304 protein-coding genes, 4 tRNA genes, 1 other RNA gene, 3 pseudogenes and 1 riboswitch are annotated in these 353,776 nt (G+C 71.0%); of the genes and pseudogenes, 144 read left to right on the top strand and 168 right to left on the bottom strand.

Going from position 1 to position 353,776, the window contains the following annotated elements; genetic code table 11:
• Both ACWC2B_RS01560 and ACWC2B_RS01555 read right to left on the bottom strand, forming a co-directional pair.
• On the bottom strand, positions 1 to 656 hold a 656-nt coding region (locus tag ACWC2B_RS01560; RefSeq protein WP_450714399.1), incomplete at its 3' end, for a hypothetical protein.
• Positions 657 to 771: 115 nt separating this feature from the next.
• Complete coding sequence (locus ACWC2B_RS01555) at positions 772 to 1,560, bottom strand: aminotransferase class IV (protein ID WP_450714398.1); 789 nt, start codon at positions 1,558 to 1,560, stop codon at positions 772 to 774.
• A gap of 148 nt (positions 1,561 to 1,708) precedes the next feature.
• Between ACWC2B_RS01555 and ACWC2B_RS01550 the strand changes: the two genes are divergently transcribed.
• A complete protein-coding gene (locus tag ACWC2B_RS01550; RefSeq protein WP_450714397.1) occupies positions 1,709 to 2,308 on the top strand; it encodes an NADPH-dependent FMN reductase in 600 nt (199 codons plus the stop codon).
• Positions 2,309 to 2,446: 138 nt separating this feature from the next.
• Here ACWC2B_RS01550 and ACWC2B_RS01545 read toward each other — a convergent pair whose 3' ends face one another.
• Both ACWC2B_RS01545 and ACWC2B_RS01540 read right to left on the bottom strand, forming a co-directional pair.
• Positions 2,447 to 3,802 carry an ATP-binding protein gene (locus ACWC2B_RS01545; protein WP_450714396.1) on the bottom strand — a complete coding sequence of 452 codons (1,356 nt, stop codon included), beginning with the start codon at positions 3,800 to 3,802 and terminating at the stop codon, positions 2,447 to 2,449.
• Entirely contained in the window at positions 3,799 to 4,629 is an 831-nt protein-coding gene (locus ACWC2B_RS01540; RefSeq protein ID WP_450714395.1) for a hypothetical protein, read from the bottom strand. Before ACWC2B_RS01540 ends, ACWC2B_RS01545 begins: the two co-directional genes overlap by 4 nt.
• A gap of 327 nt (positions 4,630 to 4,956) precedes the next feature.
• Between ACWC2B_RS01540 and cutA the strand changes: the two genes are divergently transcribed.
• Both cutA and ACWC2B_RS01530 read left to right on the top strand, forming a co-directional pair.
• On the top strand, positions 4,957 to 5,283 hold the full coding sequence (gene cutA, locus ACWC2B_RS01535) for a divalent-cation tolerance protein CutA (RefSeq protein ID WP_450714540.1): 327 nt from the start codon (positions 4,957 to 4,959) through the stop codon (positions 5,281 to 5,283).
• On the top strand, positions 5,280 to 5,738 hold the full coding sequence (locus tag ACWC2B_RS01530; protein WP_450714394.1) for a gamma-glutamylcyclotransferase family protein: 459 nt from the start codon (positions 5,280 to 5,282) through the stop codon (positions 5,736 to 5,738). Before cutA ends, ACWC2B_RS01530 begins: the two co-directional genes overlap by 4 nt.
• On the opposite strand, the gene ACWC2B_RS01525 is transcribed toward ACWC2B_RS01530, so the two are convergent.
• Positions 5,692 to 7,818: a molybdopterin oxidoreductase family protein gene (locus tag ACWC2B_RS01525; protein ID WP_450714393.1), complete on the bottom strand. Its 2,127-nt coding sequence runs from the start codon at positions 7,816 to 7,818 to the stop codon at positions 5,692 to 5,694. The two genes, ACWC2B_RS01530 and ACWC2B_RS01525, sit on opposite strands and share 47 nt — an antisense overlap.
• A 297-nt stretch (positions 7,819 to 8,115) precedes the next feature.
• On the bottom strand, positions 8,116 to 8,796 hold the full coding sequence (locus tag ACWC2B_RS01520; RefSeq protein WP_450714392.1) for a SanA/YdcF family protein: 681 nt from the start codon (positions 8,794 to 8,796) through the stop codon (positions 8,116 to 8,118).
• A 260-nt stretch (positions 8,797 to 9,056) separates the two neighbouring features.
• Here ACWC2B_RS01520 and ACWC2B_RS01515 point away from each other — a divergent pair, with 260 nt between their 5' ends.
• From ACWC2B_RS01515 to ACWC2B_RS01495, 5 genes are all read left to right on the top strand, one after another.
• Positions 9,057 to 10,001: a sirohydrochlorin chelatase gene (locus ACWC2B_RS01515; protein WP_450714391.1), complete on the top strand. Its 945-nt coding sequence runs from the start codon at positions 9,057 to 9,059 to the stop codon at positions 9,999 to 10,001.
• Positions 10,002 to 10,092: 91 nt separating this feature from the next.
• Positions 10,093 to 11,373: a deoxyguanosinetriphosphate triphosphohydrolase gene (locus ACWC2B_RS01510; RefSeq protein WP_450714390.1), complete on the top strand. Its 1,281-nt coding sequence runs from the start codon at positions 10,093 to 10,095 to the stop codon at positions 11,371 to 11,373.
• A gap of 109 nt (positions 11,374 to 11,482) precedes the next feature.
• Entirely contained in the window at positions 11,483 to 12,745 is a 1,263-nt protein-coding gene (locus ACWC2B_RS01505; protein WP_450714389.1) for an NAD(P)/FAD-dependent oxidoreductase, read from the top strand.
• Positions 12,746 to 12,774: 29 nt separating this feature from the next.
• Positions 12,775 to 14,667: a DNA primase gene (gene dnaG / locus ACWC2B_RS01500; protein ID WP_450714388.1), complete on the top strand. Its 1,893-nt coding sequence runs from the start codon at positions 12,775 to 12,777 to the stop codon at positions 14,665 to 14,667.
• Positions 14,668 to 14,915: 248 nt separating this feature from the next.
• Positions 14,916 to 16,178 carry an RNA polymerase sigma factor gene (locus ACWC2B_RS01495; protein WP_450714387.1) on the top strand — a complete coding sequence of 421 codons (1,263 nt, stop codon included), beginning with the start codon at positions 14,916 to 14,918 and terminating at the stop codon, positions 16,176 to 16,178.
• A gap of 58 nt (positions 16,179 to 16,236) precedes the next feature.
• On the opposite strand, the gene ACWC2B_RS01490 is transcribed toward ACWC2B_RS01495, so the two are convergent.
• The 4 genes from ACWC2B_RS01490 to ACWC2B_RS01475 form a co-directional block, all read right to left on the bottom strand.
• Positions 16,237 to 18,165: an ABC transporter ATP-binding protein gene (locus tag ACWC2B_RS01490; RefSeq protein ID WP_450714386.1), complete on the bottom strand. Its 1,929-nt coding sequence runs from the start codon at positions 18,163 to 18,165 to the stop codon at positions 16,237 to 16,239.
• Entirely contained in the window at positions 18,162 to 19,895 is a 1,734-nt protein-coding gene (locus ACWC2B_RS01485) for an ABC transporter ATP-binding protein (protein ID WP_450714385.1), read from the bottom strand. Before ACWC2B_RS01485 ends, ACWC2B_RS01490 begins: the two co-directional genes overlap by 4 nt.
• A 128-nt stretch (positions 19,896 to 20,023) precedes the next feature.
• Entirely contained in the window at positions 20,024 to 21,469 is a 1,446-nt protein-coding gene (locus ACWC2B_RS01480) for an FGGY family carbohydrate kinase (RefSeq protein WP_450714384.1), read from the bottom strand.
• Positions 21,470 to 21,599: 130 nt separating this feature from the next.
• Entirely contained in the window at positions 21,600 to 21,899 is a 300-nt protein-coding gene (locus ACWC2B_RS01475; protein WP_450714539.1) for a YtxH domain-containing protein, read from the bottom strand.
• 171 nt (positions 21,900 to 22,070) lie between these two features.
• On the opposite strand from ACWC2B_RS01475, the gene ACWC2B_RS01470 reads away from it, so the two are divergent.
• The 4 genes from ACWC2B_RS01470 to ACWC2B_RS01455 all read left to right on the top strand — a co-directional run bounded on the left by ACWC2B_RS01470 (position 22,071) and on the right by ACWC2B_RS01455 (position 24,376).
• Positions 22,071 to 22,143 (top strand) — tRNA-Asn (locus tag ACWC2B_RS01470).
• Between the two features lie 5 nt (positions 22,144 to 22,148).
• Positions 22,149 to 22,221, top strand: a tRNA-Asn gene (locus ACWC2B_RS01465).
• 164 nt (positions 22,222 to 22,385) lie between these two features.
• Positions 22,386 to 22,459 (top strand) — tRNA-Ile (locus ACWC2B_RS01460).
• Between the two features lie 801 nt (positions 22,460 to 23,260).
• Positions 23,261 to 24,376 (top strand): acyltransferase family protein, encoded by a 1,116-nt coding sequence (locus ACWC2B_RS01455; RefSeq protein ID WP_450714538.1) that lies wholly within the window; start codon positions 23,261 to 23,263, stop codon positions 24,374 to 24,376.
• A gap of 143 nt (positions 24,377 to 24,519) precedes the next feature.
• On the opposite strand, the gene ACWC2B_RS01450 is transcribed toward ACWC2B_RS01455, so the two are convergent.
• A complete protein-coding gene (locus ACWC2B_RS01450; RefSeq protein WP_450714383.1) occupies positions 24,520 to 28,962 on the bottom strand; it encodes an FG-GAP-like repeat-containing protein in 4,443 nt (1,480 codons plus the stop codon).
• 409 nt (positions 28,963 to 29,371) lie between these two features.
• Here ACWC2B_RS01450 and ACWC2B_RS01445 point away from each other — a divergent pair, with 409 nt between their 5' ends.
• The gene (locus ACWC2B_RS01445) at positions 29,372 to 35,740 is read left to right on the top strand and encodes an RHS repeat domain-containing protein (protein ID WP_450714382.1); all 6,369 of its coding nucleotides are present in this window, start codon (positions 29,372 to 29,374) and stop codon (positions 35,738 to 35,740) included.
• Between the two features lie 104 nt (positions 35,741 to 35,844).
• The gene (locus tag ACWC2B_RS01440) at positions 35,845 to 36,180 is read left to right on the top strand and encodes a hypothetical protein (RefSeq protein WP_450714381.1); all 336 of its coding nucleotides are present in this window, start codon (positions 35,845 to 35,847) and stop codon (positions 36,178 to 36,180) included.
• A 992-nt stretch (positions 36,181 to 37,172) separates the two neighbouring features.
• Here ACWC2B_RS01440 and ACWC2B_RS01435 read toward each other — a convergent pair.
• Both ACWC2B_RS01435 and ACWC2B_RS01430 read right to left on the bottom strand, forming a co-directional pair.
• Positions 37,173 to 37,463 (bottom strand): hypothetical protein, encoded by a 291-nt coding sequence (locus ACWC2B_RS01435; protein WP_450714380.1) that lies wholly within the window; start codon positions 37,461 to 37,463, stop codon positions 37,173 to 37,175.
• Between the two features lie 259 nt (positions 37,464 to 37,722).
• Positions 37,723 to 37,902, bottom strand: a complete 180-nt coding sequence (locus ACWC2B_RS01430) for a hypothetical protein (protein WP_450714379.1) — start codon at positions 37,900 to 37,902, stop codon at positions 37,723 to 37,725.
• Between the two features lie 579 nt (positions 37,903 to 38,481).
• On the opposite strand from ACWC2B_RS01430, the gene ACWC2B_RS01425 reads away from it, so the two are divergent.
• Positions 38,482 to 39,753 (top strand): MFS transporter, encoded by a 1,272-nt coding sequence (locus ACWC2B_RS01425; protein ID WP_450714537.1) that lies wholly within the window; start codon positions 38,482 to 38,484, stop codon positions 39,751 to 39,753.
• 502 nt (positions 39,754 to 40,255) lie between these two features.
• On the opposite strand, the gene ACWC2B_RS01420 is transcribed toward ACWC2B_RS01425, so the two are convergent.
• From ACWC2B_RS01420 to ACWC2B_RS01395, 6 genes are all read right to left on the bottom strand, one after another.
• Positions 40,256 to 41,587 (bottom strand): carboxyl transferase domain-containing protein, encoded by a 1,332-nt coding sequence (locus ACWC2B_RS01420; RefSeq protein WP_450714378.1) that lies wholly within the window; start codon positions 41,585 to 41,587, stop codon positions 40,256 to 40,258.
• Positions 41,588 to 41,651: 64 nt separating this feature from the next.
• Positions 41,652 to 43,064, bottom strand: coding sequence for an acyl-CoA synthetase (locus tag ACWC2B_RS01415; protein ID WP_450714377.1), 1,413 nt, complete (start codon positions 43,062 to 43,064; stop codon positions 41,652 to 41,654).
• Between the two features lie 176 nt (positions 43,065 to 43,240).
• Positions 43,241 to 44,014: a LysE family transporter gene (locus ACWC2B_RS01410; RefSeq protein WP_450714376.1), complete on the bottom strand. Its 774-nt coding sequence runs from the start codon at positions 44,012 to 44,014 to the stop codon at positions 43,241 to 43,243.
• A gap of 88 nt (positions 44,015 to 44,102) precedes the next feature.
• Positions 44,103 to 45,713, bottom strand: coding sequence for a sensor histidine kinase (locus tag ACWC2B_RS01405; protein WP_450714375.1), 1,611 nt, complete (start codon positions 45,711 to 45,713; stop codon positions 44,103 to 44,105).
• Between the two features lie 57 nt (positions 45,714 to 45,770).
• Positions 45,771 to 46,808 carry a rod shape-determining protein gene (locus ACWC2B_RS01400; RefSeq protein ID WP_450714374.1) on the bottom strand — a complete coding sequence of 346 codons (1,038 nt, stop codon included), beginning with the start codon at positions 46,806 to 46,808 and terminating at the stop codon, positions 45,771 to 45,773.
• Positions 46,809 to 47,010: 202 nt separating this feature from the next.
• Positions 47,011 to 47,577 carry a hypothetical protein gene (locus ACWC2B_RS01395; RefSeq protein WP_450714373.1) on the bottom strand — a complete coding sequence of 189 codons (567 nt, stop codon included), beginning with the start codon at positions 47,575 to 47,577 and terminating at the stop codon, positions 47,011 to 47,013.
• A 158-nt stretch (positions 47,578 to 47,735) separates the two neighbouring features.
• Here ACWC2B_RS01395 and ACWC2B_RS01390 point away from each other — a divergent pair, with 158 nt between their 5' ends.
• Positions 47,736 to 48,413, top strand: coding sequence for an SCO2400 family protein (locus tag ACWC2B_RS01390; RefSeq protein ID WP_450714372.1), 678 nt, complete (start codon positions 47,736 to 47,738; stop codon positions 48,411 to 48,413).
• A 98-nt stretch (positions 48,414 to 48,511) separates the two neighbouring features.
• Here the strand turns inward: ACWC2B_RS01390 and ACWC2B_RS01385 are convergent, their stop codons facing one another.
• Positions 48,512 to 48,934 (bottom strand): MarR family winged helix-turn-helix transcriptional regulator, encoded by a 423-nt coding sequence (locus tag ACWC2B_RS01385; protein ID WP_450714371.1) that lies wholly within the window; start codon positions 48,932 to 48,934, stop codon positions 48,512 to 48,514.
• Positions 48,935 to 49,090: 156 nt separating this feature from the next.
• On the opposite strand from ACWC2B_RS01385, the gene ACWC2B_RS01380 reads away from it, so the two are divergent.
• From ACWC2B_RS01380 to pip, 3 genes are all read left to right on the top strand, one after another.
• Complete coding sequence (locus ACWC2B_RS01380) at positions 49,091 to 50,119, top strand: NADP-dependent oxidoreductase (RefSeq protein WP_450714370.1); 1,029 nt, start codon at positions 49,091 to 49,093, stop codon at positions 50,117 to 50,119.
• Between the two features lie 173 nt (positions 50,120 to 50,292).
• A complete protein-coding gene (locus ACWC2B_RS01375) occupies positions 50,293 to 50,718 on the top strand; it encodes an organic hydroperoxide resistance protein (RefSeq protein WP_450714369.1) in 426 nt (141 codons plus the stop codon).
• Between the two features lie 145 nt (positions 50,719 to 50,863).
• The gene (gene pip, locus ACWC2B_RS01370) at positions 50,864 to 51,835 is read left to right on the top strand and encodes a prolyl aminopeptidase (RefSeq protein ID WP_450714368.1); all 972 of its coding nucleotides are present in this window, start codon (positions 50,864 to 50,866) and stop codon (positions 51,833 to 51,835) included.
• A gap of 30 nt (positions 51,836 to 51,865) precedes the next feature.
• Here the strand turns inward: pip and ACWC2B_RS01365 are convergent, their stop codons facing one another.
• Positions 51,866 to 53,056, bottom strand: a complete 1,191-nt coding sequence (locus tag ACWC2B_RS01365; protein WP_450714367.1) for a serine hydrolase domain-containing protein — start codon at positions 53,054 to 53,056, stop codon at positions 51,866 to 51,868.
• Between the two features lie 128 nt (positions 53,057 to 53,184).
• Here ACWC2B_RS01365 and ACWC2B_RS01360 point away from each other — a divergent pair, with 128 nt between their 5' ends.
• Positions 53,185 to 54,039 (top strand): EI24 domain-containing protein, encoded by an 855-nt coding sequence (locus tag ACWC2B_RS01360; RefSeq protein ID WP_450714366.1) that lies wholly within the window; start codon positions 53,185 to 53,187, stop codon positions 54,037 to 54,039.
• A gap of 102 nt (positions 54,040 to 54,141) precedes the next feature.
• Here the strand turns inward: ACWC2B_RS01360 and ACWC2B_RS01355 are convergent, their stop codons facing one another.
• Complete coding sequence (locus ACWC2B_RS01355) at positions 54,142 to 55,065, bottom strand: LysR family transcriptional regulator (RefSeq protein ID WP_450714365.1); 924 nt, start codon at positions 55,063 to 55,065, stop codon at positions 54,142 to 54,144.
• Between ACWC2B_RS01355 and ACWC2B_RS01350 the strand changes: the two genes are divergently transcribed.
• The 3 genes from ACWC2B_RS01350 to ACWC2B_RS01340 all read left to right on the top strand — a co-directional run bounded on the left by ACWC2B_RS01350 (position 55,055) and on the right by ACWC2B_RS01340 (position 58,019).
• Positions 55,055 to 55,711: an NAD(P)-dependent oxidoreductase gene (locus tag ACWC2B_RS01350; RefSeq protein WP_450714364.1), complete on the top strand. Its 657-nt coding sequence runs from the start codon at positions 55,055 to 55,057 to the stop codon at positions 55,709 to 55,711. The two genes, ACWC2B_RS01355 and ACWC2B_RS01350, sit on opposite strands and share 11 nt — an antisense overlap.
• A gap of 100 nt (positions 55,712 to 55,811) precedes the next feature.
• Positions 55,812 to 56,540: a hypothetical protein gene (locus ACWC2B_RS01345; RefSeq protein WP_450714363.1), complete on the top strand. Its 729-nt coding sequence runs from the start codon at positions 55,812 to 55,814 to the stop codon at positions 56,538 to 56,540.
• 69 nt (positions 56,541 to 56,609) lie between these two features.
• The gene (locus ACWC2B_RS01340; protein ID WP_450714362.1) at positions 56,610 to 58,019 is read left to right on the top strand and encodes a PepSY-associated TM helix domain-containing protein; all 1,410 of its coding nucleotides are present in this window, start codon (positions 56,610 to 56,612) and stop codon (positions 58,017 to 58,019) included.
• Between the two features lie 75 nt (positions 58,020 to 58,094).
• On the opposite strand, the gene ACWC2B_RS01335 is transcribed toward ACWC2B_RS01340, so the two are convergent.
• Together ACWC2B_RS01335 and ACWC2B_RS01330 are read right to left on the bottom strand one after the other, a co-directional pair.
• A complete protein-coding gene (locus tag ACWC2B_RS01335) occupies positions 58,095 to 59,291 on the bottom strand; it encodes a pyroglutamyl-peptidase I family protein (protein WP_450714536.1) in 1,197 nt (398 codons plus the stop codon).
• Between the two features lie 117 nt (positions 59,292 to 59,408).
• The gene (locus tag ACWC2B_RS01330) at positions 59,409 to 60,011 is read right to left on the bottom strand and encodes a TetR/AcrR family transcriptional regulator (RefSeq protein WP_450714361.1); all 603 of its coding nucleotides are present in this window, start codon (positions 60,009 to 60,011) and stop codon (positions 59,409 to 59,411) included.
• Between the two features lie 147 nt (positions 60,012 to 60,158).
• On the opposite strand from ACWC2B_RS01330, the gene ACWC2B_RS01325 reads away from it, so the two are divergent.
• The gene (locus ACWC2B_RS01325; RefSeq protein WP_450714360.1) at positions 60,159 to 62,606 is read left to right on the top strand and encodes a glycoside hydrolase family 3 protein; all 2,448 of its coding nucleotides are present in this window, start codon (positions 60,159 to 60,161) and stop codon (positions 62,604 to 62,606) included.
• 220 nt (positions 62,607 to 62,826) lie between these two features.
• On the opposite strand, the gene ACWC2B_RS01320 is transcribed toward ACWC2B_RS01325, so the two are convergent.
• The gene (locus ACWC2B_RS01320; protein WP_450714359.1) at positions 62,827 to 63,720 is read right to left on the bottom strand and encodes an SGNH/GDSL hydrolase family protein; all 894 of its coding nucleotides are present in this window, start codon (positions 63,718 to 63,720) and stop codon (positions 62,827 to 62,829) included.
• A gap of 326 nt (positions 63,721 to 64,046) precedes the next feature.
• Here ACWC2B_RS01320 and ACWC2B_RS01315 point away from each other — a divergent pair, with 326 nt between their 5' ends.
• On the top strand, positions 64,047 to 64,541 hold the full coding sequence (locus tag ACWC2B_RS01315) for a DUF3145 domain-containing protein (protein ID WP_053730596.1): 495 nt from the start codon (positions 64,047 to 64,049) through the stop codon (positions 64,539 to 64,541).
• 99 nt (positions 64,542 to 64,640) lie between these two features.
• On the opposite strand, the gene fabF is transcribed toward ACWC2B_RS01315, so the two are convergent.
• The 5 genes from fabF to ACWC2B_RS01290 form a co-directional block, all read right to left on the bottom strand.
• The gene (gene fabF, locus ACWC2B_RS01310; RefSeq protein ID WP_450714358.1) at positions 64,641 to 65,903 is read right to left on the bottom strand and encodes a beta-ketoacyl-ACP synthase II; all 1,263 of its coding nucleotides are present in this window, start codon (positions 65,901 to 65,903) and stop codon (positions 64,641 to 64,643) included.
• Between the two features lie 78 nt (positions 65,904 to 65,981).
• Positions 65,982 to 66,230: an acyl carrier protein gene (locus ACWC2B_RS01305; protein ID WP_053730594.1), complete on the bottom strand. Its 249-nt coding sequence runs from the start codon at positions 66,228 to 66,230 to the stop codon at positions 65,982 to 65,984.
• Positions 66,231 to 66,289: 59 nt separating this feature from the next.
• Positions 66,290 to 67,285 carry a beta-ketoacyl-ACP synthase 3 gene (locus ACWC2B_RS01300; RefSeq protein ID WP_450714357.1) on the bottom strand — a complete coding sequence of 332 codons (996 nt, stop codon included), beginning with the start codon at positions 67,283 to 67,285 and terminating at the stop codon, positions 66,290 to 66,292.
• Positions 67,286 to 67,298: 13 nt separating this feature from the next.
• Positions 67,299 to 68,216 carry an ACP S-malonyltransferase gene (locus tag ACWC2B_RS01295; RefSeq protein ID WP_450714356.1) on the bottom strand — a complete coding sequence of 306 codons (918 nt, stop codon included), beginning with the start codon at positions 68,214 to 68,216 and terminating at the stop codon, positions 67,299 to 67,301.
• A gap of 89 nt (positions 68,217 to 68,305) precedes the next feature.
• Positions 68,306 to 69,502 (bottom strand): PucR family transcriptional regulator, encoded by a 1,197-nt coding sequence (locus ACWC2B_RS01290; RefSeq protein ID WP_450714355.1) that lies wholly within the window; start codon positions 69,500 to 69,502, stop codon positions 68,306 to 68,308.
• 59 nt (positions 69,503 to 69,561) lie between these two features.
• Between ACWC2B_RS01290 and ACWC2B_RS01285 the strand changes: the two genes are divergently transcribed.
• Complete coding sequence (locus ACWC2B_RS01285; protein WP_450714354.1) at positions 69,562 to 70,221, top strand: pirin family protein; 660 nt, start codon at positions 69,562 to 69,564, stop codon at positions 70,219 to 70,221.
• Here the strand turns inward: ACWC2B_RS01285 and ACWC2B_RS01280 are convergent.
• Positions 70,208 to 71,026, bottom strand: a complete 819-nt coding sequence (locus ACWC2B_RS01280) for a serine hydrolase domain-containing protein (RefSeq protein ID WP_450714353.1) — start codon at positions 71,024 to 71,026, stop codon at positions 70,208 to 70,210. The genes ACWC2B_RS01285 and ACWC2B_RS01280 overlap by 14 nt on opposite strands.
• Positions 71,027 to 71,286: 260 nt before the next feature.
• On the opposite strand from ACWC2B_RS01280, the gene ACWC2B_RS01275 reads away from it, so the two are divergent.
• On the top strand, positions 71,287 to 71,754 hold the full coding sequence (locus ACWC2B_RS01275; RefSeq protein ID WP_450714352.1) for a MerR family transcriptional regulator: 468 nt from the start codon (positions 71,287 to 71,289) through the stop codon (positions 71,752 to 71,754).
• 7 nt (positions 71,755 to 71,761) lie between these two features.
• Entirely contained in the window at positions 71,762 to 72,790 is a 1,029-nt protein-coding gene (locus tag ACWC2B_RS01270; RefSeq protein ID WP_450714351.1) for an aldo/keto reductase, read from the top strand.
• A 20-nt stretch (positions 72,791 to 72,810) separates the two neighbouring features.
• On the opposite strand, the gene ACWC2B_RS01265 is transcribed toward ACWC2B_RS01270, so the two are convergent.
• The 7 genes from ACWC2B_RS01265 to ACWC2B_RS01235 all read right to left on the bottom strand — a co-directional run bounded on the left by ACWC2B_RS01265 (position 72,811) and on the right by ACWC2B_RS01235 (position 80,230).
• Positions 72,811 to 74,013 (bottom strand): acyltransferase family protein, encoded by a 1,203-nt coding sequence (locus ACWC2B_RS01265; protein WP_450714350.1) that lies wholly within the window; start codon positions 74,011 to 74,013, stop codon positions 72,811 to 72,813.
• Positions 74,010 to 75,053, bottom strand: coding sequence for an alpha/beta hydrolase (locus ACWC2B_RS01260; RefSeq protein ID WP_450714349.1), 1,044 nt, complete (start codon positions 75,051 to 75,053; stop codon positions 74,010 to 74,012). Before ACWC2B_RS01260 ends, ACWC2B_RS01265 begins: the two co-directional genes overlap by 4 nt.
• Before the next feature lie 121 nt (positions 75,054 to 75,174).
• Entirely contained in the window at positions 75,175 to 75,858 is a 684-nt protein-coding gene (locus tag ACWC2B_RS01255) for a response regulator (RefSeq protein ID WP_450714348.1), read from the bottom strand.
• A gap of 9 nt (positions 75,859 to 75,867) precedes the next feature.
• Entirely contained in the window at positions 75,868 to 77,145 is a 1,278-nt protein-coding gene (locus ACWC2B_RS01250; protein WP_450714347.1) for a sensor histidine kinase, read from the bottom strand.
• Positions 77,146 to 77,233: 88 nt separating this feature from the next.
• Positions 77,234 to 78,100, bottom strand: a complete 867-nt coding sequence (locus ACWC2B_RS01245; protein ID WP_450714346.1) for a DUF4429 domain-containing protein — start codon at positions 78,098 to 78,100, stop codon at positions 77,234 to 77,236.
• A 117-nt stretch (positions 78,101 to 78,217) separates the two neighbouring features.
• Entirely contained in the window at positions 78,218 to 79,429 is a 1,212-nt protein-coding gene (locus tag ACWC2B_RS01240) for an alpha/beta hydrolase (RefSeq protein WP_450714345.1), read from the bottom strand.
• Between the two features lie 168 nt (positions 79,430 to 79,597).
• Positions 79,598 to 80,230: a TetR/AcrR family transcriptional regulator gene (locus tag ACWC2B_RS01235; RefSeq protein WP_450714535.1), complete on the bottom strand. Its 633-nt coding sequence runs from the start codon at positions 80,228 to 80,230 to the stop codon at positions 79,598 to 79,600.
• A 137-nt stretch (positions 80,231 to 80,367) separates the two neighbouring features.
• Here ACWC2B_RS01235 and ACWC2B_RS01230 point away from each other — a divergent pair, with 137 nt between their 5' ends.
• From ACWC2B_RS01230 to ACWC2B_RS01220, 3 genes are all read left to right on the top strand, one after another.
• Positions 80,368 to 81,966, top strand: coding sequence for an MFS transporter (locus ACWC2B_RS01230; protein WP_450714344.1), 1,599 nt, complete (start codon positions 80,368 to 80,370; stop codon positions 81,964 to 81,966).
• 207 nt (positions 81,967 to 82,173) lie between these two features.
• Entirely contained in the window at positions 82,174 to 82,542 is a 369-nt protein-coding gene (locus ACWC2B_RS01225; protein ID WP_450714343.1) for a peptidase inhibitor family I36 protein, read from the top strand.
• A 49-nt stretch (positions 82,543 to 82,591) separates the two neighbouring features.
• Positions 82,592 to 82,903: a small hydrophobic protein gene (locus ACWC2B_RS01220; RefSeq protein WP_450714534.1), complete on the top strand. Its 312-nt coding sequence runs from the start codon at positions 82,592 to 82,594 to the stop codon at positions 82,901 to 82,903.
• 156 nt (positions 82,904 to 83,059) lie between these two features.
• Here ACWC2B_RS01220 and aceE (ACWC2B_RS01215) read toward each other — a convergent pair whose 3' ends face one another.
• Positions 83,060 to 85,792: a pyruvate dehydrogenase (acetyl-transferring), homodimeric type gene (gene aceE, locus ACWC2B_RS01215; RefSeq protein WP_450714342.1), complete on the bottom strand. Its 2,733-nt coding sequence runs from the start codon at positions 85,790 to 85,792 to the stop codon at positions 83,060 to 83,062.
• 439 nt (positions 85,793 to 86,231) lie between these two features.
• Here aceE (ACWC2B_RS01215) and ACWC2B_RS01210 point away from each other — a divergent pair, with 439 nt between their 5' ends.
• The 6 genes from ACWC2B_RS01210 (at position 86,232) to ACWC2B_RS01185 (ending at position 90,830) form a co-directional block, all read left to right on the top strand.
• A complete protein-coding gene (locus tag ACWC2B_RS01210; protein WP_161247989.1) occupies positions 86,232 to 86,654 on the top strand; it encodes a DUF3052 domain-containing protein in 423 nt (140 codons plus the stop codon).
• 116 nt (positions 86,655 to 86,770) lie between these two features.
• Complete coding sequence (locus tag ACWC2B_RS01205) at positions 86,771 to 87,229, top strand: peroxiredoxin (protein WP_450714341.1); 459 nt, start codon at positions 86,771 to 86,773, stop codon at positions 87,227 to 87,229.
• 165 nt (positions 87,230 to 87,394) lie between these two features.
• A complete protein-coding gene (locus ACWC2B_RS01200; protein WP_189960861.1) occupies positions 87,395 to 87,970 on the top strand; it encodes a TerD family protein in 576 nt (191 codons plus the stop codon).
• A 91-nt stretch (positions 87,971 to 88,061) separates the two neighbouring features.
• On the top strand, positions 88,062 to 88,637 hold the full coding sequence (locus ACWC2B_RS01195; protein WP_189960862.1) for a TerD family protein: 576 nt from the start codon (positions 88,062 to 88,064) through the stop codon (positions 88,635 to 88,637).
• A 160-nt stretch (positions 88,638 to 88,797) separates the two neighbouring features.
• Complete coding sequence (locus ACWC2B_RS01190; RefSeq protein WP_450714340.1) at positions 88,798 to 89,940, top strand: DUF475 domain-containing protein; 1,143 nt, start codon at positions 88,798 to 88,800, stop codon at positions 89,938 to 89,940.
• Positions 89,941 to 90,092: 152 nt separating this feature from the next.
• The gene (locus tag ACWC2B_RS01185; protein ID WP_450714339.1) at positions 90,093 to 90,830 is read left to right on the top strand and encodes a TerD family protein; all 738 of its coding nucleotides are present in this window, start codon (positions 90,093 to 90,095) and stop codon (positions 90,828 to 90,830) included.
• Positions 90,831 to 90,881: 51 nt separating this feature from the next.
• Here ACWC2B_RS01185 and ACWC2B_RS01180 read toward each other — a convergent pair whose 3' ends face one another.
• Entirely contained in the window at positions 90,882 to 91,688 is an 807-nt protein-coding gene (locus ACWC2B_RS01180) for a TerD family protein (protein WP_450714338.1), read from the bottom strand.
• A gap of 198 nt (positions 91,689 to 91,886) precedes the next feature.
• Here ACWC2B_RS01180 and ACWC2B_RS01175 point away from each other — a divergent pair, with 198 nt between their 5' ends.
• The 4 genes from ACWC2B_RS01175 to ACWC2B_RS01160 all read left to right on the top strand — a co-directional run bounded on the left by ACWC2B_RS01175 (position 91,887) and on the right by ACWC2B_RS01160 (position 97,130).
• Complete coding sequence (locus tag ACWC2B_RS01175; RefSeq protein WP_450714337.1) at positions 91,887 to 93,050, top strand: HpcH/HpaI aldolase/citrate lyase family protein; 1,164 nt, start codon at positions 91,887 to 91,889, stop codon at positions 93,048 to 93,050.
• Positions 93,051 to 93,130: 80 nt separating this feature from the next.
• Positions 93,131 to 95,596 carry a phosphoribosyltransferase gene (locus ACWC2B_RS01170; RefSeq protein ID WP_450714336.1) on the top strand — a complete coding sequence of 822 codons (2,466 nt, stop codon included), beginning with the start codon at positions 93,131 to 93,133 and terminating at the stop codon, positions 95,594 to 95,596.
• Positions 95,593 to 96,399: an HAD family hydrolase gene (locus ACWC2B_RS01165; RefSeq protein ID WP_450714335.1), complete on the top strand. Its 807-nt coding sequence runs from the start codon at positions 95,593 to 95,595 to the stop codon at positions 96,397 to 96,399. The genes ACWC2B_RS01170 and ACWC2B_RS01165 overlap by 4 nt, the downstream gene beginning before the upstream one ends.
• Before the next feature lie 71 nt (positions 96,400 to 96,470).
• The gene (locus ACWC2B_RS01160) at positions 96,471 to 97,130 is read left to right on the top strand and encodes an O-methyltransferase (RefSeq protein ID WP_450714334.1); all 660 of its coding nucleotides are present in this window, start codon (positions 96,471 to 96,473) and stop codon (positions 97,128 to 97,130) included.
• Positions 97,131 to 97,188: 58 nt separating this feature from the next.
• On the opposite strand, the gene ACWC2B_RS01155 is transcribed toward ACWC2B_RS01160, so the two are convergent.
• The 4 genes from ACWC2B_RS01155 to ACWC2B_RS01140 all read right to left on the bottom strand — a co-directional run bounded on the left by ACWC2B_RS01155 (position 97,189) and on the right by ACWC2B_RS01140 (position 100,400).
• Positions 97,189 to 97,401 carry an FmdB family zinc ribbon protein gene (locus ACWC2B_RS01155; protein ID WP_450714333.1) on the bottom strand — a complete coding sequence of 71 codons (213 nt, stop codon included), beginning with the start codon at positions 97,399 to 97,401 and terminating at the stop codon, positions 97,189 to 97,191.
• Between the two features lie 127 nt (positions 97,402 to 97,528).
• A complete protein-coding gene (locus tag ACWC2B_RS01150) occupies positions 97,529 to 98,047 on the bottom strand; it encodes a DUF4383 domain-containing protein (RefSeq protein ID WP_450714332.1) in 519 nt (172 codons plus the stop codon).
• A 106-nt stretch (positions 98,048 to 98,153) separates the two neighbouring features.
• Entirely contained in the window at positions 98,154 to 99,515 is a 1,362-nt protein-coding gene (locus ACWC2B_RS01145; protein ID WP_450714331.1) for a hypothetical protein, read from the bottom strand.
• Positions 99,516 to 99,638: 123 nt separating this feature from the next.
• Positions 99,639 to 100,400 (bottom strand): DUF4097 family beta strand repeat-containing protein, encoded by a 762-nt coding sequence (locus ACWC2B_RS01140; RefSeq protein ID WP_450714330.1) that lies wholly within the window; start codon positions 100,398 to 100,400, stop codon positions 99,639 to 99,641.
• 161 nt (positions 100,401 to 100,561) lie between these two features.
• Between ACWC2B_RS01140 and ACWC2B_RS01135 the strand changes: the two genes are divergently transcribed.
• A tRNA-Val gene (locus ACWC2B_RS01135) sits at positions 100,562 to 100,636 on the top strand.
• Positions 100,637 to 100,725: 89 nt separating this feature from the next.
• Here ACWC2B_RS01135 and ACWC2B_RS01130 read toward each other — a convergent pair.
• Positions 100,726 to 100,836: pseudogene (locus ACWC2B_RS01130) on the bottom strand (tyrosine-type recombinase/integrase); the annotation flags it as partial.
• Between the two features lie 149 nt (positions 100,837 to 100,985).
• On the opposite strand from ACWC2B_RS01130, the gene ACWC2B_RS01125 reads away from it, so the two are divergent.
• The 3 genes from ACWC2B_RS01125 to corA all read left to right on the top strand — a co-directional run bounded on the left by ACWC2B_RS01125 (position 100,986) and on the right by corA (position 103,451).
• On the top strand, positions 100,986 to 101,420 hold the full coding sequence (locus ACWC2B_RS01125; RefSeq protein WP_450714329.1) for a hypothetical protein: 435 nt from the start codon (positions 100,986 to 100,988) through the stop codon (positions 101,418 to 101,420).
• Between the two features lie 279 nt (positions 101,421 to 101,699).
• Positions 101,700 to 102,272 carry a DUF1990 family protein gene (locus ACWC2B_RS01120; RefSeq protein ID WP_450714328.1) on the top strand — a complete coding sequence of 191 codons (573 nt, stop codon included), beginning with the start codon at positions 101,700 to 101,702 and terminating at the stop codon, positions 102,270 to 102,272.
• Between the two features lie 93 nt (positions 102,273 to 102,365).
• Positions 102,366 to 103,451, top strand: a complete 1,086-nt coding sequence (corA, locus tag ACWC2B_RS01115) for a magnesium/cobalt transporter CorA (protein WP_450714533.1) — start codon at positions 102,366 to 102,368, stop codon at positions 103,449 to 103,451.
• A 51-nt stretch (positions 103,452 to 103,502) separates the two neighbouring features.
• Here the strand turns inward: corA and ACWC2B_RS01110 are convergent, their stop codons facing one another.
• Positions 103,503 to 103,769, bottom strand: a complete 267-nt coding sequence (locus tag ACWC2B_RS01110; protein WP_450714327.1) for a hypothetical protein — start codon at positions 103,767 to 103,769, stop codon at positions 103,503 to 103,505.
• A 187-nt stretch (positions 103,770 to 103,956) separates the two neighbouring features.
• Positions 103,957 to 104,475: an RNA-binding S4 domain-containing protein gene (locus ACWC2B_RS01105; RefSeq protein WP_450714326.1), complete on the bottom strand. Its 519-nt coding sequence runs from the start codon at positions 104,473 to 104,475 to the stop codon at positions 103,957 to 103,959.
• Between the two features lie 28 nt (positions 104,476 to 104,503).
• Here ACWC2B_RS01105 and ACWC2B_RS01100 point away from each other — a divergent pair, with 28 nt between their 5' ends.
• Positions 104,504 to 104,734, top strand: coding sequence for a DUF2277 domain-containing protein (locus ACWC2B_RS01100; protein WP_450714325.1), 231 nt, complete (start codon positions 104,504 to 104,506; stop codon positions 104,732 to 104,734).
• A gap of 116 nt (positions 104,735 to 104,850) precedes the next feature.
• Here the strand turns inward: ACWC2B_RS01100 and ACWC2B_RS01095 are convergent, their stop codons facing one another.
• From ACWC2B_RS01095 to ACWC2B_RS01080, 4 genes are all read right to left on the bottom strand, one after another.
• A complete protein-coding gene (locus ACWC2B_RS01095; protein ID WP_450714324.1) occupies positions 104,851 to 105,480 on the bottom strand; it encodes a DedA family protein in 630 nt (209 codons plus the stop codon).
• Positions 105,481 to 106,288: 808 nt separating this feature from the next.
• Positions 106,289 to 106,747, bottom strand: a complete 459-nt coding sequence (locus ACWC2B_RS01090; protein WP_450714323.1) for a DoxX family protein — start codon at positions 106,745 to 106,747, stop codon at positions 106,289 to 106,291.
• Positions 106,748 to 106,829: 82 nt separating this feature from the next.
• The gene (locus tag ACWC2B_RS01085; RefSeq protein WP_450714322.1) at positions 106,830 to 108,506 is read right to left on the bottom strand and encodes an alkaline phosphatase D family protein; all 1,677 of its coding nucleotides are present in this window, start codon (positions 108,504 to 108,506) and stop codon (positions 106,830 to 106,832) included.
• Positions 108,507 to 108,614: 108 nt separating this feature from the next.
• A complete protein-coding gene (locus ACWC2B_RS01080; RefSeq protein ID WP_450714321.1) occupies positions 108,615 to 109,283 on the bottom strand; it encodes an HNH endonuclease family protein in 669 nt (222 codons plus the stop codon).
• Positions 109,284 to 109,643: 360 nt separating this feature from the next.
• On the opposite strand from ACWC2B_RS01080, the gene ACWC2B_RS01075 reads away from it, so the two are divergent.
• Both ACWC2B_RS01075 and ACWC2B_RS01070 read left to right on the top strand, forming a co-directional pair.
• Positions 109,644 to 110,408: an ABC transporter permease gene (locus tag ACWC2B_RS01075; RefSeq protein ID WP_450714320.1), complete on the top strand. Its 765-nt coding sequence runs from the start codon at positions 109,644 to 109,646 to the stop codon at positions 110,406 to 110,408.
• Between the two features lie 256 nt (positions 110,409 to 110,664).
• Entirely contained in the window at positions 110,665 to 111,246 is a 582-nt protein-coding gene (locus tag ACWC2B_RS01070; protein WP_450714319.1) for a TMEM165/GDT1 family protein, read from the top strand.
• Positions 111,247 to 111,350: 104 nt separating this feature from the next.
• Here ACWC2B_RS01070 and ACWC2B_RS01065 read toward each other — a convergent pair whose 3' ends face one another.
• The 3 genes from ACWC2B_RS01065 to ACWC2B_RS01055 all read right to left on the bottom strand — a co-directional run bounded on the left by ACWC2B_RS01065 (position 111,351) and on the right by ACWC2B_RS01055 (position 113,405).
• Positions 111,351 to 112,025: an HAD-IA family hydrolase gene (locus tag ACWC2B_RS01065; protein ID WP_450714318.1), complete on the bottom strand. Its 675-nt coding sequence runs from the start codon at positions 112,023 to 112,025 to the stop codon at positions 111,351 to 111,353.
• 165 nt (positions 112,026 to 112,190) lie between these two features.
• Complete coding sequence (locus ACWC2B_RS01060) at positions 112,191 to 112,409, bottom strand: hypothetical protein (protein ID WP_386150566.1); 219 nt, start codon at positions 112,407 to 112,409, stop codon at positions 112,191 to 112,193.
• A 99-nt stretch (positions 112,410 to 112,508) separates the two neighbouring features.
• On the bottom strand, positions 112,509 to 113,405 hold the full coding sequence (locus ACWC2B_RS01055) for a peptidoglycan-binding domain-containing protein (protein WP_450714317.1): 897 nt from the start codon (positions 113,403 to 113,405) through the stop codon (positions 112,509 to 112,511).
• Positions 113,406 to 113,556: 151 nt separating this feature from the next.
• Here ACWC2B_RS01055 and ACWC2B_RS01050 point away from each other — a divergent pair, with 151 nt between their 5' ends.
• A complete protein-coding gene (locus ACWC2B_RS01050; protein WP_450714316.1) occupies positions 113,557 to 115,599 on the top strand; it encodes an MDR family MFS transporter in 2,043 nt (680 codons plus the stop codon).
• Positions 115,600 to 115,622: 23 nt separating this feature from the next.
• Here the strand turns inward: ACWC2B_RS01050 and ACWC2B_RS01045 are convergent, their stop codons facing one another.
• The 5 genes from ACWC2B_RS01045 to ACWC2B_RS01025 all read right to left on the bottom strand — a co-directional run bounded on the left by ACWC2B_RS01045 (position 115,623) and on the right by ACWC2B_RS01025 (position 120,170).
• Positions 115,623 to 116,126 carry a GNAT family N-acetyltransferase gene (locus ACWC2B_RS01045; RefSeq protein ID WP_450714315.1) on the bottom strand — a complete coding sequence of 168 codons (504 nt, stop codon included), beginning with the start codon at positions 116,124 to 116,126 and terminating at the stop codon, positions 115,623 to 115,625.
• A 73-nt stretch (positions 116,127 to 116,199) separates the two neighbouring features.
• Entirely contained in the window at positions 116,200 to 116,529 is a 330-nt protein-coding gene (locus tag ACWC2B_RS01040) for an antibiotic biosynthesis monooxygenase family protein (protein WP_450714314.1), read from the bottom strand.
• Between the two features lie 79 nt (positions 116,530 to 116,608).
• Positions 116,609 to 117,730 (bottom strand): DUF2330 domain-containing protein, encoded by a 1,122-nt coding sequence (locus ACWC2B_RS01035; protein ID WP_450714313.1) that lies wholly within the window; start codon positions 117,728 to 117,730, stop codon positions 116,609 to 116,611.
• Between the two features lie 141 nt (positions 117,731 to 117,871).
• Positions 117,872 to 118,828, bottom strand: a complete 957-nt coding sequence (locus tag ACWC2B_RS01030; protein WP_450714532.1) for a phosphotransferase family protein — start codon at positions 118,826 to 118,828, stop codon at positions 117,872 to 117,874.
• A 94-nt stretch (positions 118,829 to 118,922) separates the two neighbouring features.
• On the bottom strand, positions 118,923 to 120,170 hold the full coding sequence (locus ACWC2B_RS01025; protein WP_450714312.1) for a cytochrome P450: 1,248 nt from the start codon (positions 120,168 to 120,170) through the stop codon (positions 118,923 to 118,925).
• Positions 120,171 to 120,420: 250 nt separating this feature from the next.
• Between ACWC2B_RS01025 and ACWC2B_RS01020 the strand changes: the two genes are divergently transcribed.
• Positions 120,421 to 121,590, top strand: coding sequence for a steroid 3-ketoacyl-CoA thiolase (locus ACWC2B_RS01020; protein ID WP_450714311.1), 1,170 nt, complete (start codon positions 120,421 to 120,423; stop codon positions 121,588 to 121,590).
• Between the two features lie 152 nt (positions 121,591 to 121,742).
• On the opposite strand, the gene ACWC2B_RS01015 is transcribed toward ACWC2B_RS01020, so the two are convergent.
• From ACWC2B_RS01015 to ACWC2B_RS01005, 3 genes are all read right to left on the bottom strand, one after another.
• Complete coding sequence (locus ACWC2B_RS01015; RefSeq protein WP_450714310.1) at positions 121,743 to 122,153, bottom strand: VOC family protein; 411 nt, start codon at positions 122,151 to 122,153, stop codon at positions 121,743 to 121,745.
• Between the two features lie 226 nt (positions 122,154 to 122,379).
• The gene (locus tag ACWC2B_RS01010; RefSeq protein ID WP_450714309.1) at positions 122,380 to 122,598 is read right to left on the bottom strand and encodes a DUF397 domain-containing protein; all 219 of its coding nucleotides are present in this window, start codon (positions 122,596 to 122,598) and stop codon (positions 122,380 to 122,382) included.
• Positions 122,595 to 123,413 (bottom strand): helix-turn-helix domain-containing protein, encoded by an 819-nt coding sequence (locus ACWC2B_RS01005; RefSeq protein ID WP_450714308.1) that lies wholly within the window; start codon positions 123,411 to 123,413, stop codon positions 122,595 to 122,597. The genes ACWC2B_RS01010 and ACWC2B_RS01005 overlap by 4 nt, the downstream gene beginning before the upstream one ends.
• 368 nt (positions 123,414 to 123,781) lie before the next feature.
• Here ACWC2B_RS01005 and ACWC2B_RS01000 point away from each other — a divergent pair, with 368 nt between their 5' ends.
• Together ACWC2B_RS01000 and ACWC2B_RS00995 are read left to right on the top strand one after the other, a co-directional pair.
• A complete protein-coding gene (locus tag ACWC2B_RS01000; protein ID WP_450714307.1) occupies positions 123,782 to 123,994 on the top strand; it encodes a hypothetical protein in 213 nt (70 codons plus the stop codon).
• A 95-nt stretch (positions 123,995 to 124,089) separates the two neighbouring features.
• Positions 124,090 to 125,298, top strand: coding sequence for an alpha/beta hydrolase (locus ACWC2B_RS00995; RefSeq protein ID WP_450714306.1), 1,209 nt, complete (start codon positions 124,090 to 124,092; stop codon positions 125,296 to 125,298).
• On the opposite strand, the gene ACWC2B_RS00990 is transcribed toward ACWC2B_RS00995, so the two are convergent.
• From ACWC2B_RS00990 to ACWC2B_RS00960, 7 genes are all read right to left on the bottom strand, one after another.
• A complete protein-coding gene (locus ACWC2B_RS00990) occupies positions 125,295 to 125,717 on the bottom strand; it encodes an aggregation-promoting factor C-terminal-like domain-containing protein (protein WP_450714305.1) in 423 nt (140 codons plus the stop codon). The genes ACWC2B_RS00995 and ACWC2B_RS00990 overlap by 4 nt on opposite strands.
• A 319-nt stretch (positions 125,718 to 126,036) precedes the next feature.
• Complete coding sequence (locus ACWC2B_RS00985) at positions 126,037 to 126,843, bottom strand: ECF transporter S component (RefSeq protein WP_450714304.1); 807 nt, start codon at positions 126,841 to 126,843, stop codon at positions 126,037 to 126,039.
• A 32-nt stretch (positions 126,844 to 126,875) separates the two neighbouring features.
• Positions 126,876 to 128,567, bottom strand: coding sequence for an ABC transporter ATP-binding protein (locus tag ACWC2B_RS00980; RefSeq protein WP_450714303.1), 1,692 nt, complete (start codon positions 128,565 to 128,567; stop codon positions 126,876 to 126,878).
• Complete coding sequence (locus ACWC2B_RS00975) at positions 128,564 to 129,784, bottom strand: energy-coupling factor transporter transmembrane component T (protein WP_450714302.1); 1,221 nt, start codon at positions 129,782 to 129,784, stop codon at positions 128,564 to 128,566. The genes ACWC2B_RS00980 and ACWC2B_RS00975 overlap by 4 nt, the downstream gene beginning before the upstream one ends.
• Before the next feature lie 7 nt (positions 129,785 to 129,791).
• The gene (locus ACWC2B_RS00970) at positions 129,792 to 130,463 is read right to left on the bottom strand and encodes an SCO2322 family protein (RefSeq protein ID WP_450714301.1); all 672 of its coding nucleotides are present in this window, start codon (positions 130,461 to 130,463) and stop codon (positions 129,792 to 129,794) included.
• A complete protein-coding gene (locus ACWC2B_RS00965) occupies positions 130,463 to 131,689 on the bottom strand; it encodes a prenyltransferase/squalene oxidase repeat-containing protein (RefSeq protein WP_450714300.1) in 1,227 nt (408 codons plus the stop codon). The genes ACWC2B_RS00970 and ACWC2B_RS00965 overlap by 1 nt, the downstream gene beginning before the upstream one ends.
• A gap of 291 nt (positions 131,690 to 131,980) precedes the next feature.
• Positions 131,981 to 133,036, bottom strand: a complete 1,056-nt coding sequence (locus ACWC2B_RS00960; protein WP_450714299.1) for an MBL fold metallo-hydrolase — start codon at positions 133,034 to 133,036, stop codon at positions 131,981 to 131,983.
• A gap of 256 nt (positions 133,037 to 133,292) precedes the next feature.
• Here ACWC2B_RS00960 and ACWC2B_RS00955 point away from each other — a divergent pair, with 256 nt between their 5' ends.
• The 6 genes and pseudogenes from ACWC2B_RS00955 to ACWC2B_RS00930 all read left to right on the top strand — a co-directional run.
• A complete protein-coding gene (locus tag ACWC2B_RS00955; protein ID WP_450714298.1) occupies positions 133,293 to 134,753 on the top strand; it encodes an aldehyde dehydrogenase in 1,461 nt (486 codons plus the stop codon).
• Positions 134,753 to 134,986, top strand: coding sequence for a ferredoxin (locus ACWC2B_RS00950; protein ID WP_450714297.1), 234 nt, complete (start codon positions 134,753 to 134,755; stop codon positions 134,984 to 134,986). Before ACWC2B_RS00955 ends, ACWC2B_RS00950 begins: the two co-directional genes overlap by 1 nt.
• A gap of 228 nt (positions 134,987 to 135,214) precedes the next feature.
• Positions 135,215 to 137,866, top strand: a complete 2,652-nt coding sequence (gene lanKC, locus ACWC2B_RS00945) for a class III lanthionine synthetase LanKC (RefSeq protein ID WP_450714296.1) — start codon at positions 135,215 to 135,217, stop codon at positions 137,864 to 137,866.
• Between the two features lie 55 nt (positions 137,867 to 137,921).
• Positions 137,922 to 138,065 (top strand): SapB/AmfS family lanthipeptide, encoded by a 144-nt coding sequence (locus tag ACWC2B_RS00940; RefSeq protein WP_189960903.1) that lies wholly within the window; start codon positions 137,922 to 137,924, stop codon positions 138,063 to 138,065.
• An 88-nt stretch (positions 138,066 to 138,153) separates the two neighbouring features.
• Complete coding sequence (locus ACWC2B_RS00935) at positions 138,154 to 139,809, top strand: ATP-binding cassette domain-containing protein (protein WP_450714295.1); 1,656 nt, start codon at positions 138,154 to 138,156, stop codon at positions 139,807 to 139,809.
• Positions 139,803 to 141,143, top strand: a pseudogene (locus tag ACWC2B_RS00930) (ATP-binding cassette domain-containing protein); the annotation flags it as partial. The gene ACWC2B_RS00935 and the pseudogene ACWC2B_RS00930, both read left to right, overlap by 7 nt.
• Positions 141,144 to 141,404: 261 nt before the next feature.
• Here ACWC2B_RS00930 and ACWC2B_RS00925 read toward each other — a convergent pair.
• Positions 141,405 to 142,013: a response regulator transcription factor gene (locus ACWC2B_RS00925; RefSeq protein WP_450714294.1), complete on the bottom strand. Its 609-nt coding sequence runs from the start codon at positions 142,011 to 142,013 to the stop codon at positions 141,405 to 141,407.
• Positions 142,014 to 142,405: 392 nt separating this feature from the next.
• The gene (locus ACWC2B_RS00920; RefSeq protein ID WP_450714293.1) at positions 142,406 to 143,023 is read right to left on the bottom strand and encodes a TetR family transcriptional regulator; all 618 of its coding nucleotides are present in this window, start codon (positions 143,021 to 143,023) and stop codon (positions 142,406 to 142,408) included.
• A gap of 235 nt (positions 143,024 to 143,258) precedes the next feature.
• Here ACWC2B_RS00920 and ACWC2B_RS00915 point away from each other — a divergent pair, with 235 nt between their 5' ends.
• From ACWC2B_RS00915 to ACWC2B_RS00900, 4 genes are all read left to right on the top strand, one after another.
• A complete protein-coding gene (locus ACWC2B_RS00915) occupies positions 143,259 to 144,581 on the top strand; it encodes a glycosyltransferase family 4 protein (protein ID WP_450714292.1) in 1,323 nt (440 codons plus the stop codon).
• 156 nt (positions 144,582 to 144,737) lie between these two features.
• Positions 144,738 to 145,493, top strand: coding sequence for a class I SAM-dependent methyltransferase (locus ACWC2B_RS00910; protein ID WP_450714291.1), 756 nt, complete (start codon positions 144,738 to 144,740; stop codon positions 145,491 to 145,493).
• Positions 145,490 to 146,566 carry a prenyltransferase gene (locus ACWC2B_RS00905; RefSeq protein ID WP_450714290.1) on the top strand — a complete coding sequence of 359 codons (1,077 nt, stop codon included), beginning with the start codon at positions 145,490 to 145,492 and terminating at the stop codon, positions 146,564 to 146,566. Before ACWC2B_RS00910 ends, ACWC2B_RS00905 begins: the two co-directional genes overlap by 4 nt.
• An 88-nt stretch (positions 146,567 to 146,654) precedes the next feature.
• Positions 146,655 to 147,248: a hypothetical protein gene (locus tag ACWC2B_RS00900; RefSeq protein ID WP_450714289.1), complete on the top strand. Its 594-nt coding sequence runs from the start codon at positions 146,655 to 146,657 to the stop codon at positions 147,246 to 147,248.
• 40 nt (positions 147,249 to 147,288) lie between these two features.
• On the opposite strand, the gene ACWC2B_RS00895 is transcribed toward ACWC2B_RS00900, so the two are convergent.
• The 4 genes from ACWC2B_RS00895 to ACWC2B_RS00880 all read right to left on the bottom strand — a co-directional run bounded on the left by ACWC2B_RS00895 (position 147,289) and on the right by ACWC2B_RS00880 (position 151,041).
• On the bottom strand, positions 147,289 to 148,299 hold the full coding sequence (locus tag ACWC2B_RS00895) for an LLM class F420-dependent oxidoreductase (RefSeq protein ID WP_450714288.1): 1,011 nt from the start codon (positions 148,297 to 148,299) through the stop codon (positions 147,289 to 147,291).
• Positions 148,300 to 148,401: 102 nt separating this feature from the next.
• On the bottom strand, positions 148,402 to 149,268 hold the full coding sequence (locus ACWC2B_RS00890) for a hypothetical protein (RefSeq protein ID WP_450714287.1): 867 nt from the start codon (positions 149,266 to 149,268) through the stop codon (positions 148,402 to 148,404).
• Between the two features lie 144 nt (positions 149,269 to 149,412).
• On the bottom strand, positions 149,413 to 150,390 hold the full coding sequence (locus ACWC2B_RS00885) for an N-acetylmuramoyl-L-alanine amidase (protein WP_450714286.1): 978 nt from the start codon (positions 150,388 to 150,390) through the stop codon (positions 149,413 to 149,415).
• A 57-nt stretch (positions 150,391 to 150,447) separates the two neighbouring features.
• Positions 150,448 to 151,041, bottom strand: coding sequence for a class I SAM-dependent methyltransferase (locus ACWC2B_RS00880; RefSeq protein WP_450714531.1), 594 nt, complete (start codon positions 151,039 to 151,041; stop codon positions 150,448 to 150,450).
• Positions 151,042 to 151,265: 224 nt separating this feature from the next.
• On the opposite strand from ACWC2B_RS00880, the gene ACWC2B_RS00875 reads away from it, so the two are divergent.
• The 3 genes from ACWC2B_RS00875 (at position 151,266) to ACWC2B_RS00865 (ending at position 156,258) form a co-directional block, all read left to right on the top strand.
• A complete protein-coding gene (locus ACWC2B_RS00875) occupies positions 151,266 to 153,425 on the top strand; it encodes an acyl-CoA dehydrogenase (RefSeq protein ID WP_450714285.1) in 2,160 nt (719 codons plus the stop codon).
• A 15-nt stretch (positions 153,426 to 153,440) separates the two neighbouring features.
• Positions 153,441 to 154,652, top strand: a complete 1,212-nt coding sequence (locus ACWC2B_RS00870; protein WP_450714284.1) for a lipid-transfer protein — start codon at positions 153,441 to 153,443, stop codon at positions 154,650 to 154,652.
• A 178-nt stretch (positions 154,653 to 154,830) separates the two neighbouring features.
• A complete protein-coding gene (locus ACWC2B_RS00865) occupies positions 154,831 to 156,258 on the top strand; it encodes an MFS transporter (protein WP_450714283.1) in 1,428 nt (475 codons plus the stop codon).
• Between the two features lie 91 nt (positions 156,259 to 156,349).
• Here the strand turns inward: ACWC2B_RS00865 and ACWC2B_RS00860 are convergent, their stop codons facing one another.
• Positions 156,350 to 156,991 carry a response regulator gene (locus ACWC2B_RS00860; protein WP_450714282.1) on the bottom strand — a complete coding sequence of 214 codons (642 nt, stop codon included), beginning with the start codon at positions 156,989 to 156,991 and terminating at the stop codon, positions 156,350 to 156,352.
• Between the two features lie 387 nt (positions 156,992 to 157,378).
• On the opposite strand from ACWC2B_RS00860, the gene ACWC2B_RS00855 reads away from it, so the two are divergent.
• Positions 157,379 to 158,809 (top strand): non-reducing end alpha-L-arabinofuranosidase family hydrolase, encoded by a 1,431-nt coding sequence (locus ACWC2B_RS00855; protein WP_450714281.1) that lies wholly within the window; start codon positions 157,379 to 157,381, stop codon positions 158,807 to 158,809.
• Positions 158,810 to 158,882: 73 nt separating this feature from the next.
• On the opposite strand, the gene ACWC2B_RS00850 is transcribed toward ACWC2B_RS00855, so the two are convergent.
• Genes ACWC2B_RS00850 through ACWC2B_RS00840 form a run of 3 tightly spaced genes read right to left on the bottom strand, consistent with a single transcriptional unit; the run spans position 158,883 to position 161,793 of the window.
• Positions 158,883 to 160,085 carry a histidine kinase gene (locus tag ACWC2B_RS00850; protein ID WP_450714280.1) on the bottom strand — a complete coding sequence of 401 codons (1,203 nt, stop codon included), beginning with the start codon at positions 160,083 to 160,085 and terminating at the stop codon, positions 158,883 to 158,885.
• Between the two features lie 44 nt (positions 160,086 to 160,129).
• A complete protein-coding gene (locus ACWC2B_RS00845) occupies positions 160,130 to 160,855 on the bottom strand; it encodes an ABC transporter permease (RefSeq protein WP_450714279.1) in 726 nt (241 codons plus the stop codon).
• The gene (locus ACWC2B_RS00840; protein ID WP_450714278.1) at positions 160,855 to 161,793 is read right to left on the bottom strand and encodes an ABC transporter ATP-binding protein; all 939 of its coding nucleotides are present in this window, start codon (positions 161,791 to 161,793) and stop codon (positions 160,855 to 160,857) included. Before ACWC2B_RS00840 ends, ACWC2B_RS00845 begins: the two co-directional genes overlap by 1 nt.
• A gap of 361 nt (positions 161,794 to 162,154) precedes the next feature.
• Here ACWC2B_RS00840 and ACWC2B_RS00835 point away from each other — a divergent pair, with 361 nt between their 5' ends.
• Genes ACWC2B_RS00835 through ACWC2B_RS00825 form a run of 3 tightly spaced genes read left to right on the top strand, consistent with a single transcriptional unit; the run spans position 162,155 to position 165,134 of the window.
• Positions 162,155 to 163,027 (top strand): MaoC/PaaZ C-terminal domain-containing protein, encoded by an 873-nt coding sequence (locus ACWC2B_RS00835; RefSeq protein WP_450714277.1) that lies wholly within the window; start codon positions 162,155 to 162,157, stop codon positions 163,025 to 163,027.
• 34 nt (positions 163,028 to 163,061) lie between these two features.
• Complete coding sequence (locus ACWC2B_RS00830; RefSeq protein ID WP_450714276.1) at positions 163,062 to 164,138, top strand: Zn-dependent alcohol dehydrogenase; 1,077 nt, start codon at positions 163,062 to 163,064, stop codon at positions 164,136 to 164,138.
• Between the two features lie 33 nt (positions 164,139 to 164,171).
• Positions 164,172 to 165,134, top strand: a complete 963-nt coding sequence (locus ACWC2B_RS00825; RefSeq protein WP_450714275.1) for a 3-oxoacyl-ACP reductase — start codon at positions 164,172 to 164,174, stop codon at positions 165,132 to 165,134.
• Positions 165,135 to 165,263: 129 nt separating this feature from the next.
• Here ACWC2B_RS00825 and ACWC2B_RS00820 read toward each other — a convergent pair whose 3' ends face one another.
• Both ACWC2B_RS00820 and ACWC2B_RS00815 read right to left on the bottom strand, forming a co-directional pair.
• Positions 165,264 to 165,416: a hypothetical protein gene (locus ACWC2B_RS00820; RefSeq protein WP_450714274.1), complete on the bottom strand. Its 153-nt coding sequence runs from the start codon at positions 165,414 to 165,416 to the stop codon at positions 165,264 to 165,266.
• 54 nt (positions 165,417 to 165,470) lie between these two features.
• Entirely contained in the window at positions 165,471 to 166,604 is a 1,134-nt protein-coding gene (locus tag ACWC2B_RS00815) for a hypothetical protein (protein WP_450714273.1), read from the bottom strand.
• A 228-nt stretch (positions 166,605 to 166,832) separates the two neighbouring features.
• Here ACWC2B_RS00815 and ACWC2B_RS00810 point away from each other — a divergent pair, with 228 nt between their 5' ends.
• The 4 genes from ACWC2B_RS00810 to ACWC2B_RS00795 all read left to right on the top strand — a co-directional run bounded on the left by ACWC2B_RS00810 (position 166,833) and on the right by ACWC2B_RS00795 (position 170,961).
• Positions 166,833 to 167,885: an ABC transporter substrate-binding protein gene (locus tag ACWC2B_RS00810; protein WP_450714272.1), complete on the top strand. Its 1,053-nt coding sequence runs from the start codon at positions 166,833 to 166,835 to the stop codon at positions 167,883 to 167,885.
• A 95-nt stretch (positions 167,886 to 167,980) separates the two neighbouring features.
• Positions 167,981 to 168,829, top strand: a complete 849-nt coding sequence (locus ACWC2B_RS00805) for a Nif3-like dinuclear metal center hexameric protein (RefSeq protein WP_450714271.1) — start codon at positions 167,981 to 167,983, stop codon at positions 168,827 to 168,829.
• Positions 168,826 to 169,569: a zinc ribbon domain-containing protein gene (locus ACWC2B_RS00800; RefSeq protein ID WP_450714530.1), complete on the top strand. Its 744-nt coding sequence runs from the start codon at positions 168,826 to 168,828 to the stop codon at positions 169,567 to 169,569. The genes ACWC2B_RS00805 and ACWC2B_RS00800 overlap by 4 nt, the downstream gene beginning before the upstream one ends.
• Positions 169,570 to 170,961: a bifunctional RNase H/acid phosphatase gene (locus ACWC2B_RS00795; protein ID WP_450714270.1), complete on the top strand. Its 1,392-nt coding sequence runs from the start codon at positions 169,570 to 169,572 to the stop codon at positions 170,959 to 170,961.
• A 446-nt stretch (positions 170,962 to 171,407) separates the two neighbouring features.
• Here ACWC2B_RS00795 and eda read toward each other — a convergent pair whose 3' ends face one another.
• Both eda and yaaA read right to left on the bottom strand, forming a co-directional pair.
• A complete protein-coding gene (gene eda / locus ACWC2B_RS00790; RefSeq protein ID WP_450714269.1) occupies positions 171,408 to 172,058 on the bottom strand; it encodes a bifunctional 4-hydroxy-2-oxoglutarate aldolase/2-dehydro-3-deoxy-phosphogluconate aldolase in 651 nt (216 codons plus the stop codon).
• Positions 172,059 to 172,130: 72 nt separating this feature from the next.
• Positions 172,131 to 172,931, bottom strand: a complete 801-nt coding sequence (gene yaaA, locus ACWC2B_RS00785) for a peroxide stress protein YaaA (protein WP_450714268.1) — start codon at positions 172,929 to 172,931, stop codon at positions 172,131 to 172,133.
• Between the two features lie 172 nt (positions 172,932 to 173,103).
• On the opposite strand from yaaA, the gene ACWC2B_RS00780 reads away from it, so the two are divergent.
• Positions 173,104 to 174,546, top strand: coding sequence for an RNB domain-containing ribonuclease (locus ACWC2B_RS00780; RefSeq protein ID WP_450714267.1), 1,443 nt, complete (start codon positions 173,104 to 173,106; stop codon positions 174,544 to 174,546).
• A 56-nt stretch (positions 174,547 to 174,602) separates the two neighbouring features.
• Here ACWC2B_RS00780 and ACWC2B_RS00775 read toward each other — a convergent pair whose 3' ends face one another.
• Positions 174,603 to 175,205: a hypothetical protein gene (locus ACWC2B_RS00775; protein ID WP_450714266.1), complete on the bottom strand. Its 603-nt coding sequence runs from the start codon at positions 175,203 to 175,205 to the stop codon at positions 174,603 to 174,605.
• A complete protein-coding gene (locus ACWC2B_RS00770) occupies positions 175,202 to 175,990 on the bottom strand; it encodes a MerR family transcriptional regulator (protein ID WP_450714265.1) in 789 nt (262 codons plus the stop codon). The genes ACWC2B_RS00775 and ACWC2B_RS00770 overlap by 4 nt, the downstream gene beginning before the upstream one ends.
• A 106-nt stretch (positions 175,991 to 176,096) precedes the next feature.
• Here ACWC2B_RS00770 and rnpB point away from each other — a divergent pair.
• An RNA gene (rnpB, locus tag ACWC2B_RS00765) (RNase P RNA component class A) lies at positions 176,097 to 176,501 on the top strand.
• A gap of 124 nt (positions 176,502 to 176,625) precedes the next feature.
• On the opposite strand, the gene ACWC2B_RS00760 is transcribed toward rnpB, so the two are convergent.
• Positions 176,626 to 177,852, bottom strand: coding sequence for a cytochrome P450 (locus ACWC2B_RS00760; protein ID WP_450714264.1), 1,227 nt, complete (start codon positions 177,850 to 177,852; stop codon positions 176,626 to 176,628).
• On the bottom strand, positions 177,849 to 178,556 hold the full coding sequence (locus ACWC2B_RS00755) for a tRNA-dependent cyclodipeptide synthase (protein ID WP_226598788.1): 708 nt from the start codon (positions 178,554 to 178,556) through the stop codon (positions 177,849 to 177,851). The genes ACWC2B_RS00760 and ACWC2B_RS00755 overlap by 4 nt, the downstream gene beginning before the upstream one ends.
• Before the next feature lie 346 nt (positions 178,557 to 178,902).
• Here ACWC2B_RS00755 and ACWC2B_RS00750 point away from each other — a divergent pair, with 346 nt between their 5' ends.
• Genes ACWC2B_RS00750 through ACWC2B_RS00740 form a run of 3 tightly spaced genes read left to right on the top strand, consistent with a single transcriptional unit; the run spans position 178,903 to position 181,074 of the window.
• Entirely contained in the window at positions 178,903 to 179,097 is a 195-nt protein-coding gene (locus tag ACWC2B_RS00750) for a hypothetical protein (RefSeq protein ID WP_450714263.1), read from the top strand.
• Entirely contained in the window at positions 179,090 to 179,818 is a 729-nt protein-coding gene (locus ACWC2B_RS00745; RefSeq protein ID WP_450714262.1) for a hypothetical protein, read from the top strand. The genes ACWC2B_RS00750 and ACWC2B_RS00745 overlap by 8 nt, the downstream gene beginning before the upstream one ends.
• Positions 179,815 to 181,074: a sensor histidine kinase gene (locus tag ACWC2B_RS00740; RefSeq protein WP_450714261.1), complete on the top strand. Its 1,260-nt coding sequence runs from the start codon at positions 179,815 to 179,817 to the stop codon at positions 181,072 to 181,074. Before ACWC2B_RS00745 ends, ACWC2B_RS00740 begins: the two co-directional genes overlap by 4 nt.
• A 170-nt stretch (positions 181,075 to 181,244) precedes the next feature.
• On the opposite strand, the gene ACWC2B_RS00735 is transcribed toward ACWC2B_RS00740, so the two are convergent.
• Positions 181,245 to 181,577, bottom strand: a complete 333-nt coding sequence (locus tag ACWC2B_RS00735; protein WP_450714260.1) for a MazG-like family protein — start codon at positions 181,575 to 181,577, stop codon at positions 181,245 to 181,247.
• A gap of 107 nt (positions 181,578 to 181,684) precedes the next feature.
• Between ACWC2B_RS00735 and ACWC2B_RS00730 the strand changes: the two genes are divergently transcribed.
• Positions 181,685 to 182,008 carry a nuclear transport factor 2 family protein gene (locus ACWC2B_RS00730; protein WP_450714259.1) on the top strand — a complete coding sequence of 108 codons (324 nt, stop codon included), beginning with the start codon at positions 181,685 to 181,687 and terminating at the stop codon, positions 182,006 to 182,008.
• A 53-nt stretch (positions 182,009 to 182,061) separates the two neighbouring features.
• On the opposite strand, the gene ACWC2B_RS00725 is transcribed toward ACWC2B_RS00730, so the two are convergent.
• Positions 182,062 to 182,940 carry a PhzF family phenazine biosynthesis protein gene (locus ACWC2B_RS00725; protein ID WP_450714258.1) on the bottom strand — a complete coding sequence of 293 codons (879 nt, stop codon included), beginning with the start codon at positions 182,938 to 182,940 and terminating at the stop codon, positions 182,062 to 182,064.
• Positions 182,941 to 183,005: 65 nt separating this feature from the next.
• The gene (locus ACWC2B_RS00720) at positions 183,006 to 183,767 is read right to left on the bottom strand and encodes an SDR family oxidoreductase (RefSeq protein WP_450714257.1); all 762 of its coding nucleotides are present in this window, start codon (positions 183,765 to 183,767) and stop codon (positions 183,006 to 183,008) included.
• Positions 183,768 to 183,956: 189 nt separating this feature from the next.
• Between ACWC2B_RS00720 and ACWC2B_RS00715 the strand changes: the two genes are divergently transcribed.
• On the top strand, positions 183,957 to 185,297 hold the full coding sequence (locus ACWC2B_RS00715; RefSeq protein WP_450714256.1) for a Bcr/CflA family multidrug efflux MFS transporter: 1,341 nt from the start codon (positions 183,957 to 183,959) through the stop codon (positions 185,295 to 185,297).
• A gap of 9 nt (positions 185,298 to 185,306) precedes the next feature.
• The gene (locus tag ACWC2B_RS00710) at positions 185,307 to 186,326 is read left to right on the top strand and encodes a small ribosomal subunit Rsm22 family protein (RefSeq protein ID WP_450714255.1); all 1,020 of its coding nucleotides are present in this window, start codon (positions 185,307 to 185,309) and stop codon (positions 186,324 to 186,326) included.
• Here ACWC2B_RS00710 and ddaH read toward each other — a convergent pair whose 3' ends face one another.
• Positions 186,327 to 187,169: a dimethylargininase gene (gene ddaH, locus ACWC2B_RS00705; RefSeq protein ID WP_450714254.1), complete on the bottom strand. Its 843-nt coding sequence runs from the start codon at positions 187,167 to 187,169 to the stop codon at positions 186,327 to 186,329.
• A gap of 133 nt (positions 187,170 to 187,302) precedes the next feature.
• A complete protein-coding gene (locus tag ACWC2B_RS00700) occupies positions 187,303 to 187,488 on the bottom strand; it encodes a DUF6243 family protein (RefSeq protein WP_450714253.1) in 186 nt (61 codons plus the stop codon).
• Positions 187,489 to 187,674: 186 nt separating this feature from the next.
• On the opposite strand from ACWC2B_RS00700, the gene ACWC2B_RS00695 reads away from it, so the two are divergent.
• Positions 187,675 to 188,340: a TetR/AcrR family transcriptional regulator gene (locus ACWC2B_RS00695; protein WP_450714252.1), complete on the top strand. Its 666-nt coding sequence runs from the start codon at positions 187,675 to 187,677 to the stop codon at positions 188,338 to 188,340.
• A 161-nt stretch (positions 188,341 to 188,501) separates the two neighbouring features.
• Positions 188,502 to 189,239 (top strand): bifunctional DNA primase/polymerase, encoded by a 738-nt coding sequence (locus ACWC2B_RS00690; protein ID WP_450714251.1) that lies wholly within the window; start codon positions 188,502 to 188,504, stop codon positions 189,237 to 189,239.
• A gap of 87 nt (positions 189,240 to 189,326) precedes the next feature.
• On the opposite strand, the gene ACWC2B_RS00685 is transcribed toward ACWC2B_RS00690, so the two are convergent.
• The 4 genes from ACWC2B_RS00685 to efeO are packed head-to-tail and all read right to left on the bottom strand — an operon-like array spanning position 189,327 to position 193,618.
• The gene (locus ACWC2B_RS00685) at positions 189,327 to 190,298 is read right to left on the bottom strand and encodes a hypothetical protein (protein ID WP_450714529.1); all 972 of its coding nucleotides are present in this window, start codon (positions 190,296 to 190,298) and stop codon (positions 189,327 to 189,329) included.
• Complete coding sequence (efeU, locus tag ACWC2B_RS00680) at positions 190,186 to 191,160, bottom strand: iron uptake transporter permease EfeU (RefSeq protein WP_450714250.1); 975 nt, start codon at positions 191,158 to 191,160, stop codon at positions 190,186 to 190,188. Before efeU ends, ACWC2B_RS00685 begins: the two co-directional genes overlap by 113 nt.
• 26 nt (positions 191,161 to 191,186) lie before the next feature.
• Positions 191,187 to 192,446: an iron uptake transporter deferrochelatase/peroxidase subunit gene (efeB, locus tag ACWC2B_RS00675; RefSeq protein WP_450714249.1), complete on the bottom strand. Its 1,260-nt coding sequence runs from the start codon at positions 192,444 to 192,446 to the stop codon at positions 191,187 to 191,189.
• A gap of 26 nt (positions 192,447 to 192,472) precedes the next feature.
• Positions 192,473 to 193,618: an iron uptake system protein EfeO gene (gene efeO / locus ACWC2B_RS00670; protein WP_450714248.1), complete on the bottom strand. Its 1,146-nt coding sequence runs from the start codon at positions 193,616 to 193,618 to the stop codon at positions 192,473 to 192,475.
• A 232-nt stretch (positions 193,619 to 193,850) separates the two neighbouring features.
• On the opposite strand from efeO, the gene ACWC2B_RS00665 reads away from it, so the two are divergent.
• Positions 193,851 to 194,525, top strand: a complete 675-nt coding sequence (locus ACWC2B_RS00665; protein ID WP_450714247.1) for a PhzF family phenazine biosynthesis protein — start codon at positions 193,851 to 193,853, stop codon at positions 194,523 to 194,525.
• Positions 194,526 to 194,815: 290 nt separating this feature from the next.
• On the opposite strand, the gene ACWC2B_RS00660 is transcribed toward ACWC2B_RS00665, so the two are convergent.
• Together ACWC2B_RS00660 and map are read right to left on the bottom strand one after the other, a co-directional pair.
• Positions 194,816 to 195,478, bottom strand: coding sequence for a biliverdin-producing heme oxygenase (locus ACWC2B_RS00660; RefSeq protein ID WP_450714246.1), 663 nt, complete (start codon positions 195,476 to 195,478; stop codon positions 194,816 to 194,818).
• A 170-nt stretch (positions 195,479 to 195,648) separates the two neighbouring features.
• On the bottom strand, positions 195,649 to 196,518 hold the full coding sequence (gene map, locus ACWC2B_RS00655; protein WP_450714245.1) for a type I methionyl aminopeptidase: 870 nt from the start codon (positions 196,516 to 196,518) through the stop codon (positions 195,649 to 195,651).
• Between the two features lie 77 nt (positions 196,519 to 196,595).
• Between map and ACWC2B_RS00650 the strand changes: the two genes are divergently transcribed.
• Complete coding sequence (locus tag ACWC2B_RS00650; RefSeq protein WP_450714244.1) at positions 196,596 to 196,826, top strand: hypothetical protein; 231 nt, start codon at positions 196,596 to 196,598, stop codon at positions 196,824 to 196,826.
• Between the two features lie 53 nt (positions 196,827 to 196,879).
• Here ACWC2B_RS00650 and ACWC2B_RS00645 read toward each other — a convergent pair whose 3' ends face one another.
• The gene (locus ACWC2B_RS00645) at positions 196,880 to 197,482 is read right to left on the bottom strand and encodes a hypothetical protein (protein WP_450714243.1); all 603 of its coding nucleotides are present in this window, start codon (positions 197,480 to 197,482) and stop codon (positions 196,880 to 196,882) included.
• Between the two features lie 96 nt (positions 197,483 to 197,578).
• Between ACWC2B_RS00645 and npdG the strand changes: the two genes are divergently transcribed.
• Positions 197,579 to 198,292 (top strand): NADPH-dependent F420 reductase, encoded by a 714-nt coding sequence (npdG, locus tag ACWC2B_RS00640; RefSeq protein ID WP_450714242.1) that lies wholly within the window; start codon positions 197,579 to 197,581, stop codon positions 198,290 to 198,292.
• A gap of 113 nt (positions 198,293 to 198,405) precedes the next feature.
• On the top strand, positions 198,406 to 198,582 hold the full coding sequence (locus ACWC2B_RS00635) for a hypothetical protein (RefSeq protein WP_450714241.1): 177 nt from the start codon (positions 198,406 to 198,408) through the stop codon (positions 198,580 to 198,582).
• Here ACWC2B_RS00635 and ACWC2B_RS00630 read toward each other — a convergent pair.
• Entirely contained in the window at positions 198,566 to 199,360 is a 795-nt protein-coding gene (locus ACWC2B_RS00630; RefSeq protein ID WP_450714240.1) for a site-2 protease family protein, read from the bottom strand. The genes ACWC2B_RS00635 and ACWC2B_RS00630 overlap by 17 nt on opposite strands.
• Positions 199,361 to 199,600: 240 nt before the next feature.
• Here ACWC2B_RS00630 and ACWC2B_RS00625 point away from each other — a divergent pair, with 240 nt between their 5' ends.
• Positions 199,601 to 202,888: an ATP-binding protein gene (locus tag ACWC2B_RS00625; protein ID WP_450714239.1), complete on the top strand. Its 3,288-nt coding sequence runs from the start codon at positions 199,601 to 199,603 to the stop codon at positions 202,886 to 202,888.
• 13 nt (positions 202,889 to 202,901) lie between these two features.
• On the opposite strand, the gene ACWC2B_RS00620 is transcribed toward ACWC2B_RS00625, so the two are convergent.
• From ACWC2B_RS00620 to panB, 3 genes are all read right to left on the bottom strand, one after another.
• Positions 202,902 to 203,756 (bottom strand): ABC transporter permease, encoded by an 855-nt coding sequence (locus ACWC2B_RS00620; protein WP_450714238.1) that lies wholly within the window; start codon positions 203,754 to 203,756, stop codon positions 202,902 to 202,904.
• Positions 203,753 to 204,790 (bottom strand): ATP-binding cassette domain-containing protein, encoded by a 1,038-nt coding sequence (locus ACWC2B_RS00615; protein WP_450714237.1) that lies wholly within the window; start codon positions 204,788 to 204,790, stop codon positions 203,753 to 203,755. The genes ACWC2B_RS00620 and ACWC2B_RS00615 overlap by 4 nt, the downstream gene beginning before the upstream one ends.
• 166 nt (positions 204,791 to 204,956) lie before the next feature.
• Positions 204,957 to 205,829, bottom strand: coding sequence for a 3-methyl-2-oxobutanoate hydroxymethyltransferase (gene panB / locus ACWC2B_RS00610; protein WP_450714236.1), 873 nt, complete (start codon positions 205,827 to 205,829; stop codon positions 204,957 to 204,959).
• A gap of 199 nt (positions 205,830 to 206,028) precedes the next feature.
• Between panB and ACWC2B_RS00605 the strand changes: the two genes are divergently transcribed.
• The 3 genes from ACWC2B_RS00605 to ACWC2B_RS00595 all read left to right on the top strand — a co-directional run bounded on the left by ACWC2B_RS00605 (position 206,029) and on the right by ACWC2B_RS00595 (position 209,515).
• The gene (locus ACWC2B_RS00605) at positions 206,029 to 207,636 is read left to right on the top strand and encodes an MFS transporter (RefSeq protein ID WP_450714235.1); all 1,608 of its coding nucleotides are present in this window, start codon (positions 206,029 to 206,031) and stop codon (positions 207,634 to 207,636) included.
• Positions 207,637 to 207,697: 61 nt separating this feature from the next.
• On the top strand, positions 207,698 to 208,309 hold the full coding sequence (locus ACWC2B_RS00600) for a TetR/AcrR family transcriptional regulator (protein ID WP_450714528.1): 612 nt from the start codon (positions 207,698 to 207,700) through the stop codon (positions 208,307 to 208,309).
• A gap of 183 nt (positions 208,310 to 208,492) precedes the next feature.
• Positions 208,493 to 209,515 carry an endonuclease/exonuclease/phosphatase family protein gene (locus ACWC2B_RS00595; protein ID WP_450714234.1) on the top strand — a complete coding sequence of 341 codons (1,023 nt, stop codon included), beginning with the start codon at positions 208,493 to 208,495 and terminating at the stop codon, positions 209,513 to 209,515.
• A 58-nt stretch (positions 209,516 to 209,573) separates the two neighbouring features.
• Here ACWC2B_RS00595 and ACWC2B_RS00590 read toward each other — a convergent pair whose 3' ends face one another.
• Positions 209,574 to 211,325, bottom strand: a complete 1,752-nt coding sequence (locus ACWC2B_RS00590) for an NAD+ synthase (protein ID WP_450714233.1) — start codon at positions 211,323 to 211,325, stop codon at positions 209,574 to 209,576.
• 118 nt (positions 211,326 to 211,443) lie between these two features.
• Positions 211,444 to 212,388, bottom strand: coding sequence for a DUF4190 domain-containing protein (locus ACWC2B_RS00585; RefSeq protein WP_450714232.1), 945 nt, complete (start codon positions 212,386 to 212,388; stop codon positions 211,444 to 211,446).
• A gap of 83 nt (positions 212,389 to 212,471) precedes the next feature.
• Here ACWC2B_RS00585 and ACWC2B_RS00580 point away from each other — a divergent pair, with 83 nt between their 5' ends.
• The 3 genes from ACWC2B_RS00580 to ACWC2B_RS00570 are packed head-to-tail and all read left to right on the top strand — an operon-like array spanning position 212,472 to position 215,432.
• Positions 212,472 to 213,905: an APC family permease gene (locus ACWC2B_RS00580; protein WP_450714231.1), complete on the top strand. Its 1,434-nt coding sequence runs from the start codon at positions 212,472 to 212,474 to the stop codon at positions 213,903 to 213,905.
• A gap of 31 nt (positions 213,906 to 213,936) precedes the next feature.
• The gene (locus tag ACWC2B_RS00575; RefSeq protein ID WP_450714230.1) at positions 213,937 to 214,617 is read left to right on the top strand and encodes a DUF998 domain-containing protein; all 681 of its coding nucleotides are present in this window, start codon (positions 213,937 to 213,939) and stop codon (positions 214,615 to 214,617) included.
• Positions 214,614 to 215,432 (top strand): alpha/beta fold hydrolase, encoded by an 819-nt coding sequence (locus tag ACWC2B_RS00570; protein ID WP_450714229.1) that lies wholly within the window; start codon positions 214,614 to 214,616, stop codon positions 215,430 to 215,432. The genes ACWC2B_RS00575 and ACWC2B_RS00570 overlap by 4 nt, the downstream gene beginning before the upstream one ends.
• Positions 215,433 to 215,547: 115 nt before the next feature.
• Here ACWC2B_RS00570 and ACWC2B_RS00565 read toward each other — a convergent pair whose 3' ends face one another.
• The 5 genes from ACWC2B_RS00565 to ACWC2B_RS00545 all read right to left on the bottom strand — a co-directional run bounded on the left by ACWC2B_RS00565 (position 215,548) and on the right by ACWC2B_RS00545 (position 221,491).
• The gene (locus ACWC2B_RS00565) at positions 215,548 to 217,467 is read right to left on the bottom strand and encodes a S53 family peptidase (RefSeq protein WP_450714228.1); all 1,920 of its coding nucleotides are present in this window, start codon (positions 217,465 to 217,467) and stop codon (positions 215,548 to 215,550) included.
• A gap of 188 nt (positions 217,468 to 217,655) precedes the next feature.
• Positions 217,656 to 218,297, bottom strand: a complete 642-nt coding sequence (locus tag ACWC2B_RS00560; protein ID WP_450714227.1) for a DUF305 domain-containing protein — start codon at positions 218,295 to 218,297, stop codon at positions 217,656 to 217,658.
• Positions 218,294 to 218,992: a DUF3105 domain-containing protein gene (locus ACWC2B_RS00555; RefSeq protein ID WP_450714226.1), complete on the bottom strand. Its 699-nt coding sequence runs from the start codon at positions 218,990 to 218,992 to the stop codon at positions 218,294 to 218,296. Before ACWC2B_RS00555 ends, ACWC2B_RS00560 begins: the two co-directional genes overlap by 4 nt.
• 56 nt (positions 218,993 to 219,048) lie before the next feature.
• Positions 219,049 to 219,408 carry a hypothetical protein gene (locus ACWC2B_RS00550; RefSeq protein ID WP_450714225.1) on the bottom strand — a complete coding sequence of 120 codons (360 nt, stop codon included), beginning with the start codon at positions 219,406 to 219,408 and terminating at the stop codon, positions 219,049 to 219,051.
• 106 nt (positions 219,409 to 219,514) lie between these two features.
• Positions 219,515 to 221,491, bottom strand: coding sequence for an amino acid transporter (locus tag ACWC2B_RS00545; protein WP_450714224.1), 1,977 nt, complete (start codon positions 221,489 to 221,491; stop codon positions 219,515 to 219,517).
• Between the two features lie 262 nt (positions 221,492 to 221,753).
• Between ACWC2B_RS00545 and ACWC2B_RS00540 the strand changes: the two genes are divergently transcribed.
• Positions 221,754 to 223,115, top strand: a complete 1,362-nt coding sequence (locus ACWC2B_RS00540) for a glutamine synthetase family protein (protein WP_189960966.1) — start codon at positions 221,754 to 221,756, stop codon at positions 223,113 to 223,115.
• Positions 223,116 to 223,175: 60 nt separating this feature from the next.
• Here the strand turns inward: ACWC2B_RS00540 and ACWC2B_RS00535 are convergent, their stop codons facing one another.
• Complete coding sequence (locus tag ACWC2B_RS00535) at positions 223,176 to 224,432, bottom strand: cysteine desulfurase (RefSeq protein ID WP_450714223.1); 1,257 nt, start codon at positions 224,430 to 224,432, stop codon at positions 223,176 to 223,178.
• Positions 224,433 to 224,519: 87 nt separating this feature from the next.
• Here ACWC2B_RS00535 and ACWC2B_RS00530 point away from each other — a divergent pair, with 87 nt between their 5' ends.
• Positions 224,520 to 225,119 (top strand): CGNR zinc finger domain-containing protein, encoded by a 600-nt coding sequence (locus ACWC2B_RS00530; protein WP_450714222.1) that lies wholly within the window; start codon positions 224,520 to 224,522, stop codon positions 225,117 to 225,119.
• Between the two features lie 43 nt (positions 225,120 to 225,162).
• The gene (locus ACWC2B_RS00525) at positions 225,163 to 225,522 is read left to right on the top strand and encodes a 5-carboxymethyl-2-hydroxymuconate Delta-isomerase (protein WP_450714221.1); all 360 of its coding nucleotides are present in this window, start codon (positions 225,163 to 225,165) and stop codon (positions 225,520 to 225,522) included.
• A gap of 19 nt (positions 225,523 to 225,541) precedes the next feature.
• Here ACWC2B_RS00525 and ACWC2B_RS00520 read toward each other — a convergent pair whose 3' ends face one another.
• From ACWC2B_RS00520 to ACWC2B_RS00510, 3 genes are read right to left on the bottom strand one after another with little or no spacing between them, the layout of a single operon-like run.
• Positions 225,542 to 226,567, bottom strand: a complete 1,026-nt coding sequence (locus ACWC2B_RS00520; protein WP_450714220.1) for a TolB family protein — start codon at positions 226,565 to 226,567, stop codon at positions 225,542 to 225,544.
• The gene (locus ACWC2B_RS00515) at positions 226,564 to 227,832 is read right to left on the bottom strand and encodes an MFS transporter (RefSeq protein ID WP_450714219.1); all 1,269 of its coding nucleotides are present in this window, start codon (positions 227,830 to 227,832) and stop codon (positions 226,564 to 226,566) included. Before ACWC2B_RS00515 ends, ACWC2B_RS00520 begins: the two co-directional genes overlap by 4 nt.
• Before the next feature lies 1 nt (position 227,833).
• Positions 227,834 to 228,721: an alkaline phosphatase family protein gene (locus tag ACWC2B_RS00510; protein ID WP_450714218.1), complete on the bottom strand. Its 888-nt coding sequence runs from the start codon at positions 228,719 to 228,721 to the stop codon at positions 227,834 to 227,836.
• 191 nt (positions 228,722 to 228,912) lie between these two features.
• Between ACWC2B_RS00510 and ACWC2B_RS00505 the strand changes: the two genes are divergently transcribed.
• Positions 228,913 to 230,007 carry an acyltransferase family protein gene (locus ACWC2B_RS00505; RefSeq protein WP_450714217.1) on the top strand — a complete coding sequence of 365 codons (1,095 nt, stop codon included), beginning with the start codon at positions 228,913 to 228,915 and terminating at the stop codon, positions 230,005 to 230,007.
• A gap of 71 nt (positions 230,008 to 230,078) precedes the next feature.
• Here the strand turns inward: ACWC2B_RS00505 and ACWC2B_RS00500 are convergent, their stop codons facing one another.
• Complete coding sequence (locus ACWC2B_RS00500; RefSeq protein WP_450714216.1) at positions 230,079 to 232,181, bottom strand: PIG-L family deacetylase; 2,103 nt, start codon at positions 232,179 to 232,181, stop codon at positions 230,079 to 230,081.
• Positions 232,182 to 232,763: 582 nt separating this feature from the next.
• On the opposite strand from ACWC2B_RS00500, the gene ACWC2B_RS00495 reads away from it, so the two are divergent.
• The gene (locus tag ACWC2B_RS00495; RefSeq protein ID WP_450714215.1) at positions 232,764 to 235,757 is read left to right on the top strand and encodes a bifunctional [glutamine synthetase] adenylyltransferase/[glutamine synthetase]-adenylyl-L-tyrosine phosphorylase; all 2,994 of its coding nucleotides are present in this window, start codon (positions 232,764 to 232,766) and stop codon (positions 235,755 to 235,757) included.
• A 24-nt stretch (positions 235,758 to 235,781) separates the two neighbouring features.
• On the opposite strand, the gene ACWC2B_RS00490 is transcribed toward ACWC2B_RS00495, so the two are convergent.
• The 3 genes from ACWC2B_RS00490 to ACWC2B_RS00480 all read right to left on the bottom strand — a co-directional run bounded on the left by ACWC2B_RS00490 (position 235,782) and on the right by ACWC2B_RS00480 (position 239,439).
• Complete coding sequence (locus ACWC2B_RS00490; protein ID WP_450714214.1) at positions 235,782 to 236,678, bottom strand: phosphatase PAP2 family protein; 897 nt, start codon at positions 236,676 to 236,678, stop codon at positions 235,782 to 235,784.
• 102 nt (positions 236,679 to 236,780) lie between these two features.
• Positions 236,781 to 237,809: a LacI family DNA-binding transcriptional regulator gene (locus ACWC2B_RS00485; protein ID WP_264197997.1), complete on the bottom strand. Its 1,029-nt coding sequence runs from the start codon at positions 237,807 to 237,809 to the stop codon at positions 236,781 to 236,783.
• A 25-nt stretch (positions 237,810 to 237,834) separates the two neighbouring features.
• Positions 237,835 to 239,439 (bottom strand): glycoside hydrolase family 13 protein, encoded by a 1,605-nt coding sequence (locus ACWC2B_RS00480; RefSeq protein ID WP_450714213.1) that lies wholly within the window; start codon positions 239,437 to 239,439, stop codon positions 237,835 to 237,837.
• A gap of 288 nt (positions 239,440 to 239,727) precedes the next feature.
• On the opposite strand from ACWC2B_RS00480, the gene ACWC2B_RS00475 reads away from it, so the two are divergent.
• From ACWC2B_RS00475 to ACWC2B_RS00445, 7 genes are all read left to right on the top strand, one after another.
• Positions 239,728 to 241,002 (top strand): extracellular solute-binding protein, encoded by a 1,275-nt coding sequence (locus tag ACWC2B_RS00475; RefSeq protein ID WP_450714212.1) that lies wholly within the window; start codon positions 239,728 to 239,730, stop codon positions 241,000 to 241,002.
• Between the two features lie 80 nt (positions 241,003 to 241,082).
• On the top strand, positions 241,083 to 242,075 hold the full coding sequence (locus ACWC2B_RS00470; RefSeq protein WP_450714211.1) for a carbohydrate ABC transporter permease: 993 nt from the start codon (positions 241,083 to 241,085) through the stop codon (positions 242,073 to 242,075).
• Positions 242,076 to 242,082: 7 nt separating this feature from the next.
• A complete protein-coding gene (locus tag ACWC2B_RS00465) occupies positions 242,083 to 242,934 on the top strand; it encodes a sugar ABC transporter permease (protein WP_450714210.1) in 852 nt (283 codons plus the stop codon).
• 77 nt (positions 242,935 to 243,011) lie between these two features.
• Positions 243,012 to 244,700, top strand: coding sequence for a glycoside hydrolase family 13 protein (locus tag ACWC2B_RS00460; protein ID WP_450714209.1), 1,689 nt, complete (start codon positions 243,012 to 243,014; stop codon positions 244,698 to 244,700).
• Positions 244,685 to 245,734, top strand: a complete 1,050-nt coding sequence (locus tag ACWC2B_RS00455) for a LacI family DNA-binding transcriptional regulator (protein WP_450714208.1) — start codon at positions 244,685 to 244,687, stop codon at positions 245,732 to 245,734. The genes ACWC2B_RS00460 and ACWC2B_RS00455 overlap by 16 nt, the downstream gene beginning before the upstream one ends.
• A 696-nt stretch (positions 245,735 to 246,430) precedes the next feature.
• Positions 246,431 to 250,957, top strand: a complete 4,527-nt coding sequence (locus ACWC2B_RS00450; protein WP_450714207.1) for an RICIN domain-containing protein — start codon at positions 246,431 to 246,433, stop codon at positions 250,955 to 250,957.
• Positions 250,954 to 251,250: a hypothetical protein gene (locus ACWC2B_RS00445; protein WP_450714206.1), complete on the top strand. Its 297-nt coding sequence runs from the start codon at positions 250,954 to 250,956 to the stop codon at positions 251,248 to 251,250. Before ACWC2B_RS00450 ends, ACWC2B_RS00445 begins: the two co-directional genes overlap by 4 nt.
• Before the next feature lie 481 nt (positions 251,251 to 251,731).
• On the opposite strand, the gene ACWC2B_RS00440 is transcribed toward ACWC2B_RS00445, so the two are convergent.
• From ACWC2B_RS00440 to ACWC2B_RS00430, 3 genes are all read right to left on the bottom strand, one after another.
• A complete protein-coding gene (locus ACWC2B_RS00440; protein WP_450714205.1) occupies positions 251,732 to 252,946 on the bottom strand; it encodes a helix-turn-helix domain-containing protein in 1,215 nt (404 codons plus the stop codon).
• 110 nt (positions 252,947 to 253,056) lie between these two features.
• The gene (gene cynS, locus ACWC2B_RS00435; RefSeq protein WP_450714204.1) at positions 253,057 to 253,527 is read right to left on the bottom strand and encodes a cyanase; all 471 of its coding nucleotides are present in this window, start codon (positions 253,525 to 253,527) and stop codon (positions 253,057 to 253,059) included.
• Between the two features lie 41 nt (positions 253,528 to 253,568).
• A complete protein-coding gene (locus ACWC2B_RS00430; RefSeq protein ID WP_450714203.1) occupies positions 253,569 to 254,132 on the bottom strand; it encodes a carbonic anhydrase in 564 nt (187 codons plus the stop codon).
• A 135-nt stretch (positions 254,133 to 254,267) separates the two neighbouring features.
• On the opposite strand from ACWC2B_RS00430, the gene cynR reads away from it, so the two are divergent.
• The 5 genes and pseudogenes from cynR (at position 254,268) to ACWC2B_RS00405 (ending at position 266,112) form a co-directional block, all read left to right on the top strand.
• Positions 254,268 to 255,197: a transcriptional regulator CynR gene (cynR, locus tag ACWC2B_RS00425; protein ID WP_450714202.1), complete on the top strand. Its 930-nt coding sequence runs from the start codon at positions 254,268 to 254,270 to the stop codon at positions 255,195 to 255,197.
• Between the two features lie 220 nt (positions 255,198 to 255,417).
• Positions 255,418 to 256,827, top strand: a pseudogene (locus ACWC2B_RS00420) (alpha-amylase); the annotation flags it as partial.
• A 130-nt stretch (positions 256,828 to 256,957) separates the two neighbouring features.
• A complete protein-coding gene (gene pulA / locus ACWC2B_RS00415; protein ID WP_450714201.1) occupies positions 256,958 to 262,264 on the top strand; it encodes a pullulanase-type alpha-1,6-glucosidase in 5,307 nt (1,768 codons plus the stop codon).
• 93 nt (positions 262,265 to 262,357) lie between these two features.
• Positions 262,358 to 264,388, top strand: coding sequence for an ATP-binding protein (locus tag ACWC2B_RS00410; protein ID WP_450714200.1), 2,031 nt, complete (start codon positions 262,358 to 262,360; stop codon positions 264,386 to 264,388).
• Positions 264,389 to 264,510: 122 nt separating this feature from the next.
• A complete protein-coding gene (locus ACWC2B_RS00405) occupies positions 264,511 to 266,112 on the top strand; it encodes a SpoIIE family protein phosphatase (RefSeq protein ID WP_450714527.1) in 1,602 nt (533 codons plus the stop codon).
• Here the strand turns inward: ACWC2B_RS00405 and ACWC2B_RS00400 are convergent.
• The 7 genes from ACWC2B_RS00400 to ACWC2B_RS00370 all read right to left on the bottom strand — a co-directional run bounded on the left by ACWC2B_RS00400 (position 266,078) and on the right by ACWC2B_RS00370 (position 272,820).
• On the bottom strand, positions 266,078 to 266,599 hold the full coding sequence (locus ACWC2B_RS00400; RefSeq protein ID WP_450714199.1) for a GNAT family N-acetyltransferase: 522 nt from the start codon (positions 266,597 to 266,599) through the stop codon (positions 266,078 to 266,080). The genes ACWC2B_RS00405 and ACWC2B_RS00400 overlap by 35 nt on opposite strands.
• Positions 266,600 to 266,621: 22 nt before the next feature.
• Positions 266,622 to 267,335, bottom strand: a complete 714-nt coding sequence (locus tag ACWC2B_RS00395) for a TetR/AcrR family transcriptional regulator (protein ID WP_450714198.1) — start codon at positions 267,333 to 267,335, stop codon at positions 266,622 to 266,624.
• A gap of 29 nt (positions 267,336 to 267,364) precedes the next feature.
• Complete coding sequence (locus ACWC2B_RS00390; RefSeq protein ID WP_450714197.1) at positions 267,365 to 268,429, bottom strand: PDR/VanB family oxidoreductase; 1,065 nt, start codon at positions 268,427 to 268,429, stop codon at positions 267,365 to 267,367.
• A 1-nt stretch (position 268,430) separates the two neighbouring features.
• Complete coding sequence (locus ACWC2B_RS00385; RefSeq protein WP_450714196.1) at positions 268,431 to 269,318, bottom strand: metal-dependent hydrolase; 888 nt, start codon at positions 269,316 to 269,318, stop codon at positions 268,431 to 268,433.
• 66 nt (positions 269,319 to 269,384) lie between these two features.
• Positions 269,385 to 271,337, bottom strand: coding sequence for a hypothetical protein (locus ACWC2B_RS00380; protein WP_450714195.1), 1,953 nt, complete (start codon positions 271,335 to 271,337; stop codon positions 269,385 to 269,387).
• Positions 271,338 to 271,415: 78 nt separating this feature from the next.
• Positions 271,416 to 272,210 (bottom strand): tyrosine-protein phosphatase, encoded by a 795-nt coding sequence (locus ACWC2B_RS00375; protein WP_450714194.1) that lies wholly within the window; start codon positions 272,208 to 272,210, stop codon positions 271,416 to 271,418.
• Between the two features lie 28 nt (positions 272,211 to 272,238).
• Positions 272,239 to 272,820 carry a rhomboid-like protein gene (locus tag ACWC2B_RS00370; RefSeq protein WP_450714193.1) on the bottom strand — a complete coding sequence of 194 codons (582 nt, stop codon included), beginning with the start codon at positions 272,818 to 272,820 and terminating at the stop codon, positions 272,239 to 272,241.
• A gap of 98 nt (positions 272,821 to 272,918) precedes the next feature.
• On the opposite strand from ACWC2B_RS00370, the gene ACWC2B_RS00365 reads away from it, so the two are divergent.
• On the top strand, positions 272,919 to 273,302 hold the full coding sequence (locus ACWC2B_RS00365) for a hypothetical protein (protein ID WP_450714192.1): 384 nt from the start codon (positions 272,919 to 272,921) through the stop codon (positions 273,300 to 273,302).
• Positions 273,303 to 273,353: 51 nt separating this feature from the next.
• On the opposite strand, the gene ACWC2B_RS00360 is transcribed toward ACWC2B_RS00365, so the two are convergent.
• The 6 genes from ACWC2B_RS00360 to glnII all read right to left on the bottom strand — a co-directional run bounded on the left by ACWC2B_RS00360 (position 273,354) and on the right by glnII (position 280,402).
• Positions 273,354 to 274,826: a DUF1996 domain-containing protein gene (locus ACWC2B_RS00360; RefSeq protein ID WP_450714191.1), complete on the bottom strand. Its 1,473-nt coding sequence runs from the start codon at positions 274,824 to 274,826 to the stop codon at positions 273,354 to 273,356.
• 109 nt (positions 274,827 to 274,935) lie between these two features.
• Complete coding sequence (locus ACWC2B_RS00355; protein WP_450714190.1) at positions 274,936 to 276,081, bottom strand: methyltransferase; 1,146 nt, start codon at positions 276,079 to 276,081, stop codon at positions 274,936 to 274,938.
• Positions 276,082 to 276,210: 129 nt separating this feature from the next.
• Positions 276,211 to 276,858, bottom strand: coding sequence for a response regulator transcription factor (locus ACWC2B_RS00350; protein WP_344371828.1), 648 nt, complete (start codon positions 276,856 to 276,858; stop codon positions 276,211 to 276,213).
• Complete coding sequence (locus ACWC2B_RS00345; RefSeq protein ID WP_450714189.1) at positions 276,843 to 278,108, bottom strand: sensor histidine kinase; 1,266 nt, start codon at positions 278,106 to 278,108, stop codon at positions 276,843 to 276,845. The genes ACWC2B_RS00350 and ACWC2B_RS00345 overlap by 16 nt, the downstream gene beginning before the upstream one ends.
• Before the next feature lie 301 nt (positions 278,109 to 278,409).
• On the bottom strand, positions 278,410 to 278,994 hold the full coding sequence (locus ACWC2B_RS00340; protein WP_450714188.1) for a winged helix-turn-helix domain-containing protein: 585 nt from the start codon (positions 278,992 to 278,994) through the stop codon (positions 278,410 to 278,412).
• A 376-nt stretch (positions 278,995 to 279,370) separates the two neighbouring features.
• Positions 279,371 to 280,402 (bottom strand): glutamine synthetase, encoded by a 1,032-nt coding sequence (gene glnII, locus ACWC2B_RS00335; RefSeq protein ID WP_450714187.1) that lies wholly within the window; start codon positions 280,400 to 280,402, stop codon positions 279,371 to 279,373.
• Between the two features lie 304 nt (positions 280,403 to 280,706).
• Between glnII and ACWC2B_RS00330 the strand changes: the two genes are divergently transcribed.
• Positions 280,707 to 281,624: a Gfo/Idh/MocA family protein gene (locus ACWC2B_RS00330; protein WP_450714186.1), complete on the top strand. Its 918-nt coding sequence runs from the start codon at positions 280,707 to 280,709 to the stop codon at positions 281,622 to 281,624.
• A gap of 26 nt (positions 281,625 to 281,650) precedes the next feature.
• Here the strand turns inward: ACWC2B_RS00330 and ACWC2B_RS00325 are convergent, their stop codons facing one another.
• Complete coding sequence (locus tag ACWC2B_RS00325; protein WP_450714185.1) at positions 281,651 to 282,010, bottom strand: arsenate reductase family protein; 360 nt, start codon at positions 282,008 to 282,010, stop codon at positions 281,651 to 281,653.
• 118 nt (positions 282,011 to 282,128) lie between these two features.
• Here ACWC2B_RS00325 and ACWC2B_RS00320 point away from each other — a divergent pair, with 118 nt between their 5' ends.
• Entirely contained in the window at positions 282,129 to 282,410 is a 282-nt protein-coding gene (locus ACWC2B_RS00320; protein WP_399491830.1) for a hypothetical protein, read from the top strand.
• A gap of 112 nt (positions 282,411 to 282,522) precedes the next feature.
• Here the strand turns inward: ACWC2B_RS00320 and ACWC2B_RS00315 are convergent, their stop codons facing one another.
• On the bottom strand, positions 282,523 to 282,876 hold the full coding sequence (locus ACWC2B_RS00315; RefSeq protein WP_450714184.1) for an ArsR/SmtB family transcription factor: 354 nt from the start codon (positions 282,874 to 282,876) through the stop codon (positions 282,523 to 282,525).
• Positions 282,877 to 282,967: 91 nt separating this feature from the next.
• A riboswitch (cobalamin riboswitch) is annotated at positions 282,968 to 283,165 on the top strand.
• A gap of 29 nt (positions 283,166 to 283,194) precedes the next feature.
• Between ACWC2B_RS00315 and ACWC2B_RS00310 the strand changes: the two genes are divergently transcribed.
• On the top strand, positions 283,195 to 284,307 hold the full coding sequence (locus ACWC2B_RS00310; protein ID WP_450714183.1) for a HoxN/HupN/NixA family nickel/cobalt transporter: 1,113 nt from the start codon (positions 283,195 to 283,197) through the stop codon (positions 284,305 to 284,307).
• Positions 284,308 to 284,339: 32 nt separating this feature from the next.
• Here ACWC2B_RS00310 and ACWC2B_RS00305 read toward each other — a convergent pair whose 3' ends face one another.
• A complete protein-coding gene (locus ACWC2B_RS00305) occupies positions 284,340 to 286,229 on the bottom strand; it encodes an ABC transporter ATP-binding protein (RefSeq protein WP_450714182.1) in 1,890 nt (629 codons plus the stop codon).
• A gap of 163 nt (positions 286,230 to 286,392) precedes the next feature.
• Positions 286,393 to 287,802, bottom strand: a complete 1,410-nt coding sequence (glnA, locus tag ACWC2B_RS00300; RefSeq protein ID WP_450714181.1) for a type I glutamate--ammonia ligase — start codon at positions 287,800 to 287,802, stop codon at positions 286,393 to 286,395.
• 210 nt (positions 287,803 to 288,012) lie between these two features.
• On the opposite strand from glnA, the gene ACWC2B_RS00295 reads away from it, so the two are divergent.
• A complete protein-coding gene (locus ACWC2B_RS00295; protein ID WP_450714180.1) occupies positions 288,013 to 288,480 on the top strand; it encodes an RDD family protein in 468 nt (155 codons plus the stop codon).
• Between the two features lie 104 nt (positions 288,481 to 288,584).
• On the opposite strand, the gene ACWC2B_RS00290 is transcribed toward ACWC2B_RS00295, so the two are convergent.
• The 4 genes from ACWC2B_RS00290 to lipB form a co-directional block, all read right to left on the bottom strand.
• Positions 288,585 to 289,292, bottom strand: a complete 708-nt coding sequence (locus tag ACWC2B_RS00290) for a DUF4191 domain-containing protein (RefSeq protein ID WP_053723983.1) — start codon at positions 289,290 to 289,292, stop codon at positions 288,585 to 288,587.
• Positions 289,293 to 289,311: 19 nt separating this feature from the next.
• Entirely contained in the window at positions 289,312 to 289,524 is a 213-nt protein-coding gene (locus ACWC2B_RS00285) for an SCO2195 family GlnR-regulated protein (protein ID WP_053723984.1), read from the bottom strand.
• A gap of 275 nt (positions 289,525 to 289,799) precedes the next feature.
• Positions 289,800 to 290,756 carry a lipoyl synthase gene (lipA, locus tag ACWC2B_RS00280; protein ID WP_450714179.1) on the bottom strand — a complete coding sequence of 319 codons (957 nt, stop codon included), beginning with the start codon at positions 290,754 to 290,756 and terminating at the stop codon, positions 289,800 to 289,802.
• A gap of 156 nt (positions 290,757 to 290,912) precedes the next feature.
• Complete coding sequence (gene lipB / locus ACWC2B_RS00275) at positions 290,913 to 291,710, bottom strand: lipoyl(octanoyl) transferase LipB (RefSeq protein ID WP_450714178.1); 798 nt, start codon at positions 291,708 to 291,710, stop codon at positions 290,913 to 290,915.
• A 244-nt stretch (positions 291,711 to 291,954) separates the two neighbouring features.
• Here lipB and ACWC2B_RS00270 point away from each other — a divergent pair, with 244 nt between their 5' ends.
• Complete coding sequence (locus tag ACWC2B_RS00270; RefSeq protein WP_450714177.1) at positions 291,955 to 293,403, top strand: regulator; 1,449 nt, start codon at positions 291,955 to 291,957, stop codon at positions 293,401 to 293,403.
• 9 nt (positions 293,404 to 293,412) lie between these two features.
• Here ACWC2B_RS00270 and ACWC2B_RS00265 read toward each other — a convergent pair whose 3' ends face one another.
• Both ACWC2B_RS00265 and ACWC2B_RS00260 read right to left on the bottom strand, forming a co-directional pair.
• Entirely contained in the window at positions 293,413 to 294,729 is a 1,317-nt protein-coding gene (locus ACWC2B_RS00265) for an NAD(P)/FAD-dependent oxidoreductase (protein ID WP_450714176.1), read from the bottom strand.
• A 421-nt stretch (positions 294,730 to 295,150) separates the two neighbouring features.
• Positions 295,151 to 296,050 (bottom strand): TIGR01777 family oxidoreductase, encoded by a 900-nt coding sequence (locus ACWC2B_RS00260; protein ID WP_450714175.1) that lies wholly within the window; start codon positions 296,048 to 296,050, stop codon positions 295,151 to 295,153.
• A gap of 36 nt (positions 296,051 to 296,086) precedes the next feature.
• On the opposite strand from ACWC2B_RS00260, the gene ACWC2B_RS00255 reads away from it, so the two are divergent.
• Both ACWC2B_RS00255 and ACWC2B_RS00250 read left to right on the top strand, forming a co-directional pair.
• Complete coding sequence (locus tag ACWC2B_RS00255) at positions 296,087 to 296,614, top strand: N-acetyltransferase family protein (RefSeq protein ID WP_450714174.1); 528 nt, start codon at positions 296,087 to 296,089, stop codon at positions 296,612 to 296,614.
• 106 nt (positions 296,615 to 296,720) lie between these two features.
• The gene (locus tag ACWC2B_RS00250; RefSeq protein ID WP_450714526.1) at positions 296,721 to 297,938 is read left to right on the top strand and encodes an amidohydrolase; all 1,218 of its coding nucleotides are present in this window, start codon (positions 296,721 to 296,723) and stop codon (positions 297,936 to 297,938) included.
• Positions 297,939 to 298,025: 87 nt separating this feature from the next.
• On the opposite strand, the gene ACWC2B_RS00245 is transcribed toward ACWC2B_RS00250, so the two are convergent.
• Positions 298,026 to 298,688 (bottom strand): TetR/AcrR family transcriptional regulator, encoded by a 663-nt coding sequence (locus ACWC2B_RS00245; RefSeq protein ID WP_450714173.1) that lies wholly within the window; start codon positions 298,686 to 298,688, stop codon positions 298,026 to 298,028.
• A 133-nt stretch (positions 298,689 to 298,821) separates the two neighbouring features.
• Between ACWC2B_RS00245 and ACWC2B_RS00240 the strand changes: the two genes are divergently transcribed.
• Positions 298,822 to 299,625, top strand: a complete 804-nt coding sequence (locus ACWC2B_RS00240; protein ID WP_450714172.1) for an SDR family NAD(P)-dependent oxidoreductase — start codon at positions 298,822 to 298,824, stop codon at positions 299,623 to 299,625.
• 82 nt (positions 299,626 to 299,707) lie between these two features.
• Here the strand turns inward: ACWC2B_RS00240 and ACWC2B_RS00235 are convergent, their stop codons facing one another.
• Positions 299,708 to 300,229, bottom strand: a complete 522-nt coding sequence (locus ACWC2B_RS00235; RefSeq protein WP_450714525.1) for a DUF4240 domain-containing protein — start codon at positions 300,227 to 300,229, stop codon at positions 299,708 to 299,710.
• A gap of 224 nt (positions 300,230 to 300,453) precedes the next feature.
• On the bottom strand, positions 300,454 to 301,323 hold the full coding sequence (locus ACWC2B_RS00230) for a winged helix-turn-helix domain-containing protein (RefSeq protein ID WP_450714171.1): 870 nt from the start codon (positions 301,321 to 301,323) through the stop codon (positions 300,454 to 300,456).
• A 259-nt stretch (positions 301,324 to 301,582) separates the two neighbouring features.
• Between ACWC2B_RS00230 and ACWC2B_RS00225 the strand changes: the two genes are divergently transcribed.
• Positions 301,583 to 301,819 carry a hypothetical protein gene (locus ACWC2B_RS00225; protein ID WP_450714170.1) on the top strand — a complete coding sequence of 79 codons (237 nt, stop codon included), beginning with the start codon at positions 301,583 to 301,585 and terminating at the stop codon, positions 301,817 to 301,819.
• A gap of 127 nt (positions 301,820 to 301,946) precedes the next feature.
• Here the strand turns inward: ACWC2B_RS00225 and ACWC2B_RS00220 are convergent, their stop codons facing one another.
• The 8 genes from ACWC2B_RS00220 to ACWC2B_RS00185 all read right to left on the bottom strand — a co-directional run bounded on the left by ACWC2B_RS00220 (position 301,947) and on the right by ACWC2B_RS00185 (position 313,587).
• Positions 301,947 to 302,861, bottom strand: a complete 915-nt coding sequence (locus tag ACWC2B_RS00220; RefSeq protein ID WP_450714169.1) for a FadR/GntR family transcriptional regulator — start codon at positions 302,859 to 302,861, stop codon at positions 301,947 to 301,949.
• Positions 302,862 to 302,938: 77 nt separating this feature from the next.
• On the bottom strand, positions 302,939 to 303,919 hold the full coding sequence (locus ACWC2B_RS00215) for a helix-turn-helix transcriptional regulator (RefSeq protein WP_450714168.1): 981 nt from the start codon (positions 303,917 to 303,919) through the stop codon (positions 302,939 to 302,941).
• A gap of 65 nt (positions 303,920 to 303,984) precedes the next feature.
• On the bottom strand, positions 303,985 to 304,758 hold the full coding sequence (locus ACWC2B_RS00210) for a VOC family protein (protein ID WP_450714167.1): 774 nt from the start codon (positions 304,756 to 304,758) through the stop codon (positions 303,985 to 303,987).
• A gap of 99 nt (positions 304,759 to 304,857) precedes the next feature.
• The gene (aceE, locus tag ACWC2B_RS00205) at positions 304,858 to 307,554 is read right to left on the bottom strand and encodes a pyruvate dehydrogenase (acetyl-transferring), homodimeric type (protein WP_450714166.1); all 2,697 of its coding nucleotides are present in this window, start codon (positions 307,552 to 307,554) and stop codon (positions 304,858 to 304,860) included.
• A gap of 226 nt (positions 307,555 to 307,780) precedes the next feature.
• A complete protein-coding gene (locus ACWC2B_RS00200; protein ID WP_438294239.1) occupies positions 307,781 to 308,407 on the bottom strand; it encodes a GntR family transcriptional regulator in 627 nt (208 codons plus the stop codon).
• Positions 308,408 to 308,535: 128 nt separating this feature from the next.
• Positions 308,536 to 310,290, bottom strand: a complete 1,755-nt coding sequence (sucB, locus tag ACWC2B_RS00195) for a 2-oxoglutarate dehydrogenase, E2 component, dihydrolipoamide succinyltransferase (RefSeq protein ID WP_450714165.1) — start codon at positions 310,288 to 310,290, stop codon at positions 308,536 to 308,538.
• Between the two features lie 54 nt (positions 310,291 to 310,344).
• Positions 310,345 to 311,733: a dihydrolipoyl dehydrogenase gene (lpdA, locus tag ACWC2B_RS00190; RefSeq protein ID WP_053727683.1), complete on the bottom strand. Its 1,389-nt coding sequence runs from the start codon at positions 311,731 to 311,733 to the stop codon at positions 310,345 to 310,347.
• A 333-nt stretch (positions 311,734 to 312,066) separates the two neighbouring features.
• A complete protein-coding gene (locus ACWC2B_RS00185; RefSeq protein WP_450714164.1) occupies positions 312,067 to 313,587 on the bottom strand; it encodes a leucyl aminopeptidase in 1,521 nt (506 codons plus the stop codon).
• Positions 313,588 to 313,918: 331 nt separating this feature from the next.
• Between ACWC2B_RS00185 and ACWC2B_RS00180 the strand changes: the two genes are divergently transcribed.
• Genes ACWC2B_RS00180 through ACWC2B_RS00160 form a run of 5 tightly spaced genes read left to right on the top strand, consistent with a single transcriptional unit; the run spans position 313,919 to position 320,450 of the window.
• Entirely contained in the window at positions 313,919 to 315,931 is a 2,013-nt protein-coding gene (locus tag ACWC2B_RS00180; RefSeq protein WP_450714163.1) for a hypothetical protein, read from the top strand.
• Between the two features lie 44 nt (positions 315,932 to 315,975).
• Entirely contained in the window at positions 315,976 to 317,526 is a 1,551-nt protein-coding gene (gene pelF / locus ACWC2B_RS00175) for a GT4 family glycosyltransferase PelF (RefSeq protein WP_450714162.1), read from the top strand.
• Positions 317,523 to 318,959: a hypothetical protein gene (locus tag ACWC2B_RS00170; protein ID WP_450714161.1), complete on the top strand. Its 1,437-nt coding sequence runs from the start codon at positions 317,523 to 317,525 to the stop codon at positions 318,957 to 318,959. Before pelF ends, ACWC2B_RS00170 begins: the two co-directional genes overlap by 4 nt.
• A 46-nt stretch (positions 318,960 to 319,005) precedes the next feature.
• Positions 319,006 to 319,632: a spherulation-specific family 4 protein gene (locus ACWC2B_RS00165; RefSeq protein WP_450714160.1), complete on the top strand. Its 627-nt coding sequence runs from the start codon at positions 319,006 to 319,008 to the stop codon at positions 319,630 to 319,632.
• Positions 319,629 to 320,450 carry an endo alpha-1,4 polygalactosaminidase gene (locus ACWC2B_RS00160; RefSeq protein WP_450714159.1) on the top strand — a complete coding sequence of 274 codons (822 nt, stop codon included), beginning with the start codon at positions 319,629 to 319,631 and terminating at the stop codon, positions 320,448 to 320,450. Before ACWC2B_RS00165 ends, ACWC2B_RS00160 begins: the two co-directional genes overlap by 4 nt.
• 11 nt (positions 320,451 to 320,461) lie before the next feature.
• Here the strand turns inward: ACWC2B_RS00160 and ACWC2B_RS00155 are convergent, their stop codons facing one another.
• Entirely contained in the window at positions 320,462 to 321,244 is a 783-nt protein-coding gene (locus ACWC2B_RS00155; protein WP_450714158.1) for an adenosylcobinamide-GDP ribazoletransferase, read from the bottom strand.
• 78 nt (positions 321,245 to 321,322) lie between these two features.
• On the opposite strand from ACWC2B_RS00155, the gene ACWC2B_RS00150 reads away from it, so the two are divergent.
• Positions 321,323 to 322,078, top strand: coding sequence for a hypothetical protein (locus ACWC2B_RS00150; protein ID WP_450714157.1), 756 nt, complete (start codon positions 321,323 to 321,325; stop codon positions 322,076 to 322,078).
• Here the strand turns inward: ACWC2B_RS00150 and ACWC2B_RS00145 are convergent.
• From ACWC2B_RS00145 to ACWC2B_RS00130, 4 genes are all read right to left on the bottom strand, one after another.
• Positions 322,027 to 322,758 carry a hypothetical protein gene (locus ACWC2B_RS00145; RefSeq protein WP_450714156.1) on the bottom strand — a complete coding sequence of 244 codons (732 nt, stop codon included), beginning with the start codon at positions 322,756 to 322,758 and terminating at the stop codon, positions 322,027 to 322,029. The genes ACWC2B_RS00150 and ACWC2B_RS00145 overlap by 52 nt on opposite strands.
• Complete coding sequence (locus ACWC2B_RS00140) at positions 322,755 to 324,524, bottom strand: phosphatidylglycerol lysyltransferase domain-containing protein (protein WP_450714155.1); 1,770 nt, start codon at positions 324,522 to 324,524, stop codon at positions 322,755 to 322,757. The genes ACWC2B_RS00145 and ACWC2B_RS00140 overlap by 4 nt, the downstream gene beginning before the upstream one ends.
• Positions 324,525 to 324,609: 85 nt before the next feature.
• On the bottom strand, positions 324,610 to 325,695 hold the full coding sequence (gene cobT / locus ACWC2B_RS00135; RefSeq protein ID WP_450714154.1) for a nicotinate-nucleotide--dimethylbenzimidazole phosphoribosyltransferase: 1,086 nt from the start codon (positions 325,693 to 325,695) through the stop codon (positions 324,610 to 324,612).
• 30 nt (positions 325,696 to 325,725) lie between these two features.
• Positions 325,726 to 326,922, bottom strand: coding sequence for a bifunctional adenosylcobinamide kinase/adenosylcobinamide-phosphate guanylyltransferase (locus tag ACWC2B_RS00130; protein WP_450714153.1), 1,197 nt, complete (start codon positions 326,920 to 326,922; stop codon positions 325,726 to 325,728).
• A gap of 79 nt (positions 326,923 to 327,001) precedes the next feature.
• On the opposite strand from ACWC2B_RS00130, the gene ACWC2B_RS00125 reads away from it, so the two are divergent.
• Positions 327,002 to 327,211: a hypothetical protein gene (locus tag ACWC2B_RS00125; RefSeq protein ID WP_386001090.1), complete on the top strand. Its 210-nt coding sequence runs from the start codon at positions 327,002 to 327,004 to the stop codon at positions 327,209 to 327,211.
• Positions 327,212 to 327,261: 50 nt separating this feature from the next.
• On the opposite strand, the gene ACWC2B_RS00120 is transcribed toward ACWC2B_RS00125, so the two are convergent.
• The 3 genes from ACWC2B_RS00120 to ACWC2B_RS00110 form a co-directional block, all read right to left on the bottom strand.
• Complete coding sequence (locus tag ACWC2B_RS00120) at positions 327,262 to 328,371, bottom strand: S1C family serine protease (protein ID WP_450714152.1); 1,110 nt, start codon at positions 328,369 to 328,371, stop codon at positions 327,262 to 327,264.
• Between the two features lie 98 nt (positions 328,372 to 328,469).
• Positions 328,470 to 329,204, bottom strand: coding sequence for a class I SAM-dependent methyltransferase (locus tag ACWC2B_RS00115; protein WP_450714524.1), 735 nt, complete (start codon positions 329,202 to 329,204; stop codon positions 328,470 to 328,472).
• A gap of 59 nt (positions 329,205 to 329,263) precedes the next feature.
• Positions 329,264 to 329,860 (bottom strand): DUF3043 domain-containing protein, encoded by a 597-nt coding sequence (locus ACWC2B_RS00110; protein WP_450714151.1) that lies wholly within the window; start codon positions 329,858 to 329,860, stop codon positions 329,264 to 329,266.
• Between the two features lie 263 nt (positions 329,861 to 330,123).
• Here ACWC2B_RS00110 and ACWC2B_RS00105 point away from each other — a divergent pair, with 263 nt between their 5' ends.
• From ACWC2B_RS00105 to ACWC2B_RS00085, 5 genes are all read left to right on the top strand, one after another.
• Complete coding sequence (locus ACWC2B_RS00105) at positions 330,124 to 330,918, top strand: PspA/IM30 family protein (protein WP_450714150.1); 795 nt, start codon at positions 330,124 to 330,126, stop codon at positions 330,916 to 330,918.
• A 19-nt stretch (positions 330,919 to 330,937) separates the two neighbouring features.
• Positions 330,938 to 331,216 carry a PspA-associated protein PspAA gene (pspAA, locus tag ACWC2B_RS00100; protein WP_450714149.1) on the top strand — a complete coding sequence of 93 codons (279 nt, stop codon included), beginning with the start codon at positions 330,938 to 330,940 and terminating at the stop codon, positions 331,214 to 331,216.
• 55 nt (positions 331,217 to 331,271) lie between these two features.
• Complete coding sequence (locus tag ACWC2B_RS00095; protein WP_450714148.1) at positions 331,272 to 332,495, top strand: sensor histidine kinase; 1,224 nt, start codon at positions 331,272 to 331,274, stop codon at positions 332,493 to 332,495.
• Positions 332,492 to 333,181, top strand: coding sequence for a response regulator (locus tag ACWC2B_RS00090; protein ID WP_450714147.1), 690 nt, complete (start codon positions 332,492 to 332,494; stop codon positions 333,179 to 333,181). The genes ACWC2B_RS00095 and ACWC2B_RS00090 overlap by 4 nt, the downstream gene beginning before the upstream one ends.
• Positions 333,182 to 333,387: 206 nt before the next feature.
• Positions 333,388 to 336,507, top strand: coding sequence for an efflux RND transporter permease subunit (locus tag ACWC2B_RS00085; protein ID WP_450714146.1), 3,120 nt, complete (start codon positions 333,388 to 333,390; stop codon positions 336,505 to 336,507).
• 87 nt (positions 336,508 to 336,594) lie between these two features.
• Here the strand turns inward: ACWC2B_RS00085 and nadA are convergent, their stop codons facing one another.
• Positions 336,595 to 337,809, bottom strand: a complete 1,215-nt coding sequence (nadA, locus tag ACWC2B_RS00080; RefSeq protein ID WP_450714145.1) for a quinolinate synthase NadA — start codon at positions 337,807 to 337,809, stop codon at positions 336,595 to 336,597.
• Between the two features lie 309 nt (positions 337,810 to 338,118).
• Between nadA and ACWC2B_RS00075 the strand changes: the two genes are divergently transcribed.
• Complete coding sequence (locus tag ACWC2B_RS00075) at positions 338,119 to 338,475, top strand: HesB/IscA family protein (protein WP_030933606.1); 357 nt, start codon at positions 338,119 to 338,121, stop codon at positions 338,473 to 338,475.
• 107 nt (positions 338,476 to 338,582) lie between these two features.
• Here ACWC2B_RS00075 and ACWC2B_RS00070 read toward each other — a convergent pair whose 3' ends face one another.
• Both ACWC2B_RS00070 and ACWC2B_RS00065 read right to left on the bottom strand, forming a co-directional pair.
• Positions 338,583 to 340,082: a hypothetical protein gene (locus tag ACWC2B_RS00070; protein ID WP_450714144.1), complete on the bottom strand. Its 1,500-nt coding sequence runs from the start codon at positions 340,080 to 340,082 to the stop codon at positions 338,583 to 338,585.
• A gap of 115 nt (positions 340,083 to 340,197) precedes the next feature.
• The gene (locus tag ACWC2B_RS00065; RefSeq protein WP_450714143.1) at positions 340,198 to 340,407 is read right to left on the bottom strand and encodes a hypothetical protein; all 210 of its coding nucleotides are present in this window, start codon (positions 340,405 to 340,407) and stop codon (positions 340,198 to 340,200) included.
• A gap of 132 nt (positions 340,408 to 340,539) precedes the next feature.
• On the opposite strand from ACWC2B_RS00065, the gene ACWC2B_RS00060 reads away from it, so the two are divergent.
• A complete protein-coding gene (locus ACWC2B_RS00060; protein WP_450714142.1) occupies positions 340,540 to 341,514 on the top strand; it encodes a carbohydrate kinase family protein in 975 nt (324 codons plus the stop codon).
• 3 nt (positions 341,515 to 341,517) lie between these two features.
• On the opposite strand, the gene ACWC2B_RS00055 is transcribed toward ACWC2B_RS00060, so the two are convergent.
• Positions 341,518 to 342,897: an aminotransferase class V-fold PLP-dependent enzyme gene (locus tag ACWC2B_RS00055; RefSeq protein ID WP_450714141.1), complete on the bottom strand. Its 1,380-nt coding sequence runs from the start codon at positions 342,895 to 342,897 to the stop codon at positions 341,518 to 341,520.
• 273 nt (positions 342,898 to 343,170) lie between these two features.
• Between ACWC2B_RS00055 and ctaC the strand changes: the two genes are divergently transcribed.
• The 4 genes from ctaC (at position 343,171) to ACWC2B_RS00035 (ending at position 347,638) form a co-directional block, all read left to right on the top strand.
• Positions 343,171 to 344,136, top strand: a complete 966-nt coding sequence (ctaC, locus tag ACWC2B_RS00050; RefSeq protein WP_450714140.1) for an aa3-type cytochrome oxidase subunit II — start codon at positions 343,171 to 343,173, stop codon at positions 344,134 to 344,136.
• The gene (ctaD, locus tag ACWC2B_RS00045; protein ID WP_450714139.1) at positions 344,133 to 345,875 is read left to right on the top strand and encodes an aa3-type cytochrome oxidase subunit I; all 1,743 of its coding nucleotides are present in this window, start codon (positions 344,133 to 344,135) and stop codon (positions 345,873 to 345,875) included. The genes ctaC and ctaD overlap by 4 nt, the downstream gene beginning before the upstream one ends.
• On the top strand, positions 345,872 to 346,270 hold the full coding sequence (locus ACWC2B_RS00040; RefSeq protein WP_450714138.1) for a cytochrome c oxidase subunit 4: 399 nt from the start codon (positions 345,872 to 345,874) through the stop codon (positions 346,268 to 346,270). The genes ctaD and ACWC2B_RS00040 overlap by 4 nt, the downstream gene beginning before the upstream one ends.
• 114 nt (positions 346,271 to 346,384) lie before the next feature.
• On the top strand, positions 346,385 to 347,638 hold the full coding sequence (locus tag ACWC2B_RS00035; RefSeq protein WP_450714137.1) for an Ig-like domain-containing protein: 1,254 nt from the start codon (positions 346,385 to 346,387) through the stop codon (positions 347,636 to 347,638).
• A 2-nt stretch (positions 347,639 to 347,640) separates the two neighbouring features.
• On the opposite strand, the gene ACWC2B_RS00030 is transcribed toward ACWC2B_RS00035, so the two are convergent.
• Positions 347,641 to 348,042: a hypothetical protein gene (locus tag ACWC2B_RS00030; RefSeq protein ID WP_450714136.1), complete on the bottom strand. Its 402-nt coding sequence runs from the start codon at positions 348,040 to 348,042 to the stop codon at positions 347,641 to 347,643.
• Between the two features lie 187 nt (positions 348,043 to 348,229).
• On the opposite strand from ACWC2B_RS00030, the gene ctaE reads away from it, so the two are divergent.
• The 5 genes from ctaE to trpD all read left to right on the top strand — a co-directional run bounded on the left by ctaE (position 348,230) and on the right by trpD (position 353,641).
• The gene (ctaE, locus tag ACWC2B_RS00025) at positions 348,230 to 348,850 is read left to right on the top strand and encodes an aa3-type cytochrome oxidase subunit III (RefSeq protein ID WP_438294264.1); all 621 of its coding nucleotides are present in this window, start codon (positions 348,230 to 348,232) and stop codon (positions 348,848 to 348,850) included.
• Positions 348,851 to 348,914: 64 nt separating this feature from the next.
• Positions 348,915 to 349,724, top strand: a complete 810-nt coding sequence (qcrC, locus tag ACWC2B_RS00020; protein ID WP_450714135.1) for a cytochrome bc1 complex diheme cytochrome c subunit — start codon at positions 348,915 to 348,917, stop codon at positions 349,722 to 349,724.
• Complete coding sequence (qcrA, locus tag ACWC2B_RS00015; protein ID WP_450714134.1) at positions 349,721 to 350,770, top strand: cytochrome bc1 complex Rieske iron-sulfur subunit; 1,050 nt, start codon at positions 349,721 to 349,723, stop codon at positions 350,768 to 350,770. Before qcrC ends, qcrA begins: the two co-directional genes overlap by 4 nt.
• The gene (qcrB, locus tag ACWC2B_RS00010) at positions 350,767 to 352,392 is read left to right on the top strand and encodes a cytochrome bc1 complex cytochrome b subunit (RefSeq protein ID WP_450714133.1); all 1,626 of its coding nucleotides are present in this window, start codon (positions 350,767 to 350,769) and stop codon (positions 352,390 to 352,392) included. Before qcrA ends, qcrB begins: the two co-directional genes overlap by 4 nt.
• Before the next feature lie 184 nt (positions 352,393 to 352,576).
• The gene (gene trpD, locus ACWC2B_RS00005; RefSeq protein WP_450714132.1) at positions 352,577 to 353,641 is read left to right on the top strand and encodes an anthranilate phosphoribosyltransferase; all 1,065 of its coding nucleotides are present in this window, start codon (positions 352,577 to 352,579) and stop codon (positions 353,639 to 353,641) included.
• Positions 353,642 to 353,776 lie beyond the last annotated feature (135 nt).

Raw genomic sequence — 353,776 nt, 5'->3', positions numbered from 1 at the left:
TCACTTCCGTCCCAGGGTTTGTCCTTGCTCCACTGGCCGTTTGCGTCCCCGGGTTTGTCCTTGCCGCGCTGGTCACTTCCGTCCCAGGGTTTGTCCTTGCTCCACTGGCCGTTTGCGTCCCCGGGTTTGTCTTTGCCGCGCTGGTCACTTCCGTCCCAGGGTTTGTCTTTGCTCCACTGGCCGTTTGCGTCCCCGGGTTTGTCCTTGCCCCACTGGCCGCTTCCGTCCCACGACTTGTCGTTGCCCCGCTGGTAGCGGTCACGGTCACGATCGCGGTCGACGTCGCTGCCGCCGGTGACGGTCAGCTGGGCGTCGACGACCTTGCCGTTCTCGCAGCTGACCCTGATGCGGAAGCTGCCCGGCTTGGCGTGCGAGGCCACCTGGAACTGGCCGGCGAGCACTTCCTTGTGTGTGGAGGCCGACATCGGGAAGTCGCCCGAGCCCACCGTGTTCGCATCGCCCGTGGCCCGCCCCGCCGACCCGCAGGCGGCGGTGTTCGCGGTCACCGTGGTGCCGGGCGAGGCGCTCGTCGGCCACAGCTCCAGCGAACCGCCGCCCCCGCCCGGCTCGCCGATGGCGTACGCGAGCGAACCCGCCGGGCCCAGCACGGCGGCGGACGCCAGCAGGGCACTGGTCAGGAGTCTGGCAGTACGCATGGATCCTCCTGGGACGCGGCAGAGCTTCTGCCTACGACCTAAGAGGCACCCGGGCCGCACCGCCCGTCGGCGGGGGGCGAACGAGTGACGCGGGGCGGGCCGTACGGGTGAACCGTCACCCAGGGTCGATCACATCCCAGGGCGCCTCCTCGTACGCCCGCCACACCATCTTCATCAGCTCCGCGTCGACCGCGAATTCCCGCTCGTCGATCCGGCCCACCGGGGCGATCCCGCGCGAGTTCATGACGAAGGCCGCGCTGTACGCGTCGAGACCGGCCAGGGTCACCTCGCGGCGGGCCGACTTCAGGCCGTACGCCGCGAGCCGGGGTTCCAGCACCGCCATCGTGATGCCGAGCAGCGCGGGACGGTTCGGCCAGACCACCGAACTGCCGTCCCAGAACGCGATGTTGGTGATCGCGCCCTCCGCGATGACCCCGCCGGGGCCGGTCAGCAGGGCCTCGGTGAAGCCCTGGCGTTCGGCCAGGCGGACGTAGTAGCCCTGGGCGAAGCCGCCGAGGTGCTTGAGGTGGGCGACAGGGCGCTCGTACGGCACGGAGAGCAATGACTGCGCGGTGGACGGCATGTCGACGGGCTCGTTCACGACGACCATCGGGGTGGGTGCGTCGGCCGGCCCGTACACGTAGATCCGTACCGCCGCGTCGGACCGGCCGCAGGCGCTGAGGGCCTGCCCTGTCAGGGAGCGGATGCGTTCGCCGTCGAGACCGGGGCCGAACAGCTCGCGCGTGGCCCGGTCCAGGCGGGTCAGGTGGTGGGCGAGGCCCCGTACGCGTCCGTCGCGAACCTGCATGGCGGTGAAGTGACCGTAGCCGCCGGTCAGCGCCGGAACGAGCAGGTTCTCGGCATCGGCGGGACGGCCGTCGATCTCGACATACGGAAGTGTCATGGGCCTCAAGATAGTTCGCCGAGGCAGTTCGCCCGGACAGTCCGCCGGGGCAGTTGGCCCGGACGGTCCGCCCAGGCAGTTGGCCCGGGCAGTCCGCCGCTGGGCCGCGCTTGACCTCAAGCAGGCTTGAGGTTGAATCCTTCTCGGCATGGACATCACCACAGCCGAGCAGGCTGCTCTGAAGGTCACCGTTGTCGTCGCCTCCAACCGCGAGGGCCGGTTCGCGCCGGTCGTCGCCGACTGGTTCCTCGCCCGGGCCCGCGAGCACCAGGGCCTCGACATCGAGGTGCTCGACCTGGCCGAGGCCGAACTGCCGACCACCATTTCCCACAACCCGTCGCCCGCCGTCGCGGCCCAACTCTCCGTCATCTCACCGAAGTTGGTGGACGCCGACGCCTTTGTCGTGATCACCCCCGAGTACAACCACTCCTTCCCCGCCTCGCTGAAGAACCTGATCGACTGGCATTACGTGCAGTGGCAGGCCAAGCCCGTCGGCTTCGTCTCGTACGGCGGCATCTCCGGAGGTCTGCGAGCCGTCGAGCAACTGCGGCAGGTCTTCGCCGAGATGCACGCTGTCACCGTGCGGGACACGGTCAGCTTCCACCAGGCGCACGGGCTCTTCGACGAGGACGGCGAACACCGCGAGCCCTCGCAGGCCGACGCGGCGGTCAAGAAGATGCTCGACCAGGTGGCGTGGTGGGCGCGGGCGCTGCGTACCGCCAAGGAGAGCCAGCCGTACGCGGGCTGAGCGGTCAGCGGGCGGTGATCGGTGGGCAGTAGGGGCGGGCGGTATCTGTCAGTCGACCACCGTCAGTCGATAGCGGTCAGCGGTCAGCGGTCAGCGGTCAGCTGACCGCCCAACCCCCGACCGCCTCACCCCGCAACCTCACTCTCCAACCTCACCCCCCGGCAGTGAAACCACCGCCACCGCGCCCCCGTCCTCGGCGTTCCGCAGCGCCACTTCCGCGCCGATGACGTGAGCCTGGCCCATGGCGATCGTGAGGCCGAGGCCCGTGCCCTGGCCGCGTTCCTTCGCGCCGGTCACGAAGCGCTGGGGGCCGTCCTTCAGGAGGCGTTCGGGGAAGCCGGGCCCGTGGTCGCGCACGCTGACCGAGGTGCCGTCCACCGTCACCTCGACCGGCTCGGCGCCGTGCCGCCTCGCGTTGGCGATGAGGTTGGCGACGATCCGCTCCAGGCGGCGCACGTCGGTACGTACGAGCGTGTCGAGCGCGTCGAGGGTGCCGAGCGCTTCCGTGCCGCCGGGGTCGCCCGCGGCAGCCGCCCGTGCGGGGAGCGCCAACTCCACGGCCAGGCCGCACCGTTGGAGGATGCCCTCCACGGCGACGTCGAGCGGCACCACCTCCAGGTGGGGTTCCTCGGCGTTCGCGTCGAGCCGGGCGACCTCCAGAAGGTCCTCCGTCAGGGTGCGCAGGGCCGAGACCCGATCCCGTACCAGCTCCGTCGGACGGCTCGGCGGCAGCAGTTCCGCGGCCGTGTGCAGCCCGGTCAGCGGGGTGCGCAGCTCGTGCGCCACGTCCGCGGTGAAGCGCTGCTCGGCTTCCAGGCGGCGCTGCAGCGACGCGGCCATCGTGTCGACCGCGCAGGCCAGCTCCGCCACCTCGTCCTGGCGGCCGGCCGGGGCCGACTGGCCGATCCTGGCGTCGAGTTCGCCCCGGCTGATCCGGCGCGCGGTCGCCGCGGCCGTACGCAGCTCACGGCTCAGCCTGCTGGCGAGCCCCGCGCCGCCGAGCGCCGCGAGCCCGACCACGACCGCACCCCAGGCCACCAACTGACCGTCCAGCTCCTGGAGTTCGTCCATCGCGGCGTCCAGCGGCTGCCGCACCGAGAGCACCCGGTCGCCCACGGGGCGCGCCGCCCACACGGCAGGGTGCGCGCCGTCCAGGTCCAGGAACGTGCTCCGCTTGCCGTCGCGGGCGGACTTGCGCAGCGGCTCGGGGAGCGCGGGATGGTCGAGCGCGGCCTCGGTGTCGCCTTGGTCGACCTGGCCGGTCAGCTCGTACAGCTGCCGTACGCGGATGAGCTGCGCGGTCGCGGACTCGCGGGCCGTCGCGGCGATCTGGGCGGCGCGCGACTGGTGGATGAGCAGGCCGATGGTCACGGCCACCAGGGCGCAGCCCGCCGCGAGCAGAGCGGCGATCTTCCAGCGCAGACTCATGCCCCGGGTCAGCCCGCGGGCGCGGCCGGACAGGGCGCGGCACCGACGCAGCACGGCGCGCGTCACGAGGCACCCTTCCCGGTGTCCGAGCCGCTCGGCCACGTCTTCGCCGTCCTCGCCGTCTTCGCCCCGCCCGACTTCGCGGGTCCCGGCGTTTTACGCGGCTCCGGCGTGCCGCGCGGCCCCGGGGCCTCGCGCTCGTCCGTGGTGTCCTTCGTGTCCGGGCCCTTCGGAGCGATGCCCTTGTACGTCTTGATGTCGCTCACGGGGGACAGCCGGACCCCGTCCCAGTGGTAGCGGACCGCCTGCTCGGCGCCGTCGTCCGCGGCGCCCCGGGTCACCAGGTCGGTGCCGACGGCCTCCACCGCCAGGCGGCTGCCGACGGTGTAGAGGATCGGGACGACCCTGCCGTCGCGGGCCGTGTAGACGATGACGACCGTGCGGTGGCTCTCCACGTCCGCCGCGATGATCAGTTCGGGCCGGCCGTCGTGGCCCGTCAGGTCGTGCAGGGCCGGCGGCCGGATGCCCGGCCGTCCCGGGCGGTCGATCACGGGCAGCCGGACGAGGCCCTTGGCGCGCGGGTCGGCCCTGAGGATCTCCATCGGGTCCATGCCGCGCAGCCCCTCCTTCGGCACCTTCAGCGACTCCGGGAGCGGAACCGGCGGCTCCCCCCGGCCGGAGGCCATCACGCCGTCGCGCCGCGCCTCGCTCTCGTACCAGGCGGGCCACAGCTCCTGCGGCCTGGGCTGGAGGGCCACGGTGGCGGCCCGGCCGCCCTCCACGAGGCCGGACCGCGAACCGCAGCCGGACACGGCGAGCACCACCGCGGCGATGCCGAAGGCGGCGATGCCCGCGATGGCCGCGGCGCGGAGAATCCGGAAGGTCTGGATCATGGTGGAGTGCGGGGGAGGGTAGGGAAGGCGGCCGGGACACCGGCGCGCCCATCGACGCCAGGAGCGGATCACCCGCGCCCATCGACACTAGGAGCGGATCATCACGGAAACCGGGACAACATGTAACAGCCGTGCGTACGCTCCGCACCGGCCGGCGGGTTCGGGACGTAGGGCCCTGCCGGAGGACTCTTGAAATCCCGGCCGGACCCGGCCGCATCACCGAGGGAGGACGCCGTGACATCGGCCGAACGGCTGACCGCGCAGACCACGAGCGCGCAGACCACGAGCGCGCAGACCACGACCGCGCAGACCACAACCGCGCAGAGCATGACCGTGCAGGCCATGACAGTGCAGACCACGACCGACAGCGCCGACAAGGCGGCCGCGCTCGCCCGCGGCGCGGTCGAGGCCCGCCTCGCGGCCTGCGCGCAGATCGTGGGCCCCGTGACCTCCGTCTACCACTGGGCGGGCGGCATCGAGACCACACAGGAGTGGCAGGTCCTCTTCAAGACCACGACCATCTGCTACCCCGAGCTCGAACGCCACCTCCTGGCGGCCCACGACTACGAGACCCCGGAGATCATCGCGACCCCGGTGGTGGCCGGGAGCCCGGCCTACCTGTCCTGGGTCACGGCAGAGACGACCCGCCGATGACCCCCGCCGTCGAGCCGCCGCTCCCCTTCTTCGTGTACGGCACGCTCCGCCCCGGCGAGCGCTACTACCGGCGCTTCCTGCGCGGCCGCACGGTGTCCGAGCGCCCGGCGCTGCTCAGGGGCGCCCTCCTGTACGACGGCCCCGGCTACCCGTACGCCATAGCCGGCGACGGCACGATCACCGGCACCCTCATCGAGGTCGCGCCCGCCGTCCACGCCGAACTCCTCGCCGCACTCGATGAGTTGGAGGAGTACCTCGGCCCCGGCCACCCCCGCAACCTCTACGACCGCCTGGTGCGCGAGGCGCTGGTGGACGGTCGGCCCGTACGGTCGTGGACCTATCTCGCCGCGCCCCGCCTGGCCCGTGAGCTGGTCGCGGGCGGCACCCCGATCCCCGGCGGCGACTGGCTCACGTGGCCGGCCCGGCCCGCTCCACCCGTACCGCGCACGCCTTGAACTCGGGCATCTTCGAGACCGGGTCGAGCGCCGGGTTCGTCAGGGTGTTGGCCCGGCCCTCGCCCGCCCAGTGGAACGGCATGAACACGGTGTCCGAGCGGATGGCGCCGGTCACCCGGGCCGGCGCGGTGGCCCGCCCGCGCCGCGAGGTCACCGTCACCGCGTCACCGTCGGCCACTCCGATCCGGCCGGCGAGCAGCGGATGCATCTCGACGTACGGGCCGGGCGCGGCGGCGTTGAGCCCGGGCACCCGCCGGGTCTGGGCGCCCGACTGGTACTGGGCGAGCACGCGGCCCGTCGTGAGCACCACCGGATAGTCGGCGTCGGTCTCCTCGTCCGGCTCCCGGTGGCTGACCTCCACGAAGCGGGCCCGCCCGTCCTCGGTCGCGAACCGGTCGAGGAACAGCCGGGGCGTACCCGGGTGCCCCTCCTGCGGACACGGCCAGAACACGCCGTCCTCGGCCTCGATCCGGGCATAGCTGATGCCCGAATAGTCCGCGGCCCCGCCCGCCGACGCGAGCCGCAGCTCCTCGAACACCTCCTGGGGATCCACCGGAAACCCCTTGGCCGCCGACTCCGAACCCAGTAGCTCCGCAAGGGAGTTGAGCACCTCAAGATCGCTGCGTACGTTCTCCGGAGGGGTGACGGCGGCCCGCCTCAGCAGCACCCGGCCCTCCAGATTGGTCATGGTGCCGGTCTCCTCCGCCCACTGCGTCACCGGCAGCACGACCTCCGCGAGCTCGGCGGTCTCCGAGAGCACCACGTCCGCGACCGCGAGGAAGTCCAACGCCCGCAGCCTGCCCTCGATATGAGCCGCGCGGGGCGCCGACACGACCGGGTTCGACCCCATGACGAGCAGCGCCTTCACGTCACCGCCCAGCGCGTCGAGCAGCTCGTACGCGCTGCGCCCGGGGCCCGGGAGCGAGTCCGCGTCCACGCCCCACACCCCGGCGACATGGGCGCGCGCGGCAGGGTCGACGAGCTTGCGGTAGCCGGGCAACTGGTCGGCCTTCTGGCCGTGTTCGCGGCCGCCCTGGCCGTTGCCCTGGCCGGTGAGGCAGCCGTACCCGGACAGCGGGCGGCCCGCCCGGCCGGTCGCGAGACAGAAGTTGATCCACGCGCCGACCGTGTCGGTGCCCTTGGCGTGCTGCTCGGCGCCGCGCGCGGTGAGCACCATGCCGTCCGGCGCGTCGCAGAACATGGCCACGGCGGCGCGGAGCTGGGGCACGGGCACGCCCGTGATCCTCTCCACGAGCTCGGGCCAGTGCGCCATCACCGCCGCCCGCGCCGCCTCCCACCCCGACGTCCGCTCCCGTATGAACTCCTCGTCGACGCGGCCCTCGGCCACCACCAGGTGGAGCAGGCCGAGGGCGAGGGCGAGGTCGGTGCCGGGGCGGGGGGCCAGGTGCAGGTCGGCCTGCTCGGCGGTCTTCGTGCGGCGCGGGTCGATGACGATCAACTTGCCGCCGTTCTCCCGCAGTTCGCGCAGGTAGCGCACCGCGGGCGGCATGGTCTCGGCGAGGTTCGAACCGGCCAGGATCACGCATCCGGTCCGCGCCACGTCCTCCAGCGGGAACGGCAGCCCCCGGTCGATACCGAACGCCCGCTGGTGCGCGGCCGCCGCCGACGACATGCAGAACCGCCCGTTGTAGTCGATCTGCGAGGTGCCGAGCACGACCCGCGCGAACTTTCCGAGCGCGTACGCCTTCTCGTTCGTCAGCCCGCCGCCGCCGAACACCCCGACCGCGTCGGCCCCGTACCCCTGGCGTACGGAGCCGAGCCGCTCGGCCACGAGCTCCAGGGCCTCCCCCCAGGTGGCCGGTTCGAGCAGGCCGGTGGCGGGGCGCCGGATGAGCGGCTCGGTCAGCCTCAGGCCCCGCGAGAGCAGCGCGGGCGCGGAACTCCCCTTGCCGCACAGCGCCCCCCGGTTCACGGGGAAGTCCCGCGCGACGACATCGAGCCCGCCGTCCGCACCGGCCGCGGCCCGCAGCCCCATGCCGCACTGGAGCGAGCAGTACGGACAGTGAGTGGGGGTCACGGGGGCGGACGCGGTGGCAGGCGAGGGCACATCTATGGGCATGCCCTCCAGGCTGCGACCGGCGTGTTACACCTGCGTCCGCGCCCGGGTTACGCGGGCGGGGCGGGGGGCTCATTCTGGCCGGGGAGGGGCGGTGAGGAGGGGGCGGTGGCGGTCGGAATCCGATATCTGTCAGCGGCTGTCCGCCGGCCGTCGTCGGACAGCCGATATCCGTCGGCTGCCATCCGCTGTCTGTCAGCCGCGGCAGCGTCGTCAGCCCGCCAGCCCGCTGGCGCCACCCGTCAGCCCGCCAGCGCCCTGGCGCCACCCGTCAGCCCGCCAGCCCCCTGCCGCCACCCGTCAGCCCGCCAGTGCCCTGGCGACCCCCGGCTCCTTGGGGCCCAGGAAGGTCGGGTCCGGCTGGAACGCCACGTCGAGGAGGGCCTTCCCCGCGGCGAACACCTCGCGGGTGCCGCCGTAGTACCAGGTCACATCGTGGACGGCATCGACGCCGACGCCGTAGGACCGTACGCCCGCGGCCTCGCACAGCGCCACCGCGCGCCGGATGTGGAAGCCCTGGCTGACCAGGACGGCCCGGTCCACCCCGAAGATCTTCTTGGCCCGTACGCACGAATCCCAGGTGTCGAACCCCGCGAAATCGCTGACCACGCTCTTGTCCGGAACCCCGTGCTGGACAAGGTAGCCGCGCATCGCGTCGGGCTCGTCGTAACTCGGCCGGCCGTTGTCGCCGGTGACCAGGACCGCCTTCACCTTCCCCGCCCGGTACAACTCCACGGCCGCGTCGAGGCGGTGGGCGAGGTACGGCGAGGGCCTGCCGTCCCACAGACCGGCTCCGAACACCACGGCGACCCCGGACGCCGGGGCGTCGGCCACCGTGCCGATGCGGTCGCCCGTGGTCGCGTACAGCCAGGTGACGGGCGCCAGCGCGAGTACGCACGCGGCGACGACGCCCTGCACGAGGCGGCGCCGGCCGGCGCGGGTGCGCGGCAGACGCGGTCGCTTCAGTCGGATGCGCGGCACGTGGTCCCCCTGGTGGGCTGCTCACTGGTGGTCTTCGGCGGTGTACGAGGGGATGGACGTCGCGGGCGCCGGGCCGGTTCGCCGCACCGCACGGTCCATACAGCTCTGTGACATGCCCCTGCCGCTCGTGGGTGTTCCGCCGGCGGGCCGGAGCCGAAGCGCCCCGCCGCACCCGGCCCCCGCCGCCCCCGTGAGGCCATGGAAAACACCCGTCACCGCCGCGCAACGACCCGGCAACGTACGCCCGGCAGGATCGGTTCATGACGGAGCCGGAGACGAGCCACCTCTTTCCACAAGGCCAGCCGACCACCCCGCCGCGGAGCCATCCCCTTCCCCTCGACAGCACCGCGCAGCTCCTCACCCGCATCACGGCCCAACTGGGCAGCCAGCTCAGCCATGTACGACTGAACGGAACCCGCACCTCCATGACGCCCACCGCCCGCCCCGCCCTCGTCGCCGTCGCGCACGGCAGCCGCGACCCCGGCGCGCTGCGGACGGTCACCGCCCTCCTGGAACGGGTCCGTGAACTGCGGCCGGGCCTCGACGTCCGGCTCGGCCACATCGAGCTGAACCGCCCCCTGCTGCCCGACACCCTGGCCGCACTGGAGGGGCAGGCCGTCGTCGTGCCGCTCCTGCTCGGCCGCGGCCACCACGTCAAGCACGACATCCCGCACACCCTCGCCACGGCGGGCCGGCACCTGAGCGCCCGCGTCGCGGCCCCGCTCGGCCCGCATCCGCTGCTCGTCGAGGCCCTGTACGGGCGGCTCGTCGAAGCGGGCTGGCACCTCGACGCCCGAACCGTGCGCGGCACCGGGGTCGTGCTCGCCGCCGCCGGATCGCGCGACCCGGACTCGGCCGCCGACACCCGCCGCACCGCCATGCTGCTGAGCGAGCGCCTCGGCGGGGTGCCCGTGCTGCCCGCGTACTCCTCGGCCGCCTCGCCCACCGTGCCCGAGGCGTTGCGCGCCCTCGCCGCGCGCGGCAGGCACCGCGTCGCGGTCGCCTCGTACTTCACCGCTCCGGGACGTTTCGCGGCCGAAAGCGCGGCAAAGGCGCCGTGGATCGCGGCCGCCCCCATGGGCGCGCATCCGGCCATGGCCAGGCTCGTCCTGCACCGCTACGAAGAGGCGTTGACGCGGACGCCGACGACGGCGCGTGACGCCGAATTCGCCCCCACGCTCACCCCCGCACTCCTGTCGGCCTGAAGCAGGCCCACCCCCGCATCCGTCTCCCCATGAGGCGAGCCTCGACGCACCCTTGAGCCCACTTGTCAGCGACTCCGTTTACTGTCGGTGCATGGAGTTCTACGCCGAGGCCGACACCGAACGCTGGGCCGCCGAGCCCGACAAGCGGCCCGGCCGCACCGCCTTCCAGCGCGACCGCGCGCGCGTGCTGCACTCGGGGGCGCTGCGCCGCCTCTCCGGCAAGACGCAGGTCGTCACGCCCGGCTCCCGGAGCCAGGCCTGGGACGCCAGCCCGCGCACCCGGCTCACGCACTCGCTGGAGTGCGCCCAGGTCGGCCGCGAGCTGGGCGCGGCGCTCGGCTGCGACCCGGACCTCGTCGAAGCCGCCTGCCTGGCCCACGACATGGGCCACCCGCCGTTCGGCCACAACGGCGAACAGGCGCTCAACGACTTCGCGAAGGACATCGGCGGCTTCGAGGGCAACGCCCAGTCGCTGCGCCTGCTCACCCGGCTCGAACCGAAGCGGTTCGTACGCTCCTCGGTGACGGGGGAGCCCGTCAGCGTCGGCCTCAACCTCACCCGCGCCGCCCTGGACGCGGCCACCAAGTACCCCTGGGCGCGCGGCGGTCACCCCTCCGACCCGGCCTCGGTGAAGTTCGGGGTGTACGAGGACGACCTGCCGGTGTTCGCCTGGGTCAGGGAGGGTGCCACGCCCTACCGCAAGTGCTTCGAGGCCCAGGTCATGGACTGGTCGGACGACGTGGCGTACTCGGTGCACGACTTCGAGGACGGGCTGCACGCCGGCCACATCGACCAGGGCGCGCTGTTCTCCGAGACGGAGCGGGCCGACATCTGGCGCGTCGCCATCGGCCGGTACGTGCCCGCCGACACCGATCCGCAGGAGCTGGCCGAGGCCCTGGAGCGGCTCGTCGAGCAGGACTGGTGGCCGCGCGGCTACGACGGCACGGCGGTCTCCCAGGCCCGCCTGAAGGACGCCACCAGCCAGCTCATCGGCCGGTTCTGCCTGGCCGCCGAGGGCGCGACGCGCGCCGCGTTCGGCACCGGACACCTCACCCGGTACGGCGCGGAGCTGGTCGTGCCGCGCGCGACCCGCAACGAATGCGCCGTGCTGAAGGCGGTCGCCGACCGCTATGTCATGCAGCGCGACGAGCAGGAGCGGCTCCGCGCCGACCAGCGCGTCGTCCTTGCCGAGCTCGCCGAAGCGCTGACCGCCAGGGCCCCCTCCGACGGGCTCGACCCGCAGTTCCGGGCGCTGTACGACGAGGCGGGCGACGACCGTACGAAGAAGCGGGTGATCGTCGACCAGATCGCCTCGCTCACCGACGCGGCGGCCCGCTCGCTCCACTCCAGACTCACCGTGCACCACCGGTAATCCCAGCCGTCGCCGCGTCCCAACGGAGCAAGCCCTCTTCCCCCATCACGCTCCGTGCGGGACGCTCGCAGGTGGCGGCGCCGCGCAGCAAGCACCGAGGAGGCATCAAGTGGTCGACGCAGATCGGACATTCGTCATTGTCGGAGGCGGTCTCGCGGGGGCGAAAGCCGCCGAGACCCTCCGGTCCGAGGGTTTCAACGGGCGGGTGATCCTCATCGGCGACGAGCGCGAGCACCCCTACGAGCGGCCGCCCCTGTCGAAGGGGTTCCTGGCCGGCAAGGAGGAGCGCGACAGCGTCTTCGTGCACGAGCCCGCCTGGTACGCGCAGAACGACATCGAGCTGCACCTGGGCCAGATCGTCACCACCATCGACCGGGCGGCAAGGACGGTCCGGCTGGGCGACGGCACCGTCATCCAGTACGACCGGCTGCTGCTCGCCACCGGCGCCGAGCCGCGCCGCCTGGACATCCCCGGCACCGACCTGGCGGGCGTCCACCACCTGCGCCGCCTCGCCCACTCCGAGCGGCTCAAGCACGTCCTCAAGGCGCTCGGCCGCGACAACGGCCACCTCGTCATCTCGGGTGCCGGCTGGATCGGCCTGGAGGTCGCGGCCGCCGCCAGGGGGTACGGCGCCGAGGTCACCATCGTGGAGCCGGAGGCGACCCCGCTGCACAACGTGATCGGCCCCGAGCTCGGCCAGCTCTTCGCCGACCTGCACGCCGATCACGGCGTCCGCTTCCACTTCGGCGCCCGCCTCACCGAGATCGTCGGCCAGGACGGCATGGTGCTCGCCGCGCGCACCGACGACGGCGAGGAACACCCGGCGCACGACGTGCTGGCCGCGATCGGCGCCGCCCCGCGCACCTCGCTCGCCGAGAACGCGGGCCTGGCCATGGCGGACCGGGCGCACGGCGGCGGCATCGCGGTGGACGCCTCGCTGCGCACCTCGGACCCCGACATCTTCGCGGCGGGCGACGTGGCCGCCGTCCACCACCCGCTGCTCGGCACCCGGCTGCGCGTCGAGCACTGGGCGAACGCGCTGAACGGCGGCCCGGCCGCGGCCCGCGCGATGCTGGACCAGGAGGTCAGCTACGACCGGGTCCCGTACTTCTTCTCCGACCAGTACGACCTCGGGCTCGAATACTCGGGGTGGGCGCCGCCGGGCTCGTACGACCAGGTGGTGATCCGGGGGGACACGGGCAAGCGCGAGTTCATCGCGTTCTGGCTCAAGGAGCGCCGGGTCCTGGCCGGGATGAACGTGAACGTGTGGGATGTCACAGAGCCCATCCAGGCCCTGATCCGGGGCGGGGCTCAGGTGGACACCGAGGCGCTGGCCGATCCTGCCGTCGACCTCGGCTCCCTCGCACCCTGAGTGTCGTACCGTCCCCGTAGACTTCACGCGTGGCAGGCAGGATCAACGATGACGACGTGAAGGCGGTACGGGACGCGGTCCCGATCGACGCCGTCGTGTCCGAGTACCTCCAGCTGCGGAACGCCGGGGGAGGCAACCTCAAGGGCCTCTGTCCCTTCCATGACGAGAAGTCCCCGTCCTTCCAGGTCAGCCCGAGCAAGGGTCTCTTCCACTGCTTCGGCTGCCAGGAGGGCGGCGACACGATCGCCTTCATCCGGAAGATCGACCACCTGTCGTTCTCCGAGGCGGTCGAGCGGCTCGCCGCCACCGCGGGCATCACGCTGCGCTACGAAGAGGGCGGCTACAACCCCTCGAACCAGCGCGGCGAGCGGATCCGCCTGGTCGAGGCTCACAAGGCGGCCGCCCAGTTCTACATCGAGCAGCTCGGCAGCCCCGAGGCGGAGATCGGCCGCAAGTTCCTCGCCGAGCGCGGCTTCGACCAGGCCGCGGCCGCCCACTTCGGGGTGGGCTACAGCCCGGCGGGCTGGGACCACCTGACCCGCTTCCTGCGCGGCAAGGGCTTCACCGACAAGGAGCTCCTGACGTCGGGCCTCGCCCAGGAGAGCCGCCGCAACCCCATCGACCGCTTCCGCGGCCGCCTGATGTGGCCGATCCGCGACGTCTCCGGCGAGGTCGTCGGCTTCGGCGCCCGCAAGCTGCGCGACGACGACAACGGCCCGAAGTACCTCAACACCCCCGAGACGCCGATCTACAAGAAGTCGCAGGTCCTGTATGGCATCGACCTGGCGAAGAAGGACATCGCCAAGTCCAGCCGCGCGGTGGTCGTCGAGGGCTACACCGACGTCATGGCCTGCCACCTGGCCGGAGTCACCACCGCCATCGCCACCTGTGGCACGGCGTTCGGCGGCGACCACATCAAGATCCTGCGCCGCCTCCTGATGGACAACGGCTCGGCCCGCGTGATCTTCACCTTCGACGGTGACGCGGCCGGGCAGAAGGCGGCCCTGCGCGCCTTCGAGGACGACCAGAAGTTCGCCGCCGAGACGTACATCGCGATCGCCCCCGACAACATGGACCCCTGCGACCTGCGCCTGGCCAAGGGTGACGAGGCGGTTGCCGACCTGGTCCAACCCCGCACACCGCTCTTCGAGTTCGCGATCCGCCAGATCGTGGGGCGCTACGACCTGGAGACCCCGGCGGGCCGGGCCGCGGCCCTCGACGAGGCGGCCCCCATCGTCGCCCGCATCAAGAACGTCGCGTCCCAGCACGAGGTCGCCGTCCAACTCGCCGGAATCCTCGGCATCCTGGACACCCAGTTCGTCGTGAAGCGCGTCGCCCAGCTCGCCCGCTGGGCCCGCGACCGCGGCGGCAAGGGCCCGGCGCCCGCGCAGAACCGCCGCCAGCAGTACGAGACCGCCGCCCCCCGGGCAGCGGCCCCCGGCCCTGCCCTGAACCTGCGCAGCCCGGCCCACCGCACCGAGCGCGAGCTCCTCAAGCTGGCCCTGCAGCACCCGCACCTGGTCTCCCCGGCGTTCGACGCGTACGGCATCGACGAGTTCACCGCGCCGCCCTACGCGGCGGTCCGCCAGTGCATCCAGGAAGCGGGCGGCGCCACCGACGCCCCCTCCGACTACCTCCCGGCCGTCATGGACTCGGCCCCCAACGACGTGGTGCGCGCCCTGGTCACCGAACTCGCCGTGGAGGCCATCCACGCCCGCACGGTCGACGAGGCGTACGCAGGCGAGCAGCTGGTCGCGGTCCGCCGCCGGGCCGTCGACCGCCGCCTCCTGGACATCCAGGGCACCCTGGCACGCCTCGGACAGAACGGCGACCCGGCCCAACTGGCCGCCGTCCAGAACGAGTTGTGGGTCCTCCAGCAGTACGGCCAGGCCCTGCGCAACAAAGGCGCGGCAGCGCTGTAGGCGCCCCGCAGGGAGTGCGGGGGCGCCCGCTTTGGCCACAGGCTCTTAACCGCGGCCGTACTGGGTAGCCGTTCCACGGAAGGCCTTCGTCACAACTACCGGCATCCGGCCGGGCGTTCCGGCCCGACAGGCGTGGGCGCGTCAGCGTCGGCATATCCATCCGGGTAACCACCCGGTCACGCACCGGCTTCAAAAAGTCACCGCACGCCCGTCGCGGCGACCATGTGTCGTACCCCACACTGGGTGCGGTGCCTGAGTCCTCGGAGCGCGGCCGGCCCACCCGCGGGGGTGGGCACCTCACCCCCGCGGATCCGCTCATCGTGTACGGGACGGAATGCGGCCCGGCCGCCCCCGTCCCGCTGCCGCACGCCCCCGATCCGGCAGCGATCACCCTGGAGGTCGCCCCCGTGCAGACCCAGACCCTGACCGACAACGACGTCGTCACGGCCGTACCGCCGCAGTCTCGGGCCGTACACCACCCGGAGGTGGAGCCGTCAGGCCCGGACGCCGGGCCGCAGGCCGGCCCCGCGCCCGAACAGGCCGCCGAGGAAGAGGCCCCCGAACCACCCGACCCGCAGCCGGGCAGGGTGGATACCGGCGGCCCGTCCTCCGACCTCTTCCGCCAGTACCTCCGCGAGATCGGCCGCATCCCGCTGCTCACCGCGGCCGAGGAGGTCGAGCTCGCCCGGCGCGTGGAAGCCGGCCTCTTCGCCGAGGAGAAGCTGAGCAACACCCCCGACCTGGACTCCCAACTCGCCGTGGATCTCGACAAGTTGGTCGTCATGGGCCGGATGGCGAAACGCCGTCTCATCGAGGCGAACCTGCGTCTGGTGGTCTCCGTCGCCAAGCGGTACGTGGGCCGCGGGCTCACCATGCTCGACCTCGTCCAGGAGGGAAACCTCGGACTGATCAGGGCGGTCGAGAAGTTCGACTACGCGCGCGGCTACAAGTTCTCGACGTACGCGACCTGGTGGATCCGCCAGGCCATGTCGCGGGCGCTCGCCGACCAGGCCCGCACCATCCGCGTCCCCGTCCACGTCGTCGAACTCATCAACCGCGTGGTGCGCGTCCAGCGCCGGATGCTCCAGGAGCGCGGCTACGAGCCGACCCCGGACGAGGTCGCCGCCCAGCTCGACCTGACACCCGAGCGGGTCGGCGAAGTCCTGCGCCTGGCCCAGGAACCGGTCTCGCTGCACGCGCCGGTGGGGGAGGAGGACGATGTCGCGCTCGGCGACCTCATCGAGGACGGCGACGCCGCGTCCCCCGTCGAATCCGCGGCGTTCCTGCTGCTCCGCGAGCATCTGGAGGCCGTGCTCTCCACGCTCGGCGAGCGCGAACGCAAGGTCGTCCAACTGCGCTACGGGCTCGCCGACGGGCGGCCGCGCACGCTGGAGGAGATAGGCCGCATCTTCGGCGTGACCCGTGAACGCATACGTCAGATCGAGTCGAAGACGCTCAACAAACTCCGAGACCACGCGTTCGCGGATCAGCTGAGGGGTTACCTGGACTGACGCGGGGCCGGTACGGAAGACACCTCCGTACCGGCCAGGCCCTCAACCGCCTTGCGGATCAGTCGACTTCGGCGACCGCCTGCGCGAACTGGGCCGCGTACAGACGGGCGTACGCCCCCTCCGCCGCCAACAGCTCGTCATGCGTGCCCTGTTCGACGATCGAGCCGTTCTCCATCACCAGGATCACGTCCGCGTCCCGGATCGTGGAGAGCCGGTGCGCGATGACGAACGACGTACGCCCGTGGGCGAGCCGCGCCATCGCCTTCTGGATCAGCACCTCGGTACGGGTGTCGACCGAACTCGTCGCCTCGTCGAGGACCAGGATCACCGGGTCGGACAGGAACGCCCGCGCGATGGTGATGAGCTGCTTCTCGCCCGCGCTGACCCCGGTGCCCTCGTCGTCGATGACCGTGTCGTAGCCCTCGGGGAGCGTGCGGATGAAGCGGTCGGCGTGGGCCGCCTTCGCCGCCTCCTCGATCTCCTCGCGCGTGACGTCCTTGGCGGCGCCGTACGCGATGTTGTCGGCGATGGAGCCGCCGAACAGCCAGGTGTCCTGGAGCACCATGCCGATCCCGGAGCGCAGTTCCTCGCGGGTCATCTTCGCCGCGTCGACCCCGTCCAGGGTGATCCGGCCGCCGGTGACCTCGTAGAACCGCATGAGGAGGTTCACCAGCGTGGTCTTGCCGGCGCCCGTCGGGCCGACGATCGCGACCGTGTGCCCGGGCTCCACCGTCAGCGAGAGGTCCTCGATGAGCGGCTTCTCCGGCTCGTACCGGAAGGACACCTTCTCCAGCGAGACCGCGCCGCGCAGCACCTCCGGGCGCTCGGGCGAGGCCGTGTCGGGGGCCTGCTCCTCGGCGTCGAGCAGCTCGAAGATCCGCTCGGCCGAGGCGACACCGGACTGCACCAGGTTCGCCATCGAGGCGACCTGGGTCAGCGGCATCGAGAACTGCCGCGAGTACTGGATGAACGCCTGCACGTCACCGATGGACAGCGCGCCGGTCGCGACCCGCAGCCCGCCGACGACCGCCACCAGGACGTAGTTCAGGTTGGACACGAACATCATCAGCGGCTGCATGACACCGCTGTTGAACTGCGCCCGGAACGACGCCTCGTACAGCGCGTCGTTCTGCTCGGCGAAGGCGTCCGCCGACTCCTGCTGGCGGCCGAACACCTTCACCAGGGCGTGCCCGGTGTACATCTCCTCGATGTGGGCGTTCAGCTTGCCGGTCGACTTCCACTGCTGCACGAACTGCGGCTGCGACCGCTTGCCGACCCGCGTCGCCACGACGACCGACAAGGGCACCGTGATCAGCGCCACGAGCGCGAGCAGCGGCGAGATCCAGAACATCATCACGAGCACGCCGACGATGGTCAGCAGCGAGTTGATGAGCTGGCCCATCGTCTGCTGCATCGTCTGCGAGATGTTGTCGATGTCGTTGGTCGCACGGCTGAGCACCTCACCGCGCTTGGCCTTGTCGAAGTACGACAGCGGAAGCCGTGACAGCTTCGTCTGGATGTCCTCGCGCAGCCGGAACACGGTGTTGTTGATGGCCCGGTTGGCGAGCCGGGTCGCCACCAGCATCATGAGGCCGGCGCCGACGTACACCGCGAGGGCGGTGAGCAGGACGGTGCCGACCGCGCCGAAGTCGATGCTGCCGCCCGGGGTGAAGTCCACCCCCGAGAGCATGTCGGCGAGGCCGCCCTGGCCCTTGCTCCGCAGCACATCGAGGGCCTGCGCCTTGGTCATGCCGTCCGGGAACCGCGGACCGACCACACCCGCGAAGACGAGGTCGGTCGCCCTGCCGAGGATCTTCGGCCCGACCACCGAGAGGCCGACGCTGACCACGACCGCGAGCAGCATCACGCTCAGGATGGCCTTCTCCGGCGCCAGCCGTTTGACCAGCCGTTTTCCGGATTCCTTGAAGTTCATTGACCGCTGATCCGGGCCGCCGCCCATCATCATGCGTCCACCGGGCCCGCTCATGCCGCCTCAGCCTCCGTCAGCTGGGAGAGCACGATCTCCCGGTACGTCTCGTTGTCGGCCATCAGCTCGTGATGGCGGCCGGTCCCGACGACCCGTCCCTCGTCGAGGACGATGATCCGGTCGGCGTCCCGGATGGTGGAGACCCGCTGGGCGACGATCACGACCGTGGCCTCGGCGGTCTCGCGGCCGAGCGCGGAGCGCAGCGCCGCGTCCGTGGCGTAGTCGAGCGCCGAGAAGGAGTCGTCGAAGAGGTAGATCTCCGGGCGCTGCACCAGGGTGCGAGCGATGGCGAGCCTTTGCCGCTGACCGCCGGACACGTTCGTGCCGCCCTGCGCGATCGGCGCGTCCAGGCCGCCCTCCAGCTTGCTGACGAACTCCTTGGCCTGCGCCACTTCGAGCGCGTGCCAGAGTTCCTCGTCGCTCGCGTCGGGGTTGCCGTAGCGCAGGTTGGTGGCCACGGTCCCCGAGAACAGGTACGGCTTCTGCGGCACGAGCGACACGGTCTTGGCGAGCAGCACCGGGTCGAGCGTGCGGACGTCCTCGCCGTCGACGAGCACCTGGCCGTCGGTGGCGTCCATCAGCCGCGGCACGAGCCCGAGCAGCGTCGACTTGCCGCTGCCGGTCGAGCCGATGATCGCGGTGGTCTCGCCGGGCCGGGCCGTGAGGTCGACGCCCCGCAGCACGGAGGCCTCCGCGCCCGGGTACCTGAAGTCGGCGCCCCGCACTTCGAGATGGCCGTGCCGGCGCAGTTCGAGAACCGGGCTCTTGGGGGGCACCACGCTGGTGTCGGTCCCGAGGACCTCCTCGATGCGCTCGGCACAGACCTCGGCGCGCGGCACCATCATGAACATGAAGGTGGCCATCATGACGGCCATCACGATCTGCATGAGGTACGCGAGGAACGCGGTGAGCTGGCCGATCTCCATGTGGCCGCTGTCGATGCGGTGCGCACCGAACCAGACCACGGCCACCGACGAGACGTTCACGACGGTCATGACGGTCGGGAACATCAGCGCCATCAGGCGGCCGGTGGCGAGGGAGACGTCGGTGAGTTCGGTGTTGGCGCCCTTGAAGCGGTCCTGCTCGTACTCGTCGCGTACGAAGGCGCGGATCACGCGGTTGCCGGTGATCTGCTCGCGCAGCACCCGGTTCACCGTGTCGAGGCGGGTCTGCATGGTGCGGAACAGCGGCCGCATCCTGCGCACGATCAGCGAGACCGCGATGCCGAGGACGGGGACGACCGCGAGGAGCACCGCGGAGAGCGGAACGTCCTGGCCAAGGGCCATGATGATGCCGCCGACGCACATGATCGGCGCGGACACCATCAGCGTGAACGCCATGAGCACCAGCATCTGGACCTGCTGGACGTCATTGGTGGTGCGGGTGATCAGGGACGGCGCCCCGAAGTGCCCGACCTCGCGGGCCGAGAAGGACTGCACCCGCGCGAAGACGGCGGCGCGGACGTCGCGTCCGAGGGCCGCCGCGGTCCGGGCACCGTAGAAGACGGCACCGATGTTGCAGAACACCTGGACGAGGCTGACGGCGATCATGATGCCGCCGTGTCCCAGGATGTAACCCGTGTCCCCGTTCACGACACCGTTGTCAATGATGTTCGCGTTGAGGGTGGGCAGATAAAGGGTGGCGCTGGTCTGCAGCAGTTGCAGCAGCACCAGCAGGGCAATCGGTTTCTTGTACGGCCCTAGGTGGGACCGCAGGAGTCGTATGAGCACGCGCAGGCTCTCCGGGTCGCAAGATCGGGGGTTCGACCCCCCATCTTGCGACACTCCACCCCTGGAAGCTCAAGGGATTATCGGGGTGGAGTCAAAAGGAATAGCAAAGTGCGTAGGGCCGGTCCGGGTCAAGAACCCTGGCCGAAGGCACCCGGGTGGATCTCGTCACGCGTCGCGATGTACTGCTGCCGCACCGCCTGTCCCACCGCCAGTTCCTCACCGGGCTCGAAGACCTGAGCCGCGGCTCCCTGCCAGGCCGGCGGGGTGTGCGGGGCGAGCGTGCCCTGCGAGACGCCGAGCGCCCAGGCCGCCTGCCGGGCCGCGCCGAGCGCCGCGTACTCGGCGGGCTGCGGCACCACGACCTGGGTGCCGAAAATGGCCGGCGCGGCTGCCTGCACGGCGGGCAGTTCGGCGGCGGCGCCGAGCAGGAACACCCGCCGGACGTCGACCCCGCGCATCCGCAGCACGTCCAGGGCGTCGGCAAGCGAGCAGAGCATTCCCTCGAACGCGGCCCGGGCCAGGTGCTCCGGCTTCATCGACTCGCGCCGCAGCCCGGACAGTGTCCCGGCGGCATGCGGAAGCCGGGGCGTGCGCTCGCCTTCGAGGTACGGCAGCAGGACGAGACCGCAGGCGCCGGGGGTGGACTTGAGGGCCAGCGCGCTGAGTTCGGCGAGGTCCTCGACGCCGAGCATCTCCGCCGTACCGCGCAGGGCCCGCACGGCATTGCTCGTATGCACGACCGGCAGATGCATCCCGGTGGCGTCGGCGAAGGACGTAATCATCCCGGTCGGGTCGGCCAGCGCCTCGTGATGCACGGCCATGACCGAGCCCGACGCGCCGAGCGAGACCACGGCGTCGCCCGCGCCGACGCCGAGCCCGAACGCGGCGGCCATCGTCTCGCCCGTACCGGCGGAGATCAGCAGCCCCTCGGGGGTGGTGCCGGCCGCTTCGGAGGGCCCGAGCACGTCGGGCAGCGCGACCTGGTGGCCGAGCGCGAGCTCGATCAGATCGGGGCGGTAGAAGCCGGTGGCGGCGGACCAGTAGCCGGTACCGGAAGCGGCGCCGCGGTCGGTGGTGCGGCGGGCGGGCCGACCGAGCAACTGCCACACCAGCCAGTCGTGCGCCTGGAGGACACCGGCGGTGCGCTGGGCGGCATCCGGCTCGTTGCGCGCCAGCCAGCGCAGCTTGGACACCGCTTGAGCAGCCTGCGGCACACACCCGACGGCCTGCGCCCAGGCCTCACGGCTGCCGAGCCCGTCGATCAGATCGGCGGCGGCGACCTGCGCCCGCTTGTCGTTCCCGGTCAGCGCGGCCCGTACGAGATTGCCCTGACCGTCCAGCGGTACGAGCCCGTGCTGCTGGGCCGAGACGCCGATGGCCTGGACCCCTTCGAGGAGCCCGCCGGTCGCGGCCTCGCCGAGCGAGAGCAGCCAGGCCTGTGGATCGACCTCGGTCGCCTTCGGCTCGACCGGGTGCGGGGCGTACCCCTGCCGCAACACGGCACCCGTGTCCGTGTCGCAGACGACGATGCGAGTGAAGGCGGAAGAGCTGTCCAGCCCGGCGACTATCCCCATGGTTGAAGATTCTGCCGCACGCGAGGGCTTCCTGGGACGGCGGCGGCCCGGACAACGGTGTCGGGAGGACGTGGTGGTGGTGCCCGCGGGTGCTCGCGCGTACTCCTGGGTGCTCCTGGGTGCTCCTGGGTCAGGTGTTGCTGGTGCCCCAGTCGTCGTCGGCGCCCTGACCGCGCTCGCGCAGGGAACGCACCCGGTCGGCGACGGAGGCGGGCACCTTGTCCCCGACCTTGTCGCTCACGGCGTGGAAGGCCTTGCCCGCGACCTCGCGCGAGGTCTGCGCGGCCGACTCGGCGGTGTTCCGCACCGCGGGGTTCTGCGCCACCTGACGTGCGGACTTCTTCAACTGCTCGTAACGCTCGCGCCCGGCCCGGGTTCCGAGCACGTATCCGAGAGCCAGTCCGGCGGCGAACGTGAGCCGGTATCGCATGGCGGTCACCCTTCCCTAGCGTGTGTGCCGCGCCTACCCGCGCAGCCCCGTGATCACCCGGGGCGGAACCGATTGGCGGAGCACCCCCCTGCTTGCGCTAATGTATGTGTCGCAGCGAACGCACGCCGCCCGGGACCACCCCAGGTAGGTACGTTCGACGCAACGAGGCATTCCCCTGTAGCTCAATTGGCAGAGCAGCCGGCTGTTAACCGGCAGGTTACTGGTTCGAGTCCAGTCGGGGGAGCTCGATCTCCTGTAGCTCAATTGGCAGAGCAGCCGGCTGTTAACCGGCAGGTTACTGGTTCGAGTCCAGTCGGGAGAGCAGCGGAATCGGACCCTTCGGGGTCCTTTTTCGTATCCCGTGGAACCGCCGGGATCCCCGCGAAGTCCTCATGGGCGTGCGAAGCCGACCACACGAGGCAGGAGATCGTATGAGCGGCTATGCTGCGGCAGACGGCGCGCACAAATGTGCGCGACGCGCCGTTAGGGGCGGTAGCTCAGCCGGTTAGAGCAGCGGACTCATAATCCGTCGGCCGTGGGTTCGAGTCCCACCCGCCCCACAGGCTACGGCTCTGACCTGCAGAAACGATTCCTCGCAGGTCGGAGCCAGCAACTTTGCTTCAACGGAGTGACTCCGCTGCACGTGAGTCTGGTGCTGGAGGGGCTGAAGCGACCCATGGGCCCTGTGGCCTGCGACAAACGCGGGCGATTGGCCGCCGCGAAGGCTCTCCAGAGTGCTGATTCCTTGCTCCAGGGGACGCTCAGGGGACGCGAGGAATCGCTGGGGGCATCCGAAGATCGCCGCACTGGTCCGGATTCGGCAGACGGCTGTCGGCAGACGGCTGGGCGTATCGCCTGCGACGGTGGGCACGGGGGATGGCCTCGGGGTGGTGCGAGGGTTGTACGGGAGTTGCATGAAGTTCCGCGCCTGCATGATCACCCAGGGAGGCAGGGCGCCGTCGTAGCGTTCCTCCGCGGTGGTCGTTGCGCCTGTCGTAAAACCGCGTCCCCCGCAGTGCAGACTGTCAGCCTCCGCACCCCTTCACGTTCTGGACCGCAGAGGCTGACGGTGCCTCAAAGCTTTCTCGACGGGGCAGTTTCCTTATCCGGCCGTTTCCTGCGACTTCCCAGCGGGCTCAGAGCGAGGGTGGGCTGGATTGCCGCTAAAACTCCAGTTATGGGCGGCCACGATGTGGCCAGGAGGTCCGCGGCTGGCAGAGGCGCCTGTGGCACTTTGAAGGGGTGATGTGCTCGGAGCGTGTAGGCGGCTTCTATGCTCTGTGGTCGTTCAGGTAGGTCGAGGCTTCCTCCTGGTCAGCGGGTGCTCAAGCCCGGGTCGTTTCTCAGGTGGGGGTTTCAGCGTGCTTGACCATGACGTGCAGGGGATATCCGGGCCGCGGCAGGGTGGCGGGCGTCGGCGGCGGGAGTCGGCTGCGCCGACGCTGGCCCGGCCTGGGCGGGTGTTTGCGCTGGACGGGCTGCGGTTGCTGGCGGCGTTGTCTGTGGTGGCTTACCACTACACGGCACGGGTCGGCAGCTGGCCGAAGAAGCCTGAGGCGATCTTCCCCGCGGTGTTCCCGGTGACCGCCTACGGCTGGCTCGGCGTGCATCTGTTCTTCCTGATCAGTGGTTTCGTGATCTGTATGAGCTGCTGGGGCAAGCCGCTGCGGGATTTCTTCATCTCCCGGGTGGTGCGGCTGTATCCGGCGTACTGGTTCGGGGTGCTCGCCACCACGGTGACGCTGGCGGTGTTTTCGAAGGGGAATCGTCCGCTGCCGTGGACGTCGGTGATCACCAATCTGACCATGTTGCAGGAGCCGCTCGGTGTGCCGTCGGTGGATGGCGCGTACTGGTCGCTCTTCGCCGAGCTGCGCTTCTATGTCCTGTTCGCGGTGGCGGCTTGGTGGGGGCTGACCTACCGCAGGGTCCTGGTCTTCTGCTGCGTGTGGGCCACAGCGAGCATGCTGTTCGCGAAGGCCGAACCGGGCCCGCTGCGGCTGCTTGTGATGCCCGAGTACAGCTGGTACTTCATCGCAGGTATTGCCTTCTACCTGATGTACCACTTCCGCCCGAACCTGATGCTCACCGCCATCGTGCTGCTCTGCTTCGGCGCGGGCCTGCCCGCCACCCTCAACATGTGGCGCAGCACCGAGGCCTACGTGGGCCGCCTGGTACCGGCCTGGCCCGTTGTCCTCATCCTGGCGGTGTCCTTCGCCCTGCTCGCGCTGGTTGCCACGGGGCGGCTGTCGTGGATCCGGTGGCGCTGGCTGACATTCGCGGGCGCCGCTACCTACCCGCTGTATCTGATGCACCAGATGATCGGCTGGGAACTCTTCCACACCCTCTCACCCCGCATCCCGACCTACCCCCTGCTCGCCCTGGTCACCGGCGGCATGGTGCTCCTGGCCTGGCTGGTACACCGGTACGTCGAGCGGCCCCTTGGCCGGAAGCTGAAGCAGGGGCTCGCACCCGTCTGAAATGGGTGTCCTGTCGCAAGGCCCGGGCTCGGCCTCGCCTCGACGGGTGCGGCGGTCACGCGCACCGGTCGTGATCTTCTTACGCCGATGGCCTCGTGCGGAGCAGGTGCTCCGTACGAGGCCACCGCCTTTAGCTCGGCCGGTTAGTTGTAGGGGCGGATGACGTTGGCTTCGTTGAGGTTCCAGCCGGTGGGCGTGGTCCAGCTGCCGACGCCGGCGTTGAAGGTTCCGCTGTTGTCGGTCTTGGCGGTGAAGGTGAACATGCGGACGCTGCCGTCGGGATAGCCGTAGAGGGAGGCGAGGTCGTCGCGTCCGTCGCCGTCGAAGTCACCGGTGACGAGCTTGCTCCGGTTCACGTCCCACCATCCGGCAGGCATGTTCAGAGCGGGGATCGGTTTGGCGAACTCGCCGGTGTGGCTACCGCTGGCGATCATGGTGTGGAGACCGTCGTGGCCGTCGGCGTAGTCGTACCAGGCCACCACGTCGTCGATGCCGTCGCCGTTGAAGTCACCGGCCTGGATGGAGGTGCGGTTCCAGTCGCCCCAGCCAGTGGCGGTGTCGCCCCAGGACTGGATGCTGGGTTGGAAGGCGCCGGTGGGGGTGGCGGCGAAGGTATGCATCTTCACCGAGCCGTCCGGATACCCGTAGAGGGCGGCGATGTCGTCGCGTCCGTCCCCGTTGAAGTCACCGGTGACGAACTTGCTCTTGTTGATGTCCCAGTTGCCGGCCTTCATGTAGTAGGAGTCGAAGGGCGGGTTGAAGCCACCGCGAATGTCGGCGGTGAAGGTGAACAGGCGGTCGCTGCCGTCCGCGTAGGAGTACCAGGCGGCCAGATCGTCGCGTCCGTCGCCGTTGAAGTCACCGGACTCCAGTTTGAGGTCGTTGGCCCACCAGCCGCTGGGGCTGGACCACGATTCGATGAGCGGGGTCTGGTAGGTGCCGTCGGGCTTGCTGAGCGCGGTGAACAGCTTGACCTTGCCGCCGCCGTAGTCGTACAGGAACGCCACGTCGCCGCGTCCGTCGCCGTTGTAGTCGCCGGTGGCGAACCGCGCCTTGGTGGCGTCGAAGTACCCGTTGGGGAAGACGGCACCTTCGAACGGGGCCTTGAACGTGCCGTCCGAGTTCGTGAGCAGGGTGTGGAGGGCGTCGTGGCCGTCCGGGTAGTTGTACCAGTCGGCGACATCGCTGCGTCCGTCACCGTTGTAGTCGTGGCGGATGGTGGTACCGCTGGACCACAGGGCCTGGCCCTTGGCGTTATAGACGACGAGGTTGCCGCGGTCCTGGAGCAGGGCGTAGCCGTCGCCCAGGTGTTCCGGCTTGCTCGTAGTTGCTTGGTTGGTGCTCCACAGGGAGGTGGAGTCGTCACCGGCCTTGTTGACGGTGATGTTGCCGTCGCTCTGGATGAGTGCGGTGGCGCCCGGGTTTCCGGAGGTGTTGGTCGACCAGATCACCTTGTTCGCGTTGGAGGTGATGGTGAGGTTGCCGTTGGCCTGCATGGTCAGCTTGGCCGAGTTGGAGGTGATGGACTGGCCTGAGGTGAGTCGGGTGCCGGGGGTGATGCGTCGGCCGCCGACGGAGCCGTCGATGGTGAACGGTTGGCCGAAGCCGGTGAAGTCGTTGCCGGTGGCCTGGCCGGGCCAGCCTGTCACGGTGTTGTCGGCCTTGCGGCCCCACAGGTCGGCGATGCCGTCACCGGGATTCTTGCCGGTGCTGTCTCCATTTCCATCGAAGTCGCCGGAGGATCCGATGACGGGGTAGTCGCTCTTCTTGAGGGTGACCCCGGTGAGTTTGGTGCGGCGTGGGGCGGTGCCCCAAGTTGCGGCGTTGAGAGCTCCGTTGGGATCGGCTTCACCGTAGGCACGGTAGATGTCGCCGGTGTCATCCTTGCGCATGAGCAGGTCCGGCAGGCCGTCCTTGTTGAGGTCGCCGGGGCTGACGAGGGTGAACTGGTCCCAGTCGGAGCCGCCCATCAGCACGGGATGGCTACGGACGTGGACGAGGGAGTCGGAGCGGTCGCCGAAGTAGGCCCAGAGCTGCTTGCGTTCCTTGACGAGGACATCAGGCTTGTTGTCAGCGTTGAAGTCCCCGGTGAGGATCTGATCGGCATCCGACCAGTGGTCGTCGGTGACTCCCTTGCACGGACCGAACGTTGTGGGCTTCGCGCAGATGACCTTGAGGTCGAAGGAGCTGTATCCGTCCCGGTTGATGAGACCTCGGCCGTTGTTGGGGTAGACCCGCAGGACGTTCTGCTGCGCTATGTCGCTGTGCTCGAGGGAGACCAGGTCGTTCTTGCCGTCCTGGCCCCAGTCGCCGGTGGTGGCGACTTGCTGGCCGGGGAAGGCGCCGCCGCCGTTAGTCGCGACGGAGAACTGACGGTTGCCGTGGCCCGCGTAGGTGAGCAGGGTGCCGTTGGCGTCCACGCTCCAGATGTCCTTGAAGCCGTCTCCGTTGAGGTCACCTGCCGCGTCCCGGACGCCGGTTCCGTCGGCGTAGTAGAGGTAGGTGGCGGTGTCGGAGCGGTTGCCGGCCTTGTCCACGCTGTAGGCGTAGACGAGGTGCGGGCCCGCTACCGGGGGTTTGATCTCATCGGTCCACGGCGTGCTGACGTCGACCTTGTTGACCTGGGGGTCGTAGTCGGTCCACCAGTTGTACGAGGTGACGTCGGTTACGCCGTTGGCGCCGAAGGTGAAGTGTCCGTTGTCGTTGACGTTGCCGTTGGGCTCGTCGGGCCAGCCCTTGTCACCGTTGGGGAACACGGTGGAGGTGATGGTCGGCGGCTGGCTGGGGCGGTCACGGTCGATGCTGAACTTGCAGGTCTCGCTCCACGGCGAGGTGGCGTGATCCCCGTCCTGGGTCTGGACCCGCCAGGTGAAGTCGCCGCTGGGCGTTGAAGTGCCCGGCAGGACGAGGGTGGCGTAGCGGTCCTTGAGGGCCGGGATGCTGGTGTCCACAACGGCGTTGGCGGTGCCGGACTTGAAGACCTGGAAGTGCGCGGTGAGGTTGCCCCCGTCGAGGTCGTCGACGTGCGCGTACACGCTGATGGGGCTGTTGCCGATGGCGCCGCCCGCGCTGCAACTGGTCTGCGGGCTGGTGCCGAGCTTGTCGGGCTTCTTGGGCGGGTGGTTGTACTTCACCTCCAGCACGGCCGTCTTCGGGTCGAACTTCTTCCAGCCGAAGGTGTCGGACTCGTCACTGGCGTAGAGACCGAGGGTCAGGCTGTTCTGGCCGGCCGACACGCTGTCACGAAGCGCGGAGGTCGCGTTGAACTCCAGGTTCCCCGCCCCGCACTGGGAGCTGCTCCAGCCCTTCGCGTCGTTCACCGTGTCCAGCACACTGCCGATCTTGGACGGCTGGTTGTTCCAGTCCGTCTTCGACGAGATGTCGCCGACCCGCCACAGTTCGATGGGCCTCTTCTGGCACGACCAGGACCAGGTATTGCGGATGCGGAAGGTGGCGGACTGGATCTGCGCTCCGCCCACGTAGCTGGTGTCGAGGCGGAAGAAGGAGCGGGACAGGCCGTAGGTCTCGTTCTCGTAGCCGACACGTACCACGTTGTCGGTGTTCCAGAACCTCTGCGTGGGGTACTTCTGGTAGACGCGGGTCCAGCTCCACTTCTGCCGGTCGCCCCAGCCCCAGGTCGGGTCGATGTACACCGGGTACGTGGTGTCCGCCCCGGTCAGCAGCTTCTGATCCGGAGTGAGGGCAAGCGAGTTGGCGCTCAGCGCCGTGCCCATCACGGCGTCCTTGGCGCCGGCGCCGGGCTCGAATCCGTCGGCGGGTGTGCTGGCGTCCTCCCCGGCCGCCAGCACACCCTTTGCCGCCATGGTTGGCTTGGTGGCACCGGCAGGTACCGGAGCCGTTGTGGAATCCCACATCATGGGGGCCGGACTGGTGAAGACCGTCTGACCGGCCGGGTCGGTCGCCACCAGCGACTGGGTGTCGTCGTCCTGGGCGATGTCCAGGCCAACGGTGCTGGTGGTGAAGTTGAGCGTGGCCAGCTCCGGATTCTTCGCGGCCTCAGCCGACTTGACCACCAACAGCTGCGAGAAGCCCTCGACTTCAGCCTTGAGCTGCAGATCCACCCCCGGCAGCACCTCGGGGTAGGTGGCGACGTTCCCATTGAGCGTCGGCTTGGGCAGCGGCTTGGGCCACGACAGCGACAGAGTGCGCCCGTCCTTGATGCCCGACAGCATCGGCCCCGAGCCGCCCCCGGAGAACTTCACCGGAACCGTGGCCGCCTTGGGCACAACCGAACCATCGGCAGCGAAACCCAAAGTCGGGTCAGTGGGTACCCATGCGCCGCCCCGCCATACCCGCACGGCCTGTCCGTACTGCCGCACCGTGAACGTGCCGTCCGGCTGCGCCCACGTGTCCGTGGCCTCGGTGCGGGCCGAGACCAACTCATATGGGTTTCCAGTGGACTTGGCCTGCTGCAGCGCGTAGTCCTCCTCACTCATTACTCCCCGCGCTACCGGGTCGGCAGGCTGCGGATCGGCGATGGCCGGAGCCGCAGTGTGCGCGGCGGCCGCAGCGGGCGGCGCCACCACGACTGGGGCCACGATCGCTCCGGCCAGAAGCACGGTCATGGCACGTGGGCGGAAGCGCCCTCTTGGCCATTTTCTGCCTCGTCTCGTGTACACCTCATCCATCCTTTTCTATCGGTGAATTTTTGAGGTGACTCTATAGCTCCAGAATCCGGACTCCACCCGTACTCCAGAGTTCCCGCCTTACACATGTTCTTTACATCAACAAGCTACCTTTTACCGTCCTCTAGTGCCCATAGTGGACACGTGGGGTTCATTTACCCAAACCGCACACGGGCGCGCTTGACCTGCACCTTGCCCGACCTCTCAGGGGTCGGACCTGGCAGTCGACGGTCCCGATTGACCGTTTAGATCAGTTAATGACGATCTGTGAAAACAAATGCTTGACAGTTCGTTTACAAGCACTGTTACGCTCCGTCGGTCATTTTTGAAAATGGGCGAGGGGTGGGGCGTGAGCCGTTTCGGCATGCGTGGATTGGCGGTTTCCATAGCCGCTGCGGTCACGGTGGGGTTGCTACCTGCCGTATCGGTGGCAGCCAACAACGAAGGCCCGGCACTGCCTGGCCTCAAACAGCCAAAAGCTGTCCCGGTGACGAAGGCCCCGACCGGCGGGGCAAAGAAACAGGATGCCGCCGCGGCCAATGCCTGGAAGCGTCCGAAGGTCGTCTGGCCGGCCGCGGGTTCAGCCGACGTCGACCTGACCGGGGCATCTGCTGGTAAGAGCGCCGGTATGTCGCTGGTCGCCAAGGCCGCCCCGGTGGGCGGAAAGCAGCGGGCTGGTTCCCTGCCCGTATCCGTCGTCGGTGTCACTGGCCGGGACCGCGCCGTGGGCGCGCCTTCGAAGGTGAAGGTAACGGTCGCCGATCAAGGCGCTGCTCAGAAGGCCGGTGTAGATGGACTCCTCCTCTCCCTCAGCCGCACCGACCAGATCACCCAACCCGGCTCCGCTCAGGTCGAGGTCGACTACTCAGCCTTCAAGGGCGCCTACGGCGGCGACTGGGCCGCGCGCCTCCACCTCGTCGAACTCCCTGCCTGCGCCCTGACCACCCCCGAAGTTGCCAAGTGCCGCACCGGGAAACCGCTTTCGACCACCAATAACACCAAGACGGGAACGCTGGCCGCGAACGTGCCACTCGCGGCGGCGCAGCCGCTGATGGCGCGCGCGGCTACGGGGGCCACCGTTCTGGCGGCTACCGCAGGCACCTCCGGCGGGACGGGCGACTACAAGGCCACCTCGCTGCAGCCTTCCGGATCATGGAGCGCGGGCGGGTCCGCAGGCGCCTTCAACTGGTCCTACCCGCTCAGCGTGCCGTCCGTTCCCGGCGGGACACAGCCCAAGCTGTCCTTGGGCTACAACTCGCAGTCCGTCGACGGCATGACCGCAGCGTCGAATAATCAGTCCAGCTGGCTGGGGGACGGTTGGTCGATGGAGCCCGGGTTCATCGAGCGCCGCTACAAGCCGTGCAACGACGACAAGACCGGCGCCACTAACACGACCAAGGTCGGTGACCTGTGCTGGTTCAACGACAACGCCACCATGTCGCTGAACGGCAAGAACACCGAACTGGTCTACGACGCCAAGAACGGCTGGCACCCGGCAGCCGACTCGGGCGAGAAGGTCGAGAAGCTGACCGGTGCCAGCAACGGTGACAATGACGGTGAGCACTGGAAGGTCACCACAACCGACGGGACCCAGTACTACTTCGGTCTAAACCGCCTTCCGGGGTGGAAGGACGCGACCACGCCGACCACCAACTCGACGTGGACAGTGCCCGTGTTCGGCAATCAGTCCGGGGAGCCCTGCTACAACGCGTCCTTCGCTTCCGCCTGGTGCCAGCAGGCCTGGCGCTGGCAGTTGGACTATGTCGTCGACGTCCATGGCGCCGCGATGGCGTACTACTGGAACACCGAGACCAACAACTACGGCCGCAACGTGTCCGAGACCACCGGCAAAGCCACCGTGACCTCGTACATCCGGGGTGGCTGGCTCGACCACATCGACTACGGCCTGCGCTCCGACACCGTCTACAGTGCCAAAGCCATGGGCCAGGTCAAGTTCGACGTCTCCGAACGGTGCCTGGACACCTGCGGAACCTTCGACACGAACAACGCGAAGAACTGGCCCGACGTCCCGTTCGACCTGTACTGCAAGGACGGCGCCACCGAGTGCAAGGACCAGTACTCACCGACCTTCTGGTCCCGCAAGCGCCTCACCACCATCACCACCAGAGCCCTGACCAGCGGCGCCTACAAGGACGTCGACTCCTGGGCCCTGCAGCAAGGTTTCCCCGCAGCTGGTGACGGCGTCTCCACTCCGATGTGGCTGCAGTCCATCACCCGCACCGGCAAGTCCTCCGGCACCATGGCACTGCCGCCCGTGACATTCGCCGGGCAGCAGAAGCCAAACCGGGTCGACAAGCTCGGTGACGGCCTGGCCCCGTTCATCCGGCTGCGCATGTCGCAGATCACCACGGAATCCGGTGGCACCATCGGCATCGACTACCTCGACCCCGAATGCACCGCCACCACCTTGCCCCCGGCCGACGGGACGAACACCACCCGCTGCTACCCGGTGAAGTGGGCCTACGAGGGCGAGACCGCCAAGCAGGACTGGTTCAACTCCTACGTCGTCCAGCGAGTCACCGAAGGCGACAACCTCGCCAGCACCCCCGACACGGTCACCGAGTACAGCTACCTCGGCGGAGCCAAGTGGGCCAAAAGCACCGATGAGTTCACCAAGCCCGACGACCGCGGCTACTCCATCGCACGGGGCTACGAGCGCGTCCAGACCCGCAAGGGCACCGGCACCGACCCGAAGACCCTCGCCGAGTCCCGCTACTTCCGCGGCATCGACGGGGCCCAGGTCAAAGACACAGATGACGCGGACGGCACTGCGGTCACCGACCGCGAGCAGTTCGCCGGGATGGCTCGCTCCAGTGCCACGTTCAACGGCGACGGTGGCGCTTTGATTACCCGCACCTCCTACACCCCCTGGCGCTCCGCCAAGACGGCCGCACGTACTCGTCCCGGGCTGCCGGACCTTGAGGCCTACCAGACTGGGACCGAGAAGGAATCCACTCGTACCACCATCACCAGCGGTGCCCGCACCACCGAGTTGACCCGTCACTTCGACGACTACGGCATGGTCGACTCGGTCTCGCAAAGCGGCGACACCAGCAAGACCGGCGACGAGCAGTGCACCATCACCACCTACGTCCGTAACACCAGCCTCTGGCTGCTGAACAAGGTCGCCGAGACCAGGACCATCGCCGGAGGGTGCGGCGCCGCCAGCAGCGCGCTGAACGACGTCATCGACGACACCCGCACCTACTTCGACAACAGCACCGACCTGAACGCCGCCCCGACCAAGGGCAACACCACCAAGACAGAAAAGATCAAGGGCGACGGCTCAGGCTACGAGACCGTCACCTCGGTCCCCAGCACCTGCGGCCCGCTCAAAACCCAGCTCTGCTACGACCAGTACGGCCGGGCCCTCGCCGCAGCCGATGCTTACGGCAAAATCACCACCACCGCCTACTCCCCGGCCACCGGTGAAGCGCCCACGAAGACGGTCATCACCAACGCGCTAGGCCACACGGTGACCGCCTTGTTCGACCCGCTGCGCGGACAGCCGACGCAGGTCACCGACGCCAACGGCAAGGTCACCACCAACGCATATGACGGCCTCGGCCGGCTCATGAAGGTCTGGATTCCCACGCGCTCCGCGGTGACCTACCCCAACTCGCCGAACTACGCCTATGGCTATCAGGTCCGTAACGACGGACCGACCGTTGTCACCAGCACCAGCCTCACCCACGACAACCAGCTCGACACCAGCTACACCTTCTACGACGGCCTGTTGCGCACCCGGGAGACCCAGTCCGAGTCACCCGACCGCTCAGGACGCCTGATCAGCGAAACCTTCTACAACACCCGCGGCGAGGCCAACCGCACCTCTGGCACCTACTACGCCACCGGCAAGGCCGAACCCGTCCTGGTCACCGGCGCGGAATCCACCGACTACCCCGCCTCCGCGGAAACCCAGTTCGACGGCGCGGGCCGCACCACCGCTGTGCTCGGCAAGCGGTTCGGGGACGTGAAGGAAACCGCCACCACCAGCTACACCGGCGACACCACCACCGTCGTGCCGCCCCAGGGCGGCACCAGCACCACAACCATGGTGGACGCCCTGGGCCGCACCACCGAAGTGCGGCAGTACACGGACGTGGATCGCACCAACTACCAGTCCACCCTGTACAGCTACAACAAGCTCGGCCGCCTGGAGCAGGTCACCGACCCCTCCGGCGCCAAGTGGACCTACACCTACGACACCCGAGGCCGCCAGACCCACGTCGACGACCCGGACAAGGGCGCCTCCAGCACCGTCTACGACCAGGGCGACCGCGTCACCGATACCACAGATGCCCGCAGCATCACCCTGCACACCGACTACGATGCGCTCGGCCGCAAGACCGCCCTGAAGAAGGGCACCAGCACCCTCGCCGCCTGGACCTACGACACCGTCGCCAAGGGCAAGCCCGGCAAGACGACCCGCTACGTCGGATCGGACGCCTACACCACCGAGATCACCGGCTACGACGACCTCTACAACCCCAACGACACCGTCGTCAGCATTCCCGCCAGTGAAGGAAAACTCGCCGGCACCTACGAATGGTTCGCCGGCTACAACGCCAACAGCGGCCAGCAGGAATACGCCTACCAGCCGGCCCTCGGAGACCTGCCCGAAGAGCAAGTCTCGACCACCTACACAGCGGTCCACGGCCTGGTCAACTTCGTCTATGCAGGCAGCGACCCTCTGATCTCGGCCACCACCTACGACCACTACGGCAAGCCCAACCGCCAGGAATACGGCGCTTTCAACCAGCACGTGTGGTCCACCACCGAATACGACGACCACACCGGCCGGGCCACCCGCGTCACCAACGACCGGAACACCTCACCCCAACGCGTCGACGACACCCGATACACCTACGACCCGGCGGGCAACCTCATTTCCATCGCCACCGCCTACGGTCAGGACACCGCACGCACCACCGACACCCAGTGCTTCACCACCGACGCGCTGCGCCGCATCACCGAAGCCTGGACCAACACCGGCGAACAGTGCGCAACGGCCCCCTCCGGCACAGTCATCGGTGGCCAGGACCCGTACTGGACCAGCTACACCTACGACCCGGTCGGCAACCGCAAGACCGAGACTCAGCACACGACCCCGACCGGTCCCACCGTCGACACCACCCGCACCTACACCGCGCCCAGCCCGGGCACCCATTTCCTGCCGAAGGTCACCCAGAGCGGCACCGGTGCCCACGATGAGACCTACGCCTACGACCAGGCCGGCAACACCAAGACTCGCTCCAGCGGCCCCAGCACCCAGAACCTGACCTGGGACGACGAAGGCCACCTCAAAACCCTCACCGACGCCACCAACACCACCAACTACCTCTACGACACCGACGGACAACGCCTCATCCGACGCGACTCCACCGGCACCACCCTCTACCTCCCGGGCGGCAACGAACTCCGCCTCGACAACACCGGCGTCGTCACCGGAACCCGCTACTACAGCGCCGGCGGGCAGACCGTCGCCATGCGCACCGGCACCAAACTCACCTATCTCCTCGGCGATCCGCACGGCACCGGCACCACCCAGATCACCTCCGACGCTACTCAAACCATCACCCGCCGCAAATCCACCATCTTCGGCGCCCCCCGCGGCGACCAGCCCACTACCTGGGCCGGAGACAAGGGCTTCATCGGCGGTACCAAAGACGCCGACACTGGCCTTACCCACCTCGGAGCCCGTGAATACGATCCGGCGATCGGCCGCTTCATTTCCGTTGACCCGATCATGGACCTGACGGACCCGCAGCAGGCGCATGGATACAGCTACGGCAGCAATAATCCCCTCGTCTATACAGACCCAACGGGCCTTCAGCAAACGTGCGGCGAGAGCAGCGTGGGCTGCTACCCGGCCGACTACAACACTGACGGCACCAAGAACACAGACTGCAATCGCAGCACCAATGACTCGTACAAGACCGGCAGTTGCATTGGTGGCGGTGGCATTGGTGGCGGTGGTGGCGGCAGCGGGGATGGCGGCGGTGATGGCGGCGGTGATGGATATGGCGGCGGCCTCGCTGGAGACGGATCGAGAACCATTCACTTCAATGTGGGGGCCGGGTCCAACCGTGGAGTGATCGTAGTCCGCTTCTTCATCCACACCCAGGAGGCTGCAATGCGCATGCTGCTGGGAGATAACCGTGGGTTCTCGGATGATCCCGATGCCCCCTACAGGATGCAGCTCGTCTGGAATACCGCGACCGGAGAGGTTACGTTTACCGTAACGGCATCCCATACAACCGGAAGGTATATTGTCCAGGACGGGCTGGGTCTCGGCGCCAGGCCGAAAATGATTGAAGGTCCACCCAAGATGCTGCCAGCTAATCAAATCATCCTGAATGGGGATTCGAATAAGACTATCCTCAGTAAGAATGTTATCAATCTAATCCATGGTTCCTCGGATGGGTTGGATGTAGGGGTTCATGGGGTAAATAGCCTCATGCCGGTTTTCTCGGTCGACGACACGATATCCGTCAGGGTTGGCAAGGGGGGAACGCTGGTGCGTCGGCAGGGCGATGCGTATCCGGACATGGAAGTCTACCAATATCAGTCTGGGCAAAAGCCAAACACGCTGGCCAGGGACAAAATGGCGCACGAACATGGCTTGAACTCGGCCCCATTCTTCCCTGCAATCGATAAGACCTGGGTATCCGGAAAATGCGCTCAGGGGTGCTGAGGGAAGGAGGTAAGCGAATGGGTAATCCGTCATGGGCAGATAGGCATAGCTGGATCCGGAGCTGTGTCGTTCGGTACTGCGCGGCATTCTGGATCGGATGGATTGTGACGGCAATCCTCGCCCAGCCCGGTAGCGACCCGCATCACCCAGACACTTTCGTGGAGATGTCAAGGTGGGAGTCGTTCAAGGACTATATGTCTGCGGGTCCTGGAATGTTCCTCATGATTGCGATTCCATCGCTGATCATCCTCCTGGTAATTGGGTGCTGTGGTCAGAAGCTGCCCACAGAGCAGTTCAGAGTCATGACGGGATTTTTCCTGTTGTTCCCTCTCTGGTTCCTGCCTTTTGTGGGGGATGGGATCATGCTGGTAACCCAGGCGGTAGTTCAGGGCTCCTTTGCCGCTGTTATGCCGGGGCCGCTAGCGCCGAAGCAGGATTGATCCAACCCTTGAGAGGGCGGGCGATAGGTCATCGTCCGCCCTTCGGGGCTGGTCGGCAGTACCCGCTTCAGTCAAAGATTGGGCGGTCGCGCGGATCCTCGAAAGCAGCCAAATCGCGGCGCCGCGTGGCGGCCGGGGTGGGGGCTCCCGTAACAGCAGTCCCGTCGAGTTTGAGATCCTGGCGTTCATGCGGATACTCCTTTATCGGGTGGGGCGGGGTCAGCTGAGGATTCGGCGCCAGACCTCAGGTCCGGGGCAGCCGTCGGCATCGAACCTGATCCATTCCTGAGCCCGCTGGAAGCCCTCGGTGTTCTGGCGGTCGGCCTTGCCCCCAGTCACGCGAGGGGCCGATCTTGCTCTTCGGGGATGAGGCCGACGTAGCGTGAAGCACAGCGGATAACCTTGTAGATAGACGGCCTGACCGGCGAAGAGGCCGCGCGGCTCCACCCTCGGGCGAAGAGGGCGGAGCCTTTTTCATCGGTAAGGCACTCCGCTGCGCGTAAGTTCAAATCCTAGGCTGCCCGTTCTGCGCAACCTGCGGCGATGCAGCCAAGCACCCCGAAGTGCCGACACGGGAAGAGCTCTTGAGGGACTCTCAGGGGACACGCAGGGGACGGAAGGATCCGGAAGGATCAGGAAGGCCCCGTAGTGAAGCGAAGGCAGGAGGCCGACTGACCTGCGGATACAGGAAGATCGAGGCAAGATCAGGCCGCGAGCGGAAGATTCGAAAAGGACTCATAATCCGTCGGCCGTGGGTTCGAGTCCCACCCGCCCCACAGCGAGGCGCAGGTGCAGAAACGATCTGGCCTGCGCCTTTGGCGTTTCTGGTGAGGGGTGCGGCTTCCGCTGGCGAGGGGCTGCCGGGTCCGCGGGCTACGGCCGGGGCACCTCGTACGAGCGATCACCCGCACGGCCTCCTCAACCCCGAGCGTACGTGTCGCGGCGCCGCCGGGAGGGCCCCGTGCCCTTGCCCGGCGCCCCTGCCGTTCGACCTAAGGCTCAGCGGTCATCCGCACATTGGCGCACCCGCGTTGCTGCTTCGCCTCGTTGTCCGTGAATGCCTTCAGAGGGGTGTTCGCGAAGTCGGGGGAGTAGCGGGGGTGGTACTGGTCCTGGCCGGCGTCATAGCTCTTGGCATTCGCATCGGGCGCCGGGAGATTCGCCTCGGCCGTGTGTTCCTTGTTGGACTCGTACGCCCACACGTCGACGTTCTTCGTGGCCAGGTCTCCGACGGGGCTGAGGGAGGATTCGACGATGCGGTCGTGGACCGGCTTCTCCTCCACGTCTCAGGGGAGAGCGGCCAGGACGTCGTGCAAGTGCTTCTGCTCCGCCCCGTAAAGATGCCCGAATGCCTCCGGGCCGTCGGCGATTCCCCGCATGATCCTGGTCAAGTGGTCGGGCGCCAGGGCCAGATGTGGCTCGAAAAGGGCGGGCTCGCCATGGGGGGATTCGTTTGCGCGGCACAGCGAAGGCCCCCGGTGGCGCGCACGGGGCGTGCGGTGGCCGGGGGCCTCTGGTCGGGGCCCGTGAGTTACGAATCTTTCACAGGGCGGACTGGAAGGCCGACGCGCTCGGCACGTTGCCGGCGGTCGCGGTGATGCGGTCGAGGGTGGCGGGGACGCGGCCCGCGTGCTGTGCCGCCGCCCGTGCGGTGAGCGGTACGCGCCGGGCGGTCCCCGGGGTGGTGGTGCGGCGGGCGGCGGCGGAGATCAGGGTGTTCATGGTTGGCCCTTCGGCGAGATGCGTCGCCGCCCCCGCCTGATGAAGGCGGGGGCGGCGACGACGCTTACTGATCGGGGGAAGCGTAGCGGCGCCCAGGGGCTTCGGCGCGCGCTTGTAGGCGTGGCATAAGGATGGTCCCGGCAGCCGGATGGGGCCGCCGCGCCCCCCACCTGAGGCGATGTGCCCCTGGGGGCGCGTCCACCGCTTTCGTACGGTCCGAGATTGCCCGGAAACCGGGTTCCGGCGCATTGACCCGCCCGGGGAGCGGGGGAGCCCGGAGAGCCCGGGGGGTACGCGGCTCTCGGCGAGTGGCCTGCGTCTTCCATCGAGGGCGGGGCCCGGGGCGCGACCCTGGAGGACCTCGCCGGGCGGGCCCCATTCGCAGGCGTCACAGGCGCGGGGTCGCCCCGCTCATGGCGCCCCCCTGTGAGGCCGCCCCTACCTGGGCGCTCGCGGCGGGGGTTAGCATCCCGCGTGACCGAACAAGCCCAGCAGCCCACCGAGACCCCGGCACCGTCCGGCTCCACTACCGGCTCCGGCGCCCGGGCGAAGCGGGTGAACGGATCCGCCGCGGGGGAGATGCGCGAGGCCGACGGATCCGCCGGCCGCGAGATACGGGACGTGCGGCGCCGCATATTCGCCGACCTCACGCCTTTCCGTATATCGGCGGACTACCGCAGGCTCTGGTTCGGCAACATGGTCTCGTGGGTCGGCAGCGCCATGACCGCGCTCGCGATCTCCCTCCAGGTCTACGACCTCACCGGCTCCAGCTTCTACGTCGGTCTGGTCGGCATCTTCACCCTCGTACCGCTGATCGTGTTCGGCCTGTACGGCGGCGCCATCGCCGATACCGTGGACCGGCGCAAGCTCGGCCTGCACAGCGCGCTCGGCTCCGCCGCGCTCTCCGCGGCGCTCGCGGCCGGGACCTTCGCCGGGGTCGCGAACGTGTGGTTCCTGTACGCGATCATCGCGCTCCAGTCGGTCTGCCAGGCGCTGAACGCCCCCGCCCGGTCCGCGATGATCCCCAAGCTGCTGCCCCCCGAGCAACTACCCGCCGCCAACGCGCTCAACTCCATGATCATGACGACCGGCACGCTCGTCGGGCCGATGCTGGGCGGGCTCGTCGTCGGCTTCGCCGGGTACAAGACGGCGTACCTCATCGACGCGATCACCTTCGCCGCCTCCCTGTACGCGATGTGGCGGCTGCCCGCGATGCTGCCCGACCGGACCGGCGCCAAGCGGGCGTCGGTCCTGGACGGGCTGCGGTTCCTGGCCGCCCGGCCCAATCTGCGGATGACGTTCTTCAGCGACTTCTGCGCGATGATCCTGGCCCACCCCCGCGCCCTGTTCCCCGCCGTCGCCGTCCTCTGGTACGGCGGCGACGCCCGCACCACAGGCCTGCTCGTCGCGGCACCCGCCGTCGGCGCGCTGCTCGGCGGGGTGTTCTCCGGCTGGCAGGGACGCATCCACCGGCACGGGCTCGCGGTGCTGATCTCGGTCGGCGGATGGGGCGCCGCCATCGCGGTGTTCGGGCTGACCCGGCACCTGTGGCTCGGCCTGTTCATGCTCGCGGTCGCCGGGTTCTCGGACACCGTGTCCATGGTGTTCCGCAACACGATGATGCAGGTCGCCGCCCCGGACGACATGCGCGGCCGGCTCCAGGGCGTGTTCATCGTGGTGGTCGCGGGCGGGCCGAGGCTCGGCGACTTCCTCGCCGGTACGGTCGCCGACCTCACCTCGCCCGCCGTGATGGTGGTGGGCGGTGGCATCGCGTGTGTCCTCGCGGTGACGGTGCTTGGGCTCAGCCGCCGGGGCTTTGCGCGGTACGACGCCCGCAGCCCCGTTCCGTAGGTGACGGGCGGCCTGGTGGGCGCCGGCCCCTGACCCGGCGTGGGATGAGCCGGCCACCTGGGGCTCCGCCCTGGACCCCGGGGGTTTGCCCGCCGCCCGTGCGGGGGCCGAGAAGGTTGAGCCCTGGGCTGCGCCCAGACCCCGGGGGTTGCCCACCCGCCACCCCCGTGACGGGGGTGGAGAGGCTGGGCTCCTGGGGCTGCGCCCCGGACCCCCTGAGGGGCTGCGCCCCTCGAACCCCCGCGGGGACTCCGTCCCCTGCACCCCTTTCAGGGCTCTGCCCCCAGACCCCTGCGGGGGACTCCGTCCACCGCTTTCGGGGCTTCGCCCCCACACCCCCGTTCGCGCCTTGAGGTCGCGCTCATCCTCAATCTCCCCCGAGCCATTAGACGAGCGGGTGGGAGGGCGGAGCCCCCGCCAGCGGGTGCCGGGTCGCAGCCGATCCACGCCCCCGGAGGGTCTGGGGAAGGGGCGGGGTGGGGGAAACCGCGTCGAGGACGAGCTACGCGCCCAGTACTCCCCTCGCCACCCCCAGGTTCACCAAGTCCTGGGGGCGCAAGTGGAGTTGGGAGGCTGTGTTGCGTACCTCCGATTCGTCGCGTTTCAGGATCGCCGCCGCGAGTTCCGGGGCGATCACCGAGAAGTAGCTGTCCGCTGTTACCCAGGTCCGGTCCGGGGACGTCAGGGCCAGGGCTCCGCCCGAGCCGCCCTCGCCGATGACCAGGGTGGTCACGGGCACCCTCGCGGCGGCCAGTGCCGCGAAGGCGTCGGCGATCGCGGCGCCCTGGCCCGCCCGTTCCGCCGCCGCGTCGTTCGCCGCGCCCGGGGTGTCCACGAGGGTCAGGACCGGGATCCCCAGACGGTCCGCCAGGCGGATCAGGCGGGCCGCCGTGCGATAGCCCGCCGGGGTGGTCGCGGTGCCGGTCTGGGCCGCGTACGCGTACGAGATCCCCTCGTGCAGGCCGAAGCCGCACAGCATTCCCGGGTCCACGCCACCACACCTGTCGCCCGACACGGCCTGTCGGTGCGGGAAGTACGCGTCCAGGTAGGACTCGGCCCGTGGCCGGCCCGTCGCGCGGGCCCGGGTCACCGCCTCCCAGCCGTCCGCCGGGAGGCCCGACTCCCCGAGCGGGGCCGGCACCGGTGCAGGCCCCGCTCGGTCGGGCCCGGTCAGCAGGGTCAGCCAGCTCGCTACCGCGTTCCGCAGGTCGTCCTTCTCCACGATCGCGTCGATCTGGCCCGCCGCCAGCTGGCCTTGTGCTCCGTAGGCCGCCGGGTCCGCGTCCGCCGGGCGCACCCGTGAGCCCGCGAAGCCGATCTGGGCGCCCGGCAGGGCCAGGATCACATCCGCGCCCGCGCCCAGCGTGGCCCAGCCGCCGCCTGTCGTCGGGTCGCGCAGGACCGCGATCTGGGGCAGCCCCGCCTCCCTGAGCAGCGTCGACTGCCGTGCCACGCGCTGGAGTTGGGTCAGTGCCAGCATGCCCTCCTGCATACGGCTGCCACCCGTGGCGATCAGCGAGACCAGCGGAAGCCGCCGCTCCCGCGCCGTCTCGTACGCGGCCTCCAGACGGTCACCCGTCCGCAGCCCCAGCGACCCGCCCAGGAAGCCGAACTCGAAGGACAGCACCACACACGGACGACCCTCCACGGACGCCACGCCGCAGATCACTGATTCCTTCTCGCCCGTACGTTCCGTCGCGCGCGCCCGTGAAGTCCCGTAGCCCGACCATGCGAGGGGGCCGTCCTCGGGGAAGTCCCGCTCGGGTGCCGGGAGTTCCTCGAAGGCCGTCGTCGCCGCCGCGATCGCCTCCCTCGCGGACATCCGCTCAGGCATCCGCTCAGGCATCCGCTCAGGCATCCGCTCAGGCATCCGTGCCGACATCCGTTCAGACATCCGTTCAGACATGCAGGGCTCGCTTCATGATCTTGCCCATGTCGTTGCGGGGCAGTTCGGACAGGTAGCGCACCACGCGCGGACGTTTGTGGGGGGCCAGCTGGGTCGCCACGTGGTGGGCCAACTCGGCTTCCTCCGGCGGGGATTGGGGGTCCGTCGGGACCACCCAGGCCACGATGCGCTCGCCCAGGTCCGCGTCCGGCTCGCCCGTCACCGCGGCCTCGCGGACGCCCGGGTGGTCGAGCAGCGCGTTCTCGATCTCGCCCGCGCCGATCTTGTAACCGCCGCTCTTGATGAGGTCGGTGGCTTTGCGGCCGACGATCCGTACCTGGCCGTCCGCGTCCACGCTCGCCATGTCGCCGGTACGGAACCAGCCGTCCTCGGTGAACGCGGCAGCCGTCGCGTCCGGCCGGTTCAGATAGCCGCTGAACAGGTTCGGCCCCCGGACCTGGATCTCGCCGATGCCGTCGGCCTCGTCGGCGAGGCGCAGGTCGACGCCGGGCAGCGGTGCGCCGACCGTGCCGGGGCGGGCCCCGCCGTCGGCCCTCGCGGCGCACAGCATGAGGGTCTCGGTCATGCCGTACCGTTCGATCACCGCCCGGCCCGTCGCCTCGGCGATGCGGCGGTGGTCGGGCGCCGGGAGCGCCGCGGAGCCGGACACCAGGAGCCGCGCGCCCGCCAGCGCCTTCGCCAACTCCCGGTCCCCGCCCACCACTTCGGCGATCCGGTGGTACATCGTCGGCACCCCGAACAGCATCGTCGCGCCCGCCGACAGCTCCCGCGTCACGCCCTCCACCGAGAACCGGCCGAGGTGGCGTACTGAGCCGCCGTGGCGCAGCGGGCCGAGGACGCCCAGGATCAGCCCGTGCACGTGGAACAGCGGCAGCCCGTGCACCAGGACGTCGTCGGCCGTCCAGCCCCAGGCGTCCCGCAGCGCGTCCAGCGTCGCCGCGAGCGCGCGCCTCGGCAGCACCGCGCCCTTCGGCGGGCCGGTCGTGCCGGAGGTGTACACGATCAGCGCGGGCGACTCGGCCGCCGGTTCCACGGGCAGGGCCGTGTCCGTTCCCGTCAGGGGTACGTCGATACGCTCCAACTCGGCCAGTACGAGCGGGAGTTGGTCCTCCGGCGAGGCCAGTACCAGCGTCGGCCGGCTGTCGCCCGCGATGTGGGTCAGCTCCCGTTCGCCCGTCTTCGGGTTCAGCGGCACCACGGGGACGCCTGCGACGAGCGCCGCCACCACGCCGACCACCGTCTGCGGGGTCGGCGTCGCCCAGACCGCGACCCGCCCGGCGCCCGCGAGCCGGCGGGCCAGGGAGCCTGCCGCGCCCGCCAGTTCGGCGTGGGTCAGCGACAGCCCGCCGAAGCGGATCGCCTCCCGGGGCTCGGCGGCGTACAGGGAGGGGAAGAGAGGGGACACGTACGGGACTCCTCGGATCTCGACGGCGCGGGCGGGGCCCGCACCGTGCCGGGTCCCAGGTCGTCGACCCTACGCGGCGCCGTCCGGACGCATGATCCGCATCCTGCCGTACGCGCCCCCGCGTCCCGCTGGAGCGGGCCGTGCCCTGAGGATCTGCGTCCGTCCGACCCAGGTCCTCAGGGCAGCGGGAGCGCGACCTTCACCGCGTACAGGGCGACCAGCCCGTATCCGGCGCGGAACGTCCAGGCGCGGGCGGCCGGGGAGATCCGGGCCCCGGCGAACCCGCTCGCCGCCACCAGGAGCTGCTGCCAGAGCAATGAGGCCAGGAAGACCCCCGTAACGAACACCGCTCCCGCCGCGCCGCCGCTGAGGGAGGAGCCCCGGGCAGTGGTCAGGGCGGCGAAGTAGAGGGCGGTGGTCGGGTTGATGAGGGTGAGCGCGGCGAACCGGACGAAGGTACGGGCGGGGGCGTCCTTCTTCGCTGGGCCTGTGGGCTTGGCCGGTGCCGAGGCCGCCATCCCAGCCGGCTCCGCGTGCACCGCTGGGCCCGTCCGCTCGACCGGTCCCGCGTGCACCCCCGGGCCGGTCCGCTCGACCGCCCCCGCCTCGCGTACCGCACGCGCCCCGTCCGCCCCGTCCGCCCCGCGTCCCGTCTCCCGCGGCCGCGCCCCCCACAACCCCCGCACCGCGATTCCCGCCAGCACCAGCGCCGACACCAGTCGCACCCATGCCTCCGCGCCGGACAGTGCCTCGGCGACCAGGGGGCCGAGCGCCGTCGCGAGTGCCGCGTACGCCAGGTCGACCGTGGCTACGGCCGCCGCCGCTGCCATCGCGCCCCGCCGCTCGCGCATCCCCTCCTGGATCAGCAGCACGCCGACCGCGCCCACCGGCACGGCCACCCCGAGGCCCGCCGCCGCTCCCGCCACCGCTGTCGTCCAGAGATCGGTCATGGCCGTCACTGTGGGGGCCGAGCGCGCCGTACGCAGCTCATTTTCCCGGCGAGGACCATGGGGCGAGGACTATTACGGGCGAGGTCCGCTACAGCGGGGCCTGCCAGGTCAGGGTCGTGCCTCGGATGCCGTCGTCGCGCATGCCGTTGTCGACGACGGTCAGGCGCACCCCGGGCCGCCCGTCGGGGAGTTCGGCGCCCGCGTCGACGACGACGCGTACCGAGGACACCCCGGCCCGGCGGTGCGCCGCCGCCAGGGCGCCGCGCAGGGCGGCGACGAGCTGGGCGTCCACCGGCTCGGTGACCAGGGTGTCGACCGCGCCCTCGAAGCGCACCGAGGGCCGGAAGCCGAGCAGCGCGCCCGCGCCGGCCGTCTCGCGCAGGACCCGGCCGCGCAGGGTCGTCGGGGCGTCGGCGGGCGGCTGCTGGAGGGCGAAGATCGCGGTGCGGACCTCCTGGATGGTGGAGTCGAGCTCGTCGACGGCCCGGGTCAGCATCTCGTCCGTGTCGTCGGCCGCGGCCTTCTCGGCCCGGCGTCTGGTCGACTCCAGCATCATCTCGGTGGCGAACAGGCGCTGCACGACCAGGTCGTGGAGGTCGCGGGCGATCCGGTCGCGGTCCTCGTACACCGCGAGCTGTTCGCGGTTGTGCTGGGCGTCGGCGAGCACGAGCGCGAGGGCCGCCTGCGAGGCGAACTGGGCGGCGAGCAGCCGGTCGACCGCCGTGTACGGGCGGTCGCCGCGCCGCCGGGGCAGCGCGAGCGTGCCGATCAGCTTGCCGCCGCTCTGCAGCGGCAGCATCATGCTGGGCCCGAACCGGGTGCGTACGTGCGTGGTCATCCGCGGGTCGGTCGCCGAGTCCTCCAGGAACACCGGTTCCCCGCCCAGGAGTTGGACCAGGACGGGCGAGCCGGGCTCGATGGTCGTGCCGATGATGTCGTCGGGGTCGTCCGGCGCGGAGGCCGCGACGATCTCCATGCCGCCCGCGGGGGTGGGCTGGAGCACCACCCCGGCGGCCGCGTCCGCGAGCAGCCGGGCCCGCTCGGCCACCGTCGTCAGCGCGTTGGCGGCGGTCTCGCCGGTGAGCAGGGAGGTGGTGACGGCGGCGGCGCCCTCGATCCAGCGTTCCCGCAGCCGTACGGTCTCGTAGAGGCGGGTGTTGCCGATGGCGATGCCGGCCTGCGCGGCGAGGACCCGCAGCAGCGCGAGGTCCTCCTCGGTGAAGGGGCCGCCGCGCTTCTCGGTGAGGTAGAGGTTGCCGAAGACCTGGGTGTGGACCCGGATCGGAACGCCGAGGAACGAGCTCATCGGGGGGTGGCCCGGCGGCAGGCCGGCCGAGCGGGGGTCGGTGTGCCGGTCGTCCAGGCGCAGGGGCCGCGGGTCGTGGATGAGGGCGCCGAGCAGGCCGGTGCGGCCGTCGGGCAGCGTGCCGATCCGCTCGCGTTCGGCGTCGGTGAGCCCGGTGGTGTACAGCTCGGTGAGCCGGCCGCGCTCGGGGTCGACCACTCCGAGTGCCCCGTACTTGGCGTCGGTCAGTTCGGTCGCCGTGTCCACGATGTGCTGGAGGGTGGTGCGCAGTTCGAGGTCGGTTCCGACGCCGAGCACCGCCTCCAGGAGCATCGGCAGCCGGGGCGCAGTGCTGTTCGGATTGTCCGGAATGTCCGGGCTCTCCGGGCTTTCCGGGCTCTCGGCTTCACTCATCCTTCGAGGATCTCTCACCGCGGCCGCCCGCCCCGGCAGGAGCTGCTGTCGCGCTGCTCACTCGGCCAGCGGGTCGAGGACCATGGGCTGGATCTGGCCCTCCAGCATCGTGCCGAGGCCGAGAATGGCGCACACGTCGGGCCGTTCCGCGATGTGCACCGGCATGCCCGTGTAGTTGCGCAGCAGCTGGTCGAGGCCGGGAAGCCGCGCGCTGCCGCCGACCATGGTGACGCCCCGCTCGGCGAGGTCGGCGACCAGGTCGGGCGGGCAGTCCCTCAGCACCCTGCCGATGCCGTCGAGCACCGCGGTCAGCGGGGTGTGGATGGCGTCGCGTACGGCGGCCGTGTCGACCAGGACCGAGCGGGCGCGGCCGGTGGTGACGTCGCGGCCGTGGATCTCGGTGGATTCGGGGCCCTGCGGGGTGAGGCCGTTGTCGTTCAGGGCCAGTTGCAGCGGGCGCACGGACTGGCTCGGGACCATCAGTTCGTGCTGGTGGCGCAGGTGCTGGATGACGGCGTGGTCGATGGCCTCGCCGCCGATCGGGATGCGGACGGCCGTCACGGTGGCGCCGAGCGAGAGCACGGCGATCTGGGTGGTGGCGGCCCCGCACACCATGATCATGCTGGCGGTGGGCTGCTCCACCGGGAGCCCGCAGCCCACGGCGGCCGCGATCAGGGTGTCGACGAGCTCGACGCGGCAGGCGCCGAGGCCCATCAGGGTCTCCGTCGCGGCGCGCTGGGCGAGCGGGTCGCTGTCGTGCGGGGTGCAGGCGGCGGCGCGCAGCCGCGGCTTGCGGCGCAACTGGCGGCGCAGCTTCTCGCCCAGCAGATGGCGCAGCATGCGCTGGGCCATCTCGATGTCGATGACGGTGCCGCCGGACACCGGGCGGGCCACCCGGATGTAGTCCGGGGTGCGGCCCGTCATCTGTTCGGCGAAGGTGCCGACGGCGATGAGCGCGCCGGTACGGGTGTTGACGGCGGTCACGCTCGGCTCGTCCACGACGAGCCCTGCTCCCTTGACGAAGACACGGGTTCTGGCGGCCCCGAGATCGACGGCGACATGGCAACGGCGCAACTGCTCAAGACTGACGGTCACGGCGGATCCTCCCGGGAGCGGTACTTAGTTCGCATCTTGCGACCGCCCGGTGACCGGCGCGCGCTGGGATGCGCCGGTAGGGGAGCCCCGATCTGACGCCCAGCCAGAAAGCCTCCACCCCGCGTGACAGCCCCCTCTCTGCGGAACAGCCCCCTCTCCGCGAAAGCGTGGGAACGCACGGAACCCGCAGGCGTACGCGGCCTCACGGAAGGAGCCGCTGGAGCAGCCCCCACGTGAACTCCGCGACGCGCGTCCCGCCGCCGGGCAGGGTGATGGCCAGCTGCCAGCGGGTCGGCGCCGAGCCCTCCATCGGGCGGGCCGGGGCGAAGGCCCGCGCAACCTCGTCCACCGTGCACGACCAGGGGCGCAGATCCTCCTCCCCGCGCAGCGCGGGGCCCGGGGTGCCAGGGGCTCTGACCAGCCATTCGTTCCACACCGCACCCCCAGGCCCGGCCAGCACCTCGAACCGCAGCCCCGGCCAGAGCGGCACCGGCCACAGCTGGGCCTCGCAGTCCAGGTCCCCGATCCTGCGCGGCACGACCGCCTCGGGTGCCCCGAGCACCGAGCGGTAGCGGGACAGCGCGCCGCGGGAGCGCGCCGACCGGACCATCGCCTGCCAGCGCTTGTTGGCCTCGCGCATGTCCGCCATCGAGGCGCCCAGCTCGTGCCGGGCGTCCTCGACGAGCCCCGGCTGATGGTCGGCCATCCGCCGCAGCAGCACGAGTTGGAAGTCCAGCGGGCCGAACGGCCGCGTCACGGTTTCCGTCATGACGTCCATCCTGCCCGGCCCTCAGACACAGGCTCCAACAACGCCCCGGTCCATGGTGATTCGTCACGCCGCCACGCCCCGGAAGCGGTTCTTCCGCACAAGATCCACACATCTCCGGCCCCTTTTGTTGTCCGGTCGCCGCATAGCCTCCCTGGGCCATGGATTACTGCCACTCCTGCCGACGGCACCTCAACGGCGCACTGGCCTGCGCCGGATGCGGAACCCCCGTGGAGGCGCTGGCGCCCGCGCCCGAGGACGAGCTCCTGGTGTACGCCGGTGCCGCGCCGTCCCGCCGCGCGGAGGTGCTCACACCTTCCGGTCATCGCCGTGCCCGCAAGGGGCGGCGGGCCCGGCGCAAGCGGGGCAAGGTGATCCTCTTCGGGTCGGCCGGGCTGGTCCTGGTGGCCGGGGCGGTGGGGTTCGTACAGATGGCGCTGGAGCCGCCGCCGGGGAACGACCGGGCGTCCGCCGTGCGGGAGGACCAGACGATCTCCGACCCCCAGCCGCTGCCGTCGGGCAGCGCGGCCGCGGTGCCCGTGAAGCAGTCGGGCAAGCCGGCGTCCTCGCGGGGGCGGGGTTCCGGTACGGCTTCGGGGAAGCCCGGCCGCCCCGGCGGGGCCGGCCCGGGGGAGCCCGGTCCCGTGGAGTCCGGCCCGCACAGGAGTGCCCCTGCCCGGGCCTCGGCCACGCCCGGCCCCGGGCCCTCGGGGGACGTGCCCTCTGCCCCCTCTTCGCCCGGCGCGCCCGGGGGCCCCGCGCCCTCCGCGCCTGCTTCGAATCCCCCTCCCCCTGCCCCGCCGAAGCCCTGCAAGCCGTTCCTGTTCTGGTGCATCTGACCCGCTGCGCAGGGCATGCCGGCGCGTGCGTTTCGGCTGCGGGCCGCCTGTGGCCGGTCGCGCGGTTCCCCGCGCCCCTTCGGGCGCACCAGGATCGGCTAAGCCCCCAGCATGCGCCTGAGCAGATCCCGCAGGACCGTCCGCTCCTCGGCCGAAAGCTCCGCCAGTGGCTCCCTCGCGAAGTTCAGGGAGTCGCGCAGGTCGGTGGCGGTGGTGAGGCCTTCGGCGGTGGGGGCGGCCAGTTTGACGCGGCGGTCGGCCGGGTCGGGGCGGCGCTCCACCAGGCCGCGCGCTTCGAGGCGGTCGACGATGCCCGTGATGTTCGACGGCTCGCACTTCAGCTTCTGGGCGATCTGCCGCATCGGCATCGGTTCGAGGGCGAGCAGCCCGAGGACCCGCGCCTGCGCGCCGGTGAGGGAGTGCTCGGCGGCGGCCCGCTCGTACTCCTCGTAGTAGCGGCCTACGACCGTGCCGATCAGCTCGACGACTTCGAGGCTCAGGGGATCCATTCGGGGGGCCATACCCCTCAGCCTACCGAGTTACTTGACAATCTCAAATATCCCGGCGCATTGTTCTTTCAGTACCTGAAGTATTCGGGGCGCCCCCGACCCACCGCGCCCCCGTACCCCGTACTCGACGTATCGATCAGCATTTTGCTTCGCAGGAGGACGCACCCCATGGCCACCTCGCCCGCACTCCCCGCCACCAGCCGTGAATGGCACCTTGTCGCCCGCCCGAACGGCTGGCCCGTGCCGTCCGACTTCGCGCTGCGCGAGACCCCGGTCACCGAGCCCGCGCCGGGCCGGATCCTGGTCCGGAACCTCTTCATGTCGGTCGACCCGTACATGCGCGGCCGCATGAACGACGTGAAGTCGTACATCCCGCCGTTCCAGCTGGAGCGGCCGATGGACGGTGGCGCGGTCGGCGAGGTCATCGCCTCGAACGACGAGAAGTTCGCCGTCGGCGACCACGTCCTGCACCAGCTCGGCTGGCGCGAGTACGCCGACCTCGACGCCAAGCACGCCACCAAGGTCGACGGCGAGCTCGCCCCGCTCTCCGCCTACCTCGGCGTCCTCGGCATGCCGGGCCTCACCGCGTACGCCGGTCTCCTGGACGTCGCCTCCTTCAAGGAGGGCGACACCGTGTTCGTCTCCGGCGCCGCCGGTGCCGTCGGCAGCCAGGTCGGCCAGATCGCCCGGCTCAAGGGCGCCTCGCGCGTCATCGGCTCGGCCGGCTCCGACGAGAAGGTCAAGTGGCTCGTGGAGGAGCTCGGCTTCGACGCCGCCTTCAACTACAAGAAGGGCCCGGTCCTGGAGCAGCTGCGCGAGGCCGCCCCCGACGGCATCGACGTCTACTTCGACAACGTCGGCGGCGAGCACCTCGAAGCGGCCATCTCCGTGCTCAACGTGCACGGCCGCGCCACGATCTGCGGCATGATCGCGGGTTACAACGACACCGAGCCCACCCCCGGCCCGCGCAACATGGCCATGATCATCGGCAAGCGGCTCCAGCTCAAGGGCGTCCTGGTCGGCGACCACTACGGCATGCAGCAGCAGTTCGTCGGCGAGGTCGCCGGCTGGCTGGCCTCGGGCGAGCTCAAGTACAACGAGACCGTCGTCGACGGCATCGAGAACGGCGTCGACGCCTTCCTCGGCATGCTGCGCGGCGAGAACACCGGAAAGATGGTCGTCTCCTTCGGCAAGTAGCCCCGACGCCGGTATAAGGCTGCGGCAGGTGGCTCCTCGGCGGGCCGGGGTGCACGGCCTGGAGTGACCCATCGCACACTCCCCCTCGCGGTTTCCGCCATCCGATAAGGTTTTTCCACATCCCGGCGGCCGTGAGGCGCGAGCGGCCGCGAATCCAGGAGGAGCACCCCAGCATGTCCATACAGAAGTCCGAGGTCCTCTACACCGCCGTCGCCACCGCGGAGAACGGCCGCGACGGCCGCGTCTCCACCGATGACGGTCGGCTGGACGTCGTCGTGAACCCGCCGAAGGAGATGGGCGGCAGCGGCGCGGGCACCAACCCCGAGCAGCTCTTCGCCGCCGGCTACAGCGCCTGCTTCCAGGGCGCCCTCGGCGTCGTCGCGCGCAACGAGAAGGCCGACATCTCCGGCTCGACCGTCACCGCGCACGTCGGCATCGGCAAGAACGACGACGGCTTCGGCATCCACGTCGAGATCACCGCGAGCATCCCGAACGTGGACCGCGCGACCGCCGAGGGCCTCATCGAGAAGGCCCACCAGGTCTGCCCGTACTCCAAGGCGACCCGCGGCAACATCACGGTGAACCTCGCCATCGCGTAACCAGCGCCCTTCGAAGGACCGCGCCCCGACAGGCGCGGTCCTTCGCCGTGCCGGCCTCCGTGACCTGCCCGCCGCGCGGGGCCGTTCGCCATGCCGGCCCGCCCGGCCTTCCCGCGGCGCGGGGCCCTTTGTCATGCTGGCCCGCATGACCTTTCCCGAGACGGCCCCGTACGACCACGGCATGCTCGACACCGGTGACGGCAACCTCGTCCACTGGGAAGTCTGCGGAAATCCGGACGGAAAGCCCGCCGTCGTGGTGCACGGCGGGCCCGGATCCGGCGCGGGGCCGTTCTGGCGCCGCTACTTCGACCCGGCCCGTTACCGCGTCGTCCTCTTCGACCAGCGCGGCTGTGGACGCTCCACGCCGCCCGTCAGCGACGCGTCGACCGGTCTCGCCACCAACACCACCCGCCATCTGATCGCGGACATGGAGCAGCTGCGTGAGCACCTCGGCATCACCAAGTGGCTTGTGTTCGGGGGCAGTTGGGGCTCCACGCTCGGCCTGGCGTATGCGCAGACGCACCCGGAGCGGGTCAGTGAGATCGTCCTCTTCTCGGTCGTGACGACCAGCCGCGCCGAAGTGGACTGGATCACCGAGGGCGTCCGGGTCCACTTCCCCGACGCATGGGCCGCCTACCGCGACGCCGCCCAACCCCGCGAGGGCGAGCGGGTGGTCGACGCGTACGCCCGGCTGCTCGCCGACCCCGACCCGGCCGTGCGCGAGGAGGCCGCCCGGAACTGGTGCCGCTGGGAGGACACCCACGTACAGCCGGCGGGCGCCCGGCTCGTGGACGACTTCGGCGATTCGCGGTACGCCGACCCCGCCATCCGCATGACCATCGCCCGCCTCGTCACCCACTACTGGCGGCACGCGGCGTGGCTGGACGAAGGTCAACTCATCGACGGCGTAGGCAAGTTGGCCGGAATCCCGACCGTCCTCATCACCGGAGGGCAGGATCTGAGCTCGCCGCCCGACGCGGCGCGGGCGCTCGCCGCGGGATGGCCGGGCTGCGAACTCCTGGTGATCGACGACGCCGGGCACGGCCTGGGCCCCGGCATGAGCGAGGCTGCCCAGGCGGCGCTCGACCGGTTCGCCGGTTCGCCCGTTGCTGAGTGATTCGGAACCGAGTGATCCGAATGCGCCCCGCTACTGGGCGATCGCCGCGTCGTAGACCGCGCGCGACAGCGGCACGTTCTCCGGGGCGGCGCCGCCCGGGAAGGCGAACCGGCGCCGCGTGTAGCCGTACGCGAGGCCCGAGCGCGGGTCGCCGAAGGCGAGGGAGCCCGCGGCGCCGCTGTGCCCGAACGTGTCCGCGCCCAGCGACGGGTACTCGACGCCGAGCGCCTGGAAGCCGAGGCCGAAGGCGGACGGGCCGCCCAGGACCAGGTCGGTGCCGTGCGAGTGGACGCGGGCGAACTCGGCGACCGTGTCCGGCTTCAGGAGCGGGCCCTGCCCGTTGAAGTCCCCGAGGGCGGCCGCGTACATTCCGGCGATGCCGCGCGCGTTGCCCGAACCGCCCACGGAGGCGGGGCCCTTGGTGAGCGAGGCGGACGAGTTCGCGAAGGCGACCAGGTCGAAGGACGGGTCGGCGCTGGTGTTGAACGCGATCGCCATACGGTTGTAGCGGCCGTTCGGGCTCGCGGCGAGGACGGCCTGCTGCTCGGGCGTCGGGAGCATCGGCAGCACGTCGCGGTAGCGGGACCGCTCGGCCTCGGGCAGGCCGAGGAAGAAGTCCAGGCCGTACGGGGCGCGGACGCGCTCCTCGAAGATCTCCTGGATGGAGCGGCCGGTCGCCCGCCGCACCACCTCACCGGTGAGCGCGCCGATCGCGAGCGCATGGTAGCCGTGGCCCGAGCCGGGCTGCCAGAACGGCCGCTGGCCCGCGAGCCGTTCGGCGACCACGCGGTCGTCGGCCAGCTCCTCCGGGCTGAAGCCGTCGTCCGCGCCGATGACGCCCGAGCGGTGCGAGATGAGCTCCCGCAAGGTCACCGCGCCCTTGCCCTCGGCCGCGAACTCGGGCCAGTAGTGGGCGACTTCGCGGTCCAGGTCGAGTACGCCGTCCTGGACGAGCAGCGCCACCACGAGGTGGGCCGCGCCCTTGGTGGTGGAGAAGACACCGGTCAGCGAGTCCCCGGCGACGTCCCCGGACCACAGGTCCACGACGAGACGGCCGTTCTTGTACGCGGCGAGCTGGGCCGCCGGGTCGTGCTCCTCGCCCGCCACGAACGCGGCGAACTCCTCGCGCACGCCCTCGTAGCCCTCGGCGACGGTGCCCTGCACGGTGGTGGCGTCGGCGCTGGTGTGGGTGCTGGCGTCGGTGCTGATGTCGGTCGACATTGAAGTCCCCCCGGGATCGTTGCTGTTGATGGGCACAACCCATGGGTTAGCGCCCTTCATTCCCGCAGTGCTGAGGAATTTTGGGGCGGCTGGATCTGGCTCTGTAGGGGCCGGATAAGGTCGGTGTCATGCGTGATCTAGGGGTGGGCTTCGGATATCTGGTCAAGGGGCAGCGATGGGCCGCCGGGCACGGCAGATCCCTCGGCACAGGACTGCTGCCCGGTCTCATCACCCTGGTGATGTACGTCGGCGCCCTGGTCGGTCTCGCTTACGGCGCCGACGACTTCGCCGACTGGGCGACACCCTTCGCCGACGGCTGGTCCTCGCCCTGGCTCGGCCTGTTCCGCGGCTGCCTCACCGCCCTGGTCTTCGCGCTCGGCCTGTTCCTCGCCGTGATCTCCTTCACCGCGGTGACCCTGCTCGTCGGCCAGCCCTTCTACGAGAAGCTGTCCGGCGACGTCGACCGGGCCGAGAGCGGCGGCGAGGCCCCCGAGTCGGGCCTCCCGCTCTGGCGCGACCTGTGGATCTCCGCCCGCGACTCGCTGCGCATCCTGGTCAGGGTCGCGTTCTACGGCATCCTGCTCTTCGGCCTCGGCTTCGTCCCGGTGATCGGCCAGAGCGTGATCCCGGCGATCGGCTTCTGCGTCAACGGCTTCTTCCTCGCCGAGGAGCTGACCGCGGTCGCCCTCCAGCGCCGCGGCATGGAACTGCGCCCCCGTCTGGCCCTGCTGCGCTCGCGCCGCCTGCTGACCCTGGGCTTCGGCGTACCGCTCGCCCTCGCCTTCGTGGTCCCGCTGGTCGCGGTGTTCCTCATGCCGGGCGCTGTGGCGGGGGCGACGCTGATGGTGCGGGATCTGCTGGGCGAGTCGTCCGACTCCGACTCCGACTCGGATTCCGGTGACGGCGGCGATGGCGAAGCGAACGGGTCCGGAAGCGGGGACGGCGCCGGTCAAGGACCGGTCCGCATCCCGGAAAGGCCTTGATCCCGGGGGTGGTCGCGGTCAGAGCCTGTGTCTGAACTGGTGTTCGCGGCGGTCGCCGTGGTGAGCAAGACGCTGGCGGTCGTCTGGCGGCAGTGATGTTCTTCAGCGCCGGGGCCTCGGTGCCGTCAACTCCCTTGCTGTTTCCCTCAGTTGGGCCAGGAAGGCGGCCGTCGCGGGGGAGGGGCTCAGGCCGCGCGGGGTCGCCGCGTAGACCGCACGGTGGGGTACGTCGTCGGGGTGGACGGTGACCAGGGTGATGTCGGCGCGTACCGCATCGGCGGCCAGTGCGGGCAGCAGGGTCACGCCGAGCCCAGCCGCGACGAAGCCCTGCTTGGCGATCCAGTCCTGCACGACGTACGCGGTGCGCGGCCGGAAGCCCGACTCGGCGGCGGGCCGCATCAGGGTGTCCTCGGGCCGCGCCGACCCGGCCACCCACTCCTCGTCCGCGAGCTCGGCGAGCCGCAGCTCCCTTCTGCCCGCGAGCCGGTGGCCCGCGGGCAGGGCGACGTACATGGGCTCGTCGAGGAGGTGGTGCAGGGTGCAGCCCTCCAGGCTCCGGCCCGCCGTGTCGCTGACCACGGCCACATCGAGGTCCCCGGCGGCGAGCAGTCGCAGATGCTTGCCCGAAGAGCCTTCCGTGCGGGCCACCTCGACGCGTGGGTGCAGCGCACGGAACGCGGCCAGCGTGCGGGGCAGGAGCGCCGCGTCCGCGGTCGGGAACGCGCCGACCCTCAGGAGCCCGCCGTCCAGGGTGCGCAGCGCGTCGAGCTCCGCGCGGGCCGCCGCGAGCCGGTCCCGTACGGCCTCGGCGTGCGGAAGCAGCACCCGCCCGGCCTCGGTGAGCCGGACGCCGCGGGGCAGCCGGTCGAACAGGGCCACCCCCAACTCGCCCTCAAGCGACTGCACTTGGCGCGATACGGCCGACTGGGTGTAGCCGAGCGCGGTCGCGGCCGAGGTGAAGGACCGGTCGGCGGCGACCCGCAGGAACACCTCGTACAAGCTATGCGTATGGGGCATGGCAGCCATGCTAGACATTCGCTTGTCTCATGTCAGGGTGCCTCATAGCGTCGAAGTCATGACACTGAAGATCGCTTTTCTCGGGCTCGGCGGCATGGGTACGCCGATGGCCACCCGGCTGCTCGCCGCGGGCCACCCGCTGACCGTCTGGAACCGTACGCCCGCCAAGGCCGAGGCCCTGGCGGCCCGGGGGGCGGCCGTCGCGGCCACTCCCGCCGACGCGGTCCGCGAGGCCGATGTCGTCATCAGCATGCTCGCCGACCCGGCGGCCGTGACGGCGGTCGTGGACAGCGCGGCACCCCAACTGCGGCCGGGTGCCCACTGGTTGGAGATGTCGACGATCGGCCCCGACGCCGTACGCGATCTCGCCGACCGCCTGCCCGACGGCGTGACGCTGCTCGACGCACCGGTCATGGGCAGCGTCGACAAGGCGGCCGCGGGGGAGCTCGGCATTCTGGTGGGCGGCGACGCGGACGGGGTCGAGGCGCTGCGGGGGGTTCGGGGCGCAGCCCGGGTGCTGACCGCACCGACCCTGCTTAGGGGCGCGGGGAACTGCGCAAGTGCCCCCCACGCGGGGCGGAAGGGGCGCCGCGCTGGGCCGAGTCCTCCGGACAGGCACCCCCGATCGCCGCGCCCACGTGCGCAAATGGCATGATCTGGCCGTCATGACGAATGCCCGGTCGCCCCTGCGCACCCTGCGGGCCGCGATGTTCGCGGCGTTGTGCGTCGCTTTGGCGGCTGTGGGGCATTCGTCCATGTCTGGGCATGACATTCCGATCCCCGTGCTCCTCGCCGCCTTCGTCGCCACGTGCGTGGTCGCCTGGTGCGCGGCCGGACGGCAGCGCGGGGTCGCCGCCATCGCGGGCGGGCAGGTCGCGGCCCAGGGTGCCTTGCACGTCCTCTTCGCCAAGACCCAGCCGATGGCCGGGATGCCCGGCATGGCACACGCATCGGAGCCGATGCCCATGCCCATGCCCATGCCCATGCCGACGATGACGTGCGGGATGCGGTACGCCCACCTCATGCCGGACCCGCCCGACAGCCATGCGATGCATGACATGCACGACATGCCCGGTATGGCTGGGATGGCGGGCATGGACTCCATGGCCGGGGCCGCCGGCCAGGCGCACGCCATGGCCGTGGACGCTGCCGCCCACACCATGTCCGGCGGCATGCTCGCCGCCCACCTCCTGGCCGCCCTGATCTGCGGGATCTGGCTCTGGCGCGGCGAGGCCGCCGCGTTCCGGCTCGCCCGGGCCGTCGGCGCGCTCGGCGTTCTCGCCACGCGACCGCTGCGCCGCGCCCTCGCTCTCGTACGCACCTGCGTGCCCGCGCCGCCCCGGCCCGTCCGCAGGCCGCGCCCGCACCACCGTCCGCGCCCGAGGCTGCGCGGTGCGGTGCACAGCCATGCCTTCATCCGGCGGGGGCCGCCGGCCCGGGAACTCACCCGAGCCACGGCCCCCGGCCGACTCGCCTTCGCCTGATCCGGCGCGGGGCGTGGCCAGGGGTCCCTTCACCCATGCCCACGCCGATCGTCAGGATTCAGAATCCTCATGTCCGTCGACACCTCGTCCGACATCCCATCGCGGGAAACCGCACCCCCCACTCCCCAACGGCCCTCCATCTGGGCCGCACTTCGCCCCCTCGTCCTGCGGCTGCACTTCTACGCGGGCGTCCTGGTGGCCCCGCTCCTCTTCGTGGCCGCCGTCACCGGCCTGCTGTACGCGCTGTCCTTCCAGGCCGAGAACGTCCTGTACCGGCACGAACTGCGGGTCCCCGTGGGCGAGACCACCCAGCCGCTCACCGCGCAGGTCGCCGCCGCGAAGGCCGCCCACCCCGAGGGCTATGTGACGGCCGTCTGGCCCTCGCCCGAGGAAGGCGCCACCACCCGCGTCCTGATGAAGGCCCCGGGCCTCGCCGAGGACGAGTCCCTGGCCGTCTTCGTGAACCCGTACACCAGTGAGGTACGCGGCGCCCTCGCCAGCACCGGAAGCTCGGGCGCGCTGCCGCTGCGCAGCTGGCTCTCCTCCTTCCACGCCGACCTCAAGCTCGGCGAGGTGGGACGCAACTACAGTGAATTGGCGGCCAGTTGGCTCTGGGTTGTCGCCCTCGGCGGGCTCGCGCTGTGGGTCGGCCGGCGCAGGCGGGCCCGGCTCCTTCGCCCCGAGCGCGGGCTCACCGGCCGCCGTCGCACCCTGTCCTGGCACGGCTCGGTCGGCCTCTGGGCGGTGGTCGGACTGGTACTGCTCTCCGCGACCGGCCTCACCTGGTCGCGGTACGCGGGCGAGAACATCGCCGACCTCAAGGACCGGCTCGGCGGCGCCACCCCCACCGTCGCGGCGGCGACCACGGGCGGCATGAGCGGGGGTCACGAGCACCACGAGGGCATGGTCATGCCGCCCGCCGCGCCCTCCACGCTCACCCTGGACCAGGTCGCCGAGACCGCCCGCGAACAGGGAGTACGGGCCAGCATCCAGATCAGCCTGCCCAGCGCGGGCAAGGGATTCGTGGTGCGCGAGCGCGACACCGAGTTCCCCGTGCACCTCGACTCGGTCGCCATCGACCCCGCCGACGGCAAGGTCATGGACGTGCTGCGCTTCTCCGACTACCCGGTCCTCGCCCAGCTGACCCGGTTCGGCATCGACGCGCACATGGGCGTCTTCCTGGGCCTGCCCAACCAGCTCGCCCTGGCCGTCCTCGCCCTGGCGCTGATGGCGCTCACCGTCTGGGGCTACCGCATGTGGTGGCAGCGCAGGCCCACCAAGGGGCGCACGCTCGGCGTCGGCCGCCCGCAGCCGCGGGGCGCTTGGCGCAAGGTGCCGCTGCCGGTGCTGCTTCCGCTCGCGGCGGTGACGGCGCTGGTCGGCTGGTTCGTCCCGCTCCTCGGGATCAGCCTGCTGGCGTTCCTGGCCGTCGACGGGCTGCTCGGCCTGCGCGGCCGTAAGAAGGCCGTAACGCCGTAACAGGTCGCGCCCCAGGTCCTGAACTCCCTTGGGCCCGCGCGCAGTTGATGCGCGCGGGCCTCCCGGGGGGCGGGGCTACTCCGCCGCCACCCGCACGATCGCCCGCATCTGCGCCACGATGTCCAGCCGGTTGCGTACGAACTGAGGGTCCGTCACCGTGCCCGTCTCCGGGTCGGTGTTGCCCGGACCGAACTGCAGGACCGGGGTGTGCACATGGCCGCCCGGGATGCTCAGGCCCAGGCGGTCGCGGAGCAGGGTGGCCCGGTAGGCGATCTCGTTGGAGAGGTAGTCGCCGCCGCCCCCGGCCCGCGCGGTGGAACCCGGGGTCGGCCCGTCGGGGCGGTCCACCGGGGCCGTCGCGCCGGCCGGGATCTCGGTGACGTCGGTGTGGTCGTACACCGGGAAGCGGCCGGTGTGCGCGGCCACGATGTCCTTGTACGGCAGGGTCGTTGAGGTCCACTGCGGCTGGGTCGCCGGGTCGTTCACCGGGACCTGCCCAGTGCTTGACGCGTTGTCGTTGTCGGGGAACCCGCCCCGCCAGGCCCCGTTGAACCGCTCGACGTCGATGCGGCCCACCCGGCCCTGGCTCACCGTCGTGAAAGCGTCCACCTTCGGCAGCACCGGCGCGAGGGCCTTTTCGACCACCCCGTCCGCGAAGTCCTGCCAGCGCACCGGGAAGGTGACCGTCTCGATCCGGGCGAGCTGCCCGTCGGCGGTACGGATCCAGGTGCCGTCCAGGGCCAGCGCGGTCGCCCCCGACGGGTTGCTGATCCGGATGTCCCTGTCCAGTGTGAAGGGGTCGAAGCCGGTCAGCAGGATCCGCTTGAAGCCCTTGCCCTCGGGATAGTCGACGGTGTTCTGGCCGCGCGAGGTCTGCTCCAGGCGGTCCATGAGCTTGGCGCGGTCGGCCTCCGGGAGGCCGAACTCCGGCTCCCAGAGCCGGAGTTCACGGGTGAGGCCGAGCCGGGCCCAGTACAGCGGCCGGTCGTCGTCGCGGCTGAGGTCGCCGCCCGCGGGGCCGCGCCCCTGCACCCGGTCCACCGCCCGCCGCCACAGCCGCGTCCCCTCGCGCTCGACGAGCCGCTCGGCCGCACCGTAGGACCGGGTGGCCGCGAGCTTCCGCGTGAACTCCGGTGCCACGTCGGCGAATCCACTGCGGGCCAGGATCTCCTTCGGCACCGCCCCGTCGAGGCGCTGCTCCTCGACGGTGGCCTGCCGGGGCGCGGTCGCGGCCTGTGCGGGGGCCGGGCCGAGCACCGTACAGAACGTCATCGCCGCACCCGCAAAGGCGAGCCGCCCCACCCGTACACGTCGTCGCACCACAGATCCTTCCGTCGAAGACCGGTCGCGCCCAGTATTCGCAAGGAAGTCCTGTGTGGATAGAGGGACTTATGAGGCGTCCTTCCCGTCAGTGTCGTCCGTGCTCCCGAGCAGCGCCACGAAGTCGTGGAAGGCGGCCGCCATGTCCACCGAGTCCGGGTCGAGCAGCCACTGGTACTGGAGGCCGTCCATCACCGCGACGAGCAGCGGCGCCGCCCGCTCCGGGGTGAGCCCGCCGGGCAGCCGGTCGCCGAACTCGGCGCGCAGCACGCCCGCCATCTCCTCGCGCACCTGCGCGTAGCGGCGGGTGAAGAACGGGCGGGCCGGATGGCCGTCGGTCACCGATTCGCCGAGCAGCGCCGAGAACGTCTGGACGATGCCGGGCCGCATCGCGTTGTACTCGACCAGAGAGGCGAGCAGCTCCAGGCGCCAGCCGTCGGCCGAGGTGCGCAGACCGCCGGTGTCCCACTGGTCCCGCTCCTTCAGTACGGCGACGAGCAGGGCCTCCTTCGTGGGGAAGTAGTGGAGCAGGCCCTGCTGAGTGAGGCCGACGCGCTCGGCGACCGCGCCGAGGGAGGCGCCCCGGTAGCCGCGTTCCGCGATGACCTCCAGGGCGGCGCGGAGGATGTCCGCCCGCCGCTCCTCGCTTCTGGCGCTCCTGGTCCTCGCCATGTCTGCCCCCGCTCCGTGCCGGTCCGTCGGTGTTCCGAGAGGACCGTACGGCATCCTATTATCACGGAAAAATAACTAACCCTACCGCTCTACAGGTAGACCGGTCACCATGGTGCCACGAGCGGACTTCTACGAGGAGGTACGGCCATGGCAGGCGCACCCGATTCCACGCCCGACTACAGCGAGGCCGTGGAGACGGCCCTCGGCAAGCTCGATCCCGAGGCCAAGACCCGGCTGCTCGCCGGGCAGGACATGTGGTCGCTGCCCGCGCTTCCGGAGATCGGGCTCGGCTCGCTCGTGATGTCCGACGGCCCGATCGGAGTGCGCGGGGTCCGCTGGACCGCCGGCGACCCCTCGATCGCCCTGCCGTCGCCGACCGCGCTCGCCGCCACCTGGGACCCGGCACTCGCCCGCCGGGCCGGCACGCTGCTCGCCCAGGAGGCCCGCCGCAAGGGCGTCCACGTGCTGCTCGCGCCGACCGTGAACCTGCACCGCTCACCGCTCGGCGGCCGGCACTTCGAGTGCTACTCCGAGGACCCCTACCTCACCGGCGAGATCGCCTCCGGCTACGTGGCAGGCGTCCAGGGCGGCGGCGTCGGCACCACCGTCAAGCACTTCGTGGCCAACGACGCCGAGACCGACCGCTTCACCGTCGACAACGTCATCGCCCCGCGCCCGCTGCGCGAGCTGTATCTCGCCCCCTTCGAGGCCATCGTCGAAAACGCCCGCCCCTGGGGCATCATGGCCGCGTACAACCAGGTCAACGGCGTGACGATGACCGAGCACCGCCACCTCCAGAACGAGGTCCTGCGCGGCGAGTGGGGCTTCGACGGGTTCATCGTGTCCGACTGGATGGCCGCCCGCTCGACCGTCGGCGACATCCTCGGCGGGCTCGACGTCGCGATGCCGGGCCCGAAGACCGTGTACGGCGAGGCGCTGGCCGCCGCCGTCCGCAAGGGCGTCGTCGACGAGGCGGTCGTCGACGACGCGGTGCGCAACGTGCTGCGGCTCGCCGCCCGCGTCGGCATCCTCGACGGCGTCGACGGCGCCGTCACCGAACTCCCCGCCGCCGTCGACGGCCAGGCCCTCGCCCGCGAGGTCGCCCGCCGCGCCTTCGTCCTCGTACGCAACGAACGCGCCACCCTGCCCATCGACCCGGCCCGCGTCCGCAAGGTGGCGCTGATCGGCGCCGCCGCGCGCGACGCCCGCGTCCTCGGCGGCGGCTCGGCGACCGTGTTCCCCGAGCGCGTCGTCTCCCCGCTCATCGGCCTCACCGCGGCCCTGCCCGAGGGCGCCCTGACGTATGCGGTCGGCGCCGACCCGAGCGACGAACTCGCCCCCGCGGAGCAGGGGTTCGAGCTCCGAGCCGTCTGCCGCGACGCCGCGGGCGACGTCCTCGGTACGGGGTCTCTGCCCAACGGCCAGGTGCAGTGGATCGGCGACGACCTGCCCGCCGGGGTGACCCACGAGACGCTGCACTCCGTGGAGGTCACCGGCACCTTCACCCCGCGCGAGAGCGGCGAGCACACCTTCGGCACGCGGGGCATCGGCGCGTACACGCTCACGGTCGGCGGCCGCCTCCTGTGGGACGGCACCCAGTCGATGAGCTCGGCCTCCGACCCGTTCGAGGCGTTCTTCGGTGCCCCCGCCGAACGCGGCCGCGCCCGCCTCACCGAGGGCGTACCCGTCGAGGTGTCCCTGCGGCACACCGTGCACAAGAGCGCCGACGCCCCGCTCACCGCCGTGATGTTCTCGCTCACCCACCTGGGACCGCGGCGCGACGCCGACGAGCTGATCGCCGAGGCCGTCGAGGCCGCACGGTCCGCCGAGCTCGCCGTGGTGGTGGTCGCCACCACCGACCGCGTCGAGTCCGAGGGCTTCGACCGCCGCGACCTGCGGTTGCCCGGCCGCCAGGACGACCTGGTACGCGCCGTCGCCGCCGCCAACCCGAACACCGTAGTGGTCGTCAACTCCGGGTCACCGGTGGAACTCCCGTGGCGGGACGACGTCGCGGCGGTGCTCCTGAGCTGGTTCCCCGGCCAGGAGGGCGGCGCCGCCCTCGCCGACGTCCTCCTCGGCCACGCGGAGCCCGGCGGCCGCCTCCCCACCACCTGGCCGGCCGAACTCACCGACGCCCCGGTCACCGAGGTCCGCCCGACGGAGGGTCAACTCCCTTATCAGGAAGGCCTGTTCATCGGCTACCGCGCCTACGACCGGGCCGAGGTGACACCCGCCTACCCCTTCGGACACGGGCTCGGCTACACGAGCTGGGAGTACGAATCCTTGGAGGCGACCCCCGCCCACGCCAAGGTCCGCGTCCGCAACACGGGTACGCGCACCGGCCGCGAGACCATCCAGATCTACCTGGCACCGGTTGCCGACGCGGTGTCGCGGCCGGTGCGGTGGCTGGCCGGGTTCGCCTCGGTGGAGGCCGCGCCCGGAGACTCGGCCGAGGTCGAAATCCCCCTGCGCAGGCGGTCGTTCGAGATCTGGGACGAGCTCGCGGGGGCGTGGAGCTTCATCCCGGGCCAGTACGAGGTGCGGGCCTGCCACTCCCTGGCGGACGTTCGACTCAGCGCGACGCTGGGGGTGTGAGGGGCGCTCCGCGGGGGTGCGATCATTTGGGTGCGGGCCGCTGTGGCTGATCGCGCAGTTCCCCGCGCCCCCAACCCCTCCTTCGGCCTCGGGCCGTGCGTGGTGCTCGCGCAGTTCCCCGCGCCCCTAACAGTGCCGGGTACAGGCGTCTTCAGCCCGTCCGGCGTTTGAGGACGAGCGCCCTTAAGGCGCCTCCGGGGTCTGGGGCGGAGCCCCAGGGTCAGTCGGCTGCCGTCACCTTTCCGTACGCGATCTCCGCCAAGCGGCCTTGCCCGTCCTTGCTCGGGTGGAACCAGTCCCACGGGCTCAGCTGGTCTCCGCCGAAGTCGTAGTCGAAGACCGCGCCGCCGTCGTAACGGCAGGCGCGGTCCTTCGCACACACCTCTTTGAGGACCTTGTTGTACGACACCACCCGGTCGTAGACCTCGGTGCGCCGCTCGGTCGCGACCGCGCCCAGGTCGTCGGCGTCGGCCAGCATCGACTGGCAGATGCCCAGCTTCCAGATCTGCTTGCCCACCGAACTGACGCGGCCGGTCGACCACAGCCGCTTCAGATCGGGCACGCTCGACACGTACACCTGCGACTTCGGGGACACCGCGCGCAACCGCCGCAGCGACGCCTCGAACTCCGCGCGGAAGGTGTTCACCGGCGTCATGTCCGCGACGTCCGCGCGGCAGGCGTCGTTCGCACCCGCCATCACCGTGACCAGACCCGGGTGCTGGACCCCGGCCCGGTCCATCTGGGCCGGCAGATCGGCCATCCTGGCGCCGGTCTTCGCGAAGTTCCAGCTGTTGGCGGGGGCCGCCGGGCCGAGGAGGCGGACCGCGAGCGAGTCGACCCGGGCGTCGCTGCCGGTCGCCCAGGAGACCTCCGGGCAGTCGGCGAGCACCGTACAGGCGTCGAAGCCGCGGGTGATCGAGTCGCCCACCGCGGCCACCGACTTCGGGCTGCGGTCCCAGGCGGGGGAGGGGCTGGGCGAGGGCTTCTTCGAGGCGGACGGGCTCGCGGCCGCTGTGCCGCCACCGGACTCGCAGCCGGTGGTCAGGGCGAGGGCGGCGGCCGCGAACAGGGCGGCGGTGGTACGGAAGCGACGGCTCCGGCGGCTGTCCTGCATCCCGGGTCCCCCTCCGTGCGGCGGTCGTTCGGCTCTCGCGGCGTCCTCGCGAGTGAAAGCTTGGTGTTCGAAGGCGCTCCGACCGACATTACGACACCCTTGGCACAGCTCCGCGCGGTAGCTTTGGCCCGTCCAGCCAGAGGAACCACGCCAGACTGCTCCGGTAAATTACATCACGTCACATACTGTCCCATTTCAGGAGATTAGCTCCCGATGCTGTTTACTGTTGAACCCAGGGGCAGAATGTCAGGTGCTGTCCTGACCGGGAACGGCAGGGGCGCGAGGCCGCTGGGGAAGGCGAACCTCGAACCGCACTGGAGGTCCCGGTGACGACACGTGGAGTTCTCTACGTCCACTCCGCCCCGCGCGCGCTCTGCCCGCACGTCGAATGGGCGGTGGCCGGCGTCCTGGGGGTGCGCGTCCAGCTCGACTGGATCCGCCAGCCCGCATCGCCCGGCACGTGGAGAGCCGAATTCTCCTGGCGGGGCGAACCCGGCACCGCCTCCAAACTGGCCTCCGCGCTACGCGGCTGGCACCTGCTGCGCTTCGAGGTCACGGCCGAGCCCTGCGCCACGGCGGAGGGCGAGCGCTACAGCGCCACGCCCGACCTCGGCATCTTCCACGCCGTCATCGGCATCCACGGCGACATCATGATCCCGGAGGACCGGCTGCGCGCCGCCCTCGCCCGTTCCGTCCAGGGCGAGACCGACCTGGAGGCCGAGATCGCCAAGCTCCTCGGCAAACCGTGGGACGACGAGCTGGAGCCCTTCCGCTACGCGGGAGAGGGCGCCCCGGTCCGCTGGCTGCACCAGGTCGTCTGACCCACGCCTGGTGAACCGCTGACCCACGCCTGGTGAACCGCGTACGCGAAAGGCCCCACCGACGACGGTGGGGCCTTCTCAGCTGCGTACGGGGTCCGCTCAGACCGAGCGGAAGGCGAGCACCACGTTGTGGCCGCCGAAGCCGAACGAGTTGTTGATCGCGGAGATCGAACCCTCGGGCAGCTTGCGGGGCTCGCTGCTCACCAGGCCCGGGTCGACCTCGTCGTCGAGCTCGTCGACGTTGATGGTCGGCGGGGCCGTGCGGTGGTACAGGGCGAGGACCGTGGCGACGGTCTCGATGCCGCCCGCACCGCCGAGGAGGTGGCCGGTCATCGACTTCGTCGCGGAGATCGCCACGTGGTCCAGGTCGTCGCCGAGGACCTTGCGCAGCGCCTTGATCTCGGCGATGTCGCCCTGCGGGGTCGACGTGGCGTGCGCGTTGAGGTGAACCACCTCGGACGGCTTCAGGTCCGTCGAGTCGAGCAGGTTCTGCACCGCCGCGGCGACGCCCCGGCCGGTCGGCTCGGGCTGCGCGATGTGGTGGCTGTCGGCCGAGAGGCCCTGGCCGAGCACCTCGCAGTAGACGCGGGCGCCGCGCTGCTTGGCGTGCTCGGCGGACTCCAGGACCACCACGCCGGCGCCCTCGCCCAGGACGAAGCCGTCACGGGCCTTGTCGTAGGGGCGCGAGGCCTGCTCGGGGTGGTCGTTGTTCTTGGACATCGCCATCATGTTGGCGAACGCCGCGATGGGCAGCGGGTGAATGGCCGCCTCGGTGCCGCCGGCGACCACGATGTCGGCGCGGCCGGTGCGGATCATCTCGACGGCGTACCCGATGGCCTCGGCACCCGAGGCACACGCGGAGACGGGGGTGTGGACGCCCGCGCGGGCGTTCACCTCAAGGCCGACGTTGGCCGACGGGCCGTTCGGCATGAGCATGGGCACGGTGTGCGGGGAGACGCGGCGTACGCCCTTCTCCTTCAGCACGTCGTACTGGTCGAGCAGGGTGGTGACACCGCCGATGCCCGACGCGATGACCGTGCCGAGCCGCTCCGGAGTGATGCCCGCCTCGTCGCCCGCCGGGGCGGTGAAGCCCGCGTCCGCCCAGGCCTCCTTGGCCGCGATCAGCGCGAACTGCGCCGAGCGGTCCAGCTTGCGGGCCAGCGGGCGGGGCAGCACCTCGCTCGGGTCGACCGCGGCCGGGGCCGCGATCCGGACCGGCAGTTCGGCGAACCGCTCACCCTCCAGGGCGCGGACACCGGAGCGTCCCGCCAGCAGACCCTCCCAGGTCGAGGCGGTGTCGCCACCCAGCGGTGTGGTTGCGCCGATACCGGTGACGACCACGGTGCGATTGGTCGAACTCACAGGAAGTTTCTCCACGTGTGTAAGGGACGTGAATCAGCGGCGCCACCGCTGGGTGGCAGCCCGAATTCAGGTCCTGAATCAGGCCTGGTGCTTCAGGATGTAGCTGGCGGCGTCGCCAACGGTCTTGAGGTTCTTGACGTCCTCGTCCGGGATCTTGACGTCGAAGCGCTCTTCGGCGGCGACGACGACCTCGACCATGGACAGCGAGTCGACGTCCAGGTCGTCGGTGAAGGACTTGTCCAGCTGGACGTCCTCGACCGGGATACCAGCGATCTCGTTGACGATCTCGGCGAGACCCTCGACGATCTCTTCCTGCGTGGCGGCCATGTTGGCGCTCCTTCGGTGTTAATGCTTCGAATTACGGGCTTCCGGAAGATCCGGAGTGCCTAGGGGAGGGTAACGACCGTCGCGGCGTACACGAGACCCGCCCCGAAGCCGATGACGAGCGCGGTGTCGCCGCTCTTCGCCTGTCCGGTCGCCAGGAGCCGCTCCATTGCGAGCGGGATCGAGGCGGCCGAGGTGTTGCCGGTGGTCTCCACGTCACGGGCGACCGTGACGTGGTCCGGCAGCTTGAGAGTCTTCACCATCGAGTCGATGATCCGCATGTTGGCCTGGTGCGGAATGAAGACGTCCAGGTCGTCCGGGCTGATCCCGGCCGCGTCCAGCGCCTGCTGGGCGACCTTCGCCATCTCGAACACGGCCCAGCGGAAGACCGCCTGGCCCTCCTGCGTGATCGCGGGGAACTTGCCCGAGCTGTCGTACTCGGTCCACGGCACGGTCTGCTTGATGGTCTCCGACTTGTCGCCCTCGGAACCCCAGATGGAGGGGCCGATGGCCGGCTCGTCCGAGGGGCCCACGACGACCGCGCCCGCGCCGTCGCCGAACAGGAACGCGGTGGCACGGTCCTGGAGGTCGGTCAGGTCGCTGAGCCGCTCCACGCCGATGACCAGGACGTACTCCGCGGAACCCTCGACGATCATGCCCTTGGCCAGGGTCAGACCGTAGCCGAAGCCCGCGCAGCCCGCCGAGATGTCGAAGGCGGCCGCCTTGCCGGTGCCCAGCTTGTCGGCGATCTCCGTCGCCACGGCCGGGGTCTGCTTGAAGTGCGACACGGTGGAGACGATCACGCCGCCGATCTGCTCGGCGGAGATGCCGGCAGCCGCGATCGCCTTGCCCGAGGCCTCGATCGACATCGCGGCCACGGTCTCCTCGGGGGAGGCCCAGTGGCGGGTGGCGATGCCGGAACGCGAACGGATCCACTCGTCTGAGGAGTCGATCGTCTCCAGGATCACCTCGTTGGGCACCACCCGCACGGGACGGTAGCCGCCCACGCCCATGATGCGCGCGTACGGGGCGCCCTTGCTGGGCCGGATCTTCGACATGGCTCTCGGCTCCTTAGGCGGATGCATGCTCGGCGATGAGCTCGCGAGCCGCGTCGAGGTCGGCGGGGGTCTTCAGGGCGACGGTCTTCACACCCGGCATCGCGCGCTTGGCGAGCCCGGTCAGGGTGCCGCCCGGGCACAGCTCGACCAGCGCCGTCGCACCCAGCTCCTTGAAGGTCTCCATGCACAGGTCCCAACGGACCGGATTGGAGACCTGGTTGACCAGGCGGGCCACGATCTCCTGGCCACTCGCCACGGTCTTGCCGTCCGCGTTCGAGACGTACGTGACCTTCGGGTCGGCGATGGCGAGCGACTTGGCCGCCTCGTCGAGGGCCGCCACGGCCGGAGCCATGTGGTGCGTGTGGAAAGCGCCGGCGACCTTCAGGGCCACCACGCGGCGCACGCCCTCGGGCTTGTCGGCCTCCAGGGCGGCGAGCTGCTCGGCGGTGCCGGCGGCCACGATCTGGCCCGCGCCGTTCACGTTCGCCGGCGTCAGGCCCAGCTTCTCCAGGTGCGGCAGCACGTTCTCGGGCTCGCCGCCGAGCAGCGCGGCCATCCCGGTCGGCGTGACGGCGGCGGCCTCGGCCATGCCCAGGCCCCGCTTGCGGACGAAACCGAGCGCGGCCTCCTCGGAGAGGACACCCGCGAAAGCGGTGGCGGTGATCTCGCCGACGCTGTGCCCGGCGACGGCCCCCGGGGCGATGTCACCCAGGGCGGCGGCGGACAGCAGACCGGCGGCGACCAGCAGCGGCTGGGCCACGGCGGTGTCGCGGATCGCGTCGGCGTCCGCCTGCGTGCCGTAGTGGACGAGGTCAAGACCAATGGCGTCCGACCACGCGGCGAGCCGGTCGGCCGCGCCGGGGAGGTCGAGCCAGGGGGTCAGGAAGCCGGGCGTCTGAGCGCCTTGGCCGGGAGCGACGAGTACGAGCACTCTCACACTCTCTCTTGTGGACGGCTCCGCACGCCCGTGGGGACAGGGACGAAGAACCGTCGGGGGAATTGTGGGTGTCCGACAAAAGTCTAGGACTGCGAATCTCCGTCGGCCAGACGCCCCAGGATCAGCGCGATCCTCAGCGTGAACGCGGAACGCACGTCGGACGGCGACCAGCCGGTGACGTCCGTCACACGTCGGAGCCGGTAGCGAACGGTATTGGGGTGGACGAACAACATCCGGGCCGCGCCCTCCAGACTGCTCGCCTGCTCCAGATAAACACTCAAGGTTTCCAGGAGCGCCGAGCCCGCCTCCTCCAGCGGTCTGTAGATCTCCTCCACCAGCTGCTCGCGCGCGGCAGGATCCGACGCGATCGCCCGCTCCGGCAGCAGATCGTCCGCGAGAGCCGGCCGGGGTGCGTCCTGCCAGGCCGAACACGCCTTCAGGCCGGCCGCCGCCGCCTGCGCGGAACGGGTCGCGGCCAGCAGGTCCGGGACGACGGGGCCCGCGACGACGGGACCCGCGGCATACGGCCCGATCAGGCTCTTCGCCACCTGCAGCGGGTTGTCGCTGCCGCCCGCGATGACGACCAGCCGAGACCCGAGCACCCCGGTGAGCACCTGGAGCTTGGCGTGCCGGGCGGCCCGCCGGATCGCCTCCACGGTCAGCTCGCTGTCGCCGTCCGGCGCCGTACCGAGCACGACACACACGTGCTCCGGCGAGTTCCAGCCAAGAGCCGCTGCCCGCGACACGGCGCCCTCGTCGGCCTCGCCGGACAGCACCGCGTTGACGACGAGCGACTCCAGACGGGCGTCCCACGCGCCGCGGGCCTCGGCGGCCTGCGCGTACACCTGGGCCGTCGCGAAGGCGATCTCGCGGGCGTACACGAGCAGCGCCTCGCGCAGGATCGACTCGTCGCCCGGCGCCGCGACCTCCTCGATCGCGGTCTCCATGACCTCGATGGTGGTGCGCACCATCTCGACGGTCTGCCGCAGCGTGATGGCCCGCGTCAGCTCGCGCGGGGCCGTGCCGAAGACGTCGGTCGAGATCGCCTGCGGCGTCTCGGGATGCCGGAACCACTCGGTGAACGCGGCGATACCGGCCTGGGCGACCAGACCGATCCACGACCGGTTCTCCGGCGGCATCGCCCGGTACCACGGCAGCGTCGCGTCCATGCGGGCGATCGCGTTCGCGGCGAGCCGCCCCGAGGACTGCTCAAGACGCTTCAGGGTCGCGGCATGCGGATGGGCATTCTTCGCGGGATGTACGGGATCGGGTGCTGGCACGGGGACAAGACTGCCTTATCGGGAACCCCGCCCGCCGGGCCGGGTCTACGGTGGTGGGCGTGATTTCTGTCAGGCGCGGCGACGAGCGCTACCGGGGCGGCGACCCGGGCGCCGGTATCGAGTCCCTGCACGCCTTCTCCTTCGGCCGGTTCTACGACCCGGACAACCTCCGCTTCGGGCCGGTCCTCGCCTGCAACGAGGAGCGGCTCGCGCCCGGCGCGGGCTTCGACGAGCACCCGCACAGCCACACCGAGATCCTCACCTGGGTCATCGAGGGCGAGCTCACCCACCGCGACTCGGCCGGCCACACCACGGTGGTGCGCCCCGGCGACGTGCAGTGCCTGAGCTCCGCGGGCGGCATGCGGCACGAGGAGCGGAACGGTGGCGAGACCCCGCTGGTCTTCCTCCAGATGTGGCTCGCGCCGAAGAAGCCCGGCGGCGAGCCCGCGTACGACATCGTGCGCGGCATCGCCGACTCCACTCCCTACGCGGTGCTCCCGGCGGGCGTCCTGCTGTACGTCCGCCGCCTCGCGCCCGGCGAGCGCACCGCCGTCCCGGACGCGCCCGGCGTGTACGTCCATGTCGTACGCGGCCGGGTGCACCTGGCCAAGGAGGAGCTTCGGCCGGGCGACTCGGCGCGGATCACCGGGGCGCTCGGCCTGGAGCTGACGGCGGACGACGGCGCCGAGGTGCTGTTCTGGGAGTTCAGCTCCGTGTGAATTCGGCCAGGACCGTGTCGGTGAACACCGGCCACGCCTCGGCGGCCCAGGGCCCGAACGCGCGGTCCGTCAGGGCGACGCAGGCGAGGCCCGCGTCCGGGTCGATCCACAGGAACGTACCGGACTGGCCGAAGTGGCCGAAGGTGCGCGGCGAGGACGAACTGCCCGTCCAGTGGGGGGACTTGGAGCCGCGGATCTCGAAGCCGAGGCCCCAGTCGTTGGGGTTCTGGTGGCCGTAGCCGGGCAGCACGCCCTTGAGGCCCGGGTACTGCACGTGCATCGCCTCGGCGACCGTGGCCGGGTGGAGCAGCTGCGGTGCCTGCACCTCCGCCGCGAACCTCGCGAGGTCCTCGACGGTGGAGACGCCGTCCTTGGCGGGCGAGCCCTCCAGGATGCTGGACGTCATGCCGAGCGGCTCGAACACCGCCTGGCGTACGTAGTCGGCGAAGGGGATGCCCGACTGCTTGGCGATGTGGTCGCCGAGCACCTCGAACCCGGCGTTGGAGTAGAGCCTGCGTTCGCCGGGCGGCGCCATCACCTTGTGCTCGTCGAAGGCGAGCCCCGAGGTGTGCGCGAGCAGGTGGCGGACGGTGGCGCCGGTGGGCCCGGCCGGCTCGTCGAGCTCGATCGCCCCCTCCTCGTACGCGACGAGGGCCGCGTAGGCGGCGAGCGGCTTGGTGACGGAGGCCAGCGGGAACCGGTGGGACACCGGCCCGTGCGTGCCGGCAAGCGTTCCGTCGGCCCGCACCACGGCCGCCGCGGCGGTCGGTACGGGCCAGGTCTCGATGATCCGCAGGCTCTCCATGCGTATGAGCCTAGTAGTCCTGAGGCGACGGCCGCATGGCGGGATCCGGGGCTGTGGACGCGGCCCGGCGAGGCGTGGAGCGGCTCTCCCCAACTGTGCCGTCGGGTTGCCGGGATCGCCGGGCCGGTATTCGATCGTGCCGAGCGGCGACGGCGTGAAGTGGGCGGTGGGGCCGACGGGACCGGGCCCGGCGTACGGCACGAAACACGTCACGGAATTCGCTTGCTTGGAGTGCACTCCAAGGATCTAGCGTGGAGGTCATGACGGTGATCGAAAGCACGGCGGTGACGGTGGACCGGGTCCAGCAGGGCCTCTGCGCGACGCGGCCGCTCCACCCCCGCCCCGACGGCCAGGACCGCTACACGATCAGCGAGGTCGTGGCGTGCACCGGACTCACCGCGCACACCCTTCGCTGGTACGAGCGGATCGGCCTCATGCCGCACGTGGACCGCTCGCACACCGGCCAGCGGCGGTTCAGCAACAAGGACCTGGACTGGCTGTCCTTCGTCGGCAAGCTCCGGCTCACCGGGATGCCGGTCGCCGACATGGTCCGCTACGCCGAACTCGTCCGCGAGGGGGCGCACACCTTCGAGGCGCGCCAGGAGCTCCTGGAGCAGACCCGGCGCGACGTCATCACGCGCATGGCGGAGCTCCAGGACACGCTCGCCGTACTCGACTACAAGATCGACTTTTATGCGGACGCCCGCAAGGCGTCGGAAAGGGTCTGAACACCCCATGAGCAACAGCCCGATTGAGAAGATCAGCACCGTCCGGCTCGGCACCGAGGGCCCCCAGATCGGCGTCCAGGGCTTCGGCGCCATGGGCATCAGCGAGTTCTACGGCGACACCGACGAGGCCGCCGCCCGCGACACCCTGGAAGCAACCGTCGAGCTGGGCGTCACCCTCATCGACACCGCGGACGTGTACGGCTCCGGGGCCAACGAGGAGTTCCTCGCCCCCTTCCTCGCCGCCCACCGCGACGAGGTGACCCTGGCCACCAAGTTCGCCATCGAGCGCCGCGCGGACGACCCGCACTACCGGGGCATCCGGAACGACCCCGCGTACATCAAGAAGGCCGTCGAGGCGAGCCTGCGCCGACTGAACATCGACGTCATCGACCTCTACTACATGCACCGCCGCGACCCCGAGGTGCCGCTCGCCGAGTCCGTCGGCGCGATGGCCGAGCTGGTCAAGGAGGGCAAGGTCAAGTACCTGGGCCTGAGCGAGGTCACCGGTCCCGAGCTGCGCGAGGCGTACGCCGTGCACCCGATCGCCGCCCTCCAGTCGGAGTGGTCGGTCTTCAGCCGCGACGTCGAGCGCAGCGCCGTGCCGGCCGCCGCCGAGCTCGGCGTGACCTTCGTGCCGTACTCGCCGCTCGGCCGCGGCTTTCTGACCGGGGCGTTCGCCGATGCGGGCAAGGACCTGTCCGGCGGGGACTTCCGCCAGTTCCAGCCCCGCTTCACCGGGGACAACGCCGTGACCAACGCGGCCCTGCTCGAACCGCTCCACAAGATCGCCGCGGCGCACGGTGCGACGACCGCGCAGATCGCGCTGGCCTGGGTGCAGCAGCGGGCCCAGGTGCACGGCCTGACCGTCGTCCCGATCCCGGGCACCCGCAAGCGCAGCCGCCTCCTGGAGAACACGGGGGCGACCCGCATCACGCTGAGCGCCGAGGAGCTGGCGCTCCTGGAGCCGATCGCCGGGCAGGTCGCGGGCGACCGCTACCCCGACATGTCGTCCACCTCGGCGGCCCGCGAGCAGTAGGCCGCGCGAACCGCCGGGGCTCACGCCAGCCCCAGCGCGAACACCGCGAAGCCCGCCGCGAGCAGCCCCGCCGCTGCCCGGCGGGCCTTCGTCGCCTTCGTCCAGGGCGCATCGAAGCCCCGCGCGTAGCGGGCGATCACCACGAGCAGCACCGCGAACACCGGCATCCAGGCGAGCCGTTCACCGATCCACGCCAGTGTGTCCGGCGCGGTGGTGAGCCCCGGCACGCGCCCGGCGAACGAGGCCGGTACGGCGGCGGCGAGCATCGCCGTCTGGTGCCAGCACAGGATGGTCATCGCGGACAGGTTGACGACCACGACGGGTGCCCAAAGGGCGGGCTTCCTCAGCCAGTTGGCGATGCGGTCGCGCAGCAGGACCGCGGCGCCGGACTGGGCCGCGGCGAGCGCGAGCACGAGCAGCGACGGCGGATGCGAGTTGGTACGGGCCTCACCGGGCACGCCGACCATGGACGCCGGGTAGTGGAAGAAGACGAGCAGCGAGGCGAAGAGCAGTGCCCCGCCGGCGAACAAGAACCACCCGCCCCTGCGCCCGATCCTCTTCTCCGCCCAGCAGACGCCGAGTTGGTAGGCGAACATCCACCCCGGCAGGATGTTGACGAGCGACAGCCAGGACGGCATGGAGTCGGCGTACGGCCCGTACCGCAGGAAGTCGACGGCGGCGACGACGGCGAGCAGCGGAGCCGCCGCCCAGCCTCCCATCCGTCGGGCGGTGCGTACGCAGTAAGGCGTGAGGGCGGTGACGCCGACGTACACCCCCACGAACCACAGGGGCTGGATGACCAGCGTGGACCCGGTGCGCAGGGTGTCGCGGGACACGCCGAGGGCGTAGAGCGCGGGGATCATCGCGGCCCAGACGGCGGTGACGCCGAGCACGGGCCGCCCGAGCCGGGCGACGCGGCCCTTGAGCCACTGTGCGGTCGACCCCTTCCTGCGGTGGAAGGACAGCACGGAGGCGTAGCCGCCGACCAGGAAGAAGATGCCGAGCATCTGCAGGATCCAGCTGGCCGGCGCGAAGCCCGCGAAGGTGGAGAGCGGGCTGGCGTTGTGCAGCGCGCCGGCACTGTCGCGGGTGAACCCGCCGAGCAGCCAGTGCCCGGTCGGCACGGCGAGCAGCGCGAGGGCGCGCAGCCCGTCGATCGCGCGGTCGCGATGGGCGGGCGTCCTGCGCTCAATATCCGCGACGGCCCTGGTCAAGGCACTCATCGAACATCTCCCGTGGCGATGGCGGCGAAGGCGTCGAGGGACTCGGTGCCGGGGGCGAAGTAGCCGGTGTGGCCCTTGGCGTCGGCGGCGGGCACTCGGCGGGCGCCGAAGGACGGGTCGGTGGGGTCGGCGCCGTGGCCGAGCCCCGCGAACTCGACGTGCGGTACGTCGTCGATCCAGTCCGTGGGGTCCTTGGCGGCCCACACCCGGGCCTTGGTGCCCAGGTCGCCGACGGTGTCGGCGCGCATGCCGGGGGAGCCGAGCGCGACGATGTCCGAGGCGTCGGTGTCCTTGGCCGCGAGCCCGCACACCACGGAGCCGTAGCTGTGACAGAACAGCACCGGGTCGGGCGCGCCGACCGCGTCGAGCCCCTCCGTGAGCCGGGTCAGCCGCTCGGCCCCCGCCTCGGCGAGCCCCCCGGTCGCCGCGTCGAGCCCGACCCCGACCGGGGTGGTGTACCCGGCCCAGGCGATCACGGCGGTCGCGTCGTGCGTCGCGCCCCGCAGCGAGGCGGCCATGCCGGCGGGGGTGCCGTAGATGTCGTTCGTGCGGTCGAAGGTGGCGGCGTCGATGTCGGAGCCGGGGACGATGACGGAGACGTGGGCGGCGTCGGTCAACTCCCCGTAAACCTGGGCGACTTGACCCCGCCCTCGCGGATCGAAGGCGAGAATCCGCCGGGACGGGTCGGCGAGCCGCGCGTACCGGGGGTCGTGCGATTCCTCTATCGCTCGCCGATTGGCCTCGTACCGCAGGCGTACGGGGGCGCCGTCGAGGTTCCCGACGGTCTCGGGGTGCCGCCGGACCAGGGTCTGCTGCTCTTCCTCGCTCAACCCGGCGAAGAACAGGGCGACTTCGCGGGGGCTCGCGCTCGCCGGGTCGGGCAGGGGGCGCCCGATCACGGTGTCGGCCCGCCAGGCGGCGGCGCCGGGGGGTGGCCCGGTGACCGCCTGCTGTGCGTCGGCCGTGGCCCACCCGGCCGTACCCGCGATGGCCGTGACCACCAACGCGGAGGCGATCATCGCCCTCCCGAACCGCTGCATGCCGCGACTTCCCTTCCTCTGTCGTCCCTTGACGAGGAGGAAGGTAGGAAGGCGGTGGGGCGCGGGGCGTCACACTGGGGGGCTGGGTGGGGGGTGATACCTGGGTAGGGGGTGGGTGAGGCTACCCGGCGTCACCGGGGCGCACCACGCCCGCCTCGTAGGCGAAGATCACCGCCTGCGCCCGGTCCCGGAGGTCCAGCTTCGCCAGCACCCGCCCGATGTGCGTCTTCACCGTCTGCTCGGCCAGCACCAGGCGTCCCGCGATCTCCTGGTTCGAAAGGCCCCGGGCGATCAGTTCCAGAACCTCCGTCTCCCGGGGTGTGAGCCCGTTCAGACGCAGCGCCGCCGCCCCTTTGCGCGGCGTCGGACGCTGCGCCGCGAAGTCCGCGATGAGGCGCCGGGTCACGGACGGCGCGAGGAGGGCCTCGCCGGCCGCCACGACCCGTACGGCCCCGATCAGGTCGGCCGGCGGCGCGTCCTTCAGCAGGAATCCGGACGCCCCCGCGCGCAGCGCCTCGTACACGTAGTCGTCGACGTCGAAGGTCGTCAGCATCAGCACCTTCGGGCGGTGGACGACGCCGGCCGGCGGGTCCAGGATCTCGCGGGCCGCGGCGAGCCCGTCCATCTCGGGCATGCGGACGTCCATGAGGACCACGTCCGGGTGGGTGGAGCGGGCCACCTCGACCCCTTGGCGGCCGTCGGGCGCCTCGCCCACCACGTCGATGTCGGCCTGCGCCGAGAGCAGCGCGGCGAACCCCGCCCGCACCATGGCCTGGTCGTCGACGATGATCACGCGGATGGTCAACTGGCGTCCTTAGGAGGGGAGTTCGGATGCGGAGGGGGAATCGAGGGGCAGGCGTGCCGCCACCCGGAAACCGCCGTCCGGCAGCGGCCCCGTGTCCAGCGACCCGCCGGTCAACCGTACGCGTTCACGCATGCCGACCAGGCCGTGCCCCGTACCGGTGGCCTCCAGCGGCGAAGTGCGGCCCGCCGTCGGGCCGTTGACGACGACCACCGTCAGATGCCGGTCGTCGCACGTGACGGAGATGCGGGTCGTGGCGCCCGGCGCGTGCCGTACGACGTTGGCGAGCGCCTCCTGCACGATCCGGTACGCCGACAGGTCGACCGCGGGCGGCAGCGCGGGAAGGTCCGCGGCAAGGGAGAGCCTGGCCGGCAGTCCGGCCCGTACCGTCGCCTCGACGAGCTGCTGGAGGCGGTCCACGCCGGGCTGGGGAGCGCGCTCGCCGCCCTCCTCGCCGCTGCCGTCGCTGCGCAGCACCGCGAGCAGGCGCCGCATCTCGCTCAGCGACTCCCGGGCACTGGACGCGATGGCCTCGAACTCACCCCGGGCCGCCTCGTCGAGCCCGGTCAGCCGGTAGGGCGCCGAGTCGGCCTGCACGGTGATCACCGACATGTGGTGGGCCACCACGTCGTGCAGCTCGCGCGCGATCCGGGCGCGTTCCTCCAGGAGGGTGCGCTGGGCGCGCTCGGCCTCGCTGATGTTCTCCTGCTCGGCGAGCGCCCGCTCGGCCTCCTGGCGGCTGCGTACCGCGCCCGCGAAGGCCAGCACCACGCCCGAGAGGACGAAGAGCAGGACGTACGTGCTGGTGGAGCCGCTCGGCGGGAAGACGCCGAGCGCGAGGCTGGCCGCGACCGTCGCCAGCCACACCGCGACGAGCGTGCGGGTCGTCTCGCGCAGCCCGAGGCAGGCCATGAGGACCAGATAGCCGACGATCACCGTGGGCGTCCACGGCCAGGCGCGGCCGGTCGTATCGGCGCCGTACAGCAGGAGCGCGCCCAGGACGTCGGAGGCCAGGATGATCAGCCAGGCGGGCATCGGCCGGGTCACGGCGAGCAGCAGCGGCACCGTCTGGGCCACCCCCAGCGCCCCGGCCCAGCCGCCGCCGAGTTTGTAGTCGCTGGCGAGCACGGTGATCGTGATGGGCAGCAGCGCCACCACGAAGCAGCCGACGACGAAGTACGGACTCCACCGCTGCCAGCGCCTGGGGGCTCGCGAGAACAGCGGCCGGGTGGCTTCGGGGGGCGGCCGCAAGAGGGCGAGCGCGCGGTGGGAGGCGGGTGCGATCTTCATGACCCGGCCAGCGTAGGCAGCACCGGGCCCACCGCGCGTCATACCGGGGTGCTACCCGCACCCCGGACTCCGGTATCAGCCCGGCGGTCTACAGCTCCGCGAGGAGTTCCGCCTTCTTCGCGGTGAACTCGTCGTCCGTGACCAGGCCCGCCCGGTGCAGGTCGCCGAGGTGGCGGATCCTTTCCGCGATGTCCGCCGGGTCGCGCCGGCCCGCCGCGACGGGGACCGGCTGGTGCGGGACGGCGGGGCCGCTGCCGCCCCGTACGGCCGCCAGGACCGCCGCCGCGAACGGCAGCGACTCGTGCACCGGGCCGTAGCCGAGGCCGAAGACCACGGATGCCGGGTCGCGGTCGGCCTGCGCGGCGGACCCGTCGGCCTCGCGGCGCAGCAGCCGCAGGTGCCCGTCGAAGACCTCGGGGGAGCGCCACTCGACGCCGCTCAGCGCCCCGACCGGGAAGGTCTGGTCGCCGGCCTTCCACTTCTCCGAGGACGCGCCCGTCCAGAACCAGCGGAACGTGACCTGCCGGCCGTCGAAGGAGGCCTTGCCGTCGTACGCCTTGAAGTTCAGCGGGGCCTCGGGCGCGGCCACCAGATGGCGGTCGGCGGGTTCGCGGGCGTACGGCGGCAAAGAGTCCCGCAGCTCGTCCGCGTAGTACTCGGCGAGCGTCTCGCGCTCGGCCGGAAGTACCAGACGGTAGGGGTCGCAGGACTCCTTCAACTGGCCCGCCGCGGCATCCATCAGCGGGTCGGCGCCCGGTCTCGGCACCGCGTGCAGCACCACCGTGCCGCGTTTGCCCGGGGAGAGCGTCACCGACTCCAACGCCTCGTGGGGGATGCGTCGTTCACGCAGCGCCTGGAACAGCTTCGGCGCGCGTATCCCCCGTTCGAAGCGGATGAGCACGGAGTCGGACTCGAACTCCCAGGTGGCATGAATTCCGGCCAGCACATCACCCATGCGCCTCATCGTAGGCGGCGTACGCCCGCGCGTCCCCCCTCGGAGAAAACCCCGTTGCCGCGCGAGCGCTCCGGCGATCACGCGGTGTCTACGCGTGTCAGCCCGTCGGTGTGCCCGTCAAGCGGTCGGCCGGTCGGAAATTCCGTTGCCGCAGCCGGCACCGCCGTCGGCGCAGCCGACCGTCTGGTACGCGCCAACTCCGATGGCCGCGAAGTTGGCGAGGCTCTTGGTGCCGGGCTCGAAGTAGCCGGTGTGGCCGATGGCTCCGGCTGCCGACAGGACCCGCGCGCCGAAGGCCTCGGAGACCGGGTCGGCGCCGTGGCCGAGGCCCGCGACGTCCAGGTACGGCACGTCCTGGATCCAGTCGTCCTTGTCCCGCATCGCCCAGACCCGCGCCGAGGTGTCCAGCTGGGCGGCGTTGCGCACCCGCATGCCGGGGCTGCCGGCCACCGCGATGTCGCTGACCCGGGGCGGCAGTTGACGCGTCGAGACGCCGCACACCACGGAGCCGTAGCTGTGGCAGAACAGCTCCACCGAGGACTTCCCGGGCAGCGCGCGCACCATCGCGGACAGCCGTACGGCACCGTCCTCGGCCAGTTTGCCGATGGCCGCGTCCATGCCGAGACCGGCCGGCGCCGTGTAGTCGGCCCAGGCGATCACGGCGGTCCGGGTGCCCGGCGCGGCCGTCCGCTCGGCCGCGTACAGCGACTGGGCCATGCCGACCGGGGCGGTGTTCTTCTTGTTGGTCTTCTCGAAGGTCAGGACGTCGGTGTCGACTCCGGGGACGATCACCGAGACCCGCTCGGCGTGGTCCAGGTCGCCGAAGACCTCCGCGACCCGGCCGCTGTCGGAGGGGTCGAAGGCGAGGATCTGGCGGTCGTCGTCGAGCAGCGAGTCGAACCGGTGCATCCGGCGGCCCGCGTCCTGGCGGCCGTCGGACGAGAGCCGGCTGTCGACCATGCGTTTCTGCTCGACGGCGCGCGCCTGGGTGAGCGCGACGCGGTTCGCCTTGTAGCGCAGCGGTACGGGTGCGCCGTTCAGGTTGCCCACGACCAGCGGGTACTGGTCGGCGAGGGTGCCCTGCTCGGCGGGCGTGAGCGAGCCGAAGAACTGCGCCAGCTGCTGGGCGGTGTCGTCCGCCTTGGGCAGCTTGTGGCCGTCTATCGTGCCCCTCGCCCAGGCCGCGAGGGCCTTGGCGCGCGGTGCGGAGTCGCCTGCGTGGCCGCGGATCGCCGTCCAGCCGGAGGTCGCGAGCATGACGAACACGACGGCGAGCGCGAGCAGCGCGCGCCAGGCGTTCAGTGTGGGGGAGGAGTCGAAGGAAGTCACTGCGGACAACAGTAGGAGACCCTGGAGGTCCGCTGGGCTGACAGTGACTCAGATCACGTTTGGGCGGGTGGTGGTCTCACCAAGAGCGCGCGCGGGCGCACGCTCCGTACGACTGAAGTGCGATTGACGTGGGATTCGGGCGTGGTCCGGGCGTGTTCCCGGCCCGGCTCACGCGCGCCAGTCGTCGGCCAGGGCGGGGCCGAGGTGGTCCAGATAGCTCGCGGTCAGCTCGCGGATGGCGGCCACGCTGGGGTCCTCGCCCTGCCCCCAGAGTCCGCCCGCCACCCGCATCACACCGGTGAAGGCGGCCACGGCCACCCGGGGCCGCGGGTCGGCGTCGACATCAAGGCCCTCGCGCTCGGCGATGAGCCGCGCGACCTGCTCCTCCACCTGGGCCGAGCGGCGCAGATGGGCCGCGAGCAGAGCCGGAGTCGACTCGATCACCTGGTACGTCCGCATGTACAGGGCGACCGGCACGACGGGGGACAGCCGCTCCTCGATGGTGTCCCAGGCCGAAAGCGCGGCCAGGCGCATGGCGGTGAACGGGCCCTCGGCGGGCGGCCGCCCGCGCAGCGCGTCCACGAAGTGCGACTCCACCGTGTCCTGGGCGGCGAAGACCACGGCCTCCTTGTTGGCGAAGTAGCGGAAGAAGGTGCGCTGCGAGACGTCGACCGCGTCCGCGATCTCGTCGACGGTCGTCTGCTCGTACCCCTTGGTGGTGAAGAGTTCCAGGGCCGCCCGCAGCAGTGCGTCCCGGGTGCGCTGCTTCTTCAGCTCGCGCAGGCCGCCGCTCGGCGTCATCGGCCGCTGCTCCACCGTCACTTCATGGTCCTCTTTCAGTCAATTCGGCGTGTTCAGCTTAGCTGTGAGCTAGGTGACAGCTACCGACTTGTGAAATGGTTTGTCAACTGTCAGCGGCTGACATTAGCCTCGATCCCATGACTAGTCAGACCACCGTCGAAAAGGCGCCACAGGACGAGATGCCGGCGCCGGCCAAGGGGCTGCGCGGCCACCCCTGGCTGACGCTCTTCGCCGTGGCCATCGGCGTGATGATGGTCGCGCTCGACGGCACCATCGTGGCGATCGCCAACCCGGCCATCCAGCACGACCTCGATGCCTCGCTCCAGGATGTCCAGTGGATCACCAACGGCTACATGCTGGCCCTGGCCGTCTCGCTGATCACCGCGGGCAAGCTCGGTGACCGGTTCGGCCACCGCCAGACCTTCCTCATCGGCGTCGTCGGCTTCGGCGCCGCCTCCGGGGCCATCGGGCTCTCCCACAGCGTCACCTTCGTCATCGCCTTCCGCGTCCTGCAGGGCCTGTTCGGCGCGCTCCTGATGCCGGCCGCGCTCGGTCTGCTGCGCGCCACCTTCCCGGCCGAGAAGCTGAACATGGCGATCGGCATCTGGGGCATGGTCATCGGCGCCTCCACCGCGGGCGGCCCGATCCTCGGTGGCGTACTCGTCGAGCACGTCAGCTGGCAGTCCGTCTTCTTCATCAACGTGCCGGTGGGCGCGATCGCCCTGGTCCTGGGCCTGCTGATCCTGCGCGACCACCGCGCGGAGAACGCGCCGAGGTCGTTCGACATCCTCGGCATCGTGCTTCTGTCGGGCGCGATGTTTTGCATGATCTGGGCGCTCATCAAGGGCTCGGAGTACGGCTGGGGCAGCGGCCGGACCCTCGGGTTCATCGCGGCCGCGGTGATCGGCTTCATCCTCTTCGCCCTGTGGGAGACCAAGGTCAGGGAGCCGCTCATCCCGCTCGGCCTGTTCCGCTCAGTGCCGCTGTCGGCGGGCACGGTCCTGATGATCCTGATGGCGTTCGCCTTCATGGGCGGCCTCTTCTTCGTCACCTTCTACCTGCAGAACGTGCACGGCATGTCGGCCGTCGACAGCGGACTCCACCTGCTGCCGCTCACCGGCATGATGATCGTGGCCTCGCCGCTCGCCGGCGTGCTGATCACCAAGCTCGGCCCGCGTGTCCCGCTGGTCGGCGGCATGGTCTGCACCGCCGTCGCCATGTTCGGCATGTCCCGGCTGACCATCGGCACCGGCACCGTCACGATGTCGGTCTGGTTCGCGCTGCTCGGTCTCGGCCTCGCCCCGGTCATGGTCGGCGCGACCGAGGTCATCGTCGGCAACGCCCCCATCGAGCTGTCCGGTGTCGCGGGCGGTCTCCAACAGGCCGGCATGCAGGTCGGCGGCTCGCTCGGCACCGCGGTGCTCGGCGCCGTGATGTCCTCGCAGGTCACGTCCAAGCTCCCGGACAACTGGGCCGCGGCGAAGCTGCCGCCCATGACCCCCGAACAGTCCTCGGGCCTGTCCAAGGCGGTCGAGGTCGGCATGGGGCCCGTACCGAAGGGGACCCCGCCCGAGATCGCGGCCAAGGTCGCCTCGGTCGCGCACGACACGTTCGTGTCGGGCATGAGCACCGCGTTCACCGTCGCCGGGATCGTCGCGGTCCTGGCCGCGGCGGTCGCCATGTTCACCAAGCGCGGAGAGAACGCGCAGGCGGGCGCTGGCGCGGGGCACATCTGATCCCGCAGGCGGGCGTCGGCGCGGGTCACATCCGATCCCATCAACTCCCTTAGTGCGAAAGCCCTGCCGGACCCGTCCGGCAGGGCTTTGCACCTATCCGGGTGATCATGCCCCGCAGGTCCCGCGACGAGGAACCGGCCCCGCCCGCCCCGCGTTCCCCAGTTCCCACCGATCCAACTGATCGGTCCGACACGGGGGTTGACTCTCATGCGTACGACCACGACCACGGCGGCCCTGCTCGCCGCGACCGCCTTCCTGCTGCCCACGCCCGCCCAGGCCGCCTCGGCACCTCGCCTCGGGAGCTGCGCACCGGGCGAGCTCTGCCTCTGGAGCAAGGCCGACTTCAAGGGGGTGAGCCAGGTGTACGACCTGACGCGCATCGACATCGAGAGCTGCACCCCGCTGCCGCCGGGCACCGACGCCCAGTCCCTCGCCAACCGCACGGGGCGGCCGGTCACGACCTACCAGTCCGCCGAGTGCGCGGAGACGGCCGAGTTCGACACCTACCCCGGCGGCGGGACCTGGACGCCACAAGTCCCTTATCGGGTACGGGCGTTCAAGGTGTGGGAGAGCTGAGGCGTGGTACCCGACCTCTTGAGGCCGAGCCGACCAACCTCAGGGAGTGATGATGGCGGGCTTCGGACACACGCGTACGCGCAGGACCCCCCGGCCACGGAACCGGATGTGGCCCCGGACCGGGCCGGACCGCGCGACGCTCGGCATCGTGGGACTGGTCTGCGCGGTGGCGGGATTCTTCGTCCTCGGGATCGTCCTGGGACCAGTGGCGATCCTGTGCGGCTGGCTGGCCATGGGCCGCCGCTGGAACGGCTCCCATCCCGTGCCGGCACTGGTGGCTCTGGTACTCGGCTGCATCGACACCCTGCTGGCCATCATCTGGCTGATAGGCGCGGCAAGCCTGGGCAACGGAGTCTTCTGACCGTGCCGTGAACAGGCGAAGGTGGCGGGCCCTCGCAGGGGACCCGCCACCCTTCACACCCGCTCGCTACACAGTGCTGAGCCACCTACAGGGGTGCGGGGCCGCGGGGGGTTCCCCGCACGCAAACGCCCCCGCACCCTGCGAGGCAAGAGGGGGCTACGCGTCACCACCCGCCGCACCGGGCTCAGCCGCACTCACGTCAAGCAAGCGGTACCGATCAACCGCCTGCTTCAGCGCCGACCGGTCGACCTTCCCGCCCCGCGCCAGCTCCGTGAGGACAGCCAGCACGATCGACTGCGCGTCGATGTGGAAGAAGCGGCGGGCCGCCCCCCGCGTGTCCGCGAAGCCGAAGCCGTCCGCGCCGAGCGACTGGTAGGTGCCCGGCACCCAGCGCGAGATCTGGTCCGGAACGGCCCGCATCCAGTCGGAAACGGCCACGAACGGACCCTGCGAGCCCTGGAGCTTCTGCGTGACATAGGGGACGCGCTGCTCCTCCTCGGGGTGCAGGAGGTTGTGCTCCTCCACCTCGACGGCCTCGCGGCGCAGCTCGTTCCAGGAGGTCGCCGACCAGACGTCCGCCCGTACATTCCACTCCTCGGCGAGGATCCGCTGCGCCTCGACGGCCCACGGCACGGCCACGCCGGACGCCATGATCTGGGCCGGAATGGAGCCCGAAGTCCCCGCGCTGTAACGGTGGATGCCCTTGAGGATGCCGTCCACGTCGACGTCCGCCGGCTCGGCCGGGTGCTGGATCGGCTCGTTGTAGACGGTGAGGTAGTAGAAGACGTCCTCGCTGTCGGGCCCGTACATCCGGCGCAGACCGTCCTGGACGATGTGCGCGATCTCGTAGCCGAACGCCGGGTCGTAGGCGACACAGCCCGGGTTGGTCGAGGCGAGCAACTGCGAGTGCCCGTCCGCGTGTTGCAGACCCTCACCCGTCAGAGTCGTACGTCCCGCGGTCGCGCCCAGAACGAATCCGCGCGCCAACTGGTCGGCCATCTGCCAGAACTGGTCGCCGGTGCGCTGGAAACCGAACATCGAGTAGAAGACGTACACCGGGATCAGCGGCTCGCCGTGCGTGGCGTACGCCGAACCCGCGGCGATCAGCGAGGCAGTGCAGCCGGCCTCGGAGATGCCGTCGTGCAGCATCTGCCCGGTCGGCGACTCCTTGTAGGCGAGCAGCAGTTCGCGGTCGACCGCCTCGTACTGCTGGCCCAGCGGGTTGTAGATCTTGGCGCTCGGGAAGAACGCGTCCATGCCGAAGGTGCGGTACTCGTCCGGCGCGATCAGCACGAACCGCTTGCCGATCTCCTTGTCCCGCATCAGGTCCTTCAGGATGCGGACGAACGCCATCGTCGTGGCGATCGACTGCTGGCCCGAGCCCTTCTTGGCGACCGCGTACGTCTTGTCCTCGGGGAGGTTCAGCGGCTTCGAACGCACCACACGGGTCGGCACGTAGCCGCCGAGCCCGAGCCGGCGGTCGTGCATGTACTGGATCTCCTCGGAGTCCCGGCCCGGGTGGTAGTACGGCGGCGCGCCGGACTCCAGCTCGCGGTCCGTGATCGGAATGTGCAGCCGGTCCCGGAAGCCCTTCAGGTCGTCGACCGTCAGCTTCTTCATCTGGTGGGTCGCGTTGCGGCCCTCGAAGTTCGGGCCCAGCGTCCAGCCCTTGACGGTGTGCGCCAGGATCACGGTCGGCTGGCCCTTGTGCGCCTTGGCCGCCGAGAACGCCGCGAAGATCTTCCGGTGGTCGTGGCCGCCGCGCCCGAGGTGCAGGATCTGCTGGTCGGTCATGCCCTCGACCATGGCGCGCAGCCGCTGGTCGTCGCCGAAGAAGTGCTCCCGGATGTACCCGCCGGTCTCGGTGGCGTACGTCTGGAACTGGCCGTCCGGCGTGGTGTTCATCTTGTTGACCAGGATGCCGTCGCGGTCCTGCGCGAGCAGCGGGTCCCAACTGCGGTCCCAGATCAGCTTGATGACGTTCCATCCGGCGCCCCGGAACTGCGACTCCAGCTCCTGGATGATCTTGCCGTTGCCGCGCACCGGGCCGTCGAGGCGCTGGAGGTTGCAGTTGACGACGAACGTCAGATTGTCCAGGTTCTCGCGCGCCGCGATGGACAGCTGACCGAGCGACTCGGGCTCGTCCATCTCGCCGTCGCCGAGGAACGCCCACACGTGCGACTTGGAGGTGTCGGCGATGCCGCGCGCCTCCATGTAGCGGTTCATCCGCGCCTGATAGATCGCGCCGAGCGGGCCGAGGCCCATCGAGACGGTCGGGAACTCCCAGAAGTCCGGCATGAGCCGCGGGTGCGGATAGGAGGAAAGCCCGTACGGGGCCTTCGACTTCTCCTGCCGGAACGCGTCGAGCTGCTGCTCGCTGAGGCGGTCGAGCAGGAAGGCGCGGGCGTAGATGCCGGGCGACGCGTGGCCCTGGAAGAAGATCTGGTCGCCGCCGTCGCCCTCGTCCTTGCCCCGGAAGAAGTGGTTGAAGCCCACGTCGTACAGGGAGGCGGAGGAGGCGAAGGTGGCGATGTGGCCGCCGACGCCGATGCCCGGGCGCTGGGCGCGCGAGACCATGACCGCGGCGTTCCAGCGGGTCGCGTTGAGGACCTTGCGCTCGATCTCCTCGTTGCCGGGGAAGAACGGCTCGTCCTTGGTGGCGATCGTGTTGACGTAGTCCGAGCTGCGCATCTCGGGCACGGCCACGCGCTTCTCGCGCGCCCGCTCGATCAGCCGGAGCATCAGATAGCGGGCCCGTTCGCGGCCGCGCTCGTCGACGGCGGCGTCCAGGGAGTCGAGCCACTCCTGGGTCTCTTCGGGATCGAAGTCCGGGACCTGGCTCGGCAGGCCGCCAATGATGATCGGGTTGCGATCGGATCCGGAAGCCACGCTGTTCCTTCACTGTCGGGGGATGCGGAAGACAGCCAATTCTGCGCCGCATCCCATCGTGTACCGCTGGGGCGCAAACGTCATCTCTACCGAGAGGTAACTCAGAGGCAACCGTCACCGGAGCAGGAAGTAGGCTCAGGGCCTGGACGGGTCGGGCCAAATCGCAACCTTACGCTCAACCCGGCCATCCGTTCCCGAAGGGTGTTCGGGCCCGATTGGAGTACCCAGAGGAATAGAACGGCACATATGGTCACCAATGGTGTGGGATGAATCACCGACGGGGATGCGGATATCCCTGAACACCGCCACACTGACCCCCAAAGGGCGGGTTCGGAGGCCGGGTACTTGCGAGATTCGTCCCGCCCGTGTGGACTACGCCCCATGCCACGCGTATGCGCGCGGCTGCAGAACTTACCGAATCAAGATCAGGAGGCAAGCCGTGAGCGCGACCGCGGACCACGCGGAGGAGCGGACCAACCCGGCCATGAGGCTGGGGTTCGAGCCCGGACAGGTGGTCCAGGAGATCGGTTACGACGAAGACGTCGACCAGGATCTCCGCGAGGGCATCGAGTCCCTGATTGGCCAGGATCTCGTCGATGAGGACTATGACGACGTCGCCGACGTCGTGCTGCTGTGGTTCCGCGACGAGGACGGCGACCTTACGGACGCCCTGGTGGACGCCATCGGTCTCCTTGAGGACGGTGGCGCGGTCTTGCTGCTGACCCCGAAGACGGGCCGGGACGGATACGTGGAGCCCAGCGACGTCAACGACGCCGCGCAGACCGCCGGTCTGTCGGCGGCCAAGAGCGTCAGCGTAGGCAAGGACTGGTCGGGCACCCGCCTGAAGTCCCCCAAGCGCTGATCCACCCCTCACGCCCCACAGGGCCCCCTCAGGCACCAGCCTGCGGGGGCCCTGTGCATTAGAGGGTGCGTAGGGTGGGGTTCACCGATACGGCCTATTGAAGGGAAGGCGTTTCCATGGCTATCGAGGTCGGCACCAAGGCCCCGGAGTTCGAGCTCAAGGACAACCACGGCCGGACCGTGAGGCTCAGCGACTTCCGCGGCGAGAAGAACGTGGTGCTGCTCTTCTACCCGTTCGCCTTCACCGGCGTGTGCACGGGCGAGCTGTGCGAACTGCGCGACAACCTGCCGAAGTTCGTCAACGACGACACCCAGCTCCTCGCCGTCTCCAACGACTCCATCCACACCCTGCGCGTCTTCGCCGAGCAGGAGGGCCTGGAGTACCCGCTGGTCTCCGACTTCTGGCCGCACGGCGAGGTCAGCCGCGCCTACGGCGTCTTCGACGGGGACAAGGGGTGCGCGGTGCGCGGCACCTTCATCATCGACAAGGAGGGCGTGGTCCGCTGGACCGTGGTCAACGCCCTGCCGGACGCCCGCGACCTGAACGAGTACCTCAAGGCGCTCGACACCATCTGACCGCGGCGCACCGACGGGTCCCGGGCCCGGCCGACACCGCGCGGTCGTTCGGCCGAATCGTCTGTTTGACCCGGGAACCGGTTACTAGGATCCATTCGTTGATCCGATGCCAACGCACGACGGGGACGCTGTCCAAGCCGGCCCCTCACACCATTGGGAGGACTCGTGGGAGTCAGCCTCAGCAAGGGCGGCAACGTCTCGCTGACCAAGGCCGCCCCCAACCTGACCGCGGTCATCGTCGGTCTGGGCTGGGACGCACGCACCACCACCGGGGGTGACTTCGACCTGGACGCCAGCGCGCTGCTGACCAACGACCAGGGCAAGGTCACCAACGATGCGAACTTCGTGTTCTTCAACAACCTCAAGAGCCCCGACGGCTCCGTCGAGCACCAGGGTGACAACCTCACCGGTGAGGGCGAGGGCGACGACGAGGTCATCAAGGTGAACCTGGCCGGGGTCCCGGCCGACGTCAACAAGATCGTCTTCCCGGTCTCGATCTACGAGGCCGAGAGCCGCCAGCAGTCCTTCGGCCAGGTGCGCAACGCCTACATCCGCGTCGTCAACCAGGCCGACAACAGCGAGCTCGCCCGGTACGACCTGAGCGAGGACGCCTCGACGGAGACCGCGATGGTCTTCGGCGAGCTGTACCGCAACGGCGCGGAGTGGAAGTTCCGCGCCATCGGCCAGGGTTACGCCTCGGGCCTGCGCGGCATCGCGCAGGACTTCGGCGTCAACGTCTGAGCCGACCGCTCCCGTGTCCGGCGCCGCACCCTTTGTGGTGCGGCGCCGGACGCGCTCACCACCTGTTCCACTTCTCGGGGAGGACACGAACATGGGCGTCACGCTCGCCAAGGGAGGCAATGTCTCCCTCTCCAAGGCCGCACCGAACCTCACCCAGGTGCTGGTCGGTCTCGGCTGGGACGCGCGCTCCACCACCGGAGCCGACTTCGACCTCGACGCCAGCGCCCTGCTGTGCGCGAGCGGGCGGGTGCTCGGTGACGAGTACTTCGTCTTCTACAACAACCTCAAGAGCCCCGAGGGCTCGGTCGAGCACACCGGTGACAACCTGACCGGTGAGGGCGAGGGCGACGACGAGTCGCTCATCGTCGACCTGACGAAGGTGCCCGCCGCCTGCGACAAGATCGTCTTCCCGGTTTCGATCCATGACGCGGACAACAGGGGCCAGACCTTCGGACAGGTCGCCAACGCCTTCATCCGCGTGGTCAACCAGGCCGACGGCCAGGAGCTCGCCCGCTACGACCTGAGCGAGGACGCTTCGACGGAGACCGCGATGATCTTCGGCGAGCTGTACCGGTATGGCGGCGAGTGGAAGTTCCGTGCAGTTGGTCAGGGGTACGCGTCGGGTCTGCGGGGCATCGCTCTAGACTTCGGGGTCAACGTCTCCTAAAGAGATCACCCGGTTGCCTTCAAATCGAGCGCCGGCCGGGGCGGTCCCTGCAAGGGGCCCGGGGGTCCGCCTCCGGGAGACAGCAGCGTAAAGCCGTGCGCGGTGCGGGGGGACACCCGCTCTTCGTCGGGTCGGCCCGCTCTACACGATGGGGAAGTCAGTGCTTCTGAAAACCTTCGGCTGGTCGTTCGCGATCACCGCGATCGGCCTGGCCCTGGCCGTGCTCTACGACGGGTGGACCGCCTTCGGGGTGGTGGCCATCCTGGCGGTCCTGGAAATCTCGCTGTCGTTCGACAACGCGGTGGTCAACGCCGGGATCCTGAAGAAGATGAACGCCTTCTGGCAGAAGATCTTCCTCACCGTCGGTGTCCTCATCGCCGTCTTCGGCATGCGCCTGCTCTTCCCCGTCGTCATCGTCGCGATCAGCGCCAAGATCGGCCCGGTCGACGCGGTCGACCTGGCGCTGAACGACGCCGACCGCTACCAGCAGCTGGTGACCGACGCGCACCCGTCGATCGCCGCCTTCGGTGGCATGTTCCTGCTGATGATCTTCCTCGACTTCATCTTCGAGGACCGCGACATCAAGTGGCTCGCCTGGCTGGAGCGCCCGCTGGCCAAGCTCGGCAAGATCGACATGCTGTCGGTCTGCATCGCCATGATCGTCCTGCTCGTCGCCTCCATGACGTTCGCGACCCACGCCCACCAGCACGGCGGCGTCCACGCCGACAAGGCGCAGACCGTGCTGATCTCCGGCATCGCCGGCCTCATCACGTACCTCGTCGTCGGCGGTCTCTCCGGCTACTTCGAGAACCGCCTCGAAGAGGACGAGGAGCGCGAGCACGAGGCCGAGGAAGAGGCCGCGCGCACCGGCAGCAAGGTTTCCGCGGTCGCCATGGCCGGCAAGGCCGCGTTCTTCATGTTCCTCTACCTGGAGGTCCTGGACGCGTCGTTCTCCTTCGACGGCGTCATCGGCGCCTTCGCCATCACCAACGACATCGTCCTGATGGCGCTCGGCCTCGGCATCGGCGCGATGTACGTCCGGTCGCTGACCGTCTACCTGGTCCGCCAGGGCACCCTCGACGACTACGTCTACCTGGAGCACGGCGCGCACTACGCGATCGGTGCGCTCGCCGTGATCCTCCTGGTCACCATCCAGTACGAGATCAACGAGGTCATCACCGGTCTCGTCGGCGTGATCCTGATCGCCTGGTCCTTCTGGTCCTCCGTGCGCCGCAACCGGCGGATCGAGGCGGACGGCGGCGAGGATTCCAGCGAACGGGCCGAAGTCGGCTCCGGGGTGTGACCCCGGTGCTCCCGGAGCGCACGCCCTCGGGCGTGTGATCCGCCTTGGAATGAGGAACGCTCTCTGCGGGGCGGTCACGAGGCCTCGGCCTCGCCGGCCGCCCCGCAGAGCTTTGTGGCGGGGACGGATCACTGATCTATGGGGTGGGGGCAATGGCGTTCTGGGACGGCCTGTGGCGGGGCAGGGCCTCACAGTTCGACTCGGGCAGCGCGGCGACCAACACGATCGAGCTGACCCGACGGCACAACACGGTCTCGCTGGGGAAGCAGGGCGCCAACACCGGCAGCCTGCGGGTCAACCTGTCCTGGCGGATGCGTACCTCGGACTTCGGGGGCAAGCCCGACCAGAGCGGGCGGCTGCTGCGCCACCCGCTGAAGTTCTTCAAGCCGGAGATGGTCCAGGGGCACACCCAGTCCATGGTCAACGTCGACCTGGACCTCGGCTGCCTGTACGAGCTCCAGGACGGCACCAAAGGCGTCGTCCAGCCGCTCGGCAACTTCTTCGGCGCCACCAACAAGCCGCCCTACGTGGAGTGCAGCGGCGACGACCGGTTCGGCTCGGCGTCCGGCGAGACGATCTTCGTCAACCTGGACCACCGCGACGAGATAAAGCGGCTCCTCGTCTTCGTCTACATCTACGACCAGACCCCGGCCTTCGACCGCACCCACGCCAAGGTGACGCTCTACCCGAGCAACGGCCCCCGCATCGAGATCGAGCTCGACGAGCGCGCCCCCGAGGCCCGCTCCTGCGCCGTGGTGTCCATCGAGAACATCAAGGGCGACATGGTGGTGCGGCGCGAGGTGAAGTTCGTGTACGGCTTCCAGGCCGAGCTGGACCGCCTGTACGGCTGGGGGCTGCAATGGGGCCGCGGCTACAAGACCAAGGCCTGAGAGCCTGTGTCCCAACCCCGCCCGGGGCTGCTCCGAGCCGCCGTCGGCGTCCTACTGGCGGATGAACTGCGGCCCCATGGGCGGCAGTACGAACGTGGGGTCGGGCGCGGGCGCCGCGGGCTGGGGATAGCCGTACGCGGGCTGCGGAGAGGCCGGCTGCGGATAGCCGTAGGAGGGCTGCACGACCGGCGGCTGGGCGGGGGGAGCGGGATGCGGGTAGCCGTACGAGGGCTCGGCCGCGTGCCGCGGCAGCGGCTGGGGCACGGACGGCGCACTGGGCGCACTCTGCGCGCTGTCGGCGCCCTCGCCCTCGTCCACCGAGACGCCGTACTGGGTGGCGAGGCCGACCAGGCCGGTCGGGTAACCCTGGCCCACCGCGCGGAACTTCCAGCCGTCGCCGCGGCGGTACAGCTCGCCGCAGATGATCGCGGTCTCCTCGCCGGTCTCCGGCTTCACGTCGAACAGCGCGACCGGCTCGGCCCCCGACACCGCCGCGTCGAACAGCAGGATCCGCAGATCGCGTACGGCACGGAAGGTCGCGCCGTCCGACGACGCGGTGATCAGCACCCGGTCGACGGAGCGGTCGAGGGCGGCCAGATCGGCCTCGACGGTGTCCGTGAGCCCTTCCGCGACCCGCTTCTTGGGGAGCCGGCGCACCAGGCCCGAGGGATGGCGCGGCTGGTTGTAGAAGACGAAGTCCTCGTCCGAGCGCACCCGGCCGTCGGCGGCGAGCAGCAGCGCCGAGGCGTCCACGTCCGGGACGTCGGCGCCGGGCGACCAGCGGAGCACGGCCCGTACGGCCGGGGCCTCCAGCGGGACGTTCGATCCCTTCAGCATCGCGTGCGTCATGCCCGTCATCCTGCCTCCCCGCGGCCCCCGCGGACAACGCGGGGCCCGGCCGGGTACGTCCCACGACGTACTCGCCGCGTGGCACGGGCCGGATGATGCAGACGAGTTACCTGGATTTCATGCACTTGGGGAACTCTTGACACGTGTTCCTACGTACTATTACCGGCCACCCAAATTCTCGGCCGTCCGGCAGTACGGGGGATGTATATGCGGCATTTCGGGCACGTCCCGCCGGCTGCGCGGAAGAACCTCTTCCACCGGGAGCCCTGCGAGTTCACCGCGGGCTCCTCCGCACGCGTGCTGTCGGCCGCCCTCGGCGCCACCCTGTACAGCCCGGCGACCCGGCCCACCCTCGCCGACGACGTCCTGAAACAGGCCCGCCGCGGTGTCGTGTCCATGGTGCTCTGCCTGGAGGACTCGATCGACGACGCCGAGGTGGTGGCCGCCGAGGCCAATCTGGTCCGCCAGTTCGCCGATCTCGACGCCCGGGGCGAGGAGGTCCCGCTGCTCTTCGTGCGGGTCCGCGAGCCCCTCCAGATTCCCGACCTGGTGCACCGCCTCGGCGACTCCGCGCGCCTGCTCTGCGGCTTCGTCCTGCCGAAGTTCACCGAGGACCGCGGCATCGACTTCCTGGAGGCGCTCACCGCCGCCGAGTCCGCGAGCGGCCGCCGCCTCTTCGCCATGCCCGTCCTCGAATCGCCCCAGCTGCTCCACCTGGAGACCCGGGCCGAAACCCTGGCCGGAATCGCGCGCACGGTGGAGAAGTACCGCGAGCGCGTCCTCGCCCTGCGCCTCGGCGTCACCGACTTCTGCTCCACCTACGGACTGCGCCGCTCGCCCGACATGACGGCATACGACGTACAGATCGTGGCCGGCGTCATCGGGGACGTGGTGAACGTGCTCGGCCGGGCCGACGGCAGCGGCTTCACCATCACCGGCCCCGTATGGGAGTACTTCCGCGTCCAGGAGCGGATGTTCAAGCCCCAGCTGCGCCGCAGCCCCTTCCTGGAGGGCCGCGCCGAGGAGCTGCGCACCGCGCTGATCGAGCACGACCTGGACGGGCTGCTCCGCGAGATCGAGCTCGACCGGGCCAACGGCCTGCTCGGCAAGACCTGCATCCACCCCTCGCACGTGGTGCCCGTGCACGCCCTGTCGGTGGTCAGCCACGAGGAGTTCAGCGACGCCCAGGACATTCTGCGCCCCGAGCGGGGCGGCGGCGGGGTGCTGCGCTCGGCGTACACGAACAAGATGAACGAGGTGAAGCCGCACCGCGCATGGGCCGAGCGCACCCTGCTGCGGGCCGAGGTGTTCGGCGTCGCCGCCGAGGACGTCGGCTTCGTGGACCTGCTGACGGCCGGCCTGGCCGGCTGACGCGGGAACCACCGGGACGAACGACGAGTACGAACGACGAGTACGACGATCAGTGCGAACCAACAGAGAGACACAGCAACGTGGTTGAGTGGTCGGGAACATGGGTCGCCGAGCGGCTCGGAGTCGAGCTCGTCGGGGACGAGCGCCTGAGCGGTCTGCTCGGGCTCGCCCTGCGCCGCAACCCGAAGCGCGCCCATCTCCTCGTCTCGAACGTGCTGGGCAAGCACGTGCCGCAGAGCCCCTCCGTGGTGTGGCGTGCGGGATATGAACTCGGCCTGCGCGTGCGGGAGTTGCTCGGTACGGAGGTGGCCGCGCGGGCCGTGGTGCTCGGGTACGCCGAGACCGCGACGGGCCTCGGCCACTCGGTCGCCGACGGCCTCGCGCTCGCGCCCTTCCTCCACTCCACCCGCCGCCCCGTCGACGGCGTGGTGACGGCGGGCGGCTTCGAGGAGTCCCACTCCCACGCCACCTCCCACCTGCTGCTGCCCGAGAACCCCCGACTGCTCGCCGGGCAGGACCCATTGGTCCTGGTCGACGACGAGTTCTCGACCGGCAACACGGTCCTCAACACCATCCGCGACCTGCACGCGCGCCATCCGCGCGACCACTACGTGATCGTCGCGCTCGTCGACATGCGCTCCCCGCAGGACCGCGACCGCCTCACCGCTTTCGCGACGGAGATCGGCGCCCGCGTCGACCTGATCGCCTCGGCGTCGGGGACGGTACGGCTGCCGGAGGGGGTGTTGGAGAAGGGGCGGGCGTTGGTGGAGGAGTTCGAATCGGCCAGGTCCGAGCCGAAGGGGGAAGCACCGCTTTTGGAGAGCGGTGCTCACCGGCCGACGCCGTACGCCCGCCGCGTCGACCTCCCCTGGCCCGCGGGCCTTCCCGACGGCGGGCGGCACGGATTCACCCCGGCCCACCGGAGCGAGCTGGAAGCGGCCCTGCCGAAGATGGCGGCCCGCCTGGCCGAGGCGCTGGACGTACCGGAATCCCCCCGCCGCGTACTCGTCCTCGGCTTCGAGGAGTTGATGTACGCCCCGCTCCGGCTCGCCGTCGTCCTCGAAGAGCTCGGCGGCGCCGAGGTGCGCTACTCCACCACCACCCGCTCGCCCGTGCTCGCCGTGGACGACCCCGGGTACGCCATCCGCACCCGCCTCGCCTTCCCGGCGCACGACGACCCGGCCGACGGGCCCGGCGAGCGGTACGCCTACAACGTCGTCGGCGGCGGCTTCGACGCGGTCATAGCCGTCGTCGACTCGGCCGCCGACACCCCCCAACTGCACGCCCCCGACGGCCTGTTGGCCCAGCTCGCCGCCCACATACCGCACGTCGTGCTCGCCGTGCTGCCCTCGTACGTACCCGAAGGTGCCCCCATGCCCGAGCCCCTGCCCGAGCCTCTGCCCGAACCCCTCAGGGGGCCCGCCTTCTCCTCCTACGCGCCCGACGAGGTGGGCTGGCTCCTCAAGGACCTGTCCGACGTCGAGCTCGAAGCCCCCACCGAGGAGCGCGAGGAGGCCATCCAGAGCGGCGGCGCCCACTACGCGGAGTCGCTGCCGGTCGAGTACCAGCCGAGCCCGCAGTACCAGGAGCTGTTCCGCGCCGCGCTCGACACCTCGGCGCACCGGATCGCGCAGGCCGTCGGCGTGGTCACCGAGACCGTCCTCGCCGAGAGGTCGCCGCGCCCGGTGCTGGTCTCGCTGGCCCGCGCCGGTACGCCCGTCGGCGTCCTGATGCGCCGCTGGGCCGAGCATCGCCACGGCCTGGACCTGCCGCACTACGCGGTGTCCATCGTGCGCGGCCGCGGCATCGACCCGAACGCGCTGCGCTGGCTCGCCGCCCACCACGACCCCGCCGACGTCGTGTTCGTCGACGGCTGGACCGGCAAGGGCGCCATCACCCGCGAACTGGCGGCGGCCATCCGGGAGTTCCCCGAATTCGAGGGCTTCGACCCGGAGATCGCGGTGCTCGCCGACCCCGGGTCCTGCGTGCGGACATACGGCACCCGCGAGGACTTCCTGATCCCGTCGGCCTGCCTCAACTCGACGGTGTCCGGGCTGATTTCGCGCACCGTGCTGCGCCAGGACCTCATCGGCCCGGGCGACTTCCACGGCGCCAAGTTCTACCGCGAGCTGTCCGGCGCCGACGTGTCCGGTGACTTCCTCGACGCCGTCGCCGCCCGCTTCGACGACGTCTGCGCCGACGTGGACCGCGAGGCCAAGGCCCTGCGGGACACGGACCGCACCCCGAGCTGGGAGGGCTGGGCCGCCGTCGAGCGGATCAGCGAGGAGTACGGCATCCACGACGTCAACCTGGTCAAGCCCGGCGTCGGCGAGACCACCCGGGTGCTGCTCCGCCGGGTCCCGTGGAAGATCCTCGCCGGACGGGGCGCCGGAGCCGACCTCGACCACGTCAGGCTGCTCGCCGCACAGCGCGGCGTACCGGTCGAGGAGGTGGACGGCCTTCCGTACAGCTGCGTCGGCCTGATCCACCCCCAGTACACCCGGGGCGCCACCGGCGCCGACGGCAAGGCGGTGGCCGCCAAGTGAGCGCCACCCTGGTCGCCAGCGACCTCGACCGCACCCTGATCTACTCGGCCGCCGCCCTCGCCCTCACCATGCCCGACCACCGGGCGCCGCGGCTGCTCTGCGTCGAGGTGCACGAGCACAAGCCCCTCTCGTACGTCACCGAACACGCGGCGCGGCTGCTCGCCGAGCTGAAGTCGGCCGCCGTGTTCGTGCCTACCACCACCCGCACCCGCAAGCAGTACCAGCGCATCCAACTCCCGGGCCCCGCCTCGGAGTTCGCGATCTGCGCCAACGGCGGGCACCTGCTCGTGAACGGCGTGTCCGACCCGGACTGGGCGCGCCAGGTGACCGGCCGCATCGCCGCCGAGTGCGCCTCCCTCGACGAGGTGCGGGCCCACCTGAGGGCCGTCGCCGACCCGAGCTGGCTCCGAAAGGAGCGGGTCGCCGAGGACCTCTTCGCCTACCTCGTCGTCGAGCGGGAGCTGCTGCCCGAGGAGTGGGTCAAGGAGCTCGCCGCCTGGGCCGAGCCGCGCGGCTGGACGGTCTCGCTCCAGGGCCGCAAGATCTACGCGGTGCCGAAGCCGCTCACCAAGAGCGCGGCGGTCCGCGAGGTCGCCCGCCGCACCGGGGCCGGACTCACCTTGGCCGCCGGGGACTCGCTCCTCGACGCCGACCTCCTGCTCGCCGCCGACCAGGGCTGGCGCCCGGGCCACGGCGAGCTCGCCGAGGCCGGCTGGCAGAGCCCGCGCACCGAGGCCCTGGCCGAGTGCGGGGTGCTCGCGGGCGAGGAGATCCTGCGCCGCTTCCTGAGAGCCTGTGTCTAAACCCCCCCGCCCGGGCCCGCGCGGGGTTCAGACACAAACCCTTAGCGCCGGGGATTGGGTACGGTCGCCGCATGACCAAGGGAAACAGCACCAAAATCACTGACGAGTTGTACGCGTACATGCTGGCCCACAACCCGCCCCTGGACGCGGTGCAGCAGGGCCTGGTGAAGACGACGTACGACCGGCTGCCGGACCACGCGGGCATGCAGTCGGCCCAGGAGCAGGGGCCGCTCCTCGCCTTCCTGGTACGCCTGGTGAACGCCCGCCATGTTGTCGAGGTGGGCACCTTCACCGGGTTCTCGGCGCTTGCCATGGCGCAGGCGCTCCCGGCCGACGGCAAACTGATCGCCTGCGACGTCTCCGAGGAGTGGACGGCGTACGGCAAGGAGGCCTGGGCGAAGGCGGGGGTCGCCGACCGCATCGAGCTGCGGATCGCCCCCGCCCTCGACACCCTGCGGGCGATGCCGACCGAGCCGCACATCGACTTCGCCTACCTGGACGCGGACAAGGGCAACTACATCGCGTACTGGGAGGAGTTGGTGCCGCGACTGCGGCCCGGCGGGGTCATCGCCACGGACAACGTGCTGTTCCATGGCGCGGTCCTCGACCCGGAGGCGACCGGTTCGCCCGCCGCGATCCGGGCGTTCAACGAGCATGTGGCCGCGGACGGACGCATGGACAGCGTGATGTTGACCGTCGCGGACGGGCTGACGCTGTCCCGCAAGCGGTAACTCCGCGCCGGCGTGCGGGTGTTGGGGTGCGGCCCGCCCGGCTGTGGGCTCACAGGGATCAGCCGCAGCAGCCGCCCCCGCAGCACCCGCCGCCACCGCCGGCCGGGGCAGGGGCCGACTTGGCGGAGCCTCCCACGGCCACCGTGGAGAGCAGCTTCACCGTGTCGGCGTGGCCCGCCGGGCAGGTCGCCGGGGCGGCGGACTCGGCCATCGGGCGGCTGAGCTCGAACGTGTCGTCACAGGGGCGGCAGCGGTATTCATAGCGAGGCATGGCCCCAGCCTAAGCGGGCCCGCCGGGAAAGAGGCGCGGGGCTGGGACATAGAGGCGCGGGGCTGGGACATCGTGCGGCTCCGCCGCGCCGGTGGTCACCGGTCGACCGATCAGAGCGGATCGGCGGTCAGAGCTGATCGTCGACGTGCTCGTGGCGCGCCTTCCAGTACGGGTTGTCGTGCGGCAGGAAGCCGGTGACCCGGCCGTACATCCCGAACACCATCAGGAGCAGCCCGACCACGAAGCTGAACAGCACGTTCTGCATCTTGAAGGCCAGGAAGTTGTGCGAGGTGTCGAGCAGCGCCAGGTTCACGAACCCGCTGATCAGGAACAGGACGCCGAGCGCGATGTTGAGCGTCGAGGCGAAGTTGCCGCCCTTGACCATCCCGTACAGGAGCAGCAGGCCGACGACGATGGACAGCACGCTCAGCGCGCCGTTGGTGTTGAGCCCGGCGACCCGGTCGCCGCCGGTGTCGAAGAACCCGATCTGATGGACCAGGCCGAGGATGCCGAAGACCAGTAGTACGGCTCCCATGGCACCGGCGCCGAAGCGGTAGACGCGGTTGAGGCGGTGGTCGACCGGCAGGTGCTCGTTGAGCGAGACCCGGCTGTGATGGAGGCGCTGCGAGATCGCGTGGGCGGCCATGGTGGGGCCCTCCTCATCCCTATCGCTCATCCTTATCGACGGCACGCAGGGCGTACGTACTCCAGGATCCGCCCGGTTCCGGCCCCTATCAACTCGGCGTGAGCGGTCACGCTCCGTGGCCGAGCTCCTCGCGGATGCGGGCCACCACATCCGCTACGGTCCGGCGCACCGCCTCGGTCTCCGTCAGGAAGTGCCAGTAGTCCGGGTGCCTGCCCTCCAGCGTGGCGATCGCCCGGTCCAGGCGGGCCACCGAATCGTCCAGGGGCCTGGCGTGCCGCGGATCGGGGGTGCTGCGGCCGGACATCGCCAGGCGCTGGGCGTCGCGGATCGCGAACCGGGTGCGCTGGATCTCCTGCTGCGGGTCCTTCGCGACGGCGTTGAGCCTCTGCAGCCGGTCGCCGGCGGCCGAGACCGCCTCGTCCGTGGAGTTGAGCAGCGCCCGCACCGTACTGAGCCGCGAGGTCGCATCCGCCCAGCGCTGCTCCTCGCGCGCCTTGGCCGCCTCCTTGAGCTTCTCCTCCGCCTGCCGTACGGAGACGGCGGCCTGCTCGGGCACCTGCTGGAGGTCCTGCCAGCAGGCGGCGGCGAAGCGGCGGCGCAGCTCGCTGAGCACCGGGTCGACCCCGCCGGCCCGGGTGGTGAGGGCCTGGGCGCGGGTCCGCAGCGATACGAGCCTGCGGTCGATCTCGGCGGCCTTCGCGGGCAGCTGCTCGGCCTCGGCCCGTACGGCCTCGGCGTCGCGCAGCACCCGGTCGGCGCGCTGGAGCGTCTCGGGCACGCCGTGCTGACCTGCGCCCTGGTTGAGCTTGGTGAGCTCCGGCCCGAGCGAGGCGAGCCGTGCCGCGAGCTCGTCGGCGCGCAGCCCCGAGGCGCGTACCGCGTCCAGGGCGGTACTGGCGCCGAGCAGCGCGTGCCGGGCCCGCTCGACGGCGGGGGCGAGCCGGGCGAGCTGGGTCTCGGCGGTGTCCAGGAGCGGCCGCAGGTTCTGCTCGAAGCGGTCGAGCTCGCCCTTCACGCGGACGAGTTCGTCCTTGGCGGCGGTCAGCTCGGCGCGCGCCCGCGAGGCGACGGAGGCGTCGAGGTCGTCCCGGTCCAGGTCGTGCGCGTCGACGGCGTTGATGTACTGGTTGCTGACCTCGTCGATGCGGCGCCCGAGGGCGGCGAAGTCGTCGACGGCCCGGCGGGCGCCGGGCGAGCTGTCCACGGCCGTGATCGTCTCGATGGAGATCCGCAGATCGCGCTGGGCGGTGTCGAGCTCGTAGAACGCGGCCGCCGCGGCGTCCTTGGCCGCCTGGGCGTCGGCGCGCAGACTCTCGCCGCGCCCGCCGAACCAGCGGCGCGTACCGCCCCCGGCGAAGGCGCCGGGCAGCACCGCGGCCCCGAGCACCAGGGGGAACGCGATGAGCGCCAGCACGTCCCGGACGGTGGCACCCGCTCTGCTGTACGGCCGCGCGTGTGTCGCCGTCACATCCCTCTCCCGTGCTGTGTCGCCCTGCCCGGTCCATTCTCCCACCAGGTAAGGACGAACACACGGCCCGGTCAGTTCATGCTTCTCCCTCTGTTCTCAGTGGGCGGTGCCGGCCCGTCCGGTTCAGCTGTTGTCGTGGACACTGACCCGTCCGTTGTCGCTCCGCGCGGTCAGCGCGTGCGTACTGGAATCGGAGCGGTCCACGGTGACATCGACGCGGCCGTTGTCGGCGCGGGCGGCGACCTTGTACGTGTCCTTGGGGACGGCCAGGTCGACCCTGCCGTCGTCGCTGGTGGCCTCCACGCTGTCCGGCACGACCGCGAAGGCGAGAGCCACCCGTCCGTTGTCCGAACTGGCCCGCACGCTCTTGGCCCGGATCCCCTGCCCCTCGACGCGCCCGTCCCGGGAGGTGAGGTCCAGCGGCCCGGAGGAGTCCTTGACGCTGATCCGCCCGTTGTCGGAGGCGATGACCAGCGGGGTGTCGAACCCGCTCGCCTCGACCCGGCCGTCGTTGTCGTGCACGGTGACCGCGACCCCGCGCGGGACCTTCACCTCGTGCCGGGCACTGCAGTTCTTGACCAGCCCGCTGCACTTCACGTCGAGACTCAGCGTGCCGTCGCTCAGCTCCCAGCTCGCATCGGGCCCGTTGCCGAACGCGACCCACCCGTTGACCTGCCGCGCGACCTGTACGTCCTTCACATCGGCGGGCGTGACGACGACAGTGGAGTTCCCGGCGTCGATGGTCAGCGCCTTCCCGCCGAGGGCGAAGTTCTTGTGCTCGACGGGCGCGTCCCCCGGGTCCGAACTCCCGCACCCCGCCAGGGCGAAGCAGAGGGCCCCGGCCCCGACGGCAGCGAACAGCGCGGTGCGACAGCGAAATGCCATGGTGATCTTCCCCCGATTACGTGGCGACGGCTCCACGGTACGAACCGGCACCGCCCCGGCGCGCTGGAGCCTGCTACCGAAACCGGGGTGGCACTAACCCCACCCCGCGATCGGGTTTGCGGCGGCACCCCATGGGCCATGTACGCTGTTCCTCCATCCACGGGTGTGTAGCTCAGGGGTAGAGCGCTGCTCTTACAAAGCAGATGTCGGCGGTTCGAAACCGTCCACGCCCACCAGCACGAAGGCCCCCCGCCGATCATGGCGGGGGGCCTTCGACGTCCCGGTCCGACATCAACGTCCATGGCCATCCTCGCTGGGGCCGCCCTCGCTCGGGACGCCTCCTGAGCAGCCGATCCATGTGGCCGACGGCTTCGCGCTGCGTGCCCTGGACGACGTACGCGCAGACGTTCATCGTGACGGCGATCTGGCTGTGACCCGACGACCACTAGAACGGAAGCCGGTCCGGAGGGGGTTTTCATGCCGCTGGGGGACAGCCGGGGGGCGGGGGGAAGCGGACAATGGGGACAGCGCCGATGTGGCACCCCGCGGCGCGGTCTCTTCCAGTTGAAGTTCCGAGGAGCAGACATGCGTCGGCAGATGGTCAGGGCAGCACTCTTCGTCGGGGCGGTCGGCGCCCTGATCGCAGCCGTCGGGCCGGGGACGGCCAATGGGCAACTCGCAGGGTCCGACACCGTCGTGGTCGACTGTTCCGGGCACTCTCAGGTCCGGCCCAGCAGCTATTTGATCGCCTGCGGTGACGGAAACAACGGCCTCGTCTCCCTGCGCTGGACGCAATGGGGACCGACATCGGCCGTGGGCCGGGGGTTGGACAAGGTGAACGACTGCGTCCCCTACTGCGCCGCCGGCCGCTTCCACTCGTACCCCGTGACGGTCCGCCTCGACACCGCCCGCCCCGAGCCAGGTCGGCAGGGCCGGTCGCATTACACCGTTCTGCACCTGCACTACACCGCTGACACCCCGCCCCACACGCCTCGCGACACGTCGTACCCGATCCGGTGAGCGCTCAGCCTGAAGCCCCGTCGGGGTGCGGACGGGGCTTCTCGGCCGGGGCCGCAGCGCGCTCGGGGATGCGCTCGGCGCCGGAGGTCCGGCGGGTCAGGAGCGGGGAGGACTCCGCCGGATGGCTGGAGGTTACGCCTGTGGTTGGCTGAAACGTAACCCCTGTGCAGGGTGGGGTCCCGGCGGATTCATGGGGTGCCGGGGGCTTGGGAGTTCAGGGGCGGTGCCGTGCGATTTCGGGGGTGGAATGTGGTGCGGGGTGAGGGCGAGGGGCGGGGCATGGTCGTGAAGCGAAGTCTGCGGGCGGCGTACTTCCGTGCCCTTGCGGCGGAGCCCGGCTACGCGGAGGTCGGGGCGACTGAAAGCCGTGTGCTGCCCGGCGGTTACCGCACCTTCCGGCGGCGGATCCGGGTCGGCTACGGGCAGGACGTCTTCGAGCGGGCCGGGGCGCACGTGCTGGCCTGGGGCGCGCAGCGCGGGGCCGGGTTCGGGGTGCACCCCGCTGCGCCCGCCGTACCCGGCGCGACCGCGCTCGTCGTGCTGCGGTTGCCCGGGCTGCCGCTCCCGCGCCTCGTCATCCCGTGCCGCGTCGTGTGGACCGTACGGGCCGCCGACCGCATCGGGTTCGCCTACGGCACTCTGCCCGGGCACCCCGAGTGCGGCGAGGAGTCGTTCGTCGTGGGGCGCGAGGCCGACGGGCTCGTGTGGTTCGAGGTCGCCGCCTTCTCGCGGCCCGCCCGCTGGTACGCCCGGCTCGGCGGGCCCCTCACACGGCTCCTCCAGGATCTCGCCACCCGGCGCTATCTCGTGTCCGTGGCCGCCGCCGCCCGCCGGGGAACGCCGGCGGGGTGAGGCACGTCTTCCCGGGGAGGTGCATGGACGTACAGGGGGCGGTGGCACACTGGCCGCTCGTTCGATGCTGGTGAAGGGAAGCTGGTCGTGGCGATGATGCGGAATCTGCGGAGGGCGGTGCGCCGCGCCTACCGGCGGACCGTCGACCTCAGCCATCCGGGGCGCTCGCCGCTGGGGAGCGCCGTCGTCAACTGTGCGGTGTACGTCCGTGGAGTGCGGCAGCAGGACGACTGGCCCGTGGACGAGGCGCTGCGGCGGGTCCGCAAGCTGGGTGACGGGGCCTTCGTCTGGATCGGGCTGCACGAGCCGACCCAGGAGGAGTTCGCCGGGCTCGCCGAGCTGTTCGGCCTGCACCCGCTGGCCGTCGAGGACGCCGTCACCGCTCACCAGCGCCCCAAGGTCGTGCCGTACGACGACATCCTGTTCTCGGTCTTCAAGACGTGCCGGTACGTCGAGCACGAGGAACTCACCGCCAGCAGCGAGGTGGTGGACACCGGCGAGCTGATGGTGTTCACCGGATCCGACTTCGTCATCACCGTGCGGCACGGCTCGCACGGCTCGCTCGGCCCGCTGCGGGAGGCGCTTGAGCAGGAGCGCGAGCAGTTGGCGAAGGGCCCCTCCGCGGTGCTGCATGCCATCGCCGACCACGTCGTGGACGAGTACCTGGCCGTCGTCGACGCCATGCAGAGCGACATGGACGCGGTCGAGACCGCTGTCTTCGCCGAGAACGCCGGACGCGGCGACGCGGGCCGGATCTACCAGCTCAAGCGTGAACTCCTCGAACTGAAGCGGGCGGTGGCCCCGCTGGACCGGCCGTTGCAGAAGCTCGCCGGTGAAGCGGTGCCCTCGGTCGCCGCCGAGGTCAGGCCGTACTTCCGCGACGTCGCCGACCACCTGCTCCGGACCACCGAGCAGATCGGCGCCTTCGACGGCCTGCTCGACTCCATCCTCCAGGCCCACCTCGCCCAGGTCACGGTGGCCCAGAACGAGGACATGCGGAAGATCACCGCCTGGGCGGCCATAATCGCCGTGCCGACCATGGTCTGCGGCATCTACGGCATGAACTTCGAGAACATGCCCGAACTCCACTGGCGTTACGGCTACTTCATGGCGCTCGGGCTCATGGTGGCGGCCTGCTTCGTGATCTATCGCGGGTTTCGGCGCAACGGCTGGCTGTAGTCGGCTGTAGACGGCCGGCCGTTGCGTCGCTCGATCGGTTGCGTTGCTCGGTCAGTTGCGGTGGCGGGAGAACAGGCCCTGGCGTTCGCGCCGGTAGCGGCGCTCCCAGCGGTCCATCCGGTCCCGGCGGGCACGGTAGGCGCGGTAGTCGGAGTCCATGCGGCCGGCCCCGCCGCCTCCTCCGCCGCCCGAGCCGGAGGCCGGGCCGCCGCCGGGGCGGCGCATGACGGTGAAGAGCACGGCCACGACGGCCACCCAGAAGATGATGCTGCCGAGGCTGAGGCCGAATCCGTACAGGATCAGAGCGAGAAGGATCATCCAGAGGATCATGGTGGGTCCTTGAGGGACGGATCGGGGGCTTCCCCTGGCCCCCGGTTCAAGCCACCAAGTTACTCCGTAACGCGGGGAGTTGGCCCCTGAGTTAACGGGCGGAGAACTCCGGCCGAGCCCTCAGAGCCTGTGTCTGAACCCCGTCCGGATCCGGACGGGGTTCAGACACAGGCTCTCAGCCCGCCGTGCGGCGGCTCTCCGCGAGGCCGCGCAGGCGCTCCATCTCGCGCCGGTCGCGCTTGGTCGGCCGACCGAGGCCACGGTCGCGTACGCCGGCCGCGAGGACGTCCGCGCGGGCGGGCGGTGGCGGGCTGTTGTCGATGTACGCCTCGACCGCGACCGGGGCGCCGACCCGCTTGCGCAGCAGCTTGGCGACCTTGACGATCCGCTCCCGGCCGTCCATGCGCAGCCGCACCTCGTCGCCCACTTTCACCTGGTGGGCGGCCTTCACTCGCTCGCCGTTGACCTGGACGTGACCGGCTCGGCAGGCCGTGCCCGCCTGGGAGCGCGTCTTGGTGAGCCGGACCGACCAGATCCAGCTGTCGACGCGTACGGGGCCGGTGCTGGTGCCGTTCGCTGCTTCCGCCATGCCTTCGACTTTAGACGGAGGGCGCGGTGGAGCCTCGCGTATTTCGGACGCGGACCATCCGGGCTCGGACCAAGAGAGGGCAGGTCCTGTGGCCCCCGGGGGCATTGTCAGTGGCGTCGGTCACACTGGGGGCATGTGCAGAAGTATCAAGACGCTCAGGCCGCCGGCCATGCCGGAGGAGGCCACCGACGACGACATCAGGGCCGCCGCCCTGCAGTACGTACGCAAGGTGTCCGGCTTCCGGGCGCCCGCCGCGCACAACCGGGAAGTCTTCGAGCGCGCGGTGGACGAGATAGCCGAGGCGACGCGTGAGCTGCTCGCCGGGCTTGAGGTGCGCGGAGCCGCCGCGAGGAGGCCGGCGTAGCCCTGCCGGGGAGCGGGGGCCGGTGTTCGGATCGGGGGCGCCCGCCGCCTGCCGTCGCCGGAACGCCCGCCCGTCTGCCGTCGCCGGAAGGGGCGGGGCTGGGGCGGACGTCCTCGTCAGGACGCCGGGGCCGTCGTCGGCGCCGGGCGCTTCATGACGTACGCCGCGAGGCCCCCCGCCGCGAACAGGGCGAGCACCGACACCGCGGTGCCCAGCCAGGTCGCGCCCAGCCACTGCCCGCCGAAGTAGCCGAGTCCCACGCTGTACGTCGCCCAGGCCACGCCCGCGAGCGCCGACCAGGGCAGGAACTCGCGGACCTTGCGGTGTGCCGCGCCCGCACCCAGTGAGACGACGGAGCGCCCGGCGGGGGCGAAGCGTGCGATGACGACGAGGCCGCCGCCGCCTCGGCTGAGCGCGGTGCCGAGTCGTTCCTGCGCCCGGGTCAGGCGGCGGGAGCGGGCGATCACACGCTCGATGCGGGCTCCGCCGCGCCGCGCGAGGCGGTACGCGATCAGATCGCCGAGGACGGAGGCGGTCGCGGCGCAGGCGGCGAGCGCGAGCAGATCGGCGTGTCCGGTCCGGGTGGCGGCCCCGGCCATGTCCGCGGACCCGGCGGCCGTGGTCGCCGCCGTGATCACGAGCACTCCGCTGGGCAGCACGGGAAGGAAGACGTCGAGCAGTACGGAGAGCGTGACCACAGCGTAGATCCAGGGGCTGGAGGTCAGCGCCCCCACACTCTCCAGCACGTTCGCTCCTCTGCGGCTTCGTCGGTTCCCCGGGACGGTGAATACCGCGGTGTCGCGGGGAAGCGGCAGGGGCGGCGGTACAGCCGTAAAGCGTACGCCCGGGCCTATGGGGGTTTGTTCCAGGGGTGGGTGGTGCTACAGCGCAGGGAGAGACGAGCGGGGCGGTGATCGTGAGGAGGGGAGCATGGTGCCGACGGGGCATGCGTACGGAGTGCATGTGTACCGGCACGCCGCCACCGGTACGCCGCCACCGGCGTGCCTGTACCGGCACGCCTGTACCGGCACGCCTGTACCGGCACGCCTGTACCGGCGTGCCGGTGGCGGCGGTACGAAGGGCGCGGCCAACTCGGCGGTGATCCACCGGGAAACCGGGGGCAAGGGGACCGGCTCGCGTGCTTCACCGCGGCGTTCAAGTCGGCTCAGGGCCGTGCGCCGACGGGTGAGAGCCTGTGTCTGAACCCCGCCCGGATCAGACCGCGGCGTCTGGTGCGTGCGATCGCAAGGCGCCGGAAGGCACTCGATGGGGTACCCCCTGGTCTTCAAGACCTTGGGGGAGGAACTACTAGGGCGTTTCGGCAACGCCGCATGGGGGTCCCCCTGGCCCTTAAGGCCTTGGGGGAGTGCGTGCCAGGCGCCACGGGCCCGGGCGGGGTTCAGACACAGGCTCTGAGGACATGCCGCTGCCCGGAGTTCGGCGGCTGAACTCCGGGCAGCGGGGCGGGCGTTGGAGACGTGAGCCTGGCTCGGGTTTCCGGCACCCTGTGGGTGTTCGCCGAGTCGTCCGCTCAGGGGGCGGTCGTCCGGGCGGTCAGGCGGTGACGGTCTCGCGCTCGGTGTCGGCGGCCGACCGGGCGGTGCCGCGGGCGCCGAGGAACTGGTCGAGCGCGAGCGCGCCGGGGCCGGTGAAGACGAGGAGCAGGAAGGCCCAGCAGTACATGGCGGAGGCCTCGCCGCCGTTCTGCAGCGGGAGCAGCGCGTGGGACTGGTGGACGCTGAAGTACGCGTACGCCATCGAGCCGGACGAGATGAGGGCCGCCGGGCGGGTGAAGAGGCCGGTGAGCACCAGGATGCCGCCCACGAGCTGGATCACCGCGGCGTACCAGCCGGGCCAGGTGCCCGCCGCGATCGAGCCGCCGCCCATCGCGCCGCCGAAGACGCCGAACAGGGAGGCGGCGCCGTGGCAGGCGAAGAGGAGGCCGATCACTATGCGGAACAGGGCGAGGGCGTACGGACGCGCGCGCTCGGTGTCGAGCGTGGGGGAGGCCATGGGGGGCTCCTTCGGTTGGGGACGTGACCGATGGGGTCCACAGGTTAGGCAGCCCTCATTAGTGCTTGCAAGTTCAACATTCTTAATGTCTTGTTTCGACCGGGTGAATTGAGCCAGGTGTGGTGTCGGGGGCGAGTGGCCGGTCCAGGACGGTCCTCAGCCGGACCGGACCCCTCCGCAGGAGGCTCGCGCGGCGCGCCTGATCGAGCCGAAGGCGTGCCGAACGGCCGTGCAGCGTAAGGGTCATGAGCTGATTGCCGAACCATGGTCCACCGCTCCTGCGCCAGTCGAGCGGCGGCCGGGCCGCCCGCCCGTGCCGGGCCAGAGCGCGCCCGAGCCGGCGGCCGAAACGGCTCCAGCCGAAGCGGAATCCGGCCCGCACGGGGGCCGGAACGGAGTTGTGGACCGGCGAACACGTCAACTGGGCGATACGCGCGGTGAGTTGGGGCGCAGAATTTGGCCAGAAGGGCTCCGCCACGTATGCGTGGTGCACATCACCCGACAGGACGCTGACGGTGGCGGGCGCGCCGGGCCCCGACCCCGCGCGGGCGAGCAGCTCCGTGAGGAACCGGAACGAGGCGGGGAACGCGGCCCAGTGCTCCAGGTCGGCCCGGCGCCGCAGCCGCTCGCCGATCCGCGCCCAGCGCGGGCCGCGCGAGCCCGCGCACAGCGCCGCGTTCCAGCCCTCCGCGTCATGGATGAGCGGCGGGAGCAGCCACGGCAGTGAGGTCCCGATCAGGAGGTGGTCGCAGGCCCCCGGCTCCGGCAGCTGTGCCTGGAGCCACTGTGCCTCGCCCTCGGCGAGCATCGCCCGCCGCCCCTCGTCCAGGACGCGGGCCGCCCGGGTGTCCACCATCAGCAGCCGGGTGCGGCCGAAGTCGCGCCGGTAGCTCCAGCGCACGGCAGCCGGGTCCGCGTCGGCCGACGCGGCGAACGCGCGCAGCGCCTCCGTGCCGTCCGGCGTGCCCCGCACCGCCGCGTACAGCGGGTCGGCGGCGAGCTCGGCGGGGGAGAGGTTGCCCAGGTGCTGGTGGACCCAGTACGACATCAGGCCGCTGATCAGCCGCTCCTGCCACCAGGGCGTGGCACGCATCTCGGTGAGCCAGGAGGCGCTGGTGTTCCAGTCGTCGATCACGTCGTGGTCGTCGAAGATGTGGCAGCTGGGCACGGTGGAGAGCAGCCAGCGCACCTCGGGGTCGAGCCACGACTCGTAGTACAGCCGGGTGTACTCCTCGTAGTCCGCGACCTGGGCACCCGGGGCCTCGCGCAGGTCCCGGCGCGCGCCGAGCCAGCGCCGCGTGTCCGCCGAGACGCTGTCCGCGTACACCTGGTCGCCGAGGAGGAGCAGCACGTCGGGCCGCTCGGCCTCCGGGTCGGCCGCCAGGGCCGCGGCCAGGGCGTCCAGCGCGTCCGTGCCGCCGGGTTCGGGCGCGCGGCGGCACGAGCCGAAGGTGACGCGGAGCCGCGCGGCCCCGTCCGGGACGGAGATCGTGCTCGGCGGGAAGCGCGAGGCCGGCGGCGGCCAGACCGCCCGCCCGTCGAGCAGTACCTCGTACGCGGTGGCCCTGCCCGGCGTAAGATCGGCCAGCGGGACCAGCGCGTAGTGGTGCCCGGCGACCTGGAACGTGTGCGAGGAGCCCGAGGCGCCGTCCGCGCAGCGCACCCGCACCGTGCAGGGCCGGTCGGCCTCGACCCAGACCGTGGCGGCCCCTCGCTGATCCACGTACCGCAGCAGCGGCCCCAGGCGAAGCCCGGCCATGTGGTGCCCCCTCCGTCGCCGGTCCGTTCGTACGGTACGGAACGACGGAGGGGTGCGACAGGTTTCAACAGCTTCTGCATGAACGGCTGTTGCGGTAGGGGTCCGGTGTCAGCAGCCGTTGAGGATGCCCTGCAGCGCCGACTTCTCGGCGGAGTCGACCGTGAGCTTGTAGTAGTGCTTCACGTCGACCCACATCCGGGCGTACGTGCAGCGGTAGGAGGTCACCGAGGGCAGCCACTTGGCCGGGTCCTTGTCGCCCTTGGCCTGGTTGACGTTGTCGGTGACCGCGATCAGCTGGGGGCGGGTCAGGTCGTTGGCGAAGCCCTGGCGCTGGGGGGTGGTCCAGTTGCTGGCGCCCGAGCGCCAGGCCTCGGCGAGCGGCACCAGGTGGTCGATGTCCAGGTCGGAGGCGGCGGTCCAGGTCGCGCCGTCGTACTCGGAGAACCAACTGCCGCTGGTGGCCGCACAGTTGGCGTCCGTCTTGACGTTCACGCCGTCTCGCTTGAGGACGACCTCGCGCGTGTTGCAGGTGCCGGACTGGGTGATCCAGTGCGGGAACTTGGCGCGGCTGTAGCCGGTCATCGAGCCCTCCGCCTGCACGGTCAGCTGGCCCAGGTAGGTGCGGGCGGTGGCGGCGTCGACCGGGGCGGGCGGCGAGGCCTCGGCGGCCGGGGCGGTGATCAGTGCGGCGCCCGCGGCGAGCGCGGCGGCGGCGGCGAGGACGGCCGTGCGACGCGCGTAGATGCGGGGCGTACGGGTTCCTATGGCGGCTGACATGCGAACTCCCTTGGAGTGGGGGGGAACTTGACCGGACGCGGGATGGGCGGCCCGGCCAGCGTGGCGGCGCCAGGTTTCCTGCGGATGGGCGCCAGGTAACAGCCTGGCGACATGAGCACGTCAGATCAAGAGTCGGGACGGCACTGATGACGCCACTGATGGGAAAGGGAACTGACGGTCTGTTCGGGAACGGGAGGGATGGGAGCTGACGGTCCGTTCGGGACTGAACCGCGAGGGAAGAGAACTGACGGCCCGTCGCGCGGCACCGGCCGGTCGGTGCTCTGATGGGCGCGCCCTCCCGGCCGCACCGCCCCGCGAGGGGTGACGGTCCCGGCGAGCTGCCCGTCGTACCGTTGGCGCGTGCTGCTGCCGGTGAATGTCACGCTCGGGGCCGTTCTCGTCGCCCTGCTCCTCGCCGCCGCGGGCGTCGCCGCGGCCGCGCACCTGGGGCGGCACCGCGAGATTCTGATCGCGGGGGTCCGGGCGGCCGTTCAGCTCGCCGTGGTCGCCCTCGCGATCCACTGGGTGGTCGGCTCGCTGCCGCTGCTGCTCGGATTCCTGACGCTGATGTACGCCGTCGCGGTCCGCACCGCCGGGCGCCGCATGACCGCCAACACCACCTGGTGGTGGGCGGCCGCACCCATCGCGGCCGGCGTCCTCCCGGTGGTCGGGGCGCTCCTGCTCACCGGTCTCGTCCCCGTCAAGGGGATCGCGCTGATCCCGGTCACCGGCATCCTCATCGGCGGCGCGCTCACCGCGACCGTGCTCGGCGGTCGCCGGGCCCTCGACGAGCTGACCGCGCGGCGCGGCGAGGTGGAGGCGGGCATGGCGCTCGGCCTGCTCGACCGCGACGCCCGCCTGGAGATCGCCCGGCCCGCCGCCTCGGACGCGCTGCTGCCGGGCCTCGACCAGACCCGGACGGTGGGCCTGGTCACCCTCCCCGGCGCGTTCGTCGGCATGCTGCTCGGCGGCGCATCCCCCGTGCAGGCGGGCGCGGTCCAGCTCTTCGTCCTGGTCGCGCTCATGGCCGTACAGGCGGTCGCGGTGTCGGTCGTGCTGGAACTCGTGGCGCGGGGCAAGGTGCACCGGGAGGTGCGGGTGGACGTACGGGACCAAAGTCCCTGATGGGGTGCGTACGGCATGCCGTACCCTTGAGGGCGCAGAAGGGGAGTAGCTCTTCGCCGGAACGTCGACATACTGCCGGATCCCCCAGGGGTTCCCGGCCGGCGCCCGGAGGCGAGTGCCCGCGAGGGACCCGCCAGCGAGACCTTCGGCCGCAGTGACCATGACCATTCATGGCGCCGCCGTGCCGAAGCGACCCCGGATTCTGTCCGAACTGCTCTCGGTGCGGCCGTGCCCGACCGATTGAGGAACCCCTTCCGTGCTCAGCTTCACGATCATGGCGATCACCTTCGGTGTGATCTTCCTCGCCGAACTCCCCGACAAGACCGCGCTCGCGGGTCTGATGCTCGGCACCCGCTACAAGGCCTCCTACGTCTTCGTCGGCGTCGCGGCCGCCTTCGCCGTCCACGTCGTCCTCGCCATCGCGGCGGGCAGCGTGCTGACCCTGCTGCCGCACCGGCTGCTCCAGGCGATCGTCGGCGTGCTCTTCCTCGGAGGCGCGGCGATGCTGCTCTTCAAGAAGGGCGAGGACGACGAGGAAGTGAAGGCGCCCGCCGACCAGTCGTTCTGGAAGGTGTCGGGGGCGGGCTTCATGCTCATCCTGGTCGCCGAGTTCGGCGATCTGACCCAGATCATGACGGCCAACCTGGCCGCGCGTTACGACAACCCGCTGTCCGTCGGCATCGGCGCGGTGCTCGGCCTGTGGGCGGTCGCCGGACTCGGCATCGTGGGTGGCAAGGCCCTGATGAAGCGCGTGCCGCTGCGCCTGATCACCAAGGTCGCGGCCTGCCTGATGCTGGCGCTCGCGGGCTTCAGCCTGTTCGAGGCGATCGCGGGCTGAGGCCCCTCTCCCGGACATACGGATGTCATAGGCATACGGATGTGAAAACGGCCCCCGTGGTAGGACGGGGGCCGTTTGTTCTCGGGGGTGCGCCGGTGGTCCGGTCAGCCGTTGATCTCCAGGCGGAGGGTGCCGTCCGCCTGGGCGGTGACGGTGAGGTGCGTGAGGTCGGGGACGTACGCGGTGGGCTCATGGGCGTTCGCACGCGGGCCGACGCCCACGACGCGCATCCCGGCCGCCTTGCCCGCCGCGATGCCGGCCTCCGAGTCCTCGAAGACGATGCAGTCCGCCGGGGCGAAGCCCAGTTCGGCGGCGCCCTTGAGGAAGCCCTCCGGGTCCGGCTTGCTCGCGCCCACGCACTCGGCGGTGACCCGCACGTCGGGCATCGGCAGGTCCGCGGCCGTCATACGGGCCCGGGCGAGCGCGGCATCGGCCGAGGTCACCAGGGCGTGCGGCCGCCCGGCGAGGGTGGCCATGAAGGCGGGGGCTCCGGCTACCGGCACGACGCCGTCGGTGTCCGCGGTCTCCTCGGCGAGCATCACCTTGTTGTCGGCGTGGTTCAGCTCCATCGGCCGGTCCGGGAGCAGCACCGCCATCGTGGCGTAGCCCTGGCGGCCGTGGACGACCTTGAGCGCTTCCTCGGGGTCGAGGCCGTTGCGTTCGGCCCAGCGGCGCCAGCAGCGCTCGACGACGGCGTCGGAGTTCACGATCGTGCCGTCCATGTCCAGCAGGAAGGCGCGGGCGGTCAGGACGGTGGTGGTCGTGGTGCTGGCCGGCATCGGCGGACTCCAGGGCACGGGAGCGGGGGCGCAGAAACACAAAGGTGATCCCCGCCCGCCGGTCAGGGAGTACAGGCAGGGATCACTTTGTTCCACCACGATACAAAACGCGGAGGGGGTTGTGCCACCCGGCCCCCTTTTGTCACTCGGAGCTACCGTTCGGAGCTACTCGCCCGGGACCGGCGCGGCCACCGTCGCGGCCGGGGGGCCGGGCCTCGGACGGCGCGGTTCGCGCACCCCGGCGGGCGGCGGGCCGCCCGGGCCGGAGTCGCCCGGCGTGCGGCGCCGAAGGAGCAGCCGCAGCAGCACGATCAGCGGCAGCAGGGGCAGGACGAGCAGGAGCCAGGGGCTCCGCCTGGGTTTCGCCGGACTCGTGGGCGTCATCCCTCCACGGTCCGCCTCCCGCGCCCGGATGTCACGGGCCGTGCGGAGGCGGAACCGGGCGCCTCGGCCCGCCAGTCTGCCGTGGATGCCGTGCCGCGCCTACGGCCGGTCCGTCATCGACTCCAGGGCGCGGCGGGTCGGCGGCCCGTACACCCCGGCCGGGTCGCCGTCGATGCCCATGTACGACTGGAAGTCGCGCACCGCGCGCTCCGTCCGGGATCCGAAGGTGCCGTCCGGGGTGCCGGTGTAGAGCCCCAACTGGCCGAGTCTTTCCTGGAGTTCGAGCACCGCGGGCCCGCTGTCGCCGCGCCGCAGCGTCGTGCTCGGCGGTGGCGCGAGCGGCTTGCCGTCGGGGGAGTTCGCGGGCTGCCCGGACGCGGAAGGCGTGGATGCGGGCTTCGACGGTGTCGGCGAGGCCGCCCTGGACGCCGACGCCGAGGGTGACGGCGAGGGCCGTACGGAGGGGGATCGGCTCGGGGCCGCCTTCTTCGTACGGGAGGGAACGGTCGAGGGGGCCTCGGCGGAGGCGGTATCGGTGCCGGTGCCGCCGTACGGGACGGCGGTGTCCGCGACGTCGGGCAGGGCCCGCTTCGGTGTGGCGTCCCCGGCGAACAGGGTGCTCGCGAACGCCGCCGTACCGATGACGACCGCGACGCCGGCGCCGATGGCCAGTGCGGTGAGACGGCGCCGTCTGCGGGGCGCCTCCGCGGGGCTCGGGGGCTCGGGATCCGCGGCCGGGGTTTCCGCCGCGGGGACCGCCCCGAGCCGCATGGTCTGCTCGGACACGGCCTCAGGGGCTGCGGCAGGCGGCCCCGCCGAGGCGTTCGGCAGCATCACGTACGGCCGGATCCGCAGCGGGTCGAAGTCCTCGGCCGCGGCCACCTCGGCGACGCGTTCCGCGTGCAGGGTCGCGGCGGCGCGCTCGGCGCAGGCGCAGCCGGGTCTGCCGTCCACCCCGCGTTCGGCACCGCATTCAGGACAGCCGTGTCCGGTCATCGTCGGGTCCCCTCCCCATGGACTGCGAGCGATTATGCCCGGCGGCCCGCGGGTACCCGGGGTGCGCGGAGGACCCCGGCAGGCCATTTCCGTACATTCCGATCAAGATGGTGGGAGCGAGTCGGAGCACACACACGGATGGGACGTGGTCATGGCTCAGGGAATCGCTCCCGCCACCGTCGCCCCCGGTGCGGGGCAGGAACGGCGGACCGTGCTGGTCGCCATCGGCGCGCTGCTGCTCGGCATGCTGATCGCCGCGCTCGACCAGACCATCGTCTCGACCGCGCTGCCGACCATCGTCAGCGAGCTGGGCGGGATGGAGCACCTGTCGTGGGTCGTCACGGCGTACATGCTGGCCTCGACCGCCGCGACACCGCTGTGGGGCAAGCTCGGCGACCAGTACGGGCGCAAGAAGCTGTTCCAGGCCGCGATCGTCATCTTCCTCATCGGCTCCGCACTGTGCGGCATCGCCCAGAACATGGGCCAGCTGATCGGTTTCCGCGCGCTTCAGGGCCTGGGCGGCGGCGGCCTGATGGTCCTGTCCATGGCGATCGTCGGCGACATCGTCTCGCCGCGCGAACGCGGCAAGTACCAGGGCCTGTTCGGCGCGGTCTTCGGCGCGACCAGCGTGCTCGGCCCGCTGCTCGGCGGGTTCTTCACCGAACAGCTCAGCTGGCGCTGGGTGTTCTACATCAACCTGCCCATCGGGGTGATCGCGCTCCTCGTCATCGCCGCCGTGCTGCACATCCCGGCGCGCGGGACCCGGCACACCATCGACTATCTCGGCACCTTCCTCATCGCCTCCGTCGCGACCTGCCTGGTCCTGGTCGCATCCCTCGGCGGTACGACGTGGGCCTGGGGATCGGCGCAGATCATCGGGCTCGCGGTGCTCGGCGCGGTGCTCCTCGCGGCCTTCGTCGCCGTGGAGCGCAAGGCGGTCGAACCCGTCCTTCCGCTGAAACTGTTCCGCATCCGCACGTTCACCCTCGTCGCGGTCATCAGCTTCATCGTGGGCTTCGCGATGTTCGGCGCGATGACGTACCTGCCGACGTTCCTCCAGGTCGTGCAGGGCATCTCGCCGACGATGTCCGGGGTGCACATGCTGCCCATGGTCCTCGGCATGCTGCTGACCTCGACCGCGTCCGGCCAGATCGTGTCGCGTACGGGCCGCTGGAAGGTCTTCCCCATCGCGGGTACGGCGGTCACGACGATCGGCCTGCTGCTCCTGCACCGGCTCACCGAGACGAGCTCCACCTGGGAGATGAGCGTCTACTTCTTCGTCTTCGGCGCGGGCCTCGGCCTGGTCATGCAGGTTCTGGTGCTTGTCGTGCAGAACGCGGTCGACTACGCGGACCTGGGCGTCGCGACCTCCGGCGCCACGTTCTTCCGCTCCATCGGAGCCTCGTTCGGCGTCGCCATCTTCGGCACGATCTTCACCAACCGGCTCACTGGCAAGCTCACCGACGCCCTCGCCGGACAGCCGCTGCCGCCCGGCGTCGGCCCCGGCACCATCGCCGCCGACCCGCGCGCGATCGTCCAACTCCCGCCCGCCGCAAGGCAGTCGGTACTGCATGCGTACGCCTCGTCGATCACTGATGTGTTCCTGTACGCGGCGCCGGTCGTCCTCATCGCCTGCGTGACGGCGTGCTTCCTCAAGGAGGACAAGCTACGGGGTGCGGTCACCGCGCCCGACACCAGCCAGACCCTCGCCTCGAACCCCGTCGAGCGGTCCTCGTACGACGAGTGCGCGCGGGCCCTCTCGGTCCTGGGCACGCGCGAGGGCCGCCGCAAGATCTACGAGACGATCACGGCGAAAGCGGACCTGGACCTCCTCCCGGCGGCCAGCTGGTTGCTCCTGCGCATCAAGAAGTACGGATCCGCCGACCCCGGGATGCTCGCCGAGCGCGTCACCGTACCGCTGCACGTCATCACCGAGGCGGCCCGCCAGGTGGAGGAACGCGGGCTCGCCCGGCGCGAGGGCATGCCGATGGTCCTCACGGAACAGGGCTACGAGGTCGCGGCCCGCCTGGCAGCGGCACGGGAGGAGTCCCTCGCCGAGCTGCTCGGCGACTGGTGGGGCCCGAACCGCCCTACCGACCTGGAGAAGCTGGTGGCGGAACTGTCGTCGGAACTGTCGGGCTCGGACACGGAACAGCCGACGGGACCGGGGGTTCCCAGGGACCACGCGGCGTGAGTCCGCAGGGGCGGTGGTTTCGCTCACAGTTCCTTGGCGAACCACCGCTCGCTGTACGGGCCCTCGCTGTACGCGGCCACCTCGCGATAGCCGTGCTTCGCGTACAGGCCGCGCGCCTCGACCAGGTCGTGCCGGGTGTCCAGCGCGATCCGCCGGGCGCCGAGGCGCCGGGCCGCGTCCTCAAGGGCCGAGAGCAGTGCCGCGCCGCCCCCGGTGCCGCGTGCGAAGGGACGGACGAACACGCGGGTGAGCTCGGCCGTGGCCGGGGCCGTCCCGTCGATGACGGGCGCCTCGGCACACAGCAGCACACCCCCGCACGCCGCGGGCCGCCCCTCGTACCGGCCGACCACGAAGTCCCCGGTGGGCGGCCGCAGTTGGTCCGCGCCGTCGTCGGTGAGCCCCTGCTCGATCTCCTCGACGGTGGCGGGCCGGCCGTACCACCGGCTCGCCACCTCGTCGTAGTAGTCGCGCCGCAGCAGGCTCGCGTCGGGGGTGTCGGGCCGCTCGACAGCCATGATCCAAGTCATGGGCCACTGCCTATCCCGGGAGCGGCGGTCTTGGCCACCGAATTAAGCGGCCTTCGGACTGCGGCCTTCCGCCTCAGGCCTTGGGCGAGGCCTGCTGTACGACCTCGAAGGACCACAGCGTGGACCCGGTGGCGGCGGGCTTGGGCCGCTCGCCGCCCTCGCCCTGGGCGCCGCCGTGCGGGCCCCGCATGGAGGTGGCCATCCAGTTCTGGAAGTCCTCCTCGCTGCGCCAGCGGGTGTAGACGAGGTACTGGTCGGTGCCCTCGACGGGCCGCAGCAGCTCGAACCACTCGAATCCGTCGGAGTTCTCCACCGACCCGGCCCGAGAGGCGAACCGCTTCTCCAGCACCTCCCGCTGCTCGTCCGGCACCGTCAGTACGTTGATCTTTACGACGCTGGCCACGCGACACCTCTCGTCAGAAGGCCGCCGGGGGTGGGGCCTTCGCCTCGTCCATGGGTGATCAGTGTGCTACACGGGCAGGTCAAAGCGGTGTGAGGGGACCGCGGTGGGCGGTGGCCCGCCTCCTGCGGCGGGCCCGGACGGCGAGGCCGCCCCCGGCGCCAAGCACCACCAGCAGCACACCCCCCACCGTCAACAGCCAGGCCGGAACCCCGCCCACGGTCATCAACTCATCGGTGTACCAAGCCCGTTGGAAGGAGGCGTCGTCGGCCGCGGGCTTCAGTTCGTGGTCGCCGGTGATCTCGGACGGGTGATGGAAGTACTGCGTCAGGGCCGTCAGATAGACCGGGGTGTCGCGGCCCACCAGGTCGCCCAGGGTGCCCGAGGGGTGCTGGAGCCGGCCGGCGAACAGGGTTTCCGGCGGGGCTCCGCCGATCGGCGACGCCGTTTCCATGCGGTGGTTCGCCAGCACGTACAGGTTCAGCGTCTGCGGCGTCTTCGCCAGGCGGGACAGGCGCATGGGGTAGACCAGATGGTCGCTCGCGAAGGTCAGGCTCAGCGGGTCCAGGGGGCCGCCCAGGGTCTTGCCCGGCTCGTCGGGGGCGAGCCGGATCGCCACGTACTCCCACTTCTGGTCGACGTACGGGCGCAGTTCGGTGGCGAGGGCGGGCGGGAGCTGGAAGCCGTTGCGGGTCAGCCAGTCGCGCAGGGCCGTCGGGTCGGTGGCGGTGAGGCGGGCCACGTCGAAGGGGCCGAGGCGCTCCCTGCCGACCACTTCGACGGGAGGCTTCGCCGCCGGGTTCGGGGCGCCGTCGCCGGAGCTGCCGCTCTGGGCGAAGGGCCAGTCGCCGTTCCGGGGCCAGAAGTAGGAGCGGGTGCGCTTCACCGGCTCGGAGAGCTCATACAGCTCGTCGAAGAGGTGCCGGTCACCGAGCTTGACCGTCGCCCGGCTCGGCACCGGCATGATCCATGCCGCCTTCGGGGCGTTCCCGTCGACCGTGAGCCGCATGACGATCTGCTCGGTGTGCCCGTCGAAGCGCACCGCCGAAGTCTCCTGCTTCACGCTCAACTGCCGCCCGCTCTGCGTCACCATCGCCCCGCAGCCACAGGCGTACGCAGGTGCCACCAGCGAGCCCAGTTGTAGTGCCACCAGCGCCAATGCCAGCACCAGCGCCCGCCGCCACCGTCTCTGACCGTCCCGCATGCCCGCGTCTCCCCGTGTTGATCGATCGACGGGAGCTACGACGGCGTAGCGGTGCCTTCGGTTCCGGTACGTTGCCCGTTCCGGTCCGATAGCTGCCCCTTCCGGGTGGATCCGCGTGGCAGCCCGCCGAGAAGGGCCCCGTCAAGAGGCGGTGGCCTCCCTTGCGCAGAGGTCGAGTGCGGCCTGGAGGTAGTCCTCCAGGCGCTCCTTGACGAGGCCCGGGGTGAGGTCGGTGCGGCCGAGCGCACGCCAGGGGACGGCGACGTCCTCCGCGTCCGGGGCGAAGGCGAGGGCGTCGAGGAGGCGCCAGTACAGCCGGTCGCGCGGGTCGGGCGAGAGGTGCCCGCCCGCCGCGACGTACTGCTCGGCGAAGGCGAGCCCCGCCGGGACGCCGTGAAGCAGCGCGAGGTTGGTGGAGCAGTGCGCCACGTCGAGGTCGGCCGGGCCCCACGACGTCTCGACCCAGTCGACCACGCCGCTGACCCGCAGTTCGCGGCCGGAGCCGGTGAACAGGATGTTGCCGGGATGGAAGTCGCGGTGCAGGAACACCGGCCGGTACGGGGGCGGTTGGCGCCGGATGACGTCGATGGCGCGCTGCCAGAGTTCGGGTCGGCGGGTGTCCTCGGGTGCCTCGACTTCGTCGGCGGTGGTCCAGGCCTCGTAGTCGCGGGGCCGCTCGGCCGCGCCGACCTCGACGCGGTGGATGTCGAGGAGCCGGCGGGCGAGCAGCGGTGCGCGCTCGTCGGCGCCGGATGCGTCGAGGCGTACCTCGCCCGGGAGCAGCGACATGAGCAGCGAGGGGTGGTCGCAGTGTTCGCCGGCCGGGTCGACGGCGATGAGTTCGGCGGCCGGTACGCCGGTGCGGGCGAGCAGGGTCAGGACGTCGGCCTCGCGGGTGAGCAGCCCCGGGGCGTGCCGCCGGTAGAAGGCGTCGGAGAAGGAGCGCAGGACGAGTGAACGCGGCCGCTCCCCGCCGAGGTGCAGGCGCCGCATCTCGGACGTGATTCCGCCGTGCAGCGTGACCGCCCGCTCGACCTGTGCGCCCACGCTCTTCTCGACCCACAGCCGGGTCGTGCCCCAGCCCTCATCCGCATCCATGTCGTCGATCACGGGTCGAGCGTAGCCAGGTGCCCGGGAGGAGACAGGGGCGGGGCGTAGGGGGGATGGCCCCTGCCTCCCGGTTCCGGGTGGGTCAACTCCGGGTCACCTGAAGGCCCTTGATGCCGTTCAGCCAGGCCGAGCGCAGGCGCCGGGGGTCGCCGGCCAGGCGCAGGTCGGGCAGGACGTCGGCCACCGCGTTGAAGATCAGGTTGATTTCGAGGACCGCGAGGGACTTGCCGAGGCAGAAGTGCGGGCCTCCGCCGCCGAAGCCGAGGTGGGGGTTGGGGTCCCGGGTGATGTCGAAGCGCTCCGGGTCCTCGAAGACCTCGGGGTCGTTGTTCGCGGAGGAGTAGAAGATGCCGACGCGGTCGCCCTCCTTGATCTTCTGGCCGCCGAGTTCGGTGTCCTGGGTGGCCGTGCGCTGGAAGGCGACGACCGGGGTGGCCCAGCGCACGATCTCCTCGGCCGCGGTGGCGGGGCGCTCGCGTTTGTAGAGTTCCCACTGGTCGGGGTGGGTCAGGAACGCGTGCATGCCGTGGCTGATGGCGTTGCGGGTCGTCTCGTTGCCGGCCACCGCGAGCAGGATGACGAAGAAGCCGAACTCGTCCGAGAGCAGGTTGCCCTCGCCCTCGGCCGCGACCAGGGTCGAGACGATGTCCTTCGCCGGACACTCCTTGCGGGCCGCCGCGAGGTTCATCGCGTACGAGACCAGCTCCATAGCCGCCTCGGCGCCGATCTCCTCGGTGATCGCGTACTCGGGATCGTCGTACGCCGCCATCTTGTTGGACCAGTCGAAGATCTTGGTCCGGTCCTCCTGGGGGACGCCGATGAGTTCGGCGATGGCCTGGAGGGGAAGCTCGACGGCGATGTTGGTGACGAAGTCGAAGACGCCGTTGTTCTTGTTCGCTTCCGACAGGGCCGCGTCCACGATGCTGCGGGCGCGGGCGCGCAGCGTCGCCTCCAGGGAGCGGATCGCGCGGGGAGTGAAGCCGCGCTGGACGATCTGGCGGACCCGGGTGTGCTCGGGCGGATCCATGTTCAGCATGATCAGCTTCTGGACGTCGATCTGCTCCCGGCTGATCGACTCGTTGAAGCGGATGACGGCGGTGTTGGTGTTGGAGGAGAACAACTCCGGGTGGGTGGACACGTACTTGACGTCGGCGTGCCGCGTCACCGCCCAGTAGCCCTCGTCCTGAAAGCCGGAGATGCCGGTCGGCTGGGTGCACCACCACACCGGAGCGGTCTGGCGCAACTGGGCGAACTCCGGGTGCGGTACGCGGGATTGGAGCAGGTCGGGGTCGGTGAAGTCGAACCCGTCGGGCAGGTGGGGGCAACGCATTGGCCACTCCATGTCTGACGGTCAGGTCTGACGGTCCATCAGAAGTTGTCGGAAAGGTAGTAACGGGTTCTACAACTGGCAAGGCCCGCGGCAGCATCTGTTGCGCACTGAACTCCCCACGCGGGCCGTGCACAACCCTTGCGTACCCGGGGTAGCCCTCATAAGACTGCACTCAGAACTAGAACGCGTATCAGTTCGTGGCCGTGCGGTGCCGGGACACCCAGCGGCTGTGTCAGGAGAGGACGAGCTCATGGCCGCGGAACCCGTCATCGTCGAAGCCGTACGCACGCCCATCGGCAAGCGCGGAGGCGCGCTCGCCAATCTGCACCCGGCCTACCTGCTGGGCGAGACCTACCGCGAACTCCTCGGCCGCACCGGCATCCACGCCGACTGCGTCGAGCAGATCGTCGGCGGTACGGTCACGCACGCCGGCGAACAGTCCATGAACCCGGCGCGCAACGCCTGGCTCGCGATGGGGCTGCCGTACGAGACCGCCGCGACCACCGTGGACTGCCAGTGCGGCTCCTCGCAGCAGGCCAGTCACATGGTCGCGAACATGATCGCGGCGGGGGTCATCGATGTGGGGATCAGCTGTGGCGTGGAAGCCATGTCGCGGGTGCCGCTGGGGTCGGGGTCGAAGCACGGCCCGGGCAAGCCGTGGCCGGACGAGTGGAACGTGGACCTGCCGAACCAGTTCGAGGCGGCGGAGCGGATCGCCCGTAACCGGGGCCTGACTCGTGAACGTGTCGATTCTCTGGGGCTGTTGTCGCAGGAGCGGGCGGCGGTCGCCTGGGGCGAAGAGCGCTTCAAGCGGGAGACGTTCGCGGTTCAGGTTCCCACGACGGAGGAGGAGCAGGCGGCGGGGCAGGGGATGTGGCGGCTCGTCGATCGGGATGAAGGGCTGCGGGACACGTCCATGGAGGCGCTCGGGCGGCTGAAGCCGGTCATGCCGACGGCGGTGCACACCGCGGGCAACTCCTCGCAGATCTCGGACGGTTCGGCGGCCATCATGTGGGCCTCCAGGCGGATGGCCCGCGCCCTGAAACTCAAGCCCCGGGCCCGGATCGTCGCCCAGGCGCTGGTCGGTGCCGACCCGCACTTCCACCTCGACGGGCCGATCGACGCGACGCGGGCGGTGCTCGGCAAGGCGGGCATGTCGTTGCGGGACATCGACCTCGTCGAGATCAACGAGGCGTTCGCGTCCGTGGTGTTGAGCTGGGCGCAGGTCTTCGAGCAGGACCTGGAGAAGGTGAACGTCAACGGAGGTGCGATTGCGCTGGGGCACCCTGTGGGGGCGACGGGGGCCCGGCTGATCGCGACGGCGTTGCATGAGCTTGAGCGGTGGGACAAGGAGTTTGCGCTGGTCACGATGTGTGCGGGTGGGGCGCTGGCTACGGGCACGATCATTCAGCGGCTGTAGGCGCCCGCGGCGGGCTTTCCCTCACCCCGCCCCTTCCCGCTGTGACATGGTGCGGCTTCGCCGCGGGGCCTCCGGGGGCGGGGTGGGGTGAGCCGAGGACCGGTTGCCGGGGGCGCTGCCCCCGGGGCCCCGCTCCTCGAACGCCGGAGAGGCTAGTCGCGCTTGGGCCAGGTCGGGCCCTGGTCGGTCCAGACGACGCCCTTGTTGCGGCACAGGCAGAAGGGGTGGCCGATCGGGTCGGTGTAGACCTGCCAGCCGTAGCCTTCGGGGCCGATGAAGTCCTGCATCAGCGTCGCACCGAGGTCGAGGACGCGGCGCTGCTCGGACTCGATCTCGTCCACTTCGAAGTCGAGGTGGAACTGCTTGGGGTGCTCGGTGTCGGGCCACTGCGGAGCGCGGTAGTCGTCCACCCGGATGAATGCCAGCTCGATCTCGCCGAACTTGATGCCGGCCCAGTCCGCGGAGCTGCCTTCCCTGATCGGGCGGCCCGTCACCTCGGAGTAGAAAGCCGCCAGCTTCATCGTGTCCGGGCAGTCGATGATGAAATCGGTGAGTCGCAACATCCCGCGATCTTGCCACGACCTCACACCCGACTTCGAGGCCGGCCGCGCTCTGTCGCGGGTGCGGATCGGCGGCGGACTTCGGCGGAGCCGCGTGGATGGTCTTCGACCGCGGACCGTGCGGGGTTGCTCGCGCAGTTCCCCGCGTCCCTGGCGGGGTTGCCCCCTGGCGGGGTGCGGTGGGAAGCCCCGCCGTTCCAACTCTGATTGGTGTGGCGGGGCTTGGTGGTCAGCTCTGGTTCTGGCTCTGGGTGAAGTCTATGAAGCCGGACCATGCGTTGGCGGAGACCATGAGGACTGGCCCGTTCGGGGCTTTGCTGTCCCGGACGGGAACCTTGCCTGTGGCTGTCGCGTGAGCGGGTGCCCACTGGACGCACTCGCCGCCATTGCTCTGGCTGTAGCTGGAACTGGTCCAGTCATGGGCTTCGGGGAGACCGGCGTGAGTCATGAGTAGCAGTCCTTCTCAATGGAGTTGATCAACTCCGCCGCCTCGTCCGGCGGCGCGGCCATGGCTTTGAGCAGATCATAGGCATCCTGTGCTTCGGCCACGTCGTCCGGTTCGGTCAGCACGTAGCCGCGCGGGAAGCCGTCCACGTGCACCACGTCGGCGCTGTCACGGAACGAGAGAAGGCCGAACGGGCTGGCAGCCAAGTTGTTCGCCTTGCAGGCCGGAACGATCTGGATGCGGTGACGGGGGACTTCTGCCAGGTCTCGCAGGTGCTTGAGTTGTGCGCGCATGAGCGCCATGTCACCCACCGGGTTTCGAAGCGCCGCTTCGTTGAGCACCAGCCAAAGGCGTGCAGGGCTCTCGCTCCGGGTCAGGATGGTCTGCCGCTCGATTCGGGCCGTCACCAGATCTTCAAGGTTGGACGGCCGACCGGCACGCAGGACCACTTCGGCGTAGGACCGTGTTTGTACGAGGCCAGGCAGCAGTGTTGGGTTGAACATCCGCACCACCGTGGCCTTCTGCTCCATGGCCACGTACGGCGCGAACCAGTCGGGGATGCCTCGCTTGCTCAGCTTGTTCCGCAGGCGCTTGTAGACCCCGGGCGTACCGGCGACACGATCCATGGCGTCGGCAAAAGCTTCCGATGCCAATACGGTGCCGCTTTCGACCTTGCTTACCTGCCCCTGGTTGTAGTGCAGTTTCTCAGCGAAGGCGTCCTGGGAAAGCCCCAGCGCTTCCCGCAGGGCCTTCGTCTCGTCTCCGAAGTACGTAGCGCCGTCCTTGGACTCGCCCCTCGGCGCGGACCCTTCGGTCATGCGTTCAACTCCTTGGTATGCCTTGTCCGTTGGCATGGGCGCCGACCTTTTGAGCGTACGCGCCAGCCGCCAGGGTGGAACTGTGAAATCCGGCAGGACCACCCGCACGAAGGGGCACGGCAGCAAGCCATGACCAGTGACATCACCAGGGTCGGAACCACCAGCTCGCGGGACGGCGTGCTCAGCGCCACCCTTGCGAACCATGTGCCTCGGCTAGAACCCATTCCCATGCCGGGCTGTGCTGTCTGCGGGGCGGCAAGTACGGCCCGCGCGCACGCGCACATGGCGGGGGACCCCGACGGCGTGGCTCAGGCCACCGGCGTCATTGGGCGGCACCCTCACACGCGCGAAAGCGAGGGGGCGGCGTCATGCTGGATCCTGCCGCAGTGAGGGCCATGGACTTCGCCAAGCCGCGGGCCGGGCTGATCGACCCCGGGGCCTGCCCCGCGTGCGCTCTCGTCAAGACGCTCGGGAACCAGGTCGCGGACGCCGGTGACCCGGAGCTGGCCGCGCAATGGGTTGAACTCGCCTCCATGCACGCCGAGTTGGGGCACCCGTGGGATCGACGGTTGGGTCGGTAGGGGGCAGAGGGCCTTCCCGTGGTGGACCTAGGCCCCCTTCCGGTGCGGGGGCTGGTCGTATGGGCCCCGGCGGAGGGACCGGCCAGGATTTCCGTATGACGAAGTCAATCGTTCGGGTCATTGCCTCAACTGCCTTGATCGCAGGGTCAGTTGGGGTTTCCGTACCCGCCCAGGCTCACGCCCCGGTGCAGCGCGGTGGCCTTCTGGCTCTCACGCCCGTCTCCGATCTCACCCCCGCCCAGGTCTCCGGCCTCCTCAAGGGCGCCGGTGTCGACAGCGCCACCGTCCGCTACGGAGTGCGGGGGTATCGGGTCACGTACCGGACCATTACGCCTCAAGGGGGCCCCACCACCGCCACCGGGCTGTTCGTGCTGCCCCTCGACGGGCGGCATGGGCGGGTCGATCTCGTCGCGGACACCCACGGGACCATGGTCGACCGGGACTACGCGCCCTCCGTCGGGGAGGACTTCGGGCGGCTCTCGCCGTATCTGCACGCCTCCGCCGGGCGGGCCGTCGCCGCGCCCGACTATCTGGGGCTCGGGAAGGGGCCGGGGCGCCACCCCTATATGGACACCGCATCGTCCGTGTCCGCCTCGCTCGACATGCTGCGGGCCACCCGTACCGCCGCCCGCGAGCTGGGCCGGCCGCTCACCGGGGACGTGTACGGCACCGGGTTCTCGCAGGGCGGGCAGGTCGCCATGGCGCTCGGCAAGGCGCTCAGCCAGGGGGGCGACGCCCATTTCCGGCTCAAGGCGCTTGCGCCGGTGTCAGGGCCGTACGACCTCGCCGGGCAAGAGGTGCCCGCCCTCTTCGACGGCAGGGTGAATGACACGAGCGGGGTGCTTTACATGTCCTACTGGCTCACTGCTCAGAACCGGCTTCACCCCCTCTATAAGGAGCCCGGGGAAGCCTTCCGCGCGCCCTACGCCCGCATCGTCGACCGGCTGCTCGACGGGAATCACACCGAGGAGGAGATCCTCGGGGCCCTGCCCGGCAAGGTGAAGGACCTGCTCACGCCCGGCTTCTACCAGCGGCTTCAGCATCCGCGCGGGGCGCTGCTCGCCGCCATGCGGGACAACGATCACACCTGTGACTGGAAGCCCGCCGTGCCCCTGCGGCTCTACACCGCCACCGGGGACACCGACGTGCCGATCGCCAACACGCTCAGCTGCGTGCGGCAGCTCGCCGCGTACGGAAAGAAGGCCCCGGTCGTCGACCAGGGAGCGGTCGACCACAACGGGGCCTTCAAGGAGTCGGGGCCGCAGATCGTGCGGCTCTTCGACTCCATCGCCGGTACGGCTTAGTACCAGCTGTTCTGCTGCCAGAAGCTCCAGGCGCCACACGGGCTGCCGTAGCGCTCGTTCATGTAGCCCAGGCCCCACTTGATCTGGGTGGCCGGGTTGGTCTGCCAGTCGGCGCCGGCGGAAGCCATCTTCGAGCCCGGCAGGGCCTGGACCAGGCCGTAGGCGCCGGAGGAGGCGTTCGTGGCGGACGGGTTCCAGCCGGACTCGTGGTTCACGATGTTGCTGAAGCACTGGAACTGGTCGGACGGCATCATCTTCTGCGCGATCGCCTGGGCGCTCGTCGGTGCGGCCTGGGCCGGGACGGCGGCCATGGCGACACCGGCAGCGGCGAGCAGCGTGGCGCCGGCGGCGGCGATGGACTTCTTACGAGCGGTGAAACGGGCGGCGAAAGACAACACGAAACCTAACTTCGGGGACATTGGCCGTCACACTCCGCCGGAGGTTCGAAGACCTCCACGGCGAGGGAACCCGTAGTGAATCGGCCCGGCGAGCGGACCGGGCGGTTCCGGCGACTCGAACAGTTGTAACTGGCTCGATGGGTGGCCGCAATGACCCCATTTACTAGTCGGAGTCGCATGAGGGGGGAAACGGCCCGGCGGAGACCGCAGGGGTGTAAGGGGCGGATAAGTGCAGGTCAGCGCCACTGTGAGGGTCCGCTTGGATCATGTTCTGGGGCCACTATCCCGACTCGTAGAGGACCAAGGTCCTGTGGGCGGCCTCACCCCGGCGGGGACCTGTTCAGGCCTCGAATGTGACCTGGGCCTCGAAGGCGGCTCGCCTCGTCGCCCGCCTCAACGCCTTGAGCAGAGTGGCGCCGAGGGTGAGGGTCAGTACGACCGTGAGCGCCGCCCGGCCCAGGTCCCAGCCGAACGAGGTGGCCGCGCAGTACGCGAAGAAGCGGATCAGGTTGTCGTGCAGCGGATCGCCGGGGTGGAAGGAGATGCCCGAGGACATGCCGCCGATGAACGTCCAGCCCTGAAGGTTCATGACCGTGCCGTACGCGAGTGAGGCCAGCGCGCCGTAGAGCGCGAGCAGGGCGAGCTCGGCCCGGCCGCGCAGGCGGTGCGGGCCCGGCAGCAGGCCCGCGCCCATCGTGAACCAGCCCATCGCGAGCATCTGGAACGGCATCCACGGCCCGACCCCGCCGGTCAGCAGGGCCGAGGCGAACATCGTCACCGAGCCGAGTACGAAGCCGAAGCCCGGGCCGAGCACCCGGCCGCTCAGCACCATCAGGAAGAACATCGGCTCCAGGCCGGCCGTGCCCGCGCCCAGCGGGCGCAGCGCGGCGCCCACCGCGGCGAGGACGCCGAGCATCGCGACGGCCTTGGCGTCCATGCCGTCGTCGGCGATGGTGGCGATCACGACGCCCACGAGGAGGGGCAGCAGCGCGGCGAAGAGCCAGGGGGCGTCCTGGGCGTGCGCGAGTCCGGAGTCCGCGTCGGCGAGCAGCGGCCAGCCGAAGGCCGCGATGCCGATGAGGGTGATGAGGGAGAGGGCGATGACCGCGCGCGGGCCGAGACGGACGGGTCTTGTGCTCCCCTTCATGACAGGGCTCCTGACAGGATTCACGACAGGGTTCACGACAGGGCCTCGCGTACCTGCGGGACGGTGAGCCAGTGCTGCGGGGCGAGGATCTTGGCGACCTGCGGGGCGAAGGCGGGGGACGAGACGACCACCTCGGCGGTCGGGCCGTCCGCCACGACCTCACCGCCCGCGAGGATCACGACACGGTGGGCGAGCTCTGCGGCCAGCTCCACGTCATGGGTCGCGAGCACGATGGCGTGGCCCTCGGCGGCGAGCGCCCGCAGCACCTCGACCAGGCGGGCCTTCGCCGCGTAGTCGAGGCCGCGGGTCGGCTCGTCCAGGAGCAGCAGGGGCGGGCGGCCGGTCAGGACGATCGCCAGCGCGAGGGCCAGGCGCTGGCCCTCGGAGAGGTCACGGGGATGCGTGTCGTCCCGTACGCCCGGGAGCAGCGCTGTCACCAGGTCCCGGCAGCTTCCGGGGGTGGCCCCGGCGTCCTCGTCCGCGGCGGCGCACTCCGCGGCGACGGTGTCCGCGTACAGCAGGTCCCGAGGCTCCTGCGGTACGAGGCCGACCTCGCGGATCAGTTCCCTCGGCGGGGTGCGGTGGGGGGTGCGGCCGCCGACGGTGACCGTGCCTGTCGTGGGCTCGATCATCCCGATCAGGGTGCCCAGCAGAGTGGACTTTCCGGCCCCGTTGCGGCCCATGAGGGCGATGGTCTCGCCCGGGGTGACGGTCAGGTCCACGTGGCGCAGGGCTTCCACGCGGCCTCGGCGTACGCCCAGGGCGGCGGCGGTTGCGAGGGTGGGGGCGCGGGGGCCCTCCGGGGGGCGGCGGAAAAGGGTGGCCAGGGTTCGCCTTGCGGTGGCGGGCCGGGCGCGGCTTTCGGCCCCGGGCCGGTGGGGGTGCGCCTGCGGGGGGCGCGGGGTGTGTGTAGCCAGTTGGTCGCGCAGTGCGCCCGCCCTTCGGCGAGCGTCTCGTACCGACAGGGGGAGCGGGGTCCAGCCCGCCAGGTGGCCCAGGGCCACCACCGGGGGGTGGACCGGGGAGATCTGCATGATGTCCGCCGGGGGGCCCATCACCGGGGCGGCACCGGGAGCGGGCAGCAGGATCACCTGGTCCGCGTACTGGACCACCCTTTCCAAGCGGTGTTCGGCCAGCAGGACCGTCGTGCCCAGGTCGTGGACCAGGCGCTGGAGGACGGAGAGGACGTCCTCCGCCGCGGCGGGATCAAGGGCCGAGGTCGGCTCGTCCAGGACCAGGACCTTCGGGTGCGGGGTGAGGACCGAGCCGATCGCGACGCGCTGCTGCTGGCCACCGGAGAGGGTGGCGATGGGGCGGTCGCGCAGTTCCGCCAGGCCGAGCAGGTCCAGGGTCTCCTCGACCCGGCGGCGCATCACGGCGGGGGCGAGGCCCAACGACTCCATTCCGTAAGCGAGTTCGTCCTCGACCGTGTCGGTGACGAAGTGGGCGAGCGGGTCCTGGCCCACCGTGCCGACCAGATCGGCGAGTTCGCGGGGCTTGTGGGTGCGGGTGTCGCGGCCGTCGACCGTGACCCGGCCGCGCAGGGTGCCGCCGGTGAAGTGCGGGACGAGCCCGGAGACCGTACCGAGCAGCGTCGACTTCCCGACCCCCGACGGGCCGACCAGGAGGACCAACTCCCCTTCTGGAATGGTGAGTTCTACACCTCGTACGGTCGGCTCCTCGGCGGAGTCGTACGTGACCGACACGTTCTCGAACCGGATCACGGGGACTCCTTAGGTGGAACGGGTGCGACGAACGCCGGGAGCAGGCCGGCGAGCAGCGACAGCGCGGGCCACAGCGGCAGGCTCGGCGCGGTCAGCGGGACGACTCCGAGGGTGAGGGCCTCCGGAGCGTACGTACCCGCCCAGAGCATCAGTGCCGCGACCGCCGCGCCGGAACCGGCCACCAGCCAGGACCTGATGCCCCAGCGGTCGGGGCGGTAGCGGGTACGGATCTGGCGGCGGCCGCCGAGGCGGAGCCCGGCGAGGGAGGCGAGCAGGCCGCAGGCGAGGACGGGAAGGCCGTATCCGGCGCCTTCGGAGGCGAGCAGTCCGTACGTTCCCGCGCAGACTCCCAGGAGCCCGCCGAGGGTGAGGACGGTGGTGGTGAGGCGTACGGGGGCGGGGACCTGGGCGGTGCGGCCGTAGCCGCGCGCGTCCATCGAGGCGGCCACGGCGACCGAACGCTCCAGGGCGCCTTCGAGTACCGGCAGGCCGATCTGGGCGATCGCCCTGATGCCGCCGGTGGGACGACCGCGCAGCCGCCGTGCGGTACGCAGCCGTACGACGTCGGCGACCATGTTCGGCGCGAACGTCATCGCGACGACGACCGCGACCCCGGCCTCGTACAGGGCGCCCGGCAGGGACTTGAGGAGGCGGGCGGGGTTGGCGAGGGCGTTCGCCGCGCCCACGCAGATCAGCAGGGTGGCCAGCCTGGCACCGTCGTACAGGGCGAACAGCATGCCCTCCGCCGTGACCCGGCCGCCGATGCGGATGCCCTTCGCCCAGTCGGGGAGGGGGAGTTCGGGGAGCGTGAGCAGGGTGTGGCTGCCGGGGATCGGGGAGCCGAGGACCAGGTTGAAGGCGAGGCGGATGCCGACGACGAACAGGCCGATCCTGATGAACGCGGTGTACGAGCGGGCCCAGGGGGCGTCGGTCTTGCGGGCGGCTACGACGTAGCCGGCGACGCCGACCAGCAGGCCGAGCATCAGGGGGTTGTTCGTCCTCGACGCGGCTGTGGCGAGGCCCAGCGCCCAGAGCCACCAGGCGCCGGGGTGCACGGCGTTGCTCCGGCTCGCTTCCGGGGCGGCCAGCCTCCGGGCCGAGGTTCGGGGGTCGGCCCCGGCGCGCCCCAGGGTGCGATCCTCGGCCCCGGGCCGGGGGGTGCGGGGTTCGGCCGGGGGCGGGGTCGGGGTCGGCGGGAGGGGCTTCTCGTCGGGCATCCCGGAGTCAGTTCTTACGGCTCTTACGGCGGCGGGATTGCCAGACCGCTGCCGCGCCCAGGGCCACGACCGCTGCCACTCCGGCCAGGAGGCCTACCGAGGGGCCGCTGCTGTTCCCGGACTTCCCGGACTTCGCGGGCTCGGCCCTGGGCGTCGACGGGTCGGCCACCTGTTCGCCGCAGCCCGTGCGCGGGTAGTCGGCGATCGCGCACAGCAGGGCCGCACTGTTGTAGCGGAGCGGCTTGGCCGCCGCGGCCAGGGCGTCTGCGCTGGTGGCGTCCGGGGACACCTGGGCGCAGGCGGTGCGCGGGGCGGGCGGGGTTTCGCCCTGGGGGGCGTCCTGTGGCGTACCGAAGTCGATGACCAGCGCGACCCGCTTCGTGCCGTCCTTGGTCGGCGTCGCACCGCACACCGCCTCGAAGGACGGCGTCGTACGGGGCTGGGACGCGTCCTTGGAGTCCGCGCTGACCGCGAAGCGGAAGCCCTGGACCGCGCCGTCGCCGGGGTGTGCGGACGCCGGGCCCTGGGTGGCGTACGTCCAGTTGGCGCCGGTCAGGTCCCAGAACGACCAGTACCGGTACCCGGCCGCCTGCGCCGACCCCGTACCGGCGGCCAGCGCCACCAGGGCGAGGAGCGGGGCGAGGATCAGGGCCGCGAACGGAGCGAGTCGCGTACGCATCAGAGCTGCTGGTTCTTCTTGCGGCCGCTGAGCAGGAAGCCGACGCCGATACCGGCCACCAGGCAGACGCCGACGAACCACCAGACGGAGATTCCGTCGTTCTTCTTTTCCTTGGAATCCGAGGCGGGGGCCGATGACGGGGCCGCCTGGGGGGCCGGGCCCGTGGCGTTCAGGGCCTTGACCAGGTCCACACCGCCGAAGTTCTTCGGGTCGGCGCCGGTCGCGTCGGCGGCGAAGACGAGCTGGGCGTAGGCGGCCGGGCCGTTCTCCTTGGCCCAGGCGGCGGCGTTCTTCGACAGCCAGTCGGCGGAGGCCTTGGCCTGCTGGGCCATGCCGTCGGCGGCGAGCGCGACGACCGCGTCCGCGGTGTTGCCGAAGTCGGGCTGGTCGGTGGCGCCCGGCATCGCGGACTTCAGGAACCCGGTCGGGGCCAGGGTCTTCGCGAGGTAGGCGGCGCCGTTGTGCGCGGCCTGCTCGGGGGTGGTGGCCTTCTCGCAGGCGGTGCCCTTGCTGTCGGCCCGGCCCGCGGTGGCGGCGAGGCCCTTGCCGAGCGAGCCGGTCACGGCGGCGGCACTCGCATCGGCGTTGGCGTACAGCTTCTGCGTCTTCGGGTCCGGCTGGAAGGCGAAGGCGCCCGGGCCGGTGGGGTCGTCGCAGGGCAGCGCGAACGTGAGCAGCGCGTCGAAGGGGGACTTGCCGCCCTTGGCCGACTTCACCTCGGCGGGCTTCTCGCCCGCGGCGGCGAGCGCGCCGATCACGATGCCGGTGGAATTGGCGTCGCTGCCGCCCATGCCCGGGGTGTACGGCCAGCCGCCGTCGTCCTGCTGCACCGACTTCAGCCAGGTGATGCCCTTCTTGACGGCATCGGTGTGACCGCCGACCGCGACGAACGCCTGCACGGCGGCCGAGGTGGCGTTGGTGTCCAGTTTGGTCGCGTCACACGCCTTCGTGGTGTCCGCGCGGAACGACATGAAGGAGCCGTCGGCGCACTGCTGTCCCGCGAGCCAGGCGACGGCCTGCTCGGCGGGCTTCACATTGGCCTTCTCCTGGGCGAGGAAGGCGAGGGACTGCCGGAAGACGCCGTCGTACTGGGGGTCCTTCGTGCCGTACAGGCCCGGCGGGACCGCCGCGGGGGACGGCGTGCCGTCGGCGAATGCCGCCGGGGCGGCACCGCCCAGGACGGCGGTGGCGGCGGCGAGCGCTGCGGCGCAGCGGCGTACGGTCATGGCGGGCGGTGCCTCTCCTGCGGGGGGAGCGCGGGCACGGGCGCGCTGGCACCCGGCTCCGGCTCCGTATGCCTCGACGGTGCCGGTCACCTGCGGTGTGCGGGTGACGTGTGAGCCGGTCATGCGGTGACGGGGCATTCCGGCTTGCCACGGGTGGCTTCACGGATTGGGGTCTCCCCTGCTCGAACGGAGCCGAGAGCTTGGGGAAGGGTCAGCGCCGGAATTGCACCGGCTTCCCCCCGTACGGGCATGACGACGACGCGACCACCCTACCGGGTGGGGGACAGCCCCCTAAACCGCCCGGTACCGCACCACCCCGCCCCCCACCACCCGCTCCGCCCGCCCCAACTTCTCCAGCCGCCGCACATGCGCCTCCGCCTCGGACACCGCGATCGTGCGCGACCCGTACGGGATCTGGGACCACGGCCGGTTCCACTCCATGCGTTCCGCGAGTTGCCAGGGGGTGAGCGGGGTGGAGAGGAGGGCCAGCAGACCCGTCAGGCGGTCCTCGTGGTGGGACAGCAACTCCCTTACCCGCGCGCCCGGTTCGGTGAAGGCGTGCTGGTGCGCCGGGAGCACCTCGGCGACCCCGAGGCGGCCGATGCGTTCGAGGGAGTCGAGATAGTCGCCGAGGGGGTCGGTCCCGCCCGCGTCGTCGGGGTCCTCGTACAGGCCGATGTGCGGGGTGATGCCGGGCAGGAGGTGGTCGCCGCTGAACAGGCGGCCGTTTCCGGGGAGTCGGGTGGGGTGCGCCTCCTCCAGGTGGAGGCAGACGTGGCCCGGCGTGTGTCCCGGCGTCCAGATCGCGCGGAGCCGGCGACCGGCGAGGGGCAGCAGGTCGCCGGGCACGATCTCGCGGTCGGGCAGCGCGGCCCGCAGCCCGGGCAGGGTCCGCGTGCGGCCCGAGGCGCGGGCCTCGCGCAGCGGGGCGATGTGTTCCTCGGGCGCGCCGACCGCGGCCAGCTTGGTGCACAAGTAGTCCAGCCAGGTGCCCGGTTGGGCCTCGCGGGTGCGGCGTACGACCGCGGCGTCGGCGGCGTGCATCGCGATCCACGCGCCGGAGGCCTCCCTGACCTGGCCGGAGAGCCCGTGGTGGTCGGGGTGGTGGTGGGTGATGACCACGCCGTGGACGGCCGAGACGTCCGTGCCGAGGGCGTGAAGGCCGGCGGCCAGGGTGTCCCAGGAGGCCGGGTCGTCCCACCCGGTGTCGACAAGGACCGGGCCCCGGTCGGTGTCGACGAGGTGGACCAGGGTGTGGCCCAGCGGATTGTCCGGGATCGGCACCTTGATGGAGTGGACGCCGCCACCGTGGTCGGTCACCTGAGGCGCGGCTGGCTCCTGCGGCATGGAGTCCTCGTCTCTCCGGGAGTCCCGCTGGGCGCACGGAATCCCTCTGGGTGCACGCCCGGTGGCACGCTTCCCGGCCACTATAGCCATCGAACTAGAACCGGTTTCAATAGTCGCCCGAGTGATCCAAGCCGGCGAGGCTCAACCCGCCCACCCCGCCCCCGCCCACCCCGTGGACTCCTGGAACTAGAACTGGTATCAGTTCTGAAACGAAGTCAGGCAGCCGTCAGGAAAAGCCCCGCAGGAGGCACCAGGCATGACCGAGCTCGTGGAACACGGACAGCTTTTCATCGGCGGGGAGTTGACCGACCCCCTCGGCTCCGACGTCATCGAGGTGATCTCACCCCATACCGAGCAGGTCATCGGTCGCGTCCCGCACGCCTCCCGGGCGGATGTGGACCGGGCCGTCGCCGTCGCGCGCAGGGCCTTCGACGAGGGGCCCTGGGCGCGGGCCACGCCCGAGGAGCGCATCGAGGTCGTGTCGCGGATCAAGGACGCCATCCTGGTCCGGCACGAGGAGATCGCCAGGTCGATCAGCTCGCAGAACGGCTCCCCCTACTCCTGGAGCGTGCTCGCGCAGGCGCTCGGCGCGATGATGGTGTGGGACTACGCCATCACCGTCGCCCGCCAATTCCCTTACGAGGAACGGCGGTCCGGGGCGCTCGGTCCCATCCTGGTGCGGCGCGAACCCGTGGGCGTCGTGGCGGCCGTGGTGCCGTGGAACGTCCCCCAGTTCGTGGCCGCCGCCAAGCTCGGGCCCGCGCTGCTCACCGGCTGCTCGGTGATCCTCAAGCCGTCCCCCGAGACGCCCCTCGACTCGTACATCCTCGGCGAGATGGCCGCCGAGGCCGGACTCCCGGAGGGCGTGCTCTCCATCCTGCCCGCGGACCGCGAGGTCAGCGAGTACCTCGTCGGGCACCCCGGTATCGACAAGGTGTCCTTCACCGGCTCCGTCGCGGCCGGCAAGCGCGTGATGGAGGTCGCCGCGCGCAATCTCACCCGGGTCACCCTGGAGCTCGGCGGCAAGTCGGCCGCGGTGATCCTGCCGGACGCGGACCTCGCGGCGACCGTCGCGGGTGTCGTCCCGGCCGCCTGGATGAACAACGGCCAGGCGTGCGTGGCCCAGACCCGCATCCTGGCGCCGCGGAGCCGCTACGACGAGATCGCCGAGGCGCTGGCGGCCGCCGCGGGCGCGCTGGTCGTCGGGGATCCGCTGGACACCGCGACCCAGGTCGGGCCGCTGGTCGCCAAGCGGCAGCAGCAGCGCTCGCTCGACTACATCCGGATCGGTCAGGAGGAAGGCGCCAAGATCCTCACCGGCGGCGGCCGTCCGGCCGGGTTCGACCGGGGCTGGTACGTCGAGCCGACCCTCTTCGGCGGGGTCGACAACTCGATGCGCATCGCCCGCGAGGAGATCTTCGGCCCGGTCATCTGCCTGCTGCCGTACGGGGACGAGGCCGAGGCGCTCAGGATCGCCAACGACTCCGAGTACGGGCTCAGCGGCAGCGTGTGGACCGGCGATGTCGAGCACGGGATCGACTTCGGGCGGAAGGTGCGTACGGGCACTTTCAACGTCAACACCTTCAGCCTGGACATGCTCGGGCCGTTCGGGGGCTACAAGTCATCCGGTCTGGGGCGGGAGTTCGGGCCCGAGGGCTTCGGCGAGTACCTGGAGCACAAGATGATCCACCTGCCCGCCGGGCACGGAGGCGAGTGATGGGCGACCGCTGGCACGTCGAGGTCGACCGGAGCGTGTGCATCGGCTCCGGCATGTGCGTCAACCACGCCCCGGCCGGCTTCGAGCTCGACACCGCACGCCAGTCCCACCCGCGCACCCCCGACACCGACGCCAACGAACAGATCCTGGCCGCCGCCGAGGGCTGCCCGGTCGAGGCCATCCTGATCACCCTGCTCGACTCCCGCGAAACGGTGTTCCCGCCCGAGGAATAGCCCCCATGCGACCCGGGACGGCCTCGGAACAGTCCCGGAACCGTCCCGGAACAGCCCTGTTTGCCCCCTCCCGTTCGACCGCCTGCGAACACAGGTTGATCCATGCGTAGCGCACGGTGACCTGATGACAGGCGTGACTGTCCCCGCCCGTCGGCGGCGTGGAAAAGTCGTCCACGCCGTCGAGGGGGGAGCACCAACTCGATGTCATGACGTCGAGGGGGAGGCACCATGGACAAGCGGTACGAGGTCTTCTGTCTGGCGGACAGGTATTTCTATGAGACCCCCGACCGCTTGTCCTCCTCACGCGACACCAGCCGCACCGACACCAGCCGCGCCGACGAGAGCCGCACCGACGCCGGCCGCGCCCACGACAGTCGCCCCGACGGCAGCACCGGCGACGGCAGCCGCAACGGCCGGGTGCCGCTCTTCGAGGCCGCGCGGCGCACCGTCCCCGAGGGCTGGACGGCCCAACTCGCCGGAGACTGGCTGCACTTCAGCCCGGACGGCATACCGGGGCGCAGAGTGCGGCCGCAGCAGGGCTGGAAGATCCACGTCTCGGCCTGTCTCGACAACGCCGAGAAGACCGCGTCATACGTGTGGGACTACTGCGTCGCACGCGCCATACCCTTCAAGTTCGTCCCCGGGCGCCGGCCGCTGCACCTGCGCAACTCCAAGTACGCGGGCCGCGGCTCCAGCGGGAAGTTCGCCACGATCTACCCCGCCGACGAGGCCGAATTCCGGGTGATTCTGGAGGAGTTGGGCGCCCTGCTCGCCGGGGAGCCGGGACCGTACATCCTCAGCGATCTGCGCTGGGGCGAGGGTCCGCTCTACGTCCGCTACGGCGGATTCACCAAGCGGCACTGCGTCGACGCCAACGGCACCCTGGTCACCGCGATCGAGGACGCCGACGGGGTGCTCGTGCCCGACCGCCGCGACCCCGTCTTCCACCTGCCCGACTGGGTCGCCCTGCCGGAGTTCCTCGCGCCGCACCTCGCCGCCCGCAACGCCACCACCACCGGCGACCTGCCCTACCGCATCGAACGCGCCCTGCACTTCTCCAACGGCGGCGGCGTCTACGCCGGGACCGACACCCGCACCGGCGAGAAGGTCGTCCTCAAGGAGGCCCGGCCGCACGCCGGGCTCGCCGCGGACGGCGCCGACGCGGTGACCCGCCTGGAACGCGAGAAGGCCGCCCTCGAACAGGTCGCCGGGCTCGGCGTCGCACCCGCCGTACGCGACTGGTTCACCCTCGGCGAGCACCGCTTCCTCGTCATGGACTTCCTCGAAGGACGCACCCTCAACTCCTTCTTCGCGTACCGCCACCCGCTCATCGGCACCGAGCCGGACCCGGACGCGGTCGCCGAGTACACCCGGTGGGCGCTGCGCATCCTGAAGGCCACGGAAGACGCGGTGGCCGCCGTGCATGAGCGGGGCATCGTCTTCAACGACCTGCACATGTTCAACATCATGGTCGACCCCGACGAACAGGGCGTACGGCTCCTCGACTTCGAGGCCGCGCTGCCCGTCGACGACCACCGCGGCCAGGCCATGGCGCACCCCGGCTTCATCGCGCCCCTGGACCGCAAGGGCTTCGACGTGGACCGCTACGCGCTGGCCTGTCTGCGGCTCGCGCTGTTCGTGCCGATGACGAGCCTCCTGGTCATCGACCGGTCCAAGGCCGCCCACCTCGCCGAGATCGCCGCCTCCCAGTTCCCCGGCCTGCCCGCCGGCTACCTCGGCGAGGCGGTCCGGGTGATCGAGGGGGAGAACGCGCCGATGGCCGGCTGCGTGCCCGTGGCGCCGGGCAACTGGCCCGCGAGCCGCGACTCCATGGCGGCCGCCATCCTCGCCTCCGCGACCCCCGGGCGCGACGACCGGCTCTTCCCGGGCGACGTCGCCCAGTTCTCCGACGGCGGCGGCCTCGGCCTCGCGCACGGCGCCGCCGGAGTCCTGTACGCGCTCGCCGAGACCGGCGCCGGCCGCTACCCCGAGGGCGAGGAGTGGCTGCTCGCGCACACCGCGCCGCCGCCGTCCGGCACCCCGCTCGGCCTCTACGACGGGCTCGCCGGAGTCGCCTTCGTCCTCGACCGGCTCGGCCACACCGAACGGGCCCGCGAACTGATCGAGTCCGTCCTGGCCGAGAACTGGCGGCGCCTCGCCCCCGAACTGCACGGCGGCCTTGCCGGACTGGGCCTCGTACTGGATCAACTCGGCTTCAAGGAACAGGCGTTGGAGGTCGCCGAGCTGCTCGCCTCCCGCACCGGCGACGCCCGCCGGGCCGGGCTCCTGCACGGCGCCACCGGCCCCGCCCTGTTCCTGCTCCGCCTGTACGAGTCCACCGGCGACCCCGCGCTGCTCGACCGGGCCGCCGAGGAGCTGCGGCGCGACCTCGACCGCTGTGTGACCAACCCGGCCGGCACCCTCGTCGTCAACGACACCACGCGCACCCTGCCCTATCTCGGCGGAGGCAGCGTCGGGATCGCCGCCGTGCTCGACGACTTCCTCGCGCACCGCCCCGACGAGGCGTTCCGCGAGGCGCGGGAGCAGATCCTGCCCGCCGCCCGCTCCCGGTACTACGGCCAGTCCGGCCTGTTCAACGGGCGCGCCGGAATGGTGCTCCACCTGGCGAGGGCCGGGGCGCCGCGCGCCTGGCTCGACGAGCAGATCGACGGCCTCGCCTGGCACGCACTGCCCTACGAAGGTCAACTCGCCTTCCCCGGCGACCAGTTGATGCGGCTCTCCATGGACCTCGCGACCGGCACGGCGGGCTGCCTCCTGGCGCTCGGCGCGGCCCTCGCCGACCGGCCCGTCGGACTGCCCTTCCTGGCGCCCCCCGCCGCCCCACCGGGCGGCCCCACAGACGGCCCCACCCGGGGCTGAAGCAAACCCCGTCCCCCACGGACGGCAACGCACATCGCCGACAAAGGAGAAAGCAATGTCCCTTCTGGACCTGCAGAACCTCGACGTTGAACTCGACATCGACGAGGGCGACGGCGGCGGCCACGGCGGTCACGGCGGCGGCAGCTCGCTCAGCCTGCTCCTCTGTGACAGCGTCGCCAGCCTGACGCTCTGCCTGTAATCACCGCGTAGTTCCGGTGACGCAGTGAACGACGCGGCCCCGTCCGGCACCGCTCGCCGGCCGGGGCCGCCGCATGCGGGAGGCCGCCTTGCTGTTGCGTGAGACCGTCCGGCAGAGCGCCGGCCCCGGCACCCTGATCCTGCTGCTCAGCTGCGCGTCGGCCGGCGCCGGGCTCGCGCTGCCCGCGGCACTCGGCCGCGCCCTCGACCTGGTCCTGGCCGGACGGGGGACCGAGGCCGGGCCCTGGATCACCCTGTGTGTCGCACTCACCGTGCTCGCGGTCCTGATCGGCGCCTACGAGTCCGCCGTCACCGCGACCGCCACCGCCCGCAGCGCCGCCTGGATCCGGCGCCGGGTACTCGGCCACGTATTGGACGCGGGCACCCAACAGGCTTGTTCCGAGGGTGAGTTGGTGGCCAGGCTCACCGGCAACGCGGTCCAGGCCGCGACCGTGCCCGTGTCGATCGCGGGCACCCTCGCAGCCGTCGTCACCCCGGTCGGCGGCCTCGTCGCGCTCGCCCTCACCGACTGGCTGACCGCCCTGGTGGTGCTCGCCGGAATGCCGCTGTTCGCCCTGCTCCTGAAAGTGTTCGTCCGCGGCTCGGGCGCCAGCAGCGCCGGATATCTGCGCACCCAGGGCGAGATCGCGGGCCGCCTCCTCGAAGCGGTGCGCGGCGCCCGTACGATCGCCGCCGCCGGGCACCCCGAGCGCGACGCCGAGCGCATCCTGGCCCCGCTGCCCGAACTCTCCCGCCAGGGCCACCGCATGTGGGAGGTACTGGGCCGTTCCACCGCCCAGGCCGCGGTGCTCCTGCCGCTGCTCCAGCTCGCCGTCCTCGCGGTCGCCGGACTGCGCGTCGCACACGGCGACCTCAGCGTCGGCGGCCTCCTCGCCGCCTGGCGGTACGCGGCCCTCGCCACCGGCACCGGAGCCCTGGTCGGCATGGTCAACACCCTGACCCGCGGCCGCACCGCGACCGCCCGCCTCCAGGACATCCTGGCCGCCCCGACCACAATGTACGGGAGCGGTGAACTACCGCCTGGTGACGGTGAGTTGAGTCTTCGCGGGGTCGTGCACGGGCCCCTGCGCGGAGTCGATCTGAAGGTGCCGGGCGGGGCTGTGGTCGCCGTCGTCGGGCGCTCGGGGAGCGGCAAGTCGGCGCTCGCGGCCGTCGCGGGCCGCCTCGCCGACCCCGAATCCGGCACGGTCGCCCTCGACGGCGTGCCCCTGCCCTCCCTCGCGCGCGCCGAGCTGCGCAGGGCGGTCGGCTACGCCTTCGCCCGGCCCGTGCTGCTCGGCGGCACGGTCGGCGGCACCATCGCGTACGGGGCCGAAGACCCGGGCGAGGTCGGGGTGCGCGCCGCCGCCCGCGCCGCCTGCGCCGACGACTTCATCCGTACGATGCCCGACGGCTACGCCACGCCCTGTGCGAGCGCCCCGCTGTCCGGCGGGGAGGCCCAACGGCTCGGCCTGGCAAGGGCGTTCGCGCATCCCGGCCGGCTGCTGATCCTGGATGACGCCACCTCCAGCCTCGACTCCGCCACCGAGCTCAAGGTCTCCCAGGCACTGCTGCACGGCATCGGAACCCACCTGATCATCGCCCTGCGGGCCTCGACGGCGGCCCGCGCGGACCTCGTCGTATGGCTTGAGGAAGGACGGGTGCGCGCGGTCGCACCCCACCGGCAGCTTTACCGACTCGCCGACTACCGCGCGGTGTTCGGGGAGGTCGACGCGTCATGCTGATGAGCCTGCTGAGGCGGCGCAAACGGGTGCTGCTGCGCCTCGCCGGATGGTCGCTGCTCGAATCCGCCCAGACCTTCCTCCTCGGCTTCGCCCTCGCCCGCGCCCTCGACGACGGCTTCCTCGCGGGCCGCGCCGCCACCGGGACCGGCTGGCTCGCGGCGGCCGCCGTCGCCGTGCTCGCCGGGGCCTGGGGGACGCGCCGGGTGTACGGGGCGGTCGCCGCGTTCGTCGAGCCCGTACGGGACGAACTCGTGCGGGCGGTCGTGACGCGCGGGCTGCGCGAGGCGGACGACGCCGCGCTTTCCCGCCTGACCCAGCAGGTGGAGCTGGCCAGGGACACCCTCGCCGGGCTCGTGCTCGTCGCCCGCACTTTCGTCTTCACCGCGGCCGGCGCCCTCTTCGGCCTCTTCGCCCTCGCGCCGGTCCTGCTCCCGGTGGTCGGCGGCCCGCTGCTCGCGGGGCTCGCCCTGTTCGCCGTGACGCTCGGCCCGCTCGCCCGCCGCCAGGAGGACCTCCTCGCGGCCGACGAACGCCTTGCCGCCGAACTCGGCCTGATGTCAAGCGGGTTGAGGGACATCGAGGCGTCGGGGGCCCACGAGCGCGCGGCCGCGAGCGCCGGAGAGCGCATCGACGACGAGTACCGCGCGGCGCGCTCGCTCGCCCACTGGGGCATGGCCCGCACCTTCGCCGTCGGCATCGGCGGGCGGCTGCCCCTGGTGCTGCTCCTGGTCACCGCGCCCTGGCTGCTGCGCCACGGGGTCACCGCGGGCGGCCTGGCCGGCGCGCTCGCCTACCTCACCCAGTCGCTGCTGCCCGCCCTCCAGGCCCTGGTGCAGGGCCTCGGCACCTCGGGCGCCCGCCTCACCGTCGTACTGCGCCGGCTGACCGCGGGGGAGGAGGCGCCTCCGGCGAAGCCGCGGTGCGAGGCCGGTGCGTGGCCGGTGCGGCTGCGCGGCGTCGTCTTCGCGTACGGGCCCGGCGCCGCCCCCGTCATCGACCGGCTCGACCTGGCGGTACCGGCCGGCGAGCGGCTCGCCGTGGCCGGACCCAGCGGCATCGGCAAGTCCACCCTGCTCGGGCTGATCGCCGGGGTGCTCCGCCCGGACGCCGGAGAGGTGACCACGGGCTGCGAGCGGGTGCTCGTACCGCAGGAGGCATACGTCTTCACCGCCACCCTCCGCGAGAACCTCGGCTACTTCTGCCCCCGACTCCCTTGTGATGAGGCCCTGTCGGGGTCGGCCGAGGCGGTCGGGGCGGGGCCGCTCGTGGCGCGGCTCGGCGGGCTCGACGCCGTGCTCGACCCCGCCGCGCTGTCCGCCGCCGAGCGCCAGCTCATCGCGCTGGCGCGGGCCCACGTCTCACCCGCGCCCCTGGTGCTGCTCGACGAGGCGACCTGCCATCTGGACCCGGCCGCCGAGGCGCGCGCGGAGCGGGCGTTCACCGGACGCACCCTCGTGGTCGTCGCCCACCGCACCGGTTCGGCCCGGCGCGCGGACCGCGTACTCCTCATGGACGGGGCCCGCGCCGAACTCGGCACCCACGAGGAACTCCTGGCCCGCTCCGCGTTCTACCGCGACCTCACCGGGGCCGGCCCCTCACACCCACCCCTCCCCCTGGGAAATCCTTATCGCGTCGACCCGGTTGCGCGCGCCGGTCTTGCGGGTGATGGCGGCCATGTAGTTGCGCACGGTGCCGTTGGAAAGATGGAGCCGGTGCGCGATGTCGGAGACCGAAGCCCCTTCCGCGGCGAGTGAGAGAACGCTCAACTCCCGTCTGGTGAGCGGCATTTCAGCCGCTCTGAGGAAACTGAAGCCGAGCGAGTCGTCGACGAACCGTTTCCCCTCGGCCACCTGTCTGATGGCGAAGATCAGATGCTCGGGTGTGCCCCCCTTGTCCACATAGCCGCGCGCGTTGGCATCGGCGGCCCGTTTCAGCGGGCCCGGACGGTGTGCGTCGGCCAGCACCAGCAGTCGGCATTTGCCGGTGCCGGGGCGGCAGCCGGCGAGTTCGCCGAGTGGTGCGATTCCATAGGACTCCGAACAGTCCAGGTCGGCCGCGCAGACGTCCGGGCTCCATAATCGCGCCAGCGCCGGGGCGCCGCGCCAAGCCGCATGGTGAACCTCCAAGTCGGGTTCGCGCGCGAGGCGTTCGGCCAGTGCCGACCGCAAGAGGCACGCGTCGTGCACGAGAAGTACCCGGATCACGTTTCCAGCTCCTTCCAGGGTCACCGCTACCGGCGCCTTCGTTGGGCACGCAACGATTCTGGGCGCCGGTTACCCCTGTCATGGTCCAGGCGAACGGATCGGTGGGGGGCACTGGGGGCGCGCACCCGCGCACACGGGGCGCGCCGCGCGCTGGTGGGGCGCATGCCTTGGGGGCTGCGTCAGCCCCCCAATCCCCCTTCTGACCAGGGAGTTGAGCGCCCCTGGGCGCACACGACGGGGGAGCGCGTGGTCTCTGCGAGGCGGGCGGATTCTCGGGTGCGGGCCGGTGGGGGTTTAGACACAGGCTCTGAGCGCGCCCCGCGGCGGAGCCGCAAAATGTCACAGCCCCGCGCCCCTTGTGGGGTTGGTCCTCGGCGGAGTCGTAAGGGCGGCTACCCCTTCGGCGGGGCCGTCAGGTCGATCAACTTGCAGACCGTCTCGATGTCGATCTTCACCTGGGCGATCGACGCCCGACCCGAGAGCCAGGTGATCAGGGCCGAGTGCCAGGTGTGCTCGATGACCCGGACCGCCGAGAGCTGCTCCGGGGTCGGACGGTCGAGGCCCATCGCGTCCAGGATGATCGCCGTGGTCTGCCGCGAGACGGTGTCGACCTCGGGGCTCACGGAGCGGTCCGCGAAGGTGAGGGCCCGTACCATCGCGTCCGCGAGGTGCGGCTCGCGCTGGAGGGCGCGGAAGGCGCGCATGAGGGTTTCGGCCACCCGCTCCGCGGCGCCCTCGCCGGACGGCGGCTGCTTGCGCAGGGTGGAGTGCAGGTGCTGGAGCTGGTCCTGCATCGTGGCGACCAGAAGGTGGATCTTGGACGGGAAGTAGCGGTACAGGGTGCCGAGCGCGACTCCCGCGGCCTCGGCCACCTCGCGCATCTGGACCGCGTCGAAGCCGCCCCGGCTGGCCAGCTGGGCGCTCGCGTGGAGGATGCGACGGCGCCGGGCCTCCTGGCGTTCCGTCAGGGGAGGGGTGGCCGCGGTGGCCGCCTTGACTTCCGCTGTCATGTGTCCCGTTCCGTTTGTCCGGTTCTCTGCCACGGTGTTCGGCGGCCCAGCATGGCAGGGGCCCCGTCGTGGCGCGAATCACCTGATCCGGCTCTTACAGTCGCGCTACCTGCCGGTAGATTCGAAGCTCCTTGAGTGATCAAAGAACGCTCAAGAAGGATCAAGTCTGGAACTTGTTCTAGATTAGCGCGAGCGGTTACGCTCCGGCGAAACGCAGTGATGAAGGGGGCCGCGAGTGACCGCTGAGGCCATAGAGGCAAGCCCCCGCACCGGGGATGCCGGCCGTGAGGGCGAGCGCCCGCTGCGGATCGCGCTCCTCACCTACAAGGGGAACCCGTTCTGCGGCGGCCAGGGCGTCTACGTGCGCCACCTCTCGCGCGAGCTCGCCCGGCTCGGGCACAGCGTCGAGGTCATCGGCGCCCAGCCCTACCCCGTGCTCGACGAGGGCGTCCCGCTCACCGAGCTGGCCAGCATGGACCTCTACCGCTCGCCCGATCCGTTCCGTACGCCCAAGAAGGACGAGTACCGGGACTGGATCGACCGCCTTGAGGTCGCCACCATGCGCACCGGCGGCTTCCCCGAGCCGCTGACCTTCTCGCTGCGCGCCCGCCGCCATCTGGCCGCCCGGCGGGGCGAGTTCGACGTCGTCCACGACAACCAGACCCTCGGGTACGGGCTGCTCGGCGACGTCGGCGCGCCCCTGGTCACCACGATCCACCACCCCATCACCGTCGACCGCCGGCTCGAACTGGACGCGGCCCCCGACTGGAAGCGCCGCGCCTCCGTGCGCCGCTGGTACGGCTTCACGCGCATGCAGAAGCGGGTCGCCCGCCGACTGCCCTCCGTGCTCACCGTCTCCGGCACCTCCAAGGGCGAGATCGTCGACCACCTCGGGGTGTCCGAGGACCGCATCCGGGTCGTGCACATCGGCGCCGACACCACCCTGTGGTCACCGGACCCGGCCGTCGCCGAGGTGCCCGGCCGCATCGTGACCACCTCCAGCGCGGACGTGCCGCTCAAGGGCCTGGTCTTCCTCGTCGAAGCCCTCGCCAAGCTGCGCACCGAGTACCCCGAGGCCCACCTCGTCGTCGTCGGCAAGCGCGCCGAGGACGGCCCGGTCGCCCAGGCCATCGAGAAGTACGGGCTCGGCGGCGCCGTCGAGTTCGTCAAGGGCATCACCGACGCCGAGCTCGTCGACCTCGTACGGTCCGCGCAGATCAGCTGCGTCCCTTCGCTGTACGAGGGCTTCTCGCTGCCCGCCGCCGAGGCCATGGCCACCGGCACCCCGCTGCTCGCCACCACCGGCGGCGCCATCCCGGAGGTCGCCGGCACCGACGGCGAGACCTGCCTCGCGGTGCCGCCCGGCGACGCGGGAGCGCTGGCCGCCGGCCTCGCCCGGCTCCTCGGCGACCCGGCGCTGCGAGCCCGGCTCGGCGCGGCCGGCCGGGAGCGGGTGCTCGCCCGGTTCACCTGGCGCCAGGCGGCCCTCGGCACCGCGGACCTCTACCGCTCCGCGATCGCCGCCCAGGGCCGTTCGGCCCGGAAGGCAGCCAGGTGACCCGGAGCGCGAACCCCGGGCGCCGCGCGCCCGCCCCCCTGGGCTGCCCCGCGCCCAAGACGCCCGGCCGCACCGCGGCCCAAGGGGGTGCCTGGTGACGCGGCACCCCCGAAACCCCGGCCGACCCCATCCCCCCGTCCGCGAAAGCAGGCATCCGTGCTGACCGTCGACTTCTCCCGCTTCCCGCTCGCCCCGGGCGACCGCGTGCTCGACCTGGGCTGCGGCGCGGGCCGGCACGCCTTCGAGTGCTACCGGCGAGGCGCCCAGGTCGTGGCCCTCGACCAGAACGGCGAGGAGATCCGCGAGGTCGCCAAGTGGTTCGCCGCGATGAAGGAGGCCGGTGAGGCGCCCGAGGGGGCGACCGCCACCGCCATGGAGGGCGACGCGCTCAACCTGCCCTTCCCCGACGAGTCCTTCGACGTCGTGATCATCTCCGAGGTCATGGAGCACATCCCCGACGACAAGGGCGTACTCGCCGAGATGGTCCGCGTCCTGAAGCCCGGCGGCCGCATCGCGGTCACCGTGCCGCGGTACGGGCCCGAGAAGGTGTGCTGGGCGCTCTCCGACGCGTACCACGAGGTCGAGGGCGGCCACATCCGGATCTACAAGGCCGACGAGCTCATCGGCAAGATGAAGCAGGCCGGCCTCAAGCCGTACGGCACCCACCACGCGCACGCGCTGCACTCGCCGTACTGGTGGCTCAAGTGCGCCTTCGGCGTCGACAACGACAAGGCGCTGCCGGTGAAGGCGTACCACCAGATCCTGGTCTGGGACATCATGAAGACGCCCGGCATCAGCACCGTCACCCGGCTCGCCGAGCGGGCGCTCAACCCGATCGTCGGCAAGAGCTTCGTGGCGTACGCGACCAAGCCGCACCTGCCGTCGCTGCCGGAAGAGAGCGCCGCCAAGTGACCTCTCCGGAGCGCACCGAACACCTCGTCCTTCCCGGGGTGCTCACCGCCGGGCAGGCCGGGCAGACGGTCGCCACCCTGCTCGGCGTCCAGCGCGCCGACGGCGCCATCCCCTGGTTCCGCGGACACCACCTGGACCCCTGGGACCACACCGAGGCCGCGATGGCCCTGGACGCGGCGGGCGAACACGCCGCCGCCGAGCGCGCCTACGACTGGCTCGCCCGGCACCAGAACCAGGACGGATCCTGGTACGCCGCCTACCACGACGGCGAACACGACCGGGTCACCGACCGCGGCCGGGAGTCCAACTTCGTCGCCTACATAGCGGTCGGCGTGTGGCACCACTACCTCGCCACCGGCGACGACACGTTCCTCGACCGCATGTGGCCCACGGTCTACGCGGCCGTCGAATGGGTCCTCACCCTCCAGCAGAGCGGCGGGCAGATCGGCTGGAAGCGCGAGGAGGACGGCACGGCCGTCACCGACGCGCTGCTCACCGGCAGCTCCTCCGTCCACCACGCGCTGCGCTGCGCCCTCGCCATCGCCGAACAGCGCGAAGAGCCGCAGCCCGACTGGGAGTTGGCGGCCGGCGCGCTCGCCCACGCCGTCCGGCACCACCCCGAGCGCTTCCTCGACAAGTCCCGCTACTCCATGGACTGGTACTACCCGGTCCTCGGCGGCGCGGTCACCGGGGCCGCGGCCAAGGCCCGTATCGAATCGATGTGGGACGACTTCGTGGTGCCCGGCCTCGGGGTGCGCTGCGTGCTGCCCAACCCGTGGGTCACCGGCGGCGAGAGCTGCGAACTGGCCCTCGCGCTCTGGGCGATGGGCGAGTCCGACCGGGCCCTGGAGATCCTCCAGTCCATCCAGCACCTGCGCGACCCGGCCACCGGCATGTACTGGACGGGTTACGTCTTCGAGGGCAACCGCGCGGTGTGGCCGGAGGAGCTCACGACGTGGACGGCGGGCTCCCTGCTGCTCGCGGTCGCGGCCCTGGGCGGCGACGAGGCGACCACGGCGGTCTTCGGCGGAGACCGCCTCCCCAGGGGCCTCGCGCCTTACTGCTGCGGCTAGCCCAACCCGTACGGAGTCGCCCGAGTGGCGCAACGCGGTGGGGCGGGTGAGGCTGCCGGGGAGGCCGGAACATCCCCCGGAGGTCATCGTGCCCAGTACGTTCCCCATCCGCCGCATAGTCGTGGCGGTCGTCCTTTCCTGCGCCGTCCTGGTGTCGACGACCGCCTGCGGAGGAGAGACCAGAAACGCGGGCGGAACCGCCCAGAACGCCGCCCAGAACGCCGCCCTGACCGCGGCCGAGAGCGGTGCCTCGCCGAGCGCCTCGGCCGAGCGGCAGAAGCTCGCCAAGACGCGCTTCGTCGCCAACGCGGGGCTCGCGGCGGGCGCCGCCTACCAGTGGATCGTGAAGCCGTTCAAGGCCGGCAAGTTCAAGAAGGGCGCCAAGGGCCGTACGTTCGCCCTGGTCAAGGCGGGCCTGGCCGGCGCGTTCACATACAACCGCCTGAAGGCGGCGACCGAGAACGCCAAGGGTGACCCCCTGCTCTCCAAGGCCCTCGCGCCCCTGTCCTCCGGCATCGACTCCCTCAAGGACCTGGGCGGCAAGCTCCGCAAGGGCGACGCGAGTGACGCGGATGTCGGTCAGTTCGAGAAGGTGATCGGCGGGGTCAAGGACGCCGGGGCGGGGGCCGGCGCGCCGGTCAAGGATCAGGTGCCCTCCGCTGGGCAGCTTTCCAAGGGCTGATCCCCCTGTGTCCTCAAGCGGCGGAATCAGCCGAGGGCGCTCAGGCGTTCAGGTCGGCCAGCACCCGTAGCGTGTTCGGGTCCGGTGATGTGACCAGCAGGTCCGTCACCGGACCCGTGCGCCACAACTCCAGGCGTTCCGCGATGCGTTGGCGGGGGCCCACCAGAGAGATCTCGTCGGCGAAGGCGTCCGGTACCGCCAGGACCGCCTCGTCGCGGCGGCCCGCCAGGAACAGGTCCTGGATGCGGCGGGCCTCGTCCCCGTACCCCATGCGGGCCATCAGGTCGGCGTGGAAGTTGCGGGCGGCGTGGCCCATTCCGCCGATGTAGAAGCCCAGCATCGCCTTCACCGGGAGCAGCCCCTCGGCGACGTCGTCGCACACGTGGGCCCGGACCATGGGGGCGACCAGGAAGCCGTCGCGCAGCCCCGTCAGCGAGGCCTCGTACGCGTCCGTACGGGTCGGCGACCAGTACAGCGGGAGCCAGCCGTCCGCGATGCGGGTCGTCTGGGCGATGTTCTTGGGGCCCTCGGCGCCCAGGAGCACGGGGATGTCCGGGCGCAGGGGATGGGTGATGGCCTTGAGGGGCTTGCCCAGACCCGTCCCGTCCGCGCCGCCGTAGGGATGCGCGTGGAAGCGGCCGTCGAGCTCGACCGGGGCCTCGCGGCGCAGCACCTGGCGGATGACGTCGACGTACTCGCGGGTTGCGGTGAGCGGGCTGGAGGGGAAGGGGCGGCCGTACCAGCCCTCGACGACCTGCGGCCCCGAGAGCCCGAGCCCCAGCATCATCCGGCCGCCCGAGAGGTGGTCCAGGGTGAGGGCGTGCATGGCGGTGGCGGTGGGGGTGCGCGCGGCCATCTGCGCGACCGCGGTGCCGAGCCCGATGCGGGAGGTGTGCGCGGCGATCCAGGTCAGCGGGGTGAAGGCGTCGGAGCCCCAGGCCTCCGCCGTCCACACCGAGTGATAGCCCAACTCCTCGGCCGCGCAGGCCAGTTCGAGGTGGGCGGGGTTGGGGCCGCGCCCCCAGTAGCCGAGTGCGAGTCCCAGGCGCATGTGCCGTCCCCTCCCAGTGATCTGACGATCCGTCAGGGGACTGTAGGGCAACGGCCCCCCGCCCGGAAGAGGGCGGGGGGCCGTCGGAGCGCTGCGGGGTGATCAGCCGCGCTGGATGCCCGTGGTGTCCTGGAGGACGCCGCGGCGGCCGTCCTGCGTCTGGGCGACCAGGCCGGGACCGCGCTGGTCGACGGCCAGGTACCAGGTGCCGGGGGCGAGTTCGGCGATCGGGGTGGGCGAACCGTCCTCCGCGTACAGCGGGCGGGCGACGGGGACCGCGAACCAGAACGGGGCGAACTCGCCGGCCGGGGCGGCCGCGGCGGGCTGCGCCTGGCTGTCCTTGTTCGGGTCCGCCGCCGGGGCCGGAGCCGGGGTCTGCGCGCCGAACGGCTGGGCCTGCGCCTGCGGCTGGCCGCCGAGGCTCGGGTCACCGGGCTGCGCACCGTAGGGCTGCTGGGCGCCGGGGTAGCCGTAGCCGCCGGCCGGCTGGGCCGCACCCGGGTAGCCGTAGGGCTGCGGGGCGGCCGGGCTCGGGGCACCCACCAGCGGCGCCTTCAGCGCGGCGACCAGCGGCGAGGCCACGGCGCCCGCGGCGAGCGCCAGCGTGGCGATCAGGCCGAGGATCATGCCGGCGCCGGAGCCGTGCGCGTCGATGATCGTCCAGAACGCGGTCCACGCGGCGAAGACGGTGAACGCGACGCCGAACTGCGCGAGGTCCAGGCCGGCGACCTGCTTCGGCTGCGGCAGCGAGCGGCCGACGACCACGAGCACCGCGCCGATGATGCCCGCCAGGTACATGCTCATCAGAAGCGAGAGCGAGTCCCAGGCGTTCGGCGCGTCGCTGTTGCTCGGGCAGAACTGGCCGGAGCAGCTCGGAGCGGACGTGAGATTCAGGAACGAGGCGATGAACAGCAACACCGCTGCACCGATCACCACGCCGTCGCCTCGTGTGAGGGAGCGGATGTTCACGTAAAAGTCCTCTTTTATGTCGTCTCGTCGGGGCGGTCATCGCTGCCGCCGGTGTACGTGCACACGGCGTGAAGCTCTAGGTGGTTCCCCCTGTGCGGAAGAATCTATCGTCTGGATCTGTGGGCCGTACGGCGGGTCGGGAGCCTACCCGCCCAGGAACGCCATAATGCCGTCCGCGATGCCCTGGGCCGCCTTCTGATGCCAGTCCGCACTCTTGAGAAGCGCCGAATCCCGGGAATCGCGCATGTTGCCGCACTCGATGAACACCTTCGGCACGGTCGACAGGTTGAGCCCGCCGAGGTCGCTGCGGATGTCCAGAGCGGTGCCGTCGCCCACGTAGTTGGAGGCGTTCATGCCTGTGTCCAGGACGAACTTCCCCGCGATCCGCACACCGAGTTCACGCGAAGGCCCCACGATGGGGGCGGTGTCGGCTGCCCCGCCCTTCACCTTCGCGGGCAGGATCACATGGAAGCCGCGCTGGCCCTCGTTCGCGCCGTCCGCGTGCACCGACACGACGGCGTCCGCCTTCGCCTGATTCCCGATCCGGGCCCGCTCGTCCACACACGGGCCGAATGTCCGGTCGCCGTTCTGGGTGAACACGACCTTCGCGCCCTGCTTTTCCAGGATCGCCCTGATCCGGCGCGACACATCGAGCGTGAACTCGGCCTCCGTATAACCGTCGTTGGTCTCGGTGCCGGTGGTGTCGCATTCCTTCTTGTTCGTTCCGATGTCCACCGGCTCATTGATCTCTTGTGTATGCCGGAAATTATTCGGATTGTGACCTGGGTCGATGACGACGGTCTTTCCGGCGAGCGGTCCGACGCCGGACCCGCCCTTGGACGCGGCGGGCGCCGAGGGGGAGCCGGGGGCGCCCGGGGTGGGAGTGGCCGTCACGGTCACCGTCGCGGTGCCGGCGCTCGGGAGCGGGGACCGCGGTGCGTGGCTCGGCAGGGGGAGCACCTTCGGCGGCTTGTCGTCCTGGCTGCCGGGGCTGCTCATCGCCTGCCAGACGAGCCAGCCCGCGAGGGCGGTCGGCGCGAGGGCGGCGAGGGCGACGAGTGCCCGGCCGCGCACACGGCGCGACCGGCTGTCCGGATTCGATGACTCGCTGTCGTACGACACGGGAGCGATGCTAGCCGCGCGACCCTCCCCGGCCCGGGCACTCGACTCCTCGAAGTGTCACAGCGCGGCGGACGTCCGGCGCAGCACCCGCAGCGAGTCCGTCGCCGAGACCTCGGTGAACGCGCCGGACTCAAGGGCGCGCAGGTAGATGCGGTACGGGGCCTGGCCGGTGAACTCGTCCACCGGGTCGGGGAAGACGTCGTGGATGACCAGCGTGCCGCCCTCGGCGAGCTTGGGCGCCCAGCCCTCGTAGTCGGCGGTGGCGTGCTCGTCGGTGTGCCCGCCGTCGATGAACACGAAGCCGAGCTGCCCGCCCCACACCCGCGCGACCTGCGGCGAGCGCCCGACGACCGCGATGACGTGGTCCTCCAGGCCCGCCGCGTGCAGGGTCCGCCGGAAGGTGGGCAGCGTGTCCATCCGCCCCACCTCCGGGTCGACGACGGTGGGGTCGTGGTACTCCCAGCCCGCCTGCTGCTCCTCGCTGCCGCGGTGGTGGTCGACGGTGATCGCGACCGTGCCGCTCTCGCGGGCGGCCTCGGCGAGCAGGATCGTGGAGCGCCCGCAGTAGGTGCCGACCTCCAGGAGCGGCAGCCCGAGCGCCCCGGCCGCGGCCGCCGCCTCGTACAGCGCCAGGCCTTCCCGTACGGGCATGAAGCCCTTGGCCGCCTCGAAGGCGGCCAGGATCTGAGGCTTGGGAGTGGCCACGGCCCGGCTCCTTTGGGTCGTACGTGTGTGGGCGGTCCATGGTGCCGTACGCCGCCGGGGCCGCTCCCGGCGGGCGGGGGATCGAAGGTCACGTCGATCTGACCTTCCGTCAGATTGAAACGTGTTCTACTCTTGCGCCGTTCCGGGACCGGCGACGGGTGAGGGCGTCCATGGGCATCGCGATCACGCAAGAACACCGGGAGCTGGCCGAGGCGGTGCGCGGCTGGCTGGCGCGGGCCGTGCCCGTCGAGGAGGTGCGCAAACTCCTGGACGCGCCCGAGGCCGCCGGGTCCCGCCCGCTGTTCTGGGACGGGCTCGCCGAACAGGGGCTCCTCGGCGTCCACCTCGGCGAGGAGTTCGGCGGGGGCGGCCTTCCCGAGCTGGCCGTCGTTCTGGAAGAGGCCGGGCGCGGGCTGCTGCCCGGCCCGTACCTGCCCGGCGTGCTCGCCGCCGAGCTGCTGCGCCGCGCCGGGCGGCACGAGGCTCTGGTCGCGGACATCGCCGAAGGCCGCAGGACCGCGGCCGTGGCGCTCGGCGCGGGCACGCTCACCGCCGTGGAGGGCGCGGGCGGCTGGGTCCTGGACGGTACGGCGCCGCCCGTACTGGCCGCGGGCCAGGCCGAGTTGGTGGTCCTCGCGGCCGAGGCGCACCACCGCACGCTGTGGCTCGCGGTGGACGCCGAGGCCCTGCGCATCCGTACGCACGCGAGCACCGACCCGACCCGCCCCACCGCCGAGGTGCGGGCCGAGGGAGTCGTGGTCGACGCGGGCCGGGTCCTGGACGTGGACTCCGCGCTCGTCCGCGACCTCGCCGCCCTCCTCTTCGCCGCCGAGTCGTGCGGCACGGCGGCCCGCGCACTGGAGATAGCGGCCGAACACGCCAAGGCCAGGGAGCAGTTCGGCCGCCCCATCGGCCGGTTCCAGGCGGTCAAGCACCTCTGCGCGGACATGCTCGTACGCCTCGAACAGGCCCGCGCGCTGGTGTGGGACGCGGCCCGCGCCATGGACGAGCCCGCCGAGGTGCGGGGCCTGACCGCCTCCCTCGCCGCCACCGCCGTGGACGCCGCCCACACCTGCGCCAAGGACTGCATCCAGATCCTCGGCGGCATCGGCTTCACCTGGGAGCACGACGCCCACCTGTACCTGCGCCGGGCCCTTGTCGCCCGCCAGCTCCTCGGCGCCGGGGACACCCACCGGCTGCGGGCGGTCCGGCTCGCGAGCGAGGGCGCCCGCCGGGAGCTGCGCATGGAGCTGCCGCCGGAGGCCGAGAACTTCCGCGGCCCCGCCCGCGCCGCGATCGAGGCCGTACGGGGCCTGGAACCGGGCGCGGTGAGGCGCGCGCTGGCCCCCACCGGATACGCGGCCCCGCACCTGCCCGCCCCGTACGGCCTGGGCGCGGGCCCTGTCCAACAACTCGTCATCCAGGAGGAGTTGAGGCGAGCCGGGGTCAAGGTGAGCGACCTGGGGATAGCCACCTGGGTGGTCCCCTCGCTCCTCGCGTACGGGACCGGGCCCCAGCAGGGCCGCTTCCTCGGCCCCACCCTGCGCGGCGAGCTGCTCTGGTGCCAGCTGTTCTCCGAACCCGGCGCGGGCTCCGACCTCGCCTCGTTGCGCACCAAGGCCGAGCGCACCCCGGACGGCGGCTGGCGGATCACCGGCCAGAAGGTGTGGACCAGCGCCGCGCAGTGGGCCGACTACGGCATCCTGCTGGCCCGCACCGACCCGGCGGCCCCCAAACACAAGGGACTCACGTACTTCCTCGTCGACATGAAGCGGACGAACGGGATCGACATCCGCCCCCTCAAAGAGATCACCGGGGACTCCCTCTTCAACGAGGTGTACTTCGACGGGGCGCTGCTGCCCGCCGACGCCGTCGTCGGCGAGGTGAACGGCGGCTGGCGGGTCGCCCGCAACACCCTGGGCAACGAACGCGTCCACATGGCCGACCAGTTGACCTTCGACACCGGCCTCGAAGCGCTGATCGCCCGAGCCGGGGAGCTGGACGGGGCGTACCGGGCCCGGATCGGCGCGCTTGCCGCCGAGGCGCACGCGCTGGCCTGCATCGGCCTTCGTACGACCATGCAGCAGGTCTCCGGCCTGGAACCGGGTGCGGGTGCCAGCATCCGCAAGCTCGTCCAGACCCCGCACCAGCAGAAGATCGCCGAACTCGCCCTGGAACTCCTCGGTCCCGACGGCGCGGCCGTCGAGGGCCCCGGAGAGCGGGCCGTGCACGGCTTCCTCATGTCGCGCTGCCTGACCATCGCGGGCGGCACCACCCAGGTCCAGCTCAACGTCGTCGCCGAGCGCATCCTCGGCCTGCCCCGAGACTGAAGGGTTCCCCTTGACATGAAGAGCTACATCGTCGGTGTAGGCATGACCAGGTTCGAGAAGCCGGAATCCCGGGACTGGCAGTACTGGGACATGGCGAGGGAGGCGGGCGGCGCGGCACTGGCCGACGCGGGCATCGGCTACGGCTCGGTGGAGCAGGTCCCGGTCGGCTACTGCTTCCAGGCCTCGACGGCGGGCCAGCGCGCGGCGTACGAACTGGGGTTGACGGGGGTTCCGGTCTACAACGTCAACAACAACTGCGCCACGGGGTCGAGCGCGCTGATGCTGGCGCGGCAGTTCGTGGAGGGCGGCGTCAGCGACTGCGTGCTCGCGCTCGGCTTCGAGAAGATGAAGCGGGGCGCGCTGGGCGGCGGCTCGGACGGCGGGGCCCGCGGCGAAGCCGCTCATGCTGGGGGCAGGACGTCACCCGTCGCCCGCCACTACGGGATCATGGCGGCCCGCCACGGCTTCGAGATGACGCCGCCCACCGCGCAGATCTTCGGCAACGCGGCGCGCGAGCACATGGAGCGGTACGGGACGACCGCGGCGCAGCTCGCCGCGGTGGGCGCCAAGAACCACCGGCACTCGGTGAACAACCCCAACGCGCAGTTCCAGGACGCGTATTCGGTCGAGGAGGTCCTGGCCGCGAAGACCATCCACCGCCCGCTGACCAGACTCCAGTGCTCGCCGACGTCGGACGGGTCGGCGGCGGCGGTGGTCGTCTCGGAGCGATTCGTCGACCGAAATGGCCTGCGGGACAGGGCAGTTGAGCTGGCCGGCCAGGCGATGACGACCGACACGGAGGAGTCGTTCGCCTCGGGAAGCTGTATCGACGCGGTCGGCCGGCCGATGTCGCGGGAGGCCGCGCGGCAGGCGTACGAGAACTCCGGCCTCGGCATCGAGGACGTCGACGTGATCGAGCTGCACGACTGCTTCTCGATCAACGAGCTGCTCACGTACGAGGCGTTGGGGATGTGCGGGGAGGGGGAGTCGGGGAAGCTGGTCGAATCCGGGGCGACGACGTACGGGGGCCGGTGGGTGGTGAACCCGTCCGGCGGCCTGATCTCGAAGGGGCATCCGCTGGGGGCGACGGGGCTGGCGCAGGCGGCGGAGCTGGTGTGGCAGTTGCGGGGCGAGGCGGGGGCCAGGCAGGTGCCGGGCGCGCGGGTGGGCCTGGCCCACAACATCGGCCTCGGGGGTGCGGCTGTGGTGACGGTGCTGCGGCGGTAGACGACGGTGGTGGTGATCGCCACGGCGGTGGTGTTCACGCCGAGCACGGTGATGCCGCCTTCGGCGCAGAGGGGCCGGGGGGAGCCGCGAAGGGCTTCGGACCTAGGACTTTCGAACCGCCGGGATTGCGGCCAGAAAGGGATGCAAGGAGCACCGGCTAGCTGCAACCATTACCCGCATGCGCCAAGCCCCCGCTGACACCCACATATCCGCGCCCACCCGACCCCCCCGCACCTGGCCGGTCGTACTCGCCGCCTGCGCGGGCCAGTTCCTCGTCGTGCTGGACGTCTCCGTCGTCAACGTCGCCCTCCCCTCCATGCGCACCGGCCTCGGCATGAGCGCCGAAGGGCTGCAGTGGGTGGTCAACGCGTACGCCATCGCCTTCGCCGGGTTCATGCTGCTCGGCGGTCGCGCGGGCGATCTGTACGGGCGCAAGCGGATGTTCCTCGTGGGGCTCGGCCTGTTCACCGCGGCCAGTCTCGGCGGCGGGCTCGCGCAGGAGGGCTGGCAGCTGCTGCTCGCCCGCGCCGCGCAAGGGCTCGGGGCGGCCGTGCTGGCGCCCGCCACCCTCACCATCCTGACCGCCGCGGTCCCGGAGGGCGCCGCCCGCACCCGGGCCATAGGGACCTGGGCGGCGGTCGGCGCGGGCGGCGGCGCCGCGGGCGGGCTCGTCGGGGGCGTGCTCACCGACGTCCTGTCGTGGCGATGGGTGCTGCTCATCAACGTGCCCGTCGGCGCGCTCGTGCTGCTCGGCGCCGCGCTCTGGATCACCGAGTCCCGGGCGGACCGGCGCCACCGGCTCGACCTGCCCGGCGCCGTCCTCGTCACGGCCGGCCTCGCCACTCTCGCGTACGGCATCGTGCAGACCGAGGCGTCGGGGTGGGGCGCCGTCGCCACCCTTGCCCCGCTCCTCGGCGGAATCGGGCTGCTGCTCGTGTTCCTTCTCGTCGAAGCGCGTGCCGCCGCCCCCCTCATGCCGCTGAGGCTCTTCCGGCTGCGGGCCGTCTCCGCCGCCAACGCGGTGATGTTCGTGTGCGGCTCCGCGATGTTCTGCACCTGGTTCTTCATGACGCTGTACGCCCAGAACGTGCTCGGCTACACCCCGCTGGGCGCCGGGCTCGCTCTGATCCCCAGCTCGCTCAGCGTGGTGCTCGGCTCGAAGCTCGCGCCGCGCCTGATGCCGAGGACGGGGTCGCGGAACCTGACCGTCCTGGGCGTGCTGGTGACCGCGGCCGGGTTCGGGTGGCAGTCCATGATGCGGGCCGACGATCCGTACTGGCTCTCGATCCTCGTGCCCGGCATCCTGATGATGACCGGCGCCGGTCTCGCCACAACTCCCCTTGCGGCGCTGGCCACTTCGGGCGCCGCGCCGAGCGAGGCCGGGCTCGTTTCGGGGCTCATCAACACGTCCCGGACGATGGGCGGGGCGCTGGGCCTCGCGGTGCTGTCGACGGTGGCGGCGTCGCGCACGGGATCGTCCGTGACCCCCGAGTCCCTCACCGCCGGGTACGCGCTCGCCTTCCGCGTCGGCGGGTTCGTGCTCCTTGGCAGCGTGGCACTGGCGTTGGTGTGGCTGCCCCGGGCGGTGAGCCCCGCCGGGCGCTGAACGCCGCCAGGGCCTGTCCGGCGGATCGGGTCGCCGTCGAGGTGGTTCCGCCTTGTGGCGCGTCTCTGACGAGACCCGCCGGGCGCAGGCCCTACAGCCAGCCCTGCTGACGGGCCGACCGTACGGCCTCCATGCGGTTGCGGGTGCCGGTCTTGCCGATCGCGGACGACAGGTAGTTGCGCACCGTCGACTCCGACAGGTGCAGCTTGCCCGCGATGTCGGAGACCGTCGCCCCGTCCACCGAGGCGTTCAGGACGTCGCGTTCGCGGGCGGTCAGGGGGCTCGGGCCCGCGCTGAGGGCGGCGGCCGCGAGCGCCGGGTCGATGACCGTCTCGCCGCGCAGGACCCGGCGGATCGCCTCAGCGAGGTCCTCGACCGGGCCGTCCTTCACGAGGAACCCGGCGGCGCCGGCCTCCATCGCGCGACGCAGATAGCCGGGGCGGCCGAACGTGGTGAGGATCAGGACCCGGCAGTCCGGGACCTCCTCGCGGAGCTCGGCGGCCGCGTCCAGGCCGCTCTTGCCCGGCAGCTCGATGTCCAGAAGGGCCACGTCGGGCCGGGAGTTGAGGGCCTCGGGCACGATCTTGTCGCCCGCCGAGACCTGGGCGACGACCTCCATGTCCTCCTCAAGCCCGAGCAGCAGGGCGAGCGCGCCGCGCATCATGCCCTGGTCCTCGGCGAGGAGGACTCTCACGGATCTGGCGGGGCGGTGGTTCTCGGGCATCTCGTCCATGGGGCCAGGCTACGGGCAGCGCGCCGTGTGCAGGACAGTAGGAACCCTGGCCGGCAGGCGCGGGCGCTCCCGCGATCGTCTGGCGCAGGGCACCCGCAATGACGCAATGAGCACCAAGCCCGTGCCCGCGCCCCTCACCGCACCCCACGCCAAAGGGCCCTGCAGTCAAGGGACTTGAGGGCTCCTGGTTTCATCCCGCGCACGTTTCCGCTCGCGAATCGTGCGCGAGGTGTTGACGCTGATCACCGGATCCCTATCATCCAATTGATCGACACTTCGACCCTTGTTCGAGATATCGGACGTCCCTGACCGCGTGCACCGCACCGGCATCCGGACAGCCTCTGACGGGGTGGACCGGAGCCGCTTGCCCAAGGATGACGAGGCCTTATGTACAGACGTAGTTCCAGCCACAGGCATCCGTCGGCGGTGCTCGCCGCCGTGGTTGCGGCCCTGGCCGCGTTGGCGGCGCTGCTCGTCGCCGGCCCGGCTCAGGCGGCCACCAGCGGCACAGTGAAAGGTGTTGCTTCCGGGAGGTGTCTCGATGTGGCGGGCGTCAGTCGGACCGACGGCGCGAACGTGCACATCTGGGACTGCCACGGTGGAATCAACCAGCAGTGGACGCTGACGGACAGCGACCAGCTGAGGGTGTACGGCGACAAGTGCCTGGATGTCCGGGGCGGCGCCACCACGTCCGGGACCCCGGTGCAGATCTGGACGTGCAACGGCAGCGCGAACCAGCAGTGGCGGGTGAACTCCGACGGCACGATCGTCGGCGTGCGGTCCGGGCTGTGTCTGGACGTATCGGGCGGCGGTACGGCCAACGGCACGGCGGCGCAGATCTGGTCGTGCCACGGCGGCGGCAACCAGAAGTGGACCGGCCTGTCCCGGGCGAGCAACGCGTGCGCTCTTCCGTCGGCCTACCGGTGGACCTCGACGGGTCCGCTGGCGGAGCCGGCGAACGGGCAGGTCGCTCTGAAGGACTTCACCACCACCACGTACAACGGCAAGCACCTGGTCTACGCGACCACCTCCAACGGAACGTCGTGGGGCTCGACGGGGTTCAGTCCCTTCACGAACTGGTCGGACATGGCGACGGCCGGCCAGACCAGGATGAACGAGTCCGCGGTGGCGCCTCAAGTGTTCTACTTCGCGCCCAAGAACGTCTGGGTGCTGGTGGACCAGTGGGGTCAGTGGCCGCTCTACTACCGCACGTCCAGCGACCCCACCAACCCCAACGGCTGGTCCGCCCGGCAGCCGCTGTTCACCGGCAGCCTCCCCGACGGCCCCGGGCCGAACCAGAAGAACGCGCCGATCGACCCGACCATGATCGCCGACGACCAGAACATGTACCTGTTCTTCGCCGCTGACAACGGCAAGATCTACCGGGCGAGCATGCCGATCGGGAGCTTCCCGGGCAACTTCGGCTCCTCGTACACGACGGTCATGAGCGACACGAGGGACCTTCTGTTCGAGGCGCCGCAGGTCTACAAGGTCCAGGGCCAGAACCAGTACCTCATGATCGTTGAGGCGCTGGGGGCGAACCGCTACTTCCGCTCGTTCACCGCTTCCAGCCTGAACGGTCCGTGGACCGTCCAGGCCGGCAGCGAGAGCAGCCCCTTCGCGGGCCAGGCCAACAGTGGTTCCACCTGGGCCCAGGGCGTCAGCCACGGTGACCTGGTCCGCAACAACCCCGACCAGACCATGACCATCGATCCCTGCAACCTGCAGTTCCTCTACCAGGGCCTCCCCAACAACACGAAGGAACCCGACTACATGAAACTGCCGTACCGGCCGGGCCTGCTCACCCTGCAGCGCTGACCCGCCACCCACCGCGTCGAGGAACCCCGGCCGTGCGTCGGCCGGGGTTCCTGCGGTTCGTCACTCAAGGGCGTCAGCCGTGCCCCGGCACCCCCGTCAGCTCCGCGTCCAGGGCCGCGTCCTCCGGGTCCACCGGGAGTTCCGCGCTCACCTGGAAGCCGGCGCGCGGCGCGGGGCCCGCGGTCAGGGAGCCGCCCGCCGCGGCGAGGCGCTCGGTCAGGCCCTTCAGTCCCGTGCCGCCGATCCGGGGGGCCGGGGCGGGCGCGGCGGGCGCGCCCTTGCCGTTGTCGGTGACCGTCAGGGTCACCCGCTCCGGGGTGCCCTCGACCACGATCTCGCAGCGGCTCGCGGCACTGTGGCGTACGACGTTGGTGACCGCCTCGCGGACCACCCAGCCGAGCAGCGCCTCGGCCTGCGCGGGCAGCGGCGGGCCCGACTGGCGTACCAGCGGCTCGACTTCGGCGGCGCTCAGGGCCGAGCGGGCCCGGTCGAGCTCGGTGGCGAGGCTGCCCTCGCGGTAGCCGGTGACGGCCTCGCGGATCTCGGTCAGGGCCTGGCGGCCGACCGACTCGATGTCGGCGACCTGGCCGAGCGCCGCGTCCAGGTCGCGCCGGGCGATACGGCGGGCGGCCTCCGACTTCACCACGATCACCGACAGCGTGTGGCCGAGCAGGTCGTGCAGATCGCGGGAGAAGCGCAGGCGCTCCTTCTCGACCGCGGTACGGGCCAACTCCTGCCGCGTGTCGCGCAGTTCGCGGACCGTCTCGGAGAGGGAGAGGAGTGCGGAGATGACGAGCCCGGACAGGAACGTGCCGTACGCGATGGTCATGTTGTCCCACGGGTCACCCGTCTTGAACCCCGAGATCACCCCCACCGAAGCCGCGAGCGTGATGATCACGAAGCCGAGCCGCCGGTCCCGCAGCGCCGCGCCACTGGCCAGTGAGAGCAGGGGGAAGAACAGCAGCCAGACGCCGCCGTAGCCGATCCCGATGGCATAGGTGACGGCGGCGAGCGCGCCGAGCAGGATCAGTGTCGGCCTTTCCTCGCGCCGCTGCCTGTCCAGGGCGCGGAAGGCGACCATCGCGTACAGGACGGCGAAGGCGAGGATGCCGAGGCCACCGAGCCAGGGGCAGGGCACCTTGCCCTTGGCCACCTCGACGGCGGCGCCGGACCCCATCAGGAGCCACGGCAGGAAGGTGTAGCCGTTGGCGGGCGGGCCGGGGAACTCGTCGGCCTTCTCGCCCCGCGGCGGCAGCTTCGGCAGCAGTGATGGCATCGTGTTCTCCCCGTACTGGTGGTTCGTGCGCTCGCGGCCCGCGCTCACGCGGTCCGTGCGGACCGACGGTAGGAGACCACGGCGTACGAACCGAACGCCACCAGCCAGGCTGCCATCAGCGCGATGGTGGCCGCACCCGGGGCGTGGCCCTGCGAGGTGGCCCAGCCGAGGTCGGCGAAGCGGTGGGTCGGAGTGTACTCGGCGATGTGACGCAGCCAGCCGGGGAAGGCCGAGACCGGGAACCACAGGCCGCCGAGGATCGCGAGGCCCATCAGGCAGGCCACGTTGACCACGCCGGTGGCCTGCGCGGAGAGCCGGTAGCCGTTGCCGAGGCCGAGCATGGTGAAGGGCAGCGCCCCGATCCACAGGAGCAGTGTGAGGACGACCCACTGCCAGGCGTCCAGGCGTACGTCGTTGATCACCGCCCCGGCCAGGAACACGGCGAGGATGCCGGGCAGTACGGTCACCGAGTTGCTGATCGCGCGCCCGGTCACCACCCGGTTCGGCGCGAGCGGGGCGATCCGCATCTGCCGCAGCCAGCCGATCGTCTTGTCGGCGGCGACCCCGGTCCCGGCGTTCATGGCGGCACCCAGCGCGCCGTACGCCGCCATGCCGATCATCGATTGGACCTTCCAGTCGGCGCCGTTGCTCTGGCCGCCGCCGATGTTGGTGAAGAGCAGGTACATCAGCACCGGCATCCCGATGCCGAAGGTCACGAAGGAGGCGTCACGGAGCGTGCGCCGCATCTCCAGCTTGATGTACTCGAACATCAGACGGTCTCGCTTTCGCGTGCGGTGAGGGAGAGGAAGGCGTCTTCGAGGCTGGCGGGGGCGACTTCCAGGTGGCGGACGGCGCCCATCGCGGCCAGCGCGACGACGGTGGCGTCCGAGTCGTCGCTGCGCAGCCGGGCCCGGCCGCCGTGGATCTCGACGGTGGCCACGCCGGGCAGTTGGGACAGGCCCTCGGTCGGCATGCCCGCGAGGTCGAAGGAGACGAGGCTGCCCCCGGCCGCCCGCTTGATGGTCTCGCCGGGTCCGTCGGCGACGATGCGGCCCTGGTCGATGACGACGATGCGGTCCGCGTTGTCGTCGGCCTCTTCGAGGTAGTGGGTGGAGAACATGACCGTGTTGCCCCGGCCGGCATAGGTGCGCATCGACTCCCAGAACGCGCGGCGCGCCTCGACGTCGAGCGCGGCCGTCGGCTCGTCGAGCAGCAGCAGTTCGGGGTTTCCTGCGAGGGCCATGGCGAACCGGACCCGCTGGGTCTGGCCGCCGGAGAGCTTGTCGACCCGGCGGTCACCGAACTCGGTGAGCCCGGCGAGCGCGAGCGCCTCGGCGACCGGCATCGGCTTCGGGTACATGCTGCCGATGAAGAACACCAGCTCGCGCACGGTCACCCGGGGGATCGGGCTGCCTTCCTGGAGCATCGCCCCGACAAGACCGGCCCGTACGGCCTGCTCCGGGGTCCGCCCGAAGATCCGCACCTCGCCCGCGTCGGGCTCGTTCAGGCCGAGCAGCAGGCTGATGGTGGTGGACTTGCCGGCCCCGTTGCGGCCGAGGAGCGCCACGGTCTCGCCGCGCCCGATGGTCAGCTCGGCCCCGTTCACGGCCCGGACCGCCCCGTAGGACTTGACCACCCCGCTGAAGCGGACCGCGGTCGCGCTCTGTGCCGGCCTCTGCGCCGCGCTCTGTGTCGTCGTCTGCGTCATGTCCTGAACGCTACGGAGCCGGGCGGGTCCCGCCCCAGATGCGCATGTACGGAGCTGGGCAGGACAAATGTCCTGGGTGCCCCCGCCGATGGGCAGGGGGCGCCCCCTCCGAAAGTGGCATGGGGCGGCCCCGTCGAAAGTGGCACGGCCCGGCCCGGCCGAATGATCTGACGCTACGTCAGGAGTCTTCACAACCGCCGGGGCGTGCGCTATACCTAGGGGCCATCGGCCTAGAACGCGTTCTAGAACGGCCAACGGGTCCTCGGTCCGGTCCAGTACGACCTCGGTGCGGCCGACGGTGCGGACGGCCGCACCGAGGTCTTTTCCCGTGCCCGCACAACGCTCAAGGAGCAGCATCCACATGCCCATTGATGCCGCGAAGGCGGTCGCCGCCGAGCCCCGGTCCACCGAGATCTCCTGGGACCACAAGGACGTACAGCTCTACCACCTGGGGCTCGGGGCAGGATCGTTTCAAGGCAAGCACAGTCCCGCCACCGACCCCGACGAGCTGCGCTACACCCTGGAGTCCCGGCTGCACGTGCTGCCCTCCTTCGCGACCGTCGCGGGCGCCGGCATGGGCGTGGTCGGCGGGCTCTCCGCGCCCGGCATCGACGTGGACCTCGCGGCGGTCCTGCACGGCGGGCAGGCCATCACCCTGCACCGGCCGATTCCCGTACGGGGCAAGGCCACCTCGACCTCCAAGGTCGCCGCCGTCCACGACAAGGGCAAGGCCGCCATCCTGGTCCTGCGCACCGAGGCCGCCGACGCGGACGGCCCCCTGTGGACCAGCGACGCGCAGATCTTCGTGCGCGGCGAGGGCGGTTTCGGCGGGGACCGGGGCCCGTCCGCCCGCGTCCCGCAGCCCGAACGCGCCCCGGACCACACCGTCGAGCGCCCGGTCCGCGAGGAACAGGCGCTGCTCTACCGCCTTTCCGGGGACTGGAACCCGCTGCACGCCGATCCCGACTTCGCCAAGCTCGCCGGCTTCGACCGGCCGATCCTGCACGGCCTTTGCACGTACGGCATGACGCTCAAGGCCGTCGTGGACACGCTGCTCGGCGGCGATGTGGCCCGGGTGCGCTCGTACGCCACCCGTTTCACCGGCGTCGTCTTCCCGGGGGAGACCCTGCGCATCCGGATGTGGTCGGGGCCCGGCCGCGTCCAGGTGTCGGTGACGGCCGTCGAGCGGAACGACGCGCCGGTCCTCGCCGACACGGTCGTCGAACACAACTGAGCTCACTTATCCGGTACTTGAGGGGAGCCGCACCATGCGCGCAGCCGTACTGCACGAGATAGGCCAGGACAAGCTCGACGTGCTCGACGACGTGGAGGCGACCGGCTTCGGCCCGGGGAAGGTCAAGCTCCGCGTCCGCGCCACGGGCCTGTGCCACTCCGACCTCTCGGCGATGAGCGGCGTGCTGCCGCAGCCCGCGCCGTTCGTGCCGGGACACGAGGGGGCCGGGGAGGTCATCGACGTCGGCGACGGCGTCACCGGTCTCAAGCAGGGCGACCGGGTCCTGATGTGCTGGCTGCCCGCGTGCGGGGTGTGCCCGTCCTGCAAGCGGGGCCAGACCCAGCTCTGCCTGGCCGGCTTCATGAACGCCGGGACCCCCAACTTCAGGCGGGCCGGCGGCGACGTGTTCGGCTTCGCGGGCACCGGCACCTTCGCCGAGGAGGTCGTCGTCGCGGCCGGCTGCGCGGTCCCCATCCCCGACGACGTGCCGTACGAGATCGCCGCCCTGATCGGCTGCGGCGTGACCACCGGGCTCGGCGCGGCCATCAACACCGCCGAGGTGGAGGCGGGTTCGTCGGTCGCGGTCATCGGCTGCGGCGGGGTCGGCATCTCCACCATTCAGGGTGCCCGGGTGCAGGGCGCGGCCCAGATCGTCGCGGTCGACCCGGTCGCATCCCGGCGCGAGGCGGCGCTCGGGTTCGGCGCCACGGAGGCGGTCTCGCCCGAGGAGTTCGCCGACGCCAAGCAGCGCGTCACCGCGGGCGAGGGCTTCGACTACGTCTTCGAGGTGGTCGGCCGCTCCGCGACCGCCCGCACCGCGTACGAGAACACCCGGCGCGGCGGCACCCTGTGCGTGGTCGGCGCGGGCGCCATGGACGACTTCTTCCAGGTCAACATGTTCGAGCTGTTCTTCGACGAGAAGCGCATCCTGCCGTCCCTGTACGGCGGCGGCGACGTGCTCCGCTCCTACGAGCGGGCCATCGCGCTGTGGCGGGCCGGCCGCATCGACCTGGAGAGCCTGATCACCCACCGGGTGCAGCTCGCCGGGATCAACGACGCCCTCGACCAGATGCGGACCGGCGAAGCCCTCCGTACGTGCATCGAGATCTGATCCACCACCCCACAGTGAGAGGATCCAACCGGCATGGCAGCACTGCCACTTGAAGGCCTGTCCGCGATCGTCACCGGAGCCGGGCGCGGGCTCGGCCGGGCCGAGGCGCTCGAACTCGCCCGGCTCGGCGCGGCCGTCGTCGTCAACGACTTCGGGCAGCCCGGGCGGGACGGCTCGGGCCAGGCGTCGAAGGGCCCGGCCGAGGAGGTCGCCGCCGAGATCCGGGCCGCGGGCGGGCGGGCCACCGCCCACACCGGCGACGTGGCCGACCACCAACAGGCCCGCGAACTGGTCCAGTTGGCGATCGACACGTACGGCAAGCTCGACATCCTGGTCAACAACGCGGGCATCCTGCGGGACCGGATGATCTTCTCCATGAGCGAGGCCGAGTGGGACTCGGTGATCCACGTGCACCTCAAGGGCCACTTCAACACCACCCACTTCGCCGCCGCGCACTGGCGCGAGCGGTCCAAGGCGGCGGGCGGCCCCGTCCACGGCCGCATCGTCAACACCTCCTCCGAGGCCTTCCTCGCCGGTTCGGCGGGCCAGCCCAACTATGCGGCGGCCAAGGGCGGCATCGTCGGCCTCACCACCTCCACCGCCCTCGCACTCGGCAAGTACGGGGTCACGGCCAACGCGATCTGCCCGCGCGCCCGTACCCGCATGACCGAGGACGTGTTCGCCGCCATTCCAGCGAATTCAGGCAGCGAGGAGCCGGGGGAGGGGCAGCTCGACCCGCTGGCGCCCGAGCATGTCTCGCCGCTCGTCGGCTACCTGGCGTCGCCCGCGGCCGCCAAGGTCAACGGGCAGCTCCTGGTCGTGCACGGCGGCATGGTCGCGATCGTCGAACGGCCCAGGGTGGCCGCCAAGTTCGACACCGCCAAGGAGGTCTTCTCGTACGAGGAGCTCGACGAGCTGATCTCCCCCTATTACGAGGACAGGCCCGCAGGCGAGACCTTCGCGGCGGCCGAGGTGCTCGGGCTGAAGCACGGCTGAAGTGCGGCTGAAGTGCGGCTGAAGTGCGGTTCGAGCGGGGCTGAAGCGAGGCTCAGGCGCGGCTCAAGCGCGTGAAAAGGGCGGGGCTCCCGGGGCGAACCACCCCGGGAGCCCCGCCCGTTCCCCGGCTCAGGCGTTGCTGCCCGCGTTCTCCTCGCGCCGGTGGCGTCCGTGGGCCGGCGTCATCGAGTCCTCGGTCGAGGCCGCCCCGCCCCGGTGCCTGCCGTTGCTGTCGGTCCCGGTACCCGTCTCCTGCGGACGGGTGTCGGTCTGGTTGGACATGAGCTGTGGTCACCCCGTAGTCGTCTTCACTGTGCGTCGTACAGGGCGCCGATTCTAACGATCTCCCGACAACTGCCGACGGCCGGTCAGAGGTGCCTGCCCCAGCGGTACGGGCTTGGCCGCGGCGGGCTTGGCGGGCGCCGGCGGCGGGGCGGGCGGGGCCGGTTGCGGGTCCGGCGGCGCGGGCAGGTCGAGCAGCGCGCACGGGTTCGCGTCCGTGACGTACGGAAGCCGCAGCACCCCCTCCGGTGTCCAGAGCCCCGCGCCCGCCAACCACCCTTGTGGCGCCGCCCGTTGGTGGAGGTGGCGGCCCGCCGGGCGCCAGATGCCGACCCAGGTGCCGCCCGCCGCGTCGATGCGCAGGGCCACCGCGCAGGACTCCGGTGTGAGGACCTGGCCCGGCTGTATGGCGAACGGCGTGACCGCCGCGTCCGCCAGGCGCAGGCACTCGGGGAAGCGCACCGGGAGGGCGGAGCCGAGCACGCCCCAGCCGAGCCGGTCGTGGCCCGGCGCGTCCGAGCGGATCAGGAGCAGCCCGCTGTCGGCGTCGGCGAGCAGCAGCCGGTCGTTGCTGTCGTCGGTGATCTGGAGCAGGTCGGTGACCTCGCCTCCGCGCTCCAGGTCGACGGCGACCGCCTTGGTGGTGCCGTCCAGTTCGCGGTCAAGGGCGAGCATACGGCCGGTGCGGTCGAGCCAGACCCCGCCCGAGCAGCGCCCCTTGATCCGGGCGACCAGCTCGGGGCCGAACGCGCCGCCCGCCACCAGCCACAGGGCCGTGCCGTCCGGGCCCGCCGCGAGCGCGTAGGCGCAGCTGCCGTCCGGGGAGGGCGGGAGCAGGGTGAGCTCGCCCTCGCCGGCGTCGACCGCGCCCAGCGGCAGCTCGCCGGTCGCGGGTCCCGTGGGATAGAGCAGAGCGAAGGAGTGCCGGTCGGCGACCCTGCGGTGGATGAGCACCCTGCCGTCCGCCATGGGCAGCACCCCGGCGTCGGGCTCCTCGGGCTGGTTGCCGGGGAGCGGCACCGCGTACGGCTCGGGGCCGTCGAGCGTCCAGCGCTCCGGGAACCAGGCCGCCCCCGCACCCGCGTCGCGCACCAGCCTCGCGGCGTACGAACCGTTCGCGGTGATCGCGAATCCCGTACTCCTGACCGCGCCGCCCTCGGCAGCGGTCTCGATGGCCAAAGCCGTCATCAGATGGCTCACCTCCGGCCCCCGAAGCTAGTTTTCGCACTTCCAACCGAACGACACGAGGCCACTGGCTTCACACCAAAGGGTGGCTGTCGGGCGATTCGCCTGTGCGGGGGGAGACGGATGTGCAGGAACGATTTATGTAAGGTTAGGCGTGCCTAAGTCGCACTGATGGATGTTTTCGGTCAGACACGGGCTCTCAAGTGATCCCCCGCCGTACAGGAGCCTGTGATGTCCCTACGCCGCCGCGGCACCGCCGCCGTAGCCCTCGCCGTGGCCGCCGGGCTCTCCCTCGCCGCCTGCGGAAGCGGCGACAGCGGGGGCAAGCCGTCGGCCGCGGCCTCGGGCAAGGCCGACGCGGGCGGCAAGAAGTCCGTCGCGCAGGGCGGCAAGGACTTCGCGGCGGCCGCCGACAGGACGGCCAGGATGGGCACCGACGCCCAGCCCGGCCAGTTCCCGCGCACCGTCAACCACGCCATGGGCGCCACCGAGATCAAGGCCCGGCCCCAGCGGGTCGTCGTCCTGGACGTCGGCGAGTTCGACAACGTCGTCTCGCTCGGCGTCCAGCCCGTCGGCTACGCCCCGACCGAGGGCGACGAGGGCATCCCCGGCTATCTGACGAAGGGCGCGGGCGAGCCGAAGAACGTCGGCACGATCAACAGCCTCAACCTGGAGGCGATCGCCGCGCTGAAGCCGGACCTCATCCTCGGCAGCCAGCTGCGCGCCGCCGACAAGTACAAGGAACTCTCCAAGATCGCCCCGACGGTCTTCTCGATCCGCCCCGGCTTCCCGTGGAAGCAGAACTATCTGCTCAACGCCGCCGCCCTCGACAAGAGCGCCGAGGCGAAGGCCAGGCTCGCCGCGTACGAGACGAAGGCCAAGCGGCTCGGCACCGACCTCGGCGCGCACAAGCCGACCGTCACGATGCTCCGCTACATGCCGGGCAAGGTCCGCCTGTATGCGAAGGCATCCTTCGTCGGCACGATCCTGGACGACGCCGGCATCCCGCGCCCCAAGAACCAGCAGGCCGTCGACCTGGCGACGGAGGTCGGCCCGGAGACCATCGACCAGGCGGACGCCGACTGGGTCTTCACCGGCGTCTACGGCGACCCGAAGAAGTCCAAGCGGGACAGCGCCGAGTCGAACCCGCTGTGGAAGAACCTGAAGGCCGTCAAGGCCGGGCAGGCCAAGGACGTCAAGGACGAGACCTGGTACCTCGGCCTCGGCGTCACCGCCGCCGACTCCGTCCTGGACGACCTGCGCGGCTTCCTCGTCAAGAAGTAGCCCGGGGAGCGCACCGAAGCCCTGGGCCGGGCTCCCGGCGAACAGGAGCGCCGGCGGCCGACCGGCGGGGTGCGGAGCGCAGGTAACCTGTCTACGTGCCCCGCCTGTCTGAAGTCATCGCCGCGCTCGACGCCCTCTGGCCGCCCGAGCGGGCCGAGGGGTGGGACGCCGTCGGCACGGTCTGCGGCGACCCGGACGCCGAGGTCCGCCGGGTCCTGTTCGCCGTCGACCCCGTCCAGGACATCGTCGACGAGGCGCTGAAGCTCGGCGCCGACCTGATCGTCACCCACCACCCGCTCTATCTGCGCGGCACCACCACGGTCGCCGCCGGCCACTTCAAGGGCCGCGTGGTGCACACCCTGATCAAGCACGACATCGCCCTGCACGTCGCGCACACCAACGCCGACACCGCCGACCCGGGCGTCAGCGACGCCCTCGCGGGCGCGCTGGACCTGCGGGTGGTACGGCCCCTGGTGCCCGACGCCACCGACCCCTCGGGCCGCCGCGGCCTCGGCCGGGTCTGCGAGCTGGACCCCCCGATGACACTCGGCGAGTTCGCCGCCCGCGCCGCCGCCCGGCTGCCCGCCACCTCGCAGGGCGTCCGCGTCGCGGGCGACCTCGAAGCGACGGTGCGTACGGTCGCGGTCAGCGGCGGCTCCGGCGACAGCCTCTTCGACGCCGTACGGGCCTCGGGCGCCGACGCCTTCCTCACCGCGGACCTGCGCCACCACCCGGTCTCCGAAGCCACCCAGCACTCACCGCTGGGCCTGGTCGACGCCGCGCACTGGGCCACCGAATGGCCCTGGTGCGAGCAGGCCGCCGCCCAGCTCGACGAGATTTCCGACCGCCACGGCTGGGACCTGAGGGTCCACGTCTCGAAGACGGTCACGGACCCGTGGTCCGCCCACCACACCTCCCCTTCTATTGATGGAGCCCCCAACTGAACGCCGCGCCCGCCGACCAGATCCGCCTCCTCGACGTACAGGCGCTGGATGTCCGCCTGTCGCAGCTCGCCCACAAGCGGAAGTCGCTGCCCGAGCACGCCGAGATCGAATCGCTGAACAAGGACCTCACGCAGCTGCGTGACCTCCTGGTCGCCTCGCAGACCGAGGAGAGCGACACCGCCCGCGAGCAGACCAAGGCCGAGCAGGACGTGGACCAGGTGCGCCAGCGCGCCGCCCGTGACCAGCAGCGCCTCGACTCGGGCGCCGTGTCCTCGCCGAAGGACCTGGAGAGCCTCCAGCACGAGATCACCTCCCTCGCCAAGCGCCAGGGCGACCTGGAGGACGTCGTCCTCGAAGTGATGGAGCGCCGCGAGGCCGCCCAGGAGCGCGCCGCCGAACTGACCGAGCGGGTCTCCTCCGTGCAGGCCAAGACCGACGACGCGACCGCCCGCCGCGACGCCGCGCTCGCCGAGCTCGACGCCGAGATCGCCTCGGCGACCAAGGAGCGCGAGATCGTCGCCGGTTCCGTCCCGGCCGACCTGCTCAAGCTCTACGACAAGCTGCGTGCGCAGCAGGGCGGCGTGGGCGCGGCCCGCCTTTACCAGCGCCGCTGCGAGGGCTGCCGCCTGGAGCTCAACATCACCGAGGTCAACGAGGTCAAGGCCGCCGCTCCCGACACGGTCCTGCGCTGCGAGAACTGCCGCCGCATCCTGGTGCGCACCTCGGAATCGGGTCTGTAAGTGCCTTCCGTGCCTCCCGCGGGCCGGCAGTTCGTCGTCGAAGCCGACGGCGGCTCCCGGGGCAACCCGGGTCCCGCCGGCTACGGCGCGGTCGTCCTCGACCCGGCGACCGGCGAGACGCTCGCCGAGGCGGCCGAGTTCATCGGCGTCGCCACGAACAACGTCGCCGAGTACAAGGGGCTCATCGCGGGGCTGCGCGCCGCGCGGGAACTCGACCCGGCGGCGCGGGTACGGGTCCGCATGGACTCCAAGCTCGTCGTCGAGCAGATGTCGGGCCGCTGGAAGATCAAGCACCCCGACATGAAGCCCCTCGCGGCCGAGGCGGCGCGCATCCTGCCGTCCTCACAGGTGTCGTACGAGTGGATCCCGCGCGAGCGGAACAAGCACGCCGACCGGCTCGCCAACGAGGCGATGGACGCGGGCAAGCGGGGCCGGGTTGGGGTCTCCCCTGCTCGAACGGAGTTGAGAGCTTGGGGAAGGGAGCCGTCGGCATCCACGGCGGACCTGTCCGCCTCAGCCTCTGCTTCTGCCGACGCGAGTGCCGCCCGGGTGGTCGGCGACGCGGCGGCGGGCGCGGCCAGGGCGCGGGCGGCGCTGGCGGGGGCGACGGCTTCGGCTGGTGTTCCGGCTCCGGTGGGCGTGCCGGGCTCGGGGTTGTCGGGTGGCTCGGCTTCGACTTCCGGGCCCTCCATGTCGGCCTCAACTTCCGTACAGGACAAGCCTGTTGAGGCCGCGCCGACCGTCGGCTGGGGGGCGTCCGCCGATCTGGGCGCGCCCGCCACGTTCGTACTCCTCCGCCATGGCGAGACGGCGCTGACGCCCTCGAAGCGGTTCTCAGGGAGCGGCGGAACGGACCCCGAGCTGTCGGCCGTCGGGCGCGGCCAGGCCGAACGGGTCGCCGCCGCGCTCGCCGAGCGCGGCACCATTCAGGCGATCGTGTCGTCCCCGCTGCGGCGGTGCCGCGAGACAGCGGCGGCCGTGGCGGCCCGCCTCGGACTCGACGTCCACATCGAAGAGGGCCTGCGCGAAACGGACTTCGGGGCGTGGGAGGGGCTGACCTTCGCCGAGGTGCGCGAGCGGTATCCGGACGACCTCGACGCCTGGCTCGGCTCCGCGAAGGCGGCCCCGACGGGCGGCGGCGAGAGCTTCGCCACGGTGTCCCGGCGCGTCTCGGCGGCCCGGGACCGGCTGATCGCCGCGTACCCCCGGCGCACGGTGCTCGCGGTCACCCATGTGACCCCGATCAAGACCCTGGTCAGGCTGGCCCTGGGGGCGCCGCCGGAGTCCCTGTTCCGGATGGAGCTGTCGGCGGCGTCGTTGTCGGCGGTGGCGTATTACGGGGATGGCAATGCGTCGGTGCGGCTGCTGAACGATACGGGGCACCTGCGGTAGCTCTTGCTGTGGGGTGCGGGGCGCTGCGCGGGGTGCGGATATCTGGGTGCGGGCCCGTTGGGGCTTCTTGCGCAGTTCCCCGCGCCCCTCAACCCGTTTTCGGCCGCGGACCGTGGCTGGTTGCTCGCGCAGTTCCTCGCGCCCCTGACTCGCTTTCGGCCGCGGGCCGGCGGGGGCTGGTCGCGCAGTTCCTCGCGCCCCTGGCAGGGTTGGTGCCGGCCTGCACCGGCATCTTCAGCCTGTCATGGGGGTCCCCCCTGGCCCTTAAGGCCTTGGGGGAGTTTGAGGACGAGCGCCCTTCAGGCGCGATACGGGGTCTGGGGCGGAGCCCCAGGGAACTCGGCTTCCCCTTTTCCAACCCCCGGCGGGTTTCGGGAAGGGGTGGGGTGGGGCGCCTCCGGGGCCTGGGGCGGAGCCCCGGCGCACCCTGGTGGGCACCCGGTACCTCAGCGGGCTCGCAATGCCGCGGCCTCGCGGGCCAGGGTTTCGACCCGGAGCCAGTCGCCGGTGGCGATCGCGTCCTGCGGCAGCATCCAACTTCCGCCTACGCAGGCTACGTTCGGCAGGGTCAGGTAGTCGGGGGCCGAGGCCAGGGAGATGCCGCCGGTCGGGCAGAACCGGGCGCGGGGGAGCGGCGCCGAGAGGGACTTGAGGTAGGCCGTGCCGCCCGCCGCCTCCGCCGGGAAGAACTTCATCTCCGTCACGCCCTGTTCGAGCAGCGTGACGACCTCCGACGCCGTGGAAACCCCGGGCAGGAAGGGCACCCCCGACGCCTTCAGCGCGTCCAGGAGACCGGGGGTGCAGCCCGGGCTCACCAGGAAACGGGCCCCCGCGTCCACCGCGTCGGCGGCATGGACCGGCGATATCACCGTGCCCGCCCCGACCACCGCCTCCGGCACCTCGGCCGAGATCGCCCGGATCGAGTCAAGGGCGGCCGGCGTGCGCAGGGTCACCTCGACCGCCGGGAGCCCGCCCGCCACCAGCGCCCGCGCGAGCGGCACGGCGTCGGCGGCGTCGTCGATCACCGCGACCGGGAGGACGGGGGCGAGATCCAGCACGGAGGCGTGCGCAGGGGTGGGCGCGGCGGAGGGCGTCATGAGCCCATCCTGCCGAGGGTGTGCGGAGCGCGCAACGCCCGTTGCGCATGTTGCAACAGCTGCCGCTGTGGGTCAGTGAATCTGCGTCACGACCACGTCCAGGGCCCAAGCGCGGCCCGCCTTGGCGGGGGCCTCGCCCTCGACCACGTAACCGAGGTCCCGCAGCGCCGTCACCAGCTCGGCGGGGTTGGCGGGGCCGGCACCGGCGGTGAGCAGATCGCGTACGAGCCGGCCCTTCGTCGCCTTGTTGAAGTGGCTGACGACCGAACGCTTCTCCACGCCGTCGACGATCTGGGAGTGCAGCACCCGCACGGTGGCCGTGCGGCCCGCGACGGCGCCCTTCGGCTTCCAGGCGGCGGCGTACGCGGAGGAGCGGAGGTCCAGGACGAGGCCCTCGCCCGCGGCCTCCGTCATGACCGGGTCCATCACGGTCCGCCAGTACGCCCCGAGCGCGCCCAGGCCGGGCAGCTTCACGCCCATCGAGCAGCGGTAGGAGGGAATCCGGTCACCGATGCGGACGGCGCCCCACAGCCCCGAGAAGACGAGCAGCGCCTTCGCGGCCCGGCGCTTCGCCGCTGCGTCGAGGGTGGCGAGGTCGAGGGCGTCGTACAGGACGCCGGTGTAGATCTCGCCGGCCGGGCGGGTGCCCGCGGTGCGCAGCTCGACGTTCTTGGCGACCTCGCCTCGCAGACCCTCGCTGAGCCCGAGCACCTCGCGGGCCTTGCCCTCGTCACCGGCGCACAGCTCGACGAGCTCGTCGAGGACGGCCGCGCGCGCCTCGGCGAGCCCCGGCAGGGACAGCGACTCCGCCTTCAGCGGCGCCCCGCGACCCGAAGCGGCCTTTCCTTCGGAGGGCGGCAACAGCACCAGCACGGCGATTCTCCTTCTTGTACGTACGGGGAGGGGGTGCGGCCCCCGCGCCAGCGTAACGCCGCGCTCCGCTTGGACCGGCCAGGTCTTCCCGGCACCAGGTGGCCGCGCGGCCCCGAACGGGCGGGAGGTGGGAAAACGTGCTCAGAGCCCCGCTCAGCCATACGCTCGGGGCATGCCAAGGCGCCACCTCCGCGTGACCGGCGCAGCAGAGGCCCCGCTGCGTGCCGCGCTCACCGCACTGCGTACGACGCTCGACGTCCCCGCCGACTTCCCGGCCGACGTCCTCGCCGAGGCGGAGCGCGCGGCAGCCGCACCCCGCCTCCCCGCCCACGACGCGACCGGCATCGACTTCTTCACCATCGACCCGCCCACTTCCACCGACCTCGACCAGGCGATGCACCTGGAGCGGAGGCCGGGCGGCGGGTACCGGGTGCACTACGCGATCGCCGACGTCGCCGCGTTCGTCACGCCCGGAGGTGCTCTGGACGCCGAGGCGCACCGCCGCGTGACCACCCTCTACTTCCCGGACGAGAAGACCCCGCTGCACCCCGTCCTCCTCTCCGAGGGCGCCGCGAGCCTGCTCCCGGACCGGACACGCCCCGCCCTGCTCTGGCGGATCGAACTCGATACGGACGGCGCGATCACCGCCACCGACGTCCGCCGTGCTCTCGTCCGCAGCCGCGCCAAGCTCGACTACGAGGGCGTCCAGCGGCAGATCGACACCGGCACCGCGCCCGATTCCCTCGCCCTGCTCCGCGACATCGGCACCCTGCGCGAACAGCGGGAAGTCGCCCGCGGCGGCATCTCGCTCAACGTCCCCGAGCAGGAGATCGTCGAGCACGACCACCGCTACGACCTCACCTACCGCGCCCCGCTGCCCGCCGACGGCTGGAACGCCCAGATCTCCCTGCTCACCGGCATCGCCGGCGCCCAGCTGATGCTGGCGTACGGCACCGGAATCCTGCGCACCCTGCCCAGCGCCCCGGACGGCGCGGTCGCGCGGCTGCGCCGCTCGGCGACGGCGCTGCACATCGACTGGCCGCACCACGTCCCGTACGCCGCCGTCGTCCGCTCCCTCGACCCGCGCGAGCCGAACCACGCCGCCTTCCTCCAGGAGTGCACGACGCTGCTGCGCGGCGCCGGGTACACCGTGTTCACCCGCCACGCCGAGCCCGAGCTCGCCGTCCACGCCGCGGTGGCCGCCCCGTACACGCACTGCACGGCCCCGCTGCGCCGCCTCGTCGACCGGTACGCGGGTGAGCTCTGCCTCGCCGCGGTGGCGGGCCAGGACCCGCCGGACTGGGTGGCCGCCGCGCTCGAAGCGCTCCCCAAGGAGATGGCCCGGGGCGCGGGCCGGGCCAACACCGTGGAGCGCGAATGCGTGGACATCGTCGAGGCGGCGCTGCTCAAGGACCGGGTGGGCGAGGTGTTCGACGCGACGGTCGTCGACGTGAAGGAACAGCAACCGGCCGTCGGCACCATCCACTTGGCCGATCCGGCGGTGGTGGCCCGCGTCGAGGGCGGCGGCCGGCCGCTCCCGCTCGGCGAGCACCTGAGAGTCCGCCTGACCCAGGCCGACCCCGGCACGGCCAAGGTCCTGTTCGCCCCCGCGTGAGGCAGCCGGGCGGGCGGCTGGGCAGGGTGGCTGGGCAGGGCGGCCGGGCGAGGTGGCTAGGCGACCGCCGCCGTCAGCGCCTTCGCCAGTTCCGCCGACTCGTCCGCGTGGAAGCGTATGACCGTCACCTCGCGCCGCTTTCCCAGGAGTTGTACGTAGGTGATGGGCTCGGTCAGTTCCACCGTCAGGGAGGTCTGGGAGCCGACGGACAGCTCCAGGACGTCGTCCGACACCGCCCCGCCCGCGCCCTGGAACCTCAACTCCCTGCGAATATGGGCTATTTGGGCCAGCGGAACGGCCAGGTCCACCCGGGCGCCCGCGCGCAGGCGCAGGGTGTCCGGCGTCAGTACGTGCGGCCGGGTCACGGCCGCGGCCTGCATGCCGAGGGCCAGGACGACCGTGTACAGGTCCAGGATCAGCAGGACCGCGTGCACCGCCGGCCAGTCGCGGACCAGGAACGACACCCCGATCGTTTCGACCACGCACACGAAGGCCAGCCCGTACACCGTCGCCGCCTGCGGGCTCGCGTACCCGAACGCCCGGTCCACCGGCCCCACTTGATGGCGGCGACGGGCGGCCCACAGCCCGAAGCTCTTGAGGACCCGCGCCTCGTGCGCGGCGAGTCGGCGGACGGACTCCGGGAGGACCTGCCGTGTCATTCGGCCGCCCCGCCCTTCTCCGGCGTCTTCGCCACCAGCAGCATCGCTCGACGTACCGCCTCCGCCTGGGCGGGTGCGAAGTCGGCGAGGAAGGCATTGAGGAAGCCCTGGTCGGCCGGTGCCGCGGTCGTGGCGGTCTCCGCCGTCAGCTCGGGCGGGAGGCAGTCGGCCAGCGCCCGCGCCGCCGCGTCCACCCGGGGGTCCGCGGGGTCGGCGTCCGCCAGTGCGTCGAGCAGCGCGTACACCTCGTGCGCGCGCTCGGCGGCGCCCGGCACGGCGGCAGTGGACCGTACGGCGGCCATCAGCCGGTCCCGGTCCTCGGGGGCCGCGGCGGTCTCCATGAGGGCGAGCAGCTCGCGGTCCTTGGCGGCCGTCGGCGAGGTGGTCTCCTGGGAGCCCAACTCCGCGAGGAGGTCGGCCAGTTCGGGGGATAGCTCGTCGTCGGTCGTCAGGCGGCCGTCCCGCGCGCGGGCGAGCAGCGTGGCGAGGCGGGCCCGGCGGACCCGGATCTCCCCCTCCTGGCGAGCCAGGTCCGCGTCCAACTCGCCCAGTACGTCGACCAGTTCGTGCCCGGCGTCGTCGGCGATCACGTCCCGCACCTCGTCGAGGCCGAGGCCCAGTTCGGTCAGCCGCCGGATGCGGGCGAGCGCGACGGCGTCCCGCACCGAGTACTGCCGGTAGCCGTTGGCCAGCCGAGCCGGTTCCGGCAGCAGGCCGAGGTGGTGGTAGTGCCGGACGGCCCGCGTGGTCACCCCTACCAGCGCGGCGATCTCAGAGATCCGCATGGCTCCAGTAGAAACGTTGACGCTGCGGCAGGGTCAAGTGATCCTTTCGGCGGGACCGGCGGCCGTTGTGCCGCCCCGCGCCGGGTAGCATGGTCGGCACGGCAGACGAGCCGGGCGGACGGCCGCGTGGAGATCCTCTGGATCTTCCCGAGGAACGTCCGGGCTCCACAAGGCAGGGTGGTGGCTAACGGCCACCCGGGGTAACCCGCGGGACAGTGCCACAGAGAACAGACCGCCGGGGATTTCGGTCCCCGGTAAGGGTGAAACGGTGGTGTAAGAGACCACCAGCGCCTGAGGTGACTCAGGCGGCTAGGTAAACCCCACCCGGAGCAAGGTCAAGAGGAGCCGCCGTGAAACGCGGCTCTGCGCGGACGATCGAGGGCAGCCTGCCCGAGTCCGCGGGTAGACCGCACGAGGCCGGCGGCAACGCCGGTCCTAGATGGATGGCCGTCGCCCCGACGACCGCGAGGTCCCGGGGTACAGAACCCGGCGTACATGCCCGACTCGTCTGTCGTCACTCTCGGCAGAGGCCCCTGCCCAGGTGAAACACCTGGGCAGGGGCCTTTTCGTGGCTTCGGAGCCGCGTTCTGCGCGAGGGCGGGGGCCGTGGCGGCGCGGCGGTCAGCGGGGGCCGGTCACCACAGGACGGGCAGCCGCTCGGGGATGCGCTTCATGAAGCCGGTGCGCCACACGAGCTGCTCGATGGGGACGGCGAGGTCGAGGCCGGGCATCCGGTCGAGCAGCACCTCGATGGCGATCTGTGCGTGGCGCTTGCCGAGGGCGGTCGCCGGGCAGTAGTGGCCGCCGCCGCCGAACGACAGGTGAGCGTTCGCGTTGGGGCGGTCCAGGCGCACGGTGTGCGGGTCCTCGAACTCCCGCGGGTCGTGGTTGGCGGCCTCGACCAGGACGAGGACCAGTTCCCCCTGCTGGATCTCGACGTCGCCGAGCAGCATGGTCTCCGTCGCGATGCGCGGCAGCCCGTCGGCGATGGACAGGTTGATGCGCAGCAGCTCGTCCACCGCCGCCGGAATCAGGGACGGGTCGGCCACGAGCCGGGCCTTGAGTTCCGGGTGCTGGATGAGGGAGACGATCGCCATGGTGAGGAACCCCATGACGGAGATGACTCCGGCGCCGAACATGGTGACGCCGACCGTGGCGAGCATCTCGTCCGTGAGGTGCGCGTAGTCGGGGTCGTCGCGCAGGGCCGCGAGTTCGCCCAACAGGCCGCCGGTTTCCGGGTCGTTGAGGCGCCGCACCATGTGCGCGATGTCGCGGTCCCAGTTCATCGCCGCGGCGGGGATCTCGCGCGGGGAGTTCATGAACGCGATGTGCAGCGAGTCGTACAGCTTCTCGGAGTCCGCCTCGGGGATGCCGAGGATGTAGGTGTGCAGCGCAGTGGAGTACGGCACGGTGAAGTCGTACCGCAGATCACTGGGCGCACCGGCGGCCATCAGGCGGTCGGCGAGGTGGCGGGCGCGCTCGTACAGCCAGTCCTCAAGCCCCGGCGACTTGGGGTTCAGGGCCTTCATCACCGCTTTGCGGAGTCCGGCGCCGGTGATGTTGCCCATGTTGTTGACGACCTCGGGCGGGATCGTCAGCGCGTACTGCCGGGGCGCACCGGGCGCGGAGGTCTCGGCGAGCGAATACCGGTCGTCGTCCAGGACCTGACGGCACAGCGGATAGGAGGACACCAGCCACGCTTCCGCTCCGGCGATGGTGCGGACCTTCTTGACCGGCTCATGGGCCAGGAGCTGCGCGATCTGGGGAGGCAGGGCGGTGCCGTTGGCGTCGAACGGGAACCGCGTCAGCTGGTCGTGGTCCACGGGGCAGCCCGGCGCGGTGGGGGCAACGGTGGTGGTCATGCGGGCTGCTCCTGGGTGTCGGCGGGGTTGATGATGGCGTGGCCCTGGTTGCGGGAGGCGCGCAGCCCGTAGCCCCGCGCGTAGAGCAGCTCCGCGAGGGGGAGCGCCTGGTGGTAGCAGTTGAGGGAGCTGGGGACGTCGAGGATGGCCGGGGTGTCGAGGAACAGCGGCACCTCGGCGCAGACGTACTTGATGCACACCTCACGCTGCCGGTCGGTGGGCGGCTGCCCGTTCAGCTTGCCGGCGAGGAAGCGCGCGGCGAGCTGATCACAGACCTCGCGGAACTCGGGATCCGCGGTCAGCAGGTCGTCGAGCCGGGTACGGATGCGCTGGTAGGCGGGGATCTCCAGGAGCGCGGACATGGGGCGTCCGCGCAGGCGCTTCCCCTCGGGGTCGAGGAATCCCACGGCGCCGGTCACCTTGGCGCGGACGCCACGGAGGTTCTTCACCGCTTTGCGCTGTGCCTCCACCGGTGGATAGCCGAGAGCTTCGAACATCTCGGCGACATGCAGGTCCGTCCAGATCAGATCGACCTGACGGAAGTGCTCCAGACCCCAGTTGGCGAGGTCGAGGACGCGTTCGTGCGTGAAGTAGCCGTTGCCGGAGGAGATACCGATGACGGCGTGATCGCCCTCGTCGTGGATCACTTGGCAGTGCGGGGTGTACGGGTGCACGGCGAAAACGCCAGCTATGGCAGTCGTCAACGTCAATTTCCCCTGGCGCCGCTAGTCCCAGCAGGGCCCGATGCCCTGGGTGTGGCGGCGCGGAACCGACGTTAGCCTGATGACAGCGTGTTGATCTATCCCTACCAGCAAGTTACCTACGGATTTCGTTGTACGGGGGGTGCGCGGGCTTCCGCCCGGCAGCCTCGCGGCGCCGCCCCCTTCCCACCTGCCGCCATCACCCCACGTGACCCGACGTTCATCCTCCGTGTGGCGGAACGGGATGCGCGGTCGTAGCGTGATCTGCGGTACCGGCCGGAAGTCCGCGCGCCAGTCGAGGCGGCGGGGGTGCCGCACAGTTCGGCTCGGGGACGCGAGGAGAAACGCCGTGCCTTCCTTTCGCTTTCCCGTGATGCTGGCGCTCGCAGCGTGCGCCTTCTTCCTCTGCCGCAAAGGCGGCACGAAAATCTCCCACGCGCTCGTCTGTGCCGGGTTCGGGTTCTATCTCGCCGATTCGGCCGTCGCCCCCTCGCTGCACACCGCGCTCAACTCCGTCACCGGCATGCTCGGACGGCTTGGCTGAGCGCGGGGGCCCCGACCGCCGCCGCGTGCGGCGGCTCCTCCTGGCCGGCTGCCTCGTCGCCGTACTGACGGGCTGCGCGGACATGGAGGGGCTGCACCGCGACGGGGCGGCGGCGAGCGTGGCTCCGCCGGAACCGCTGTGGCCGCAGGCCCGGCCGTCCCCGGCCGGCCCCGAGCAGCAGCGCGGCCGGCCCTTCGCCGTGCCCGGCATCGCGAAGGTGGCCTCCGGCGACATGCGCGACGCCGACCCGCTCGCCGTCGTCAAGGCCGACCTCGCCGCCACCGAACGCGAGGACCAGGGCACCGGCCGGCTCGTGGACCGCCGGGCCGCCGAGCGGATCGTGGGCTGCGTCCGGGCCGCCGCGTGCGGGGTGCGCGAACCGGTGCTGCGGGACCTGACCGACGACGGGCGGGCCGAGCTGATCACCGCCGTCGACATCGACGGCCGGGCGAGCGAGATGCGGGTCTACCGCGTGGTCGACGGGGTCGTCACCCGCGTCTTCTCGCGGCGCGCGGTCCTCGAAGGCGTCGAACTCGCCGCCGGGCACCTCGCCATCCGCGAACCCACCTCCAACGACCGGTTCGTGTACGTCTCGCACTATGGCTGGGACGGCAGGATGATGGCCCTCATCGAGCTCAAGCTCGACACCTGCCGCGCCCTCAAGCAGACCTCCGGCATCCCCTGCGTCACGCCGTCGCCCACCCCCGGCGGCCCCTCGTGACGGCCTGGCAGGAGCGGCTGAGGCCGGGCTGGACGTACGGCCTGCGCTGGAAGATCGTGCTCACCGTGGCCGGGGTGGCCTGCGCTGTCGCCGCGATCCTCGGCGTCCTCGTGCACAACGTGCTGACCCGGCAGCGGGTGGACGAGGTCCGCAAGGAGGCGCGGCAGAGCCTGGACGCCGCGCTCAAGGAGTACGCGTACGGCACCGAGACCACCGGCGGGCACGCCGCCGTCCTCGACCCGGTCCAACTGCCGGACGGGCTGCGGAAGTTGGCGATGGGCGGCGAGCGCGGGCTGATGGTCGGCGAGCAGGACGGCAAAGCGGTCATGTGGGCGGCGGCCCCGGCCGGCGGGCACGTCCTCGCGGTGTCCATCCCGTACGCGAGTACCCGCGACCACCTGCGCCAGATGGACACCGCGATCCTCGGCTCCGCGCTGCTCGCGGCGGGCAGCGTCACGCTGGCCGGGACCTATTTCGCCGGGCGGATCAGCCGGCGGCTGCGCCACACGGCCGCCGTCGCGCGCCGGATCACCGAGGGCGACCTCGACGTGCGCACCGGGATCCCGCCCGGGGGCAAGGCCGCCGAACGCGACGCGGTGACGGCGGTCGCCGTCGCCCTGGACTCGATGGCGGCCTCCCTGCAGCGCCGTCTGGAGTCGGAGAAGCGCTTCACCGCCGACGTCGCGCACGAGCTGCGCACACCGCTCACCGGGATGCTGGCCGCCGCCGGGCTGCTGCCCGAGGGGCGGCCCAAGGAGATGATCAACGACCGGCTCAAGGCACTGCACACCCTCACCGAGGACCTCCTGGAGATCTCCCGCCTCGACGCGGGCGCCGAGCAACCCCAGCTCGCCGAGCACGAGTTGGGCCCGCTGGTGGAGCGCGCGGTCCGCGCCACGGCGCTGGACTGCGAGGTCCACGTCGTACGAGATGCGACCGTACGCACCGATCGGCGCAGGCTCGACCGGATCATCGCCAACCTCGTCGTCAACGCCCACCGGCACGGGGCGCCCCCGGTGACCCTCACGGTGAACGGCCCGGTCGTCGAGATCCGCGACCACGGCCCCGGCTACCCCGCCGAACTGATCGACAGCGGCCCCCAACGCTTCCGCACCGGCGACCCCGGCCGGGGAAGGGGTCACGGCCTGGGCCTGACGATCGCAGCGGGTCAGGCGGAGGTACTGGGCATAGCCCTGACCTTCACCAACGCCCCGACGGGCGGCGCGGTGACAACCCTGCGTCTGCCTACGGCCTAGTTGGACGAGCCGTGCTGGGCGCCCTACAGGGGCGCGGGGCTGTGACATGGTGCGGCTCCGCCGCGCGGGCGCGACCGGGAGTTCTGGGCGCCCTGCAGAGGCGCGGGGAACTGCGCGCTCAGCCCCCACCGGCCCGCGGATGAACACTCGCACCCCCCCCCGCAAAGGGCTCAGCCGCTGCCAAGCGACCGCCGGGCCACCTTGGCAAGATGGGCATCGAAGACGCCCTCCGCGTCGGGAGTCAGCGTGGTCAGCGCAACCATCGCCGTGACAATGACGTCGCAGAGTTCGGCCTGCACGTCCTGCCAGCTGTGCGAGACGCCCTTGCGGGGGTTCTGGCCGGTCGCTCCGATGACGGCCTCGGCGACCTCGCCGACCTCCTCCGACAGCTTCAGCATCCTGAGCAGCGTCTGCTGCTCGGGAGGTACGGGGCTCCGCTCGGTCAGCCAGGCGTGCAGCGCGGTGACCGTGGGCCAGGGGGAGTTCCAGGTGGCGTCGTCCATGCGCCCACGGTGCCATCCGGCGGCGCACCGATGGCGCACCGGGGCGGGGTGGGGTGTCCTGGGGTCCTGGGGGACGAATCGTTCCGTACCGACCGGGAGACCAGACCGTGACCATCGCCCTCGACAAGCTGACCGAACCGGCTGTCCGCGCCTTCGTCGGCGCGCTCAACTCCGGTGACCGCGAGGCCTTCGCCGCCGCCCTGACACCCGGGGCCACCATGTCCGACGACGGTGCGGACCGCGACGTCGCCGACTGGACCGAGCGCGAGATCTTCTCCTCCGGCGGCCACATGGACGTCGAGAAGCAGACGCACGACGGGCTCGGCCTGGTCGCCAACTACCGCAACGACACCTGGGGCGAGATGCGCACCGCCTGGCGCTTCACCGTCGACGGCGGCAAGGTGAGCCGCTTCGAGACCGGCCAGGCCTGACCCGCCCCGGGTTCACGCGCCCCGAGTGCCCGCCAGGCCCGACCCGCCCAGGGTCAAGAAGGGATACGCGCACCCGCGCCGCTCACCCGCACCCGGGCGTCGCCCGCGCGCAGCGTCACGGTGAGCACGCCGGGGCGGCCGAGGTCCTCGCCCTGATGGAGCGTCAGCTCCGACTCCTCGGCGACCAGGCCGAGTTCCCGCGCGTACGCCCCGAACGCGGCCGCCGCGGCGCCCGTCGCCGGGTCCTCGACGACCCCGCCGACCGGGAACGGGTCGCGGACGTGGAAGACCGACTCCGAGGCGCGCCACACCAGTTGGACGGTGGTGAGGTCGAGCCGGTGCATCAGCGCCGTGAGCCGGTCGAAGTCGTACGACAGGTCGGCGAGGCGCTCGCGAGTGGCCGCGCCCAGCACGAGATGGCGGGCTCCGGCGAAGGCGATCCCGGGCACGATCGCGGCGTCGAGGTCCTCGGCCGGCCAGTCGAGGGCGGCCAGCGCCTCGGCGAGATCCTTCTCGTCGACGGCCTCGGAGTGCGGCTCGACGCTGGTCAGCGTGGCGCGCAGGCCGCCGGTCGCGGCGTCCTCGGCGACGGCCACCGGGACCGTACCGGCGGGGGTCGCGAACACCAGCTCCCCGGTGCCGATCCGCTCGCCCAGCGCGATCGCCGTCGCCACGGTGGCGTGCCCGCAGAACGGCACCTCGGCCTTCGGGCTGAAGAACCGCAGCGTGAACGCCCGCCCCGGCTCGCCGAGCCCCTGCGGCGGCGCCGTCAGGAACGCCGACTCGCTGTAGCCGAGCTCGGCGGCGATCGCCAGCATTCCGGCGTCGTCGAGCCCTGAGGCGTCCAGGACGACCCCGGCCGGATTGCCCCCGGCGGGGTCGGCGGAGAAGGCGGTGTAGCGGAGGACCTCGGGCTGCGCATCGTTCGTCATGATCGCCTCAACTGCCGCCCTGGGCCGCCTATTCCGGCCACCGGGGAGGGCTCGGACGCGGACTGTCAGCCCCGGCCGATGTACGGCATCGCCGTGGCGAGCACCGTGGCGAACTGGATGTTCGCATCGAGCGGCAGCTCCGCCATGTGAAGCACCGTCCGCGCCACGTCCCGCGCGTCCATCACCGGCTCCACCGCCAACTCCCCGTTGGCCTGCGGGATTCCGGTCTGCATGCGCTGCGTCATCTCGGTCGCCGCGTTGCCGATGTCGATCTGTCCGACGGCGATCCGGTACCGGCGCCCGTCCAGGGACAGCGACTTGGTGAGCCCGGTCATCGCGTGCTTCGTCGCCGTGTACGCCACCGAGTCCGGCCGCGGAGCGTGCGCCGAGATCGAGCCGTTGTTGATGATCCGCCCGCCCTGCGGCGCCTGCTCCTTCATCGCCCGGTACGCCGCCTGCGCGCAGAGGAACGCCCCGTTCAGATTCACCTCGACCACCGAGCGCCACGCCTCGTACGACAGGTCCTCGACCGGCACCCCGCCGGGCCCGAACGTGCCCGCGTTGTTGAACAGCAGGTCCACCCGCCCGTACGCGGCCCGCGCCGCGGCGAACAGCGCGCCGACCTCGTCGGGGGAGGTCACATCCGTGGGCAGGCACAGGACGCGGGCTCCGGCCCCGGCCAGCGCCGCGGTCTCCTCCAGGGCCTCGGCACGGCGCCCGGCCAGGGTCACCGACCAGCCCGCGCCGGCCAGCGCGAGGGCCACGGAACGGCCGATGCCGGACCCGGCACCGGTCACGACGGCAGACTTCTGCGAGGTGATGTCCATGGGCCCGGAGCGTACGGGAGCGGCCCTCCCGTGAGACCGCCCGTCCGCGATGTGGGAGCCCGCGCGCCGCCCGGGGGAGTCGCGTCCGGGTGTGACCCGTCCCTCCTTTCCCGTACCTCCCGACTGGTCCCGTCAACCGGGTCCGGCTGAGAACATGGTTATTCGATTCAACTTTCAGGAGAGAAACCGATGCCGGAGCGCGGCGGACAGGACACCCAGAGCCACATATCGACCACGGCCGACGCGAAGACCCCCGGCGCCGTCGCGATCGCCGCCGTCCGCCGCACGAGTCTCCTGGTCACGCTGGTGCTCGGCGGTCTCACCGCGCTCCCGCCGCTCTCCATGGACATGTACCTGCCGGCGCTGCCCGAGGTCACCGACGCGCTGCGCTCGCCCGCCGCGACCGTCCAGCTCACCCTCACCGCGTGCCTGGCCGGCATGGCGCTCGGCCAGCTCGTCGTCGGCCCGATGAGCGACAAGTGGGGACGCCGCCGCCCGCTGCTCATCGGCATGGTCGTGTACGTCCTGGCCACCGCGGTCTGCGCGTTCGCGCCCAACGTCGAACTCCTCATCACCTTCCGGCTGTTGCAGGGTCTGGCCGGCGCCGCGGGCATCGTGATCGCCCGCGCCGTGGTGCGCGACCTCTACGACGGCGTCGAGATGGCCCGCTTCTTCTCCACCCTGATGCTGATCTCCGGCGTGGCCCCCGTGGTGGCCCCGCTGATCGGCGGACAGGTGCTGCGGCTGACCGACTGGCGTGGCGTCTTCGCCGTGCTGACCGTGATCGGTGTGCTGCTCACCGCCGTCGTATGGAAGTGGCTGCACGAGACGCTCCCCGCGGACCGGCGCCACTCCGGCGGCGTCGGCCAGGCCCTGCGCACCATGGGCGGCCTGCTCAGGGACCGGGTCTTCACCGGCTACATGCTCGCGGGCGGCCTCGCCTTCGCCGCGCTGTTCGCCTACATCTCGGCCTCCCCTTTCGTGGTGCAGGAGATCTACGGCGCCTCCCCGCAGACCTTCTCCCTGCTGTTCGGCCTGAACTCCGTCGGCCTGGTCGTCGTCGGCCAGATCAACGGCAAGCTGCTCATCGGCCGGGTCAGCCTGGACAAGGCGCTCGGCTTCGGGCTCGTCGTCATCACGCTGGCGGCAACGGCGCTGCTCCTCATGACCTCCGGGGTGTTCGGCGAGGTGGGCCTCGCGCCGATCGCGGCCGGTCTCTTCGTGCTGATGTCGGCGATGGGGCTCGCCATGCCGAACACCAACGCCCAGGCCCTGATGCGCACCCCGAACGCGGCCGGTTCCGCGTCCGCCCTGCTCGGCACCTCCTCGTTCCTGGTCGGCGCGGTCGCATCCCCGCTGGTCGGCATCGCGGGTGAGGCGACGGCCGTGCCCATGGCGGTCGTCCAGCTCGCCTCGGCCGTCGCCGCCCTGCTCTGCTTCCTGCTCCTGTGCCGCCCCTGGCAGCGCAGGAACGAGCCCCTCACCGCGGCGGCCGAAGACCCGGCGCGGCACCATGCGCGGCAAAAGTAGACTCCCCCGGTGAACCACTCCCTCCCCATCCCGGACGTCCTGCGCTCGGCCCTGGCCGGACTGCTCGACGGCCTTCCTCCCTCGCAGGCCGCGGGAGCCGTCGACCGGCTGATCACCCACTACCGCGGCGTCGTCCCCACCCACGCCCCGGTACTGCGCGACCGCTCCGACGTCGCCGCCTACGCCGCGTACCGGATGCCCGCCACCTTCGAGGCGGTACGCTCCGCGCTCGACGCGTTCCGGGACGCGACCGGGGAGTGGACGCCCGCCACGCACACCGACATCGGCGGCGGCACCGGCGCCGCGAGCTGGGCGGTCGCCGAGGCATGGGAGGACGCGGGCACCCCCGTGGCCACCACCGTCCTGGACTGGGCGGAGCCCGCGCTCGCCATCGGCCGCGAACTCGCCGAGGCCTCCGGTCTGCCCGGCCTGCGCGCCGCACGCTGGGAGCGCGCCCGCATCGGCTCGGCCCTCACCCTGCACAGCGCCGACCTCGTCACCGTCTCGTACGTCCTGAACGAGCTCACCCCCGACGACCGCCGCACCCTGGTCGACGCGGCAGCCGGCGCGGCGACCGGTGCCGTCGTCATCGTCGAGCCGGGCACCCCCGACGGCTACGCCCGCGTCATCGAGGCGCGCGACCGGCTCATCGCGGCCGGGCTGCACGTAGCCGCGCCGTGCCCGCACAGCGTCGCCTGCCCCATCGAGCCCGGCACCGACTGGTGCCACTTCTCGGCCCGGGTCAGCCGCTCCTCGCTGCACCGCCAGGTCAAGGGCGGCTCACTGGCGTACGAGGACGAGAAGTTCAGCTACGTCGCCGCCACACGGTTCGCCCCCGACCCGGCATCGGCCCGGGTCACCCGGCGGCCGCAGATCCGCAAGGGGCAGGTGCTGCTCGACCTGTGCACGGCCGAGGAGCAACTGCGCCGCGAGACGGTCAGCAAGCGGCACGGTTCGCTGTACCGGGCGGCCCGGGACGCCGAGTGGGGCGACCCCTGGCCGCCCCATCCCGCGGAGCCGGCCTCCTGATCAGGAACGCAGTTCCTGGGTGCAGCACTTCACACTGCCGCCTCCCTTGAGCAACTCGCCCAGGTCCATGCCGATCGGCTCGTACCCGCGTGCGCGCAGCGGGTCGAAGAGGCCGATGGCACCCTGGGGGAGCAGGACGTGGTGTCCGTCGCTCACCGCGTTGAGCCCGAGGGCGGCCGCGTCCGGCTCCTCGGCGATCAGCGCGTGCGGGAACAGCCGGGACAGCACGGCCCGGCTGCCGGGGGAGAAGGCCGGCGGGTAGTACATGATCTCGTCGGCCGAGTCGTCCAGGACGCACAGGGCCGTGTCCAGGTGGTAGTAGCGGGGGTCGACGAGGTCGAGGCCGATGACCGGGCGGCCGAAGAACTCCTGGGCCTCGTCGTGCGAGAGCGGGCTGGAGCGGAAGCCGCGCCCGGCCAGCAGATACGAGTCCGTGACGGCGAAGTCGCCCTCGCCCTCGTTGATGTGGGACGGCTCGTGGACGGTGGTGAAGCCGTGCGTACGGAACCAGTCGAGGTGCACCTCGGCCTCCGCCGCGCGCTCCGGATGCGCGAAGCGGGCGCCGAGCACCCGGTTGTCGATCACGGTGGCTCCGTTGGCGGCGAAGACCATGTCGGGCAGGTCGGGCCGGGGGTCGAGCAGCTCGACGGTGTGGCCGAGCGAACGGTAGCGATCGCGCAGGTCCTCCCACTGGGCCAGGGCCAGCGGCAGGTCGACCGGCTTGTCGGGGTCCATCCAGGGGTTGATGGAGTACGTGACCTTGAAGTGTGCCGGTGGGCACATCAGATAGCGCCGGGGTCGGGCGGTTCTCTGCGTGGGGAAGTCACGGGCTTCACGAGGCAATGAGGGCTCCTCACGGGCGACTTGGGCTGCACGGGCGCGCAACCGCGTGCAGCCCATGGTCCGCCGTGACGGGCGTCCGCGCAGTGAACCGTCCGGGTGTTTTTCACCTGGCCCGCCCGGTTCATCCGCGCGTTCACGGCTCTTTCGGTGCCGTGCGCCCCTCCTTCAACTTCCGTAGCAGCTCGCGCTTCTGGGCCAGCGGGTCCACCCCGCCGCCCGGGCCGTGGCCGCCGCCGGCCGCGCCGCGCAGCGCCTTGCGTGAGAGCCGGCTCCGGGTGCCACCGATGCCCAGCATGTTTCCCGCTCCGCCTCGGGTCATGACGTACCTCCTTGTGCAGGTGACGCGGCTCGCGGGCCGCGCCGGAACTCTTCGATGCCCCGGGCTCGTTCGCACAAGCCCCGGACCGAGACGGTTCGTCTCGCCTCGTGCTACGAGTCTGAACGAGACGCTTCGTCTTGTCAAGAGACGATACGTCTCGCCTCGTTGTGCGGCTAGAATCGGCCCATGGCAGAGAAGGCGGAGAACTCAGGCAAGGCACAGAAGTCGCGGAACGTGGAGAGGCCGGAGCAGTCGGAGGCCAAGGCGCCCGACTCCAGCCGCCGCAGCGAGCGTTCGCGCCGCGCCATCTATGACGCGGCCCTCGCGCTCGTGGGGGAGGCGGGGTACGGCAGGACGACCATCGAGGGCATCGCGGCGCGGGCCGGCGTGGGCAAGCAGACGATCTACCGCTGGTGGCCCTCCAAGGCCGAAGTCCTCCTCGAAGCCTTCCTCGAACGCGGCGACCGAGCCGCCGCGAGCGACCCCGCCCTCCCCGACACCGGCGACCTCGAAGCGGACCTCAAGCAGGTGCTGCGCGCCACCGTCGACGAGCTCACCGACCCCGGCTTCGAGGCGCCGTACCGCGCACTCGCGGCCGAGGGAGTCATCGACCCCGACCTGGGCGCCCAGTTCGCACGCAAACTGCTCGAACCCGGACTCCAGCTCTACGTCCACCGTCTCCGTGCGGCGCAGGACGCCGGCCAGGTCGACCCGGACATCGACGCCCGCACCGCCGTCGAACTGCTCGTCGGCCCGCTCACCCACCGCTGGCTGCTGCGCACGCTCCCGCTCACCCACGCGTATGCGGACAGCCTCGTCGAGTACGCGCTGCGCGGAATCGCCGTGCGCTGATCACGCGGACGTCGTCCGTCGGCCATGGGCGGGTCATGTCACACACCCCGGATGTCAGGTGCGGTCACCCGGGGAGCAGGATGGTGGGACGATGTTCCTCGTGGACAAGAGTCCCAAGTGGATGAAAGTCCCTCGGGGTCGACGGTGAGGTGAGGGGATAGATGGGCGCTGAGTTCGGCCGTTCCCGCGGCGAGGAGAGCAAGCTGTCCCGCTGGCTGCGCAGGCGGCCCAAGGACGCTCCGGGCGCGGACCAGGGCCGGCTCGGCCTGCTGCTGGCCGTGGCCGCCGCCGACCTGCCCCTGGCGCCCGCCGCCCACCCCGTCGGTTACCGATGTTCCTGTGAGCGGATGGGGTGTCCCACGCCCGCCCGCCACCCCGTCTCCTTCGCCTGGCAGACGCAGTCCACCACCGACCGCGCGCAGATCGAGCGCTGGGCGCTCGGCCAGCCCGAGGCCAACTTCATCACCGCCACCGGCATGGTCCACGACGTGCTCGACGTGCCGCTCGAAGCGGGGCGCGAGGCGCTCGCCCGGCTCCTCTCCGAGGGAATCGACGTCGGGCCCGTCGCCGAGGCCGCCGGTGACGGCGACCACGGGCGCATGCTCTTCTTCACCGCGACCCGGGGTACGCCCGAGGACGAGGACGAGTGGTGGCCCTGCGAGCTCGACTGCCACCCCGAGACGATGGACGAGCACCCAGGGCTGCGGTGGCACTGCCGGGGGAGCTACGTTCTCGTGCCGCCCGCGCGGCTCCCGGGGGAGCTTGAGGTGGGGTGGGTTCGGGGGCCGGAGCATGCGCTGGTGGATCCGCTGACGTTGCTTGAGGCGTTGACGGATGCGTGTGCGCGGTATGCGGGGGGCGCGGGGTCCCACGCGGTGGCTTGGCCGCTGGGCCGCTAGGCCCCGCCCCGCCGGGGGTGCGATCCCCGGGTGCGGCCCGTGGCTGGACATCGGGTTCAGGGGCGCGGGGAACTGCGCAAACACCCCCTACTCCCCCTTGACCGCCACCAGCCCCTGCACCCGGTTCGCCACGACGACCCTGCCCTGCGTCGGGACCAGGGCCAGTTCGTTGGAGATCCACTCTCTCGTCAGGGAGGACTTCACCTCGCCCGTCAGCAGGGCCTTCTCGTCGGGGGAGATGTCCAGGCGGACGCCCTTCGCGGCGGTCTGGCGCTCGAAGTGGCGGGCGGCGAAGAAGACCAGGGCGCGGTCGTCCGTGGTGCGCAGGCCCAGCGGGGCGAAGTCGCCCTCGCTCAGGGGCTGATCGAGGAACTGGCTGATCCGGCCGGACCGTACCGAGTTCTTCTGGCGGGCGTCGCGCCAGCCGCTGGTGTGCTCCCCGTCCGCGAACACGGGCGGCTTGCCGTCCTGGAGGTAGGAGGCGTAGTCCGCGCTCAGGTCCTTCGGGGCGACCGCGAGCGAGGGGTCGTCCGGGCGCACCGGCTCGGCCCAGCCGTCCTTGTCCGTCTTGAACGTGGGGACGTCCTTGACGCCCAGGATCGACAGATACGCCAGCTTCCAGACCTGTTCCGGGCCGCTGCGTGTGAAGAGCAGCAGCCAGCGGGTGTCGGTCGGCCCCTTGTCGTCCTGGTCGCGGTTGGAGTCCGTGTCGGCGACGAACCAGCGCGGCCAGCCGGCCTGCTTGGGGATCGTGTACCTGGCGTCGGTCAGTCGCAGTTCCGAGTGCTGGGCGTTGCCGCCGGGGCTCGTCACATGGCGGGCCGTGAAGCCCGCCTGCGTGGTGGCCCCGAACGCGCCGGTGACCCGGCCCGCGTCCAGGGCCGGGTCGTACGCCTTGTCCGCCTTGTTGTAGGCGTCGGTGAACGCGGTGAGCGCCTCGGCGGCCTCAGCCTTCGTCGCCGACGGTACGACTTCCCGCTCCCCGTGCACCGTCACGCAGCCGCTCGCGGTCACCGTCAGTACGGTCGCCGTCGCGAGCCCCGCCACCAGCCGACTCACCCGTCTCATGAACCGCCTTCTGCCCCTCGACCCTCGTAGTCCCCTCGGACTTCCGGAACCCTACCGGGGCGAAGAAGAACACGAGCGTGGGGATCAGGTACAGCGCCCAGACCACCACCTGGACGACGGTCGGGTCGGGCTGGAAGTTGAAGACGCCCTTGAGCAGGGTGCCGTACCAGCTGTCCGGCTCGATCGTCGAACTGATGTCGAAGGCAAGGGAGTTGATGCCCGGCAGGAAGTCCGCCTCCTGGAGGTCGTGCACTCCGTACGCGAGGACGCCGGCCGCGACGACCACCAGCATGCCGCCGGTCCACGTGAAGAACTTCGCCAAGTTGATCTTCAGGGCGCCGCGGTAGAACAGCCAGCCCAGGAACACCGCGGTGGCCAGGCCGAGGAGGGCGCCGATCATCGGCTGGAAGGTGCCGTTCTCGGAACCGGCGGCGTGCACCGACGTCCACACGAACAGCGCGGTCTCCAGGCCCTCCCGGCCGACCGCCAGGAACGCGGTCGCCACCAGCGCGCCGGTGCCCATGCGCAGCGCCGAGTCGAGCTTGCCCTGGAGCTCGGTCTTCAGGTGCCGCGCGGTGCGCCGCATCCAGAACACCATCCAGGTGACCAGGCCGACGGCGATGATCGACAGCGAACCGCCGAGCGCCTCCTGGGCCTTGAACGTCATCTCCTGCGAGCCGAATTCGAGCCCGGCGCCGAACGCGAACGCCACGACGACGGCCACGGCCACGCCGATCCACACCGGCTTCAGGGCGTCGCGGCGGCCGGTCTTCACCAGGTACGCGACCAGGATGCAGACGACCAGGCTGGCCTCAAGCCCCTCGCGCAGGCCGATCAGATAGTTGGCGAACATGTCTCCCTCTCAGCCATGTCTTCGTCTCAGCCGAAGAGTCCCCGGCCCCACCAGTCGCCCTTGTCGCGGACGCCCGGCGGGATCGCGAAAATCGCCGAACCCACGTGCTGGATGTATTCGTTGAGCGCGTCATGGCGCGCGAGGCTCCGCTGGATCGGCAGGAAGCCCTTGCGCACGTCGCGCTGGTAGGCCAGGAAGAACAGGCCCGCGTCCAGGCGGCCGAGGCCGTCCGTGCCGTCCGTGAAGGAGTAGCCGCGGCGCAGGATCCGTACGCCGTCATTGGAGTCGGGGTGCGCCAGGCGCACGTGCGCGGTCGGCTTCATCGCCTTCAGGAACGGCTCGTCGCGCTCCTTGGCCTTGCCGACCGGGGCGCCCTCGCCCTTGTCGCGGCCGAAGACGTCCTCCTGCTCCTGGAGCGAGGTGCGGTCCCAGGTCTCGATGTGCATCCGGATGCGGCGGGCCACCAGGTAGGAACCGCCGGTCATCCAGTCGCTGCCGTCCTTCGCGCCGACCCAGACGTGGTCGTCGAGGGCCTTGGCGTCGGTGCCCGAGACGTTCCGGGTGCCGTCCTTGAAGCCCATCATGTTGCGCGGGGTCTGCGCGTCCGGCGTCGTCGAGGACGTCTTGCCGAAGCCGAGCTGCGACCAGCGGATGGCGACCTTGCCCATGCCGATGCGGGCCAGGTTGCGGATCGCGTGCACCGCGACCTGGGGGTCGTCCGCGCAGGCCTGCACACACAGGTCGCCGCCGCTGCGGGCCGCGTCCAGGTTGTCGCCGGGGAACTGCTCGATGTCGACCAGCGCCTCGGGCCGCTTGGCATCGAGGCCGAAGCGGTCCTTGGCGAAGAGGGAGGGGCCGACGCCGAAGGTCAGGGTCAGCCGGGACGGCTTGAGGCCGAGCGCCTCGCCCGTGTCGTCCGGCGGCGCCTCGGCGAGACCGCCGTACGCGCCCTCGCCGACGGGCTTGCCCTCGGTCATCGCCGCGGCCGCCGCCGTCCAGTCCTTGAGGAGCTGGACGAGTTCGGCGCGGTCCTTCGTCGTCACGTCGAACGAGGCGAAGTGCAGCCGGTCCTGGACGGCGGTGGCTATGCCGGCCTGATGGTCGCCGTGGAACGGCACCGCGGCCCCCGTGTCGGCGGCCGGCACCGCGTCGCCGCCGCCCTTGACGACGGCCACCGCGCCGCCGGCCGCGGCCGCGCCAAGGGCGAGCCCCGCGCCGCCCCAGCCGAGCAGCGCCCGGCGGGAGGGGGACCTGCCGGGGCCGGTGGCCTCGGTCGTTTCGCTCATGACGGATCTCCTCCTGGCTTCGGGCGTTACTTGGTGACGGCGGCGGCGAGCTTCGACAGCGGCTCGGCGAGCGCGTTCACCGTGTCCGAGAGCTGCTTGCGGTCGCCCGCGCCGACCTTGTCGTACGCGGTGAAGTCGTAGGAGTTCTTGTCCGTGCGGTACTTGTCGAGCAGCGTGTTCAGGGCCGCGAACTGCTTGTCCAGCTCGGTGGTGAGCGCCGCGTCGTTCTTCGAGGCGACCGGCTTGAGCAGCTCGTACGCCTTCTGCGCGCCCTCGACGTTGCCCTTGAAGTCGGACAGGTCGGTGTGGCTGTAGCGGTCCTCCTCACCGGTGATCTTGCCGGTGGCGACCTCGTCGAGGAGTTCCTTGGCGCCATTGGCCATCGAGGTCGGGGTGATCTCGGCGGTGCCGACCCGCTTCTGCCAGTCCGCAAGGTCCTTGTCCAGCTCGGTGGCGAGATCCTTCTCGTCCTGGCCTATCTTGCCGTCGGCCCAGAGGGACTTCTCCAGGCGGTGCCAGCCGGTCCACTTCTGGCCCTTCTCCAGGCCGTCCTCGCGGGTGTCCGTCTTCGGGTCGATGTCGCCGAAGGACTCCGCGACCGGCTCGGTACGCTCCCAGCCCAGGCGCGAGGGGGCGAACGCCTTCTTCGCGGCGTCCAGGTCGCCGGCCCGCACCGCGTCCGTGAAGACCTTGACCTTGGGCAGCGTCTCGTCGGCCTGCTCCTGCGCGTACTTGCGGTACTCGGCGACGGCGGTGTCCAGCTGGGGGTTGCGCTTGGCGGTGGTGCCGCCGGTGACGTTGACCTTCTGGCGGATGCCGTCGCCCTTCATGCCGGGCTTGCAGGCGACCTCGTAGGAGCCGGCCTTGACCTCGGCGGTGAGCTGCTGCTTGAGACCCGGGCCGATGTTCTCGCGCTCGGCGACGATGCGGTCGTCCGGGAAGAGCAGGTAGACCTCGGTGACCTTGGAGCCCTTGTTCTCGATGTCGAACTTGACGTGGCCGGCCGGGAAGTCGGTCTTCGAGAGCTTGCAGGAGGTGTCGGTGGCGGTCACCTGGATCGCGTCGGCGGAGCCGCCGGACTTGGCGTCGCTCTTGTCGGCACAGCCCGTGACGGCGGTCAGGGCCGCGACGGCAGCGGCGGCGGTGACTACGGAGGTACGGACGGGTCGCATGCGGGCTCCACGCTGGGTTCAGGGTCGACCAGGTCGACTGAGGCGGACCTAACTTAACCGAGCCTTACCTCACCGATACCCACTGGGTGCGTGATTCAGCTCTCACCGGTCACGGAGGGGTCACGTATCGCGTCTCAACGGTCACGGACCGGTCACGTATCGCGGACCCTCTCGACGAACAGGGCCGTCCCCGACCGCTGGGTGCGGCCCCGCCTGCTGCTTCAATGCGTCCGTGAGTGAACGAGACGTACTGATCGACGTGCTCCGGGTCTTCTGCGGTCCCGACGGCCGGCACGGCAACGCCCTCGGAGTGGTGCGCGAGGGCGCGGACGTGCCCGGCGAGGCGGCCCGGCAGGAGCTGGCACGCCAACTCGGCTTCAGCGAGACCGTGTTCGTGGACGACCCCGAGCGCGGCGCCGTCGAGATCTACACCCCGGGGCTGCGCCTTCCGTTCGCCGGGCACCCCGTGGTCGGCGCCGCGTGGCTGCTCGACCTGGACGTCCTCGAACTGCCGGTGGGCGACGTCTTCGCCCGCCAGGACGGCGAGTTCACCTGGATCACGGCCCGCGCCGACTGGGCCCCGCCGCGAACTCTGCGCCAGTACGCCTCGGCCGCCGAGGTGGACGCGCTGGCGGTCCCCGAGCCGGGGGAGTGGATCTACGCCTGGTCCTGGGAGGACGAGGCGGCGGGCCGAGTGAGGGCGAGGGCCTTCCCGGGCCGGGGCGACGGCATCGACGAGGACGAGGCGACTGGAGCAGCCGCCCTCCTGCTGACCCATCACCTGGGCCGAGCCCTGAACATCACCCAGGGCCGGGGTGCCCAACTCCTGACGGCCCCGGGCCCGAACGACACGATCGAGCTGGGCGGACGCGTGCTGCTGGAACGCACCATGACCAGCGCCCCGTAAGGGAGCGCGACCAGCGGTACTGGGTGCCCTGCAGGGGTGCGGGGCCGTGACATGTGCGGCTCCGCCGCGCGGGCGCAAGCAACCACGCACGGCCCGCGGAGGGCATCAGGTTTTGGGGGCGCGGGGCCGTGACATGTGCGGCTCCGCCGCGCGGGCGCGAGCAACCACGCACGGCCCGCGGGGGACATCGGGTTGAGGGGCGCGGGGCCGTGACATGTGCGGCTCCGCCGCGCGGGCGCAAGCACCCCCAACCGCCCCGCACCCAAAAATCCGCCCCCCCCCGCGGAGCGCTACGCGCTGAGCGGGAACTCCTCCGCCAGCTCTCTGAATACAGCCGTGTTCAGGGAGAACGCCCGCTTGCACTCCTCCACGACCCGCCGCTTCTCCAGCTCATCCGCGCGCAACGCGTCGAGCAGCACGCGATAACTCCGCTTGAACGCCGCCGGGTTGGGGATCCCCTCGAAGACGTAGAACCGTACGCCGTCGCCCTTACGGGCGAAGCCCCACGTCCGCTCCGCCTTGTCGCGGATGATCTGCCCGCCCGACAGGTCGCCGAGATAGCGCGTGTAGTGGTGCGCCACATACCCGGCGGGCCAGGTCCGCGCGCACTCGGAGACGCGCGCGGCGTACGCGGCCGTCGCGGGCAGCGGGGAGGCCGCACGCTGCCAGTCGGTGCCGCGCAGATGGGCCAGGTCCCGCTCCAGTGAGGCCGTGCGCATCAGCTCGGGCCGTAGGAACGGGCCCGCCACCGGGTCGGCGGCGAGCGCGGAGGCGCCCTCCTCCAGGGCCCGGTACACGAACCAGAGCTGCTCGGTGTAGCGGGCGTACGCGTCGACGCCGAGCCGGCCGCCGAGCAGGTCGCCCATGAACGTCGACGTCTCCGCCTCCGTGTGCTGCTCGTGTGAGGCGGTACGGATGAGCGTGGAGAAGGGCGTGGCCGCGGGGGTGGTCAAGGAGGGCCTCCGGAGACCGAGGGGTGCGGGAACCAGCTGGATGGATCGTCTCAAGTTAGGCTTACCTAAGTCAACTGGTTCCCGACGTCCTGTCGGTAAAAACGTACCCGGTGGGGCCGGGGCGCAACACTCGATCGAAAAATCCCGCCCGGCACGATCACGGCGTGGGACTACGGCAGCGTGAGGATCTCCGCGCCCGTCTCCGTGACCACCAGCGTGTGCTCGAACTGGGCCGTGCGCCTGCGGTCCTTGGTGACGACCGTCCAGCCGTCCTCCCACATGTCGTACTCGTGGGTGCCCAGGGTCAGCATCGGCTCGATGGTGAAGGTCATGCCCGGCTTGATCACGGTGGTGGCGTGCGGGGCGTCGTAGTGCGGCACGATCAGACCGGAGTGGAAGGCGGTGCTGATCCCGTGGCCCGTGAAGTCCCGTACGACGCCGTAGCCGAAGCGCTTGGCGTACGACTCGATGACACGGCCGATGATGTTGATCTGACGGCCGGGCCGGACCGCCTTGATCGCGCGGTTGAGGGACTCCCGGGTCCGCTCGACGAGCAGCTTCGACTCCTCGTCGACGTTGCCGCAGAAGTAGGTGGCGTTGTTGTCGCCGTGCACGCCGCCGATGTACGCGGTCACGTCCAGGTTCACGATGTCGCCGTCCTTCAGGACGGTCGAGTCGGGGATGCCGTGGCAGATGACCTCGTTGACCGAGGAGCACAGCGACTTGGGGAAGCCGCGGTAGCCGAGCGTCGAGGGGTAGGCGCCGTGGTCGCACATGAACTCGTGCGCGACCCGGTCGAGCTCGTCCGTCGTCACCCCCGGCGCGATGTGCTTGGCCGCCTCCTCCATCGCCTGCGCCGCGATCCGGCCCGCGGTCCGCATCAGCTCGATCGTTTCGGCGGTCTGCACTTCGGGGCCGGTGTACGGCGTGGGCATGGGCTTCCCGACGTACTCGGGACGCCGGATACGACCCGGGACGGAACGGGCCGGAGAGATCTCCCCGGGCACGAGCAGGGACTGCGACTTCGGCTGGCCAGACATGCCGCCGAGTCTATCGAGCGGGTGTGGGGCAGCATGGCCCTGAGGCCCCCGGCCACCGTCCCAGGGAAGAGGCACCCATGGCTCTGTTCAAGAAGCGCACCGTCGGCAAACCCGGCGAGTGGTTCTACTGCCTGGTCCACCACAAGGTCGAGGAGGGCCCCGAGTGCCCGGCCAAGGACCGCTTCGGCCCGTACGCGACCCGCGAGGAGGCCGAGCACGCGATGCAGAGCGCGCAGGAGCGGAACCTGGAGTGGGAGAACGACCCCAAGTGGCACGACAAGTCGGCGCCGCAGGACGGCGACGCGTGAGCCGCGGCTCAGAGCCTGTGTCCAGGTCTGAACACAGGCTCTGACCGCTACGGCTACCAGCGTCCCGGCGGCGGGGCCGTCAGCTGGTCGGCGAGCCGGCTGAGCCGGTCGCGGAAGCGGCGCGGGCCGCGCTGCGGGGGCAGGGTGTTCTCGCCCGCGGCGGCGCTGACCAGGTGCTGCACGGTGTCCAGGTCGAGTTCCGCGTCCGGGGTCACCGTCAGCGACTCGTGGACCAGGCCCCGCACCTCGCGGTCGCCGCCGTCCAGGGCGAGCACGGTCGCGCCCGCCCGGCGCGCGTCGTGGACGCGTTCGAGCAGCCCTTCGGCGGGCCGCTCGGGCGCCACCACCAGCAGCGTCTCGCCCCGCCGGGCCGCCTCAAGACGGCCGAGCCCGACGGACAGATGGGGCGGCCCGCCCGGCTCGACGCGGTGGCGCACCAGCGTCGGGCTCAGCTCCAGAAGGCCCGACCAGGCCGCCTCGTCGGTGAGGTGGGCGGCCAGGTGCCAGGGCTCGTACCGCTCGGTGCCGACAAGGAGCAGCCCGCCGCCGTGCGGTACGACGGACGAGCGGAGCACGCCCCCGAAGCGGCGGGTGGCCCGCAGCCACTCGGTCCCGGCGAGCACTTCCCGCAGCACTGCGACCCGTACGGCATCCATGGCCGGCAGCCTGCCGCATCCGGCGCGCCCGCGGGGCCGAACCGGGCTTCGTCATCCGGACGGAGGGTCCCGCTACGGCCGAGTAGGGTCGCTCTCATGACTTCCACTGACAACGCCGGTAACGCTTCGAAGCCCGCCGCGAAGGACCCCTGGGAGCTTCCGGACGTCTCCGGCCTCGTCGTCGGCGTGCTCGGCGGCACCGGCGACCAGGGCCGCGGCCTCGCCTACCGCCTCGCCCGGGCCGGCCAGAAGGTGATCATCGGCTCGCGGGCGGCCGAGCGGGCGCGGGCCGCCGCCGATGAACTGGGCCTCGGCATCGAGGGCGCCGACAACGCCGAGTGCGCGCGGCGCAGCGACATCGTGATCGTGGCGGTGCCGTGGGACGGCCACGCCAAGACGCTGGAATCGCTGCGCGAGGAACTGACCGGCAAGCTCGTCGTCGACTGCGTCAATCCGCTCGGCTTCGACAAGCAGGGCGCGTACGCCCTCAAGCCCGAGGAGGGCAGCGCCGCCCAGCAGGCCGCCGCCCTGCTGCCGGACTCCCGGGTGACCGCGGCCTTCCACCACCTCTCCGCCGTGCTGCTCCAGGACACGTCCGTCGAGGAGATCGACACGGACGTGATGGTGCTCGGCGAGGTGCGCGCCGACACCGACCTCGTACAGGCCCTGGCAGGACGCATCCCCGGCATGCGCGGGGTCTTCGCCGGGCGGTTGCGCAACGCCCACCAGGTGGAGTCGCTCGTCGCCAACCTGATCTCGGTGAACCGCCGCTACAAGGCTCACGCGGGGCTGCGCGTCACCGACGTCTGAGGACGGCCGGGCATGGTGGACACTGGACGGGTGGGTGCCGAGGGCACCTGCCCGTCCGCCGTCTTCACCCCGTTCGACATGAGTGCCGAAGTACCCGACAGGAGCCGACCTCCATGCCCCGCCTCGCTCTGTACGCCCTCGTCGTCTGTGTCCTCGCCGTCGCCGCGGCCGTGGTCTCCTTCGCCCGGGGCAGCTGGCTCGGAATCATCTGGGTGCTGCTCGTCGGACTCTCGTCCAACATGACGTGGTACTACCTGCGCCGGGGGCGCTCGGCTAGCGCTGCGGAGTGAGCGAGAGGTCCGGCCAGAACTGGTAGAGGCTGCGGCCCGTCGCCGCGTCCACGTCGGACACCCCGAGCCCGTCCATGATCACGTAGACGAGCCGGAAGAACTCCTGGTTGATCTCGGGGATCCAGAGCAGCCCGAACACCGCGAGCAGCCCGAACGGCGCGAACGGCTCGACCTGGCGCCTGGCCGAGTGCGACAGCCACGGCTCGATGATCCCGTACCCGTCCAGGCCCGGCACCGGCAGGAAGTTCAGCAGCGCCGCGGTCACCTGGAGCAGCGCCAGGAAGGCCAGCGCGTCGCGGAAGTCGGCGGGCACCCCGTCCAGGGCGTGCAGCCAGAACGGGGCCGTGCACACGATCGCGAACAGGACGTTGGTGAGCGGGCCCGCCGCCGAGATCAGGCTGTGCCGCCAGCGGCCCCGGATCCGGCCCCGCTCGATGAACACGGCGCCGCCGGGCAGACCGATGCCGCCCATGATCACGAAGATGACGGGCAGCACGATCGACAGCAGCGCGTGCGTGTACTTCAGCGGGTTCAGCGTGAGATAGCCCTTGGCGCCGACCGTGATGTCCCCGCCGTGCAACGCGGTGCGGGCGTGCGCGTACTCGTGCAGGCACAGCGAGACGACCCAGGCGGACGTCACGAACAGGAACACGGCCAGGCCGCGGGACGAGGCGTAACTCGTCCACACCGCCCACCCGGAGACCGCCATGACGGCGACGATCCCGAGGAAGACCGGGCTGATCCGCCGGTCGTGGTGGCGGGAGGTTGCGGTGGCCATGCCGTGGGCTCCAGTGGCTGGTGGGAGGGTCGAGCGGGACGCGCCCGACCGTACAGGGGCAGAGACCCCGTGTCCTGAACTCGGTCCGGATCGGACACCGGCGCTCTGGGATCACACACAGGCTCTGATCGTCGAACGTGTCGGGGAGGGGCGGAAGTTCCGGTCGTCGAACGTGTCCGGAACGGGCGGGAGTTCCGCACCCCGGGCCCCGGGTCTTGCCGCGTCGATGAGAATGGGGGCGTGCGCTACCGGATTCTCGGCAACACCCAGGCCCACCACCTCGACGGCAGCCCCGTCGCCCTCGGCGGTGCGCGGCTGCGCGCCCTCCTGACGGCGCTCGCGCTGCGGCCGGGCCGGGCCGCCCCGGTGGGCGCCCTCGTCGACGAGGTCTGGGGAGACGAACCGCCCGCCGACGCCCCGGCCGCGCTCCAGGCACTGGTCGGCCGGCTGCGCCGGATCCTCGGCCACGACGCGGTCTTCTCCGCGGAGAGCGGCGGATACGGGCTCGCCGCCGAGCCCGACGCCGTCGACCTGCACCGCTTCGAGCGGCTCACCGCCGACGGCGCCCGCGCCCTGGAGGAGGGCGATGCGGCGAAGGCGGCGACCCTGCTCGACGACGCGCTCGCGCTCTGGTCGGGGCCCGCGCTCGTCGACCTGCCCGACCCCGGCCCCCTCGCCGCCCGCGCCGAGGCCCGCAGGCTCGACGCGCGGCGGCTGCGGCTGGCCGCCGCCCTCGCGCTCGGCCGGGCGCAGGACACGCTGGGCGAGCTCGCCGCCCTGTGCGCGGGCCACCCGCTCGACGAGCCGCTGCACGCCCTGCGCATCCGGGCGCTGCGGGCCGCGGGCCGCCCCGCCGAGGCGCTCGCCGCGTACGAGAGCGTGCGCGCCACGCTCGCCGAGGAACTTGGCGCCGACCCCGGGCCCGAACTCCGGGCCCTCCACGCCGAGTTGCTGAGCCCGACAGTCGCCCCCGCGCCCGCCGCCCCGGTGCACGGCAATCTGCGGGCCCGGCTCACCTCCTTCGTCGGGCGTGAGGCCGAGCTCGCGGACATTCGCGGCGACCTCGAAACCGCGCGGCTCGTCACGCTGCTCGGGCCCGGCGGTGCCGGCAAGACCCGGCTCTCGCAGGAGGCCGCCGACGGCGCCGCGGCCTGCTGGCCGGACGGGGTGTGGCTGGCCGAACTCGCGCCCGTGGACGACCCGGCCGGGGTGCCCGCCGCCGTGCTCACCGCCGTCGGCGCCCGCAAGACGGTGCTGCACTCGGCGGGCGCCGAGGAACTGCGGGCCGCCGACCGGCACGCCGACGACCCGGTGGTCCGGCTCGCCGAACACTGCGGGCCGCGCCGTATGCTGCTGCTCCTGGACAACTGCGAGCACGTGATCGGCGCCGCCGCCGAACTCGCCGAGTACCTGCTGGCCCGCTGCCCGGGCCTGGTCGTCCTCGCCACCAGCCGCGAACCGCTGGGCGTACCGGGGGAGTTGGTGCGCCCCGTCGAGCCGCTGCCCGCTCCCTTCGCGCTGCGGCTGCTCGCCGAGCGGGGCGCCGCGGCCCGGCCCGGCTTCCGCGTCGAGGACGATCCGGACGCCGCCGCCGAGATCTGCCGCCGCCTGGACGGGCTCCCGCTCGCCATCGAACTGGCCGCGGCCCGCCTCCGTATGCTGACGCCTCGTCAGATCGCGGACCGCCTGGACGACCGGTTTCGCCTGCTCACCAGCGGCAGTCGCACCGTACTGCCGAGGCAGCAGACCCTGCGGGCCGTCGTCGACTGGTCCTGGGACCTCCTGGAGGCGCCCGAACGCGCGGTGCTCGGCCGCCTCGCCGTCTTCGCGGGCGGCTGCGACCTGGCGGCGGCCGAGGCGGTGTGCGCCGGGCACGGCGGCCTCGACGCCCCGGACGTGCCCGCCGTGCTCGGCTCGCTCGTCGACAAGTCGCTCGTCGTGGCCGCGCCCGACGACAGCGGCGAGATGCGCTACCGGCTGCTCGAAACCGTCGCCGAGTACGCGACGGAACGCCTGGACGACGCCGGGGACCGCGATGCCGCCGAGCGCCGCCACCTCACGCACTACCGCGAATTCGCCCGCCGCACCGACGCCGGGCTGCGCGGCCCCGGGCAGCGGGGAGCGATCGACGCCTTCGAGCGCGAGTACGAGAACCTGCGCACCGCGCTGCGCCGCTCCGTCGCGCTGCGCGACGAGGAGGAGGCGCTCTGCCTGGTGCACGCCCTGCTCTGGTACTGGCAGATGCGCGACCTGCGTGCCGAGTCGCGCCACTGGGCCAAGGAGGCGGCGGCCCTCGGGCCCGACCCGTTCGCGCCGCCCGTGACGCCCGCGCCGCCGGTCTTCGTCCGCTGCACGGACGCTCCGCCGCCGCTCGACCCCGAGGTCCTCCAGGAAGCCCGGCGCGGCGTGCGGCTGGCCCAACTGGCCTCCATGGACCACGAGATGGACCAGTGGACCACCCCGCAGGCCCTCGAACGGCTCCGTGAGATCGCCTCCGCCTACCGGGCCGGACTGCCGCAGACCTGCCGGATGCCGGGCTCGCTCTGGTTCTTCCCCGTGGTGCTCACCGGCGACACGGCCCGGCTGAGGGAGGTCCTCGACGTGACCGTGCGGACCAGCGAGGAGCTCGGGTACGAGTGGGAGCTGGCCGCGGCGCTCCAGATGCGCGCCAACGTCCTGGCCAACCGGACCGAGTGGGCTGGTGACGCGACCGCCGACGCCGACGCCGCCCTCCTCATCTTCCGGCGCCTCGGCGACGCCTGGGGCTCGGCCGAGGCACTGGGTGCCAGGGGCGAGGCGCGTGAGAAGCGGGGCGAATTCGGCCTGGCCGCCGAGGACTTCACCGCCGCCCTGCGCTACGCCGAGCAACTCGGCGCCCAGGCCCAGGTCACCCTCCTCAGGGCGAGGCTCGCCTCCGTCCTCCTGGAGATGGGCGAGGGCGAGCGCGGCGAGGCCATGCTGCGCGAGATCCTCGCCGACGGGAACCGGGCGGGCGTCGAGGCGCGGCCCGCGGCCCGGCTCTTCCTCACCCTGTGGCTGGGCCGCACCGGCCGGATCGACGAGGCGCGCGAGCAGTCCGATGTGATGCTGAAGGAGTTCAGCTCCGCCAACCTCGTTCTGTTCGAGGGGTTCGTCCTGGGCGTGCGGGCCTGGCTGGACAACATGCAGGGCCGGTTCGCCGACGGGCTCGCGGGCGTGCTGGTCGCGCTCGACCGGGCTCAGGGGCCGCTCTCGCGGATGGTCGCGCCCGAGATGATCGCCATCCACATGCTCACCGCGGCCTCCGCGATCGCCGGACTCGGTGGCGCCGGCAGTGGCGAGGACGCGGCCCGGCTCGTCGGCGCGCACGACGCGTTGCTCCCGACGGGCCACTTCTTGGCGCCCGTGCAGCTGGAACAGCGGGCCGACGTCGAGCGGGCCGCGCGCGCCCTGCTCGACGACGCGGCGTACGAGGCCGCGTACGCCGAGGGCAGCGGCCTCTCCGTGGAGGAGGCCGCCGCCCTGGCGCGACGCGATCGCGAGAACTGATGCCTCGTCAGGCTCAGGTGCGCTTGCGGAACTTGGCGACCGCCAGCGGTGCCATCACCAGCGTGATGCCCGCCGACCAGGCAAGCGTCATCAGCGCGGAATGGGCGACCGGACCGCCGGTCATCAGGCCGCGGGCCGCGTCCGCCAGGTTGGACAGCGGGTTGTAGTCCGTGAAGGACTGCAACCAGCCCGGCATCGTGGTCGGCTTGGCGAAGATGGACGAACCGAACTGCAGCGGCATCAGCACGAGCATGGCCACTCCCTGGACGGCCTGGGCCGTCTTCATGGTGAGTCCGAGCAGGATGAAGATCCACATGAGGGACGCGCCGAACGCCAGCGACAGACCGACCGCCGCGAGCAGGCCCCACACCGAGGTGCTGATGCTGAGGCCCAGGATGAAGCCCATGATCAGCAGGATCGTGGTGGCGACCATCATGCGGCCGACCTCGACCACCATCTTGGCTATGAGGACGGACGACCGGGCAATGGGCATCGTCCGGAACCGGTCCATCACGCCCTTCTTGAAGTCGTCGTTGACGCCGGTCCCGACCGCCATCGCGATGTTGAGGCCCATCATCGCCATCAGGCCGGGCACCAGGTAGTTGACGTACGCGTCCTGGTTGCCGCTGCCGAACATCGCGCCGCCGAAGACGTACACGAACAGCAGGATGAAGATGATCGGCATCAGCACGGCGTCGAACATCGACTCCGGGTCGGCCTTGATCTGGAGCATGTTGCGACGCGCCAGGGCGCCGATGTGGCGCAGGTTCGCGCGCATCCCGATCCGTACGTCGTCGGACCCGGTGGCCTGCCGCGGACGCGAAGGGGTCTGCTGGGCAGGCGCGTTGACAGTGGCGGTGGTGCTCATGCCGCGACCTCCTCGGTCTCACGGGTGGCGTCCTGGGCGGCGGTGGTCTTGTGGCCGGTGATGGCCAGGAACACCTCGTCCAGGCTGGGAAGGTGGGTGCCTATGTGGGCGATGCCGTAGCCGCGCGCCCCCAACAGGCCGACCACGGCGGTCAGTTGCTCGTCGCTGAGGATCGGCACGTTGAGCACGCCCTCGTCGGGCACGACCTGCGTGCCGGAGACGCCGTCGAGGCCCGCCTCGGTGACGGCCCGCGCCATCGCGCCCAGCTGCTCCGGGTCGGTGGGCCGGATCTGCAGGGTGCGGCCGCCGACCTTCGCCTTCAGCTCGTTGACTCCGCCGTTGGCGATGACCTTGCCGTGGTCGATGACCGTCAGCTCGCTCGCCAGCTGCTCGGCCTCCTCCATGTACTGAGTGGTGAGCAGCACGGTGGCGCCCTCGGCGACCATCCGGCGCACCTCGTCCCACACCTCGTTGCGGGTGCGCGGGTCGAGGCCCGTGGTCGGCTCGTCCAGGTACAGCACGGCCGGATGGCCGATCATGGAGGCGGCCAGGTCGAGCCGGCGGCGCATGCCGCCCGAGTAGGTCATCGCGGGCCGCTTGGCGGCGTCCGTGAGCGAGAAGCGCTCCAGGAGCTCGTCCGCGCGGGTCCGCGAGTCCTTGCGGGACAGGTCGAGCAGCCGGCCGATCATGTACAGGTTCTCGCGGCCGGACAGCTTCTCGTCGACCGAGGCGTACTGCCCGGTCAGGCCGATGGTGCGGCGCAGCTGGCGGGGCTGCTTCACCACGTCGAAGCCGGCGACGGTGGCGCTGCCGGAGTCCGGCACGAGCAGGGTGGACAGGCAGCGTACGAGTGTGGTCTTGCCGGCGCCGTTCGGTCCGAGGACACCGAGCACGGTGCCTTCGCGGACGTCCAGGTCGACGCCGTCCAGCGCCTTGGTGTCGCCGAAGTGCTTCACCAGCCCCCGTACGGAGACGGCGATGCCGGCGGCAGTACCGGCCCCGCCGCCGATGGGGTTCTTGTCGATTCGCGTCATGTCCACCAAGGTGCCAGCCGCCACCGACAACCCACCGACAGAGCACCGACAGCCTGTGGACAACCGGCCTACAGCCGCCTACAGCCCTGGGGACGACCGGGCCCGCAGACGACGGACAGCCCGCCGATGGGGGAAGTCGGCGGACTGTCGTCGTGACCGCAGTGGCTCAGTGGAAGGTGTGCTCCTCGGCCGGGAACGCCCCGCCGACGACCTCGCCCGCGAAGGCCTTCGCGGCGTCCCCGAGGGACTCGCGCAGGTTCATGTACTGCTTGGTGAAGCGGGGGGTCTTCCCGGGGGTCAGGCCCACCATGTCGGTGTAGACGAGCACCTGCGCGTCGCATTCCGCGCCCGCGCCGATGCCGACCGTCGGGATGTGCAGCGTGCGCGTGACCTCGGCGGCGAGCTCGGCCGGGACCAGCTCCAGGACGATCGCGAACGCGCCCGCGTCCTGCACCGCCTTGGCGTCGCGCAGCAGCTGGTGCGCCGCCTCGTCGCCCCGGCCCTGCACCCGGTAGCCCAGCGTGTTCACGGACTGCGGGGTGAGGCCGATGTGACCCATGACCGGGATGCCGGAGTCGACGAGCAGCCGGATCTGCTCGTGGCTGCGCTCACCGCCCTCCAGCTTGACCGCCCCGACGCCCGCGTCCTTGACCAGGCGCATGGCGCTGCGCAGCGCCTGCACCGGGCCCTCCTGGTACGAGCCGAACGGCAGGTCGGCGACGACGAGGGCACGCGAGGTGCCCCGTACGACGGCGGCGGAGAGCAGGGTGATCTCGTCCATGGTGACCGGGACGGTCGTCTCGTAACCGAGGTGGCAGTTGCCCATGGAGTCGCCGACCAGGAGTACCGGGATCCCGGCCTCGTCGAAGACGGACGCGGTCATCGCGTCGTAGGCGGTGAGCATGGGCCACTTCTCGCCGCGCGCCTTGGCGGCGGCGATGTCGTGCACGGTGATGCGCCGGGTGCCCTTGCCTCCGTACAGCGCCTTGGGATTGCTGCTGTCGGGTGCCTTCTGGGCAGCCTGAAGTTGTTGCGTCATCGCAACGGCTCCTGTTCGTCATCTCGAAGCGCCCTTACGGCGTCTCCGGACCACATCCATGGTGGCATCCCGTGCCCTCTGCCGGGAAGTGGGTGTCCCGGGAAGCCGCATCCGGCCAGGAACACGAACCGGTGTCCGAAAAGTAAAGACATTGCTATACGAGACGGTCTCGTATCGAAATGGCTTTAGGCTGGACGGCATGTCAACCACGTCTGTCGCGTCCGGCGTCCCGGCCGCACCTCGGATACCCGAAGCCGTCCACCGCCGACGCTGGGCGATCCTCGCCGTCCTGATGCTCAGCCTGCTGATCGTCGTCCTGGACAACTCGATCCTGAACGTCGCCGTCAAGACGATCGCCAGCCCCGCCCCCACCGGCCTCGGCGCCACCCAGAGCGAGCTGGAGTGGGCGATCAACGCCTACACGCTCGTCTTCGCCGGGCTGCTCTTCACCTCCGGCCTGCTCGGCGACCGGCTCGGGCGCAAGAAGATCCTGCTCTTCGGCATCACGGTCTTCGGCCTCGGCTCGGTGCTGGCCGCGTTCTCGAACTCGCCGGACCAGCTCATCGCGTTCCGCGCCCTGATGGGCCTCGGCGGCGCCTTCGTGATGCCCGCCACCCTCGCCGTCCTGATGAACGTCTTCGAGCGCGAGGAGCAGCCCAAGGCGATCGGCATCTGGGCCGGCGGCGTCGGCCTCGCCATCGCGATCGGCCCGATCACCGGCGGCGTCCTGCTCCAGCACTTCTGGTGGGGCTCGGTCTTCCTGGTCAACGTGCCGGTCGTGATCATCGCCCTGATCGCGATGGTCGTCCTCGTACCGGACTCCAAGGACCCCAACCCGGGCAAGCTCGACCCGGTGGGCGTGCTGCTGTCCGTCGTGGGCCTCGTCCTGCTCGTGTACGGCATCATCCACGGCGGCGAGCTGGCGGACTTCACCGATACGACGGTGCTCGCCACGATCCTCGCCGGTGTCGCGGTCCTGGTCGGCTTCGTCCTCTACGAGAAGCGCGTCGACCACCCCGCCATCGACATCGGCTACTTCAAGAAGCCCGCCTTCTCGGCGGCCGTCGTCGCCATCGCGCTGACCTTCTTCGCGCTGATGGGCGTCACCTTCTTCTCGGTCTTCTACATGCAGAGCGTGCGCGGCTACAGCGCCCTGCAGTCCGGCCTGCTCATCCTGCCGCTCGCCGCCGCCCAGATGATCTTCGCGCCGCGGGCCCGGCTCGTCGTCGACCGGTTCGGCGCGCGGGCCGTCTGCACCGCCGGACTCATCCTGGTGGCCATCGGCCTCGCGGCCTTCGGCCTGTTCGACGTGAACACGCCGATCTGGGTCATGGAGGTCGTCTTCTTCGTCCAGGGCACCGGAATGGCGCACATCATGCCGCCCGTCACCGTCTCGATCATGCAGTCGCTGCCGCGCGAGAAGGCCGGTTCGGGCTCGGCCGTCAACAACACCTTCCGGCAGGTCGGCGGCGCGCTCGGCGTCGCCGTGCTCGGCTCGCTGCTCTCCACCGTCTACCGCGGTGACATCGAGAGCCACCTCGGGGCGGTCCCCGAAGGGGCGCGCAAGGCGGCGGGCGAATCCATCGAGGCGACCCTCGGCATCGCCGAGCACATGGGCCCCGCGGGCAAGGCCCTGATCGCCCCGGCCAACGACGCCTTCATCCACGCCATGCACGTCACCGCGTTCGCCTCGGCCGGCGTGGCCCTGCTCGGCGCGGTCGTCGTCGCCCTGTTCCTGCCCGCGAAGCCGCCCGCGGCCCCGGCACCCAAGGCCGAGGACCGGCCCACCGAGGCCGCCCGTAGTTAGGGGGCGGGCCTCCGGGACAATCGGGGGGTCGGCGAGAAGAAGCGGAGCGGGCGTGACCCTGATGGACCAGCAGCACAAGGACGGCGAACCGCGGCGCGGACGGCCCCGCTCCGAGGCCGCGGAGCGGCAGATCCTGGAAGCCGTCATCAAGCTGCTTGAGGAAGGCGTCCCGCTCGCCGACCTCTCCATCGAACGCATCGCCCGCACCGCGGGCGTCGGCAAGGCCACCATCTACCGGCGCTGGGCCGGAAAGGAGGAGCTGTTCGTCGAGGTCGTCCAGTCGATGCAGTCGCCGGCTCCGCCGCTGGCCGGCCACTCCCTGCGCGACGACCTGATCGCCATGGTCGACAACGTGCGCGAGCGCAGCGTCGCCAAGCAGTCCTCCGCCCTTCTGCACAACGTCTTCGCGCAGATGCAGAGCTATCCCAAGCTCTGGTCCAAGTACCACAGCCTGGTCATCGACCCCCGCCGCCGGCTCCTCGACGAGGTCCTGCGGCGGGCCGTCGAGAACGGCGAGCTCCGCGCCGGGATCGACCTCGAAATGGCCGCCGACCTCTTCGTCGCCCCGATGCTGGTACGCACGATGCTGCGGCCCGGCACCGAACTGCCCGGACCCGACCTCGCCGAGCGCATCGTGGACGCCGTACTCGAAGGGCTGCGCCCGCCCAGTTGAATATGCGCGTTGTGTCACAGGGCCCCGGGTCGGGGCTTTGGCCTGGAACCCGCTGCCGCGCCCGGTCGTCCTGCGGGGCGTACGGATGTCGTACGAGAGCTACGACGGCAGGGAATCCCACCCGTTTTCGCCTAGGGTCGAACAGCGGGGACGGTGTGCGGAAACAGCAGTGAGGACAGCGGTATGGCGCGGGCGTACTTGACGGAGACGGGCGACGGCAGCGCGGAGGGCGAGCGCACCGGGTCCTGGTTCCGGCGCCTGGTCGACGGCTGGCGCGACGATCCCGGCATCTGGCGCCGCGGCCTGGTCCTCGCGGGGCTCTCCGTACTGATCGCCCTGGTGATGCTCCTGCACGCGCGGATCCCCAACTCGGTCGGCAACCTCGGCTCGCTCTCGGAAACGTTCCTGCCGTGGCTCGGCGTGTTCCTCCCGGTGCTGCTCGGGCTCGCGCTGTGGCGCCGCTCGGCGACCGCGCTGATCGCGCTGCTGCTCCCGGTGATCGTCTGGCTCAACGTGTTCGGCGGGCTCCTCACCGACAAGCAGGGCTCGGGCGGCAACCTGGTCGTGGCCACCCACAACGTGAACGCCGACAACCCCGACCCGGCCGGCACCGCCCGCCAGGTCGCGGCCTCCGGCGCGCAGGTGCTGGCCCTGGAGGAGATCCCGGGCGACAAGGTCGAGACGTACAAGAAGGCGCTGGCCGGCCTCTACCCGTACTACTCGGTGCAGGGCACGGTGGGCCTGTGGTCCAAGTACGAGCTGAGCGACAGCAGGCCCGTCGACATCAAGATGGGCTGGACGCGCGCGATGCGCTCGACGGTGAAGACCCCGACCGGCGACGTCGCGGTGTACGTCGCCCACATGCCTTCGGTACGGGTCAAGCTGAACGCCGGGTTCACCGCCAACCAGCGCGACAACAGCGCCTACACGCTGGGCGAGGCGATCTCCGCCGAGCCGATCAAGAAGGTGGTCCTGCTCGGCGACCTCAACGGCACGATGAACGATCGCTCCCTGAACAACATCACCGCCCAGATGCGCTCCACCCAGGGCGCCGCGGGCAACGGCTTCGGCTTCAGCTGGCCGGCCGCGTTCCCGATGGCCCGCATCGACCAGATCATGGTCAAGGGCATCGAGCCGAAGTCGTCGTGGACCCTGCCGGAGACGAAGAGCGACCATCTGCCGATCGCGGCAAGGCTCCAGGTGTAGCCCGTCCGATGTGCGCGAAGGGGCGCTCTCCTCAAGGAGGGCGCCCCTTCCGCATGCCTCACCCCGACTCGCGCCAGCGGTTGGTAATGGGAAGGCGCCGATCCTTCCCGAACCCCTTCGCCGAGATCTTCGTACCCGGCGGGTACTGCCGCCGCTTGTACTCCGCCGTGTCCACCATCCGCAGCGTCTTCCCCACCAGCTCCGGGTCGTACCCGGCCGCCACGATCGCGTCCGCGCCCTGGTCCCGGTCGACGTACATGGCCAGGATGGCGTCCAGGACCGGGTAGTCGGGCAGCGAGTCGGTGTCGACCTGGCCCGGGCGGAGCTCGGCGCTCGGGGGCTTGGTGATGGAGTTCTCGGGGATCGGCGGGGTCTGGCCACGCTCGGCCGCCGCCCGGTTGCGCCACTCGGCGAGCCGGAAGACCGCGCTCTTGTAGAGGTCCTTGATCGGCCCGTACGCGCCCGCCGAGTCGCCGTACAGCGTCGAATACCCCACCGCCAGCTCGGACTTGTTGCCCGGGGCGAGCACGATGTGGCCCTCCTGGTTGGAGAGCGCCATCAGCATGGTGCCGCGCAGCCGCGACTGGAGGTTCTCCTCGGCGAGCCCGGTCAGGCCGAGCGAGCCCATGTACGCGTCGAACATCGGCTCAATGGGGACGGTACGGAAGTTCAGCCCCGTACGCCGGGCCAGTTCGGCCGCGTCGCCCCGGGAGTGGTCCGAGGAGTACTTCGACGGCATGGACACGCCGTAGACGTTGGCCGCGCCCAGCGCGTCGCAGGCGATCGCGGCGACGAGCGCCGAGTCGATGCCGCCGGACAGGCCGATCAGGACGGACCGGAAGCCGTTCTTCGCGGCGTACGCGCGCAGGCCCACGACCAGCGCCGAGTAGACCTCCTCGTCGTCGTCGAGCCGCTCGGCGTAACCGCCGGTGAGCTCCGGCTCGTACGCCGCGACCGGCTCCTCGGAGACCACCACGTGGTCGATGCGCAGACCGTCGTCGACCACGCCGGACGGGGCCGGGCCCGCAGCCGGAAGCTCCAGGTCGAGGATGACCGAGCCCTCGCTGAACTGCGGGGCGCGCGCCACGACTTCGCCGCTCGCGTCCACCACGATCGAGTCGCCGTCGAAGACCAGCTCGTCCTGGCCGCCGATGGTCGCCACGTACGCGAGCGTGCAGCCGGCCTCCTGGGCGCGCTTGCGGACCAGGTCGAGCCGGGAGTCGTCCTTGTTCTGCTCGTACGGCGAGGCGTTGATGGAGATCAACAGGCCGGCGCCGGCGGAGCGGGTGGCCGGGACGCGGCCGCCGTCCTGCCACAGGTCCTCGCAGATGGCGAGGGCTACGTCGATGCCGTGCACCCGCACGACGGGCAGGGTGTCGCCCGGCACGAAGTAGCGGAACTCGTCGAACACCCCGTAGTTGGGCAGGTGGTGCTTGGCGAAGGCCAGCACGACCCGGCCGCCGTGCAGCACCGCGGCCGCGTTCTGCGGGGCGCCCGCGGGCTGGCCGAGCCGGGGGCTCGCGACGGGGGACCGGTCCAGGTACCCGACGACCACCGGGATCTCCCCGAAGCCCTCCCGCTCCAGGCGCGCCGCGAGCGCGCCGAGCGCCTGCCGGGACGCCTCGACGAAGGACGATCTGAGGGCCAGGTCCTCGACGGGGTAGCCGGTCAGCATCATCTCGGGGAACGCGACGAGGTGCGCCCCCTGCTCGGCGGCGTGCCGTGTCCAGTGCACGATCGCCTCGGTGTTGCCGGAGATGTCTCCGACGGTCGAGTCGATCTGATTCAGGGCGAGACGTAGTTGAGGCACGCGGCCCAGTGTAATCGTCAATGCGACGCGATGGGGTGGGGAGCGGCGATACGGGGCGCCCGTTCGGGGCGCCCATGGGCCGGGCGGAGGGCCAGCCCGTGGCTCTTCCGCGGCAGGGTCAGTCGGTGACCGGGCTAGGGTCGGTGTCGGTGCCGCTTCCGGTACCTGAGCCGGTTCCCGTCCCTGAGCCGGTTCCGGTGACGACCGGCCCGCTCCACACCGTCTCGTCGTACTTCAGCGTCTGCGGGCCGATCTGGAAGTCCACGGTCTTGGACTCCGGCGGCATCGAGAAGGCGAACTCGCCGGTGGCGTGGCTGCCCGGCGCCAGGGCGCCCGCGAACATGCTCGTCGCGTGCTCGCCGTCGTATATCGCCTCGGCCTCGATCCCGTCCGCGCTCCGCGCCGTCGGAACGGCGGAGGTGACGTCGATGGACTGGTCGCTGTCGTTGACGATGGTGACGGTGAACCGGATCGCCCGGTTGCCCTTGCGGTGGCCCGCGGCGGACGCGTCCGGCGCGTACGGGGCCGGCTTGGAGACGGTGACCTTCACGCCGTCCGGGTAGGTGTGCGTCGCCCCGAACGGCTGCGGCTTCTGGGCGGGCGAGGCGCTCGGCGACGGCTTCGAGCCCGGCGCGGAGGACGAAGCGGGGGAGGAAGCGGGGGAGGAAGCGGCACCCGACGGCGCGGTGGCTATGTTGCCGCCCGGGCCCTTGGCGGCGTCCTTCACGAACACGACGGTGAGCAGCAGCCCGACGATCCCCAGCACGGTCGCGATGCCCCCGAGGACGGCCCCCGCCAGCGGCACGCCCTTGTTGGTGGCCCGCCCCTTGCGCGCCCGCCCGTGCCCCACGAGCCCGAGGATCACGGCGAGAACTCCGAGCACGCCCGACAGCCAGAACAGGAAGGGCACGAGGCCGAAGGCCACCCCGACGACGCCGAGGACCAGCGAGGCGGCGCCGAGACCGTTACGGGCCTGCTGCGCGGGGGCCTGCGGCGGGTCCGGACGGCCGGGGGGCGGCGGCCCCCACTGCGGCTGGCCGGGGGAGTTGACGGGCACGGTCATGGAGAGTCCTTCGGTGATTCATTTTTTCGGATCACCCTACGGCCCGACGTGCGGGAGTCCGCCGCCGAGCCGAGGATGGGCGCATGACGACCACGGATGCCTCCGATGAAGAACTCGTCGCGGACGAAGGGACAAAACGGCAGTTCGTCTCCTGGGTGACGCTGGGCCTGATGACGACGGCATCCGTCGCGAGCCTGCGCCCCTCCCCATCCATGGCCATCTACGGCCTGGCCGCGATCTTCCTCTATCTCCTGCCGGCCGTCGTCTTCCTGCTCCCGACCGCGCTGGTCGGCGCGGAACTGGCCTCCGGCTGGACCGGCGGCATCTACCGCTGGGTGAGCGAGGCGCTGGGCAAACCGCTCGGCTTCCTCGCGGTCTGGTGCCAGTTCGCCATGACGATCGCGTACTACCCGAGCCTGCTCGCGTACGTCGCCTCGACCTTCGCGTACGTCATCAACCCGAGGCTGGCCGAGAACGGGCCGTACGTCGCCGTCGTCATCGTCGTCATCTACTGGACCGGCGTGTGGATCTCCTCGCGCGGCACGAAGACGGTCGCCGGGCTGAGCTCCATGGGGCTCGTCATCGGCACGCTCATCCCCGGCGTGGTCCTGGTCGCCCTCGGCTTCGTCTTCCTCGGCCAGGGCAACTCGTCGGCGGCGCCCATGAGCGCCACGCACTGGCTGCCGCCGTGGACGGGGCTCGCCAGCCTGGTCCTGATCGTCAACAACTTCCTGTCGTACGCGGGCATGGAGATGAACGGCGTCCACGTGTCCTCGCTGCGCGACCCCAAACGCGAGTACCCGAAGTCGATGTTCCTGGCGACCGGACTGGTGCTGCTGATCTTCGTCCTCCCGGCCCTGGCGATCTCCTGGGTCATCCCGTCGTCGGAGCTGAGCCTGACGGCCGGTCTGATGCAGGCCTTCCAGGCATTCTTCGACCACTTCCACATCGGCTGGATGACCAAGGTGGTCGGCGTGATGCTGGTGGCGGCCGCGCTCGGCGGCATGCTGACCTGGCTCGCGGGACCGGCCAAGGGCCTTGTGATGCTGTCGCGCCAGGAGGGCTATCTGCCGCCGGTGTTCCAGCGGTTGAACAAGTACGGCACCCCGCGGAACATCATGGTCGCGCAGGGCGTCATCACCACCCTGATCGGCATCCTGTACGCCTTCAGCGGCGACGTGTCGAGCGCGTACTGGATGTTCTCCGTCATCACCGTCCAGATCTATCTCATCGCCTACCTGCTGATGTTCGTGGCGGTGGTCAGGCTGCGCACAACCCGGCCCGAGGTGGAGCGGGGGTTCCGGGTGCCCGCGGTCGCGTGGGTCGCGGGCATCGGGTTCGCGGCGTCGGTGGCCGCGCTGTTCATCGGGTTCGTACCGCCGGACCAGTTCGGCAACCAGCCGCTCTGGCGCTATCTGCTGATCGTCGGCGGCGGCCTGCTCGCGCTCGGCGTCCTCGCGCCGCTCGCCTTCCTGAAGTTCCGCAAGCCGGGGTGGGTGCATCCGGACCATCAGTAACCACGGACGCCCCCGTAACATTGGCACCACTATGTCCCGCAGCGGTGTGCGAACCCGGCCCGTGGCCGTCCTGCTCGCGCTCGGCGCCCTGGCGTACACCGCCTGGGTCCTTGAGCTCGTCTTCCAGACCGGCCTCGACCCGATCCAGGCGTACGTGAGTGAACTCGCCGCGGCCGACCAGCCGTTGGGTGGCCTCTTCCGCGCCACCGACCTGACGGCGGGCCTCCTCGTCCTGGCCGCCGCGGTGTGCGCGCTCTGGCGCTGCGACCGGCGCCGCTGGTCGCTGGCGGGCTGGTCGGGCCTCGCGCTCTTCGGCGCGGCCACGGCGGTCGACTCCCGCCTCCCGCTGAGCTGCACCCCGACCGCCGACCCGGTGTGCGCGGCCCGCGAAACGGCGGGCCTCGTCCCGGCGACGCACACAGCGCACGCGGTGAGCAGCAGCCTGGCGATGCTGGGAGCGCTGGCGGGCGTGGTGGCCCTGACGGCGGCCGCCCGCCGCTACGGCTGGTGGCCCCTGCTCGCGGCCCGCCTCGGCCCGGCGCTGGTGGCGCTCGAACTGGCCGCCACGGCATGGACGTTGGTGTCGGTGGCGGCCTTCCAGGCGGGCCGGGGCACCTGGGCCCTGGGCGCGGGCCAGCGTCTTCAGGTCCTGGTGGTGGCGGTCTGGGTGGGGGTGCTGGCGGTTTCGGTGGGGAGAGAGGGGCGGGAATGACCTTCCTGAGGGTCGGCGGGGTGGCACACCACGTCGTGGTCGAGGGGGCCGGGCCGCTGGTGGTGCTCAGTGCGGGGCTCGGCATGAGCTGGTTCGACTGGGACCCGGTGGTACCGCTGCTCACCCCGGACCACACGGTCGTACGCTTCGACCGGCCCGGGCACGGTCTGTCCGGGCCGGCCGTGGCGGCGCCGACCGCCGCGGGGGAGGCGCACCGGATCGCGGGGCTGCTTGACGCGCTGGGCGCGCCCGGTCCCGTGACGGTGGTCGGCCACTCCATCGCGGGGTTCCACGCGGAGGCTTTCGCGCGGCTGTACCCGGCCCGTACGGCGGGCCTTGTCCTGGTCGACTCCAGCATCGAGGAGGCCGCGCGCCCTCCGGCCGCCCCGGGGCTGCGGCTCGCCTTCGCGCGGGCGGTGGCCGCGGTGCTGTGCGGCGCGGGCGCCCCCGCCGCGCTCGGCCCCGCGATCCGCCGGGCCACGGTCCGCGCGTCCCGGACGGGCGGCGGCGATCCGGCCCCGCGCGACGCGGTACGGCGCTGCTACGGCACCTCGCGGGTGCTGCGGGGGATGGTCCTGGAGAACGCGGCGTACGGGGCGGTGGCGGCGGAACTCCTCGTGCTGCGGGGCCGGTTGGGGCTTTTGGGGGTTCCGGCTGTCGTGCTGGCGGGGGGTGCCGGGGGTGCGGCCTGGATCCACCGCCAGCGCGCCTTGGCGGCGACGCTGGGCGCGAGCTTCCAACTGGCGAAGGGCGCGGGCCACTTGGTGATGCTGGACGCGCCCGAGGCGGTGGCCGCCGCGGTACGCCCGGGATAGTCGGCACCCTGGGGCGGAGCCCCGGGACGACCGACGGGCCGGCGGGGCGGGGAACGCAAAACCCCGCCCCCGGCCAGCACCTGGCCGAGGGCGGGGCGGAACCCCGGTGAAGGGGTCAGCGGCGGAACGGGAAGCCGTACGACGCCACGTAACCGGGGGCGGGCGAACCCACGCCCGTCACGTCGTCGTACCCCTTCGTCGCGGACAGCGAGCTGTCCTTGCCGAGCGAGCGGACCGACGTCAGCAGACCGCCCGACGCGTCCACGGCGTTGGCGAAGTCGACCCGCGCGACCGCGAGGTCACGCTTCGCACCCAGCGGGTGGTCCGTCACGTCGTGGTAGAGCGGCGAGTCGTAGCGCGCGTAGATCGACGGGTTCGCGAACCCGATCGGGAAGTGGCGCGCCTGCTGGGCCAGCGCCTGGACGCCCGCGATGACCGGGGCGGCCAGGGACGTACCGCCGATGCGGTACTCGTCGTACTTCACCGACTTGTCGGGCCAGGTCTGCGTCTGGCCGACCAGGAAGCCGGTGTTGGGGTCGGCCACGGCCGCGATGTCCGGAACCGTACGCATCCGGGTCGCGCCGTTCGCCTTCGCCAGCGCGTCCGGAACGATGCCGTGCTGGTAGAACGGCTGCTTCACGGTGGAGCTGGTGCCGCCGCCCGCGCCGCCGGTGTAGGCGCCCGGGAAGTTCACCCAGCTCTTGCCGTCCGCGGAGAGGGCGGCCTTCTCGGTGCCCCAGCCGGTCTCGAACTGGTACTTGTCGTTCTTGCCGACCGCCAGCGAGGTGCCGCCGACCGCCGTCACCCAGGCCGAGTTGGCCGGGGTGTCGACCTGCTTCTTGCCGGTGTTGGCGACCTCGTCGCCGTTGTCGCCGGAGGAGAAGTAGAAGCCGATGCCCTCGATCGCGCCGAGCTTGAACGTCTGGTCGTACGCCGCCGCGATGTCCGGGGTCTCGTTGGCCTCGATGTCGCCCCACGAGTTGGAGACGATGTCGGCGAGCCGCTTGTCGACGACCTTGTTGAGGGCGTCGAGCAGATCCGGGTCGTTGCAGGACGCGCCGCCCACGTACACGATGTTCGCGTCGGGCGCGACCGCGTGCACGGCCTCGACGTCCAGGGACTCCTCGCCGTACCAGCCGGACGCCTTGCAGGAGTCCACACTGTTGTACGCCGCCGGGAGGACCTCGGTGTACTGGCCCTTCTTGTAGGCCTTGTCACCGTTGCGCTTCGCGTATGTCGCCGCGTCCGACGCCATGGTCGGCGAGGCGTACGCGTCGGTGATCGCGACGGTCACGCCCTTGCCGGTGTACTTGCCCGCGCCGTACGCGGCCCGCAGCTGCTGGCCGGTGTAGCCGTGCACGGCGTACGGAACCTTCGTGCCGTACGCGTCCGGCAGCGTCTTGGCGATGTTCTGGCCGTAGTACGTGGAGAACGGACCCGCGTTGCGGAAGCCGTCACCCGGGCCCGGCAGGGTGTCCTCGTGCGTCGACTGGTGCGGCGCGTTGTCCAGTCCGGTGACCGTCAGAACGGCGCCCGCGAGCGCGTTCGGCGCGGACGCGGCCTTGGACGGGGCGTGGTAAGTCCGGTTGCCCTTGCGGTAGTTGTGCAGCTGCGTGGCGAACGCCTTCTGCGCTGCGGCAACGTCACCGGACACCGATATGTAGTGCTGGGTGGAGCCCGTGATGGTCAGTCCGGACGACTTCAGCCACTTGGTGACCGCGTCGATCTGCTCCTGGGTCGCGCCGAAGCGCTGCTGCGCCTGGTCGGCGCTGAGGTACTTGCCGTACGACGCGTTCTGCGGGTCGGACACGGCTGCGGCGTACGCGTCGAGGCCCTTCGCGTCCCGCCCGGCGAGGTAGACCCGGGCGTTGACGCTGGTCGATGCGGCGGTGGCGCCCTGGTCGGCGGAGCCGGTGGCCCAGACGGGCTGGGTGCCCGCGAGGGCCGCCCGTCCGCTCGGGACCGGGTCGGCCGCCTGGGCGGACGGTATGCCGAGGGCGAGCGCGCCGGCGAGCAAAGGCAGTGTCGCTGCCATGCTCACACCGGCGCGCCGCCTGGCGCGGCTGGTTCTCATGTAACCCCCTGCGTGAGGTCTTCGCATGCTGTACGTGCGCTGTCTGATGCGCGCACGTAATGCGTCACTCTTGTCAGGAACAGTTCATGCGGGGGGCATGTGATCGCCAAGAAACGCCAAAGAGCGTTTACTGACGGCCAGTTGGGTCGTCAGTCGGTACGTGCCGTAGTACCCCTTTTCTGCAGCATTTGTGCCATCAAGTCGATTTCCGACCGCTGCGCGTCGACCATGCCCTGCGCCAACCGCTTCTCCGGTCCCACCGTGCAGCGCTCGACGCAGCCCTGAGCCATGTGGATGCCGCCCTTGTGGTGCTCGGTCATCAGCTGGAGGTAGAGCACCTCGGCGTCCTTGCCGCTGAGCCTTCGCAGCTTGTCCAGGTCGGTGTTGGTGGCCATGCCCGGCATCAGCGCGCCGTCGGCGCCCGGTTGCATGCCCATGCCCATCCACGCCATCGGCAGCCGGGACGCCTCGTTCTTCGGCAGCCCCCACAGGTCCAGCCAGCCGAGCATCATGCCGCGCTGGTTGGCCTGGGTGTTGGCGATGTCGTAGGCGAGGCGCCGCACCTCCTCGTCCGAGGTGCGGTCGCGCACGATGAACGACATCTGCACCGCCTGCTGGTGGTGCACCGACATGTCGCGCGCGAAGCCCGCGTCCGCCGAAGCCGCCGTGGGCGCGGGGGACTTGGCCTCGGCGGTGGCGCGGTCGCCGCCGGAGGAGACGAGCACCGCGGCCGCCGCGAACACCATCGCGAGCGCGAGCGCCGCGGCGAGCCCCCAGTACCGGCGGATCACTCTCCCAGCCCGCCCGTGCACGGGGCACCCGGCTCGGGCGTCTGGGGGCCCTGCACGTACTTGGTGAAGAACTGGTTCACCCGGGGATCGTCCGCCCCGTTCACGGTGACCTGCTTGCCCCAGGCGCTCAGCGTGATCGCCCCGGCCTGGTCCTTGTACGGGCTCATCAGCGCGTACTGCGTCCTCGACACCTTGTCGGCGAGCTTCTTCACATCGGCGGCGGACGCCTTGTCGGTGTACGTCACCCAGACCGCGCCGTGCTCCAGCGAGTGCACGGCGTTCATGTCCGGGACCTGCTTCGCGTATACGTCGCCGCCGCAGTTCATCCACACCTGGTCGTGGTCGCCGCCCACCGGCGGCTTCATCGGGTAACTGACCTTGGTGGTCACGTGGTTGCGGGTCAGCTTCGTGGCGTCCCAGTCCTTCTCGCCCGCGATCGGCGCCTTCGCATCGGTGCTGCCCTGCGCCTGGGCTTCCGTCTGTGACTCATCGGCTTTGCCGGCCTGGCTGCCGCTGTCGCTCGACCTGCCGAACTCGTACACGCCGAATCCGACCAGACCCGCGACGGCGACGACCGCGGCGGTGACCGAGGAGATCACCACGATCCTGCCGCGCCGCTGCCGGGCCTGCTCGACCCGGCGCAGCTCGTCCATATGCGCCTTGCGGGAGGTGCTGGGGTCGCCCTGAATGGCCATGTGTCCGTAACGTCCTTCTGGTGAGGGGGAGTTGAGGGCTGGGCAGACAGGTAGGACTAGGTCCGCAGCACCTGAAGGACGTGCAGGTCGGGCGCGCGCGGCCGGGCCCCGAACCGTACGGGGGCGGCGCCCGCGCGGGGCGTCACCGGGCGTACGTCATGGACCGCGGCCGGGGCCGGCGTGTCCATCGGGGGCGTGGTGAGCACGGCGGGGACGGTGTGCGGGAAGAGCCCGCAGTCGCCCTGGTCGTAGGGGCAGGTGTACTGCGCGGGCCCGTCGGCGAGCGGGCCGTGGTGGCGGGCCGGGTGTTCGCCGCCGCCCGCCGCGAGGCAGATGAAGAGCGCGGCGAGCAGCGTCGCCATGGCGCTCAGGAGCGCCACGGGACGCGTGATGCGCGTGAGCCGCACTCCCCCCATGGGCGCAGATGGTAGGGGAGGGAGTGCGGCTCACGGCAGGCCGGGTGCCGTAGCGGCCGAAAACAGCTGGCTCAGACACAGGCTCTCAGAAGGAGATGCGGGATGTTCAGCCCACGTGGACCCGGGGCCGGCGGCGCAGATCGGGCTCGGCCCGGCGCAGCACCTCGCGGGTGACCGGCGCGACCTCGCCGTCGCCGAACACCAGGAAGCGCAGCAGATGGCTGAGCGGGTGGCCCTCGGTCCAGTTGAAGTAGGCGTGCGGGACCTCGCCGGTCCGGTCGCGCAGCTCCATCATCACGGCCGCGATGGTGTTGGGCACGACCGCGCCCTCGACGCGCAGCCGCCGCACCCCGTGCTTCTCGTCGCCGTGGACGGTGAGCTCGGTGGTGAAGTCGGAGGAGTTCTGGATGAACACCTCCAGGAACAGCACGGGCCGGCCGTCCGGGATGTGGGTCTCCTCGCGCTGGCTGTACTCCTTGGCGCGGTACTCCCGCGTCGAGTGCTCCTGCGGCTCGTTGGCGATGATCCGCAGCGGCCCGCTCCGCGCCGCCTCGTCCACGAACCGGGCGGCGCACTCGTCGAAGGTGACCGCCGTCGCCCGCAGCTCGAAGGCGCGGTGCACCCGCGAGGCGAACGACGACACCACGATGCCCACGATGAAAAGGAGCGCGATCTTGATGCCGTCCGGCCGCTCGATCACGTTCGTGACCAGCGTGTACGCGAAGACCGCGGTGACCACCCCGAAGCCGAGGGCGGCGGCCCGCTTGCCGCGCCGGTGCACGGCGACCGTCGAGGCGAACGAGGCCGACAGCATCAGAACCAGAACACCGGTGGCGTACGCGCCGCTCTGCGCGTCGACGTCCGCGTCGAACCACCAGGTGATGAAGAAGGCGATCGCCATGAAGATCAGGACCAGCGGCCGCACCGCACGCGTCCACTCGGGCGCCATGCCGTAGCGCGGCAGATAGCGCGGTACGAGGTTGAGCAGGCCCGCGGTCGCCGAGGCGCCGGCGAACCAGAGGATGGCGATGGTCGAGATGTCGTACACCGTCCCGAAGGCCTCGCCCAGGTGCTGGTGGGCGAGGAAGGCGAGGGCGCGGCCGTTGGCGTCGCCCCCGGCCTTGAACTCGGACTCGGGGATCAGGATGGTCGTCGCGAGGCTGGAGACGAGCAGGAAGCCGCTCATGATGAGCGCGGCCGTGGTCAGCAGCTTGCGGGTGTCACGGATGCGGCCGACGGGCTTGTCGTACGTGTCCGAGGCGTCGCCCTGGATCTGCGGCATGACCGCCACGCCCGTCTCGAACCCGGACATGCCGAGCGCGAGCTTCGGGAAGACGAGCAGGGACACCCCGATCATGGCGAGCGGGGAGGAGTGCTCGGCGGTCATCGCGTCCCACCAGTTGCCGATGACGACCGGCTCGGTGGCGATCTTCCAGACGGCGGTGGAGAGAACCACCAGGTTCAGCGCGAGATAGACGCCGACGAGCGCCACCGCGATGCCGATGGCCTCCTTGAACCCCTTGAGGAAGACCGCACCGAGCGCCGCGACGAGCGCGAGGGTGATCCAGAGGTTGGAGCCGTGCAGAAAGCCGGGGGCGAAAGGATTCTCCACGACGTGCGCGGAGGCGTCCGCGGCCGAAAGGGTGATCGTGATCATGAAGTCGGTGGCGGCGAAGCCGAGCAGCACCAGGACGAAGATCTTCCCCGCCCACCAGGGCAGCAGCCGCTCCAGCATGGCGATCGAGCCCTCGCCGTTCGGCGACTCCTTCGCGACCCGCCGGTACACCGGCAGCGCGCCGCCGAGCGTCAGCGCGATCAGCACCAGTGTCGCCAGCGGCGAGAGCAGCCCGGCGGCGAGCGCCGCGATGCCGGGCTGGTAGCCGAGCGTGGAGAAGTAGTCGACGCCGGTCAGGCACATGACCCGCCACCAGCGGTGGCCCTTGTGCTCGGCCGGCGGGGTGCCGTGGGGCCCGGGGTGGCGGGCGGAACGCTCGCTGAGCCCGTCGAGCAGCCAGCCGCGCCAGCGGCGCCGGTCCGGGGATGCGACGGCGGTATCCGGAGGATCCACCTGGGTGCCGGTCATGCGAGGTTCTCCTATGCCGTTCTGCCGAGCGGTTCTGCTGAGCCGTTGCGCCGGGTGTTGCGCGGGCAACGAGGAGCGAGTATCCACCACATCGTCACGCGCGAAGCCCGCAGGGGCATCCACGGGGAGGGGACGTGCCGTAGGTCATACCGGGTGCGTAATGTGGAGGTAATCCCGCGCCTCGATACTGAGGATTCCCCCGCCGTCCCCGTTCCTGACGGGGTAGCGGTGCACAGGCCGTCTGAACTGCAAGGATGTGGCTATGGACAAGCAGCAGGAGTTCGTGCTCCGGACTCTCGAAGAGCGCGACATCCGGTTCGTGCGCCTGTGGTTCACCGATGTGCTGGGCTTCCTCAAGTCGGTGGCGGTCGCCCCGGCCGAGCTGGAGCAGGCCTTCGACGAGGGAATCGGCTTCGACGGCTCGGCCATCGAGGGCTTCGCCCGCGTCTACGAGTCCGACATGATCGCCCGTCCGGACCCCTCCACCTTCCAGATCCTGCCGTGGCGCGCGGAGGCCCCCGGAACGGCCCGGATGTTCTGCGACATCCGGATGCCCGACGGCTCCCCGTCCTTCGCCGACCCGCGCTTCGTCCTCAAGCGCATCCTGGCCAAGACGTCCGACCTGGGGTTCACCTTCTACACCCACCCCGAGATCGAGTTCTTCCTCCTGAAGGACAAGCCGCTCGACGGCACCCGCCCGGTCCCGGCCGACAACTCGGGCTACTTCGACCACACCCCGCAGAACGTCGGCATGGACTTCCGCCGCCAGGCGATCACCATGCTCGAATCGATGGGCATCTCGGTCGAGTTCAGCCACCACGAGGGCGCACCGGGCCAGCAGGAGATCGACCTGCGCTACGCGGACGCCCTCTCCACGGCGGACAACATCATGACGTTCCGCCTGGTCATGAAGCAGGTCGCCCTCGAACAGGGCGTCCAGGCCACCTTCATGCCGAAGCCGTTCTCGGAGTACCCGGGCTCGGGCATGCACACCCACCTCTCCCTCTTCGAGGGCGACCGGAACGCGTTCTACGAGTCGGGCGCCGAGTACCAGCTCTCGAAGGTCGGCCGCTCCTTCATCGCCGGCCTCCTGAAGCACGCCGCCGAGATCGCCGCGGTCACCAACCAGTGGGTCAACTCCTACAAGCGCATCTGGGGCGGCTCGGAGCGCACGGCGGGCGCCGGCGGCGAGGCCCCCTCGTACATCTGCTGGGGCCACAACAACCGCTCGGCCCTCATCCGCGTCCCGATGTACAAGCCCGGCAAGACCGGCTCCTCCCGCATCGAGGTCCGCTCCCTGGACTCGGGCTGCAACCCGTACCTGGCCTACGCCCTCCTCCTCGCGGCGGGCCTGAAGGGCATCGAAGAGGGCTACGAACTCCCGGCAGGCGCCGACGACGACGTCTGGGCCCTCACCGACGCCGAACGCCGCGCCATGGGCATCGAACCCCTCCCGCAGAACCTGGGCGAGGCCATCGCCCTGATGGAACGCAGCGAACTGGTCGCCGAGACACTGGGCGAGCATGTCTTCGACTTCTTCCTGCGCAACAAGAAGCAGGAGTGGGAGGAGTACCGCTCCGAGGTCACCGCGTTCGAGCTGCGGAAGAACCTGCCGGTGCTGTAAGGGAGTTGGCGGGGGAGGGGCTCGTCCGGGTGCCTCCCCCGGTGGTAGGACCGGGGGCGGTCAGGCGAAATACCTCTGCGCCGCCCGCACCCCCTCCGCCAGGGCCTTCACCTCCTTCGCGGTGTTGTACACGTAGAAGCTCGCCCTCGTCGTCGCCGGCAGGCCGTAGCGGCGGGCCAGGGGGCGGGCGCAGTGGTGGCCCGTGCGGACGGCCACTCCTCGGTCGTCCAGGATCTGGCCCACGTCGTGGGGGTGGATTCCGTCCACCACGAAGGACACCGCTGAGCCCCGGTCGGTCAGGTCCTCGGGGCCGATGATCCGGACCCCCGGGATCTCGCCCAGGAGGTTCAGGGCCAGGGCGGTCAGCGTGTCCTCGTGGGCCGCGACCTCCCGCATTCCCAGGGCCTCCAGGTAGTCCACCGCCGCCGCCAGGCCCACCGCCTGGGCGGTCATCGGGACGCCCGCCTCGAAGCGCTGCGGGGGCGGCAGGAACGTCGAGCGCTCCATCTCGACCACCTCGATCATCGAGCCGCCCGTCAGGAACGGGGGCAGCTCGTTCAGCAGCGCCGCGCGGCCCCACAGGACGCCCACGCCGCTCGGACCCAGCATCTTGTGGCCGGAGAACGCGAGGAAGTCCGCGCCCAACTCCCTTACGTCCACCGGGCGGTGGGGGACCGACTGCGCTCCGTCCACCACCACCAGCGCGCCCACCGCATGAGCCCGGTCCGCGATCGTACGGACGGGGTTCAGCGTGCCCAGGACGTTCGACTGATGGGTCAGGGCGACCACCTTCGTCGACTCGTCCACCAGCTCGTCGAGGCCGTCCAGGTCGAGCCGGCCGTCGTCGGTCAGGCCGAACCACGCCAGGCGAGCCCCGGTCCGTTCGGCGAGCTGCTGCCAGGGCACCAGGTTCGCGTGGTGTTCCATCTCGGTCACCACGATCTTGTCGCCGGGCCCTAGCCGGCCCGCGTTCCCCAGGGCGTACGCCACCAGGTTGATGCCCTCGGTGGTGTTCTTCGTGAAGACGATCTCGTCGTCCGCCGCGCCGACGAAGGCGGCGATCCTGCGGCGCGCGCCCTCGTACGCGTCGGTCGCCTCGACCGAGAGCTGGTGCGCGCCGCGGTGCACGGCCGCGTTGTGGTTGAGGTAGAAGTCCCGTTCCGCGTCCAGGACTTGGAGCGGCTTCTGGGTGGTGGCGCCCGAGTCCAGGTAGATCAGCCGCGCCCCGCTGTCGAGCGTGCGGCCGAGGATCGGGAAGTCCTCCCTGACCCGCTCCACGTCGATACCCGCCATCTGGCCATGCCTCGTCGTACCCATGCTCCGGCCGCCCTTGTCTCACGCTCAATGGATTCGTTTTCCGTTAGGTGACGGTAAGACTTCTCACGGCTAACGGCAAGCATTAGCATGAGACCCGTGGATCACGACGCGCCCCACTACCTCCATCAGCCGCCGGTTCCCGGCGAGGAACGGTTCCTCTCCCTCGCCCTGGTGAACACCCGGTTCGCGCTCAGTCACGGCCAGGTGGACCTCCTGGAGGACGCCGACGCCGCGCGGCTCTGGCTCGTACGTCATGAACTGCTGCCGGACCGCACGGTTCTGAACGGCCGTCAGGCCGGGCGGCTGCGCTCGCTCCGCGAGGCGCTGCGGGACCTTTTCGGGGCCCGGGCCGAGGGGGTTGCGCCGCCCGCGCCGAGCCTGGACGCGCTCAATGCCGCGCTGGCCGCCGCGCCCCCCACGCCCCGCCTCGTCTGGACCGGCCGCGAGCCGCACCGCGCCGACGAACCCGACACCGCGAACCCGGTCGGCGCGGCGCTCTGCTCGCTCGCCGAGGACGGCGCCGACCTGCTCACCGGGGCCGACGCGGGCCAGCTCGCGCCCTGCGGCGCCCAGGGCTGCACCCGCTGGTTCCTGCGCTCCCACGCGGCCCGCCGCTGGTGCACCACCAAGTGCGGCAACCGTGTGCGGGCCGCCCGCCACTATGCCGCCCGCAAGACGTCCCTCTGATCCGCCGTCCACTCAACTCGCCTGCTACGCAAGGGAATTGGTCATGCCATTCGTCACCGTCGAATACTCCGAGCGGCTCGCCGCCACCTTCGACCGGGCGGCCTTCGCCCGGGAGGTCCACGAGGTCGCGCCCGCGCCGATCAACGCCTCCACCGAGGCCTTCAAGACCCGCTTCAGGCGCATCGAGGAGTCGTACTTCGGCGCGGCCGAGGACGACATCGACGCAGTGTTCATCCAGGTCGCGATCCTTTCCGGGCGTACCCCGGAGGCGATCGAGGAGCTGAGCGAGATCGTCCTGGAGATCGCCCGCAAGCACGTGACGGGCGTCGACGGGCGGCGGCTGCACGTCATGGTCGAGACCCGCGAGATGGAGCGGGACTTCTACCGCGCCCACAAGGACTAGCCGCCGCGAAGGTCGATCGTCAGCCCAGGTACGCCGGAGCCAGTCCCGCCGTCAGCAGGCGGCGGGGCTTTCCCGTGCCGTCGGCCGGGACCGTGTACAGGTCGCTGCCGTAGTCGCCGGCCAGGGAGTAGGCGACCGTGTGGTCGTCCTGCCAGACCGCCTGGTCGTCCACGCTCCTCGGCTCCGCGAGCGCCGTCTCGCGCATCGTCGCCAGATCGAGGGCGTACAGCTGCCAGGGCGCGTCGGCGGGCAGGCCCGGCACCCGCTTCTTGTAGACGATCCGGGTGCCGTCGGGGGAGAGGGAGGGGCACTCGACGTTCGCGTGCAGGGAGGTCACCGTGCGCGCCGCGAGGTCGCCCCGTACGAGATAGGTGTGGCCGCCCGTCGCCATCGTCGCGTAGAAGTGCTGGTCGTCGGCGGCGAAGGTGACGCCCCAGAAGTTGGTGTCGGCGGCGTGGTGCTCCTTGCCGTCGAGGAAAGCCCTGAAGTCTTCCAGGGACGGGGTGAGTTGGCCCGAGCGGGCATCGAGGACGGCCGTGCGGGTGGAGAAGTTCGTGCCCGCGTACGAGTCGCCGCCGACGAACACCGTCCACGCCACCCAGTGCCCGCTGGGCGAGACCCGGGCGCGGGTCGGGATGCCGGGGAGGCTGTAGTGGGCGCGCTCCTTCAGCTGGGCGTCGAGGACCACCGCGCGGTACGAGTCCTGGACGGTTCCGCGCTCGGCCTGGAGGCAGATGCCCGTGCCCGCCGCCGCGTGGAAGCGCAGGCACTTCACTCCGGAGGCCGTGCGCGGGCCCGCCGGGTCGGTGGCCGGGACCGTGGCCAGCTCGTCGCGGTGCGGGCCCCACGCCATGTTGCGGAACACGATCTTCCGCGTGGCATCGGGTGTCAACGACACCTTTCCGGCGGCCACCGGGGGGCCGCCCGACTGCGTCTGGTTCTTCCGGTCCTCCCGGCCCGCCGCGTGCAGCACGGACGCGGTGGCGACTGCCGCGAGGACGGCCAGGGCCGCCACGAGGACAAGGATCTTGTTGCGCAGGGTCAAGGCCGGGCTTCTTTCGGGTGGTTCGAGGGGCGGAGCAGGAACGCGCCCGCCGCGCACCCGGCCAGGACCGCCGCCGCGGTGCCCAGCGCCGTCTGATCGCCCCACGCCGTCCAGGCCGCGCCGAACGCGATCGAGCAGGCGAAGCGGGCCAGGGCCTGGCCGGTCTGGATCAACGCGAGCCCGGAGGAGCGCAGTTCGGCCGGGACCGACCCGGCGGCCGCCGCCATCAGGACGCCGTCGGTCGCCGCGTAGAACCCGCCGTGCAGGGCCAGCGTGAGGAAGGGGAGCGCCGGGCTCTGCCAGCCGGTCAGGAGCAGGACGTACGCAAGGAGCAGAGCCGCATGGCCGCCGAGGAACACCTGCCAGCGGCCCACCTTGTCGGCGAGGCGTCCCAGGGGTACGGCCAGGAGCAGGAACGCCGCCGCCGTGCCGAGGGGGAGCAGCGCGAACCAGCGGTCGGGCACGCCGAGCCGGTGTTGGAGCAGGAGGTAGACGAAGGAGTCGCTCACCGTCGCCAGGCCCAACAGGAGTGCTGCCAGGGTGAGTTGACGTACCGTACGGACGCGCAGGAGCGCCAGGGCCGCCTTGAGGGAGGCGCGCGGGGCGCCCTCCGGCAGGGGCGTCACGGGGGCGCGGGAGGGGACGAAGAGGAGCAGCACCAGGACGCCGACGGACGCCACGCAGAAACTGACCGTGAACACCGCGTCGTAGCCGTCCGCCGCCTGACGCAGTATCAGGAACGCGGTCAGCGGGCCGAGCATGGCGCCCGCCGTGTCCATCGCCCGGTGCACCCCGAAGGCCCGGCCGCGCGATTCCGGCGCGGACGCGAGGGAGATCAGAGCGTCGCGCGGCGCGGTGCGCAGGCCCTTGCCGGTGCGGTCCGCGGCGAGCACCGCGCCGATCACCGGAAGTGAACTCGCCACCAGGAGAAGGGGTTTGCACAGCGCGGAGAGGCCGTAGCCGAGCGCCGCCACCGTCTTGTGCCGGCCGCCCCGGTCGGCGAGGTGGCCGCCGACGAGCCGGACAAGGGCGCTGAAGCCGTTGTACACGCCGTCGAGCAGGCCGAAGCCTAGCGGGGACAGGCCGAGGCCCGTCACCAGGTACAGCGGGAGCACGGCGGTGACCATCTCCGAGGAGACGTCCGTGATGAGACTGACCGTGCCGAGCGCGAACACGGTGGGGGCGACGGCCGAACGCCGCCCGGACGTGACCCGGGCGGCGTCGGCAGCGGCGGCAGGGGTGCCGCGACTGTCCGCTACGTACACGTCAGCTTGCCCAAATCCCCGTGATGTCGGTGGAGTTGGCGGCCTGACCGGCGTGCGAGGTGCCGTACATGTCCTCGATCGTGCGCAGCACGTTGTAGTGGTTGTACGTCGTCGAGGACGAGGAACCCGGGGTCACCGGCTGGCCGTAGAAGACCGTCGGGATCTTGTTGCCGGCGAGCCGGTTGTCCTCGTCGAAGGTGACGACGAGCAGGCTGTTGTGGGTCTTGGCCCAGGTCGCGTAGGCGCCCAGGTTGTTCTTCAGCCAGGTGTCACCCGTGGACACCGAGCAGTCGTGCATGTCGCTGCACAGGTTCGGGACGACGTACGAGACCTGGGGGAGCGTCGAGTAGTCGGTGGGGAACTGGGTGAACGTGTGCGCCGAGGAGGCCGGCACGTTCGAGAAGCCGACCCACGGGTTGTGCTTGCGCGCGTACTTGCCGCTGGAGCAGGTCGTGGAACCCTGACTGGGCAGCGACTCGTTGTAGCTCGCCCACGTCTTGCCCGCCGCGATCAGCTCGGAGGCGAGGTTCGGCTCGGACGAGAAGCCCGGGTCCACGCAGCTGTCGTCGGTGACGCCCTGCGTCGAGCCGGAGAACATGGCGTAGTAGTTCGGCTGACTCGGGTGGGTCTCGGCGTACGAGGCCGTCAGGCTCGCGCCGCCGGACTTCAGCGAGTTGATGTACGGGGCGCTGGAGCTGCCGATGACCTGGTTGTAGGCGTGGTTCTCCATGACCACGACCACCACGTGGTCGGGGGTCGGAACGCTCGCCGCGGACGCCGCGGAGGACGTGCCGCCGAGGCCGGCCCACAGGCCGACGGATGCGGCCGCGAGGCCCAGGGCGGAGAAAAGGGCGGTGCGGGTGCGGCGCGGTCTGGGCTCGCCGGACACGGCTACCTCCGGAGTGAGGGGGGATGGGTGCCCACGGGTCGGGTACACCCGAGGCGGGTTGCGGTCCATCCCGAGATTAGGGGTGTGCATGTCAACCTGGAAGGTGAACGTGGGTGAAGACACGGGGAACGTCCCGTGCCCAACGAGGTGGTGGTTCCATGAATCACTCCTGTCCCCCTAGATTGGGGCCAATGACCAGCTCTGCCTCCCCCACCGGCTCAGCGGCCCCCGACCGCAGGCCCTTCTTCGACAACGCAAAGTTCCTGCTCATCGCGCTCGTCGCACTCGGCCACAGCTGGGAGCAGGTCTTCTCGCCCCACACGCACGGGCTCAGAGCCGTGCACAACCTGGTCTACGGCTTTCACATGCCGGCCTTCATCCTGCTCTCCGGCTACTTCTCGCGCAGCTTCACCGGCCGTCCCGACCAGATCCGCCGGCTGCTCACCGGGGTCCTCGCGCCCTATCTCATCTTCGAGACCGTCTACACCCTCGTGTACCACTGGCTGCGCGGCACGGAGTTCGCGATCACGCCGACCTCGCCGACGTACCTGCTGTGGTTCCTCATCGCGCTGTTCGTCTGGCGGCTGACCACCCCGATCTGGAACGCCGTGCGCTACCCCGTCCCCATCGCGGTCGTCGTCTCGCTCGCCGCGGGCACCACCGTGATCGGCGAGGACCTGGCGCTGCCCCGGGTCCTGATGTTCCTGCCGTGGTTCGTCCTCGGGCTCAGGCTGCGCCCCGAACACTTCGCCCGGCTGCGCACCCGTACGGCCCGCCGCATCGCGGTGCCGGTCTTCATCGGCGGCCTCGCGCTCGCCTACCGCCTGTCACCGGCCCCGAGCGACGAGTGGCTGTCGATGGACGTCGGCAACGGCGCGCTGCACGTCTCGCTCGTCCGCTACCTGCTGCTCAGGCTGGCCCTGTTCGCGGTGAGCGCGCTGCTGGTGGGTTCGTTCCTGGCGCTGGTGCCGGGCCGCCGGATGTGGATCACAGCCCTGGGCGCGGTCACCCTCTACCCGTATCTGCTGCACGGGATCCTGATCCGCGTCGTCCAGCACTACGGGTTCTTCCGCGTCGTACGGGAGTCGGGGCTCGCGGGGCAGCTGGTGCTCAGCGGGCTCGTGGTGGGGGTGGTCGTCCTTCTGTCGACGCCGCCGGTGCGGGCGCTGGCCCGGCCCCTGGTGGAGCCGCGCCTTCCGCGGTGGCTGCTGCCCAAGGCGCAGGAGCCCGTGCCCGCGACCGTCCCGACGGCCGCCGCCGAGCGCGAGAAGACGCTCGCACGCTGAGCGGCGGCAGCCCTGGCGGGGTTGAGACACAGGCTCTCAGTCCGCGGAAGACGTCCGCGAGGCCGCCGGGCTCAGTTCGCGGCGGGCTTCCAGGGAGCGGTCGGGCCCTGGGCGTTCGCGGTCTGCGTCCAGTACAGCCGGCCGTCCAGGCCGATCGCGGCGGCCGTCGTGTCCTGGCCGTCCGCGACGGCCGAGGGCGCCCCGGTGAACAGGATGCTGCCGTCGGACTTCCACTGCGGGTCCTCGGCGCCCGGCTTCAGGACGGCGAGCGCGCCGGCCGCGGTACGGCCCGTGAGCAGCGGGCCCGCCGCGCCGACCGTGCCGTAGCCGGAGGTGTCGCCGAGGTCGGTGGCCGCGGACGGGGTCACGCCGGTGAACAGCACGCTCTGGACGTTGCCCGAGTCCACCTTGCGGAAGTACACCCGCACGCCGTCGCCCTCCGGGCGGGCGGAGAGGCTCGTCGTGTTCGGCGGCAGCTTCGTCTCGGTGGCGCGCGTCGGCATGGGGGCGCCCGCCTGCGGCTGCGCCCAGGTCAGCACCGTCTTCGGGGTGCTGGAGAACACGTGGACGCGGCCGGCGCCGTCGGCCGTGGCGACCGGGTCGCCCGCCATGTTGACGCCGCCGAGGACGGCCCACGGGGTCCAGGCGCCGTCCTCGGTCAGGTTCGCCGAGTACAGCTGGCGGTCGCCGCCGCGCAGGAACACGGAGAGCTTGCCGGTGCCGTCCACCGCCGCGGTCGGGGTGGACATGTCGAAGACGCCGTCGGTGCCGCTGCGGTCGGGCGAGCCGAGCGAACGCCACGGCCCGAAGTCCCCGCCCGGGGTGGTCTGCACCGCGGCCACCACCTCACGGCGGTAGTCGGTGAGACCGGCACCGAACAGGGTGCGGGTGCCGAACACCGCGAGCCGGCCGTCCGGCAGGCGCGTCGCGCTCACACCGGAGTCCATGCCGTCGCCGGGCAGCATCTTGGGCTCGCCCCAGGCGTCGGCGCCCGGCGCCTTGTGCCACACCGCGAGGCGCTGGTCGAGCACGCCGAACGCCCACAGGCTCCCGTCGTTGCCGGACTGCAGCCAGGAGGTCGAGTTGGTGCGGGAGTAGCGGACCGACTGGGCCCAGCCGTTGCCGTACGGGCGGACCGACACCTTGCGGTCGCCGCAACCGGCGGCGCTGGCGCAGTAGTTGTCGTCCGGGTTCATCCAGGCGTACGTCTTGACGATGTCGGCCTTGGCGTCGGCGGCCGGCTTGGCGAACGTGTGCGGCAGGTAGCTGGTGTTGTAGCCGAAGTACGTCTGCACGCTGAAGTTCGGGTGGTTCACGGACTTCGCGTACAGCTGGAGCGCGGCCTGCGCGAAGCGGGCGCTGTAGATGTGGTCCTGGTGGTCCACGATCTTGTGCAGCTTGCCCTCCTTGCCCGGGGTCGGGTCGAGGGTGCGCACGTGAGTGGGGCGGAAGCGCTCCATCAGACCGGCGAGAGTCTTGACGACCTGGTCCTTCGTGTACGTGAAGGGCTTGGCCGGGCTGCCGGAGGCTATCTGCGAGGTGAGCCTGCCGACCTGGCCGTTCCACAGGCCGCGCAGGCTGTTCGGCTGGTTGCCGTTGGTGGTGCCTGCCTCGCGCAGCTGCACCCACACCAGGTGGATGTCGGGGCGCGCGTCCAGGGTGTCGACCTCGGCGGTGCCGCCGCCGGCGGTGGGCATGGAGGAGCGGGTCCACGAGCTGCCCCGGTCGCCCGTCGCCATCTGCGCGTACGCCCCGCGTATGCCGTTCTGGCGGGCCTCGGAGTACTTCGCCTTGTCGACCAGGGGCTTGGGGCCGCCCGGCTTCTTCGGCGGCGGGGCGTTCACCCCGTCCGCCTCGCCGGCCGTGACGTACACCGACGTCATGGGGCGGCCCGAGCGCAGCGACTGGCCGGTGTCCGGGTTCATGAAGAACAGGTCGTCGTCCGGGTGGGCGATGACCTGCATCACCGAGCCGGCCGCCGGCCGCACCGGTCCCGAGGAGGCCGCCGCGGGCGTGCCCGAGGCGTGGCCGCCGGGGGCGTCCGAACCCTCGGTGTCGGACATCGCGAGTTCGGCGAAGACACCGCCCGCGATGAGCACGGCGGCGAGCGTGGAGCCGGCGACGGCACCACGGCGGGACAGCAGCGCGGAGCGCAGCGGCAGCCTGGACTTCATGGGCATGGTCTTTCGGTGTGGGCGGCCTGGGCGGCCGGGGTCAGTGCGTGAGCACTGCCTCGCCGAAGGCCCGGCCGTGAGTGCTCGGTCAGGACTGGTCAGCGCTGGTCAGAACCTGATCGGCATAGAAGACGAAAGGTCCAAGAATCGGGTTCATTTGGACTCGGCGGCAAATCGTGTGGCCTTGATCACCTTGAATTGCCGCTATATCACCCCAAGTCCGGCATGTTGCGCCATGAAGTGGGCGCGAGGAAGGGGTGGTTCTCTTTCGGAATGTCCGGAAAGTTGCCCTATGTGGATGGGTCGTCACCTGTGGTGAGGGGTGGTAGGTGTGAGGGGACGCAGGTGTGACGGCCAGGGCCGAAGGCCCCGCCCCGGTGCGGGGCGCCCCTTGCGGCTCCGCAGGGCGGGCTCGTGAGCGGACCCGTCGAGCCACCCCTGCCCGGCCGCCCGGCACCACCTCGCCGGGCCCCGGCACCCCTATTCCGGCTAGGCTCGGAATCCGGGTCTTGATCGGGTGGGCCGGTTCCGGGAACCCCCGGCCGGGCGTGCGGGCGTACGTACGAGGTGGGAGGCGGCCAGATGACGGTGCCGGGGCGCAGGAGCAGTACCTTCACGCGGCTGCTGCGGCATGGCTTCACCGATCCTTCGGCCTCCGAGCGGCTCCTGGAGACCCCCGAGCTCGCCCCCGTACGGTCCGACCCGGTGCTTCTGGACGCGCTCGGCGCCACCGCCGACCCCGATCTGGCGCTGCTCGGGCTCGTCCGGATCGTGGAGGCGCAGGACGCCGACGAGCGCCGCACCCTCCTGGACACCCTGGTCACCGCGAAGCCGCTGCGCGACCGGCTGCTCGGGGTGCTCGGCGCCTCCGAGGCGCTCGGCGACCACCTGGCCCGCCACCCGCGCGACTGGCACGCCCTGGTCACCTACGAGGCCGCCGACCTGCACCCCGGGGTCGCCGAGTTCGAGCGGGGCCTCGCCGAGGCCACCGACCCCGTGACGCTGCGCGTCGCCTACCGGCGGTGCCTGCTCGCCATAGCGGCCCGTGACGTGTGCGGGACCACCGACATGGCGCAGACCGCCGCCGAACTCGCCGACCTCGCCACCGCCACCCTGCGCGCCGCGCTCGCCATCGCCCGCACCGCGGCCCCCGCCGACGCCGCCCAGTGCCGCCTCGCGGTGATCGCGATGGGCAAGTGCGGAGGGCACGAGCTCAACTACGTCTCCGACGTCGACGTGATCTTCGTGGCCGAACCGGCCGACGGCGGCGACGAGGGCAAGGCGATGCAGGCCGCGTCCCGGCTCGCCGCCCACCTCATGCGGATCTGCTCCGAGACCACCGTCGAGGGCGTCATCTGGCCCGTCGACGCCAACCTGCGCCCCGAGGGCCGCAACGGCCCGCTGGTGCGGACGCTCTCCAGCCACCTCGCCTACTACCAGCGCTGGGCCAAGACCTGGGAGTTCCAGGCGCTGCTCAAGGCCCGCCCGGTGGCCGGCGACCCCGAACTCGGCCAGGACTACGTCGAGGCCGTCTCACCCCTGGTGTGGCAGGCGGCCGAGCGGGACAACTTCGTCGCCGACGTCCAGAAGATGAGGCGCCGGGTCGTCGACAACATCCCCGCCGCCCAGGTCGAGCGCGAGCTGAAGCTCGGCCCCGGCGGGCTGCGCGACGTCGAATTCGCCGTCCAGCTCCTGCAGTTGGTGCACGGCCGCAGTGACGCGACCCTGCACAGCGGCACCACCCTGGACGCGCTGGCGGCGCTCGCCGCCGGCGGCTACGTGGGCCGGGCGGACGCCGCACAGATGGATGAGGCGTACCGCTTCCTGCGCGCCATGGAGCACCGCATACAGCTCTACCGGCTGCGCCGCACCCACCTCGTGCCCGAGGACGAGGCCGATCTGCGCCGCCTCGGCCGCTCGCTCGGCCTGCGCACCGAGCCCGTCGCCAGCCTCAACAAGGAGTGGAAGCGGCACGCGTCCGTCGTGCGCCGCCTGCACGAGAAGCTCTTCTACCGGCCGCTCCTGGACGCCGTCGCCCAGCTCGCCCCCGGCGAGACCCGGCTCAGCGCCCGCGCGGCCGCCCACCGCCTCGAAGCGCTCGGGTACGCCGACCCGGCCGCCGCCCTGCGCCACCTGGAGGCGCTGTCCTCCGGGGTGAGCCGCAAGGCCGCCATCCAACGCACCCTGCTGCCCGTCCTGTTGGGCTGGTTCGCGGACTCCGCCGACCCGGACGCCGGACTGCTCGGCTTCCGCAAGGTCTCCGACGCGCTCGGCAAGACCCCCTGGTACCTGCGGCTCCTGCGCGACGAGGGCGCCGCCGCCGAGAACCTGGCCCGCGTCCTGTCGGCCGGCCGGCTCGCCCCCGACCTGCTGCTCCGCGCCCCCGAGGCGGTCGCCATCCTGGGCGACCCGGACGGGCTCGTGCCGCGCGGCCGGGACCACCTGGAGCAGGAGGTCCTCGCCGCCGTCGGCCGCGCCGAGACCGCCGAGGGCGCGGTCGCCGCCGCCCGCGGGGTGCGCCGCCGCGAACTGTTCCGCACCACCGCGGGCGACCTCATCGGCTCGTACGGCACCGAGGACAGCCCCGCCGAGGAGGACCCGGGAGCCCTCGTCGACCGGGTCGGGGGCGCGGTCACCGACCTGAACGCGGCCACCATCGCCGGCGCCCTGCGCGCCGCCGTGCGGGCCGAGTGGGGCGACACCCTGCCCACCCGGTTCGCGGTCATCGGCATGGGCCGCTTCGGCGGCCACGAGCTGGGCTACGGCTCGGACGCGGACGTCCTGTTCGTGCACGAGCCCCGCGAGGGCGTGGACGAGCAGGAGGCCGCGAAGGCCGCGAGCCGCGTCGTCACCGAGATGCGCAGACTCCTCCAACTCCCCACCGCCGACCCGCCGTTGCTGATCGACGCCGACCTGCGGCCGGAGGGCAAGTCGGGGCCGATGGTCCGCTCGCTCAAGTCGTACGAGGCGTACTACCGGCGCTGGTCGCTGGTCTGGGAGAGCCAGGCCCTGCTGCGCGCGGAGGTCATGGCGGGCGACGCCGACCTCGGCGCCCGCTTCATCGAGCTCATCGACCCGCTGCGGTATCCGGTGGAGGGCCTCGGCGACGACGCGGTGCGCGAGATCCGCCGGCTCAAGGCCCGCATGGAGTCCGAGCGGATGCCGCGCGGCGCCGACCCCACCCTGCACACCAAGCTCGGCCGCGGCGGGCTCTCCGACGTCGAGTGGACGGTCCAGCTCCTCCAGATGCGGCACGGCTGGGAACTGCCCGGCCTGCGGACGACCCGGACCAGGCAGGCCCTGGCCGCCGCGCACGCGGCCGGGCTCATCGACACCGAGGACGCCTCGATACTGGACGAGGCGTGGGTGCTCGCCACACGGGTGCGCAACGGGGTCATGCTGGTGCGGGGCCGGGCCGGGGACACGTTCCCCTCCGACGGGCGGGAGCTCGCCGCGGTCGGACGTTACCTGGGGTACGAGCCGGGGCATGTCGGGGACATGCTGGAGGACTACCGGCGGCTCACCCGCAGGGCGCGGGCGGTGGTGGAGGAGCTGTTCTACGGGGCGCACCTGTAGCACCGCGGGGCGGGCCCCCTGACATCACGCCCTGGACGGGCTGGACTGCCCCGGTACCCGGCGCTTCGGCTTCGGCTCCACCAGCCGCGGCAGCTGATGCGGCAGGGCGCCGTACCAGGTCCGGGAGACCAGGAAGCCGAAGGTCAGGCAGAGCAGGCCGCCCACCGCGTCCAGCCAGAAGTGGTTCGCCGTCGAGACGATCACCACCAGCGTGGCCACCGGGTACAGCAGGCCCAGGATCTTCGCCCAGGGCGCGGACGCGAGCGCGAAGATCGTCAGGCCGCACCAGGTCGACCACCCGATGTGCATGGACGGCATCGCCGCGTACTGGTTCGACATGTTCTTCAGGTCGCCCGAGGCCATCGAGCCCCACGTGTGGTGCACCAGGACCGTGTCGATGAAGCCCCCGCCGTTCATCAGGCGGGGCGGCGCCAGCGGGAAGAAGTAGTAGCCGACCAGGGCCACGCCCGTCGTCGCGAAGAGTACGAGCCGTGACGCCGCGTAGCGGCCGGGATGACTACGGAACAGCCACACCAGAACACCGATGGTGATGATGAAGTGCAGTGTCGCGTAGTAGTAGTTCATGCCGACGATGAGCCATGTCACCGAATTCACGGCGTGGTTGACCGACTGCTCCACCGCGATGCCCAGGTGGTGCTCAACGCTCCAGAGCCAGTCGGCGTTCTTGAGCGCCTGCGCCTTCTGCTCCGGCACCGCGTTGCGGATCAGTGAGTACACCCAGTAACTCACCGCGATCAGAAGCACTTCGAACCAGATACGCGGGCGGCGCGGCGAGCGCACACCTCTCAACCGGGCGGAAAATCCGGTTCGTCCCGGTTCGGTGCTGATGGGTGAGGCCGACGGCTCGTTGGTTGGAGCGGCCGTCCGGCCTTCCAGAGTCTTCACGGTCATTTCACCCATGGGAAGAGAGTCTGCCAGATGCACATACCCCCGGCCGATCATCCTCTGGTCGGGTTCGCTCCGCACCTGCTACTCCCTGAGAACGACGTTTCCCGGCGTACGTCAGGGTCGGCTTCGGGGCCTTGCTCCGGAGGTTGAACCGCGTACGACCAGCTCGGGCATGAACACGAACTCGCTGTGCGGGGCGGGGGTGCCCCCGACCTCTTCGAGGAGGGCGCGGACGGCCGCCTGACCCATCGCGGTCACCGGCTTGCGGATGGTGGTCAGCGGCGGGTCGGTGAACGCTATCAGCGGAGAGTCGTCGAAGCCCACCACAGAGACATCACGGGGCACATCCAGGCCCGCCTGACGCGCGGCCCTGATCGCCCCGAGCGCCATCATGTCGCTGGCGCAGACCACCGCCGTGCAGCCCTGCGCGATGAGCGCGGACGCGGCCGCCTGGCCGCCCTCCAGGGTGTACAGCGAGTGCTGGATCAGGGACTCCGCCTCGGCGACGGTGAGCCCGAGCCGGTCCTGCATCCCGGCCGTGAAGCCCTCGATCTTGCGCAGCACGGGAACGAACCGCTTCGGGCCGACCGCCAGGCCGATCCGGGTGTGGCCGAGCGCCGCGAGGTGGGTGACCGCGAGCCGCATCGCGGCCCGGTCGTCGGGGGAGATGAAGGGCGCCTGCACCTTCGGCGAGAAGCCGTCCACCAGGACGTACGGGACGCCCTGGGCGCGCAGCTGCTCGTAGCGCTCCATGTCGGCGGTGGTGTCCGCGTGCAGCCCGGAGACGAAGATGATCCCGGAGACGCCCCGGTCCACCAGCATCTCGGTCAGCTCGTCCTCGGTGGACCCGCCGGGTGTCTGGGTGGCCAGCACCGGGGTGTATCCCTGCCGGGTCAGCGACTGGCCGATGACCTGGGCGAGGGCGGGAAAGATCGGGTTTTCCAGTTCCGGCGTTATCAGGCCGACGAGCCCCGCGCTGCGGCGGCGCAGTCGTACGGGCCGCTCGTAGCCCAGCACGTCGAGTGCGGCGAGAACGGATTCGCGGGTGCCCGCGGCCACACCGGGCTTGCCGTTGAGCACGCGGCTGACTGTGGCTTCGCTGACCCCCGCCTGGGCTGCGATGTCGGCGAGCCGTGCGGTCACGGGATTGGACTGTACCGGTCGCACGTCAGATTGCCCACCAGACCGCGGATTCGGCCGGGAGCAGGGCGCTCGCGCCGTCGAACTCGACGGCGCCGCTGGTGAGCAGCGGCCGTCCGGGAAGCGGGAGTTGGACCTCTTCGTCCAGGGTGTTGAGGGTGCACACGAAGCCCGGGCGGGCGAACGCGAGCACCCCCTGGGGCGCCGGGAGCCAGTCCATCGTGCCGTCGCCGAGGCCCGGCAGCTCGCGGCGCAGGGCGAGGGCCGCGCGGTAGAGCTCCAGGGTCGAGTGCGGGTCGCCCGTCTGGGAGGCGACGCTGAGCCCGCGCCAGGAGGCGGGCTGCGGCAGCCAGGGCGCGGCCTCGCCGAATCCGTAACTGGGGCCTTCGGCGGTCCACGGGATCGGGACGCGGCAGCCGTCGCGGAAGCCGTCCTGGCCGGCCGCGCGGTGGAAGGCGGGGTCCTGGCGCAGCTCGTCGGGCAGGTCGGTGACCTCGGGCAGGCCCAGCTCCTCCCCTTGATAGAGGTAGGCGGAGCCGGGCAGCGCCAGCGTGAACAGGGTCGCGGCGCGGGCCCGGCGCAGGCCCTGCTCGCCGCCGCCGTATCGGGTCACATGGCGTACGACGTCGTGGTTGGAGAGCACCCACGTGGCGGCGGCGCCGACCGCGCCCGTCGCGGCGAGCGAGGCGTCGACCGTCTCGCGCATCTGCTCCGCGTCCCAACCGCACGTCAGGAACTGGAAGTTGAAGGCCTGGTGCAGCTCGTCGGGGCGTACGTACAGGGCGAGGCGCTCGGGCGAGGGGGCCCAGGCCTCGGCCACCGCGATGCGCTCGCCGTCGTAGCTGTCGAGCAGCTCGCGCCAGGCGCGGTGGATCTCGTGGACGCCGTCCTGGTCGAAGAAGGGGAGCACCTGGCTGCCGATGAGCTTGGCCTGCTCGCTCGCGCCGATGTCGGGCAGACCCGCCGCCTTGACCATGCCGTGGGCGACGTCGATGCGGAAGCCGTCGACCCCGAGGTCCAGCCAGAAGCGGAGCACCGAGTCGAACTCGGCGCGTACCTCGGGGTGGTCCCAGTCGAGGTCGGGCTGCTCGGGGGCGAACAGGTGCAGGTACCAGTCCCCGCCCGGGACCCGCGTCCAGGCGGGCCCGCCGAACACCGACTCCCAGTCGTTGGGCGGGAGTTGGCCGTCCGGGCCCTTCCCGGGGCGGAAGTGGTAGCGCTCGCGCTCGGGGCCGCCGGCGAGCGCCGCGCGGAACCAGGGGTGCTGGTCGGAGGTGTGGTTGGGGACGATGTCGACGATGACGCGAAGCCCGAGCCGGTGTGCCTCGCGCACCAGGTCGTCCGCGTCGGACAGCGAGCCGAAGAGCGGGTCCACCGTCCGGTAGTCGGCCACGTCGTAGCCGCCGTCCGCCTGCGGGGACGCGTAGAACGGGGTGAGCCAGACCGCGTCCGCGCCCAGGTCCTTGAGGTGGGGGAGCCGGGCCCGGATGCCGGGCAGATCGCCGATGCCGTCGCCGTCACCGTCCGCGAAGGAGCGGACGTACACCTGGTAGATCACGGCGTCGCGCCACCAGCCGGCCCCGGGGCCGGGGTGCTCCTGGGCGACGGCGGCGGTCGTCAGCTCCTGCGTCATGTGTGGTCCCTCTCGAAAACCCTGCATCTACGGGATCAACGCCGATGGCCCTCGAAAGTAACAGCCTTGCAAGGTCTTGCGGAACCCTTGCAGCGGCTCCACAGGCGCATATGGACCAGGCGCACCGGCTTTGACAAGGCGCACAACGGCAACCGTGCGGACACGCTGACGTAACGATCACCCGGCCTTGCAGAAATTCTTCGCAAGGTCTTTCGGTCGCCTTTCATCCTTGTTACGTTCCTGGCGATCCGGCGCCGTGATGGAGCGGCACCCAGTGAAGGAGTTCTCATGCGACGTGGCATAGCGGCCACCGCGATCGCGGCGACCCTCGCGCTCGCGGCGACGGCCTGCGGTGGCAGCGACAGTGACGGCGGCAAGGCGGACGGCCCCGTCACCATCACCTGGTGGGACACCTCGAACGCCACGAACGAGGCACCCACCTACCAGGCGCTGGTCACGGAGTTCGAGAAGGCGAACCCGACGATCAAGGTCAAGTACGTCAACGTGCCCTTCGACCAGGCACAGAACAAGTTCGACACCGCCGCCGGCGCCAAGGGCGCCCCGGACGTGCTGCGCGCCGAGGTCGGCTGGACGCCCGCCTTCGCGAAGAAGGGCTACTTCCTGCCGCTTGACGGCACCGACGCCTTGACCGACCAGGCCAAGTTCCGGCCCAACCTGATCAAGCAGGCCCAGTTCGAGGGCAAGACCTACGGCGTCCCGCTGGTCACCGACACCCTCGCCCTCGTCTACAACAAGGCCCTCTTCGCCCAGGCCGGCATCACCAAGGCCCCCGCCACCTGGGACGAGCTGAAGGCGGACGCCGCCCTGGTCAAGCAGAAGGCCGGCGTCGACGGCTACTGGGGCTCCACCGCCGGGTACTACGCGCAGCCGTTCCTGTACGGCGAGGGCACCGACACGGTCGACGCCGCGGCCAAGAAGGTCACCATCGCAAGTCCCGCCGCTGTCAAGGGACTTGAGACCTGGAAGGGCCTGTTCGACGGCCCCGGCCTGCACAAGGCGGACGTCACCGCCGACGCGTACGCCCACATCCAGGACGCCTTCGTGAACGGCAAGGTCGCCGCCATCGTCCAGGGCCCGTGGGAGATCACCAACTTCTACAAGGGCTCCGCGTTCAAGGACAAGGCCAACCTCGGCATCGCCACCGTCCCGGCCGGCTCGGCAGGCAAGGCGGGCGCCCCGACCGGCGGCCACAACCTGTCCGTGTACGCGGGCTCCGACAAGGCGCACGCCGCCGCCGCGATGAAGTTCGTCAGCTTCATGACGTCGGCCAAGAGCCAGGAGGCCATCGCCCTGAAGAACTCCACGCTGCCCACCCGCGAGGACGCCTACACCCCGCAGGTCAAGGCCGACCCGGGCATCGCCGGCTACCAGAGCGTGCTGCCCGCCGCCCAGCCCCGGCCCGAGCTGCCCGAGTACAGCTCGCTGTGGACACCGATGGACACCACCCTGCCGAAGGTCGCCGACGGCAAGGAGTCCGTCGCCGACGCCACCAAGAGCCTCCAGCAGGACATGGCCAAGCTGGTCCCCGACTTCACCAAGTGAGCCCCGCCGCCGGGCCGTTCCCCCACGGGGACGGCCCGGCGGCACGCACGTCCGCCGAACTCCCCGGAAAAGGTGTCGAGATGACCGTTGCCGTCGATGGCGCGGCCCCCAACAGCGCGGCCAAGGCGCGCCGGGGGCCGCTGGAGCGCCTCAGGCAGTCCTGGCAGAAGCACTGGTACGCGTACGCGATGGTCGCGCCGATCGTCGTCGTGCTCGGCGTCCTCGTGCTCTATCCGCTCGTCCAGGGCGTCTACTACACGCTCACCGACGCCAACAGCCTCAACTCGGCGCGCACCATTGGCGCCAACCACATCGACGCCACCTACGAGTTCATCGGGCTGCACAACTACGCGGACATCCTGTGGGGGCCGACCGCCTGGGACCGGTTCTGGTCGCACTTCGTCTGGACGGTCGTGTGGACCGTCGCCTGTGTGACCCTGCACTACGTCATCGGGCTCGCGCTCGCGCTGCTGCTCAACCAGAAGCTGCGCGGCCGCACCTTCTACCGGATGATGCTGATCCTGCCCTGGGCGGTCCCCACCTTCGTGACCGTCTTCTCCTGGCGCCTGATGCTCAGCGACTCCGGCATCGTGAACTCCGTGCTCGGCACGCTCCACCTGCCGCAGCCCGAGTGGCTGGAGCAGCCGCACTTCCAGCAGCTCGCCGCGATCCTCGTCAACACCTGGGTCGGCGTGCCCTTCATGATGATCTCCCTGCTCGGCGGGCTCCAGACGATCCCCGCGGAGCTGTACGAGGCCGCCGAGATGGACGGCGCGAGCGCCTGGCAGCGCTTCCGCCACGTCACCCTGCCGGGGCTTCGCCCGGTCAGCGCCACGGTCGTGCTGCTCGGCATCATCTGGACGTTCAACCAGTTCGTGATCATCTTCCTGCTCTTCGGCAACGGCGGCGCCCCCGACGCCCAGATCCTGGTCACCTGGGCCTACCGGCTCGGCTTCGGACAGCAGCCCCGCGACTTCGCCCAGTCCGCCACCTACGGCGTGCTGCTGCTCTCCATCCTGATCGTCTTCACCTCCTTCTACCGACGCTGGCTGGCCCGCAATGAACAGGTCTGATGCCCCCATGACCACCAAGGTCGTCTCCCGGGACCACACGCGGCGCCGCACCGCCGTCCTGTCGCACCTCGCGCTGAGCATCGCCAGCCTCGTCGCCCTCTTCCCGATCGCCTGGCTGGTCTTCCTCTCGCTCGGGCCGGACAAGGACGACTACCTGCACCCGGGCCGCATCTGGTCCAAGATGTCCTTCTCCAACTACGCGTTCGTCACCGAGCACACCAAGTTCTTCACCTGGCTCGGCAACACCGCCCTGATCGCGCTCGCGACCTGCGTCATCGGCGTGATGTTCGCGGCCACCACCGGCTACGCGGTCTCGCGGATGCGCTTCCCCGGCTACCGCAAGCTGATGTGGGTGCTGCTCGTCACCCAGATGTTCCCGATCGCCGTACTGATCGTGCCGATGTACCAGATCCTCGGCGACCTCGGCCTCATCGACACCTACGGCGGCCTGATCCTGGTGTACTGCTCCACGGCGGTGCCGTACTGCGCCTGGATGCTCAAGGGGTACTTCGACTCGATCCCCATCGAGATCGACGAGGCGGGCCGGGTCGACGGCCTCACCCCGTTCGGCACCTTCTTCCGGCTCATCCTGCCGCTCGCCCGGCCGGGCCTCGCGGTCGCCGCCTTCTACACCTGCCTCACCGCGTGGGGCGAGGTGGCGTTCGCCTCCACGTTCATGCTCGACGACGGCAAGTACACGCTCGCCGTGGGCCTGTCCAGCTTCGTCAGCCAGCACGACGCCCAGTGGAACTACATGGCCGCCACCGCCGTACTCATCGCCATCCCCGTCTCCGCCGTGTTCTACCTCGTGCAGAAGCACCTGGTCACCGGCATGACCGCGGGCGCCACCAAGGGCTGAGCCGGGCCCCGTCCCGGCCGCCCATCCCATCGGATTCCGGGGGTTGACCACCCCCGGACCCCCCTTCTAAGGACGACATGACCCAGCACTTCACCGCCCCCGACCGCCTCACCGGGAAGACCGGTACACAGTGGTGGCGGGACGCCGTGATCTACCAGGTCTATCCGCGCAGCTTCGCCGACGGCAACGGCGACGGCATGGGCGACCTCGAAGGCGTGCGCGCCAGGCTGCCGTACCTGCGCGACCTCGGTGTCGATGCCGTCTGGCTCTCCCCCTTCTACGCCTCCCCGCAGGCCGACGCCGGGTACGACGTCGCCGACTACCGGGCCATCGACCCGATGTTCGGCACCCTGCACGACGCGGACGCGCTGATCCGCGACGCGCACGAGCTGGGCCTGCGCATCATCGTCGACCTCGTACCGAACCACTCCTCCGACCAGCACGAGTGGTTCAAGCGCGCCCTGGCCGAGGGCCCCGGCTCGCCGCTGCGGGCCCGCTACCACTTCCGCCCCGGAAAGGGCGCGGACGGTGAACTCCCGCCCAACGACTGGGAGTCCATCTTCGGCGGGCCCGCCTGGACCCGCACCGAGGCGCCGTCAGGCGATGGGGGCACCTCCCAGCCGGAGGCTGGGGGAGAGTGGTACCTGCACCTGTTCGCCCCCGAGCAGCCCGACCTCAACTGGGACCACCCGGCGGTCGCCGACGAGTTCCGCTCCATCCTGCGCTTCTGGCTCGACATGGGCGTCGACGGTTTCCGCATCGACGTCGCCCACGGCCTCGTCAAGGCGCCGGGCCTGCCGGACATCGGCGGCCACGACCAGCTCAAGCTGCTCGGCAACGACGTCATGCCGTTCTTCGACCAGGACGGCGTCCACGCGATCTACCGCTCGTGGCGGACCATCCTGGACGAGTACGACGGCGAGCGCATCGCGGTGGCCGAGGCCTGGACCCCGACCGTCGAGCGGACTGCCGCCTACGTCCGCCCCGACGAACTGCACCAGGCCTTCAACTTCCAGTATCTGGGCGCCCCTTGGGACGCGGCGGCACTGCGCGAGGTCATCGACACCTCGCTCGCCGCGATGCGGCCGGTCGGCGCCCCCGCCACCTGGGTCCTGTCCAACCACGACGTCACCCGGCACGCCACCCGCTTCGCCAACCCGCAGGGCCTCGGCACCCAGCTGCGCACCCCGGGCGACCGCGAACTCGGCCTGCGCCGGGCCCGCGCGGCCACCCTCCTGATGCTGGCCCTGCCGGGCTCGGCGTACGTGTACCAGGGCGAGGAGCTGGGCCTGCCCGACGTCACCGACCTGCCCGACGAGGTGCGCCAGGACCCGTCGTTCTTCCGCGCCGCCGGCCAGGACGGCTTCCGCGACGGCTGCCGCGTCCCGATCCCGTGGACCGTCGAGGGCAGCTCGTACGGGTTCGGCAGTGGCGGCAGTTGGCTCCCGCAGCCCGATTCGTGGGGCGGGCTCAGCGTCGAGGCGCAGACCGGCGACGCGGACTCCACCCTTGAGCTCTATCGCCGGGCCATCGCGGCCCGCCGCGCCCACCCGGGCCTCGGCGCCGGGGACGACGTCCAGTGGCTGGACGCACCCGAGGGCGTGCTCGCGTTCGCCCGCGAGGGCTTCGTGTGCACGGTAAACCTGACGGGCTCGCCCGTACGCCTCGCGACGCCGGGCCGAGTCGTCCTGGCAAGCGCTCAACTGACCCTGGACGACGGGCAGTTCGACCTTCCGGCCGACACGACGGTGTGGTGGACGGTGTGAGCCATGCCGCGCAGCAGACCGGGCCGCGCCTCGCCGAGATAGCGGCCCAGGCCGCCGTCAGCGAGGCCACCGTCAGCCGCGTGCTCAACGGCCGGCCGGGGGTCGCCGACGCCACCCGGCAGCGGGTGCTCGCGGCCCTCGACGTGCTCGGCTGGGAGCGCCCGGCCCGGCTGCGCCGGCGCAGCGAGGGGCTGATCGGCCTGGTCACCCCGGAGCTGACCAACCCGATCTTCCCCGCCTTCGCGCAGGCGGTGGAGCAGGTCCTCGCGGGCCACGGCTACACCCCCGTCCTGTGCACCCAACTGCCGGGCGGGGCGACGGAGGACGAGCTGGTCGAGCAGCTGGAGGAGCGCGGCGTCAACGGCATCGTGTTCCTGTCCGGCTTGCACGCGGACACCTCGACGGACCCGGCCCGCTATCTGGCGCTGGCCGAACGCGGCGTCCCGTACGTGCTGGTCAACGGCTACAACGAGGCGATCCGAGGCCCCTTCGTCTCCCTTGACGACCACGCGGCGATCCGGATGGCGGTGGGGCACCTGACCGACCTCGGGCACACCCGGATCGGCCTTGCGGTCGGACCGTTGCGCTACTCGCCGTCGCGCCGCAAGACGGAGGGCTTCACGGCAGCCCTTGGCGAACGCCTCGGCCTGCGCGATCCGGAGGCGGCGGCCTACATCAAACCCACCCTGTACAGCGTGGAGGGCGGCCAGGTCGCGGCGGGCGCGCTGCTCGACCAGGGCTGCACGGGGATCGTCTGCGGCAGCGACATGATGGCGCTCGGCGTGGTGCGCGCCGCCCGCGAACGCGGCCTCGACGTGCCGGGCGACGTCTCTGTGGTGGGCTTCGACGACTCCCAGCTCATCGCCTTCACCGACCCGCCCCTGACGACGGTGCGCCAGCCGGTGGCGGCGATGGCGGCGGCCGCGGTGTCGGCCCTCCTGGAGGAGATCGGCGGAACCCCGGTCCAGCGAACGGAGTTCGTGTTCCAGCCTGAGCTGGTGGTGAGGGGGTCTACGGCGGGGGCGCGGGGGTGACCGAGGGCGGTACTGGGCCGCCCTCGAAGCCTCTCCGGGCGTTCAGAACGTCGCCCATCCGTCGGGGTGCCGGGTAGGTACGGGTCAGTGCTTCCCGTGGCCTGTACGGAAGCTGTGTGGCCCGGCCTCTCCACGGTTGCGGCCCCGGGCACGGCGGGGGCTGAGGCGGAGTGATCGGCTCGCCGCACGGCGAGGCACGCCGATGACCAGGCTCAGCTCCGCTCGGAGGGTTCCCTGGCAGGGCATCTTGAGTGGCGGCCCATTCAGTACGTGCTCATGCCTCCAAGTGAAGGCCTGACCTTCCGGATTGAGCCACTGAGACAGTCTTGGCTGCCCGCCACGAAAGGGAATTTCCTCTGCGTCACAGCTGGACCATCGGCTGCGCTTGGTCTCTTCGCGCGCCCGGAGTACGCCAGCGCACTGCTATGGCGGTGGCTTGGTTCGTACGGTCCCAAGATTTTCCTTGCCCTCTTCAGGCATCGTGTGGCTATGGTGAGCGCTGCACTTACAGGTTCTTCACAGAATCTGGATGCGTGTCATCCGGTGGCCGGGGGCCCACCAAGGGGGAGGGGCGCCGCCATGTGTGTGTCCCGCGTCTTTCACACGATCCCGCTCTGCGCGACGCGTCCCTGACGTGAGGTCAAAGGCACTGTCTTCTCGCGTCCTGACCAGTTCCCGGCCGTCGATCTCGCCTGTTTGAACGACGACAAGAAGGATGCAGTGAAGCGATCCAGTCCTTGGTTCCGTATGCCCGGATCACGAAGATCCCCGCTATTGACCTCGGTCATAACCTCCGTCACGGCGATGGCGGTTGCTGCTGGTTTGGCCATTCTGCCGCAGGCCCTGGACCTCGGCGCGGGGACTAGGCCGGTCGTCGACGCCGATCCCTGGGCGGACAGCGGTAGCGCTGGACAACTTCGGATGGACCAGTGCCTGATGGCGGATGTACTGCGATTGGGCGGTCCATCGATGGCTCAGACCGCGCAGGACGGCCTCAACTTGCCTGCAGACAAGCTTCACGCCTTGGCCGATCGGCAGTATTGGCAGCAGACGCCTCTGGGAGCTGCGTACGAAAAGGACCGCGCCACGGGGGATCAGCAACTGAAGGACCTCGACACCACGGCGCGGCAGACGGTGCAGATGGGCGGGCTGCAAAACCCGCCCGGAACTCACGACATCGGCGAGGGCAGCAGAACCTTCTATGACCAGCTCGGTCTGACGAAGTGGATCCACGACCAGTGGTGGAAGAGCGAATCAGACTTCTACAACGATCCCACCCCCACGATGGACGTGCCGACACGTCAGGCCGTCGAGGCTCTGGGCGGACCGCGTTACCCGATGTGGAGCACAGAGGGTGACGGGAACTACGACGAGCGCAAAGCGTTCTACTGGATGGGTTCGGTCTCGAAGTTCAACGGCGACTTCGGAGCAGACGACGGGCGGATCTTCCTTGCCTCCGGAGGCTTCCCGCGCACTGCGCCGCAACCAGGAACGGCGGAGTACCGCATAGCGGTGGAAGACGTGAAGTCGCGCTTCGCATCGTGCGCGTGGCGGAATCCGCTGGATCCGAACCAGGTACTCACCGGCATCACGGCTACAGCCGCGTCGGAGTGGCAGCAAGAGATCGCGGCCCAGGCCCCGCAGCGCAACCAGATCCTGAACGCGAGCAAGGACGCGACCGCAGCCCTGGTCGCCGGTTCGAAGGCGCTAGGGACGCTGCTCGGTCACTCCGAGGTCGCCGACCATATGGCCCGCTGGCAGGACTACTGGGCACCGGGCGGTGTCGGATGGGTCGGTGACGCGCCGGCCGTGGTCGAGGTGCACGGCGCGAAGGGCAAGTGCCTGGACGTGGAGGGCGGCCGGAGGGACAACGGAACCCCTGTTCAGCTGTACACGTGCAACGGCACCGCTGCCCAGCAATGGTTCCTCTACAACGATGACAGCGGGCCTCACCTCCGGAGCGTCGACTCCTACAAGTGCCTGGACGCAGCGGGCGGAAAGACGGCCGACGGCACGAAGGTCCAGATCTATCAGTGCAACGAGACCGCGGCACAGACGTGGGAGTACAACCCCCGGGCCACCACCCCGCTGAAGAACGTGGGCGCGGGCAAGTGCCTGGACCTGCACACCTTCGACAACGGCTATGACACGTGGCTGTGGCCGTGCAACGGCACCCCCGCCCAGCAGTTCGACATCAAACCCACAGGCCATCACGCCACTGACCAACCAGTCCAGGCCGATTTCGACAAGGCGAAGTCGCTGACCACTGGCGCGCAGGCCGGGGCGAAGCAGCAGCTCGACATTCTGAGGGGGCAGCTCACCGCCGCGCAGAAGGCCGCCGCTGCCTCGGACACCGCGCTGCAGACCTCCTACACCAGTGCGGATGCCGCCGGTGCACCGCGCGGCCGCGGCCTGCTGGTCGGGCAGCAGAAGGACCAGGTCACCAAGGGCACGCTGGCCGCCCTGCAGGCGATGGTGAAGGCCGGCGAGACCGCCGAGGCCGCCACCCGCGCTTCCGTGGGGGACAGCCAGACCATCGCGCAACGTGCGCTCGCGCAGGCGGCGCAGGTGCAGACCGAGTTCCGCAAGAAGGCAGCGGAGACGGCCGAGTTGCAGGCCAAGGCCGCCGCCGACGCCGCGAAGATCCACCGCGACAACGCGAAGAAGGACAAGGAGACGGCGGAGGCCAAGCTCGCCGACACCTTGAAGGCCGAGGCGAACGCGAAGGCGGCCGCTGCCGACGCGCACGCCAAGCGGCTGGCCGCAGAGGCCGAGGCGGCCACGGCGAAGGCGGAGAAGGAAACCGCCGTCGTCAAGCAGGGAGAAGCCGCTCAGCACAGGCAGAACGCGGAGACCGAGGCGGGCAGGGCCAAGGACGCCAAGGAAAAGGCCGAAGCCTCCGAAGCAACCGCGGTCGAGAAGAAGAACGCCGCGGTCGCGTCACGCGACAACGCCAAAGCCAAGCGGGACGACGCCTGGGATGCCCAGCAGAGGTCGGACGCGGCCCGGGCGAAGGCCGACGCGCTGGAGGCGTACGCGCAGGCCCATAAGTCCGACGAGCAGGCAAAGGCGTCCAGGGCCGCGGCCGATGAGGCGTCCAGGCATGCGGACGATGCCGAAACGGCCGCAGGCAAGGCTCATACCGAGGCGGACGCCGCAAGCCAGGCTGCCGCGGACGCGTACGCCGCTGCCACGCGCGCCGAGGCGGCCGCCAAGCGAGCCCGCTCGGATGCGGACGGCGCCCAGGCCGCGAAGCTCGTTGCTGATGCCGCGGTAAGGACCGCGACCAGTGCCGAAGCGGACGCGATCGCCGCGTCCCAGCACGCCTCCGCCGAAGCGAACCTTGCCGTGCAACTCGCCGACGAGGCCGAAGCAAAGGCCAAGACCGCCAAGAACGAGGCGGACGCGGCGAGCAAAGAAGTCCCCAAGGCCCTCGAAGCAGCGGCGAAGGCCGCCGGCTTCGCCCACGTCACCGCGCAGGCCGCCGAAGACGCCGGCAACTCCGCAGCCCAGGTCGCCAAGCCGGCCAACGACGCCATCCAGCTCGGCTCCCCCTACGTCACCACCGACTCGGCAGCCGGCCTCGTCGTCCTGACCGGACAGGCATCCAAGACGATCGCCGAACAGCAGAAGGCCGTCGCTGACGCCCACGCCAAGAACGCCAAGGAAGAAGCCGCCGCAGCCCAGGCGCTGGCCGACCAGGCACAGGCCGACACCAAGGAGGCCTACCAGCACGCGGCCAACGCCGCCCGCTACGCCGCCGACGCACGCGGCTATGCCACCGAAGCCCTCGGCTACGCATCCGACGCCGCCAACGCCGCGTCCAAGGCCGCCGACTCACTGGCGCGCACCGTCGAGTACGACCGCCAGGCCACCGAAGACGCGGCGGCCGCCAACACCGCGGCCGGAAACGCCGAGGGCTACGCCAAGGAGGCCCGCGCCGCGGCCGACCAGGCAGCGCTCGACGCCACTGCGGCCCATGCGGCGGCGGATCGGGCCACCAAGGACGCCAAGGATGCCCGCGCCGCAGCCGACCGCGCCAACACCGCCGCAACCGAAGCCGAACAGGCTGCGAAAGACGCCGACAAGTTCGCCAAGGACGCCCAGGACGCCGCAGATCGGACTGAACAGGAGAATGCCAATAAGGGAGTAACTGAAGGGGCCGGGACCGGAATTCCCGGCGTGTTCGCCGTTCCGGACGAGTCAACCGTCGAAATCGTCAGCTCCAAGCAAATCGGCAAGTGCCCAGGAATGCCGGATGCCGCGTTCCAGGGCTGTGATGCGACGTACGACCTGGTCGTCACCTACCAGGCCGACTTCTACCTGTGCACCGACGGCCATGCACAGGCCACGCCCGACGGGTGCCCCAAGTCGTCATGGCAGTTCCTCCAGCGGGAGACGCTGAAGAATGTCAAGATCGACGGCTGGACACACCACTTCTCCGGCAAGGACATCGTCCGCGCCGGATGGCAAACCCTCTTCGGTGAAGTGCCCGGATCGATCCTCTTCTCCTTCTTCGCCGAAGACCTCATGGACTGCTGGCACGGGAGCAAGACCGCCTGTGCCCTGAGTATCGCCATGTATGTCCCGATCGACGGCCTCATCGCCCCGATCGCGCGCGCCGTCACGGCAGTCGATGCGGCCGCCAAGAGCGGCATCGGCTTCGTGGACGCGTATAGAGGCCTGCTCAAGGCCGGTCTGACGGACACGGCCATCGCAGGCATCACCAGCAAATCTTTCCAGAAACTGCGCGAACTCTGCGTCAAGGGAAAACTCCCCGCTGGAAGGACCTTGCTCCGGACTCCCGCGAAGGCTAACCAAGTCAATGACTCCCCTTGCACCGAATGGATAAATGATTACGGCAGCAAAACATCCGGAGTGATGGGTTCCATCAATGATGAGGGAGTCCTGGATCTCATCATTCTCGCGAAAGAAGGCGTGACTCCGACCGGCAGCGAAATGCTTGACGAAGTCATGGGGAAGATCGGCGGAAATGCAAGGGGGATGGGAGGTACCTGGCTGGGCGGCGGTGACATGGCAGACAACCTGGACAGTTTCAACGCGGGCATACAGAGCCTCAAGTTGAGCCCCGAGGAAGCCGCCCGACTGACCTTCACCGGTAAGATGGCCACCAAGTACGGATTCACCGGGAAAGTCGAAATCAGGAAACTGGAAGGAACTCCCGGAAATTACACCAAGGTTCAGGTGGTGTTTTGGAAATGAAAGACCCAAGGGTGATTGCGCTCGGCGTTCGTGAACGTGCGATGCGTGGTGCCGATACGGTAGACATTGCGCTGTGGGTGAAGGAGGAGCTGGGGAGCGAAACCACATTTTTCGCTTTTGCCAGCTGCTTCTTCCATGGATTGGGAGTTCCGGTCCATGCGATCAGGGAACTTGAGGGATGGAATGGCGTGGGAGGGAACCGGGACGTGTCGGACGCGGACGTGAGGAAGAGTCTGGATCCGTACGTCGTGCCGCTGAGGCAACAGCGGCAAGAGGTCCAGGGGCCAGAGTGAGGGACGCTTGTGGCGACGTGATGCAACGGTGCATAGCTGCTGCCTCGTCCCGGGCTGCCCGTCGTCACCCGTCTGCGATCCTTACGACGGTCCTGCTGGCTCCCCGCTGCCGGCACTCCGGCGCGCAGCTGCGGTAACGGCTGGAGCAACGGAGCTCCTTCAGGACAAGCTGACTTGACCGGCACCTGTACCAACGAGCTCCGTTGCCCCCGTCGGAAATCATTCAACTGGCGCGCATGACCAGCGGTAAAGCGCCAACGCCTCGGCTCTGTGTCGAGAACAGTTGGACCAAACCTTCTGTGCACTTGCTGTGCATGCAGTCAGCAGACACGAGTACTGCATTCTGCGCCTGCGCGGTCCAGAGGCAGCTGTCCGGCAGATATCCACTCGCCATACCGCCTCGCCGCCCCTCACGTCGTACGGCGATCCTCGCGTTGCGCAGCGGCATTCCCCAGGGACGCAACGTCCTAGTCTTGGCACGCTAATTGGCGACACCAAGGAACTCGGCGAGCCTGCGGAGACCGGGCGTCCGGGGCGATGACTCCCACAGGTCGTTCACGATGGCCACCGCGAGCGTGTGGTGCCGCATCCACGCCGGGGCCACTCGCCGCAATGACTCCAGGGCCCGTACGGCGCCTTCGGCATCCCCGACGTCCGTGTGGGCGCGGGCCACGTCCAGCAGAAGCCACGTACGCCAGGACGGTGGCGTGTCCTTGCTGAGGCGCATGCCCTTCGCCAGAGCAAGAGCTTCCTCCGGGCGTTCGTGCTGCACGGCGAGACGGACCCGCTCGATGCGGACCGACGACCGGCTGAACACCGATACCAGCTTGCTGTCCGCCGGCGGAGGGAGAGCGGCGAGGCGGTCGGCCGCTCTTTCCGCGGTCTTCATCATCGTGTCGGCGGTGGCGTAGTCATCGTTCCGGGCATAGCTGGTCGCCGCCGACATCAGCAGGCCACCCCATACTCGAACGCCCTCCGCCGTATGGACGTGCTCCTTCTCGACCCCGTCCGCCGCGTAGACGGCCAGGTGTTGCGCGTCATCGAGACGGTTCTGGCGCTGGTAAGCCCATGCAACGGAGTTGGACACCATGGCCGGCAGCAAGGGGTCGGCCGACTGCCCGGCTGCGTCTATCGCTCGCTCCAGAGCTGAGAGCGCAAGGTCCGACTTTCCCAGACGGATGGCCAGATGGCCGCCGAGTTGCAGCGCCTTGCCCAACGCGCCCTGCCCGGCCGCCCGTTGCTCCGGCGAACCCACGGCCGCCGCGAGCCGGGCATCGGCGATGATCCCGGGCAGCACCTCCATGAGGCGCCCGAACTCGGCATCGTGATACAGCGTCCAGCCCTCGGACAACTCCGCACGCAGGAGCGGCAGCGACAGCCGCTCGGCTCCGGTCGGTTCCGGAGGCGGGGCGAACAGCGGCGGCATGATCGCGCGCCGGACGGCGACCAGCGCCGGAGGGTCGGCCTCACCGTTCGACGGGACCCCGGGAGGATCACCCAACAGGCTTGTCAGCTCTACGCCCAGCCCCTTCGACAGCGCGTGGAGCGTAGGCAGGCGGGCACTGTGCTTCCGTTTCTGCTCCAGCTTGCGCACGACGTCCACCGATACGCCGGACCTGTCCGCCAACCCCTCTTGCGTCAGATCAGCGAGGCGACGCAGCCGACCCAGCCGGTCGCCCAGGTGCTCAGAAGCCATACGCCTACGCTACGCCCGGCCGTCACGGAGAAACGCCGAAAGCGCCCGCACCCGCCGCCCCTTCCGGAAGGGGCGGCGGGTGCAGCTATAGCTCCGAACCCCGGCCGGGATCAGAACGGCTTCGTCGGCAGGTACTTGCCGTCCAGGGTGATCACGGCGCGCTCCCCACCCTCCGGGTCCGCGACCTTCTTCACATCCAGCTTGAAGTTGATCGCGCTGATGATGCCGTCCCCGAACTGCTCGTGCACCAGGGCCTTCAGCGTCGTGCCGTACACCTGGAGCATCTCGTAGAAGCGGTAGATCGTCGGGTCGGTGGGGATGCCGCCCGGGATCGAGCCGCGGCTCGGGATGGTCGTCAGGAGCAGGGCCGCGTCGTCGTCGAGGCCGAGCAGGTCGGCGACGGCCCGCGCGGACTCGGTGGGCAGCGGGTGCTGGCCGAGCACGGCCGCGGTGACGAAGGCGACCGAGAGGCCCGCCGCGTCGGCGATCTGCTGCCACGACAGGTCCTTGCGGACCTTCGCCTCGACGGCGGCGGTGGCGAGGGCCTGGCGGGCGGTGGTGTCGAACGTGGCGTGGGTCATGTTGTAACTCCTTTGAAGATTAGGTGAGTTGATGGTGCGGGTCAGGCGTCGAGTTCCTCGACCGTGCCCGTGCGGATGTCGTACACCCAGCCGCGCAGTGTGAGCCGGCGCTCGGTCAGGGCGCGGGCCACCGAGGGATGCGTCGCCAGGTTCGCCAGCTGGGCCCGTACGTTGCCGCGCACCAGGGCGCCCAGTTCCGCGGCGTCCGCGTGGGCCGGGGCCGCGTCCGCGTGCCGCAGCCAGTCGGCGATCGCGGGCGTGCCGGAGAGGTCGTGGTGCTCGGCAAGCGCGGTCATCGCGCCGCACGCGGAGTGGCCGCAGACCACGATGTCGCTCACGCCGAGCACGGCGACGGCGTACTCGATGCTGGCCGCGACGCCGTCCGGACCCGGGGTGTGGGCGGGCACCAGGTTCCCCGCCGTGCGGATCACGAACAGCTCGCCCGGCTCGCTCTGGGTGATCAGCTCGGGGACCACCCGGGCGTCCGAGCAGCTGATGAACAGCGTCTTGGGGCGGTGGGTGGCGGCGAGGTGGGCGAAGAGGTCCGCCTTGGCGGGGAAGACGCCGCGCTGGAACTGTGCGACGCCCTCGGCGAGGTCTTGCATGGTCACTCCCTTCGGTGGTGGCCGGCCCCGAGGGGCTGACGAGATCCACCATGCATGACCTGCATCTATAGCGTCCAAGACGCAATTTCGATGGCTGTTATTGGTCACATCTATAGCCGGATGTACGGTGGATTCATGGCCCCCGAACTGCGTCACCTGCGCTATCTGCTCGCCGTCGCCGAGCACGGCAACTTCACCCGCGCCGCCGAAGAGCTGCGGATCTCCCAGCCGACCCTGTCCCAGCAGGTCAAGCAGCTGGAGCGCACGGTCGGCGTCCAGCTCCTGGACCGCACCGGCCGCTCGGTCCGGCTCACGGACGCGGGCCAGACCTACGCCCACTACGCGCGGCGCGCCCTGCGGGACCTGGCCGCCGCCGAACGCGCCGTCCTGGACGTCGCCGACCTCTCGCGCGGCAGCCTGCGCCTCGCGGTGACCCCCACTTTCACGGCGTACCTGATCGGCCCCCTCGTCGCCGAGCTGCACACCCGCCACCCTCATATCACCCTGGATGTACGGGAGTTGGCGCAGGACCGCATCGAGGCGGCGCTGCTCGCCGACGAACTCGACCTCGGCATCGCCTTCGACGGACCGCACCTGCCCGGCATCGAAGCGACGGCCCTGTTCACCGAGACCCTTGGTCTGGTCGTCGGCGCCCCGGCCCCGGATGCCGCCCCGCCTGCCCTCGGCGCCCCGGCCCAGGAGAGCGCGCTCACCGTACGTGAGCTGGCGGACCGCCAACTCGCCCTGCTGAGCGGCGACTTCGCGACCCGGGGTCACATCGACGCCTACCTCGGGCACCACCGCGTCACCCCGCGCATCGCGGTGGAGGCCAACTCCATCCAGGCGCTGGCCGAGATCGTCCGCCGCACCCCGCTGGCCACCGTGCTGCCCGACGCCGTCACGCACGACCACCCGCACCTGGCACCCGTCGCGCTCGATCCGCCCCTGCCCGCCCGCACCGTCGCCCTGCTGCGCCGCGAGAGCGCCTACCACAGCGCCGCCGCCCGGGAGTTCACCCGGCTCACCCACGACCTCGTCCGAGCCCGCGGCTACGCGCCCGCCTGAACCCCCGCTCGCACCCCGCTCGCACCCCGATCGCGCCGCGCTCACATGCGGCGCAACTCCTTGCAGACGAGCAATCTCACGCTCCGGATTCTGCCCAAACCATTGACCTGATCCTTACCTCCTCCTACGGTCACCTGCTCAGAAGCGCTTTCAGTCTTGCAGCAAGAACATTCAAGCCACGCTGAATCGCCTCCCCGAGCCGCAGGAGGACCCTCCCCCCATGAAGCCCCCGAATCCGCCCCGCCGGATACCGAGAGCCGCAGCAGCCCTCGCCCTCGTCACGGCCGCATCAGCCATCCTGGCCGCGCCCGGCGCCCCCACCGCCGCCGCCTCGGCCCCCGGTGACCGGGACGTCACCGCCGAGCTCTTCGAGTGGAAGTACGACTCGGTCGCCAAGGAGTGCAAGGACACCCTGGGCCCGGCCGGCTACGGCTACGTCGAGGTGTCACCCGCCACCGAGCACGCCCAGGGCCCCCAGTGGTGGACCTCGTACCAGCCCGTCAGCTACAAGATCGCCGGTCGGCTCGGGGACCGCGCGTCCTTCAAGAACATGGTCGACGCCTGTCACGCGGCCGGAGTGAAGGTCGTCGCGGATGCCGTCATCAACCACATGGCGGCCGGTTCCGGTACCGGCACAGGCGGGTCCTCGTACACCAAGTACGACTACCCCGGGATCTACAAGTCCCAGGACATGGACGACTGCACCAGCCAGGTCGGCAACTACAGCGACCGCTGGAACGTGCAGCACTGCGAGCTGGTCGGGCTCGCCGACCTCGACACCAACGAGCCGTACGTGCGCACCCGCATCGCCCAATACCTCAACGACCTGCTCTCGCTCGGCGTCGACGGGCTGCGCATCGACGCCGCCAAGCACATCGCCACCGAGGACATCGCCGCCATCAAGGCCCAACTGGCCAAACCCTCCGCCTACTTGAAGCAGGAAGTCATCTACGCCGCGGGTGAGGCCGTCCAGCCCACCGAGTACCTGCCGAACGGCGACGTCCAGGAGTTCCGGTACGGGCGCGACCTCAAGCGGGTCTTCACCGGCGAGAAGCTCGCCGAGCTGAAGAACTTCGGCGAGGCCTGGGGTTACCTGCCCAGCAGTCAGGCCGGGGTGTTCGTCGACAACTGGGACACCGAGCGCAACGGCTCGACCCTCACCTACAAGGACGGCGCGAACTACACCCTCGCCAACGTCTTCATGCTGGCCTGGCCCTACGGCTCGCCCGACGTGCACTCCGGGTACGAGTTCACCGACAACGACGCGGGCCCGCCCGGCGGCGGAACGGTCAACGCGTGCTGGACGGACGGCTGGAAGTGCCAGCACAAGTGGCCCGAGATCAAGAGCATGGTCGGCTTCCACAACACCGCGCGCGGCCAGTTGGTCACCAACTGGTGGGACAACGGCGCCAACCAGATCGCCTTCGGCCGCGGCTCCAAGGCGTACGTCGCCATCAACCACGAGCCGTCCGCGCTGACCCGCACCTTCCAGACCTCGCTGCCGGCCGGTGCGTACTGCGACGTGCAGAGCGGGAAGGGCGTGACGGTCGACTCCGGCGGGCAGTTCACCGCCACGCTCGGCGCGAACACCGCACTCGCCCTTCACGTCAACGCCCGGACGTGCGGCGGTAGTTGAGCTCTCGCGTCCGCACCTGCCCCTGAACCGGGCCGCCCGGCGCCCCTTCCGCCCCGCCGGGCACCGGGCGGCCCCGCCGCTCCACCCCGAATGCCGAGAACCCCGTACGACTGAGGAGCACCCGGTGATCCCCCTGCGAAGAACGGCCGTCGCGCTCGCGGCCGCCCTGTGTGCGGCGCTCGTCCCCGCGCTGCCCGCCACGGCCGCGCCGAAGCCGCCCGCGCCGCCCGGTGACGCGCGGCTCGCGGCCGAGCCGGCCCGGCACGACGCGACGCGCGAGCAGTTCTACTTCGTGCTGCCGGACCGGTTCGCCAACGGGGACACCTCCAACGACCGGGGCGGCCTCACCGGTTCGCGCCTTGAGACCGGGTACGACCCCGCCGACAAGGGCTTCTACCAGGGCGGTGACCTCAAGGGCCTGACCCGGAAGCTCGACTACATCAAGGGGCTCGGCACCACCGCCATCTGGCTGGCCCCGATCTTCAAGAACAAGCCCGTGCAGGGCACCGGCAAGGACGCGTCGGCCGGGTACCACGGCTACTGGATCACCGACTTCACGCAGGTCGACCCGCACTTCGGCACCAACGCCGACCTCACCCGGCTCATCGCGGGCGCCCACGCCAAGGGCATGAAGGTCTTCTTCGACGTCATCACCAACCACACCGCCGACACCGTCGACTACGCCGAGAAGCAGTACGGCTACCGCCCCAAGGGCGCCTACCCCTACCTCGACACCAGCGGCCGCCCCTTCGACGACCGTACGGGCGTGAAGAAGGTCGACGCGAACTCCTTCCCGTACACGCCCGTCGTGCGGGCCGGTGAGAAGAAGGTGCCGGACTGGCTCAACGACCCCACCATGTACCACAACCGGGGCGATTCGACCTTCGCGGGCGAGAGCGCCGAGTACGGCGACTTCTCCGGGCTCGACGACCTGTGGACCGAGCGGCCCGAGGTCGTCTCCGGCATGGAGCGGATCTACGAGAAGTGGGTGCGCGACTTCGCCGTGGACGGCTTCCGTATCGACACCGTCAAGCACGTGGACCTGGACTTCTGGACCCAGTGGGCGACCGCCCTCGACGCGTACGCGAAGAAGCGGGGGCGGCCGGACTTCTTCATGTTCGGCGAGGTGTACTCCGCCGACCCCGCGATCACCTCCCCGTACGTCACCCGGGGCCGCCTGGACGCGACGCTCGACTTCCCCTTCCAGGACGCTGCCCGCCAGTACGCCTCCCAGGGCGCCCCCGCCACCAAGCTCGCCTCCCTCTTCGCCGACGACTACCGCTACACCACCGACAAGGCCAACGCCTACGAGCAGGTCACCTTCCTCGGCAACCACGACATGGGCCGCATCGGCACCTTCCTCAAGCAGGACCACCCGGGGGCCGGTGACGCCGAACTGCTCCAGCGCGACCGGCTCGCCAATGAGCTGATGTTCTTCAGTCGGGGCAACCCGGTGGTCTACTACGGCGACGAGCAGGGCTTCACCGGCGCGGGCGGCGACAAGGACGCCCGCCAGACCATGTTCGCCTCGAAGGTCCCCGACTACCTGGACGACGACGAGCTGGGCACCGACCGCACCCACGCCTCGGACGCCTACGACCCGACGCACCCCCTCTACCGCACCATCGCCGACCTCTCCCGCCTCACCAAGGCCAACCCGGCGCTGCGCGACGGCGTCCAGACCGAGCGCTACGCCAAGGACTCCGTCTACGCCTTCTCGCGTACGGACGCCAAGACGCGCACCGAGTACGTCGTGGTCGTGAACAACGCCACCGAGCCGAAGGAGGTGTCCATACCGACCGGCTCGGCCGGCGCCGACTTCGGTGTGCTGTACGGCGGTTCGGGCTCGGTACGCAGCGGCTCGGACGCCGCCGTCAAGGTGACCGTGCCCGCGCTGTCCTCCCTTGTCCTGAAGGCGGCCGCCCCGCTGCCCGCGCCCGCCGCGAAGCCGACGATCACCCTGAAGGCCCCCGCGGCCGGCGCCACCGGAACCGTCGAGATCTCCGCCGACGTGAACGGCGGACAGCTCGACCGGGTCGTCTTCGCCGCGCAGAGCGGCAACGGAAAGTGGCAGACGCTCGGCTCCGCCGACCACGCCCCCTACAAAGTCACCCAGCACCTGGACCTGGCCGCCGGAACTCCCGTGCGCTACAAGGCAGTTGTGGTCGACAGCACAGGACGTACCGCGAGCGCGCTCGCCTCGACGACGGCGGGGCAGAACCCGCCGCCCGCCAAGCCGACGGCCGTCGAGCGGGACTACGCCGTCGTGCACTACCAGCGCCCCGCCGGCGACTACGACGGCTGGCAGCTGAAGGCCGACGGCCGGAGCGCCGCGTTCACCGGGCGCGACGCGTACGGCGCCTTCGCCTGGATCAAGCTCCCGCAGGGCGCCGGATCGCTCGCCTACACCGTCGCCAAGGGCGACAGCGCCGACGGACCGCAGCGCACCATCGACCTTGCCCGGACCGGCGAGGTGTGGATCGCGCAGGGCAAGGACGGCCAGTCCGAACAGGCGCCGACCGGCGCCCACCCCCCGCAGGACAAGTCCAAAGTGGTCCTGCACTACTCCCGGCCCGACGGCGACTACGACGGCTGGGGGCTGCATACCTGGACCGGCGCCGCCTCGCCCACCGACTGGTCCAGGCCGCTCATGCCGACCGGCCGCGACGCGTACGGTGTGACCTTCGAGGTGCCGCTCGCCCAGGGCGCGACCTCGCTGAGCTACATCCTGCACAAGGGCGACCAGAAGGACCTGCCCGACGACCAGTCCCTCGGCCTCGCCACCTACGGCAACGAGGTCTGGCTGCTCGCCGGACAGCCCAAGTATCTTCTTCCGCAGGCCAGTTCGGGCGTCTCACTCGACCTCGGCAAGTCCGAGGCGCAGTGGATCGACCGGAACACGGTCGTGTGGAAGGTCAAGGCGACCGATGCGACCAGCGAGCAGCTGGTGTACGCGCCGGGCGGCGGCATCACCGTCAAGGACGGCGCGCTGTCCGACGAGGGCCAGTGGCTGCGGCTCACGCCCGCCGCGCTGAGCGACGCGCAGAAAGCCAGGTTCCCGCAGCTCAAGGACTATCCGGCGTTCACCGTGGACGCCCGTGACAGGTCCCGTGTCCGCGAGTCCCTCAAGGGGCAGCTCATCGCGACCCAGCGGGCCGCCAACGGGGCGCTGCTCGCCGCGACCGGCGTCCAGACCCAGGGCGTCCTCGACGACCTGTACGGCGGCGCCGCCGTGAAGGCCTCGCTCGGCCCGGTCTACGCCCACGGCCGCCCCACCCTGTCCGTATGGGCGCCCACCGCACAGCAGGTCTCCCTCGAACTCGACGGGCGTACGGTCGCGATGCGGCGGGACGACACCTCGGGCGTCTGGTCGGTGACCGGGCCCGCATCCTGGTCGGGCAAGCCGTACCGGTACGCCGTGAAGGTGTGGGCGCCGAGCGTGCAGAAGGTCGTGACCAACCTGGTCACCGACCCGTACTCGACGGCCCTGACCGCCGACTCGGCCCGCAGCCTGGTCGTCGACCTCGCCGATCCGAAGCTGGCCCCCAAGGGCTGGGCCACGCTCAAGAAGCCGGCCGCCGTGCCGCTGCGCGACGCCCGGATCCAGGAGCTGCACATCCGCGACTTCTCCATCGCGGACCCCACCTCGCATCACCCCGGCCAGTACCTGGCCTTCACCGACACCGGCTCCGACGGCATGAAGCACCTCGCCCAGCTCGCGAAGTCGGGCACCTCGTACGTCCATCTGCTGCCCGCCTTCGACATCGCGGGAATCCCGGAGAGGAAGTCCGAACAGGCCACGCCCGCCTGTGACTTGAAGGCATACGCGCCCGATTCGCAGGAGCAGCAGGCCTGCATCGCCAGGTCGGCCGCGAAGGACGCGTACAACTGGGGCTACGACCCGCTGCACTACACCGTCCCCGAGGGCTCCTACGCCAGCGACCCCGACGGGACCCGCCGTACGGTCGAGTTCCGGCGGATGGTGCAGGGTCTCGGCAACGCCGGGCTGCGTACCGTCATGGACGTCGTCTACAACCACACCGCCGCGAGCGGGCAGGCCGACGACTCGGTCCTCGACAAGATCGTGCCGGGCTACTACCAGCGTCTGATGGCCGACGGCAGCGTCGCCAACTCCACCTGCTGCGCCAACACCGCGCCCGAGAACGCCATGATGGGCAAGCTCGTCGTCGACTCGGTGGTGACCTGGGCCAAGCAGTACAAGGTCGACGGGTTCCGCTTCGACCTGATGGGCCACCACCCGAAGGCCAACATCCTGGCCGTGCGGGCGGCGCTCGACGCCCTGACCGTCGCCAAGGACGGCGTCGACGGCAAGAAGATCATCATGTACGGCGAGGGCTGGAACTTCGGCGAGGTCGCCGACGACGCCCGCTTCGTGCAGGCCACCCAGAAGAACATGGCGGGCACCGGCATCGCCACGTTCTCCGACCGGGCCCGCGACGCCGTGCGCGGCGGTGGCCCCTTCGACGCCGACCCGGGCGTCCAGGGCTTCGCCTCCGGCCTCTACACCGACCCCAACTCCTCGACGGCGAACGGCACTCCGGCCGAACAGAAGGCCCGTCTGCTGCACTACCAGGACCTCCTCAAGGTGGGCCTGACCGGCAACCTCGCCGCGTACACCTTCACCGACAGCTCCGGCCGCGGCGTCAAGGGCTCCGAGGTCGACTACAACGGCGCCCCGGCCGGCTACGCGGCGGCCCCGGGTGACGCGCTCGCCTACGCGGACGCCCACGACAACGAGTCGCTGTACGACGCCCTCGCCTACAAGCTGCCCGCGGGCACCTCGGCCGCCGACCGCTCCCGCATGCAGGTCCTGGCGCTCGCGACCGCCGCCCTCTCCCAGGGCCCGGCCCTGTCCCAGGCGGGCAGCGACCTGCTGCGCTCCAAGTCGCTCGACCGCAACTCGTTCAACAGCGGCGACTGGTTCAACGCGCTGCACTGGGACTGCCGGGCGGGCAACGGGTTCGGGCGCGGGCTGCCCATGGCGGCCGACAACCAGCCCAAGTGGCCTTTCGCGAAGCCCCTGCTGACCAACGCGTCGCTCACCCCGGGCTGCGCGGAGATCAACGGGACTTCGGCCGCCTACCAGGACCTCCTCGCGATCCGTAGCGGCGAGAGCGCGTTCGGGCTCGCCACCGCGGACCAGGTCCAGTCGGCGCTCTCGTTCCCGCTGTCGGGCACGAGCGAGACCCCGGGGGTGATCACCATGCGGCTCGGCCCGCTGGTCGTCGTCTTCAACGCGACGCCCCAGGCGCAGACCCAGCGCGTGGCCGCTCTCGCGGGCACCGCGTACGCGCTGCACCCGCGCCAGGCGTCCGGGGCCGACCCCGTGGTCAAGACGGCCACCTACGATCAGGGTTCGGGGAGCTTCACGGTCCCGGCCCGTACCGTTGCGGTCTTCAAACAACACTGAACCGATCATTCCGGGTCGTTCGGTGACCTGATTCGGTTGTTCCCCGCCGCGGGTTGAGTCAAGGGCCGCACTGTGGTCCAGACTGTGCCCGTGGTGGGGAATCTTCCTGCGGAGAGCACGAGTTTCATCGGGCGGTCGGTCGAACTGGCCGCCCTGGACGGCCTCCTGCGGCGGCATCGGCTCGTCACCGTCACGGGACCCGGCGGCGTCGGAAAATCCCGGCTCGCGCTGCGGACCGCCCGGCGGGCCGAGGACCGCTACCCCGACGGGGTCTGGTGGGTGGAGCTGTCGCCGCTGCGGGACCGGAACTTACTCGCGGCCACCGTCGCCGACGCCTTCGACGTCTTCGACCAGAGCCTGCGCACCGCCTGCGAGGCGCTCTGCTCCTGGCTCGCCGACAAACGCCCGCTCCTGGTGCTCGACACCTGCGAGCACCTGATCAGCGCCTGCGGCCACCTGATCGGCGAACTGCTCCAGACCTCGCCCGGGCTCACCGTCCTCGCCACCAGTCGCCAACCCCTCGGCCGACCGCAGGAACGTGTCTTCCCCCTGGAGCCGCTGCCCGTCGCGGACGAGGCGCTGACCCTGTTCAAGGACCGCGCCACCGAGGCCGTGCCCCACCTCAGCTTCGAGGACCCGGCCCGCGCGGCCGCGGCCGCCGACGTCTGCCGGCGCCTCGATGGCATCCCCCTCGCCCTCGAACTCGCGGGCGCCCGGCTGCGGTTGTGGTCGGTCGAACAGCTCGCCGCCCGGCTCGGCTCCCGCTTCGAGGTGCTCGCCGACACCCGGGTCGCGGCCCTGCCCCGCCACCAGACCATGCGCACCGCCATCGGCTGGAGCCACGAGCTGTGCGAACCCCTCGAACGGCTCCTGTGGGCCCGCCTCTCCGTGTTCGCGGGCGACTTCGACCTCGCCGCGGCCCAGGACATCGGCGCGGGCGGCCCCCTGCCCGCGTGCGCCGTCGAACAGGTCCTGGCCGGCCTCGTCGACAAGTCGGTCGTACGCACCCGGCTCGAAAGCTCCGGCCGGTTCGGCCACCGCATGCTGGACACCATCCGCGAGTACGGGCTGCGCTGGCTCGACGAACTCGGCGAGACCCAGGACGTCGCCGACCGGCACGCCCGCCGCTTCCGCCGGATCGCCCACGAGGCCGACGCGGCCTGGATGGGCCCCGGCCAACTCGACTGGTACGTACGCCTACAGGCGGAGAACGCGGATCTGCGCACCGCGCTCGAACACCTCCTGGCCACCGACCCCGAGGCCGCCCTCGACATGGCGGGCTCGCTCTGGTTCGTCTGGTTCTGCTGCGGGCGCCTCCGCGAGGGCCGCGGCTATCTGCAACGCGCCCTGGACGGCTGCCCGGGGCCAGGACCGTACCGGGCCACCGCCGTGTGGGCGCTCGGCATGTGCGCCTTCCTCCAGGGCGACTTCGTCATCGCGCACCGGCTCGGCGAGGAGTCCTCCCGCGCCGCCATCGACCCCGAACAGCGGCTGCGCGCCGCCTACTTGTACGGCGGGAGCGTCCTGATGCCCGGCGACCCCGAGCGGGCCCTCGCCATCCTCGACCCCGCCCTCGCCCAGGACACCGGCTTCTCGGCGGGCCGCGCGCTGTGCGCACTCGCCCGGATCTACGCCCTCAACAACCTGGCCCGCTACACCGAGGCGTCCGCCGAAGCCGTGCTCCTTCGCGACGAGTGCGCCGCGCGCGGCGAACGCTGGATGCGGGCGTACGCCGACTACATGCTGGCCGTCAGCGCGCTCGGCCTGGACCGGCCCGCCGAGGCCGCCGCGCACGCCCGCGCCATGCTGGCCGGCAAGCGCCTCCTGCACGACAGCTTCGGCATCGCCATCGGCCTCGACCTGCTGGCCTGCGCGGTCGCGTCCCAGGGCGACGGCGAGGACGGCGCCCTGCTCCTCGGCGTCGGCCAGGAGTGCTGGCGCACCGTCGGCAAGGCCCAGATGGGCGCGCCCGAACTGACCGCCGTGCGTGAGCAGTGCGAACGCCGGGCCCGCGCCGCGCTCGGTGACGGGGCGTACGACTCGGCCTTCGGCCGGGGCGTGGCCACCGGCCTGGACGACGGGCTCGCGCTGGCCCTCAAGGGTGGCTTTCCGGAGGTGAGTTGACGAAAGCCGCATGTGACCGCTCCCGACCGGCAAGCGGCGCTACGGTGGGTTGCAGCCCGTGCCGGGGAGTGAACGGCCCTTGAGTGGCGGGCTGTTGGAGACGATCGGCGGTGACCGCGACGATGCCCATGACCTGCGACACGACCGTCCTGGTGGTCGACGACGTCGACGCCAACCGCTGTGCGATGGGCGCCGTCCTCAGTCGCGCGGGCCACCGGGTCGTCCCGCTCGCCACCGCCTCGGCCGCGCTCATCGAACTCGACGCCCGGCTGCGCGCGGGAGCACTGCCCGACGCCGCCCTCGTCGATGTGGGCCTGCCCGACATGGACGGCTTCGAACTGTGCCGCCGCCTCAAGTCCCACCCCGGTATCGCGCCCATGCCCGTCGTGCACTTCTCGGCGGCCTCCATCACCCCGCACGACCGCAGCCGGGGCCTGGACGCGGGAGCCGAGGCCTACCTCACCGTGCCGGTCGAGCCCGAGGAGATCCAGGCCGTCGTCCGGGCCGCGCTGCGCGGCGCCCGGCTGCGCCACGAGTCGGCCGCCCTGGCCGGCCGGCTCAGCCGCCTCGCCGAGGCGACCGCCGCCCTGCACCGGGCGCGCTGCCCCCAGGGACTCGCGGACGCCGCCGCCGACGCGGCCGCGCTGCTCACCTCGGGGCCCGTCACCGCCTTCGTGTTCGCCGCCGACGCCTTCCTCCACACGGGCGGCGCCGTCCGCCCGGCCCAGGCCACCGAGATCCCCGCGCTCGCCGCACTGCTGCGCCGCGCCATGGCGGGCTGCACCGGCGTACGGTCCGTGCTCGCCCCCGCCCCGCTCTGGCCGCCGGACCTCTTCGGCAGCGACGGGGCACGGCTCGTACTCGCCCGCGGCCAGGTCGACCAGCCGCCCGTCTGCCTCGCCGTCCCGGCCCGGCTGCCGTACGGCCGGGAGACCGAGGCGCTGCTCTCCCGCCTCGCCCAGTCCCTCGCCGTCGCCGCCGAATCCCTGCGCACCTACGCGGAGGAACGCCACATCGCGCTCACCCTGCAACACAGCTTCCTGCCGCAGCGCGCACCCCGGCTGCACGGAGCCGACATCGCGCTTCGCTACGTCCCCGCCTCCAGCCGCGCCGAGATCGGCGGCGACTTCTACACCGCCCTCACCACCCCCGCCGGGCTCCTCGTCGGCGTCGGCGACGTCGTCGGGCATTCCCTGGACGCGGCCACCGTCATGGTCGAACTCCGCCACGCCCTGCGCGCGTACGCCACCGACGACCACGAACCGGCCGCCCTGGTCCGCCGCCTGGACCGGATGCTCCAGCTCTACCACCCCGAGGCCACCGCGACCCTCTGCCTGGCCCTCATCGACCCGGACACGGGCGCGGCCCGCATCGCGAACGCCGGGCACCTTCCGCCGATGCTCCTGCCCCACCGGGGCGAGGCCTCGTTCATCGCGACCCGGGGCCCGCTGCTCGGCCTCGGCCTGCGCCACCCGCCCTCGACCCGGCTCCAACTCGGGCCGCGCGACGGCCTGTTGATGGTCACCGACGGCCTCATCGAGCGCCGCGGCACCGACCTCGCGGACTCGCTGGAACACCTCAGGCACACCGCGGCCGCCGCCCCGCCCGGCACCGAGGCGCTCTGCGACACCCTGCTGAGCCGCTTCGGCGACGACCTGGAGGACGACGTGGCCCTGCTCGCGCTGCGCCTCAGCCCAGACCGAGATCTTTCTCCAACAGCGTGACCGCGTAGGGGCTGCCCCCGCCGTCGGTCTTCGCCGCCTGCTCGCCGACCACGGTGTACCCCGCGCCCTGGTAGTAGCGGAGCAGCGCCGGGTTGTCGGAGCGGCAGTCGAGGCGGCACAGCGGCCGGCCGCTCTCGGCGACCCGCCGCTCGGCGTGCCCGAGCAGGACCTTCCCCGTGCCGGGCGGCGCGACCGCGCGGTCCACCATCAGGCGGTGCACATAACCGGCCACCGGCGGCCGCACACCCCAGGCGGGCTCGTCCTCCCACCACAGCTCGTACGCCCCGACGACCGAGCCACCGGCGGTACGGGCGAGCCACACCTGGCCCTCCTTCATGCGCAGCCGGAAGTGCTCGGCGTCCTTGCCGCCGGGCTGCCACTGGTCGATGCCGTGGTCGAGCATCCAGCGCGCGGCGCCGTCGTACAGCGAGGTCAGCGCGGGCAGATCGGAGTCGTCGGCGAGATCGAGGACGAGCGTGGACGTCATGCGGTCGATCATGCCGCAGGTCTCAGCCCAGGCGCGGCGCGGGTACCAGCGGGAGCAGGGCGCCGAGCCGGTCCACCAGGTCGCCGAACGGCCCGTCGGCGGGCTCGTCCGCCAGCATGGGCAGCACGATCGCCGCCATCTCCGGATCGTAGGCCGCGCTCACCGCGGCGAGCGCCGCGAAGTCGTGCACCAGCTGCAACTCCAGCTCGCCGCGCGGAATCCGCCGCCCGTCCAGCCAGATCAGCGCCGTCGACTCGGCGAGCGACACCCACGACCGTACGACCAACTCAAGCCTGGCGGGCGGCTGTTGGACGCCCAGGTGCGCCAGGATCTGGAGGTAGGCGGCGTTGCGCACCTCGTCGATCATGGCGTTCGTGGTGCTCGATCCGACGGCCGGGCCGCCCCGCATCAGCGCGGAGAAGCCGGGCCCGTGCTCGTCGACGAAGTCGAAGAACCGGCCCATCACCCGCAGCAGCCGGGCGCCGAGCGGCCCCTCGTGCGGCTCCATGAAGCGGCCCGCGAGCTCGTCCGCGGCCCGGCGCAGCGCGGCCTCGTACAGGCTCTGCTTGCCGGGGAAGTAGTGATACACCAGCGGCCGCGAGATCCCCGCGGCCGCCGCTATCTCGTCGATGGACACGTTGTCGGGCGAGCGGTGGCTGAACAGTTCCAGGGCGACCCCGATCAACTGCTGCCTGCGCTCGTCGACGCCCATCCTGCGCCGTACCCCGGTCGTCATACGAACAGAGTACCTATAGGCCGAGGCGTCTAGAGATCGAGCACCAGCTTCTTGCCGAGGCACCTCGATACACAGACCAGCATCGAGTCGTCGCGCTCCGCATCGGTGAGCAGCTCGTCGCGGTGGTCGATCTCGCCCTCCAGGACCCGCTGTTGGCAGGTTCCGCAGAAGCCCTGCTCACAGGAGTACGAGAGGCCCGGCAGCTCCTCGCGCAGGGTGGCGAGCAGCGACTTGTCCGCCGGGACGGCCAGCGTGCGCCCCGAGCGGCGCAGCTCGACCTCGAATCCCGCGCCCGCCGTGGCCGCGCCGGGCGCGAACCGCTCCAGGTGCGGGGCGCGCCCCGGGCCGAGCGCGTCGGCGACCGCGTCCATCAGCGGATCGGGCCCGCAGCAGTAAACGGCAGCGCTGGAAGGCGAGTTGGCGAGGAAGCCGGCGAGATCCGGCAGCCCCGACTCGTCCTCGGGGACGACGGTGACCTTCCCGCCCAGCTTCTCGATCTCGTCGAGGAACGGCATGGTGGCCCGCGAACGGCCTCCGTACAACAGCCGCCAGTTGCCGCCGGAAGCCTCAACTGCCTTGAGCATGGGGAGAATTGGCGTGATGCCGATGCCACCCGCGACGAACGCGTACGAGGAGCTCGGCACCAGCGGGAAGCGGTTGCGCGGCCCGCGCACCGACAGCTCGACCGCCTCCTGGAGCTGCTCGTGCACCTCGCGCGACCCGCCCCGGCCGTCCTCGATGAGCCGCGTGGCGACGGTGTACGACGTGCGGTCCGCCGGGTCGCCGCAGAGCGAGTACTGCCGTACGAGACCGGACGGCAGCACCAGATCGAGGTGCGCGCCGGGCTCCCAGGCGGGCAGCTCGGAGCCGTCCAGGGCCTCCAGGCGCAGCCGTACGACGCCTTCGGCGGGCTCGGTGCGCTCGGTGACGGTCAGCTTCCGGGTGATGGTGGAGCGCCGGGTGCCCCGCCCCGAGACGGGCTCCTCCAGGGCGGGCATCGGCCACAGCGGTGAGGCGGCGATGCGGCGGCGCAGCGCCCGCCGGGTGAGCAGCGCGGCCCCGGCGGCGAGGGCGGACGTGGTGGCACGGCGCATGTCAGCGGCCTCCGTTGGCGCCGGGCGAGGCGGCGAGATAGGCGACGGCCTGGGCCGTGCTGCCCTCCTGCGAGGGGTGGTAGGTGCGGCTCAGATAGCGCGGAATGGACTTGAGCATGGCGGGCGTGGACGGCAGCATCCCCCGCCTGCCCGCCCGGTAGAACTCGCCGAAGCTCGCCCTGCCGTCCGCCAGCGTGGGGTCGTTCGCCATGAAGAAGCGGGCCCCGCGCTGCCACAGGAAGGCGAGCGCGGTGAACGCGGTCGCCCAGGTGCGCACCCGGCGCCGGTAGCCGCCGTCGACGTGCATGAACAGCTCGAACGCCACCGAGCGGTGCTCGACCTCCTCGGCGCCGTGCCAGCGCAGCAGGTCCAGCATCATCGGGTCGGCGCCGCGCCGGTCCAGGGTCTCGGCGTTGAGGATCCAGTTGCCGAGGAACGCGGTGTAGTGCTCGATCGCCGCGATCGTGGCGACCCGCTCCATCAGCCACCACTCGCGCGCCCTGCCCGGTGGCAGCGTCCGGTCCCCGAGCAGCTTCTCGAAGAGCCAGTCGACCTGCGCGGTGTACGGCGTCGGGTCGAGGCCGAGCTTCTTCAGATGGGGGAGTACGTCGTCGTGCGCGGCGGAGTGCATCGCCTCCTGCCCGATGAAGCCGATGACGTCCTCGCGCAGCCGGTCGTCCGTGATGTGGGGCAGCACCTGCTTGTACACGTGCACGAACCATCGCTCACCGGCCGGCAGCAACAGGTGCAGCACATTGATGGTGTGGCCGGTGAACGGGTCGCCGGGTATCCAGTGGAGCGGGGTCTTCTCCCACTCGAACGAGACGTTCCGGGCCTTGAGCTCGATGCGCTCCTCCGCGACCGGAGCGGGCTGCGGCGTATTAGACATGGCGTCAATGTACTGACGGGTACGCCGCAGCGACAGGGGTGCGCACCGGATTGTTGGACGGACGGGTCAGCGCAGGGTGCTGACCCGACCCCCGTCCGCGAGCCGCCCGTTGAGCTCGGCGCGCGCCCCCTCCTTGGCCCGTACGGCCAGCATGTTGCCCCGCTCATTGGCGGTCATCCCGCCGGACAGGGACACCGAGGACACCTGCTCGCTGCCCGCCGCGACCACGAACCAGTTCCCGCCGCGCGACTTCCACAGCACCCCGGCGAGGACCCGCGCCTCGCGGATCCCGCACGACGCGGAGTTCTCGGCGCGGGCCGCGATCGCGCCCGGCGCGAGCTTGGCGGAAGGCGCCTGGAACTGGGCGAACACCCGGCTGCCCGCGCCCCGCCAGGTCTCGGCCCGGGTGCAGATCCAGTCGGCGGTGCCGTTGTTCTCGGGCAGCGCCTGCTGGGCGAACCGCCAGTCGTTGACCGAGCGCACCCCGTGCGAGCGGACGGTGGGCAGCAGGCACGCGGTCCGCGCCCAGCCCTCGCGCGCCGAGCGGTCGCCGACGTCGCGGGTGTCGGACGGCGGCCCCCACGTCAGCCGGGCCGGGGCGAGCTCGCCGAGGTCGGTGACGAGCCGCACCCCGCTGTCGTCATGGAACTCAAGGGCCTCCCACGACGTGCACTCGCGGGCCTGCGCGGGGGAGACGACCGGGTCCGTCACCCCGTCCTTGTCCCGGCGCAGCGGCCGCGCCCCGGCGCCCGGGGTGAGCAGATCGCGTACGGAGGCCTCACGCACCCAGGGCGCGGTCAGATAGCGCACGTTGCCGTCGGTCCGGCCCACCACGAGAGCGCTCGCGGACGCGGTGTCGGCGGCATCCACGCGCGCGAAGTCGAGCGCGGCCCCGGCCGTGCCGTCACGCGGCTCGGCATAGCGGGCCACCCGCAGGCCGTCGTAGAGCAGCACGACCCTGGCCCGGTCCACCTCGCCCGCGAACAGGAGTTGAGGCGCGCCCATCGGCGGACCCGACGGGGTGCCCGGCGTCGCCGAGACCTGCACGGACCCGCCCGGCCGCGCCCACACCGCGAGCGCCCGCCGCAGCAGTGCCGAGTCGCCGAGCAGGCCGCCCCGGGCCGGCCACACCGAGAAGTCCGTACGGGTCGCGGTCGTCCACGCCGTGGGCTCGACCCGCAGCAGATGGCCGGGGTCGAGCGCGGCCTGCGCGGCCGGGTTCTGCGCGTAGGACGGCGCGGCCGCGCCGTCGGGCCCCCAGCCGTCGCCCGGCAGGCCGATGAGCGCCCCGCACACCACGATCGCGGCGACGGCGGCGAGCGAGGCCCGGCCGTGCTGGCGGCGGCGCATCAGATCGGTGGGCCGCGCCTGGAGCGAGCAGGGGTCGAACTCGGCGGATTCGAGCAGCCCGGCCTGCGTCTCGACGGTGTCGGCCTCGGCGAGCGCCTTCCGCGCCTCGGTGACCCCGGCCGCGTTCAGCTCCGCGCACACCTCGTCGTCGCCGAGCCGCTCAAGACCGCGCAGCACGTAGGCCGCGCGGGCGGGCCCCGAGAGGGCGGAAAGCCGCTGGTCCAGGACGAGTTCATCGGCTCCGCCCGAACGCGGGAACAGCCTCAGGCCCCAGACCTGCGGCAGCAGCGGCGGGAACTGCGCCCGCTTGGGCCACGCCTTGCGCCGCAGTGGGAGCCCCGCTTCGAGCGCCTGGCGCACCACCCGCCGCCGCACATACACATACCCCGGGTCGCCGCCCGCCTCGGCCCGCCGGGCCCCGGGGATCAGCCCGTCATCGGAGCTGCCGGAGCCGTCGACGGAGCCGCCCCGGCCGCGCGGCAGCGAGCGCTGCACGATCGCGTGCGCGGTCACCACCCGGCGGTTGCGCCCGAGCGATGGCGGGAGTACGAGGTAGGCGAGCCGCACCAGTCGCGGATAGTGCTCGACGAGCGCGGCCTCGGCCTGCTCGACGCCGACGGAGGGGGCGGGTGGGTTGAGGATGTCCTGCTCTGGGGCCACGTTCAGCAAAACGAGCGAATGTGGAGATGGTCACCCCGTGCCCAACCGGCCCGACCCCTCAGGAGAGTTGACGCCGGTGCGTGGTGATCACGCGATGAGCCGTTCGCGCAGCCGGGCCACCGCGTCGTCCGGCACCCCGAGCCCCTCGCGGGCGTACTTCTCCATGGAGCCGTACTTCGTGGCGACCTCTTCCAGCGCCGCCGCCAGGTATTCCGGTACGACACCGATGATGGCCAGCGCGATCTCCGGGTCCCCGCCCTGCGCGGTGAAGCCCTCGATGAGCGGGGCGAAAGCCTGGCGCACCGCCGGGTTCACCGACAGGTACTCGCGCTCGACGGTCGCCTCGTCGGCGCCGAGCAGCGTCAGGATCACCGTCGCCGCCCAGCCGGTGCGGTCCTTGCCCGCCGTGCAGTGGAAGAGCAGCGGGCCCGCGTCGTCGGCGGCCAGCTCGGTCAGGAGCGTCCCGTACGCGGAGCGCGCCGAGTGGGACGAGACCAGCGAGCGGTAGGTGTCGGCGAACAGGGCCTGTGCCCTGCCGCCGCCGAGGCGTTCCTCGGCCACGATCGGGTCGGCCAGGATGTGCTTGAGCTGGGCGGCGGCGGGCGCGCCGGTCGCCGAGATCTTGTCGGCAAGCGCGTCGGCGACGACGAGGCGGGCTCCGGCCGGCACCCGGTCGGGGTGGTCGGCGCGCTCGGCGTCGGTGCGGAAGTCCAGGATGGTGCGCAGCCCGAGCGCGGCCACCGCCGGATCGGCCGCCGGGTCCATGCGGTCGAGCTGACCGGCGCGGAAGACCAGGCCGGAGCGGACCGTACGGCCGCCGGACAGCGGGGTGTCGCCGAGGTCGCGCAGGTTGGCGACGGTGGTGGCGGGGATCGCGATCATGTGCGGGCGGCTCCTGAGCGGGTGAAATCTACCGGTTTCGAGCCGAACGGTAGTCCACGGCCGCCGCCACCCCGAGACCGAGCCCCAGCGCCGCGAAATGGCCGGCGTCCGTGAAGCCGCGGCTCTGCCGCAGGAGGGGCTTCGCCGCGAGGGCGAGCAGCGCGATCCGGGCGCCGCGGCGCAGAGGGCCGCGCGGCGGGGCCGAGGTCAGCGCGCCGAGCGTCGCGTAGAAGCCGTAGCTGGTGCCCACGTCCAGGGCGGAGCGGGTGGCGGGCGCGGGGTGCCTTGTGCGCAGCCCGCCGTACACCAGGAGTGTCGCGCCGACATGGCCGAGCAGGAACACACCGGCCGCCCACCAGGCCCCGTGGGCGTACTCCGCGTAGCCGAGCACGGCCAGCAGGAGCAGCGCGTAGGGCAGCTCCATCGGCGACTCGACGAGCAGCGCGCTGGTGGCGAGCGTCCCGTACCGCCCGGCTGCCAGGTTGTCGACGTTGGTGGAGCACGAGCGCAGCAGGTCCTGGCGCGCCCGCTCGCCGAGCAGCCGCCGGCTCGCGTACGCGATGAGCTGGACGCCGCCGACGTAGGCGGGGGCGAGGGCGGGTACACGCATGCACCCATGATCACCGATTGCGGACCCGGCCGCCCGTCCGCCGCGAAAGAATCGCCAAATCACCTTGTTTCCAAGCGAGTTGGGGGCAGGATGGGGTGATGCGAAATGATGCACGAGTGGCCCTTGGGGTGGTTGTGGCGGTCGCCGTGATGACCGGCTGCGGTACGTCGTCGCCCGCGCCCACGACCGCGAGCGGAACCCTGGAGCAGCTGGCCGCCCGGGCCGACTGCAAGCCCGTCGTCTCGACGAACTCGGCCGAGCTGCGGCAGGCCAACTGCACGACGAAGGACGGCCGTTACGTGCTCGCCACCTTCGCCACCGACCGCGGCCAGCGGGAGTGGATCAACGAGGCGAGGGACTACGGCGGCGTCTACCTGGTCGGGCGCAAGTGGGTGGCGGTCGGCGAGCAGCCGGTGGTCACGGCACTGCACGGCCGGCTCGGTGGCAGTGTCGAGACCGGGACCATGCATTCCGGACACTGACCGGGACGGCCGCGCAGCGGCAGTCGCCTCCTCGCGCTCGCGCGCGGGGGGTCAGGCGCAGGAGCGCCCGGTGTTGATGCAGTTCACCGCCTTTCCCATCAGCTGGTCGCTGAAGACGTCGATGAAGTCACCGTGATCGGTGACGGGCTTGTGGAGCTGCTCGGGGAACGAGTCCACGGCGAAGGCGCCGGCCTTGGCCGGAACGTCGTAGACGATGCGCTGCACGAGCTGGGGAATCGCCTTGAAACCGGCGGGACAGGCACCCCTTTTGTCCGTGAAGGCGACATGGGTGCGGTGATTGGCGCTGTCGGTGTTCTTTCCGTCCCAGCAGCTCTGGAATTTGAAGGTACGGACCACCTGGCTGCCCTGGGGGCACAGCGGGTATTTGTCCTTGAGCTGGCGGTTCTCGAATCCGGTGCAGCTCCAGGAGGCATTGGCGTTGGCATTGCCATTGGTGAACGCCTTGGCGTCACCCGTGATGATCCGCAGGAACCGGGGCATCGCGGTGACCTTGCTCACCGGACTTCCGGTCAATTGGATCGTGGCCTGCGTCGGCGTCTGAATCTTTCCGACGTTCTTGTCCTTGCCACCGCCGTTCGCATTCGCGTCCTTGTCGTTGCCCTGGTTGAGGACGCGTACGACCGGCCAGTAATAGGTGGACTTGTCGCCCTGATTACGGCAGCTGGTGTTGCCCCGGGCGAGATCGGCATCGCTGGAGAAGGCATCCGTCGCCTGGTTTCCGACGTAATCGTGCATATGGTGGGCGCCATTGCTCACGCCCGGAGCGACGATGACGTTGTCGGGGTTGCGTTTGCCGTTCTGGTTGCGGCCGCAGTCGCTGGTGAACGTCCCGGTGGAGGCGCCGCGCCCGGGCTGGGGGGCGGCGACGTTCGGCCGTACGGACCGGATGTCGACGAAGTCGCCGCGTGAGAGCCCGGAGGCGGAAGCGGCGGCGGCGTTGACCTGCCGGCCGTTCTGGCCGTCGCTGCTTTGGCCGCCGCCCTGTCCATCGCCCTGTCCGTCGTCCTGGTTGCCGGGCGACGGGGCGTCGGCGGCCCGCATCGTGCACGCGGCGAGCCCCTTGTCGTTGAGGTCCGGTTGGCCGGTGGCGTCCGCGATCTGCCCGATGGAATCGGTGCGCTGCTGTTTCAGCGGGTTCAGGACCATCGTGTCCGCGAGCCCGGGATCGCGCTGGATCCGGTCCTTGTTGTCGGCGAACTTCGTATACGCGTCGGTGATCTGCGTATCAAGGTCGGCGAGCCGGCGGTCAACGGTTGATTTCGTCGAATCGGGCACGGTGGACAGGGAATTGCCCACATCCGGGCAGTCGATGGTCGACAACATCCGCATCTGCGCCATGTCGTGTCCGGACGACCCGTGGCCGCCCGAATCGCCCTCACTGGCGGAGGCGTAGAAATTGACCGCGACGAGCCCGCCTCCGCCCAGAATGAGTGCGGCCGCGGCCATCATCATCCGGCGGGGGAGGGCCTGCCGTTTTCGTGGTGAGCGTGTTGAGCGTCCCATGGAACTCCTTCGCTTGAAGCGCGATGTTCCATACGGATGGGAAGGGTGGGGCGTTCAACGGCTCAGGAGATTCACGGGAGTTGAGACTCCCTCAGGATCTCCCTCAGATTCAACGCGCCTGCTTCACCGCGCGCAGGACCACGAACTTCGGGTCGGACGCCATGAGTTCGCAGTTGCCGAACATGCGGCGGAGCTTCTCGTGGTAGCCGAGGTGGCGGTTGCCGACCACCCACAGCTCGCCGCCCTCGCGCAGCGCCGTGCGGGCGTCCGCGAACATGCGTGAGGAGGTGCGGTCCGTCGTCGCCTGGTGGGTGTGGAACGGCGGGTTGTTCAGGACCAGGTCGGCGGTGCCGGGCTCGAAGTCCGCGAGCCCGTCGCCGAGCCGGAACCCGGCCTCGCGCGCGGGCCCCGCACACATCCGGAAGGTGGCCTCGGCCGAGGCCATCGCCGGATGCGACTCGTCCACGAAGGTGATCCGCGCCTCGGGGTTGGCGAGCGCCGCCGCCGTACCCACGATGCCGTTGCCGCAGCCCAGGTCCACCACGTGGTCCGGGCCCGTGCGCTCGGGCAGGTGCTGGAGCAGGAAGCGGGTGCCGATGTCGAGGCGGTCGGCGCAGAACACCCCGGCGTAATTGGTCACGGCGAGCCCGGAGGCGGGGCCGATGCCCAGCTCCAGGGAGTACGTCAGCGGCCACGGGTTCCTGGGCCTGACCAGCGCCGGGTCCGGCGTGGTGAAGATGAGACGGGCCTTCTTCTCGGCCAGCGAGGTCTTCGTCGGGCCGAGGATCCGCTCGAACAGGTTCAGCGTCGAGGTGTGGATCTCCTTGACCATGCCGGTGCCGACCACGACCGTGCCCGCGTGCACCGACGGCGCGATCCGGTGCAGCTGGTCCTCCAGCAGCCCGAGGCTCTTGGGCACCCGCACGAGCAGCACGTCGGCCCGCTCGGGCACCTCGTCCCGGGTCGACAAGAGGCGTACGGAATCCGGCGCGGAGCCCGCCCGCGCCAGGTTGGCCCGGGTCGCCTCCTGGGCCAGGAACGAGTCGCTGATCTGTACGGGGTGGTGCTCGGCCAGCGCCGTCGTGAGCGCGCCCCAGCGGTCGCCGATGACGACGACGGTGCCCGAGAGGTCCAGGTCCTCGATCCCGGCGAGGTGCCGCAGCAGATAGTCGTCGGCGGCGTCCCAGGCCCGCAGCGGGTCGCGGGGGTCTTCGGGGAATCGGGTCAGGTCGTGCTCGCCCCAGGGCGTGATCATGCGGTTCATTGTTCCGCCAGGCTAACCCGAAACGGCCGAGGAACCCCGCAGCCCGGGACCCCGCTACTCCGCACCCGGAAGCCCGGGGCCTCGCAGCCCGGGACCCCGCTCGCCTCAGCCTCTCAGCCCTCAGCCGCGGTCGAGGTAGGCGAGCACAGCCAGCACCCTGCGGTTGTCGTCGTCGGACACCGGCAGGCCCAGCTTCACGAAGATGTTGGAGGTGTGCTTGGCGATGGCCCGCTCGGTCACGACGAGACGCTCGGCTATCGCCGCGTTCGAGCGGCCCTGCGCCATCAGCTCCATCACCTCCAGCTCGCGCGGGGTCAGCCCGCCCATCGGCTCGTCCCGTACCCGGCGCGACAGGAGCTGCTGGATGACCTGCGGATCCATGGCGGTGCCGCCGCCCGCCACCCGGCGTACCGCGTCGATGAACTGCGCCGCGTCGAACACCCGGTCCTTGAGGAGGTAGCCGACCCCGCCGTTGCCGTCCGCGAGGAGCTCGCGCGCGTACAGCTGCTCCACGTGCTGGGACAGGACCAGGACCGGCAGGCCGGGCCGGGCACGGCGGGCGGCGAGCGCGCACTGGAGGCCCTCGTCGGTGTGCGACGGCGGAAGCCGGACGTCGACGATCGCGACGTCCGGCTCAAGTTCGGCGAAGGCCCGGGTCAGCTCCGGCCCACTCTCGACGGCGGCGAGGATCTCGAAGTCGAACGCCTCCAGCATTCTGACCAGGCCGTCGCGGAGCAGGAACAGGTCCTCGGCTAGGACAACTCGCAAGGGATCTCCATGGTCACCAGAGTGGGACCGCCCGCGGGGCTGCTGACGGCCAGGACGCCGTCGAATGTACCGAGCCGGCGCTCGACCCCGCTCAGGCCGGTGCCCGCGCCGGTCCTCGCGCCGCCCTTGCCGTTGTCGCCGACGGACACGCGCAGCGCGCCCGACTCGTACGACAGGTCGACCCAGATGCTGTCCGCGTCCGCGTGCTTGACCGCGTTGGTGAGCGCCTCGCTGACCGCGAAGTACGCGGCCGACTCGACCGGCGCCTCGGCACGGGCCCGCTCCGGCAGGTCCACCGAAACCTCGGTCGGCACGGGAAGCCGCAGCGCCAACGCCCGTACGGCGTCCGCGAGTCCGCGCTCGGCGAGGACCGGCGGGTGGATGCCGCGCACCAGATCGCGCAGCTCGGTCAGCGCCTCGGCGGAGGACGCGCGAGCCATCGCGAGGAGCTGCTTGGCCTTCGCCGGGTCCGTCTCGACGAGCGCCTCGATGGTGCCCAGATTCATGCCCATGGCGACCAGGCGGGCCTGCGCCCCGTCGTGCAAGTCCCGCTCGATACGGCGCAGTTCGGCCGCCGACGTGTCCACGGCGTCGTGCCGGGTCTCGGTGAGCCGGTCCACGCGCTGCGCCAGCTCGGCCTCGCGCGAGGGGGCGAGCAGCGCCCGGGCGAGCTGGAAGTGGCCGCGCAGCAGGGCCGGGTTGACGAACATGCCGAGCACGAACATCGCGGTGCCGAGCGCGGCGGCCGCGTACGCGGTCCCCTGGCTGACGACATGGACGAACAGGAACCAGTCGCCACCCCCGTCCGCGATCGGCCGCCACACCCCGAGCGCGAGGACCCAGCCGTACGCCAGGTACAGGATCAGGACCGGCGGCAGCAGCGCGGTGGCGAACCCCGCCGTCATGTCGACGAGCATCCAGCGCAGGTCGTGCCAGGTCGCCGGGTCGCGCAGCAGGGTGGTGCACCGCTCGACCCACCCGGCCAGGCCCGGCCGGCGCGGCAGCGGCCGGTACGCCGAGGGGATCCGCACCCCGCTCCAGCGGGCGGCCAGCTCGCGCCGGAAGTCCGCGTGGGCGCGCACCCGCTCGATGATCAACGGGGTCGTCAACACGCCGACACCGATGGGTATGAGGGCGATGGAGACGACGGTGAGCGTGAACAGCAGAATCGACCCGACGATCGAAACGAGGCTCAACGCGAACCCCCGAACCCCCGCGAGCAGCGCGTCCCGTGCTTTGGCCGCGTTCATGTGCTTCCCCGTCTCCGTGTGCTGGCTTGCGATGGTCCGGTGCGGTACCCGAGCGTCCTTGGGGGCGCGCCCAGCCACCGACGGCCCGCAGACAAACAACCGCACACCTGGCGGAGCGCTCGGTGCCGGGCGGGACCGGCTACCAGTCTCGCCGGGCGCACGCCCGGAGTCACGGGGCCCCGCCCCCGGCCAAGGGGTGTTGCCAGCACCACCACCCCGGCCTCGCGCGCTGCCCGCCCCGCAGGGACACCGCACGCGAAAGGGCGGGGCCCCTTAGGCGCCCCGCCCTTCAACTCCCTTGTCAGGGCGCGTACTTGTACCCCACCCGCCGCACCGTCTGGATCGCCCCCCGGTGCTCGGCCCCGAGCTTGCGGCGCAGCCGGGCCACATGGACGTCGACCGTGCGGCCGTCGCCGACGTGGCCGTAACCCCACACCGTGGTCACCAGCTGGTCGCGGGTGTGCACCCGGTGCGGATGCGCCACCAGATGGGCCAGCAGCTCGAATTCGAGGTAGGTGAGGTCGAGCCGCGCCCCGTCCACCTCGGCGGTGCGCCGCGCGGTGTCGATCCGTACGAGCGCGTCCCCGCCGAAGGGGGCGGGCTCGTACGGGACGGCTGTCAGGGGCTCGGGCGCCGCGGCGAGCAGTGCGGGCTGCTGGTCGGCCGGGACGAGCACCAGATAGCCGACCATCGGCGGCTGGCCCGGCAGCGCGGGCAGCGTGTGCTGGGGGGCGGGCAGCCAAGTGGCGCCCGGCGGAAGGAAGTCGATGACCTGGGACGGGGCAGGACGTGCCACCTCGTCGCGGTCCACGGCCCGCAGTCGGTGCCGGCCGAGCGGCAGGGGGGCGGGGGCGTCGGGGGACGGGAGGGTGCGGGTGTTCGCCATGAGGGGTCAGCTCTTTCGCGCGGGGAGTCGTCGGCAGGGGACGTACGTCGTTGCGCGCTGGCCGAAGGCCTGGAGTGGATCGAGGCGTTAGAGGGCCGGCGCGTTCGTCGCGCGGCAACACACCCGGTCGAAGTCGTGGTCCTGACGGGACGGCCAGAACGGCTCAAGGTCGCTGCGACCTGTCACGGGGTTCTGGATGCTGGCCATGTCCCCATTCAACCAGACGATCCGCCCGGCGCAGCAGCCCCCTCCCACGGACTGATACGGATCCTTGGCACAGCGTGACCGGAATCTGCTGTTCCAAATCGGCCCCCGTACGCCGAAGGGCACCCACCGCACCAGCGGTGGACGCCCTTTCACAGCGGATGGGGACGGCTCAGACCTGGCCGGCCTTCTCCAGACCGGTGCAGCAGGTGTCGACGATGAGGCGGGTCACCACGTACGGGTCGACGTTGGCGTTGGGGCGGCGGTCCTCGATGTAGCCCTTCTGGTCCACCTCGACCTGCCACGGGATGCGCACCGAGGCGCCGCGGTCCGAGACGCCGTACTTGTACTGGTCCCAGGGGGCGGTCTCGTGCAGACCGGTCAGGCGGTCGTCGATGCCGGCGCCGTAGTTCTTGACGTGGTCCATGGGCTTGGAGCCCTCGCCGAGCGCCTCGCACGCGGTGATGATCGCGTCGTAGCCCTCACGCATGGCCTTGGTGGAGAAGTTGGTGTGGGCGCCCGCGCCGTTCCAGTCGCCCTTGACCGGCTTCGGGTCGAGCGTCGCGGAGACGTTGAAGTCCTCGGCGGTGCGGTACAGCAGCCAGCGGGCGATCCACAGCTGGTCGGAGACCTCAAGCGGGGAGAGCGGGCCGACCTGGAACTCCCACTGTCCCGGCATGACTTCGGCGTTGATGCCGGAGATGCCGAGGCCCGCGTCGAGGCAGTTGTCGAGGTGCTTCTCGACGATCTCGCGGCCGAAGATCTCGTCCGCGCCGACGCCGCAGTAGTAGCCGCCCTGTGCGGCCGGGAAGCCGCCGACGGGGAAGCCGAGCGGGCGGTCGCCGTCGAAGAAGGTGTACTCCTGTTCGATGCCGAAGATCGGCTCCTGCGCCGCGAACTGCTCGGCGACCGGACGCAGCAGGGCACGCGTGTTGGACTCGTGCGGCGTGCCGTCGATGTTCAGGACCTCGCACAGGACGAGGACGTTCTCGCCGCCGCGGATCGGGTCCGGGCAGGAGAACACCGGCTTCAGGACGCGGTCCGATGCGTGGCCCTCGGCCTGGTTGGTGCTGGACCCGTCGAAGCCCCAGACGGGCAGCTCGGAGACGGCGACGGGCGAACCGGCCATGATCTTCGTCTTGGAACGGAGCTTGGCGGTCGGCTCGGTGCCGTCGATCCAGATGTACTCGGCCTTGTACGTCACGGAAGCCATCCTTTGCGGGAGCTGCGGGGTGCCTGCGCGCTGCCACGCTGCGGCGCTGCTGTATGCCCGGAGCCTCACACCCCGGCATTTCCCGTCCGTTGCCCGTTTGTGAACCCGGTGTTACCTGGGGCTCCCGAGGCGCTCAGGGAAGCCCTTGCCTGTGGGGTTCCTCCGAGTGGGGCGCCGCGAGTCTCGGCGGTTCCTCCCAGGGAGCCGGTCGTACCCTGCCCTGCGGCTGCCTCGTATACCGGGGGTGGGCCGTCCGCCTTGAGCCCGTGTGCGCCGTTCCGGGCAGACTGGCCCCATGAACCGGACCGGCAGCACCACCATCCGTATCGGCCTCCTCGGCACCGGCCCCTGGGCCGCGGCCACCCACGCTCCCGCGCTCGCCACGCACCCCGGCGTCGACTTCGTGGGCGTGTGGGGGCGCCGGCCCGAGGCCGCGGCCGTCCTCGCGGGGGAGCACGGGGTCGCGGTGTACGAGGACGCCGACGCGCTGTTCGCGGACTGCGACGCCCTCGCCTTCGCGCTGCCGCCGGACGTCCAGGCGCCGCTCGCGATAAGGGCGGCGGAGGCGGGCTGCCACCTGCTCCTGGACAAGCCGGTCGCGACGAGTGTGGCCGTCGCCCGCGAGTTGGCCGAGGCGGCCGAGCGCGCCCGGGTCGCCTCCGTCGTCTTCTTCACGCTGCGCTTCGCGAAGGAGACCGCGGCGTGGGTGGCCCAACAGGCCGCCGTGGACGGCTGGTTCAGCGGACGCGCCCAGTGGTACGGGTCGCTGTTCACCCCGGGCGCCGAGCGCGGCCCGTACGCCGCCTCGCCCTGGCGGGGTGAGAAGGGCGCGCTCTGGGACGTCGGCCCGCACGCACTCGCCGTACTGACCGGGGTGCTCGGCGAGGTGACCGCGCTGACGGCCGCGGCGGGCCCCGGCGACACCGCCCACCTGATCCTGCGGCACGCCTCGGGCGCCTCCAGCACCGCAGACCTGAGCTTCACCGCACCGCCGGCGGCCGCGGGCGTCGAGGTCTCGGTGCTGGGCGAGGCGGGGCGGGCGGTCATGCCGGGCTGGGGCGGCGCCCTGGACGCGTTCGCGGGGGCGATCGACGCCCTGCTGGACGCGGCCCGCACGGGGGTGCCGCACCCTTGCGACGTACGGTTCGGGGCGCGGGTGACGGAGCTGCTGGCGGACGCGGAGGAGCAGCTCGACCGGGGTGACAGGGGTTAGGGCGACCGGGGTTGGCGCGAGCGGGGTCAGCGGGACAGTGCGTCCCGAACCGCCTCGTCGGTCCGGGCGACCAGCGCCGTCCCGTCCTCCGCCGTGATGATCGGCCGCTGGATCAGCTTGGGGTGCTCGGCGAGCGCGGAAACCCACCGGTCGCGGGAGTCGGCGTCACGAGGCCAGTCCTTGAGGCCCAGCTCCTTCGCGGCGGTCTCCTGCGTGCGCGTGATGTCCCAGGGTTCGAGACCGAGCCGGTCGAGCACGGTCCGGATCTCGTCGGGCGAGGGCACGTCTTCGAGGTAGCGGCGCACCGTGTACTCGGCGCCCTCCGCGTCCAGCAGGTCGATCGCGCTGCGGCACTTCGAACAGGCCGGGTTGATCCAGATCTCCATGGCCGCCAGGGTACCCGCGATCCACCCCCAAAGCCCGGCTGGCCAGGGCCGATTGTCAGTGCCCCCCAGTAAAATTGAGGCAGTAAGTGAGGGTTCCCGACTGCCCAGGAGGATGCCCATGACCGCTGCCGTACTCACCTCGCACGCCCCGAAACAGTTGTCCCTCCAGCCCCTTCACAAGGTGCCGCTGCCCGCCGGGCGTCCGCGCGTGTGGTACGAGTCCCACAACCGGCGTCTGAAGGCCATGCGCCTGGCCATCGCCCTGCTCGACACGGGGGTGTACCGGCCGGAGCAGGCGCCCGACCGGAAGATACGCACCGTGGCCGCGCTCATCGGAGTGCACCCGCCGTCGGAGACGACCTGCCGGATGGTGCGCGCGCTGATCTACGACGGGCGCTGAGCCCCGCACCACGGCCCGGGTCACGCCTTCGGGAGGCCGCAGGCGTGACCCCGGTCGGCGCCAGGGTGTCCGGCGAATCCTGGCCGGAGCCCCAACTCCGTACGTCCGCCCCCTACTCCGCCCCGTACTCGTCGAGGAGGCGGGCGGTCGCCTCGTCGACCACCCGGTAGCGCACGACCCGGCCCTCCTTCTCACCCGCGACCGCCCCGGCCGCCCGCAGCAGCCGCAGGGCCTGCGAGACGGCCGGGTCCCGCATGCCCGTCGCCACCGCCAGATCGGAGACGGCGAGGGGGCCCGCCCGGTGCAGGGCGAGCAGCAGCGAAAGCCGGTTGGGGTCGGCGAGCAGCGAGAACCGGTCGGCCCAGGCCCGCACCCGGCCCGGGTCGCCGATCGCCGCGATGGCGTCGCAGACCCGGTGGCCGTCGATGGTGCGGTGGCCTGCGCGTTCGGCGGGGACGAGATGCATGCCGGACATCCTCGCAGGGCCACGCCCCGAGGCCCCGTGTGATCTTCGATACCTGCACAGGTGTGCAGCTGGGCAGGCAACTCCGCGGCGTCTAGGGTGGCCTGGCCGTGGTGTTCGGGAAGACCGGTGCGAAACCGGAGCGGCCCTCGCCACTGTGATCGGGTTCCCCGGGTTCCGGGGAGTCGCAGTCCCCTCGCGACGCCACTGGCCAGGATCCACCTGCCCGGGAAGGCCGGGACCAAGGCACCCACCCGTCAGCCAGGAGACCGGCCGCGGCATCTCACGAAGTGATCCACGAGGTGCTGGAGCGTGACCCGCATGACCCTGCCCGTTCGCACGTCCCCCGAGACGGGCGCCCCCGCCGCGCCGTCCTTCCACTGGCGGCGCGAGGACACCGTCCGCACCGCCGTCCTGCTCGCGGTGATAGCCGCCCTCCACGTCGTCGCCTTCGGCGTGCTGTTCCTCCTGGTGGCCCCCGAGCACTACGCGGTCGGCACCAAGACGTACGGCATAGGCCTCGGCATCACCGCGTACACCCTCGGCATGCGGCACGCCTTCGACGCCGACCACATCGCGGCCATCGACAACACCACCCGCAAGCTGATGGCCGACGGCAAGCGGCCCGTGTCCGTCGGCTTCTGGTTCGCGCTCGGCCACTCCAGCGTGGTCGTGGTCCTCACGGCGCTGGTGGCGGGCGGCGCCCAGCTCGCGGGCACCCTGATGAACGAGGAATCCACCACCCACCAGGTGATGGGCGTGGTAGGAACCACGGCTTCCGGCTCCTTCCTCTACCTCATCGCGGCGCTCAACCTGGTGGCCCTGTTCGGCATCCTGAAGGTGTTCCGGGCGATGCGCGCGGGTGCGTACGACGAGAAGGAGCTCGAAGCGCACCTGGACTCGCGGGGCTTCATGAACCGCATCCTGGGCCGCTTCACCAGGTCGATATCCCGGCCCGGCCAGATGTTCCCGCTCGGCTTCCTCTTCGGCCTCGGCTTCGACACCGCGACCGAGGTCACCCTGATGGTGATGGCCGGCACGGGCGCCGCCGCCGGACTGCCCTGGTACGCGATCCTGTGCCTGCCGCTGCTGTTCGCGGCCGGGATGAGCCTCTTCGACACGCTGGACGGCACGTTCATGAACTTCGCCTACCAGTGGGCGTTCTCGAACCCGGTCCGCAAGGTCTACTACAACCTCACCATCACCGGCCTGTCCATCGCGGTGGCCTTCTTCATCGGCACCATAGAACTCGTCGGCGTCCTGCACGAAAAGCTCGACCTCACCGACCCGGTCAGCGGCTGGATCGCGGACCTGAACCTGGACAACGTCGGCTTCGTGATCGTCGGCCTGTTCGTGGTGGTGTGGGCGGCGGCGCTGGCGTACTGGCGCCTCGGCAAGGTCGAGCAGAAGTGGGCGGCGGGCCCGGGCGCCTGAGGGGCCGGCCTTTTGCCCGGGCCCTGGTGCGTTTACGCACCCTCACGCGGCCCCGGCACTCCCCGGTCGTTCTGCAGCGTCCACAACTCCCTGAACAGGCCGTCGGCGGCGACGAGTTGGGCGAAGGTGCCCTCCTGGATGACCCGGCCCCGGTCGAGGACGACGATGCGGTCCGCGACGGCGACGTTCGCGAGCCGGTGGGTCACCAGAACCACCGCCCGGTCGCGGGCGACCGCCCGGAGCCCCATGAAGATGCGGTGCTCGGCGCGGGCGTCGAGCGCGCTCGTCGGCTCGTCCATCACGAGCAGCCCGGCCGGACGGTGGAAGGCCCGCGCGATCGCGATCCGCTGCCACTGCCCGCCGGACAGCTCCACACCCCCGAACCACTCCCGCGCGAGCAGAGTGTCGAGCCCGCTGCGCAGCCCGTCGACGACCTCCGCCGCGCCGGAGTGGGCGGCGGCCCGTCGTACCGACTCGTCGCCCCCGTGGGGCTGCCCCAGCGTGATGTTGTCGCGCGCGGACATGGGCCAGTGCGCGAAGTCCTGCGGCACGACCGCGGTCTGCCGCCACAGGGCCAGCGGGTCGCACCGCTCCACCGCGACCCCGTCCCAGGTCACCGCCCCTTCGCTGGGCAGATAGAGCCCGGTGAGGAGCTTGCTGAGGGTGGTCTTGCCGGACCCGTTCTCGCCGACGAGCGCGAGCACCTCGCCCTTGCGCACCTCGACCGTCACCTTCTCCAGGGCGGGCCGCTCGCTGCCGGGATAGCGGTACGTCAGCGACTCGGCCCGTACGACGTCCGGCGCGGGCGGCGCCAGCGTGCCGCGCGCCATCCGGTGCCCGCCGGCTTCCTCGATGAACTCCGCCCAGTCGTCGAGGTAGAGCCCGGTCCGGAACAGCCGCGTCCCGTATCCGACGACACCGTGCAGCGAGGTGGCGACCGTGCGCAGCGCGAACACGGCGGTGCCCGCCGACGCCACCGACATCCGCCCCGACCCGAGCAGCCAGGCCAGCGCGCCCCACACCAGGCCCGCCGCGAGCCCGCCCGCCAGGGCGCCGATCACCGAGTAACGGGCGCCCTGGTGCACGGCCTTGTCGGTCGCCGCGTCCACCCGCTTGCCGATCGACCGGTACCGGTCGAGCAGGAACTCCGCCATGGTGCAGGACCGCAGCTGGTCGGCGGTGTCCTTGTCGATCACGAACCACCGCAGCAGACTCAGCGTGCGCCGCTCGGCGCTCATCGCCCGCGACGCCTCGTAGTGCACCCGCGCGGCCTTCACCCCGGCGATGCCCTGCGGCAGCGCGGCGAGCAGGAGCAGGGGGAGCAGCGCGGGATGCAGCACGGTCACGACCCCGGCCGCCGCGACCAGCGAGGCCACGCACGCCATGAGGTCCTGCGAATCGGTGAGGAGCTGCTGGGCGACCTCGGCACCCCGGTCGGCCGCCTCGCGCTTGTCGTTGAACCCGGGCTGGTCGTACGCCGACAACTCGGCCTGTACGGCGGCCCCGAGCATCTGCATCTCGGCCTCGCGGGAGATCCGCGGCGAAAGCCGGCCGGAGATGTTCACCACCACGATCCCGAGCAGCGCCCGCAGCCCGGCCGCTCCGGCGAGCACCGCGATCGACGGCAGCGCATCGCGCAGCCGGTGCGCGATGTCGCCGCTCGCGATCAGCGCGGTGATCGTACGCGTCGTGGCGAGCAGCCCGAACGCCTCGAAGAACCCCGAGAGCGCCTGACAGCAGAGCAGCACGAGCACGGCCCGCCGATCCACCCGCCAGGCCAGCGCCAACGCCTTCCGCACGAGCTGAGGCAGCCGCCGCGCCATGGTCCGCGTGGTCACAGGCCGCCGCTGCACGGCCTCCAACGAGCTTGACCGGTACCGCAGTTGCTCATCGACGGGCTGCTCGCCCAACACCTCCGCCATGCCGCCCCCTAGCTAGGAATCCGCCTACCTTCCCGCACAAATCCCCCGACGGGACCGCCGCGTAAGGTGATCCACCCGATAGGGGGGAGCAAGCACGAAACACGGCGAGCCCCGCCGCCCGGGTGGGGCGGCGGGGCTCGGGGTGTCGCTGAGCCGCGGGGGCTTAGATGTCGAAGTACAGCTCGAACTCGTGCGGGTGCGGGCGGAGCTGGATCGGGGCGATTTCTGCCGTGCGCTTGTAGTCGATCCAGGTCTCGATCAGGTCGGAGGTGAAGACACCGCCGGCCTGCAGGTACTCGTTGTCCGACTCCAGGGCCTCCAGGACGGCCGGCAGCGAGGTCGGGACCTGCTGGACGTTGGCGTGCTCCTCGGGAGCCAGCTCGTAGAGGTCCTTGTCGATCGGCTCGGCCGGCTCGATCTTGTTCTTGATGCCGTCCAGGCCCGCGAGGAGCAGAGCGGAGAACGCGAGGTACGGGTTCGAGGACGGGTCCGGGGCGCGGAACTCGACGCGCTTGGCCTTCGGGTTGGAGCCCGTGATCGGGATGCGCATCGCGGCGGAGCGGTTGCGCTGCGAGTACACCATGTTGACCGGCGCCTCGAAGCCCGGGACCAGGCGGTGGTACGAGTTCACCGTCGGGTTCGTGAAGGCGAGGAGGGACGGGGCGTGCTTCAGGATGCCGCCGATGTAGTAGCGGGCGGTGTCCGAGAGGCCCGCGTAGCCCTGCTCGTCGTAGAACAGCGGGTCGCCGCCGGCCCACAGGGACTGGTGGACGTGCATGCCCGAGCCGTTGTCGCCGAAGATCGGCTTCGGCATGAAGGTCGCGGTCTTGCCGTTGCGCCAGGCGACGTTCTTCACGATGTACTTGAAGAGCATCAGGTCGTCGGCCGCGGCGAGCAGCGTGTTGAACTTGTAGTTGATCTCGGCCTGGCCGGCGGTGCCGACCTCGTGGTGCTGGCGCTCGACCTGGAGGCCGGAGTTCTCCAGCTCCAGGGAGATCTCGGCACGCAGGTCGGCGAAGTGGTCGACCGGCGGGGCCGGGAAGTAACCGCCCTTGTAACGGACCTTGTAGCCGCGGTTGTTCTCCGTCGACCCGGTGTTCCAGGCGCCTGCCTCGGAGTCGATGTGGTAGAAGCTCTCGTTCGCCGACGTCTGGAAGCGGACGTTGTCGAAGACGTAGAACTCGGCCTCGGGGCCGAAGTAGGCGGTGTCCGCGATGCCGGTGGAGGCGAGGTAGGCCTCGGCCTTCTTGGCGATGTTGCGCGGGTCGCGGCTGTACTGCTCGCCCGTGATCGGGTCGTGGATGAAGAAGTTGATGTTCAGCGTCTTGTCCCGGCGGAACGGGTCCAGACGCGCCGTCGACAGGTCCGCGCGCAGCGCCATGTCGGACTCGTGGATGGCCTGGAAGCCGCGGATCGACGAGCCGTCGAAGGCGAGCTCCTCGGCCGGGTCGAACGCCTTCGCAGGGATCGTGAAGTGCTGCATCACGCCCGGCAGGTCGCAGAACCGGACGTCGACGAACTTCACGTCGTTGTCCGCGATGAACTTCTTCGCGTCGTCGGCGTTCTGGAACATCCAACTCCTCCTACTCCCACCCGGGGAGGGGCGGGGTTGCAGCTCGGTCGTGCGGCCAGTGCGGTGGCACACGCTGGACCCGACCATAGGCAGGCGGGATTTCTCAAGCGTGACCCGTTTGTTTCGCCCAAGTTAACCGGCCTGGTAGCGACGCTGCCAAGACTGACCCGGGCCGAAGTGATCGAAAACGGGCGCAGTACCGTTGGATCCGTGGACAACAGGCAAGCAATCGGATCGTGGCTCTCGGGGCCCCGCGCGGCCGCCGAGGAGATGGGCGTCGACTTCGGCTACCGGGGCGAGCGGCTCGGTCTGCCCAAGGACGGGCCCGGCTCGGTGGCTCCCCTCGGCCGGCGCTTCGGCGCCATCTTCATCGACTGGGGCCTGTGCGCCCTGATCGCGTACCAGCTGATCGCCCGCGGCAACCCGCACAGCGCGGGCAACTGGGCGCTCCTGGTGTTCCTGGTGCTCGGCGTGCTGACGGTCGGGACCGTCGGATTCACCCCCGGAAAGCGCCTGCTCGGCCTGCGCGTGGTGGCGGAGGAGGGCGGTCGGCTCGGCATCGTCCGGGTCACCGTCCGCACCGTACTGCTGTGCCTGGCGATCCCCGCCCTGATCTGGGACCGCGACGGCCGGGGCCTGCACGACCGCCTGGCCCGCGCGGTCCAGGTCAGGATCTAGAAGGCCCGAGAGGAACACCCAAGACGTCAGAAGGCGGCCCGGACCGAGTGGTCCGGGCCGCCTTCTGTGCGTACGAGGTGTCTCGTGTGCGTACGAGGTGAGGGTCAGCGCATCTTTCCGCCGCGCGGCATCCGCATGCCCTTGGGCATCGGACCCTTCGGCAGCGGCATGTTGCTCATCAGGTCGCCCATGGCGCGCAGCCGGTCGTTGGCCGCGGTCACCTGCGGGCCGGACAGCACGCGGGGGAACTTCAGGAGCGTGGTGCGCACCTTCTTCAGCGGCACCTGGCCCTCGCCGTCACCGACGATCACGTCGTGGACCGGTACGTCCACCACGATGCGGGCCATCTTCTTCTTCTCGGCGGCCAGCAGGGACTTCACCCGGTTCGGGTTGCCCTCGGCCACCAGCACGACGCCGGCCCGGCCGACGGCCCGGTGGACGACGTCCTGGCTGCGGTTCATCGCCACGGCCGGGGTGGTGGTCCAGCCGCGCCCGATGTTCTGCAGCACGGCGGCCGCCGCACCCGGCTGGCCCTCCATCTGACCGAACGCGGCCCGCTCGGCACGCCGCCCGAAGACGATCGCCATCGCGAGCACGGCCACCAGGAGGCCCAGAATGCCCAGGTAGACCGGGTGCCCCAGCAGGAAACCGATCGCGAGGAAGACGCCGAGGACGACGATTCCCACGCCGGCGATGACAAGTCCGATCTTGGAATCGGCCTTACGGGTCATCTTGTAGGTCAGGGCGATCTGCTTCAGTCGCCCCGCATTCGCATCGTTCGCAGCGCTCTCTGCGGTTGCCTTCCTCGCCATACAGGGAAGTTTACGTGGCCTAGGAGCGGCGGGTGGCCACGGCCTCCAGTACGTGCTGGGCCTCGACGCGGTCCTTGGCCCGGCGCCGGTCCTCCAGGACCGCGGTCCAGGCGTTGCGGCGGGCGGTGCGCTGGCCGGAGCCCATGATCAGCGACTCCATGGCGCGCAGCGCGCCGGTGACGGACGGAAGCGTGGTGGCTCGCACGGTCTGCGGAGCGGTAGCGGCCTGCATCGTCGAGGTCCCCCCTCGGGACGGGAAGTCAGAAACGGGCGATGGGTGTGGGGGCATGCGCGGTGCGTAAAGCCAGGGTCACTGATTGGTGTTACCAGGGCGTGTCCGAGCGGTCAAACGCCAATGAAACATTGATGCGGGCCGGGAAAACGTTGACGCGGCCCGTACGCATGCCCCGACCTGCGGGGAAGGTACGAGCCGCGTCGAATCGGCCATTACTGATCAGTAGCCGCTTGTGAGCGGGTTCACGCAGTGCCTGTCGTATGCGACCGGGCTCACGCGGTGGTGGCGGCGCTCCGGGCTTCCATCGCCTGCTGGTAGAGGCGGCCCGCACGGTAGGAGGAACGGACCAGCGGACCCGACATCACACCGGAGAAGCCGATCTCGTCGGCCTCCTCCTTCAGCTCCACGAACTCCTGCGGCTTCACCCAGCGCTCGACGGGGTGGTGGCGCACGGAGGGGCGCAGGTACTGGGTGATCGTGATGAGTTCGCAACCCGCGTCGTGCAGGTGCTGCAGCGCCTCGCTGATCTCCTCGCGGGTCTCGCCCATGCCGAGGATCAGGTTGGACTTGGTGATCAGGCCGTAGTCGCGGGCCTTGGTGATCACTTCCAGGGAGCGCTCGTAGCGGAAGCCGGGGCGGATCCGCTTGAAGATCCGCGGCACGGTCTCGACGTTGTGCGCGAAGACCTCGGGGCGGGAGGAGAAGACCTCTTCAAGCTGCTCGGGGACCGCGTTGAAGTCGGGTGCCAGGAGCTCGACCTTGGTCCGGCCCTCGGCGCGGTCCGCGGTCTGCGCGTGGATCTGGCGCACCGTCTCCGCGTACAGCCAGGCACCGCCGTCCGCGAGGTCGTCGCGGGCGACGCCGGTGATGGTGGCGTAGTTCAGGTCCATCGTGACGACCGACTCGCCGACGCGGCGGGGCTCGTCACGGTCCAGGGCCTCGGGCTTGCCCGTGTCGATCTGGCAGAAGTCGCAGCGCCGGGTGCACTGGTCGCCGCCGATGAGGAAGGTCGCCTCGCGGTCCTCCCAGCACTCGAAGATGTTCGGACAGCCCGCCTCCTGGCAGACCGTGTGCAACCCCTCGCTCTTCACCAGCTTCTGCAGCTGGTTGTACTCGGGGCCCATCTTCGCCCGGGTCTTGATCCACTCGGGCTTGCGCTCGATGGGGGTCTGGCTGTTCCGGACCTCCAGGCGCAGCATCTTGCGTCCGTCGGGTGCGACTGCGGACACGTCCGGCTCCCTGTGACTTCGATTCTTCGGCGAACCCTAGGGTACGCCCGTTGTTTGCTCGGGTGAGGTGCGGCTCCCGCCGGGGGTAACCCCTGAGGGGTTCCGTTGCATTCCCTTGGCCGGGGGACCCAGGGGGCGGCGCCCCCGGCGATGCGCTCAGGCGGAGGCGGTCTCGATGACCCGCGGAGCGAGTTCCGCGTTCTCCAGGATGTCCCGCAGGTGTTTTTCGGCCACCGGCAGGACCTCCGCGATGGTCACCTCGCGGCCCAGCTCGTACGAGAGCGAGGTCACACCGGCGTCGCGGATCCCGCACGGGACGATCCGGTCGAACCAGGTGTTGTCCGGGTTCACGTTCAGCGAGAAGCCGTGCATCGTGACGCCCTTGGCGACGCGGATGCCGATGGCCGCCAGCTTGCGGTCCTCGCGGCGCTGGCCGGCGTTGGAGGGTGCGTACTCGGGGCCGTTCAGGCGGGCGTCGAACTCGTCGTCGTTCAGGCGCGGGTCGAAGTCGAGGGACAGGCCGCCGAGCTTGGGGCGCTGCTCGACCGGGTCGCCGAGCACCCAGACACCGCTGCGGCCCTCGACCCGGGTGGTCGCCAGGCCGAAGTCGGCGGCGGTACGGATCAGGGCCTCTTCGAGGCGGCGTACGTGCGCCACGACGTCCACCGGGCGGGGCAGCTTCTGGATCGGGTAGCCGACGAGCTGGCCCGGGCCGTGCCAGGTGATCTTGCCGCCGCGGTCGACGTCGATGACCGGGGTGCCGTCCAGGGGGCGCTCGCTGTCCTCGGTGCGGCGGCCCGCCGTGTAGACCGGCGGGTGCTCAAGGAGCAGGCAGGTGTCCGGAACCTCGTCGGCGAACCGGGCCGCGTGCACCCGGCGCTGCTCGTCCCAGGCCTCCTGGTACTCGACCGCGTCCTCGCCGAATCCCAGCCGGACAAATCGCAGCTCGTTCACGCCAGCTCCCCTGTCGAACTTCTCGGATTCCATGCGGATGCAATGCGGTGCGCGCCCGCATTCACTGTACGACCGTGTTCGACGGCCTCCGCACGCCCCCCGGACCCGGGAAGAAACGGCACGTCACCACACGATCGGATGAATGCGGGGCGAAGGTGGCGGCACCGGCCGTATTGACCGCTAAATTCTCGCCGTTCCATGAGGGCTGCAAGATTGGCCCGGAAGGCAGGAGAACGCAGAGCTGATGACGGAACGACCCTCGCAGCGCACCCCCAACCGCCAGCTCGCCGCACTGATCGCAGAAGCCGGGTTCTCCAATGCCGGGCTCGCCCGCCGCGTTGACCAGCTCGGTCTTGAGCACGGCCTGGATCTGCGCTACGACAAGACCTCGGTGACGCGGTGGCTGCGCGGCCAGCAACCGCGCGGCACCACGCCCGCGCTGATCGCCGAGGTGTTCACCCGGCGGCTCGGACGCCGGCTCTCCGCACAGGACCTCGGCCTCGACGCCTGTGCGCCCGTGTACGCGGGCCTGGAGTTCGCGGCGACCCCCGAGGAGGCCGTCGACATCGTCGGCGGGCTCTGGCGCAAGGACTCGGGCAGCCATGCCGAACTCCGCAAGATCGCGTTCACCCCGGCGGGCCTGGTGGTCCCCAGCAGAGACTGGCTGATCGGGCGGGCGGACGACCGGGTGAGCCGCGGCGAGCCGAACCCGCAGGGCAACGTGACCCGCATCCCGGTCCAGGGCCGCCCCTCCGTACCCCGCCAGCGGACCACCGACCGCGGCCCCGGCCAGCGGGTGACCAGCGGCGACATCGCGGCGCTCCGCTCGGTCGGCGAACTGTTCCGCACCCTGGACCACGCCTACGGCGGCGGGCACGCCCGGCAGGCCCTTGTGCGCTATCTGGAGCACGAGGCCGAGCCCATGCTGCGCGGTACGTACGGCGAGAACGTGGGGCGCCGGCTCTTCGCGGCCGCGGCGGACCTGACCAGACTGGCCGGCTGGACCTCGTACGACATCGCCGCGCACGGGCTCGCCCAGCGGTACTTCGTGCAGGCGCTGCGGCTGTCGCAGGCGGCGGGAGACCGGGCGTACGGCTCGTACGTGCTGGTCACCATGAGCCGGCAGGCCGTCTATCTGGGGCACGGCCGCGAGGCGGTGCAGCTGGCCCGGGTCGCCCAGCAGGGCGTCGGTTCTGCGGCGCCGCCCGTCGTGCAGTCGCTCCTGAACGCGGTCGAGGCGCGCGGGCACGGCGTGCTCGGCGAGGTGCGGGCCTGCACCGCCTCGCTCGTACGGGCCGAGCGGGCCCTGGAGAGCGCGCGGCCGGGCGACGACGTGCCGCACTGGGCGCGCTTCTTCGACGAGGCACAGCTCGCCGACGAGTTCGGCCACTGCCACCGTGACCTGCAGCAGTACCGCGCGTCCGCCCAGCATGCCGAGCGCTCGCTGCAACTGCGCGCGCCCGGCTACGCCCGGTCCCGGCTGTTCTGCCGGGTCGTGCTCGCCACGGCCCGGCTCGGCCTCGGCGAACTCGACCAGGCGTGCGCGCTGGGCGCGGAGGCGGCCCAGCAGGCAGGCGAGATGCGCTCGGCGCGCGCGGTGGAGTACGTACGCGACTTCGAGCGCCGCCTGGAGCCATACCGGGACGCCGCCGCGGTGCGCAACTACCGGGACCGGGTGGCCGCGCTGGGGTGAGGGCGGGCGTCAGGCCGCCTTGCGGATCACCTCCGGGGCGGCGTGCCAGGACTGGACGCCCAGGTCGGCGAGGATCGCCTGGGCGGCGCGGCGGCCCGAGTACAGGGCGCCCTGGACGGTGCTGGTGTCGCGGTGGTCGCCGCACACGTACAGGCCGGCCAATAGCCGGACCGGGCGGCGCAGATCGTGCGGGGCGGGCATCGACGGCACGGCCTGCGGGGTGTGGTGCACGGCGAGCAGCTCCCAGCCGTCCGTGGACGTGGCGTACAGCCGCGCCAGCTGGCGGCGCACCGTGCGCTCCAGGTCGTCGGGCGGGGTGCCGAGCACGGTCGAGGTGATCAGCGCCCGGCCGCGCGGCGCCCGGCTCGGGTCGACCTCGCTCATCACCGAGCTGTACGCCACCGGGCCGCTGCGGTCCGCGTCCAGGAGCAGCGCGGGGTCGGCCAGCGGGGAGTGCGGGGCGGCGTGGTGCAGCACGGTGAGCGGGTGGAACGCGGGGACCCTGAGGCCCGGCAGCAGCTCGGCGGCGGCCGGGGCGTCGGTGGCCAGGAGCAGGGAGCGGCAGCCGAGCACGCCGTGGTCGGCGGTGGTGACCGAGGTCGTGGCGACGGCCGTCACCTTCACATCGGTACGCACCGTGCCGGGCGGCAGGGCCGCGGCGAGCAGCTCCGGCAGGGTGGCCGCGCCGCCCGCCGGAACGCACAGCCGGCCGCGCGCGAAGCCGCGCAGCGCCAGGTCCGCGCAGCGGCTCGACGTCGTCAGGTCCGGGTCGCAGAGCAGCGCGGAAAGCAGCGGGCGTACGAAGCCGTCCAGGGTGCGGGCGGGCAGACCCCGGCTCAACAGGGCCTGGCCTATGGGGAGTTCGGGCCGGGCGGTGATCCGCTCGATCGGGGTCGCGGCCAGTTTGGCGAGCGCCTTGCCGAGCCGGGCCTGATCGAGCGCGCCCCCGAGCGGGGTGACGGTGCCGCGGGGGGCGCTCGCGCGGGCGCGCGCCGCAGCGAGTGCGCCCCTCGCGCTCCCTGTGGCGCCGGCCCGGTAGTGCCGGCCCTCGCTGTGTACGAGGACGCCGGGCGAGAACGGGCGCAGCGGCAGGTCCTCCAGGCCCGGGGTGCGGGTCAGTTCCGGGTACGAGGTCGAGAGCAGCTGCCCGATCCGGTCGAGACGGAAGCCGTCGACCGCGCTGGTCGACATGCGGCCGCCCACGCAGGGGGCTGCCTCCAGGACGCTGACCGTGACTCCCGCGCCGGTCAGCTGATGAGCCGCTGACAGGCCCGCGAGCCCGGCCCCCACGATGAGTACGTCCGCATGGTGTGCGGTGCTGAGCACGTGGCCCTCCCCGGGGTAGGCGCGGTAGGTGGAGGCCTCATGCCCCCAACTGGCCCACGAAATGCGGCAGTTCGAGGAGAGAGTAGGTACGTTCCGGGCGGGCGGGCCCATGCGCGCGGGGGTGGGCGTCGAAGCATGGCGGGCGCACGGGGGCCCGTCCGGGGGTGGGCGGGGGAGGGGGCTGCCTACCCACCCGCCCGTTGCTCAGCGCTGGACGAGCTGAGCCCCCGGGGCTGCGCCCCAGACCCGCTGGGGGGCCTGGGTGTGCATGTACCCGCGGACCGTGGCTGGCTGGTCGCGCAGTTCCCCGCGCCCCTGGCAGGGTTGATCCTGGCCGGCACCGGCATCTTCGGCCCGGCGTTTGAGGACGAGCGCTGTTCAGGCGCGAACGGGGTCTGGGGCGGAGCCCCAGAGCAACCCCCTATCCCGCCGCCGCCCCGATCGCCCCCTCCACGCTGGGGAACGCGAACTTGAACCCCGCCGACAGCAGCTTTCCCGGGAGGACCCGTTGGCTGGACAGGGCGTCCGATGCCGCCTCGCCCACCGCGAGCCGCATCGCCGCCGCCGGGACGGGGAGGAGGGCCGGGCGGTGCAGGGCCCGGGACATCGCCGCCGTCACCTCCCGGTTCGTCACCGGCTCCGGTGCCGTGAGGTTCACCGGGCCGGACAGGGTCTCCGTATCCACCAGGAACCGCAGGGCCGCCACCTCGTCGTGCAGCGAGATGAACGACCAGTACTGGCGCCCGCTCCCGAGCCGGCCCCCCAGCCCCGCCCGGAACAGCGGGAACAGCTTCGCCCAGGCCCCGCCCTCGCGGGCCACCACCAGGCCCGTACGCGCGAACACCGTCCGGATGCCCGCCTCCTGAGCCGGCGCCGCCGCCTCCTCCCACTCCACGCACACCGAGGCGAGGAATCCGTCGCCGGGCGGCGCGGACTCGTCCACCGGGCGCCCGCCCGTGTCGCCGTAGTAGCCGATCGCCGAGCCGCTCACCAGCACCCGGGGCGGGGTGTCGAGCGAGGCGAGGGCCTCCGCGATCGCCGCGGTGCCGAGCACCCTGCTGTCCCGGATCTCCTTCTTGTACGCGGCCGTCCAGCGGTGGTCGGCCACCCCCGCCCCGGCCAGATGCACCATCGCCTCGCATCCCGCCAGGCCCGCCGCGTCCACGTACTGGCGCGCCGGATCCCACTCGACCTCGTCCGGCGACTCGGCCTCGCGCCGTACGAGACGTAGCACCTCATGCCCGTCCGCCCGCAGCGAGCGCACCAGCTCCGCACCGATCAGTCCTGTCGAACCCGTCACCGCGATCTTCATGGAGTCCATCCTCGCGCTCCACGGCCCGCATGGCACAGTGGCGGCATGCCCGAGTCGTACACCCAGCCCGGTACTTCTCCGTCCCTGTTCATACGCGCCGCCCAGCGTTCCGACGGCGAGTCGTTGGGCGCGCTCACCCGGGACGCCTGGTCCCCGCTGCACTCCGTGCAGCCGCGTCCGACACCGCCGTACGAGCCCTTCTTCGACGAGCGGCACGAGCCCTCGCAGTACCTCGTCGCCGAGACGGACGGCCGTGTCGTCGGGTTCGTCCGGCTGGTTCCGGCCACCTCGCTCGCCTGCAACCGTCACGTCCGGCAGATCCAGGGGCTCGAAGTCGCCGAAGCCGCGCGCGGCCGGGGCGTCGCACGAGCCCTGCTGCGCGCCGCCTACGACGCTTCCCGCAGCCAGGGCGCCACCCGCATCACCCTGCGCGTCCTCGGCCACAACACCCCGGCCCGCGCCCTGTACGAGGCGGAGGGCTTCGCCGTCGAAGGCCTACTGCCCGGCGAGTTCCTCCTCGAAGGCGAGTACGTGGACGACGTCCTCATGGGGCGTTCCCTGATCGACAGCTGACGACCGACGATCGACGACTGAACCTCCGAAAGCAGGCCCCGTGTCGCACTCCCGCCCCTTGACCAATGCCGCCAATGCCGCCAAGGCTGCCGCCGACGCCGCCGGTATCGCCCTGCGCGGGCTCGACGCCATCCGTGCCGACCTCGCCGACCTCTACCGCGACCTGCACGCGCACCCCGAGCTGTCCTTCGCCGAGCACCGCACCGCCGCCGAAGTGGCCCGCAGGGCAAGGGAGTTCGGGTGCGAGGTGACCGCCGGGGTCGGGCGCACCGGGGTCGTCGCCGTCCTGGAGAACGGACCGGGGCCCACCGTGCTGCTCCGGGCCGACTTCGACGCGCTGCCGGTGACCGAGCGGACCGGGCTCGCCCACGCGTCCACCGTCGAGGGCGTCATGCACGCCTGCGGGCACGACATGCATGCGACCTGCCTGCTCGGCGCGCTCAAGCTGCTCGCCGACTCCCGCTCGCTGTGGAGCGGCACGGTCCTCGGCGTCTTCCAGCCCGCGGAGGAGATCGGGCAGGGCGCGCGGGCCATGCTCGACGACGGGCTCTACGAGCGGTTCGGGACGCCCGACATCGTGCTCGGCCAGCACGTGGGGCCGTTCCCGGCCGGGCTGGTCGGCGCGCACGCGGGGCCCGCCTTCGCCGCCACCGACGCGCTCAACGTCGTCATGTACGGCAAGGGGGCGCACGGTTCGCGGCCCGAGACGTCCGTCGACCCGGTGGTGATGGCCGCCTCGACCGTGCTGCGGCTCCAGACGATCGTCTCGCGCGAGATCCCGGGCGGCGAGACGGCCGTCGTCACCGTCGGCGCGCTGAACGCCGGGACCAAGGACAACATCATCCCGGACCGGGCCGAGCTGAAGATCAATATCCGTACGTACAAGGAGAACGTGCGCGCCAAGGTGCTGGCCTCCGTCGAGCGGATCGTGCGGGGTGAGGCCGCCGTCGCCGGGGCCGAGCGCGAGCCCGACATCACGGGGCTCGACTCCTTCCCGGTGCTCGTCAACGACGCCGACGCGGTCGCGCGGACGATGGCCGCCGTCGGCGCGGTCATCGGCGACGAAAGGGTGCTCGACCCGGGTCCCGTGACGGGCAGCGAGGACGTCGGCCTGTTCGGTACGGAAGCCCAAGTCCCGGTCTGCTATTGGCTGTTGGGGGGAGCGGACGCCGAGGCGTTCGGCGCCGCGTTCGCCGCGGGCACCCTCGACAAGGACATCCCCTCCAACCACTCGCCCCTCTTCGCCCCCCTGGTCGAGCCCACCCTGACCACCGGCGTCACGGCCCTGACGGCCGCGGCGCTGGCCTGGCTCGACGGACGCTGAAGACGCATGGGCGAATGCTGAAGAGGCCTCGCCGAACATCGAAGGGCCTCGCGAACACTGAAGGGCCTCGACGGACACTGAAGGGGCTCAGCGGCCCAACAGGCGCATTCCGCCCGTGAGTTCGCGCAGGCAGCGCACCGCGAGCTCGGCGGGGGAGCCCGGGCCCGTGGCCGGGGCGTCGGTGGCGGACCACGCCTCAAGGGCCACCCGGATCGCGTCGGTGGCCGCTGCCGCCGCGAGCCGTACCTCCAGGGCGTCTGCCCCCGGCCCCGCGAGGCGGGCGAGCACGGGCAGCAGGCGCTCCTCGGATTCCTGGTTCACCCGGTACCAGACCGCCCGCAGCGCCGCGTCGTGCTCGGCCGCGCGCAGCAGCCCCCGGGTCCACCTGAACTGCTCGGCGGCGTGTGCGTCCGGGACCGCGAGGGCCTCCCGGACGGCGACCTCCAGGGTCTTCGCCAGGGGGCCGGGCTCGGCCGCTTCGAGCAGGGCCCGCCAGCGTTCGGCGCCGCCCGAGAGCAGCGGGCCGACCGCGTCCTGCTTGGAGCGGAAGTAGCGGTAGAAGGTGCGCAGCGCGACCCCGGCGTGCCGGGCGATGGCCTCGGCGGTGGTGCCGTCGGGTCCGTGCTCGGCGAAGAGCGCGGCCGCGGCGCGGGCGATGTCGAGCTGGGTCGCGGCCTTGCGGCGCTCGGTGAGCGAGGTCTTGTGCGGGGGAACGGGCTGCGGTGCGGGCTGCGGTACGGGCGGGGTCACTTCGCAAGCGTACGCCCGGAGGCTCCGTATCTGCATGGATTGACTCCATGGCAAAACGTGCCACCAAGGCGTACGGTGGCTGTATTCATGGGCTCCGTCCTGTCGAATCCGCCTGAAGAAAGCTGGAACCGCGATGAGCGTGAACACCGTCACCGACCGCTACGAAGGGCGCCGCGCGCTGGTCACCGGCGGCGGCTCCGGCATCGGGCAGGCCACCGTGCTGCGGCTGCTCGCCGAGGGCGGCCACGTCGTCGCCGCGGACGTCAGCGAGGCGGGTCTGAAGGACACCGCCGAGAAGGCGGGCGCCGCCATCGGCCGGCTCACCACCCTCGTCGTCGACATAGCCGACGAGGACTCGGTACGCGAGGGCGTCGCCGCCGCGGTCTCCGCGCTCGGCGGCCTGGACGTGCTGGTCAACGCGGCCGGCATCCTGCGCTCCTCGCACACCCACGAGACGAGCCTGGCCGACTTCAACAAGGTCGTCGCGGTCAACCTGACCGGCACCTTCCTGATGATCCGCGAGGCGATCCCGGCGCTGCTCGAAGGCAACGGGGCGGCCGTCGTCAACTTCAGCTCGACCTCGGCGATGTTCGCCCACCCCTACATGGCGGCGTACGCGGCCAGCAAGGGTGGCATCCAGTCGATGACGCACGCGCTGGCCGCCGAGTACGCCAAGCAGGGCATCCGGTTCACCGCCGTGCAGCCCGGCTCGATCTCCTCCGGCATGACCGACGGAACCGGCGCCTCCAGGGCGAGCGTGGGCCCCGGCCTGCCCGCCGACGCCGACATGTCGCTCTTCATGAAGCTCGCCCCGGCCATCGGCCAGGGCTTCGCGGGCCCGGAGACGGTCGCCTCGGTGGTCGCGATGCTGGCCAGCGACGACGGCCGCTTCATCACCGGCACCGAGATCCGCATCGACGGCGGCACGCACTTCTGACCGGCTGACCGGCTGACCGGCGACCCGCTGACCGGCGACCCGCTGACCGGCGATCCGCCTGATCCGCTGACCGGCGCCCCGCTCAGCCGGTGCCGAACCGCTCCCACAGGCGGGGGAAGCGCGCCGCCAGCGCCGACTCGTCCTCGAAGTCCAGCGGGGTGCCGGCCGGCTCCTCGGACTGGGCCGGGATGCCGAGGTCGGGCGCCACGACGCCGGTGAGCTGCTCGTACGCCTCGTCCGCCGCGTAGCCGAGTTCCTCGCCGTCGCCGTCGACCTCCTCGTCGAACTCGCCGAGGAGCTCGGCCAGCGCGTCGGGGTCGTGCAGCGCGCCCTCGAAGACCTCGCGGCCCTGGCCGATGAGCCAGCAGCGGAAGTAGTCGAAGGCGTCGTCGCTGGCTCCGTCGAGCAGCACGGCCGCGGCTCCCCACAGGTCCCAGCGGTAGGCGCGGTTGTAGCGCGCCTCGAAGTGCCGGGCGAAGTCGAGCACGGAGTCGGGGTCGAGCTGCAGCAGCCGCTCCACGAGCAGGTCGGCCTGTTCCTCGGGGTCGCCGTCGGCGGCCTCGCGGGTACGGTCGACGATCTCCCAGAACTCCGTCTCGTCCATCACGGAACCAGCATCGTGGGTAGGGGGAGGCGGCGCACGCGGAGCGGCGCTTTTCGTCCGGTTGCCGCCGCCGGCTCACCCCTGGCACATCTGTCGCCATTCGCCGGCGGCTCGCTCGCGCCTTGTTCGTTGTCTGTTCGCCACTCGTCGGGAGAGAGCCCGCGCTCCTTGTCGGGGGAGAGCCCGCTGCTTGTCGGAGGCTGCTTGTCGAGCGGCGGTGCGCGCTACTCGTCGAGGGGCAGCGCGGTGGCGACCATCTCCCAGCGCGAGTCGAACCAGGCCTGCACCTGCTGGAACTCCTCGCGATCGAGGGCCCGCGCCCCGTTTCCTTCCAGGGCGGCCGGGAACAGGGTGTCGCTGTGCAGTTCGAGCACCTCTATGGACTCCGCGTCGACGAGGATGTGCGTTCTGCGCAGGAAGTAGTAGCCGGTCAGCATCTGGCTGCCGTTGATGAGGTAGCGCTTCTCGCCGGGCACCGTCGGCAGGCTCCGGATCTCCACGGACACCGAGCCGACCTTGCCCTCCTCGGCCAGCTGGGTGAGCGAGTGGTGCAGCGCCTCCGTGTACATCCGGATGACCCGGCGCAGCCGCCGCAGCGGGCGCAGGTCCAACGGGTCGTCGAGGTGGCGCGGGTAGGGGTGGTGGGTGTCCAGATCCGGCACCAGGACCCGTACCCGGATCGACTGCGGGGCCGTCCGGTCGCCGATCCGGATGAGTTCGGCCTGCTGCTGCACGGCCCGGGAGAGTTCCTCGGTGTGCAGCGACCAGACGTCGAGCGAGACATGGGGCGCCTCGAAGGCGCGGGATACGTAATAGGTCAATGGCCGCCCGATGGCAGCCTGGCGGGCCACCCTGGCGCCCCGGCCGGGCACACCGTCCTCCAGGAGCCCCTCGGCGCGCAGCACCTGGAGCGCCTTCTGTACGGTGCCGCGTCCGCAGCGGAAACGGCGCATGAGCTGCTGCTGGGTGGGCAGCAACGCGCCGGGCGACAGGGCACCGTTCTGGATGTCCCCGCGCAGTGCGTCGGCGACCGACCGGTAGCGGGGGGTCTCCCCGGCGTCGTCCCGGTCGGCCCCTGTGGTGTGGGTCGTCACTCGGCGAGGCTACAACTCGCGGGCAGGACAGGACAGATGGCTGCAACGACCGGTCAACTCCCCTGATTGACCGGTTGGTTGAGTGAGATGGTCGCTCAACTGCCCAATGGCATGACTGTGTTGCCCAATATGCAGCGAGCTGACCATAGATGGCCGTCATTCAGGCCGGGTAGGAGGGAGGGAACACAATCGTCTGCCAATGAAGGCACCGGGCTCAGTACTCGCGGTCTGCGGCGGCGACAACCGGAGGAGGTGTTCCATGGGACTGGAGACACGCGTGCAAATCGTCCTCGAACTGCTGTCGAACGTAGGTGTGGTGTCCCTGCTCGGCCCGTCGGGCCTGCTGGTGCTTGCCCTGGGCGTACTGCTCGCGAAGGGCGGCGGCGCCGGTGGAGCCGTCCGCCGGGAGCCGGGGCCGGTTCCGGCCGGGCCGCGCACGAACCTGGTGTGCGTGGCGGCCGTGGTCGTGGTGCTCCTGCTGATCGCCACGCTCTGAGAAACGCGGCAGTCCGACCGTTCGCGCTCTGAAACGCGGCAGCCCGGTCGCCCGCGCTCTGAACGGGGCGGTCCGATCGCCGGCTTCCGGATGAGGCCGACCTGAGGTGGCCCGCTCCGGATCCGGCTCAGTTCGGGTCCATGGGGCGGGCGATGGTGTTCCACAGCGAGTCGAACCACTGCTGGGTCTGCTCGACATAGCTGCGGGTGACCTGGTCGTCGTCCACCGCGGCGTGCCGGAAGAGCATGCCTTCCACGCCGAGCATGTCGTAGATCTCGATGGGGTTCCGGTCGAGATCCACGGTGCGCTCGGTCACCTGGTAGTGCCCGGCCAGGACCTCGCTGCCGTTGAGGATGTACACCTTCTGCGTCGGGGTGATCGACACCTTGCGGGCCTCGACCGTCACGTCCGGCACCAGGTCGCGGACCTTGAGCATGCGCAGGGAGTGCCGCAGTGAGCCGTAGATGTGGTTGCTGGTGATCCGCAGCCGCTCGCGCGGCCGGTCGTTCTGCAGGTCGCCGATCACCTGGGGCAGGGCGAGCGGTGCCTCGGCGTCGGGCAGCAGGATGCGCACCGCCACCCGGCGCGGGCCCGAGCCCTCGGCCTGCACGGTGACCAGCGGGCCCGCGAGCGCGGATGCCAGCGTCTCGCCATTGAGGCAGTACGCGTCGATGGTCACCTCCTCCTGGCGGAAGCACTGCGCCACCCGCTCGCCCAGGAAGATCCCCGCAGGCCTCGGCGACTGGCGGCGCGCACCGGGAACCTCGCGCCGGTTGTTCGCGGGCGCATGGATGATCGCGGGGCGGGCCACCGTCGGCGGAGTGCCCTGCTGGGCCCGCCTGATCAGGCCTTCCCGCTCAAGGAGTTCGACGGCACCGCGGACCGCGCCGCGCGGCACGGCGAACCGCTCACTGAGCTGCGCCTGGGTCGGGATGCGTTCACCGACCCGCAGCTCACCGCCGGAGATGAGCGCACGTAGGCCGTCCGCGACCACATCCCGCGGACGACGCTGTCCATCGGTCGAAGCGCTGCTACCAGGCACGCGGCAAGCCTACAACTTCCTGCCAATGACGGCGAGTTGTCCGCCGGAAACCGTCAGTATCTGCCAATGCGGCCGGTCTACTCGTAGAGTTGGCGCATGGCGCGAGCCGCGTCGGCGAAGCGGTCGCGCAGCGAGGCGGGCTCCAGGACCTCCAACTCCGGTCCCAATGCGAGCAGTTGGCCGTAGGCCACATCCTGTGACTCGACCGGCAGTGTGAGGGTCAGCCGGCCTTCCTCGTCCGGCCCCTCCGCCTTCTCCAGGGCCTCGCGCGCCGCACCGCGGTCGCCGGTGGCGTACGGCAGCCGGGCGGCCCCGGCGGGTGAGACCCGTACGACCACGCTCTCGCGGAGCACCGAGCGCGCGAACTCCTCGGCCCGGGCCTCCCAGAAGCGCGGCAGGTCGAAGTCCTCGTCGCGTACGAAGCGGTCCTCGCCGACCGCGACCGCGGTGAACCGGTCGAGGCGGTACACGCGGAAGCCGCCGCCCTCGTCGACCGCCCGGGCGCACAGGTACCAGACGCCCGCCTTCAGGACCAGGCCGTACGGTTCGAGCTCGCGCTCCACCTCCGGGCGGTCCGGGCGCCGGTAGCCGACCCGTACCGCGCGGTCGTCCCACACGGCCTCGGCCACGGCGGGCAGCAGCTCGGGGGTCTCGGGCTCCTGCCACCAGCCGGGGGCGTCCAGGTGGAAGCGCTGGGCGGCGGCGGACGGGGCGTCCTTGAGGGAGGGGAGCAGTGCCGCCGACACCTTCAGGCGGGCGGCCGAGGCGGCGTCCTCAAGCCCCATCTCCCGCAGCGCGCCCGGCACTCCGGACAGGAAGAGGACCTCGGCCTCGGAGCGGGCGAGGCCGGTCAGGCGCGTCCGGTACCCGCCGACCAGGCGGTAGCCACCGGCCCGGCCCCGGTCCGCGTACACCGGCACCCCGGCCTCGGCCAGCGCCTGCGCGTCCCGGGTCACGGTCCGCTCCGAAACCTCCAGCTCACGGGCCAGCTCGCCGGCGGTCATGGCGGGCCGAGCCTGAAGAAGAAGCACCATCTTGATAAGGCGGGCAGCACGCATAGGGTCATGATGCCTCGGCGGGGTGAGGGATTCGGGTTCGCCAGTGCCGCCGACCGTGCCCGCGCCTACCGATGCGCCTCGTCCAGCGCGATCACCGAGAACGCCCCGCCCTGCGGGTCCCGCAGCACGGCGAAGCGGCCCGGCGGGATCGTGGTGGGCGGCACGTGGACCTCGCCTCCCAGTTCCCGCGCCTTCGTCGCGGTGGCGTCGCAGTCCTCGACCTCGACGTACACCATCCAGCGCGGCGGCGCCTCGGGCGGGAAGTCCTCGTTCATCCGCATCATGCCGCCGAAGCTCTCGCCTTCGAGCTTCCACTCGGTGTACTCGGAGCTGCCGTACGGCTCGGTGTCGCAGTCCCAGCCGAAGACGGTCCGGTAGAACGTCTTGGCCTGGTCCGGATTCCGGGTGAGAAGCTCGAACCAGCACATGCTGTACGGCTTGTCGGCCACCCCGAACCCCGTGTGCTCCTTGGGCTGCCAGACACCGAAGACCGCGCCCTCGGGGTCGGCGAACACGGCGAGCCGGCCCGACTCGAAGACGTCCATGGGGCCCGCGACGATCGAGCCGCCGTTGCCGGTCACCGCCGCGGCCGTCGCATCGGCCGAGTCGACCTGGTAATACGTCAGCCAAGCCACCGGCTGCCCCGGCGCCGTGCAGGGCCCGTACCCGCCGACGTACTGGTCGCCGAGCAGGAACATCCCGTAGCCGCCCGCCTCCTCCATCGGCACGTCCGCGCCCTGCCAGCCGAAGAGGCCGCCGTAGAAGGCCTTGGCGGCGGCCACGTCGGTCGTCGACAGGTCGGCCCAGGTGGGCGCGGACGGGCGGTTGTAGATCTTCATGCGGTGCTCCCGGAGTCGTGGCGCCCCCGGTCGACCATTCACGCACGCGTGCCCCGACCCGGCAATCGGGACGGGGCACGCGTGCGTACCTGCCGAGACCTACAGGCCGTAGCGCTCGCGCGCTTCCTTCACGGCCGTGACCGGGACCTCGCCGCGCTTGGCGAGCTGGGCCAGGGCCGCGACGACGATCGACCGGGCGTCGACGCCGAAGTGGCGGCGGGCCGCCTCGCGGGTGTCGGACAGGCCGAAACCGTCCGCGCCGAGCGAGGACCAGTCCTGCTCGACCCACTGCGCGATCTGGTCCGGGACCTGGCGCATGTAGTCGGACACCGCGAGGACGGGGGAGTCCACGCCCTCAAGTACCTTGCGGATGAAGGGAGTTCGCTCCTCGCCGCGCAGCAGGGCCGCATCCGCCTCAAGGGCGTCGCGGCGCAGCTCGGTCCAGGAGGTGGCGGACCACACGTCGGCGGCCACGCCCCACTCCTCGGCGAGCAGCTTCTGGGCCTCAAGGGTCCAGTGGATCGCGGTGCCGGAGCCCAGGAGCTGGATGCGCGAGGCGTTGACGGGAACGGTCAGCCCGGCCGACTCCGCCGTGTTGAAGCGGTACAGGCCCTTGACGATGCCCTCGTCGATGCCCGCGGGCTTCGCCGGCTGCGGCATCGGCTCGTTGTAGACGGTCAGGTAGTAGAAGACGTCCCGGTCCTCGCCCGGGGCCGCCTCTCCGTACATGCGGCGCAGACCGTCCTTGACGATGGCCGCGACCTCGTAGGCGAAGGCCGGGTCGTACGACATGGCCGCCGGGTTGGTCGCCGCGATCACCGGCGAGTGGCCGTCCGCGTGCTGGAGGCCCTCACCGGTCAGGGTCGTACGACCGGCGGTGGCGCCCACCAGGAAGCCGCGGCCGAGCTGGTCGCCGAGCTGCCACATCTGGTCGGCCGTGCGCTGCCAGCCGAACATCGAGTAGAAGATGTAGAACGGGATCATCGGCTCGCCGTGCGTGGAGTACGCGCTGGCCGCGGCGATGAAGTCGGCCATCGAGCCGGCCTCGGTGATGCCCTCGTTGAGGATCTGGCCGTCCTTGGCCTCGCGGTAGTACATCAGCTGGTCGCGGTCGACCGGCTCGTACGTCTGGCCCTTCGGCGAGTAGATGCCGAGCGAGGGGAACAACGACTCCATGCCGAAGGTGCGGGCCTCGTCCGGGACGATCGGGACCCAGCGCTTGCCGGTCGTCTTGTCGCGGATCAGGTCCTTCATCAGCCGGACGAACGCCATGGTGGTGGCCATGGACTGGCTGCCGGAGCCCTTGTCGAACGCCGCGAACGACTTGTCGGCCGGAGCCGGCAGCGCCTCGACCGCGTGGCTGCGGCGGGCCGGGGCCGGGCCGCCGAGCGCCGCGCGGCGCTCCTGGAGGTAGCGGACCTCGGGGGAGTCGGCGCCGGGGTGGCCGTAGGGGACCTGGCCGTCGACGAACTGGGCGTCGGAGATGGGGAGTTCAAGAAGGTCACGCATGTTCTTGAACTCGTCGTTCGTGAGCTTCTTCATCTGGTGGTTCGCGTTCTTGGACGCGAAGCCCTCACCGAGGGTGAAGCCCTTGACGGTCTGCGCCAGGATGACGGTCGGCGCACCCTTGTGGGACAGGGCGGCCTTGTAGGCGGCGTACACCTTGCGCGGCTCGTGGCCACCGCGCGACAGGTGGAAGCACTCCAGGATCTTGTCGTCCGAGAGCAGCTTCGCCATCTCGACGAGCGCCGGGTCCTTGCCGAAGAAGTCCTCGCGGATGTAGGCCGCGTCACGCGTCTGGTACGTCTGCACCTGGGCGTCGGGGACCTCGCGCAGGCGGCGGACCAGGGCGCCGGTGGTGTCGAGCTGGAAGAGCTCGTCCCAGGCGCCGCCCCACAGCGACTTCACGACGTTCCAGCCGGCGCCGCGGAACTGGGCCTCCAGCTCCTGGACGATCTTGAAGTTGGCGCGGACCGGGCCGTCGAGGCGCTGGAGGTTGCAGTTGATGACGAAGGTCAGGTTGTCGAGACCCTCGCGGGCGGCGAGCGCGAGGGCCGCCGTCGACTCGGGCTCGTCCATCTCGCCGTCGCCGAGGAACGCCCACACGTGGGAGTTCGAGACGTCCTTGATGTTCCGGTTGGTGAGGTACCGGTTGAAGCGCGCCTGGTAGATGGCGGAGAGCGGGCCGAGTCCCATGGAGACGGTCGGGAACTCCCACAGCCAGGGCAGGCGGCGCGGGTGCGGGTAGGAGGGCAGGCCGTCGCCGGCGGACTCCTGGCGGAACTTGTCGAGGTGTGCCTCGGTGAGGCGGCCGTCGAGGAAGGCGCGGGCGTAGATGCCGGGCGATGCGTGGCCCTGGATGTAGAGCTGGTCGCCGGAGCCGTCGCCCTCCTTCCCGCGGAAGAAGTGGTTGAAGCCGGTCTCGTACAGCCAGGCCGCGGACGCGAAGGTCGCGATGTGGCCGCCGACGCCGTACTTCGAGCCACGGGTCACCATGGCGGCCGCGTTCCAGCGGTTCCACGCGGTGATCCGGCGCTCCATCTCCTCGTCGCCGTCGATGACGGGCTCGGAGGAGGAGGGAATGGTGTTGACGTAGTCCGTCTCCAGCAGCTTCGGCAGGGCGAGGCCCGCGCCTTCGGCGTGCTGCAGCGTGCGGCGCATCAGATACGCGGCCCGGTGCGGGCCGGCGGCCTTGGCGACGGCATCGAGGGAGGCCGCCCATTCGGCGGTCTCCTCGGTGTCACGGTCCGGGAGCTGGTCGAGCTCGCTCGGAAACTTGGCTACGGGGTCGATCATGATCGCCGCCTTCCGGACAGGAGGGGGGTGGAGAAAAAGGGGGCCTTTGTCTGGCAGGACGGGGCCTTGGACGGTGAGTCCGCCGTCGACTGTAAGCCGCCGATCGATGATCGATCAAAGTGCGGAGCCAAAAACTTCTTCGAATCGCGAAAGTCGGCACAGGGTGCCGCGAAAAAGGGCACCGGGTGCCTTGCTTTTGAAGGGGCCCAGTGCCCTTGCGCGCAGGTCAGGCGCTACGCGGCGCGCACCCCAGGACGTGGGCCTTCACCAGTGCCCCGATGGCCGGATCCCGCCGCCGGAACGCGGCGACCAGATCCTCGTGCTCTTCGGCGTAGGACTTCTGGACGGTGCCGAGCCAGCGGATGGAGAGCGCCGTGAACACCTCGATGCCGAGACCTTCCCATGTGTGCAACAGCACACTGTTGTCGGCGGCTCGCACCAGTTCGCGGTGGAAACCGACGGTGTGCCGCACCTGCGCGGTGCCGTCGGCCGCCCGGTCCGCCTCGTAGAGCGCCGCCACGTGCGGCTCCAGGGCCGAGCAGTCCTCGGCGAGGCGCTCCGCCGCCAGCTCGGCCGCGATCTGCTCCAGACCGGCCCGCACCGGGTAGCTCTCCTCCAGGTCGGCCGCGGTCAGGTTCCGCACCCGTACGCCCTTGTTGGGCGCCGACTCGATGAGCCGCAGGCTCTCCAGCTCCCGCAGAGCCTCGCGCACCGGCGTCTGGCTGACCTGGAGCTCCACCGCGATGCGCCGCTCCACGATCCGCTCACCGGGCTTCCAGCGCCCGCTGACGATCCCCTCCACGATGTGCTCGCGGATCTGCTCGCGCAGCGAGTGGACGACGGGCACGGTCATGAGGGCTCCTCCAAGGGGGCGGTGACGTCCAAACAATACGGCCGCGCCCCCGTCCGGAAGAGCCCGGGCGGGGGCGCGGCCGCTGGTGAGACGAGTCTTACAGCCGTCCCACGGTGCCGTTCGGAGCCTTACAGGCCGAGCTCGACCTCGAACTCGCCGGCCTCAAGGATCGCCTTGACCGTCGTCAGGTAGCGGGCCGCGTCGGCGCCGTCCACCAGACGGTGGTCGTAGGAGAGGGCCAGGTACGTCATGTCGCGGACGCCGATGACGGTGCCCTCGGCGGTCTCGATGACCGCCGGACGCTTGACGGTGGCGCCGATGCCCAGGATGGCGACCTGGTTCGGCGGCACGATGACCGTGTCGAACAGCGCACCGCGCGAGCCGGTGTTGCTGATCGTGAAGGTCGCGCCGGACAGCTCGTCCGGGGTGATCTTGTTGGCGCGGACCTTGCCGGCCAGCTCCGCGGTCGCCTTCGAGATGCCGGCGAGGTTCAGGTCGCCCGCACCCTTGATGACCGGGGTCATCAGACCCTTCTCGGAGTCCACGGCGATGCCGATGTTCTCCGAGTCGAAGTACGTGATGGTGCCCTCGTCCTCGTTGATCCGGGCGTTGACGACCGGGTGGGCCTTCAGCGCCTGGGCCGCGGCCTTGACGAAGAACGGCATCGGGGACAGCTTGACGCCCTCACGGGCGGCGAAGGAGTCCTTCGCGGCGGCACGCAGCTTCATCAGCTTCGTGATGTCCACCTCGACGACCGTGGTGAGCTGCGCCTGCGAGTGCAGGGCCTTCATCATGTTGTCGCCGATGACCTTGCGCATGCGGGTCATCTTGACCGTCTGGCCGCGCAGCGGGGACGCCTCGACGGACGGGGCGGCCTTCTTCGCGGCGGGGGCGGCAGGGGCGGCGGCCGGCGCGGGAGCCTTGGCGGCCTCCGCGGCGGCGATGACGTCCTGCTTGCGGATGCGGCCGCCGACGCCGGTGCCCTTGACCGCGCCCAGGTCCACACCGGACTCGGAGGCGAGCTTGCGGACCAGCGGCGTGACGTACGCGCCGTCGTCACCGGAGGGGGCAGCCGGAGCGGCCACCGGGGTCACCGGAGCCGGAGCGGCCACGGGGGCCGGGGCGGCGGGAGCCGGCGCCGGAGCGGCGGGCGCGGCCGGAGCGGCCGGAGCGGCCACGGGGGCCGGAGCCGGAGCCGGGGCGGGTGCGGGGGCCGGAGCGGCGGCCGGGGCCGGAGCCGCCGGAGCCGGGGCGGCGGCCGGAGCCGCGCCCGGGGCACCGATGACGGCGAGCTTGGCGCCGACCTCGGCGGTCTCGTCCTCGCCGACCACGATCTCCAGGAGCACACCGGCGACCGGGGCGGGGATCTCGGTGTCGACCTTGTCGGTGGAGACCTCAAGCAGCGGCTCGTCCTCGGCCACCTCCTCGCCGACCTCCTTGAGCCAACGGGTGACGGTGCCCTCGGTGACGCTCTCGCCGAGCGCGGGGAGGACGACGTCGGTGCCGGAGGCGCCACCGGCGGGGGCGGCCGGAGCGGCAGCCGGAGCCGGAGCGGCGGGAGCCTCGGCCTGGGCCGGAGCGGCCGGGGCAGGGGCGGCAGGGGCCTCGGCCTGGGCCGGAGCCGGGGAGGCAGCGGGCGCGCCCGTGCCGTCGTCGATGATGGCGAGCTCGGCGCCGACCTCGACGGTCTCGTCCTCGGCCACCTTGATGGAGGCCAGGATGCCGGAGGCGGGGGCGGGGATCTCGGTGTCGACCTTGTCGGTCGAGACTTCGAGCAGCGGCTCGTCGGCCTCGACGCGCTCGCCCTCGGCCTTCAGCCAGCGGGTGACGGTGCCCTCGGTGACGCTCTCGCCGAGCGCCGGAAGGGTTACGGAAACCGACATGGTTTCGGTTGCTCCTTACGAATTGCGGTAGTGGTCGTCGCGCCCGAGGGGCTACTAGTCGTGGGAGTGCAGCGGCTTGCCGGCCAGCGCCAGGTGGGCCTCGCCGAGCGCCTCGTTCTGCGTCGGGTGCGCGTGGATGAGCTGCGCGACCTCGGCCGGCAGAGCCTCCCAGTTGTAGATCAGCTGGGCTTCGCCGACCTGCTCGCCCATACGGTCACCGACCATGTGGACGCCGACCACGGCACCGTCCTTGACCTGGACGAGCTTGATCTCGCCCGCGGTCTTGAGGATCTTGCTCTTGCCGTTGCCCGCGAGGTTGTACTTCAGAGCGACGACCTTGTCCGCACCGTAGATCTCCTTGGCCTTGGCCTCGGTGATGCCCACGGAGGCGACCTCGGGGTGGCAGTACGTCACCCGCGGCACGCCGTCGTAGTCGATCGGGACGGTCTTGAGACCGGCCAGACGCTCCGCCACCAGGATGCCCTCGGCGAAGCCGACGTGCGCGAGCTGGAGCGTCGGGACCAGGTCACCGACGGCCGAGATGGTGGGCACGTTGGTGCGCATGTACTCGTCGACCAGGACGTAGCCGCGGTCCATCGCGACACCCTGCTCCTCGTAGCCGAGGCCCTGGGAGACCGGGCCGCGGCCGATGGCGACGAGGAGGACCTCGGCCTCGAACTCCTTGCCGTCGGCCAGCGTGACCTTCACACCGTTGGCCGTGTACTCGGCCTTCTGGAAGAAGGTGCCCAGGTTGAACTTGATGCCGCGCTTGCGGAACGCGCGCTCAAGGATCTTCGAGCTGTTCTCGTCCTCGACCGGGACGAGGTGCTTGAGGCCCTCGATGACGGTGACGTCGGTGCCGAACGACTTCCACGCCGAGGCGAACTCGACGCCGATGACGCCGCCGCCCAGGATGATCGCGGACTGCGGGACGCGGTCCAGGGTCAGCGCGTGGTCGGAGGAGATGATGCGGTTGCCGTCGATCTCCAGGCCGGGCAGCGACTTCGGCACGGAGCCGGTCGCCAGGAGGACGTGGCGGCCCTGGATGCGCTGGCCGTTGACGTCCACGGAGGTCGGGGAGGACAGGCGTCCCTCACCCTCGATGTAGGTCACCTTGCGGGAGGCGACCAGACCCTGCAGACCCTTGTACAGGCCCGAGATGACCTCGTCCTTGTACGCGTGGACCGCGTTGATGTCGATGCCCTCGAAGGTGGCCTTGACACCGAACTGGCCGGCCTCGCGCGCCTGGTCGGCGATCTCGCCGGCGTGCAGCAGGGCCTTCGTGGGGATGCAGCCGTTGTGCAGGCAGGTGCCGCCGAGCTTGTTCTTCTCGATCAGTGCGACGTCCAGGCCCAGCTGCGCTCCGCGCAGGGCCGCGGCGTAGCCGCCACTGCCACCGCCGAGGATCACTAGGTCGAAAACGGTGCTGGCGTCGTTCGCCACGTCACGTCCTCCATGCATGTGCGCCGGGCGCGGTCGTCGATGACCGGCGGCGGCTGGTGTTCGGCCGCTTGTCTTCGGCCCTGTGGTGGGGGCCCTGTCCTGCCGAGAACCCATCTTCGCACTTGTTGACGGAAGGCGGGACGCGGGGCCGGGGTCTGAGACGCCTGGTCGCCTGACTCGGCGCTTCTCAGGGGTGACTCCACCGCATCGCGACGGCGTACGGATTTCATCGACAGCGAAATCCGGCCGAAGCGTGACGGTACGGAGTGCGAACACGGGCGGCCCCGGCGCGTATGCCCGGGGCCGCCCACTGTGTCGGCTGTGCGCGGGCTGTCAGCCGAGGTCGCCCGAGGCGGTGCGCTCGGCGAGCCGGAGCAGGGTGCGCACCGAGGAGCCGGTGCCGCCCTTGGGGGTGTAGCCGTGCGGGGCGCCGTCGTTGAAGGCCGGGCCCGCGATGTCCAGGTGGGCCCAGGTGATGCCCTCGCCGACGAACTCCTTGAGGAACAGTCCTGCCACCAGGCCGCCGCCCATCCGCACGCCCATGTTGGCGAGGTCCGCGGTGGGGGAGTCCATGGTCTTGCGCAGGTTGGCGGGGAGCGGCATCGGCCAGGACTGCTCGCCGGACTCCTCGGCGATCTCGTGGATCGCGGTGCGGAAGGCGTCGTCGTTGGCCATGATCCCGAAGGTGTGGTCGCCGAGCGCGAGGACCATGGCGCCGGTGAGCGTCGCCACGTCGATGATCGCGTCCGGCTTCTCCTCGGAGGCCTTCCACAGCGCGTCGGCCAGGACCAGGCGGCCCTCGGCGTCGGTGTTCAGGACCTCGACGGTCTTGCCGCTGTACATGCGCAGGACGTCACCCGGGCGGGTGGCGGAGCCCGACGGCATGTTCTCGGCGAGCGCGAGCCAGCCGGTGACGTTCACTTCGAGGCCCAGGCGGGCGGCCGCGACGACGGCGGCGAACACGGCGGCGGCGCCGCTCATGTCGCACTTCATCGTCTCGTTGTGGCCGGCCGGCTTGAGCGAGATGCCGCCCGAGTCGTAGGTGATGCCCTTGCCGACGAACGCGAGGTGCTTGGCGTCCTTGGCGTGCGTGTACGAGATCTTCACCAGGCGCGGCGGGTTCTCCGAGCCGACGCCGACGCCGAGGATGCCGCCGTAGCCGCCCTTCTCCAGCGCCTTCTCGTCCAGGACCTGCACCTTGAGGCCGTGCTCCTTGCCGGCCGCCGACACGACCGCGGCGAAGGCCTCGGGGGTGAGGTCGTTCGGCGGGGTGTTGATCAGGTCGCGAGCGCGGTTCATCTCCTCGGCCAGCGCGATCGAGCGCTCGGCGGCGGCCTTGTGGGCCTTGTCGCGCGGCTTGGCGCCGAGCAGCGCCACCTCGGCGAGCGGGCCCTTGGCGTCGGCGCCGCGATCCTGGTAGGCGGTGAAGGCGTACGCACCCAGGAGGGCGCCCTCGCCGATCGCCTCGATGTCCTCGGCGGCCTCGATCGGCAGCGCGAACGCGGCCTTCTTGATGCCGTGCAGGGCGCGGGCGGCGTTGCCCGCGGCGGTGCGCAGCACCTCGGAGGCGTAGGCCTCGTCGGCGGCGGGGGCGGTGCCGAGGCCCACCGCGAGGACGAACGGGGCCTTGAGGCCTGCGGGGGAGACGGCCTTGGTCACCTCACCCTCGGCACCACTGGCGCCGAGGGTCGCCAGGACAGCGGCGAGCTTCCCGTCGAACGCCTTGTCCACGGCCTCGGCGCCGGGCGCGACGACCAGCCCACCCTTGGGGCCGGCGGCCTTGGCGACGCCGACGACGAGGGCGTCGGCGCGCAGCGTCGCCGCACCGGCAGTGCTGAGAGTCAGAGCAGTCACGGTGGTGAGATCTCTCTTCCTTGAGAATCCTGTGGAGTGTTCGACCGTCGGATGGTCCGGCCGGGACCGGGGCCATCGTATTTCGGGCAGGCCGACCAGCGGTCACGAGCCTACGCGCGGTGACGGCGTTCGATAGCGGTGGCCGTAATTCACTCATCCGTGGTGTCTCTTTCACGTTTGGCCCGCACGCTGGATGAGACCTCCGTCACACTCGCCTCAATCGGGCACAGGGGGCACCGTGCTCGTTTGCATCATCACCACAGGTTCTCCATGCACACTCCGTGTACGGAGACTCTTTTTGGGGGGACAAATGAAGGCCAAGGCCTTGAAAATGGGCAGAACCAGGCTTGCGCTCACGGCGCTGATGGCTGCCGGACTGCTCACCACCGCCATCCCGGCCGCCAACGCGGCGGCCACCGTCGCGCCGCGCGTCGATCTGAAGGTGCTGGTCCTCGACGACGGCGGAAGCGCGGTCGCGGCCGTCGTCGCCGAGCTGAAGAACACCGGAGTCCCGTACCAGACGGTCGTGTTGGGCGCCGCGGGCCGGCCGACCGTCAACGCCGCCTTCCTCAGCGACACCGTGAGCGGGCGCCCGCGCGCCAAGTTCCAGGGCGTCGTCGCGCCCAACGAGATCCCGTTCGGCTCCGCGGCCGCCCCCGAGCAGGCCGCCCTCGCCGCGTACGAGACGACCTTCGGGATCCGTCAGGTCGACGCGTACACCTGGGCGCACCCCGAGGTCGGCATCGACTACACCGATCAGAACGGCGGCTGGTCCGGCGTCCTGGACGGCGCCAAGTCCCAGGTCACCGCGGCCGGCAAGGCGGGGCCGTTCGGCTACCTCGACGGGCCGCTCACCTTCGAGGACAACGACCCGGCGGTGCCCGAGAGTTACGGCTACGCGGGCCACCCCAGGGACGGCTTCACCAGCTACCTCGACGCGCCGACCGGGGGCACCCTGCTCGGCCAGTACACCCACGACGGCCGCAGCGAACTGGTCGTCACCTTCGCCTACAACCAGTACCAGGAGCAGTTCCAGGCGCTGGCCAAGGGCATGGTGGAGTGGGTGACGCAAGGGGTGCATCTCGGCCAGAGCCGCAACTACTTCTCGGTGCACGTGGACGACGTGTTCGCGCCCGACTCCCGCTGGGACTCGGTCAACAACTGCACCCCGGGCGACTTCGACTGCCCCACCGGCGGCACCGCGAACACGGACATCCGCATGACCGCGGCCGACGCCCAGTACGCGGCCCAGTGGGAGCAGACCAACGGGTTCACGCTCGACATGGTCTTCAACGCGGGCGCCGGCGAGGAGTGGAAGTCCGAGAACGGCGGCACCGACGCGCTGGCCGCCCAACTGCTCGCCGACAAGGCCAAGTACCGCTGGGTGAACCACACGTGGACGCACGAGTTCCTCGGCTGTGTCCAGGACAACACCGTCGTGCCGTGGCAGTGCAAGAAGAACGCCGACGGCTCCACCCAGTGGATGAGCCGGGCCGAGATCTCCGCGCAGATCTCGCAGAACAACACCTGGGCCGCCCAGAAGGGCCTCCCGGTGGACAGGAGCGAGCTCGTCACCGGTGAGCACTCCGGCATGAAGGTCCTGCCGCAGCAGCCCGACGACAACCCGAACCTGGCGGGCGCGCTCGCCGACAACGGCGTCAAGTGGACCGGCAGCGACGCCTCGCGCGAGCCGGACCAGCGTGCGGTCGGCGCCGCCCTGACGGTGCCCCGGCACCCGATGAACGTGTACTACAACGTCGGCAAGGCCGCCGAGATGACCGACGAGTACAACTGGCTGTACACCTCCAAGGCCGACGGCGGCAGCGGCGTCTGCGAGAACAACCCGGCCTCCACCTGCATGACCGCGCCGCTGGACACCGCCACCGGCTACCAGGCGTACATCGTGCCGAGGGAGGCCAAGACCGCGCTGTCGCACGTGCTGTGGAACGACCCGCGGCCGCACTACGTCCACCAGTCCAACCTGGCCGAGGAGCGGATCCTCTACCCGGTCCTGGAGAAGGTCCTCGGCGACTACAAGGCCCTCTACGCCGACAACGCGCCGATCGTGAACCTGCGCGAGAAGGACGCGGGAACCGAGTTCGCCCGCCGGGCGTCCTGGGACAAGGCACTGGCTTCCGGTTCGGTGACCGCCTACCGGATCGGCGACACTGTCACCGTGCAGGCTCCGAAGGGGGTGGCCGCACCGATCACGGCACCCGAGGGCACCCGCAAGCAACTGCTCCTCGGTACCACCGCGTTCGGGACGCCGTACGCGGGTCAGCGCTCCGACTGGTCCTCGCCCGAGCTGCTCCAGTCGGCGATCACGCTGAAGCTGCCGGCCTGATCAACAGCTCGTCACGCACGACCGCTTGTCCTGGGGGGACATCCATGCCGAGCAGTGGCCGTCATGTCACCATGCTCACGGAAGGCACATATCCGCATATACACGGGGGCGTCAGTACCTGGTGCGATCAGCTCGTACGCGGCATGCCCGAGGTCGACTTCAACGTCGTCGCCCTCACCGGCAGCGGCCGCGAGCCGGTCGCCTGGGAGCTGCCGGCCAACGTCTACCGGCACACGGCCTTCCCCCTGTGGGGGCCGCAGCCCGGCAGGCGCCGGCCGCTCCTCGGCAAGGAAAGGCGCCGGTTCACCGACACCTACGAGCGCTTCCTGCTCGCCATGCTCGACCCGGAGTCCGGCTGCGACTTCGCCTCGGCCCTGTACGGCCTGGCGGAGCTCGCCCGGGCCGGGCGTCTTTCGACGGCGCTCCGCTCGGAGGCGGCGCTGAAGTCGCTGATGTGGATCTGGACCATGCCGCACCTGGCGCTGTCCAGGGCGAAACCCACCGTGCACGACGCCCTGACCGCGACCGACCTCCTGGAACACGCGCTGCGCCCGCTGTCCGCCCGCATCCCGGCGGACAGCGTGGCGCACGCCGTCAGCAGCGGCCTCGCCACGCTGCCCGCGCTCGCCGCCCAGCACTTCGACGGCGTGCCGTTCCTGCTCACCGAACACGGCATCTACCTGCGCGAGCGCTACCTCGGCTACCGCACCGGCGAGCAGAGCTGGCCGGTGAAGGCGGTGCTGCTCGGCTTCTACCGGGAGCTCAACACCATGGGCTACCGCAAGGCCGACCTCATCACCCCGTGCAACCAGTACAACCGCCGCTGGGAGGAGCGCGGCGGCGCCCCGTCCGAGCGGATCCGCACCGTCTACAACGGCGTCGACCCCGACCTCTTCCCGCACGCCGGACCCGACCCGGCCGTCCCCACCCTGAGCTGGTGCGGACGCATCGACCCGATCAAGGACCTGGAGACCCTGATCCGCTCGTACGCCATCGTCCGTGCCGAACTCCCCGACACCCGGCTGCGGTTGTACGGGGGAGTGCCCGCAGGCGGCGAGGACTACAAGACCCGCCTGGAGAAGCTGGCCGCCGAACTCGGCGTCACCGACGGCATCTCCTACGAGGGCCGGGTCAGCGACGTGGCGAGCGCGTACGCATCGGGCAGCGTCGTGATGCTCTCCAGCATCAGCGAGGGCTTCCCGTTCTCGCTGATCGAGGCCATGTCGTGCGGGCGCGCCACCGTGTCCACGGACGTCGGAGGCGTACGGGAGGCGGCCGGTGAGGCCGGTCTCGTCGTGCCGCCCCGCGAGCCCGCGGTGATGGCCGAGGCGGCCATCGGACTGCTCCGCGACCACGAGCGGCGGGCCTCGCTGGGCGCCGCCGCCCGCCAGCGCGTGATCGACAAGTTCACCCTGCACCGCTCGGTGGACGGCTTCCGGCGGATCTACCTGGAACTCGCCGGACACCCCGAACCCGAGCCCGCCCTGGCCGAGTTCACGCCCGAGGACGACTGGACCCTGCGGCTCACCGGCCCCTGGGTCCGCGAGCTGTCCGACGACCGGCGGCCCAGGGCCCTCGGCGGGGCGCCCAGGTGAGCGGTTCCCTGTGGGTCGGCGGGGATCAGGGGCAGGACACCCTGCCCTTCATCCCGCGCCAGCGCCTGCCCAGACTGCCCGAGGACGACCCCCTCTCCGAACTCGCCCTGCGCCTGGAGGACTTGATAGCGGCCGCCGTCCATCCGGATGAAATAGCCGCCATTATCGAGTCCGACGGCATGTCGGACGCTCAGATAAGAGCTGTGTACGGGCACCCCGACTCCTTCTCGCTCGCCGAGGCGCTCTACGGCCGCGTCGAGCGCCGCTACCCCGAGCCCGCGGCGCCGCCCGCCGAACCCTGGCACGCCCACCTCGGCTCCTGCCTCCTGCGCGGGCTCGTCTTCGCGCTGCCCGGGCTCGCCTACGTCCTGGGCGCACCCCTGCTGTCCGGCCCCCGCGGCACGCTCGGCCTTCCTGCCGGAACCATTCCGCTGCTCGCCGGGGCCGTCACCGGCTGGGTGTGGAACCAGTCGCTCTCGCACCGCGCCCACTCCTGGCTCAGCCTCGCCGACCGCCCGGCCGCCGTCCGCGCCCTGCGCCTGGGAGCCCCGCTCGGCGCGGCCCTCAGCTCGCTCGCCGCCCTCGCGGCGACCGGGCCGGGCGAGCTGCCCGCCGCCGCGTTCGCCGCGGGGCAGTGCTGCTATCTCGCGGCGGCCACCGCGCTGCTCGTGCTCGGCCGCGAACGCCCGCTGTTCTGGGCCCTGTCGCCGCTGCCCCTCGGCGTCGTACCGGGGCTGCCGTCCTTCGCCGGACCGGTGCTGCTGCTCGTCTCGCTGACCGCGGCCGTGACGCTTGCCGTGCTCGCGCTGCGCGGCGAGGCGGCCGGACCCGGGCCGCGCGGCGCCGTCTCGCCCCGGATCGCCGCCTCCGTCCCGTACGGCCTGTTCGGGCTCGGCGCGGGCGTCCTCGTGCTGTACGCCGCCCTCGGCGACGTGTTCCGGCACGGCTCGGCGGGGGCGGTCGCAGGTCCCTCCGCGGTCGCCCTCACCCTCAGCATGGGCCCCGCCGAATGGCTCCTGCACCGCTTCCGTGCCGAGAGCCTGGCGGGGCTTCGGACCACGTCCAGCGCACGGGGGTTCCGCGGTTCGGTCGTCGCCACCGTGACCGTCTGCCTCGGTGCCTACCTGCTGATCCTGGCCGGGCTCGCCGAGGCGGGCACCCGGCTGTGGCCCAGCGCCCCGGCCCTCGGCGGCCCGCGCCTCGCGACGCTGCTCCTGATCGGTGCGGTGCTGTGGACCGGGCTGCTGCTCCAGTCGTTCGGGGCGGCGCCGGGCGCGGCCCTGGTGTGCTGCACGGCGGCCGTGGCCCAGACGCTGGCGCTGATAGCGGGCGCGCCGCCGCCGACCGGCCCGATGGTGTCGGGGGCCGCGGCGGCGCTGCTTGCCGTGCTGGTCTGTGTCCTACTGGGAAGGGCGACCGCCCACCGCCCATGACGCCACCGAGAACCCCGATCACCCCGAGCGCGCTGCGAGGAAGCACGTGAGCAAACTCCTTGTGCCCTACTACGAGCACCCGGCCGAGCAGCCGGAGGCATGGGACGCGCTGATCGCCGCCGCGCCCTCGCTGTACGGAGTCGTCCTCAACCCGGCCAACGGCGCCGGGAGTTCGGCCGACGCGGCCTTCGCCGAGGTGGCCCAGAGGCTGCGCTCGGCGGGCGTGCGGGTACTCGGCTACGTGGACACCGCCTACGGCGCACGCCCCCCGCAGGACGTCGTGCGCGAGGCGGCCCGCCACCGCGCCTGGTACGGGGTGCACGGGCTCTTCCTCGACCAGGCGGCCACCTCCGCCCTCCAACTGCCGTACTACGCCGACCTGCGGGCCGCGCTGGCCGCCACGTACGACACGTACGTCACGCTCGTCCTGAACCACGGGGCCGTCCCGGAGCCCGGTTACGCCCGGCTCGCCGACCTCCTGGTCACCTTCGAGGGGCCCTGGTCCGAGTACCGGTCGGCCGGGCAGGTCAGGCCGACCGGCCCCGACACCTGCCATCTGGTGTACGCGGCCCCGCCCGACGCGGTCGCCCAGGCCCCGGTCCACTGCCTCGTCCCCGGTCAACTGCCGCACCCCTGGGGCACGTTGCCGCACCGCTTGGAGCCCGTCCGGTGAAACGCTCACTCTGGCTGCTTGTCCCGCTGCTCCTGCTCGCGGCGTGCACCAGCTCCCCGGACGGCCCCGACGACGGGGACGGAGGCGACGGCGACACCGTGCCGCCCGCCCCCTCCGGCCCGCACTGGCAGCCCAAGCCCGGCCTGACCTGGCAGTGGCAGCTCAAGGGCAAGCTCGACGCGACCGTCGACGTCCAGGTGTACGACATCGACGCCGTCGACCAGGACGCGGCGGCCGTGGCCGATCTGCACCGCCGGGGCCGCAAGGTCATCTGCTATGTCTCGACGGGCGCCTGGGAGAACTGGCGGCCCGACGCCAAGCAGTTCCCCCAGGAGGTGCTCGGCAAGGGCAACGGCTGGGACGGGGAGCGCTGGCTCGACATCCGCCGCACCGACGTCCTCGAACCGCTGATCGCCAAACGCTTCGACGTGTGCAGGGCGAAGGGGTTCGACGCGGTCGAGCCGGACAACATGGACGGCTACAACAACGACACCGGCTTCCCCCTCAAGGCCGCCGACCAGCTCAGATACAACGAGCTCGTCGCGAAGCTGGCCCACGACCGGGGCCTGGCGGTCGGCCTGAAGAACGACCTCGACCAGATCCCGCAGCTGCTCGCCCACTTCGACTTCGCGGTCAACGAACAGTGCGCCCAGTACGGCGAGTGCGACAAGCTCACGCCGTTCGTGAGGGCGGGCAAGGCCGTCTTCCACGTCGAGTACGAACTCCCGCCGGCCAAGTTCTGCGCCGAGTCCAAGAAGCTGGGCCTCAGCTCGATGGAGAAGAAGTACGACCTGCTGGTGTGGCGCCAACCCTGCTGAGGCTCAGGCTCTCAGCCCAGGGTGAGGGCGACCAGCGTCACCGTCGCGGAGGCCTCCGCGACCGCCCCGAACACATCGCCCGTCACCCCGCCGAACCTGCGGACACAGCGCCGCAGCAGCACCTGAGCGACGGCGAGCCCGGCCGGCACGGCGAGCGCGAAGTGCAGCGCCGACCAGGGCCCGAAGAGCAGCCCCGCCGCCGCGGAGGCCGCCGTCACCAGGGTGGCGACCAGCGCCGCGCGCCGGCCCGGCACCGTGCCCGCCACCACCGCGCCGAGCCCCTCCGGCCGGGCCGCCGGGACCCCGCGCCGGGAGGCCAGCGTGAGGGCGGTGCGGGCGGCCACGGCCGAGACGACGGTGGCCGCGGCACCCCGGGCCCAGCCGTCCTCGTACAGCCGGGACAGGGCGGCGATCTGGGCAAGCAGACAGAAGAGCAGCGCGACGACCCCGAACGGGCCGATGTCGCTGCGCTTCATGATGCGCAGCGCGTCCTCGGCGGGCTTGGCGCTGCCGAGCCCGTCGGCGACATCGGCGAGCCCGTCCAGATGCAGGCCCCGGGTCAGAAAGGCGGGCGCGGCCACGCTCACCACCGCCACGAGCAGCGACCCGGCCCCGGCCGCCCAGAACCCCGCGCCCGCGGCCGCCGCGCACAGGCCGACGGCCAGGCCGGCCAGCGGGGCGAGCGTCATCCCCGCACGGGCGGCGGCGCGGTCCCACCGGGTGATGCGGGCGGGGAAGACGGTGAGGGTGCCGAAGGCGAAACGTACGCCGTGCAGGGCCTTGCTGGGGTTCACCCGGCGCAGGGTATCCCGAGCACTCCACCCCCGGGCGGCGGTAAATTGCGCATACCGGCGCAAACAAGGGCGGGTGGTATGGGTCACTGGTTCTACCGGAACATCACCGAGCCGGGCAAGCTCCCCATGCTGCTCGCGCTGGCCGCGTTCGTCGTGACGTTCCTGGTCACGCGCTCCATCACGCGTCTGATCCGGGCCGGGCGCGGCCCGTTCCGCAACATCAAGCCCGGCGGGATGCACATCCACCATGTGGTGCCCGGGGTCATCCTCACCGTCGTCGGCGGCTTCGGGGCGGTCGGCAGCGGCCGCCGGGGGATCGCGGCGGCCATCTTCGCCGTTCTGTTCGGGATGGGCGCGGGCCTGGTCCTCGACGAGTTCGCGCTGATCCTGCACCTCGACGACGTGTACTGGAGCGAGAGCGGGCGCAAGAGCGTCGAGATCGTGGTGATGGCGGCCGCCCTCATGACGCTGGTGCTCGCCGGGTTCTCACCGCTCGGCGTCAACGACGTGAGCCCCGAGGAGCGGCAGAGCCGGGGCTCGTTCGTCACCACGATCGCGATCAACTTCTGCTTCGTGCTGATCTCGCTGTTCAAGGGCAAGGTGCGGCTCGCGATGATCGGCACGTTCGTGCCCTTCGTGGCGCTGTTCGGCGCGATCCGGCTCGCCCGGCCCGGCTCCCCGTGGGCCCGGCGCTTCTACCGCAACCGGCCGCGGGCCAGGGCCAAGGCCGGGCTCAGGGCCTACCACCACGACCGGCGCTGGTCACGGCCGCGGCGCCGCTTTCAGGACTGGATCGGCGGCGCACCCGACAGGCTCCCGGTACGCCGCCCCTGATCATGGCGGTCGCGTCGCCGCTTCCGCCGTACATGGGTGATCCAGCAGATCACGGCGACCACGATGAGTGCCGCGATGTGCTCCTTGCCCGCGAGGTTGTTCTTGAGCACCACCTCGACGACCATCGCGAACGCCACCGTCCCGGCCGTCCAGTACGCCCGGTAACGCCAGCACACGTACACCGCGAGGGCGACCACCGCCGCCGAGGGGCCGGTGTCGACCATCTTGGCGGCGGAGGCGGGCAGTCCGAAGACGCTGTCGGGGCCGATGTGGATGCCGACCCGCGCGTACAGCGTGCCGGCCAGCGTCGCCGCGTACGCGATGAGCAGCATCCGGCCCCGCCCGATGCAGATCTCCGCGATGCCGAACACGAGCAGCACCTGGGCGAGCGCGCCCCACACCGGCAGGTCGAGGGCCGGTACGAAGAGCGAGAACGGGGTGCGCAGGAGCGAGATCCACAGCGGGTACTCGGCCTTCACGGAGCCGATGATCTGGATCGGCCTGAAGCCCCAGGACTGGTTCTGGATGATCTGGAAGACCGAGGTGAGCAGGACCGCCGAGATCGTCAGCGGGATCGCCCGCCAGCGCTGGGTGCGCAGTGCGTACTTGACGGTCTTGTACAGCGGCCCCCACTCGCGCTCGGCGAACCGGCCCGCGACGCTCCCGCGCGGGCCGCTCATCTCTGCGATTCCAGATGCCTGCGGTGCAGCCACTTGGGCAGCCCCGGGGCCTCCAGGAACCCTTCGGCGCGCGCGGACGCGATGGCGATCCTCGGCAGGTCTGCGCTCTTCTCGAACAAGGTGAACCTCGGCTCCCAGATCGGCCGGTACTTGGCGTTGGACCGGTACAGCGACTCGATCTGCCACCAGCGGGAGAAGAAGCTGAGGAGCGAGCGCCACAGCCTCAGCACGGGTCCTGCCCCGAGCTTCGAGCCGCGCTCGAAGACGGAACGGAACATCGCGAAGTTCAGTGAGACCTGAGTGATCTGGATCTCCTTGGCGCGCTGCAGGAGTTCGATCACCATGAACTCGATCAGGCCGTTCTCGGAATCCCGGTCACGGCGCATCAGGTCGAGCGAGAGCCCCTTGGGGCCCCAGGGTACGAAGCTGAGCAGCGCCCTCAACTCGCCCTCGCCGTCGAAGCATTCGAGCATCATGCACTGGCCGTCCGCGGGGTCGCCGAGCCGGCCGAGCGCCATCGAGAAGCCGCGTTCGGTGGCGCCGTCGCGCCAGTCGTCGGCCTTCAGCAGAAGTTCGTTCATCTCCTCGGCAGGAATGTCCGCGTGACGGCGGATCCGCACCTCGTACCCGGCCCTCTTCACCCGGTTGTACGCCTGGCGCACGGTCCGCATCGCGCGGCCCTCCAGGGTGAACTCGGCGGTCTCCACGATCGCCTCGTCGCCCATCTCCAGCGCGTCCAGGCCGTGCCGCGCGTAGATCTGCCCGGCCTCCTCGCTGGCGCCGGTGACGGCCGGGATCCAGCCGTGCTCGCGGGCCTCGGCCAGCCACGGCTCGATCGCGCCGGGCCAGGCCTCCGGGTCGCCGATCGGGTCGCCCGAGGCGAGCGAGACGCTGTTGATCACGCGGTAGGTGACGGCGGCCTTGCCGGTCGGCGACCAGATGACGGCCTTCTCGCGGCGCAGCGCGAAGTAGCCGAGCGAGTCGCGTTCGCCCTGCTTGTCCAGGAGCGCGCGCAGCTTCTCCTCGTCCTCGACGGTGAGCGGGTCGACGGCCTTGCGGTTGCGGAAGGCGGCGTAGATGACCGCGATCAGGAGCAGCGTGGCGAGGACGTTGATGGTGACGTTGACCCAGCCGGGCGTGGTGATGCCCTGGGTGTGCCGGTCGTCGGGGACCAGGAACACGAGCCGCATCACGCCGTAGCGCCAGCGCTCCAGGAACGTCGAGTGGTCGGTGCCGTCATAGGTGTTGGTGGCGCTGACCAGGACCGCCGCGATCAGCGAGGTGAGCAGCAGACCGCCGATCGCGGTCGCGACGGCGGCCAGCGGGTTGGAGCGGTCGCCCTTGGCGTAGAACTCGCGGCGGCCGATCAGCAGCGCGAGGACAAAGGCCGCGGTCAGCGCGAGCGAGACCCAGTTCTGCGCGTAGCGGTTGATGTCCGGGAAGGCCATGGCCAGCGCGAACAGCGCCAGGAACAGCCCGCCGAGCACCATGTTGAGGATCCAGGCGGCCCGCTTGCGCCGCCGCATGGTGACGGCGAGGAACAGCGTGACGACGCCCGAGGTGAAGCCGGCTTCGAGGAGGTACGGAGTGAAGTAGTCGTCCTGGTTGTGCCGCCGAAGCCCCTGGCCGAGGGTGACCCATACGGCACTGAGGAAATTGATGAACGTCACGACGCGCAGGTACCAGACGGCGAACGCCGCCCCCCGTCGCGACCGGGGCGTGCTCCGGTTCGTGCCTTCGGTGGTGCTCAAGCGGACTTCTCCCATGAAACGCGATGATATGGCGGCATAGCGTTCCACAGTGGTCGCGGACGGAGCCGAGGGGGGGAGCCCCCTCCGGCTCCGGCGCGGCTCACGCGTCGCTGCTCTCCTCGGCGCTCTCCGCGCGCTGGTCGGTGCGCTCGGGCAGCTCCGCGGCCAGTGCGGCCGCGGCTTGTACGAGGGGAAGAGCGAGCAATGCCCCGGTTCCTTCGCCCACTGTGACGCCATGATCGAGCAGAGGGTTGAGCGCCATCCGGTCCAATGCCTTCGACTGGCCCGGCTCGCCGCTCAGCTGGCCCGCGAGCCACCAGTCCGGAGCCCGGAAAGCCGCCCGCTGAGCCACCAGCGCACAGGCCGACGAGACGATCCCGTCCAGGATCACCGGCAGTCTGCGCACCGCACACTGCAGCAGGAAACCGGTGGTCGCGGCAAGGTCCGCGCCTCCCACGGCGGCCAGAAGTTCGAGCTGATCGCCGAGAACCGGCCGCGCCCGGCGCAGCGCGTCCCGGATCGCGGCGCACTTGCGCATCCACGCCAGGTCGTCGATCCCGGCGCCGCCGCGGCCGGTGACCACCGAGGCGTCCGTCCCGCACAACGCCGCGATCAGCACCGCCGCGGGGGTGGTGCCGCCCACGCTGAGGTCGCCGAGCACCACCAGGTCGGTGCCGGAGTCGGCCTCCTCGTCGGCGATCCTCATGCCGAGCCGTACGGCCGCCTCGGCCTCCTCGACGGTGAGCGCGTCCTCGATGTCGATCCGGCCGCTGCCGCGCCGCACCCGGTGGCGTACGACGTCCTCGGGCAGCAGGGCCGGGTCGCAGTCCAGGCCCGCGTCGACGACGCGGACCGGGACGCCCTGGCGGCGGGCGAGCACCGCGACGGGGCTCGCGCCGTCCAGGACGGACCGTACGAGCGTGTGCGCCGAGGACGCGGGGCGGGCCGAGACGCCGAGTCCGGCCACGCCGTGGTCGCCCGCGAAGAGGATCACGCGGGGCCGCTCGACGGCCCGGACCGGGTTGGCGCCCTGCGCCGCCGAGAGCCAGCCGGCCAGCTCGTCGAGCCGGCCGAGCGCGCCGGGCGGCACGGCGAGGCGCTCCCGGCGTTCCTCGGCGTCCCGCCGCACACCGTTGTCGGGGCGTTCGATCAGATCGGAGAAGTCGTCCAGGTTCAGCCTGCTCATTTGCCGAACAGTACCGCCAGCACGCCCGAGTCAGCCGCGCAGCGTGAGCGCCTGCCCCGCGACGACCAGCAGGACCTGCTCGCACTCGGCCGCGAACGCCGCGTTCAGGCGCCCCAGTTCGTCCCGGAACCGCCGCCCCGACGACGTGGCAGGGACCACCCCGGAGCCCACCTCGTTGCTCACCGCCACCAGCGTCCGCGAGGTCCCCCGGACCGCCGCGACGAGTTCGGCCGTACGCTCCCGCAGCGCCCGCTCGCCGCTCGCCGCCCACTTCTCGTCGTCCCAGGCGCCGACCCGGTCCATCGCGTCGGTCAGCCACAGCGCCAGGCAGTCGATCAGGAGCGGCGGGCCCGACTCGGCGAGCAGCGGGGCGAGTTCGCAGGTCTCCTCGGTGCGCCACGAGGAGGGCCGGCGTTCGCGGTGCAGGCCGACGCGCGCGGCCCACTCGGCGTCTCCGTCACGGGCGCCGCCCGTCGCCACGTACACGACCCCCGGGAACCCCGCGAGGCGCCGCTCGGCCTCCACCGACTTGCCCGAGCGCGCGCCGCCCAGGACCAGCGTGCGGCGCGGCAGGTCGGGCACCGCGTGGTACTCGCCGACGACGAGTGTCGTGCCGTCGGGGACCGCCCGCGCGCCGAGCGCCGCGAGCCGGCGCTCCAACTCCCGCCCGGGCGGCACGTCGTGGTCGAGGTGGACGGCGATCACATCGGTCGCGGGACCGATGCCGCCCGCCGCCCGCAGCCGCGCCAGCGCGTCGGGCCGACCGGCGACATCGGCCACCACCATGTCGTACGGCCGCACCTCGGCGGGCCCGGCGGGCGCGCCGCCCGGCGGCAGGTAGAGCAGCCGCTCGCCCTCCGGCGAGGTCACCTCGTACCCGGTCCCTGGCGAGTCCAGCGGCACCGCGAGCACCCGGTGGCCGCTGATCAGCGTCAGCCTGCGGCCGTCCGGCACCCGCCCGGCCGCGGGGAGTCCGGCGGGCAGTTCCACGGCGGGCCCGGCGTGCGGATGGGTGAGCAGCACCTGGCGCACGCCCGCGAGGGTGTGCCCGGCGCGGGCGGCGGCGAGCGCCGCGCCCGGGGTGAGGTCGAGCAGCAGCGCGCCGTCGACGAGCAGGGCGGTCGCCGCCCGCGCGTCACCGCCGCGGGCGACGGCGCACGCGGCGCAGGGACAGTCGGGGCGCGGCAGGCCGGTGGGGGCCCCGGTGCCGAGGAGAGTCAGTTCCACAGGGACGATCCTCCCGCGTCACCGGCCCTCTTGCGCGCCCGGTTACGCTGCGGGCAGCAACGTGACCCAGGAGGCGGACATGGCGTGGACGTGGCGTTTCGAGAAGTCGGACGGTACGGAGGTCGAGCCGGCGGTGGTGCCGGAGGAGTTCACGACCCAGGGCGATGCGGAGTCCTGGATCGGTGAGGTGTGGAAGGACCTGCTCGAAGGCGGGGCCGACCAGGTCTTCCTGTCCGAGGACGGCACCCGGATCTACGGCCCGATGAGCCTGCACGCCGACCAGGCCTGACACCGGGCCGGGGGCGCGTGGAGCGCCCCCGGCCCGCCTCGGAAGATCCCTCAGATCTCGCCGAGCGTGACCTCGGCCGTCTTCTTCGCACCGTCACGCGTGTACGTGACCTGCACCTTCTGGCCGGGCTTGTCCGCGGCCAGCGCCTCGGTGAGCGAGGTGATGGTCGAGATGGCGGTGTCGCCGACCTTGACGATGATGTCGCCCGGTTTCAGGCCCGCCTTGGCCGCGGCGCCGTCCGCCGCGACCTGCACGACCGCGACGCCGGCCGGCTGGTAGCCCGCGTCGACCACGGTGCGGCCGGTGATGCCGAGTGCCGCCCGGCCCGAGTCGGTGACCTTGCCGCTCTTGATGATCTGGTCGGCGACCGTCCTCACCATCGACACCGGGATCGCGAAGCCGATGCCGGGCGCCGCACTGCCGCCCATGTCCGGGTCGGTCGCGGCGAGCGTCGGGATGCCGATGACCTCGCTGTCCAGGTTCACCAGGGCGCCGCCGCTGTTGCCGGGATTGATCGCGGCCGAGGTCTGCACCATGTTCGCGATGGTGGCGCCGGTCCCACCGCCGCCCTGGCCCTCGGAGACGGTGCGGCCGGTCGCGGACACGATGCCCTGGGTGACGCTGGAGGACAGGCCCAGCGGGGAGCCCATCGCCAGGACGATCTGGCCCATCTCGACCTTGGCCGAGTCGCCGAACCTGGCCGCCTTCAGCCCGCCCGGCACCGAGTCCAGCTTGATCACCGCGAGGTCCTGCTCGGGATAGGCGGCGACCAGCCGGGCGGTGACCGCCGAACTGCTGCCGGACGTCGTCACCTTGAAGCTCTGCTCGTTGCCCACGACATGGGCGTTGGTGACGATGTGTCCCTGGTCGTCGTAGACGATGCCCGACCCGAGGCTGTTGGACGCGTCGATCTGCACGACCGACGGCAGCACGTTCTTGATCACCCGCTGGTAGTCGCTCTGCAGGCTGCCGGTCCCGTCGGAGCCGTTGCGCTGAGCCGTCGAAGAGCTCGCCGACGCACTCGCGGACGTACTCGGCGATGCCTTGACCGCGGCGGAGCCGGAGTCCGAACAGCCGCCCAGGAGAACGGCGGTGGCGACGGCGGCGGTCAGGGGCAGGGCAGCACGGCGCACCCGGCCGGGGCGAAGAGATGCATCCATGGCAGGAGTATCCCTTTGGTCCGATTTGACGGCCTGTCGGTGGACCCGATCAGGTACCGGGGCCCCGGGCCGGGGCCCGATCGGCGGATACCCGCGCCTCAGTCCCGTACGCCGAAGAGGTGCAGCAGCGCCGCGACCTGGCGGTAGGGGTCGGTGCGGCCAGCCCGGTCCTCGGCGGCGAGCAGCCGGTCCAGCTCGTCGGCGGCCGGCAGCGGCGTCTCGTTGGGCACGTTGTCGGTGAACACCCGCACCCCGTACCAGGCGTGCAGCGGCGCCGCGATCCCGTCCAGCGTGCGGGTCAGCGCGGCCAGCCTGTCGGCCCGGACCGGGAGGCCGAGCCGGTTGGTGTACGAGTCGGTGTCGAAGGCGGCCAGGGCGCCCGGCCAGTCACCGGCGAGCCCGGGCCGCACCGCCAGCGCGTCCGCGTTCCGTACGAGCAGCGAGAGCAGGCCGCCGGGGGCGAGCATCCGGGCCAGGCCCGCGAGCATCGCGTCGGGCTCCTGGACGTACATCAGGACGCCGTGGCAGAGCACCACGTCGAACGAGCCGGGCAGGAAGTGCACCCCGGTCTCGCGGCCGTCGCCCTCGATCAGGCGGACCCGCTCGCGGATGCCCTCGGGCTCGGTGGCCAGCGAATCGCGGGCAACCTTCAGCATGCCGGGATCGGCTTCGAGCCCGGTCACCGAGTGCCCGGCCCGAGCCAGGCGCAGGGCCTGGGTGCCCTGGCCCATGCCGACGTCCAGGATCCGAAGGCGCTGGCCCACCGGGAAACGCCCGGCTATCTGCTCGTCGAGCTGCCGGGCCACGAGCTCCTGGCGGACGACGTTGCGCAGCCCGGCGAGGCCCTTGAGCCAGGCGCCCGAGGCGCCGGTGAAGCCGGACGGACCGGCGCTCAGGGCCGCTCTCCGCGCTTGACCTGCGGCTTGGGCAGCCGCAGCCGGCGCATCTGGAGCGTACGCATCAGGCCGTACGCGACGGCGCCCTTCTTCGGCTCGTCCGGGAAGCGGGCGGCCAGCGCCCTCTTCAGGCGGAAGGCGAGCCCGATCGAGTCGAGGACGATCAGCACGATCACGACGAGCCACAGCAGCAGCGAAAGGCTCTGCAGGCTGCCGATCCGGATCATCGAGAGGACCAGGATGATCACCGCGAGCGGCAGGAACATCTCGGCGACCGAGAACCGGGAGTCGACGAAGTCGCGGACGAACTTGCGCACCGGGCCCTTGTCGCGGGCCGGCAGGTAGCGCTGGTCGCCATTGGCGAGCGCCTCGCGCTGCTTGGCCATGTCGACCCGGCGGGCCTCGCGCTGGCGCTTGGCGGCCTCCTTGCGGTCGGTCGGCACGGTCGAGGCACGGCGGCGCTGAGTCTGGGCCTCACTCCGCTTGGGAGTGGGGCGCCCCTTGGGGGCCTCGGGGTCGCGGGGCGCTTTGGAGAGGTCCGCCGTCACCTTGTCGGTGGGGGCCTTCTCTGCGTTGGAACGGCTACGGAACACAATCCCCAAGGGTACGGGGTAACGGGAATGGACCCCAGGCCGGTGGGGAACGATCCCACAACGCCTTGCGTCTGGAGAGGCAGTGGATGCACGGTTCCCCGAGGTTCACCTACTCCCTGCGCCGGATCAACGCGGGGCGTAGTCGTCCTTGGGGATGAGCGCATCGGCGCCGGAACAGTGCGGTAATGGATGCAGGGCCCGTACTGTGGGTTCTGTTGCAGCAGCTGGAGCTGGAGTCCGTCAGAAGGGGGCGCGCGAAGCCCATGAGCGGTGTCATGAAGCGTATGGGGATGATCTTCCGCGCGAAGGCGAACAAGGCCCTTGACCGGGCCGAGGACCCTCGCGAGACCCTCGATTACTCGTACCAGAAGCAGCTTGAGCTGCTCCAGAAGGTGCGCCGGGGCGTCGCCGACGTGGCGACCTCCCGCAAGCGTCTGGAGCTGCAGCTCAACCAGCTCCAGAGCCAGTCCTCCAAGCTGGAGGACCAGGGCCGCAAGGCCCTCTCGCTCGGCCGTGAGGACCTGGCCCGCGAGGCCCTGTCCCGCCGGGCCTCGCTCCAGCAGCAGGTCACCGACCTGGAGACGCAGCACCAGACGCTGCAGGGCGAGGAGGAGAAGCTCACCCTTGCGGCCCAGCGCCTCCAGGCCAAGGTCGACGCCTTCCGCACCAAGAAGGAAACGATCAAGGCGACCTACACGGCGGCCCAGGCCCAGACCCGGATCGCGGAATCCTTCTCGGGCATCTCCGAGGAGATGAGCGACGTCGGCATGGCCATCCAGCGGGCCGAGGACAAGACCGCGCAGCTCCAGGCGCGGGCCGGCGCGATCGACGAACTGCTCGCCTCCGGCGCCCTCGACGACCAGTCGGGCCTCGCCAAGGACGACATCCAGACCGAGCTGGACCGGCTGTCCGGTGGTACGGATGTAGAGCTGGAACTGCAGCGGATGAAGGCCGAGCTGATGGGTGGCGGAGCCAACGGGAAGCAGGCCATCGAAGGCGGCACCGCCGCTCCTCAGGACCAGGCCCCGCAGCAGAGCCCGCGCTTCGACAAGCAGTGACGAGCGGCAGGAGACGTTCATGATCGTCCGGATCATGGGGGAGGGGCAGGTGAAGCTGGCGGACAGCCACTTCACCGAGCTCAACAAGCTCGACGACGAGCTCCTCGAAGAGATCGAGGCCGGTGACGAAGCGGGCTTCCGGTCCACCTTGAACGCGCTCCTCGACGCGGTGCGCCGCCTGGGCGAGCCCCTTCCGGACGACGCCCTGGAGCCCTCCGAGCTGATCCTGCCGAGCCCGGACGCGACGCTGGACGAGGTCAAGGAGATGCTCAGCGACGACGGGCTCATCCCGGGCTGACGGGGGGGCCGGGTCCCGGCCTCTTTGCGGCAGGGCCCCTTTACGGTAGGTGACCGTGACCCCCATCGACCGTGCCCGCCCGTGGCTCAGGGCGCATCCGCTGGCCCTGGACGCGGCCGTCGCCCTCGGCGTACTGCTCTGCATGGTCCTCGGGTCCTTCGCCGACCCGCATGGGCCGAACGGGCCCACCTTCGGCACCCGCACGCCGGGCCTGCGCTCCCTCGTCCTGATGACGCTGGGGGCGGCCGTCCTCGTACTGCGGCGGCGCAGGCCCATGGTGGTGCTCGGCTGCACCGGCGTGCTCACCATGATCGAGCTGGGCCTCGGCGCGCCGCCCGCGCCCGTCGCGATGAGCGCCGTCGTCGCGCTGTACACGGTCGCCGCCCACACCGACCGGCCCACCACCTACCGGGTCGGCGTGCTCACCATCGTCGTGCTCACCGGTACGGCGATGCTCTTCGGCGTCCCGCCCTGGTACTCCCAGGAACACGTCGGGATCTTCGCCTGGACCGGCATGGCCGCGGCCGCCGGAGACGCCGTACGCAGCCGGCGCGCCTTCGTCGACGCGATCAGGGAGCGCGCCGAGCGGGCCGAGCACGGCCGCGAGGAGGAGGCGCGGCGCCGGGTCGCCGAGGAGCGGCTGCGGATCGCCCGCGACCTCCACGACGTGGTGGCCCACCACATCGCGCTGGTCAACGTCCAGGCCGGAGTCGCCGCCCACGTCATGGACAAGCGGCCCGACCAGGCCAAGGAGGCCCTCGCCCATGTGCGCGAGGCCAGTCGGTCGGCGCTCGACGAACTCCGGTCCACCGTCGGCCTGTTGCGTCAGTCCGGCGACCCGGCCGCCCCCACCGAGCCCGCCCCCGGACTCGCCCTCCTCGACGATCTGATCGGCGGATTCCGGCGCGCGGGACTGCCCGTGGAGCTCGCCCGCGTCGACGACTCCCCGCTGCCCGCCTCCGTCGACCTCGCCGCGTACCGGGTCATCCAGGAGGCGCTCACCAATGTGCACAAGCACGCGGGACCCGGCGCCAAGGCCGAGGTGAGCGTCGTACGGGTCGGCCCGAACACCGAGATCACCGTCATCGACAACGGCACCGCCGCGGGCGACGGCAGCGGCGACGGCGGAGGGCACGGCCTGCTCGGCATGCGCGAGCGCGTCACCGCGCTCGGCGGCAGCTGCACCGCCGGGCCCCGCTACGGCGGCGGCTTCCGCGTACAGGCGATACTGCCGGTCAAGGCCCCGGAGACCGGGGCCACGGGGGAAGGCACGTCATGACGATCAAGGTGGTACTCGCCGACGACCAGGCGCTGCTGCGCTCGGCGTTCCGCGTACTGGTCGACTCCGAGCCGGACATGGAGGTCGTCGGCGAGGCGGCCGACGGCGCCGAAGTCGTGGGGGTGGTCCACGAGACCCTGCCGGACGTGGTCCTGATGGACATCCGGATGCCCGGCACCGACGGCCTCGCCGCCACCCGCGCGATCACCGCCGACCCCGCCCTGTCCGGCGTCCACGTGGTGATGCTGACGACCTTCGAGGTGGACGAGTACGTCGTGCAGTCGCTGCGGGCCGGCGCCTCGGGCTTCCTCGGCAAGGGCGCCGAGCCCGAGGAACTGCTCGGCGCGATCCGGGTCGCGGCGGCCGGTGAGGCCCTGCTGTCCCCGGCCGCGACCAGGGGCCTGATCACCACCTTCCTTGCGCAGGGCGGAAGTTGGGACGGCGGCGGCGAGGACCCGGGGCGGCACGGCGAGCGGCTCGCCGCCCTCACCGTCCGCGAGCGCGAGGTCCTGGTGCAGGTCGCGGGAGGCCACTCCAACGACGAGATCGCCGAGCGCCTCGCGGTCAGCCCGCTCACCGTCAAGACCCACGTCAACCGCGCGATGGCCAAATTGAGCGCCCGCGACCGTGCCCAACTGGTGGTAATCGCGTACGAATCCGGCCTTGTCCGCCCACGGGTGGACTGAAGGGTGGAGTGCTGCGTACTGCGGCTGCGGTATGCGCGGGATAAGGAAAGGGACCTGGGAGCGAGGAATCGGACCCGCCCCATGGCTGAGAGTTATAGGTGGGGGCCGGGTCTTCCCGGGTGATGCGCCGCGTGATCACGGGCCGGTCCCGCCTGCCCGCCTGCTGGGTACCGCCGCTCGCACGCCACAGAAGAGAGACCTCACCCATGTCCTGGCTGTCCAGATTCAGCCTCGCACAACGGGCCCTGATAGGCCTGATGTCGATCGTCGCGATCGTCTTCGGGGCGATCGCCATTCCGCAGCTCAAGCAGCAACTGCTGCCCACCATCGAACTGCCGATGGTGTCGGTGCTCGCCCCCTACCAGGGTGCGTCCCCCGACGTGGTCGAGAAGCAGGTCGTCGAGCCGCTCGAAAAGAACATCAAGGCCGTCAGCGGAGTCAAGGGCATCACGTCCACGGCGTCCGAGGGCAACGCCGTGATCATGGCGACCTTCGACTACGGCACGGGCACGAAGCAGCTCGTCGCCGACATCCAGCAGGCCGTCAACCGGTCCCGCAACCAGATCCCTTCGGAAGTCGACCCGCAGGTCGTGGCCGGCTCCACCGACGACATGCCGACCGTCGTGCTCGCGGTGACCTCCGACAAGGACCAGCAGGCGCTCGCCGACCAGCTGGACCGCACGGTCGTCCCGGTCCTGGAGGACATCAAGGGCGTCGGCCGCGTCAGCGTCGACGGCGTCCAGGACCTCCAGGTCAACGTCACGCCCGACCCGAAGAAGCTCGCCGAGGCCGGGCTCAGCACGATGACGCTCGGCGACGCCCTGAAGGCGGGCGGCGCCACCATCCCCGGCGGCTCGTTCTCCGAGGACGGCAAGAGCCGCACCGTCCAGGTCGGCGCCCCCTACACCTCGCTCAAGCAGATCGAGGACCTGCGGATCAAGCCGCAGCAGGGTGCCCCGGTCCGCCTCGGCGACATCGCCACCGTCAAGCAGCAGCCCTCCAAGCGGGTCTCCATCACCCGCACCAACGGCAGGCCCAGCCTCGCCGTGATGGCCACCATGGACCACGACGGCAGTGCCGTCGCGATCTCCCAGGCCGTCAAGGACAAGCTGCCCGACCTGAAGAAGGACCTCGGTTCGGGCGCCGAGCTCACCGTCGTCTCGGACCAGGGCCCGCAGGTCTCCAAGGCCATCTCCGGCCTGACCACCGAGGGCGCGTTCGGCCTGCTCTTCGCGGTGCTCGTGATCCTGCTCTTCCTGGCCTCGATCCGCTCGACGCTGGTGACGGCGGTCTCCATACCGCTGTCCGTGGTCCTCGCACTGATCGTGCTGTGGACGCAGGACCTCTCCCTCAACATGCTCACGCTTGGCGCGCTGACGATCGCGATCGGCCGGGTCGTCGACGACTCGATCGTGGTCCTGGAGAACATCAAGCGCCACCTCGGCTACGGCGAGGAGCGCCACTACGCGATCCTCACCGCGGTCAAGGAGGTCGCCGGCGCGGTCACGTCGTCGACGCTGACCACTGTCGCGGTCTTCCTGCCGATCGGCCTGGTCGGCGGCATGGTGGGCGCGCTGTTCGGCTCGTTCAGCCTGACCGTCACCGCGGCCCTGCTCGCTTCGCTCCTCGTCTCGCTGACCGTCGTCCCGGTCCTTTCGTACTGGTTCCTGCGTGCGCCGAAGTCGATCGCGGGCATCGACCCCGACGAGGCGCGCCGCAAGGCCGAGGAGAAGGAGAACAAGGCCCGCCTCCAGCGGATCTACGTCCCCGTGCTCCGCTTCGCCACCCGGCGCCGCCTCACCAGCGTGCTGATCGCGGTCGTCATCCTGGTCGGTACGTTCGGCATGGCCGGTCTGCTGAAGACCAACTTCTTCGACCAGGGCGAGCAGGACACCCTCTCGATCAAGCAGGAGCTGGCCCCGGGCACCAGCCTGGACGCGGCGGACGCCGCCTCCAAGAAGGTCGAGCAGATCCTCGCCGCCGACCCGGCCGTCAAGAGCTACCAGGTCACCGTCGGCTCCTCCGGCTTCATGGCGGCCTTCGGCGGCGGCACCGGCGCCAACCAGGCCTCGTACACCGTGACGCTGAAGAGCGCGGGCGACTACGACAAGGCGCACGACCGTCTTGAGGCGGCCCTCAAGGGTCAGCCGGGCGCCCCGGCCATCTCGACCGGCGGCGGCTTCGGCAGCCAGAACCTGAGCGTGGTCGTCAAGGCGGCCGACGGCGACGTCCTGAAGAAGGCCTCGGAGCAGGTCCGCCAGGCGGTCGCGAGCCTCAAGGACGTCAGCGACGTCCAGAGCGACCTGGCGCAGAGCGTGCCCCGGGTCTCGGTGCAGCCCAACGACAAGGCGGCCGACGCGGGCTTCAACCAGACCACCCTCGGCATGGCCGTCGCCCAGCAGGTGCGGGGCACCCAGGTCACCAAGGCGATCATGGGCGACTCCGAGCGTGATGTGTACATCACCGCGGCCGACCCGGCCACCACGGTGGACCAGCTCAAGAACCTGGCCCTCGGCCCGGTCAAGCTCGGCGACATCGCCGACGTGAAGCTGGTTCCCGGTCCGGTCTCGATGACCCGGATCGACGGCGCCCGCTCCGCGACCATCACCGCCAAGCCGGTCGGCGACAACACCGGCAAGGTCAGCACCGACCTCCAGGCCAAGATCAAGGACCTGAAGCTGCCGTCCGGCGCCACCGCCTCCATCGGCGGTGTCTCCTCGGACCAGTCGGACGCGTTCAAGAACCTGGGCCTGGCGATGCTGGCGGCGATCGCGATCGTCTTCATGCTCCTGGTCGCGACGTTCAAGTCCCTGATCCAGCCGCTGATCCTGCTGGTCGCGATCCCCTTCGCGGCCACGGGTGCGATCGGTCTGCTGGTCGCGACCGGCACCCCGATGGGCGTCCCGGCGATGATCGGCATGCTCATGCTGATCGGCATCGTGGTCACCAACGCGATCGTCCTGATCGACCTGATCAACCAGTACCGCAAGCAGGGCCTTGGCGTCGTCGAGGCGGTCGTCGAGGGTGGCCGTCACCGGCTGCGCCCGATCCTCATGACGGCGCTGGCGACGATCTTCGCGCTGCTCCCGATGGCGCTCGGGGTCACGGGCGAGGGCGGCTTCATAGCCCAGCCGCTCGCGGTGGTGGTGATCGGCGGTCTGGTGACGTCGACGCTGCTGACGCTGCTCCTGGTGCCGACCCTCTACGCGATGGTCGAGCTCCGCAAGGAGCGCAAGGCCAAGAAGAAGGCGGCCAGGCGCGCCAGGAAGGCCGGGCTCCCGGCCCCCTCGGACGACTCCGACCAGCTGGAGCCGGCCAACGCCTGACCCGGGCGAGCAACCCGGTCCCGTAACGACGAAGGCCGCCCCCTCCCGCAAGGGGGGGGCGGCCTTCCGTCGTGTCGGGCGGCCGGGTTACGGCAGCGCCAGCATCCGCTCCAGAGCCAGCTTCGCGAAGCTCTCGGTCTCCTTGTCGACCTGAATCTGGTTGATCAGCTTGCCCTCGGCGAGCGATTCCAGGGCCCACACCAGGTGGGGGAGGTCGATGCGGTTCATGGTCGAGCAGAAGCAGACCGTCTTGTCGAGGAAGACGATCTCCTTGTCCTCGGCGGCGAACCGGTTGGCCAGGCGCCGCACCAGGTTCAGCTCGGTGCCGATCGCCCACTTCGAGCCGCGCGGGGCGGCCTCCAGGGCCTTGATGATGTACTCGGTCGAGCCGACGTAGTCCGCCGCGGCGACGACCTCGTGCTTGCACTCGGGGTGCACCAGGACGTTCACGCCCGGGATCCGCTCGCGTACGTCGTTCACCGAGTCCAGCGAGAAGCGGCCGTGCACCGAGCAGTGCCCGCGCCACAGGATCATCTTGGCGTTCCGCAGCTCCTCGACGGTGAGCCCGCCGTTCGGCTTGTGCGGGTTGTAGAGCACGCAGTCGTCGAGGGACATGCCGAGCTCGCGCACCGCGGTGTTGCGGCCCAGGTGCTGGTCCGGCAGGAAGAGCACCTTCTCGCCCTGCTCGAAGGCCCAGTTCAGGGCGCGCTCGGCGTTGGACGAGGTGCAGATCGTGCCGCCGTGCTTGCCGGTGAACGCCTTGATGTCGGCCGAGGAGTTCATGTACGAGACGGGCACGACCTGCTCGGCTATGCCGGCCTCGGTCAGCACGTCCCAGCACTCGGCGACCTGCTCGGCCGTGGCCATGTCGGCCATCGAGCAGCCCGCGGCGAGGTCCGGCAGGACGACCTTCTGGTCGTCACCGGTCAGGATGTCCGCGGATTCGGCCATGAAGTGCACACCGCAGAACACGATGTACTCGGCCTCGGGCTTCGCGGCGGCGTCCTTGGCCAGCTTGAACGAGTCGCCCGTCACATCGGCGAACTCGATGACCTCGTCGCGCTGGTAGTGGTGCCCGAGGATGAAGACCTTGTCCCCGAGCTTCGCCTTGGCCGCGCGGGCGCGGGCCACCAGGTCCGGGTCGGAGGGCGAAGGAAGGTCGCCGGGACATTCCACGCCGCGCTCGCTCTTGGGGTCGGCCTCGCGGCCGAGCAGGAGCAGCGCGAGCGGCGTCGGCTGGACGTCGAGCTCGACGCGGCCGACGAGGTCCTGACGGGGCTGGGCGGTGGTCACGTCACGCACCCTTTCTGTTTCCTGAGCAGTGCGGCGGAGCCGCTCCAGTGACCCCGGTGCTTCCACCGAGGGGTTTTCGTCGAAATGACGCTATCTATCATAACTGCTTCACGTCACTTTGACGATGGCCATAGCGTCGATGTGACGCACCCCGCCCGCGGCCTGCCCGCACCCGGTCCCGTACGGAGTTGTCCACAGGCCTTTCCTCGCCCGCCCCCGCGTGTGCGAGCATGAAAGGGAAGAACCCGGAATGAATCCGGGGCCCCGCCGGTTGCAACCGTCGGCAAGCAGTCTCCGTACAACCCGGGAGAGAAGCAGATGTCCGTATCGGACGAGACCACCACCGTGAGCGACGGCATCCTCCTGTCCGACGCCGCCGCGGCCAAGGTCAAGGGCCTCCTTGAGCAGGAAGGCCGGGACGACCTGGCGCTGCGTGTCGCCGTTCAGCCGGGCGGCTGCTCCGGCTTGCGCTACCAGCTGTTCTTCGACGAGCGCTCGCTCGACGGCGATGTCGTCAAGGACTTCGACGGCGTCAAGGTCGTCACCGACCGCATGAGCGCCCCGTACCTGGGCGGCGCCTCGATCGACTTCGTCGACACCATCGAGAAGCAGGGCTTCACGATCGACAACCCGAACGCGACGGGCTCCTGCGCCTGCGGCGACTCCTTCAGCTAGGCCTCGCAGCGGCGAGAGCCGAGTCTCGCGGCAGCCGAAAGGCGGGTGCCCCCGGTCACCGGGGACACCCGCCTTCGCCGTGTCCGGCGTCGTCGCTACAACTCGCGCTACTTCTTCGGCAGTTCCTTGCCGGTGTCCGCGTCGAGCACCTTGCGGGTGCCGATCGCCTGGTGCAGCTCGACCGAGACCGTCTGCTGCTTGGCCAGCATGACGCACATCTTCTTCGGGTCCTTGATCTGGCCGGTCACCTTGACCCGCACGCCGTCGCCGCTCTCGTCGGCGGTCGCCGTGTACGTACTGCACACTCCGCCCCAGAACGTCACGTTCAGCGTCCGCCCGTCCGGCGCGACGGCGTACGACTCAAGCGCCTGACCGCGCTCGCCCGGCGTGGTGGGGGAACCCGACGGCGGCGGCACGGGAGCACCGGTCGGCGGCTTGGTCACGTACTGGGGCGCCACCGCCGGAGCGGTGATCGTGAACGGCTGCCCGGCGTCCGGCTTCACCTGGAACAGCCACGACGGTACGAGGGTCGGCGTGCCGTCCACGAACTGCGCGGCGAGCCCGAAGGCGGCCCCGTCGATCGTCACGGTCGAGGGCGTGGGCTGCTTGCACGGCTGGATGTTGCCCTGCGGATCGCTCGGCAGCCGGCCCTTGGTGGGCTGGCCGTCCAACGGCACCGGCCCCGTGCAGTCCTTGCTCTTCGGCCGCTGGGTGACGTGGCTGTTGAGCTGCGCCAGCGTCTGGTCCGCGCTGATCACCGGATACGTGGCACCCTTGTCCGGGGTCTTCAACTGGCCGCTGCCGCCCACCACTTGACCGTCCGGGCCGACCTGGATGCCGGTCGTCCAGCCGTAGGTGGGGAGCCCGTCCACAACGGGATCGGCGTTCACCACCCGGGCCGAGGCGAGGATCTCCTTGGCGTCCAGCTTGGCATCGTCCTGGCCGAGCGCCTTGAGGACCGGCGCCGCGGCCGCCTTCGCCGCCTGCTCGCTCACCGGGCCGCCGGAGCCCGAGTCGGCGCCGGTGCCCGCGCCTCCGCCGGTGTCCGCGCCCGTGGTGTGCATCGGACACATCTTGCCCTTGGGGCAGTTGTCCGAGCCGCCGGTGCCGTACCGCGCGAACGTCCAAGTGCCGGGCGCCTTCTGAGTGACCGTCAGAACCGGGCCCGAGCCGTCCTTCGTCACCCCCGCCTTCCAGCTGTCGCCTTCGAGGCGCACCGCCCCTTCGACCCCCAGCGCCCGGGCGAGCCGGGTCGCATCGGCCTCGCTCACCATGCCGCGCGGCTGGAAGACGGACGCCTTGCCGGGGCCGCCGGGCAGCTTGACCGACGCCTTGTAGACCACGCCGTTCGGGTCCGGCTCACCGGGCGCGATCCCGTTGCCGCCGCCGCTGCTGCCGCCTTGGCCGCCCGGGGTGCTGTCGAGTGCGAGCGGCGGAGGTGCGCCGTTCTCGCCGGGCGTACTGCCACCGCCCGAGGACGTCGTCGAGGCCCAGTACGCCCCGCCGCCGCCCACGGCCAGTACGGCCACGGCGGCCGCGGCGAGGATCAAGGGAGTTCGTCGCGAACGCCGCTGCTCGGGCTCGTCCTGCGTGTGCTCGCTGCTCACCAGATCGCTCCTGTCCAGTCGTATCCCGCATCCCCCTTACGTGGGACGCCGATTGGACGGAGCGGGGGAGCGCACGGTTCCATCCCGTGCGCTCCACCCGCATGATCAGGCCGTTTCAGTCCCCGTATTCGGACATGTCCGCGATCAGCCGCACCGAGGAAGACGGAATGGCCACACCGTGGATCCGGGACGGCGGCACCGGCGCCGGAGCGTTCCGTGCGGGCACCACCCAGTGCGGAGCCATCCGTGCGCAGTCCCCGCGCAGCTCCTCCAGACCCGGAAGATCGGCCGCCACCCCGTGCCCGCTGCTCAACTCGGTTTCCATGCTTCGCACCGTACGCATCAGGAAGCGTGCGCAGAAAGACCTACTATTGGGTAGTTTCCGCCGGTCGGCCCAGCAGAGCCGACCCGGTAGCGTGAACCGTCAATGCTGTCCCCCTTCAGGAGCGCCCCCGCCGTGCGTATCGCAGTCACCGGCTCCATCGCCACCGACCACCTCATGACCTTCCCCGGCCGATTCGCCGACCAGCTGGTCGCCGACCAGCTGCACACGGTCTCCCTCTCCTTCCTGGTCGACAACCTCGACGTACGCCGTGGCGGTGTCGGTCCGAACATCTGCTTCGGCATGGGCCAGCTCGGCGGCCGGCCGATCCTGGTCGGCGCCGCCGGCTCCGACTTCGACGAGTACCGCGCCTGGCTCGACCGGCACGGCGTCGACACCGGCTCGGTACGGATCTCCGAGGTCCTGCACACCGCCCGCTTCGTGTGCACCACCGACGCCGACCACAACCAGATCGGCTCCTTCTACACGGGCGCCATGAGCGAGGCCCGCCAGATCGAGCTGAAGGCCGTCGCCGACCGCGTGGGCGGCCTCGACCTCGTGCTGATCGGCGCGGACGACCCCGAGGCGATGCTGCGCCACACCGAGGAGTGCAAGGCGCGGAGCATCCCCTTCGCGGCCGACTTCTCGCAGCAGATCGCCCGCATGTCCGGCGACGACATCCGCACCCTGCTCGAAGGCGCGACGTACCTCTTCTCCAACGAGTACGAGAAGGGGCTCATCGAGAACAAGACCGGCTGGAGCGACGAGGAGATCCTCGCCAAGGTCGACTACCGGGTCACCACCCTCGGCTCGCGCGGGGTGCGCATCGAGAAGGTCGGCGCCGAGCCGATCGTCGTCGGCGTCCCGCAGGAGGAGGCCAAGGTCGACCCGACGGGCGTGGGCGACGCCTTCCGCGCCGGGTTCCTGACCGGCCTGTCCTGGGGCGTCGGCCACGAGCGCGCAGCCCAGCTCGGCTGCATGCTGGCCACCCTCGTCATCGAGACGCTCGGCACCCAGGAGTACACCCTGCGCCGGGCCCACTTCATGGAGCGCTTCACCAAGGCGTACGGCGACGAGGCCGCCGCCGAGGTGCAGGCCCACCTCCAGTAGGACTCAGCTGACGCGGCGCACCCGGTAGGCGGTTCCGCCCTCCGCCGGGTGCTCGCCCAGGTACTCCTGCGACCGCATCTCGCACCACGCCGGGATGTCGAGGCGGGCCGCCTCGTCGTCGGCGAGCACCGTCACGACGCCGCCCACCGGTACGTTCCCGATCGCCTTCGCGAGTTCGATGACCGGGATCGGGCAGAGCCTGCCGAGCGAGTCCACCACGAACTCCTCGGCGTCGCCGGGCCCGGCCGCCGCGCCCGGCGCCCCGAGCCTGGTCCGTACGGACGCGACCACCCCCGGCAGCACGTCGAGGAAGCGGTCCACCTCCTGATCCGGAGTGCCGAGCGGCAGGGACACCCGGACGTTGCCCTCGCTCAGCACCCCCATGGCGCGCAGCACATGGCTGGGCGTCAGGGTGCTGCTCGTACAGGATGAACCGGACGAAACAGAGAATTCCGCCCGGTCGAGCTCGTGCAGCAGGGTCTCTCCGTCGACATAGAGACAGGAGAAGGTGACCAGATGCGGCAGCCGCCGCACCGGATCGCCGACCACCTCGACATCCGGCACCAGCTCCGCGACCCGGGTGCGGATCCGCTCCACCAGGCCCCGCAGGCGCGCCGATTCGGCCGCCGCCTCGGCCCGTACGGCCCGCAGGGAAGCGGCCGCCGCGACGATCGCCGGGATGTTCTCGAAGCCGGCCGCGCGCCCCGACTCCCGCTCGTCGGCGGGCCCTTGAGGCGCGAACCGGACGCCCTTGCGCACCGCGAGCAGCCCGACTCCTGCCGGACCGCCCCATTTGTGGGCACTCGCCGCGAGGATCGACCAGGCACCCTCGACCGGCCCCCAGGCCAGCGACTGGGCCGCGTCCACGAGCAGCGGCACCCCGGCCGCCCGGCACGCCTCGGCCGCCTCGGCCACCGGCTGGAGGGTGCCCACCTCGTGGTTGGCGGACTGGAGACAGGCGAGCGCGGTGTCGGGGCGCAGGGCGGCCGCGTACGCGTCGGGGGAGACCCGGCCCGTACGGTCCACCGCGACCTCGGTCACTGAACCGCCGCCCGCCTCATGGGAGGCGGCCGAATGGAGGACCGAGGAGTGCTCGACGGCGGACACCACCAGATGCCGCCCGACACGCCGACGCCCGGACAAGGATCCGTAAATTCCGGAGTGCACCGCGCGTGTCCCCGAACTGGTGAAGCTGAGCTCGTCCGGGCGGCAGCCGACGGCCTCCGCGGCGGCCTCCCGCGCCGCGTCCAGGAGCAGCCGGGCGCGCCTGCCCTCCCGGTAGAGCCGGGCCGGATCGGCCCACCCCTCGTCCAGGGAGGCTTGCAGGGCCTGGCGGGCGACGGGGTGCAGGGGGGCCGAGGAGGCCGCGTCGAAGTAGGGCACCCGGCCACGCTAACCCCGGCCGGGCGCACGAGCGGCGGGGGACGGGGCGAGGGGCCGTCAGATGGCGCCCGGAGGCCGGGATTCCACCGCGGCTCCACCCCTTCGGGGAGTCGGGCGGCGCGTTGGGCACCCTCCCCGCGCGACCCCAAATAGCGTCCAGTAGGGTTTGGTCCGCATAAACATCCAAACCCCTGCCCGTGTGCCAGGGCGGCGACCGACCAGCGAGACGGCCGTAGCCGACCACCGCGGGCGAGACTCTCGGGAAGGCGCTACGTGAGTCCCAACGGCTCCGACCGCTCGTCGCGGCGCCCGATGCGGCGGAAGCTGCCGCAGGTGCTGACTGCGGGCCTGGTCCTGGCGACAGCATCCGGTTGCTCGTACAACTGGAAAGACTTCCCTCGACTTGGTATGCCCACTCCGGTGACGGACGAGGCTCCCAGGATCCTGTCCCTCTGGCAGGGCTCGTGGGCGGCTGCGCTCGCCACGGGCGTGCTGGTCTGGGGCCTGATCCTGTGGAGCGTCATCTTCCACCGGCGCAGCCGCACCAAGGTCGAGGTACCCCCGCAGACCCGGTACAACATGCCCATCGAGGCGCTGTACACCGTGGTCCCGCTCATCATCGTCTCCGTGCTCTTCTACTTCACGGCACGCGACGAGACGAAGCTCCTGGCTCTGTCCCCGAAGCCCGCTCACACGGTCAACGTGGTCGGCTATCAGTGGAGCTGGGGCTTCAACTACGTCGAGGACGTGCCCGGTGTGAAGGGCGACGCCAAGACGGACAAGAACCTGACGGCGATTCCGGACCGGTTCAAGAAGGACTTCCCCGCGAACGCGGGCGGTGTCTACGACGTCGGCATCCCCGGCACCCGTAACCCGCAGACCGGAAACCCGGGCCCGACCCTGTGGCTGCCGAAGGGCGAGAAGGTCCGCTTCGTGCTGACCTCGCGCGACGTCATCCACTCCTTCTGGATCGTGCCGTTCCTGATGAAGCAGGACGTCATCCCCGGGCACACCAACTCGTTCGAGGTCACGCCGAACCAGGAAGGCACCTTCCTGGGCAAGTGCGCCGAACTCTGCGGCGTCGACCACTCGCGCATGCTCTTCAACGTGAAGGTCGTCTCCCCGGAGCGCTACCAGCAGCACCTCAAGGAGCTGGCGGCGAAGGGCCAGTCCGGCTACGTGCCGGCGGGCATCGCCCAGACCGACCCCGCCAAGAACGCGGAGACGAACAAACTGTGAGCATCCTCAACGAATCTCAGGGTGCCGCGGCAGCAGACGACTCGTACGAGAACGAGCTGCCGGTCCGGCGCAAGCAGCCGGGAAACGTCGTCATCAAGTGGCTGACCACCACTGATCACAAGACGATCGGCACGATGTACCTGGTCACGTCGTTCGCGTTCTTCTGCATCGGCGGGATCATGGCGCTCTTCATGCGCGCCGAACTCGCCCGCCCCGGCACGCAGATCATGTCGAACGAGCAGTTCAACCAGGCGTTCACGATGCACGGCACGATCATGCTGCTGATGTTCGCGACGCCGCTGTTCGCCGGATTCGCGAACTGGATCATGCCGCTGCAGATCGGCGCGCCCGACGTGGCGTTCCCGCGGCTGAACATGTTCGCCTACTGGCTCTACCTGTTCGGCTCGACCATCGCGGTCGGTGGCTTCCTCACCCCGCAGGGCGCGGCCGACTTCGGCTGGTTCGCCTACTCCCCGCTGTCGGACGCGGTCCGCTCGCCGGGCGTCGGCGCCGACATGTGGATCATGGGTCTGGCCTTCTCCGGCTTCGGCACGATCCTCGGCTCGGTCAACTTCATCACCACGATCATCTGCATGCGCGCTCCCGGCATGACGATGTTCCGGATGCCGATCTTCGTGTGGAACGTCCTGCTGACCGGTGTGCTGGTCCTGCTGGCCTTCCCGGTCCTCGCGGCCGCGCTGTTCGCCCTGGAGGCGGACCGCAAGTTCGGTGCGCACGTCTTCGACGCCAGTAATGGCGGCGCGATTCTCTGGCAACACCTCTTCTGGTTCTTCGGCCATCCAGAGGTGTACATCATCGCGTTGCCATTCTTCGGAATCATTTCCGAAGTGATTCCGGTGTTCAGCCGAAAGCCGATGTTCGGCTACAGCGGCCTCATCGGCGCCACCATCGCGATCGCGGGTCTTTCCGTGACCGTGTGGGCGCACCACATGTACGTCACCGGTGGCGTGCTCCTGCCGTTCTTCTCCTTCATGACGTTCCTCATCGCCGTGCCGACGGGCGTGAAGTTCTTCAACTGGATCGGCACGATGTGGAAGGGCTCCCTGTCCTTCGAGACACCCATGCTGTGGGCCGTCGGCTTCCTGATCACCTTCACCTTCGGTGGTCTGACCGGCGTCATCCTGGCCTCGCCGCCGATGGACTTCCACGTCTCCGACTCGTACTTCGTCGTCGCGCACTTCCACTACGTCATCTTCGGCACCGTGGTCTTCGCGATGTTCTCCGGATTCCACTTCTGGTGGCCGAAGTTCACCGGAAAGATGCTGGACGAGCGGCTCGGCAAGATCACCTTCTGGACGCTGTTCGTGGGCTTCCACGGCACGTTCCTGGTGCAGCACTGGCTGGGTGTGGAGGGCATGCCGCGGCGTTACGCCGACTACCTGGCGGCCGACGGCTTCACCGCCCTGAACACGATCTCGACGATCTCCTCGTTCCTGCTCGGTCTGTCGATCCTGCCGTTCTTCTACAACGTCTGGAAGACCGCCAAGTACGGCAAGAAGATCGAGGTCGACGACCCGTGGGGCTACGGCCGTTCGCTGGAGTGGGCGACCTCCTGCCCGCCGCCGCGGCACAACTTCCTCACGATGCCGCGCATTCGCTCCGAATCGCCGGCGTTCGACCTCCACCACCCCGAGATCGCGGCTCTCGACCAGCTTGAGAACCACGGCGACGTCCACGGTGACCACATGCTCGCCGGTGGCAAGGAGGCCGGGAAGTGAAGATCCAGGGCAAGATGTTCCTGTGGCTGTCCGTCTTCATCCTGATCATGGCCGTCGTGTACGGCGTGTGGTCGAAGGAAGCGGCCGGAACCACCGCGCTCGTCATGGCCTTCGGCCTGAGCGTCATGATCGGCTTCTACCTGGCCTTCACGGCCCGGCGGGTCGACGTGGGCGCCCAGGACGACAAGGAGGCCGACGTCGCGGACGACGCCGGTGAGGTCGGCTTCTTCTCGCCGCACTCCTGGCAGCCGCTCTCGCTCGGCATCGGCGGCGCCCTGGCCTTCCTCGCGATCGCCATGGGCTGGTGGCTGCTGTACTTCTCGGCTCCGCTGATCCTGGTCGGTCTCTACGGCTGGGTGTTCGAGTACTACCGCGGCGAGAACCAGAACCAGTAGTTCCGCACCCCGCGCTGCGCCAAGAGGGGCCCTCCGTCTCGCCCAGAGACGGAGGGCCCCTCGTTTGCAGTCACCCCGCGCGCCGGGGCTGACGAATCTTCATACCGTGTGGTCATGAGCCACGCACCGCGCATCCGCACCGTAGTGAGCTGCACCCTCCTTGTCCTGTCCCTCGGTGTGGGGGCCACGGGGTGCGGCGGTCCAGACGCCAACCCGCTCTCGGCCAAGCCGTACGACGCGGCCGAGCAGGTCGTCTACAACGGTCCGGCCGGCAGCCAGAAGGCCGATCCCAACAAGCCCCTTGAGATCACCGTCAAGAGCAAGGACGGCCGCCTGACGGACGTCACCGCCGTCGACGGCAACGGCCGCTATCTGGCGGGCGAACTGGCCGCCGACGGCAGCCGCTGGCACTCCACCGCCCCGCTGGTGGCCGGAGCGCACTACACCGTCAAGGTCTCCACGGAGAACGCGGACGGCTCCCCGGGGCTGCGCACGCTCACGTTCGACACCGCCGCGGTCAAGGACGCCGTGGAGGTCGAATTCGGCCCGGACGCGGGCAAGTACGGCGTCGGGCAGCCCATCACCGCGGAACTCAGCAAGCCGGTCAAGGACAAGGCGGCCCGCGCGATCGTCGAACGCGCCCTGAGAGTCGAGTCCACGCCCAAGGTGGAGGGCAACTGGTACTGGGTGGGCGACAAGGTCCTGCACTACCGGCCCAAGGAGTACTGGCCCACCCACGCCACGATCAACGTCCACTCCAATCTGGAGGGCGTGAAGATCGCGGACAAGCTGTACGGCGGCCCCGCCAAGCCCCTGAGGATCACCACGGGCGACCGCGTCGAGGCCATCACCGACGCAGCCGGGCACTACATGACGGTCAAACGCAACGGAGAAGTGATCAATACCATTCCGGTCACCACCGGAAAGCCCGGATTCTCCACCCGCAACGGCGTCAAGGTCGTCCTGGGCAAGCAGTACTTCGTACGGATGCGCGGGGAGACCGTCGGCATCTCGTCGAACAGCGCGGACGCGTACGACCTGCCCGTCTACTACGCCACACGGGTCACCTGGAGCGGCGAATACGTGCACGCGGCGCCCTGGTCGGTGGGCTCGCAGGGCTCCGAGAACGTCAGCCACGGATGCACGGGCATGAGCACCGGCAACGCCGCCTGGTTCTTCGAGAACATCAACGAGGGCGACATCGTCAAGGTCGTCAACAGCATCGGCGAGGACATGACGCCCTTCGACAACGGGTTCGGCGACTGGAACGTGGACTGGGCCAAGTGGCGCACGGGCAGCGCCCTGCTGGCCGACCTCAAGGCCGGCCAGACCAAGGCCAACTCCGCCCGGCTGCGGCCGGGAGTGTGAGGTCAGGCACCCACGGCGAGCCGCTTGCGCAGCAGGGAGGCCAGGGCCTCGGCGAACTCGACCGGCTCGACCGGGAGGGTCACCGCGGCGTCCGCACGGCTCCAGGTGGCCAGCCAGGCGTCCTGCGGGCGGCCGATGAGGAGCAGCACCGGCGGGCACTGGAAGACCTCGTCCTTGATCTGGCGGCAGACGCCCATGCCCCCGGCCGGGACCGCCTCGCCGTCCAGGACACAGACGTCGATGCCGCCGCGGTCCAGCTCCTTGAGGACCGCCGGCAGCGTCGCGCACTCCAGGAACTCGACCGGAGGCACATCGGAGGCGGGCCTGCGCCCGGCCGCGAGCCGCACCTGTGCGCGGGTGTTCGCGTCGTCGCTGTAGACCAGAACGGTGGCGCTCGACTGCATGGATCCTCCGAAGGTCCGGCGGAATCGCCGACGTTGGCTCATGAACCGATGCGCGGATGCTACTCCGTCCGACTGCCCGTCAACACCGGTTCGGACAGCCCTTCGATGGGCCGTTCGGGCCCTGCACACGCCGCTGACACACCGAACGGCACCCCCCGGAGTGAGGGCGGGATAAGCGACCGACATAATGTCGGTCGTGGCGACAGCAACGACAGTAGAAACCGGGCACGCGCACCCGTCGGTCAATCGGCCGAACCTCACCAGCGTCGGAACCATCATCTGGTTGAGTTCCGAGCTGATGTTCTTCGCGGCCCTCTTCGCGATGTACTTCACTCTGCGATCGGTAACGGGTGCCGCGCACTGGTCAGAAATGGCCTCGTCCCTGAACCTTCCGTTCTCGGCGACCAACACCACGATCCTGGTGCTCTCCTCCCTCACCTGCCAGCTCGGCGTCTTCGCCGCGGAGCGCGGCGATGTGAAGAAGCTCCGCACCTGGTTCATCATCACGTTCGTGATGGGTGCGATCTTCATCGGCGGCCAGGTCTACGAGTACACCGATCTGGTGAAGGAGGACGGCCTCTCGCTCTCCTCGGATCCGTACGGATCGGTGTTCTACCTGACCACGGGCTTCCACGGACTGCATGTGACGGGCGGCCTGATCGCCTTCCTGCTGGTTCTGGGCAGGACGTACGCGGCCAAGAGGTTCACCCATGAACAGGCGACCGCGGCCATCGTCGTGTCCTATTACTGGCACTTCGTCGATGTCGTGTGGATCGGCCTCTTCGCCACGATCTACCTGATCCAGTAACCGGGCCCGTAGGTCCGCACCACATCCAGCATCGACGCAGAAGATCCTGACACCGGGGTAATCCGTGAAAAAGCTCTCCGCACGACGACGCCATCCGCTGGCGGCGGTCGTCGTCCTACTCCTCGCGCTGGCGGCCACCGGGGGGCTGTACGCCGCGTTCGCGCCCGCGGGCACGGCCAAGGCTGACGACACCGCCCAGTCCCTCGCCATCGACGAGGGCAAGAAGCTCTACTCCGTCGGCTGCGCCAGCTGCCACGGAACCGGCGGTCAGGGCACCTCTGACGGCCCCTCCCTGGTAGGCGTGGGCGCCGCCGCGGTGGACTTCCAGGTCGGCACCGGCCGTATGCCGGCGCAGCAGCCCGGCGCGCAGGTGCCGAAGAAGAAGGTCATCTACTCGCAGGCCGAGATCGACCAGCTCGCCGCGTACGTGGCCTCGCTGGGCGCCGGTCCGAGCGTGCCGAACAAGTCGCAGTACAACCCGAGCGGTGCGGACATCGCCAAGGGTGGCGAGCTGTTCCGCACCAACTGCGCCCAGTGCCACAACTTCACGGGTGAGGGCGGTGCCCTGACGAACGGCAAGTTCGCCCCCAGCCTGGAGGACGTGGACCCCAAGCACATCTACGAGGCCATGCAGACCGGCCCGCAGAACATGCCGTCCTTCCCGGACACGACGATGCCGCAGAAGCAGAAGCAGGACATCATCGCGTACCTGCACGCCGTCAACAGCGACAAGTCCGCGAGCCCCGGTGGCCTCAAGCTCGGCGGGCTCGGCCCGGTCAGCGAGGGTCTGTTCGGCTGGATCTTCGGTCTGGGTGCCCTCATCGCAGTAGCCATCTGGGTCGCGGCCCACACCGCTAAGGCCAAGAAGTCATGAGTAGCCAAGAGAATTCCGAGAGCCTGCCTGAAGCGCAGGCCACCGCGCACGGCGCGGTAGAGACCGCGGGCGACCCCTTCGCCGACCCGGGACTGCCGGCCCACAAGCCGCGCATCCAGGACATCGACGAGCGGGCGGCCAAGCGCTCCGAGCGTGCGGTCGCGTTCCTGTTCTTCCTGTCCATGGTCGCGACGGTCGGCTTCATCGCCTCGTACGTGATCTTCCCGGTCGACAAGATCGTCTTCATCTTCCCGTTCGGGCACGTCAGCGCCCTCAACTTCGCCCTGGGTCTGACCCTGGGTGTGGCGCTGTTCTGCATCGGCGCGGGCGCGGTCCACTGGGCCCGCACGCTGATGTCCGACGTGGAGATGCCGGCCGAGCGACACGAGATCGCGGCCCCGCCGGAGGTCAAGGCGCAGGTCCTGGCCGACTTCAAGCAGGGCGCGGCCGAGTCCGGGTTCGGACGCCGCAAGCTGATCCGCAACACCATGTTCGGCGCGCTCGCCATGGTGCCGCTCTCCGGTGTGATGCTGCTGCGCGACCTGGGCACGCTGCCCGAGACCAAGCTGCGGCACACCATGTGGTCCAAGGGCAAGGCCCTGATCAACATGAACACCAACGAGCCGCTGCGTCCCGAGGACCTGACGGTCGGTTCGCTCACCTTCGCCAAGCCCGAGGGCCTGGAGGAGGACGCGGAGGACTTCCAGACGCAGATCGCCAAGGCCGCCCTGATGCTCGTCCGGATCAAGCCGGAGGACATCAAGGACAAGCGCGAGCTCGAATGGTCGCACCAGGGCATCGTCGCGTACTCGAAGATCTGCACCCACGTCGGCTGCCCGATCTCCCTGTACGAGCAGCAGACGCACCACGTGCTCTGCCCGTGCCACCAGTCCACCTTCGACCTCTCCGACGGCGCCCGCGTCATCTTCGGCCCGGCCGGTCACGCTCTTCCGCAGCTGCGGATCGGCGTGAATGACGAGGGTTACCTCGAAGCGCTCGGCGACTTCGAAGAGCCCGTCGGTCCTGCCTTCTGGGAGCGCGGATGAGCACCACGACAGACGCACGGCGCGAAGCGCCCGCCGGTGAGCGGATCGCGGACTGGGCGGACGGCCGGCTCGGGATCTACTCCCTGGCCAAGGCCAACATGCGCAAGATCTTCCCGGACCACTGGTCCTTCATGCTCGGCGAGATCTGCATGTACAGCTTCATCATCATCATCCTCACGGGTGTGTATCTGACGCTGTTCTTCCACCCGAGCATGAACGAGGTCGTCTACGACGGCTCGTACGTGCCGCTGCAGGGCATGCACATGTCCGAGGCGTTCAACTCGACCATGCACATCAGCTTCGATGTGCGCGGTGGTCTGCTGATCCGGCAGATCCACCACTGGGCGGCGCTGATCTTCCTCGCCGGCATGTTCGTGCACATGATGCGCGTGTTCTTCACGGGCGCCTTCCGCAAGCCGCGTGAGGTCAACTGGCTGTTCGGCTTCCTGCTGTTCGTCCTCGGCATGTTCACCGGCTTCACCGGTTACTCGCTCCCGGACGACCTGCTGTCGGGCACCGGTGTCCGCTTCATGGAGGGCGCGATCCTGTCCGTGCCGGTCGTCGGCACGTACCTCTCGTTCTTCCTGTTCGGCGGAGAGTTCCCCGGCGGCGACTTCGTGGCCCGGTTCTACTCGGTCCACATCCTGCTGCTGCCCGGCATCATGCTCGGCCTGATGGTGGCCCACCTGATCCTGGTCTTCTACCACAAGCACACCCAGTTCGCGGGTCCGGGACGTACGAACAAGAACGTCGTCGGCATGCCGCTGCTCCCGGTGTACATGGCGAAGGCGGGCGGCTTCTTCTTCCTGGTCTTCGGTGTCATCGCGGTCGTCGCGGCGATCGCCTCGATCAACCCGATCTGGGCGATCGGCCCCTACCGGCCGGACCAGGTGTCCACCGGCGCCCAGCCCGACTGGTACATGGGCTTCTCCGAAGGCCTCATCCGTGTGATGCCGGGCTGGGAGATCAACCTGTGGGGCCACACGCTCGTCCTGGGTGTGTTCGTCCCGCTGGTGATCTTCCCGCTGGTCCTGGCGACCATCGCGGTCTACCCGTTCATCGAGTCCTGGGTCACCGGGGACAAGCGCGAGCACCACATCGCGGACCGGCCGCGCAACGCGCCGACGCGTACCGCGTTCGGTGTCGCGTGGATCACCTGGTACATGGTGCTGCTCATCGGTGGTGGAAACGACCTCTGGGCGACCCACTTCCACCTCTCGATCAACGTCATCACCTGGTTCGTGCGGATCGCGTTCTTCGTGGCCCCGGTCCTCGCGTTCGTCGCCACCAAGCGGATCTGCCTGGGTCTGCAGCGGCGCGACGCCGAGAAGGTGCTGCACGGACGCGAGTCCGGCATCATCAAGCGGCTGCCGCACGGCGAGTTCATCGAGGTCCACGAGCCGCTGGACGCCGGTGCGCGCTACAAGCTCACCGCGCACGAGCAGTACGAGCCGGCCGAGATCGGCCCGGCGGTCGACGAGAACGGTGTCGCCCGCAAGGTCTCGCGGACGCAGAAGCTGCGCGCCAAGCTCAGCAAGGGCTACTTCGGCGAGGGGAACCAGATCCCCAAGCCGACGGCCGAGGAGTACGAGGAGATCACGAGCGGCCACGGCCACCACTGATCCCTGCTTGACCTGACGGTCGCCACAACCGAGGCTCCGGCCCGGCCCCTTCACGGGGGCCGGGCCGGAGCCTTTCGTGCTGTCGCCGCGCGTCCGTCCGTACTGCGGGCACGGGCACTGCGTGCCCCGCCCCTGTCGATAGGCTTGCGGGCGGCATACAGTCCCTTGACCACCAGGAGCGAGCATGAGCGCTGTTACCCCCACCGGAGGCGACACCGTGGCGGCCCACTCCTGGCCGGGCGTCCTGGACGCGCTGCTCAGCGGCACCGACCAGAGCGCGGACGTGACCGCCTGGGCGATGGACCGGATCATGCGCGGCGAGGCCACCGACGCCCAGATCGCCGCCTTCGCGGTGGCCCTGCGCGCCAAGGGCGAGACCGTCGCCGAGATCACCGGCCTGGTACGCACCATGTACGAGCACGCCAACCTCATCGAGGTGCCGGGCCCCAGCGTGGACATCGTCGGCACCGGCGGCGACAACGCCAAGACCGTCAACATCTCCACCATGTCGGCGATCGTGGTGGCCGGCACCGGCGCCAAGGTCGTCAAGCACGGCAACCGGGCCGCCTCCTCGGCCAGCGGCGCCTCCGACGTGCTGGAGAAGCTCGGCGTCAACCTCGACCTCACTCCGCAGCGGGTCGTCGAGGTCGCGGAGGAGGCCGGCATCACGTTCTGCTTCGCCGTGAAGTTCCACCCGGCGCTGCGCTACGTCGCCGCGGCCCGCCGCGAGATGGGCATCCGCACCACCTTCAACTTCCTCGGCCCGCTGACCAATCCGGCCCGGGTACGGGCCCAGGCGACCGGCGTCGCGGACGCGCGGATGGCGCCCATCGTGGCGGGCGTGCTCGCCGAACGCGGCTCGTCCGCGCTGGTCTTCCGCGGCGACGACGGCCTCGACGAGCTGACCACCACCGGGACGTCCCGGGTGTGGGTGGTGCGCGACGGCCAGGTCACCGAGGAGAGCTTCGACCCGCGCGAGGTCGGCATCGAGATCGTGCCCATCGAGGCGCTGCGCGGCGCGGACTCCTCGTACAACGCCGACGTCGCCCGCCGCCTGCTCGCGGGGGAGCGCGGGCCGGTGCGGGACGCGGTCCTCCTCAACTCGGCGGCCGCCCTCGTCGCCCTCGAACCGGGACAGGGCCCGCTCGCCGGGCAGCTCGGTGCCGCGATGGCCCGGGCCGCCGAGGCCATCGACTCGGGGGCGGCCCGGCACGCCCTGGAACGCTGGGTCGCGGCCAGCAACGCGTAGCCCGTACCCGATGTGACGCGAGGCTCAGAGCCTGTGTCTAAACCCCGCCCGGGCCCGGGGCGTCTGGCACGCACTCCCCCAAGGCCTTAAGGGCCAGGGGGGACCCCCATGCCGCGTTGCCGAAACGCCCTAGTA

Source organism: Streptomyces sp. NPDC001415 (assembly GCF_053597395.1).
This window is presented reverse-complemented; position numbering and strand designations above follow the sequence as displayed.

Bases quoted from the DNA above. Each gene is read 5' to 3' on its own strand.
- ACWC2B_RS01555 (WP_450714398.1), bottom strand. From the start codon at position 1,560: ATGACACTTCCGTATGTCGAGATCGACGGCCGTCCCGCCGATGCCGAG.
- ACWC2B_RS01550 (WP_450714397.1), top strand. From the start codon at position 1,709: ATGGACATCACCACAGCCGAGCAGGCTGCTCTGAAGGTCACCGTTGTC.
- ACWC2B_RS01540 (WP_450714395.1), bottom strand. From the start codon at position 4,629: ATGATCCAGACCTTCCGGATTCTCCGCGCCGCGGCCATCGCGGGCATC.
- cutA (WP_450714540.1), top strand. From the start codon at position 4,957: ATGACCGTGCAGGCCATGACAGTGCAGACCACGACCGACAGCGCCGAC.
- ACWC2B_RS01530 (WP_450714394.1), top strand. From the start codon at position 5,280: ATGACCCCCGCCGTCGAGCCGCCGCTCCCCTTCTTCGTGTACGGCACG.
- ACWC2B_RS01525 (WP_450714393.1), bottom strand. From the start codon at position 7,818: ATGCCCATAGATGTGCCCTCGCCTGCCACCGCGTCCGCCCCCGTGACC.
- ACWC2B_RS01515 (WP_450714391.1), top strand. From the start codon at position 9,057: ATGACGGAGCCGGAGACGAGCCACCTCTTTCCACAAGGCCAGCCGACC.
- ACWC2B_RS01510 (WP_450714390.1), top strand. From the start codon at position 10,093: ATGGAGTTCTACGCCGAGGCCGACACCGAACGCTGGGCCGCCGAGCCC.
- ACWC2B_RS01490 (WP_450714386.1), bottom strand. From the start codon at position 18,165: ATGAGCGGGCCCGGTGGACGCATGATGATGGGCGGCGGCCCGGATCAG.
- ACWC2B_RS01480 (WP_450714384.1), bottom strand. From the start codon at position 21,469: ATGGGGATAGTCGCCGGGCTGGACAGCTCTTCCGCCTTCACTCGCATC.
- ACWC2B_RS01475 (WP_450714539.1), bottom strand. From the start codon at position 21,899: ATGCGATACCGGCTCACGTTCGCCGCCGGACTGGCTCTCGGATACGTG.
- ACWC2B_RS01450 (WP_450714383.1), bottom strand. From the start codon at position 28,962: ATGACCGTGCTTCTGGCCGGAGCGATCGTGGCCCCAGTCGTGGTGGCG.
- ACWC2B_RS01430 (WP_450714379.1), bottom strand. From the start codon at position 37,902: ATGAACACCCTGATCTCCGCCGCCGCCCGCCGCACCACCACCCCGGGG.
- ACWC2B_RS01425 (WP_450714537.1), top strand. From the start codon at position 38,482: ATGCGCGAGGCCGACGGATCCGCCGGCCGCGAGATACGGGACGTGCGG.
- ACWC2B_RS01420 (WP_450714378.1), bottom strand. From the start codon at position 41,587: ATGCCTGAGCGGATGTCCGCGAGGGAGGCGATCGCGGCGGCGACGACG.
- ACWC2B_RS01410 (WP_450714376.1), bottom strand. From the start codon at position 44,014: ATGACCGATCTCTGGACGACAGCGGTGGCGGGAGCGGCGGCGGGCCTC.
- ACWC2B_RS01405 (WP_450714375.1), bottom strand. From the start codon at position 45,713: ATGAGTGAAGCCGAGAGCCCGGAAAGCCCGGAGAGCCCGGACATTCCG.
- ACWC2B_RS01395 (WP_450714373.1), bottom strand. From the start codon at position 47,577: ATGACGGAAACCGTGACGCGGCCGTTCGGCCCGCTGGACTTCCAACTC.
- ACWC2B_RS01390 (WP_450714372.1), top strand. From the start codon at position 47,736: ATGGATTACTGCCACTCCTGCCGACGGCACCTCAACGGCGCACTGGCC.
- ACWC2B_RS01385 (WP_450714371.1), bottom strand. From the start codon at position 48,934: ATGGCCCCCCGAATGGATCCCCTGAGCCTCGAAGTCGTCGAGCTGATC.
- ACWC2B_RS01380 (WP_450714370.1), top strand. From the start codon at position 49,091: ATGGCCACCTCGCCCGCACTCCCCGCCACCAGCCGTGAATGGCACCTT.
- ACWC2B_RS01375 (WP_450714369.1), top strand. From the start codon at position 50,293: ATGTCCATACAGAAGTCCGAGGTCCTCTACACCGCCGTCGCCACCGCG.
- pip (WP_450714368.1), top strand. From the start codon at position 50,864: ATGACCTTTCCCGAGACGGCCCCGTACGACCACGGCATGCTCGACACC.
- ACWC2B_RS01365 (WP_450714367.1), bottom strand. From the start codon at position 53,056: ATGTCGACCGACATCAGCACCGACGCCAGCACCCACACCAGCGCCGAC.
- ACWC2B_RS01360 (WP_450714366.1), top strand. From the start codon at position 53,185: ATGCGTGATCTAGGGGTGGGCTTCGGATATCTGGTCAAGGGGCAGCGA.
- ACWC2B_RS01350 (WP_450714364.1), top strand. From the start codon at position 55,055: ATGGCAGCCATGCTAGACATTCGCTTGTCTCATGTCAGGGTGCCTCAT.
- ACWC2B_RS01355 (WP_450714365.1), bottom strand. From the start codon at position 55,065: ATGGCTGCCATGCCCCATACGCATAGCTTGTACGAGGTGTTCCTGCGG.
- ACWC2B_RS01345 (WP_450714363.1), top strand. From the start codon at position 55,812: ATGTCTGGGCATGACATTCCGATCCCCGTGCTCCTCGCCGCCTTCGTC.
- ACWC2B_RS01340 (WP_450714362.1), top strand. From the start codon at position 56,610: ATGTCCGTCGACACCTCGTCCGACATCCCATCGCGGGAAACCGCACCC.
- ACWC2B_RS01335 (WP_450714536.1), bottom strand. From the start codon at position 59,291: ATGACGTTCTGTACGGTGCTCGGCCCGGCCCCCGCACAGGCCGCGACC.
- ACWC2B_RS01330 (WP_450714361.1), bottom strand. From the start codon at position 60,011: ATGGCGAGGACCAGGAGCGCCAGAAGCGAGGAGCGGCGGGCGGACATC.
- ACWC2B_RS01325 (WP_450714360.1), top strand. From the start codon at position 60,159: ATGGCAGGCGCACCCGATTCCACGCCCGACTACAGCGAGGCCGTGGAG.
- ACWC2B_RS01320 (WP_450714359.1), bottom strand. From the start codon at position 63,720: ATGCAGGACAGCCGCCGGAGCCGTCGCTTCCGTACCACCGCCGCCCTG.
- ACWC2B_RS01305 (WP_053730594.1), bottom strand. From the start codon at position 66,230: ATGGCCGCCACGCAGGAAGAGATCGTCGAGGGTCTCGCCGAGATCGTC.
- ACWC2B_RS01300 (WP_450714357.1), bottom strand. From the start codon at position 67,285: ATGTCGAAGATCCGGCCCAGCAAGGGCGCCCCGTACGCGCGCATCATG.
- ACWC2B_RS01280 (WP_450714353.1), bottom strand. From the start codon at position 71,026: ATGGAGAGCCTGCGGATCATCGAGACCTGGCCCGTACCGACCGCCGCG.
- ACWC2B_RS01275 (WP_450714352.1), top strand. From the start codon at position 71,287: ATGACGGTGATCGAAAGCACGGCGGTGACGGTGGACCGGGTCCAGCAG.
- ACWC2B_RS01270 (WP_450714351.1), top strand. From the start codon at position 71,762: ATGAGCAACAGCCCGATTGAGAAGATCAGCACCGTCCGGCTCGGCACC.
- ACWC2B_RS01265 (WP_450714350.1), bottom strand. From the start codon at position 74,013: ATGAGTGCCTTGACCAGGGCCGTCGCGGATATTGAGCGCAGGACGCCC.
- ACWC2B_RS01260 (WP_450714349.1), bottom strand. From the start codon at position 75,053: ATGCAGCGGTTCGGGAGGGCGATGATCGCCTCCGCGTTGGTGGTCACG.
- ACWC2B_RS01250 (WP_450714347.1), bottom strand. From the start codon at position 77,145: ATGAAGATCGCACCCGCCTCCCACCGCGCGCTCGCCCTCTTGCGGCCG.
- ACWC2B_RS01245 (WP_450714346.1), bottom strand. From the start codon at position 78,100: ATGGGTGATGTGCTGGCCGGAATTCATGCCACCTGGGAGTTCGAGTCC.
- ACWC2B_RS01235 (WP_450714535.1), bottom strand. From the start codon at position 80,230: ATGACGCCGAGCGGCGGCCTGCGCGAGCTGAAGAAGCAGCGCACCCGG.
- ACWC2B_RS01230 (WP_450714344.1), top strand. From the start codon at position 80,368: ATGACTAGTCAGACCACCGTCGAAAAGGCGCCACAGGACGAGATGCCG.
- ACWC2B_RS01225 (WP_450714343.1), top strand. From the start codon at position 82,174: ATGCGTACGACCACGACCACGGCGGCCCTGCTCGCCGCGACCGCCTTC.
- ACWC2B_RS01220 (WP_450714534.1), top strand. From the start codon at position 82,592: ATGATGGCGGGCTTCGGACACACGCGTACGCGCAGGACCCCCCGGCCA.
- ACWC2B_RS01205 (WP_450714341.1), top strand. From the start codon at position 86,771: ATGGCTATCGAGGTCGGCACCAAGGCCCCGGAGTTCGAGCTCAAGGAC.
- ACWC2B_RS01195 (WP_189960862.1), top strand. From the start codon at position 88,062: ATGGGCGTCACGCTCGCCAAGGGAGGCAATGTCTCCCTCTCCAAGGCC.
- ACWC2B_RS01185 (WP_450714339.1), top strand. From the start codon at position 90,093: ATGGCGTTCTGGGACGGCCTGTGGCGGGGCAGGGCCTCACAGTTCGAC.
- ACWC2B_RS01180 (WP_450714338.1), bottom strand. From the start codon at position 91,688: ATGACGGGCATGACGCACGCGATGCTGAAGGGATCGAACGTCCCGCTG.
- ACWC2B_RS01175 (WP_450714337.1), top strand. From the start codon at position 91,887: ATGCGGCATTTCGGGCACGTCCCGCCGGCTGCGCGGAAGAACCTCTTC.
- ACWC2B_RS01160 (WP_450714334.1), top strand. From the start codon at position 96,471: ATGACCAAGGGAAACAGCACCAAAATCACTGACGAGTTGTACGCGTAC.
- ACWC2B_RS01155 (WP_450714333.1), bottom strand. From the start codon at position 97,401: ATGCCTCGCTATGAATACCGCTGCCGCCCCTGTGACGACACGTTCGAG.
- ACWC2B_RS01150 (WP_450714332.1), bottom strand. From the start codon at position 98,047: ATGGCCGCCCACGCGATCTCGCAGCGCCTCCATCACAGCCGGGTCTCG.
- ACWC2B_RS01140 (WP_450714330.1), bottom strand. From the start codon at position 100,400: ATGGCATTTCGCTGTCGCACCGCGCTGTTCGCTGCCGTCGGGGCCGGG.
- ACWC2B_RS01125 (WP_450714329.1), top strand. From the start codon at position 100,986: ATGCGTCGGCAGATGGTCAGGGCAGCACTCTTCGTCGGGGCGGTCGGC.
- ACWC2B_RS01120 (WP_450714328.1), top strand. From the start codon at position 101,700: ATGGTCGTGAAGCGAAGTCTGCGGGCGGCGTACTTCCGTGCCCTTGCG.
- corA (WP_450714533.1), top strand. From the start codon at position 102,366: ATGATGCGGAATCTGCGGAGGGCGGTGCGCCGCGCCTACCGGCGGACC.
- ACWC2B_RS01110 (WP_450714327.1), bottom strand. From the start codon at position 103,769: ATGATCCTTCTCGCTCTGATCCTGTACGGATTCGGCCTCAGCCTCGGC.
- ACWC2B_RS01105 (WP_450714326.1), bottom strand. From the start codon at position 104,475: ATGCCCCCGGGGGCCACAGGACCTGCCCTCTCTTGGTCCGAGCCCGGA.
- ACWC2B_RS01100 (WP_450714325.1), top strand. From the start codon at position 104,504: ATGTGCAGAAGTATCAAGACGCTCAGGCCGCCGGCCATGCCGGAGGAG.
- ACWC2B_RS01090 (WP_450714323.1), bottom strand. From the start codon at position 106,747: ATGGCCTCCCCCACGCTCGACACCGAGCGCGCGCGTCCGTACGCCCTC.
- ACWC2B_RS01085 (WP_450714322.1), bottom strand. From the start codon at position 108,506: ATGGCCGGGCTTCGCCTGGGGCCGCTGCTGCGGTACGTGGATCAGCGA.
- ACWC2B_RS01080 (WP_450714321.1), bottom strand. From the start codon at position 109,283: ATGTCAGCCGCCATAGGAACCCGTACGCCCCGCATCTACGCGCGTCGC.
- ACWC2B_RS01065 (WP_450714318.1), bottom strand. From the start codon at position 112,025: ATGCCGGCCAGCACCACGACCACCACCGTCCTGACCGCCCGCGCCTTC.
- ACWC2B_RS01060 (WP_386150566.1), bottom strand. From the start codon at position 112,409: ATGACGCCCACGAGTCCGGCGAAACCCAGGCGGAGCCCCTGGCTCCTG.
- ACWC2B_RS01055 (WP_450714317.1), bottom strand. From the start codon at position 113,405: ATGACCGGACACGGCTGTCCTGAATGCGGTGCCGAACGCGGGGTGGAC.
- ACWC2B_RS01050 (WP_450714316.1), top strand. From the start codon at position 113,557: ATGGCTCAGGGAATCGCTCCCGCCACCGTCGCCCCCGGTGCGGGGCAG.
- ACWC2B_RS01045 (WP_450714315.1), bottom strand. From the start codon at position 116,126: ATGACTTGGATCATGGCTGTCGAGCGGCCCGACACCCCCGACGCGAGC.
- ACWC2B_RS01035 (WP_450714313.1), bottom strand. From the start codon at position 117,730: ATGCGGGACGGTCAGAGACGGTGGCGGCGGGCGCTGGTGCTGGCATTG.
- ACWC2B_RS01030 (WP_450714532.1), bottom strand. From the start codon at position 118,828: ATGGATGCGGATGAGGGCTGGGGCACGACCCGGCTGTGGGTCGAGAAG.
- ACWC2B_RS01025 (WP_450714312.1), bottom strand. From the start codon at position 120,170: ATGCGTTGCCCCCACCTGCCCGACGGGTTCGACTTCACCGACCCCGAC.
- ACWC2B_RS01020 (WP_450714311.1), top strand. From the start codon at position 120,421: ATGGCCGCGGAACCCGTCATCGTCGAAGCCGTACGCACGCCCATCGGC.
- ACWC2B_RS01015 (WP_450714310.1), bottom strand. From the start codon at position 122,153: ATGTTGCGACTCACCGATTTCATCATCGACTGCCCGGACACGATGAAG.
- ACWC2B_RS01010 (WP_450714309.1), bottom strand. From the start codon at position 122,598: ATGACTCACGCCGGTCTCCCCGAAGCCCATGACTGGACCAGTTCCAGC.
- ACWC2B_RS01005 (WP_450714308.1), bottom strand. From the start codon at position 123,413: ATGACCGAAGGGTCCGCGCCGAGGGGCGAGTCCAAGGACGGCGCTACG.
- ACWC2B_RS01000 (WP_450714307.1), top strand. From the start codon at position 123,782: ATGCTGGATCCTGCCGCAGTGAGGGCCATGGACTTCGCCAAGCCGCGG.
- ACWC2B_RS00995 (WP_450714306.1), top strand. From the start codon at position 124,090: ATGACGAAGTCAATCGTTCGGGTCATTGCCTCAACTGCCTTGATCGCA.
- ACWC2B_RS00990 (WP_450714305.1), bottom strand. From the start codon at position 125,717: ATGTCCCCGAAGTTAGGTTTCGTGTTGTCTTTCGCCGCCCGTTTCACC.
- ACWC2B_RS00985 (WP_450714304.1), bottom strand. From the start codon at position 126,843: ATGAAGGGGAGCACAAGACCCGTCCGTCTCGGCCCGCGCGCGGTCATC.
- ACWC2B_RS00975 (WP_450714302.1), bottom strand. From the start codon at position 129,784: ATGCCCGACGAGAAGCCCCTCCCGCCGACCCCGACCCCGCCCCCGGCC.
- ACWC2B_RS00970 (WP_450714301.1), bottom strand. From the start codon at position 130,463: ATGCGTACGCGACTCGCTCCGTTCGCGGCCCTGATCCTCGCCCCGCTC.
- ACWC2B_RS00965 (WP_450714300.1), bottom strand. From the start codon at position 131,689: ATGACCGTACGCCGCTGCGCCGCAGCGCTCGCCGCCGCCACCGCCGTC.
- ACWC2B_RS00960 (WP_450714299.1), bottom strand. From the start codon at position 133,036: ATGCCGCAGGAGCCAGCCGCGCCTCAGGTGACCGACCACGGTGGCGGC.
- ACWC2B_RS00955 (WP_450714298.1), top strand. From the start codon at position 133,293: ATGACCGAGCTCGTGGAACACGGACAGCTTTTCATCGGCGGGGAGTTG.
- ACWC2B_RS00950 (WP_450714297.1), top strand. From the start codon at position 134,753: ATGGGCGACCGCTGGCACGTCGAGGTCGACCGGAGCGTGTGCATCGGC.
- lanKC (WP_450714296.1), top strand. From the start codon at position 135,215: ATGGACAAGCGGTACGAGGTCTTCTGTCTGGCGGACAGGTATTTCTAT.
- ACWC2B_RS00940 (WP_189960903.1), top strand. From the start codon at position 137,922: ATGTCCCTTCTGGACCTGCAGAACCTCGACGTTGAACTCGACATCGAC.
- ACWC2B_RS00920 (WP_450714293.1), bottom strand. From the start codon at position 143,023: ATGACAGCGGAAGTCAAGGCGGCCACCGCGGCCACCCCTCCCCTGACG.
- ACWC2B_RS00895 (WP_450714288.1), bottom strand. From the start codon at position 148,299: ATGCGCCTGGGACTCGCACTCGGCTACTGGGGGCGCGGCCCCAACCCC.
- ACWC2B_RS00880 (WP_450714531.1), bottom strand. From the start codon at position 151,041: ATGCCCGTACGGGAAGGCCTGGCGCTGTACGAGGCGGCGGCCGCGGCC.
- ACWC2B_RS00875 (WP_450714285.1), top strand. From the start codon at position 151,266: ATGGGCATCGCGATCACGCAAGAACACCGGGAGCTGGCCGAGGCGGTG.
- ACWC2B_RS00870 (WP_450714284.1), top strand. From the start codon at position 153,441: ATGAAGAGCTACATCGTCGGTGTAGGCATGACCAGGTTCGAGAAGCCG.
- ACWC2B_RS00865 (WP_450714283.1), top strand. From the start codon at position 154,831: ATGCGCCAAGCCCCCGCTGACACCCACATATCCGCGCCCACCCGACCC.
- ACWC2B_RS00860 (WP_450714282.1), bottom strand. From the start codon at position 156,991: ATGGACGAGATGCCCGAGAACCACCGCCCCGCCAGATCCGTGAGAGTC.
- ACWC2B_RS00855 (WP_450714281.1), top strand. From the start codon at position 157,379: ATGTACAGACGTAGTTCCAGCCACAGGCATCCGTCGGCGGTGCTCGCC.
- ACWC2B_RS00850 (WP_450714280.1), bottom strand. From the start codon at position 160,085: ATGCCATCACTGCTGCCGAAGCTGCCGCCGCGGGGCGAGAAGGCCGAC.
- ACWC2B_RS00845 (WP_450714279.1), bottom strand. From the start codon at position 160,855: ATGTTCGAGTACATCAAGCTGGAGATGCGGCGCACGCTCCGTGACGCC.
- ACWC2B_RS00840 (WP_450714278.1), bottom strand. From the start codon at position 161,793: ATGACGCAGACGACGACACAGAGCGCGGCGCAGAGGCCGGCACAGAGC.
- ACWC2B_RS00835 (WP_450714277.1), top strand. From the start codon at position 162,155: ATGCCCATTGATGCCGCGAAGGCGGTCGCCGCCGAGCCCCGGTCCACC.
- ACWC2B_RS00830 (WP_450714276.1), top strand. From the start codon at position 163,062: ATGCGCGCAGCCGTACTGCACGAGATAGGCCAGGACAAGCTCGACGTG.
- ACWC2B_RS00825 (WP_450714275.1), top strand. From the start codon at position 164,172: ATGGCAGCACTGCCACTTGAAGGCCTGTCCGCGATCGTCACCGGAGCC.
- ACWC2B_RS00820 (WP_450714274.1), bottom strand. From the start codon at position 165,416: ATGTCCAACCAGACCGACACCCGTCCGCAGGAGACGGGTACCGGGACC.
- ACWC2B_RS00815 (WP_450714273.1), bottom strand. From the start codon at position 166,604: ATGACGGCTTTGGCCATCGAGACCGCTGCCGAGGGCGGCGCGGTCAGG.
- ACWC2B_RS00810 (WP_450714272.1), top strand. From the start codon at position 166,833: ATGTCCCTACGCCGCCGCGGCACCGCCGCCGTAGCCCTCGCCGTGGCC.
- eda (WP_450714269.1), bottom strand. From the start codon at position 172,058: ATGACGCCCTCCGCCGCGCCCACCCCTGCGCACGCCTCCGTGCTGGAT.
- ACWC2B_RS00780 (WP_450714267.1), top strand. From the start codon at position 173,104: ATGCCAAGGCGCCACCTCCGCGTGACCGGCGCAGCAGAGGCCCCGCTG.
- ACWC2B_RS00775 (WP_450714266.1), bottom strand. From the start codon at position 175,205: ATGACACGGCAGGTCCTCCCGGAGTCCGTCCGCCGACTCGCCGCGCAC.
- ACWC2B_RS00770 (WP_450714265.1), bottom strand. From the start codon at position 175,990: ATGCGGATCTCTGAGATCGCCGCGCTGGTAGGGGTGACCACGCGGGCC.
- ACWC2B_RS00760 (WP_450714264.1), bottom strand. From the start codon at position 177,852: ATGACCACCACCGTTGCCCCCACCGCGCCGGGCTGCCCCGTGGACCAC.
- ACWC2B_RS00735 (WP_450714260.1), bottom strand. From the start codon at position 181,577: ATGGACGACGCCACCTGGAACTCCCCCTGGCCCACGGTCACCGCGCTG.
- ACWC2B_RS00725 (WP_450714258.1), bottom strand. From the start codon at position 182,940: ATGACGAACGATGCGCAGCCCGAGGTCCTCCGCTACACCGCCTTCTCC.
- ACWC2B_RS00720 (WP_450714257.1), bottom strand. From the start codon at position 183,767: ATGGACATCACCTCGCAGAAGTCTGCCGTCGTGACCGGTGCCGGGTCC.
- ACWC2B_RS00715 (WP_450714256.1), top strand. From the start codon at position 183,957: ATGCCGGAGCGCGGCGGACAGGACACCCAGAGCCACATATCGACCACG.
- ACWC2B_RS00700 (WP_450714253.1), bottom strand. From the start codon at position 187,488: ATGACCCGAGGCGGAGCGGGAAACATGCTGGGCATCGGTGGCACCCGG.
- ACWC2B_RS00695 (WP_450714252.1), top strand. From the start codon at position 187,675: ATGGCAGAGAAGGCGGAGAACTCAGGCAAGGCACAGAAGTCGCGGAAC.
- ACWC2B_RS00690 (WP_450714251.1), top strand. From the start codon at position 188,502: ATGGGCGCTGAGTTCGGCCGTTCCCGCGGCGAGGAGAGCAAGCTGTCC.
- efeU (WP_450714250.1), bottom strand. From the start codon at position 191,160: ATGTTCGCCAACTATCTGATCGGCCTGCGCGAGGGGCTTGAGGCCAGC.
- efeB (WP_450714249.1), bottom strand. From the start codon at position 192,446: ATGAGCGAAACGACCGAGGCCACCGGCCCCGGCAGGTCCCCCTCCCGC.
- efeO (WP_450714248.1), bottom strand. From the start codon at position 193,618: ATGCGACCCGTCCGTACCTCCGTAGTCACCGCCGCCGCTGCCGTCGCG.
- map (WP_450714245.1), bottom strand. From the start codon at position 196,518: ATGTCTGGCCAGCCGAAGTCGCAGTCCCTGCTCGTGCCCGGGGAGATC.
- ACWC2B_RS00650 (WP_450714244.1), top strand. From the start codon at position 196,596: ATGGCTCTGTTCAAGAAGCGCACCGTCGGCAAACCCGGCGAGTGGTTC.
- ACWC2B_RS00645 (WP_450714243.1), bottom strand. From the start codon at position 197,482: ATGGATGCCGTACGGGTCGCAGTGCTGCGGGAAGTGCTCGCCGGGACC.
- npdG (WP_450714242.1), top strand. From the start codon at position 197,579: ATGACTTCCACTGACAACGCCGGTAACGCTTCGAAGCCCGCCGCGAAG.
- ACWC2B_RS00635 (WP_450714241.1), top strand. From the start codon at position 198,406: ATGCCCCGCCTCGCTCTGTACGCCCTCGTCGTCTGTGTCCTCGCCGTC.
- ACWC2B_RS00630 (WP_450714240.1), bottom strand. From the start codon at position 199,360: ATGGCCACCGCAACCTCCCGCCACCACGACCGGCGGATCAGCCCGGTC.
- ACWC2B_RS00620 (WP_450714238.1), bottom strand. From the start codon at position 203,756: ATGAGCACCACCGCCACTGTCAACGCGCCTGCCCAGCAGACCCCTTCG.
- ACWC2B_RS00615 (WP_450714237.1), bottom strand. From the start codon at position 204,790: ATGACGCGAATCGACAAGAACCCCATCGGCGGCGGGGCCGGTACTGCC.
- panB (WP_450714236.1), bottom strand. From the start codon at position 205,829: ATGACGCAACAACTTCAGGCTGCCCAGAAGGCACCCGACAGCAGCAAT.
- ACWC2B_RS00605 (WP_450714235.1), top strand. From the start codon at position 206,029: ATGTCAACCACGTCTGTCGCGTCCGGCGTCCCGGCCGCACCTCGGATA.
- ACWC2B_RS00600 (WP_450714528.1), top strand. From the start codon at position 207,698: ATGGACCAGCAGCACAAGGACGGCGAACCGCGGCGCGGACGGCCCCGC.
- ACWC2B_RS00595 (WP_450714234.1), top strand. From the start codon at position 208,493: ATGGCGCGGGCGTACTTGACGGAGACGGGCGACGGCAGCGCGGAGGGC.
- ACWC2B_RS00585 (WP_450714232.1), bottom strand. From the start codon at position 212,388: ATGACCGTGCCCGTCAACTCCCCCGGCCAGCCGCAGTGGGGGCCGCCG.
- ACWC2B_RS00580 (WP_450714231.1), top strand. From the start codon at position 212,472: ATGACGACCACGGATGCCTCCGATGAAGAACTCGTCGCGGACGAAGGG.
- ACWC2B_RS00575 (WP_450714230.1), top strand. From the start codon at position 213,937: ATGTCCCGCAGCGGTGTGCGAACCCGGCCCGTGGCCGTCCTGCTCGCG.
- ACWC2B_RS00570 (WP_450714229.1), top strand. From the start codon at position 214,614: ATGACCTTCCTGAGGGTCGGCGGGGTGGCACACCACGTCGTGGTCGAG.
- ACWC2B_RS00565 (WP_450714228.1), bottom strand. From the start codon at position 217,467: ATGGCAGCGACACTGCCTTTGCTCGCCGGCGCGCTCGCCCTCGGCATA.
- ACWC2B_RS00555 (WP_450714226.1), bottom strand. From the start codon at position 218,992: ATGGCCATTCAGGGCGACCCCAGCACCTCCCGCAAGGCGCATATGGAC.
- ACWC2B_RS00550 (WP_450714225.1), bottom strand. From the start codon at position 219,408: ATGGGGGGAGTGCGGCTCACGCGCATCACGCGTCCCGTGGCGCTCCTG.
- ACWC2B_RS00545 (WP_450714224.1), bottom strand. From the start codon at position 221,491: ATGACCGGCACCCAGGTGGATCCTCCGGATACCGCCGTCGCATCCCCG.
- ACWC2B_RS00540 (WP_189960966.1), top strand. From the start codon at position 221,754: ATGGACAAGCAGCAGGAGTTCGTGCTCCGGACTCTCGAAGAGCGCGAC.
- ACWC2B_RS00535 (WP_450714223.1), bottom strand. From the start codon at position 224,432: ATGGGTACGACGAGGCATGGCCAGATGGCGGGTATCGACGTGGAGCGG.
- ACWC2B_RS00530 (WP_450714222.1), top strand. From the start codon at position 224,520: ATGAGACCCGTGGATCACGACGCGCCCCACTACCTCCATCAGCCGCCG.
- ACWC2B_RS00525 (WP_450714221.1), top strand. From the start codon at position 225,163: ATGCCATTCGTCACCGTCGAATACTCCGAGCGGCTCGCCGCCACCTTC.
- ACWC2B_RS00505 (WP_450714217.1), top strand. From the start codon at position 228,913: ATGACCAGCTCTGCCTCCCCCACCGGCTCAGCGGCCCCCGACCGCAGG.
- ACWC2B_RS00500 (WP_450714216.1), bottom strand. From the start codon at position 232,181: ATGAAGTCCAGGCTGCCGCTGCGCTCCGCGCTGCTGTCCCGCCGTGGT.
- ACWC2B_RS00495 (WP_450714215.1), top strand. From the start codon at position 232,764: ATGACGGTGCCGGGGCGCAGGAGCAGTACCTTCACGCGGCTGCTGCGG.
- ACWC2B_RS00490 (WP_450714214.1), bottom strand. From the start codon at position 236,678: ATGGGTGAAATGACCGTGAAGACTCTGGAAGGCCGGACGGCCGCTCCA.
- ACWC2B_RS00480 (WP_450714213.1), bottom strand. From the start codon at position 239,439: ATGACGCAGGAGCTGACGACCGCCGCCGTCGCCCAGGAGCACCCCGGC.
- ACWC2B_RS00475 (WP_450714212.1), top strand. From the start codon at position 239,728: ATGCGACGTGGCATAGCGGCCACCGCGATCGCGGCGACCCTCGCGCTC.
- ACWC2B_RS00470 (WP_450714211.1), top strand. From the start codon at position 241,083: ATGACCGTTGCCGTCGATGGCGCGGCCCCCAACAGCGCGGCCAAGGCG.
- ACWC2B_RS00465 (WP_450714210.1), top strand. From the start codon at position 242,083: ATGACCACCAAGGTCGTCTCCCGGGACCACACGCGGCGCCGCACCGCC.
- ACWC2B_RS00460 (WP_450714209.1), top strand. From the start codon at position 243,012: ATGACCCAGCACTTCACCGCCCCCGACCGCCTCACCGGGAAGACCGGT.
- ACWC2B_RS00445 (WP_450714206.1), top strand. From the start codon at position 250,954: ATGAAAGACCCAAGGGTGATTGCGCTCGGCGTTCGTGAACGTGCGATG.
- ACWC2B_RS00440 (WP_450714205.1), bottom strand. From the start codon at position 252,946: ATGGCTTCTGAGCACCTGGGCGACCGGCTGGGTCGGCTGCGTCGCCTC.
- cynS (WP_450714204.1), bottom strand. From the start codon at position 253,527: ATGACCCACGCCACGTTCGACACCACCGCCCGCCAGGCCCTCGCCACC.
- ACWC2B_RS00430 (WP_450714203.1), bottom strand. From the start codon at position 254,132: ATGCAAGACCTCGCCGAGGGCGTCGCACAGTTCCAGCGCGGCGTCTTC.
- cynR (WP_450714202.1), top strand. From the start codon at position 254,268: ATGGCCCCCGAACTGCGTCACCTGCGCTATCTGCTCGCCGTCGCCGAG.
- ACWC2B_RS00405 (WP_450714527.1), top strand. From the start codon at position 264,511: ATGCCCATGACCTGCGACACGACCGTCCTGGTGGTCGACGACGTCGAC.
- ACWC2B_RS00400 (WP_450714199.1), bottom strand. From the start codon at position 266,599: ATGACGTCCACGCTCGTCCTCGATCTCGCCGACGACTCCGATCTGCCC.
- ACWC2B_RS00395 (WP_450714198.1), bottom strand. From the start codon at position 267,335: ATGACGACCGGGGTACGGCGCAGGATGGGCGTCGACGAGCGCAGGCAG.
- ACWC2B_RS00390 (WP_450714197.1), bottom strand. From the start codon at position 268,429: ATGCGCCGTGCCACCACGTCCGCCCTCGCCGCCGGGGCCGCGCTGCTC.
- ACWC2B_RS00385 (WP_450714196.1), bottom strand. From the start codon at position 269,318: ATGTCTAATACGCCGCAGCCCGCTCCGGTCGCGGAGGAGCGCATCGAG.
- ACWC2B_RS00375 (WP_450714194.1), bottom strand. From the start codon at position 272,210: ATGATCGCGATCCCCGCCACCACCGTCGCCAACCTGCGCGACCTCGGC.
- ACWC2B_RS00370 (WP_450714193.1), bottom strand. From the start codon at position 272,820: ATGCGTGTACCCGCCCTCGCCCCCGCCTACGTCGGCGGCGTCCAGCTC.
- ACWC2B_RS00365 (WP_450714192.1), top strand. From the start codon at position 272,919: ATGCGAAATGATGCACGAGTGGCCCTTGGGGTGGTTGTGGCGGTCGCC.
- ACWC2B_RS00360 (WP_450714191.1), bottom strand. From the start codon at position 274,826: ATGGGACGCTCAACACGCTCACCACGAAAACGGCAGGCCCTCCCCCGC.
- ACWC2B_RS00355 (WP_450714190.1), bottom strand. From the start codon at position 276,081: ATGATCACGCCCTGGGGCGAGCACGACCTGACCCGATTCCCCGAAGAC.
- ACWC2B_RS00345 (WP_450714189.1), bottom strand. From the start codon at position 278,108: ATGAACGCGGCCAAAGCACGGGACGCGCTGCTCGCGGGGGTTCGGGGG.
- ACWC2B_RS00340 (WP_450714188.1), bottom strand. From the start codon at position 278,994: ATGGCGAACACCCGCACCCTCCCGTCCCCCGACGCCCCCGCCCCCCTG.
- ACWC2B_RS00330 (WP_450714186.1), top strand. From the start codon at position 280,707: ATGAACCGGACCGGCAGCACCACCATCCGTATCGGCCTCCTCGGCACC.
- ACWC2B_RS00325 (WP_450714185.1), bottom strand. From the start codon at position 282,010: ATGGAGATCTGGATCAACCCGGCCTGTTCGAAGTGCCGCAGCGCGATC.
- ACWC2B_RS00320 (WP_399491830.1), top strand. From the start codon at position 282,129: ATGACCGCTGCCGTACTCACCTCGCACGCCCCGAAACAGTTGTCCCTC.
- ACWC2B_RS00315 (WP_450714184.1), bottom strand. From the start codon at position 282,876: ATGCATCTCGTCCCCGCCGAACGCGCAGGCCACCGCACCATCGACGGC.
- ACWC2B_RS00310 (WP_450714183.1), top strand. From the start codon at position 283,195: ATGACCCTGCCCGTTCGCACGTCCCCCGAGACGGGCGCCCCCGCCGCG.
- ACWC2B_RS00305 (WP_450714182.1), bottom strand. From the start codon at position 286,229: ATGGCGGAGGTGTTGGGCGAGCAGCCCGTCGATGAGCAACTGCGGTAC.
- glnA (WP_450714181.1), bottom strand. From the start codon at position 287,802: ATGTTCCAGAACGCCGACGACGCGAAGAAGTTCATCGCGGACAACGAC.
- ACWC2B_RS00290 (WP_053723983.1), bottom strand. From the start codon at position 289,292: ATGGCGAGGAAGGCAACCGCAGAGAGCGCTGCGAACGATGCGAATGCG.
- ACWC2B_RS00285 (WP_053723984.1), bottom strand. From the start codon at position 289,524: ATGCAGGCCGCTACCGCTCCGCAGACCGTGCGAGCCACCACGCTTCCG.
- ACWC2B_RS00270 (WP_450714177.1), top strand. From the start codon at position 291,955: ATGACGGAACGACCCTCGCAGCGCACCCCCAACCGCCAGCTCGCCGCA.
- ACWC2B_RS00260 (WP_450714175.1), bottom strand. From the start codon at position 296,050: ATGGACTCCATGAAGATCGCGGTGACGGGTTCGACAGGACTGATCGGT.
- ACWC2B_RS00255 (WP_450714174.1), top strand. From the start codon at position 296,087: ATGCCCGAGTCGTACACCCAGCCCGGTACTTCTCCGTCCCTGTTCATA.
- ACWC2B_RS00240 (WP_450714172.1), top strand. From the start codon at position 298,822: ATGAGCGTGAACACCGTCACCGACCGCTACGAAGGGCGCCGCGCGCTG.
- ACWC2B_RS00235 (WP_450714525.1), bottom strand. From the start codon at position 300,229: ATGGACGAGACGGAGTTCTGGGAGATCGTCGACCGTACCCGCGAGGCC.
- ACWC2B_RS00225 (WP_450714170.1), top strand. From the start codon at position 301,583: ATGGGACTGGAGACACGCGTGCAAATCGTCCTCGAACTGCTGTCGAAC.
- ACWC2B_RS00215 (WP_450714168.1), bottom strand. From the start codon at position 303,919: ATGCGTGCTGCCCGCCTTATCAAGATGGTGCTTCTTCTTCAGGCTCGG.
- ACWC2B_RS00210 (WP_450714167.1), bottom strand. From the start codon at position 304,758: ATGAAGATCTACAACCGCCCGTCCGCGCCCACCTGGGCCGACCTGTCG.
- aceE (WP_450714166.1), bottom strand. From the start codon at position 307,554: ATGATCGACCCCGTAGCCAAGTTTCCGAGCGAGCTCGACCAGCTCCCG.
- ACWC2B_RS00200 (WP_438294239.1), bottom strand. From the start codon at position 308,407: ATGACCGTGCCCGTCGTCCACTCGCTGCGCGAGCAGATCCGCGAGCAC.
- sucB (WP_450714165.1), bottom strand. From the start codon at position 310,290: ATGTCGGTTTCCGTAACCCTTCCGGCGCTCGGCGAGAGCGTCACCGAG.
- ACWC2B_RS00180 (WP_450714163.1), top strand. From the start codon at position 313,919: ATGGGCAGAACCAGGCTTGCGCTCACGGCGCTGATGGCTGCCGGACTG.
- pelF (WP_450714162.1), top strand. From the start codon at position 315,976: ATGCCGAGCAGTGGCCGTCATGTCACCATGCTCACGGAAGGCACATAT.
- ACWC2B_RS00150 (WP_450714157.1), top strand. From the start codon at position 321,323: ATGGGTCACTGGTTCTACCGGAACATCACCGAGCCGGGCAAGCTCCCC.
- ACWC2B_RS00145 (WP_450714156.1), bottom strand. From the start codon at position 322,758: ATGAGCGGCCCGCGCGGGAGCGTCGCGGGCCGGTTCGCCGAGCGCGAG.
- ACWC2B_RS00140 (WP_450714155.1), bottom strand. From the start codon at position 324,524: ATGGGAGAAGTCCGCTTGAGCACCACCGAAGGCACGAACCGGAGCACG.
- cobT (WP_450714154.1), bottom strand. From the start codon at position 325,695: ATGAGCAGGCTGAACCTGGACGACTTCTCCGATCTGATCGAACGCCCC.
- ACWC2B_RS00125 (WP_386001090.1), top strand. From the start codon at position 327,002: ATGGCGTGGACGTGGCGTTTCGAGAAGTCGGACGGTACGGAGGTCGAG.
- ACWC2B_RS00120 (WP_450714152.1), bottom strand. From the start codon at position 328,371: ATGGATGCATCTCTTCGCCCCGGCCGGGTGCGCCGTGCTGCCCTGCCC.
- ACWC2B_RS00105 (WP_450714150.1), top strand. From the start codon at position 330,124: ATGAGCGGTGTCATGAAGCGTATGGGGATGATCTTCCGCGCGAAGGCG.
- pspAA (WP_450714149.1), top strand. From the start codon at position 330,938: ATGATCGTCCGGATCATGGGGGAGGGGCAGGTGAAGCTGGCGGACAGC.
- ACWC2B_RS00090 (WP_450714147.1), top strand. From the start codon at position 332,492: ATGACGATCAAGGTGGTACTCGCCGACGACCAGGCGCTGCTGCGCTCG.
- ACWC2B_RS00085 (WP_450714146.1), top strand. From the start codon at position 333,388: ATGTCCTGGCTGTCCAGATTCAGCCTCGCACAACGGGCCCTGATAGGC.
- ACWC2B_RS00075 (WP_030933606.1), top strand. From the start codon at position 338,119: ATGTCCGTATCGGACGAGACCACCACCGTGAGCGACGGCATCCTCCTG.
- ACWC2B_RS00065 (WP_450714143.1), bottom strand. From the start codon at position 340,407: ATGGAAACCGAGTTGAGCAGCGGGCACGGGGTGGCGGCCGATCTTCCG.
- ACWC2B_RS00035 (WP_450714137.1), top strand. From the start codon at position 346,385: ATGAGCCACGCACCGCGCATCCGCACCGTAGTGAGCTGCACCCTCCTT.
- ACWC2B_RS00030 (WP_450714136.1), bottom strand. From the start codon at position 348,042: ATGCAGTCGAGCGCCACCGTTCTGGTCTACAGCGACGACGCGAACACC.
- ctaE (WP_438294264.1), top strand. From the start codon at position 348,230: ATGTCGGTCGTGGCGACAGCAACGACAGTAGAAACCGGGCACGCGCAC.
- qcrA (WP_450714134.1), top strand. From the start codon at position 349,721: ATGAGTAGCCAAGAGAATTCCGAGAGCCTGCCTGAAGCGCAGGCCACC.
- qcrB (WP_450714133.1), top strand. From the start codon at position 350,767: ATGAGCACCACGACAGACGCACGGCGCGAAGCGCCCGCCGGTGAGCGG.
- trpD (WP_450714132.1), top strand. From the start codon at position 352,577: ATGAGCGCTGTTACCCCCACCGGAGGCGACACCGTGGCGGCCCACTCC.